This window comes from Pseudomonas taeanensis MS-3 (genome assembly GCF_000498575.2).
Lineage (GTDB): Bacteria > Pseudomonadota > Gammaproteobacteria > Pseudomonadales > Pseudomonadaceae > Aquipseudomonas > Aquipseudomonas taeanensis.
Genome location: NZ_AWSQ01000002.1, coordinates 113911 through 575283, shown reverse-complemented (window position 1 = coordinate 575283; position 461373 = coordinate 113911). Strand labels below are relative to the sequence as shown.

423 protein-coding genes, 1 tRNA gene and 1 pseudogene (2 of these 425 cut by a window edge) are annotated in these 461373 nt (G+C 61.2%); 171 read left to right on the top strand and 254 right to left on the bottom strand.

The features are described 5' to 3' along the window. From TMS3_RS10720 to tsaA, 9 genes are all read left to right on the top strand, one after another. Positions 1-406: the 3' portion of a high-affinity branched-chain amino acid ABC transporter permease LivM gene (locus TMS3_RS10720; protein ID WP_025165278.1), read on the top strand. The gene continues 851 nt to the left of window position 1, outside the view; 406 of the gene's 1257 nt are visible here — the last part of the coding sequence; its start codon lies off the left edge, out of view; its stop codon occupies positions 404-406. Further along, positions 403-1170 carry a high-affinity branched-chain amino acid ABC transporter ATP-binding protein LivG gene (gene livG / locus TMS3_RS10715; RefSeq protein WP_025165277.1) on the top strand — a complete coding sequence of 256 codons (768 nt, stop codon included), beginning with the start codon at positions 403-405 and terminating at the stop codon, positions 1168-1170. Before TMS3_RS10720 ends, livG begins: the two co-directional genes overlap by 4 nt. Next, positions 1170-1871, top strand: coding sequence for an ABC transporter ATP-binding protein (locus TMS3_RS10710; RefSeq protein WP_025165276.1), 702 nt, complete (start codon positions 1170-1172; stop codon positions 1869-1871). Before livG ends, TMS3_RS10710 begins: the two co-directional genes overlap by 1 nt. 139 nt (positions 1872-2010) lie before the next feature. Then, positions 2011-2724 (top strand): rRNA pseudouridine synthase, encoded by a 714-nt coding sequence (locus TMS3_RS10705; protein WP_025165275.1) that lies wholly within the window; start codon positions 2011-2013, stop codon positions 2722-2724. Positions 2725-2795: 71 nt separating this feature from the next. Further along, a complete protein-coding gene (locus TMS3_RS10700) occupies positions 2796-3257 on the top strand; it encodes a YehS family protein (protein ID WP_025165274.1) in 462 nt (153 codons plus the stop codon). A gap of 117 nt (positions 3258-3374) precedes the next feature. Continuing rightward, positions 3375-4145: an SDR family oxidoreductase gene (locus TMS3_RS10695; RefSeq protein ID WP_025165273.1), complete on the top strand. Its 771-nt coding sequence runs from the start codon at positions 3375-3377 to the stop codon at positions 4143-4145. Positions 4146-4303: 158 nt separating this feature from the next. Continuing rightward, positions 4304-4939 carry a DUF1326 domain-containing protein gene (locus TMS3_RS10690; protein ID WP_025165272.1) on the top strand — a complete coding sequence of 212 codons (636 nt, stop codon included), beginning with the start codon at positions 4304-4306 and terminating at the stop codon, positions 4937-4939. Positions 4940-5010: 71 nt separating this feature from the next. Then, positions 5011-5742 carry a DUF2182 domain-containing protein gene (locus TMS3_RS10685; RefSeq protein ID WP_025165271.1) on the top strand — a complete coding sequence of 244 codons (732 nt, stop codon included), beginning with the start codon at positions 5011-5013 and terminating at the stop codon, positions 5740-5742. A 56-nt stretch (positions 5743-5798) separates the two neighbouring features. Further along, positions 5799-6494 (top strand): tRNA (N6-threonylcarbamoyladenosine(37)-N6)-methyltransferase TrmO, encoded by a 696-nt coding sequence (gene tsaA / locus TMS3_RS10680; protein ID WP_025165270.1) that lies wholly within the window; start codon positions 5799-5801, stop codon positions 6492-6494. 52 nt (positions 6495-6546) lie between these two features. Here tsaA and TMS3_RS10675 read toward each other — a convergent pair whose 3' ends face one another. Further along, positions 6547-6852 (bottom strand): putative quinol monooxygenase, encoded by a 306-nt coding sequence (locus TMS3_RS10675; RefSeq protein WP_025165269.1) that lies wholly within the window; start codon positions 6850-6852, stop codon positions 6547-6549. Between the two features lie 60 nt (positions 6853-6912). On the opposite strand from TMS3_RS10675, the gene TMS3_RS10670 reads away from it, so the two are divergent. Beyond that, entirely contained in the window at positions 6913-7332 is a 420-nt protein-coding gene (locus TMS3_RS10670; RefSeq protein ID WP_025165268.1) for a VOC family protein, read from the top strand. A gap of 54 nt (positions 7333-7386) precedes the next feature. Here the strand turns inward: TMS3_RS10670 and fpr are convergent, their stop codons facing one another. Further along, a complete protein-coding gene (fpr, locus tag TMS3_RS10665) occupies positions 7387-8166 on the bottom strand; it encodes a ferredoxin-NADP reductase (protein WP_025165267.1) in 780 nt (259 codons plus the stop codon). A gap of 115 nt (positions 8167-8281) precedes the next feature. Between fpr and TMS3_RS10660 the strand changes: the two genes are divergently transcribed. After that, a complete protein-coding gene (locus TMS3_RS10660; protein WP_025165266.1) occupies positions 8282-9208 on the top strand; it encodes a LysR family transcriptional regulator in 927 nt (308 codons plus the stop codon). A gap of 68 nt (positions 9209-9276) precedes the next feature. Here TMS3_RS10660 and TMS3_RS10655 read toward each other — a convergent pair whose 3' ends face one another. Together TMS3_RS10655 and erdR are read right to left on the bottom strand one after the other, a co-directional pair. Then, positions 9277-9642: a diacylglycerol kinase gene (locus TMS3_RS10655; RefSeq protein WP_025165265.1), complete on the bottom strand. Its 366-nt coding sequence runs from the start codon at positions 9640-9642 to the stop codon at positions 9277-9279. 72 nt (positions 9643-9714) lie between these two features. Beyond that, entirely contained in the window at positions 9715-10365 is a 651-nt protein-coding gene (gene erdR, locus TMS3_RS10650; RefSeq protein WP_025165264.1) for a response regulator transcription factor ErdR, read from the bottom strand. A 215-nt stretch (positions 10366-10580) separates the two neighbouring features. Between erdR and TMS3_RS10645 the strand changes: the two genes are divergently transcribed. Next, positions 10581-11504 (top strand): DMT family transporter, encoded by a 924-nt coding sequence (locus TMS3_RS10645; protein ID WP_025165263.1) that lies wholly within the window; start codon positions 10581-10583, stop codon positions 11502-11504. Here TMS3_RS10645 and TMS3_RS10640 read toward each other — a convergent pair. Further along, positions 11499-12209 carry a tRNA-uridine aminocarboxypropyltransferase gene (locus tag TMS3_RS10640; RefSeq protein WP_025165262.1) on the bottom strand — a complete coding sequence of 237 codons (711 nt, stop codon included), beginning with the start codon at positions 12207-12209 and terminating at the stop codon, positions 11499-11501. The genes TMS3_RS10645 and TMS3_RS10640 overlap by 6 nt on opposite strands. 201 nt (positions 12210-12410) lie before the next feature. Here TMS3_RS10640 and TMS3_RS10635 point away from each other — a divergent pair, with 201 nt between their 5' ends. Beyond that, entirely contained in the window at positions 12411-12812 is a 402-nt protein-coding gene (locus tag TMS3_RS10635) for a quorum-sensing-regulated virulence factor family protein (protein ID WP_025165261.1), read from the top strand. Positions 12813-12835: 23 nt separating this feature from the next. Here the strand turns inward: TMS3_RS10635 and TMS3_RS10630 are convergent, their stop codons facing one another. Together TMS3_RS10630 and TMS3_RS10625 are read right to left on the bottom strand one after the other, a co-directional pair. Further along, positions 12836-13030: a hypothetical protein gene (locus tag TMS3_RS10630; RefSeq protein WP_025165260.1), complete on the bottom strand. Its 195-nt coding sequence runs from the start codon at positions 13028-13030 to the stop codon at positions 12836-12838. 68 nt (positions 13031-13098) lie between these two features. Beyond that, positions 13099-15507, bottom strand: coding sequence for a phosphoketolase family protein (locus TMS3_RS10625; protein WP_025165259.1), 2409 nt, complete (start codon positions 15505-15507; stop codon positions 13099-13101). A 130-nt stretch (positions 15508-15637) separates the two neighbouring features. Between TMS3_RS10625 and TMS3_RS10620 the strand changes: the two genes are divergently transcribed. Both TMS3_RS10620 and TMS3_RS10615 read left to right on the top strand, forming a co-directional pair. Then, complete coding sequence (locus TMS3_RS10620) at positions 15638-17041, top strand: MBL fold metallo-hydrolase RNA specificity domain-containing protein (RefSeq protein ID WP_025165258.1); 1404 nt, start codon at positions 15638-15640, stop codon at positions 17039-17041. Positions 17042-17208: 167 nt separating this feature from the next. Next, complete coding sequence (locus TMS3_RS10615; protein ID WP_025165257.1) at positions 17209-18282, top strand: LOG family protein; 1074 nt, start codon at positions 17209-17211, stop codon at positions 18280-18282. A 78-nt stretch (positions 18283-18360) separates the two neighbouring features. On the opposite strand, the gene recX is transcribed toward TMS3_RS10615, so the two are convergent. From recX to TMS3_RS10530, 17 genes and pseudogenes are all read right to left on the bottom strand, one after another. Continuing rightward, positions 18361-18825 carry a recombination regulator RecX gene (gene recX, locus TMS3_RS10610; RefSeq protein WP_025165256.1) on the bottom strand — a complete coding sequence of 155 codons (465 nt, stop codon included), beginning with the start codon at positions 18823-18825 and terminating at the stop codon, positions 18361-18363. 11 nt (positions 18826-18836) lie between these two features. Then, a complete protein-coding gene (gene recA, locus TMS3_RS10605) occupies positions 18837-19880 on the bottom strand; it encodes a recombinase RecA (protein ID WP_025165255.1) in 1044 nt (347 codons plus the stop codon). Between the two features lie 86 nt (positions 19881-19966). Continuing rightward, complete coding sequence (locus TMS3_RS10600) at positions 19967-20479, bottom strand: CinA family protein (RefSeq protein WP_025165254.1); 513 nt, start codon at positions 20477-20479, stop codon at positions 19967-19969. A 234-nt stretch (positions 20480-20713) separates the two neighbouring features. Then, the gene (locus TMS3_RS10595; protein WP_025165253.1) at positions 20714-20965 is read right to left on the bottom strand and encodes a hypothetical protein; all 252 of its coding nucleotides are present in this window, start codon (positions 20963-20965) and stop codon (positions 20714-20716) included. Positions 20966-21134: 169 nt separating this feature from the next. After that, on the bottom strand, positions 21135-21611 hold the full coding sequence (locus TMS3_RS10590; RefSeq protein WP_025165252.1) for a DUF411 domain-containing protein: 477 nt from the start codon (positions 21609-21611) through the stop codon (positions 21135-21137). Next, positions 21601-22431 (bottom strand): c-type cytochrome, encoded by an 831-nt coding sequence (locus TMS3_RS10585; protein WP_025165251.1) that lies wholly within the window; start codon positions 22429-22431, stop codon positions 21601-21603. Before TMS3_RS10585 ends, TMS3_RS10590 begins: the two co-directional genes overlap by 11 nt. Before the next feature lie 9 nt (positions 22432-22440). After that, entirely contained in the window at positions 22441-23469 is a 1029-nt protein-coding gene (locus TMS3_RS10580; RefSeq protein WP_025165250.1) for a copper resistance protein B, read from the bottom strand. Beyond that, positions 23459-23773 carry a hypothetical protein gene (locus tag TMS3_RS10575; protein ID WP_025165249.1) on the bottom strand — a complete coding sequence of 105 codons (315 nt, stop codon included), beginning with the start codon at positions 23771-23773 and terminating at the stop codon, positions 23459-23461. Before TMS3_RS10575 ends, TMS3_RS10580 begins: the two co-directional genes overlap by 11 nt. A 15-nt stretch (positions 23774-23788) precedes the next feature. Continuing rightward, positions 23789-25532 (bottom strand): annotated as a pseudogene (locus TMS3_RS10570) (copper resistance system multicopper oxidase). A gap of 210 nt (positions 25533-25742) precedes the next feature. Further along, positions 25743-25949, bottom strand: a complete 207-nt coding sequence (locus TMS3_RS10565; RefSeq protein WP_025165248.1) for a co-regulatory protein PtrA N-terminal domain-containing protein — start codon at positions 25947-25949, stop codon at positions 25743-25745. A gap of 403 nt (positions 25950-26352) precedes the next feature. Then, a complete protein-coding gene (locus TMS3_RS10560; RefSeq protein WP_025165247.1) occupies positions 26353-26553 on the bottom strand; it encodes a heavy-metal-associated domain-containing protein in 201 nt (66 codons plus the stop codon). 274 nt (positions 26554-26827) lie between these two features. Further along, positions 26828-27643 carry a TlpA family protein disulfide reductase gene (locus tag TMS3_RS10555; RefSeq protein ID WP_025165246.1) on the bottom strand — a complete coding sequence of 272 codons (816 nt, stop codon included), beginning with the start codon at positions 27641-27643 and terminating at the stop codon, positions 26828-26830. Between the two features lie 402 nt (positions 27644-28045). Then, positions 28046-28261, bottom strand: coding sequence for a hypothetical protein (locus tag TMS3_RS10550; protein ID WP_025165245.1), 216 nt, complete (start codon positions 28259-28261; stop codon positions 28046-28048). Between the two features lie 49 nt (positions 28262-28310). Beyond that, positions 28311-30677, bottom strand: coding sequence for a heavy metal translocating P-type ATPase (locus TMS3_RS10545; protein WP_025165244.1), 2367 nt, complete (start codon positions 30675-30677; stop codon positions 28311-28313). Between the two features lie 3 nt (positions 30678-30680). Beyond that, positions 30681-30941 (bottom strand): DUF2933 domain-containing protein, encoded by a 261-nt coding sequence (locus tag TMS3_RS10540; RefSeq protein WP_025165243.1) that lies wholly within the window; start codon positions 30939-30941, stop codon positions 30681-30683. 101 nt (positions 30942-31042) lie between these two features. Next, entirely contained in the window at positions 31043-31579 is a 537-nt protein-coding gene (locus tag TMS3_RS10535) for a cupredoxin domain-containing protein (RefSeq protein WP_025165242.1), read from the bottom strand. Positions 31580-31858: 279 nt separating this feature from the next. Further along, positions 31859-32215 carry a co-regulatory protein PtrA N-terminal domain-containing protein gene (locus TMS3_RS10530; RefSeq protein ID WP_025165241.1) on the bottom strand — a complete coding sequence of 119 codons (357 nt, stop codon included), beginning with the start codon at positions 32213-32215 and terminating at the stop codon, positions 31859-31861. A gap of 213 nt (positions 32216-32428) precedes the next feature. On the opposite strand from TMS3_RS10530, the gene TMS3_RS10525 reads away from it, so the two are divergent. From TMS3_RS10525 to fdxA, 6 genes are all read left to right on the top strand, one after another. Then, a complete protein-coding gene (locus TMS3_RS10525; protein WP_025165240.1) occupies positions 32429-33112 on the top strand; it encodes a heavy metal response regulator transcription factor in 684 nt (227 codons plus the stop codon). Then, positions 33109-34503, top strand: coding sequence for a heavy metal sensor histidine kinase (locus tag TMS3_RS10520; RefSeq protein WP_025165239.1), 1395 nt, complete (start codon positions 33109-33111; stop codon positions 34501-34503). Before TMS3_RS10525 ends, TMS3_RS10520 begins: the two co-directional genes overlap by 4 nt. 201 nt (positions 34504-34704) lie before the next feature. Then, entirely contained in the window at positions 34705-35337 is a 633-nt protein-coding gene (locus TMS3_RS10515; RefSeq protein ID WP_235576631.1) for an AraC family transcriptional regulator, read from the top strand. 72 nt (positions 35338-35409) lie between these two features. Beyond that, a complete protein-coding gene (locus TMS3_RS10510) occupies positions 35410-36297 on the top strand; it encodes a sterol desaturase family protein (RefSeq protein ID WP_025165237.1) in 888 nt (295 codons plus the stop codon). A 402-nt stretch (positions 36298-36699) separates the two neighbouring features. Next, the gene (gene mutS, locus TMS3_RS10505) at positions 36700-39279 is read left to right on the top strand and encodes a DNA mismatch repair protein MutS (protein WP_025165236.1); all 2580 of its coding nucleotides are present in this window, start codon (positions 36700-36702) and stop codon (positions 39277-39279) included. Between the two features lie 138 nt (positions 39280-39417). Then, positions 39418-39741, top strand: coding sequence for a ferredoxin FdxA (gene fdxA / locus TMS3_RS10500; protein WP_025165235.1), 324 nt, complete (start codon positions 39418-39420; stop codon positions 39739-39741). 441 nt (positions 39742-40182) lie between these two features. Here the strand turns inward: fdxA and rpoS are convergent, their stop codons facing one another. The 9 genes from rpoS to TMS3_RS10455 all read right to left on the bottom strand — a co-directional run bounded on the left by rpoS (position 40183) and on the right by TMS3_RS10455 (position 48291). Next, entirely contained in the window at positions 40183-41190 is a 1008-nt protein-coding gene (rpoS, locus tag TMS3_RS10495; RefSeq protein ID WP_025165234.1) for an RNA polymerase sigma factor RpoS, read from the bottom strand. Between the two features lie 105 nt (positions 41191-41295). Next, positions 41296-42147, bottom strand: coding sequence for a peptidoglycan DD-metalloendopeptidase family protein (locus TMS3_RS10490; RefSeq protein WP_051394218.1), 852 nt, complete (start codon positions 42145-42147; stop codon positions 41296-41298). A 64-nt stretch (positions 42148-42211) separates the two neighbouring features. Next, on the bottom strand, positions 42212-43150 hold the full coding sequence (locus TMS3_RS10485) for a DUF368 domain-containing protein (protein ID WP_025165232.1): 939 nt from the start codon (positions 43148-43150) through the stop codon (positions 42212-42214). Between the two features lie 20 nt (positions 43151-43170). Further along, positions 43171-43806 carry a protein-L-isoaspartate(D-aspartate) O-methyltransferase gene (locus tag TMS3_RS10480; protein WP_200929645.1) on the bottom strand — a complete coding sequence of 212 codons (636 nt, stop codon included), beginning with the start codon at positions 43804-43806 and terminating at the stop codon, positions 43171-43173. 41 nt (positions 43807-43847) lie between these two features. Beyond that, entirely contained in the window at positions 43848-44597 is a 750-nt protein-coding gene (surE, locus tag TMS3_RS10475) for a 5'/3'-nucleotidase SurE (protein WP_025165230.1), read from the bottom strand. Then, complete coding sequence (gene truD, locus TMS3_RS10470; protein WP_025165229.1) at positions 44585-45643, bottom strand: tRNA pseudouridine(13) synthase TruD; 1059 nt, start codon at positions 45641-45643, stop codon at positions 44585-44587. The genes surE and truD overlap by 13 nt, the downstream gene beginning before the upstream one ends. Beyond that, positions 45640-46113, bottom strand: a complete 474-nt coding sequence (gene ispF / locus TMS3_RS10465; protein ID WP_025165228.1) for a 2-C-methyl-D-erythritol 2,4-cyclodiphosphate synthase — start codon at positions 46111-46113, stop codon at positions 45640-45642. The genes truD and ispF overlap by 4 nt, the downstream gene beginning before the upstream one ends. Before the next feature lie 135 nt (positions 46114-46248). After that, the gene (gene fghA, locus TMS3_RS10460) at positions 46249-47091 is read right to left on the bottom strand and encodes an S-formylglutathione hydrolase (RefSeq protein ID WP_025165227.1); all 843 of its coding nucleotides are present in this window, start codon (positions 47089-47091) and stop codon (positions 46249-46251) included. 87 nt (positions 47092-47178) lie between these two features. After that, positions 47179-48291, bottom strand: coding sequence for an S-(hydroxymethyl)glutathione dehydrogenase/class III alcohol dehydrogenase (locus tag TMS3_RS10455; RefSeq protein ID WP_025165226.1), 1113 nt, complete (start codon positions 48289-48291; stop codon positions 47179-47181). A gap of 101 nt (positions 48292-48392) precedes the next feature. On the opposite strand from TMS3_RS10455, the gene TMS3_RS10450 reads away from it, so the two are divergent. Together TMS3_RS10450 and TMS3_RS10445 are read left to right on the top strand one after the other, a co-directional pair. Then, positions 48393-49286, top strand: a complete 894-nt coding sequence (locus TMS3_RS10450; RefSeq protein ID WP_029866282.1) for a LysR family transcriptional regulator — start codon at positions 48393-48395, stop codon at positions 49284-49286. Positions 49287-49528: 242 nt separating this feature from the next. Beyond that, positions 49529-49903: an HPF/RaiA family ribosome-associated protein gene (locus tag TMS3_RS10445; protein WP_025165225.1), complete on the top strand. Its 375-nt coding sequence runs from the start codon at positions 49529-49531 to the stop codon at positions 49901-49903. A gap of 148 nt (positions 49904-50051) precedes the next feature. Here TMS3_RS10445 and ispD read toward each other — a convergent pair whose 3' ends face one another. The 24 genes from ispD to rpsB all read right to left on the bottom strand — a co-directional run bounded on the left by ispD (position 50052) and on the right by rpsB (position 77562). Beyond that, a complete protein-coding gene (ispD, locus tag TMS3_RS10440; RefSeq protein WP_043301852.1) occupies positions 50052-50768 on the bottom strand; it encodes a 2-C-methyl-D-erythritol 4-phosphate cytidylyltransferase in 717 nt (238 codons plus the stop codon). Further along, positions 50765-51043 (bottom strand): cell division protein FtsB, encoded by a 279-nt coding sequence (gene ftsB, locus TMS3_RS10435; RefSeq protein ID WP_025165223.1) that lies wholly within the window; start codon positions 51041-51043, stop codon positions 50765-50767. Before ftsB ends, ispD begins: the two co-directional genes overlap by 4 nt. A 65-nt stretch (positions 51044-51108) precedes the next feature. Then, positions 51109-52398: a phosphopyruvate hydratase gene (gene eno / locus TMS3_RS10430; RefSeq protein ID WP_025165222.1), complete on the bottom strand. Its 1290-nt coding sequence runs from the start codon at positions 52396-52398 to the stop codon at positions 51109-51111. A gap of 145 nt (positions 52399-52543) precedes the next feature. Beyond that, on the bottom strand, positions 52544-53389 hold the full coding sequence (gene kdsA / locus TMS3_RS10425) for a 3-deoxy-8-phosphooctulonate synthase (RefSeq protein WP_025165221.1): 846 nt from the start codon (positions 53387-53389) through the stop codon (positions 52544-52546). Positions 53390-53392: 3 nt separating this feature from the next. Further along, positions 53393-55024 carry a CTP synthase gene (locus tag TMS3_RS10420; RefSeq protein ID WP_025165220.1) on the bottom strand — a complete coding sequence of 544 codons (1632 nt, stop codon included), beginning with the start codon at positions 55022-55024 and terminating at the stop codon, positions 53393-53395. Between the two features lie 195 nt (positions 55025-55219). Next, positions 55220-56533 carry a tRNA lysidine(34) synthetase TilS gene (gene tilS, locus TMS3_RS10415; protein ID WP_025165219.1) on the bottom strand — a complete coding sequence of 438 codons (1314 nt, stop codon included), beginning with the start codon at positions 56531-56533 and terminating at the stop codon, positions 55220-55222. Beyond that, positions 56534-57484, bottom strand: a complete 951-nt coding sequence (accA, locus tag TMS3_RS10410; RefSeq protein ID WP_025165218.1) for an acetyl-CoA carboxylase carboxyl transferase subunit alpha — start codon at positions 57482-57484, stop codon at positions 56534-56536. It abuts the gene before it with no gap. A 183-nt stretch (positions 57485-57667) separates the two neighbouring features. Beyond that, positions 57668-61186, bottom strand: a complete 3519-nt coding sequence (gene dnaE, locus TMS3_RS10405; protein ID WP_025165217.1) for a DNA polymerase III subunit alpha — start codon at positions 61184-61186, stop codon at positions 57668-57670. An 83-nt stretch (positions 61187-61269) separates the two neighbouring features. Next, complete coding sequence (locus TMS3_RS10400) at positions 61270-62685, bottom strand: alanine/glycine:cation symporter family protein (protein ID WP_025165216.1); 1416 nt, start codon at positions 62683-62685, stop codon at positions 61270-61272. 402 nt (positions 62686-63087) lie between these two features. Continuing rightward, a complete protein-coding gene (gene rnhB, locus TMS3_RS10395; protein WP_025165215.1) occupies positions 63088-63684 on the bottom strand; it encodes a ribonuclease HII in 597 nt (198 codons plus the stop codon). Beyond that, positions 63684-64817 (bottom strand): lipid-A-disaccharide synthase, encoded by a 1134-nt coding sequence (lpxB, locus tag TMS3_RS10390; RefSeq protein ID WP_025165214.1) that lies wholly within the window; start codon positions 64815-64817, stop codon positions 63684-63686. Before lpxB ends, rnhB begins: the two co-directional genes overlap by 1 nt. A gap of 3 nt (positions 64818-64820) precedes the next feature. Then, complete coding sequence (lpxA, locus tag TMS3_RS10385; RefSeq protein ID WP_025165213.1) at positions 64821-65597, bottom strand: acyl-ACP--UDP-N-acetylglucosamine O-acyltransferase; 777 nt, start codon at positions 65595-65597, stop codon at positions 64821-64823. Continuing rightward, positions 65594-66034 (bottom strand): 3-hydroxyacyl-ACP dehydratase FabZ, encoded by a 441-nt coding sequence (fabZ, locus tag TMS3_RS10380; RefSeq protein WP_025165212.1) that lies wholly within the window; start codon positions 66032-66034, stop codon positions 65594-65596. Before fabZ ends, lpxA begins: the two co-directional genes overlap by 4 nt. A gap of 48 nt (positions 66035-66082) precedes the next feature. Next, positions 66083-67141, bottom strand: coding sequence for a UDP-3-O-(3-hydroxymyristoyl)glucosamine N-acyltransferase (gene lpxD / locus TMS3_RS10375; protein ID WP_043301851.1), 1059 nt, complete (start codon positions 67139-67141; stop codon positions 66083-66085). 2 nt (positions 67142-67143) lie between these two features. Next, a complete protein-coding gene (locus tag TMS3_RS10370; protein ID WP_025165210.1) occupies positions 67144-67647 on the bottom strand; it encodes an OmpH family outer membrane protein in 504 nt (167 codons plus the stop codon). Between the two features lie 46 nt (positions 67648-67693). Then, positions 67694-70045, bottom strand: coding sequence for an outer membrane protein assembly factor BamA (gene bamA, locus TMS3_RS10365; RefSeq protein WP_025165209.1), 2352 nt, complete (start codon positions 70043-70045; stop codon positions 67694-67696). A 90-nt stretch (positions 70046-70135) separates the two neighbouring features. After that, complete coding sequence (gene rseP / locus TMS3_RS10360) at positions 70136-71488, bottom strand: sigma E protease regulator RseP (protein ID WP_025165208.1); 1353 nt, start codon at positions 71486-71488, stop codon at positions 70136-70138. Between the two features lie 17 nt (positions 71489-71505). Further along, positions 71506-72693 carry a 1-deoxy-D-xylulose-5-phosphate reductoisomerase gene (gene ispC, locus TMS3_RS10355; RefSeq protein ID WP_025165207.1) on the bottom strand — a complete coding sequence of 396 codons (1188 nt, stop codon included), beginning with the start codon at positions 72691-72693 and terminating at the stop codon, positions 71506-71508. Next, a complete protein-coding gene (locus TMS3_RS10350; RefSeq protein ID WP_025165206.1) occupies positions 72690-73505 on the bottom strand; it encodes a phosphatidate cytidylyltransferase in 816 nt (271 codons plus the stop codon). The genes ispC and TMS3_RS10350 overlap by 4 nt, the downstream gene beginning before the upstream one ends. Further along, on the bottom strand, positions 73505-74248 hold the full coding sequence (uppS, locus tag TMS3_RS10345; RefSeq protein WP_407691612.1) for a polyprenyl diphosphate synthase: 744 nt from the start codon (positions 74246-74248) through the stop codon (positions 73505-73507). Before uppS ends, TMS3_RS10350 begins: the two co-directional genes overlap by 1 nt. 32 nt (positions 74249-74280) lie before the next feature. Continuing rightward, positions 74281-74838 (bottom strand): ribosome recycling factor, encoded by a 558-nt coding sequence (gene frr / locus TMS3_RS10340; protein WP_025165204.1) that lies wholly within the window; start codon positions 74836-74838, stop codon positions 74281-74283. Further along, positions 74835-75578 (bottom strand): UMP kinase, encoded by a 744-nt coding sequence (pyrH, locus tag TMS3_RS10335; RefSeq protein WP_025165203.1) that lies wholly within the window; start codon positions 75576-75578, stop codon positions 74835-74837. Before pyrH ends, frr begins: the two co-directional genes overlap by 4 nt. Before the next feature lie 188 nt (positions 75579-75766). Then, positions 75767-76636: a translation elongation factor Ts gene (gene tsf, locus TMS3_RS10330; protein ID WP_025165202.1), complete on the bottom strand. Its 870-nt coding sequence runs from the start codon at positions 76634-76636 to the stop codon at positions 75767-75769. 182 nt (positions 76637-76818) lie between these two features. After that, positions 76819-77562 carry a 30S ribosomal protein S2 gene (gene rpsB, locus TMS3_RS10325; RefSeq protein ID WP_029866280.1) on the bottom strand — a complete coding sequence of 248 codons (744 nt, stop codon included), beginning with the start codon at positions 77560-77562 and terminating at the stop codon, positions 76819-76821. Between the two features lie 292 nt (positions 77563-77854). On the opposite strand from rpsB, the gene map reads away from it, so the two are divergent. The 7 genes from map (at position 77855) to TMS3_RS10290 (ending at position 85932) form a co-directional block, all read left to right on the top strand. Next, the gene (gene map, locus TMS3_RS10320) at positions 77855-78637 is read left to right on the top strand and encodes a type I methionyl aminopeptidase (protein WP_025165200.1); all 783 of its coding nucleotides are present in this window, start codon (positions 77855-77857) and stop codon (positions 78635-78637) included. Between the two features lie 52 nt (positions 78638-78689). Further along, positions 78690-81392 (top strand): [protein-PII] uridylyltransferase, encoded by a 2703-nt coding sequence (locus TMS3_RS10315; RefSeq protein WP_025165199.1) that lies wholly within the window; start codon positions 78690-78692, stop codon positions 81390-81392. Between the two features lie 92 nt (positions 81393-81484). Then, on the top strand, positions 81485-82720 hold the full coding sequence (gene dapC / locus TMS3_RS10310; RefSeq protein WP_025165198.1) for a succinyldiaminopimelate transaminase: 1236 nt from the start codon (positions 81485-81487) through the stop codon (positions 82718-82720). A gap of 2 nt (positions 82721-82722) precedes the next feature. Further along, complete coding sequence (locus TMS3_RS10305; RefSeq protein WP_025165197.1) at positions 82723-83070, top strand: ArsC family reductase; 348 nt, start codon at positions 82723-82725, stop codon at positions 83068-83070. 41 nt (positions 83071-83111) lie between these two features. After that, positions 83112-84146: a 2,3,4,5-tetrahydropyridine-2,6-dicarboxylate N-succinyltransferase gene (dapD, locus tag TMS3_RS10300; protein ID WP_025165196.1), complete on the top strand. Its 1035-nt coding sequence runs from the start codon at positions 83112-83114 to the stop codon at positions 84144-84146. A 167-nt stretch (positions 84147-84313) separates the two neighbouring features. After that, positions 84314-85519, top strand: a complete 1206-nt coding sequence (locus TMS3_RS10295; RefSeq protein WP_025165195.1) for an aminotransferase class V-fold PLP-dependent enzyme — start codon at positions 84314-84316, stop codon at positions 85517-85519. Continuing rightward, a complete protein-coding gene (locus tag TMS3_RS10290) occupies positions 85516-85932 on the top strand; it encodes a SufE family protein (protein ID WP_025165194.1) in 417 nt (138 codons plus the stop codon). Before TMS3_RS10295 ends, TMS3_RS10290 begins: the two co-directional genes overlap by 4 nt. Here TMS3_RS10290 and TMS3_RS10285 read toward each other — a convergent pair. Then, the gene (locus TMS3_RS10285; protein ID WP_152985490.1) at positions 85916-86347 is read right to left on the bottom strand and encodes a UPF0158 family protein; all 432 of its coding nucleotides are present in this window, start codon (positions 86345-86347) and stop codon (positions 85916-85918) included. The genes TMS3_RS10290 and TMS3_RS10285 overlap by 17 nt on opposite strands. Before the next feature lie 120 nt (positions 86348-86467). Then, positions 86468-87271: a tRNA cyclic N6-threonylcarbamoyladenosine(37) synthase TcdA gene (gene tcdA, locus TMS3_RS10280; protein WP_025165192.1), complete on the bottom strand. Its 804-nt coding sequence runs from the start codon at positions 87269-87271 to the stop codon at positions 86468-86470. Between the two features lie 173 nt (positions 87272-87444). Here tcdA and TMS3_RS10275 point away from each other — a divergent pair, with 173 nt between their 5' ends. The 5 genes from TMS3_RS10275 to TMS3_RS10255 all read left to right on the top strand — a co-directional run bounded on the left by TMS3_RS10275 (position 87445) and on the right by TMS3_RS10255 (position 93989). Continuing rightward, complete coding sequence (locus TMS3_RS10275) at positions 87445-88596, top strand: iron-containing alcohol dehydrogenase (RefSeq protein ID WP_025165191.1); 1152 nt, start codon at positions 87445-87447, stop codon at positions 88594-88596. A 352-nt stretch (positions 88597-88948) separates the two neighbouring features. Next, on the top strand, positions 88949-91543 hold the full coding sequence (locus tag TMS3_RS10270) for a glycosyltransferase (RefSeq protein WP_025165190.1): 2595 nt from the start codon (positions 88949-88951) through the stop codon (positions 91541-91543). Positions 91544-91638: 95 nt separating this feature from the next. Further along, positions 91639-92793: a succinyl-diaminopimelate desuccinylase gene (dapE, locus tag TMS3_RS10265; protein ID WP_025165189.1), complete on the top strand. Its 1155-nt coding sequence runs from the start codon at positions 91639-91641 to the stop codon at positions 92791-92793. After that, positions 92793-93596 carry a putative RNA methyltransferase gene (locus TMS3_RS10260; RefSeq protein ID WP_025165188.1) on the top strand — a complete coding sequence of 268 codons (804 nt, stop codon included), beginning with the start codon at positions 92793-92795 and terminating at the stop codon, positions 93594-93596. The genes dapE and TMS3_RS10260 overlap by 1 nt, the downstream gene beginning before the upstream one ends. A 21-nt stretch (positions 93597-93617) precedes the next feature. Continuing rightward, on the top strand, positions 93618-93989 hold the full coding sequence (locus tag TMS3_RS10255) for a hypothetical protein (RefSeq protein ID WP_025165187.1): 372 nt from the start codon (positions 93618-93620) through the stop codon (positions 93987-93989). Between the two features lie 79 nt (positions 93990-94068). Here TMS3_RS10255 and TMS3_RS10250 read toward each other — a convergent pair whose 3' ends face one another. From TMS3_RS10250 to TMS3_RS10235, 4 genes are all read right to left on the bottom strand, one after another. Further along, positions 94069-94278 (bottom strand): cold-shock protein, encoded by a 210-nt coding sequence (locus TMS3_RS10250; RefSeq protein WP_025165186.1) that lies wholly within the window; start codon positions 94276-94278, stop codon positions 94069-94071. A 244-nt stretch (positions 94279-94522) separates the two neighbouring features. Continuing rightward, a complete protein-coding gene (locus TMS3_RS10245) occupies positions 94523-96418 on the bottom strand; it encodes a GldG family protein (protein WP_025165185.1) in 1896 nt (631 codons plus the stop codon). Positions 96419-96426: 8 nt separating this feature from the next. After that, positions 96427-97161, bottom strand: coding sequence for an ABC transporter permease subunit (locus TMS3_RS10240; protein ID WP_025165184.1), 735 nt, complete (start codon positions 97159-97161; stop codon positions 96427-96429). Continuing rightward, a complete protein-coding gene (locus TMS3_RS10235) occupies positions 97158-98081 on the bottom strand; it encodes an ABC transporter ATP-binding protein (RefSeq protein WP_025165183.1) in 924 nt (307 codons plus the stop codon). Before TMS3_RS10235 ends, TMS3_RS10240 begins: the two co-directional genes overlap by 4 nt. Positions 98082-98497: 416 nt before the next feature. On the opposite strand from TMS3_RS10235, the gene plsB reads away from it, so the two are divergent. From plsB to TMS3_RS10215, 4 genes are all read left to right on the top strand, one after another. Continuing rightward, the gene (gene plsB, locus TMS3_RS10230) at positions 98498-100981 is read left to right on the top strand and encodes a glycerol-3-phosphate 1-O-acyltransferase PlsB (RefSeq protein WP_025165182.1); all 2484 of its coding nucleotides are present in this window, start codon (positions 98498-98500) and stop codon (positions 100979-100981) included. Between the two features lie 492 nt (positions 100982-101473). Further along, on the top strand, positions 101474-101782 hold the full coding sequence (locus tag TMS3_RS10225; RefSeq protein WP_025165181.1) for an ArsR/SmtB family transcription factor: 309 nt from the start codon (positions 101474-101476) through the stop codon (positions 101780-101782). A gap of 82 nt (positions 101783-101864) precedes the next feature. Further along, a complete protein-coding gene (locus TMS3_RS10220; protein ID WP_025165180.1) occupies positions 101865-103103 on the top strand; it encodes an NADH:flavin oxidoreductase/NADH oxidase family protein in 1239 nt (412 codons plus the stop codon). 365 nt (positions 103104-103468) lie between these two features. Further along, the gene (locus TMS3_RS10215; protein ID WP_025165179.1) at positions 103469-104023 is read left to right on the top strand and encodes a UPF0149 family protein; all 555 of its coding nucleotides are present in this window, start codon (positions 103469-103471) and stop codon (positions 104021-104023) included. Positions 104024-104338: 315 nt separating this feature from the next. Here TMS3_RS10215 and TMS3_RS10210 read toward each other — a convergent pair whose 3' ends face one another. Further along, the gene (locus TMS3_RS10210) at positions 104339-104704 is read right to left on the bottom strand and encodes a SpoIIAA family protein (protein WP_025165178.1); all 366 of its coding nucleotides are present in this window, start codon (positions 104702-104704) and stop codon (positions 104339-104341) included. 278 nt (positions 104705-104982) lie between these two features. Here TMS3_RS10210 and TMS3_RS10205 point away from each other — a divergent pair, with 278 nt between their 5' ends. From TMS3_RS10205 to TMS3_RS10185, 5 genes are all read left to right on the top strand, one after another. After that, positions 104983-105336 (top strand): RidA family protein, encoded by a 354-nt coding sequence (locus tag TMS3_RS10205; protein WP_025165177.1) that lies wholly within the window; start codon positions 104983-104985, stop codon positions 105334-105336. A gap of 267 nt (positions 105337-105603) precedes the next feature. Further along, the gene (dsdA, locus tag TMS3_RS10200; protein WP_025165176.1) at positions 105604-106962 is read left to right on the top strand and encodes a D-serine ammonia-lyase; all 1359 of its coding nucleotides are present in this window, start codon (positions 105604-105606) and stop codon (positions 106960-106962) included. Between the two features lie 62 nt (positions 106963-107024). Beyond that, a complete protein-coding gene (gene dsdC, locus TMS3_RS10195) occupies positions 107025-107972 on the top strand; it encodes a DNA-binding transcriptional regulator DsdC (protein ID WP_025165175.1) in 948 nt (315 codons plus the stop codon). A 75-nt stretch (positions 107973-108047) separates the two neighbouring features. Next, the gene (locus TMS3_RS10190) at positions 108048-108725 is read left to right on the top strand and encodes a DUF4197 domain-containing protein (protein WP_025165174.1); all 678 of its coding nucleotides are present in this window, start codon (positions 108048-108050) and stop codon (positions 108723-108725) included. A 344-nt stretch (positions 108726-109069) separates the two neighbouring features. Beyond that, a complete protein-coding gene (locus TMS3_RS10185; protein WP_025165173.1) occupies positions 109070-109588 on the top strand; it encodes an REP-associated tyrosine transposase in 519 nt (172 codons plus the stop codon). Between the two features lie 173 nt (positions 109589-109761). On the opposite strand, the gene TMS3_RS10180 is transcribed toward TMS3_RS10185, so the two are convergent. Further along, on the bottom strand, positions 109762-112830 hold the full coding sequence (locus TMS3_RS10180; protein WP_025165172.1) for an efflux RND transporter permease subunit: 3069 nt from the start codon (positions 112828-112830) through the stop codon (positions 109762-109764). 5 nt (positions 112831-112835) lie between these two features. Beyond that, on the bottom strand, positions 112836-113939 hold the full coding sequence (locus TMS3_RS10175) for an efflux RND transporter periplasmic adaptor subunit (RefSeq protein WP_025165171.1): 1104 nt from the start codon (positions 113937-113939) through the stop codon (positions 112836-112838). A gap of 91 nt (positions 113940-114030) precedes the next feature. On the opposite strand from TMS3_RS10175, the gene TMS3_RS10170 reads away from it, so the two are divergent. Further along, positions 114031-114681: a TetR/AcrR family transcriptional regulator gene (locus tag TMS3_RS10170; RefSeq protein WP_025165170.1), complete on the top strand. Its 651-nt coding sequence runs from the start codon at positions 114031-114033 to the stop codon at positions 114679-114681. 180 nt (positions 114682-114861) lie between these two features. Here the strand turns inward: TMS3_RS10170 and TMS3_RS10165 are convergent, their stop codons facing one another. The 4 genes from TMS3_RS10165 to TMS3_RS25340 all read right to left on the bottom strand — a co-directional run bounded on the left by TMS3_RS10165 (position 114862) and on the right by TMS3_RS25340 (position 117636). Then, positions 114862-115608 (bottom strand): class I SAM-dependent methyltransferase, encoded by a 747-nt coding sequence (locus TMS3_RS10165; RefSeq protein ID WP_407691614.1) that lies wholly within the window; start codon positions 115606-115608, stop codon positions 114862-114864. Between the two features lie 184 nt (positions 115609-115792). Then, a complete protein-coding gene (locus TMS3_RS10160) occupies positions 115793-116482 on the bottom strand; it encodes an extensin-like domain-containing protein (protein WP_025165168.1) in 690 nt (229 codons plus the stop codon). Positions 116483-116575: 93 nt separating this feature from the next. Next, positions 116576-117406 carry an isocitrate lyase/PEP mutase family protein gene (locus TMS3_RS10155; RefSeq protein ID WP_025165167.1) on the bottom strand — a complete coding sequence of 277 codons (831 nt, stop codon included), beginning with the start codon at positions 117404-117406 and terminating at the stop codon, positions 116576-116578. 68 nt (positions 117407-117474) lie between these two features. After that, a complete protein-coding gene (locus TMS3_RS25340) occupies positions 117475-117636 on the bottom strand; it encodes a hypothetical protein (protein WP_160321031.1) in 162 nt (53 codons plus the stop codon). 129 nt (positions 117637-117765) lie between these two features. On the opposite strand from TMS3_RS25340, the gene TMS3_RS10150 reads away from it, so the two are divergent. Then, on the top strand, positions 117766-118152 hold the full coding sequence (locus TMS3_RS10150) for a hypothetical protein (RefSeq protein WP_025165166.1): 387 nt from the start codon (positions 117766-117768) through the stop codon (positions 118150-118152). Between the two features lie 33 nt (positions 118153-118185). Here TMS3_RS10150 and TMS3_RS10145 read toward each other — a convergent pair whose 3' ends face one another. Continuing rightward, positions 118186-119223: a GlxA family transcriptional regulator gene (locus TMS3_RS10145; protein WP_025165165.1), complete on the bottom strand. Its 1038-nt coding sequence runs from the start codon at positions 119221-119223 to the stop codon at positions 118186-118188. A gap of 329 nt (positions 119224-119552) precedes the next feature. On the opposite strand from TMS3_RS10145, the gene nhaC (TMS3_RS10140) reads away from it, so the two are divergent. Further along, a complete protein-coding gene (gene nhaC / locus TMS3_RS10140) occupies positions 119553-121055 on the top strand; it encodes a Na+/H+ antiporter NhaC (RefSeq protein WP_025165164.1) in 1503 nt (500 codons plus the stop codon). A 326-nt stretch (positions 121056-121381) separates the two neighbouring features. On the opposite strand, the gene TMS3_RS10135 is transcribed toward nhaC (TMS3_RS10140), so the two are convergent. The 11 genes from TMS3_RS10135 to TMS3_RS10085 all read right to left on the bottom strand — a co-directional run bounded on the left by TMS3_RS10135 (position 121382) and on the right by TMS3_RS10085 (position 133790). After that, complete coding sequence (locus tag TMS3_RS10135; RefSeq protein WP_025165163.1) at positions 121382-123703, bottom strand: ATP-binding protein; 2322 nt, start codon at positions 123701-123703, stop codon at positions 121382-121384. Then, a complete protein-coding gene (locus tag TMS3_RS10130) occupies positions 123687-124475 on the bottom strand; it encodes a substrate-binding periplasmic protein (protein ID WP_025165162.1) in 789 nt (262 codons plus the stop codon). Before TMS3_RS10130 ends, TMS3_RS10135 begins: the two co-directional genes overlap by 17 nt. Beyond that, on the bottom strand, positions 124472-125197 hold the full coding sequence (locus TMS3_RS10125) for a response regulator (protein WP_152985489.1): 726 nt from the start codon (positions 125195-125197) through the stop codon (positions 124472-124474). Before TMS3_RS10125 ends, TMS3_RS10130 begins: the two co-directional genes overlap by 4 nt. Before the next feature lie 170 nt (positions 125198-125367). Then, complete coding sequence (locus TMS3_RS10120; protein WP_029866274.1) at positions 125368-126126, bottom strand: SDR family NAD(P)-dependent oxidoreductase; 759 nt, start codon at positions 126124-126126, stop codon at positions 125368-125370. 10 nt (positions 126127-126136) lie between these two features. Then, a complete protein-coding gene (locus TMS3_RS10115; RefSeq protein WP_025165159.1) occupies positions 126137-126904 on the bottom strand; it encodes an SDR family NAD(P)-dependent oxidoreductase in 768 nt (255 codons plus the stop codon). Beyond that, positions 126901-128286, bottom strand: a complete 1386-nt coding sequence (locus TMS3_RS10110; RefSeq protein ID WP_025165158.1) for an MmgE/PrpD family protein — start codon at positions 128284-128286, stop codon at positions 126901-126903. The genes TMS3_RS10115 and TMS3_RS10110 overlap by 4 nt, the downstream gene beginning before the upstream one ends. Positions 128287-128374: 88 nt before the next feature. Next, positions 128375-129400, bottom strand: coding sequence for a glycine betaine/L-proline ABC transporter substrate-binding protein ProX (gene proX / locus TMS3_RS10105; protein WP_025165157.1), 1026 nt, complete (start codon positions 129398-129400; stop codon positions 128375-128377). A 71-nt stretch (positions 129401-129471) separates the two neighbouring features. Further along, positions 129472-130422, bottom strand: a complete 951-nt coding sequence (proW, locus tag TMS3_RS10100) for a glycine betaine/L-proline ABC transporter permease ProW (protein WP_025165156.1) — start codon at positions 130420-130422, stop codon at positions 129472-129474. Between the two features lie 54 nt (positions 130423-130476). After that, on the bottom strand, positions 130477-131649 hold the full coding sequence (proV, locus tag TMS3_RS10095; RefSeq protein WP_025165155.1) for a glycine betaine/L-proline ABC transporter ATP-binding protein ProV: 1173 nt from the start codon (positions 131647-131649) through the stop codon (positions 130477-130479). Positions 131650-132284: 635 nt separating this feature from the next. Next, positions 132285-133103, bottom strand: a complete 819-nt coding sequence (locus tag TMS3_RS10090; protein ID WP_025165154.1) for a pyrroline-5-carboxylate reductase family protein — start codon at positions 133101-133103, stop codon at positions 132285-132287. Positions 133104-133115: 12 nt separating this feature from the next. Then, entirely contained in the window at positions 133116-133790 is a 675-nt protein-coding gene (locus tag TMS3_RS10085) for a TetR/AcrR family transcriptional regulator (RefSeq protein WP_025165153.1), read from the bottom strand. A 271-nt stretch (positions 133791-134061) separates the two neighbouring features. Between TMS3_RS10085 and TMS3_RS10080 the strand changes: the two genes are divergently transcribed. The 13 genes from TMS3_RS10080 (at position 134062) to TMS3_RS10045 (ending at position 144153) form a co-directional block, all read left to right on the top strand. Continuing rightward, positions 134062-136098: an NADH:flavin oxidoreductase gene (locus TMS3_RS10080; RefSeq protein WP_025165152.1), complete on the top strand. Its 2037-nt coding sequence runs from the start codon at positions 134062-134064 to the stop codon at positions 136096-136098. 725 nt (positions 136099-136823) lie between these two features. Next, entirely contained in the window at positions 136824-137687 is an 864-nt protein-coding gene (locus TMS3_RS10075; protein ID WP_025165151.1) for a hypothetical protein, read from the top strand. A gap of 108 nt (positions 137688-137795) precedes the next feature. Further along, positions 137796-138149 (top strand): hypothetical protein, encoded by a 354-nt coding sequence (locus tag TMS3_RS25040; RefSeq protein WP_152985488.1) that lies wholly within the window; start codon positions 137796-137798, stop codon positions 138147-138149. 113 nt (positions 138150-138262) lie between these two features. Further along, on the top strand, positions 138263-138559 hold the full coding sequence (locus TMS3_RS25035) for a hypothetical protein (protein WP_067288475.1): 297 nt from the start codon (positions 138263-138265) through the stop codon (positions 138557-138559). A 103-nt stretch (positions 138560-138662) separates the two neighbouring features. Beyond that, on the top strand, positions 138663-138950 hold the full coding sequence (locus TMS3_RS10070; protein ID WP_025165150.1) for a hypothetical protein: 288 nt from the start codon (positions 138663-138665) through the stop codon (positions 138948-138950). A gap of 128 nt (positions 138951-139078) precedes the next feature. Further along, complete coding sequence (locus TMS3_RS10065) at positions 139079-139639, top strand: hypothetical protein (protein WP_025165149.1); 561 nt, start codon at positions 139079-139081, stop codon at positions 139637-139639. Between the two features lie 79 nt (positions 139640-139718). Then, complete coding sequence (locus TMS3_RS25030; RefSeq protein WP_200929623.1) at positions 139719-140258, top strand: hypothetical protein; 540 nt, start codon at positions 139719-139721, stop codon at positions 140256-140258. Between the two features lie 86 nt (positions 140259-140344). Next, complete coding sequence (locus TMS3_RS25025) at positions 140345-140863, top strand: hypothetical protein (protein WP_152985487.1); 519 nt, start codon at positions 140345-140347, stop codon at positions 140861-140863. A gap of 94 nt (positions 140864-140957) precedes the next feature. Further along, positions 140958-141305, top strand: coding sequence for a hypothetical protein (locus tag TMS3_RS10055; protein ID WP_025165147.1), 348 nt, complete (start codon positions 140958-140960; stop codon positions 141303-141305). A gap of 105 nt (positions 141306-141410) precedes the next feature. Further along, positions 141411-141758 (top strand): hypothetical protein, encoded by a 348-nt coding sequence (locus TMS3_RS25020; protein ID WP_152985486.1) that lies wholly within the window; start codon positions 141411-141413, stop codon positions 141756-141758. Between the two features lie 109 nt (positions 141759-141867). Continuing rightward, entirely contained in the window at positions 141868-142914 is a 1047-nt protein-coding gene (locus TMS3_RS10050; RefSeq protein ID WP_043301850.1) for an IS110 family RNA-guided transposase, read from the top strand. 399 nt (positions 142915-143313) lie between these two features. Then, entirely contained in the window at positions 143314-143475 is a 162-nt protein-coding gene (locus tag TMS3_RS24615) for a DUF2986 domain-containing protein (protein WP_083491739.1), read from the top strand. A gap of 72 nt (positions 143476-143547) precedes the next feature. Further along, positions 143548-144153: a hypothetical protein gene (locus TMS3_RS10045; RefSeq protein WP_025165145.1), complete on the top strand. Its 606-nt coding sequence runs from the start codon at positions 143548-143550 to the stop codon at positions 144151-144153. A 272-nt stretch (positions 144154-144425) separates the two neighbouring features. Here TMS3_RS10045 and TMS3_RS10040 read toward each other — a convergent pair whose 3' ends face one another. After that, entirely contained in the window at positions 144426-145355 is a 930-nt protein-coding gene (locus tag TMS3_RS10040; protein WP_025165144.1) for a DMT family transporter, read from the bottom strand. 93 nt (positions 145356-145448) lie between these two features. Continuing rightward, a complete protein-coding gene (locus TMS3_RS10035; RefSeq protein WP_025165143.1) occupies positions 145449-146660 on the bottom strand; it encodes an aromatic ring-hydroxylating oxygenase subunit alpha in 1212 nt (403 codons plus the stop codon). A gap of 242 nt (positions 146661-146902) precedes the next feature. On the opposite strand from TMS3_RS10035, the gene TMS3_RS10030 reads away from it, so the two are divergent. The 5 genes from TMS3_RS10030 (at position 146903) to TMS3_RS10010 (ending at position 153347) form a co-directional block, all read left to right on the top strand. Continuing rightward, the gene (locus TMS3_RS10030; RefSeq protein WP_025165142.1) at positions 146903-147853 is read left to right on the top strand and encodes a LysR family transcriptional regulator; all 951 of its coding nucleotides are present in this window, start codon (positions 146903-146905) and stop codon (positions 147851-147853) included. Between the two features lie 312 nt (positions 147854-148165). Continuing rightward, complete coding sequence (locus TMS3_RS10025; protein ID WP_025165141.1) at positions 148166-149056, top strand: dihydrodipicolinate synthase family protein; 891 nt, start codon at positions 148166-148168, stop codon at positions 149054-149056. Between the two features lie 28 nt (positions 149057-149084). Next, positions 149085-150413 carry an NAD(P)/FAD-dependent oxidoreductase gene (locus TMS3_RS10020; RefSeq protein WP_025165140.1) on the top strand — a complete coding sequence of 443 codons (1329 nt, stop codon included), beginning with the start codon at positions 149085-149087 and terminating at the stop codon, positions 150411-150413. 199 nt (positions 150414-150612) lie between these two features. Further along, positions 150613-152115 (top strand): aldehyde dehydrogenase, encoded by a 1503-nt coding sequence (locus TMS3_RS10015; protein WP_025165139.1) that lies wholly within the window; start codon positions 150613-150615, stop codon positions 152113-152115. 122 nt (positions 152116-152237) lie between these two features. Continuing rightward, positions 152238-153347: a hybrid-cluster NAD(P)-dependent oxidoreductase gene (locus tag TMS3_RS10010; RefSeq protein WP_025165138.1), complete on the top strand. Its 1110-nt coding sequence runs from the start codon at positions 152238-152240 to the stop codon at positions 153345-153347. A gap of 43 nt (positions 153348-153390) precedes the next feature. Here the strand turns inward: TMS3_RS10010 and TMS3_RS10005 are convergent, their stop codons facing one another. Then, complete coding sequence (locus TMS3_RS10005) at positions 153391-154077, bottom strand: type 1 glutamine amidotransferase domain-containing protein (RefSeq protein ID WP_025165137.1); 687 nt, start codon at positions 154075-154077, stop codon at positions 153391-153393. 234 nt (positions 154078-154311) lie between these two features. On the opposite strand from TMS3_RS10005, the gene TMS3_RS10000 reads away from it, so the two are divergent. Next, entirely contained in the window at positions 154312-155442 is a 1131-nt protein-coding gene (locus tag TMS3_RS10000; protein WP_025165136.1) for a M14 family metallopeptidase, read from the top strand. A gap of 15 nt (positions 155443-155457) precedes the next feature. On the opposite strand, the gene TMS3_RS09995 is transcribed toward TMS3_RS10000, so the two are convergent. The 6 genes from TMS3_RS09995 to ppc all read right to left on the bottom strand — a co-directional run bounded on the left by TMS3_RS09995 (position 155458) and on the right by ppc (position 162377). Beyond that, on the bottom strand, positions 155458-156318 hold the full coding sequence (locus TMS3_RS09995; protein WP_025165135.1) for a DUF72 domain-containing protein: 861 nt from the start codon (positions 156316-156318) through the stop codon (positions 155458-155460). A gap of 14 nt (positions 156319-156332) precedes the next feature. After that, positions 156333-156674, bottom strand: coding sequence for a hypothetical protein (locus TMS3_RS09990; protein WP_025165134.1), 342 nt, complete (start codon positions 156672-156674; stop codon positions 156333-156335). Between the two features lie 117 nt (positions 156675-156791). Then, complete coding sequence (gene tsaB / locus TMS3_RS09985) at positions 156792-157472, bottom strand: tRNA (adenosine(37)-N6)-threonylcarbamoyltransferase complex dimerization subunit type 1 TsaB (RefSeq protein ID WP_025165133.1); 681 nt, start codon at positions 157470-157472, stop codon at positions 156792-156794. 125 nt (positions 157473-157597) lie between these two features. Next, positions 157598-158656 (bottom strand): HAD family hydrolase, encoded by a 1059-nt coding sequence (locus TMS3_RS09980; RefSeq protein ID WP_025165132.1) that lies wholly within the window; start codon positions 158654-158656, stop codon positions 157598-157600. 186 nt (positions 158657-158842) lie between these two features. Beyond that, positions 158843-159490: an adenylate kinase gene (gene adk, locus TMS3_RS09975; RefSeq protein ID WP_025165131.1), complete on the bottom strand. Its 648-nt coding sequence runs from the start codon at positions 159488-159490 to the stop codon at positions 158843-158845. A gap of 250 nt (positions 159491-159740) precedes the next feature. Further along, a complete protein-coding gene (gene ppc, locus TMS3_RS09970) occupies positions 159741-162377 on the bottom strand; it encodes a phosphoenolpyruvate carboxylase (protein WP_025165130.1) in 2637 nt (878 codons plus the stop codon). 195 nt (positions 162378-162572) lie between these two features. Between ppc and TMS3_RS09965 the strand changes: the two genes are divergently transcribed. Beyond that, a complete protein-coding gene (locus TMS3_RS09965) occupies positions 162573-162917 on the top strand; it encodes a hypothetical protein (RefSeq protein ID WP_025165129.1) in 345 nt (114 codons plus the stop codon). Positions 162918-163083: 166 nt separating this feature from the next. Here the strand turns inward: TMS3_RS09965 and TMS3_RS09960 are convergent, their stop codons facing one another. The 7 genes from TMS3_RS09960 to prfB all read right to left on the bottom strand — a co-directional run bounded on the left by TMS3_RS09960 (position 163084) and on the right by prfB (position 170115). After that, positions 163084-163407 (bottom strand): hypothetical protein, encoded by a 324-nt coding sequence (locus TMS3_RS09960; RefSeq protein ID WP_025165128.1) that lies wholly within the window; start codon positions 163405-163407, stop codon positions 163084-163086. A 268-nt stretch (positions 163408-163675) separates the two neighbouring features. Continuing rightward, positions 163676-164422: a TIGR00266 family protein gene (locus TMS3_RS09955; RefSeq protein ID WP_025165127.1), complete on the bottom strand. Its 747-nt coding sequence runs from the start codon at positions 164420-164422 to the stop codon at positions 163676-163678. A gap of 203 nt (positions 164423-164625) precedes the next feature. Next, on the bottom strand, positions 164626-165921 hold the full coding sequence (locus tag TMS3_RS09950; RefSeq protein WP_200929621.1) for a flavohemoglobin expression-modulating QEGLA motif protein: 1296 nt from the start codon (positions 165919-165921) through the stop codon (positions 164626-164628). 30 nt (positions 165922-165951) lie between these two features. Then, complete coding sequence (locus tag TMS3_RS09945) at positions 165952-166503, bottom strand: hypothetical protein (protein ID WP_025165125.1); 552 nt, start codon at positions 166501-166503, stop codon at positions 165952-165954. Between the two features lie 92 nt (positions 166504-166595). Beyond that, the gene (locus TMS3_RS09940) at positions 166596-167309 is read right to left on the bottom strand and encodes a TetR/AcrR family transcriptional regulator (RefSeq protein ID WP_025165124.1); all 714 of its coding nucleotides are present in this window, start codon (positions 167307-167309) and stop codon (positions 166596-166598) included. A 126-nt stretch (positions 167310-167435) separates the two neighbouring features. Continuing rightward, positions 167436-168938: a lysine--tRNA ligase gene (gene lysS / locus TMS3_RS09935; RefSeq protein ID WP_025165123.1), complete on the bottom strand. Its 1503-nt coding sequence runs from the start codon at positions 168936-168938 to the stop codon at positions 167436-167438. Positions 168939-169019: 81 nt separating this feature from the next. Then, positions 169020-170115 (bottom strand): peptide chain release factor 2 gene (gene prfB, locus TMS3_RS25015; protein ID WP_152985485.1). Its coding sequence is split into 2 segments (ribosomal slippage): positions 169020-170042 and positions 170044-170115, totalling 1095 coding nucleotides; the frame shifts between segments, so codons are not numbered across the junction. Positions 170116-170602: 487 nt separating this feature from the next. Between prfB and ydcS the strand changes: the two genes are divergently transcribed. The 7 genes from ydcS (at position 170603) to TMS3_RS09895 (ending at position 178996) form a co-directional block, all read left to right on the top strand. After that, the gene (gene ydcS, locus TMS3_RS09925) at positions 170603-171754 is read left to right on the top strand and encodes a putative ABC transporter substrate-binding protein YdcS (protein WP_025165121.1); all 1152 of its coding nucleotides are present in this window, start codon (positions 170603-170605) and stop codon (positions 171752-171754) included. Positions 171755-172038: 284 nt separating this feature from the next. Then, positions 172039-173082, top strand: a complete 1044-nt coding sequence (locus tag TMS3_RS09920; RefSeq protein ID WP_025165120.1) for an ABC transporter ATP-binding protein — start codon at positions 172039-172041, stop codon at positions 173080-173082. A gap of 1 nt (position 173083) precedes the next feature. Beyond that, positions 173084-174034, top strand: coding sequence for an ABC transporter permease (locus TMS3_RS09915; protein ID WP_025165119.1), 951 nt, complete (start codon positions 173084-173086; stop codon positions 174032-174034). Then, positions 174024-174848 carry an ABC transporter permease gene (locus TMS3_RS09910; protein ID WP_025165118.1) on the top strand — a complete coding sequence of 275 codons (825 nt, stop codon included), beginning with the start codon at positions 174024-174026 and terminating at the stop codon, positions 174846-174848. Before TMS3_RS09915 ends, TMS3_RS09910 begins: the two co-directional genes overlap by 11 nt. 161 nt (positions 174849-175009) lie before the next feature. Beyond that, entirely contained in the window at positions 175010-176434 is a 1425-nt protein-coding gene (locus TMS3_RS09905; protein ID WP_025165117.1) for a gamma-aminobutyraldehyde dehydrogenase, read from the top strand. A 182-nt stretch (positions 176435-176616) separates the two neighbouring features. Continuing rightward, positions 176617-177093, top strand: a complete 477-nt coding sequence (locus tag TMS3_RS09900; RefSeq protein WP_025165116.1) for an ester cyclase — start codon at positions 176617-176619, stop codon at positions 177091-177093. Between the two features lie 250 nt (positions 177094-177343). Beyond that, positions 177344-178996, top strand: a complete 1653-nt coding sequence (locus TMS3_RS09895) for a GGDEF domain-containing protein (protein ID WP_025165115.1) — start codon at positions 177344-177346, stop codon at positions 178994-178996. Between the two features lie 24 nt (positions 178997-179020). Here the strand turns inward: TMS3_RS09895 and recJ are convergent, their stop codons facing one another. Continuing rightward, entirely contained in the window at positions 179021-180736 is a 1716-nt protein-coding gene (gene recJ / locus TMS3_RS09890; RefSeq protein ID WP_025165114.1) for a single-stranded-DNA-specific exonuclease RecJ, read from the bottom strand. Positions 180737-180824: 88 nt separating this feature from the next. After that, positions 180825-181364, bottom strand: coding sequence for a YaeQ family protein (locus TMS3_RS09885; RefSeq protein ID WP_025165113.1), 540 nt, complete (start codon positions 181362-181364; stop codon positions 180825-180827). 96 nt (positions 181365-181460) lie between these two features. Between TMS3_RS09885 and TMS3_RS09880 the strand changes: the two genes are divergently transcribed. Together TMS3_RS09880 and TMS3_RS09875 are read left to right on the top strand one after the other, a co-directional pair. Next, entirely contained in the window at positions 181461-182660 is a 1200-nt protein-coding gene (locus tag TMS3_RS09880; RefSeq protein ID WP_025165112.1) for a CaiB/BaiF CoA transferase family protein, read from the top strand. 90 nt (positions 182661-182750) lie between these two features. After that, a complete protein-coding gene (locus TMS3_RS09875) occupies positions 182751-183464 on the top strand; it encodes an endonuclease (protein WP_025165111.1) in 714 nt (237 codons plus the stop codon). Positions 183465-183533: 69 nt separating this feature from the next. On the opposite strand, the gene gtfA is transcribed toward TMS3_RS09875, so the two are convergent. The 5 genes from gtfA to xerD form a co-directional block, all read right to left on the bottom strand. Continuing rightward, positions 183534-184976 (bottom strand): sucrose phosphorylase, encoded by a 1443-nt coding sequence (gene gtfA / locus TMS3_RS09870; RefSeq protein WP_025165110.1) that lies wholly within the window; start codon positions 184974-184976, stop codon positions 183534-183536. A gap of 152 nt (positions 184977-185128) precedes the next feature. Continuing rightward, positions 185129-186538 carry a threonine synthase gene (gene thrC, locus TMS3_RS09865; protein WP_025165109.1) on the bottom strand — a complete coding sequence of 470 codons (1410 nt, stop codon included), beginning with the start codon at positions 186536-186538 and terminating at the stop codon, positions 185129-185131. A gap of 93 nt (positions 186539-186631) precedes the next feature. Further along, a complete protein-coding gene (locus TMS3_RS09860) occupies positions 186632-187936 on the bottom strand; it encodes a homoserine dehydrogenase (RefSeq protein WP_025165108.1) in 1305 nt (434 codons plus the stop codon). Positions 187937-188049: 113 nt separating this feature from the next. Next, a complete protein-coding gene (locus TMS3_RS09855) occupies positions 188050-188775 on the bottom strand; it encodes a DsbC family protein (protein WP_025165107.1) in 726 nt (241 codons plus the stop codon). 93 nt (positions 188776-188868) lie between these two features. Further along, positions 188869-189765, bottom strand: a complete 897-nt coding sequence (xerD, locus tag TMS3_RS09850) for a site-specific tyrosine recombinase XerD (RefSeq protein ID WP_025165106.1) — start codon at positions 189763-189765, stop codon at positions 188869-188871. A 97-nt stretch (positions 189766-189862) separates the two neighbouring features. On the opposite strand from xerD, the gene TMS3_RS09845 reads away from it, so the two are divergent. After that, a complete protein-coding gene (locus TMS3_RS09845) occupies positions 189863-191731 on the top strand; it encodes a cation:proton antiporter (protein WP_025165105.1) in 1869 nt (622 codons plus the stop codon). A 176-nt stretch (positions 191732-191907) separates the two neighbouring features. On the opposite strand, the gene TMS3_RS09840 is transcribed toward TMS3_RS09845, so the two are convergent. The 6 genes from TMS3_RS09840 to ffh all read right to left on the bottom strand — a co-directional run bounded on the left by TMS3_RS09840 (position 191908) and on the right by ffh (position 196013). Then, complete coding sequence (locus TMS3_RS09840) at positions 191908-192333, bottom strand: acyl-CoA thioesterase (RefSeq protein ID WP_025165104.1); 426 nt, start codon at positions 192331-192333, stop codon at positions 191908-191910. A gap of 169 nt (positions 192334-192502) precedes the next feature. After that, complete coding sequence (gene rplS, locus TMS3_RS09835; protein ID WP_025165103.1) at positions 192503-192853, bottom strand: 50S ribosomal protein L19; 351 nt, start codon at positions 192851-192853, stop codon at positions 192503-192505. A 42-nt stretch (positions 192854-192895) separates the two neighbouring features. Next, positions 192896-193648 carry a tRNA (guanosine(37)-N1)-methyltransferase TrmD gene (gene trmD / locus TMS3_RS09830; RefSeq protein WP_025165102.1) on the bottom strand — a complete coding sequence of 251 codons (753 nt, stop codon included), beginning with the start codon at positions 193646-193648 and terminating at the stop codon, positions 192896-192898. Between the two features lie 5 nt (positions 193649-193653). Beyond that, complete coding sequence (gene rimM, locus TMS3_RS09825; protein ID WP_025165101.1) at positions 193654-194190, bottom strand: ribosome maturation factor RimM; 537 nt, start codon at positions 194188-194190, stop codon at positions 193654-193656. Positions 194191-194197: 7 nt separating this feature from the next. Continuing rightward, positions 194198-194449, bottom strand: coding sequence for a 30S ribosomal protein S16 (gene rpsP / locus TMS3_RS09820; protein WP_025165100.1), 252 nt, complete (start codon positions 194447-194449; stop codon positions 194198-194200). A gap of 187 nt (positions 194450-194636) precedes the next feature. Then, a complete protein-coding gene (gene ffh / locus TMS3_RS09815; protein ID WP_025165099.1) occupies positions 194637-196013 on the bottom strand; it encodes a signal recognition particle protein in 1377 nt (458 codons plus the stop codon). A gap of 158 nt (positions 196014-196171) precedes the next feature. Between ffh and TMS3_RS09810 the strand changes: the two genes are divergently transcribed. Both TMS3_RS09810 and TMS3_RS09805 read left to right on the top strand, forming a co-directional pair. Next, complete coding sequence (locus tag TMS3_RS09810) at positions 196172-196972, top strand: cytochrome C assembly family protein (RefSeq protein ID WP_025165098.1); 801 nt, start codon at positions 196172-196174, stop codon at positions 196970-196972. Positions 196973-196982: 10 nt separating this feature from the next. After that, positions 196983-198281, top strand: a complete 1299-nt coding sequence (locus TMS3_RS09805) for an HlyC/CorC family transporter (RefSeq protein ID WP_025165097.1) — start codon at positions 196983-196985, stop codon at positions 198279-198281. Here the strand turns inward: TMS3_RS09805 and TMS3_RS09800 are convergent. From TMS3_RS09800 to TMS3_RS09780, 5 genes are read right to left on the bottom strand one after another with little or no spacing between them, the layout of a single operon-like run. Further along, positions 198238-198993, bottom strand: coding sequence for an SGNH/GDSL hydrolase family protein (locus TMS3_RS09800; RefSeq protein ID WP_025165096.1), 756 nt, complete (start codon positions 198991-198993; stop codon positions 198238-198240). The two genes, TMS3_RS09805 and TMS3_RS09800, sit on opposite strands and share 44 nt — an antisense overlap. After that, positions 198990-200171, bottom strand: coding sequence for a formate-dependent phosphoribosylglycinamide formyltransferase (gene purT, locus TMS3_RS09795; RefSeq protein ID WP_025165095.1), 1182 nt, complete (start codon positions 200169-200171; stop codon positions 198990-198992). The genes TMS3_RS09800 and purT overlap by 4 nt, the downstream gene beginning before the upstream one ends. A 50-nt stretch (positions 200172-200221) precedes the next feature. Next, entirely contained in the window at positions 200222-200410 is a 189-nt protein-coding gene (locus TMS3_RS09790) for a DUF1289 domain-containing protein (protein ID WP_407691611.1), read from the bottom strand. Beyond that, entirely contained in the window at positions 200410-200931 is a 522-nt protein-coding gene (locus tag TMS3_RS09785) for a gamma carbonic anhydrase family protein (protein ID WP_025165093.1), read from the bottom strand. The genes TMS3_RS09790 and TMS3_RS09785 overlap by 1 nt, the downstream gene beginning before the upstream one ends. A 22-nt stretch (positions 200932-200953) precedes the next feature. Next, entirely contained in the window at positions 200954-201556 is a 603-nt protein-coding gene (locus tag TMS3_RS09780) for a CoA pyrophosphatase (protein WP_025165092.1), read from the bottom strand. Positions 201557-201725: 169 nt separating this feature from the next. On the opposite strand from TMS3_RS09780, the gene TMS3_RS09775 reads away from it, so the two are divergent. Together TMS3_RS09775 and TMS3_RS09770 are read left to right on the top strand one after the other, a co-directional pair. After that, positions 201726-202283, top strand: a complete 558-nt coding sequence (locus TMS3_RS09775) for an NUDIX hydrolase (RefSeq protein ID WP_025165091.1) — start codon at positions 201726-201728, stop codon at positions 202281-202283. A 19-nt stretch (positions 202284-202302) separates the two neighbouring features. Next, complete coding sequence (locus TMS3_RS09770; RefSeq protein WP_025165090.1) at positions 202303-202806, top strand: L,D-transpeptidase family protein; 504 nt, start codon at positions 202303-202305, stop codon at positions 202804-202806. A gap of 77 nt (positions 202807-202883) precedes the next feature. On the opposite strand, the gene TMS3_RS09765 is transcribed toward TMS3_RS09770, so the two are convergent. The 3 genes from TMS3_RS09765 to purL all read right to left on the bottom strand — a co-directional run bounded on the left by TMS3_RS09765 (position 202884) and on the right by purL (position 207552). Next, positions 202884-203201: a Nif3-like dinuclear metal center hexameric protein gene (locus tag TMS3_RS09765; protein ID WP_025165089.1), complete on the bottom strand. Its 318-nt coding sequence runs from the start codon at positions 203199-203201 to the stop codon at positions 202884-202886. Between the two features lie 166 nt (positions 203202-203367). Next, a complete protein-coding gene (locus TMS3_RS24610) occupies positions 203368-203637 on the bottom strand; it encodes a CDGSH iron-sulfur domain-containing protein (RefSeq protein WP_083491738.1) in 270 nt (89 codons plus the stop codon). 18 nt (positions 203638-203655) lie between these two features. Beyond that, a complete protein-coding gene (purL, locus tag TMS3_RS09760; RefSeq protein ID WP_025165088.1) occupies positions 203656-207552 on the bottom strand; it encodes a phosphoribosylformylglycinamidine synthase in 3897 nt (1298 codons plus the stop codon). 165 nt (positions 207553-207717) lie between these two features. Here purL and mltF point away from each other — a divergent pair, with 165 nt between their 5' ends. Beyond that, entirely contained in the window at positions 207718-209178 is a 1461-nt protein-coding gene (mltF, locus tag TMS3_RS09755) for a membrane-bound lytic murein transglycosylase MltF (protein ID WP_025165087.1), read from the top strand. A gap of 20 nt (positions 209179-209198) precedes the next feature. On the opposite strand, the gene tadA is transcribed toward mltF, so the two are convergent. The 5 genes from tadA to TMS3_RS09730 all read right to left on the bottom strand — a co-directional run bounded on the left by tadA (position 209199) and on the right by TMS3_RS09730 (position 215319). Continuing rightward, the gene (gene tadA, locus TMS3_RS09750; protein WP_025165086.1) at positions 209199-209678 is read right to left on the bottom strand and encodes a tRNA adenosine(34) deaminase TadA; all 480 of its coding nucleotides are present in this window, start codon (positions 209676-209678) and stop codon (positions 209199-209201) included. Positions 209679-209814: 136 nt separating this feature from the next. Continuing rightward, entirely contained in the window at positions 209815-211185 is a 1371-nt protein-coding gene (locus tag TMS3_RS09745; RefSeq protein WP_025165085.1) for a multicopper oxidase family protein, read from the bottom strand. Between the two features lie 179 nt (positions 211186-211364). Next, complete coding sequence (gene guaA, locus TMS3_RS09740) at positions 211365-212942, bottom strand: glutamine-hydrolyzing GMP synthase (RefSeq protein ID WP_025165084.1); 1578 nt, start codon at positions 212940-212942, stop codon at positions 211365-211367. A gap of 226 nt (positions 212943-213168) precedes the next feature. Continuing rightward, positions 213169-214638: an IMP dehydrogenase gene (gene guaB / locus TMS3_RS09735; RefSeq protein ID WP_025165083.1), complete on the bottom strand. Its 1470-nt coding sequence runs from the start codon at positions 214636-214638 to the stop codon at positions 213169-213171. Positions 214639-214767: 129 nt separating this feature from the next. After that, complete coding sequence (locus tag TMS3_RS09730) at positions 214768-215319, bottom strand: hypothetical protein (protein WP_025165082.1); 552 nt, start codon at positions 215317-215319, stop codon at positions 214768-214770. Between the two features lie 107 nt (positions 215320-215426). Here TMS3_RS09730 and xseA point away from each other — a divergent pair, with 107 nt between their 5' ends. The 4 genes from xseA to leuA all read left to right on the top strand — a co-directional run bounded on the left by xseA (position 215427) and on the right by leuA (position 221076). Continuing rightward, entirely contained in the window at positions 215427-216806 is a 1380-nt protein-coding gene (gene xseA / locus TMS3_RS09725; protein ID WP_025165081.1) for an exodeoxyribonuclease VII large subunit, read from the top strand. A 49-nt stretch (positions 216807-216855) separates the two neighbouring features. Further along, a complete protein-coding gene (locus tag TMS3_RS09720; protein ID WP_025165080.1) occupies positions 216856-217692 on the top strand; it encodes a peptidoglycan DD-metalloendopeptidase family protein in 837 nt (278 codons plus the stop codon). A 120-nt stretch (positions 217693-217812) separates the two neighbouring features. Next, positions 217813-219069 (top strand): mechanosensitive ion channel family protein, encoded by a 1257-nt coding sequence (locus TMS3_RS09715; RefSeq protein WP_025165079.1) that lies wholly within the window; start codon positions 217813-217815, stop codon positions 219067-219069. Between the two features lie 336 nt (positions 219070-219405). After that, on the top strand, positions 219406-221076 hold the full coding sequence (leuA, locus tag TMS3_RS09710; RefSeq protein ID WP_025165078.1) for a 2-isopropylmalate synthase: 1671 nt from the start codon (positions 219406-219408) through the stop codon (positions 221074-221076). 77 nt (positions 221077-221153) lie between these two features. Here leuA and TMS3_RS09705 read toward each other — a convergent pair whose 3' ends face one another. The 21 genes from TMS3_RS09705 to trmJ all read right to left on the bottom strand — a co-directional run bounded on the left by TMS3_RS09705 (position 221154) and on the right by trmJ (position 239908). Next, a complete protein-coding gene (locus TMS3_RS09705) occupies positions 221154-221948 on the bottom strand; it encodes an amidohydrolase (RefSeq protein WP_025165077.1) in 795 nt (264 codons plus the stop codon). Continuing rightward, positions 221936-223084, bottom strand: coding sequence for a pyridoxal phosphate-dependent aminotransferase (locus tag TMS3_RS09700; RefSeq protein WP_025165076.1), 1149 nt, complete (start codon positions 223082-223084; stop codon positions 221936-221938). Before TMS3_RS09700 ends, TMS3_RS09705 begins: the two co-directional genes overlap by 13 nt. Before the next feature lie 274 nt (positions 223085-223358). Then, positions 223359-224828: a ribosome biogenesis GTPase Der gene (der, locus tag TMS3_RS09695; RefSeq protein WP_025165075.1), complete on the bottom strand. Its 1470-nt coding sequence runs from the start codon at positions 224826-224828 to the stop codon at positions 223359-223361. A 125-nt stretch (positions 224829-224953) separates the two neighbouring features. After that, positions 224954-226096 (bottom strand): outer membrane protein assembly factor BamB, encoded by a 1143-nt coding sequence (gene bamB, locus TMS3_RS09690; RefSeq protein ID WP_200929643.1) that lies wholly within the window; start codon positions 226094-226096, stop codon positions 224954-224956. Between the two features lies 1 nt (position 226097). Further along, positions 226098-226742 (bottom strand): tetratricopeptide repeat protein, encoded by a 645-nt coding sequence (locus TMS3_RS09685; RefSeq protein WP_025165073.1) that lies wholly within the window; start codon positions 226740-226742, stop codon positions 226098-226100. A 34-nt stretch (positions 226743-226776) separates the two neighbouring features. Beyond that, entirely contained in the window at positions 226777-228066 is a 1290-nt protein-coding gene (hisS, locus tag TMS3_RS09680) for a histidine--tRNA ligase (protein ID WP_025165072.1), read from the bottom strand. Between the two features lie 34 nt (positions 228067-228100). Next, positions 228101-229213, bottom strand: a complete 1113-nt coding sequence (gene ispG, locus TMS3_RS09675) for a flavodoxin-dependent (E)-4-hydroxy-3-methylbut-2-enyl-diphosphate synthase (protein WP_025165071.1) — start codon at positions 229211-229213, stop codon at positions 228101-228103. A 3-nt stretch (positions 229214-229216) separates the two neighbouring features. After that, positions 229217-230212 carry a RodZ domain-containing protein gene (locus TMS3_RS09670; RefSeq protein ID WP_025165070.1) on the bottom strand — a complete coding sequence of 332 codons (996 nt, stop codon included), beginning with the start codon at positions 230210-230212 and terminating at the stop codon, positions 229217-229219. Next, on the bottom strand, positions 230209-230970 hold the full coding sequence (pilW, locus tag TMS3_RS09665; RefSeq protein ID WP_025165069.1) for a type IV pilus biogenesis/stability protein PilW: 762 nt from the start codon (positions 230968-230970) through the stop codon (positions 230209-230211). Before pilW ends, TMS3_RS09670 begins: the two co-directional genes overlap by 4 nt. A gap of 10 nt (positions 230971-230980) precedes the next feature. Further along, complete coding sequence (rlmN, locus tag TMS3_RS09660; RefSeq protein WP_025165068.1) at positions 230981-232129, bottom strand: 23S rRNA (adenine(2503)-C(2))-methyltransferase RlmN; 1149 nt, start codon at positions 232127-232129, stop codon at positions 230981-230983. 24 nt (positions 232130-232153) lie between these two features. Beyond that, complete coding sequence (ndk, locus tag TMS3_RS09655; RefSeq protein ID WP_025165067.1) at positions 232154-232585, bottom strand: nucleoside-diphosphate kinase; 432 nt, start codon at positions 232583-232585, stop codon at positions 232154-232156. 100 nt (positions 232586-232685) lie between these two features. Further along, positions 232686-232886 (bottom strand): Fe-S cluster assembly protein IscX, encoded by a 201-nt coding sequence (gene iscX / locus TMS3_RS09650; protein WP_025165066.1) that lies wholly within the window; start codon positions 232884-232886, stop codon positions 232686-232688. A 23-nt stretch (positions 232887-232909) separates the two neighbouring features. After that, positions 232910-233248 carry an ISC system 2Fe-2S type ferredoxin gene (gene fdx / locus TMS3_RS09645; RefSeq protein WP_025165065.1) on the bottom strand — a complete coding sequence of 113 codons (339 nt, stop codon included), beginning with the start codon at positions 233246-233248 and terminating at the stop codon, positions 232910-232912. A gap of 2 nt (positions 233249-233250) precedes the next feature. Continuing rightward, the gene (gene hscA / locus TMS3_RS09640; RefSeq protein WP_025165064.1) at positions 233251-235116 is read right to left on the bottom strand and encodes a Fe-S protein assembly chaperone HscA; all 1866 of its coding nucleotides are present in this window, start codon (positions 235114-235116) and stop codon (positions 233251-233253) included. 53 nt (positions 235117-235169) lie between these two features. Next, complete coding sequence (gene hscB / locus TMS3_RS09635) at positions 235170-235691, bottom strand: co-chaperone HscB (protein ID WP_025165063.1); 522 nt, start codon at positions 235689-235691, stop codon at positions 235170-235172. Positions 235692-235699: 8 nt separating this feature from the next. Beyond that, the gene (gene iscA / locus TMS3_RS09630; protein WP_025165062.1) at positions 235700-236023 is read right to left on the bottom strand and encodes an iron-sulfur cluster assembly protein IscA; all 324 of its coding nucleotides are present in this window, start codon (positions 236021-236023) and stop codon (positions 235700-235702) included. An 11-nt stretch (positions 236024-236034) separates the two neighbouring features. Next, positions 236035-236421: a Fe-S cluster assembly scaffold IscU gene (gene iscU, locus TMS3_RS09625; RefSeq protein WP_025165061.1), complete on the bottom strand. Its 387-nt coding sequence runs from the start codon at positions 236419-236421 to the stop codon at positions 236035-236037. Between the two features lie 41 nt (positions 236422-236462). After that, on the bottom strand, positions 236463-237677 hold the full coding sequence (locus TMS3_RS09620; protein ID WP_025165060.1) for an IscS subfamily cysteine desulfurase: 1215 nt from the start codon (positions 237675-237677) through the stop codon (positions 236463-236465). Positions 237678-237725: 48 nt separating this feature from the next. Beyond that, positions 237726-238217: a Fe-S cluster assembly transcriptional regulator IscR gene (gene iscR / locus TMS3_RS09615; protein WP_025165059.1), complete on the bottom strand. Its 492-nt coding sequence runs from the start codon at positions 238215-238217 to the stop codon at positions 237726-237728. Between the two features lie 139 nt (positions 238218-238356). Continuing rightward, entirely contained in the window at positions 238357-239136 is a 780-nt protein-coding gene (gene cysE / locus TMS3_RS09610; RefSeq protein WP_025165058.1) for a serine O-acetyltransferase, read from the bottom strand. After that, on the bottom strand, positions 239129-239908 hold the full coding sequence (gene trmJ / locus TMS3_RS09605; protein ID WP_025165057.1) for a tRNA (cytosine(32)/uridine(32)-2'-O)-methyltransferase TrmJ: 780 nt from the start codon (positions 239906-239908) through the stop codon (positions 239129-239131). Before trmJ ends, cysE begins: the two co-directional genes overlap by 8 nt. A 146-nt stretch (positions 239909-240054) precedes the next feature. Here trmJ and suhB point away from each other — a divergent pair, with 146 nt between their 5' ends. Beyond that, positions 240055-240870: a type III secretion system regulator SuhB gene (suhB, locus tag TMS3_RS09600; RefSeq protein WP_025165056.1), complete on the top strand. Its 816-nt coding sequence runs from the start codon at positions 240055-240057 to the stop codon at positions 240868-240870. Between the two features lie 87 nt (positions 240871-240957). On the opposite strand, the gene TMS3_RS09595 is transcribed toward suhB, so the two are convergent. The 6 genes from TMS3_RS09595 to queA all read right to left on the bottom strand — a co-directional run bounded on the left by TMS3_RS09595 (position 240958) and on the right by queA (position 247018). After that, positions 240958-241494 carry a glycine zipper 2TM domain-containing protein gene (locus TMS3_RS09595; RefSeq protein ID WP_025165055.1) on the bottom strand — a complete coding sequence of 179 codons (537 nt, stop codon included), beginning with the start codon at positions 241492-241494 and terminating at the stop codon, positions 240958-240960. A 125-nt stretch (positions 241495-241619) separates the two neighbouring features. Further along, a complete protein-coding gene (secF, locus tag TMS3_RS09590) occupies positions 241620-242525 on the bottom strand; it encodes a protein translocase subunit SecF (RefSeq protein ID WP_025165054.1) in 906 nt (301 codons plus the stop codon). A 9-nt stretch (positions 242526-242534) separates the two neighbouring features. Further along, positions 242535-244403 carry a protein translocase subunit SecD gene (gene secD / locus TMS3_RS09585; protein WP_025165053.1) on the bottom strand — a complete coding sequence of 623 codons (1869 nt, stop codon included), beginning with the start codon at positions 244401-244403 and terminating at the stop codon, positions 242535-242537. 62 nt (positions 244404-244465) lie between these two features. Then, the gene (gene yajC / locus TMS3_RS09580; RefSeq protein ID WP_025165052.1) at positions 244466-244798 is read right to left on the bottom strand and encodes a preprotein translocase subunit YajC; all 333 of its coding nucleotides are present in this window, start codon (positions 244796-244798) and stop codon (positions 244466-244468) included. Positions 244799-244838: 40 nt separating this feature from the next. Beyond that, positions 244839-245954: a tRNA guanosine(34) transglycosylase Tgt gene (gene tgt, locus TMS3_RS09575; protein ID WP_025165051.1), complete on the bottom strand. Its 1116-nt coding sequence runs from the start codon at positions 245952-245954 to the stop codon at positions 244839-244841. A gap of 14 nt (positions 245955-245968) precedes the next feature. Further along, positions 245969-247018 (bottom strand): tRNA preQ1(34) S-adenosylmethionine ribosyltransferase-isomerase QueA, encoded by a 1050-nt coding sequence (gene queA, locus TMS3_RS09570; RefSeq protein ID WP_025165050.1) that lies wholly within the window; start codon positions 247016-247018, stop codon positions 245969-245971. 114 nt (positions 247019-247132) lie between these two features. On the opposite strand from queA, the gene TMS3_RS09565 reads away from it, so the two are divergent. From TMS3_RS09565 to TMS3_RS09555, 3 genes are all read left to right on the top strand, one after another. Beyond that, positions 247133-247217: transfer RNA gene (locus TMS3_RS09565), tRNA-Leu, on the top strand. A 335-nt stretch (positions 247218-247552) separates the two neighbouring features. Continuing rightward, on the top strand, positions 247553-247765 hold the full coding sequence (locus TMS3_RS09560) for a cold-shock protein (RefSeq protein ID WP_010486675.1): 213 nt from the start codon (positions 247553-247555) through the stop codon (positions 247763-247765). 110 nt (positions 247766-247875) lie between these two features. Then, complete coding sequence (locus TMS3_RS09555; protein WP_025165049.1) at positions 247876-248370, top strand: RDD family protein; 495 nt, start codon at positions 247876-247878, stop codon at positions 248368-248370. Positions 248371-248422: 52 nt separating this feature from the next. On the opposite strand, the gene lptG is transcribed toward TMS3_RS09555, so the two are convergent. Both lptG and lptF read right to left on the bottom strand, forming a co-directional pair. Then, positions 248423-249484, bottom strand: a complete 1062-nt coding sequence (gene lptG / locus TMS3_RS09550) for an LPS export ABC transporter permease LptG (RefSeq protein ID WP_025165048.1) — start codon at positions 249482-249484, stop codon at positions 248423-248425. Then, the gene (gene lptF / locus TMS3_RS09545; protein ID WP_025165047.1) at positions 249477-250598 is read right to left on the bottom strand and encodes an LPS export ABC transporter permease LptF; all 1122 of its coding nucleotides are present in this window, start codon (positions 250596-250598) and stop codon (positions 249477-249479) included. The genes lptG and lptF overlap by 8 nt, the downstream gene beginning before the upstream one ends. Positions 250599-250741: 143 nt before the next feature. Between lptF and TMS3_RS09540 the strand changes: the two genes are divergently transcribed. The 9 genes from TMS3_RS09540 (at position 250742) to rlmF (ending at position 261411) form a co-directional block, all read left to right on the top strand. Beyond that, positions 250742-252232 (top strand): leucyl aminopeptidase, encoded by a 1491-nt coding sequence (locus TMS3_RS09540; protein WP_025165046.1) that lies wholly within the window; start codon positions 250742-250744, stop codon positions 252230-252232. Between the two features lie 82 nt (positions 252233-252314). Beyond that, on the top strand, positions 252315-252734 hold the full coding sequence (locus tag TMS3_RS09535; protein ID WP_025165045.1) for a DNA polymerase III subunit chi: 420 nt from the start codon (positions 252315-252317) through the stop codon (positions 252732-252734). Between the two features lie 13 nt (positions 252735-252747). Then, positions 252748-253182, top strand: coding sequence for a hypothetical protein (locus tag TMS3_RS09530; RefSeq protein ID WP_025165044.1), 435 nt, complete (start codon positions 252748-252750; stop codon positions 253180-253182). A 147-nt stretch (positions 253183-253329) separates the two neighbouring features. After that, on the top strand, positions 253330-256182 hold the full coding sequence (locus TMS3_RS09525) for a valine--tRNA ligase (RefSeq protein WP_025165043.1): 2853 nt from the start codon (positions 253330-253332) through the stop codon (positions 256180-256182). 72 nt (positions 256183-256254) lie between these two features. Next, positions 256255-257721, top strand: coding sequence for a Na+/H+ antiporter NhaC (gene nhaC, locus TMS3_RS09520; RefSeq protein WP_025165042.1), 1467 nt, complete (start codon positions 256255-256257; stop codon positions 257719-257721). Between the two features lie 217 nt (positions 257722-257938). Further along, on the top strand, positions 257939-259315 hold the full coding sequence (gene nhaD, locus TMS3_RS09515) for a sodium:proton antiporter NhaD (RefSeq protein WP_025165041.1): 1377 nt from the start codon (positions 257939-257941) through the stop codon (positions 259313-259315). 65 nt (positions 259316-259380) lie between these two features. Further along, positions 259381-259677 (top strand): winged helix-turn-helix domain-containing protein, encoded by a 297-nt coding sequence (locus TMS3_RS09510; RefSeq protein WP_025165040.1) that lies wholly within the window; start codon positions 259381-259383, stop codon positions 259675-259677. A 15-nt stretch (positions 259678-259692) separates the two neighbouring features. After that, entirely contained in the window at positions 259693-260253 is a 561-nt protein-coding gene (locus TMS3_RS09505; protein ID WP_025165039.1) for a VTT domain-containing protein, read from the top strand. Between the two features lie 144 nt (positions 260254-260397). Next, the gene (rlmF, locus tag TMS3_RS09500) at positions 260398-261411 is read left to right on the top strand and encodes a 23S rRNA (adenine(1618)-N(6))-methyltransferase RlmF (RefSeq protein ID WP_025165038.1); all 1014 of its coding nucleotides are present in this window, start codon (positions 260398-260400) and stop codon (positions 261409-261411) included. A 54-nt stretch (positions 261412-261465) separates the two neighbouring features. Here the strand turns inward: rlmF and TMS3_RS25335 are convergent, their stop codons facing one another. The 6 genes from TMS3_RS25335 to TMS3_RS09475 all read right to left on the bottom strand — a co-directional run bounded on the left by TMS3_RS25335 (position 261466) and on the right by TMS3_RS09475 (position 269083). Beyond that, positions 261466-261615, bottom strand: coding sequence for a hypothetical protein (locus TMS3_RS25335; RefSeq protein WP_160321030.1), 150 nt, complete (start codon positions 261613-261615; stop codon positions 261466-261468). A 130-nt stretch (positions 261616-261745) separates the two neighbouring features. Then, positions 261746-262642 carry a F510_1955 family glycosylhydrolase gene (locus TMS3_RS09495; RefSeq protein ID WP_025165037.1) on the bottom strand — a complete coding sequence of 299 codons (897 nt, stop codon included), beginning with the start codon at positions 262640-262642 and terminating at the stop codon, positions 261746-261748. Positions 262643-262724: 82 nt separating this feature from the next. Next, positions 262725-265898: an efflux RND transporter permease subunit gene (locus TMS3_RS09490; RefSeq protein ID WP_025165036.1), complete on the bottom strand. Its 3174-nt coding sequence runs from the start codon at positions 265896-265898 to the stop codon at positions 262725-262727. Continuing rightward, positions 265895-267379 (bottom strand): efflux RND transporter periplasmic adaptor subunit, encoded by a 1485-nt coding sequence (locus tag TMS3_RS09485; protein WP_025165035.1) that lies wholly within the window; start codon positions 267377-267379, stop codon positions 265895-265897. Before TMS3_RS09485 ends, TMS3_RS09490 begins: the two co-directional genes overlap by 4 nt. Beyond that, a complete protein-coding gene (locus TMS3_RS09480) occupies positions 267376-268632 on the bottom strand; it encodes a TolC family protein (RefSeq protein WP_025165034.1) in 1257 nt (418 codons plus the stop codon). Before TMS3_RS09480 ends, TMS3_RS09485 begins: the two co-directional genes overlap by 4 nt. A 106-nt stretch (positions 268633-268738) precedes the next feature. Beyond that, complete coding sequence (locus TMS3_RS09475) at positions 268739-269083, bottom strand: hypothetical protein (protein WP_025165033.1); 345 nt, start codon at positions 269081-269083, stop codon at positions 268739-268741. 435 nt (positions 269084-269518) lie between these two features. Between TMS3_RS09475 and TMS3_RS09470 the strand changes: the two genes are divergently transcribed. Continuing rightward, positions 269519-272116, top strand: a complete 2598-nt coding sequence (locus tag TMS3_RS09470; protein WP_025165032.1) for a putative bifunctional diguanylate cyclase/phosphodiesterase — start codon at positions 269519-269521, stop codon at positions 272114-272116. Between the two features lie 108 nt (positions 272117-272224). Here the strand turns inward: TMS3_RS09470 and TMS3_RS09465 are convergent, their stop codons facing one another. From TMS3_RS09465 to TMS3_RS09455, 3 genes are read right to left on the bottom strand one after another with little or no spacing between them, the layout of a single operon-like run. Further along, a complete protein-coding gene (locus tag TMS3_RS09465) occupies positions 272225-275650 on the bottom strand; it encodes an AAA family ATPase (protein WP_025165031.1) in 3426 nt (1141 codons plus the stop codon). Then, positions 275647-276867, bottom strand: a complete 1221-nt coding sequence (sbcD, locus tag TMS3_RS09460) for an exonuclease subunit SbcD (RefSeq protein WP_025165030.1) — start codon at positions 276865-276867, stop codon at positions 275647-275649. Before sbcD ends, TMS3_RS09465 begins: the two co-directional genes overlap by 4 nt. Positions 276868-276875: 8 nt before the next feature. Continuing rightward, on the bottom strand, positions 276876-277295 hold the full coding sequence (locus tag TMS3_RS09455; protein WP_025165029.1) for an Lrp/AsnC family transcriptional regulator: 420 nt from the start codon (positions 277293-277295) through the stop codon (positions 276876-276878). A 139-nt stretch (positions 277296-277434) separates the two neighbouring features. On the opposite strand from TMS3_RS09455, the gene yjeH reads away from it, so the two are divergent. The 4 genes from yjeH (at position 277435) to TMS3_RS09435 (ending at position 282266) form a co-directional block, all read left to right on the top strand. Continuing rightward, complete coding sequence (yjeH, locus tag TMS3_RS09450; protein ID WP_025165028.1) at positions 277435-278712, top strand: L-methionine/branched-chain amino acid transporter; 1278 nt, start codon at positions 277435-277437, stop codon at positions 278710-278712. Positions 278713-278885: 173 nt separating this feature from the next. Continuing rightward, positions 278886-280229, top strand: coding sequence for a TAXI family TRAP transporter solute-binding subunit (locus TMS3_RS09445; RefSeq protein ID WP_025165027.1), 1344 nt, complete (start codon positions 278886-278888; stop codon positions 280227-280229). A 44-nt stretch (positions 280230-280273) separates the two neighbouring features. Further along, on the top strand, positions 280274-281281 hold the full coding sequence (gene yejK, locus TMS3_RS09440) for a nucleoid-associated protein YejK (RefSeq protein WP_025165026.1): 1008 nt from the start codon (positions 280274-280276) through the stop codon (positions 281279-281281). 103 nt (positions 281282-281384) lie between these two features. Next, positions 281385-282266 (top strand): DUF4344 domain-containing metallopeptidase, encoded by an 882-nt coding sequence (locus TMS3_RS09435; RefSeq protein ID WP_043301848.1) that lies wholly within the window; start codon positions 281385-281387, stop codon positions 282264-282266. A gap of 198 nt (positions 282267-282464) precedes the next feature. Here TMS3_RS09435 and TMS3_RS09430 read toward each other — a convergent pair whose 3' ends face one another. From TMS3_RS09430 to TMS3_RS09420, 3 genes are all read right to left on the bottom strand, one after another. Further along, positions 282465-283400, bottom strand: coding sequence for a glutathione S-transferase family protein (locus TMS3_RS09430; RefSeq protein WP_025165024.1), 936 nt, complete (start codon positions 283398-283400; stop codon positions 282465-282467). Positions 283401-283466: 66 nt separating this feature from the next. Beyond that, entirely contained in the window at positions 283467-283811 is a 345-nt protein-coding gene (locus TMS3_RS09425; protein WP_025165023.1) for a GIY-YIG nuclease family protein, read from the bottom strand. 82 nt (positions 283812-283893) lie between these two features. After that, the gene (locus TMS3_RS09420) at positions 283894-284364 is read right to left on the bottom strand and encodes a nuclear transport factor 2 family protein (RefSeq protein ID WP_025165022.1); all 471 of its coding nucleotides are present in this window, start codon (positions 284362-284364) and stop codon (positions 283894-283896) included. Between the two features lie 121 nt (positions 284365-284485). Between TMS3_RS09420 and TMS3_RS09415 the strand changes: the two genes are divergently transcribed. Then, positions 284486-285454, top strand: coding sequence for a GlxA family transcriptional regulator (locus TMS3_RS09415; protein WP_025165021.1), 969 nt, complete (start codon positions 284486-284488; stop codon positions 285452-285454). 131 nt (positions 285455-285585) lie between these two features. On the opposite strand, the gene TMS3_RS09410 is transcribed toward TMS3_RS09415, so the two are convergent. The 4 genes from TMS3_RS09410 to TMS3_RS09395 form a co-directional block, all read right to left on the bottom strand. After that, complete coding sequence (locus TMS3_RS09410) at positions 285586-286353, bottom strand: amino acid ABC transporter ATP-binding protein (RefSeq protein WP_025165020.1); 768 nt, start codon at positions 286351-286353, stop codon at positions 285586-285588. Between the two features lie 10 nt (positions 286354-286363). Then, on the bottom strand, positions 286364-287461 hold the full coding sequence (locus tag TMS3_RS09405; RefSeq protein WP_025165019.1) for an amino acid ABC transporter permease: 1098 nt from the start codon (positions 287459-287461) through the stop codon (positions 286364-286366). A gap of 10 nt (positions 287462-287471) precedes the next feature. Next, positions 287472-288656: an amino acid ABC transporter permease gene (locus TMS3_RS09400; protein WP_025165018.1), complete on the bottom strand. Its 1185-nt coding sequence runs from the start codon at positions 288654-288656 to the stop codon at positions 287472-287474. A gap of 99 nt (positions 288657-288755) precedes the next feature. After that, the gene (locus tag TMS3_RS09395; protein WP_025165017.1) at positions 288756-289784 is read right to left on the bottom strand and encodes an amino acid ABC transporter substrate-binding protein; all 1029 of its coding nucleotides are present in this window, start codon (positions 289782-289784) and stop codon (positions 288756-288758) included. Positions 289785-290258: 474 nt separating this feature from the next. On the opposite strand from TMS3_RS09395, the gene TMS3_RS09390 reads away from it, so the two are divergent. The 7 genes from TMS3_RS09390 to TMS3_RS09360 all read left to right on the top strand — a co-directional run bounded on the left by TMS3_RS09390 (position 290259) and on the right by TMS3_RS09360 (position 298017). Next, on the top strand, positions 290259-290918 hold the full coding sequence (locus TMS3_RS09390; RefSeq protein ID WP_025165016.1) for an alpha/beta hydrolase: 660 nt from the start codon (positions 290259-290261) through the stop codon (positions 290916-290918). 313 nt (positions 290919-291231) lie between these two features. Next, positions 291232-292170, top strand: a complete 939-nt coding sequence (locus TMS3_RS09385) for a GGDEF domain-containing protein (RefSeq protein WP_025165015.1) — start codon at positions 291232-291234, stop codon at positions 292168-292170. A gap of 246 nt (positions 292171-292416) precedes the next feature. After that, positions 292417-293886 carry an ATP-dependent RNA helicase RhlB gene (rhlB, locus tag TMS3_RS09380; protein ID WP_029866261.1) on the top strand — a complete coding sequence of 490 codons (1470 nt, stop codon included), beginning with the start codon at positions 292417-292419 and terminating at the stop codon, positions 293884-293886. A 122-nt stretch (positions 293887-294008) separates the two neighbouring features. After that, on the top strand, positions 294009-295049 hold the full coding sequence (locus TMS3_RS09375) for a DUF2157 domain-containing protein (RefSeq protein ID WP_025165014.1): 1041 nt from the start codon (positions 294009-294011) through the stop codon (positions 295047-295049). Between the two features lie 135 nt (positions 295050-295184). Further along, positions 295185-296153 (top strand): ornithine cyclodeaminase family protein, encoded by a 969-nt coding sequence (locus tag TMS3_RS09370; RefSeq protein WP_025165013.1) that lies wholly within the window; start codon positions 295185-295187, stop codon positions 296151-296153. Then, positions 296153-297277, top strand: coding sequence for an NAD(P)/FAD-dependent oxidoreductase (locus tag TMS3_RS09365; protein ID WP_025165012.1), 1125 nt, complete (start codon positions 296153-296155; stop codon positions 297275-297277). Before TMS3_RS09370 ends, TMS3_RS09365 begins: the two co-directional genes overlap by 1 nt. 101 nt (positions 297278-297378) lie before the next feature. Then, a complete protein-coding gene (locus TMS3_RS09360; protein ID WP_025165011.1) occupies positions 297379-298017 on the top strand; it encodes a helix-turn-helix transcriptional regulator in 639 nt (212 codons plus the stop codon). 568 nt (positions 298018-298585) lie between these two features. On the opposite strand, the gene TMS3_RS09355 is transcribed toward TMS3_RS09360, so the two are convergent. Beyond that, a complete protein-coding gene (locus TMS3_RS09355) occupies positions 298586-299857 on the bottom strand; it encodes a D-arabinono-1,4-lactone oxidase (RefSeq protein ID WP_025165010.1) in 1272 nt (423 codons plus the stop codon). Between the two features lie 96 nt (positions 299858-299953). Continuing rightward, complete coding sequence (locus TMS3_RS24605; RefSeq protein WP_083491736.1) at positions 299954-300457, bottom strand: SDR family NAD(P)-dependent oxidoreductase; 504 nt, start codon at positions 300455-300457, stop codon at positions 299954-299956. A gap of 440 nt (positions 300458-300897) precedes the next feature. Between TMS3_RS24605 and TMS3_RS09345 the strand changes: the two genes are divergently transcribed. From TMS3_RS09345 to TMS3_RS09330, 4 genes are all read left to right on the top strand, one after another. Continuing rightward, on the top strand, positions 300898-301662 hold the full coding sequence (locus TMS3_RS09345) for an SDR family NAD(P)-dependent oxidoreductase (protein ID WP_043301847.1): 765 nt from the start codon (positions 300898-300900) through the stop codon (positions 301660-301662). A 95-nt stretch (positions 301663-301757) separates the two neighbouring features. Beyond that, positions 301758-302990 (top strand): ethanolamine utilization protein EutH, encoded by a 1233-nt coding sequence (eutH, locus tag TMS3_RS09340; protein WP_025165007.1) that lies wholly within the window; start codon positions 301758-301760, stop codon positions 302988-302990. A gap of 70 nt (positions 302991-303060) precedes the next feature. Next, positions 303061-303867 (top strand): LuxR family transcriptional regulator, encoded by an 807-nt coding sequence (locus TMS3_RS09335; protein ID WP_025165006.1) that lies wholly within the window; start codon positions 303061-303063, stop codon positions 303865-303867. A 418-nt stretch (positions 303868-304285) separates the two neighbouring features. Continuing rightward, a complete protein-coding gene (locus tag TMS3_RS09330) occupies positions 304286-304783 on the top strand; it encodes a hypothetical protein (protein WP_025165005.1) in 498 nt (165 codons plus the stop codon). Positions 304784-305001: 218 nt separating this feature from the next. Here the strand turns inward: TMS3_RS09330 and TMS3_RS09325 are convergent, their stop codons facing one another. Continuing rightward, on the bottom strand, positions 305002-305916 hold the full coding sequence (locus TMS3_RS09325) for a LysR family transcriptional regulator (RefSeq protein WP_025165004.1): 915 nt from the start codon (positions 305914-305916) through the stop codon (positions 305002-305004). Positions 305917-306105: 189 nt separating this feature from the next. Between TMS3_RS09325 and TMS3_RS09320 the strand changes: the two genes are divergently transcribed. Together TMS3_RS09320 and TMS3_RS09315 are read left to right on the top strand one after the other, a co-directional pair. Next, complete coding sequence (locus TMS3_RS09320; protein WP_200929619.1) at positions 306106-307275, top strand: MFS transporter; 1170 nt, start codon at positions 306106-306108, stop codon at positions 307273-307275. Between the two features lie 98 nt (positions 307276-307373). Further along, entirely contained in the window at positions 307374-308555 is a 1182-nt protein-coding gene (locus tag TMS3_RS09315) for an MFS transporter (protein ID WP_025165002.1), read from the top strand. 380 nt (positions 308556-308935) lie between these two features. Here TMS3_RS09315 and TMS3_RS09310 read toward each other — a convergent pair whose 3' ends face one another. Beyond that, positions 308936-309166, bottom strand: coding sequence for a hypothetical protein (locus tag TMS3_RS09310; protein WP_025165001.1), 231 nt, complete (start codon positions 309164-309166; stop codon positions 308936-308938). Between the two features lie 177 nt (positions 309167-309343). Between TMS3_RS09310 and TMS3_RS09305 the strand changes: the two genes are divergently transcribed. Continuing rightward, a complete protein-coding gene (locus TMS3_RS09305; protein ID WP_025165000.1) occupies positions 309344-310978 on the top strand; it encodes a SulP family inorganic anion transporter in 1635 nt (544 codons plus the stop codon). An 81-nt stretch (positions 310979-311059) separates the two neighbouring features. Here TMS3_RS09305 and TMS3_RS09300 read toward each other — a convergent pair whose 3' ends face one another. The 7 genes from TMS3_RS09300 to dmeF form a co-directional block, all read right to left on the bottom strand. Continuing rightward, positions 311060-311245 (bottom strand): ribbon-helix-helix protein, CopG family, encoded by a 186-nt coding sequence (locus TMS3_RS09300; RefSeq protein WP_025164999.1) that lies wholly within the window; start codon positions 311243-311245, stop codon positions 311060-311062. Positions 311246-311558: 313 nt separating this feature from the next. Further along, a complete protein-coding gene (locus TMS3_RS09295) occupies positions 311559-312335 on the bottom strand; it encodes an ABC transporter substrate-binding protein (RefSeq protein WP_025164998.1) in 777 nt (258 codons plus the stop codon). 465 nt (positions 312336-312800) lie between these two features. Beyond that, positions 312801-313256 (bottom strand): molybdopterin synthase catalytic subunit MoaE, encoded by a 456-nt coding sequence (moaE, locus tag TMS3_RS09290; RefSeq protein ID WP_025164997.1) that lies wholly within the window; start codon positions 313254-313256, stop codon positions 312801-312803. Positions 313257-313258: 2 nt separating this feature from the next. Then, a complete protein-coding gene (gene moaD, locus TMS3_RS09285; protein ID WP_025164996.1) occupies positions 313259-313507 on the bottom strand; it encodes a molybdopterin converting factor subunit 1 in 249 nt (82 codons plus the stop codon). Continuing rightward, entirely contained in the window at positions 313504-313980 is a 477-nt protein-coding gene (moaC, locus tag TMS3_RS09280) for a cyclic pyranopterin monophosphate synthase MoaC (protein ID WP_025164995.1), read from the bottom strand. Before moaC ends, moaD begins: the two co-directional genes overlap by 4 nt. A 208-nt stretch (positions 313981-314188) precedes the next feature. Continuing rightward, complete coding sequence (locus TMS3_RS09275; RefSeq protein WP_025164994.1) at positions 314189-315580, bottom strand: PhoH family protein; 1392 nt, start codon at positions 315578-315580, stop codon at positions 314189-314191. A 311-nt stretch (positions 315581-315891) separates the two neighbouring features. Beyond that, a complete protein-coding gene (gene dmeF, locus TMS3_RS09270) occupies positions 315892-316890 on the bottom strand; it encodes a CDF family Co(II)/Ni(II) efflux transporter DmeF (RefSeq protein WP_025164993.1) in 999 nt (332 codons plus the stop codon). Between the two features lie 138 nt (positions 316891-317028). On the opposite strand from dmeF, the gene yaaA reads away from it, so the two are divergent. From yaaA to TMS3_RS09185, 17 genes are all read left to right on the top strand, one after another. Beyond that, entirely contained in the window at positions 317029-317808 is a 780-nt protein-coding gene (gene yaaA / locus TMS3_RS09265) for a peroxide stress protein YaaA (RefSeq protein ID WP_025164992.1), read from the top strand. A gap of 591 nt (positions 317809-318399) precedes the next feature. Continuing rightward, the gene (gene algD / locus TMS3_RS09260) at positions 318400-319710 is read left to right on the top strand and encodes a GDP-mannose 6-dehydrogenase (RefSeq protein WP_025164991.1); all 1311 of its coding nucleotides are present in this window, start codon (positions 318400-318402) and stop codon (positions 319708-319710) included. Positions 319711-319875: 165 nt separating this feature from the next. Then, a complete protein-coding gene (alg8, locus tag TMS3_RS09255) occupies positions 319876-321357 on the top strand; it encodes a mannuronan synthase (RefSeq protein ID WP_025164990.1) in 1482 nt (493 codons plus the stop codon). 44 nt (positions 321358-321401) lie between these two features. Further along, positions 321402-322565: an alginate biosynthesis protein Alg44 gene (locus tag TMS3_RS09250; protein WP_025164989.1), complete on the top strand. Its 1164-nt coding sequence runs from the start codon at positions 321402-321404 to the stop codon at positions 322563-322565. 13 nt (positions 322566-322578) lie between these two features. Next, positions 322579-323970 (top strand): alginate biosynthesis TPR repeat lipoprotein AlgK, encoded by a 1392-nt coding sequence (gene algK, locus TMS3_RS09245; protein ID WP_051394215.1) that lies wholly within the window; start codon positions 322579-322581, stop codon positions 323968-323970. After that, positions 323967-325418 (top strand): alginate export family protein, encoded by a 1452-nt coding sequence (locus TMS3_RS09240; RefSeq protein WP_025164987.1) that lies wholly within the window; start codon positions 323967-323969, stop codon positions 325416-325418. The genes algK and TMS3_RS09240 overlap by 4 nt, the downstream gene beginning before the upstream one ends. 23 nt (positions 325419-325441) lie before the next feature. Beyond that, positions 325442-327022 carry a mannuronan 5-epimerase AlgG gene (algG, locus tag TMS3_RS09235; protein WP_051394214.1) on the top strand — a complete coding sequence of 527 codons (1581 nt, stop codon included), beginning with the start codon at positions 325442-325444 and terminating at the stop codon, positions 327020-327022. A gap of 11 nt (positions 327023-327033) precedes the next feature. After that, positions 327034-328512 (top strand): alginate O-acetyltransferase, encoded by a 1479-nt coding sequence (locus tag TMS3_RS09230; protein ID WP_025164985.1) that lies wholly within the window; start codon positions 327034-327036, stop codon positions 328510-328512. Between the two features lie 4 nt (positions 328513-328516). Then, complete coding sequence (locus tag TMS3_RS09225) at positions 328517-329623, top strand: mannuronate-specific alginate lyase (protein ID WP_025164984.1); 1107 nt, start codon at positions 328517-328519, stop codon at positions 329621-329623. A 234-nt stretch (positions 329624-329857) separates the two neighbouring features. Further along, positions 329858-331342, top strand: coding sequence for an MBOAT family O-acyltransferase (locus TMS3_RS09220; protein WP_025164983.1), 1485 nt, complete (start codon positions 329858-329860; stop codon positions 331340-331342). 12 nt (positions 331343-331354) lie between these two features. Further along, positions 331355-332584, top strand: coding sequence for an alginate O-acetyltransferase (locus TMS3_RS09215; protein ID WP_025164982.1), 1230 nt, complete (start codon positions 331355-331357; stop codon positions 332582-332584). Further along, a complete protein-coding gene (locus TMS3_RS09210; protein WP_025164981.1) occupies positions 332581-333228 on the top strand; it encodes an alginate O-acetyltransferase AlgF in 648 nt (215 codons plus the stop codon). Before TMS3_RS09215 ends, TMS3_RS09210 begins: the two co-directional genes overlap by 4 nt. 94 nt (positions 333229-333322) lie before the next feature. Continuing rightward, positions 333323-334783 (top strand): mannose-1-phosphate guanylyltransferase/mannose-6-phosphate isomerase, encoded by a 1461-nt coding sequence (locus tag TMS3_RS09205; protein ID WP_025164980.1) that lies wholly within the window; start codon positions 333323-333325, stop codon positions 334781-334783. A gap of 201 nt (positions 334784-334984) precedes the next feature. Next, on the top strand, positions 334985-335449 hold the full coding sequence (locus TMS3_RS09200; RefSeq protein ID WP_025164979.1) for a hypothetical protein: 465 nt from the start codon (positions 334985-334987) through the stop codon (positions 335447-335449). 60 nt (positions 335450-335509) lie between these two features. Next, positions 335510-336340, top strand: a complete 831-nt coding sequence (locus TMS3_RS09195; RefSeq protein ID WP_025164978.1) for an SDR family oxidoreductase — start codon at positions 335510-335512, stop codon at positions 336338-336340. Positions 336341-336379: 39 nt separating this feature from the next. Beyond that, positions 336380-336769, top strand: a complete 390-nt coding sequence (locus TMS3_RS09190; protein WP_025164977.1) for a hypothetical protein — start codon at positions 336380-336382, stop codon at positions 336767-336769. A gap of 293 nt (positions 336770-337062) precedes the next feature. Then, entirely contained in the window at positions 337063-339483 is a 2421-nt protein-coding gene (locus TMS3_RS09185) for a bifunctional diguanylate cyclase/phosphodiesterase (protein ID WP_025164976.1), read from the top strand. A gap of 38 nt (positions 339484-339521) precedes the next feature. Here TMS3_RS09185 and TMS3_RS09180 read toward each other — a convergent pair whose 3' ends face one another. Beyond that, on the bottom strand, positions 339522-340421 hold the full coding sequence (locus tag TMS3_RS09180; RefSeq protein ID WP_025164975.1) for a DMT family transporter: 900 nt from the start codon (positions 340419-340421) through the stop codon (positions 339522-339524). A gap of 265 nt (positions 340422-340686) precedes the next feature. Between TMS3_RS09180 and TMS3_RS09175 the strand changes: the two genes are divergently transcribed. After that, a complete protein-coding gene (locus tag TMS3_RS09175; protein WP_025164974.1) occupies positions 340687-341154 on the top strand; it encodes a hemerythrin domain-containing protein in 468 nt (155 codons plus the stop codon). Between the two features lie 69 nt (positions 341155-341223). On the opposite strand, the gene TMS3_RS09170 is transcribed toward TMS3_RS09175, so the two are convergent. Beyond that, positions 341224-342141: a DMT family transporter gene (locus TMS3_RS09170; RefSeq protein ID WP_025164973.1), complete on the bottom strand. Its 918-nt coding sequence runs from the start codon at positions 342139-342141 to the stop codon at positions 341224-341226. Positions 342142-342240: 99 nt separating this feature from the next. Here TMS3_RS09170 and TMS3_RS09165 point away from each other — a divergent pair, with 99 nt between their 5' ends. Then, positions 342241-343125 carry a LysR substrate-binding domain-containing protein gene (locus TMS3_RS09165; protein WP_025164972.1) on the top strand — a complete coding sequence of 295 codons (885 nt, stop codon included), beginning with the start codon at positions 342241-342243 and terminating at the stop codon, positions 343123-343125. Positions 343126-343332: 207 nt separating this feature from the next. Continuing rightward, a complete protein-coding gene (locus TMS3_RS09160; protein ID WP_025164971.1) occupies positions 343333-344247 on the top strand; it encodes a pirin family protein in 915 nt (304 codons plus the stop codon). Positions 344248-344265: 18 nt separating this feature from the next. On the opposite strand, the gene TMS3_RS09155 is transcribed toward TMS3_RS09160, so the two are convergent. The 4 genes from TMS3_RS09155 to TMS3_RS09140 all read right to left on the bottom strand — a co-directional run bounded on the left by TMS3_RS09155 (position 344266) and on the right by TMS3_RS09140 (position 346755). After that, positions 344266-344457 carry a hypothetical protein gene (locus tag TMS3_RS09155; protein ID WP_025164970.1) on the bottom strand — a complete coding sequence of 64 codons (192 nt, stop codon included), beginning with the start codon at positions 344455-344457 and terminating at the stop codon, positions 344266-344268. A gap of 152 nt (positions 344458-344609) precedes the next feature. Further along, the gene (locus TMS3_RS09150) at positions 344610-345026 is read right to left on the bottom strand and encodes a PaaI family thioesterase (RefSeq protein ID WP_025164969.1); all 417 of its coding nucleotides are present in this window, start codon (positions 345024-345026) and stop codon (positions 344610-344612) included. Then, a complete protein-coding gene (locus TMS3_RS09145; RefSeq protein ID WP_025164968.1) occupies positions 345023-345925 on the bottom strand; it encodes an alpha/beta hydrolase family protein in 903 nt (300 codons plus the stop codon). The genes TMS3_RS09150 and TMS3_RS09145 overlap by 4 nt, the downstream gene beginning before the upstream one ends. Beyond that, entirely contained in the window at positions 345922-346755 is an 834-nt protein-coding gene (locus TMS3_RS09140; protein WP_025164967.1) for an RNA polymerase sigma factor, read from the bottom strand. Before TMS3_RS09140 ends, TMS3_RS09145 begins: the two co-directional genes overlap by 4 nt. Before the next feature lie 498 nt (positions 346756-347253). On the opposite strand from TMS3_RS09140, the gene gfa reads away from it, so the two are divergent. The 3 genes from gfa to TMS3_RS09125 all read left to right on the top strand — a co-directional run bounded on the left by gfa (position 347254) and on the right by TMS3_RS09125 (position 349632). Continuing rightward, complete coding sequence (gene gfa, locus TMS3_RS09135) at positions 347254-347832, top strand: S-(hydroxymethyl)glutathione synthase (RefSeq protein ID WP_025164966.1); 579 nt, start codon at positions 347254-347256, stop codon at positions 347830-347832. A gap of 271 nt (positions 347833-348103) precedes the next feature. Continuing rightward, the gene (locus TMS3_RS09130) at positions 348104-348589 is read left to right on the top strand and encodes a peroxiredoxin family protein (RefSeq protein ID WP_025164965.1); all 486 of its coding nucleotides are present in this window, start codon (positions 348104-348106) and stop codon (positions 348587-348589) included. A 356-nt stretch (positions 348590-348945) separates the two neighbouring features. Continuing rightward, entirely contained in the window at positions 348946-349632 is a 687-nt protein-coding gene (locus TMS3_RS09125; protein WP_025164964.1) for a TIGR04211 family SH3 domain-containing protein, read from the top strand. Positions 349633-350146: 514 nt separating this feature from the next. Here TMS3_RS09125 and TMS3_RS09120 read toward each other — a convergent pair. Next, positions 350147-351055: a LysR family transcriptional regulator gene (locus tag TMS3_RS09120; RefSeq protein WP_025164963.1), complete on the bottom strand. Its 909-nt coding sequence runs from the start codon at positions 351053-351055 to the stop codon at positions 350147-350149. Between the two features lie 255 nt (positions 351056-351310). On the opposite strand from TMS3_RS09120, the gene TMS3_RS09115 reads away from it, so the two are divergent. The 3 genes from TMS3_RS09115 to TMS3_RS09105 all read left to right on the top strand — a co-directional run bounded on the left by TMS3_RS09115 (position 351311) and on the right by TMS3_RS09105 (position 354145). Then, positions 351311-352297 carry a zinc-dependent alcohol dehydrogenase family protein gene (locus TMS3_RS09115; protein ID WP_025164962.1) on the top strand — a complete coding sequence of 329 codons (987 nt, stop codon included), beginning with the start codon at positions 351311-351313 and terminating at the stop codon, positions 352295-352297. Positions 352298-352370: 73 nt separating this feature from the next. Further along, entirely contained in the window at positions 352371-353333 is a 963-nt protein-coding gene (locus TMS3_RS09110) for an LLM class oxidoreductase (protein WP_025164961.1), read from the top strand. A gap of 11 nt (positions 353334-353344) precedes the next feature. Continuing rightward, positions 353345-354145, top strand: coding sequence for an SDR family NAD(P)-dependent oxidoreductase (locus tag TMS3_RS09105; protein WP_025164960.1), 801 nt, complete (start codon positions 353345-353347; stop codon positions 354143-354145). Positions 354146-354211: 66 nt separating this feature from the next. Here TMS3_RS09105 and acuI read toward each other — a convergent pair whose 3' ends face one another. From acuI to TMS3_RS09090, 3 genes are all read right to left on the bottom strand, one after another. Next, positions 354212-355195: an acrylyl-CoA reductase (NADPH) gene (acuI, locus tag TMS3_RS09100; RefSeq protein WP_025164959.1), complete on the bottom strand. Its 984-nt coding sequence runs from the start codon at positions 355193-355195 to the stop codon at positions 354212-354214. A 47-nt stretch (positions 355196-355242) separates the two neighbouring features. Then, positions 355243-355875: an acrylate utilization transcriptional regulator AcuR gene (gene acuR, locus TMS3_RS09095; RefSeq protein WP_025164958.1), complete on the bottom strand. Its 633-nt coding sequence runs from the start codon at positions 355873-355875 to the stop codon at positions 355243-355245. A 202-nt stretch (positions 355876-356077) separates the two neighbouring features. Beyond that, complete coding sequence (locus TMS3_RS09090; RefSeq protein ID WP_200929615.1) at positions 356078-356917, bottom strand: DUF4437 domain-containing protein; 840 nt, start codon at positions 356915-356917, stop codon at positions 356078-356080. Between the two features lie 353 nt (positions 356918-357270). Here TMS3_RS09090 and TMS3_RS09085 point away from each other — a divergent pair, with 353 nt between their 5' ends. Further along, entirely contained in the window at positions 357271-358146 is an 876-nt protein-coding gene (locus TMS3_RS09085; RefSeq protein WP_025164956.1) for an AraC family transcriptional regulator, read from the top strand. Positions 358147-358292: 146 nt separating this feature from the next. Beyond that, positions 358293-360938: a DEAD/DEAH box helicase gene (locus TMS3_RS09080; protein WP_025164955.1), complete on the top strand. Its 2646-nt coding sequence runs from the start codon at positions 358293-358295 to the stop codon at positions 360936-360938. Positions 360939-361009: 71 nt separating this feature from the next. Here the strand turns inward: TMS3_RS09080 and TMS3_RS09075 are convergent, their stop codons facing one another. From TMS3_RS09075 to TMS3_RS09060, 4 genes are all read right to left on the bottom strand, one after another. Then, complete coding sequence (locus tag TMS3_RS09075; RefSeq protein ID WP_025164954.1) at positions 361010-361513, bottom strand: phosphate-starvation-inducible protein PsiE; 504 nt, start codon at positions 361511-361513, stop codon at positions 361010-361012. 212 nt (positions 361514-361725) lie between these two features. Then, the gene (locus tag TMS3_RS09070) at positions 361726-362199 is read right to left on the bottom strand and encodes an aminoacyl-tRNA deacylase (RefSeq protein WP_025164953.1); all 474 of its coding nucleotides are present in this window, start codon (positions 362197-362199) and stop codon (positions 361726-361728) included. Positions 362200-362484: 285 nt separating this feature from the next. After that, positions 362485-364065, bottom strand: a complete 1581-nt coding sequence (locus TMS3_RS09065) for a DUF3369 domain-containing protein (protein ID WP_025164952.1) — start codon at positions 364063-364065, stop codon at positions 362485-362487. After that, entirely contained in the window at positions 364062-365570 is a 1509-nt protein-coding gene (locus TMS3_RS09060; RefSeq protein ID WP_025164951.1) for a sensor histidine kinase, read from the bottom strand. The genes TMS3_RS09065 and TMS3_RS09060 overlap by 4 nt, the downstream gene beginning before the upstream one ends. Positions 365571-365782: 212 nt before the next feature. Between TMS3_RS09060 and TMS3_RS09055 the strand changes: the two genes are divergently transcribed. Continuing rightward, positions 365783-366601 carry a substrate-binding periplasmic protein gene (locus TMS3_RS09055; RefSeq protein WP_051394213.1) on the top strand — a complete coding sequence of 273 codons (819 nt, stop codon included), beginning with the start codon at positions 365783-365785 and terminating at the stop codon, positions 366599-366601. A gap of 155 nt (positions 366602-366756) precedes the next feature. Further along, positions 366757-367020 carry a YebG family protein gene (locus tag TMS3_RS09050; RefSeq protein WP_025164949.1) on the top strand — a complete coding sequence of 88 codons (264 nt, stop codon included), beginning with the start codon at positions 366757-366759 and terminating at the stop codon, positions 367018-367020. Positions 367021-367042: 22 nt separating this feature from the next. On the opposite strand, the gene TMS3_RS09045 is transcribed toward TMS3_RS09050, so the two are convergent. The 7 genes from TMS3_RS09045 to TMS3_RS09015 form a co-directional block, all read right to left on the bottom strand. After that, positions 367043-368443, bottom strand: coding sequence for a YncE family protein (locus TMS3_RS09045; protein ID WP_025164948.1), 1401 nt, complete (start codon positions 368441-368443; stop codon positions 367043-367045). Continuing rightward, positions 368440-368925: a CopM family metallochaperone gene (copM, locus tag TMS3_RS24590; RefSeq protein WP_025164947.1), complete on the bottom strand. Its 486-nt coding sequence runs from the start codon at positions 368923-368925 to the stop codon at positions 368440-368442. The genes TMS3_RS09045 and copM overlap by 4 nt, the downstream gene beginning before the upstream one ends. Positions 368926-368934: 9 nt before the next feature. Beyond that, positions 368935-369747: an anti-sigma factor family protein gene (locus TMS3_RS09035; protein WP_025164946.1), complete on the bottom strand. Its 813-nt coding sequence runs from the start codon at positions 369745-369747 to the stop codon at positions 368935-368937. After that, the gene (locus TMS3_RS09030) at positions 369744-370250 is read right to left on the bottom strand and encodes an RNA polymerase sigma factor (protein WP_025164945.1); all 507 of its coding nucleotides are present in this window, start codon (positions 370248-370250) and stop codon (positions 369744-369746) included. Before TMS3_RS09030 ends, TMS3_RS09035 begins: the two co-directional genes overlap by 4 nt. 60 nt (positions 370251-370310) lie before the next feature. After that, complete coding sequence (locus tag TMS3_RS09025) at positions 370311-370748, bottom strand: nuclear transport factor 2 family protein (RefSeq protein WP_025164944.1); 438 nt, start codon at positions 370746-370748, stop codon at positions 370311-370313. Positions 370749-370889: 141 nt separating this feature from the next. After that, entirely contained in the window at positions 370890-371663 is a 774-nt protein-coding gene (locus tag TMS3_RS09020) for a sulfite exporter TauE/SafE family protein (protein ID WP_025164943.1), read from the bottom strand. Between the two features lie 230 nt (positions 371664-371893). Beyond that, a complete protein-coding gene (locus TMS3_RS09015; protein ID WP_025164942.1) occupies positions 371894-372934 on the bottom strand; it encodes a YeiH family protein in 1041 nt (346 codons plus the stop codon). 315 nt (positions 372935-373249) lie between these two features. On the opposite strand from TMS3_RS09015, the gene TMS3_RS09010 reads away from it, so the two are divergent. After that, positions 373250-373933 carry a hypothetical protein gene (locus TMS3_RS09010; protein ID WP_025164941.1) on the top strand — a complete coding sequence of 228 codons (684 nt, stop codon included), beginning with the start codon at positions 373250-373252 and terminating at the stop codon, positions 373931-373933. A 208-nt stretch (positions 373934-374141) separates the two neighbouring features. Here the strand turns inward: TMS3_RS09010 and TMS3_RS09005 are convergent, their stop codons facing one another. The 6 genes from TMS3_RS09005 to TMS3_RS08980 form a co-directional block, all read right to left on the bottom strand. Continuing rightward, positions 374142-374441, bottom strand: coding sequence for a DUF6506 family protein (locus TMS3_RS09005; RefSeq protein WP_025164940.1), 300 nt, complete (start codon positions 374439-374441; stop codon positions 374142-374144). A gap of 19 nt (positions 374442-374460) precedes the next feature. After that, positions 374461-375411 (bottom strand): bifunctional enoyl-CoA hydratase/phosphate acetyltransferase, encoded by a 951-nt coding sequence (locus TMS3_RS09000; protein ID WP_025164939.1) that lies wholly within the window; start codon positions 375409-375411, stop codon positions 374461-374463. 147 nt (positions 375412-375558) lie between these two features. Further along, entirely contained in the window at positions 375559-377319 is a 1761-nt protein-coding gene (xsc, locus tag TMS3_RS08995; RefSeq protein WP_029866250.1) for a sulfoacetaldehyde acetyltransferase, read from the bottom strand. Between the two features lie 57 nt (positions 377320-377376). Then, a complete protein-coding gene (ald, locus tag TMS3_RS08990; RefSeq protein ID WP_025164938.1) occupies positions 377377-378489 on the bottom strand; it encodes an alanine dehydrogenase in 1113 nt (370 codons plus the stop codon). 577 nt (positions 378490-379066) lie between these two features. Further along, positions 379067-380533: a MocR-like pyridoxine biosynthesis transcription factor PdxR gene (gene pdxR / locus TMS3_RS08985; protein ID WP_025164937.1), complete on the bottom strand. Its 1467-nt coding sequence runs from the start codon at positions 380531-380533 to the stop codon at positions 379067-379069. Between the two features lie 219 nt (positions 380534-380752). Further along, the gene (locus TMS3_RS08980; protein ID WP_025164936.1) at positions 380753-382141 is read right to left on the bottom strand and encodes an aminotransferase family protein; all 1389 of its coding nucleotides are present in this window, start codon (positions 382139-382141) and stop codon (positions 380753-380755) included. A gap of 297 nt (positions 382142-382438) precedes the next feature. Between TMS3_RS08980 and thiS the strand changes: the two genes are divergently transcribed. Next, positions 382439-382639, top strand: a complete 201-nt coding sequence (gene thiS, locus TMS3_RS25450) for a sulfur carrier protein ThiS (protein WP_025164935.1) — start codon at positions 382439-382441, stop codon at positions 382637-382639. A 39-nt stretch (positions 382640-382678) separates the two neighbouring features. Beyond that, positions 382679-383476: a thiazole synthase gene (locus tag TMS3_RS08970; RefSeq protein ID WP_025164934.1), complete on the top strand. Its 798-nt coding sequence runs from the start codon at positions 382679-382681 to the stop codon at positions 383474-383476. Between the two features lie 66 nt (positions 383477-383542). On the opposite strand, the gene TMS3_RS08965 is transcribed toward TMS3_RS08970, so the two are convergent. Continuing rightward, positions 383543-384361, bottom strand: a complete 819-nt coding sequence (locus tag TMS3_RS08965; RefSeq protein ID WP_025164933.1) for an IclR family transcriptional regulator — start codon at positions 384359-384361, stop codon at positions 383543-383545. Between the two features lie 191 nt (positions 384362-384552). Here TMS3_RS08965 and TMS3_RS08960 point away from each other — a divergent pair, with 191 nt between their 5' ends. The 3 genes from TMS3_RS08960 (at position 384553) to TMS3_RS08950 (ending at position 389029) form a co-directional block, all read left to right on the top strand. After that, on the top strand, positions 384553-386217 hold the full coding sequence (locus tag TMS3_RS08960) for a GMC family oxidoreductase (RefSeq protein ID WP_025164932.1): 1665 nt from the start codon (positions 384553-384555) through the stop codon (positions 386215-386217). Between the two features lie 68 nt (positions 386218-386285). Then, the gene (locus tag TMS3_RS08955; RefSeq protein WP_025164931.1) at positions 386286-387608 is read left to right on the top strand and encodes an MFS transporter; all 1323 of its coding nucleotides are present in this window, start codon (positions 386286-386288) and stop codon (positions 387606-387608) included. 287 nt (positions 387609-387895) lie between these two features. Further along, positions 387896-389029 carry an aminotransferase class V-fold PLP-dependent enzyme gene (locus TMS3_RS08950; RefSeq protein WP_025164930.1) on the top strand — a complete coding sequence of 378 codons (1134 nt, stop codon included), beginning with the start codon at positions 387896-387898 and terminating at the stop codon, positions 389027-389029. 76 nt (positions 389030-389105) lie between these two features. On the opposite strand, the gene folD (TMS3_RS08945) is transcribed toward TMS3_RS08950, so the two are convergent. Beyond that, positions 389106-390017, bottom strand: coding sequence for a bifunctional methylenetetrahydrofolate dehydrogenase/methenyltetrahydrofolate cyclohydrolase FolD (gene folD / locus TMS3_RS08945; RefSeq protein WP_051394212.1), 912 nt, complete (start codon positions 390015-390017; stop codon positions 389106-389108). Between the two features lie 358 nt (positions 390018-390375). Between folD (TMS3_RS08945) and TMS3_RS25595 the strand changes: the two genes are divergently transcribed. Beyond that, positions 390376-390660, top strand: coding sequence for a hypothetical protein (locus tag TMS3_RS25595; RefSeq protein ID WP_025164928.1), 285 nt, complete (start codon positions 390376-390378; stop codon positions 390658-390660). Positions 390661-391256: 596 nt separating this feature from the next. Here the strand turns inward: TMS3_RS25595 and TMS3_RS08935 are convergent. The 5 genes from TMS3_RS08935 to TMS3_RS08915 all read right to left on the bottom strand — a co-directional run bounded on the left by TMS3_RS08935 (position 391257) and on the right by TMS3_RS08915 (position 397677). Beyond that, a complete protein-coding gene (locus TMS3_RS08935) occupies positions 391257-393695 on the bottom strand; it encodes a GcvT family protein (protein ID WP_025164927.1) in 2439 nt (812 codons plus the stop codon). 50 nt (positions 393696-393745) lie between these two features. Next, a complete protein-coding gene (locus tag TMS3_RS08930) occupies positions 393746-394624 on the bottom strand; it encodes an ABC transporter permease subunit (RefSeq protein ID WP_025164926.1) in 879 nt (292 codons plus the stop codon). Between the two features lie 3 nt (positions 394625-394627). Then, on the bottom strand, positions 394628-395395 hold the full coding sequence (locus TMS3_RS08925; protein ID WP_043301846.1) for a taurine ABC transporter ATP-binding protein: 768 nt from the start codon (positions 395393-395395) through the stop codon (positions 394628-394630). Between the two features lie 130 nt (positions 395396-395525). After that, positions 395526-396539 (bottom strand): taurine ABC transporter substrate-binding protein, encoded by a 1014-nt coding sequence (locus TMS3_RS08920; protein WP_051394211.1) that lies wholly within the window; start codon positions 396537-396539, stop codon positions 395526-395528. Positions 396540-397074: 535 nt separating this feature from the next. Continuing rightward, entirely contained in the window at positions 397075-397677 is a 603-nt protein-coding gene (locus TMS3_RS08915) for a helix-turn-helix domain-containing protein (RefSeq protein ID WP_025164923.1), read from the bottom strand. Between the two features lie 371 nt (positions 397678-398048). Here TMS3_RS08915 and TMS3_RS08910 point away from each other — a divergent pair, with 371 nt between their 5' ends. From TMS3_RS08910 to TMS3_RS08895, 4 genes are all read left to right on the top strand, one after another. Continuing rightward, positions 398049-399182, top strand: a complete 1134-nt coding sequence (locus TMS3_RS08910) for an aminotransferase class V-fold PLP-dependent enzyme (RefSeq protein WP_025164922.1) — start codon at positions 398049-398051, stop codon at positions 399180-399182. Between the two features lie 37 nt (positions 399183-399219). Next, on the top strand, positions 399220-399648 hold the full coding sequence (locus TMS3_RS08905) for a GlcG/HbpS family heme-binding protein (RefSeq protein WP_025164921.1): 429 nt from the start codon (positions 399220-399222) through the stop codon (positions 399646-399648). Positions 399649-399761: 113 nt separating this feature from the next. Next, positions 399762-400604, top strand: a complete 843-nt coding sequence (locus tag TMS3_RS08900) for a PLP-dependent aminotransferase family protein (protein ID WP_025164920.1) — start codon at positions 399762-399764, stop codon at positions 400602-400604. 90 nt (positions 400605-400694) lie between these two features. Continuing rightward, positions 400695-402077 (top strand): L-serine ammonia-lyase, encoded by a 1383-nt coding sequence (locus TMS3_RS08895; RefSeq protein ID WP_025164919.1) that lies wholly within the window; start codon positions 400695-400697, stop codon positions 402075-402077. Between the two features lie 455 nt (positions 402078-402532). Here TMS3_RS08895 and TMS3_RS08890 read toward each other — a convergent pair whose 3' ends face one another. The 6 genes from TMS3_RS08890 to TMS3_RS08865 form a co-directional block, all read right to left on the bottom strand. Next, positions 402533-404167 (bottom strand): electron transfer flavoprotein-ubiquinone oxidoreductase, encoded by a 1635-nt coding sequence (locus TMS3_RS08890; RefSeq protein ID WP_029866245.1) that lies wholly within the window; start codon positions 404165-404167, stop codon positions 402533-402535. Between the two features lie 188 nt (positions 404168-404355). Then, positions 404356-405261, bottom strand: coding sequence for a bifunctional methylenetetrahydrofolate dehydrogenase/methenyltetrahydrofolate cyclohydrolase FolD (gene folD, locus TMS3_RS08885; RefSeq protein ID WP_051394210.1), 906 nt, complete (start codon positions 405259-405261; stop codon positions 404356-404358). Positions 405262-405278: 17 nt separating this feature from the next. Further along, the gene (gene purU / locus TMS3_RS08880; RefSeq protein ID WP_025164917.1) at positions 405279-406139 is read right to left on the bottom strand and encodes a formyltetrahydrofolate deformylase; all 861 of its coding nucleotides are present in this window, start codon (positions 406137-406139) and stop codon (positions 405279-405281) included. A 32-nt stretch (positions 406140-406171) separates the two neighbouring features. Further along, positions 406172-407101 carry an electron transfer flavoprotein subunit alpha/FixB family protein gene (locus TMS3_RS08875; protein WP_025164916.1) on the bottom strand — a complete coding sequence of 310 codons (930 nt, stop codon included), beginning with the start codon at positions 407099-407101 and terminating at the stop codon, positions 406172-406174. A gap of 11 nt (positions 407102-407112) precedes the next feature. Further along, the gene (locus tag TMS3_RS08870) at positions 407113-407865 is read right to left on the bottom strand and encodes an electron transfer flavoprotein subunit beta/FixA family protein (protein WP_025164915.1); all 753 of its coding nucleotides are present in this window, start codon (positions 407863-407865) and stop codon (positions 407113-407115) included. Between the two features lie 31 nt (positions 407866-407896). Then, the gene (locus TMS3_RS08865; protein ID WP_025164914.1) at positions 407897-410347 is read right to left on the bottom strand and encodes a GcvT family protein; all 2451 of its coding nucleotides are present in this window, start codon (positions 410345-410347) and stop codon (positions 407897-407899) included. 44 nt (positions 410348-410391) lie between these two features. Here TMS3_RS08865 and TMS3_RS25330 point away from each other — a divergent pair, with 44 nt between their 5' ends. After that, positions 410392-410580 carry a hypothetical protein gene (locus TMS3_RS25330; RefSeq protein ID WP_160321029.1) on the top strand — a complete coding sequence of 63 codons (189 nt, stop codon included), beginning with the start codon at positions 410392-410394 and terminating at the stop codon, positions 410578-410580. A gap of 362 nt (positions 410581-410942) precedes the next feature. On the opposite strand, the gene thiC is transcribed toward TMS3_RS25330, so the two are convergent. Then, the gene (gene thiC, locus TMS3_RS08860; protein WP_029866242.1) at positions 410943-412856 is read right to left on the bottom strand and encodes a phosphomethylpyrimidine synthase ThiC; all 1914 of its coding nucleotides are present in this window, start codon (positions 412854-412856) and stop codon (positions 410943-410945) included. Between the two features lie 400 nt (positions 412857-413256). Between thiC and TMS3_RS08855 the strand changes: the two genes are divergently transcribed. Further along, on the top strand, positions 413257-413646 hold the full coding sequence (locus TMS3_RS08855; RefSeq protein WP_025164912.1) for a DUF3461 family protein: 390 nt from the start codon (positions 413257-413259) through the stop codon (positions 413644-413646). Positions 413647-413653: 7 nt separating this feature from the next. On the opposite strand, the gene TMS3_RS08850 is transcribed toward TMS3_RS08855, so the two are convergent. Further along, positions 413654-413911: a hypothetical protein gene (locus TMS3_RS08850; protein WP_025164911.1), complete on the bottom strand. Its 258-nt coding sequence runs from the start codon at positions 413909-413911 to the stop codon at positions 413654-413656. Positions 413912-414126: 215 nt separating this feature from the next. Between TMS3_RS08850 and TMS3_RS08845 the strand changes: the two genes are divergently transcribed. The 5 genes from TMS3_RS08845 to TMS3_RS08825 all read left to right on the top strand — a co-directional run bounded on the left by TMS3_RS08845 (position 414127) and on the right by TMS3_RS08825 (position 420674). After that, on the top strand, positions 414127-415107 hold the full coding sequence (locus tag TMS3_RS08845; RefSeq protein ID WP_025164910.1) for an AAA family ATPase: 981 nt from the start codon (positions 414127-414129) through the stop codon (positions 415105-415107). A 20-nt stretch (positions 415108-415127) separates the two neighbouring features. Continuing rightward, positions 415128-416855 (top strand): cobaltochelatase CobT-related protein, encoded by a 1728-nt coding sequence (locus tag TMS3_RS08840; protein WP_025164909.1) that lies wholly within the window; start codon positions 415128-415130, stop codon positions 416853-416855. Positions 416856-417439: 584 nt separating this feature from the next. Further along, entirely contained in the window at positions 417440-418453 is a 1014-nt protein-coding gene (locus TMS3_RS08835) for a TRAP transporter substrate-binding protein (protein WP_025164908.1), read from the top strand. Between the two features lie 312 nt (positions 418454-418765). Further along, a complete protein-coding gene (locus TMS3_RS08830) occupies positions 418766-419338 on the top strand; it encodes a TRAP transporter small permease (protein ID WP_025164907.1) in 573 nt (190 codons plus the stop codon). Continuing rightward, complete coding sequence (locus TMS3_RS08825; RefSeq protein ID WP_025164906.1) at positions 419331-420674, top strand: TRAP transporter large permease; 1344 nt, start codon at positions 419331-419333, stop codon at positions 420672-420674. The genes TMS3_RS08830 and TMS3_RS08825 overlap by 8 nt, the downstream gene beginning before the upstream one ends. A gap of 93 nt (positions 420675-420767) precedes the next feature. Here TMS3_RS08825 and TMS3_RS08820 read toward each other — a convergent pair whose 3' ends face one another. The 3 genes from TMS3_RS08820 to TMS3_RS08815 form a co-directional block, all read right to left on the bottom strand. After that, positions 420768-421388 (bottom strand): DUF1326 domain-containing protein, encoded by a 621-nt coding sequence (locus tag TMS3_RS08820; RefSeq protein WP_025164905.1) that lies wholly within the window; start codon positions 421386-421388, stop codon positions 420768-420770. 241 nt (positions 421389-421629) lie between these two features. Then, complete coding sequence (locus TMS3_RS24585) at positions 421630-421872, bottom strand: 2-oxo acid dehydrogenase subunit E2 (protein WP_083491732.1); 243 nt, start codon at positions 421870-421872, stop codon at positions 421630-421632. Positions 421873-421920: 48 nt separating this feature from the next. After that, entirely contained in the window at positions 421921-423000 is a 1080-nt protein-coding gene (locus tag TMS3_RS08815; protein ID WP_083491731.1) for an SMP-30/gluconolactonase/LRE family protein, read from the bottom strand. A 200-nt stretch (positions 423001-423200) separates the two neighbouring features. On the opposite strand from TMS3_RS08815, the gene TMS3_RS08810 reads away from it, so the two are divergent. Beyond that, the gene (locus tag TMS3_RS08810) at positions 423201-424145 is read left to right on the top strand and encodes a p-hydroxyphenylacetate 3-hydroxylase reductase component (RefSeq protein WP_025164903.1); all 945 of its coding nucleotides are present in this window, start codon (positions 423201-423203) and stop codon (positions 424143-424145) included. Between the two features lie 9 nt (positions 424146-424154). Here TMS3_RS08810 and TMS3_RS25010 read toward each other — a convergent pair whose 3' ends face one another. From TMS3_RS25010 to TMS3_RS08745, 14 genes are all read right to left on the bottom strand, one after another. After that, positions 424155-424619 carry an MFS transporter gene (locus tag TMS3_RS25010; RefSeq protein ID WP_407691610.1) on the bottom strand — a complete coding sequence of 155 codons (465 nt, stop codon included), beginning with the start codon at positions 424617-424619 and terminating at the stop codon, positions 424155-424157. A 131-nt stretch (positions 424620-424750) separates the two neighbouring features. Beyond that, positions 424751-425596 carry an alpha/beta fold hydrolase gene (locus TMS3_RS08805; RefSeq protein WP_025164902.1) on the bottom strand — a complete coding sequence of 282 codons (846 nt, stop codon included), beginning with the start codon at positions 425594-425596 and terminating at the stop codon, positions 424751-424753. Between the two features lie 40 nt (positions 425597-425636). Next, positions 425637-426662 carry a 4-hydroxy-2-oxovalerate aldolase gene (gene dmpG / locus TMS3_RS08800; protein ID WP_025164901.1) on the bottom strand — a complete coding sequence of 342 codons (1026 nt, stop codon included), beginning with the start codon at positions 426660-426662 and terminating at the stop codon, positions 425637-425639. A gap of 10 nt (positions 426663-426672) precedes the next feature. Then, a complete protein-coding gene (locus TMS3_RS08795; RefSeq protein WP_025164900.1) occupies positions 426673-427611 on the bottom strand; it encodes an acetaldehyde dehydrogenase (acetylating) in 939 nt (312 codons plus the stop codon). Positions 427612-427633: 22 nt separating this feature from the next. Next, positions 427634-428422 (bottom strand): 2-oxopent-4-enoate hydratase, encoded by a 789-nt coding sequence (dmpE, locus tag TMS3_RS08790; RefSeq protein ID WP_025164899.1) that lies wholly within the window; start codon positions 428420-428422, stop codon positions 427634-427636. Next, positions 428419-428901 (bottom strand): GlcG/HbpS family heme-binding protein, encoded by a 483-nt coding sequence (locus TMS3_RS08785; protein WP_025164898.1) that lies wholly within the window; start codon positions 428899-428901, stop codon positions 428419-428421. The genes dmpE and TMS3_RS08785 overlap by 4 nt, the downstream gene beginning before the upstream one ends. Next, positions 428898-431375: an efflux RND transporter permease subunit gene (locus TMS3_RS08780; protein ID WP_025164897.1), complete on the bottom strand. Its 2478-nt coding sequence runs from the start codon at positions 431373-431375 to the stop codon at positions 428898-428900. The genes TMS3_RS08785 and TMS3_RS08780 overlap by 4 nt, the downstream gene beginning before the upstream one ends. Positions 431376-431404: 29 nt before the next feature. Further along, complete coding sequence (locus TMS3_RS08775; RefSeq protein ID WP_152985483.1) at positions 431405-432463, bottom strand: WD40/YVTN/BNR-like repeat-containing protein; 1059 nt, start codon at positions 432461-432463, stop codon at positions 431405-431407. Between the two features lie 71 nt (positions 432464-432534). Further along, positions 432535-433908: a DUF1329 domain-containing protein gene (locus TMS3_RS08770; protein WP_025164895.1), complete on the bottom strand. Its 1374-nt coding sequence runs from the start codon at positions 433906-433908 to the stop codon at positions 432535-432537. Positions 433909-433918: 10 nt separating this feature from the next. After that, positions 433919-435616, bottom strand: coding sequence for a DUF1302 domain-containing protein (locus TMS3_RS08765; protein WP_025164894.1), 1698 nt, complete (start codon positions 435614-435616; stop codon positions 433919-433921). Between the two features lie 103 nt (positions 435617-435719). Then, positions 435720-436937, bottom strand: coding sequence for an acyl-CoA dehydrogenase family protein (locus TMS3_RS08760; RefSeq protein WP_025164893.1), 1218 nt, complete (start codon positions 436935-436937; stop codon positions 435720-435722). Positions 436938-436979: 42 nt separating this feature from the next. Continuing rightward, positions 436980-437513, bottom strand: coding sequence for a flavin reductase family protein (locus TMS3_RS08755; protein WP_025164892.1), 534 nt, complete (start codon positions 437511-437513; stop codon positions 436980-436982). Next, on the bottom strand, positions 437513-438394 hold the full coding sequence (locus tag TMS3_RS08750; protein ID WP_025164891.1) for an alpha/beta fold hydrolase: 882 nt from the start codon (positions 438392-438394) through the stop codon (positions 437513-437515). Before TMS3_RS08750 ends, TMS3_RS08755 begins: the two co-directional genes overlap by 1 nt. Positions 438395-438429: 35 nt before the next feature. Next, positions 438430-439332 carry a VOC family protein gene (locus TMS3_RS08745; protein ID WP_025164890.1) on the bottom strand — a complete coding sequence of 301 codons (903 nt, stop codon included), beginning with the start codon at positions 439330-439332 and terminating at the stop codon, positions 438430-438432. Positions 439333-439764: 432 nt separating this feature from the next. Here TMS3_RS08745 and TMS3_RS08740 point away from each other — a divergent pair, with 432 nt between their 5' ends. Beyond that, the gene (locus tag TMS3_RS08740) at positions 439765-441606 is read left to right on the top strand and encodes a sigma-54-dependent Fis family transcriptional regulator (protein ID WP_025164889.1); all 1842 of its coding nucleotides are present in this window, start codon (positions 439765-439767) and stop codon (positions 441604-441606) included. 8 nt (positions 441607-441614) lie between these two features. On the opposite strand, the gene TMS3_RS08735 is transcribed toward TMS3_RS08740, so the two are convergent. From TMS3_RS08735 to TMS3_RS08720, 4 genes are all read right to left on the bottom strand, one after another. Beyond that, entirely contained in the window at positions 441615-442970 is a 1356-nt protein-coding gene (locus TMS3_RS08735; RefSeq protein WP_025164888.1) for an MFS transporter, read from the bottom strand. A gap of 106 nt (positions 442971-443076) precedes the next feature. Continuing rightward, the gene (locus TMS3_RS08730; protein WP_025164887.1) at positions 443077-443652 is read right to left on the bottom strand and encodes a cysteine hydrolase family protein; all 576 of its coding nucleotides are present in this window, start codon (positions 443650-443652) and stop codon (positions 443077-443079) included. A gap of 22 nt (positions 443653-443674) precedes the next feature. After that, the gene (locus TMS3_RS08725) at positions 443675-444406 is read right to left on the bottom strand and encodes an SDR family NAD(P)-dependent oxidoreductase (protein ID WP_025164886.1); all 732 of its coding nucleotides are present in this window, start codon (positions 444404-444406) and stop codon (positions 443675-443677) included. 1 nt (position 444407) lies between these two features. Further along, complete coding sequence (locus TMS3_RS08720; protein WP_025164885.1) at positions 444408-445859, bottom strand: FAD-dependent oxidoreductase; 1452 nt, start codon at positions 445857-445859, stop codon at positions 444408-444410. 89 nt (positions 445860-445948) lie between these two features. Between TMS3_RS08720 and TMS3_RS08715 the strand changes: the two genes are divergently transcribed. Continuing rightward, positions 445949-446902, top strand: coding sequence for a LysR family transcriptional regulator (locus TMS3_RS08715; RefSeq protein WP_235576630.1), 954 nt, complete (start codon positions 445949-445951; stop codon positions 446900-446902). Between the two features lie 67 nt (positions 446903-446969). Here TMS3_RS08715 and TMS3_RS08710 read toward each other — a convergent pair whose 3' ends face one another. The 9 genes from TMS3_RS08710 to TMS3_RS08670 all read right to left on the bottom strand — a co-directional run bounded on the left by TMS3_RS08710 (position 446970) and on the right by TMS3_RS08670 (position 457436). Then, on the bottom strand, positions 446970-447950 hold the full coding sequence (locus tag TMS3_RS08710) for an electron transfer flavoprotein subunit alpha/FixB family protein (protein ID WP_025164883.1): 981 nt from the start codon (positions 447948-447950) through the stop codon (positions 446970-446972). After that, entirely contained in the window at positions 447947-448744 is a 798-nt protein-coding gene (locus TMS3_RS08705; protein ID WP_025164882.1) for an electron transfer flavoprotein subunit beta/FixA family protein, read from the bottom strand. The genes TMS3_RS08710 and TMS3_RS08705 overlap by 4 nt, the downstream gene beginning before the upstream one ends. 16 nt (positions 448745-448760) lie before the next feature. Next, positions 448761-450134, bottom strand: a complete 1374-nt coding sequence (locus TMS3_RS08700) for an FAD-dependent oxidoreductase (RefSeq protein ID WP_025164881.1) — start codon at positions 450132-450134, stop codon at positions 448761-448763. Between the two features lie 12 nt (positions 450135-450146). Further along, positions 450147-450965, bottom strand: a complete 819-nt coding sequence (locus TMS3_RS08695) for an aspartate/glutamate racemase family protein (protein WP_029866235.1) — start codon at positions 450963-450965, stop codon at positions 450147-450149. 28 nt (positions 450966-450993) lie between these two features. Then, complete coding sequence (tcuA, locus tag TMS3_RS08690) at positions 450994-452499, bottom strand: FAD-dependent tricarballylate dehydrogenase TcuA (RefSeq protein WP_025164879.1); 1506 nt, start codon at positions 452497-452499, stop codon at positions 450994-450996. A gap of 379 nt (positions 452500-452878) precedes the next feature. Further along, entirely contained in the window at positions 452879-453988 is a 1110-nt protein-coding gene (locus TMS3_RS08685) for a dihydrolipoamide acetyltransferase family protein (RefSeq protein WP_025164878.1), read from the bottom strand. A 223-nt stretch (positions 453989-454211) separates the two neighbouring features. Next, positions 454212-455198, bottom strand: coding sequence for an alpha-ketoacid dehydrogenase subunit beta (locus TMS3_RS08680; RefSeq protein ID WP_025164877.1), 987 nt, complete (start codon positions 455196-455198; stop codon positions 454212-454214). Continuing rightward, positions 455188-456285: a pyruvate dehydrogenase (acetyl-transferring) E1 component subunit alpha gene (pdhA, locus tag TMS3_RS08675; RefSeq protein ID WP_025164876.1), complete on the bottom strand. Its 1098-nt coding sequence runs from the start codon at positions 456283-456285 to the stop codon at positions 455188-455190. Before pdhA ends, TMS3_RS08680 begins: the two co-directional genes overlap by 11 nt. Before the next feature lie 128 nt (positions 456286-456413). After that, positions 456414-457436, bottom strand: a complete 1023-nt coding sequence (locus tag TMS3_RS08670) for a Leu/Phe/Val dehydrogenase (RefSeq protein ID WP_025164875.1) — start codon at positions 457434-457436, stop codon at positions 456414-456416. A 193-nt stretch (positions 457437-457629) separates the two neighbouring features. Between TMS3_RS08670 and TMS3_RS08665 the strand changes: the two genes are divergently transcribed. Beyond that, positions 457630-458433, top strand: a complete 804-nt coding sequence (locus TMS3_RS08665) for a SirB1 family protein (RefSeq protein WP_025164874.1) — start codon at positions 457630-457632, stop codon at positions 458431-458433. Positions 458434-458644: 211 nt separating this feature from the next. On the opposite strand, the gene TMS3_RS08660 is transcribed toward TMS3_RS08665, so the two are convergent. After that, positions 458645-461191: a LuxR C-terminal-related transcriptional regulator gene (locus tag TMS3_RS08660; protein ID WP_083491730.1), complete on the bottom strand. Its 2547-nt coding sequence runs from the start codon at positions 461189-461191 to the stop codon at positions 458645-458647. Between the two features lie 156 nt (positions 461192-461347). Further along, positions 461348-461373, bottom strand: the 3' end of a protein-coding gene (locus TMS3_RS08655; RefSeq protein WP_025164872.1) for a DUF1329 domain-containing protein. 1348 nt of this gene lie beyond the right edge of the window; the window shows 26 of its 1374 coding nt (coding positions 1349-1374); the start codon falls outside the window, past its right edge — the gene reads right to left on this strand; it ends in the stop codon at positions 461348-461350.

Sequence of the window (461373 nt, the reverse complement as noted above, 5' to 3'; positions counted from 1 at the left end):
GCGCATGCCGCTTGGTCGCGCCTGGGAAGCCCTGCGCGAGGACGAGATCGCCTGCCGCGCGCTGGGCATGAACCCCACCGTGATCAAGCTGTCGGCCTTTACCCTGGGTGCCACCTTCGCCGGTTTCGCCGGTAGTTTCTTCGCCGCCCGCCAGGGTCTGGTGACGCCGGAGTCCTTCACCTTCATCGAGTCGGCAACCATCCTCGCCATCGTGGTACTGGGTGGCCTCGGCTCGCAGCTCGGGGTCATCCTCGCGGCCGTGGTGATGATCCTGCTGCCAGAGTTGATGCGTGAGTTCAGTGAGTACCGCATGTTGATGTTCGGCGCCTTGATGGTGCTGATGATGATCTGGCGTCCCCAGGGCCTGATGCCCATGCAGCGCCCACACCTGGAGCTGAAGCCATGAGCCGCCCGATTCTAGAAGTAAGCGGCCTGTCCATGCGCTTCGGCGGCCTGCTGGCGGTCAACGGGGTCAGCCTGGTCGCCAATGAAAAACAAGTGGTGTCGATGATCGGCCCGAACGGTGCCGGCAAGACCACGGTGTTCAACTGCCTGACCGGCTTCTACCAACCGACCAGCGGCAACATCCGTCTCGACGGCGAGCAGATCGAAGGCCTGCCAGGTCACAAGATTGCGCGCAAAGGGGTGGTGCGGACCTTCCAGAACGTCCGCCTGTTCAAGGACATGACGGCGGTGGAAAACCTGCTGGTAGCCCAGCACCGTCACCTCAACACCAACTTCCTCGCCGGCCTGCTGAAAACCCCGGCGTTTCGCAAGAGCGAGCGCGAGGCGATGGAGTACGCAGGGCACTGGCTGGAGCAGGTCAACCTGACCGAGTTCGCCAACCGCCCGGCCGGCACCCTGGCCTACGGTCAGCAGCGCCGTCTGGAAATCGCCCGTTGCATGATGACGCGCCCGCGCATCCTCATGCTCGACGAGCCCGCAGCCGGTCTCAACCCGCGCGAAACCGATGACCTGAAAGCCTTGATCCGTCTGCTGCGCGATCAGCACAACGTCACCGTATTACTGATCGAGCACGACATGAAGCTGGTGATGAGCATTTCCGACCACATCTTCGTGATTAACCAAGGCTGTCCACTGGCCAACGGTACGCCGGAGCAGATCCGCGACAATCCGGACGTGATCAAAGCCTATCTGGGGGAAGCTTGATGCTGTATTTCGACAATGTTTCCACCTTCTACGGCAAGATCCAGGCGCTGCATGACGTCAGCGTCGAGGTCCGCCAAGGCGAAATCGTCACCCTGATCGGCGCCAATGGCGCCGGCAAGTCGACCCTGCTGATGACTCTCTGCGGCACGCCGTGCGCGTCCAGCGGCAGCATCCGCTACCAGGGCGAGGAACTGGTTGGTCAGGACACCCCGCTCATCATGCGCAAGAGCATCGCCGTGGTACCGGAGGGCCGCCGCGTGTTTGCCCGCCTGACCGTGGAAGAGAATCTGGTAATGGGGGGCTTCTACACCGCCAAAGACGACTTCCAGGACCAGCTGGATAAGGTGCTGCATCTGTTCCCGCGCCTGCAAGAGCGCTTCGAGCAGCGCGCCGGCACCATGTCCGGTGGCGAACAGCAGATGCTCGCCATCGGCCGCGCCTTGATGAGCAAGCCCAAGCTGTTGCTACTCGACGAGCCATCACTGGGCCTGGCACCGATCATCATTCAGCAGATCTTCGACATCATCGAACAGCTGCGCAAGGATGGCGTCACGGTGTTCCTGGTCGAGCAGAACGCCAACCAGGCGCTGAAGCTGGCTGATCGCGGATACGTGCTGGAGAACGGTCGAATCGTCATGCAGGGCAGCGGCCAGGAGTTGCTGAACGACCCCAAAGTGCGCGACGCCTACCTGGGCGGTTAAAAACTACGCATTCGGCACATTTTTAGCCAACGCCACTATAGTCGTCTGACTAAACCGCTCTTCGGAGCGGTTTTTTTATCCGCGTTAACGCACCCCGGCCAGTTACAATGGCGGCCAACATTTTACCGATGACGTTGCCATGACCGACCCTATCCGCCTGTCCAAACGCCTGATCGAACTGACCGGCTGCTCACGTCGTGAGGCTGAGCTGTATATCGAAGGCGGCTGGGTAATGGTGGACGGGGTTGTGGTGGACGAGCCCCAGTTCAAGGTGCAGGAGCAGCGCGTCGAGTTGCATGCCGATGCCGTGGCCGCCCCGGTCGAGCCCGTCACCTTGCTGTTGCACATCCCGGCAGGGCACAACAGCGCCGAGCGTATTGCCGAAAGCATCAATCAGGACACGCACTGGGCGGAAGACAGCTCGGGCATGCGCACGCTCAAGAGCCACTTCGTCAACCTCAAACCGTGCATCCCGTTGCAGGCCGGCGCCGAAGGCTTGCACGTACTGACCCAGGACTGGCGCATCGAGCGCAAACTGCGTGACGACCAGAACAAACTGGAACAGGAATATGTGGTTGAAGTCAGCGGCCAGCTGAGCGCTAAAGACCTCAAGCGCCTGAGCCATGGCCTGGTCTTCAATGGCTTCGCGCTGCCCCCGTGCAAAGTCAGCTGGCAGAACGAAACCCGCCTGCGCTTCGCCCTGAAGAACCCACAGCCGGGACAAATCGTCTTCATGTGCAATGAAGTCGGGCTGAAAGTATTGAGCTTCAAGCGCATCCGCGTCGGCGGTGTACCGCTGTCAAAAGTACAGCCTGGCCAATGGCGTTATCTGGCCGCTAAAGAGCGTTTCTAAGCGCGCTTTCCCGCATCTACCTGGCAGCCAGGCCGAGTCCGGGCTGCCCACTACGTTTTCAGGACAATCTTATGATCAATAACGATGTACTGCGCAGCCTGCGCTACCTGCTCGATATCAGCGACGCACAAGTGGCCGAAATCGTCGAACTGGCTGGCCGTCCGACCAGCGAAGCCGAAGTCAGCGTGCTGCTGAAAAAGGACGACGAAGAGGGCTATCAGGATTGTCCGGATGAGTTGATGGCGCACTTTCTCGATGGCCTGGTAGTGTTCAAGCGTGGCAAGGATGACAGCCGCCCCGCCCTGCCGCTGGAGCTGCCGGTCACCAACAACATGGTGCTGAAGAAACTGCGGGTGGCCTTCGAACTCAAGGAAGACGACATGCATGCGATCATGCAGAGCGTCGATTTCCCAGTGTCCAAACCTGAAATGAGCGCGCTGTTTCGCAAGTTCGGCCACAGCAACTACCGCACGTGCGGCGACCAATTCCTGCGTAACTTCCTCAAAGGCCTGACCCTGCGCGTACGCGCCTGAGCCGCAACAAACCGACAGCGCAGCGCTGCATGGCGCTGCATTCCCAAGCGCAATAGTGGCTCCCGTAGCGCGGCCGCGCGCATAGGGTAGTGGCATCCCCTCCCACAAGGACTCGCCATGCACCCCTACTTCTCCCTGCAGGGCCGCACCGCCCTGGTTACCGGTGGCACCCGCGGCATTGGCAAAATGATCGCCAAAGCCTTTGTCGAAGCCGGTGCCCACGTGTATGTCTGTGCTCGCGATGGCGAGGCCTGCGCGCAAACTGCCGAGGAACTGTCGGCCTTCGGCAGCTGCCACGGCATCGCCGCCAACCTGGCCCACGAAGAAGGCGTGCAGGCGCTGGCCAGCAAGCTTGCCGCTGAAATCGGTCAACTGGACATTCTGGTCAACAATGCCGGTACCACCTGGGGCGCGCCGCTGGAAAGCTACCCGGTCAAAGGCTGGGAAAAGGTCATGCAGCTCAACGTCACCTCGGTGTTCAGCTGCATCCAGCAGTTGCTGCCGCTGTTGCGCAAGGCCGGTTCGGCCGCCAACCCGGCGCGGGTGATCAATATCGGTTCGGTCGCCGGCATCACTTCGCACGGTGAAGATGCCTACGCCTATGGGCCGAGCAAGGCCGCGCTGCATCAACTGTCGCGCATGCTCGCCCGCGAACTGGTCGGCCAACACATCAACGTCAACGTAATCGCCCCTGGGCGCTTCCCCAGCAAGATGACCCGGCACATCGCCGAAGATGCTCAAGCCATGGCCGAAGACTGCGCATTGATCCCGATGAAGCGCTGGGGCCGCGAAGAGGAAATGGCCGCCCTGGCGATCAGCCTGGCGAGCACCGCAGGCGCCTATATGACCGGGAATATCATCCCGATCGACGGCGGTTTCAGCCTCTGAGAGCAGCCAGTCGGCTCAGACTGAAGACTGCCTGCAAGCCCAGGACTGTCGGCTGCCTGGCCACTGGTCAGGCATACCGGCCGACGACTGCGGCCTTGCTAAGCTTAATGATTGGGGCAATCGCACCTCACGCCGCACCGACGGCAAGGAGGTAGGCCATGAGCATGGCTGACTGGCGCATGCAGGGCGTCGAATTTGCTACCTGCAACTGCAACTGGGGCTGCCCGTGTCAATTCAGCGCCCTGCCCAGCCACGGCAGCTGCGAAGCCGTGGTGTCCATGAGAATCGAACAAGGCCATTACAACGACACCAACCTGGACGAGCTGTGCTGGGTCGGCGTATTTGCCTGGCCGCGCGCCATCCACGAAGGCAACGGACGCTGCCAGCTGTTCATCGAGGACAAGGCCACGCCGGAGCAGCGTGAGGCGTTGCTGCGCATCCTCGCCGGCGAAGACACCGAGCCCGGTACGACCGTGTTCTCGGTATTCGCCAGCACTATCACGGAAATGCACGAGCCGCAGTTCGTGCCCATCGAGTTCTCGGTGGACGTCGATCAACGCGTGGCGCACACGCGAATTCACGGCGAACTCGAGGTGACTGGCGAGCCAATCCGTAACCCGATCACTGGCGAACAACAGGAAGCCAGGCTGACCCTACCCAAAGGCTTCGAATTCACCGAGGCGCAAATGGCCAGTGGCAGCTTCCAGACCCAGGGCGCGATCAAGATCGGCTCGCAAGGCAGTCATGGCCACTTCGCCCGGCTGCACTTCACCGGTCAAGGGGTGGTGCGCTGAGCCTGCCTGGTAGCTCCGAACGGCTCGCCCAGCGCCTGCCGCACTGGCCACTGCACAGGGAGCAGTGGCCAGTGCTGCTCTGTCTGTTGGCCCTGACTGGGCTGGCATGGCTGGTACTGCAACGGATGGCCGAGCAGATGGCAGCGTCGGGCGGCATGAGCGATCTGGCGATGGCCGGCATGCCGATGCCCTGGAGCCTCGCCGATGCGTTGCTGATGCTATCAATGTGGGTGGTGATGATGATCGGCATGATGCTACCCAGCGCCCTGCCGATGATCCTGCTCTACCAGCAGATGCTGCGCCGCTACCTTGCAACGCCGCAGCGCCATTTGGCCCTGCTGCTGTTCTGCCTGGCCTATCTAGTGGTCTGGGGCAGCTTCAGTCTGATCGCTACCGCACTGCAGTGGGGGCTGGATCAGCTCGCCCTGCTCAGTCCGGCGATGCGCAGCCAAAGCCGCTGGCTCGCTGCCGGCCTGCTGCTCGCTGCAGGCGTTTACCAATGGCTGCCGGGTAAGGCCGCATGCCTGGCGCACTGCCGTGGGCCGGCGCTGTTTCTCATGAGCCACTGGCGCCCAGGCGTCGCTGGCGGCTGGCGCATGGGCCTGAGCCATGGCCTCTACTGCCTGGGCTGCTGCTGGGCCCTGATGGGCCTGCTGTTCGTCGGCGGGGTGATGAACCTGCTGTGGGTGGCACTGATCGGCGCCTATGTGTTGCTGGAGAAGGTCCTGCCACACGGGCGCTGGCTCAGCCGACTCGCCGGCCTGCTGTTGATCGTCTGGGGATTCGCCTTGTTGCTGACTTAAGGCCACCTCGCGTTACGGGTAAGATGGCACTCTTCGCCACTGCTGACCGCGCCTCCATGTCCTACTCCGTCTCGCCCATCGGCTTCATCCGCTCCTGTTTCAAGGAGAAGTTTGCCATTCCTCGCCAACCGCAGTTGGCACCGGCCGCGCGCGGGGTATTGGAGCTGCTGGCTCCCTTCGACCAAGGCGAAGCGGTGCAGGGCCTGGAGCAGGTCAGTCATGTCTGGCTGTTGTTTCTCTTTCACCAGACCCTGGAAGACAAGCCGCGGCTGAAAGTGCGCCCACCGCGCCTGGGCGGTAATCAATCGGTGGGCGTGTTTGCCAGCCGCGCCACACATAGGCCGAACGGTATTGGTCAGTCGGTGGTCAAGCTCGACAGGGTCGAAGCGGGCAAGCTCTGGCTATCCGGCATCGACCTGCTCGATGAGACCCCCGTGCTCGACATCAAACCCTATGTGCCCTATGCCGACAGCGTGACCGATGCCTACAACCGCATTGCCGACAGCGCCCCCAGCCTGATTGACGTCGAATGGCAGGAGGCCGCGCGGGAACAGGCACATCTGCACGGTCTACGCCTGGAGCAACCGCTGATCGAGTTGATCGAACAGTGCCTGGCACAGGACCCGCGCCCGGCTTACCAGCAGCCACTGCCCGAGCGCAGTTACGGTACACGCCTGTGGGATGTCGATGTGCGCTGGCACTACCCGCTGCCAGGCCAGATTCGGGTGCTGGAGGTGGTCGCGGCCAGCTAGCAGGTTCATCTGCAGAGACTGGGCTGAGCGCGACCAAAACGCCACCTCGGCTTCAGCTACGCCGCGGATTCAGCGCCAGCACATCCGCCTCTATCACCTGCTGGCTGAGAATCAGCGGATTGACCAGCGGCCTGCTGGCGAGGAAATGCGCCGTCTGGGTATGCGCCTCGAACGCGGCTTCGTCGTGGTAGAGCTCATACAACCAGACGAGATCGGGATCACTGCGATCACGCAACACATCGAAGGTCACACAGCCCGCTTCGTCGCGCACCGACGCCGCCGCATTGATGGCCATAGCCTCGATGAAAGCATCGAAGCTGTTGGGTTTGAGTTGGGTTTTGAGTAGCAAGCAGTACACAGGGCGCTCCTTTTTGTCTTATATTCATCGTGAATTGTATACAAATTGGAGTACAGATAAATGCTCGAACGCCCCAGCCGCCTCAACGGCCTGCGCCACCTGGCCCTGCTGGTACCGAACCTGGAGGCCTGCGAACGTTTCTACGTCGATGTTCTCGGCATGCAGGTGCTGCACCGCGCCAACGACGACCTGGTCTATCTGACCTGCGGCAACGACAATCTCTCCCTTGGCCGCGCCTATGCCGAGAGCAGCGGCGTGCAGGCGATGGATCACTACGGCTTTATCGTCGACAGCGTGGAAGAACTGGAGGCTTGGTACCAGTACCTCAAGGCTCAAGGTGTGACCCTGCTGGATCGGCCCTTCGATCATGGCGACGGTGCTCGCAGCTTCCACCTGCTCGATCCCGCCGGTAACAAGGTGCAACCCATCTACCACCCAGCCGTCTCCGGGCAGCGCTTCAGCCCACCAGAAAAGGCCTGAAACGCGCTCACGAAAAAGCCCGCCGAAGGGCGGGCTCGTTCATCACGCGCCAGCTTACTTCTCGACGAAGGCGCGCTCGATCAGGTAGTCGCCCGGCTCGCCCATCCGCGCCGAGATTTTCAGACCAAAGCCATCCAGCACCTGGCTGGTCTCATCGAGCATACTCGGGCTGCCGCAGATCATCGCGCGATCGTCCTGCGGGTTGATCGGCGGCAAGCCGATGTCGCGGAACAATTTGCCGCTGCGCATCAGGTCGGTCAGTCGGCCCTGGTTCTCGAACTCTTCGCGGGTCACGGTCGGGTAGTAGATCAACTTGCTCTTCAACGACTCGCCAAAATATTCGTTCTGCGGCAAGTGCTCGGTGATGAACTCACGGTAGGCCACTTCGTTGGCATAACGCACGCCGTGAACCAGCACCACTTTCTCGTAGCGCTCATAGGTCTCCGGGTCCTGGATCACGCTCATGAACGGCGCCAGGCCGGTACCGGTGCTAAGCAGATAAAGATGCTTGCCCGGCAGCAAATCGTCCAGCACCAAGGTGCCGGTCGGCTTGCGGCTGACCATCAGCTCGTCGCCAGGCTTGAGGTGTTGCAACTGCGAGGTCAGCGGGCCGTCCTGCACCTTGATGCTGAAGAACTCCAGGTGCTCTTCATAGTTCGGGCTGGCGATCGAGTAGGCGCGCATCAGCGGGCGACCGTTGTCCTGCTGCAGACCAATCATCACGAACTGGCCGTTGTCGAAACGCAGGCCAGCATTGCGGGTGGTCTTGAAACTGAACAGGGTGTCGTTCCAGTGGTGGACGCTGAGCACACGCTCGACGTTTAAATTGCTCATGCAGGCTTCCTCAGAAAGTCGCGGAACCGAACTCGGGTGATTGCGCGGCATTCTAAGCGGAGGCAGAATATCTGTTAAGTGGATTATCAAGATATAGAATATCGGTTATATAGATATGCGATTTACGCTTAGACAACTCCAGGTATTCGTCATCGCCGCCCAGCAGCAGAGCGTTTCCCGAGCTGCCGAAGCGCTGGCCCTGTCGCAGTCAGCCACCAGTACCTCATTGAGCGAACTGGAGCGCCAATCCGGCTGTCAGCTGTTTGATCGTGCGGGCAAACGCCTGCGCCTCAACTCGCTCGGCCGTCAGTTGCTGCCAGAAGCGGTGGCTTTGCTCGATCAAGCCAAGGAAATCGAACGCCTGCTGATCGGCAAAAGCGGCTTCGGCTCACTGAATGTCGGCGCCACCCTGACGGTGGGTAACTACCTGGCCACCTTACTGATTGGCAGCTTCATGCAACGCCACCCGGAGTGCCGGGTGAAACTGCAGGTGCACAACACTGCCCACGTCGTGCAGCAGATCGCCCACTATGAGCTGGACCTGGGGATGATCGAAGGCGACTGTCAGCATCCGGATATCGAAGTGCAACCCTGGGTCGAGGACGAGCTGGTGGTGTTCTGCGCACCGCAGCACGCCCTGGCCAAGCGCGGCGAGGCCAGCCTGGCGGAGCTGACCCGCGAGGCCTGGATTCTTCGTGAGCAAGGCTCGGGCACCCGCCTGACCTTCGACCAAGCCATGCGTCACCACCCGGCAGCGCTGAATATCTGCCTGGAGCTGGAGCATACCGAAGCCATCAAGCGTGCAGTGGAGTCGGGACTGGGCATCGGCTGCATCTCGCGCCTGGCGCTGCGCGACGCCTTTCGGCGCGGCAGCCTGGTGGCCGTGGAAACCCCAAGCTTGGATCTGCGCAGGCAGTTCTACTTCATTTGGCACAAGCAGAAGTACCAGACGGCCGCCATGCGTGAATTTCTCGACCTGTGTCGCGAGTTGACCGCTGGGGTCAGGCGCAGCGATGAAATCGTCCTGCCGAACATTGCCTGATGACCTATGCCGCACTTCCGCTCCGCCCGCGACACAGGCAATCCGCTGCACCTGTCCGCCAACCGGACTCAGCCCAGCAGGATCACCGCCCAGACACTGGAAATAAGCGCCAGGGCAACGAATTGCGCGGCACTGCCCATGTCCTTGGCTCTTTTCGACAAGGGGTGCAGCTCCAGTGAAATACGGTCAATCGCCGCTTCCACCGCCGAGTTGAGCAACTCGACAATGAGGGCCAGGAGGCAGACCCCGACCATCAGCGCACGCTCGCCCCGGCTCACCTCGAAGTAGAACGCCAGCGGAATCAACAGCAGGTTGAGCAGCAACAACTGACGAAACGCGGCCTCACCGACAAAGGCCGCGCTCAGCCCGTCCAGCGAATAGCCCGCAGCATTGAGGATACGTCTGAGGCCGGTCTGACCCTTGAATGGCGACATTGGCTAGCGGCCCACACTAATAAAAGCCCGGCAGACTACGCCAACGCCGGGCAAGAGTCCGGGTCAATTCAGCTAATTGGCCGGGATCGATTCCAAATGCTGCAACAGCAATGCGGCCTGGGTGCGAGTACGCACGCCGAGCTTGCGGAATATGGCCGTAACGTGCGCCTTCACCGTCGCCTCGGAAACACTAAGCTCGTAAGCGATCTGCTTATTCAGCAACCCTTCGCAGACCATGGTCAATACGCGAAACTGCTGCGGAGTCAAGCTGGCCAATCCCGCGCTTGCAGCTTTGGCCTCGACGGAAACACTGATCGCCTCTGCGGATTGCTGCGGCCACCAGGCATCACCGTCGAGCACCTGGCGCACCGCTTGCTGGATGGTTTCCAGCGGGCTCGACTTGGGAATAAACCCGCTCGCGCCAAATTCGCGGGAGCGCGCCACCACTGCGGCGTCTTCCTGTGCCGAGATCATCACCACGGGAATTTGTGGGAATTGCCCACGCAATAACACCAACCCCGAAAAGCCATGGGCACCGGGCATGTTGAGGTCGAGCAACACCAGATCCCAATCGGCTTTCTGCGCCAGGCAACTTTCCAGCTCGGCGATGCTAGCCGCCTCTACTAGTCGTACGTCTTGGCCCAACCCCAGGGTCAGCGCCTGCTGTAAGGCACTGCGAAACAGCGGATGATCGTCGGCAATCAGGATTTCATAAACGGCCATGGCAGATCCTGTTCTTGTTATATGAGTACCGGCTGGCGGTACATCCCGCGAAAGGGCCAAATGGAAATCGGCACCGTCATCAGTTGCGCGGCAATAATGACAAGGCGCAAGCAGAAATGCGCCTGAGACGGCGCCCAGCATGCCGAGCGATGACAGGGTGGTCAAGCGCGATGCTTTGCGGCACAGTCAGCACTTTTGCCCAGCGAGAACCTTTGATGCGAAACCAAGCCTTGCGCGCCGACCTGTTGATGCTGCTGACCGCGATGATCTGGGGCTCGGCTTTTGTCGCGCAACGTCTGGGCATGGACTCGATCGGCCCCTTTCTCTACAGCGGTATACGCTTCGCTCTGGCTGCCTTGATTCTCCTGCCCCTGCTGCCAGTGCTGCAATATCGCTCGCGCGGCACGCCCCAGCCGCCGCTGAACCGTCAGTTGCTGGTGGGCGGCAGTCTGATGGGTCTGGCGCTGGCGCTGGGGATCAACCTGCAACAAGCAGGCCTGTTGTTCACCAGCGTGACCAACTCTGGCTTCATCACCGGCTTGTACGTGATCATCGTGCCGCTGCTCGGCCTGTTCATCGGCCAGAAGACCGGTCTGGGCATCTGGTTGGGCGCCTCGCTGGCCGTGGTCGGGATGTTCCTGCTGAGTGTCGGCGAAGGCTTTCAGGTCGCCTCCGGTGACTGGCTGCAATTGGCCGGGGCCTTCGTCTGGGGCGTGCATGTCTTATTGGTGGGTTTCTTCGCCGGGCGACATGATCCGCTGCGCCTGGCCGTGGTGCAGTTCGCCGTGTGTGGGCTGATCAGCCTGCTCCTAGCGGTAATCTTCGAAGAGATTCATCTCGACGCGATCATCGCCGCCGGTCCGGCGATTCTCTATGGCGGCGTGTTCGGGGTGGCGATCGGCTTCACCTTGCAGGTGGTGGCGCAGAAACACGCGATTGCCTCCCACGCGGCGATCATCCTCTCGCTGGAAGCGGTGTTTGCCGCGGTCGCCGGCGCCTTGCTACTGGGCGAGTCGCTGGAGCTGCGCGGCTATTTCGGCTGCGCACTGATGCTCGGCGGCATGCTGCTGGCGCAATTGTGGCCGAAGCCATTACCGAAGCAGGCGCAATCCCCACTGCAACCGCAGCAAAGCTTATAGAAACACCCGCAGGCGCTCGTGCAGCGGATCGCTCAGGTCGACCGCACGCGGCGCCTTGGCGGCCAGATAATGCTGGCTGAACACATCCAGATAAGCATTCAACGCCTCGCTGGCGCACAGATCGCCCGCCAGTTCCAGACACAGCGCGGCCACCTCAGCGGTACACAGGTGATCGTCGCGCTTGGAACGGCGCAGCCGATAACGCGACAGCTGTTCCGGTTGCAGGCTCAGCACCGGCAGACTGTCGAGATAGGGGCTTTTGCGAAACATCTTGCGCGCCTCGGTCCAGGTCGCATCGAGCAAGATAAACAACGGTCGCTTGCCAGTCTCCAGTTCTACCGTGCTGACCACCCGCTCAGGGGCCGTATATTCGCCAGGAAATACCAGATAGGGCTGCCATTGCGGATCACCCAACAACGCCGGCAAGGCGGGGTCGACCACCGTGCGCAGCCAGCCGAATGCCGAGGTATCGGCGACCACATCGGCAATCAGCCAGCCGGTATTGCTGGGTTTGAGTGCCTCGATATCGTGCATCAACAGGCACACACCCGACTGCGCCACTACCTGCGGACGCCAGGCACACAGGCAATGACTCAGGGCTAGCCGGCAGGCTTGGCAACGCAGCGCCTTGGAGCCACGGGCGAGGAAGGGTTTTTCACTGCGCGCCAGACGCGCGGCACGTAAGCGGGCGACGGCGTGGCTCATAGTGACAGCGCCGCGAGGCAGATAGAGGACGGCATACTTGATCCAGGATCGATAATCGCGGCAGTCTAACAAAGCTGTCACAGACAGTAGCGCTGCATATGCCTGACAGTACAACAAGCTCGACGACCCAGTAAGATGGCCGTCAGCTGAACCTCTATGGGCACCCGCCTGTCGAAGGATCGAACCGACTTGGAGAACCCCATGCTGCGCCTCACCGCCCTATTCCTCGCCTTAAGCCTGCCCTGCTTCGCCCACGCCGAGTCGCTGAAAGACTTCGAGTTGAACAAGCTGCTCGAACAGGTCGCCCGAGAAAGCAGCCAAGGTACCCCACGCGCGATCAATGCAGACATCCTCGATCAGGGCTATACCGTCGAGGGCAATGAACTGGTTAACCACCTTAGCGTGCGTGCCGGTCATGCCGCCCAGATGCGTGGCAACCCGGATACGGTGCGCGCGCAACTTGCCAACAGCGTTTGCCGCAATTCTGGTTTTCGCCAGCTGCTGGCCCAAGGCGCGGTTCTGCGCTACGAATTCAGCGAATACAAGAGCAACCGCCCGGTGAGTACAGAGCGCTTCAGCAAGAACGATTGCGGCCAACAGTGAGCTGACCTCGTAGGCAGCAACACTCAGCCCTGCCTGGCCCGTTGCTGTACATCGTCCGCTTGGAGCTCGGCGAGCAACGCCTCCAGATAACGAGAGCGACGCCCCCCTCCATCCAAACGCCGCAAGCACTCATCCTGCAAGCTGAGACCGTTACTGCGGGCTGCCTGCAGTAACAGTCGGTAAAGATCGACATCAATCTCGACATTCAACATAGGCATATCCGTCCCTCCATGACCCGCCAGTTTCAAGCTGGCGCCCTACCGTCCTTTACCTCCCGCACACCCGATCAATACAGGCACGCCGGATCATCCTTACCCACCAGCGCGGCCCGCTCATGCTCGGTCAGCAGATCGCCCAAGGGCACATTCAGCAACTGAGCCGATGCTTCCAGTACGCAGGCCCAGTTGGCTCGATTGGCAAACAGCAGCCCAGCTTCGTGCAGGGTGCCTCCCTGATTACGATAGCCCAGTACGCGATTGTTGCGTGCCTCCCCCAGAATCGGCCAAAGATACCCACGCGCCACTTCCGCCCGCATATGGGTGAGCAATACCCGGCGCGTGTACTGCGGCGGGAACAGCGCATCGCGCACCGCCTCATCGGCCACCACGGCCTCCTCGAAGCGGTCCCGCGGCGCTCGAAAGCGGCCCGGCTCCTGTAAATAAATCAGCCGCCACGCGCACCCCGCACCGCTCAGTCGAACAGCTGCACGGCGCATTTCCGCCAACTGATAACTGCCGGTGGCCACCAGTAACAACGGCTCCTCTGCTGCCATCTGCTCATCTAGCACTATGGCCCCGTCACGGGCCAGCTGCTCGGCCTGACTGCGGTCAAACTGCACTGGCCGCTCGCGCTTGGGTACGACCAGGCAAGCCAACCGGCCGCGGGATTGGTAGATCGAAGGTAACAACGCCAGCAGGGAATTATGGTCAGCGGGAAATAACAGCCGCAGCATGTCGCCCATCTCACCGAGCAAGGCCTCGCAAAACGTGGTGTCCTGATGCGACTGCTGGTTCTTGCCGTTTTCCCAGGTATGCGAGGTGGCCACCAATGGCCAGCCAAGCCAACCTGCAGGGCGACCGGCCTCTTTCTGCTGGCGAGCGAAGATCAACGTCTGCCGCACCGCACCGAGCATCTTCACGCAGAACGCCTCGTAACTCGCCACCAGGTTCAGCCCACCCTGGTTGGCCAGGCAGGCCGAGACCACCGCCTCCTCGTTGAGCGCGGTGATTATTGCGCCATCCAGCGCCTCCATCTCGCTTTCTGGCTCACAGACCCGGTGTTTGAGCGCTTTGAGCACCCCACCCAGACGATTACTGGCCAGCTCGTCGGGGTTACCGACCCGTGGCCGTAACTGCGGATTGGCCTGTACCAGTTCGACGAAAAAGCGATCCAGAGCCTCCATCGGCGAGCACGGCTCGGCGCGATAGTGCAAGGTTGGCAGGTGCGGCAGGGGTGGATGGCGTACTGTCAGGGTATGATCGCGCTCAAGCGGGCGCTCGCTCCTGCCGCTGGCAAACAACGCACGCGCTCGTTCAAGCTCGACAGGTTCAACCCAGAGTGCCGCGGCATGTTGATTGAATAACCCTCGCGCCTGCGCATCCACATGAGGGTTACCTGGCAGTGGCAAGTTGTGTGCAGCATTGCTGCCGGCACCATAGAAGCCGAAGCCCTTTTCGGTTTCGGCAATGCCATAGGGTATCGGTAACGGGTAGTGCAGGATGCCGCTTTGCAACTCCTGCACGCGGTGCGCCATACGCAGCTCCATCTCCCACAGGGCGCAGACGAATGCCGCCGGGTCGCGACCATCGAAACTGATCGGGTCGAATCCGCAGAGCCGCAAGTGCTGGCGAAACCCTTCCAACCCTTCACGCGTACCCAGCTCGGTGCGTTGTTCGATACGTCGGCCATTGGCGATCATCAGCGGCAGGGCGATGCCACAATCCTCGGCTCGCCACCAGCGCGGCATCCAGTCACTGCCACGCTGTTCTTCGGCCGCACCATCGGAAAGAAACGCCACCAAGGTTTCCCCGGGCAAGGGCATATGAGCGTACTGCAGCTCGGCAAAGCCCAGGTAGCCACCTTCGGAGATACCACCGGCCGTGTGTGCATTGACGTGGCTACCCAGTGGCACGCCGACACTGCCGTCTGCCGCCTGCGTGTAGCTGTAGAAATCCGCCACCAAGCGGCTCATGCCCTGCTCATCGCAACTGTAGCGCTCGGCCTGCTCCGGGTGCTGGTTGGCCGTCAGCAAGTTGAGGGCCTCGATGGCCGCCACACAGTGCCCCTGGCCCATCAACCAGCTACGGGTGGTGCCCGTCAGCCCATTCAGTGCCAGATAAGCGGCATAGCCCGGCACCATATTCAGTGCGCCGCCAGTATGGCCCTCCGGTGCGACCTTGAAGTCATCGTGCTGCAGGGGCTGGCCATCCACTCGCACGCGTTGCGCATAGGTCATATGCACCACCAACCAAAGACCCGCTGCGCTCAGGCGATCCAGGGCCTGAAAATGTCGATAGATACTCGCCAGATCGGGCTGCAGCCCTGCCTGAACCAACTGATGGGCCAGGCGGTAGACTGCCGCGCAGGTCTGCGGACTATGCTCAAAAGGACCGTAACCCTGCTGCCAGTCGGCAAAGCTGGGTTCGACTCGAGCATGCTCCGCCAGTTCGCTGCTACTCGGTAATAACTGGGACATGGGGAACCTCCGGCAATTATCCCTAGCCTAGGCGCTGTGACAGGTACTGAAGCTGACTCAGGTCAACACCTGGTACAGGTATTCGCAGCAAGCTGATGTCATTGCCCTGTAATTAAATGAGGATCCAGACATGGCCTTGCTGACTTTTCTCGGCGCCATCCAACAGGTGACCGGCTCCTGCTACCTCATCGAAAGCCGCGATGGCGCGCGGGTACTGCTAGAGTGCGGCATGCGCCAGGGCCGCCGCGAGGAGGACGAAGGTAACCGCGGCCCCTTTGCCTTCGACCCACTGAGCCTCGATGCCGTGGTGATTTCCCATGCGCACCTGGATCACACCGGCCTGCTGCCACGCCTGGCTGCCGCCGGCTACCGTGGACCGATATTCGCCACCGACGCCTGCTGCGAGCTGATGGAATTGATGTTGCTGGACTCGGCGCACATTCAAGAAAAGGATGCCGAATGGGAGAACAAATGGCGCGCCCGTAAAGGCAAGCCGGCAATCAAACCGCTGTACACCATAGAAGATGCCGAGCAGACCCTGAAACTGCGTCGTCCGCTCGCCTATGGCGAATGCCAGGAGGTCGCCAAGGGTGTGCAGGTGACCTTTCACGATGCCGGGCATATCCTCGGCTCGGCGATCGTTGAACTGCAAATCCAAGACCATCACCTGACCCGCCGCCTGGTATTTTCTGGCGACCTGGGCAACACCTGCTCACCCCTGATGCATGAACCTGCCGCCCTCGATCGCGCCGATCTGGTGCTACTCGAGTCGACCTACGGTGACCGTGATCACCGCCCCAACGGCGAGACCCTCGACGAGCTCGCACAGATTCTGCAACAGGCCCACAAGGATGGCGGCAACGTGCTGATCCCCTCGTTCGCCGTGGGCCGTACCCAGGATCTGATCTATTACCTGGGTCGTTTTTATCAGGAAGGTCGCCTTCCGCAGCAGGCGGTGTTTCTCGACAGCCCCATGGCCATCCGCGCTAACGCCATCTACTCGCGCTACCACGAACAGTTCGACATAACCGACCCGACAGTTCCTAAAGGTAAAGGGCGTAAACGCATCGAGGACTGGCTGCCGATCTTGCGTTGCACGCCTAACCCGGAGGACTCCATGGCGATCAACCGGATCAAGAGTGGCGCCATCATCATCGCCGGCAGCGGCATGTGTACCGGCGGACGTATCGTGCACCACTTTAAACACAACCTCTGGCGCAATGAGTGCCACCTGGTGTTCCCAGGCTTTCAGGCCAGGGGAACGCTAGGGCGAGCCATCGTCGATGGAGCCAACACGGTGAAGGTGCTGCAGCAGCACATCACGGTGAAAGCCAAGGTGCACACTCTAGGCGGCTTCTCTGCCCATGCCGGGCAATCGCAATTGATCGACTGGGTCAAACACTTCGACCATCACCCCGAGCTGTATCTGGTGCATGGCGAGCTGGAAAAAACTCAAGCACTGCAACAGGCACTGCGCGAACGCCTCAACTGGATTGCTACTATCCCCGATCAAGGCGAACAAGTCGCTATCTGAACCGGGCGCTTCTGTGCACCAGACTCGCTGACAAAAGCCTGCCGCCTTCCCTGCAGGCTGCTCGGCGCTTTTCCAACAAATTTTCACGGCCCAGCCATACTTTAAAAAGCGCTGGGCTTTTCAGGGAATTGAAAAGATCCGGCCGGCATCCAGAAAGGAGAAGTTGAATGCCTTATGAACCGGACGATTACCTATCCCGTCACTTTCAAACCACTGGTATCGATCTGACGAATAAAGTCGACGAGCTGATCAACCTGGTCGCCCCCAGCAGCAGCCAGAACCTGCAACTCTATCGGGACATGCTGACTACCGTGATACGCATGGCACAGGCCGACCGCAACCGCTGGGACGCCAAGATCATGCTGCAAACCCTGCGCGAGATGGAACACGCCTTCAGCACATTGGAACAATTCAAACGACGGCGCAAAGTCACCGTATTCGGCTCGGCTCGCACACCTGTAGATCACCCCATCTATGCCCTGGCCCGCAATCTCGGCGCCACCTTGGCGCGCCACGGCCTAATGGTCGTCACTGGCGCCGGTGGCGGCATCATGGCGGCTGCCCATGAAGGTGCCGGCCTGGAATACAGCCTGGGCTTCAACATCGCCTTGCCCTTCGAGCAAGGCGCAAATGCCACAGTCGAAGGTAGCGGGAACTTGTTGTCTTTCCACTTCTTCTTCCTTCGCAAACTGTTTTTCGTTAAAGAAGCCGATGCGCTCGTGCTCTGTCCTGGCGGCTTTGGCACATTGGATGAGGCCTTGGAGGTGCTGACGCTAATGCAAACGGGTAAAAGCCCATTGGTGCCCGTGGTGCTACTCGATCAACCCGGTGGTAGCTTTTGGAAAGAGGCCATCGCATTTATCGAGAAGCAGTTGCAAGGCAACGGTTACATCCTGGCGAACGACATGAACCTGATGCGAGTGGTGTACAGCGTCGAAGAGGCAGCTGAGGAAATTGCCCAGTTTTATCGTAACTATCACTCCAGCCGCCTGCTCAAGGATCGCTTCGTAATCCGCCTTAATCACGCCCTTAGCGATGCGGCTATCCAGCAGTTGAATCATGAGTTCAGCGGTCTGTGCCTGAACGGCGAGTTCCGGCAGCAGCCAGCTGCTGAGGCGGAACAGGACGAGCCCGAGCTACACCACCTGACTCGTTTAGCCTTCGCCTTCAACGGTCGCGACCACGGGCGCTTGCGTGAACTGCTCAACCTGATCAACCAACCCCAGCACTGGGCCTGCTGATCCTATCGTTGCGATAGGACAGCCCAGGGCATGCCTTAAGCCATGCGCCGCATGCTTGGCTTAAGGACAACAGCCCCGCTAATCATCCAATGTCCCGCGCAGCAGGCGTCCAATAAGCTCCAAGGGATAACCGCGATAACTGAGAAAGCGCCCTTGCTGGGCACGCTCGCGGGTGTCGCCAGGCAACTGACCGGCAAACTTGCGGCGCCAGGTCTGCTCCAGTTGCTCACGCCAATCGATCCCGCAGTCGCGCAACGCCTGTTCGATATCCTCGCGCGCCAACCCCCGCTGCACCAACTCCTCACGAATCCTCAACGGCCCGTAACCGGCGCGCGCGCGGTAGCTGACAAAGCTCTCCAGATAACGCGCCTCAGACAACAAGCCCTCTTCCGCCAGGCGGTCGAGGGCTGTGTCGATAAGCTCGGCGGAGGCGCCACGTTTGCGCAGTTTGCGCGTCAGCTCAACGCGCCCATGCTCGCGTCGCGCCAGCAGATCCATGGCCGCCCGTCGCACGGCGACGGGGTTATCGAGAACGACGGACATACCCGGCTAGATCAGGCGTCTGCTTCTGCGGCAACCAGATCAGCGGCAGTGGTTTTCGACGGCGTGGCGGGAACCAGCAACTTCTCGCGAATCAGACCTTCGATGGTGCGGGCTATTTCTGGGTTGTCTTCCAGGTACTTGGCTGAGTTGGCTTTACCCTGACCGATCTTGCTGCCCTGGTAGCTGTACCAGGCACCGGATTTCTCCAGCAGGCCCTGTTGCACGCCCAGATCGATGATCTCGCCGTTGCGATAGATGCCCTTGCCGTAAAGGATCTGGAATTCGGCCTGACGGAACGGTGGCGCGACCTTGTTTTTAACCACCTTGACCCGGGTTTCGCTACCGACTACTTCATCGCCCTCTTTCACAGCACCAGTGCGGCGGATATCCAGACGCACCGAGGCGTAGAACTTCAGGGCGTTACCGCCAGTCGTGGTTTCCGGACTGCCGAACATCACCCCGATCTTCATACGGATCTGGTTAATGAAGATCACCAGGCAATTGGCGTTCTTGATGTTACCGGTAATCTTGCGCAGCGCCTGGGACATCAGGCGGGCTTGCAGGCCCACGTGCATGTCGCCCATTTCGCCTTCGATTTCCGCCTTCGGCACCAGCGCCGCCACCGAGTCGATGACGATCACGTCGATGGCATTGGAACGCACCAGCATGTCGGTGATTTCCAGAGCCTGCTCGCCGGTATCCGGCTGCGACACCAGCAGGTCGTCGACATTGACGCCCAGTTTTCCGGCGTATTCGGGGTCGAGCGCATGCTCGGCATCGACGAACGCGCAGGTCGCGCCAAGCTTCTGCGCTTCGGCGATCACCGACAGGGTCAGGGTGGTTTTACCGGAGGATTCAGGGCCGTAGATTTCGACAATCCGACCTTTCGGCAGACCGCCAATGCCCAGCGCGATATCCAGCCCCAGCGAACCGGTGGAAATGGCCGGAATCGCCTGACGATCATGATCGCCCATGCGCATCACCGCACCTTTGCCAAACTGCTTTTCAATCTGGCCCAGGGCTGCCGCCAAGGCGCGCTTCTTATTCTCGTCCATTGAAGTCCTCACGTGATCAAGAGGGCCTGACGGCCACCAACAACTGTATAAGTAGACAGTATTATTCCATAGGGCAAGTCGCCCGCCTACCCCAGTATTGGATTTTCTTCTGTGGTAAGACGCAGCAGCCCCTCTAGCGCGGCCTCAACCGTTTGTCGGCGAACCTCGGCGCGATCACCGGCAAACTGGCGGCGCACGCTAAACACCCTTTCAGCATCGCCCCAGGCCAGCCATACGGTGCCCACCGGTTTGTCCGGCGAGCCGCCATCCGGGCCCGCGACGCCACTAACCGCCACCGCGTAGCGCGCGCCACTGCTGGTCTGGGCGCCACGCACCATGGCTTCGACCACCTCACGGCTGACCGCTCCCACGGAGGCAAACAACTGCTCAGGCACCGCCAGCTGTTTATTCTTCTGCACATTGGAATAGGTGACGTAACCGGCCTCGAACCAGGTGGAGCTACCAGGAACCCGAGTAATGGCCTCGGCAATCCCACCGCCGGTACAGGATTCGGCGGTAGTCACTTGAGCCTTGATGGCAACTAGGCGCATACCCAACTCAGTCGCCAGTTGAGTCACACGTTGATCGTTTTCAGTCATCTGAATTCCGGGAGTGAACGCGGGCTAGAGAAAAACCCTAGACCAAGCATTTGGGTGCCGCAGGCTAATTGTTGCTCAGCGAGCCAGTGCAACCTCGCCATGGTGCAGACCCGGCTATCCAGAGGTGGCGCTGAATGGGCGGGACGCTGAGGCCCTCGAGTCATACCAGACTACAGCGCAGGTGGTACACGATGGCAATCTTTGCTGCACATGCTGGTGGCTAATCGCCTCGCATCAACGGTTAGCTATCAACCGTCTGACCTCTCGCTGAACCATGCTTGCGTATTCAGGTGGCGACATGTCCCCAAGCTGGCTTCGCAGCCACTCCTCCCACTTGCCTTTGCGCTTGGCCTTCTCGCCAACCAGTCGCGCCGCATCGACCTTGGCACGATGCAGGTTCTGCTGCCACAGCTGAAAAAGACGCGACTTCTCGTCCTCACCGGCATTGCGCACTTCAGCGGATTGGTTAGCCAAATTAAAGCTCATCGAGCGCTCCTGTTCGTGAAAAAGGGCGCGCATTCTACGCATTTTATCCGGACCCGCTAGGGCAACGATGCAGCCAGCAATCGCTTAGTCGACGTCAAAGGCAGATTTGTAGAGACTCAAGAAGTAGGCTCGATCACCCTATCCGGATGACCGAGCAGCAACTGACCGACTAAAGGTTAGTTGCCGGATACTCCGCAACCACTTGATCGACACCGGTCTTGCTCAAGCCGATGACCTGATAGGCCTGCTGTTTCCCGCCGACCTCCATGCCAGGAGAACCGGCCGGCATGCCCGGTACAGCGATCCCAAGCAGGTCGGAGCGCTTGCTCAGCGCCACGATCTGCGCCGCTGGGACGTGCCCTTCGACGAATTTCCCATCGATCACAGCTGTGTGACAGGCGGCCAAGCGCGGAACAACGCCGAGGCGCTGCTTGACTGCAGTCATGTTCGATTCGACGTGGTCGATGACCTTGAAGCCATTGGCCTCGAGGTGTGCGACCCATTTCTTGCAGCAGCCACAGTTGGCGTCGCGATGCACATCGATGCTCAGGGGATCAGCCGCTTGCGCCGCAGAGCCGCTGAACAATGCAGCCAATGCGGCGACACGCAGTAATCGCCCCTTGTGAAGGCGTCCCTTAGTCGGCATGGAGATGCTCCTTGCCATCGGCATGGGTGTGGGAATTGGCAGCCAGTTTGGACTTGGGTGCAGGCTTGTCAGCTGCTGGCTCGGCGTCATGATGACTCATGCCTGCCTTTTCGCCGGCATGGTGATCTTCGACTGCCGCGTCATGGTGACTGGCACCAGCCGCCTCGCCGGCGTGATGATCTTCAACTGCCGCGTCATGCTGACTCGTGCCAGCCATCTCACCGGCATGGTGGTCTTCGCCTGCCGCTTCTGCGCCGCCGTGCTGGCCTTCATGGTTGTGCATGATAGTCTCACCGCCGCCATGCTGGTGACCGCTGCTGGAGGCAACCAGCGCTTGATACTGCTGCGCATCAAGCGTCGGCAATTGCTGCAGGAAGGCGACCATTCCCCAAATATACGGATCACCCATGCTCTTGCCCCAAGCAGGCATGCCAGTGGCCTTGATGCCATGCTTGATGGTCCAGAAGGCCGCCGCCGGGTTGCCATCGACACCCATCTTGGTCAAGTTCGGCGGTGCGGGGTAGAGACTCTGGCTCAACTCGGTTTCGGCTGTACCAGGCGCCAGGTGACAACCGATGCACATCGAGTTGTAGTTACCGGCCCCGGCACGGATCAGCGCCTCATCATCCAGATCAGGCACCTGGATATCCCGCGAGCGCACCTCGATAGAGCGATCACGGGCCATGCTCAAAAAAGCATGCACGGCCGGGAAGTGGGGATCATCGGCACCGACGTTGACCAGGCCAAAGTAGGCACCGGCGGTGGCCGCAGCGCCGGCGACGACACTGGCTGCAAGCAAGGTTTTAATTGTTCTTTTCATGTCAGGTTCTCAAAACCACATCCGAATACCGGCGACAAAGCGCGCCTCGCTCACATCACCGCCTTCTTCGCGCAGCAAATCGGCAGTATTGCCGTAGGCGCGATTCCAGGTCACCCCGATATAGGGAGCGAACTCGCGGCGGATTTCATAACGCAAGCGCAGGCCCACCTCGGTATTTGCCAGCCCGGAACCAATACCGCGCGCAGGGTCGTTCTTGCCATAGAAGTTCACTTCAGCAGTGGGCTGCAGAATCAGGCGGTTGGTCAGCAGGATGTCGTAATCGCCTTCCAGACGCGCGGCAGTCTGGCCGTTCTCGCCGATAAAGGCCGTGGCCTCAGCTTCGAAGGCATAGAGCGCCATGCCCTGGAGACCGAAGGCCGCCCAGGTCTGTGGCGAGCTGGGTTTGAAGTCCTGGCGGACCCCGCCGACCACATCCCACCAGGGGCCGATGGAGTGCCCCCAGAGTGCCTGGATTTCTGCATCTTCGGTCACGCCATTGGTTCGCTCACCTTCGGAGCGCAACCACAAACGGTCGATATCCCCGCCGATCCAGCCTGAAGCGTCCCAACTGAGTACGCTGCCTTCATCGGCGGCCTGATACTCCAGCTGATCGAGCAGGAAGAACGAATTAATCGCGTCGTCATGCACGGCATGACCGGCCAACGGCGGAAACGCGGCTTCACGGTCGGCATCGGTCAGCACTGGAATCGGCGTGCGACTGGTTGTGCGCGGAGCGTCCTGTGCACCACCTTGGTCCATCTTGCTGTGATCCATGGCGCCCATTTGGCCGGACTGCGTGGATTGCATAGCGCCATGCCCCATTGCCGCATGGTCCATCGGGGCGCCTTCGCCGCCGTACTGTTTGGCCGAGGAGGGTTTAGTCGTCGATGCGGGCTGTGCCTCGTCCGCCGCCGGCGCGGCCGCAGATGAGTGCATCGAATGATCCATTGGCTCGGCAGCGCTGGCCATGCCGGCCGTCACGGTGCCTAGCGAGACCGCCAGGGCAATCAGGGTCGGTCGAAAAAGCCTACTGGTCATGATGGTTATCCGCCGCAGCCTGGTTGGCGTTGTGCTCATGCTTCTTGGTGTCATGCGCCATCTTGCTGTGATCCATCGTGGCATCCGCCATGGAGCCATTGGCCATGGCGGCGTGATCCATTTTCTGAGCGTCAGCGGCATGGCCCATATGCTGGGAGGCGGCCTTGTCGGCGGCAGGCGCCGCGCCGTGCGCATGCTCTGCATGACCGCCGGATGCAAGCGCGCCTGGCACCTGTACAACACTCAGTAAACCGAGCACTAAGGCGCTAGCGACCAGCGCTTTACGATTGAGAAATTTGCTCATCATTGGTCTCCCTTATTATTCATCCACACGGACTTCACGGAACATGCCCATTTCCATGTGCAACAGCAGGTGACAGTGGTAGGCCCAACGACCTAGCGCGTCTGCAGTCACCCGGTAGCTGCGCTTCGAGCCTGGCGGCATGTCGATGGTATGCTTGCGCACCATGAAATTGCCGTTCTCATCTTCCAGGTCGCTCCACATGCCATGCAGGTGAATGGGGTGAGTCATCATGGTGTCGTTGACCAGGGTGATGCGCAGACGCTCGCCGTACTTGAGCCGCACAGGCTCCGAACTGGAGAACTCGATGCCGTCGAACGACCAGGAGAACTTCTCCATGTGACCGGTCAGGTGCAGCTCGATGGTACGGCCAGGCTCGCGTCCGTCCGGATCGGCGAAGGTGCTCCTGAGGTCGGCATAGGTCAGCACACGACGACCGTTGTCGCGCAAGCCCATGCCCGGATCATTCAATTTATGGGTTGGCATCATGGTCTGCATGTCGACCAGCGGGTTGTTGGTCTCGGACGCCGGGTGCGATTGCATCTGGCCGCTCATGCCAGCCATGCCACCCATGCCAGCCATCTTGCTGTGGTCCATGCCGGCCATGTCGCCCNNTGCCAGCCATGCCACCCATGCTGCCGTGGTCCATGCCCATGTCGCCCATGCCGATCAACGGGCGCGGATCGAGTTCAGGCACTGGAGCGCTCACCCCTTCACGCACGGCCAGGGTGCCGCGGGCATAACCGGTGCGGTCCATGGACTGGGCGAAAATGGTGTAAGCCTCGGCGCTGGACGTTTCAACGACCACGTCATAGGTTTCCGCCACGGCGATACGGAACTCATCGACGCTGACCGGGTTGACGTGCTGGCCATCGGCGGCCACCACGGTCATCTTCAAGCCTGGGATGCGCACATCGAAATAGCTCATGGCCGAGCCGTTGATGAAGCGTAAACGGATCTTCTCACCCGGCTTGAAGATACCGGTCCAGTTGCCGTTGGGCGCCTGGCCGTTCATCAGGTAGGTGTAGGTGTACGCGCTGACGTCGGCGAGGTCGGTGGGACTCATCTTCATCTCGGCCCACATCTTGCGATCGGCCACGGCCGCGGACCAACCTTGCTCGCTGACGTCGTCGATGAAGTCGCCGACGGTGCGTTTATGGAAGTTGTAGTAGTCCGACTGTTTCTTCAGCTTGGCCATGACACGCGAGGGGTCTTCGTCGGTCCAGTCGCTCAGCATCACCACATAATCGCGGTCGTACTGGAACGGCTCCGGCTCTTTGGCATCGATCACGATCGGCCCATAGACCCCCACCTGTTCCTGGAGGCCCGAGTGGCTGTGGTACCAGTAGGTGCCGTTCTGATGAACCTTGAACGTGTATTCGTACATGCCATCGGGCGCGATGCCATGGAAGCTCAGGCCGGGCACACCGTCCATGTTGGCTGGCAGGATGATGCCGTGCCAGTGGATCGAGGTGTCTTCGCTCAGGCGATTGCGCACCCGCAGGGTGACAGTATCGCCCTCGCGCCAGCGCAGCAGTGGCCCGGGCAGGCTGCCGTTGATGGTCATGGCGGTACGTGACGAACCGGTGATGTTCACCGGAGTTTCGCCGATGAACAGTTCAAAATCGGTGCCACTGAGCACGTTCGGCTGGCCTGGGCTGACTACTGCCCAGGCTGGGGCTCGCCACAGGCCTAGACCTGCCAGTATGCCGCCGGCGGTCAGGCCTTTGACGAACGTTCGCCTCGAGGTTTTGGATTGCATGCCGTTTATGTCCAATCGATCAAAGGAAATCAGTGCTGAATAGCCAGCGCGCAGACTTGCAGGTTTAGGGGCTCGCTCGGGAAGGCTGCTCCCCCACTTCGCCCCAGCAATGACTTAGATAAATGCGCGCGGCCAGCGAGCCTAGAAACTGCCACAGTTAGACCGTCCGGGTGATTACATTTCTGTCAGCTTGGGCACGCCCTGCAAAGATCAGCAGCTGGCGTGGTCAGTCATCTTGGCTTTGCTTTTGGCCACGGGCGCTTGGTTCTTCTGCGCCTGGGCAACTTGCTCGACTTGCGACGACGCTTGCTGAACCTGCTCGACTCGCGCAAGGGTTCGCTCGGCACCACCTTCGGCCATGGCCAAGGAGGAAAGGCTCAGAGCGGCGACTACGAAGAGAGTTTTCATAACTTTCATTTGGGTATCCTCAAGTACGATTCGGTTAGCCCATCGACGCCACATCTCGACGTGGCACTTAGGGCTGAGCTTCAAACTCGAAGTAACCTTAACGCGCAGGCCCTGTCAGAACGCTGAGGTGGGCATTACAGTTCTGTCAGATTGCGCCTCGCGTGCGTTACGCTCTGACGCGCTTGTTTGAGCACCATGGCCATGATGCGAAACAGACAGCGTCCCTCCAAAGTGTGTGATTTGCCGTGTAACCGACCTATTGACAGGAAACTGCGCGGTCGAGCACGAGCTCGAGCAATTGTGCGGGGGCTCGACAGCAACGAATCACTGTGCCCCCACGTCTCTGACGCCTGCTTAGAACGGGCGCTGAATGCAGTTACCTGAATCGATAGGAACAACGCTGCTCACATCCTCAGGCACTGACCTTGCTGGGATAACCCAACTCTTCAATCAATGAGCGGATGTGCTGCGGGCTCTCATCGCTCTCAACCATCACCCTGCCAGCCGCACGGTCCACTTCGACCCTGGCGTCATGATCCATAGCCTGGATCGCCTTGGTGATTTTGCTGACGCAACTGCCACAACCCATTCCAGAGACTTCCAAAACGAACATAACGTGCCCCTCTTGCTAGGTGGCGCCATTGCCACACCTGCAGCATCAACCTTGACCTCATGGCAAGGTCAAGCCCGTCTAGTCGTATTTAATCCGGTGTAGCGAACGGCATAACCTTGCAGACCACTCGGCGCATCGAAGCGGCCAATGATTATCGCGCCGTGGGCTTCGACCGTATTGATTGGTTCCGGCAGTTCCTCCGCCAGAGAGGCGGCAGCCGGCAAGCCCAGCAGACTCATGGCCACCAGCACTATAGGGACGGACTTGAACTGCCTTATGGCTGGGCACCCTGCTCCAGTTGTTCCAGGGCGCGAGCGAGGCTCGCGCGGGACAACTCACCGAGGTGGCTGCCTACTTGGCGGCCATCGGCGTCGTAGAACAACGTAGTGGGCAGGGCCATGGAACCGACCTGCTGGCCGAGCCGTCCGTCGCTGTCGAGCAGGACATTTTGCAGGTTCAGCCCGGCGGCATCGAGGAAGCGGCGGATTTCGTCTTCGCCCTCGCCCTGATTGACGAACAGAAAGGTCAGTGCCTGCTTCCTGGCCTGAGCCTCGGCCAACACTGGCATTTCCCGCCGACAGGGTGGGCACCAGGTCGCCCAGAGGTTGATCACCAACGGCTTGCCCCGATAATCCTGCAGCGCTACTGGAGCACCGCTGCTATCGCGCAGTGCCAGTTCGGGCAGGCGCGTGCCTTGCTCGAAGGCATGCCAAGCGAGGCTGCCGAAGCCCCAGCTCAGCACGCCGACCGCCAGCGCCACGCCGAGCGGCTTGCGCAATCCACGGTCACGCCAGGCCTGCCAACTGCCCAGCAGCAGCGCCGCGATTATGCCGGGCCAGGCGATGAAGCCGCCGTCGCGAATGTCTATCACTCGCCAGAGTTCGCCCTGGTAGTGTTCGAAATACCCCACCACGAAGGCCAGACGCGCCACCAACAAGGCGACCAGCAGCAGCCGGAATACCTGCTGTTCGGGGTTGCGCGCGCTGGCCCGACCGACCCACCAGCCGGTCAGCATGGCCAGCAGCAGACTGCCGATCAGCAGTAGATGAGGGACGCCCATGGTCAGCGGCCCCAGGTTGACGGTCAGCATCAACGATACTCCCAGGCACTAGTGGCCTGTGTGGCGAGTTCAAATTAGTTAATTTCGGCGCGGAGGACCCGATACTGCGTTGTCGCTCCTCGCCATAGCCCGCCATGACTCGTCGCAGCGCCTTGTCTCGGAACCTCGACCACTTGCACCTGCGTTAACCGACTAAGCGTACAGGTCGCAGGCCAAATAATTAACAGGCTCGGGTCTGCCTGCGCGTGCCGGCGCACTCGGCATCAGCGAAGCTCATCAGCTTCATCGGAAAACTCAGCGGGTGGAGTCCGGGTATTTTGCCAAAATAAGGCCGTCTCTTTCAGAGCGTCCCTAAGGACTCAGTTCAGCGGCATGGTTGCGCGTTTATTGCAAAAACACCCTCTGCCCCCTACCCATAGAGGACGCATCCGCTCAATCGCGCGAACTCCCGCGCACTCTGTTTGTTGGCCACTCTGAGAACGCCAGAAAATACAGAAGAATGAAGTTGATGACCGGCACGATCATCAGCAACCCCAACCACTGCGAGTACCCCGCCTTCCGAAAGATGAAACAGAAAGGCAGGATAATCAGCCCTGCAACGACCAGCATCATCAATGGCCCAAATGGCCACATCGTAGAGTCATGCATTGTTCGTCTCCGAGCGATTGTTTAGAGATCAGTTGAGCTTTTCCCACTTTCAGCCGATTACCACACGCCGTAGACGCAGTGCATTGAACACCACCGAAGCAGAACTCACGCTCATAGCCAGCGCGGCAATCATGGGCGACAGCAAGAGGCCGGTGAGTGGATACAACAGCCCGGCTGCAAGTGGAATGCCCATCGCGTTGTACAGAAAGGCAAACCCCAGGTTCTGGCGCATGTTCCTCACCGTGGCGACTGACAAGGTTCGCGCACGCAGAATCCCCATCAAGTCACCCTTGACCAGGGTCACCTGAGCACTGTTCATCGCCACATCGGTGCCGGTGCCCATGGCAATGCCCACGTCGGACCGGGCCAGCGCTGGGGCATCGTTGATGCCATCCCCCGCCATTGCCACACGCCGGCCATAGGCCTGCAGGTCGGCTACCAAACGCTCCTTGTCTTGAGGTTTGACTTCGCCATGCACCTCGTCGATGCCCAGCTGCTTTGCTACAGCCCGTGCGGTAGTGAGGCCATCGCCGGTCGCCATGATGACTTTCACCTCCTCGGTTTGCAGCCTGCTTACTGCCTCTTGAGAGGTCGGCTTGACCGGATCCGACACCGCCAGCAGCCCCGCCAACACGCCATCGGCTGCCAGGTAGATGATGCTGATACCCTCGAGGCGTAGCTGCTCGGCGCGATTTCTCAGCGGCGCGATGTCCACCCCCGCATCCGCCATCAGGGCGCTATTGCCCAGCTGTAGGTTTGCACCGTCTACCTGGCCGCTCACACCAATACCGGAGGCGGACTCGAATGAGTCCGGCTTGCTCAACTCGAGCCTTTGGGCACGAGCATGGTCGACGATGGCATGCGCCAGAGGATGTTCGCTGCCCTGATCGAGACTGGCAGCCAGGCGCAACACCTCTACTGAATCGAACTGGGCAGTCGCCTCCGCGCTATGAAAAACCGGCCGCCCCTCAGTCAGGGTGCCGGTCTTGTCGACGATCAGTGTGTCGATCTTGCAGAGGTTCTCGATGGCGCTGGCATCCCTGAACAGCACACCGCTGCTGGCGGCCTTGCCAGTAGCCACCATGATCGACATGGGTGTGGCCAGGCCAAGGGCACAGGGACAGGCGATGATCAATACGGCCACTGCGTTAATCAGGCCGAACACCCAACCGGGCTCTGGACCGAACAGCCCCCAAGCGAAGAAGGTCAGTATCGCGATAGCGATGACCCCGAGCACGAAATAGCCGGCGACGGTGTCCGCCATACGTTGCATGGGCGCTTTCGAACGCTGCGCACGAGCGACCATCTGCACAATCTGCGACAGCGTGGTCTCGCTGCCGACCTTCTCGGCACTCATGACCAGGCTGCCGTGAGTATTGAGCGTGGCGCCAATGAGCGTATCGCCTGCCCTCTTCATCACCGGCACGGGCTCACCCGTCAGCATGGATTCATCGACGGCGCTCTCCCCCTCCAGAACACTGCCATCGACCGGTACTTTCTCACCCGGCCTGACTCGCAGATGGTCGCCCTGATGGACGTGGGCAAGGGGGATGTCCTCCTCCTGGCCATCCGCATTGATCCGCCGGGCCGTTTTTGGCGCCAGTCCCAGCAGCGACTTGATCGCCGCTGAAGTTTGCGAGCGCGCTTTGAGTTCGAGCATTTGTCCCAGCAGGGTCAGGGAAATGATGACCGCGGCCGCCTCGAAGTAGACCCCAATACGCCCGTCCTGCATGAAGGTTTGCGGGAATAGCTGCGGGAACAAGGTTGCCGCCACGCTGTACAGATAGGCCGCCGATGTACCGAGGCCGATCAGGGTCCACATGTTCGGGCTGCGATGGCGCACGGATGCCACGCCGCGAACAAAGAAAGGCCAGCCCGCCCATAGGGTCACGGGTGTGGCGATGATCAGCTCGACCCAGTTTTGCGTCGCACCATGAAAAATCTGCAACGTATGACCGGCCATCGCCAGTACCGTCACGATCACCGTCAGCGGCAGCGTCCACCAGAAACGGCGGGAAAAATCCCTGAGCTCAGGATTTTCCTCTTCATCCAGTTCGGGCATGACCGGTTCCAACGCCATGCCACATTTGGGGCAGGTACCAGGGCCGGGCTGGCGGATTTCAGGATGCATGGGGCAGGTGTACTCAGCCGCCTGCGCTATCGGCTCAGGCGTCTCATGGGGCGCATGCCCTGCATGCTCAGCCGCGGCCTGAGGGCCGACGTAGGACTGCGGCTGAGCACGAAACTTGTCCTGACACTTCTGGCTGCAGAAACGATAGGTCTGTCCTTCGAACTGTTCAGCGAACTGGCTATCGCCGCTGACAGTCATGCCGCACACCGGATCCGTCAGCCCTTGCTGTTGTGGTTCACCCGGCTTGGAGTGAGCGGGATGGTGGTGGCTCGCAGAACTGTGCATGCGCTACTTCCTGGTATCGTCGGTGGAGTCATCTGTTGTGTCACGGTGCGGCGCATGCCCTCCGTGCTTATGCCCAAACAGGTGCATCAAGGGGCACAGCAGCAGAATCAGGTAAGGCAGGTAGGGCAACACCTGCGAGGCATGGTTGTAGTGCTCGCGCAGCAGATAGAACACGCCGATGACCAGCAACATCATCAGCGCTACAGCAGCTTTGCTGCGCCAGAAGGATGGGGAGGGATCGGCCGGCTTAGGCAAATGGGTCATCACTCACTCTCCTTGGTTCATCCAGTCGGGCTTTGTTCAGCTCTATATCAGTGATGCTAGACAACGCCCGCTGCGATGTATTGACACTCATCAAGGTGTCATTACTTGACTTTAATCTGACCGACCATCCCGGACTGATAGTGACCCGGAACGTTGCAGGCGAATTCAAGACGAGTGTTCTTGGCGAACGTCCAGACCAGCTCTGCGGTTGCGCCAGGCTCGATCAAGACGCTGTTGGGATCGTTATGCTCCATCCCGACCATTTTCATCCCGCCCATGGCGTGACTCATGTCACCCATGCCTGACCCCTTACCAGTGAAGCTGAGCGTTCCGTTCTGAAACATGCTCATCATCTCTTTCTGATGAGCGGCATGTGCTACGGCTGTGCCAATATTGAACTCATGCAGAAGTGAGCCTTCGTTTAAAAGAACGAATCGAACAGTTTCTCCAGGTTTGATAGCGATATTTGTGGGTGCAAAGAAAATGTCCCCCATTCTTATTTCGATCGTGCGGTCCGCTGCTGACACCGGGCCAGGCCTACCGATATCTTCTTGCACATGCCCTGCTCCGGCCATCGCTGCAGATGCGGCTGACCAGGTGAATACGGCTAAGAGAAAGGAACAGCGTCGAGCGTTCATGGTTAAACCTCAAGTCGTATTGGGTAATACACCAATGATGCTATAGACAGCCAGCTGCCAGTTTAATGACCTGAAAACTACATTATTGTCAGTATCCGCACTGAAAGCAGAGACAATATCTATATATTAAGTACGACTAGCGGAACAACGCTCACTTATACAAACAGCCAGCAGCCTGGCCCGCACTTTAATTTTAATAACCGCACAAAAAAGCACGGCGCCATATAGGCGCCGCCAGGCCAAAGGAGCAATCACGAAAGGCCTAGAAGATGGGAAAACTTACTTGTGCATGTACTCGTTCATCATTAACTTGTGCTCACGCACCATCTGGTTGAGCACATCGTCCACCAACTTGTCGTGCTGCTCCATCCAGGCCAGATGCTGTTCCGTGCTCATCGATGGGTCGGGATGGTTCTCATGCAACTGCTTCATTATATCGCCCAGCATTTCCATATGTTCAGCCATGTGTACATGGCGCTGGCCCGGTGCCGCTTGTTCCGCCTGAATCAGTACAGCCTCTGCACGATCCCTTAGCTCTTCTATCCGCTCAAAAGTTCGATCACCGCCACCTTCTGCCCAGACGGAAGTTGCCATCAAGATTGAAACAATCAGCAGCAGAGATTTCATAAGTTTCATGGGACGCCCCTCATTTTAAGTTTCCCGTACACCAACAGTCTTCTGCATAGTGAGTGCAAGATGCCGGAGAAGCACATATCCAGTGCTCATGAACTCACCCTAGACAACTCTCCCTGACAGCGGCCTGAAGCGCGGATTACATTTCTGTCAGGCTCTGGTTGGCTAGAGCGTTTCACTGCACACTCGGGCCGACATTCGTTTGAGTAAAACCGCATGAGACTATTGGTAGCTGAGGATGAGCCGAAAACCGGCACCTACTTACAGCAGGGGCTCAGAGAAGCAGGGTTCAACGTCGATCGGGTTACCACCGGCACGGATGCGCTGCAGCATGCACTGAGTGAGGAGTACGACTTATTGATCCTCGATGTCATGATGCCGGGCCTGGATGGCTGGGAAGTGCTGCGCATGGCGCGCGCGGCGGGCAAGGATGTTCCGGTGCTGTTCCTCACCGCCCGCGACCGGGTGGAAGACCGGGTAAAAGGGCTCGAACTGGGCGCTGACGACTACTTGATCAAACCTTTCGCCTTTTCTGAGCTGCTCGCACGGGTTAGAACCCTCTTGCGCCGCGGCAACAACAGCCCCACCCAGACCCACTTGAAGGTTGCCGATCTGGATGTGGATTTACTCAAACGCAGAGCCACCCGTGCAGGAAAACGCATTGATCTGACCGCCAAGGAATTTGCCTTGTTGGAGTTGCTGCTACGTCGGCGCGGCGAAGTGCTGCCAAAGTCGCTGATTGCCTCACAAGTCTGGGACATGAACTTCGATAGCGACACCAACGTCATCGAGGTGGCCATCCGGCGCTTGCGGGCGAAAATCGATGACGACTTCGAACCCAAACTCATCCACACCGCTCGCGGCATGGGTTACATGCTGGACGCCCCGGAGAGCAAATGAGGCGCCTATCCCTGACCACACGCTTGAGCCTGATGTTCATGCTCGCAGTGACTGGCGTACTGATCGTGGCCGGGCTCAGTTTTAACCACCTCAGCCGTCATCATTTCAAATCCCTGGATCGGCAAGAGCTGCTGGAAAAGGCCCACGCGGTCCAAGGCATACTCGGAGAGCTGACCAGCCTCGACAACTTTGCGGCGCTGAAACCTCAACTGAGTGCCTTGCTGGGCGCCCACAGAGACTTGACGGCCATTATCAAAGACCACAACGGCCGGGTGCTGTTCGCCGATCCAGGACCGGTCAATCTTCCAGAGCGCTTCAGCGTCATCGCCGGCAACGCCATCTGGGAGTGGCATGATCAGCAACAAGTGTTTCGTGGTCTGACCCGACAGGTAAAGGGCCCTGGGCAGGAGTCGCCCCTGACCCTGATGCTGGTGCTCGACGTGACCCAGCACATGTACTTCTTCGATGCACTGGAGCGCTGGTTCGCGATTGGCCTGATCATCAGCGCCCTGGTCAGCGCCGCACTGGGCTGGCTGTTGGCCCGCAGTGGCTTAGGCCCTTTGCGTCATGTGACGGCGGTAGCGGCCGCCATGTCGGCCAAGTCGCTTAAGGAACGTATTCCCTTGGCACCGGTGCCTCTAGAACTGCAACAACTGGTTTCCTCCTTCAACGCCATGCTGGCACGCCTGGATGAAGCCTTTGTACGACTTTCCAATTTCTCCGCCGATATCGCACACGAGCTGCGCACACCCGTCAGCAACCTGATGACCCATACCGAGGTGGTGCTGTCCAGGAAGCGCAACATAGAGGACTACGAGGAGAACCTGTATTCGAATCTGGATGACTTGAAACGCATGTCGCGGATGATCGATGACATGCTTTTTCTGGCCAAGGCAGACAACGGTTTGATCATTCCAGAGCATCAGAAGATTGCCCTCGAAGAGGTAATTGGCACGCTGTGTGAGTATTACCGCCTGCTGGCTGACGAACATAATATCGAGCTCAAGGTGACCGGCTCCGGAGAAGTGCAGGGTGATGTGCTGATGCTCCACCGCGCCATTTCCAACCTGCTGTCCAATGCGCTTCGTTACACACCAGAAGGCCATACCATCACGGTAAGTATCAATCAGACCACGCAGTGCACCCAGCTGACCGTGAAGAACCCGGGTGAGATCATTCCACCCGAGCACCTTGAACGCCTGTTCGACCGTTTCTACCGTGCGGACCCTGCCCGCCGCGAAGGCAGCCCCAGCAATGCCGGGCTCGGCCTGGCCATCACTCGCTCCATCATCGAGGCGCACCAGGGCAAGATCTGGTGCACCTCAGCCGATGGACAGACCGTGTTCCATATGCAGTTTCCTCGGCCTGAAGGCTCGACAGAGTCTCAATGAGCACAGAGCAAAGCGAGCTGAACTCCGGCGCCCTGGTAGAAGACCGGTTAATAACGGCGTCAGTCGAATGCTGAAGCCTGACAGTCGAGGAGTATCGCCGTGCATTCTCCCCATAGCGTCTGCTGGCACGGAAAAGCCTGGATATCACCCGGACTGGGTATCTTTCTGGGGCGAGTCGGTAGCCATGCTTGGCACAGCCATATGGCTCATCAGATCACCATCAATCTGGGCGCCAGACTGACGGTTAACAGCCAGACCGCCTCAGTCAGCGCCAATGCCGTCTGCATCACCGCAGGCGTCGTTCACCAGATCGAAGCAGATGAGATTTTATCGATTTATCTGGATGCCCTGTCTGCTGAGGCCCGAGCGCTGTCGATTGAGCCTGGGACGGGCCTCGCCTCGATCCAGGTAAACGACAGTACAGCCCTGCAAACGCTTCTGCACGAGCCCCGCACCTCGGCTCAGCACATTCGGGACGAGGTGCGCAACGTCCTTCGCCTGGAGTGCATGCCTGTCCCAGATACACGACTGCTCGCGGTATTTTCGGCATTAAACGAGTCGCTGAATGATCGGCAGGAACTGGCTCAACTGGTACACCTATCGCCCACCCGCTTTTCCCATTGGTTCGTCAAACAGACGGGTTTGCCGCTGCGCAGCTATCGCAGGTGGGTGCGCCTGATCGTGGCCCTCCAGCACATCGCCAGTGGCGACAACCTCACCCAAGCCGCACATAGCGCTGGGTTTGCCGATGCGGCGCACTTTTCCCATACTTTCCACAGCCTTTTCGGTATCGATCCATCTTCTGCGCTTGGGCATGTCAGCCTACGCGGCTGAACACAGCTTTTTCGTTCAAGCGCAGACCAGGCAACCAGAGCAGAGTGATAGCCATCGAACGGAGGACGCACGATGAGCAACTCACTCAGATTCATCATTCGCTGGTTCAGTTACCCCTTGATCTTCGCTGGCGCGGCAGCCGCGATGATCGGCATGCTCTATGCGGACATTCCCTACTGGCCAACCACTCCGCTCATCGCGGCGGGCGGCATCCTTCTGATCGCTCTGCTGGAGCGACTGCAGCCCTTTAGGGAGGACTGGCTGGAGGATCATCAGGACACCCGGACTGACCTCATACACCTGATCGTCAATCTGTCGGTGATCCAGTTCACCGCGACCATCCTGGCCCAGCTTGGCGATTGGTTTCCTGATGCGCTGAGCACCTTCCCCACTACTCTTCCGCTGTGGGGTCAGCTGATTATCGTGGCGATCATCCTCGACCTCAGCTTGTACGGCATGCATCGCCTGAGCCATCACCTACCCTGGCTGTGGCACCTGCATGCCCCCCACCATAGCGCTGAGCGCTTGTACTGGATGAATAGCGAGCGTCGGCACCCCCTGCACGCGGCCATCATGGCGGGGCCGGGCCTACTGCTCTTGTTCATGATGGGCGCTCCAGCTGCCGTGGTAGCCACTTGGTTCGGCATCCTCACGGTGCACCTGGCCTTTCAGCACGCCAACCTCGACTACAGCTTAGGCTGGCTGCGAAAAGTGATTGGCGTGGCAGAAACCCATCGCTGGCATCACAAACGCGACTTTGAGGATGCTCAAGTCAATTTCGGTGAGTTTCTGCTGATCTGGGACCACCTGCTGGGCAGCTTCTATGACAGCGCAGGCAAGCTGGCTAGCGCCGAGGTCGGGCTGCGTGATGAGCAGTACCCGACCGACTACCTAGGACAGTTGGTCGAGCCTTTCATTACGAGTGGCAAACAGGGGTTGGCAAGCAGGAAAGCTGGTTAGAATTGTGGGGATACCAGCATTGATAGTCGTCGCCGACGGCTCATGCTGCCTGTAATCCCTGAGTAGCTGTTCGACACGTGCCTCTACCCCCCTCAGAGTCGTAAACCCCAGCGCAGGCAACCCTAGAACAGCGGGCGGGGCCCCTTCCTGCGGCGATTAACGATCAGCGCTACCCAACGCCGCCCACCAGCACCTGCTTGTGATCGGCAGCCCGTGATACCCTTGCGCCCATTTCTAAACAGTTGGGGCGCGAGGCATCTACATGCGGGTCTGGCTCTATTCAAATTGGATAGCCAACCCGTCGCTCAACGGGTCGCAACCACCTGCTACGGCATGCACAACGCCTGGCGAACAACCCCAAAATCCGCCCCACGAATTTTAAAGACTTGCGCTAACTATCTGATGAATATGGCTACTCAGGATTTATCCGCTCATACCCCGATGATGCAGCAATACTGGCGACTGAAGAATCAGCACCCGGATCAGCTGATGTTTTACCGCATGGGCGACTTCTACGAGATCTTCTACGAGGACGCCAAGAAGGCGGCCAAGTTGCTCGACATCACCCTGACCGCGCGTGGCCAATCCGCTGGCCAGGCCATCCCCATGTGCGGGATTCCCTACCATGCCGCCGAAGGCTATCTGGCCAAGCTGGTCAAGCTCGGCGAGTCGGTGGTGATCTGCGAGCAGGTCGGTGATCCGGCGACCAGCAAAGGCCCGGTGGAGCGTCAGGTGGTGCGCATCATCACCCCCGGCACGGTCAGCGATGAAGCCTTGCTCGATGAACGCCGCGACAATCTGCTGGCCGCGGTATTGGGCGACGAGCGCCTGTTCGGCCTGGCCGTGCTGGATATCACCAGCGGCCGCTTCAGCGTGCTGGAGATCAATGGCTGGGAAAACCTGCTGGCCGAACTCGAGCGCCTCAATCCAGTCGAGCTGTTGATTCCGGATGACTGGCCACAGGGCCTGCCAGCGGAAAAACGCCGCGGCGCCAAGCGCCGTGCGCCCTGGGACTTCGAGCGTGATTCGGCGCTCAAAAGCCTCTGCCAGCAGTTTGCTACTCAGGACCTGAAGGGCTTCGGCTGCGAGAACCTGACCCTGGCTATCGGCGCCGCCGGCTGCCTGCTCGGCTATGCCAAGGAAACCCAGCGCACCGCCCTGCCGCACCTGCGCAGCCTGCGCCATGAGCGCCTCGACGACACGGTGATCCTCGACGGCGCCAGCCGGCGCAACCTGGAGCTGGACGTGAATCTCGCCGGCGGTCGCGACAACACCCTGCAATCGGTGGTCGACCGTTGCCAGACCGCCATGGGCAGCCGCCTGCTCAGTCGCTGGCTGAATCGACCACTGCGCGATCGCGTGGTGCTGGAGGCGCGCCAAGGCTCAATCGCCTGTCTGCTTGAGCGCTATCGCTTCGAGACCCTGCAGCCACAACTCAAGGAAATCGGCGACCTGGAGCGCATCCTTGCCCGTATCGGCCTGCGCAATGCCCGACCACGGGATCTGGCGCGTCTGCGTGACGCCTTGGCGGCCCTGCCAGAGCTGCAAACGGCCATGGCGGAACTGGACTCGCCACACCTGAGTGAGCTGTCCGACACGGTACGTACCTACCCCGAGTTAGCCGAGCTGTTGGCGCGCGCGGTGATCGACAATCCTCCCGCGGTAATCCGGGACGGCGGCGTTCTGAAGACCGGCTACGACGCCGAGCTGGACGAACTGCAGTCGCTCAGCGAAAACGCCGGGCAGTACCTGATGGACCTGGAGACCCGGGAAAAAGCTCGCACCGGGCTGGCCAATCTCAAGGTCGGCTATAACCGCGTGCACGGCTACTTCATCGAGCTGCCGAGCAAACAGGCCGAACAGGCACCCGCCGACTATATCCGTCGGCAGACCCTCAAAGGCGCCGAACGCTTTATCACCCCGGAGCTCAAGGAATTCGAGGACAAGGCGCTGTCGGCCAAGAGCCGCGCCCTGGCCCGCGAGAAGCTGCTGTATGACGAGTTGTTGGAACACTTGATCAGCCATCTTGCTCCTTTGCAAGACAGCGCCGCCGCCCTGGCCGAGTTGGATGTGCTGAGCAACCTGGCCGAACGGGCCTTGAATCTCGATTTGAATCGCCCGCGTTTCGTCGACGAGCCCTGCATGCGCATCGAGCAAGGCCGCCACCCGGTGGTCGAGCAAGTGTTGTCCACGCCGTTCGTCGCCAATGACCTGAGCCTGGATGATGCGACACGCATGCTGATCATCACCGGGCCGAACATGGGCGGTAAATCCACTTATATGCGCCAGACCGCCTTGATCGTCTTGCTCGCGCATATCGGCAGCTTCGTCCCGGCGGCCAGCTGCGAACTGTCCCTGGTTGACCGCATCTTCACCCGCATCGGCTCCAGCGACGACCTGGCCGGTGGCCGCTCGACCTTTATGGTGGAGATGAGCGAGACCGCGAACATCCTGCACAACGCGACCGAACGCAGCCTGGTGCTGATGGACGAAGTCGGGCGTGGCACCAGCACCTTCGATGGCCTGTCGCTGGCCTGGGCCGCCGCCGAGCAACTGGCCCACCTGCGGGCCTATACGCTGTTCGCCACCCACTATTTCGAACTCACCGTGCTACCGGAAAGCCAACCGATCGTAGCCAACGTGCACCTCAACGCCACCGAACATAACGAACGCATCGTGTTCTTGCATCACGTTCTGCCCGGCCCCGCCAGCCAGAGCTATGGTTTAGCCGTAGCGCAGTTGGCCGGTGTACCCAACCCCGTGATCCTGCGTGCCCGTGAACACCTGGCCAGGCTGGAAACCACCAGCCTGCCCCACGACTTGCCACACCAAGAGCCTGGCCAGGCAAGCACACCGCAACAGAGCGATCTGTTCGCCAGCCTGCCACACCCCGTGCTGGAAGAATTATCGAAAATCAACCCCGATGATCTAACGCCACGTCGAGCACTTGAGCTGTTATATACATGGAAGACACGCATCTAACGCATAAACACACAAGCTGTTAGAATCGCGCGCATTTTTACGATTGCCCGGTTACAGCCTGAGCCGTGGCTACTACTGAACGTCTGCAAGCCCTGCACATAAAGGGAGCAGAACGCTGCCCTAGGAGATAATCAGACCATGACCTTCGTCGTTACCGACAACTGCATCAAGTGCAAATACACCGACTGCGTGGAAGTCTGCCCGGTTGACTGCTTCTACGAAGGCCCGAACTTCCTGGTGATCCACCCGGACGAGTGCATCGACTGCGCACTCTGCGAACCGGAGTGCCCAGCCCAGGCGATCTTCTCCGAAGACGAAGTGCCCGAGGACATGCAGGAATATATCGAGCTGAATGCCGATCTGGCCGAGGTCTGGCCAAACATCACCGAAAAGAAAGAAGCGCTTGAAGACGCCGAAGAGTGGGATGGCGTGAAAGACAAACTGCAACACCTGGAGCGCTGAACCACATTCGGCGCTGACTAAAAGACCCGCCTCGTGCGGGTCTTTTGCTTTTCTTCAGGCAAAAAAAGGGGCGGTTTTACCCGCCCACTCTTTTGTCCCTATTCCCTCTATTTCCTAGCTCATCATCCTGATGAAGTTGCATCCCGCTACTGTCCTGGTCACCATCCTTAGCAACCCGTGTCTGTCCGTTGACACAGGTGTAATACTAGCGCTTTTCTGATTCCTCACAAGCCATGATAAGCGCGTCCCGGACAACCACCCCCTCTCTACAAAAATAATTATTCCATAAAAATCAGTTAGTTATATTTTACACAACCAATTAGTAGCGCTTTGCCAGCCCCTACTCACCGCAATCACTTACAGGCCGTGTAAGTCATCACTTACACGGCCACACACAAAAAACCCGGCAGAAGCCGGGTTTAGTGTGGTGAGTGCGTGATATCACTGAAATAAAGCGTCACTCGATAAACCATTCTTTTCCAGTATCTCCCTCAACCGCTTGAGTGCCTCCACCTGAATCTGGCGCACTCGCTCGCGGGTCAGACCAATTTCCTGGCCGACTTCTTCCAGGGTACAGCTTTCATGGCCGCGCAGACCAAAGCGGCGCACCACCACTTCACGTTGTTTGTCGGTCAGTTCTGATAGCCACTGATCAATGCTTTGCGAGAGATCATCGTCCTGCAATAGCTCGCATGGGTCAGTGGGACGATCATCGGTCAGGGTATCGAGTAGAGTTTTGTCCGAGTCCTGTCCCAGCGAGACATCCACCGAAGACACTCGCTCATTCAGGCCAAGCATGCGCTTGACGTCACTCACAGGTTTATCCAGCAGATTGGCTATCTCTTCGGCTGAAGGCTCGTGATCGAGCTTCTGGGTCAGCTCACGAGCGGCTCGCAGGTAGACATTGAGCTCTTTGACCACATGAATCGGCAAACGGATAGTTCGCGTCTGATTCATGATTGCCCGCTCGATGGTCTGACGGATCCACCAGGTCGCATAGGTCGAGAAACGGAAACCGCGCTCGGGATCGAACTTCTCGACTGCCCGGATCAGGCCGAGGTTGCCCTCTTCGATCAAGTCCAGCAGCGACAGGCCGCGATTGACATAACGGCGAGCAATTTTCACCACCAGACGCAGATTGCTCTCGATCATGCGCTTACGCCCAGCCGGATCACCCTTCTGCGCTAGGCGCGCGAAGAACACTTCCTCTTCGGGGGTGAGCAGGGGGGAAAAGCCAATTTCGTTGAGATACAGCTGAGTCGCGTCGAGCGCGCGAGTGTAGTCGATGTACTTGTGCTGCTTGCTGCTGGTGGAGTTTTTAGCCTTAGTGCGAGTGGGTTGCTTTTCAGCCTCCTCATTCGACACATCGTCCAAGACAATGCCCGGCTCCATCAGGAGTACCGCATCGTCGACGTCAAACTCCGGCGCTTCTTTTTTTTTGAGTGCCATTATTGTTGTCCCTTGCTGAGTTCGACAGCAAGCTCAGGCGGCGCCACTCTCCTTGGCATCACCAAAGCCCGTCCATCCCACGTGGAAGAACAGGCAGAACGCAGATCAACGGCGTGGCAAGTACTGCAGCGGATCGACAGGTTTTCCCTGGCGGCGAATTTCAAAATGAAGCTTCACCCGGTCGGCTCCTGTGGAACCCATTTCGGCAATTGTCTGCCCGGCTTTGACCCTTTGCCCCTCCTGCACCAACAGCCTGCGGTTGTGTCCGTAGGCACTTACGTAGGTATCGCTGTGTTTGATGATCACCAACTCGCCGTAGCCCCGCAAACCACTCCCGGCGTACACAACTGACCCATCAGACGCAGCTAAAACAGGCTCGCCCAATTCCCCGGCGATATCAATGCCTTTATTCAAACTCCCGTTTGAGGAGAACCGCCCGATGACCGTGCCCTTCGACGGCCAGGCCCAGCCAGCTGCAGAGCGCGGCACCGAGTGCACCGGAGTGGTCGCAGGCGTGACCTTGATTGGCGCTGGTGTTGTAGCCCCAGTACGCGCCGGAGGAGCTTGAATCGGGGCCACAGGTCGACTGACGGGCGCCTTGGTCACCAGCACAGGCGCGGGTGCCGCCACAACTTGACGAGTCGGCTGCCGGCCATCGAAACGGATCACCTGCCCGACTCGAATCAGATAGGGCGGCGCAATCTTGTTGCGCGCCGCTAAAGCCTTCCAATCCCAACCAAAGCGAAACGCAATCGAATAGAGCGTATCGCCCCGTCGCACTACATAGTGGCCCTTAGTAACAGGCTGGCGCTGCCGGGTTGACGCGCCACCTGCATGGTTGCGATCAACAACCTGCACGCCTCCTGGTGGAGGGCTGGCACATCCGGCCAATAAGGCGCCAAGAGTCAGGGCAGCCAACAGGCATCCAGCGCTAGCGTAGCGAATTCGCGGTTGCATGGCAGTTGAACTCACCCGGCTCTCCCGTTTTGGCGTCTAAGTATTGGCGCGTATTGTGCCGGAATTATTCGACGCAGCCAGCGCTTTGCTGACTGCGTCCTGCCAACCATTCCAACCCAAGCACCAGTGACACACCGCCCAGGGCCAACAGAATGGCCAGCATCAATTGTGGGTCCTGGCCAGTGATCTCGGCAAAGCGCCCTGGCAAGAGGTTGACTTGTGATAGCGGCACTTGTAGACCGTGACTGTCGGTTCGCCATGTCAGGGTCTCTTTCCATGGCCAGACCTTATTCAACGAACCCAGCATCAAGCCCGTCAGAAAAGCCAAGGCCAGGTCACGCCAACGCACAAGCAACCAACGTAGCACGCCAGCAAAGCTGACAATACCGACCAAACAACCGCTGGCGAATAGCACCAGCACACCCAGATCCAGGTTTTTGATCGCACCGAGAATGACCGGGTACAGCCCCAGCAACAGCAGAATGAAACTGCCGGAAATACCGGGCAAAATCATCGCGCAGATGGCAATGGCACCGGCCATGAACAGGCTCAACGGATCACTGCCCCACTGCATCGGTGATGCCACGGTGATCCAGTAAGCGAAGGCTATGCCGAAAACGAAACTGACTGCACGACTCCAGTTTCTGCGCTGAATCTCCCGCGCCACCATGTGCGAGGAAATCAGGACCAGGCCAAAAAAGAACGACCAGACCAAAATAGGCTGCTGAACCAATAAGTAGGTGATCAAGCGCGCCAGACTGACGACACTGGTCAGAATCCCCGCCAGCAAAATCAGCAGAAACGTGGCATTGGCAGCCTGCCACGCAGCGGCAACCCGGCCGCGCAGCAAAAGACCAAGCGCGGCAGGCACGCTGGCGATCGAGCGCAGCAACTCATCGTAAATGCCACTGATAAAGGCCACGGTGCCTCCGGAAACGCCGGGAACAACGTCGGCCGCGCCCATGGCGACGCCCTTGGCATATAGCAAAAAATAATTTTTCATAGGTCCATCTAGGCAAGAAATCAGGCCAAAGGCCCATTGAGCAACGGCACGAAACGCACCGAATCCAGTACGTGCCTGGAAAATCCATGCTCTTCGCGCGTGATTAATAACAGTTGTTGCACATCGCCGGCACCCACTGGAATCACCAGACGCCCCTCGGGTGCCAACTGGTCGAGCAAGGCCTGCGGCACCTCGGCGGCGGCTGCGGTCACGATGATGCCGTTGTAAGGCGCCAGTGCCGGCCAGCCTTCCCAACCATCGCCCCAGCGAAACACCACATTGCGCAGGCTGAGCTCCGCCAGACGCTCTTTTGCGCGATCCTGTAAGCCCTGAATACGCTCGACGGTAAACACCCGCTCGACCAGTTGCGCCAGGACCGCGGTCTGGTAGCCCGAGCCGGTGCCAATCTCCAACACCTTATCCAGCGGCCCAGCCGCCAATAGCAGCTCACTCATCCGCGCCACCATATAGGGCTGCGAGATGGTCTGGTTATTGCCGATTGGCAGCGCGGTGTCTTCATAGGCACGGTGAGCCAGGGCTTCATCGACAAACAGGTGGCGCGGGGTCCGGCGAATCACTTCCAGCACCTGGGCGTTAGACAGCCCCTCTTCATACAGGCGCTGAATCAACCGCTCGCGGGTACGCTGCGAGGTCATGCCGATGCCATGTCGATGCAGTTCATCCTGCTCGCGATTCATTAGAGCAAACCCTCAAGCCAAGGCTGCAAACTGCTGAAGCCATCCTGAAAGGTACGATCCAGCTGCAACGGCGTTATAGAGACGTAGCCTTGCATGACCGCATGAAAATCCGTTCCTTCGCCGCCGTCCTCGGCATCGCCGGCGGCCGAAATCCAGTATCCCTCTTTACCCCGCGGGTTAACCACCTTGACTGGCGCTGCGGCACGCGCACGATGCCCCAGGCGGGTCAGCTGGATACCGCGAATATGTTCCAGGGGCAGGTTGGGAATATTGACGTTGAGTACGGTGCGCGGCGGTAAATCGAGACGCTCATGGGCCTCCACTAACTTGCGCGCGAAATACGCAGCAGTCGGCAAATTCTCTGGAGAGCGAGACAGCAAGGAGAAAGCGAACGCCGGGCGCGCCAGGAAACGGCCCTCCAAGGCAGCAGCCACGGTGCCTGAATACAACACGTCATCGCCAAGGTTTGCCCCCAGGTTGATGCCCGATACCACCAGATCCGTCGGATACGGCAACAGACCGTTCAAGCCCAGGTGCACACAATCGGTGGGCGTGCCGTTCAGACTGATAAAGCCATTGGCCAACGTCTGTGGGTGTAGCGGACGGTCGAGGGTCAGCGAGCTGCTGGCGCCGCTCCTGTCCTGATCGGGAGCAATCACCGTGCAGTCGGCATAGTCGACCAGTGCAGCATGCAACGCGGCGAGGCCCGGTGCAGCCACTCCGTCATCGTTAGAAATCAGAATACGCATGGGTTATCCGTCTGCCCTGCAGGCAACAGATCGACGAGTTCGCGCACCAATACAGTGGCAAAGCATCCAGCCGGCAGGACGAATTCCAGTTGCAGAATGTCAGGCTCGGGATAATGCCACGTCAGGCTGCCAATGGGGAGGCGCAGTATGCGCCGTTCGTGCGCCATGCCCGCTTCAACCAACCATTCGACCAGTGGCGTATCATGCTGCGCGATGGCCTGTTCCTGCAGCTGCACCGCCTCACCCGCAGGTGACACGCCGGCGCCCCACAGCGGGCCGGTCGGATGCAGGTCGAGAATGGCCAGGCGCGGATCACTGCATTCCGCCTCGCCGGCCATGAAGAAGCTCCGACTGTCGGTAAAGGCCAGCAGGTCACCGACCCGGGCCAGATTCCAGCTTCCGTCGGCGACTCGCTCGGCCAGCAATCGATTGAACAGATAGCTGCGCGCCGCCGACAGCAGGCGCGAGCGCAGGTTGCGCCGCTCAGGCAAGACCTTGCGTTCGGCATAGACGCGAGCCTCATGGACATTGCCACCCTCGTAGCCGAAACGCTGCAGGCCAAAATAGTTAGGGATGCCCTGCTCGACGATACTCTGCAGACGCAGCTGCAAGGCATCGCGATCGGCATTCAGCTGAGTTAGGCGCAGAGTGAAGCCGTTGGCCGAATGTGCACCGCGCTGGAGCTTGCGCAGGTGGCGAGCGACCTTAAGCACTTTCAGGTCCGCCCCTTCTGCAGCTGCCAGCTCGGGGTCGGCCTTGCCCGGCAAATGCAGGCTGAACCATTGCCGGGTCAGTGCCTGGCGATCCTTTAGCCCGGCATAGCTGATCATCCGCAGTGGCACACCCGCGGCACGGGCGATGCGCCGCGCCGCCTCTTCGGTATTCAGGCCGCGCTTCTCCACCCACAACCAGAGGTGCTCACCCTCACCGGCCAGGGGGATATCCAGCACTTCATCGACCTGAAAGTCTTCCGCACTGGCCTTGAGTACCGCGCGACCACAGGCATCGCCATAAGCACGCGGGCCAAGCAGTTCGAGCTCAGTCATAGGCTGACCAACAACGCGACGGCATGCACCGCGATGCCTTCCTCACGCCCGGTGAAGCCCAATTTTTCGGTGGTGGTGGCCTTGACGTTGACCTGGTCCAGGGCGACTTGCAGGTCCTCGGCAATCAGCTTGCGCATGGCCTGGACATGCGGGGCCATCTTCGGCGCCTGGGCGACGATAGTGGCGTCGACATTAGCGACCGTCCAGCCCTTGGCCTGAATCAGGCCGAGTACATGCCTCAGCAGCACGCGACTGTCGGCGCCCTTGAAGCGCGGATCCGTATCGGGAAAGTGCTGGCCAATATCACCCAGCGCTGCGGCGCCGAGCAGCGAGTCACTCAACGCATGCAGTAGCACATCGCCATCGGAATGAGCGATCAATCCAAATCGATGAGAAATCCGCACGCCGCCGAGGGTGATGTACTCGCCCTCGCCGAAACGGTGCACGTCGTAGCCGTGGCCAATACGCATGGAAGCGGTCATTTCAAAATCGTGCCCTGAAAAAGTCAGGGCACGATTCTACAGGACTCGCAGCATCTAGGCGTTCAGTAGCCCGGATGAAAACCGGGAGCCACAGCGTATAACCTCGCCTGGAGTGCATCCGGGCTACTTCAGGGCCAGGGCATGATGACGAAGATGGTCGTCAATAAAGCTGGCGATGAAGTAGTAGCTGTGGTCATAGCCTGGCTGCAAACGCAGGGTCAGCGGGTGCTCTGCAGCCAGCGCGGCGGCCTGCAAGGCTTCGGGCTTGAGCTGGCTGGTGAGAAAGTCATCACGGTCACCCTGATCAACCAGCATCGGCAACTTCTCCGAGGCCTCGCTGAGCAGCGCGCACGTATCCCATTCGCGCCAGCGTGAGCGGTCTTCACCCAGATAACGGGAAAAGGCTTTTTCACCCCAAGGACAGTTCAGTGGATTAGTGATCGGCGCAAAGGCCGACAACGACTGGTAGCGCCCAGGGTTGCGCAAAGCACAGACCAAGGCGCCATGACCGCCCATGGAATGACCACTGATGCCGCGCTTGTCGCTAACCGGGAAATTCGCCTCGATCAGTGCCGGCAACTCCTGCACCACATAGTCATGCATACGGTAATGCTTGGCCCAGGGCTCCTGGGTAGCATTCAGGTAGAAGCCGGCGCCCAGGCCAAAGTCCCAGGCACCGTCGGGATCGCCCGGCACTTCGGTCCCACGCGGACTGGTATCGGGCGCGACGATGATCAAGCCCAGCTCGGCGGCAAGCTTGTGTGCACCGGCCTTCTGCATGAAGTTCTCATCGGTGCAGGTCAACCCCGACAGCCAATACAGTACCGGCAGCCTGGCGCCCTGCTCGGCCTGCGGCGGCAGGTAAACGGCGAAGGTCATATCACAACTGAGTACGTCCGAACGATGACGGTAACGCTTATGCCAGCCACCGAAGCTTTTCTGGCAGGAGAGGTTTTCAAGAGTCATATTTTCAGCTCACAGCAAACAGGGGTTAGCAGCGACAGAGAACTCCATCCCTGCAAAACGCCCCGCATCAAGCGGGGCGTAAGCGACTTAGAAGTGAATGACCGTGCGGATGCTCTTGCCTTCGTGCATCAGGTCGAAGGCCTCATTGATCTGTTCCAGCGGCATATTGTGGGTGATGAAGGTATCCAGAGGGATCTCGCCCTTCTGCGCCTTCTCCACATAGTTCGGCAGCTCGGTACGGCCTTTCACGCCGCCGAAGGCCGAGCCACGCCAGACGCGCCCGGTAACCAGCTGGAATGGACGGGTGGAAATCTCCTGGCCGGCACCGGCCACGCCGATGATCACCGACTCGCCCCAACCCTTGTGGCAGCACTCCAGCGCCGCACGCATCAGCTGCACATTGCCGATGCACTCGAAGCTGTAGTCGACGCCGCCATCGGTCATCTCGACGATGACTTCCTGAATTGGCTTGCTGTGCTCCTTGGGGTTGACGAAGTCGGTGGCGCCAAGTTGTTTGGCGATGTCGAACTTGCTCGGGTTGATGTCGATGGCGATGATCCGCGAGGCCTTGGCCATCTTCGCACCGATGACGGCCGCCAGACCGATGCCGCCCAAGCCGAAGATCGCCACGGTGGCGCCCTCTTCCACCTTGGCCGTGTTGAGTACCGCACCGATGCCGGTGGTGACGCCGCAGCCGAGCAGGCAGACCTTGTCCAGCGGCGCTTCCTTGGGAATCTTGGCCAGGGAAATTTCCGGCAGCACGGTGTATTCGGAGAAGGTCGAGCAACCCATGTAGTGGTAGATCGGCTGGCCCTGATAGGAGAAGCGCGAGGTGCCGTCCGGCATCAGGCCCTTGCCCTGGGTAGCCCGTACGGCCTGGCACAGGTTGGTCTTGCCCGAGGTGCAGAACTTGCAGGTCCGGCATTCGGCGGTATACAGCGGGATCACGTGATCGCCGACGGCCAGCGAGGTCACACCTTCACCCACTGCTTCGACTATGCCGCCACCCTCATGGCCGAGGATGCAGGGGAATACGCCTTCCGAGTCTTCGCCGGACAGGGTGTAGGCATCGGTGTGGCAGACGCCGGTGGCGACGATGCGCACCAGCACTTCACCGGCCTTCGGCGGCTCGACATCCACTTCGACGATTTGCAGCGGCTGATTGGCGGCAAAGGCAACGGCGGCACGTGACTTGATCATGACAGGACCCTCAGGAGCGTGGGAAAAAGCCAGTATAATTCACGACCAATAAGGGATAATCGTTCATTTGATAAAACATTATTGCTACTGAGGGATAATAATTGAGCGGACAGGGCTGGGAAGGATTGGATGAGTTCGTCGCGGTAGCCGAATGCGGCAGCTTCTTGCGCGCCGCCGAACGTCTGCGCGTGTCGTCGTCCCATGTCAGCCGCCAGGTGGCACGCCTGGAGGAACGCCTGCAGGCACGCCTGTTCTATCGCACCACCCGACGCGTCTCCCTTACCGAAGCCGGACAGACATTTTTCAGCCGCTGCCAGCGACTGATCGAGGAGCGCGACGAAGCCTTTCTCGCCGTCAGCGACCTGCACGGGACGCCAAAAGGTCTGCTGCGCATGACCGCGGCCGTAGCCTACGGCGAGCGCTTTATCGTGCCGTTGGTGAACGAGTTCATGGCACAACACCCACAACTGCGGGTCGAAATCGAACTGTCCAACCGCCCCCTTGACCTGGTGCAGGAAGGTTACGACCTGGCCATCCGCCTCGGCCGCCTCAGCGAGTCGAGCATGGTCGCCACCCGCATCGCACCTCGCGCGCTCTACCTCTGTGCATCGCCAAGTTATCTGCAGCGCTATGGCCGACCACATACCCTCTCGGAACTGTCCCGACACAATTGCCTGATCGGTACTAGCGACACCTGGATGCTGCAAGTCGAGGGGCGCGAGCAACCGTTCAAGCCCAGCGGTAACTGGCGCTGCAACAGTGGTCAGGCGGTACTGGATGCGGCACTCAACGGCCTGGGACTATGCCAACTACCGGACTATTACGTGCTCGAACTGCTGCGTCGCGGCCTGCTGGTTTCCCTGCTGGAGGACAACCGTCCGCCTGACAGTGCGGTCTGGGCGGTCTATCCACAACGGCGCTATCCATTGCCCAAGGTGCGCTTGCTGATCGACAGCCTCAAGCAGGGTTTGGCTCTACGCCAAGAGTACAGCTGAACAAAGAACACAGAATGTAACAGAGCACAGACGCCCATTCGCCAAGGGCGCAACCCCGCCAGCCGGGCAGCGGACGCCTAGAACGGGACCACTCAGAGCACTCAGCGCCGGGCTGCCGGAGAGCGGACTGAGGCCTTACCCAAGAATCCTGCTTGACCTGAACCGCCACAAAGCAGGATTCTTAGCCCAAGGCTCTCGTCAGGCGAGCCTGAGTCACGACGCCATACACAAGGAAAAGCACCATGCAAATTCTAGTGAACAGCGACAACCATATTGATGGCTCCGAAGCACTGGCCGTAAAAGTACGGACCCATATCGAACACAAACTCCAGCGTTTCGAGGAGCACCTGACCCGAATCGAAGTCCACCTCAACGATGAAAATGCGCACAAACATGGCGCCCTGGACAAACGCTGCCAAGCCGAAGCCCGGATCAAGGGGCGAGCTCCGATCTCCGTGACGCACAATGCCGAATCACTGCATCTGGCTTTTGAGGGGGCGACAGAAAAACTCAGCCATGCGGTCGAACGCGTCATAGGCAAGGCCCGCGAAGCACGCGTCAAGCAAGTCTTCACCGAAGTGCATATCCCGGAGGAGGAGCTTTCGGACATCGCCTAACTGCGCCAGCCCTGTTCAGTGCAATGGTTCTTTTGCACTGAACCCTTTGAAACCGTCGCGACCCGGTCGCGACGGTTTCAAATCCAAGCCTTTGCCGCCTTGCTACAACTCATCCCCCACAGACCCTGATACCCAGACGGAGCACAGCTTAATCAGGCGCCTTGTCACGCCAAAGCTGGCTCAGCCACTGCAAGTCCTCAGGATGGGTGATCTTCAGGTTGTCCGCCCTCCCCTCGACCAGACGCGGCGCCAACCCCACCCACTCGATAGCCGACGCCTCATCTGTGAGTATGACGCCCGCCGCCAAAGCCGCTTGCATGGCCTTGCGTAGCGGCCCCAAACGAAACATCTGCGGTGTGTAGGCTTGCCAAATTGCCCGCCGGTCGACGGTTTGCAGCACCCGTCCAGCGTCGTCTACCTGCTTCAGCGTATCGCGCACCGGGACACCCAACAGCCCCCCAACCGAGTCCTGCGCCAGGGTGCCAAGCAATTTGTCCAAGTCCTCACGGGCCAGATTGGGGCGCGCGGCGTCATGCACAAGCACCCAGTCCGAATCGCTCGCCCCTAACTCCACCATGCGCAGCAGGCCACTGAACACAGAGTCAGCCCGCTCGCCGCCTCCTGCGACGCGCTCGACACGAGAGTCGCGGGCACAGGGCAGCTCCGGCCAGAACGGATCATCCGCAGCCAGACTGACCAGCAAGCCCTTGAGTTGTGGATGCTCGAGAAAGCAGCTCAGGGTATGCTCGAGGATCGAGCGCCCCGCTACCTGCAGGTACTGCTTGGGCCGATCGGCGCGCATCCGCGCACCAATGCCTGCCGCTGGAATCACCACCCAGAAACCGGGCAGAACGAACTTCGTCACTCGGCCAACTGATAGAGGGTCTCGCCCTCTTTGACCATGCCCAGTTCGTGGCGGGCGCGCTCCTCAACGGTTTCCATGCCCTTTTTCAGCTCCCTGACTTCCGCCTCGAGGATGCGATTACGCTCCAGCAGGCGCTCGTTCTCGCCCTGTTGATTGTCGATCTGCTGACTCAGTTCGGTCACCTGAGCCAGGCTTCCGTCGCCCACCCACAGGCGATACTGCAGGCCAGCCAGCAGCAGAATGAGTACAACGAATAACCAGTAAGGATTACGCATAACGGCAAAAGTATCCGAACGAAAGAAGGGCGACTCGCGCCGCCCTTCTTTTATCACGCCTGCAATCAACCACGAAACTCAGCGCGACCGCGATACGCCGCCTTGCCTGCCAACTGCTCTTCGATGCGCAGCAACTGGTTGTACTTGGACACTCGGTCGGAACGGCACAGGGAACCGGTCTTGATCTGACCCGCGGCGGTGCCCACAGCCAGGTCGGCGATGGTGCTGTCTTCGGTTTCACCCGAGCGATGCGAAATCACTGCAGTGTAGCCTGCGGCCTTGGCCATCTGGATGGCTTCCAGGGTCTCGGTCAAGGTACCGATCTGATTGAATTTGATCAGGATCGAGTTGCCGATCGACTCATCGATGCCGCGCTTGAGAATCTTTGTATTGGTTACAAACAAGTCATCGCCGACCAGCTGTACCTTCTTACCAATCTTGTCGGTCAGAACCTTCCAGCCAGCCCAGTCGGACTCGTCCATGCCATCTTCGATGGAGATGATCGGGTAACGCTCGGCCAGGCCGGCCAGGTAATCGGCAAATCCAGCAGCGTCGAAGACTTTGCCTTCGCCGGCCAGGTCGTACTTGCCGTCGCTGAAGAACTCGCTCGAGGCGCAATCCAGGGCCAGGGTCACGTCGTCGCCCAAGGTGTAGCCGGCATTGGCCACTGCCTCGGCGATAGCCGCCAGAGCGTCTTCGTTGGAAGCCAGGTTCGGCGCGAAACCACCTTCATCACCGACAGAAGTGCTCAGGCCGCGAGCTTTCAGTACAGCCTTGAGGTGGTGAAAAATCTCGGTACCCATGCGCAGCGCATCGGCGAAGGTCTTGGCACCGACCGGCTGGACCATGAATTCCTGGATGTCGACGTTGTTATCGGCATGCTCACCGCCGTTGATGATGTTCATCATCGGTACCGGCATGGAGTACACGCCCGGGGTGCCATTGAGGTCGGCAATGTGCGCGTACAGCGGCACGCCTTTGGCCTGAGCAGCGGCCTTGGCGGCAGCCAGGGATACCGCGAGAATGGCATTGGCGCCCAGGGCGGCTTTGTTTTCGGTGCCGTCGAGGGCAATCATTGCCTGATCCAGGGCTTTCTGGTCAGTGGCATCTTTACCCAAGAGCAGGTCGCGGATCGGACCATTGATATTGGCCACGGCCTTCAACACGCCCTTGCCCATGTAACGGCTCTTGTCGCCATCACGCAGTTCCAGTGCTTCGCGCGAACCGGTAGAAGCACCGGACGGCGCGCAAGCGCTGCCGATGATGCCGCCATCGAGAATCACATCGGCTTCCACAGTCGGGTTACCACGGGAATCGAGAACCTCACGGCCTTTGATGTCGACGATCTTTGCCATTGCGTGTAGCACTCCAAAAAGTTGACGAAAAGGGTAGTACCGAGTTGCACACTCAGTGCGCGCCGGAAGCTACTCCAGCGCGCAACATGTACCGACTAATTAGCCAGATTGTATACAAGGCGCACTTTACCGGAGAACTGCCGTTTCAGGCAGTCTCAATCGGCGCAAAACTCTTGATCAGATCATCCAACTGCTTGAGCTGGGTGAGGAATGGCTCCAGCTTGTCCAAACGCAGGGCACAAGGGCCGTCACACTTGGCGTTGTTCGGGTCTGGATGCGCTTCCAGGAACAGCCCAGCCAAGCCCTGGCTCATGCCTGCCTTGGCCAAGTCAGTGACCTGGGCACGACGCCCGGCGGCGGAGTCAGCACGCCCGCCCGGCATCTGCAGGGCATGGGTGACGTCGAAGAATACTGGGTACTCGAACTGCTTCATGATGCCGAAGCCGAGCATGTCCACCACCAGGTTGTTGTAACCGAAGGAGGTGCCGCGCTCGCAGAGGATCAATTGATCATTACCCGCTTCCACGCACTTGGCCAGGATGTGTTTCATTTCCTGGGGTGCAAGGAACTGGGCTTTCTTGATGTTGACCACCGCACCGGTCTTGGCCATGGCCACGACCAGGTCGGTCTGCCGCGAGAGGAAGGCCGGCAACTGGATGATGTCGCACACATCCGCCACCGGCTGCGCCTGATGCGGCTCATGCACATCGGTGATCAGCGGTACGCCGAAGGTCTTCTTCAGTTCTTCGAAAATCTTCAGGCCCTCATCCAAGCCAGGACCACGGAACGAGCTGACCGAGGAGCGATTGGCCTTGTCGAAGCTGGCCTTGAACACGTAGGGAATGCCGAGTTTCTCGGTGACTCGCACGTACTCTTCGCAGGCGCGCATCGCCAGATCACGCGACTCGAGGACATTGATGCCGCCGAACAGCACGAACGGCTTGTCGTTGGCGATCTCGATGCCACCAACGCGGATGATTTTCTGCGCCATGCCTTAGGCCTTCTTCGCTTGCTGAGCCAGAGCGGCGTTGACGAAACCACTGAACAGTGGGTGACCATCACGCGGCGTCGAGGTGAACTCGGGGTGGAACTGACAAGCGACGAACCAGGGATGATCCGGCGCTTCCACCACCTCAACCAGGGCACCGTCGCCGGAGCGACCGGTGACCTTGAGGCCAGCCTCGGTCAGCTGCGACAGCAGGTTGTTGTTCACTTCGTAGCGGTGCCGATGACGTTCGACAATCACATCCTTGGCATAGCATTGGTACACCTGCGAACCGGCCTGCAACTGGCAATCCTGAGCGCCGAGACGCATGGTACCGCCCAGATCGGAAGCATTGGTGCGCTGTTCGGTCACGCCCGTGGCATCCTGCCATTCGGTGATCAAACCCACGACCGGATGCTCGCTGGTGGTATCGAACTCGGTGGAGTTGGCATCCGTCCAGCCCAGCACGTTGCGGGCAAACTCAATCACGGCAACCTGCATACCGAGACAGATGCCCAGGTAAGGAATCTTGTTTTCGCGGGCGTATTGCACGGTCTGAATCTTGCCTTCCACGCCCCGCAGGCCAAAGCCGCCAGGGACCAGAATGGCATCGACGCCCTCGAGCAGGCTGACGCCCTTGTTCTCGATGTCTTCGGAGTCGATATAACGCAGGTTGACCTTGGTACGATTCTGGATGCCGGCATGGCTCATCGCTTCGATCAGCGACTTGTAGGCGTCCAGCAACTCCATGTATTTGCCAACCATGGCGATGGTGACTTCCTTTTCCGGATTGAGCTTGGCATCGACCACGCGATCCCATTCGGACAGGTCGGCCCCACCGCACTCCAGGCCGAAACGCTCAACGACGAAATCATCCAGACCCTGGGCATGCAGCACGCCCGGAATCTTGTAGATGGTGTCGACGTCTTCCAGGGAAATCACCGCACGCTCTTCAACGTTGGTGAACAGGGCGATCTTGCGCCGCGAAGACACATCCACCGGATGGTCGGAGCGGCAGATCAGCACGTCCGGCTGCAGGCCAATGGAACGCAGTTCCTTGACCGAATGCTGGGTTGGCTTGGTCTTGGTCTCGCCCGCCGTGGCGATGTACGGCACCAGTGTCAGGTGCATCAGCATGGCGCGCTTGGCACCCACTTCGACGCGCAACTGGCGAATCGCCTCGAGGAACGGTTGTGACTCAATGTCACCCACCGTGCCGCCGATCTCGACCATCGCCACGTCAGCATCGCCGGCGCCCTTGATTATGCGGCGCTTGATCTCATCGGTGATATGCGGAATGACCTGAATGGTCGCGCCCAGGTAATCACCCCGGCGCTCGCGGCGCAGCACGTCTTCATAGACGCGACCGGTGGTGAAGTTGTTGTTCTGGGTCATGGTCGTGCGGATGAACCGCTCGTAATGACCCAGGTCGAGGTCGGTCTCAGCGCCGTCGTGGGTGACGAACACCTCACCGTGCTGGAACGGGCTCATGGTGCCTGGATCGACGTTGATATAGGGATCCAGCTTGAGCATCGTGACCTTCAGGCCCCGCGCCTCCAGGATAGCCGCCAATGAAGCCGAAGCGATGCCTTTCCCCAATGAAGAAACAACACCACCCGTGACGAAGATGTAGCGCGTCATGAAAAACCCTAGAAGTCTGCGTTTAAGCGGTTTGCGCCGCCGGGGAAAGCGAAGGAAGGCCGAAGCCCCAATTACGATCAGCGCCGTAACTGGCAAGCAGTTGCCGACTCCAATTCTCAAGACGAATTCTCAAGACAAAAAGGAATCTACAAAAGCTCTAATAAGACGGGAGGGTAGTCTACCGGAAAGGCCTTTTCAGCTCAAACCTTGATCACAGGTCGGCGGCCGCCAACTGAGCTGCCATTGGCCATCAGCTGGCCTGTCCAAGCTAGGCAGATTGGCCACGGCCCGAACCTCGCCATTACACAACAGCAAAGGCAGGCGCCCCCGAACGAAAACGGGAACCTGCCGCTCATTGAGTAAACGCTTCAGATCACGATGACCACGCCCCGGCAGATTCAACACCTCGCCACCCTGGCGATAGGCCAGACGCCACTCACCAGCGGGCAGCCGACCATCGATGTAAGCACTGCCGTTGTTCGGCAAGTTCAGCGTTTGCTGCGCCCGCACCTGAATCTCCGGCGCAGCGGGCGCCTGCAGCCAGTCACCTGCCAACCACCACAACCGCTGGTCGGCTCGGTGCAACTCGCCTGTCGCCAGGCGCCAGATCGGCGACGAGTCGGCGGCAGCATCGCGCAGCCCGCGCCAGCCAGCCCAGTGCTCGGTATCCGGCATCGGCGTCAATATGCGTAGCCAGTAGCGCAAGGCATTGCGCTGACGTGCATCGCTCAAGGCGCGCATTGGAACCATGGCAAGACTCGGCAGATTCAACCAGCCAACGGAGCATGGCGTACGCACCAACTGCAGATCCTGCTGCGCCAGCTCGTCGAGCAACTCTGCGGCCTCACTCAGGTGCCCTGCGGTTCGCGCCATGCTGGCCGCAGCCTGCGGCCAACGTCCGGACAGTATCGGCATCACTTGATGACGCAGGTAATTGCGCGAGAAATGCTTATCGAGATTGGACGGATCTTCCACCCAGCATAACTGATGCTCGACGGCATAAGCCTGCAACTCCGCCCGGGAACAGTTGAGCAAAGGCCGCAGCAAGTGCCCCACGCCGAGCGGCCGACTCGGCGGCATAGCCGCCAGACCGGCCACGCCAGCACCGCGCAGCAGACGAAACAACAGGGTTTCCGCCTGATCATCGCGATGTTGCGCAGCGAGCAGCACCTCACCCGCACCCAGCACAGCCTTGAACGCCGCATAACGCGCATCCCGCGCGGCGCGCTCAAGACTCGCGCCCGACGACACCTGAACAGACTGAATGAGCAACGGCACGCCAAGCGCATCACACACACGCTGACAGTGCGCAGGCCAGGCATCAGCTGAGGCTTGCAAGCCATGATGAATATGCATAGCGGAGAGTGGCGGCAACGCCTCGGTTTGCCCGAGGCTGGCCAACAAATGCAACAACACGGTGGAGTCGAGACCGCCGGACAAGGCGATGCGCCAGGCCGGCGCATCGCGCCAGGGGGCCAGATTTTCCAGCACCCTGACCTGCAGACTCATTTAGGCGACGCCGTAGCTCATCAACCGCTCGTAACGACGCGCCAACAGCTCGGCAGTGTCCAGCGTTTTCAGGGTTTTCAACTGCGCGGCCAGTTCCTGACGGATCGATTCGGCGGCTGCAGCCGGGTCGCGATGGGCGCCACCCAATGGCTCGGCGATCACCTTGTCGACAATACCCAGGCCTTTCAGGCGCTCGGCGGTAATACCCATGGCCTCGGCGGCATCCGGCGCCTTGTCCGCGGTCTTCCACAGAATCGATGCACAACCTTCCGGGGAAATCACCGCATAGGTGGAGTACTGCAACATGTTCAGGCGATCGCACACACCAATGGCCAAGGCGCCACCGGAGCCCCCCTCGCCAATCACCGTGGCGATAACCGGGGTCTTCAGGCGGGCCATGACCCGCAGGTTCCAGGCAATGGCCTCGCTCTGACCACGCTCCTCGGCGTCGATCCCCGGGTAGGCGCCCGGCGTATCGATAAAGGTCAGAATCGGCATCTTGAAGCGCTCGGCCATTTCCATCAAGCGACAGGCTTTACGATAGCCCTCTGGACGTGGCATGCCGAAATTACGACGGACCTTCTCACGCACCTCACGGCCCTTCTGATGGCCGATCACCATCACCGGCTCACCGTCCAGACGCGCCACACCACCAACGATTGCCGCGTCGTCGGAGAAATGCCGATCGCCGTGCAACTCATCGAACTCGGTAAAGATGTGCTGCAGGTAGTCCAGCGTGTACGGGCGCCGTGGGTGACGGGCCAGTTTGGCGATCTGCCAGCTGTTCAGGTTGCCGAAAATACTTTCGGTCAAGGTGCTGCTCTTGTCCTGCAGGCGAGCGATCTCGTCGCTGATGTTCAGCGAATTGTCATTGCCGACCAGGCGAAGCTCTTCGATCTTGGCTTGCAGGTCGGCGATCGGCTGTTCGAAATCGAGAAAATTCGGGTTCATAGGCATCCGTCTTGCGTCGACGGCCAAGTGGCCGGGGAGCTGTATCCGTTTGGCGCCCTACCTTATAGGATCAGGCGCATTCAGGTCGACACCAGGGTTTGTACGAAACGCATCCAAACACAGGTTTTTCGTACAAAGCCTAACAAGTGTCGCAACCAAGGTGCGAGGCCTGGGCCCCACAAATCAGCGGTAGTGCAGGAAGACGTTGTCTCGCCCGAACTGGTCACGCAATGCCTGAATCAAGCTGTCGGCCGGCTCGATTTTCCACCCGTCGCCGAACTGCAACAAGGCACGCGCATCGTCGCCCGTGTAATCCAGGGTGACCGGACAGGCGCCGCGATGGCGACCGCACAACTCAGCCAGCCAACGCAGGCGGTCGCCCTTCAGCGCAGCACTGACGACCTTCAGTCGCAGGCTGTCGGCCAGTCCGGTGCGAGCTTCCTCCAGGCTCATCACGCGCTTGGCGCGCAGGCGCAAGCCACCAGAGAAATCGTCGTTGCTCACCTCGCCCTCGACCACCACCAGGGCATCGGTTTGCAGCAAGGCCTGGGCACTATTGAAGGCATCGGCGAACAACGAGGCTTCGATTCGCCCCGAACGGTCGTCCAGGGTAATGAAGCCCATCTTGTCGCCCTTCTTGTTCTTCATCACCCGCAGATTGATGATCAGGCCGGCCACTGTCTGGCTATCGCGCGCCGGTTTCAGGTCGATAATCCGCTGGCGCGCAAAACGTCGCACCTCGCCCTCGTATTCGTCGATCGGATGACCGGTCAGGTACAGCCCCAGAGTGTCCTTCTCGCCTTTCAGGCGCTCTTTCAGCGACAGTTCGCGCGCGTTGCGGTGGCTGGCATAGACATCCGTCTCGGCATCGGCAAACACCCCGCCGAACAGGTCCATATGGCCACTATCATGGCTACGCGCCGTCTGCTCAGCGGCTTGCACCGCTTCCTCCATCGAGGCGAGCAGCACCGCCCGATTACGGTCGATATTGGCGTGGTAGGCCTTGATCTCGTCATGAAAGTAAGGCCCCAACCGATCCAGCGCGCCGCCGCGCACCAGCGCTTCTAGGGTGCGCTTGTTGATGCGCTTGAGGTCGATCCGCGAACAGAAATCGAATAGATCCTTGAACGGGCCATCGCGACGTGACTCGACAATGGCTTCGACCGGGCCTTCGCCCACGCCCTTGATCGCGCCCAGACCATAGACGATTCGACCGTCGTCATTGACCGTAAACTTGAACTCCGAAGTGTTCACGTCCGGCGCATCGAGGCGCAGCTTCATGCTGCGGCACTCCTCGATCAGGGTTACCACCTTGTCGGTGTTGTGCATATCCGCCGACAGCACCGCAGCCATGAAGGCGGCAGAGTGGTGGGCCTTGAGCCAGGCGGTCTGATAAGACAGCAGGCCATAAGCGGCCGAGTGCGATTTGTTGAAACCGTAGCCGGCGAACTTCTCCACCAGGTCGAAGATGTTGCCGGCCAGGTCTGCATCGATGTTGTTATTGGCACAGCCTTCGATAAAGCCGCCGCGCTGCTTGGCCATCTCCTCGGGCTTTTTCTTACCCATGGCGCGACGCAGCATGTCCGCACCGCCCAGGGTGTAACCTGCCATGACCTGGGCAATCTGCATCACCTGTTCCTGATACAGGATGATGCCGTAGGTGGGCTTGAGCACCGGCTCCAGGCCCGGGTACTGATAGTCCTGGTGCGGGTAGGAAATCGGTTCGCGACCATGCTTGCGGTTGATGAAGTCATCCACCATGCCGGACTGCAGCGGGCCCGGACGGAATAACGCCACCAGTGCGATCATGTCTTCCAGGCAGTCGGGCTTGAGCTTCTTGATCAGCTCCTTCATACCGCGTGACTCGAGCTGGAACACCGCCGTGGTCTCGGCCTTCTGCAGCATCGCAAAGGTCGGCTTGTCATCCAGCGGGATGAAATCGATGTTCAGGTCGGGCAGACCTTGCTTGGCCTGCTCGCGATTGATGGTCTCCATCGCCCATTTGATGATGGTCAGGGTGCGCAGGCCGAGGAAGTCGAACTTGACCAGACCCGCCGACTCCACATCATCCTTGTCGAACTGAGTGACCAGGCTGCCACCCTCGTCATCGCAGGCGATCGGCGAGAAGTCGGTCAGCTTGGTCGGCGCGATCACCACGCCACCGGCGTGCTTGCCGGTACCCCGGGTGATGCCCTCCAGCTTCAGCGACATCTCCCAGATTTCCGCCGCCTCCTCGTCGACCTTGAGGAAGTCGCGCAGCGGCTCCTCCATCTCGTAGGCCTTCTCCAAGGTCATCCCCACCTCGAAGGGAATCATCTTCGACAGACGATCAGCCAGGCCATAGGACTTGCCCTGCGCCCGCGCCACGTCGCGCACCACCGCCTTGGCCGCCATAGTGCCGAAGGTGATGATCTGGCTGACCGCATTACGCCCGTATTTCTCGGCCACGTAATCGATCACCCGGTCGCGGCCATCCATGCAGAAGTCGACGTCGAAGTCGGGCATCGATACCCGCTCGGGGTTTAGGAAGCGCTCGAACAGCAGGTCATAGGCCAGCGGGTCGAGGTCGGTGATCTTCTGCACATAGGCCACCAGCGAGCCGGCACCCGACCCTCGGCCAGGGCCAACCGGCACGCCATTGCTCTTGGCCCACTGGATAAAGTCCATAACGATGAGGAAGTAGCCGGGAAAACCCATCTGGATGATGATATCCAGCTCGAAATTCAAGCGGTCGATATAGACCTGCTTCTTCGCCTCATAGTCTGGTGTGTTCTTGGGCAGCAACACCTCAAGCCGTTCATCCAGGCCATCGAAGGAGACCTTGCGGAAGTACTCGTCCATGGTCATGCCGGCCGGCACCGGGAAGTCGGGCAGGAAGTATTTGCCCAGCTGCACCTCGATATTGCAGCGCTTGGCAATCTCGACGGTGTTTTCCAGCGCTTCCGGCAAGTCGCTGAACAACTCCCACATTTCTTCCGGGGTCTTCAGGTACTGCTGATCCGAGTAACCGCGCACGCGCCGCGGGTCATCCAGCGAGCGCCCCTCACCGATGCACACCCGGGTTTCGTGAGCCTCATAATCGCCCTGCTTGATAAAGCGCACATCGTTGGTTGCCACCAACGGGGCGCCGACACGCTCGGCCAACGCCACAGCCGCGTGGAGATGCTCTTCATCATTGATCCGACTGGTGCGCTGCAACTCCAGATAGAAACGATCCGGGAATACCGCCAACCATTCATGCAGCAGCGCCTCGGCATCGGCCAGGTCACCATTGAGCAAGGCATGACCGATCTCGCCCTCCTTGGACCCGGACAGGGCGATCAGCCCTTCGGCAGCGCCCTTGACCCAGTCACGCTGGATAATCACCAGGTCGTTGCTCTGCCCCTCGGTCCAGCCGCGCGAGACCAGTTCGGTGAGGTTGCGATAGCCCAGGGTATTCATCGCCAACAAGGTCATGCGACTCAACGGACCATCTTCAGCGTCACTGGCCATCCAGATATCGGCGCCACAGATCGGCTTGATCCCGCCGCCCATCGCCGACTTATAGAACTTCACCAGCGAGCACATGTTGCTCTGGTCGGTGACCGCCACTGCAGGCATGCCCGCCCCTGCAACGGCCTTGATCAAGGGCTTGACCCTTACCAGACCATCGACCAGGGAATACTCGGTATGCAGACGCAGGTGGACGAACGAGGCAGTCATGGCAGTCCTATACAAAACACAAAAACGGCAAGGCCCGGATTGTACCGGGCCTTGGGGGAAACATCAGCTCAAGGCTTAACCACTTAGCGATTGTCCCAGATGCCCGGCTCCAACTTGGCTTGCACTTCTGGGTAGTGGCTGGCGTCGAATGTCGGCAGCTTGCCGGCCTGACGCTGCATGTTGTAATCGCGCGCCAGCTTGAGTGCCAAGTTCGACAGCAACAGGATGGCAACCAGATTGGTGATAGCCATCAGCCCCATGGACACGTCAGCCAAGCTCCAAACAAACGGCAAGGATGCCAACGCACCGAACATCACCATACCGAGCACCGCCAAACGGAATACCAGCAGCCCCGCCGGATGATTGTGCTCGAGAAACACCAGGCAGTTCTCTGCGTAAAAGTAGTTGGCGACTATGGAGGTGAAGGCGAAGAACAAAATCATCACGGCCAGGAAGTACTTACCCCAACCACCAACCTCGCTCGTCAGTGCCTGCTGCACCAACATGATCCCCTGAGCATCACCTGCCGGTACCTTGGCGAGCAGAATGATCGCAGCAGACGCCGTGCAGATCAGCATGGTGTCGATAAACACCCCGGCCATCTGCACATAGCCCTGAGATACCGGGTGGGGCGGATAAGGCGTGGCCGATGCGGCAGCGTTCGGTGCCGACCCCATGCCAGCCTCGTTGGAGAACAGGCCACGCTTGAAGCCATTCATGATCGCCGCACCAAGCGCACCGGCAGCCGCCTCATGCAGGCCGAAGGCGCTCTTGACGATCAATGCCAGCACAGAAGGAATTTCGCCAAGATTCATCAGGATGACGGTGATCGCTACGATCAGGTAAGCACCAGCCATGAAAGGCACAGCCAACTCGGAAAAACGTGCAATGGCCCGCAGACCGCCAAATATGATCAACGCAGTCATCAGCACAATACCCAGACCACTGGCCCACACAGGCACATTAAAGGCCCCCTGCATGGCACCACTGATGGTGTTGGCCTGTACCGAGTTGAAGACGAAGCCGAAGGCAATGATCAAGAAGACCGAGAACAGCACGCCCATCCAGCGCGCATTCAGGCCCTTTTCCATGTAGTAGGCGGGGCCACCGCGAAACAAACCTTGGTCGTCACGCACCTTGAACAACTGCGCCAGCGTTGCCTCGACAAAGCCCGTAGCCATACCGACCAGGGCGATCACCCACATCCAGAAAATTGCACCTGGGCCGCCCAGGGTAATGGCCACCGCCACACCGGCAATATTGCCGGTTCCAACCCGCGCCGCCAGCGACGTGCACAGCGCCTGAAACGAGGAGATACCCGCACCGTCACTCTGCCGACTGCCTTTGAGCACACTGAAGATATGGCCGAAATGGCGCAACTGAATCAATCCGAGCCGCGCACTGAAATACAGTCCGCAGCCGACCAGCAGCCAGATCAGCACCTTGCCCCAGATCAGGCCATTGAGTACATCGACGACCTGCGTGGCCATTTCTTGCATGAAAGACTCCCCCTGCCGCTTATGGCGACCTGTTCGTGGGTCTTGGGATAAAGACCGAAGATAAAACGCGCACCATCGCCGCCTAGAATGTGACGACTATCAGAGTAGACCGCGCAAAGGGGCGGCACTGTCCGCGATTAGCGGGCTGCTGGCCTACGAAAAAACGACCAAAGCGTTCAGTCAGGCGACATTACCTAGGGTCTGTTGCCATTTCATTCGCGGCCGCGCCGTAGTCTGTTTTTGCGCGAGGCAAGGCANNCTTCGGGTTGCGCGGGAAATGGCCCCCGCTGTTGTTGCAGGACTTGGCAAGGGAATGACCATTACCTGCGTCCTGCGCCTAATCGGGGGGGCATTTCTCACGGCAACGCGGCTCGCAATGAAACGGCAACAGCCCCTAGCGCGCTAGCACTCAAGCAACTTGCGTACGGGTGCGAACGAACGCCGATGAATCGGCGTTGGACCCAAACGTTGCAGGGCCTCCAGATGCACTGCGGTGGGATAGCCTTTGTGTCCGGCGATGCCATAGCCGGGGTATTGAGCATCCAGCACGCGCATTTCACGGTCGCGACTGACCTTGGCCAGGATCGACGCCGCGGCGATCGCCGGCACCTGGCTGTCGCCTTTGACTACAGCGGCGCTCGGCACCTGCAGATGGGGACAGCGATTGCCGTCGATCAACGCCAGCCTGGGCGTGATGCTCAAACCCTCGACCGCGCGCTGCATCGCCAGCATGGTGGCGTGGAGAATATTCAGACGATCGATCTCTTCCACCTCGGCCCGGGCAATGCACCAGGCCAGGGCTTTCTCACGAATCTCATCGAAGAGCGCGTCGCGCCGCGCTTCGCTTAGTTTTTTCGAGTCATTGAGGCCGAGAATCGGCCGCAGCGGATCGAGAATCACCGCGGCGGTCACCACGGCGCCACAGAGCGGCCCCCGGCCAACTTCATCGACCCCTGCCACCAGTTCCTGCACCAGGTTGAAATCGAGTCCCAACTGCATCAGCCCTGCTCCGCCAACCTGAGCACCGCCTCTGCAGCCTGGACAGACGCATCGCGACGCAGAGCACGGTGAATCACATCAAACCCTTCGGTTTGCACCTCGCCACCCGCAAGCAGCGGCGCCAACACCTGGGCCAAGGCCTCTGGTGTTGCGGCATCCTGAATCAATTCGGGCACCAGCAAGCGCTCGGCCAGCAGGTTGGGCAAAGAGATATAAGGCGTCGTGACCAAGCGCTTGAGAATTCGATAGGTGAGCGGCGCGACCTTATAGGCCACCACCATCGGCCGCTTGTACAGCAAGGCCTCCAGCGTCGCCGTGCCAGACGCAATGAGTACCGCATCACAGGCGGCCAGCGCATCGTGAGAGCGGCCATCGAGCAAGGTCAAGGACAAGTCACGCCCGACCAACAACTGTTCCAACTGCTCACGCCGCTCCCTGCTGGCACACGGCAAGACGAAACGAATGCCAGGACGCAGAGTCCGCAAACGCACGGCGGCATCCAGGAACAGGCTACCCAGACGCGCCACTTCACCACCCCGACTACCGGGCATCAAGGCGACTACAGGACTGTCCAGCGGCAAATCCAGTGCCGCTCGCGCTGCCATACGATCCGCCTGCACGGGAATCGCGTCGGCCAGTGGATGGCCGACAAAGCGAACCGGCACATTGTGCGCGTCGTAAAACTGCGCCTCGAAGGGGAACAGCGTCAGCATCAGGTCGCAGGCTTGGCGAATCTTCAGTACCCGCTTCTTACGCCAAGCCCAGACCGAAGGGCTCACGTAGTGCACCGTCTTGATTCCAGCACGGCGCAACTTGAGTTCGACATTCAGATTGAAGTCAGGTGCATCGATACCGATAAACACATCGGGTTTAGCGGCGATCAGGCTTTTGATCAGACGCTTGCGCCGAGCCAGCAACTCCGGCAAGCGGCCGAGCACTTCCACCAGGCCCATTACAGCCAGACGCTCCATTGGAAAATAGGAGCTCAGCCCTTCGGCCTGCATCAGCGGGCCGCCTACACCGATGAATTCGACATGCGCATGGCGGGCTTTCAGCGCCTGCATCAGACCTGCGCCGAGAATATCGCCGGAAGCCTCGCCAGCCACCAGCGCGACGCGCAATACATCCCCCATAAATTAGCGGGTGATGCCGCGTTTTGAGGCCTCGATCGAGTCACGGAACACCGCAACTTCGGGGAACTGCACGGAAGGCTCCGCCAGCTCCAGCAGCGCCTGCTCAATGGTCAGCCCCTGACGGTATACCGTCTTGTAGGCACGACGCAGGGCCTGGATGGCTTCGGCACTGAAACCACGCCGGCGCAGACCCTCGAAGTTCATGCTGCGCGCTTCGGCCGGGTTGCCCGAGACCGTCACATAAGCCGGCACATCCTTGCCAATTGCAGTCCCCATACCGGCAAAACTGTGTGCACCGATATGACAGAACTGATGCACCAGGGTGTAGCCGGACAAAATCGCCCAGTCCCCTATGTGCACGTGACCTGCCAACGCCGTGTTGTTGACCAGGATGCAATGATTACCGATCACGCTGTCATGACCAATATGGGCATAGGCCATAATCAGGTTGTGATCACCCACCGTGGTCTCATCACGATCCTGAATCGTGCCGCGATGCATGGTGACGCCTTCACGGATGATGTTGTGATCACCGATCACCAGGCGCGTTGGCTCACCTTTGTACTTGCGATCAGGGGTGTCTTCGCCGAGCGAAGAGAATTGGTAGACCCGGTTGTGCTTACCAATTTTGGTTGGCCCTTTGATGATCACATTAGGCCCAAGCACCGTACCCTCGCCAATTTCCACATCGGCCCCGACAATCGACCAAGGGCCGACGACGACGTCGTCGGCCAGCTTGGCGCTGGGATCGATAATGGCGCGAGGGTCAATCAAACTCATAGTTTGCGTTCCGCACAGATAATTTCAGCCGAACAGACTTCCTTACCTTCCACGCTGGCCTTGCAGGCAAACTTCCATATGCTGCGCTTGTTGCTCAGGTACGTGGCCTCGAGGATCAATTGATCGCCTGGCACCACTGGCTGACGAAAGCGTAGTTTGTCCGAACCCACGAAGTAATACAGGGTTCCATCAGCCGGCTTCACGCCCATCATCTTGAAGCCGAGAATACCAGCGGCCTGAGCCATGGCTTCGATAATCAACACACCCGGCATAATCGGATGCTCAGGAAAATGACCATTGAAGAATGGCTCATTGATGCTGACATTCTTATAGGCACGCACACACTTGCCCTCAACATCCAAGTCCACCACCCGATCCACCAGCAGGAACGGGTAACGGTGCGGCAAGTATTCGCGAATTTCGTTGATGTCCATCATTTCCGGAGAAGCCTGTAGTAAAAAAATAAGAGCACGGCAGTTACCGGCTCAGGCATCAGATGAGACGTTGCCGCTCGAGGTCACGGCAGCCAGCTGTTTTTCCAGCTGTTTGAGACGCCGCGCCATATCATCCAACTGACGAATCCGCGCAGCACTCTTCTTCCACTCACCCGCAGGCTGCATCGCGGTACCGGAGGAATAAGCCCCTGGCTCGGTGATCGAACGGGTAACCATGGTCATACCGGTGACGAATACGCCATCGCACACTTCGATATGCCCGACCATGCCGACACCGCCGGCGATCATGCAATTCTTGCCAATCTTGGTACTGCCAGAGATACCGACGCACCCCGCCATCGCGGTGTTGTCGCCGATCTGCACGTTGTGCGCGATCATGATCTGGTTATCCAGCTTGACCCCGTTACCGATTACCGTATCGGACAGCGCGCCACGATCAATGGTGGTATTGGCGCCAATTTCGACATCATCACCGATTTGCACCCCACCAATTTGCGCGATCTTCAGCCAGACACCCTTCTCACTGGCAAAACCGAACCCTTCACCACCAATTACTGCACCCGACTGAATCACTACCCGTCGACCTATGCGCACATCGTGATACAGGGTAACTCGCGGTGCGAGCCAACCATTTTCACCGATCACCGAGCGCGCGCCGATCACGCAATGCGCGCCGACCGTGACGCCGGCAGCGATCTGCGCACCGCTCTCGACCACAGCATAAGCGCCGATACTGGCACTGCTATCGATCTGTGCATCGGCGGCAATCAGCGCAGTCGCATGCACACCAGCCACGGCTTGCGGCTTGCGATCAAACAGATGAGACAGTGTTGCGTAAGCCAGATAAGGATTGGCTACGATCAGCGCGTCGCCGCTGTAGCTGTCGGCGTCGGCCGCAGTCAACAAAACCACTCCAGCACGACAGTCGCCCAGGTATTTGCGGTATTGCGGGTTGGCCAGGAAGCTCAGCTGATCGGGGCCGGCCTCCTGCAAAGTAGCCACACCACTGATCGTTTTATTGGCATCGCCACGCAGCTTCGCGCCCAAACGTTCAGCCAGCTGGCCGAGGTTAAAAACTGCAGCCGTCATGATCAGCGCAGCTGATTCATGCGCTCGATAACTTGGCGAGTGATGTCATATTGAGGCTTGACATCGATCACTGCACCGCGCTCGAGCACCAGGTCGAAGTTGCCTTTCTTGATCACTTCTTCAACCGCTTTATCCAGGTTGGGCTTGAGCTTCTTCAGCATCTCGCGATCGGCGATGGCCTTGGCTTCGTTCAACTCCTTGGACTGGAACTGGAAGTCACGGGCTTTTTGCTTGAACTCCAACTCCAGACGCTCGCGCTCGGCGGTCTGCATCTTCTCGCCATCTTTAACCATGCGATCCTGGATGCGCTTGGCATCACCTTCCAGTGTCTTCAGCTTGCTCAGCTGCGGGCCAAACTTCTTCTCGGCATCCACGGCATAACGCTTGGCCGCATCGGATTCGAGCAGGGCCATTTGATAGTTGAGTACCGCCACCTTCATTTCAGCGAATGCTGGGGTTGCCAGCAGGGCAGCACTTAATAGAACCAGTTGAGTCAACTTACGCACGATGCACTCCTGCAGAAACTGTTGTCGTTGCTCGGTAAACAGGCGCTTAGAACGTCTGGCCGAGAGAGAATTGGAATACTTGAGTATCGGCATCGTCCGGCTTCACCACCGGCATCGCCAGGCTGAAGCTCAGCGGCCCGAGGGCGGTGATCCAGGTCAGACCCACACCAACCGAACTGGCCAAATCACCGGGATTGATGCTGCCGCAGTCGGTCTGGGTTGGACCGCATGTGGTATCGAAGACATTACCCACATCCCAGAACAGTGCGGTGCGCAGCGAACGCTGATCCTTGACGAACGGCAGCGGGAACAGCAACTCCACCCCCCCCTGGACCAGTACGTTACCACCGAACGGGAGCGGGTCTTGATCCGGATCCGCCAAAGTACCTGGATTAGTACCGGTGCTCGGCGTACTACGCGGGCCTAGACTGCTGTCCTCGAAGCCACGCACCGAGTTGAAACCGCCGGCATAGTAGTTCTCGTAGAACGGAAGCTCCTCGGTGGAACCGTAGCTGTCGCCATAGCCCAGCTCGGTATGGAAGCGCAGGGTGTAGTTATCAGTTAGCGGCTTGAATACCTGGCCACGGTAATCGATCTTGAAGAACGACAGGTCGCTACCCGGGACCGTAGACTCCAGCACCAGGCTCTGGGAGTGCCCACGGTTGGCCATCACGCCGCGATTCAGGGTCGACTCGGACCAGCCCACCGAGGCTTTGAGGTTCAGGTAGCTGTCACCTTCGCGCTCGATGAAGTTGAAGATTTCATCTACGGTGTAAACGCCGGTATTAATAGTGTCCTGCTGGACCGTCAGACCATAGGTCAAGCGCGAGGTCTCGCTGATCGGGTAACCGATGCTCACCCCTGCACCCAGGCTGTCCACCGCAAAGCTGGAAACCTGAGTATCCAATTCGTCGTAGTCGGTGGTGCGATAAAAGGCGTTATAGCCCAGGCTCACGCCATCCGGCGTCCAGTAGGGGTCGACGAAGCCGAAGTTGTAGCGGCTCTGGTATTGGCTACGGGTCAAACCGACGCTGACCTTGTTACCGGTACCGAGGAAGTTGTTCTGGGTAATCGAACCACCAAGGATCAGACCCGCGTTCTGCGCGAAACCGACGCTGGCAGTAATCGAACCGGAGGCCTGCTCTTCAACGCTGTAGTTGACGTCGATCTGATCATCGGTGCCCGGCACCTGCGGTGTTTCGACGTTGACCTCCTTGAAGAAGCCCAGACGTTCGAGACGGGTTTTCGACTGATCAATCAAGTAGGTCGAGGCCCAACCACCCTCCATCTGACGCATCTCACGGCGCAGCACTTCGTCTTCGGATTTGGTATTGCCACGGAAATTGATGCGATTGACGTAGGCGCGCTTGCCCGGATCGACGAAGAAGGTGATCGATACCGTGTTGTCCTCATCATGAGCCTCTGGCACGCCATTGACGTTGGCAAAGGTATAGCCTTCATTACCCAGACGGCGAGTGATTAGCTCGGACGTGGTAGTCATCACCTTGCGCGAGAACACCTGCCCTTCCTTGGCCAGCAATAATGCCCTGACATCTTCTTCCGGCACCTTCAGGTCACCGCTGAGGCGCACTTCGCGAACTGTGTACTTCTGCCCTTCATCAACGTTGACGGTGATGTAGACGTGTTTCTTGTCCGGGGTAATGGAGACCTGAGTGGAGGAGATGTCCATGTTGATGTAGCCGCGATCCAGGTAATAGGAGCGCAGACGCTCCAAGTCACCGGACAGTTTCTCACGGGCGTACTTGTCATCGTTCTTGAAGAAGGACAGCCAGTTGCTGGTCTTCAACTCGAACAGGTCAATCAGGTCTTCGTCGGCGAAAACGCTATTGCCCACTACGTTGATGTGCTGAATGGCCGCAACCGAACCTTCACTGATATTGATCTTCAGCGCCACACGGTTGCGCGGCTGCGGAATCACTTCGGTTTCGATCTCCGCGGAGTAGCGGCCTTGGGCGACATATTGGCGCTGCAGTTCGTTACGCACCCCTTCGAGGGTCGCACGCTGGAAGATTTCGCCTTCTGCCAAACCAGATTGATTGAGGCCTTTGAGCAGGTCCTCACTGGTGATGGCTTTGTTGCCATCGATCTCGATGCTGGAAATCGACGGACGCTCGACGACGGTAATGACGAGTACATCGCCATCACGGCCGAGTTGAATGTCCTGGAAGAAACCGGATTTGAACAGTTCGCGCGTAGCTTCGACCAATGAGCGGTCGTCGGCTTGCTCGCCGCCATTCAGCGGCAAAGCACCAAACACGCTGCCCGCAGACACCCGCTGGAGGCCATTGACGCGAATATCGGAGATGGTGAAGGACTCGGCGTGAACTTCGGCGATCATCAATGCGGCAAGCACCGCAGGTAGCAGCAGACGTTTCATGAAGTCCTTTCTTATTTCCAACTGACGATAAAAAGTCTGCCACTTAAGGCGACATTTCTTGTAAATGCTGAGAGCGTAATTCAGTAGCGATTACAGTCGACTCAGATCGTTGACCAGGGCCAGTAACATCACCCCAATCACCAAACTGATGCCAATTTGCATTCCCCAACCTTGCACCCGTTCTGACAGTGGCCGACCACGCGCCCACTCGATCAGGTAAAAAAGCAAATGCCCCCCATCTAACACAGGGATCGGCAATAGATTGAGAACCCCCAAACTTATGCTCAAGTAGGCCAGGAAATTCAAGAAATCCCCCAAACCCGACTCAGCCGAAGCGCCCGCCACTTTAGCAATGGTTATCGGCCCGCTCAAGTTTTTTACCGAGAGCTCACCGAAGAGCATTTTCTTTAGCGAATCCAGGGTCAATAGACTCATAGTCCAAGTGCGCTTTACGCCTTCGCCAACTGCTTCAAGCGGCCCGAAGCTGACCTCGCGGAGCATTTCAGCCGGCCACTCGACACCTTGTACACCAGCCCCCAGATAGCCACTGCGCGCCTCGCCTTCGCCACGCGCAGCCAGTTTCACCGGCATCTCCAGCGTTTGCCCTGCACGCTCGATCATTAAGTCAACTGGCTTCCCCGGCAACGCCCGCACCCGATCGACCAACTGCTGCCAGTCGTCGAGCGCCTGTCCATTCAGGGACACCAAGCGGTCGCCGACCTGCAAACCCGCCGCTTTAGCTGGGCCTTGCGGATCCAGCTCGGCCAAGATCGGCGCCAACGCGGGACGCCAAGGGCGAATACCCAGCGAGGCAATAGGATCCGGCTCTTCTACACCTTTCAACCAATCGCTCAGCACGATTTGTCGCGCAGAGTCGGCGGTAGAACCCTGCTCGCGCACCTTGACCAGCAAGGTGCCGCTTTCCCCCAAACGACGCACCAACTGCAAATTGACCGCAGCCCAACCCGTGGTTGGCTCACCATTTACCTCAGTGATTTCCTGCCCCGCCTGCAGCCCCGCTGCGGCAGCCAGGCTGGCACTCTCAACCGCGCCGATAATTGGGCGAACCTGCTGACTGCCGAGCATCGCCACCAGCCAGAAAAAAGCCAGCGCGAGCAGGAAGTTGGCCGCCGGCCCTGCGATGACGATGGCAATACGCTGCCCTACGGTTTTGCGATTGAAGGCTTGCTCCAGTTGTTCAACCGGCACATCGCCTTCACGCTCGTCGAGCATCTTGACGTAGCCGCCCAGCGGGATCGCAGCGATCACAAACTCAGTGCCATGACGGTCATACCAGCGCAGCAGCGGCGTGCCGAAACCAACCGAAAACCGCAGCACCTTGACCCCACAACGCCGCGCCACCCAGAAATGACCGAACTCGTGAAACGTGACCAGTACACCCAGGGCGACCAGGGTGCCGACAACCATATACAACGCACTCATCAATCTTCTCCTCGTCGCTATTCGCGACGACTCAGCCACTGCTCGGCAAGGGCACGCGCCCGATGGTCAGCCGCCAGTACCGTATCCAGGCATTCGACCGCGACGGCAGCCTCAGCGTTCAGCACAGCATCGATGATACTCGCGATCTCGGGAAAGCGGATGCGCCGCTCAAGAAAGGCCGCCACCGCCACTTCATTAGCCGCATTGAGCATGGCCGGGGCAGTCCCACTCACCTCCGCAGCCTGACGCGCCAGGCGCAGGCAGGGAAAACGCTGCTCGTCCGGCGCCTCAAAGTCCAAGCGCGCTACGACGAACAAATCCAACGGTGCAACGCCCGAATCGATGCGCTGCGGCCAGGCCAAAGCATGACTGATCGGCGTACGCATATCGGGGTTACCCAACTGCGCCAATACCGAACCGTCGACATAATCGACCAGAGAATGGATCACGCTTTGCGGGTGGATCACCACCTCGACCTGCTCAGGCTGAGCATCGAATAACCAACAGGCCTCGATCAACTCGAGCCCCTTGTTCATCATGCTCGCCGAATCTACCGAGATCTTGCGCCCCATCGACCAGTTTGGATGAGCGCAGGCCTGCTCGGGAGTAACCTCGGCCAACTGCTCCAGCGGGGTCTGGCGAAACGGGCCACCTGAAGCGGTCAACATGATCCGCCGCACCCCCACGGACGCCAACCCACGCGCATAGTCACCAGGCAGGCACTGGAAGATTGCATTGTGTTCGCTGTCGATTGGCAGCAACACGGCACCACTACTGCGCACAGCCTGAATAAACAGTGCGCCGGACATCACCAGCGCCTCTTTATTCGCCAGCAAGACCTTCTTGCCCGCTTCGACGGCAGCCAGGGTCGGCTTGAGCCCTGCCGCACCGACGATAGCCGCCATCACCGTATCCACCTCGGGATGCGCGGCCACCTCACAAAGACCCTGCTCACCGAACAAAACCTGGGTCGTCAGGCCCGCCGCATGCAGGCCGCCCTGCAGCTGGCGCGCCGCCTGAGCGTTCTGCGCCACCGCAAAACGCGGACGGTAAATCATGCACAGCGCCTCCAGCTCAGCCAGACGACTGAAGCCGGACAGGGCGAAAACACGATAGCGCTGAGGGTGGCGGGCAATCACATCCAGAGTGCTCAGGCCAATTGATCCAGTCGCCCCCAGCACCGTGATCTGCTGTACCTGACTCACAGCGCGCCCCAGCCGGCCAGCCATAGCAGGGCCGCGAACACCGGAATAGCGGCAGTCAAGCTGTCGATGCGATCCAGCACACCGCCGTGACCCGGGAGCAAGTTGCTGCTGTCCTTGATCCCGCTCTGGCGCTTGAACATGCTCTCGGTCAGATCACCGACCACCGAGATCAGCACGACCACGGCCGCACCCAGCAAACCCAGCGTCATTTCACCGCCAGACCAACCCCGATAGACACCGACCGCGGCAGTAATCAGCACGCTGGTGAGCAGACCACCGATCAAGCCTTCCCAGCTCTTGCCCGGACTGACCCGTGGTGCCAGCTTGCGCTTACCGAATGCCTTGCCGGAGAAATAAGCACCAATATCCGCTGCCCAGACCAAGACCATCACCGCCAGGATCAAGCCATTGGCCAGCGGCCATTGCTTGAACAGGACCAAACCCTGCCAGGCGGGCAGTAATATCAGCAGCCCGATCAGCAACTTGCCCGGCGCGCCGCCCCAATACCGGCTACTGGCGGGATAGCCCAGTACCAGCAACGTGGCCAATACCCACCAGACAACACCGACCAACAGCACCCACGTGGCTAGTGCAGGCAGTTGATAGAGCCCGAACAGCAAGACGGCAACCACGCAGGCATAAGCCACACGCTGCAGTTGCGCAGTGAAACCCGCCAGTCGCGCCCACTCCCAGCCACCCAGACTGACGACCGCGCCGATAAACAAGGCAAACGCCTGACCATCGAGCAGGAAAAACCCGCCCAACGCGACAGGCAGCAGCACCAGCGCAGTAATCACTCGTTGTTTAAGCATTAAGCACGCGCCTCGGCCTCGACCTGTTCACTGGTTTTGCCAAAGCGCCGCTGGCGCTTGGCGAAGTCCGCCAGCGCCTTGCGCATGGCGTCGTGCTTGAAATCCGGCCAGAGCAGGTCGGAGAAATACAACTCGCTGTAAGCCAGCTGCCACAACAGGAAATTACTGATGCGATGCTCGCCACCGGTGCGAATGCATAAATCCGGTAACGGCAGATCACCAGTCGCCAAGCAGCCCTGCAGCAACTCGGGGGTTATCTCCTCAGGTCGCAAATGCCCACCCTGCACCTCGCGCGCAAGGCGCTGCGCGGCTTGGGCAATATCCCACTGACCACCGTAGTTGGCCGCGATCTGCAGGACGAAGCGCTTGTCGCCAGCAGTCTGCGCCTCGGCCTCGCGCATGGCCGCTTGCAATTCCGGATGAAAACGCGAGCGATCACCAATGATTCGCAGACTGATGCCGTTGTCATTCAGCCGCTTGGCTTCGCGACGTAGCGCGCCAAGGAAGAGTTCCATCAGCGCACCGACCTCTTCCGCCGGACGCCGCCAGTTTTCACTGGAGAAGGCGAATAGCGTCAGCACCTCGACCCCTGCCTCGGCGCACACCTCAATCACCGCGCGCACCGCATCGACACCCGCTTTATGCCCAGCAACTCCAGGCAACAGGCGTTTTCTCGCCCAGCGGTTGTTACCGTCCATGATGACCGCCACATGCCGCGGAACGGCCGGCTCGGCCTTCTTCACTGATTTTTCCATGCCTGAAAGACTGGCGACCGTCAGACGGCCATCAGATCCGCTTCTTTCTGTTTCACCGCCACTTCGATCTCGCCAACGAACTTGTCTGTCAGCTTTTGCACGTCATCTGCGGCGCGGCGCTCTTCGTCTTCGCTGATTTCTTTCTCTTTGACCAGATCTTTCAACTGACTCAACGCATCGCGACGGATATTGCGCACAGCCACTCGAGCATCTTCCGCCGCATCACGCGCCTGCTTGGTGAAGCCCTTGCGGGTTTCCTCAGTCAACGCCGGCATGGAAATCAGCAGCAGTTCGCCCAGGTTGGTCGGATTGAAGCCCAGACCGGAGCTCTGGATGGCCTTATCAACGGCAGCCAACATATTGCGCTCGAACGCCACAACCTGCAGGGTGCGGGAGTCCTTGACGGTCACGTTGGCAACCTGATTCAGGGGAGTATCGGCACCATAGTAAGGCACCATCACCCCACCCAGAATACTCGGGTGAGCCTGGCCGGTACGAATACGACTGAACGCATGAGCTAGCGATTCCAGACTTTTCTGCATACGCGCTTGGGCGTCTTTCTTGATCTCGTTGATCATTCTTCACCTTCCTCGATCAGAGTACCTTCGGCGCCACCCACTACAACATTCAGCAGGGCGCCAGGTTTATTCATATTGAACACACGCAGCGGCATCTTATGGTCGCGGCACAGACAGATGGCCGTCAGATCCATAACACCCAGCTTGCGATCAAGCACTTCATCGTAGGTCAGACGGTCGAACTTCTCCGCATGCGGATCCTTGAACGGATCGGCGGTGTACACACCATCAACCTTGGTCGCCTTCAACACCACATCGGCATCGATTTCGATGGCCCGCAGGCAGGCCGCGGAGTCGGTAGTAAAGAAGGGATTACCAGTGCCAGCGGCGAAAATCACCACCTCACCGGTTTTCAGATGACGCAAGGCCTTGCGGCGATCGTAATGGTCGGTCACGCCTACCATGGAGATGGCCGACATGACGATGGCTGGGATATTCGAACGCTCCAGCGCGTCGCGCATGGCCAAGGCATTCATCACCGTCGCCAGCATACCCATGTGATCGCCGGTAACCCGATCCATGCCCGCCGCACTCAATGCCGCACCACGGAACAAGTTGCCGCCACCAATCACCAAGCCCACCTGAACACCGATGCCAACCAACTGGCCAACTTCCAGCGCCATGCGATCAAGCACTTTGGGATCGATACCAAAGTCTTCCGAGCCCATCAAGGCCTCGCCGCTAAGCTTGAGTAGAATGCGCTTGTAACGCGGTTGACGACCACTCACCTGCTGAGCCATTACCAGTCTCTCCTGCAGCGGTTGAATTCTGCGCGGGCTGATCGCCCGCAATTATCGAGTGTTTCGACAACGCTCTTGGCCATGGGTGCCACCCGACACTCACTACCAACAAACTGCCACCCTAGTTCGACAAAGAGGCCGCACGCATAAGCGGGCAGCCTCTTCGGGGCGACAGAATTGAATCCGTCTTACTGCTTGCTGGCAGCCAATTGCGCAGCCACTTCTTCAGCGAAGTTGTCGACTGGCTTCTCGATGCCTTCGCCTACCTGGAAGCGGGTGAAGGAAACGATTTCTGCGCCAGCTTTCTTGGCCAGTGCACCGACCTTGATTTCTGGATCCTTGACGAAGGCCTGCTCAACCAGACTGGCTTCAGCGAGGAACTTCTGGATGCGGCCACCAACCATCTTCTCGACGATTTCAGCCGGCTTGCCTTTGATCTTGTCTTCGTTGAGGCTCATGAACACGGCTTTCTCGCGCTCGACAGCTTCAGCAGAAACTTCCGAAGGCAGCAGGAATTCCGGGTTGCTGGCAGCCACGTGCATGGCGATATCTTTGGCCAGATCAGCGTCACCGCCTTTCAGGACCACAACCACACCGATCTTGTTACCGTGCAGGTAAGCGTTGACCACGTCGCCTTCAAGACGAGCCAGGCGGCGAATATTGACGTTCTCGCCAACTTTGGCCACCAGCGCTTCACGCGCGGATTCCTGAGCGGCGATCAGCGGAGCTGCGTCGGTCAGTTTGTCGGCGAAGGCTTTTTCAATGCTGGCGCTGACGAAGTTCTTGAAGTCGTCTTGCAGAGCCAGGAAGTCAGTTTGCGAGTTGACTTCCAGGATCACGGCCGACTTGCCATCTTCGGCAACTTTCACACCGATAGCGCCTTCAGCGGCAACGTTGCCCGCTTTTTTAGCAGCCTTGATCGCGCCGGAGGCACGCATGTCATCAATGGCTTGCTCGATGTCGCCGCCGGCCTTGGTCAAGGCCTTTTTGCAATCCATCATGCCTTCGCCGGTACGCTCGCGCAGTTCTTTGACCAACGCTGCAGTAATCTCTGCCATTTCAAATTCCTCTTGGATAGGTTGTTAACCATTCCACCCGCAAAACGGGCGCTCAATTCTTAACGCATTGCCGGCAACTAACAGGATCACTTGAAGCTGCGGTACGACAATGGTTTTCAAGGTGGCAAAAAGGGGGCCAAGCCCCCTTTTTGCGAACTAAGCAAACGCTAGAAGCGTTTCACTCAGCCTTCAGCAGCTTCTGCAGCCGGGGCTTGCTCGACGAACTCGTCGGTGCCGCCACCAGTGTTGCTGCGACCACGCACAATGGCGTCAGCCATGGCACCCATGTACAGCTGGATAGCGCGGATGGCGTCGTCGTTACCTGGGATGATGTAGTCGATGCCTTCCGGGCTGCTGTTGGTATCAACTACACCAATAACAGGGATACCCAGCTTGTTGGCTTCGGTGATAGCAATGCGCTCGTGGTCAACGTCGATTACGAACATGGCGTCTGGCAGACCACCCATGTCCTTGATACCACCCAGGCTACGATCCAGCTTTTCCAGATCGCGGGTACGCATCAGGGCTTCTTTCTTGGTCAGCTTGGTGAAAGTACCGTCCTGGGACTGAACTTCCAGATCACGCAGACGCTTGATCGAGGCGCGGATGGTTTTGTAGTTGGTCAGCATGCCGCCCAACCAGCGATGATCGACAAACGGCGAGCCGCAACGAGCAGCTTCTTCGCGAACGATCTTGCCAGCGGAACGCTTGGTACCAACGAACAGAATCTTGTTTTTACCGGCAGCCAGCTTCTCAACGAAAGACAGTGCTTCGTTGAACATCGGCAGGGTTTTTTCAAGGTTGATGATGTGAATCTTGTTACGCGCGCCGAAAATGTACTTACCCATTTTCGGGTTCCAGTAACGGGTCTGGTGACCGAAGTGCACACCGGCCTTCAGCATATCGCGCATATTGACTTGGGACATGATAGTTCCTTAATAAGTCGGGTTAGGCCTCCACGCGCCCCAGTCTCCAACCCTTGCGGGCACCCAGGAAACTGTGTCGACACGTGTGCGGATTTAAGCCTCAGGGCAGACAGCCCGTAAAGCGGCGCGTTTTATACCACAAAGACCCACCCCAAGCTACAGGAAATCCACAACTCACTGTCGCCAGGGCCTGAGCTGAACGCCTTTGGCGTGCCGCTGCCGCTCGCCTTCTCTGTTAGAATCCGGTCTTTGTCAATTTCACCTTGCGCCAATGGGCGCCGAGAGAGCCCGCATGACCGTCACTATCAAGACGCCTGAGGAAATCGAAAAAATGCGCGTAGCCGGTCGCCTGGCTGCCGATGTGCTGGAAATGATCGGCGAACACGTCAAGCCTGGCGTCACTACTGAAGAGCTGGATCGCATTTGTCACGACTATATAGTCAACGAACAGAAAGCCATCCCCGCGCCGCTCAACTACAAAGGCTTCCCCAAGTCGATCTGCACCTCGGTCAACCACGTGGTCTGCCATGGCATCCCCAACGAGAAGCCACTGAAAGATGGCGACGTGCTGAATATCGATATAACCGTGATCAAGGACGGCTATCACGGCGACACCAGCAAGATGTTCATGGTCGGCAAGGTTCCCGAGTGGGCCGAGCGCCTGGCCAAGATCACCCAGGAATGTATGTATAAAGGTATTCAGCTCGTGCGCCCCGGTACGCGCTTGGGCGACATCGGCGAAGTGATCCAGAAGCACGCCGAGAAGAACGGCTTCTCCGTGGTGCGTGAATACTGTGGTCACGGCATCGGTGCAGTCTTCCACGAAGAGCCGCAGGTGCTGCACTACGGCCGCGCCGGCACCGGCATGGAACTAAAAGAAGGCATGACCTTCACCATCGAACCGATGATCAACCAGGGCCGTGCGGAAACCCGTCTGCTCGGTGATGGCTGGACCGCGATCACCAAGGATCGCAAGCTCTCCGCCCAATGGGAACACACCATCCTGGTAACGGCCGACGGTTACGAAATTTTCACCCTGCGCAGTGACGACAGCATCCCCCGCACCTCGGCCTGACCCGCTCAGGTAGCCGTTACCGTGTTATCGCTCTATTAAGGAAGGCCGCTGCATGTCGCAGGTAGACCCCGAACTGTTCGACCGTGGCCAGTTCCAGGCCGAACTGGCCTTGAAGTCCAGCCCCATCGGCGCCTTCAAGAAAGCCATTCGCCGCGCCCATGAGGTGCTCGACGCACGCTTCAAGGCTGGTCGCGAGGTACGCCGACTGGTCGAGGATCGCGCCTGGTTCGCCGATCAGATCCTGCGTGAAGCCTGGGATCGCCTGGCCTGGAGCGAGGACGCAGCTATCGCCCTGCTGGCGGTCGGCGGCTATGGTCGCGGTGAACTGCACCCTTATTCGGACATCGACCTGCTGATCCTGCTCGACAGCGCCGACCATGAAACCTTCCGCGAACCGATTGAGCGTTTCCTTACCCTGCTGTGGGACATCGGCCTGGAAGTCGGCCAGAGCGTACGCTCGGTCGATGAATGCGCCGAGGAAGCCCGCGTCGACCTGACGGTGATCACCAACCTGATGGAAAGCCGCACCATCGCCGGCCCCGAACGCCTGCGTCAGCGCATGCTGGGCGTCACCAGCAGCGAACAGATGTGGCCGAGCAAGGAGTTCTTTCTGGCCAAGCGCAAAGAGCAGCGCGCGCGTCACGCCAAGTACAACGACACCGAATACAACCTCGAACCCAACGTCAAAGGCTCGCCCGGTGGGCTGCGCGATATCCAGACCATCCTCTGGGTCGCCCGACGCCACTTCGGCACCCTGAATCTGCATGCCATGGTCGGCCAGGGTTATTTGCTGGAAAGTGAGTATGAGCTGCTCGCATCAAGCCAGGACTTCCTCTGGAAAGTGCGCTACGCCCTGCACATGCTGGCTGGCCGCGCCGAAGATCGCCTGCTGTTCGACCACCAGGGCCAGGTCGCCGCGCTGCTCGGCTTCGAGGGAGTCGACCGCAAGCGCACCATCGAGCACTTCATGCAGAAGTACTACCGCGTGGTGATGGCCATCGCCGAGCTGAGTGACCTGATCAATCAGCACTTCGAGGAGGAAATTCTCCGCGCCGGCGAAGTCAGTCCGGCCCAGCCGCTGAACAGCCGCTTCCAGCTGCGTAACGGCTACATCGAAGCCATTCACCCGAAAGTCTTCAAGCGCACGCCGTTCGCCATTCTGGAAATTTTCGTGGTCATGGCCCAGCACCCGGAGATCGAAGGAGTGTGCGCCGACACCATCCGCCTGTTGCGTGACCACCGCCACCTAATCGACGACGACTTTCGTGCCGACATCCGCAACACCAGCCTGTTCATCGAACTGTTCAAGTGCAAGGAAGGCATCCACCGCAACCTGCGCCGGATGAACCGCTACGGCATTCTCGGCCGCTACCTGCCTGAGTTCGGACACATCGTCGGGCAGATGCAGCACGACCTGTTTCACATCTACACCGTCGATGCCCACACCCTGAATGTCATCAAGCACCTGCGTAAACTGGGCAAACCAGGCGTGGCGGAGAAATTCCCGCTGGCCAGCGAACTGGTCGAGAAGCTGCCCAAGCCCGAGCTGATCTACCTCGCCGGCATCTATCACGACATCGGCAAAGGTCGCGGCGGCGACCACTCCGAGCTGGGTGCGGTGGATGCCGCAGCCTTCTGCGTGCGCCACCAGCTACCCAGCTGGGATAGCAAACTGATCGTCTGGCTGGTGCAGAGCCATCTGGTGATGTCGACCACCGCGCAGCGCAAGGACTTGTCCGACCCGCAGGTGATATTCGATTTCGCTCGTCAGGTCGGCGATCAAACGCGCCTGGATTACCTCTATGTGCTCACCGTGGCCGATATCAACGCCACCAACCCGAGCCTGTGGAACTCCTGGCGCGCCAGCCTGATGCGCCAGCTCTACACCGAGACCAAGCGGGCATTGAGCCGCGGCCTGGAGAATCCGCTGGATCGCGAAGAGCAGATTCGCCTGAACCAAAGCGCCGCCCTGGAGATTCTGGTACGCGGTGGCACCGACCCGGATCATGCGGAACAGCTCTGGGCGCAGCTGGGCGATGACTACTTCCTGCGCCACACGGCCGACGATGTCGCCTGGCACACCCTGGCCATCATCCAGCATCCGAACGACGGTAACCCGCTGGTGCTGATCAAGGAGACGACCCAGCGCGAGTTCGAAGGCGGTACGCAGATATTCATCTACGCCGAGGATCAGCACGACTTCTTCGCCGTGACCGTGGCCGCCATGGCGCAGCTCAACCTGAACATTCACGACGCGCGCATTCTCACCTCGACCAGCCAGTTCACCCTCGACACCTATATCGTCCTGGAAGCCGACGGTAGCTCGATTGGCGACAACCCGGCACGCATCAACAAGATCCGCCAGGGGCTGATCGATGCGCTGAAAAACCCGGACGAATACCCGAACATCATTCAACGTCGCGTGCCGCGCCAGCTCAAGCACTTCGCCTTTGCGCCGCAGGTGACCATCCACAACGATGCCCACCGCCCGGTGACCATACTCGAACTGAGCGCACCGGATCGACCGGGCCTGCTGGCGCGGGTCGGGCGGATCTTCCTCGAGTTCGACCTGTCGATCCAGAATGCCAAGATCGCCACCCTTGGTGAACGCGTAGAAGACGTGTTCTTCGTCACCGATGCCCACAACCAGCCACTGTCTGATCCACAGTTGTGTATCCGCCTGCAAGAGACCATCGTCGCACGCCTGTCGGATGCCCAAGGACAGCAGACCGAAACCAACCAGATCAGCTTTTAACCCGTAGGGTGCAGTAAGGCCTGAGGCCGCATTGCACCGTTCCATCCACGACCGGCAGCGCCCTGCGCTGCGCTTATTGACGCCCTACAGCCATGAACCAAGCTTTAAACGATTTGCAGCCCTACCCCTTTGAGAAGCTCCGCGCCCTGTTGGCCGAGGCGCAGCCGCCCAGCGACAAGAAAGCCATCGCCTTGTCGATTGGCGAGCCCAAGCATCGCTCGCCCGCCTTCGTCGCCGAAGCGCTCGCGGCCAACCTGGACCAGCTGGCGGTGTACCCGACCACCCTGGGCAGCGCCGCGTTGCGCGTCGCGATTGCCAACTGGTGTAGCCGGCGTTTCAACCTGCCAGCAGGCGCGCTCGATCCGGCACGTCACGTGCTGCCGGTCAACGGTACCCGCGAGGCGTTGTTCGCCTTTACCCAGACGGTGGTTCAGCGCAGTACTGCCGATCAGGCACCTGGCCTGGTGGTCAGCCCCAATCCGTTCTACCAGATCTACGAAGGCGCAGCGCTGCTCGCCGGCGCCCAACCGCATTACCTGCCGTGCCTGGAAGAGTTCGGTTTCAATCCGGATTTCGACGCCGTCAGTGCGGACGTCTGGCATCGCTGCCAGATTCTCTTCCTCTGCTCGCCGGGCAACCCAACCGGTGCACTGATCCCCGTGCAGACCCTGAAAAAGCTGATACAGCTGGCCGATGAATTCGATTTCGTCATCGCCGCCGACGAGTGCTACAGCGAGCTGTACTTCGACGAGGCCAACCCGCCCGCCGGCCTGCTGACCGCCTGCGCCGAGCTGGGCCGGGATGACTTCAAGCGCTGCGTGGTGTTCCACAGCCTGTCCAAGCGCTCCAACCTGCCGGGACTACGCTCGGGCTTCGTGGCCGGTGACGCCGACATATTGAAATCTTTTCTGCTGTACCGTACCTACCACGGCTGCGCCATGCCGGTACAAACCCAACTGGCCAGCGTCGCTGCCTGGAACGATGAAGTGCATGTACGGGCCAACCGCGCCCTGTACCGCGAGAAGTTCGACGCAGTGCTGGCGATTCTCGACGGCGTACTGGAGGTGCAGCGGCCAGATGGCGGTTTCTACCTGTGGGCGAAAACCCCGACAGACGACGAGACCTTCACCCGCGAGTTGTATGCGCGTGAACACGTCACAGTGGTCCCCGGCTCCTACCTGTCGCGCAACGTCGACGGTGTCAATCCGGGCGCCAACCGCGTGCGCATGGCCTTGGTCGCCCCCCTGGCCGAATGCGTCGAGGCCGCCGAACGGATCCGCGCCTTCGTCACGAACAGCAATACTGTGAAAAATTTAAAGAGTCTGTAAGCATGAGCAGAACCCTCTACGGCATCAAAGCCTGCGACACCATGAAGAAAGCTCGCACCTGGCTCGACCAGCACGCGGTAAGCTACGTCTTTCATGATTACAAAGCCGCCGGCATCGACCGCGGCAACCTGCAGAAGTGGTGCAACGAACATGGCTGGGAAACCATTCTCAACCGTGCCGGCACCACCTTCCGCAAGCTGGACGACGCACAGAAAGCCGACCTGGACCAGAACAAGGCCATCGAACTGATGCTCGCCCAGCCATCGATGATCAAGCGCCCTGTGCTCGATCTCGGTGACAAGACCCTGATTGGCTTCAAGGCCGAGCGCTATGCCACTGACGTGGTCTGAGCGACGACCAACTCATTTGAATTTGTTGTAAGGAAAACACCATGACCACCTCTCTGTTCAGCCTGGCCTTCGGCGTTGGCACACAAAACCGTCAAAACACCTGGCTTGAAGTGTTCTACGCTCAGCCGCTGCTCAACCCAGCTAGCGAGTTGAGCGACAAAATTGCCGAAAAACTCGGCTACAACGGCGGCAATCAGGCCATCGCCTTCACCACCCAGCAGGCCGGCGAACTGGCAGAAAGCATCAAGGGCCTTGATGCCGGCCAGGCCAAGCTGCTGACCCGCCTGGCAGAAAGCCATAGGCCGCTGGTTGCCACCTTCCTCGCCGAAGATGCTGCGCCGATCAGCACCCCCGAGGCCTACCTCAAGCTGCACCTGCTCTCCCATCGTCTGGTCAAGCCACATGGCCTCAACCTCACCGGGATCTTCCCGCTGCTGCCCAACGTCGCCTGGACCAGCCAGGGCGCCATTGACCTGGCCGAACTGGCCGAGCGTCAACTGGAAGCGCGCCTGAAAGGCGAGTTGCTGGAAGTGTTCTCGGTGGACAAGTTCCCGAAAATGACCGACTACGTGGTTCCGGCCGGCGTACGCATCGCCGACACGGCGCGGGTCCGTCTGGGCGCCTATGTCGGTGAAGGCACCACCGTGATGCACGAGGGTTTCGTCAACTTCAACGCCGGTACCGCCGGCCCGGGCATGATCGAAGGCCGCGTTTCCGCGGGCGTGTTCGTCGGCAAGGGCTCGGACCTGGGTGGCGGCTGCTCGACCATGGGCACCCTATCCGGCGGTGGCAACATCGTGATTTCCGTCGGCGAAGGCTGCCTGATCGGCGCCAACGCCGGCATCGGCATCCCCCTGGGCGACCGCAACACCGTGGAATCCGGCCTGTACATCACCGCCGGCACCAAGGTGGCGCTGCTCGATGGTGACAACAAACTGGTCAAGGTGCTCAAGGCCCGCGATCTGGCCGGTCAACCGGACCTGCTGTTCCGGCGCAACTCGCAGAGCGGCGCGGTGGAGTGCAAGACCCATAAGTCGGCCATCGAGCTGAATGAAGCGCTGCACGCCCACAACTAAAAGTTGCTTTAACACGGCTACGCTCGCCCATACGGCGTTGCAATAAGGCTCGGACGCGTCATTTACTTCAGTAAACTCCGCTTCCTCGCCTTATTGCGCCTTGTCTGGCCTGCGCTCGCGACGCGTTAAACTCAACTTTTAGCCGCCAGATAAGTTCTGGAAAAACAATGTCTCTTATCTCCCCCTGGCGCGCCGACTTCCCTGGCATCCTGGCCCTTGAGGCCGAGGGTCAGACCTACCTGGACAGCGCCGCCACCGCACAAAAACCGCAGGCCGTACTGGATGCGCTGCTCGGCTACTACGCCGGCGGTGCGGCCAATGTGCATCGTGCCCAGCACCTGCCCGGCGAGCGTGCCACCCGTGCCTTCGAGGGCGCGCGCAGCCACATCGCCCACTGGCTGAATGCCGCTGACCTGACCCAGATCGTGTTGACCCGCGGCGCTACCGAAGCCTTCAATCTGTTGGCGTACGGACTCGAGGCGGAGTTTCAGCCCGGTGACGAGATCGTCATCAGCGCCCTGGAACACCACGCCAATCTATTGCCCTGGCAACAGTTGGCGCTGCGCCGCCAGCTCAAGCTGATCGTGCTGCCCCTGGATCGCAGCGGCCTGATCGACCTGGAACAGGCAGCCCGACTGATCGGTCCGCGCACGCGACTGCTGGCCGTCAGCCAACTGTCCAACGTGCTGGGCTGCTGGCAACCGCTGCGCGAGTTGATCCAACTGGCCCAGGCCCAAGGAGCCCTCTGCGTGGTCGATGGCGCCCAAGGCGTGGTGCATGGCCGCCATGACATGCAGGCGCTGGGTTGCGATTTCTATGTATTCTCCAGCCATAAACTCTACGGGCCAGACGGCGTCGGCGTGCTCTACGGTCGCCCCGACGCCTTGCAACGGCTGCAGCACTGGCAGTTCGGCGGAGAGATGGTGCGAGTGGCGGATTATCAGGCCGCCGAATTCCACAGCGCGCCCCTGGGCTTCGAAGCCGGGACGCCGCCGATCGCCGGGGTGATCGCCCTCGGCGCCAGTCTGGATTACCTGGCTGGCCTGGATGCCGCCGCCGTCAGCGGCCACGAAGCCGCGCTGCACGCCAAACTGCTTGCCGGCCTGGCCGTACGCGAAGGCATTCGGCTGCTCGGTGCGCCACAGGTGGCGCTGGCCAGCTTTGTGGTCGACGGCGTGCACAATGCCGACCTCGCACATTTACTTACCGAGCAAGGTATCGCCGTGCGCGCAGGTCACCACTGCGCCATGCCGTTGCTGAAAAGCCTCGGGCTGGCCGGTGCCATTCGCGTGTCGCTGGGGTTGTATAACGATGGCGAGGATCTGCAGCGCTTCTTCGCTGCCCTCGACCAGGCCCTGGAGCTGTTGCGATGAGCCTGCCCAGTGCGGCGCAGGAAGCGCTGGCTGCCTTCCAGCAGGCCGGTAGCTGGGAGCAACGCGCGCGCCTGCTGATGCAATGGGGCGAACGCCTGGCCCCGCTGCTCGACGCGGAGCGCAGTGAAAGCCAGCGGGTGCATGGCTGCGAAAGCCAGGTCTGGCTGGTCGCTGAGGTGCAGGATGACCACTGGCAGTTCCGTGCGACCAGCGATGCGCGGCTGATCCGTGGCTTGCTCGCCGTGCTGCTGACGCGGGTTAACGGGTTGAACAGCAGTGAGTTGCAGACGGTTGACCTGGCCGACTGGTTCGCCCAGCTAGGCTTGGCGCGCCAGCTCTCACCGTCGCGCAGCAATGGCCTTAGTGCGGTGCTGCAGCGCATGCGTGAGCTGGCCCTCAGTCGATCAGGGTAAGCCCGTTCTCGGCGCACCACTGCGCCAGTTCCGCGCGCGTACGCTGCGCTTCGTAGGCATACCAGTCGTCCAGCTCGCCGATATCCAGTAGCCAGGCTTTGTAATGGGAATACGCGCCTTTGCGGCGAAACATATCCTCCACGTGCTCATAGTCCAATTGCTTGGCCAGCACGAAGTCGAAGACCAGTTGTTTGCCTAAGTCAAAATCGTACTTTCCCGGAATCGCCAGACAGGCATCGGCATCGAAGTCCTCCGGCAATTCATCCGAGCAGTCGCCGTAAGGATCGACGCAATAAATCGCGCCGTTTAGCGGATCGATAAAACACTGCACATCGCCTTGCCCGGCGCTCACCATTCCGTAGGCCAGTTCGAGTTCGGCGTAACTGACCTTGATCGGACTATTTGTCATCCTCATCAAATCGCCCCTCTTGATTGCAGCCATCGAAGCATATTGCCCCTACTACCCGCGGCCAAGCGCTTGAGCGAAACCGAATCGATACACTGACGCGACCATCCACGAGCATCACACAACGCCTTATTGGCCTCGCTCCGCCGGCCGCCGCGTACCGGCTACCAGCTTGTCGACGATCCTCGCCGCGGCGACCATGCCGAAGCTGGCGGTGACCATCATCGCCGCGCCGAAGCCGCCAGCGCAGTCGAGCTTGACCCCTTCACCGACGAAGCCCTTGTACTGACACACCGTGCCGTCCGGCTTGGGGTAGCGCAGCTGCTCGGTGGAAAACACACAGGGAACGCTGTAGTTACGCCCCGGGGTGCGCGAGAAGTTGTAGTCGCGACGCAGGGTCGAACGCACCTTGGATGCCAGCGGGTCATTGAAGGTCTTGTTCAGGTCGCCGACCTGAATCTGCGTCGGATCGATCTGTCCGCCGGCGCCGCCGGTGGTGATGACCTGGATCTTGCGCCGCTTGCACCAGGAGATCAGCGCCGCCTTGGCGTTGACGCTGTCAATGCAGTCGATCACCGCATCCATCTGCTCGGTGATGTACTCGGCCATGGTCTCGCGGGTGACGAAGTCGGCCACCGCATGTACCACGCAGGCCGGATTGATCGCGCGGAGACGCGCCGCCATAACCTCAACCTTGGCCTGGCCAACGGCGCCGTCCAGTGCATGAATCTGCCGGTTGGTGTTGGTGATGCACACATCGTCCAGGTCGAACAGCGAGATCTCGCCCACGCCCGACCGGGCCAAGGCCTCGGCCGCCCAGGAACCGACACCACCGATGCCAACCACGGCGACATGTGCGGCCAGCAGACGCTCGGCACCCTCGCGGCCATACAGACGGGCTATTCCGGAAAAGCGTTGATCATCGAGCGGCATTTCATCACCTCGACACCCAGGACGCGGGCAGGCGCGCATTATAGGAAGCTCGCGGCCGTGGCCCAAGCCTCACATGCACCCTGGCACTGCAAACGCATGCCCAGGGGCTTAAAGCTATAACCGGCTGCGGGTTAGTCCTCCGCTCACAACAAAACCAGCTGCCGGAGCCTGCCATGCGTAACTTTAGCTTTCACAACCCGACCCAGATCCACTTTGGCGAAGGCCAGATTGCCAAGCTTGGCCAGGAAATCCCCGCCGACAGTCGCGTGCTGGTCACCCATGGCGGCGGCAGCATTTTCCAGAACGGTGTCTGGGCTCTGGTCGAAGCCGCACTGGCCGGCTTCGCCGTCAGCCGTTTCGCCGGCATCGAGGCAAACCCGCAGTTCGACACCCTGCTGCGCGCGATGGAGCAGGCCAGGCGCGATCGCTGCGACTTTGTCCTGGCGATCGGCGGCGGTTCGGTGATCGACGCCAGCAAGTTCATCGCCGCAGCGCTGTGCCACGCTGGCGATCCGCTCGAGCTGCTCACCGGCACTCCGATCCAGGCGGCCCTGCCGCTGGGCTGCGTGCTGACCCTGGCGGCCACGGGCTCGGAGAGCAACCCGCATGGCGTGATCACCCATGTCGAGCGCCAAGCCAAGCTGCCGTTTTCCAGCCCGTTGCTCTACCCGCGCTTCGCCATCCTCGACCCCTGCACTACCTTCAGCCTGCCTGCGCGACAGACCGGCAACGGCGTGGTCGACGCCTTCGTACACACCATCGAGCAATACCTCACCTACCCGGCCGATGCCCCCTTGCAGGACCGTTATGCCGAGGGCCTGCTGCAGACGCTGATAGAGGAAGGACCCAAGGCCCTGGCCAACCCGCAGGACTACAACGCCCGCGCCAACCTGATGTGGTGCGCCACCCAGGCCCTCAATGGCCTGCTAGGTTGCGGTGTGCCGCAGGATTGGGCGACCCACATGATTGGCCATGAACTGACCGCGCTTTATCACATCGATCATGCGCAGACGCTCGCAGTGGTACTCCCGGCGCTGCTGGCCGAACGTCGCGAGGCCAAGTGGAGCAAGCTGTTGCAGTACGCCGAACGGGTGTGGCACTTGCGCGAGGGCAGCGAAGCCGCACGCATCGATGCTGCCATCGCTGCCACGCAGACGTTTTTCACGGCTATGGGGGTGCCGACGCGCCTGTCCGAACATGGCCTGGATGCCGATGTGATCCCTCAGGTGCTGGCGCAGCTGGAACGGCATCGAATGACCGCTTTGGGCGAAGGCTGCGACATCGACCTGGCCACCAGCGAACGTATTCTGCTGCGCGCGCTGTAGGCTGGCGTAGAGCGTAGCGAAACCCAGCCCGCAGGTGTTGGACGCAGCGACAGAACGGCAGGAAGTCGTTCTGCACAGCTTTAGCTGCCCGCAGGGCGAGGTGCATGGATGCACCTCATGAAACCCAGCCAGCAGGTGTACGCAACGGCACCGCACAGGCGCACCTTGGCCGCCGATCCGCCACATTCTGCGAACTTCCAGTGGCCCCGCTTGATCAAACCGTCAACAGCCCGCAAAACCCCGCGTACCGGGCTATTGCGGCGCTATACAGCCCATGGACGGCGGAGTAGCATGCGCGCCATCTGGCGTTCGCCAGCTCCCCCTGTTCCACTCTTCGGAACCTGACACCGCTATGCCTTCGCGAAAATTTGGTTTCAACCTGGTCATGGTCTTGGCGGTCGCCGCCCTGTTTACCGGTATCTGGGCACTGTACAACCGCCCGGTGAGCGCGCCGGACTGGCCCGAACAAATCTCCGGCTACTCCTTCTCGCCCTTCCGCCAGGGACAGGACCCACAGAACAACAGCTACCCGAGCGACGACGAGATCCGTGCGGACCTCGAACTGTTGACCCAGCAGACGGACAATATCCGCACCTATTCGGTGGACGGCAGCCTGGCCGACATCCCGCGCCTGGCCGAAGAATTTGGCCTGCGCGTAACCCTGGGCATCTGGATCAGCCCGGACTCGGCGCGCAACGAACGCGAGATAGCCAAAGCCATCGAGCTGGCCAACAGTTCACGTAGCGTGGTGCGCGTGGTGGTCGGTAACGAGGCGCTGTTCCGCCGCGAGGTCACCGCGCAACAACTCAGCGACTACCTCGACCGGGTCCGCGCTGCGGTCAAGGTACCGGTGACCACCTCCGAGCAGTGGCACATCTGGGAGCAGAACCCGGAGCTGGTCAAGCACGTCGACCTGATCGCCGCGCATATCCTGCCCTACTGGGAATTCATGCCCATGGAGCAGTCGACCGAGTTTGTCCTCGAGCGCGCCAAGGAGCTGAAACGGTTGTTCCCGAAAAAGCCCTTGCTGCTCTCCGAAGTCGGCTGGCCGAGCAATGGCCGCATGCGTGGCGGAGCCGAGGCAACCCCCGCCGATCAGGCCCTCTACCTACGCACGCTGCTCAACACCTTGAATGCCAAGGGCTACTCCTACTTCGTCATCGAAGCCTTCGATCAACCCTGGAAAGCCACCGATGAAGGTTCGGTCGGCGCCTACTGGGGCGTCTACAACCTCGACCGTCAGGCAAAGTTCGCCTTCGAGGGTCCGGTGGTCGCCATCCCGCAATGGCGTCTGCTGGCCATCGCCTCGGTGGTCATGGCCCTGCTTGCCCTGGCCCTGCTGCTGATCGACGGCAGCGCCTTGCGCCAGCGCGGCCGCACCTTCCTGACCTTCGTCGCCTTTGCCGGCGGCTCGGTACTGGTGTGGATCGGCTATGACTACAGCCAGCAGTACAGCACCTGGTTCAGCGCCACGGTCGGCCTGTTGCTCGGCATCGGCGCGCTGGGCGTGTTTATCGTACTGCTCACCGAGGCCCATGAACTGGCTGAAACCGTATGGACGAGTTCCCGCCGCCGGCCGTTCCAGCCGGTGTTGGCGGACAGCGCCTACCGCCCCAAAGTATCGATCCACGTGCCCTGCTACAACGAGCCGGCGGAGATGGTCAAACAGACCCTCGACGCCCTGGCCAACCTCGATTATCCGGACTTCGAAGTCCTGATAATCGACAACAACACCAAGGACCCGGCAGTGTGGCAGCCGGTACAGGCCTATTGCGAGATCCTCGGCCCGCGCTTCAGGTTCTTCCATGTCGCCCCGCTGGCCGGCTTCAAGGGCGGCGCGCTGAACTACATCCTGCCGCACACAGCAAAGGATGCCGAAGTGATCGCGGTGATCGACTCCGACTACTGCGTCGACCGTAACTGGCTCAAACACATGGTGCCGCACTTTGCCGACCCGAAAATCGCCGTGGTGCAATCGCCGCAGGATTATCGCGACGACCAGGAAAGCACCTTCAAGAAGCTCTGCTACGCCGAATACAAGGGTTTTTTCCACATCGGCATGGTCACCCGCAACGACCGTAACGCGATCATCCAGCACGGCACCATGACCATGATCCGGCGCAGCGTGATGGACGAGTTGCAATGGGCCGACTGGACCATTTGCGAAGATGCCGAGCTCGGCCTGCGCGTGTTCAAGAAAGGCTATGCCGCCGCCTACGCCCACGACAGCTTTGGCAAGGGGCTGATGCCGGACACCTTCATCGACTTCAAGAAACAGCGCTTCCGCTGGGCCTACGGCGCCATTCAGATCATGAAGGGGCATGCCCGCAGCCTGTTCCTCGGGCAAGGTTCCGAACTCAATCGTGGCCAGCGCTACCACTTCATCGCTGGCTGGCTGCCCTGGGTCGCCGATGGCCTGAACATCTTCTTCACCGTCGGCGCACTGCTCTGGTCGGCGGCAATGATCATCGTGCCGCAGCGGGTCGACCCGCCACTGCTGATCTTCGCCATTCCGCCGCTGGCGCTGTTCGTGTTCAAGGTGGCGAAGATCGTCTTCCTCTACCAGCGCGCCGTGGGCGTCAACCTGAAAAAGGCCTTCTGCGCCGCCCTGGCCGGACTGTCGCTGTCGCACACCATCGCCAAGGCGGTGCTGTACGGTTTCTTCACCACCAGCATCCCATTCTTCCGCACGCCGAAGATGGCCAGCAATCACGGTATCCGGGTGGCCCTGATGGAAGCCCGCGAAGAAGTATTCATCATGCTCCTGTTGTGGGGCGCGGCAGCCGGCATCACCGTGGTACAGGGCATGCCCAGCACTGACGTGATGTTCTGGGTGGCCATGCTGCTGGTGCAGTCGCTGCCTTACCTGGCCGCGCTGATCATGGCGCTGCTCTCGTCATTGCCAAAACCGCAGGTGAAAACCACGGACGAGCCTATCGCCGTCTAGCGTCGAACCGCCAGGAAACAGCCTCACGGCGGCCAATGGCCGCCGTTTTGCTTTAAGATGTCGGCCTTTCCGCTTGATGCCGCTCTGGAGCCGCAATGACTGCCCCCTCCCCGACTCTCTCCCCGACCCTGGAACTCGCCTGCGACCTGATTCGCCGCCCGTCCGTCACCCCGTTTGACGAGGGCTGCCAGGAGTTGATGATGCGCCGCCTGGGTGCGCTCGGCTTCAAGGTCGAGCACATGCGCATCGAAGACGTGGAGAACTTCTGGGCGACCCACGGCGAGCAGGACGGTCCGGTGCTGTGCTTCGCCGGCCACACCGACGTAGTGCCCACTGGCCCGCTGCAAGCCTGGCAGCACGCCCCCTTCGCCGCGCTGATCGATGAGCAGGGCATGCTCTGCGGACGTGGCGCCGCCGATATGAAAGGCAGCCTGGCGTCGATGATCATCGCCGTCGAGCGCTTCGTCGCCGACCATCCGCAGCACAAGGGCAGCATCGCCTTCCTGATCACCAGTGACGAGGAAGGCCCGGCCAAGCATGGCACCAAGGCGGTGATCGAACGTCTGGCCGCGCGCGGCGAGCGTCTGGACTGGTGCATCGTCGGCGAACCCTCGAGCACCTCGCTGGTCGGCGACGTGGTCAAGAACGGGCGCCGTGGCTCGCTCGGCGCCACCCTCACCGTGCGCGGCGTGCAGGGTCACGTGGCTTACCCACACCTGGCGAAGAACCCGATCCACCTGGTTGCCCCGGCGTTGGCCGAACTGGCCGCCGAACACTGGGACGATGGCAACGCGTTCTTTCCGCCGACCAGCTTCCAGGTCTCCAACCTCAACTCGGGCACCGGCGCGACCAACGTCATTCCCGGTGAGCTGCAGGCGATCTTCAACTTCCGCTTCTCCACCGAATCCACGGTCGAAGGCCTGCAACAGCGAGTCAACCAGATACTCGACAAGCATGGCCTGGACTATCACGTGGAGTGGGCCCTGTCCGGCCTGCCGTTCCTCACCGAACCGGGCGCCCTGCTCGATGCGGTAGCCCACAGCATCAAAAGCGTGACAGGCCGCGAAACCACCCCGAGCACCAGCGGCGGCACTTCCGATGGCCGCTTCATCGCCACCCTGGGCACCCAGGTGGTCGAGCTTGGCCCGGTCAACGCGACCATCCACCAGATCAACGAGCGCGTGCTGGCCAGCGATCTGGAAGTACTGACCGAGATCTATTATCAAACTCTCGTGAAACTGCTCGCCTAATGCTGACCTGCCCCATCTGCCTGCAGGCGCTGAGCGCCGTCGACAATGGCGTGGCCTGCCCGGCCAATCACCGTTTCGACCGTGCGCGCCAGGGCTACCTGAACCTGCTACCGGTGCAGCACAAGAACAGCCGCGACCCCGGTGACAACGCCGCCATGGTCGAGGCCCGGCGGCGCTTTCTCGACGGCGGCCACTATGCGCCGCTGGCCAAGCGCCTGGCCGAACTGGCCGCCGGTTATGCGCCCGCGCGCTGGCTGGATATCGGCTGCGGCGAGGGTTACTACACCACACAGATCGCCGATGCCCTGCCCCGGGCCGAGGGCTACGCCCTGGATATCTCCCGCGAAGCGATCAAGCGCGGCTGCAAGCGTGCACCCCAGCTCGAGTGGCTGGTGGCAAGTATGGCCCGCGTACCGCTGAGTGACGCCAGCTGCCAGTTGCTCGCCAGCGTGTTCAGCCCGCTCGACTGGCAGGAAGCCCGGCGCCTGCTCGCCCCCGGTGGCGGTCTGCTACGCATGGGACCGACCCGCGACCATCTGCTGGAACTGCGCGGCAAGCTGTATGACCAGGTGCGCGACTACGACGACCAGAAGCACCTCGAGCTGATCCCGCCCGGCATGCAATTGGCCCACAGTGAAACCCTGACCTTCAACCTGCAGCTGACCAGCAACGAGGCCCGTGCCGACCTGCTGGCGATGACCCCCCACGGCTGGCGCGCCAGTGCCGAACGTCGCGCGGCGGTGATCGCCGAGCCGCTCGAGGTGACGGTTGCCATACGCTACGATTGGATCGAAAAACTTTAGGCTCCCCAGGAACAGATGACCATGCGCCAACCGGATATCGAGATTTACCTGAAAGATGCCGACCACACCGCCATCGCCGCCTGGTTGAGCGAGGCGCTGGGCCCCTGCACGGCCTGGCAACAGAAAGGCCAGACCTTCAAGTGCAGCGCCGCGGGCGTGCCCGTGACTTGGCTGCCGAAGGCCGTGGGCAAGTGGCACAGCCTGCACCTGAATAGCGACACCACCCCCTGGGACGACGACCTGGCCTGCGCGCAAGCCGCGTTTGCCGCGCTCAACGTCGAGGTGCGTTGCGCGCCAGGCAGTTGGCAGGAAGAGGAAAGCGTCGAGCAGGCCGACCGCTGGATGCGCATCAGCGCCGATGGCGTCGAGGAAATCACCTGGCGCACCGGCTGAGTGAACCCCACTACTGGCAATGGACCAGTAGCAGACACGAAAAAGCCCGTCGATGACGGGCTTTTTTTGAGGTCAGGATTTACAGCGCGGCAACATCTTCCGCCTGCAAGCCTTTCTGCCCTTGGGTCACCGCGAACTCGACCTTCTGGCCTTCGGCCAGGGAACGGTGGCCGTCACCGCGAATGGCGCGGAAGTGGACGAACACATCGGCTCCGCTCTCACGCTGAATAAAGCCATAACCCTTGGAATCATTGAACCACTTGACGGTTCCAGTCTCACGATCAGCCATTGCCACAATCTCCAACTCACAATTTTTATTGTCTCGAAAAGACGCTTCGACGGGTCGTTGCTACAGCGCTTCCTGGTATCACCGCCCCCAGCCGAGATCAGTAGGGATCAGGCCTTACCGAGAGACGCCAACAACCACCGCCCAGCAGTATAGAGCAGGTTTTGTGACTGAAAAGCCGTTTATCGAAACAGCCAGAGGCCATACAGGGCAAGCCTTACAGCACTGTTACCACGTGCATTCAGGCTCACCAGCCCCTGTCGATCGGCAAGCGCCGAGCACGGCAGGCATGGCGTAGCCCGGATGCAATCCGGGGGAGACATCTGCACTGAGCGACTCTCCNNAGCACGCCGAGGGTCAACAGCAACGGCACCAGGGCGATGTTGGCAAACTTCAGGCTACGCCCCAACGCCTCGATATCGGCGTTCAACTGATAGCGCACCTCGCGCAACTCCTTGCGGATTTTCACCTTCTCCTGAAGAAACTGGCGCACCGTGGCCTGCTGTTCCGGGGTCAACTCCAGCGCCTTGCTCGGGTCATCGCTACGCTGCAGGGCGGCGAGCTTCTGCTCGGTGTCTGCCAGACGCGCTTGCAGGGCCTGCTCCTTCTCGCGGAAACGCACTTCGGCGTCACGCTGAATCGCCTCGACCACCTCGAAGGGGCGAGTGAAACGCCCACGCGAACGCACGCTGATCAGCGCATCGGAACCGCTCAGGTTGTCCAGGGCGTTGATTGCGAAAGCGGCATTGTCGGCCCAGGGCTGCGGAATGCGCTGACCGAAGAAGTCCTGCACCTGCACCCACATACGATCGGTGAGCAGGTCGGTGTCGGCCACCGCGATCACATTGATGCTATCCGCCTGTTTAAGCCCGTCCTTGCGTCCCTCGATGCCGTCCGGGTAGGCCGATTGTGCCGGACCGCTGATGCGCGCGGCGATGGCATAACGCTCACCGGTCGGCTGCAACTCACGGATCAACTCTTCCGGGTTTTGCAGCAGGCCGAAGCGTTTGGCATCGAACGGCATGGCGTACTGCGAACTCTGCAGCAGCGGGATAAAGCGGGTTTTCGCACCCTCCAGCGGTTCGAGAATACCGGCAGTGGCCACCGTCAGGTTTTCCAGGGCGGCGGTGCTGATGTCGTCCTGGTCCAGGGCGTTCTTCGGCAGGCTCAGCCAGGCCGCATGGCGTACCGCACGCTGACCCTGCCCCATGCTCACGGACATGGCGTAGGAGCCATCGCCGAGTACCTTGTCCGGCACCATGCGCAGGCCCCAGGCCTTGAACAGCGGCGTCAGGCTGGAAGACTTGTCGATGGCCATCTCACCCGGCATACCCGCCTGGGTATCGGCTTCACTGAAGGGGTCGACGAAGGCCAGCAACTTGCCGCCGCGCAGGACAAACTGGTCGATGGCGTAGAGGGTCTGCTCGGGCAGCTGCTTGGGATGGATCAGCAGCAGCACCGAGACCTGCTCGGGGATCAGGTCGATGTCGGCCTTCAGGCTCTCGATCTTGAACAGCTGGCGGATTTCCTCCATGACCATCCAGGGGGGCGTTGGCTGACGCGCCTGCATGTCGAAGCCGCCATTGATCGGCAGGCCGGACAGCACGCCGACCACCGGCCGTTCAGGCTTCGCCAGGCTCTGCACCAGGCGGCTGAGCTCGTATTCGAGGAACTCCTCCTGGTCCAGGGCAAAGAACGGGATCACCTGGGTGTCGCCCTGAGCATTCTTGCCCGCCAGGCCGAGGTAGAGCTGATCACCGCCCTGCTGCAGCGGGATGCCCTGCAAACCGAACTCGGCGGCCTTGTCCTCGTCCTCGGAGAACGGCGCCGGATCGATGATGCGCAGCTGGATCTTGCCATCGGCCGCACGCTGATAGGCCTTGAGCATTTCCTCGACACGCTTGGCATAGTTGCGCAGCGCCGGCAGGTCCTTGGCCGTGGTGTCGGAGAAGAAAAAGTCCAACTCGATCGGCTGCTCCAGCTCGGCGAGGATCTGCTCGGTGCCGGCGGATATGGTGTAGAGCTTCTGTTCGGTCAGGTCCAGGCGGGCGCCACTCAGGCTCAGGCTGGAAAACAGATTGAAGGCGAGAAACGCCAGGGCAATGAGTAGCAACCCGGCGCTGGAGTACATCAGCTTTTTCATGGGCGTCCTCAGTCAGCTTTCTTCAGATCGATGACCACCGCGGTCGCCGCCAGCCAGGCGGTGATCAGGGTGAGGAAGTACAGCAGGTCACGCAGGTCGATCACGCCCTTGCTGATGGCCTCGAAACGGGTCAGAAAGCTCAGCGAGGCCACGGCATCCACCAGCCACTGCGGCGCCCAGCCACTGAAACCGTCGAGCACCATGGGGAAACCGCTGACCATGAACAGGAAGCTCACGCTGACCGCGAGGATGAAGGCGATCACCTGGTTCTTCGCCAGCGCCGACATGCACGAGCCGATCGCCAGATAGGCGCCCGCCAGCAGCCAACTGCCGATATAGCCGGTGACGATGGCGCCGTTGTCCGGCTCACCCAGGTAATTGACCGTGATGATCATCGGGAAGGTCAGCAGCAGCGCCAGACCGGCGAACACCCAGGCGGCGAAGAACTTGCCGGTGACCGCCTCGAAGCGGGTGATCGGCAGGGTCATCAGCAGTTCGATGGAGCCGGACTTGCGCTCCTCGGCCCACAGGCGCATGGCGATGGCTGGCACCAGGAACAGGTACAGCCAGGGGTGGAAATTGAAGAACGGTGCGAGGTTGGCCTGGCCACTCTCGAAGAAGCCGCCCAGGTAGAAAGTGAACACCCCGGACAACACCAGGAAGATCACGATAAATACATAGGCCAGCGGCGTGGCGAAGTAGCTCGCCAGCTCGCGTTTGAAGATTATCGGCAACTGCGTCATACCACCTCCCCACGGGTCAGACTACGGAACACTTCATCCAGGCGCCCGCGCTCGACATTCAGCTCACTGACCTTCCAGCCGCGCTCGGCGATCAGCCCGTTGACCTGCGGCAAGATCACCTCACCGGGTTTGGCCAGCACACTGAGGCTGTGCTCGCGGGCGTTCTCCTCCACCCCGGCTACCCCCGGCAGTGCCGCCAGCGCTTGCCGATCCAGGGCCTGGTCGGCCACCAGGGTGACCGCCTGGTGGTAGCGCGAGCGGCTCTCCAGCTCCAGCGGCGTGCCATCGGCCAGCAGCCGGCCCTGGCCGATCACCACCGCACGGGTGCACACCGCACTGACCTCTTCGAGGATATGGGTGGAGATGATCACGATCTTGTCGTGCGCCAGGCTCTGGATCAGCTTGCGCACCTGGTGCTTCTGGTTCGGATCGAGGCCATCGGTGGGCTCATCGAGAATCAGCACCTTGGGATCATGCAGGATCGCCTGGGCCAGGCCGACCCGACGTTTGAAGCCCTTGGACAGGGTCTCGATGGACTGGCCGAGGACGGGCTCGAGCTCGAGTTGAGCCACCGCCCTGGCCACCCGCTCGCGCTTTTCGGCGCCCTGGTAGCCACGCACCGCGGCGATGAATTCGAGGAAACCGCGCACCGTCATGTCTTCATAACAGGGCGCACCTTCCGGCAGGTAGCCGATCTGTCGCTGGGCCTTGAGGGTGTCTTGCTGGATGTCGAAACCGAGGATGCTCGCCGTGCCCGAAGTCGGCGCGAGGAAACCGGTCAACATCTTCATGGTGGTGGACTTGCCGGCACCGTTCGGGCCGAGAAAGCCCAGCACCTCCCCCTGCTGGACGCGGAACGACAGGTTGTCGACTGCAGTGTGTTGTGCAAAACGCTTGGTCAGGTTTCTTATTTCAATCATGGCCTTTCACCATTGCGGTAACAGGCCCCGCTCGCTACCCGTGCAGGAGCAAGCCGGGCGTTTAAGTGCCGGCGGACTATAAGGAGTCGGCCATGGCCAGTGCAAGCCGGCAACCAAGGGAGCAAGAGCCTTGCACTGGGTAGCCCGGATGCAATCCGGGGAAAATCCTCCATCAGCCCACCCGCTCCCGGATTGCATCCGGGCTACCTTCAACGTCGCCATCATGGCGCCGGGTCTTCTGAGGCCATGATGGATTATGCGTCGTCTTGAACTTGGGTTTTGCTCAGGCATGTACCCCCGCCGCCCAGGCTATGCTCGGCGAATCAAGCAGTTACAAGATTTTGCCGGCACGCGTGCGATCCGTCACACTAGGCGCCCCGAGCAATCGCTCGTTTTACCTAGCCAGCAGACTTCGTATGACCCGCTCCCCGTTTCGCCGTCTCGTGTTCGGCAGCCTGCGTCGCCTTCTGTACCTGTGGGTACGCTCGGAAACCATCAACCAGTCGGCCTTCAGCCTCAAGCTCGACCGCAGCAAGCCGGTGTTCTATGTGCTGCAACAGCCGTCGCTGAGCGACCTGGCGGTGATCGATACGGAGTGCCAGAAAGCCGGCCTGCCGCGCCCGGTGCTGCCGGTCGAGGTCGGCGGAGTGCTCGAGCCGGCGGCCTTCTTCTACCTGACCCCGGAGCCGGACTGGCTCGGCCGGCAGGACAAGCGCGGCAGCTCGCCGACCCTGGCGCGGGTGGTCGGGGCGTTGAATCAACACGCCGTGGACGACGCGCAGATCATCCCGGTCAGCGTGTTCTGGGGTCAGTCGCCTGACCGCGAAACCAGCGCCTGGAAGCTGCTGTTCGCCGATAGCTGGGCGGTCACCGGGCGCTTGCGCCGGCTGGTCAGCATCCTGATCCTCGGGCGCAAGACCCGCGTGCAGTTCTCCACGCCGATCCACCTGCGCGAACTGGTCGAACAGGACAAAGGCCACGAGCGCACCCTGCGCATGGTCCAGCGCATGCTGCGGGGGCACTTCCGCAACCAGAAAGCCGCAGTGATCGGCCCCGACGTGTCGCACCGGCGCAACCTGGTCAAGGGCCTGGTGCACGGCCCGCAGGTGCGCCAGGCGATTCTCGAGGAAAGCCAGCGCGAGAACATCCCGCTCGACAAGGCCGAAGCCCTGGCGCTGCGCTATGGCAACGAGGTCGCCTCGGACTACACCTACACGGCGATCCGCTTCCTCGAACTGCTGCTCAGCTGGTTCTGGAACAAGATCTACGACGGCATCAAGGTCAACCACATCGAGGGCGTGCAGGAAGTGGCCCAGGGTCACGAGGTGATCTACGTGCCCTGCCACCGCAGCCATATCGACTACCTGCTGCTGTCCTACCTGCTGTTCAAGAATGGCCTGACCCCGCCGCATATCGCCGCCGGCATCAACCTCAACATGCCAGTAATCGGCGGTTTGCTGCGCCGCGGCGGCGCCTTCTTCATGCGCCGCACCTTCAAGGGCAACCCGCTGTACACCGCTGTGTTCAACGAGTACCTGCACACCCTGTTCAGCAAGGGCTTCCCGGTCGAGTATTTCGTCGAAGGCGGACGCTCACGCACCGGGCGCATGCTCAGGCCGAAAACCGGCATGCTGGCCATCACCCTGCGCAGCTTCTTGCGCAGCAATCGCCTGCCGGTGGTGTTCGTGCCTGTGTACATCGGCTACGAGCGGGTACTGGAGGTCCGCACCTACCTCGGCGAATTACGCGGCGCGAGCAAGAAGAAGGAGTCGATCTTCGACATCTTCAAGGTCATCGGCGCACTCAAGCAGCGCTTCGGCCAGGTCTCGGTCAACTTCGGCGAGCCAATCAAACTGGCCGAGTTCCTCGACCAGCAGCAACCGGACTGGCGCAGCCAGGCACTCGGCCCGCAATTTCGCCCGAGCTGGCTCAACGAGGTCACCAACCGCCTCGGCGAACGAGTGGCCCAGCACCTCAACGAAGCCGCCGCGATCAACCCGGTCAACCTGGTTGCGCTGGCGCTGCTGTCGACCAGCAAGCTGGCCCTGGACGACCTCGCCCTGGTCCGGGTACTCGACCTCTACCTGGCGCTGCTGCGCCGCGTGCCCTACTCGCCGCACACCACCCTGCCGGACGGCGACGGCCAGGTGCTGATCGACTACGTCAAGGGCATGCACCTGCTCGCCGAACAGAGCGATGCCCTCGGCAAGATCCTCTATCTGGACGAGCACAACGCGGTGCTGATGACCTACTACCGCAACAACGTGCTGCACATCTTCGCCCTGCCCGCACTGCTGGCCAGCTTCTTCCAGAGCAGCGCGCGGATCAGCCGCGAGCAGATCCTGCGCTTCACCCGCGCGCTCTACCCCTACCTGCAGTCCGAGCTGTTTATCCGCTATACGCTGGAGCAGCTGGATGGCGTGGTCGACCAGTGGCTAGGGGCGTTCGTCGAGCAAGGCCTGCTCAAGGTCGAAGGCGACGTGTATATCCGCCCGGCGCCCAGCTCGCGGCAGTTCGTCCTGCTGACCCTGCTCTCGCGCGCCATCGCCCAGACCCTGCAGCGCTTCTACATGGCCACCGCCTTGCTGCTCAACGCCGGACAGAACGCGATCAGCGCCGAAGACCTGGAAGATCTCTGTACCGTCATGGCCCAGCGCCTGTCGATCCTGCATGGCCTCAACGCCCCGGAATTCTTCGACAAGAGCCTGTTCCGCCACTTCATCCAGAGCCTGCTGGACGAAGGCGTGCTGCGCCAGGACGAAGCCGGCAAGCTCAGCCACCACCCCCTGCTCAACGAACTGGTCGAAGGCGCTGCCAAACGCGTCCTGCCGGCCGAACTGCGCCTGTCGATCCGCCAGGTGGCGATGGATCGCAGCGAGGATGCGCTGGAAGTGGTTTGAGGTCTTAGCCGGCAATGCACAAGGGCCGCTTTAGCGGCCCTTGTTTTATCTACATAGAGAAAGGTGGCGGGCTGTTGTCGGCCACGTGCGGATGATTCGCGCGTGGCAACAAATCCGCCCCCTTTTTCTACACGACCGATAACGACGGGCCAACTCGGCACGACTTTTCGCCGACGATTGCCGGCTATGGCGAAATGTCTGATGAGTCGCAGACTCAAGATGTTGCTTAGCGATTGCCTCGCTCTGCACTTACTACCAGGACGTGCCAAGCACATTACCTGAGATGTAGCACTGAAGATTGCACCCCCTCTTACCCTGCGGTAGACAGCCAGCCGGAGCCCAATGTGCCTGAAACTGGATCGCATCAATTCTGCGAAAAGTGTCAAAAGCTGACTCCGCTTATGGTTGTGAGACCATCCAGCCAAAATCCGAGAGCAGGCCGTAGTAAATGCTGCGGTTGACTAATTCCCAAATATCGAGATACCTTGATTTATGAATATAGAAAACGTGATTTCAGCCCTCAACAACCCTGTGCGACGCCGAATTCTTGAATGGCTGAAAGACAGGTCGAACTTTCCGCCCTCGCTGCCAGAGCATGCCGACTTGGACGGTGTGTGTGTTGCGTACATTCAAGAGAAGGCAGGGTTGTCGCAATCGACGATTTCAAACTACATGGGTGTGTTGAAGCAGGCTGGGTTGGTGGTTGCAGAACGTCATGGACAGTGGACGTTTTACCGGCGCAATGAAGGCAACATCCAAGCGTTTCTCAATGAAGTTGAGAAAGAACTGTTGAAGCCGTGACAGTTGATACGCCACCTGGTCACGACCGGCATGTCGCTGGCAGAGAAAACGAAATATCTAAATATTACGATTAGGTGGCCCGATGACGCAGTCAACGACCAAGCATGATTTCTCAAAGCCGGAAAATGTGCTGGGCCGCCCACTAGAGCTTCCCTGTGGTGTGGTTCTGAAAAACCGACTGACAAAGTCGGCAATGTCGGATTCCCTTGGTGACGGGAAAGGCGATGCTACCGAAGCGCAAGCACGGCTCTATGAGCGCTGGGCGGAAGGTGGCGCAGCTTTGTCGCTGATTGGCGAAGTGCAGGGTGATCCGCGCTACCCCGAAAAACCCGGAAATCTGGTGTTGGGACCGGATACAGATCAAAAAGCGCTGCGATCCTTGGCCCGTCGGGGATCGACTGAGGGTGCGCATCTCTGGCCGCAACTCGGACATGCCGGAGCGCTTTCCCATTTGCCTATCAGTCGAGCAAAGGGCCCATCCTCGCTGGACATTGAAGGGCTGCAATGCGCGGGCATGACCCTCGACGACATTGGGCAGCTGCCGGGTATCTACGCAAGGGCTGCGACAATCGCCAAAGACGCAGGATTTGGCGGGGTGCAAATTCATGCCGGACACGGTTTTCTTTTAAGCCAATTCCTGTCTCCGTTGTTCAATCGCCGGACAGACGGATATGGCGGATCAATCGAGGCGAGATTCCGCATCGTTAGCGAGGTGATAGAGGCGGTTCGGCAGGCTGTTGGCGCTTCGTTTGCGATTGCTATCAAGATCAACTCGACCGATAAACTGGAAGGTGGACTGACCGAAGACGAGGCTATGGAGGTGATCCGCATGCTCGATCAGACAACCATTGATCTGATCGATATCAGCGGCGGAACCTATTTTCCGGGCGCCGCGGCAAGTTCGGATAGCACCTCTGGTAGCGGGCCTTACTTCCTGGATTTTGCACGCCGGGCGAAAACGGCGACCTCCATTCCAGTCATGGCAACCGGCGGCTTCAAGACGCGTCAACAGGCAGTTGACGCCGTCGAGAGCGGCGCTGTCGACATGGTCAGCGTGGGCCGTGCCATGGCGCTCAATCCGAATCTTGCGCGCGTGTGGTTGAGCGCCGGTGGTGGCGACCCGGAGTTTCCAAAATTCGATACAACCCCTCCGGGTGGTGTGACGGCTTGGTATACGATGCGGCTGACTGCGCTCGCAGAAGACAACGAGGATGAATTCAGTTTGGACCTCGAGTCCGCCATGAGCCTCTATGACGTGCGCGACGCGGGACGCTGCGACGCCTGGCTTAAAGCCTTCGCTCGCCTGAGAGACCACGTTTAGAGCAGGGTATGTCAGCGAGCTAGCCTGGATAACAATTGCTGAAAAACACTCCGCGGTTTTCCACGGGGTGGCCTTCCACCCTACGCGGACTTCGGAGCTGCGTAGGGTGGACAACGCTCACTTGTCCGCCAGATTCTGCGATTGGCCACTACGCTTCGAAACTGCCGGTCACGAACTACCAGAACCGACCCTGAACAACCGGTGGCGATTGACCTCAACCTCATGACTTTGCTCAATGCGCTTGCCGAATCATCTCCAGCAGTGCGCAATAGGACGCCTCCGAGAACCATGCGCTTGTTTTTCCAGGCGGATGGGGCCCTTTTCCACAACGCGTTGCGGCGCCCGATAAGCGAAGGAACATTTTTATGCAAGACCAACCCCTCGATGCCAGCGACTTCGAGCTCATCGAAGACACCCTGCTGAAGTACGGCGACGATCACTCCGTGCTCAACGCCTCCGAGCTCGATGGTTACTTCACCGCCTTGGTCTCCAGCCCGGTACAGGTGGATATCGCCGAGTGGTTCCCGGCCATCTGGGGCGGGCAGAATCCGGATTGGCAGAGCCCTGATGAGGGCAAGCAGTTCATCGAACTGAGCGTGCGTCACATCAACGCACTGGCCACCCAGCTGGCTATGCATGCGCAGGCGTTCAAGCCACGCTTCGAACAGACCGAACACCATGCCCAGCCACTGACCCTGGCTGAAGAGTGGTGCTTCGGTTACCTGCGTGGCGTCGCCGTGGGCAACTGGCCCGAACTGCCAACGCCCCTGGCCGCGCAGTTGCAGGCGATTGCCTTCTGCGCCGAGCAGGACAACTTCGAACCCCCGGCGGATCTGGATGTGGCGCAACATCGTCAGCAGATAGAGGCCATCGAAGCGGCTGCCCATGCCTTGCATGACCACTGGGTGGCTCAGCGCTAAGGGCGGCAGCAGCGAAGATCCACACCGCAACAACGCCAGCTCGCGAGTGCCAGAAACAGGGTATTTCGCCCACCCATCCAGCGGCCTAACACAGTTAGATCCGCTGGATGGGTGGGTAGCAGGCCTCTGCTCAATAACCAAGCACAGCGCAAGGCTTAGTGGCCTGTGTGGCTAGTTCTATTAGTCAATTTCGACGTCTGAGGCCCCGATACTGCGTTGCCGCTCCTCGCCATAGCCCGCTATGACTCGTCGCAGCGCCTTGTCTCGGTACCTCAACCATCCGAACTTGAGTTAACCCACTAACCGTACAGGCCACTAGCGCGCCAACCAAGCCTCCGCTGCACCCACATCACCGCGTTCGAATGCTTTGATTTCCAGACCGGGAATCAGCGCGCCTTCCATTTCACTGGCTTTGCGCAGCCAGGCTTTATCTGCCAGCACCGCTGCACGGTCAAACTTCCTGATCAGCTTGAACAGTTTGGGAAGGCGTGAAAGTTCCACGCCGATAGCCCCGAGCGTTGGCAGGTCGAAGTCATCGATTCGATAGAGCATTCGCCCATGCTCGATGCCCTCCGTCTTGCTGATGAGTTCATCCAGCGCAGTTCTCATCTGCTCACTGTTGAGCTTGCCGCTCAACTCTATATCGACACGATTGGGACCGTTTGCTATGACCTTGAACATAGGGACTCCTTAGCGATAAGTGAGTAACGAAACTGCCTGACCTCGGCAGGAGCAGGCAGCGCCCATGTGCGCAACCACCTCCAATAAGAATAGTCCTATGCGCAACCCTCAGCGGCGCAGTGCTTGCCTGCCGAACGGAACCTGAGCATCGCTGCAGCGCAGCACTCCAGCATTTGCACGCCGGCCTCGGCTGTTTCGCTGAGTGAGTGGGCCGCGCTGGTGAGCGCGGCTGAAAAACAGTAGCGTGTGCCCCCCACTGAATTCACTGAGGAACCGTCATGAGCATTACCCGTTACGAAACAGCCGCACGCATGAGCCGCGTCGTGGTGCATAACCAGACCGCCTACTTATGCGGGCAAGTCGCCGAGGACCGCAGCGCTGGCATTGAGGAACAAACACGGACCATGCTGGCCAAGGTCGATACCCTGCTGGCGTCGGTCGGTAGCAATCGCGAACAGTTGCTGTCCGCCACCATCTACCTGAAGGATATGAGCCTGTTCGCCGCGATGAACAGCGTGTGGGACACCTGGGTACCGGCAGGTTTCGCCCCGGCACGTGCTTGCGTGGAAGCCTCGATGGCCAGCCCCGAGCTGCTGGTAGAAATCTCTGTGATCGCAGCCATTCCGGCATAACAACCGGCGACTTGTTGCACGGACTCGCGCCCTGGCCATGATGTGCTATCCCCAGGGCGCGACTGCAGTCGGGATGGAAGCTGGATCACCTCAATGTTTCACCACCCCTCCCCCACAGGCATGAGTGATCCTGCGTCACCTATGCCTTGAGCATCCATCCTTTGTCAGCCGCGCTGCCGCGCCGTCTAATAGACGGCCACAACGCCAGTTCGACAATTCCTGGCGCCGCGCACTGCCCTGTAGGGCCTTCGACCGAGGAACCTCCCCATGCTGCTTGGCAAATCGCTGGCCACCTGGTGCCAGGAATACCCGCTACTCAATCAGTTGATCGCGCTGCAGGAGACCAGCTGGTTCAATCCGCGAATCGCCCGCGCGGCCGAGGCGTTGCAGGATGTCGGGCTGACCCAGGCCGACGTCGATGACGCTAGCGCACGCCTGGTGCGTTTCGCGCCCTATATAGCCAGTGCATTCCCGGAGACCGCGGCCAGTGGCGGGATCATCGAGTCGCCCATCCTTGCGGCGCCGCACCTGCAGGCCCTGTTGGCCGAACGCTATGGGCTGAACGGCAGCGGTGCGCTGTGGCTCAAGCAGGACAGCCACCTGCCCATCTCCGGTTCGATCAAGGCGCGCGGCGGCATCTATGAGGTGCTCAAGCATGCCGAGGAGCTGGCGCTGGCCGCAGGCCTGCTCAAGCTAACCGACGACTACGCGCTGCTCGACAGCGACGCTGCCCGGGCCTTCTTCGGCCGCTACAAGATCGCCGTCGGCTCGACTGGCAATCTCGGCCTGTCGATCGGCATCATCAGCGCCCGCCTGGGCTTCCAGGCCACGGTGCATATGTCCGCCGATGCGCGGCAGTGGAAGAAGGACAAGCTGCGCGCCCACGGCGTGATTGTGGTCGAGTACGACTCCGATTACAGCGTCGCGGTGGCCGAGGGTCGCCAGCAGGCCAGCGCCGATCCTTACTGCCACTTCGTCGATGACGAGAACTCGACCAGTCTGTTCCTCGGCTATGCCGTCGCCGCCGAGCGTTTGCAACAACAATTCAAGGACGCGGCGATCTGCGTCGATGCCGAGCACCCGCTGTTCGTCTACCTGCCCTGTGGCGTCGGAGGTGGCCCGGGCGGAGTGGCCTTCGGCCTCAAGTTGGCGTTTGGTGATGCGGTGCATTGCCTGTTTGCCGAACCCACTCACTCGCCCTGCATGCTGATCGGGGTGCATACCGGCCGCCACGATGAGGTCTCGGTGCAGGACTTCGGCATCGACAACCTCACCGCCGCCGACGGCCTGGCGGTCGGTCGTCCGTCCGGCTTCGTCGGCCGCGCCCTGCAGCGCTCGATCGACGGTTATTACACGGTCAGCGATGAAGAGCTGTATCGCCTGCTGGCGCTGGTGGAAAGCTGCGAAGGCCAGCGCTTCGAACCTTCGGCACTGGCCGGCGTACCGGGCATGGCCCGCGTGCTGAGCGAGGAGCAAGGCTATCGCGCGCGCATGCACCTGACCCCGGCGCGGATGGCCCAGGCCACCCACCTGGTCTGGGCCACGGGGGGCAGCATGGTGCCCGAGACGGAAATGGCCGGGTACCTGGCCAAGGGCCGACACCTGTTGCAGGCTGAACAAGCCTAGCTGACCCAAGGCCTGAAAGCAGCGGCCGCTGATCCGCCACCGCTCACTGCGAGAATGACGCCATGCTCAATCTTCCCCCGCGCGCCGGCTGCGAGCTCAACAGCAGCCAGTTCGCCAACTTCTATACCTTCCAGGTCGCGGCGCGGCACCTGAGTTTCGCCCGCGCGGCGCAAGAACTCTGCCTGACGCCTAGCGCCGTCAGCCACCGTATCGGTCGCCTGGAGCGTGGGCTGGGATTGAAGTTGTTTCAGCGCCTGACCCGACAGATTTGCCTGACCGCAGATGGCGAGCGGATTTTCAATATCCTTCAGGGCGCGGTGGGCGAGTTGCTCGAGGCCTTGCAGCAGGCGCCTGGCAGCGAAATCGCCGGGCCGCTGGCGGTGTATCTGCGCCCCTCGCTCGCCGAGTGCTGGCTGGTGCCGAGGCTGGCCGAGTTTACCGCCCGTTACCCCGCGATTGCTCTGGACATCCGGGTGGGCAACGAGACAGTCGATTTCCGCACCCAGAACATCGACCTGGCACTGTATTTCACCTGCGGAGCGTTTCCCGGATTGGTCACCAGCACGCTGATGGACGAGCGGATCGCCCCAGTGTGCAGTCCCGAGTACGCCCAGCGCCATGGCTTGCTGGAGCATCCAGACAACCTGCAACAGTGCACCCTGCTGCATGACTCCCTGGCCTGGGACAACGCCGCCTACGATGCCGAATGGCAGCTGTGGGCCAGGCATCGGGGGATCGAGGCCAAGCTGCCGCAGCGCAGCCTGACCTTCGACCGCTCCGATCTGTGCACCCTGGCAGCGACCCATCACGCGGGGATCGCCATCGGTCGCCAGCGCTTGGTGCAGCAGCGCCTCGAACGCGGCGAACTGATCCTGCCATTCGGTGACTTCGCGCTGAGCAGCCCCTGCGAATACCAGCTGGCGCACCCGCCTCGTGAACCTATGCCGAACCGGCTGCAGGCCTTCATCGACTGGCTCCATGAGTGCGCCGCCGACACCGAGCACGCATGAACAGCACGCCCGGGTGGGCGCGACAGCCCCACTTCGCTATGCTCGCTGCATACACACCGTCAGAAGGATCTTGTCATGCTCCGTGTCACTACCCTGTTCGCCGGCTTGGCGCTGTCCGCCAGCGCCTTCGCCCTCTCCCTCGCCGACCTCACGCAACAGGACGCCACTGGCGGCTTGAAGGATGCCCTGACCCAGGGCGCGCAGATCGCCGTCAAGCAATTGGGCACCCCCGGCGGCTTCAGCAATAACGAGGCTGTGCGCATCGAGCTGCCGGGTAATCTCGGCAAAGTGGCGCGCACCATGAAGATGATGGGCATGGGCGCCGAGATCGAGCAGCTCGAGACCAGCATGAACCTCGCGGCAGAAGCCGCCGTACCGCAAGCCCAGGCCCTGCTGGTCAGCGCGGTGAAGAAGATGACCGTACAGGACGCCAAGAGCATCCTCAGCGGCCCGCAGGACTCCGCCACCCAGTACCTGAACAAGAGCAGCCGCGAACAGATCCGCGCTAAGTTCCTGCCCATCGTCAAACGCGCCACCGACCAGGTCGGCCTGGCCCAGCAATACAACAGCTTTGCCGGCCAGGCCGCGAGCTTCGGCGCGCTCGACGCGAAAAGCGCGAATATCGAGAGCTACGTCACCGAGCAGGCACTCGATGGCCTGTTCGAGATCATCGCCCAGCAGGAAGCCAACATCCGCCAGAACCCGGCTGGCGCCGCCACCAGTTTGGCGAAGAAGGTGTTTGGCGCGTTGTGATATTTGCCTGAAAAGCTGGGTTTCGCTTAGGCTCTACCCAGCCTACGTTTCGCCGAAGCTCCACCGTATGGCCTTGGCCTTGTAGGCTGGCGTAGAGCGCAGCGAAACCCAGCTCACAAACGCTTCACCAAACAGCCGCCGCATAACCCGTAGGCTGGCGTAGAGCGCAGCGAAACCCAGCTCACAAGCGCTTCACCAAACAGCCGCCGCATAGCCCGTAGGCTGGCGTAGAGCGAAGCGAAACCCAGCTCAAAAGCGCTTCACCAAACAGCTGCCGCATAGCCCGTAGGCTGGCGTAGAGCACAGCGAAACCCAGCTCACCACTATTTCCCAAGGATGGGAACATGCAGCCATTCCGCCGCAGCTATCGCCGGCTCTATATACCGGGCGGCAGCTACTTTTTCACCCTGGTTCTCGAAGACCGGCGGCAGGATACGCTGACGCGACATTTCACGGCCTTGCGTCAGGCCCTGCTATACGAAAAGCAGCGGCATCCTTTCACTCTGCTGGCCTGGGTTGTCTTGCCCGACCACCTGCACATGCTCTGGCGCTTGCCAGCGGGCGATGACGATTACTCCAATCGCATCCGCCGCTTCAAGGCTAACTTCTCGCGGCAACTGACCAGCAACGAAACCATCAGTCGCAGCCGGCAGAACAAAGCCGAACGCAGCATCTGGCAAAGGCGCTTCTGGGAACATCTGCTCCGCGATGATCAGGACCTGCGTCGCCACATCGATTACGTGCACTACAACCCAATCAAGCACGGCCATGCCGAGCGCGCAGGCGATTGGCAGCATTCGTCGTTTCGGTATTTTGTCGAGCACGGGGTTTATCCGGCGGATTGGGCAGGGCCGGCGCAATGAGCACGATGGTATAGGTGGGGGCGCTGGGTTTCATGAGGTGCATTCATGCACCTCACCCTGCGGGTAGCTATAGCTGTGCAGAACGACGTCCTGCCGTTCTGTCGCTACGCTCTACACCAGCCTACGTAGGGTGCAGCAGGACGAGGTGCAAGGATGCACCTCGTCCTGCTCGATCAATGCTCTGGCTTGACCCGAAACCAGGCCGCGTAGAGGGCCGGAAGGAACAGTAGGGTCAGCGCCGTGGCGATGATCAGACCTCCCATGATCGCCACCGCCATCGGCCCGAAGAACACACTGCGCGACAGCGGAATCATCGCCAGCACCGCCGCCAAAGCGGTCAGCACGATGGGCCGGAAGCGGCGCACCGTGGCCTCGATGATCGCATGCCAGCGATCCAGGCCGGAGGCGATGTCCTGCTCGATCTGGTCGACCAGAATCACCGAGTTACGCATGATCATCCCGGATAGGGCGATGGTCCCGAGCATGGCGACAAAGCCGAACGGCTGACGGAAGATCAGCAGGAACAGGGTCACGCCAATCAACCCCAACGGCGCGGTGAGGAACACCATGGCCGAGCGCGAGAAGCTCTTCAGCTGCAGCATCAGCAGGGTCAGCACCACCACGATAAACAGCGGCACCCCGGCGTTCACCGACTGCTGCCCGCGCGCCGAATCCTCGACCGTGCCGCCGACGTCCAGCAGGTAGCCGTCCGGCAACTCGGCGCGGATCGACTCCAGGGTCGGCAGTATCTGCTTGACCAGGGTGACGGCTTGCTCCTTGCCGTAGATATCGGCGCGTACGGTGACCGTCGGCAAGCGGTTGCGGTGCCAGATGATGCCTTCCTCGAAGCCGTACTCCAAAGTGGCGACCTGCGACAGCGGCACGCTCTGGCCATTGTCGGTCGGCACCGCCAGGCTCGGCAGTTGGCCAAGCTCCTGGCGTTCGCTGAGGGTGCCGCGTAGAAGGATTTCGATCAGCTCGTTGCCTTCGCGGTACTGGCTCACCGACGAGCCGGTCAACGAGCTGCGCAGGAAGCGCGACAGGTCGGCGGTACTGACGCCCAACGCGCGGGCGCGCTCCTGGTCGACATTGAGGCGCACCACCTTGCTCGGCTCTTGCCAATCCAGGTGGACGTTGGCCACGTGCGGATTGTCTCGCACCTTGTCCGCCACCTGACGGGCCAACGCGCGCACCTCGTCGATATGCTCGCCGGACACGCGGAACTGCACCGGATAGCCCACCGGCGGGCCATTTTCCAGACGTGAAATACGCGTGCGCAGGGTCGGGAACTCATCGTTGACCGTATCGATCAGCCAACTGCGAATGGCTTCACGGTCCTCGATGCTTTTAGCCAGGATCACGAACTGGGCGAAGCTGGCAGCCGGCAGTTGCTGATCCAGCGGCAGGTAGAAGCGTGGCGAGCCGGTGCCGACATAGGCCACATAGTTATCGATGCCCTCATGCTTGTTGATCAGCCGTTCCAGGCGTTTGACCTCGGCCTCGGTGGCGCTCAACGAGGCGCCCTCGCTCAGTTTGAGGTCGACCATCAGTTCCAGACGTCCGGAGGCCGGAAAGAACTGCTGGGGCACGAAACGGAACAGCAGGATCGAGCCGACAAATAGCGCCAGGGTCAACACGATTACCGTCTTGCGCCGCCGCACACACCACTCCACCGCAGCGCGCACCCGCTGGTAGAACGGCGTTGCATAGGGGTCATAACCCTTATCGCTGCCGCCATGCTTGGCCGCGTGCAGCTTGGCCAGGTCCGGCAGCAACTTGGCGCCCAGGTAAGGCACGAAGATTACCGCGGCGATCCACGACACCAGCAGGGCGATGGTCACCACCTGGAATATCGAACGGGTGTACTCGCCGGTGCCCGACTGCGCGGTGGCAATCGGCAGGAAGCCCGCGGCCGTGATCAGGGTGCCGGTGAGCATGGGAAAGGCCGTGCTGGTCCAGGCGTAACTGGCCGCCTTGAAGCGGTCGAAACCCTGCTCCATTTTGATCGCCATCATCTCCACGGCGATGATCGCATCGTCCACCAGCAAGCCGAGGGACAACACCAGGGCGCCGAGGGAGATCTTGTGCAGACCGATGCCCAGGTAGTACATGGCGGCGAAGGTCATCGCCAGCACCAGCGGAATCGACAGCGCCACCACCAGGCCGGTGCGCAGGCCGAGGGAGAAGAAACTCACCAGCAGGACGATGATCAGCGCCTCGGTGAGCACCTGGACGAACTCGCCGACCCCGGTTTTCACCGCCGCCGGTTGATCCGACACCTTGCTCAGCTGCATGCCGGCCGGCAGGGTTTCCTGCAGGCGGGCGAACTCGCCTTCCAGCGCCTCACCCAGCACCAGGATGTCGCCACCACTTTTCATCGACACCGCCAGGCCAATGGCGTCCTCACCCATGAAGCGCATGCGCGGTGCGGGTGGGTCGTTGAAGCCGCGCGTAACCTCGGCCACATCGCCGATGCGAAAGGTGCGATCGGCTACCCGAATCGGAAAATTGCGAATCTGCTCGACCGACTCGAAACGCCCGGTGACCCGCAGCTGCACGCGATCCGAACCGGTCTCGAAGAAGCCGGCCGCCGCCACCGCGTTCTGCTCATTCAGCGCCTGCTGCACCACGCCCAGCGGTAGACCGAGCGTCGCCAGCTTGGTGTTGGATAGCTCGATCCAGATTTTCTCGTCCTGCAGACCGAGCAGGTCGACCTTGCCGACATCCTTGACCCGCTGCAGCTGCAGCTGAATGCGGTCGGCGTAGTCCTTGAGCACCGCGTAGTCGAAGCCCTCGCCGGTCAGCGCATAGATATTGCCGAAGGTGGTGCCGAACTCATCGTTGAAGAACGGCCCCTGGATGTCCTGGGGCAAGGTGTGGCGAATGTCGCCGATCTTCTTGCGCACCTGATAGAACAGCTCGGGAATATCCACCGAGTGCATGGAGTCGCGAGCGACGAAGGTCACCTGCGATTCACCCGGGCGCGAGAAGGAGATGATCTTGTCGTAGTCGCCGGTTTCCATCACCTTCTTTTCGATGCGTTCGGTGACCTGGCGCGAGACTTCCTCGGCACTCGCGCCCGGCCAGTTGGTGCGCACCACCATGGCCTTGAAGGTGAAAGGCGGGTCTTCGCTCTGACCCAGCTTGGTATAGGAGATGGCCCCGACGATACCCAGCAGCAGCATGATATAGAGGACAATCTGGCGGTTGTTCAGCGCCCAGGCGGAAAGGTTGAAGCCCATCGAGACTACTCCTTAGCCGCTAGTTTGACCGCGCGGTTGTCGCGATCCACCGGACGCACCTGCTGGCCTTCGCGCAGCACCTGCACGCCGGCGGCGACCACCCAATCGCCCGCCTGCAGGCCTTCCAGCACTGGCACCAGCTTCTCGCCATAGGCGCCGATACGCACCGGCGTGCGCTTCAGGGTCGAGGTTTGCGGATCGACCACCCAGACATAGGGTCGACCCTGCTCCGCGGTCAGCGCCGATAATGGCACCGCCAGCGGCGCCTCACCGTTATGGGCGATAAATACCCGCGCACTCTGGCCCAGCTCGGCGGGTACCTCACCTTGGGTAAAGGCCACGCGCGCGGCGAAGGTGCGCGACTGCGGGTCGGCCGCCGGTGACATCTCGCGAATCCGCCCGGGGAAACGCTGATCCGGCTGCGACCACAACTCAACCGTCACGGCCTGACCGACCTTGAAACGTTCGAAGGCTTGTTCCGGCAGGCTGATCGACACTTCGCGCTCGCCATCGGCCGCCAGGGTGAACACGCTCTGCCCCGCCGCCACGACCTGGCCGACCTCGACCATGCGCCGGGCGATCACGCCATCCTGCGACGCGCGCAGCACCGCATAACCGGCCTGGTTGTTGGCTACATCGAATTCCGCCTTGATCTGCTTCAGCCGTGCTGCGCCGGAACGGTAGAGGTTTTCGGCGTTGTCGTACTGCGAGCGGCTGACCAGCTGGCGGTCGAGCAGCTTCTTGTAGCGATCACGCTCGGCGCGCACCAGGTGCAGATTGGCCTCGGCCGCCGCCACTTGCGCACGGGTCGCCTCCAGCTGCAGGCGCACATCCTGCGGGTCCAGCTCGGCCAGACGCTGATCCTTCTTCACCTGCTGGCCCACCTCGACCAGCCGCTTGGTCACCTTGCCGCCGATGCGAAAGGCCAGCTCCGGCTCCAGGCGCGCACGGACCTCGCCCGGATAGGTGTCCATCATCTCGGCGGCCGGCTGCGGCTGCACCACCATGGCGGGGCGAATGCTGGGCGCGACCGGCTCGCCATTGCCACAGGCAGCGAGCACGGTAATCAGACTTAAGGGCAGAACGAGGGACAAGGCAGGGCGAAACATGGTGGATGACCTTTCACGAAGGTTTGGAATATTTATACTGACGGGTATAGTAAAAATAGCAAACTCATCAGTCCAGTATTAAAAACAACCAATGCCTAACAAGTTATTACCGCCCAGCGGCCCAGGTCGCCCCAAAGACCTCGTCAAACGTCAGGCCATCCTCGACGCGGCGAAGAACCTATTCATCAGTAATGGCTACGATGGCAGCAGCATGGACGCCATCGCCGCCGAAGCCGGCGTATCCAAGCTGACGGTATACAGCCACTTCACCGATAAGGAGACGCTGTTCTGCGCGGCGGTGAAATCCAAGTGCGAGGAGCAACTGCCCGAGCTGTTCTTCGAGCTGGCGGCGGACGCGCCTATCGAAAATGTACTGCTGACCATCGGCCGCAGCTTTAACGCCCTGATCAACAGCCGTGAATCGGTCGAGCTGCACCGGCTGATGGTGACCCAGGCCACGCAGAACCCGAAGCTCTCGCAACTGTTCTACGAGGCGGGGCCGCAGCGCCTGTTGAATGAAATGGCACGCCTGCTGAGCCGCGCCGAGCTGACCGGCAAACTGCGCATCGACGACCCGCACTGCGCGGCCGACCAGTTCTTCAGCCTGGTCAAAGGCGGCGCCAACTTCTGCCTGCTGATCGGCTGTGGCGAGCCATTGCAAGGCGCGGCCGCCGAACAGCATGTGCAGAATGCGGTGACCATGTTCCTGCGAGCCTATCGACCGAACCAAGCGGCACGCTGACGAAGGCTGGGTAGAGCGCAGCGACAGAACGGCAGGACGTAGTTCTGCACAGCTTTAGCTGCCCGCAGGGTGAGGTGCATGGATGCACCTCATGAAACCCAGCACGTAGCCTGGATGCAATCCAGGAACCGCCATCTCCCGGATTGCATCCGGGCTACCGACGCCGCCGCGTTTACGACTTCAAGCCTGCAGCTTTTTCTTGGGATAGATGTCGTAGCGGCTGGATTTGCCCTCCAGCGCATAGCCCGGCGTGGCGCCGGCGATGATCGGTGCTTTGCGCGGGCGTTTGACCACCACCCGGTGGCTGGCCAGGGCCAGGGCGGCGGCGAGCAAGGCCGGTGCGTCCAGGTCATCGCCGACAAAGGGGCGGAACAGGCGCATTTCCTTCTTCACCAGGGCGCTCTTGTCGCGATGGGGAAACATCGGATCGAGGTAGATCACCTGCGGCGGCTCGCCCTCCCAGGCGTCCATCAGTTCGATGGCGTTGCCGGTCAACAGCTGCATCTGTGCCACTATCGGCCCCACTTCGCGATCGCCCCTGGCCCGCGCCAGGCCATCTTCCAGCAAGGCAGCAATCAGCGGTTGCCGTTCGATCAGGGTCACCGCACAACCCAGACTGGCCAGAACGAAGCCATCGCGCCCTAACCCGGCTGTGGCATCCAGCACCCGCGGGCGCACGCCCGGCTGCACGCCGACGGCCTTGGCGATCATCTGTCCACTACCGCCGCCGAACACACGCCGATGCGCCACCGCGCCCTCGACGAAGTCCACCCGTACCGGCCCCGGTGCCTGCGGCCCCAGTTCGGCCAGCTGCAGGCCCGCCTCACCCAGCTGCAAGGCGAAGTCCGCCTCGCCGCTCTGCGGCAAATTCAAACGTGCAGCCCAGCCGGCGGCGGCCTCGGCCAGATGCGGGACCAAGGCTTCCATGCGGATTGTGGTGCTAGGCCGTGCGTCATTCATCGGAAAATCTGCTCACAGAACGTTCAATGCAGGCCCTTGCAGCCTGTCGATAACGGTTAACGCGGCATTCTGCCAGAACCGAGGTGTTCCGGCCGCACCGAGTTCGTTCTGTTTGAGGTGATTTTCGCTGGCGCGGCCTCGTAACAGCGCACTAGCGGCACATGCGGAACAGGCCCATATCAACATGAAAATGATCACGATGGGCGGCGTTGTACTGCGGTCCGAGGGTGACATTGAAGCTGTCGCAAGCGCCGTTGTGCACCAGGCGCAAGAACCGCGCTGCATCGCCTTCTCCCGGCCAGTCGTGCAGCACACTGATGCGCCGACCGTCGCGCAGACGAAAACCAGTGATATCCAGGGCATTGGCCGAGGCATGCTGGCTACGGCGCTGGCTACCCGCAATAGTGCGACAGGCGAAGCTGCCGACATGCTCGAGCTGCATCACCGGCTGGCCGAACACCTCCTGTGCCGCTGGCTGCAACGCATGTTGCTCGAACAGGGCAAACGCCGCCGCTAGCGGACAGGTAGTGATAAAGCTGCTGCTGAACCTCACCTCGGACGCCTGCACCCGCAGGGTATTCTCCAGCGGGCAGTCCGCCGCCGGGCGGCTATCGGCCAGCACGGTGTAACGCAGCGGCGACGTAGCCAGGGCCTGCTGACAGAGCAGAGGATCATCCGCCAGGCGCCAGAGCTTGAAGGGCGTCAGCAGGTTCGGCGTGGCCCTGATATCCAGTGGCGCCCAGGGATTCCAGCGCGGGGGCACATCGAGCCACTGCTGATAGACAGCCAGCGGCACGCCAAGCAAACCCAACAACACAAGCAGCACCAAAACACGACGCAAACCCTACCTCGCTCAGAGCTTGTGAAAATATCGAGCGCCGTCACGAGAGCGTCTGCAGGCGGTCGCAGCAGGCGGGAGTTTTTTCACAACCTCTCATATCTTGAACAGATTGTTGATGCGCTCGAACGGCATGGCCTGGCCGGTCGCCACCAGGCTGCCGCGAGCGGCCAATTCCTGCGCCGCCTGGAAGAAAGCGCCATAGGCGACTCGCGCCAGACCGGAGCCGAGACTGACGCGTTTCACCCCCAGTTCGGCCAGCTCATCCAGCGACAGCTGCAGGCTGGGCGAGCCCACCAATACGTTGACCGGGCGCGGCGCCACGGCCGTGACCAACGTCAGGATTTCCTCGCGAGTGGTCAGGCCCGGTGCATAGAGCACATCGGCGCCCGCCTCCGCGTAGGCCACCAGGCGTTTGATAGTGTCGTCCAGGTCCGGCCGGCCGTGCAGGTAGTTTTCCGCACGCGCCGCCAGGGTGAAGGCGAATGGCAGGCTGCGAGCCATCGCCACCGCGGCGCGAATGCGCTCGACCGCCAGCTCGAGAGGGTAGATGGGCGACCGCGCATCACCCGTAGCATCCTCAATGGAACCGCCAACCAAACCGATCTGCGCCGCCAGGGCGATAGTTTCGGCGCAGTGCTGCGGTTCATCGCCATAACCGTTCTCCAGATCGGCGGCCACCGGCAGCGGCGTCGCCTCAACGATAGCGCGGGCGTTAGCCAGGGCCTCCTCGCGACTGACCGCGCCTTCTGCATCGCAGCGCCCCAGGGAAAAGGCCAGGCCGGCACTGGTCGTTGCCAGCGCCTCGAACCCCAGGGTCGCGAGCATCTTCGCCGACCCGGCATCCCAAGGATTGGGCAGCACGAACAACCCATCGCGCTGGTGCAAGGTGCGGAAGGCCTCGCCACGCTCCACCTGAGTAGACATATTGATCAGTCCTCTTTCAATTTCGACCTGTGCGCACCTTAGTCCAGATTCTCTGCACCGCAACCAGCTCAGAGCAGGCCAAGCTGCTCAGTCGCATTCTCGACAAAACCCACTCGCACCAGCCCCGGTGCATGCGTCCCTAGTTTGGCCAACGGCAGGCCCGCCTCGGTCAAATGCAGCGCCACGATGCGGACGCTGGCGATGGACTGTTGCTCACTCATGGCATTCACGCTCGACACTCTTCAATTCAGCCCTGTTCAATTCAGGCATCCCACTCAACTCGGACACCCGGCGGCCGATAAGCAAAAAGAGCCGGCACTTTTGCAGACCCGGCGCCTTCCAGCCACATAGAGTTGCTCATGCTTAATGGCGTTTCCGCTTCCAGCACCGCACTGACGGCCTACAGCAGCAACCCGAACCTCAGTGGCCCGGCCGATCTGCGTGCCTACCTGGATTTCCAGATTCTCTTGAGCCGGGTGCTGATCCAGGAGCAACCGCCAGCGGCGACCCGCAACGCAGCCGAGCCACAGGCCAGCGAGAGCGCAACGCCGGGTAACCCGCAAGCAGACCACGACTTTCAGCAATTCATCGCGCAACGCCAGTTCGAGCTGAGCGTCAGCCTCAATCAGCGGCCTGAGAAGGTCGATCGCCTGACCCTGGTACTGCTCGCCGATGCAATCAGCGCCGGCAGCCGGGCACACTCGATAGAACCAGAGCTGACCCGCTACCCGCTCAGCCTGCTGTGAAGCGAGGCACCAGCACCGCGGGGCAACGTGCGCTCAACGCCGAGCTTGCGAAGTCGTCCGAAAGCGCCCCGGGGCAATGTCGAAAAATTCGCGAAAACAACGACGGAAGTGCGAGATGCTGACAAAGCCGCTGGCCACGGCGATGTCGGCCAGAGACTTGTTGGTCTGCTGCAACAGCTGACGCGCTCGGGTCAGGCGCAGTTCCAGGTAGTAGCGCGAGGGCGTGGCATTGACGTGACGACAGAACAGGCGCTCGAGCTGACGCCTGGAGATGCCGACACAGCTGGCGATTTCATCCACCACCAGTGGCTCATCGATATTGTTGTGCATCAGTTCCAATGCCACCTTCAGGGCTTGCGGCAGGGTCGGGTCATAGTCGACGGCCACCACCGACACATCCATGACCTCCTGCATCTTGTCGCAGCTCAATACCTCTTCTACCGCGCTGACCAACTGTTCCCCGCCACCACGCCTAACCACCTCCAGCATCATGCCCAACGAGCTATTGGCCCCGGCACAGCTGATGCGTTCGCGATCCAGTACATAGGCATGGCTGGTCAGCTTCACCTTGGGGAACAGCTCGCTCATCATCGCCCGACCATCCGGATGAAAGGCGCAATCGTAACCATCCAGCAGGCCTGCTTCGGCGATAAAGTAAGCGCCGTTCCACAGCCCGCCGAGCATGGCCCCGGCGGCCTCGGCCGAGCGCAGCTTAGCTCGCAGTAACGGCTCGCCCTGCAGGCGCACGCGAAAGCCGCCGCACACCACCAGGATATCCAGGGACTTTTCCTCCAGCTCGGCGAGCTGGCAGCCGGCGGAGATGGCGATACCCAGGTCGCTGACCACCAGTTCGCTGGCGCCACCGACCACCAGCACCTCGAACAAGGGCGCCGAGCTCATCAGGTTAGCGGTGACCAGAGCATCCACCGCACCGGTGAAGGCCATCAACGAGAAATTTTCCTGCAGCACGAAGGCGACCCGGCGGGGCGGCAGCGATGGTCCCGCGCTCACCATCTTGTCGAGGTGGGCCAGATTCTTGTTCTTCAAAACGCTCTCGAAAGACGATCTCATCTCACAACCCGGTCAGACTCAAAACCATGTGATTATTCTAGTTGTTCGGGGCCCGCGCCTTGGTTCGGTTGGCGCTTCGAAACTGCGACAGCCACACCTGCAGCATCGTCACCTCCACCGCCATGGCCCCTGGCGCGAAGAGCACCAGCATACCCTGTCACCTGCACCGAGCCGCGAAAAAATACAGATGTAAACGGCATGTAATGCCCTGATTACAACCTGATACAGCAACCCGCAAAGCAGTTCACATCGGCTTGCTAGGTTGAGTCCTCCAAGAACTACAAAAAGATCGCTGGCTCAGCCGGACGATCACTCCCTGGAGGAAACTCGTGCCCACCAATAACAACGCTCGCCCCTCGCTTGCCCTCGCCCTGATCCCAATCGTCCTCACACTCGGGATACTGGGGATCCAACTGTTCTACTACGGCGACTTCACCCCCCACGTCCCCCTGGCCATCGGCCTGGCGATTACCGCGCTGATCGGCTGGTTTCAGGGTTATCGCTGGAAGGACATCGAGCAAGGCTCGCTGCACGTCGTGTCCATCGGCCTGCAATCGATCGGCATCCTCATCGTGGTTGGCATGATCATCGGTACCTGGATCGCCAGCGGCACCGTACCGCTGATGATCTACGGCGGCCTCAAGCTACTGTCGCCCGAGGTGTTTCTCGCCGTGGCCATGCTGATGTGCGCCGTGGTGTCGGTGTCGCTCGGCACCTCCTGGGGTACGGTCGGCACCATCGGCCTGGCGCTCATGGGTATAGGTGCGGGATTCGACATCCCGATGTACTGGACCGCTGGTGCTGTGGTTTCCGGGGCGTTCTTCGGCGACAAGATCTCACCACTGTCAGACACCACCAACCTGGCCCCGGCCGTCACCGGGGTCAATCTGTTCGACCACATCCGCAACATGCTGCCGACCACCATCCCCGCCATGCTGATTGCCCTGGTCATCTACCTGTTGGTGGGCTTCAACCTCATCGGCGGCACTGACCTCGACTCCAGCAAGATCGACCTGATCACCAACGGCATCGCGCAGAACTTCGAGTTGTCCTGGCTGCTGTTGCTGCCCCCGCTGCTGGTCATTGGCCTGGCGCTGATGAAAATGCCGGCCCTGCCCTCGCTGTTTGCCGGCGCCATCGCCGGCGGCATCCTGGCCATGGCTTACCAGGGCGCCAACCTGCATGACGTGTTCACTTACATGCAGAGCGGTTATAGCCTCAACAGCGGAATCAAGGACATCGACAGCCTGCTTAACCGCGGCGGCATCCAGTCCATGGCCTGGGTCATCACCCTGGTGATGATCGCCCTGGCCTTGGGCGGTGCCCTCGAGCGCACCCGTTGTCTCGAGGTGATTGTCGAGGCGATCCTGAAAAGGACGCGCAGTTTCGGCAGCATGCAAACCGCCGCCATCGGCACCTCGATTGCTACCAACCTGGTCGCCGGCGACCCCTACCTGTCCATCGCCCTGCCCGGCCGCATGTTTGCTCCGGCCTACCGCGGCAAGGGTTACTCGACCCTCAACCTGTCGCGTGCAGTCGAGGAAGGCGGCACCCTGATCTCCCCACTGGTGCCGTGGAACGCCGGCGGCGCCATCGTCATCGCCTCCCTGGGTCTGACCGTGGGCGATGGCAACTTCGAGAACCTGCTGTACATCCCGCTGGCTTTCGCCTGCTGGTTGTCACCGGTGATCGGCATCGCCTATGCCTACCTCGGCTGGTTCTCGCCCAAGGCCACCGAGCAGGAGCGCGCGAACTGGAAGGCGCAGGGCGAGGCGATCCAGACCTTCAGTCAGCCCGAGGCGGGCTACCGCGCAGTACCTGTCGCCGACTGAGGTCGACGCACTACTGACACAACCTTGAGTACCTGTTGCAAGGTACCCGCTTAAACCCAGGGCCGGCCGTCACTCGACGACCGGCCCTTTGCTTTGGTTATGTCAGGCGCAGTAGCCGGTCAACAGGGCGCGGTGATTCAGTAGCTATTGTCCGCCTCGAATGCACCCAGGCGTGGGTACGATCACCGATGGTTGTCCTCCCGTAGCCCGGATGTAATCCGGGAAGCGCCAGTAGCTGTACAACCGCTCCCCGGATTGCATCCGGGCTACAAGGCTGATCGTCGCGCCACGGATGGAGCCCCGCACCGACGCAGCAACCTGCCCACTCACGCCTCGCAGGCCTGCCGGGCTCTGCGCAGATTACTCGGCAACGCCGCCTTGAGCGCCGTGAATAACGCCAGGCAGCGGGCATCATCGGCCTCTCGACTGCAGGTCTCCAACGCCGTGGCCAGTCGCGCGGCCTCCAGCAGGCCGAGGGTGCTGCAGCTGCCCGCCAGCTTGTGCGCCAACTCGCCAACCTCATACAGATCGTCCAACTGCAGGGCATCGTCGAGCTGCACCAGCAGCCCGTCGGCCTGTTCCCCGAACTGCTCGAACAAGCTGCGCAAGCGCGCCTGACCGAAGACCTGACGGTGGATGGCCAGCAGGTGCAGGTCGACGCCGTCCTGCTCCTGAGGTTGAATCGAGGCGAGGCGATCGTCCCCAGACTGGCACAGGTCCGCCAGCACCTGCTGCAACGCCGCTGGCTGCAGCGGCTTGGCCTGTACCGCAGCGATGCCCGCTGCCAGGTAACCCTTGATGTCCTCCACGCCGACACTGGCGGTCAAGGCAATCACCGGCGTGTCGGCGTTGAGGCTGTCGGCGGCTGCGCGAATAGCCTGGGTCACCTCGACGCCGCTCATGCCCGGCAGGTGCATGTCCATGAGAATCGCATCGAAGGCCTGCTGCCGGCACACCGCCAGGGCTTGCCGACCATCCTCCGCCAACTGCACCAGGTGCCCTGCGTGTTCGAGCAATGCGCAGATGACCTGCTGGTTGATCGGTGTGTCCTCCACCAGCAGCAGACTCAGGCTGAGCGCGGGCGCGCATGTGGCTGGGGCCTCGAGCTGTGTCGCGGGCGGCTGGGCCACCTGCAGTTCCACCTCGAACCAGAAGGTGCTGCCTGCACCTTCACGGCTGTCTACGCCGATCCGTCCACCCATGGCCACGACCATTTTCTGGCAGATGGCCAGGCCCAGGCCGGTGCCGCCGAAGCGCCGGGTGATGCTTTCATCCGCCTGGGTGAAGCGCTCGAAAATCCGCTGCTGCTGCTCGGCGCTGATGCCGATACCCGTGTCGTGCACCGCGAAGCGCAACCGGCTGCCGGCCTTGTCCACGCCCTCGACCCTTAACTCGATGGCGCCACGCTCGGTGAACTTCACCGCGTTGCTCAGTAGGTTGGCCAGTACCTGGCGCAGGCAACCGGCTGCGCCCCGGTAGTAGCGCGAAAGTTGCGGCTCGATCTGGCAACTGACCCGCAGCGCCTTGCCCTGGGCCTGCGCCTCGGCCAGCAGGCTCTGCTCCTCGACCAGCTGCTGCAGGCAGAACAGCTGCTGCTCCGGCACATAACCGCCCTCCTCCAGCTTGGCGTAATCGAGCACCCCGTCGAGGATCGCCAGCAGGCTCTCGCCGGACTGGCGCAGGGCATCCAGGTAGCCGCGCGCCTGCTCGGACTGCGGCGTGTGATAGAGCAACTGGGTCATGCCAAGAATGCCGCTCATCGGGGTGCGGATCTCGTGGCTGATCCCGGCGAGGAACTGCGAGCGGGCCTGGCTGGCGGCCTCTGCCACCTCCTTGGCCTGGCGCAGGCTGCGCGTGCGCTTGTCGACCATGCGCCGCAGCTGTTCGCGACTGAACAGCAATTGCTCGTGGGCGCGCTCACGGCGCTCGATGTCCTGATTGATCCCCAGGCGCAGGTCGTTGAGCGATTCGACCAGCGCATCCAGCTCGTCGCTGCGCGCGCTGGGCTGGCGTTCCAACTGCAACGGCGTATCACGCGAACCGATACCCAGGCTGCGTGCGTAACGGGCCATGCTTTCCAGGTGTCGGGTGACCATGCGCTGAAAAATCAGCATGACCAGCAGCACCATCAGAAAGATGGTCAGCGCCTGACCGAGAAACAGGGTCAGGGCACTCCAGCCGAGGCGGGCATACACCGCCCCCAGGTCGGTGTGCACCACCAGCTGACCGAGGTTGCGCAGCCCCAGAGGCGTCTCATGGCGCAAGGCGAATCGATGCTCTGCGGTCCGCGCCGCCGAGCCTTCCCCAGCAGACAGCAGCAGCCGCTCGCCCGTGTCGGCATCTTCCAGGGTCAAGGAGCTGATGTCGGGGAAATCCAGAATGCCGCGCATCTGCAGGCGCAGCTGCTCGCGGTCGACATCCCAGATGCTCTTGGCCAGGCTGGCCAGGTAGACATTGCGGATCAACTCGATGCGCTGCTCGATCACGCGCATCTCGCGGCGATACTCGATGGCGGCCTGGATGCTGGTGGACAACACCACGAAAACCAGGCTGCAGACCAGCACGTAGGCCATCATGCGATAGCCGAGGGGATGCTCCTGGCGATAGGCGAGCAACTTGCGCCAGGTTTTTTCAGGGTGCTGAATCATAGAGATTGGGCATACGGTGAGGTTCGGCGAGATAGCGAGCGCTGTAGTGCTCGTCCAGGCGTTTCAGGGTGCCGTCTTCGGCCAGCTCGCGCAGGCGCCGGTCGAGTCGCGGCAGCAGAGCGAGCAACGCCGGATCGCGGCGCACGCCTATCCGGTAGTGTTCGGTGACCAGCTCGCCAGGTTGCTGCACGATGACCTGGTCGTAGCCGAAACGGCGGTTCTGCAGGGTCCAGCTATAGAGGCCAACCGGCATGAAGTCGATACGCCCCTGGGCCAGCTTGATGAAGTTCTGCTCGCCGCTGGACACCCATTCGATGTTCAAGTGCTGCGCGGCGAAACGGTCGAAGCGATCGCCGAAACTGTCGCCCAACAGCAGGCCGACGGTGCGTCCGCGCAGATCGTCCCAGCTGGAAAAATGCAGCGGTCTGTCGCGCCGGGTGAACAACACGATCGGGTCGGCCACCAGGGCCTCCTCGGTAAAACCCAGCCAGGTTTCACGCTCACGGGTGCGATAAGCGGCGACGACGATGTCCACCCGCCCCTGCTGGGCCTCCAGCAAGCAGCGCTTCCAATTGCCCAGCGTCAGCAGGTGCACCTCGTAGCCCTGCTCGGCGAACAGCTGGCGCACCACCTGCGGCGCCAGCCCCACCAGCTCACCCCCGGAGTGCCAGGACACCGGCGGATAGAACGGATGACCGCAGGCCAGCAGTTCGCGCGCCAGGGCCACTGGCGCCAGCAGGCCCAGCAGTAGCGCCAGCGCCGCGCGTTTCACCTGGCCTGCAGCGCCTTGGCCGCGAGCAGGTAACCAACCCCGTGAATGGTCAGGATGATCCGCGGGTTGGCCGGGTCGTCTCTGAGCTTGCGGCGCAGACGGCCGATCAGCACATCGATGGTGCGATCGTTCGGCGCCCACTCGCGGTTGCGCATCTGGTCGAGCAACTGGTCACGGCTCATGGTCTTGCCGAGGTTGCCCAGCAGCACGCTGAGCAACTGAAACTCGCCGCCGGTGAGCTGGCTGACCCGGTTGTCGCAATCGGTGACCTGGCGCAGGCTCAGGTCCACCGTGCATTCGTCGAAGCGCAGCAGGTCCTGCCCGCTGCTGACCGGCGCCTGGGCGCGGATCAGGCGTACGCGGCGGCACAGATTCTTGGCCCGGGCGAGGATCTCGCGCGGGCTGAAGGGTTTGGTCACGTAATCGTCGGCGCCGCACTCCAGGCCGATCAGCTGGTCGACCGCATCCTGGCGCGCGCTGATCAGAATGATGCCGACCTCCGAATGCACCCGCAGCTCGCGGGTCAGGGTCAGGCCATCCTTGCCGGGCATGCGGATGTCCAGCAGGACCAGGTCCACGGTTTCGCGCGCCAGGATCTGCTCGGCCTCCTCCGCCGTGGCGGCGGCCAGCACGCGGAAGCGCTCCTCGGCGAAATAGGTACACAGGCACTCGCGGGTGATGAGTTCGTCATCCACCACCAGCACCGTCAGGTCATCGGACATGCCAGGCCTTCCAGGGCTGAAATATGTTGGGCTGGAGTCGGGGGCGGCGCCGGTCGGCGGGCAGCCGCTGGACATCCAGTCGATGCGCTGCACTTTATTACAAGCGAACGCGCCCCAGGTGCCTAATTCCGACACCTGGGGCGCGCTACGGGCGTGCTGCGCTCAGCGACTCAGAACGGCAGGGGCAACTTGGCTGTGCGTCCACCGTCGACCACCAGCACCTGGCCGGTGACGAAGGCCGCCTCATCCGAGGCGAGAAACACCACCGCACCACCGACATCCTGCGGGGTTCCGGTGCGCCCAACCGGGTGCATGGCCAGCAAGCCCTGGCGCGCGCCCACTGGATCGGCCTGGGCATTGATGTAGGCATTGCTCAGGTCCGAATCGATCCAGCCCGGAGCGATGGCATTGCAGCGCACCCCATCGCGGCCCAGGTCTACCGCCAGCGCCCGGGTCAGGCCATGCACGCCGGCCTTGGAGGCGCAGTAGGCGGCGTGCTGGGGATTGGCACCGAGGCCTTCGATCGAGCCGATATTGATGATGCTGCCGCCGCCGCGCTGACGCATCTGCGCCAGCAGTTCACGGACCAGGAACACCGGCGCGCGCAGGTTGACCACCATCATCCGGTCCCAGTCCTGCTCGCTCATGGCCTCGATCGGCTGCTCGAACATGAAGCCGGCGTTGTTCACCAGCACGTCGATGCCGCCGAGCAGCTCGGCGGCGGCCTGGGCGATCAAGCGCGGGGCGCCGGACTCGGCCAGATCGGCCTCGACGAAAAACACATCGGGATTGGCTGCCAGTTCGACCTCCAGCGCCTGACGCTGGGCCACCAGCACCCGCGCACCAGCGGCCAGCAGTTTTTCGGTAATGCCGCGACCGATGCCGCGACCGCCGCCGGTCACCACAGCATTTTTTCCCTTGAGCAACATATTCATCTCCTTAGCCTGAGACCGGCTTGGCACCGGTCACTTCTAGCGCCTCACCGGCGATGTAACGCGCCTCGTCGGAGGCCAGAAAGGCGATCACGTCGGCGATGTCCTCCGGCTCGGCGATGCGCCCCAGGGGCACGCTCTTGTTCAGCTCCTCGACGGCCTTGTCCGGGTCCAGGCCGCGGCGCTCGAAACCGCTGCGGATCATCGGCGTGTTGATCTCGTGCGGGCACACGGCATTGACCCGAATGCCCAGCGGCGCGCAGTCACGGCCGAGGTTCTTGCTCAGCGCCGCCACCGCGCCCTTGCTGGTGCAGTAGGCGACGTGGCCCGGCCCCGGATAGACGCCCCACACCGAGGAGGTGTTGACGATGGCCGCGCCCTGGCGCCCCTTCATGTGCGGGATGGCGGCGCGGCAGATGTAGAACACCGCATTGAGGTTGACGCCCATGGCGTCGAACCACATCTCGTCGGTGGTCTCCTCGATGGTCCCGCGCGGGATGATGCCGGCATTGTTCAGTACGATGTCGAGGCCGCCGAAGCTTTCCACGGCAGCACTGACCACTGCCTCGCAATAGCTCTTCTCACGCAGGTCGCCGGCCAGGTAGCTGACCTCGGCGCCGAGGGCGCGGGCCTTCTCGGCGATCTTTGCGCAACCAGCCTCGTCGCGGTCGGAGAGCATCAGCCGCGCGCCCTCGCGGGCAAACAGCAGAGCCAGGGCCTGGCCGACACCTCCCGCGGCGCCGGTGATCAGGGTGACTTTCTCGGCGAACTTCATAGGGCAACCTCCTTGAGCGGGGTTGAACCAGGCAGCGCCTGGGCGGCTTCGGTGTGGAACAGCAGCTTGAATAGAGCTGAGCAGTCGGCGCTGGCGGGCAGCTCGGCGACGGCTTGCTCGACGGCCTGGCGTCGCTCGGCATCCAGGCTGACGCCGGCCAGCAGGTGGAACTTGGCGCTGAATTCGGCCGGACTCATGGCCGTGGCCGGGTCGCCCTTGGCTGCGGTGATCGGGCTGACGAAGCGCTGACCGTCCTTGAGCACAACCGAGACCCGCGAGAGTATCTCGTTGGGGAAGCGCGCCGACAGGTCGTCGGCCTCGACGATCTCGATGCGCCGGCTGACCGCAAGAATGTCGGGCGCATGCACCGAGTCTCCAGTCACCTCCAGCGGGCCGACCTGGCCGCGCACCACCAGCGCCGCCAGCGGGAAGGCCAGGGCGTATTGGGCCTCGTCGGCATTGGCCGGAGTGTGGCCCTGCAGACGCATGGACTCGTGGAAGGTCTCGACCTGGATCTGCTCGATGGCCTCGCCGCGAATCTGCGGGTGCTCGGCCAGCAGCGCGGTCATCGCGGTCAACGCTGGCTGCGCCCAGCGGCACACCGGCCAGGGCTTGAAGTACTGCGCGTCGATTTCCCAGCGCTGACCGAGGTCATGCCACTGGGCGGCTACGGCTGTGGTTTCCACCGTCTCGGCCGGCGCACCGGTGACCCCGGACTGGGCCAGCAACAAGGCATTCAACCCGGCATAGGCGCCGGCGCCATGGGCGTCGCGGAGCATCGAGGGGTGATCGACCAGGCGCATCATCGGGCAGCGCGGGCCGAAGTACTCGGCAATACCCAGGGCATGACGGAAGGTCTGCTCATCCAGACCGAGCAGGCGCGCTCCGCCACAGACCACGCCGAGCCCGGAGAAGGCGCCGGAGGCATGGTATTCAGGCGCAGTGGCCATCAACGCGACACCGGCACGCAGCGCCGTTTCATAGCCGATACACAGCGCGCTGAGCAGCTCCTCGCCGCTGATGCTGCGGCCCTGCTCGCGGCAGGCATCGACCAGCGCCAGCAACGCCGGCACCACGGTGGCGCCGGCATGGCCCTTGGAGGTGAAGTGGCCTTCGTGGGCATCCAGACTATCGACACTGAAGCCGCCGGCCCAGGCCGCGCCCAGCGGGTGCACCGGACGACCGTCGAACAACAGGCGGCTACTCAGAACACCAGCCGGGTAATGGTTGACCGCATAGCGCTTTAGCGCCTGACTGGTCTGATTGTCGCGGGCGCCGGCGGCGACCCCGAGGATATCCAGCAGGCAGGTTTGCAGCAGATCACGGGTGTGTTGCGGCGCCTGGCTGAAAGTGAAATCACGGACGAACGAATAGAGCGACATGCGCTTACTCCACAGACGAGACTCGGATCGACCTAAAAAAAGGCGCCCATAGGGGCGCCGAAAAGGTTTGTCGCGTGAGCCGCCGGACTCAGTTGGCCGCGGCGCGGGAAGCAGCCAGCCAGGTATCGAACTGCTCGCGGTGCGCGGCCACCCACTCGGCGGCATGCCGGCTGATGTCCTTGGCGCTGTTCTCGCCGTTCTGCATCTTCAGGTTCTGCGCGCTCTCGTCGTCGGTGGTGATCTGTACCTGGGAGAGAAACTTCAAGGCCGCCGGATTCTCCTCGGCAAACTCCTTGTTCAATACGGCCTTGACCTCATCCACGGCGAAACCGAGGTTCTTGCCGTGGAAACTGGTGTTGACGTCATTCTTGCCGTCCGGCAGATCGGTGTTAGGCACTTCCAGCCAGACCACATCCTTGCCCTCGACCAGCACGCCGGCGATCCACTGCGGCACCCAGGTGAAATACAGAATCGACTCGCCTTGCTTGTAGCGGGCGATGGTGTCGGCCATCAGGGCGAAGTAGGAGCCACGGTTATGGCTGACGCTCTTCTCCAGGTCATAGGCCTTGAGATGGTGATCGATCACCAGCTCGCAGCCCCAGCCCGGGTTGCAACCGGTGAGGTCGGCCTTGCCGTCGCCATTGGTGTCGAACAGCTTGGCGATTTCCGGTTTCTTCAGGTCGGTCAGGTACTTGATGTTGTGCGCTTCGGCGGTCTTCTTGTCGATCAGGTAACCCTGCAGCACGCCGGGGATCACGTCGCCGGCCTTGACCAGCGTGTCGTCGCCGCCGACCTTCTGGTAGAAGGTGTCGTGCAGCTTGTCCCACAGGTGCACGGTGAAGTCCGCATCGCCATAGGACAGCGCGACCATCATCGCCGCGTACTCGGTTTCCTTCGGCTCCTGCACCTCGTAGCCCAGCTCACGCAGGCCGACCATGGCCACTTCGCCGCGAAAGCGCTCTTCGGCGATCGACGGGAAGATCGGCGCCACTTCCACGCCCTCTCCTGGCTTCTCGGCGGTCGCGGCCTGGCCATAGAGCGGCAACAGGCTCAGGGATGCCACGGCGGCGCAGTGCAGGAACTTCTGGGTGAAGCCACGGGTTTTGAAATTCATCGTCAGCTACCTCTTGGGTTTTGTTGTTCGTCGGGTATTTCGATTGAGTTCAGGGGCCGGCTTTCTTGATCTCAGGCCTCGGCCTTGACGCTTGCCGGGCGACTGCCCAGTAGGCGCAGCACTAGACCAACCGGGCCGCTGTGGTACCAGCGCAGACTGGGGTCGCCGCTAGTGCGCTCGCCCATGGCCTGGGTCAGGCGGTCGAGGAAGATCGCCAACAGCACCAGACCGACCCCGCCGACCGTGGCCAGGCCCATGTCCAGGCGGCCGATACCGCGCAACACCATCTGCCCCAGACCACCGACCGAGATCATCGAGGCGATTACCACCATCGACAGCGAGAGCATCAGGGTCTGGTTGACACCGGCCATGATGGTCGGCGCGGCCAGGGGCAGTTGCACGCGCTTGAGCATTTGCCAAGGCGTGCAGCCAAAGGCACGCGCCGCTTCGATCTTGTCGTCCGGCACCTGACGGATGCCCAGGTTGGTCAGGCGCACCAGTGGCGGCACGGCGAAGACGATGGTCACCAGTACGCCGGGCACGTTGCCGATGCCGAACAGCATCACCACCGGCACCAGATAAACGAAGGCTGGCAGGGTCTGCATGGCATCCAGCAGTGGCCGCACGACCTTTTCCAAGCGGTCGCTGCGCGCCGAGAGAATCCCCAGGGGCACGCCGATCAACGCGCAGAAGAACACCGAGGTCAGCACCAGCGCCAGGGTGGTCATGGATTCTGACCAGACTCCAATCAACCCAAGCAGAGTCAGGGTAATGGCGCATAACCAACCCATGCGCGGCCCGGCCACCTGCCAACCGAGTAACGAGGACAGGAGAATGCCGATGGAAGGCGGGATGCTCTGCAGGATGAACTCAAAGCCGTTGAGCACCTGGTCGATCGGCCAACGAATGGCGCGGAAGAACTCGCGAAAATTGTGCACCAGGTAATTCAGGGTGTTTTCCACCCAGTCACCCAGGGGAATGGTCATGGTCTGGAACGGGTCGAGGATGCTGAACTCTGACATCTTGGCTACCTACTCTGCGATTCTGGGTTTACGGCGCGGTCGACGCTGGGCCTGTTAGTGACGGCTCATGGTCTGCAGCAGCAAACTCTTGGAAATGGTGCCCTTGAAGGCGCCGCCATGGTCGAGCACCGGCACCGGGTAGGGCAGCGCGGCGACGATATCCAGCACATCGTGCAGCGGCGTATCGATATAGACGGGCGGGTGCTGATCCAGCTTGAGCTGCTCGATCTGCTGTGGCTCGGCGCCACCGCGCAAGTCGCCGGCGTCGACCACCGCGAGCAGGTGATCCAGCTCGTTGACCAGGTAGCCGTAGGGCACACCGGCCTTGAAGCTCGGCGCATGGCCGTTGACCCGGCAGACGGTTTCCGGGTCGAGCTGGGCGACATCACCGGCCTTGAGCACCCTGGAACTGTCGAAGCCCTTGAAGAAGGCCTCGACATAGTCATTGGCCGGGTTGCACAGCAGTTCCTGGGGCGTGCCGATCTGCACCACCCGGCCGCCTTCCATGATGGCGATACGATGACCGATGCGAATGGCCTCTTCGATGTCGTGGGAGATGAAGATGATGGTGCGCTGCTGCTCGGCCTGCAGGCGGATCAGCTCGCCCTGCATCTCGCTGCGGATCAGCGGGTCCAGGGCGGAGAAGGCCTCGTCCATCAGCAGGATGGTCGGATCGTTGGCCAGTGCACGGGCCAGGCCGACGCGCTGTTGCATGCCGCCGGATAGCTGATGCGGGTAGCTGTTCTCGTGGCCGGCCAGACCGACCTGGCTCAAGGCCTCCAGGGCCCGGGTGCGGCGTTCCTGCTCGCTGACCCCGGAAATCTCCAGGCCGAAGGCGGCGTTGTCCAGCACGCTCATGTGCGGCATCAGGGCGAAGGACTGGAACACCATGCCCATTTCCTTGCGCCGCACGTTGGTCAGCTCCTTGTCCGACAGCCCGGTGATTTCCCGGCCATTGAGGTGGATGCTGCCGGAGGTCGGTTCGATCAGCCGATTGAACAGTCGCACCATGGTCGACTTGCCCGAGCCGGACAGGCCCATGATGACGAAGATTTCACCGCGCTTGACCGAGAAGCTGGCGTCGAACACACCGACTACCTGCCCGGTCTTCTGGAATATTTCGTTCTTGTCGGCGCCGTTGCGCAACATATCCATGGCAACTTCCGGCTGCGGCCCGAATACCTTGAATATATTTTTGACCGAAAGTATCTCGTCAACTTGGGTCATTGCGCCCTCTTCTTATAGGTCTGTAAACAATCAACTTGGCGGCGCCGTTTGGCGCTTTATCCGGGCCGAACAAATCCCGCCAGCGCTTAACTTGCAACAAGTTGCCGCCGGCCATTAATTGCCTGGATCACCGCGAATATGCCCGTTGGCGACTGCCTGCACAGCGTTCGCCGGGTGGGTTCAAGTTAGAGTTTGGGGGGCTGAGCGTCCAACTACATTTGTTCGGCTCAATCAATAACCTGATGTTATTGATTGGCTGCGGGGGCACTGGCGACATCGACGCCGCCAGGATGTGCGAGGCTCGCCATAGGCGATGGAGGTTTAGCGTGCGCCCTCTAAAAAGGGGCTTCGCGGATGGGTGTGACATAAGGTCGAAGCTGACAGGCAAGCCCGGCAGCTTTGTAGGCTAGGTTAGCGGCGCATGCCGTCAGAGCGCAGACAACCCAGGTTGCCGAGCGCCGCGTAACCCAGCACGGCGTCGACACTCGCACCAACCATGCTGGGTACGACGCGTCAAATTCGGCTACTTGAGCGCAGCAGCGCGCACGCGCCTCACCCAGCCGAATCTGATGGATATTTCTGCCACTTCACTAGCAGGGAACAGCAATTGTCCAGAGTGGGCCAGGATGACGCGGTTAGTCAGCACCCCGCCCATAGCGGGCTTGCATGCGCTGGGCGGCCAACTCCGCCGCATCCAGCCCGGCATTCACAGCGTCCTTGAACCCCGCATCGATCATTGCCTGCAAACCCGCCGCCGTGGTGCCTCGATAGTCGAGCATGGCCTGCACCATCTCGGCCGGCGACATGCCATCGCCGCCGAGCAACTGACTCGCCCCGACCACCACGCCACGTACCGCGCGCTCGGCGACCTGGCGCGGCAGCCCCTTGGCCAGGGCATGGGCTAGCATCGCCTCGGCCAGCAGCGCCGGATAGGCCGCTCCGGAGCCAACCAACCCGGTCAGGTAATCGAGGTCCGCTTCGCTCGTCACCTCATCGGTGCTGCCACAGGCCTCGAACATCGCCTGGGTGAACTGTTTGTCAGCGGCCGTCACCGGCTCCGTGGCAAACCAGGGCGTATAACACTGGCCGATCTGCGCCGCCGCGTTGGGCATGGCGCGAATGATCCGCTGGCTACCGGTACGGGCGATCAGGGTCTCGACCGAGACGCCGGCCATGAACGAGATCACCAGCTTGCCAGCGGCCTCGATGGCGACATCGGCGAACTGCTCGGGGCGCACCGACAGCACTATGACTTCGGCCCGTTGCGCCAGTTGGCGATTGTCCCGGGTCAGCTGCACTGCAGGCCAGGCGTCGAACCCCTCCACGCGCCCGGAGCGACTGGAGAGCATCAACGCAGCCGGCTGCAGCACGCCGCGTTCCAGCATGGCGGCGCCGATGGCACGGCCCAGCCAGCCGCCACCGCCGATGATGCCGACCGTCAGTTCACTTGGCATACAAGCACCCTTCTAGGTTGAGTGATTCGCCGCCTGCACGACCAGCGTCGGCTCTTGCGCCGCGTAGTCGTGGCGGGCATAGAAACGCTGGAGTTCACGGGGCTCTGGCGCCTGGCCGGTAAAGATCGTCACGTACTCGGGGATGCGCTGCATGCGCGTCGGCAGATCCTCGCGGGTATTCATGCTGATGTAGCCGATCTGGGTCAGGTACATCGACCGAGCCCGCACATCGGCCGCCATGCCCGCGTAGCCGAAGCGGCTGAACATAGCCGCCAGTGCCGCCAACCGCGCCGTGTCGGCGAGCTCGATTTGCGCCGCCACTCGGGGTTCTTGCAGCGCCCAACTGCGCAAGGCGAACTCGAACTGCGAGTCGAACAGCGGCGGACTCAGCCAGCAGTCGAACACGTTGAGAATGGCCTCGGCGATGCTTTCCGCGTAGGCCTCGCTCTGGCGGATCAGATTGCCGCTGTTCTTGTCGCGCCAGCGCTCGATCAGCGCCGCCAGCAGCTCTTCGCGATCGGTGAAGAACCAGTAGAAGCTGGTTCTCGACAGGTTCAGCTTCTTCGCCAGCGGCAGGATACGCACGGACTCGACGCCCGACTCGATCAGGCTGTCATAAGCCGCCTGCAGCCAGACCTCGGCCGATCCACGCCAGCCGCTATCACTCGATTTCTTGGGCTCGTTCATGGGCCGATGGTAGCCAGCGAGCTGGCCTCGCACAATCCGAATGTCCGCAAGCGTCGATAAAAATGACAGGGCTGTACATTTCCTCTAATCCACACCACTCCCGGCAACCGAGCAGCGTCTGTGCGCTTGAGGGATAGCTGCTGGCGACAGAAACCGACCAATAGCGACAAGCGCAGCGGGCGACAATGTACAACGAGGTATACCCACTAGACACCAGTGTACATTTTCGGTAAATACAGACTCACGTCCCCGTCCACGTGGAGCCCTGACCATGTCGAATGACCCGTTGCTGCAGCCCTACCAGCTCAAGCACCTGACCCTGCGCAACCGCATCATCACTACCTCGCACGAGCCGGCCTACCCCGAGGACGGCATGCCCAAGGCGCTGTACCGCGCTTATCACGTCGAGCGCGCCAAGGCCGGCGTGGCCCTGACCATGACCGCCGGCTCGGCCGCGGTGTCGCGGGACAGTCCGCCGGTGTTCAACAACATCCTCGCCTACAAGGACGAAGTGGTCGGCTGGATGAAGGACCTTACCGACGAGTGCCACGAGCACGGCGCGGCGGTGATGATCCAGTTGACCCACCTGGGCCGGCGCACCCGCTGGGACAAGGGCGACTGGCTGCCGGTGGTGTCGCCTTCGCTCAACCGCGAGGCGGCCCATCGCGCCTTCCCCAAGCAGCTGGAAGACTGGGACATCGAGCGCATCATCAAGGACTACGCCGATGCGGCCGAACGCATGCAGGCCGCCGGCCTCGACGGCATTGAGCTGCAGGCCTACGGCCACCTGATGGACCAGTTCTGGTCGCCGCTGACCAACGAACTGGATGCACCTTATGGCGGCTCGCTGGACAACCGCCTGCGCTTCACCTTTGACGTGCTCAGCGCCATTCGCCAGCGCGTCGGCAACCAGTTCATCGTCGGCGTGCGCTACACCGCGGACGAAATGCTCAACGGCGGCCTGAACGCCGATGAAGGTATGGACATCTCGCGCCGGCTCAAGGCCAGCGGCATGGTCGACTTCCTCAACGTGATTCGCGGCCATATCGACACCGACGCCGGCCTGACCGACGTGATTCCGATTCAGGGCATGGCCAGTTCGCCACACCTCGACTTTGCCGGGCAGATCCGCGCCGCCACCGACTTCCCGACCTTCCACGCCGCGAAAATTTCCGATGTCGCCACGGCGCGGCACGCCATCGCCTCGGGCAAGGTAGACATGATCGGCATGACCCGCGCGCACATGACCGACCCGCACCTGGTGCGCAAGCTGATCGAGGGCCGCGAACAGGACATCCGCCCCTGCGTCGGCGCCAACTACTGCCTCGACCGCATCTACCAGGGCGGTGCGGCCTACTGCATCCACAACGCCGCCACCGGCCGCGAAACCAGCATGCCCCATGAAATCCCCAAGGCCGCCAAGCGGCGCAAGGTGGTGATCATTGGCGCCGGCCCGGCGGGCCTGGAAGCGGCCCGGGTGGCCGGCGAACGCGGTCACCAGGTGCTGGTGTTCGAGGCGGCCAACCATGCCGGCGGCCAGGTGCGCCTGACCGCACGCAGCCCACGTCGGCGCGAGATGCTCGGCATCATCGACTGGCGCATGGAGCAATGCACGGCGCTGGGCGTCGAGTTCCGCTTCAATACCTGGGCCGACGCCGAGACCATCCGCGCCGAGCAGGCCGACGTGGTCATAGTCGCCACTGGCGGCTTCCCCCACACCGAGATCCTCAGCGCCGGCAACGAGCTGGTGGTGTCGGCCTGGGACATCATCTCCGGCGACGTCAAACCCGGCGCGAACGTGCTGCTGTTCGACGATGCCGGCGACCACACGGCGCTGCAGGCCGCCGAGTTCATCGCCCAGAGCGGCGCCAAGCTGGAAATCATGACCCCGGACCGCTCCTTCGCCCCGGAAGTCATGGCCATGAACCTGGTGCCCTACATGCGCTCGCTGCAGAAACTCGACACCACCTTCACCGTGACCTATCGCCTGGCCGCAGTGGCGCGTGACGGCGCCGAGCTGCTGGCGAGCATCGACAGCGACTACGGCGACGTGCGCAAGGAGCGCCGAGTGGATCAGGTGGTGATCAACCACGGCACCCGGCCGATGGACGAGCTGTACCTGGAACTCAAGCCTTTCTCGCGCAACCTCGGCGCGGTGGAATACGCCGAGCTGATCGTCGGCCAGCCGCAGTCCAGGGACGACAATCCACAGGGCGAGTTCCAGCTGTTCCGCATCGGCGATGCGGTGGCCGCACGCAATACCCATGCGGCCATCTACGACGCGCTGAGACTGGTCAAGGATCTTTGAGCGCCTGGCGCGCCAAGGACAGTCACTGGGGCATATAAGGAGCGAACCCTTATATGCCCTGCTCCCTGGCCACCCCAATTCGACTCGCTTCCCCACGCCTGCCCTCAACCTGAGGCTGATCCCCACTCGCCACGCAGCATGCGGATCGATTATTGGTTATCTGGAAAGAAGTACGGAATAAGTGTCCCAGTCGAGTGATGTCGAGCCTTTGTAGGGTGGGTTAGCCGAAGGCGTAACCCACCACCCGGCCGCGAGGCCGGCAATGCAGCTTTCCGACTGACGCCATGGCTGCGCGGCCGTTCGCATAAGCCGGTGGACAAGTAAACCTTGTCCACCCTACCCATCGCCCGCGTTTGCGTAGGTCGGAAAACCGCGCAGCGTTTTCCACCAGAGGAACGCGAACGCCCCCACTGGCGATCCTCAGTAGCGCGCAAGAGCCATTGGCGAGCGCAGCCAACATGCCAAAGGCTCGGCCGACATCAGCCCCTGTTGTTTCCCGCCCCCGGCACGCGCTAATCTCGACACCTCTTCGGCCCCTCGCAAATGGAATTGTCCCGATGGTGCATAACGCCCCCGCGCCCAAGCGGCTGTTGCCCAAGGCGCACGCCAGAGCCCTCCAAACTCGCCCCTCCCAGAATGTTATCCACCAAATGGTGCGTTTAAATGCACCGTTTGGTGTCTAATTTTAGTTATGCAAAGTCTGCTCTTCCCTAAAAGATAAGAATATGACCGAATCAAGAAGAATTACGAACTTAAAATCAGGAATGATCAAGGAACTACCGTTCTTCCCGAATGACAAGCAGACCTTGCTGGAGCTTGAAAGTCAAAACTTAAACAATACGCTCATTCACTACCTACATTGGAAAACCCGAATAGTCCCTCCTAGACCACGCAAAATACAGATCGCACCAGAGGTAACTTCTGACAAAAGGTGGAAAAAATTAAAATCTGGGATAAATGGGCTTCTCGATAAAATTCGTAACGGAGAAGACATTTACCCATATCATTCCAAGCGCGCACACAAAAATGGATACACACCGGTACAAAGGGTGAAAGATGGAGAGGTGGACTCTTGGGAGGATAAAGATCAACTCCTAAATACAAAAGGTTTCCACCACTTCCACTTAAACATGAATATTCAGAGTTCAGGCTTATCCGAGAGAACGGATGAGGTCTTATTTTCTCATGTTTCACGCGATACGTTTCGCGCTGTCGGAATATTTGACCATAGCGTTTTTGAAACCTCCGACAGGGTGGGCTCCATGCCCCCAGAGAGAGCGCGAATGTGGGAATTGCATGAGAAATACGCAACATTCGGCATGGAGCCAGGATCCGTATATATTACCAGCCCTATTGCGACCTCTGGCCATCCTATATACATAGTTAGAATGTGCGATTTTTACGCACAGATTATTAGAGAAAACGACCACAAACTGGATGACAGGACTTTTATAAATAGCCTGTACGACCAAGGCCGATTAGCGCATCCCAATAAATTCAACTTCGAGTGGCGCATGGACGGCCTTGACCTGGGCGTGTTTGACAAGAAAACAGACGTGTACTTTAGCTTTCACCAAGGGCACATGTAGTAACTGTGTGCATCGCATAACAATTGGTTCAAACCGTTTGCTTCGCTCACTGGGACGGGCTAAAGCCCGCCCCTTAACCAAACGTCATGCATCAAGAGGTAGACCTGCATGGAATGGCTAGTTACCGCAATAATTGGATTAGTCTCAGGTGCATGCGGCTCGCTAATTGCACCGTGGATTCACTGGAGCATTGAGAAGCGCAAGTCAAAATTAGAATATAAGAAATCCTTAATTTCCAGCTGGCGTAAGTTTGTTGAGGACTTTGACTGGGTAAATAAAGAGTTTGGCAACACATCTGTTTACGGCGCAATGCGCTCATATATGAGCGAGGAGACTATTCATAAATTTGAAGCGCAGAGAACATTACACATTCCACCAGATGGTGGTCGAGGCCGGAATTTGAAAAAACAATGGGCCTCTGATGAAGTCTCTCGCATAGAACGCGAATGGGATCTTCTGTAATGATGCATAACAATGCGCTCAATTCGTTCGCTTCGCTCACTGGGACGGGCTAAAGCCCGCCCCTTAGCTTAATCGTTAGCTATTTAGTCAACCAACCGCAAAAGGAACCGCACATGAAATTCACTCTAGTTCGCAACATTCATTTCCATTCGCCAAGCACTGGACTCGTATCCAAATTTGTCTCTAAGGAAGTTGAGTCAGAAATCCCACCGCAAGTAGGATTCGAATTTGAAGACTCTGCTTGGCACAGAAATGATTCTATCAGGGCAGAGTCAATTAGCATTGATTCTGAGACAGGGAAATGCACCGTACACCTCAACACCAAGGAGGTTGAAACAGCATCCGACGTCGAAAAATTCTACGGCGTTGCTGTTCAATACCATGGGTGGAAGAATTGGTTAGAAAACTAATTGATTGGCGGCCATAGCTAACAAGTCGCTCAAATCGCTCACTTCGTTCGCTGGGACGGGCTAAAGCCCGCCCCTTAGCTTATCGTTAGAAGGCTACAGATACATGGAGGTTGTCTTGAGAGAGTATTTTTCAGAAATCTTGTACGTCATAGCAATTTCCAAGAAAACCCAGTGGGCAATCATTCTTGGCATAGTGTTCTTCATCGGAATTAGCCTTCTCGGCAGTCATCTTACGAGCAACTTTCATTTTACCGGCCCACTCAAAGGGCTTGAGGATGCAGTTGCAGGCAAACTTCTTAAGCGCTATGACAAAGTAGCTCTGTTCGCTTTAGTGTCGTTCTGGTTACTGGCATTCAAGTGCTACCACCGCGATAAAAAGCGTTTGTGGTAGCCGTCTAACAAATGGTATATGGACTCCCCCTACNNACAGCATTCAAACCGTTCGCTTCGCTCACTGGGTCGGGCTAAAACCCGCCCCCTTAAGCAAACGTTATGTACTCATCTGGCATGGAGTAGCCTTTGAAAATCTATTACGTCGACGCTGAAAACATTGGCCTCAGCATGCTGGCTGAACTGACGATTTCCATCCTCGATAGAGTTTTCGTCTTCACAAACTCAGAAAGCCTCAAATCAGCATGCAGCAATGCCCTGTTAACCTGTGTAAGCGGATATCCGTCGGGGCAAAACCAAGCAGACTTCTACATAATCGCTCATCTATCTAACGTCCTGTCTCACCTCTCAAAATCTGAGAGAAAGGCAATAGAGTTCCATCTTTGTTCCAAAGACCAAAATCTTTGGAAGGCTTTTGAGTTTCAATGTTCACTTGCAGGCGTAAAATCTAGTGCGCCGCATATCGCCATAGAAACCGAAATCAATAATATCATTGTAGCAATTGACACTTCTCTTGAGGCAAAGATTCTCAAGCTAATGTCTCAACCAATCACATCAATCGAAATACAGCAGAAACTCAACATTCCACAGTCTAATTTCACTACTTCATTCAACCAGCTTATAAAGTCCGGAAAAATTAAGCGCCAAGAAAACTCAAAAAAGCATTGGCTACGAGTTAAGAGTACATAACAATTTATTCAAGCCGTTCGCTTCGCTCACTGGGACGGGCTAAAGCCCGTCCCTTAACCAAACGTTATAAACCATAGGTATGACCGTGCCGACCACAGCAATCGAAGTCATAGACACCGCAATAAAAATCGGCCTTGGCGGCATAATTGGTTTTGCTAGCACCTATGTAGTTACAAAATTAAATCATAAGCACGACTCAAGAAAAGATATAACAAAGCGGCATTACGATGCTTTAGAACAAGTAGCTGCCCACGTAGAAGTATTTTCACACGTAGCGCTAAAATACTGGGCATTAGTAGCCGAATGTGTGCGAGTAGAAAACGATGGCCGGGAGTGGCCGAAAGAAAGATCCGAACAACTAGACCTTGTCAAATCAGAATACTTTAGCGAAGCAAAAAACATTACCGTAGCTGAGTCCAAATTATTATTGCTTGGCCTAGAATCGTCATCCGTTAAACTTAGAAAATACACAGATTTCTTAAAAACACTCCGTCGCCAGTACTACATCGGCAAAGCAGGTTTAACTGAAAAAGAAATGGATGACGCACGCGAGGAGCTTCTACAGCTAAGGCAAGAGTTCTTTGCTGAACTTTCATTAGCCTACAAAAATGGCTTATAACAATGCGCTCAAATCGTTCGCTTCGCTCACTGGGACGGGCTAAAGCCCGCCCCTTAGCTTAATCGTTATGTATTTAAGGAAGAATCGTGCCGACCATTGCAACAGATGTAGCAATTTCAAGAACTCCTGATATCACAGCAAATATACTAACTCCAATTGATTGGGTTCAAATTGCGGGACTTGGAGTTACGGCTATCATTGTCATTGGAGGCATAATAACGACAATATATGCTATAAAAAACACAACTAAAACAGAGGTTTTATCAAGCAATCGACAAGCCTGGATAAACACTCTCAGGGATGAACTTTCAAGTTTTATTTCTGCAATCATGGGGATTTGGTCGATTCAACAAATGCAGAAAGAGCAATGGGATACAGAAAGGTTTTATCTTGCAGTTAAAGATGCTCGCAGGCTAAAGGCAAAAATTGCACTATTGTTCAATCCGGCCGAATGCCAGTCAAAGCTTTTAATGGAGCAGATCAATCAGTCTTTCGACAAGGCCATGAACAACGAGTCATCCGTCATGCAGCTTTGCGATCAAATAGTTGCCACGTCTCAAGCAATCCTGAAAACCGAGTGGGAACGTGTTAAGAAGGTCGAATAAATACATAACAATGCGCTGAAATCGCTCATTTCATTCGCTGGGACGGCGTTCCGCCGCCCTTTAGCTTAATCGTTAGGCAATTAGGAGAATATCTGTGGGATTTAACGAAGAAGAACTAACCTACATAAAGATTGCCACCAGCGGTTTTTTAAAATTTGGGGCCAGAAAGAAAATTGCAGGGTGGCTTAAACCTTTAGCCAAGAAGCTAGAAGAACTGAAAACTCTTAGCGCCACAGAAAGAGATAAAGAACTTAAAGAAATATTAAATCTCTACACAGCAGCTCGCCAAGAAGAAGTTCGGAAAGGCGCTCGTAATCACGGCCACGCCGGCTGGGCAGCTGCGGCAGCCTGCGAATCGTGGGTACAAGAAATACTGGGCGGTAATGAGCAAAGTATTAAGCGTGTCGAAATAATTATATTTGAACTAATTCGACGCGGCTAACACATTGACGTGCCAATCGCCTAACAAGGCGCTAAAATAGCTCACTCCGTTCGCTGGGACGGGCTAAAGCCCGCCCCTTAGCTTAATCGTTAGGCCCTATCGAACATGGAATTTTTGTCCGACAACTACCTTTTTCCATTTGCGCAACTGGCTCTTATTGCCTTAGCTATTTATGCCCTTTTTCATAGCACCCGTGAAAAATACTCAAACAAAACGAAGCCAGTCATAGAAAGATCAAATCAATCAATGGCAAAGTTCTATGCTGCTTACGGCGTACTTACTGCTTTGTATTTATCAATAGCGCTCAACTCAGAAGAAGCAAGATATCATAGGGTGCTTTTTTCTTTCGCTGACACAGCCATCATTGCTTATTTATGCCTTATAAACTCATGGTTCAGAAACAAGTTAATTTCTTGGTCAAAATCAGTATCCAACCGAGAGACAGATAGCTAGCTGTATCGACCACCGTGCTAGGTCAGTTAAGCCTAACAACTGTAATGGACTCTCCTTGCACCACACTTGCCGATACCGAGTCGTTCGGGTGATCGCTGGGAGAGTTGCTATGCACAAGCGTATTGCAGTTGATTTGGCCAAGTCCGTTTACCAGGTTGCCGAGAGTGTCCGTGTCGGTCAGGTGAGCCAGCGCAGGCGGCTGAATCGTGAGGCGTTCCGGCGATATATACAGGAGCAGGGCGAGCCGGTCGAGTGGGTCATGGAGGCTTGCGGCACGGCGCATTACTGGGGCCGAGTGGCGCAGGCGCTGGGCCATCGGGTGATTTTGCTGCATCCGCGCTATGTGCGGCCCTACCGGCGGCGCAACAAGACTGACCGCAACGACTGCGACGCCATCCTCGAAGCGGCCCGTTGCCAGGGCATTCATCCGGTACCGGTGAAGAGCCACGAGCAGCAACAGGTGCAGCAGTTACACGGTCTGCGCGAAACCTGGAAGAAGAGCCGCACCCAGCGGATCAACCTGTTGCGCAGTATTTTGCGCGAGGTGGGTATCCAAGCGCCGGAGCGCACCGAGGCCTTTATCAGGGCGGCACACGAACTGGTGGATTATCCCGAAGTGGCTGCCTTGAGCCATCAGCTGCATATCGTTCTGGCCGAGATCAACCTCTACCAGCAGTGCATGAACGAGTGCGAGCAGCAGCTTAAACGCTGGCATGCCGACGATGAGGTCGTGCGCAAACTGGATGAGGTCAGTGGCATTGGTCTGCTGACTGCCAGCGCCTTGAAGAACGCCGTGGGCCAGCCGGAACGCTTTGCCAATGGCCGCCAATTGAGTGCCTGGCTGGGCATGACCCCGCGCGAATACAGCAGCGGCAACCGCCGCAAATTGGGGCACATCAGCCGGCAGGGCAACACCTACGTGCGCACCTTGCTGATCCACGGCGCGCGCTCTGCTTTGCAGGCCGCTCAGCGCTGTCAGGCCAACACGCCCGAGCGGATGACCGAGTTGCAGCGCTGGGCGACACAGGCGGCCGAGCGCATCGGGAAGAACAAGGCCGCGGTGGCCTTGGCGAACAAGATGGTGAGGATCTGCTGGGCGGTCTGGTGTCACCAACGACGGTTCAGTGGTAACTGGCAAAGCCAGCAGCCCGTCTGACGGCGGGAGGGTAATCAGTACGAGGTTTTCTAGTGGTTGTGGTGAGCAGTAGCACTGTCGGAACAGGCGAGTCCTGCGACGGAATAAGGCCGATAACAATCATGATCCTGATGATCGATTGAACGCTTGGCCCCCGTTGCGCGAACTACAGAGTGGCCAGGGCGGTAGCGCCCAGCGCAGGCCGGATATACGAATGCAACCGCGCTGACGACAGAGCAGAAAAGCGTTACTCACTACTTGTAGGGGGAGTCCATATATGCTTTCAAATCGCTCGCTGCGCTCACTGGGACGGGCTAAAGCCCCCCCTTAACCAAACGTTATGCGCTAAGAGCGCGCAACAGGATGTGGCTCAATATTTTAAGCTGGTATTATTCATGAATTTACAAGTTGAGTTGAAACATGAACCGTCGTAAAAAAATAAAACAGTTATTACAGGCTCACGCCAAAAAGGCCAGTGCCAAACTGGCACCTAAAAGCAAGTCCACATATATTAGTAAAGCTGACCGATTGAAACTAGCTGCTGAGGCCACTCAAGACTCAATCATTTCTTCTGAGAGCTGAGCCTTGCATCTTAAGCGTCAAGGAAGCTCTATATAATGGCTGTCAAGGTATTCTGTGGGGGCGCGCAAAAGCATGGATACGCACTTTCATTCAATTTTCCGCCAGATCGACGCACCGGGAGCCAGAGGCAAGTACTTGTCTCGCGTCTTCGGTATCTTTTCCGAGGAGATCGTACGCCAGTGGGCAAGCGACCCTCGATCACCATACGAAGACCTTGGGCGACCAACCCTCCGGAAACGTGGCGAGAGATCAGGCTCCACTCTCGACTTCACGCTGCGCCACAAAAATACCGGCAAGTCGTATGTGGCTGAGCTCAAGTGCGAGATCGAGTATCAGAACTACAAGTATCTGGTTCTTTCTGATGCAAAGCAGCTTGATCATCACAACAAGGCAGCGTTCTTTGCCCTGCTGGACGCGGCAGCTAAGAACCCTGAGCAACAGGCTTTCGTCAATAAAAAAGAGTTGAAAATAGACGGCGCCATTCTCATCTGGGGAGCTGCCACACCCGAGGGTCGGCGCGCCGTGGTCGACGCTAAAGGCTTCTTTGATGTTCTCACCATGGCCGAGATCATCGGTGACTTAAGGTCTTGGGGGTGCGAGCCTTACCGGAAACTCGTGGAGCAGAAGCGCTCATGGACAAATGAAATGTTCGATGCACTTCTTCAAGCACCGAAGTGAAGTACGTGCCTGACATGCGTATACGTACTCTCCCCGCAAGCAGTGAGTAACGCCCTTCCAGCCCTGTCGTCGGTGCGGTGCATGCGTATATCCGGCCTGTGCTGGGCGTTACCGCCCTGGCCACTCTGTAGCTCGCGCAACGGGGACCAAGCGTTCAATCGATCACCAGGATCCGCATTGTTATCGGCCTTGTTCCGTCGCAGGACTCGCCTGTTGCGCAGTGCTTGCGTCTACCTTGCACGACCACTCCAGGCAGGCCAACACCCTGGCGACTAGAGGCCCTCCCCCGGCTCGAGCGGCACCAGGCTCGGCTCCGGCAAGGTACCGCCCTGGCGCGACAGAATGATCGCCGCGGTCACCACCAACAGGCCGCCAGCGAGCATGCCGGCGCTGATCTGTTCGCCGATCAGCAGCACGGCGATGGTCACCGCTACTACCGGCTCCAGGGTCGACAAGGTGGACGCCGAGGACGAACCGATCAGCGGCGAGCCGGCAAGGAAGGCGGCGACCGGCAGGATGGTGGCGAATAGCGCCAGGCCCAGGGTCGACCACCAGGCCGGCGCTCCGGACGGCAGGGTCGCGCCCGAGTACAGCGCGGCTACGCAGAAGGTCAAGGCGCAACCCACAAGCACCATGGCCGCCGAGGCCAGCGGCTGCTCGTGGCGAATGCTGTGGGTACCGTAAATGATCGCCGCGCCGTAGCTCAGGGCGGAGAACAGCGCCCAGAGCACTCCGCTCATCTCGCCGTGCAGACTCAGGCCAGTGGCCAGCAGCACACCGCCCAGCGCCAGCACCAGGCTGATCAGTTTGAGCACACTGGTGCGCTCGCCCAGGTAGGCGATCGACAGGGCGGTGACGAAGGCCGGGAAGGAGAACATCAGGATCACCGCCAGGCTCACCGAGGTGCTGCGGCTGGCTGTGTAGTAGCCCAGCGCCGCCAGGCCGTAGCCGACGCCCACCAGCAGGTTCTGTCTGGCCAGGCGCCCGCGCGGCAGGCGCACCCCGCGCAGACGCAGAAACAACAGCAGGATCGCCGCGGCGATGGCGAAGCGCACCAGCAGCAAGCCCACCGGGTCGGCGCCACCGGCATAGGCGTACTGGGCGAACAGCGGTTGCAGGCCGTAGCAAAAGGCCGACAGCAGCACGAGGACGAAGCCCCGGGCGTAACCGTCGCTCAGGACCAACGGGGGCGCACTGTGCATGATCTGAATACCTGCTGATCGATAATCGGGAAAGAATAAGCCCCGCATAACCTTGGGGGTTATGCGGGGCCGCCGGCTACGTGCTAAGCCGCGTCAGTCGGCCAGCTTGCGCGCCATGGTCGCGCAGTACCAATCATCGAACTGGCACACGCCGTTCTCGGCGATCGAGGAATAGGGGCCCGGCTGATAGGCCGGCGAGTTGACCCCGGCTTGGGTGCCTTCGACCAGGCGACGGTCCTGGTCGTTGGTGGCCAGCCAGACCCGGGTCAGGGTCTCCATGTCATAGTCGATGCCTTCCTGGGCATCCTTGGGCACCAGCCACTTGGTGGTTACAAGGGTCTCGTTTGGCCCCTGCGGCAGCACGCGGAAGCTCAGGGCGTGGTCGCCGAGGAAGTGGTTCCAGGTCGAGGGATAGTTGAAGTACAGCAGCGCACCGATGTTCTCCACCCCGCTCTGATCCAGGCGCCGCGCCACCGCCGGCTTGCCGTTCATGGTGTAGCTGACGGCACCGGACGACAGCGGAATGCGGGTCATGCGGAACTGACCACCTTCATCCATCACCAGGCGGCTGGGCAGTCCGCCTGCCTCGCAGCGCTCCCAGTGCTCGACCAGCTCGGGGTCCTCGGTACCGCCGACTCCTGCCACCGAGAGGTTCTCGACGAAGGAGTTCATCAGCTCGGGGTGGGTACCGTCGCAATGGAAGCACTCGCGGTTGTTCTCGAACACCAGCTTCCAGTTGCCCTTCTCCACCAGGTTGGATTCGAAGGCCACCTTGCAGTCATCGAGGTTATGCGGGGCGATAAAGGGTGACACGGCGGCGCGGAACTTCTCGAAGTCCGGCGCCTGCTCGGCCACGCACACGTAGATATAGCTGTTGACCACCTCGCAGTGGGCCGCATTGAGGCCGTACTCGGCGGTATTGAAGTCCGGCCCCATGTTGCCGGCGAACAGCAGCTTGCCATCCAGGTCGAAGGTCCACTTGTGGTACGGGCAAACCAGCTTGGCGACCTTGCCGCTGGCCTCGCTGCAGACCTTGGAGCCGCGATGGCGGCAAGCGTTGTGCAGCGCGCGGATCTGCCCGTCGCCACCGCGCACCACGACTACCGGGTAGTCGCCGATCTGCAGGGTCAGGTACTGGCCCGGCTTCTCCAGTTCGAAGGTGTGCCCGGCGAAGATCCATTCCTTGTGCCAGATCTGCTCCAGGTCCTGACGATAGACCTCGAGATCGCTGTACAAAGCCGTCGGCAGCGCATGACGCGGCTTACGCAGCTGGATGAGTTCTGCAACCTTGGCTTTATTGTTCACTGTGTAGGCACTCCACGGTTAATCCAGGCGATCGACCAGGCTCTTTCCCGACTTCTAATGTCGGCGTCCTGTGCGTTAATAAATTTGGCTGCGGCAATCCAGGCTATTGCCTAGCGATGCTTTCGGATAATCTCCAGAACCAGCACCAGCTTGATCACCGTTATCACCACTGTCGAAAGTTTAGAGTGCGGGCTTATTTGGCAGAACCGACTTTTTATTCAGGATATTGAATACCTGTTGTTATGGTTAAACACACCGAACCCGATCAGTCGCTGATCAAGATGCCGTCGCTACGCGCAGTCAAATCCTTCGTGGCGGCCGCCAAGTACCAGAACTTCACCCGTGCTGCCGAAGCCCTGTGCGTGACCCAGGCGGCGATCAGCCGGCAGATTCGCGAGCTGGAAACCTACCTCGGTGCCGAGCTGTTCACCCGCGCCGGCCGCGCCGTGGAGCTGACCGCCGCCGGTTCGATCTTCTACGATGCCGCGCAACTGTCATTCGTCAACATCGCCCAGGCGGCCGAGCGCATCCGTAGCAACAACGCCGGCAAACGGGTGCTGACCCTGTGCTGCTCACCGGCGTTTTCCGCCATGTGGCTGGCCCATCGCCTGCCGAGCTTCTTCAGCGCCAACCCGGATGTTGACCTCAACCTGATCACCACGCAGAACTTCCTGTCCATGGAACCCGGCGTGCGCCCGGACATCTTCATCACCAAGATGGCCAAGATCCGCGCGGGCTACCGCAGCCTGCCGATGTTCCATGACGTCATCTACCCGGTGTGCACCCCGCGCTACCTGGACCAGCATCCCGAGCTCAGTAATCTGGAAGGGCTGCGCGACAGCGTGCTGCTCAACCTCAGTCCCTATGGCCGCTCGCAGGTGGCCGAGCATGTCGACTGGGGCGTGTGGCTGGCCTTTCACGACATCGACATCGAGACGCGCGCCCACGACAGCCCGCACTTCTTCAACGCCAACGACTACAACATGCTGGTGCAGATGGTGCTCAACCATCAGGGCGTGGCGCTGGGCTGGAACCACCTGGTCGGCCATCTGGTCGCCCAGGGCCTGCTGGTGCGGCCGGTCGAGCAGGAAGTGGTGCACAAGGAAAGCCTGCACTACCTGACCTTCAGTGAAGACAAGGAAGATGACGAGGCCTGCTGCCGACTGCGCGACTGGCTGATGCAACAGTTTTAACAGACCGTTGGAAACTACCTACGTTGCCGATACGGCGTTAAAAACGGCCTGTTAATTACCTGTAGTTATTGATAACCCCAACATCAGGTTATTGATATTACCCCCTCTCTTTTAGGGTCGTTAATCACACAACCACCCCTCATTTAAAAACCTGCCCCGCGCAGGTTTTTTTATGCCTGGGATTTGTCGCCGACCCATAACCTTTGATTATGAATTACCGCCCCTAAATGTTGCTTATTGCAGCGGCTAAAACGGCCGTAATCTTTTTCTCGAAATCACAACACATTCAATCTCTTCCAGTCAGGTGACCGCATGAACTTCGATGGTGTTTGGACTCCGGTAGTAACGCCCTTCAACCAAGACGGCGCGATAGATTTCTCAGCCTTGAGCGCGGTGATCGACAGCCTGATCGGTCACGGTGTACACGGCCTGATCATCGGCGGCACCACCGGCGAGTATTACGCCCTGAGCAATGCCGAACGTAAGCAGCTGTTCGACGTGGTCAGTGAACAGGCCAAGGGCCGCATCACCCTGATGGCCGGGATCAACGCCACCAGCACCGAAGAAAGCCTCGACCTGGGGCACTACGCCAAGGCCGCCGGTTTCGACGCCATCCTTCTGGCCGCCCCCTACTACTGCCAGCCGACCCAGGAAGAACTGCTGGCCCACGCCCTGTGCGTGGATGACGCCCTGGACATGCCGACCATGCTCTACAACTTCCCGGCACGCACCGGCACGCCGATGAGCTTCGAGTTCATCGATGGCCTCAAGGGTCGGCCGAATTTCCAGGCGATCAAGGAGAGCACCGGCTCGGTCGAGCGCATGCACACCCTGACCCAGGACTACGCCGGCCAGCTGCAGGTCAGCTGCGGCATGGACGATCAGATTCTCGAGTTTTTCACCTGGGGCGCACGTAGCTGGGTCGGCGGCGCCTCCAACTTCCTCGCCCCCGAGCACGTGGCCCTGTACCAGGCCTGCGTGGTCGAGCAGGACATGATCAAGGGCCGTGAGCTGGCCCAGCGCCTGCTGCCGATGCTCAACCTGCTGGAGCAAGGCGGCAAGTTCTGCCAGTACATCAAGCAGGGCTGCGAATTTGCTGGCCTGCCCGTCGGCCAGACTCGCCGCCCATTACTGCCGCTGAATGAGGCCGAAAAAGCCGCCTTCAAGCAGACCTATGAGCAGCTGATTGCCCACCGCAGTTAACCCTTCAGGCGTCTAGGAGGCATTCTCTATGCAGCTGCACTGTAATTTCCTGCCCCAGGACGATGGGCACTGCGGTTGGTACGAGACCCTGCCGCCAGCGCCGCCAAGCACGCCGCTGCGCGGCACGGTGCAGGCCGACTGGGTGGTGCTCGGCGCCGGCTACGCCGGCCTGGCCGCCGCCCGCCGTCTGGCCGAGCTGCAACCGGACGCAAGCATTGCCCTGATCGATGCCAAGCGCGTCGGTTTTGGCGCGGCCGGACGCAATTCGGGCTTCATGGTCGACCTGCCCCATGACCTGACCTCCCACAGCTACACCAGCAGCCAGGAGGCCGATCACAAGATCATTCGCCTCAGCCGTGGCGCCATCGACTACACCCGCGAGATCGTCCAGCGCCATGGCATCCAGTGCGACTGGCGCGAACAAGGCAAGCTGCACGGCGCGGCCAACGAACGCGGCAGCCAGGCACTGGCCGAGTTCGCCAAGGGTCTCAACGCCCTGGGCGAACCCTACCGCCTGCTCGATGCCGGGCAGATGAAGGCCGTCACCGGTAGCGACTTCTACCAGGCCGGCCTGCATGCCCCTGGCGCAGTGCTGGTGCAACCGGCGGCGCTGTCGCGCGGCCTGGGTCAGAGCCTGCCGGCCAACGTGCGCCTGTTCGAAGAAAGCCCGGTGCTGGATATCAAAGTGGGCAAGCCCCACGTGCTGACCACCGCCCACGGCAGCATCAAGGCGCCACGCATGGTGCTGGCCAACAACGCCTATGCCTCGAACTTCGGCCAACTCGGGCTCAAGGGTCGCCTGTTGCCGGTCTACACCTACGGCAGCATGACCCGCCAACTGACCCCCGAGGAGCTCGCGCGTCTCGGTGGCGAGGAAAGCTGGGGACTGATTCCGGCCGACCCGCTCGGCTCCACCGTGCGCCGGCTGGCCAATGGACGCATCTGCGTGCGCAACTCCTTCACCTACAACCCCGAGGTGCAGGCCTCGGCCAGCACCCTGCAACGGGTGCGCCGGGCCCATCGCAAGTCGTTCGAGAGCCGCTTCCCGATGCTCGCGGAGGTCGACTTCGAATACACCTGGGGCGGTGCCCTGTGCATCTCGCGCAACAACGGCTCGGTGTTCGGCGAGATTGCCCCCGAGGTGTTCAGCGCGGTGTGCTGCAACGGCCTGGGCCTGACCCGCAGCACCATCTCCGGCAAGTTGATCGCCGATTACGCCCTGGGCGTGGACAGCGACCTGTTGAACATCATGCTGGAACAGCCCAAACCCTCGCGCAATCCGCCCGAACCACTGCTGGGCCTGGGCGTGCGCTCGTCCATTGCCTGGAAAGAGTGGACCGCCGGCGTAGAACTCTAAGAGCCTGTTCACGATTTCGCGAGCTAGAGCCATGCAATACCGATGGCGGCCCCGCAAAAACAAGCGAGGAACGGTCGGAGTCGCGGGCGACTTTACGAGCTGTAAATGAGCATTCCGAGCTTGTTTTTAACGCAGCAGGGCCGACGCACAGCAGATCGTGAACAGGCTCTGAAACTTCTCAACCTTCAGGAGAAACACAATGACTGACACCCTCACCCGCAGCGCGATTGATCAGCAGGTCGAGCGCCTGGAGTACCGCAACCAGGCCTTTATCAACGGCCGCTTCGTCGCCGCCCGCTCGGGCGCCACCTTCAGTACCCTGAATCCGGCCACCGGCCAGGTATTGAGCGAAATCGCCGCCTGCGACGCCGAGGATGTCGACGACGCCGTAAAAGCGGCCCGTGCCGCGTTCGACGCGGGCGTCTGGTCCCGACTCGCGCCGGCCGAGCGCAAGGCGACGATGATCCGCTTCGCCGAGCTGATCGATGCCAATCGCCTGGAACTCTCGGTTCTGGAGTCCCTGGAAGCCGGCAAGCCGGTCGGCGAGTGCTACGCCATCGACATCCCCGACACCGCCAACACCATCCGCTGGCACGCCGAGGCCGGCGACAAGCTGTATGACGCCCTGTCGCCCTCCGCCCCCGGCAACATCGGCATGATCAAGCGCGAACCCATTGGCGTGGTCGGCGCCGTGCTGCCGTGGAACTTCCCCTGCATGATGGCCGGCTGGAAGCTGGGCCCGGCGCTGATCACCGGCAACAGCGTGATCCTCAAGCCGGCCGAGCTGACCTCCCTGGCCACCCTGCGCCTGGCCGAACTGGCCTTCGAGGCCGGCATCCCGGCTGGCGTACTCAACGTAGTACCGGGCCTCGGCCACACTGCCGGCAAGGCCATCGGCCTGCACCCGGACATCGACATGACCGCCTTCACCGGCTCCACCGAGGTCGGTCGGCTGTTTCTCGAATACTCGGCCAAGAGCAACCTCAAGCGCGTGGTGCTCGAATGTGGCGGCAAGAACCCACAGGTGGTGATGGGCGATGCCGGCGATCTCCAGGCGGTGGCCAGCAACGTGCTCAGCGCGGCATTCTGGAACATGGGCGAGAACTGCTCGGCGGGCTCGCGCCTGATCGTCCATCGTTCGATCAAGGACGCGCTGCTCGAGGAAATGCTCAGCCAGCTTGAGGACTGGGCCACCGGCGATCCGCTGGACCCGAGCGTGCGCCTCGGCGCCCTGATCGAAGAAGCGCACATGGACAAGGTTCTCGGGCATATCGAGCAGGCCAAGGCCGAAGGCTGCAAGCTGGTCACCGGCGGCGTGCGCCTGCATGCCGAGAGCGGCGGCTATTTCGTCGCACCGACCATCTTCGACGCCACCAGCAACCGCTCTTCGGTTGCGCAAGATGAGATTTTCGGCCCGGTGCTGGCGGTGATCGCCTTCGACACCGAGGAAGAAGCCATCGCCATCGCCAACGACACCTGCTACGGCCTGGCCGCCTCGCTGTGGACCGCCAACATCAACACGGCGCACCGCATGGCCGCGGCGATCCGCGCCGGCACCGTGTCGGTCAACTGCTTCTCCGAGGGCGACATCAGCACCCCGTTCGGCGGCTACAAGCAGTCCGGCTTCGGCGGCCGCGACAAGTCGATCTACGCCCACGACCAGTACTGCGAGCTGAAGACCACCTGGATTCAGCTGTCCTAGCAGGTCGCTAAACAGGGCAAGCGTAGCCCGGCCGCTGAACCGGCCGGAGCGCTGCATGATCAACCGAACCCCCTCCCCGTACTGATCGGTGAGGGGTTCGGCCCTATTGCCGAGAAACGCTCATGAACAGTCTCACCAGCAGTGAATACCTCAACCCGGTCAGCACCCAGACCTGGGCCAATGGCCGCCATCTGGTGCGCTGCCTCAAGGTCATCAAGGAAACGTCGGACGTCATCACCTACTGCTTCAGCATGCAGGAGCCGGTGCTGTTCTTTTTCAAGCCGGGGCAGTTCGTCACCCTGGAACTGGAGATCGACGGCGAGCAGGTGATGCGTTCCTACACCATCTCCAGCGCTCCCTCGATCCCCTACAGCTTCTCCATCACGGTCAAGCGCGTACCCGGCGGCCGGGTGTCGAACTGGCTGCACGAGCACCTCAAGGAAGGCGAGGTGATCGCCGTGCACGGCCCGGTCGGCCAGTTCAACTGCATCGACTACCCGGCCGACAAGGTGCTGCTGCTCTCCGGCGGCGTCGGCATCACTCCGGTGATGTCCATGGCGCGCTGGTTCTTCAACACCAACACAGAGGTCGACATGGTGTTCGCCCACAGCGCGCGCACCCCGGCCGACATCATCTACCGCGCCGAGCTGGACTACATGTCCACGCGGATCGACAACTTCAAGCTGCACCTGATCTGCGAGCGCAACGAAACCGGGCAGATCTGGGGCGGCTACCGCGGTTTTCTCAGTCGCGAGATGCTGCAGCTGATCGCCCCGGACTTCCTCGAGCGCGAGGTGTTCTGCTGCGGTCCGGCGCCTTATATGAAAGCCGTGCGCCGCCTCCTCAGCGAGGCCGGCTACGACATGGCGCACTATCACGAGGAATCCTTCGGCGCGACGCCAGACAAGGACATCGCCAGTGCCGAAGAACAGGCCGCCGTGGCCCTGGCTCAGGCCGAGCAGCCGCAAGTCAGCCATTGGGTGACCTTCAGCGACTCCGGCAAGTCGGTGCAGGCCGAACTGGGCACGACCCTCTACGAGGCAGCCGCCAGCGCCGGCCTGACTATCCCCAAAGCCTGCGGCATGGGCATCTGCGGCACCTGCAAGGTGCGCGTGGTGACCGGCGAGACGGCCATGGAGCACAACGGCGGCATCTCCGAAGAGGAAGTCGCCGAGGGCTATGTGCTGAGCTGCTGCACCCGGGTCACCGGCAATGTCGAGGTGGTGTACTAGTGGCCTGCGCCAGCGGCTAAGCGCTGACGCGAGGCACCACGGGTCACTCCAGATCGCGCAACAGCTCGAGCAGCGCCTTGGCCGTGTATTCGGACGAGGCCGGGTTCTGCCCGGTGATCAGCAAGCCATCGGTAACCACGTAGGTATGCCAGTCGTCTGCCTTGGCATACTGGCCGCCGTTGGCCTGGAGCATGTCCTCGACCAGGAACGGCACTACATCGGTCAGTTGCACCGCGGCTTCCTCGCTATTGCTGAAGCCGGTGACGCGCTTGCCGTTGACCAGTGGCTGACCATCGGCGCCCTTGGTATGACGGAATATCGCCGGTGCGTGGCACACCGCGCTGACCGGTTTGCCCGCGCCATAAAAGGCTTCGACCAGGGCAATGGAGTGAGCATCTTCGGCCAGATCCCAGAGTGGACCGTGGCCGCCCGGGTAAAACACCGCGTCATAGTCATCGGCGCTAATGCCCGCCAATTGTTGGGTATTGGCCAGCGCGTCCTGCGCTTCAGGGTCGCCGCGAAAGCGCTCGGTAGCCGGCGTTTGTGCGTCCGCTTCATCACTCACCGGGTCCAGCGGCGGTTGCCCGCCCTTGGGTGAGGCCAGGGTCAGTTCGGCGCCGGCATCCTTGAACACATAATAGGGCGCGGCGAATTCCTCCAGCCAGAAGCCGGTTTTCTTGCCGGTGTTGCCCAGCTGATCGTGCGACGTCAAAACCATCAGAATCTTCATGCTGTCCTCTCCTTTCAATGGATTAGTCATCGGCGCCGACGCGGATCACCAGCTTGCCGAAGTTCTTGCCTTCCAGTACGCCGATAAAGGCTTGGAGTATGGATAGCATTATGTACATGACTCGACGGGGCCACTGCTGGGAATCCATCTGAGTTTGTCGCCTTATCCGTTTTCATTCGCCAGCAGACCTGCAATCCTTGCCGCTCTCGATCAGGTATCAGCCTTGAGGTAACCATGAACATCAGCTCGGACTTCGACAGCGGCAACATCGAGGTAATTGATGCCAGCAACCCACAGCAGGTGCTGCTGGCGATGCGCCCCGATCTGAACAGCCATCACTTTCAGTGGTTCCATTTCAAGGTCGACGGCCTGAGCCCTGGCCAGCACTACGGATTCAGCCTGAACAATGCCGGCGAATCCGCCTACAACCGGGCCTGGAGCGGTTACCACGCGGCCGCCTCTTATGACCAGGTCAACTGGTTTCGCGTGCCGAGTCGCTTCGACCAGGGCGCCCTGCATTTCGCCATCGAACCGCGCGAAGCCCAGGTCTGGTTCGCCTACTTCGAGCCTTACAGCCGCGAACGCCACGCCTGGTTGATCGAGCAGGCGCTGAGCAAGGCTGGCGCCGAATTGTTCGCCAGCGGCACGAGCATCGAGGGCCGCGCCATCGAGTTGCTGCGCGTCAGCCGTAACCCGGCTGCTCAGCGCAGGGTGTGGATTATCGCCCAGCAGCACCCCGGCGAGCACATGGCCGAATGGTTCATGGAGGGCGTGATCGAGCGCCTGCAGAACCGCGAAGACGCCGAGCTGAACGCCTTGTTGGAAAAGGCCGACCTCTATCTGGTGCCGAACATGAACCCGGATGGTGCCTTCCGCGGCCATCTGCGCACCAACGCCGCCGGTCAGGACCTCAATCGCGCCTGGCAGTCGGCCAGCGAGGCACGCAGTCCCGAGGTGTTCTTCGTCCAGCAGCAGATGCGCCGGGTCGGTGTCGACCTGTTCCTCGACATCCATGGCGATGAGGAAATTCCCCACGTGTTCACCGCAGGCTGCGAAGGCAACCCCGGTTACAGCCCACGCCTGGAACGACTGGAAAGCGACTTCCGTCGCCGTCTGCTGGCGACAGGTGCGGAATTCCAGACCGAGCATGGCTACCCGCATGACGAACCAGGCCAGGCCAACATGACCCTGGCCTGCAACGCGGTGGGCGAAGAGTTCGACTGCCTGTCCTTCACCATCGAGATGCCGTTCAAGGACCACGACGACAGGCCCAACCCCGTGACCGCCTGGGACGGTAAACGCTCCAAACAACTGGGCAAGGATGTGCTCAGCGTCGTCGCCAGCATGGTCGACCAGCTGCGCTAAGCGCAGGGCTGCTGCTCAGAGCAGGTCGAGCTGTTCGAGTTCGGCCTCGACCATGGGCTCGGGCAAGGCTGGCAAACCGGGTAACCGTTGCATCAGCTGACCGTGAAAGCGCCGCGCCAGTTGCGGCGCCAGATGATTGTCCGAGGTGTGCAGGAAGACGTAGGGGCTTCGCCCTTCCTCGATCCAGGTGGCGACCTTATCCAGCCAGGGCGCCATGAAGCGGTCATTGGCCTCGAGTTGCGGGTGGCCGATGAAACGCAGCTGCGGCGCCTGGCTGAACGCCGTCGGGCGCAACGGCAAGCGCGGCTTCTTCGCCTGGGCATGCAGCACCGCAGGCTCGCGGGATGGGCAGCTGAACAAGGCCCGCGCATCCAGGCAGATGCGTTCGATGCCATGCCCCAGCAACAGGCGGTTGAGCGCCCGCTCCTCCTCGCCCTTGGCGAAGAACGCCGGATGACGCACTTCCACGGCCAATGCCGTGTCGCCCCAGTGCTGGATAAACGCCGCCAGCTCCGCCAGCCGTCCAGGGCCGAAACTGGCCGGTAACTGCAACCAGTAGGGGGCAACGCGCGGGCCCAGCGGCGCCAGCAATGTGCGGAAGTCATCGGTGGCAGCCAGCTGCCCCCGCAAGTCCCCCGAGTGACTGATATCGCGCGGCAGTTTGGCGCAAAAGCGAAAGTTGGCTGGCATACGCTCAACCCAACGCGCCAGGGTCTGTGCGGAAGGCCGCGCATAGAAGGTGGTATTGCCTTCGACGGCATTGAACGATTGGCTGTAGAGCGGCAGAAAATCCGCGCTGCGAGCATCTGCCGGATACAACGAGGAACGCCAGGCCGGTTCACTCCAGGACGGGCAACCGAGGTAATAAGGCAGCATCAGGCTATGTTGACCTAGGCGTAGAGATCGAGACCCAGCACCTGCTGCGCGTCGGGCTCAGCGACCAAGGAAGCGGTACTGCTGTAACTGGCGATCGCCTGGGCGGCGCGACTGCTCAACCCGGGCTGATAGACCGAGTCATTCAGGCGGGCGGGCAAACTGTCGGTGCTGCCACTGGAAGCCTGCACCCGGCGCAATTGCGCGGCCTGCTCCAAACCCTGGCTGGTCGCAGGTGTTGCCGGTTGCTCACGACGTTGTTCTATCTCACGCTGGGCTTCGCGAAAAGGCGTCACCGCCGTCCCCGGGCGGGGGCCGCGATCCAGCGAGTAAGAAGGAATGGAGCCGTCGATACGCATCAATTACTGCCCGGCTGGTTGGCCTAGTGCGTGAGGTTAGTCAGACCATTTAACCCTCGTCTGCCGCACTTGGCAATCGAGGTCCCGATACTTGCGCCAATCAACGACTGACGGCCCTTATGGCGCGGCTTTAGGCGTTGCGACTTTATCACGCAGATAGACCGGCTGGGCCTCGTCGGCCACCACCGCCTCACCCCGTGCCCAAGCGAAGCGCGCCAGGCTGAGCAGGTCTTCGGCATGCGGCAACATGGCGCCATCCTGGGCACTGACCTGCGGCGCAAGCCGCTCGGCATAAGCGCCCCAACCGGTTCCGGCGCCGAACCAGTCGCCAGCCGCGTCACGCGGCAAGCTCGCCTGCTCCGGCGGCAGCACGGACTCGACCCCGAGCAGACGCATCTCCCCCTGATCGGCGCGGTAGCAGCCCCAATAAACCTCATCCATGCGCGCATCAATGGCGGCTGCGACCTGGCTCGCACCATGCTCGCGCAGTGCGCGCTGGGCCAGTACCGCGAGGTTGGACACCGGCAGCACTGGACGCTCCAGGGCAAAGGCCAGACCTTGCACCACGCCGATGGCGATGCGCACGCCGGTAAAGGCGCCAGGCCCCCGGCCGAAGGCGATGGCGTCAAGCGCCGACAGCGGCACGTCGGCTTCGTCGAGCAGAGCCTTGATCATCGGCAACAGGCGCTGGGCATGCAGGCGCGGAATGACTTCGTAATGGCTGAGCACCTTGCCGTCATGCAACAGGGCAACGGAGCAGGCTTCAGTGGCGGTATCGAGGGCCAGCAGAGTAGTCATGGCAACGGACAGACAAACGAGTGGGCGGGCATTAAACCGGTTTAGCAGCTTTTTTGCCAGCCACCCGACCCGCCATTGCGACGCGCCGGACGACGGACTCACCGAGAGGGGTGAACGACAGGATCTCAGTGCAGCTGATCAGGGGTGACTACGATCCAGTTCTTGTCGGCGTTCACCGGCAGGCCCAGCTCGCCCTGGCGCTTGGCCGCAGTGGCCTGCCAATCCTTGACCTGCTGGGTGTACTTGGCCTTGCGGTCGACCCAGATGCGCAGACCGCCCTTGCTGGTGTCAGTCGCATTGAACAGCATATAACCGTCGGACAGCGGCGTGTCGCCCGCTACCAGCACCGGCATTTTCCACTGGTCAATCCAGCCGAAGATGGTGCCGAGCTTGCCTTCATACCAGGTCATCGGGTTCATCAAGAAAGGCGTCACTTCCAGGTCGAGGTTTTTCGCCGGATCGTAATTGCCCTTCTGCACCTGCAGGCGCGAGGTGGTCAGGGCCCCGCTCTTGCGGTCCTTGAGCAGCATGTTGACGCCGATGACGTTGGCCGGCTTGACGTTATATCCGTACTGCGGATCGCTTGCGATCATCCGCACCAGCTCTTCGCTGGCCGCACTGATCACATAAACCTCGATGCCGTTCTCCTGCAGACGATTGTAGAGTTCCTGCATGCCGGCGAAGGGTTTCGGCGGGTTAACACTGCCCTCGACCACCTTGTCGCCGTCGTAGTACTTCAGCGGAATCGGCTTGCCGTAGGCCATGACCTCATCGACGTAGCCCTTAAGCTCGCGCAGGGTAAAGCCGGAGAAGATCTGCGCTACCCAGGGGTAGCAGACCAGGTTGTCCACTTCGCACAGGCGGTAGTAGTAGCTGTTGAGGCTCTCCTTGAATTCGGCCGTGTCCTTGAATGGGATCAACTTGAGCGAGGGGTCCATCTTCTCGCGGGTGAGAATGCCCTTCATCTCCAGGTAAGGCAGCAAGGACTCTTCGATGTCGAACTGATAGGTGGTGTTGTCCATATCGAAGACCGCATAGGCGCCTTTGTTGGCATTCGCCGCGATCATCTTGTCGATCTTCGCGGCCGCCTCGGCCGGCCAGTGTTGCAGTTCGGTAGCGGCCGAGACGCCCAGGGACGCAACGCTCATGGCCAAACCGATCATCCACGCCTGCATAGCTCTCATGTGTTCTCCTACTTCCGTTTAGTGAAGAATTAAGCCTATCTGGTATAGACCAGGCACTCGAGGCTAGTTTGCCTGAACAAGACGACTGTTCTGAGAACGACCCCAACTTAACCGCCCGCACCACACCCGCACCAGAAACGACAACGGCCCGCAAGCGGGCCGTTGTTGACAAGGGGGGTAACCGACTCAGCTGAGCGCGGCCAGGACCTTGGCGGTGATCTCGTCCACCGAACCGACGCCGGCGATGGCGCTGTACTTCGGCGTACCTTCAGCGGCGGCCTGCTTCTGGTAGAAGTCGACCAACGGTTTGGTCTGCGAGTGATAGACCGACAGGCGGTGACGCACGGTCTCCTCCTTGTCGTCCTCACGCTGAATCAGCGCTTCGCCCGTTTCGTCGTCTTTACCGGCGACTTTCGGCGGATTGTGTTCGGTGTGGTAGACCCGCCCTGAACCCGGATGCACACGACGACCGGCGATACGTCCGACGATTTCCTCATCGTCGACGGCAATTTCCACCACATAATCGATGTTCACGCCGGCTTCCTTCAGGGCCTCGGCCTGAGGAATGGTGCGCGGAAAGCCATCGAAGAGGAAACCCTTGGCGCAATCGGCCTCGGTGATGCGCTCCTTGACCAGATTGATGATCAGATCATCGGAGACCAGCCCGCCTGCGTCCATGACGCTCTTGGCTTTCAGGCCCAGTTCGCTACCGGCCTTGACCGCAGCACGTAACATGTCGCCGGTGGAGATTTGCGGAATACCAAACTTCTTGGTGATGAAACCAGCCTGGGTACCTTTACCGGCACCGGGCGCTCCCAGCAGAATCACGCGCATCGATGTGCTCCTCAAGATTTAAGTGAAAATCGTCGGACTCGCCTCATGGGGCCAATCTCTGAATAGTTCGGGCGGCAATGGCCTAAGCTGCCAGGCTGCCAAAAGGCTGACCAAGATACACAGCGCACCCCCACCACACAAGCCACCTAAAGTCGGATACGCCAGGGCCTTTCGGACGCCTTCCGACAGCCCGGCGCATGTCGCTTTGGGCGCTCTGAAAGCTCTATCTCAGGCGCCTCGTCCGGGTGTGTTAGCCGGTGTTGCGCAAGCCGGCGGCAATCCCTGCAACACTGACCAGCAACGCCTGTTCCAGAGGGCTGTCGGCCTGATTTTCACGCTGCCGGGAGCGCGCCAGCAGTTCGGTCTGGAGCAGGTGCAGGGGGTCCAGGTAGGTGTTGCGCACGCTGATCGCTTCCAGGGTTTCGGGACTGTGTGCCAACAGCTGCGACTGCCCGGTCAGCCCCAGCACCGCGGCACTGGCCTGCGACAATAGGTCACGCAAGCGTTCACCCAAAGGTCGTAAAGAGGACTCGACCAGTCGTTCGTCGTACAGCTCGGCGATCGCCCCGTCGGCCTTGGCCAGGACCATCTCCAGCATATCGATGCGAGTGCGAAAGAACGGCCAGTGTTCGCGCATCTGCCCCAGCAACTGACTTTCGCCACGCTGCAGTGCGTTGGCCAAGGCGTGCTCCCAACCCAACCAGGCCGGCAGCATCAGGCGGGTCTGGGTCCAGGCGAAGATCCACGGAATCGCCCGTAAACTCTCGACACCACCGGCTCGGCGCTTGGCCGGCCGACTGCCCAGTGGCAGCCGCCCAAGTTCCTGCTCAGGCGTGGCCTGGCGAAAGTACTCGACGAACTGCGGATGCTCGCGCACGACACCGCGGTAGGCGCTGACGCCATCGGCGGCCAGCCGATCCATCAGCTCACGCCAGGCTGGCTCCGGCGTTGGCGGCGGCTGCAAGGTGGCTTCCAGCACGGCCGCCAGATAGAGGTTGAGGTTCTGTTCGGCGATGTCCGGCAAGCCGAACTTGAACCGGATCATTTCGCCCTGTTCGGTGGTACGAAAGCGCCCGGCCACGGAACCCGGCGGTTGCGAGAGGATCGCCGCATGGGCTGGACCGCCGCCACGGCCAACGGTGCCGCCACGCCCGTGGAACAACAGCAACTCGACCTGCTGCTCGCTGCACACCTTTACCAGGGTTTCCTGTGCCCGATACTGCGCCCAGGCCGCCGCCGTGGTGCCGGCGTCCTTGGCCGAGTCGGAATAACCGATCATCACCTCCTGCGGCCCGTGCAAGCGCGCCCGATATCCCGGCAGATTGAGCAGGCGCTCGATCACCGGCCCGGCCTGGTCCAGGTCGGCGAGGGTCTCGAACAGCGGCACCACGCGCATCGGCCGCTGCAAGCCGGCTTCCTTCAACAGCAACTGCACGGCCAGTACATCGGAAGGTGCCCCGGCCATGGAGATCACGTAGGAGCCCAGGGAGGCGGCGGGAGCAGCCGCCACTTCTCGGCAGGTGGCGAGCACCTCGGCGGTTTCTGCACTGGGCTTGAAGTGAGCCGGCAACAGTGGCCGACGGCTATCCAACTCAGCCTGGAGAAACTGCAGGCGCGCCTCTTCATCCCACTCGGCGTAGTGACCGAGGCCCAGATAATCGGTGATTTCATCCAGTGCCGCGGCGTGACGACTGGCATCCTGGCGCACATCCAAACGCACGAGAAACAGACCGAAGGTCACCGCCCGGCGCAGGCAGTCGAGCAGCGGACCATCGGCGATCACCCCCATGCCGCAGTCGTGCAGGGACTGATAGCAACACTGCAAGGGCTCGAGTAATTCGCGGTTGTCCTGCAATACCGCTGGCGATACGGCTGGCTGACCATGCAGTGCCTCCTGCGCCCAGCTCCGGGTCGCCCGCAGGCGCTCCCGCAGTTGTTTGAGCAGGCTGCGGTAGGGCTCGATGCTGTCGCCGACCTGCGCCCGCAATTCTGGGTTGGCTTGCTGCATGGACAGTTCGGCGGCCAGTTGTTCGATATCACGCAGGTACAGATCGGCGGCCATCCAGCGCGCCAGCAACAACACTTCACGGGTCACCGCGGCCGTCACATTGGGGTTGCCGTCACGGTCGCCGCCCATCCAGGAGGCGAAGCGAATCGGTGCCGCCGTCAGCGGCAGGCGCAGTCCGGTCGTCGCCTGCAAGGCCTGATCGGCCTTGCGCAGAAAGCTCGGCACCGCCTGCCACAGCGAATGTTCGATCACCGCGAAGCCCCACTTGGCTTCATCCACCGGGCTCGGCCGGCTGCGGCGGATTTCTTCGGTATGCCAGGCCTCGGCGATCAGCCGCTGCAAGCGCGCGGTGACCTGCTCGCGCTCGGCACTGGACAAGTCGCTGTGGTCTTGCGCCGCCAGTTGTGCGGCGATGGCGTCGTACTTCTGGATCAGGGTGCGCCGCGCCACTTCAGTCGGGTGGGCAGTCAGCACCAGTTCGATGTCCAGACGGCCGAGCTGACGCGCCAAGGCATCGGCGCTGTGCCCCTTGGCCAGCAGGCGCTGCAACAGTTCGGGCAGCACACGCGACTCGAAGGGCTCGGGCTCGTTGGCGCCGCGCCGTCGAATTCGATGGTACTGCTCGGCGATGTTGGCCAGGTTGAGGAACTGGTTGAAGGCGCGCGCCACCGGCAGCAATTCATCGTCGTTCAATTGATCGAGGGCGGCGCTGAGCTGTTCGGCACCGGCAGCCGAGCCGCGCCGAGCGGTTTTTGCGCCTTTACGGATGCGTTCGATCTTGCCGAGAAAGGCCGCGCCATACTGCGCGTTGATGGTATTGCCCAACAGCTCGCCGAGCTGATGCACGTCCTCGCGCAAACGCGCGTCGATTTCCGCCATGACCGATCCTCCGCTGATACGTGAAAGCCAAGAGTGCCCAGCGCGGCAAGTTCTTACAAGGGCACGACGTAGAGCCTCTACGCGCCGCAAAGCAGTCTAGGCTTAAAGCAGGGTCCGGCTTCAAGCAAAAAGGCCGGCCCGAGCAAACGGAATAGCACAAGCGCCTACTATGCATAGGCGAAGGACGAGGTAGTTATGAAGATTCGCGAGCTTGTCCACCATTGGGAACAGAACTCCAAGGGTCGCCTGACCCGTAGCACCTACCAGATCCACCTCGATCTGGAAGCTGCGGCGCGCTTGGCGGCCCTGACGGAGATGTACCCCAAGCACCACACCGAAGAATTGCTCGGCGAGCTGATCGGTGCAGCGCTGGAAGAAATGGAAGCCAGCCTGCCCTACGTCAAAGGCAGCCAGGTGGTGGCGACCGATGAACAGGGCGATCCCCTGTATGAAGACATTGGTCCAACCCCACGCTTCCTCGCCTTGTCACGCAAGTACCTACGTGAATTGAGCCTGCAACAGGACAGTGCCGAGCACTGAGAGGCCGTGAAAAACTCTCGCCTACTGCGACCGCTTCCAAACGCCCGCTACGGTGTTGCTCTATGTGAAAAACAGGGGGGCCTGCCGCGAAGACCTGAAGGTGGCCTCGCGACGGCGCTCGATATTTTCACAACCTATGAGGGTTGCCGGTAAACACCGACAACCCTCACTGCGCTGCGCTGGGGCTTTGTTCACCCATACAGCGTACGGCCTGCTTTTTATTATCCACCAGTACACCGGTCAGTCCCTTCTGCTCAAGATCGAACAGCACCAGCACGCCATCGACGCACTGCGCCACTTGGTTAGCCGGCTTCAACGAGACCTTGTAGTCCTCGCCGGGCACGGTCTTGAGCATGGTGAAATCAGCTAGCAGCAAGGCATCCTGCGGCTCGGCGAAGTGCACATAACCGTAGTAAGTGAGCACCGCCACGGTCGCGCAGATGCTGCCGATACCGGTGAGGATCAAGGGGATTGCGTCACGCTCGCTCATTGTGAACTCTCAAAATTAGAAACTTTATCCTAGCCGCACGGGCCGACGAAACACGCGGACGGCTGATGAACTACAGCTGATAACACCCGGCCACGCAGCCGCACCCAGGCCACAGGGACACCCGCGGCGGCGCAGCTTGATACAAGTCGAGTGCATTGAAAAGGGCCTGCGGGCTGTGGTTACTGAGCTGGATCAACAACGCAACATCTTCGTGGCCGGCATCTCTCGGCTTGCACCCTCGCCGGCACCCTCAACAGCCAGCAACGGGTCATTTACCGCCCGCGCGGACTTCCTCACGGGCCTTGAAGGTGGCCTCATAGACACGTTCAGCCAGACGCGAAAACGGCAGGCTCTGGATCCATACGGTACCGCTGCCCTTGAGTGTTGCCAGGAAGATGCCTTCACCGCCAAATAACATGCTTCTCAAACCGCCTGCCAACTGGATGTCATAGTCCAGCCCCTCGCTGAACGCCACCAGGCAGCCCGTGTCCAGACGTAGCGTCTCGTTGTTCAACTCCTTGCGGATCACCGTACCGCCGGCATGGACGAAAGCCAGCCCGTCGCCTTCGAGCTTTTGCAGGATAAAGCCTTCACCGCCGAAGAAACCGGCCCCCAGACGTTTGTTGAAGCTGATGCCGATCGCCGTACCGTGGGCGGCGCAGAGGAAGGCGTCTTTCTGGCAGATCAGTTTGCCACCCAGCTCGGCAAGCTGGATCGGCACCACGGTGCCCGGATAAGGCGCTGCAAAAGCGACCCGCGCCGGCGCTTTACCGGCATTGGAAAAGTGCGTCATGAACAGCGATTCACCGGTAAGCATGCGCTTGCCCATGCCCCATAACTTGCCCAGCATACTGGTTGCCGAACCATCGCCCATGCGCGTATCGAAGCGCACCCCTTCGGTCATGTAGTTCATCACCCCGGCTTCGGCGATCACAGTCTCACCGGGATCGAGAATGATCTCCACGCTTTGCGCCGAAGTGCCGAGAATTTCGTAGTCGAGTTCGTGGCTGGGCATTGCAGTCAGTCTCCTGGCAAGTCGGGAAGCGTCCCGGATTTCATCCGGGCTACAGCTCCCGCTGAAGGGTTAGGCACTGCGCCTGAAAGCGTCGCGAGCGAAGATCAGGCTAGGCGAAGATGTGGCCGGAAAGCGGAGTTTACTGGTGTAAATGAGCATTTCCGGCCTCATCTTCAACACCGCATGGTCGAGCGCAGCAGCTTTCAGAGGATGTTGGCGTAGTCGGCTTCGATCCGGTCGAGACTCAGGTGATTGAGGAAGTTGGAGAAGCACATCCACGCCGATAGCGAGTTGAGGTCGCGGAACTGCTCGGGGAGGTATTTCGGCGGTACGACCAGGCCTTCGTCGACCAATTGGCGCAGGGTGCGCATGTCTTCCAGGGTGGTTTTGCCACAGAACAACAAGGGAATCTGCTCCAGCTTGCCCTTGCGCACGGCGAGCTGAATGTAGTTGTAGACCATGATGAAGCCCTTCAGGTAGGACAGGTCCTTGGTGAAGGGCAGCCCGGTCGGAGTCGAGCCACGGAACACTCGACTGGCATTGCTGTAGCCCTCTTCCAGGCTGAAACCCTGTTCGCGATAGAACTCGAACACCTGGAGAAAGTCCGCGCCCTCCTCGGCCATGTGAATGCCGCGCGTGCGATTGGTCAGTTTGCGCAGGCGCGTCGGGTAAGAGGCAAAAGCGATCACCTCCATCAGAATCGCCAGCCCTTCCTGGGTCACCGTGGAGGACGGTGGCCCCTTGGCCAGGAAGGTGCACACCGGCTGATTCAGGCCATTGAGGGTGGTCGCCACATGCACCAGCCCTTCGTGGACTTCCAGGGCCTTGACGTCACGCTGGTTGAACATCGCGTCGGCGCGAATCTTGATGTAATCGGCACCGGCGGCGGCATCGGCGAGGATGCCATCGGACTCGAACACCCTAATGGTTTCTTCCGCCTCACCAAACACCTTGTTGAGGCGGTGTTGCAGCAGGTCGACGGCCTGCTTGGCGGTGAGGTCTTTTGCCTCGTCTTCGAGGTCGCCACGCTTGTCGATGTTATTCAGGTAGTCGGAAAACATCAGCCCCAGGTCGGACAGAGTCGGGTCGCCGGCATGGAAGGCATCCGACGCCGCGCCATACAGCTCCTGCGAGATCAAGCCAAAGTCTTCGGTGCCACGCGCCTCGAGCATGCGGATAACCATGCGGTACTCACGACACATGCGGCGCATGATCTGCCCGACCGGGTTGAACTGGCCCAGCTGGCGGGTGACGTCCCGCTCGATATTCTGAAACTCCAGCTTCTTCGCCGCCGCATCGAAGGCCAGCGGCCGACTGTCGTAATAGGCACGATCAACAACCGGCAATTTTTTGCCTTTGTGCTTGATAAAGCCCTCGCGAATGCTGTCGTCCCACTTAACCGCATCCAGCACGCGAATCGGCGTTTGCGCGTCGACGATCCGCTCGGATAATGCGCGAACGATCAGTTGGTACTCGTCCAGCTCTATTTGGCTGTTCATCGGTCTCTCTTTACACCGCAATGCGGCAAGTTATTGGCCATTGCGCTGATAGCGCGCAACCTCGATAAACACGTCTGAGTTGGCTTGATCGTCCAGGTAGGCAAACACCTTAGACAACGAACTGCTGATCAACACGCCGTCGCCTTGCGCTGTCTCGACCACTTCGCCCTCAAGCACGCCCTGCTCAAGCTCTTGCAGGATACGATCGACGTCCAGGTTGTAGATCACCAGCTCGTTAGTGGTGGTCAACTCGAAGCCGGCGATGGCGAAATTAGCCCCCAGGCGCTTCGGCACACCGGCCGACAGGTACCAGCGGCGTCCGTGATGAGCCACGGTAAAGTCGTACTCTTCCAGGCTGTCGAGGTTGTCCAGGCTGTCGACATAGGTTCTGGCCCGGTAGACGTTGGAGCCGGCACGGCTGATCAGCAGGTAGAGTTGCTCGCCCCATTCATTCTTGCGCGTCCACTCACCCAGCAGTGGAATCGGCGCCGACTCATTGGCCGGAATCGGGTCCTTGAACGTCACCAGGCAACCACTCAACAGCAGGAAGGACATGCCGACCACTAAGCGCCAGGCATTCATTTCGCTCTCCTTGTGCAAACCATTCGGCATAGCGCCGGCTTAAGTATGCCGGCTATTCCTTTATTGGACCGCGTGAACCACCCTGAAACGGTTCACAATCCCAACACCAGATGCATATAGCGTTTAAGAATGGTCAACATACCCTGGTTGTCCAGATGATCTATGCCATCGAGCAGTCCTTGATACTCCATTTGCACGATAATGCCGGTCAATAGCGGGGCATCCTGCTCCGGCTGCTGCGAACCGAGCACCTCGAAGAACCGGGTAACTCCCTGCAGAAGAATGCTGCGATAGGCACGCACCAGTTCATGCAGGCGCGGATTGATCAAGGCTTCCTGCTGGAACGCCTGCTCTGCCAACAGATGATCGCGGCGGGTGAGCAGCTGATGGCGGACATACTCCACCGCGAGCCGTGCAATCTCGTCTGCCAGCCCCCGGCGCGCCTCGACGCTACCGTCGAGCTTGCCGACCTGCTCCTGCAACAGCCCCTCGGTATTGGTCCAGAAAGCTGCCATGTAGGCGGCACTGCGCTCGACAAACTGGGCAAAGGTGTCGGTGATCAAGTCGTCGATATGCTTGAAATAGTAGGTGGTGGCCGACAGCGGCACCTCGGCCTCGGCCGCCACCGAACGATGGCGCACAGCGCGTACGCCGTCGCGCACGATGATGCGCATGGCGGCATCGAGAATCGCCTGGCGCCGCTGCTCACTGCCCTGACGACTGGCCTTGCGGCCCTGATACTGAACACTTTCGGCAACGGTATTGGCCACTCGAGTGGCACTGTCATGAGCAGGCGAAGGAATCACGGTAGGGAAGTCCTCTCATACAATCGAAGAAATGACACAGGGTCTGACAGTGTGCGCCTTGCAGTCAGCAGGATACTCGATCCCCAGACAACAAAAAGCCGCCCGAAGGCGGCTTGAGCAAGACCCTCAGGCCTCCGGACGCATGTGCGGGAAGAGGATCACATCGCGAATAGACGGCGCATCGGTGAGCAACATCACTAAACGGTCGATACCAATGCCCTCGCCCGCGGTCGGCGGCATGCCGTACTCCAGGGCACGGACGAAGTCGGCATCGTAGTGCATGGCTTCATCGTCCCCGGCGTCCTTGTCGGCCACCTGGGCCATGAAGCGTTCGGCCTGGTCTTCGGCGTCATTCAACTCGGAGTAGGCGTTGGCGATCTCGCGGCCACCGATAAACAGCTCGAAACGGTCGGTCACGCTCGGATCGTCATCGTTGCGCCGGGCCAAGGGCGACACTTCGAACGGGTACTTGGTGATAAAGGTCGGTTGCTCCAGCTTGTGCTCGACCAGCTCCTCGAAAATCATGGTCTGCAACTTGCCGAGGCCTTCGAAGCCTTTCACGTCGGCGCCGACGGTCTCGGCGATTTCCCGTGCCTTGTCGATATTGCGCAAGTCGTCGGCACTGATCTGCGGGTTGTACTTGAGGATCGAGTCAAACACCGACAGGCGGGCGAACGGCTCGCCGAAGTGGAACACCTTGCCCTGGTAAGTCACGTCGGTCTTGCCGAGTACCAGCTGCGCAAGCTCGCGGAACAGCTCTTCGGTGAGGTCCATCATGTCTTCGTAGTCGGCGTAGGCCTGGTAGAACTCGAGCATGGTGAACTCGGGGTTGTGCCGGGTCGATACACCCTCGTTACGGAAGTTGCGGTTGATCTCGAAGACCCGCTCGAATCCGCCCACAACCAGCCGCTTGAGGTACAGCTCCGGAGCGATGCGCAGGAACATCTGCAGATCCAGGGCGTTGTGATGGGTCTCGAAGGGTTTGGCCGCGGCGCCGCCTGGAATGGTCTGCAACATCGGCGTTTCCACTTCGAGGTAGTCGCGCTGCATGAGGAAGCTGCGGATGTGGGCGATCACCTGGGAGCGCACGCGAAAGCTCTGGCGCACCTCTTCGTTGACGATCAGGTCGACGTAGCGCTGACGGTAGCGCTGTTCGGTGTCGGTCAGGCCGTGGTGCTTGTCCGGCAGCGGACGCAGCGACTTGGTCAGCAGGCGCACGCTGGTCATCTCGACGTACAGGTCACCCTTGCCGGAACGGGCCAGGGTACCTTCGGCGGCGATGATGTCGCCCAGGTCCCAGTGCTTGATCGCTTCCAGAGTCTCGGCCGGCAGGGTCTTACGGTTGACGTAGACCTGAATGCGCCCGCTCATGTCCTGAATCACCATGAAGGAGCCGCGGTTGAGCATGATGCGACCAGCGACCTTGACCGGGATAGCGGCTTCGGCCAGTTCTTCCTTGGTCTTATCGACGTACTGTTTCTGCAAGTCCGCGCAGTAGCTGTCGCGACGGAAATCGTTGGGGAAGGCGTTGCCCTGCTCACGCGCGGCGGCAAGCTTTTCCTTGCGCAGGGCAATCAGCTTGTTTTCTTCCTGTTGCAGTTCGTGCTGGTCGAGTTGCTGGTCGCTCATGTCTTTAAAATTTCCATCACAGGTTCGTTGCACTCGCCAAGGCGAGGGGCTTGCTTCGGCAGCCGCGTTGTCAGGCTAGGCTTACAGCCCTTGCTTGAGGCTGGCCACAAGGTAATCGTCGATATCGCCGTCGAGCACGTTGCCGCAATCGCTGCGCTCGACGCTGGTACGCAGGTCTTTGATACGCGACTGGTCGAGTACGTAGGAACGGATCTGATGCCCCCAGCCGATATCGGACTTGGTGTCTTCCAGCGCCTGCGAGGCAGCATTGCGTTTCTGTACTTCCTGCTCGTACAAGCGCGCCCGCAACATCTTCATCGCGGTGTCCTTGTTGGCGTGCTGGGAGCGTTCGTTCTGACAGCTGACCACGGTATTGCTCGGCACGTGGGTAATCCGCACCGCCGAGTCGGTGGTGTTGACGTGCTGACCACCGGCACCGGAGGAACGGTAGGTATCGATGCGCAGATCCGCAGGATTGATGTCGATTTCGATGTTGTCATCGATTTCCGGCGAAACGAACACCGCGGTGAACGAGGTGTGCCGACGGTTGCCGGAGTCGAACGGGCTCTTGCGCACCAGGCGGTGTACGCCGATCTCGGTACGCAGCCAGCCGAAGGCGTATTCGCCTTTGATATGCAGGGTCGCGCCCTTGATCCCGGCAACTTCGCCAGCGGACAGTTCCATGATGGTGGCTTCAAAGCCGCGCTTGTCGGCCCAGCGCAGGTACATGCGCAACAACATGTTGGCCCAGTCCTGAGCCTCGGTGCCGCCAGAACCGGCCTGGATATCCAGGTAGGCGTTATTGGGGTCCATTTCATTGCTGAACATGCGGCGGAATTCGAGCTTTTCCAGCGCTTCGCGCAGGCGCTCGACTTCGGCGGCGACATCATCAACGGCAGCCTGGTCTTCTTCCTCGGCCGCCATTTCCAGCAGGTCGCGCGCATCGGCCAGACCGCTGGACATCTGTTCCAGGGTCTCGACGATCTGCGCCAGGGCGGCGCGTTCACGCCCTAGTTCCTGGGCGTAATCCGGGTTATTCCAGACGTTAGGGTCTTCGAGCTCGCGGTTAACTTCGATCAGACGATCACTTTTGTGATCGTAGTCAAAGATACCCCCGAATAGTCAGGGAGCGTTCGGAGAGGTCCTTGATGCTGTTAAGGATCGGGTTGATTTCCATGGCTGGCGACACTCGCAGGTAAAACTTTCGGAAAAGCCGGCGAGTATACCCCACTCGATTCACCTCTTGCAGCCCGCAATCGGCGCGATGCGGCTACCTGCAGCGCACGGAACGCACAGCCGGCAAGCGCCGATGGCGGCACTAACCCTCGGTCGACGCCCTAGCCCCCAGTGCAACGTACCGAGGCGCAGAGCCGAGGCTCAATGCAGCTGACTCCGCCGCCTGGTTCCTAGACTGACTTGCTGATCTGGATTGCACTGGCGCCCGCTCCATCTATGCTCAAACAATACTCATGGCCATTTAGTTGCAGGGTCGCTGATGCCGTGAACTGCCTGTTTTTGCTTGCCGGCGCAATCCCGGCAGAGTGCCCGCTGTGCGCGACGCTGCCGGTCAAGGTCATCAGCTGGCTAGTTTCAACGAACGCGCACTCGAGCAGCCGCTCGACAGCCCGCGGCGCTGATAACGAGGTCAACCAGAGGGAATCACCATGTCCGTGCACAGAACCACAGTGCTCAGCGCACTGACCACCGCCTTGCTGACCACCAGCGCCGTACAGGCCGCCGAACCGCTGCAAGCCCTTGGCAAGGCCGAAGGCCAGCTCGACATCATCGCCTGGCCCGGCTACGTCGAACGCGGCGACACCGACAAGGCTTACGACTGGGTATCAGGCTTCGAGCAGCAGACCGGCTGCAAGGTCAACGTCAAGACCGCCGCCACCTCCGATGAAATGGTCAGCCTGATGGCCAAGGGCGGCTACGATCTGGTCACCGCCTCCGGCGATGCCTCATTGCGTCTGATCGCCGGCAAGCGTGTACAGCCGGTCAACATCGACCTGATTCCTAACTGGAAGAACGTCGATGAGCGCTTGAAAAATGGCCCCTGGCATACCGTCGACGGCAAGCACTATGGCACGCCCTATCAGTGGGGACCGAATGTGCTGATGTACAACGCCAAGCTATTCAAACAAGCCCCAACCAGTTGGAAAGTGTTGTTCGAGGAGCAGACCCTGCCTGACGGCAAGAGCAACAAGGGCCGGGTCCAGGCCTATGACGGCCCGATCTATATCGCCGATGCCGCCCTCTACCTGAAAAGCGCAAAGCCCGAACTGGGCATCCAGGACCCCTATTTACTCAACGAGAAACAGTACGCCGCCACCCTCGACCTGCTGCGCCAGCAGCATGGGCTGATTCACCGTTATTGGCACGACGCCACGGTGCAGATGAGCGACTTCAAGAACGAAGGGGTGATGCTTTCCGGCTCGTGGCCGTACCAGGTCAACGCCCTGCAACTGGAGAGCCAGCCAATCGCCTCCACGGTACCCGCAGAAGGGGCCACCGGCTGGGCCGACACCACCATGCTGCACGCCAAGGCCAAGCACCCGGTGTGTGCCTACCAGTGGATGAACTGGTCGCTGGAGCCCAAGGTACAGGGTGACCTGGCTGCCTGGTTCGGCTCAGTGCCGGCCGTGCCGGCCGCCTGCCAAGGTAACGAACTGCTCGGCGCCGAAGGCTGCAAGGTCAACGGGTTCGACAACTTCGACAAAATCGCCTTCTGGAAGACGCCTGAATCCGAAGGAGGCAAGTACGTGCCCTACAGTCGCTGGACCCAGGACTACATCGCCATCATGGGCGGCCGCTGATTGTGTAATCGCGCTGGCCACGCAGCCCCTGGACGGTGCTGCGTCCTCGCCCGAAGCTCGCCTAGTCGACGGTAAGTCGCGCTTCGTGCTGCGCGATGCCTGGTCCGGGAACGCTCGCTCAGCGCTGGACCGCGCAAGGCAAGATTCTGGTCGGCCGTTTCCCGGATAGTGAGCCGTGCGGTCTGTTTCACCGCTACACATCTCACCTGCCCCTGGCTATCTCGTGTCGGCAAACCCCGGCCGCCGGGGCGGGTGGAATGGCTGTCTTCCTGGAGCTTTTTGAAATGACCCTTGCAGTGCAGTTTTCTGGCGTATCGCGGCTGTTCGGCAGCATCACAGCCGTCGACCGGGTATCGATCGATATCGAGGACGGCGAGTTTTTTTCCATGCTCGGCCCATCGGGTTCGGGAAAAACCACCTGCCTGCGCCTGATCGCCGGCTTCGAGCAACCCAGTACAGGCTCCATCCGCATTCACGGCGCCGAAACCATTGGCCTGGCGCCCTACCAACGGGACGTCAACACGGTATTCCAGGACTACGCGCTGTTCCCGCACATGAACGTGCTCGACAACGTAGCCTACGGTCTGAAAGTCAAAGGTATCGGCAAGCGCGAACGCCACAGCCGCGCCGAAGAAGCGCTGGAGATGGTCGCCCTCGGAGGCTATGGCGAACGCAAGCCGGCGCAACTCTCCGGTGGTCAGCGCCAGCGCGTGGCCCTGGCCCGCGCGCTGGTCAATCGGCCGCGGGTGTTGCTACTGGATGAACCGCTCGGTGCACTGGACCTGAAGCTGCGCGAGCAGATGCAGGGTGAATTGAAGAAGCTGCAACGCCAGCTCGGCATCACCTTTATCTTCGTCACCCACGACCAGACCGAAGCCTTGTCGATGTCCGACCGCGTGGCGGTGTTCAACAAGGGCGCCATCGAACAGGTCGATACCCCGCGCAACCTCTATATGAAGCCAGCGACGGCGTTCGTCGCCGAGTTTGTCGGCACCTCCAACGTACTGCGCGGCGAACTGGCCAAACGCCTGACCGGGAGTGAACAGCCCTTCTCCATTCGCCCGGAACACATCCGCTTTGCCGACGACCAGGCTGCCGCAAGCGGCGAAGTGGAAATCAGTGGGCTGCTGCACGACATCCAATACCAAGGCGCGGCAACCCGCTACGAGATACAGCTGGAAAACGGCCAAAGCCTGAGCATCAGCCAGGCCAACGATCAGTGGCAGGAAGCCACACCCGCGCACCGGCCGGGCCAGCGCGTCACCGCACGCTGGGCGCGGCACGCCATGATCGCGCTGCGCGAAGACCTGCCGCACAAGGGCCGCTGAGATGGATCACTCGCCGAATGCCCGGGCGCCACTCCACAACACCGGCCCACTGCATCGCCTGTCCAGCCTGCTATACCGCAAACCGAACCTGTACCTGGCGCTGCTGCTGATACCGCCACTGCTGTGGTTTGGCGGGGTGTATTTCGGCTCGCTGCTGACCCTGCTCTGGCAGGGCCTGTACACCTTCAACGACTTCAGCATGACGGTGACGCCGACGCTGACCCTGGCCAACCTGGCGGCCCTGTTCCAACCGGCCAACTACGACATCATCCTGCGCACCCTGGCCATGGCGCTTGCGGTGTCACTGGCCAGCGCCCTGCTGGCCTTCCCCATCGCCTACTACATGGCGCGCCACACTCAAGGCAAGACCAAGGCCTTTTTCTACATTGCGGTGATGATGCCGATGTGGGCCAGCTACATCGTCAAGGCCTACGCCTGGACCCTGCTGTTGGCCAAGGGTGGCGTGGCGCAATGGTTCGTCGATCAGTTCGGCCTGACCGCGGTACTGCAGTTGATTCTCGGCATACCGGGCGTCGGCGGCAGCACCCTGTCGACCTCGCACCTGGGGCGCTTCCTGGTGTTCGTCTACATCTGGTTGCCGTTCATGATCCTGCCGATCCAGGCCGCGCTGGAACGCTTGCCGCCGTCCCTGTTGCAGGCCTCCGCCGACCTCGGGGCGCGGCCCTGGCAGACGTTTGTGCAGGTGACGCTGCCGCTGTCGATTCCGGGCATCGCCGCCGGCTCGATCTTTACCTTCTCACTGACCTTGGGCGACTTCATCGTGCCGCAACTGGTCGGCCCGCCCGGCTTCTTCATCGGCAGCATGGTGTACGTGCAGCAGGGCGCGATCGGCAACATGCCCATGGCCGCCGCCTTCACCCTGGTGCCTATCGTGCTGGTCGCCTGCTACCTGGCCATCGTCAAACGCCTGGGAGCCTTCGATGCACTCTAATCCTGCAGCGTCTGGACAGGCCTCCTGGGGCCTCAAGCTGGCGGCTTGGGCCGGACTGCTGTTCCTGCATTTCCCGATCCTGATCATCTTCGCCTACGCCTTCAATACCGAAGACGCGGCGTTCAGCTTCCCGCCACAGGGCTTCACCCTGAAATGGTTCAGCGTCACCTTCGCCCGCGCGGACGTGCTCGAGGCAATCAAGTTGTCGCTGCAGATTGCCTGCGTCGCCACCTTGATCGCGATGTTTCTCGGTACCCTGGCCGCCGCGGCGCTGTACCGCCGCGACTTCTTCGGCAAGGAAGGCATCTCGCTGATGTTGATCCTGCCGATCGCCCTGCCCGGCATCGTCACCGGCATCGCCCTGCTTTCGGCATTCAAGACCCTGGGCATCGAGCCGGGGATGTTCACCATCATCGTCGGCCATGCCACCTTCTGCGTGGTGATCGTCTACAACAACGTGATCGCGCGCTTCCGCCGCACCTCCTACAGCCTGATCGAGGCGAGCATGGACCTGGGCGCCGACGGCTGGCAGACCTTCCGCTACATCATCCTGCCCAACCTCGGCTCGGCCTTGCTGGCTGGCGGCATGCTGGCGTTCGCCCTGTCGTTCGACGAGATCATCGTCACCACCTTCACCGCCGGCCACGAGCGCACCCTGCCGCTGTGGCTGCTCAATCAGCTGTCCCGCCCACGCGATGTGCCGGTGACCAACGTGGTCGCCATGCTGGTGATGCTGGTAACCATGCTGCCGATTCTCGCCGCCTACTACCTGACCAGGGGCGGTGAAAGCGTCGCCGGCAGCGGCGGCAAGTGAGGACAGAGGAAAATGTAGGCTGGGTAGAGGCGTTCTTTGCCGAAACCCAGCAAGGGCTTAGCTGGGTTTCGCTGCGCTCTTCCCAGCCTACGGCTCAGGCCCCACAGCGCCAGCCACGCGTTCATCCGCGTTCGTAGCAACCCTAACCGGAGGATTTCGTCATGCAAAGCAAACTGTTGATCAATGGCCAACTGCTGGCCGGCGCGGGGGCCTGCCAGCCGGTGCTCAACCCGGCGCTAGGTGCACCGCTGCTGCAGGTAAACGAAGCCAGTGCCGAACAGGTCGACGCGGCGGTCTGCGCGGCCGAGGCGGCTTTCGACAGCTGGTCGCAGACCGCGCCGAAAGACCGCTCGCTGCTGTTGCTGCGCCTGGCCGACAAGATCGAGGCGCATGCCGAGGAGCTGGCCAAACTCGAATCGGACAACTGCGGCAAGCCCTACGCCGCGGCGCTGAACGACGAAATCCCGGCCATCGCCGATGTGTTCCGCTTCTTCGCCGGCGCCAGCCGCTGCCTCATCGGCAGCGCCGCCGGCGAGTACCTGCCCGGTCACACCTCGATGATCCGCCGCGATCCCATTGGCGTCGTGGCCTCGATCGCGCCGTGGAACTACCCGCTGATGATGGCCGCCTGGAAGCTCGCCCCGGCCCTGGCCGCGGGCAACTGCGTGGTGCTCAAGCCGTCCGAGCAAACGCCGCTGACCGCGCTGAAACTGGCCGAGTTCATTGCCGAGCTGTTCCCCGCTGGGGTGGTCAATATCATCTTCGGCCGTGGCGCCAGCGTCGGCAGCCCACTGGTGACCCACCCGAAGGTGCGCATGGTGTCGCTGACCGGCTCGGTGGCCACCGGCTCGAACATCATCGCCAGCAGCGCCGCTACGGTGAAACGCCTGCACATGGAGCTCGGCGGCAAGGCGCCGGTGCTGATTTTCAATGACGCCGATATCGCCGCAGCAGTCGACGGCATCCGCACCTTCGGCTTCTATAACGCCGGGCAGGACTGCACAGCGGCCTGCCGCATCTATGCCCAGAAAGGCATCTACGAGAAGTTTGTCGCCGAATTGGGCGCCGCCGTCGGCACTATCAAGTACGGGCCACAACAGGACCCAGACACCGAGTTGGGGCCACTGATCACCGCCGAACACCGCGCGCGCGCCAGCGGCTTCGTCGAGCGCGCCAGCGCGCAGGCGCATATCGAGGTGGTCACCGGCGGCAAGAGCGTCGTCGGCCCCGGTTTCTTCTTCGAGCCCACGGTGCTGGCCGGTGCGCGCCAGGACGACGAAATCGTCCGCCGCGAAGTGTTCGGCCCAGTGGTTTCGGTCACCCCGTTCGAGGATGAAGCGCAGGCCCTGGCCTGGGCCAACGACTCCGACTACGGCCTGGCCTCATCGGTGTGGACCCAGGATGTCGGCCGCGCCCATCGCCTCGCCGCGCGCTTGCAGTACGGCTGCACCTGGGTCAACACGCACTTCATGCTGGTCAACGAAATGCCCCATGGCGGGCAGAAACTCTCCGGTTACGGCAAGGATCTGTCGATGTATGGGTTGGAGGATTACACGACGGTTAGACACGTGATGTTCAAACACTGACCTGAGCTACTGCGCTCAGCCATGCGCTGTTGAACCTCGGCTCAAAATGCTCATGTACGGCAGTACATTGCCCTTTCTCGCCGCTGTTCGCCTTGCCTGGCCTGCGCGCGTGACGCTCAGCTATTCGCCTCACTCCCGAGAGGCCTATACCGGGCCGCTCCTTCAGCGCTGGAGCAATAACGATGAAAAGCACCCTACGTAGTTTCAGCTTCATTGTGCTGTGCACCCTGGCCGGCCTGGTCCAGGCCGCGGATGATGCCAAGGCCATAGTCGACGGCTACATGGCCGCGTGGAACGCCCACGATGCCGATAAAGCCGCCAGCTTCCTCGCCGACGATGCGGTGTACTTCGACGCCACCGTCGGCACTCCACAAAATGGCAAGGCGGCCGCGCGCGACAACGTGATCACGGTGTTCATCAATGCCGTGCCGGACCTGAGCTGGAAGATGACCAGCGAGCCCATCGTCAGTGCCGACGGCATCGCCTTTCAGTGGCAATTTAATGGCACCAACAGCGGGGCCTGGGCCGCCGACACGCCGGCCACCGACAAAGCCCTGAGTTTCGAAGGTGTGAGCTTCGTGCGCATCAAGAATGGCAAGATCGTCTACCAGGGCGATTACTACGACGCGCTCGGCTTTAACAAGCAGCTCGGCTGGTAAGCACCAGCAAACCACCCGGCGTCCCGCCCAGAGACGCCGGGCTGGCGGCACACCCAGGGCGCGCGACCCTCAGCCAACAGCCTAAACGGCCTAATTATTGCTTAGACACACATGCCATATTACAACGCCCAAAAACAGGCATTAACGGCATGCGTGTGCAAATAGTCTGAAGAGTCACGCTCCCCACCACCAGAGCAGGCTTTACAGCAATTGCAATCCAGCACTGCATGCCCATTAACGGATTACGACCATGCATCGCTCCTGCATTCGCCTCGTAACGCAGATCCAGAAATATCGACAGCGCTATCTAACACTGCATATCTGTGGCTTGCTGCTGGCATTGCTGCCCCCTTGGAGCCAGGCTGCACCGCCAAGCACCGATCAGCCCCTGCAGGTCATCGACTTCCAGTTACGCTGGAAGCACCAGTTCCAGTTTGCCGGTTACTACGCGGCCATTGCCCAGGGCTACTATCAGGAAGAAGGATTTAAAGTTCGCCTGCACGAAGGCGGCCCAGGTAAAACCCCGGTTGAAGAGGTGCTCGCGGGGCGCGCCCAGTATGCCGAGTCCAACAGTGAACTGCTGTTTGAGCGCCTCGAGGGCAAGCCCCTGGTCGCCTTGGCAGTGATCTTCCAGCACTCCCCTTCGGTACTGCTGGCACGCGCCGATAGCGGTATCGAAACGGTACATGACCTGATCGGCAAGCGCGTGATGTTGATGAACGCGCATACCGATGCAGACTTCCATGCCATGTTCCGCAGCGAAGGGATAGACCCCGCGAGCATTCAACTGCAGCCCAGCAGCTACGCCATAGAAGACCTGACCTCAGGCAAAGTCGACGCCTTCAACTCCTACCTGACCAACGAGCCTTTCTATTTGCACCAGCAAGGGGTCGACTACGTGGTGATCTCACCCAACACCTACGGCATTGATTTCTACAGCGATATTCTGTTTACCAGCGAAACTGAGCTGCAGGAAAACCCGCAACGGGTCGAAGCCTTCCGCCGTGCCAGCTTGCGTGGCTGGCGCTATGCCATGGACCACCCCGAAGAAATCATCGATCTGCTGATCAATCAGTATCAAGTCGACAAGTCCCGCGCCCACCTGCAATTTGAGGCTTCGGTTATGCGAGAGCTGATCCTCCCCGATCTGGTCGAGATCGGCCATATGGACCCAGGCCGCTGGCAGCGAATGGCCGAGGCTTTCAACCAACTCGGCATGAGCACCGATATCACGGCACTGGATGGCTTTATCTACAATCCCAACCCTCCCCAGCAAGTCGAAAAATTGCAGAAGATCATTGCCCTGATCAGCCTCGGCAGTGCTCTCGTATTAGTCGCCGCCGTAGTCTTGCTAGCCGCTCAGCGTCGCCTCAAACTGGAGATTCAACGACGCAAAGTGGCCGAAGAAGAAGTCCGCGCACTGGCTTTCCGCGACAGCCTGACCGGCCTGCCCAATCGCAACAGTTTCATCCCTTACATCAATCAGAAGCTGCTCAGTGCCAAACGTAGCGGCGAGAGCCTGGCGCTCTGCTATATCGATCTGAACAAGTTCAAAGAGATCAACGACTCGTTCGGCCATCAGGCCGGCGATGCCGTGCTGATCCACGCGGCCCGCGCTATCAGCGCCAGCATCCGCGAATCGGACATGGCCGCACGAATGGGCGGGGATGAATTCGTCGTGTTGCTCGATGGCGTACACAACAGCGTCGATATCGAGCGCCTGACCACACAGATTTGCCAGGCCATCGCCCGCCCGCTGCAGTGGCAGGGTCACTGCTTGCATGTAAGCGCCAGTCTGGGAGTGGCCCGGTGCCCGCAGGACGGCGAGCACCTGGATGAACTGATGTCGAAGGCCGACGTCGAGATGTTCAGCAAGAAAGCCGTCATGCTGGTGCTGCGCTAATCGCAGGCACCCGCATGACTGCGCTTAACGGGCCGCCAGGTGGGCAACCATCAGCTGCACGCTTTCCTTGCCGCGGTATTCGTTGACGTCGAGCTTGTACGCCACCTCGACCCAGCGCACCGTCGGGTTGGGCCACTGCTCACGGTCGATATTGAAGGCGATGGCGTCCAGGCTCTGGCCGCCACACTCGGTCTTCAGCACCAGCTTCAGGTGCTTGTCGCCGACCAGGCGTTGCTGGACGATCTGAAACACACCGTGAAACAGCGGTTCGGGAAAGTGCTGCCCCCAAGGACCGGCATGCCGCAGCGCACGCGCCAGCTCCAGATGAAACTCCTCGACCGCCAGACTGCCATCGGAGAGCAGGCGCCCGGTGAGGTCGTCTTCTGCCAACTGACGGCGCACCTCGGCATCGAACGCCGCGGCGAAGGCGCCGAAATGCGCCTGCGGCAGGGACAACCCGGCCGCCATGGCATGTCCGCCAAACTTGCTGATCAAGCCCGGATGCTTGGCCGCCACCGCGTCCAGTGCATCGCGAATATGAAAACCCGGCACCGAGCGCGCCGAGCCTTTCAATACGCCCTCACCGGCATCGGCGAAGGCGATGGTCGGCCGGTGGTAACGCTCCTTCATCCTTGAGGCGAGGATGCCGATCACCCCCTGATGCCAGTCCGCCTCGAACAGGCACAGGCCGAACGGCAGGTCCTCCAGCGGCAGGTCCTTGAGCTGGGCCAGCGCCTCGCGCTGCATGCCCTGCTCGATGGCCTTGCGGTCCTGATTGAGCTGATCCAGTTCCACCGCCATGTCACGGGCCAGGGCCTCGTCCTCACACAGCAGGCACTCGATGCCGAGAGACATGTCGTCCAGCCGCCCCGCCGCGTTCAGGCGCGGGCCGATGATGAAGCCCAGGTCGGTCGAGGTGATGCGCTCCGGCGCACGCCCGGCTACCTCGAGAATCGCACGCAAGCCCGGGCGCGCCCGACCGGCGCGAATCCGCGCCAGGCCCTGATGCACCAGGATGCGGTTATTGGCATCCAGCGGCACTACGTCGGCGACGCTGCCCAGGGCCACCAGGTCGAGCAGTTCGGCCAGGTTCGGTTCGGCGCGCTGGGTCTGCTTGAACCAGTCCAGCTCGCGCAGCCGCGCGCGCAGCGCCAGCAAGACATAGAAGATCACCCCGACCCCGGCCAGCGCCTTGCTCGGAAAGTCACAGCCATGCTGGTTGGGATTGACTATGGCATCCGCCGCCGGCAGCTCACTGCCGGGCAAGTGGTGATCGGTCACCAGCACACGCAGACCGGCGGCTTTGGCCGCCGCCACCCCTTCGACACTGGAAATGCCGTTGTCCACGGTGACCAACAGCTGCGGCGCCTTTTCCAGGGCTACTGCGACGATCTCCGGGGTCAGGCCATAGCCGTACTCGAAACGATTGGGTACCAGGTAATCGACATGCGCCGCGCCGAGCTGACGCAAGCCGAGCACACCGACCGTACTGGCGGTGGCGCCGTCGGCATCGAAGTCTCCGACGATGAGGATGCGCTGGTGCTGCTGCAAGGCCTGCACCAGCAACTCGACAGCCGCCTCGATGCCTTGCAACTGCGTATAGGGCAGCAATCGGGCCAACGCCTTGTCCAGCTCAGCCTCCGACTGCACGCCACGGGCGGCATACAGGCGGGTCAGTAACGGTGGCAGGTTACCGAGGTTCGGCATGGTAGCGGGCAGCGGGCGGGGTTCGATGCGCATCAGGATTCCAGTTGTCCTTCTAGATTAGCCGGCAGTAACGCCTGGCAGAGACCGGGAGATGCGCGGCGGCACCCACCCTTCTCAGTCGTCAGCGTTCGCCGGCCAGCCACTCCAGCGGAATTTCGTGCTGACCGCGCTCATCGGTGACGAACAACTCGCCGTCGCTGATCATCACGCTCCAGCTCAGCGCCCGCGGCATATCCAGGGCAAGACTGGCCAGGGCCTCCTGGTCCAGCGCGACCACGTTGAGGTTTTTCAGGCTGCGCACCGGGTCGAGCGCCTTGGCCTGCCACACGCGCAGGTTGCCGTAGGCGACCAGACTGAAACGCTCGGTGCGCCGCGAGCACCAGGTCATGCGATCGCTGTCCGGCTGGCCGACTTCGATCCAGTGCAGTACGCGGTCGTCGAGGCTCTTTTCCCACAACGCCGGTTCGTCCACATCCGACAGGCCGCGGCCGAAGGCCAGCTGCTCGTCATAGAACAGCGCATAGGCAATCAGCCGTGCAGCCAGGCGTTCTTCGGTTTCCGAAGGGTGCCTGGCCACGGTAAAGCGCAGGCTCTGGTAGACGCTGCGATCGATATCGGTGAGGTTCAGGTCGATTTTGTAGGTCGTGGCTTGCAGGGCCATGGGGCGGCTTCTTGACTGGGCGAATTAGCCGGCAAGTCTACCCGATGCCGCCCACTCACGTTAGAGTCGCGGCCAATGCCTGATGGATGGAAGCCCATGAACCTGCCCAGCAAACCCCTCGCCGGCCTGAAAGTCATCGAACTCGGCACCCTGATCGCCGGTCCCTTCGCCTCGCGCATCTGCGCCGAGTTCGGCGCCGAAGTGATCAAGGTCGAGTCGCCCGACGGCGGCGACCCGCTGCGCAAGTGGCGCAAGCTGTACGAGGGCACTTCGCTGTGGTGGTTCGTGCAGGCGCGCAACAAGAAGTCGCTGACCCTTAACCTCAAGCATGAGCAGGGACGCGCCGTGCTGCTGAAGCTGCTCGGCGAGGCCGACATCCTGATCGAGAACTTCCGTCCCGGTGTGCTGGAAAAGCTCGGCCTGGGCTGGGACGTACTGCATGCACTGAACCCCAAGCTGGTGATGGTGCGCCTGTCCGGCTTCGGCCAGACCGGGCCGATGAAGGATCAGCCAGGCTTCGGTGCGGTGGGTGAGTCCATGGGCGGACTGCGCTACATCACCGGTTTCGAGGATAGGCCACCGGTGCGCACCGGGATTTCCATTGGCGACTCGATCGCCGCGCTATGGGGGGTGATCGGCGCCCTGATGGCCCTGCGTCACCGCGAGGTGAACGGCGGCCAGGGCCAGGTGGTCGACGTGGCGTTGTATGAGGCGATCTTCGCCATGATGGAGAGCATGGTGCCGGAGTTCGATGTGTTCGGCTTCATCCGCGAGCGCAGCGGCAATATTATGCCCGGTATCACGCCCTCCTCGATCCACACCAGCAACGACGGCAAGCATGTGCAGATCGGCGCCAATGGCGATGCCATCTTCAAGCGCTTCATGCAGGCCATCGGCCGCCAGGATTTAGCCGAAGATCCGGAGCTGACCACCAATGACGGCCGCGATGCACGGCGCGACGAGCTGTACGGGGTGATCGACCGCTGGGTCGGTTCATTGCCGCTGGAACAAGTGCTGGCGCTGCTGAACCAGGCCGAAGTGCCGGCCAGCCGCATCTTCTCGGCGGAAGACATGTTCGCCGACCCACAGTTTCTTGCGCGTGAGATGTTCCTCAGCGCCAAGCTGCCGGACGGCAAGGCCTGCAAGATGCCCGGCATCGTACCCAAGCTGTCGGAGACGCCTGGCTCGGCCGACTGGGTCGGGCCGGAGCTGGGCGAGCATAACCACGAGGTGCTCGACGCCCTGGGTTATAGCGCCGAGCAAATCGCCGCACTGCAGGCCTGCGGAGCGCTGTGACGCAATAGCGCACGCGCCCTGGCCACTAGTTGGCTAGCCTTGGCAAATGGCTCTAGGCCGGTATGATGCGGCGCTTTTGGAACACGCCGCATGCTTCTGCGCGTCACCCTCGCTTTCCTCTGCCTGACTCTCTTTACCCCCGCCCTCGCCGAGCCACCGCGCAGTTTCAGCGCAGCCAAGAAAATCGGCTGGAGGCTGTATGCCCGGCAATCGGTGGAGTTCTACTGCGGCTGCAAATTCAGCGGCAAGCGCGTCGACCTGAACAGTTGTGGTTATGTGCCCCGCAAGAACGCCAAACGCGCCGCCCGCATCGAGTGGGAGCACATAGTCCCGGCCTGGCAGATCGGTCATCAGCGCCAATGCTGGCAGCAGGGCGGACGCAAGAATTGCACGAAGCACGACACGACCTATCGACGCGCCGAATCCGACCTGCACAACCTGGTGCCCGCCATAGGCGAGATCAATGGTGATCGCAGCAACTTCGCCTATGGCTGGTTACCTCAGCAGCCCAGCCAATACGGCGCCTGCCCGATGGTGGTCGATTTCAAGGCGCGCATCGCCATGCCGCGCAAGGCAGTGCGCGGCATGATCGCGCGCACCTACCTGTATATGAGTGATCGTTACCGCCTGCGCCTGTCCAAGCAAAAACGCCAACTGTATGCCACCTGGCACAAGCAGTACCCGGTGAAGACCTGGGAACGCCAGCGCAATCAGCTGCTCGGCTGCGTGATGGGCTGGGGCAATCCCTACGTCGGCAGCCTCGACAAAAGCGCCTGCCACACCCAACTGGCCGGAACTCGCTGAGCCGCACCGCAAGGTTTAGATCGGCGGACGGCTAGAACCTGACTGGGGAGGCACGCCCCCTGTACTCGGTCAGCACAGCAACTGCCGTTCGCAGCCAGCCTCCACGTCGCGGTAGTCGATCTGCGCCTGTTTGAGCTGCAGGTCGACGCTCAAGCGGCAGTAGTGATCGCCGTGACGCCAGGCCATGACCACGCAGGAATCGCTCGAGGAGTTGAGTTCGAAGCGCCCTTCAAACGCCGGGTAGTGACTGCGAAAGCGCATCAAGGCCAACAGCCGACGCACCACCGGCTTGCTCATGGCACTGTCCACCTCGGCCAGGCTGAATGAGTGGCGATTGATATCGCGCGCCTCGCCCGTGCTGTCCATCAACTCGTAATCGTTGCCGCCGGCCAACAAGCCGACGTAATACACCTGAGGAATACCTGGGCAGAAGAACTGGATGGCGCGAGCGACTATGTAGGCATCGTCATCACACAGCAGCGCCTCGTAGAAGGTGCAGGTCAGCTGATAGATCGCACCTACGCTGTGCACATTGGCCGCAGAGCGACGCAATATCGGGTCGGCACTGCGCTGCGAAACGTCCTCGACCAAGGCCTTGATCCGATCATCCGGCAGCACACCTTCGACATCCGGAATGCAGATGCCGTCATGGGTATCGAGCACCGTGATCTGGTTACGCGGGCACATCCGCAGCCAGTGCTTGAGGTAACGACTGCTGACCTCCAGCAGGCTGTGCAACAGCAGCGGCGGCAGGGCGAAGGCATAAGGGCGCATGCTACGCCGCGAGATTGCGTACTGGTAGCTGTTGTGATCGTGCACTTCCGGCAGGGTTTCGGCGCCGTATTTCTGTGCGGTATCCCTGAACCACTCGAGGATGCGATACACCTCGGGCTCGACCAGAAAGCAACTGGTGCCGATCCGCTTGGTGGTGTAACCGAAGGCATCCAGGCGAAACAACTTGACCCCGCGTGCCGCGAGAAAGGCGATGTAACGCTCCATCAGCTGGTAGGTATGCGCCGAGTTGTAGTCCAGATCGATCTGTTTCTCGGTGAAGGTGCACCAGACCCGGCCTTGCTCGCCATTGGCAAAGGTCACCTGGCGAAACGGCTCTTTTTCTTTGCGGATATGAATAAGCGCCAGATCCTCGGGGCTTATGTCCCCCAGCGGGTCTACTTGCACGAACAGATCCGCATAGACAGACGCCGCGCCATGGCGCAGAAAATCCTGGAACTCCACCGACTCGTCGGAAATATGATTGATGGTCAGGTCGAGGCAGAGGTCGTAACGGGCGGAAATCCGCTCGACATCGGCCCAGCTGCCGAATGCGGGATCGACCTCGGTATGGGTCAGCGGGGAAAAGCCGCTATCGGCGTTGGAAGGATAGAGCGGCAGGATATGCACGCCGCCGATGGCATCCCCCACATGCTGGTCCAACACCTGGTAAAGGTCACTCAGGTCATTGCCCATACGGTTGGGGTAACAGATCAACTGGACAGCATTACGCAGCGACATGGCAGCCCCTCTGGCTTGGTTGTCTTTCAGGCAACCCTAGCAAGAATCGACAACCCTGCCGGAAAAAACCCTGTTCAGGGTATGTCACCGCGCCAACAAAAAGGCCGGCACCTTTCGGTTACCGGCCTGTTCTGCTGGACCTTGAGCTGCGCTTACAGCGGCTTGCCGCGGTTACCATGCTGACTGACGAAACCCTGAACGGTTTTCAGATCATTGGCCAGCACCGTGCAGCGCTCCTCGCGCTCGAACAAGTCAGCCAGGTGCGCCGGCAGCGCAGGAGCCTGGCCGACACCGGCCTTCTCCACCGCTTCCGGAAATTTCACCGGGTGCGCAGTGCCGAGAATCACCATGGGCACCGTCAGGCTGCGACGGCAGTCACGCGCCGCCTTGACGCCGATGGCGGTGTGCGGGTCGAGTAACTCGCCACACTCCTGGTAGACCTCGGCAATGGTCTCGCAGGTCTCGGCATCAGTCACCGCCAGCGAGTCGAACAGCTTGCGCGCCTCGACCCAACGGTCCTCTTCGACGCTGAACCCCCCGCCCTGCTTGAAGGTGCTCATCAGTTCGGCAATCGCCGCGCCATTGCGCCCATGCAAGTCGAACAACAGACGTTCGAAGTTCGACGAGACCATGATGTCCATGGACGGCGACAGGGTCGGATGCAGATCGCCCTTCACATACTGATTGCCGCTCATGAAGCGATGCAGGATGTCGTTGCGGTTGGTGGCGACGATCAGCTGGCTGATCGGCAGGCCCATGTTGCGCGCCAGGTAGCCGGCGAAGATGTCGCCGAAGTTGCCGGTCGGTACCGAGAAGGCCACCGAACGCGCCGGCCCGCCGAGCTGCAGCGAGGCATGGAAGTAGTAGACGATCTGCGCCATGATCCGCGCCCAGTTGATCGAATTGACCGCTACCAGGCGGGTGCCCTTGAGGAAACCCTGATCGGCGAAGCTGTCCTTGACCATTTCCTGGCAGTCATCGAAGTTGCCTTCCACGGCGATGTTATGAATGTTCTCGCCGAGGATGGTGGTCATCTGTCGACGCTGCACCTCGGATACGCGGTTGTGCGGGTGCAGGATGAAAATATCGACGTTGTCACAGGCCTTGCAGCCTTCGATGGCCGCCGAGCCGGTATCACCACTGGTGGCACCCATGATCACCACGCGCTCGTTGCGCTTGGCCAGCACATAATCGAGCAGACGACCGAGCAACTGCAGGGCGAAGTCCTTGAACGCCAGGGTCGGACCATGGAACAGTTCGAGCACCCACTCGTTACCATTCAACTGACGCAACGGCGCCACGGCGTTATGGGCGAATACCCCGTAGGTTTCCTCGAGAATCTTCTTGAACTCGGCATCCGGGATGCTGCCGGTGACGAACGGACGCATCACCCGGAAGGCCAGCTCGTGATAAGGCAGGCCGGCCCAGGAGGCGATCTCCTCCTGGGTGAAGCGCGGCAGGTTTTCCGGCACATACAGACCGCCGTCGCTGGCCAGGCCAGCCAGCAGTACATCTTCGAAATTCAGGGCCGGTGCCTGGCCGCGGGTACTGATATAACGCATGGTTGCAAACCTTCGGTATGAGCTGTGGGCGACACACTTGCCCGATCTGCGCCCAATGGCGCGTATCGCGGGCAAGGCGCCGCTGGCTACGGCTTAATTCAACTGTTCGACGCGAATCCGCACGACATTGCCGACGACATCGCCCAACGCTTCCAGGGCAACGATCGCATCATTCATGTGCTGCTCGGTCACCCGGTGGGTGACCAGAATCATCGGCACCAGACCGTCATGCTCTTCGACTTCCTTTTGCATGATCGATTCGATATTGATGCCACGCTCCGACAGGATGCTCGCCACCTGGGCCAGCACGCCGGGTTGATCCTTGGCCTGGATACGCAGGTAGTAAGCGCTCTCGCAGGCTCCGATCGGCAGAATCGGGTGATCGGACAGCGAATCAGGCTGGAAGGCCAGGTGTGGTACACGGTTGGTCGGGTCGGTGGTCAGCGCTCGTACCACATCGACCAGATCGGCGATGACCGAAGACGCAGTCGGTTCCATGCCGGCTCCGGCACCGTAATACAGCGTACTGCCTGCGGCGTCGCCATTGACCATCACCGCATTCATCACTCCGTTGACGTTGGCGATCAACCGATCGGCCGGGATCAGCGTCGGGTGCACGCGCAGCTCGATGCCAGCATCGGTCCGTCGGGCCACGCCCAGATGCTTGATGCGGTAGCCCAGGGCCTCGGCATAGTTGACGTCGGCCGTGGTCAGCTTGGTGATGCCTTCGGTATAGGCCTTGTCGAACTGCAACGGAATGCCGAACGCAATGGAGGCGAGGATGGTCAGCTTGTGCGCAGCATCGATGCCTTCGACGTCGAAGGTCGGATCGGCTTCGGCATAACCCAGGGCCTGGGCTTCCTTCAGCACATCGTCGAAGGCTCGGCCTTTCTCACGCATTTCGCTGAGGATGAAGTTGCCGGTGCCATTGATGATGCCTGCCAGCCAATTGATCTGGTTGGCTGCCAAGCCCTCACGGATCGCCTTGATCACCGGAATACCGCCGGCCACCGCGGCTTCGAAGGCAACGATCACGCCCTTCTCACGGGCCTTGGCGAAAATCTCGTTGCCATGCATGGCGATCAACGCCTTGTTCGCGGTGACCACATGCTTGCCATTGTCGATGGCTTTGAGCACCAGTTCGCGGGCAATACTGCTACCGCCGATCAATTCGATGACGATGTCGATCTCGGGATTACCGACCAGCTCGAACACGTCGTGGGTAATCGCGGTGCCGGTAATGTCGCAGTGCGGGTTCGGCGAACGCAGCGCAATCTGCGCCACTTCGATGTCACGCCCAGCACGTCGCGCGATTTCTTCGGCGTTGCGCTTGAGCACATTGAATGTACCGCCACCGACGGTACCCAGCCCACAGATGCCTACTTTGACCGGTTTCACACTGAACTCCCCATCTGCACTGCAAAAAACGGCCGGGGCAAGCCCCGGCCGCAGAAAAAGAGCCGCACATTACGAAGCGGCTGTTTATTAGTCAATCAGCTCGACACCACCAGTTACTTGGCTTCGAGGGCCAGCTTGGCCAACTGCGGCGCCGGCTGGTAGCCCGGAATCATCTTGCCATTGGCCAGGACGATGGCCGGGGTGCCATTGACACCAATCATTTGCCCCAACTCATATTGCTTGGCAACCGGATTGTCGCACTTGGCCTCGGGCACATCCTGCCGTGACTTCGCCGCGTTCATGGCCGCCTGTTGATCCTTGGCGCACCAGACACTCACCAGTTCGCTATAGGCCGGGCTAGCCAGCCCCTGACGCGGGAAGGCGACATAGCGCACCTCAACGCCCTGGCGGTTGAGCTCCGGCACCTCACTGTGCAGCTTTTGGCAGTAGCCACAGTCGGTGTCGGTAAATACGGTGATATGGGTCTTGGGCTCCTTCGCGGCGAACACCACCATTTCCTTGGTTGGAATGCCGTTGATTTCCTTGGCGATGGCGCGGCTTTCTTCCTGCTCGGTCAGGTTGACCGCCTGCCCCTCCTTGAACTGGTAGAGGTAGCCCTGCAGCACGAACTGACCATCGGCACTGGCATACAACTGCCGCCCACCCTTGAGCTGGACCTGGTACAGGCCAGGCATCGGGCTTTCCGCGATGGCTTCGATCGGCATGTCAGGCTGAATCGACTGCAGGTTCTTGCGAATGGCCTGATCGGCATCGGCAGCCAGAGTCAAGCTGCTGGCCACACTCAAAGCTACAGCGGCGAAAATTCGGGTTACGCGCATGGGTACTCCTGTTGAGCATTGGACGCTTTCACGATGGACGAAGCCTACCATAGAAGCCCCGAAAGGCGGACTGTGACTGGCCGGACGGACTTCTCAGCCGCGCGGGTGGTGCTCGGCATGCAAGGCCTGCAGGCGGGCCTGAGCGATATGGGTATAAATCTGCGTGGTCGACAGATCGCTGTGCCCCAACAACATCTGCACCACGCGCAAATCGGCACCATGGTTGAGCAGATGTGTGGCAAAAGCATGTCGCAGGGTGTGCGGCGACAGGACCTTGACGATGCCCGCGACCTTGGCCTGGTGCTTGATCCGGTGCCAGAAGGTCTGCCGAGTCATTTGCACGCCACGCAAGCTGGGGAACAGAACGTCGCTCGGCTTGCCGTCGAGCAGAAAAGGACGCGCGTCCTTGCTGTAGCGCTCGATCCACAGGATCGCCTCCTCGCCCAATGGCACAAGACGCTCCTTGCTGCCCTTACCGAGCACCCGCAACACACCCTGGCGCAGGTTGACCTGCTCCAGGGTCAGGCCAATCAACTCACTGACCCGCAGGCCGCAGGCGTACAACACCTCGAACATGGCGCGATCACGCAAACCAACAGGATCATCCAGCTCGGGCGCTGCCAGCAACGCCTCGACATCGGCCTCCGACAGGGATTTCGGCAGCGGTCGACCGAGCTGTGGCAGCTCCACACGCAGCGTAGGATCGACCTGAATAACCCCTTCGCGCAGAAGGAAACGGTAGAAGCCGCGCAACGCAGAGATCAGGCGCGCCGTAGAACGCGCCTGACAGCCGGTGCTCAGGCGCCAGCCAAGATGATCGAGCAGCACTTCGCGGCCAACCTGCTGCAACTCCACCTCTCGCTCGACCAGCCAGGCATTGAAGTGAGCCAGATCGCTGCGGTAGGCCATACGTGTATTCTCCGACAAGCCCTTTTCCAGCCAGAGCGCTTCGAGAAAACGGTCAATCAGCGGATGGTCGATAGCAGTCATGCGGGGCTCATGCGGGGACTATGGCGGCGATTGAAAGCGGGTTAGTCTTTCACACCCTGGTTATGTACGACCAGCGGCAAGCCCACAAGGACACGTAATGAACGAGCAGCAAATTCTCCTCGCCTTCGCCGCCATTGGCACGGCCGCACTCGCCTGTCAGTGGCTGGCTTGGCGCCTGCGTTTACCGGCGATCCTGTTTTTGCTGATTGGCGGCATCCTGGCAGGGCCGGTCTTCGGCTGGCTGGACCCTCAAGCGCTGTTCGGCCCCCTGCTGTTCCCCATGGTGTCGATGTCCGTGGCCCTGATCCTGTTCGAAGGCAGCCTGACCCTGCACCTGTCCGAGTGGCGCGAAATCGGCAGTGTGGTCAGACGCATGGTGACAGTCGGCGCACTGGCTACCTGGGCGATTATCGCCATCACCACCCACTACCTGCTCGATTTCGCCTGGGACATGGCCCTGCTGTTCGGCACCTTGACCCTGGTAACCGGGCCCACGGTGATAGTGCCCATGCTGCGCGTGGTGCGACCGAAGGCCTCGATCGCCAATATCCTGCGCTGGGAAGGCATCGTCATCGACCCGATCGGCGCCCTGCTCGCCGTTGTGGTCTACAGCTTCATCATCGCCAGCGGCGAGGGCGGCGGCTGGAACCACAGCCTGGGCACCTTCGCCGGGGTCATCCTCTGCGGCAGCCTGTTCGGCATTGTCGGCGGCTGGGCGCTCGGTCAAGTGCTGCGGCGCCAGTGGCTGCCCGACTACCTGCATAACCTCGCGGTACTGGCGACGGTACTCGGCATCTTCATCGCGTCCAACGAGGTCATGCACGAGTCCGGCCTGCTCGCGGTCACGCTCATGGGCATGTGGCTGGCCAACATGAAAGGCGTGGATGTGCGGCACATCCTGCACTTCAAGGAAAACCTCAGCGTTCTGCTGATCTCCGGGCTGTTTATCCTGCTCGCCGCCCGCCTCGACCTAGCCGCCCTGCTCGCCCTAGGCCCGGCAGTTCTGGTACTGCTCGCCGTGATCCAGTTCATCGCCCGTCCGGTCAATGTGGCGCTATCGACCTTTGGCTCCAGCCTCAACTGGCGCGAGCGCGCCCTGCTGGCCTGGATAGCCCCGCGTGGCATTGTTGCCGCCGCAGTCTCGGCGATCTTCGCCATCCGCTTGAGCGAAACCGGCCACGATGGCGCCCAACTCCTGGTGCCGCTGACATTTGCCGTGATCATCGGCACCGTCGTACTGCAGAGCGCCACCGCCCGCCCACTGGCCAGCCTGCTCAAGGTGGCCGAACCGGCGCCCAGTGGTTTTCTCATCGTTGGCGCCAACCCGGTCGCCAGAGTTATAGGCAAGGCCCTGCAGCAACTGGGTTGCCGCGTCCTGCTGACCGATTCGAGCTGGGAAAATATTCGCGCCGCGCGCATGGAGAACCTGCCAACCTACTTTGGCAACCCGGCGTCCCAGCATGCCGAGGCGCATCTCGACCTGGTCGGCCTCGGCCACTTATTGGCACTGTCCCCGGCGGGCGAGCTGAATACCCTGGCAAGCATGCGTTTTCGTCATGAATTCGGCGCGACACGCCTGTTCAGCCTGGCCAGCGGCCAGGAGAGCCGCCGCACCGACAAACACCGAGCCAGCGACGAACATCGTGGCCGACCGCTGGGTAGCCAACCCATGACGTATCCACACGCGGCCAGTCGTCTATCCCATGGTGCCGAGCTGTACAGCACAACATTGACCGACACTTTCGACTGGAGCGACTACCAGGCACTGCATGGCGCACGGGCTACCTTGCTATTCGCTCGCGATCAAGAGGGCTGGGTACACGTGGCGACGCCAGACAACAACTTGCAGCCGAAAACTGGCTGGACCCTGGTATCCCTGATCGAAGCGCAGAAGGAAAATGCGGCTAACGCAGAACAGGAAAAACTGGCTGAGAATAAGCCTGAAAGCGCAAAGCACTCGGCCTAGAAAGGCGCCTGGTGACCCGTACGGTTAGTTGGTTAACTCGAGCTTGGATATATTGAGGTACCGAGACAAGGCGCTGCGATGAGTCATAGCGGGCTATGGTGAGTTGCGGCAACACAGTAGCGGGGCCTCAGACAGCCTCCCAAGCTACCAGGTCAACGCCCTTACGGGCGCCTGCCTCAGACCTCTGATGCCAACGGGAAGGCCGGGAGCACGGGCACCGGCTTTTTCTCAGCATCGATGGCGACAAAGCTGAAGACGCCATTGATGGCCCGCTCGCGACCATCGCTGTACATGCTCTCGACGAACACCTCGACCTCGACCTTGAGGCTGGTATTGCCGACCCTGATCACCCGTGCGATCAACTCGACGATCGAACCCGCCGCAATGGCATGGTTGAAGTCGATCCGATCAGAGGACACCGTCACCAACGGCAAACGACAGAAACGAGTGGCCGCGATGAATGACACTTCGTCCATCCAAGCCAGTGCAGTGCCGCCGAACAGGGTGTTGTGATGGTTCGTCGTAGACGGAAATACCGTTTTGGTCACGCGGGTTTCCGACAGTTCGGTGCGCCGCTGGATTTCTTGCTCTCTCGGGCTCATGCCACTACTACCTGTATCTATCAATCTGACTGCCTCTACCCGCAGGGGCTTATGCTTGCGGCCAGACGGGCAGCACGTTTCGACGCCGAACCACCTATACCCATCGCTCAGCCAGCCCCATAAACGAAAAAAGCAGCCCGAAGGCTGCTTTTTTGCTGGAAAGCGTGGCTTAAACCAGCTTTTCCTTGATACGTGCTGCCTTACCGGACAGAGCACGCAGGTAGTACAGCTTGGCTTTGCGTACATCGCCGCGACGCTTGACGGCCAGGCTGTCAACCAGCGGGCTGTAGGTCTGGAAAGTACGCTCAACGCCAACACCGTTGGAGATCTTGCGAACAGTGAAAGCACTGTTCAGACCGCGGTTGCGCTTGGCGATTACAACACCTTCGAAAGCCTGCAGACGCTGACGCTCGCCTTCCTTCACTTTTACCTGAACGACAATGGTGTCGCCCGGCGCAAAAGGAGGAATCTCTTTGCCCATCTGCTCAGCTTCGATCTGCTGAATAATTTTGTTGGTCATGCTGCGCTCCTAAGACAAACCGTCTGGCCTGTCATCGATACATTAACTATCGTCCCGCTGGCGGATGTATTCCTCCAGCAATTTCTTCTCTTCTCCAGAAAGCGAGCGGCTTTCCAGAAGATCAACGCGGCGTTGCCAGGTCCGACCAAGGGACTGCTGTAAACGCCAGCGCCGGATGTGTTCGTGATTGCCACTGAGCAACACTTGTGGAACACATTTATCCGCATACACCTCCGGGCGGGTGTAGTGCGGGCAGTCGAGCAGGCCATCCGTAAAGGAGTCCTCCTCGGCCGAGCCTGCATGACCCAATGCACCAGGCAAAAGGCGCGTTACCGCATCGATCAGCACCATGGCCGGCAGCTCACCGCCAGACAGGACATAATCCCCGATCGACCATTCTTCATCGACATGCGCCTCAATGAAGCGCTCATCAATACCTTCATAGCGTCCAGCGATGAGGATTAAAGCCTCCTCATTCACCAGTTCACGCACTGCTGACTGAGTCAGCTGGCGACCTTGCGGCGACAGGTAAATCACCTTCGCTTTTACACCTGCGGCCTGCTTGGCATCGAGCAAAGCATCCTCAAGCGGCTTGATCTTCATCACCATGCCAGGGCCACCACCAAAGGGACGGTCATCCACGGTGTGATGACGATCTGTGGTGTAGCTCCTTGGGTTCCAGCAGGTCAGCTGTAACAGCCCCTGCTTTACCGCGCGGCTAGTGATGCCGTAATCACTGATAGCGGCAAACATCTCCGGGAATAGCGTAATGACTTCAACGCGCAAGCTAGGCATGTCGCTTAGAAGTCCGCATCCCAGTCGACCTGCATTTCGCCAGCGGCCAGATCGATCGACAACACGCATTGCTCGGTATAGGGCAATAGGCGTTCACGCTGATCCAAACTGTCGGCGCAGGGTTTGACCACCATCACATCGTTGGCACCGGTCTCGAATAACTGGTCGATCGTGCCGAGCAACTGCCCAACCTGATCAATCACCTTCAGACCTACCAACTGCGACCAGTAGAACTCACCAGGCGCAAGCTCGGGCAGCTCGCTGCGGGGCACCAGAATCTCAAAACCGGCGAAGCTACGAGCCACTTCGCGATCATCCAGTCCCTTCAGCTTTGCTACTACGACCTTGCCTTGCAAGCGGCCACTGACCAACTCAACTTGCTTTACCTCGTTGTCACGCTTGAGCGTCCAACGCGGGTAATCGAGCACATTGTCGATCGGGTCGGTAAAGGAATACACCTTCACGTCGCCTTTCACGCCATGCACCGAAACGATCTTGCCGAGTACCACTAGGTCCTCGGCTGGAGCTGGCGTTGTGCTCATAAATGACTTAGGCAGCAGCCTTAGCCGATTCCTTGAGCAGCTGAGCAACACGCTCAGACGGCTGTGCACCCTGGCTCAGCCAGTAGGTGACGCGCTCTTGGTTAACAGACAGCTTGATTTCAGCGCCCGAAGCAACCGGGTTGAAGAAACCAACACGCTCAACGAAACGACCGTCGCGCGCATTGCGGCTGTTGGTCACGGTGAGGTGGTAAAAAGGGCGCTTTTTGGAGCCGCCACGGGCAAGACGGATGGTTACCATTGAACTTCGTTCCTGTAGTCGGTGCTGCAAAACAAAAATGCGAGCATAGGGCACTAGGCCCGAAAGGCCGCATATTCTAAGGATTATCCAGCTTTTTGCAAATCTCTTTTTCGCCTGCCACGCGACTGACGAATAGAGCACACATCGCCAGCGGCAAGACTGCTGCGCCACTGGCAAGGCATTAGGTTTAAAACTTCGGCATGCCGCCGCCTGGGAGCATTCCACCCATGCCGCGCATCATCTTGGCCATCCCGCCCTTGGCGGTAAATTTCTTCATCATCTTTTGCATTTGCTTGTGCTGCTTGATCAGCCGACCAATGTCCTGCACCTGAGTGCCGGAACCCATGGCGATACGCCGCTTGCGCGAGCCACTGATGATTTCTGGATCGCGACGCTCACCCGGGGTCATCGAGTTGATGATCGCTTCCATCTGCTTGAACTGCTTTTCGGCCGCGCCCTGGGCATTGCCCATCTGCGCCAGATTGACGCCACCCATCTGCGGCAGCTTGTCCATCAAGCCACCCAGGCCGCCCATGTTTTTCATCTGCTGCAATTGATCGCGAAAGTCCTCCAGGTCGAAGCCCTTGCCTTTCTTCAGCTTCTTCGTCAGCTTCTCGGCCTTGTCACGATCGAGAGTCTGCTCAGCCTGCTCGATGAGACTGAGCACATCACCCATACCGAGGATGCGCGAAGCGATACGCTCGGGATGGAAAGGCTCCAAGGCATCACTCTTCTCGCCCATACCGATAAACTTGATGGGCTTACCAGTAATGGCGCGTACCGAGAGCGCCGCACCACCACGGGCATCGCCGTCGACCTTGGTCAGCACCACGCCGGTCAACGGCAAGGCATCGGCAAAGGCTTTGGCCGTATTAGCCGCATCCTGACCCGTCATCGCATCGACCACGAACAGGGTCTCAGCCGGTTTGACCGCAGCGTGCAGCGCCTGTATCTCCGCCATCATCTCGGCATCGATCGCCAGGCGACCCGCCGTATCGAGAATTACCACATCGATGAACTTGAGCTTGGCTTCCCTGATCGCCGCCTCAGCAATAGCCACCGGTTTTTGGCTGATATCGGAAGGGAAGAAGGTCACGCCAACTTCGCTGGCCAGGGTTTCCAGCTGTTTGATCGCCGCAGGGCGATAGACGTCAGCCGAGACCACCAGCACGCTTTTCTTCTTACGTTCTTTGAGGAAGCGCGCCAACTTGCCCACGGTGGTGGTTTTACCCGCACCCTGCAGGCCCGCCATAAGCACCACCGCCGGTGGCGTGACGTTCAGCACCAAGTCTTCGTTGGCCGCGCCCATCAACTCTTCCAGCTCGGCCCGCACAATCTTCACGAAGGCCTGGCCCGGCGTGAGGCTTTTCGAGACCTCGGTGCCAACCGCGCGCTCCTTGACCCTGCTCACGAAGTCCTTGACCACCGGCAAGGCAACATCGGCCTCGAGCAACGCCATGCGCACTTCACGCAAGGTGTCTTTGATGTTGTCCTCGGTCAATTTGGCTTTGCCGGTGACGTTACGCAGGGTCTGCGAGAGGCGATCAGTTAGATTTTCGAACATGCGCGTTCCTTTCAGGCTCTATGGAGCCGAGGGGTGGGCTTGTAGCAGACCGCGGATTATAACCAAGAGTCGACAGCACCGACACCGCCGGTGGTCTTTCGTGAAATGTCGTTTGTATGCCACACTCAGCGCCTTTCGGGTTTGCCTAATCAGGATTTATGCACCCTTTGCTCACCAGCCTCGCAGCAGCCGGCCTGTACGCTAGCGCGACTGCATACCAGAGCTTTCAACTTAGCCGGCGCGTCACTCCGGATAAACGTCTGCTGATTGCGCTCGGCCTGCTCGCCCTGCTCGGCCATGCTCTCAGCCTGTTCCATCAGCTGCTCAGTCCGAGCGGGCTGAGCATAGATTTTTTCAGTGCCGCCAGCCTGATCTCTGCCGCCGTTATCTTGCTGACACTGCTGGCCTGCCTGCGCATACCCGTGGAAAACCTGTTGTTACTGTTTTTTCCGCTGGGCTGCGTGACAGTCCTGCTGGCGCAATTCATGCCGGCCGGCGCCATCCGCCCCATTGACGAAGAACCGGGCATTCTTGCCCACATCCTGCTGTCGATTACGGCCTACGGCATGCTCACCATTGCCGCGTTCCAGTCGCTGCTGCTGCTGCTGCAAGACCACCAACTAAAACACAAGCACCCGTCTGGGCTAATCAAGAACTTCCCCCCCCTGCAGACTATGGAAAGCCTGTTGTTCGGTTTCCTCTGGGCCGGCTGGGCCCTGCTCTCGCTCTCCTTGCTATCTGGCGCGCTTTTTCTCGAAGACCTGTTTGCCCAGCACCTAGTGCACAAAACCATCCTCTCCTGCTTCGCCTGGGTGGTTTTTGCAGTACTGCTATGGGGCCGCTATCAACTTGGCTGGCGCGGCCACAAGGCCATCCGCTGGACCCTGGCAGGCTTTTGCCTGCTGATGCTGGCCTACTTCGGCAGCAAGCTGGTCCGCGAATTCATCCTGCATCTCTAGGCAAATCCCCGTGGACAACGTGCCCCCTGGCTACCTGTTTGGCCTGCTGTTATTTCTGCTCGCCTGCTCGGCGTTTTTCTCCAGCTCGGAGACCAGCCTGCTCAGCCTCAACCGCTACCGCCTGCGCCATCTTGCCAAGAACGGGCATCGTGGCGCCAAGCGCGTCAGCACCCTGCTAAGTCGCCCGGACCGCCTGCTTGGCACCATTCTGATTGGCAATAATTTCGTCAACATCCTCGCGTCATCCATCGCCACGGTCCTGGCCATCCAGCTCTGGGGGGAAGCCGGAATTGCCATTGCCACCATTGGCCTGACCCTGGCACTGTTGATTTTCGGTGAAATCACCCCGAAAACCCTGGCGGCCCTGCGCCCAGAAACAGTCGCCTACCCGTTCAGCCTACCGCTGATGCTGCTGCTCAAACTGTTCTACCCCCTGGTTATCGTGCTGAACTGGATCAGCAATGGACTACTCAAACTGCTGGGCGTAGACCCTGCCAGTAAAACCAGCGACAGCCTGACCACCGAAGAGTTACGCAGTGTGGTGGGAGAACCTGGCCATGAGCTACCGAAGAATCGCCAAGACATGCTGCTTGGCATTCTCGACCTGGAAAAAGTCACGGTAGACGACATCATGATTCCGCGTAACGAAGTCACAGGTATCAATCTGGTAGATGACATCGAAACCATTATCAGCCAGCTACGCACCACTCCCCATACCCGACTGCCGGTGTTTCGCAATGACATCAACCAGGTCGAGGGTGTTGTGCACATGCGCCAGATCGCCCGCCTGCTGACCCACAACCAACTGACCAAAGACAGCCTGCTTGAGGCCTGCAGCGAGCCCTACTTCATCCCGGAAAACACCCCGCTATCGACCCAGCTGATCAACTTCCAGAAGCACAAACACCGCATCGGTATCGTCGTCGACGAATATGGCGATGTGATCGGCATCGTCAGCCTGGAGGACATTCTCGAAGAGATTGTCGGCGACTTCAGCAACCAGAGCGCCCTGCGCAGCCCGGACATTCACCCCCAGGAAGACGGGACCCTGGTGATAGATGGCGCCGCCTACATTCGTGAAGTGAACAAGAGCCTCGACTGGCACCTACCCTGCGATGGACCCAAGACCCTCAACGGCCTGATCACCGAGGCCCTGGAAACCATTCCGGACAGCGCCGTGTGCCTGAAGATAGGGCCTTACCGCCTGGAAATCCTGCAGTCCTCGGAAAACCGCGTGAAAAGCGTACGAGTCTGGCAGTCCGCGCCTAAAGAGCAGCCAGAGCCGGAACAGGAGTCGGCGGCAGACTAAGCTCCGCCGTCAAGCTCTGCGCCCAGACGCGATAGCCGAGGCTCGAGGGGTGAAAACCATCGAGCGCCAGGTACGCTGCGGAAAACCGCAGACGCAACGGGTAATAGTCCACACCCGAGCGCTCGGCGACCTGACGCAAGCACGCATCCAGCAGCCCCGCTCGCGCACCCAGCAGACGCCGCAGCAGCCAGGGCAACGCACTGAAATACTGCAACGGCGGCACGCCGCAAAACGCCACCTGGACGCCACGCGCAGTCAACTCATCAGCCATTAGCACCAGCGAAGACTGCCAACGCCGCGTCGAGGTGAGAGCAGCGGTGTCGTTGACCCCGAACGCCAATAGCGCAAGATCTATCCGCTCATCCAGCACCTGCGGCAACAGGCGCTCGCCAGCTTGCGTGACGGTAATGCCGGTCTCGCCGCAGGCACGCCATTCCACAGGCCGCCCATGACGCGCGGCCAAGGCCTGCGCCAAGCGTCCGACCAAAGCATGCTGCAGACAGCTGGCGCCAACCCCGACGACAGTCGACTCGCCTATTAGCAGTAAGCGCAGGGGCTCACCGGGCAAGTCGGCACCCGCCACACCTCGCCGAGGACCAGCTGCCGGTGCCAACCGTAGCGCACTGCGCCGCGTGAGAATCGCCAAGGGCAGTGCCAGCGGCAATGACGGCAGTGCCGTCAGCCACCAGAGCAACCCACACCAGCGACTCACAACTCGATGCTGACCGTCTGCGCCACGCGGGCGGCCTTGGCACGGGCAGCCTGCAGCGACTCATCGCGGGCCAACGCCACGCCCATGCGTCGCTGGCCGCTGACCTCCGGCTTACCAAACAGGCGCAGCGCGGTATCCGGCTCAATCAGAGCCGCGCCCAGGTTAGCGAAGCTGACCTGGCGCGATTCCCCCTCCGCCAGCAGCACTGCCGAGGCCGACGGGCCTAGCTGGCGAATCGCCGGAATCGGCAGTCCGAGGATGGCCCGCGCATGCAAGGCGAACTCGGACATATCCTGGGAAATCAGGGTGACCAGGCCCGTGTCATGTGGGCGCGGGGAGATTTCGCAGAACCACACCTGGTCGCCCTTGACGAACAACTCGACACCGAACAACCCGCGACCACCTAACGAGTCGGTCACCGCCAAGGCAATACGTTCGGCCTCGGCCTGGGCTTTTGTGCTCATCGGTTGCGGCTGCCAGGACTCCTGATAATCGCCCTTGACCTGACGATGCCCGACCGGCGCGCAGAACGTGGTGCCACCAGCGTGGCGTACGGTCAGCAGCGCGATCTCGTAGTCGAAATCAATGAAACCTTCGACGATGACCCGCCCCTTGCCAGCACGTCCGCCAGCCTGCGCGTAATCCCAGGCCGCCTGAAGATCATCCAGGCTCTTCAGCAGCGACTGGCCCTTGCCCGAAGAACTCATGATCGGCTTGATCAGACAGGGAAAGCCCAACACCTCCACCGCCGCGCGACAGGCTTCGAATGAGTCGGCAAACTGGTAAGGTGAGGTCGGCAAGCCCAACTCTTCGGCCGCCAGACGGCGAATCCCCTCGCGATTCATGGTCAGCTGCACAGCGCGCGCACTGGGAATGACGGTAAAGCCTTCACTCTCCAGCGCCATCAGGGTCGCAGTGGCGATCGCCTCGATCTCCGGAACGATGTAATGCGGCTGTTCCAGCTCGATCACGGCGCGCAGCGCGGCATCGTCGAGCATATCGATCACATGACTGCGATGCGCCACCTGCATGGCCGGCGCATTGGCGTAGCGATCCACTGCAATCACCTCGACACCGAGGCGCTGCAGCTCGATCACCACTTCTTTGCCAAGCTCACCAGAACCACAGAGCAAGATTCGAATAGCGCTCGGCGACAGCGGGGTTCCGATACGGGGCATAACAGGTCCTTAGAGCAACGAGGAAGGGGAAAATAGAGGCAAGGTCTGGTCTACAGCAACGCACCACTGGCCCTGGCACGCTCGTGGCACAACACCAGCACCTGACGGCGCTCGGCGTTGTCCATGAGGCTCCAGCGAGTAATCTCAGCGACACTGCGCTGACAGCCGATACAGATGTCATTCTCGTCCAGCGCACAGACCTGCACGCAAGGTGAGGCGAGCGGGCGCTCGGCGCTCATCAGTCCTGCTCGGCCAGGTCGCGCGCGTAGCGCTGGGCGTTATGCACGTAATGCGCGGCGCTGGCTTCGAGCATCTGCTTCTGCGCGTCAGTCAGTTCACGCACCACCTTGCCCGGTGAGCCCACCACCAGCGAGCCATCGGGAATTTCCTTGCCTTCGGCAATCAGGGTATTGGCGCCAATGATGCAATATTTGCCGATTTTGGCGCCGTTGAGCACCACGGCATTGATCCCGATCAGGCTGTAATCGCCCACCGAACAGCCGTGCAGCATGGCGTTATGACCAATGGTCACGCCCTTGCCAACGGACAGTGGAAAGCCCATATCGGTGTGCATCACCGTACCGTCCTGTACGTTACTCTGCTCGCCGATGTGAATCAGCTCGTTATCCCCACGCAGCACGGCGTTGAACCAGACACTGGCACCCGGCTCCAGCTTGACCTTGCCAACCAGCGTGGCATTCGGCGCCACCCAGCTCTGCGGGTGGACCTCAACGTGCGATTGCCCCAGGCGATATTTCATGGCTTCGTCCCCATCCTAAGCGTCAATTCAGACTGATGAAATGTTCTGGCGGCTGATGCAGAGCGATGCCAGCGTCGTACACCAGGTTGACCAACTCGACCAGCATGATGGCCGTCAGACCCCAGATCTTGTATTCGCCATAGCGGTAGCTCGGCACGTACCAGCTACGCCCGAGGTAGTCGATGCGATGGGTCATTTCCCGGGGATCGCTACGGAAAAACGCCAGCGGCACCGAAAACACCGCCGCGATCTCGTCATCGTTGGCCTGGTACTCGACGTAATCAGGCACCAGTCCGACATAAGGTGTGACCTGAATACCGTGGCGCGACACCAACGAACTGAGCGGCCCGACCACCTCGACCAAGCCCGGCGGCAAACCGATTTCCTCTTCCGCCTCACGCAGCGCGGTGCGAATCAGATCCGCATCTTCCGGGTCACGACGCCCACCCGGAAACGCCACTTCACCGCCATGGGTGGACAGGCCGCTGGCGCGCAAGGTCAGCACCACTTCCGGCTCATCGCTGCGGGTGATCGGAACCAGCACCGCCGCCTCAGGGAAGCTGCGGTCGGTCTCCAGTAGACGCGGGTTGTAAGCGCGCACGCGTTGGAGTAGCTCGTCGAGCATGGACATTCTCGGTGTTTTTTACGTTCTGGATGATGGCACGAAAGCGACATAGGCCCCAACCCCCGTACCGATAGCGGGCAACATTCAGACGGTCTATCCGAGCCACCAATGCTCTTGCCGCTAAGCCCCACCGCGCGCCAAGATAAGCCTTGAACCAAGAGGATTCGGCATGAAGTTCTGCAGCCACTGTGGCAGTCCAGTCACCCAACGTATTCCCGAGGGCGATAACCGGCTGCGCTTCGTGTGCGGGCACTGTCACGCCATTCATTATCAGAACCCACGCATCGTCGCCGGCTGCCTGCCGGTATGGGATGAACAAGTTCTGTTATGTCGGCGCGCTATCGAACCGCGCAGAGGCTACTGGACCCTGCCGGCTGGCTTTATGGAAAACGGCGAAACACTGGAACAGGCTGCAGCCCGCGAAACCCAGGAGGAGGCTTGTGCACGTGTTCGCCACCTGACCCTGTACACCCTGTTTGACCTGCCACACATCAATCAGGTGTACATGTTCTTCCGCGCCGAGCTGGTCGACCTGGATTTCGCCGTAGGCGAGGAGAGCCTGGAGGTGCAGCTGTTTCATGAACGCGACATCCCTTGGTCAGAGCTGGCTTTCCCGACCATTGGGCGTACTCTAGAATGCTACTTCAACGACCGTAAACAGCAGGTCTACCCAGTACGTAATGAGCCGCTCGATGCATTGCGCGCGCATTACAGAAAAACAGTTTGATCCTTGGGATATCGCTCCGATGCGCTGGTTACTCGCCCTACTCTGCTTGCCCATGACGCTCGTAGTCCATGCCAATACCACAGCCACAACGGAGGCACTAAACGTCGACAAGGTGCTGGTGGTCAAATCCGAGCGCAAACTGCACCTGATCAGCCGTGGCCAACCCTTCAAGTCATACCGCATTTCCCTCGGCAAACAGCCGACGGGTGCCAAGCAACGCGAAGGCGACCGCCGCACCCCCGAAGGCCTCTACTGGATCGACTGGCGCAAAACCAGCGAAAATTATCAGCTGTCCCTGCACATCTCCTACCCGAACGCCCGCGATCAAGCCAAGGCGCGCGACAGCGGCCTATCTCCGGGCGGCATGATCATGATTCACGGCACACCAGTGGATGAGGAGTACCCGGAATGGTTCTTCCATACCCTGGACTGGACCGAGGGCTGTATCGCCATGCAAAACAGCGATATGCGTGAAGTGTGGAAGCTGGTCAAGGACGGCACCCTGATCGAGATTCGCCCGTAGACTGAGTGCAACCTAGCAAGCACCCCCCATCGCCCAGCAAAAAGACGCCCCTCGGCGCCTTTCCACATGCGCGACAGCTAGAACTGAATGTCCGACAATCGCCATACATCAAAGGCCGGCGTTTCATAGGGATGAGTGCTCTTCAGCGTCTTGACCGCCTCATGAATCAGCTCATCGGCAACCACCAGCTCAACCTTCCACTCCGCCACCCGCTCGATCGCGCCAACCTGCCCGAGAAACGGTTGGCTGCCTTGCAGTGGCCGAAACTGGCCCTCACCCAAGACTTGCCAGCAGCAACTGTCATAACTCCCGACCCGGCCAGCACCGACGGCAAACACAGCCGCTTTAACCACTTCCAGGTGACTTTCCGGAACATAGAAACACAGCTTGTACATCTAGATCTCCACAAGCAGGGCAGTTTGAAACAGCAAAATAATGACGCCAACAAATAATGGCACTTTGCCTTACTTTCAGACAGCGACATTCATCACAGGTCCAAACTTCGACTTATCAGTCGTCTGAGCGTTCAATCGGCGCATCACTCAAGCACACAAACAGCTGCTACCGACCTTGCCAGAAGCGTCGCCACTTGGCGCCAAATGAGCAGGCTGCAGCGACATGACTGCCATCGCAATAGGGCAGTCGCGTCGAGCCCGCGCAGCGACAGAGCAGGAGCCATTGCTCACGCACAGGCTGCAGGCTCAGTCCAGAGAGGCATTCGGCAGGGCAATCGGGAAGCGTGGACGAGCGCCCACAGCGGCACAACGATAAGCAGTCGCCGGGCCTGACCCGGCGAACCTCGGGGAGAGTCGGCGCGCCCTCATCCGACATGAGTGCGCGCCACCAGGGTCAGTCCACCCACACGCGAGCGTTACGGAACATGCGCAGCCAGCCGGCATCTTCCTGCCACTCCTCGGGACGCCAGGAGTTCTGCACGGCGCGGAACACCCGCTCCGGGTGCGGCATCATGATGGTCACCCGACCATCGCGACTGGTCAGGCCGGTAATCCCGCGCGGCGAACCGTTAGGGTTGGCCGGATAGGTCTCGGTGACCTTGCCGTGGTTATCGATGAAGCGCATGGCCACGCAGCTGGACAGATCGGCCTCGAGCAAGGCCTCCTCGCTCTCGAACTCGGCATGCCCTTCGCCGTGAGCGATGGCGATCGGCATACGCGATCCAGCCATGCCTTGCAGGAAGATCGATGCCGACTCCTGCACCTGCACCATGGCCACGCGCGCCTCGAACTGCTCCGAGCGGTTACGCACGAAATGCGGCCAGAACTCGCTGCCGGGAATCAGTTCGTGCAGGTTGGAGAGCATCTGGCAACCGTTGCATACGCCCAGACTGAAACTGTCATTACGCTCGAAGAAGGCACTGAAGGCATCCCGCGCACGGTTGTTGAACAGGATCGACTTGGCCCAACCCTCACCGGCCCCGAGCACGTCGCCATAGGAGAAGCCACCGCAAGCGACCAACCCCTTGAACGCGTCCAGATCGACGCGACCGGCGAGAATATCGCTCATGTGTACGTCGATCGCATTGAAACCGGCGCGATCGAAGGCCGCAGCCATTTCCACCTGACCATTGACGCCCTGCTCGCGCAGTACGGCGATTTGCGGGCGCAGGCCTTTCTTGATGTAGGGCGCTGCGATGTCCTCGTTGACATCGAAGCCGAGTTTGATACTCAAGCCTGGATTGTCCTCTTCCAGCAGAGCATCGAACTCCTGATCGGCACACTGGACGTTATCGCGCAGACGCTGAATCTGGTAGCTGGTTTCTGCCCACTGGCGTTGCAACAATCGACGCTGACCGGCAAATACCGGCTGACCGTTGAAGCTGATTGCGACCTCATCGTTGTTGACCGGCTGACCGATCACCGCCACGCAGTCGCCCAAGCCGGCGGCGCTGAACTGCGCCAACACCTCGGGGGTGGCATCCTGGTGTACCTGAATGACCGCGCCCAGCTCTTCGTTGAACAACACGGCGGCCAGCTCTTGGCTATTATCGGCCAGCGAGTCGAGGTACAGATTCAGGCCACAGTGTCCGGCGAAGGCCATTTCCAGCGCGCTGACCAGCATGCCGCCGTCAGAGCGGTCATGGTAAGCCAGCAGGTAACCGTCGGCATTCAAGCCCTGGATCACCGCAAAAAACGCCTTGAGGTCTTCGGCGTCATCGACATCCGGCGCCTGCCGACCGAGCTGCCCATGCACCTGAGCGAGAATCGAGGCGCCCATTCGGTTCTGCCCACGGCCCAGGTCGATCAGGATCAGGTCGGTTACACCCTTGTCCATGCGCAGTTGCGGGGTCAAGGTCTTGCGAATATCGCTGACTGGGGCAAAGCCGGTGACGACCAACGACAGCGGAGAGGTGACGCTCTTCTCCGCGCCTTCGTCCTGCCAGCGGGTCTGCATCGACATCGAGTCCTTGCCCACCGGAATGGTGATGCCGAGCTCAGGGCACAGCTGCATGCCGACAGCCTTGACCGTGTCGTACAGACGCGCATCCTCACCCGGATGACCGGCCGCGGCCATCCAGTTGGCGGACAGTTTGATGTCGGAGATAGCGTCGATGCGCGAGGCCGCAATATTGGTCAGGGTCTCGCCGATCGCCATGCGTCCAGATGCCGGGGCATCGAGCAGGGCCAGCGGGGTACGCTCGCCCATGGCCATGGCTTCACCGGTATAGACATCGAAGCTGGTGGCGGTAACCGCACAATCGGCCACCGGCACCTGCCACGGACCGACCATCTGATCGCGAGCCACCAGGCCGGTGATACTGCGATCGCCGATGGTGATCAGGAAGCTCTTGCTGGCCACGGCCGGGTGACGTAGCACACGGATAACCGCCTCGTCGATGTCCAGAGCACTGGCATCGAAATCATCGCCCAGCTCGGCTTCACGGTCGGCACTGCGGTGCATGCGCGGCGCTTTGCCGAGCAGCACGTTGAGCGGCATGTCCACCGCGTTGTTGCCGAAATGGCTGTCGGTAACGGTCAAATGCTGTTCCTCGGTCGCCTCACCGACTACCGCGAACGGACAGCGCTCACGCTCGCAGATCGCCTTGAAGCGCTCGAAGTCAGCCGCACCGACCGCCATGACGTAGCGCTCCTGCGACTCGTTGCTCCAGATCTCATGGGGCGCCATGCCTGGCTCGTCATTCGGCACGTTGCGCAACTCGAAACGTCCACCACGGCCACCATCGTTGACCAGCTCGGGGAAGGCATTGGACAGGCCACCGGCACCGACGTCATGAATGAAGCTGATCGGGTTGTGCTCGCCAAGCTGCCAGCAGCGGTCGATCACTTCCTGGCAACGACGCTCCATTTCCGGGTTCTCGCGCTGTACCGAGGCGAAATCCAGGTCGGCCGAACTGGTGCCGGTGGCCATCGACGAAGCGGCACCGCCGCCCAGACCAATCAGCATGGCCGGGCCACCGAGCACGATCAGCTTGGAGCCGACGGTGATCTCAGCCTTCTGCACATGCTCGGCGCGAATGTTGCCCATGCCGCCGGCCAGCATGATCGGCTTGTGGTAGCCACGCACTTCTTCACCGCGCGGCGTCTGGATCGCCTGCTCGAAGGTGCGGAAATAGCCAGTCAGCGCCGGGCGACCGAACTCGTTGTTGAACGCGGCGCCACCCAGCGGCCCCTCGATCATGATGTCCAGGGCGGTGACGATGCGCTCGGGCTTGCCGTACGGGACCTCCCAAGGCTGTTCGAAACCGGGAATCTGCAGATTGGAGACGGTGAACCCGGTCAGGCCGGCCTTGGGCTTGGCACCGCGCCCGGTAGCGCCTTCGTCGCGAATCTCGCCGCCGGAACCAGTAGAGGCGCCAGGGAACGGCGCAATGGCGGTCGGATGATTGTGGGTTTCCACCTTCATCAGGATGTGCACCGGCTCCTCGGTCGCACCGTACTGACGGGTCTCGGCGTTCGGATAGAAACGTCCGGCGGTATGCCCAACGATCACTGCGGCGTTGTCCTTGTAAGCGGACAACACGCCATCGCTGTGCATCTGATAGGTGTTCTTGATCATGCCGAACAGAGACTTTTCCTGGCTCTCGCCATCAATGTCCCAGCTGGCATTGAAGATCTTGTGCCGACAATGCTCGGAGTTGGCCTGCGCAAACATCATCAATTCGATGTCATGGGGGTTGCGCCCCATGGTGGTGAAACTGCTGACCAGATAGTCGATTTCATCTTCGGCCAGGGCCAGGCCCAGCTCGACGTTGGCCTGCTCCAGGGCGGCGCGGCCACCGACCAGTACATCTACCACCGTCAACGGCTTGGGTTCGGCGTGACTGAACAGCGATGCTGCATCTTCCAGTGCACCCAATACCAACTGCGTCATGCGGTCATGCAACACGTCGGCAACCTGTTGCGCCCCGGCCTCGTCAAGCTCGCCGGAAACGTAGTAGGCGATGCCGCGCTCGATGCGCTGGATCTTGGCCAGGCCGCAGTTGCGGGCGATATCGCTGGCCTTGCTCGACCACGGTGAGATAGTGCCGAAGCGCGGCACGGTGAGGAACAGGCGCCCTAGAGGCTCCTGCACGGCCACACTCGGGCCGTACTTCAGCAGACGAGCCAACACCTGCTCTTCGTCGGCGGCGAGCACACCGGTCACTTCGGCAAAATGCGCGAACTCGGCGTACAGCCCAGTCACAGCGGGTACTTTGCTGGTCAGTTGCTCAAGCAATTTACCGTGGCGGAAAGCAGAAAGGGCGGGAGCGCCGCGCAGGATCAACATCGGGGACAGCCTCTGGGAAGGGGTGTACTTTGAGGCCGTGCATTCTAGCCTAAAGCGCTCGCCACGGCACCCGTGACTGAGCATCCACGCTCGCAAAAACGATTAGCAGAGAAGCCTGCTGCTGTCGAGATATGGCGCGCCGAGAGCTTTGCGTATACTGCGCCAATGTTTGCCCAATCTGCGTTCCGTGCACGCTGCATGCGCTGGCTGTCAGCGATCGGAATCCTCCTGCTGTTCGGTGGCTGTGCTGAAGAACCCAGCACACTCGAACGCATTCAGGCGGAGGGTGTGCTGCGCGTGATCACCCGCAACAGCCCGGCCACCTATTTTCAGGATCGTAACGGCGAAACCGGCTTCGAATACGAGCTGGTCAAACGCTTCGCCAACGACCTGGGCCTTGAGCTGAAAATCGAAACCGCCGACAACCTCGATGAACTCTTTGCCAGTCTGAGCAAGGCCAACGGACCCGCGCTGGCCGCCGCCGGCCTGGTAGAAAGTACTGGGAGACGAACGCAGGCGCGCTTCTCCCTTCCTTATTTAGAAGTCACCCCGCAAGTCATCTACCGCAACGGCGAGCGCCGCCCCACTCGCCCGCAAGACCTGATCGGCAAACGCATCCTGGTACTCAAGGGCAGCAGCCACGCCGAGCAACTGGCAGACCTGAAAGTCGAGCTGCCCGAACTCAATTACGAAGAGTCCGCCGCCGTGGAAGTTGTCGACCTGCTGCGCATGGTCGACGAAGGACAGATCGACCTGACCCTGGTCGACTCCAACGAGTTGGCGATGAACCAGGTGTATTTCCCCAACGTGCGCACTGCCTTCGACCTGGGCGATTCGCTTGGCCTGGGCTGGGCCGTGGCCCCCGGCGAGGACAACAGCCTGCTCGACGAGATCAACGCCTTTCTGCTCCGCGCCGAACAGAACGGCAGCCTGAAACGCTTGAAGCAGCGCTATTACGGCCACGTCGATGTACTGGGCTACGTTGGCGCCTACACCTTCGCCAAACACCTGCAACAACGCCTACCGCGCTACGAAAAACACTTCCGCCAGGCGGCGCAGAGCAACAGCCTGGACTGGCGCCTCCTGGCCGCCATGGGCTATCAGGAATCGCTCTGGCAACCGACCGCCACCTCGAAAACCGGAGTGCGCGGCTTGATGATGCTGACCCTGCGCACCGCCCAGGCCATGGGTGTATCCAACCGTCTCGACCCCAAGCAGAGCATCGACGGAGGCGCCAAATACATAGTGCGGGTGAAGGAACGACTGCCTGACAGCATCGAGGAGCCCGATCGCACCTGGTTTGCACTGGCCGCCTACAACGTCGGCGGTGGCCACCTGGAAGATGCGCGCAAACTCACCGAGGCCGAGGGCCTGAACCCGAATAAATGGCTGGACGTGCAGAAGATCCTGCCACGCCTGGCGGAGAAGCAGTGGTACAGCAAGACGCGCTATGGTTACGCCCGCGGTGGCGAACCGGTGCACTTCGTGCGCAACATCCGCCGCTATTACGACATCCTCACCTGGGTCACTCAGCCGCAACTGGAGGGCAGCCAAGTGGCTGCAAGCGGCACCCATCTGCCCGGGATCAATAAAACCCAGCTACTGGAAGACACACCCCCGCTGTAACACCCCGCCCTACTGCGACCCTAACGACCGCGTCGAGCCTTGAAGAACTCGCTCAACACCGCTCCGCACTCCTGGGCCAGCACGCCTCCCTCGATCAACACCCGATGATTGAGAAAGGCCTGACTGAAAAACTCGCCGCGGCTCAGCACTACACCCGCCTTGGGCTCGGTGGCGCCATACACCACCCGCTGAATCCGTGCGTGCACGATCAAACCCGCACACATGCTGCATGGCTCCAGCGTCACGTACAGGGTGCTGCCGGGCAGACGGTAATTGGCCAGGCTTTGCGCAGCTGCGCGAACCGCCACCATTTCGGCGTGAGCACTGGGATCATGGCTGGAGATCGGACAATTGAAGCCGCGCCCGATGATCTCGCCATCGTGCACCAGCACTGCGCCAACCGGCACCTCACCCAATACAGCGCCCTCGGCAGCCAAGGCCAGCGCCTCACGCATAAAGTGCTGGTCCTGGCTTCTGTCGATAATCTTCGGCTGACGCATTACTCGAACCCCAGAAGCAAGCGTCGCGAGCGAGCCGAGAGCAAGGCGGACGGAACGCAGCGACGAGACATATCAGGTAGATAGGCGAGGAGCGAGTACCGCCCAACACAGCAGTCAGCTTGCGCAGTAGCTTTCCTCATGGGCTGACCTGAATCGCGGCCATCAGACCGGTCTCCATATGATCGATGACATGACAGTGAAACATCCATACCCCCGGATTGTCGGCCACCAGGGCGATACGTGCAGTCTCGTTCTTACCCAGCAGATAGGTGTCGGTGTAATACGGGGTGATCTTGCGCCGATCCGAATCCAGTACCTTGAAGGTCATGCCGTGCAGATGGATGGGGTGCAGGTACTGGGCCATGTTACGTAGCACGAAGATATAGTGCCCGCCCTGTTTGAGGGTCGCAATCGGCCGATCCGCGCAGGTCTTGTCGTTGATATTCCAGGCCTGGCCGTTGATCTGCCAGTAACGGTAACCCGCATTTTCGACGTTCTCGGAGAGTGCCGCGGTCCACTCGAAGTTGAAGCGCAGAGTCTCGGCCTTAGCCAGATCCGGCTCGGCAATAGGGTTGGCTGGCAGCGCGGCAGGCCAGTCCCCAAGCGGTTCATTACTGACCTCGCTGACCAGAGTCGCCAGGCGCAGCGGGCCATTACGCAGGGATAACTCGGTTCCCGCAGCCGGTACCTTGAGCGCCAGATCCAGGCGCATGCCCGGCCCCAACCAGTACTCCTTGCCCAACGGCCTCGGCGCAACCGGATTGCCATCCAGGGCATAGATGCGCGCCTCGGCACCCGGCAGATTAAGCCGGTAAGTGACGGTGCTGTCGACATTGATCAGACGCAGTCGTACCACCTGACCGGCCGGCAGCGACAAGCTCGGCGCATGCTCGCCATTGATGGTGGCAAGCCTACCGCGCGTACCCTCACGCGCAGCCTCTCGCGGTACGCTGAACGCGGTGAACGCGCCCTGCTCATCCACATGCCAACTCTTCAGGCTCAGCGTACGCTCATGGCTAAAGCCGCTCGGCTCACGCTCTTCGATCACCAGCGGGCCGACCAGGCCACGGCCTAGTTGCTCGGAGCTGGTGGTGTGCGGGTGATACCAGAAGCTGCCCGCATCGGGCGTGACGAACTGATAGTCGAAGTACTCGCCCGGCAGCACCGGCAACTGCGAGACATAGGGCACCCCGTCCATTTCCAGTGGCAGACGGATACCGTGCCAGTGAATGGTGGTCTGCTGCTCGAGCTTGTTGATGAAGCGCACGCGCAACACATCGCCCTGTCGGCCACGAATCTCCGCACCTGGCGCCAGCCCACCGTAGCCCCACGCCGGGGTTGTATGACCGGGCACCAGTTCGAGGTCGAGCGGCGCGGCGATCAACTCATAGTCATGGGTTTTCCGGTCGAACGGGCGGCCCAGCCAGTAACGCGCGCCACCGGCACCAAGGCCGACCACGCCGAGTCCGGCCAGGCCGGCAAGCATCTGTCTGCGGGTAAAAGACATATTCATTTCCATAACCCGGATGAAACCCGGGAGAACATCACCCCGGACGTCATCCGGGCCACCAATTGCAACATCTTCTCATTTAAGCGCTGCCACTGGCGACCCCAGGGACGGGACAGATTGCCGCAGCGATTGCCAGAAACGACAAGGGCAGCCTGAGCTGCCCTTGTCGTCTTAGATCACTCCCACTCGATGGTAGCGGGCGGCTTGCTCGACACGTCATAGGTGACGCGCGAGATGCCTTCGATCTCGTTGATGATGCGGTTGCTGACTTTTTCCAGCAACTCGTAAGGCAGGTGCGCCCAACGCGCGGTCATGAAGTCGATGGTTTCCACCGCGCGCAGGGCCACGACCCAGGCGTAACGACGACCATCCCCCACCACGCCAACCGACTTGACCGGCTGGAACACCACGAAGGCCTGGCTGGTCTTGTGATACCAGTCGAAGTTGCGCAGCTCTTCGATGAAGATGTGGTCGGCGCGGCGCAGGATGTCCGCGTACTCCTTCTTCACTTCGCCGAGGATGCGCACCCCCAAGCCCGGACCCGGGAACGGGTGACGGTAGACCATGTCGTAAGGCAGGCCCAACTCCAGACCGATCCTGCGCACTTCGTCCTTGAACAACTCACGCAGGGGCTCGACCAGCTTGAGGTTCATTTCTTCTGGCAGGCCGCCGACGTTGTGGTGGCTCTTGATCACGTGAGCCTTGCCAGTCTTGGCGCCAGCCGACTCGATCACGTCCGGGTAGATGGTGCCCTGGGCGAGGAACCTGATGTCGTGCAGCTTGGACGCTTCGGCATCGAACACATCGATAAAGGTGCGACCGATGATCTTGCGCTTCTTCTCCGGGTCAGCCTCGCCGGCCAGGTTGCCAAGAAACTGCTCTGCGGCATTGGCACGGATCACCTTGACCCCCATGTTCTCGGCGAACATGGCCATCACCTGCTCGCCTTCATGCAGGCGCAGCAAGCCGTTGTCGACGAACACACAGGTCAGCTGATCACCGATGGCTTTGTGCAGCAGCGCCGCAACCACCGAGGAATCGACGCCACCCGACAGGCCGAGCAACACGTTGGCACTGCCGACCTGGGCGCGCACCTGGGCGATGGCATCTTCGACGATATGCGATGGGGTCCACAGGGCCTCACAGCCGCTGATCTCCAGAACGAAACGCGAGAGAATGCGCCCGCCCTGCTTGGTGTGGGTCACTTCCGGATGGAACTGCACACCGTAGTAGCCACGCTGGTCGTCCGACATCGCGGCGACCGGGCAGCTCGGGGTGCTGGCGAGGATATGGAAACCCTCCGGCAGCGCGGTGACCTTGTCGCCGTGGCTCATCCACACGTCCAGGCCGAATACGCCGTCGTCATCGACATGGTCTTCGATGCCTTGCAGCAGGCGGCCCTTGCCGACCACATCGACACGGGCATAACCGAACTCGCGCACATCCGAGCCCTGCACCTTACCGCCAAGCTGTTCGGCCATGGTCTGCATGCCATAGCAGATGCCCAGCACCGGCACCCCGAGATCGAACACCGCATGCGGCGCACGCGGGCTGTCGGCTTCATGCACCGACTCCGGGCCGCCAGCAAGGATGATGCCGCGCGGGGCGAAAGCGCGGATGTCCTCGTCGCTCATGTCGAACGGGTGCAGCTCGCAGTACACGCCGATCTCGCGCACGCGGCGGGCGATCAACTGGGTGTACTGGGATCCGAAATCAAGGATCAGGATGCGATGGGCGTGAATATCAGGGGCCATGGCCGTTTCTCTCAGCGGAATTCACAAATGACAAGGGGCTGCCCCGTTTTTCTCAACAGCAACAGCCCCATGTTTTCTCAACTCTTTAAAAATGGATTTGCCGTGTCGCGAGCGCAGGACCGGCCAGGCGGAGAGAGGCGAGAAAGCGGAGTTTGCTGTAGCAAATGAGCATTTCGAGCTTCTCTCCAACACCGCCGGTGCAAGCGCAGCAACGGCACATCCATTTTTAGCCGACGCGGTAGTTCGGCGCCTCTTTGGTGATCTGCACATCATGCACGTGTGATTCAGCCATGCCGGCACCCGTGATACGGACAAACTCCGGCTTGGTGCGCATCTCTTCGATGGTGGCACTGCCGGTGTAGCCCATGGAGGCACGCAGGCCGCCGGTCAGCTGATGAACGATGCCGGACATCGTGCCTTTATAGGGCACGCGCCCTTCGATGCCTTCCGGCACCAGCTTCTCGGCACCGGCGGAAGAGTCCTGGAAGTAACGATCCGAGGAACCTTGGGCCTGGGACATGGCACCCAGCGAGCCCATGCCGCGGTAGGCCTTGTAGGAGCGTCCCTGGAACAACTCGACTTCACCCGGTGCCTCTTCGGTACCGGCCAGCATCGAGCCGATCATCACGCAGGACGCACCGGCGACAATGGCCTTGGACAGGTCGCCGGAGAAACGGATACCACCGTCGGCAATCAGCGGCACACCAGTGCCTTCCAATGCCGCCGCAACGTTGGCCACCGCAGAAATCTGTGGCACACCGACACCTGCGACGATCCGCGTGGTGCAGATCGAGCCCGGACCGATGCCGACCTTGACCCCGTCGGCACCCGCCTCGACCAACGCCTTGGCCGCATCGCCGGTGGCGATGTTGCCACCGATGACCTGGACCTCGGGGAAGGTTTGCTTGACCCAGCGCACGCGATCGATCACGCCCTTGGAATGGCCATGAGCGGTATCGACGATGATCACATCGACACCGGCAGCCACCAGCGCGGCGACCCGGTCAGCGGTATCAGCACCGGTACCGACGGCGGCACCCACGCGCAAACGACCCTGATCGTCCTTGCTGGCCAGCGGATAAGCCTTGGCTTTCTCGATGTCCTTGACGGTCATCATGCCCTTGAGGGTGAAGGCGTCATCGACGATCAATACCTTTTCGATGCGGTGCTTGTGCAACAACTCGCGCACGATCTCCTTATCGACCCCTTCCTTGACCGTGACCAGACGCTCTTTCGGCGTCATCACTTCACGCACAGTGGCGTCCAGGCGATTCTCGAAACGCACGTCGCGCGAGGTGACAATGCCGACCAGGTCGCCATCGGACAGCACCGGTACGCCGGAAATATTGTTCTGCCGGGTCAGCTCGAACAGATCACCGACAGTGGCGTCGGCGTCGATGGTGATCGGGTCCTTGACCACGCCAGACTCGTAGCGCTTGACCTTGCGCACTTCGGCAGCCTGCTGCTCGGAGGTCATGTTCTTGTGAACGATGCCAATGCCACCTTCCTGTGCCATGGCAATGGCCAGACGGGCTTCGGTGACGGTGTCCATGGCGGCGGACAGCAGCGGGATATTCAGTTCGATACCACGGGTCAGGCGAGTCTTGAGGCTGACATCCTTCGGCAGAACTTCGGAATAACCTGGAATAAGTAGAACGTCGTCGAAGGTAAGAGCTTCTTGACTGATACGCAGCATGGCGGGGGCTCCCGGACGGGAAAATTGGAAGCGCGCCATTATACTCAGGCGTCCCCTCCCACTCAATGCAAAGAATCGGTTATGCCATCCGCTCGTCACGAACAGGACAAACGCCATAGCCGCCGAGCCTCAGCATTCGACCTGTACCAGAGAGACCGGATAGCCCAAGCGCTCGGCGAATTCGTCTAAAAAACTGGGTTTGAACGCCGCCGCGGCCCAGTTATTGAAGATAAACCCCAGATTGGAAAAGCCGCAGGGCTGCAGGAATAGAAAGCCATTGATGTCGTCTTCGTGCCCGCATTCCGGACAAATAAAGTTATCCGTATGGCCGGGCATCCATTCCTCCAGGCTGTCGAACAAGGCCTCGCCGATCTCCTGACGACACTGCGGACAACCCGCTTCCTCCAGAAACCCCTGCTGCGGGGTGAAGATGCAACGCTTGTAGACGATTTCCAGCCCCCGCACGGACTGATCGAACGGCAGTAAATGCGGATGACTCACCACCCGACGGGCACCCGGGGCAATGCCATAGGCCATTTTGTTGAAGCTGCGTCCACAGGTGGTCAGCTGCTGCTCGATGATATTTTGCTGCACCAGCCAACGCACGATGGCCCGCGACCTGGCTTCATGCCCGGGGAAACTGGAGATTTGCGGGACGATGATGGCTTGTTGCTCGCTCATGAAACGCTCGAGGTCGATATTAAAAGGCGCGCAGCTTAATCCGCTGACGCCTTGGGTCAAGGTCAACGGCCTATGGCAGGCTTGGCAAAGCCTTTATCATGCCGACCATGATCAAAGATCCCTTTCAACGCCTGAACCTCGACCGTGAGGTGCTCAGCGTCAGCCAGCTCAACAACCGCGCACGTCTGCTGCTGGAGGATGTGTTTTCCGGCATCTGGGTCGAGGGGGAAATCTCCAACCTGGCCAAGCCGGCCTCCGGGCACATTTATTTCACCCTCAAGGATAGTCAGGCGCAGGTGCGCTGCGCGCTGTTCCGACAGAACGCGGCCCGAGTCCGTCAGGCCCTGCGCGACGGCTTGGCGGTCAAGGTGCGCGGCAAGGTTTCGCTGTTCGAAGGGCGTGGCGATTACCAACTGATTCTCGACACGGTCGAACCGGCCGGCGACGGCGCCCTGCGCCTGGCCTTCGAGGCCCTGAAGGAGAAGCTCAGTGGCGAAGGATTGTTCGCCGCCGAAAACAAGCTCGCCCTGCCCAAGCATCCCAAGCGCATCGGCATTGTCAGCTCACCGACCGGCGCGGTTATTCGCGACATCATCAGCGTGTTCCGCCGTCGCGCACCGCAGGTCGAACTGACCCTGATTCCCACCGCAGTCCAGGGCCGCGAAGCCACCGGACAGATTGTCCGCGCCCTGCACTTGGCCGACCGCAAGGGTTTCGATGCACTGATACTGGCCCGCGGCGGCGGCTCCCTGGAAGACCTCTGGTGCTTCAACGAAGAGGCCGTGGCGCGCGCGATTGCCGCCTGTAGCACGCCTATCGTCAGCGCCGTGGGCCACGAAACCGACGTCTCGATCAGCGATTTCGTCGCCGACGTCCGCGCACCGACGCCGTCTGCCGCCGCCGAGCTGCTGGCACCGGACAGCAGCGAACTGGTACAGCGCCTGCACAACCTGCAACGCCGTCTGCATCTGCGCATGCAAAACCGCCTGGAGCGCGAGCGCATGCGCCTGGACGGCCTGAGCCGGCGCCTGCGTCACCCCGGCGAACGCCTGCGCCAGCAGGCGCAACAACTGGATGATCTGGAGATGCGCATGCAGCGTGCCTTCGAGCGTCAGCTGAACAACCGCCGCGAGCGCCTCGCTCGCCTGGAAACACGCCTCGCCGGCCAGCATCCCGGGCGCACGCTGAAACTGCTGCGCCAACGCCTCGACAGCCTCGCCGAGCGCCTGCCGCGCGCCATCCGTGAAGGCCTGAAACAGCGCCGACTGCAACTACAAAGCCAGGTGCAAACGCTGAACGCGGTCAGCCCCCTGGCAACCCTCGGCCGCGGCTACAGCATTCTCCTCGACGAGCGGCATCGCGCGATCCGCAGCGCCGCCGACACCCATCCAGGCCAACGCCTCAAGGCCCGCCTGGCCGATGGCGAACTGGATGTACGGGTCGAGGACAATCACCTGGAACCCGTGACACTTTCGCTGCTGGATTAACCAACTGTGGATGGGGGAGACCTAGTTCCTCCACCCGACTCAGGGAAACATGATGCGCCTGCTGCTCTTGATACTCGTTTTCTGCCTCGCCTTGCCGACCCACGCCGAAGGTTTTATCAGCCGCCTGCTGAACCAGCCGGTACCCGGCGGCGTCGCGGTGATCGACCTCGGCCCTGCTGTCAGCGCGCCGCGCGCCCACTATCAAGACAAGCCCGTACTGGTGATCCACGAAGACGCCAAGCGCTGGATTGCCATCGTCGGCCTGCCGCTCAGCACAAAGCCCGGCACCCAGCAGATAACGCTACAGAACCACAATGGCAGGCAGACGCTGGGCTTCGAGGTGGGCAGCAAACACTACCAAGAGCAACGCATCAGCATTAAGAACAAGCAACAGGTCAACCCGAACCAAGCCAACCTCAAGCGTATCAACCGCGAGTTGGCCGAACAGACCCGGGCCTACCGGCAATTCAGCCCGCGCCAGCCGAGCAACCTGCTGTTCGACAAGCCGGTCAATGGTCCACTGTCCAGCCCCTTCGGTCTGCGCCGCTTCTTCAACGGTGAAGAACGCAACCCGCACTCCGGCCTGGATTTCGCGGCGAGCCGCGGCACACCGATCAAGGCGCCGGCCGCCGGCAAGGTGATTCTGCTCGGCGATTACTTCTTCAACGGCAAGACGGTATTCGTCGACCACGGCCAGGGTTTGATCAGCATGTTCTGTCACCTCTCGGAAATCGGCGTGAAGCTCGGCGACGAACTGCCGCGTGGCGGCGTACTCGGCAAGGTTGGCGCCACCGGCCGCGCCACCGGGCCGCACCTGCACTGGAATGTCAGCCTCAACGACGCACGCATCGACCCGGCGATCTTTATCGGCGCGTTCAAGCCCTGAGTCATGCACGCTTACAGTCTCGGTTTGGGCAGGCGCATTCAGTTTGCTAAGGTGCGCTCGCCTTAACAGACCGGATACCACACTTCCTCCACTGACTCAAAATCCGACACGGAGCTGTATATGCCTCAAGCGCTTGCCACCTGGCTTGACTGGCTGCAACAACATCCCGAACTGCTCACCCTGTCTGCGACTGCCCTGTTGGTGCTGGTCGCCATACTGTGCAACTGGATCGTCAAACGCATCCTCGTGCGCGGTCTCTACCGCGTGCTAAACGCCACCCAGTTCGGCCAGGAAGCACAGATTCAGCACAACGGCATCATCAAGCGACTGGCTAACATAGTCCCGGCCCTGGTGCTGTCGAGCGGTGTGACACTGATCCCGGACTTGCCGGACAGCGCGGTCAGCGTGGTACGCAACGTCTGCGGCGCCTTTATTGTGCTGACCATCGCCCTGGCCCTGAGCGCCCTGCTCGACATAATCAACACCCTCTACCAGCGCAGACCCGAGGCTCACCTTCGGCCTATCAAGGGCTATATGCAGGTGCTGAAGATTCTGACCTTTGTCATCGCGACAATTTTGATGGTCGCCACCCTGATCGACCGTTCGCCGCTGATCCTGCTGTCCGGCCTGGGCGCCATGGCCGCCGTGCTGATGCTGATCTTCCAGGACACTCTGCTGTCCCTGGTGGCCAGCGTGCAGATTTCCTCCAGCGATATCATTCGCGTCGGCGACTGGGTCGAGATGCCGCAACTGAATGCCGACGGCGACGTGATCGACATCGCCCTGCACACCGTGAAGGTGCAGAACTGGGACAAGACCATCACGACCATTCCAACCCGCCGCTTTATCACCGACCCCTTCAAGAACTGGCGCGGCATGCAGGAGTGTGGTGGCCGAAGGATCAAGCGCTGCCTGTACCTGGATCAGACCAGCATCGGCTTTCTCGACCAGGAGGCTATCGCCCGCCTGCAAGGGTTCAAGCTGCTCAAGCAGTACCTGAAGAGCAAGCACAGTGAGCTACTCAGCTGGAACAGCGAACTGGCCGACGACAGCCAGGAGCCCGCCAACACCCGGCGCATCACCAATATCGGCACCTTCCGCGCCTACGTGGAGCACTACCTGCGCCAGCACCCCGCCATTCACCAGGAGATGACCCAGTTGGTACGCCAGCTCAGCCCCACCGCAGATGGCTTGCCGCTGGAGCTGTACTGCTTCACCAACACCACGTCCTGGGGACGTTACGAGAGCATTCAGTCGGACATATTCGACCACATGCTGGCGATCCTCCCCGAGTTCAACTTGCGGGTGTTCCAGCATCCCAGCGGGGCGGACATGCGCGAACTGGGACGTAGTCAGGCGCTGCCAACCCTACCCTGACGGCGCCCGCCAGCCCTGCCCGCCCGACTCGGGCGAGCAGGAAAATGAGCTGCACAATCGCTACGCAGTGCGCCCGCCATCCACGCAATAAAATTGCGCAAAACTCACCCTAGCGATCGTTATCACCAATTTTTTATGAGGGCTTGCCAGATTTGAGCGCCATAGATAGGGTTGACGCCATGAACGCTAATCACACCCTTATTCTGTTGTGCCAACACGCCAACCTCTGCCTGGTCAGCCAGCAACTGCGTAGCTAACCCCTCACGCCAGTGCCTCGCCCTCTTTCTAGATTCTGCACGGCCCGCCGACTGCGACCGTCGCTAAAAGGACATTCAGATGAGCATGCTCAAAGATCCATCCAGCAAATACCGCGCATTCCCGGCTATTGACTTGCCGGATCGCACCTGGCCCTCGAAGACCATCACCGAGGTGCCGATCTGGTGCAGCTCTGACCTGCGCGACGGCAATCAATCGCTGATCGAACCAATGGATGCCGAGAAGAAGATGCGCTTCTTCAAGACCCTGGTGCAGGTCGGCATCAAGCAGATCGAAGTGGGCTTCCCCTCCGCCTCGCAGACCGATTTCGATTTCGTGCGCCGCCTGATCGAAGAAGGCCACATCCCTGAAGACACCACCATTCAGGTGCTGACCCAGGCCCGTGAAGACCTGATCACCCGCACCTTCGAGTCACTCAAGGGCGCCAAGCGAGCCATCGTCCACGTCTATAACGCTACGGCACCGTCGTTCCGGCGCATCGTCTTCAACCAGGACAAAGCCGGGGTAATCGGCATCGCCGTGAATGCCGCGCGCATCATCAAAGACCTGGCTGCGCAGCAACCCAGCACCGAATGGACCTTTCAATACTCGCCGGAGATCTTCACCTCCACCGAACTGGAGTTTGCCGTTGAGGTCTGCGATGCGGTGCTCGACGTATGGCAACCGACGCCGGCCAACAAGGCCATCCTCAACCTGCCGGCAACCGTGGAAGTGGCCACGCCAAATGTCTATGCCGACCAGATCGAGTGGTTCGGCCGCCATATCAGCCGCCGCGACAGCGTATTGATCAGCCTGCACACCCACAACGACCGCGGCACGGGCGTAGCCGCCAGCGAACTGGGCCTGATGGCCGGCGCCGATCGTGTCGAGGGCTGCCTGTTCGGCAATGGCGAGCGAACCGGCAACGTCGACCTGGTCAACCTGGCTCTCAACCTCTACACCCAGGGCATTCACCCGGGCCTGGATTTCTCCGATATCGACAACGTGCGCAAGGTGGTCGAGGAGTGCAACCAGATCCCGGTGCATCCGCGTCACCCCTATGTCGGCGACCTGGTGCACACCGCGTTCTCCGGCTCGCACCAGGACGCGATTCGCAAGGGCTTCAGCCAGCAGGACGCCAACGGTATCTGGGAAGTCCCCTACCTGCCGATCGACCCGGCCGATATCGGCCGCAGCTACGAGGCAGTGATTCGCGTCAACAGCCAGTCAGGCAAGGGCGGCATCACCTACCTGCTCGAACAGGAGTACGGCATCTGCCTGCCACGACGCATGCAGATCGAGTTCAGTCAGGTAGTACAGAAGGAAACCGATCGCCTGGGTCTGGAAATGAGCGCCGAGCAGATCCACAGCTTGCTCGACAGCGAATACCTGCAAGCCACTGCGCCTTATGCGCTGAAGGGCCATCGCCTGCAGGAAGAGAACAGCACCAGCGCGGTAGACGTGGAAGTCATCAGCAAAGGTGACACTCAACACTGGCGCGGTATCGGCAAGGGGCCACTGGAAGCCCTGGTCGCCGGCTTGCCGGTAGACGTGGAAATCATGGACTACGCCGAACACGCCATCGGCGCCGGCACCAATGCCAAGGCGGCGGCGTACATCGAACTGCGCGTCGACGGCGGCCGCTCGCTGTATGGAGTCGGCATCGACGAAAACCTCACCACCGCGAGTTTTCGTGCCCTGTTCAGCGCCCTCAACCGTTCGCTGAAACAAGCCGAGGCGCAAGCCGCCTGAGCGGTATAGCCACAGACAACAACGCCGGGCACTGCCCGGCGTTTGTTTGTCCGTAGGGTGAGATGAGCGCAGCCGGGTTAGATGTTCAGCCGAAAGCCGTCCGCATCCAGATAAGCCGGAAAACGCTCGCGGTAAGCAGCCAACGCGGCGCCAGACAGCCTGACCCGGAACACCCCGGCCGCCGCTTCGGCATTCAGCAATGAGTCGCCCTGAAAGTCCAGCACCTGAGAGTCGCCGCTATAGGGGTGGCCCTTACCGTCTGCGCCAACACAGTTCACCGCCGCAACGTAACAGAGGTTTTCGATGGCCCGTGCCGGCAACAGCCGGTTCCAGTGCTGACGCCGTGCGGCAGGCCAGTTGGCCGTATACAGCAGCAAATCGGTGTCATGCGAATCACGGCTCCACACGGGGAAGCGCAGGTCATAGCAGATCAGTGGACGCACCTGCCAGCCCTTGAGCTCCTGTAGCACCTGCTCCTCACCAGCGCTGAAATGCTTGTGCTCGCCGGCCATGCGAAACAGATGGCGCTTGTCGTAGTACGCCAAAGAACCGTCGGGACGTGCCCACAGCAGACGATTGCGGTAGCTGCCGTCGGCGGTCTGGATGATCAGGCTGCCGGTGATCACCGCCTGCAACTGCACTGCCTGCGCCAGCAGCCACTGACTGGTTGGACCACCCTCCGGCTCAGCAAGACCCGCAGAGTCCATGGAGAAGCCGGTAGTGAACATCTCCGGCAGCACCACCAGGTCGACGCCACGCGCCTGCTCGAACAAGGCCTGAAAGTGCGCGCGATTGGCCACAGGATCATGCCAGGCCAGCTCGCTCTGAATCAGCGCCAGTTCGAGATCAGGCAAACCGGTTAAATCGCGCATAGCTTCTCCGCCGCCTGACGCAAAGTCTCTTCACGCTTGGCAAAACAGAAGCGCACCAGACGCAGGTCCTTGGGCGCCTGTTGGTAGAACACCGAGACCGGGATGGTCGCCACGCCATGCTCGCGGGTCAGCCACTCAGACATGGCAACGTCGTCCAGGTCATCGCGAATCGCCGAATAATCGGCCAACTGAAAAAAGGTGCCGGCGGCGCGGGTGAAGCTGAAGCGCGAGTCGGCCAGCAGGTCGCAGAACAGGTCACGCTTGGCCTGGTAGAAGGCCGGCAACTGTTCGACATGTTCGGGGTGCTCGACCATGAAATCGGCCAGCGCCCATTGCAAGGGCGTAACGCCGCAGAAGCTGACGTACTGATGCACCTTACGCAGCTCGGCACTGAGGGCCGCAGGCGCGACCACATAGCCGGTCTTCCAGCCGGTGACGTGATAGGTCTTGCCGAATGAGCTGACGACGAAGGCGCGCTGATACAACTCCTCATGAGACACAACACTGACATGCTGCGCGCCGTCGAACACCAGATGTTCGTAGACCTCATCGCTGACCAGGTAGATGTCCCGATCACGAATCAGCGTAGCCAGGTGGTCCAGTTCGGTACGCGAGATCAGCGCACCGCTGGGGTTATGCGGGCTGTTGAGGATAATCAGGCGGGTTTTCGGGCTCAGGGCATCGCTCAAACGCTGCCAGTCGATGGAAAAATCCGGCTGCCCCAGCGGGACATGCACACAGCGCCCACCGGCCAGCTCTACTGCGGGCTCATAACTGTCGTAACAGGGATCGAAAACGATGACCTCATCGCCGGGTCGAATCAGCGTCTGAATCGCGCAGAAGATCGCCTGCGTCGCGCCCGGGGTGATGGTGATCTCGCTGTCCGCACTGACCGCACGGCCGTAGCAGCGTTGGATCTTCGCCGCCACCTGCTCGCGCAGGGCCGGCAGTCCGGTCATCGGCGAATACTGATTATGTCCGGCTGCGATATGCCGGCCCACCGCGTCGCACAGCGCTTGCGGCCCATCGAAATCCGGAAAGCCCTGAGACAGGTTGAGCGCCCCGGTTTCCATCGCCAACTGCGACATACGGGTGAAAATCGTGGTGCCTACATTGGGTAGTTTGCTGTTGATCATGGGCGCTTCCAGGTTCCGTGACAGTACGGGCTTGCTCGCAGCCAGCCCCGCCTACAACCGCCATAAGTCTGCACCAGGATTGCATCCGGGCAAGGACTGTCGTCGATGCGGCAGGATAGCCGATCGGCCAGATGCGCAAAAGGCACCCGAAGGTGCCTCTGTAGACCGAGCAAGCCCGACTCAGTAATGCCACTGCCGGCGGGCAGACAGTCGGGCGAATCTGCCACTCATCTCTGCCCGCTCGACTCTTCTAGCGGGCAAAAGCGCAGCGGGATCACTTCTTGTCTTTGCGCTTCTTCTCGGCCTTCTTATGGTGGCTCATCAAACGGCGCTTCTTGTTCACCTGGCGGTCAGTGAGGGTGTTCTTGTTGCCCTCGTAGGGATTCTCCCCACCCTTGAACTCGATTCGAATCGGCGTACCGACCAGCTTGAGTACGCGCCGGTAGGTATTTTCCAGGTAGCGAACATAGGCCTTGGGCACCTTGTCCACCTGGTTACCGTGGATCACGATCAACGGCGGGTTGGCGCCACCGAGGTGGGCATAACGCAGTTTGATCCGGCGATTGTTGACCATCGGCGGCGCGTGATCGCCGACCGCATCTTCGAGGATCTGCGTCAGGCGGTTGGTTGGCCAGCGGGTGATCGCCGACTTGAACGAGGCCTGCACCGACTTGTACAGGTGACCGACCCCTGTGCCATGCAGGGCCGAGATGAAGTGGATGTCGGCGAACTCGACGAAGAACAACCGACGCTGCAGTTCGGTCTTCACGTAATCGCGCTCGCCGGGCTCCATGCCATCCCACTTGTTCAAGGCGATGACCAGGGCGCGACCGCTTTCCAGCACGAAGCCGAGCAAGTTGAGGTCGTGATCGACCACCCCTTCACGGGCATCCATGACGAACACCACGACGTTGGAGTCCTGGATCGCCTGCAGGGTTTTCACTACCGAGAACTTTTCCACCGCCTCGAAAATCTTGCCGCGGCGGCGTACCCCAGCAGTGTCGATCAGGGTGTATTTCTCATCGTCGCGTTCGAACGGGATGTAGATGCTGTCACGGGTGGTGCCGGGCTGGTCATAGACGATCACCCGATCTTCACCGAGCATGCGGTTGACCAGAGTCGACTTGCCGACGTTAGGCCGGCCGATGATCGCCAGCTTGATCCCATCCTTTTCACTCGGACCCGGAATCCGCTTGGCCTCCTCGCCCTCGGCGACCTCCTCATCCTCGAGCGACTCCTCCTCACCGGCATCCTTGGGGAAACCACCCAGTACCGCTTCGAGCATCTGGGTAATGCCGCGGCCATGGGCGCCGGCGATGGCCAGTGCCTCCCCCATGCCCAGCGGGCTGAACTCGGCGCGCGCCAGATCGGGGTCGAGGTTATCGACCTTGTTCACCAGTAGAAAGGTGTGCTTGTTGCGCTTGCGCAGGTGCTCGCCAATCATCTGGTCGGCCGCCGACAACCCGGCCCGCGCATCCACCATGAACAGCACTGCATCGGCCTCTTCGATCGCCTGCAGCGACTGTTCGGCCATCTTCTCGTCGATGCCCTCCTCATCCCCGGAGATACCACCGGTATCGATAAGGATGTAGGTCCGTCCTTGCCACTTCGCCTCACCGTATTGACGATCACGGGTTAAGCCCGACAGGTCGCCGACAATCGCGTCGCGGCTCCGGGTCAAGCGGTTAAAGAGGGTGGACTTGCCAACGTTAGGGCGGCCCACCAGGGCAATTACGGGAACCATGAGGCTCTCCACTTCGTTATTTCAAAAAATACAAAAGCCGCTGCACAGGCAGCGGCCGGAAATTATCGCGGCATCACGATGGCTGCAATGCGCTCATTGAGTGCATTGCAGCCTAGTCAAACCTGTTAGCGAATGGTCAGGGCAACCAGCTTGCCGCCATTGCCGAAGGCATACAACCAACCACCCACTACCAAGGGACGCGCACGCAGACCATCACTGTCAACGCGAACACGCCCGACAAAACGGCCATCCACCTGGCTGATCAGGTGCAGGTAACCTTCCAGATCACCGAAGGCCACATAGCTGGAGAACACTTCAGGTGCCGACAACTGCCGGCGGGCCAAGGCGTCATTATTCCAGAGAGCCGATGCGGAACGCTCATCAATGCCTTCGACCGCGCCGCTGGCCAGACTGACATAGACGTTACCGAAGCCCTGTGCCACCCCCACCGAACTGGAGGCTTCGCGCTGCCACAGCACACGACCGCTTTCCAGCTCCAGAGCGGCCACCCGCCCTTGATAGCTGACGACATACAGGGTGCCACCGGAAAGCAGCAGGCCACCGTCGATATCGACAACCCGATCCAACTCGGAACGCCCTTGCGGGATCGCCACGCGCTGTTCCCACACCGGCAAGCCACGCTGTGCGTCAAGGGCGATGACCTTGCCGCTGGACAGACCGGCAATCGCCAGACGGTTGGTCAGCACCGGACTGCCGGTGCCACGCAGAGTCAGTACTGCTGGGGTGCTTTCGTAAATCCAGCGCTGGCTACCAGTATCGGCATCGAGTGCAATCAGGCGGTCGTCCTGGGTCTGCACCAACACCACGTCACCGTTAATCGCCGGCGCAGCCAACACTTCACTGGTGACTCGTGCTCGCCACTTCTCCTCGCCATTGCTGGTATCCAGGGCAATCACTTCGCCCTTGAGGGTACCGAGCAACACCAGACCATAACCGGCACCCACGGCCCCGGACACTGGCACCTCAAGGTCCTGCTTCCAGATTACCTTACCGGTCATACGATCGAGCGCCATGACCAGCCCCTCGACGTCAGCGGCATAGATACTCTCGCCATCGACAGCCGGTACCAGCATGTTGAAGGTTTCGCCCTGGCCTTCGCCTACCGAACGACTCCACTCTTTCTGCAGCTGCACTTCTTCTGTGAAGTCAGGCAGGTCAGCTGGCGGTAATTCCTTTTTACTGTTGCTGCTGCAACCCACAACCAAAACGGCCAGAGCCAGCAGTGCGGCATTTTTCCAGCGCATCACGTCACGCATCCCCTTTCGCCAGGTCGTCTAGCTTCATTTGCAAACTGCCCACAGCGGCGTCGTCAGACAGTGCTGCCTTGGCTTTTACATAGGCGGCATGTGCCTCATCGCTGCGCCCCAGCTTTACCAACAAGTCGCCCTTGAGCTCTTCGCGGCCAGCCAGATACGCCTGATCGACATCACCATTGAGTAGCTTGAGCGCCGCTTCGGCTTTGTCTTGCGCGGCCAGTACACGGGCCAATCGCTGGCGAGCCAGCTCAGCCAAGGTATCATCCGCCGGCTCATCGACAATCGCTTGCAGCTCAGCGGCGGCATCGTCCAACTGGTCAGCCTCGACCGCCACTTTGGCGGCAAACAGGCCGGCGTACTGGGCGTAATGCGTGCCCGCGAAATCGCTCTTGAGCTTGCCCGTCAACTCGGCAACCTTAGCCACATCGGGCTGACCACTCGGGTTCAGTGCGGTTTCCAGCAACTGCTGGTAGAGCATCGAAGCACTCTGCGCCTGGTTGGCCTGGTATTTTTGCCAGCCCTGCCAGCCAAACACTATCACCAGCGCCAACACACTACCGGTGAGCAGCGGCTTGCCATTGCGCGACCACCACTCCTTGACTACCGCCAGCTCTTCATCATCGGTACGCGAAACCACCCCAATACTCCTATTCGCTAAATCGGCGTTTGCCTTAAGGCTGTTCTAAACAGGTTGCCAGATGCTCGGCTAAAGCATCCCAAGCGATACTCTGTTGTTCGCCCTGGTCCCGCAGCGGCTTGCAACCTACCACTTGCTGGGCCAGTTCGTCTTCACCCAAGATCAGGGCATACAGCGCGCCACTCTTGTCGGCCTTCTTAAATTGGCTCTTGAAACTCCCCGCACCGGCATTCACCTGCAGACGCACACCAGGCAACTGGTCACGCAGACGCTCGGCCAGACTCAATGCGGCCAACTCCGCCGGTTCACCAAACGCACACACATACAGATCGATCTGGCGGGCGATTTCCGCCGGCACTTTACCCAGGGTTTCGACCATCAGCACCAAACGCTCGATACCCATGGCAAAACCCACACCCGGTGTCGGTTTGCCGCCCATCTGCTCGACCAGGCCATCGTAACGGCCACCGGCGCATACAGTGCCCTGTGCACCGAGCTGGTCGGTGACCCACTCGAACACGGTCTTGCTGTAATAATCCAGACCGCGGACCAGCTTCGGGTTGATCACATAAGGAATACCCGCCACATCCAATCGCGCCTTCAGCCCTTCGAAGTGCACGCGTGATTCGTCATCCAGGTAATCCGCCAGTTTCGGCGCATCGATCAGCAGAGCCTGAGTCTCAGGCGACTTGCTATCAAGAATCCGCAGCGGGTTGCTACTCAGACGACGGCGGCTGTCCTCATCGAGCTGATCGGCACGTGCAGCAAGATACTCGACCAGCGCCTCACGATATGTCGCGCGCGCCTCACTGGTGCCCAGGCTGTTGAGCTCCAGAGTCACCGCATCACGAATCCCGAGCAAACCCCAGAGACGCCAGGTCAGCACGATAAGCTCGGCGTCGATGTCCGGGCCATCGAGATTGAACACCTCGACACCAATCTGATGGAACTGACGGTAGCGACCTTTCTGCGGTCGCTCATGGCGGAACATAGGACCTATGTACCACAGCTTCTGGGTTTGCCCAGCACCCGCCAGGCCATGCTCGAGCACCGCGCGTACGCAGGCAGCAGTGCCCTCTGGACGCAGGGTCAGCGAATCGCCATTACGGTCGGCAAAGGTGTACATCTCTTTTTCGACGATGTCGGTGACTTCACCGATAGAGCGCTTGAACAACTCGGTGAATTCGACGATCGGCATGCGGATCTGTCGATAGCCATAGCCATCCAGCAGACTCGCGACGCTGCCTTCAAGGTAACGCCAAAGCGGGGTTTGTTCAGGCAGGATGTCATTCATGCCACGAATGGCTTGCAGGGACTTGCTCAATTCAATTCCTTAGACGCTCTTGGTTCCGAGAGGCTTAGCCACGTGCGATCACTGCAGCATCGGCGGCAACCTTCTCGGCCGCTTTCTGCCGAATGAGCCTTTCCAGCTCATCCACCAGGTTATCGTTATTCAGTTTTTGCGCTGGTTTACCGTCGATGTAGATCAGATTGCTCGGCGAACCGCCAGTCAGGCCGACATGCGCCTCCTTGGCTTCGCCTGGGCCATTGACCACACAGCCGATGACTGCGACATCAAGCGGCACCAACAGATCTTCCAGCCGCCCTTCTAGGTCGTTCATGGTTTTCACCACGTCGAAATTCTGCCGCGAACAGCTCGGGCAGGCGATGAAATTAATGCCCCGAGAGCGCAGACGCAGTGACTTAAGGATGTCGTACCCGACCTTGATCTCTTCTACTGGATCGGCCGCCAACGAAATACGAATGGTATCGCCAATCCCCTCGGCCAGCAGCATGCCCAGGCCGACCGCCGACTTCACCGTACCGGAACGCAGACCACCGGCTTCGGTGATGCCCAGATGCAGAGGTTGTTCGATTTGTTTGGCCAACAGACGATAAGCCGCGACCGCCATGAATACGTCCGAAGCTTTGACGCTGACCTTGAAGTCGGGAAAGTTCAGGCGATCCAGGTGCTCAACATGACGCAAGGCAGACTCGACCAAGGCCTCCGGGGTCGGCTCGCCGTATTTCTTCTGCAGGTCTTTTTCCAAAGAACCGGCATTGACGCCGATGCGAATCGGAATCCCCTTGCCACGCGCAGCCTCAACCACAGCCCGAACCCGATCTTCGCGACCAATATTGCCAGGATTGATGCGCAGGCAATCAACGCCCAGTTCGGCCACACGCAGCGCAATCTGATAATCGAAATGAATGTCGGCGACCAGCGGCAAGTTGACCAGTTTCTTGATTTTGCCGAACGCCTCGGCGGCGTCCATGTCCGGCACCGAGACCCGCACGATATCGGCACCAGCCTCTTCCAGACGGCGGATCTGCGCCACGGTCGCGACCACGTCGTTGGTGTCAGTGTTGGTCATGCTCTGCACCGAAATAGGCGCATCGCCACCTACAGGTACCTGGCCAACCCAGATTTTGCGCGATTGGCGACGCTTGATCGGTGATTCGCAATGCATGACTTACAACCCCAGTTTCAGGCGTGCAGTTTCGCCCGTAATGAAGGGCGAAACATCGACGGTTTGGCCGTTGTAGCTGACTTGAGCACCCCGAGCGAAGCCCAGTCGCAGCTCCAGGGGAGCCTGGCCTACCATGCTCAAACTTTCGCCGCCACGCTTCAGTGCACTGAACAGAATTTTACCCTTGGCATCGGTCAGCTGGACCCAGCAGTCTGCACTGAAAGTTAAATTGACCTGCCCTTCACCGGCGCCCAGCACTGGCTCGTCAACACTCTCGGGCACAGGACTGGTCACAGGCGCGCTCTCGACAGCAGTGGCCACTTCACCGGGCCCCGTCGGACTCAGTGCAGGACCGGCTTGCGGCTCCGCCGGGACCTCGGTTTGCACCTGCTCCTGCGCAGCCGTCGTCTCAGGCAGTGCACCCAGTTCGTCGACAACACTCGGCGGGCTCAATTCGATGCCGCCCTGAGCGGCCAAGACAGCCTGATCTTCGGGTTCATCCAGCGAATGAATTTGGGTGGTGCCATCCGCACCTTCCACTTCGACATGTTCAATGCTGGTCGCAGTCGACTCATCAGCCTGTCGTTCAGCCTGCTCCTGCCACCAATACAGGCCAGCGCCGATCACCCCCATCAGCAAGATAAAGCTGAAGAAACGCAAGATACGTTGCGAGTAACTCACCGGCTGCTCGATGCGCCCCAGGCTGTGCACGCTACTGCCTGCAGCATCGGTGCCGGTAAACTGATCGAATTCCAGAACCAGACGACTTTGATCCAGCTCAAGCAACTTGGCGTAAGCGCGGATATAACCGCGGGCAAAGGTGCTACCTGGCAATTTATCGAAATCGCCGTCCTCAATCTGACTCAGACGCTGAGGCGTCAGATTCAACCGCTCAGCCGCTTCAGCGACCGTCCAGCCCTTGCTCTCGCGGACCGTGCGCAGGGACTCACCGGGATTGACACGCTGAGCTGCTACAACTTCAGGATGAGCCGCTTTCATCTTTGCTCCGACAAGTACTGCTGATACTCCGGCGTACCGGGATAAAGGCGCTTCAACTGCAGACCCAGGCTGGCGGCTTTATCGCGATCCTCAAAAATTGTTGCCAGACGCGTGCCCAACAGCAGGCTGCGTGCGTCCTGCTCAACCAACGCACTATAGCTTTCGTAATAACCGCGAGCCGGTACGTAGGCCTTGTCCTCATAGGACATCATCGCCATTTCCATAAGGGCCTTGGGCTGACGACTGTTGAGCCGCAACGAACGTTGAAAGTACGCTTTTGCCTGCTCACGCCGCTTTAGCTCCAGGGCAGTCAAGCCAAGGTTCTCGAACACCCGCGAACGCTCGGGATAAAGCGTGTCCTGAGCTGCTTGCTGATAGCGCTCTAGGGCTTCCTCGTAGCGTTTTTGCTCGTATAAGAAACTGCCGTAATTATTCAGCAAGCGGGCATCGCCACTGCGCTGCGACAACGCTCTGCGGTAGTGCTCATCGGCCAACTTGGGCTCCATTTCGACCTGGAACACCAAGGCCAGTGCCGCATGTGCATCGGCACTGGACGGGTCGAGGTCTAGGGCTTTCTTCAGCGGAACCTTGGCTCGACCGCTGGCACCTTGCTGCAAATAGCCAATTCCCAACTGGATATAGGCATCACGGGCCTCATCGCGCCCCTTGTCGGTTCTCATTGGATCGACATCGCCGGTCGAAACACAACCGACCAGCAGGCTGGCGACTAACAAGAACAGCGCAGGGCGCAATAACATAAATTTTCCCTTAGGTTTTCTGATCAGCGGAACGCTGTGTGTTGGCCTCGTCGCTCAACTGACGCACGGCAATATAGCGTTCGCTACGGCGGGTACGGTCCATGACCTGGCCGACCAACTGCCCACAGGCAGCATCAATGTCCTCGCCACGCGTCGTGCGCACGGTGACACTGTGTCCGGCTTTGTGCAGCAGGTCCTGAAAGCGGCGAATAGCATTGTTGCTCGGCCGCTCGTACCCCGAGTGAGGGAAAGGATTAAACGGAATCAGGTTGATCTTGCAAGGCACTTCTTTGAGAAGTGCGATCATTTCCTCAGCATGCTCAGGCTTATCGTTGACATCCTTGAGCAGGGTGTACTCAATGGTCAGCACGCGCTTCTCGCCAAGACCCGAGATATAGCGTTTGCAAGCGGCCAGCAGCATTTCAAGGGGGTACTTCTTGTTGATCGGCACCAACTGGTTGCGCAGCGCATCGTTGGGCGCATGTAGCGACAGAGCCAGAGAGACGTCGATGACTTCACCCAGCTTGTCGATCATTGGCACTACGCCGGAGGTAGACAACGTCACCTTGCGCTTGGAGATGCCATAGCCGAGGTCGTCCATCATGATTTTCATGGCGGCGACCACATTGTCAAAATTCAGTAGCGGCTCACCCATGCCCATCATCACCACGTTGGTGATAGCGCGATCGATTTTCGCTGGCACGGAGCCGAAAGACTTATTGGCAATCCACACCTGACCGATCACTTCGGCGGCGCTCAGATCGCTATTGAAACCTTGTTTACCGGTGGAGCAGAAGCTGCAATCCAGCGCACAGCCGGCCTGTGACGACACACACAAAGTGCCACGCGAGCCTTGCGGGATATACACCGTCTCGACGCAGCTGCCGGAGGCCACACGCACCACCCACTTGCGGGTGCCGTCAGTGGAGATGTCTTCACTGACCACTTCCGGAGCGCGAATCTCAGCACAGGTCTTGAGCTTTTCGCGCAAGACCTTGCTGACATTACTCATGGCATCAAAGTCATCGATACCAAAGTGGTGAATCCACTTCATTATCTGCCCGGCACGGAAACGTTTTTCTCCGATGCTATCGAAGAACTGTTCCATTTCTGCCTGGGTCAGACCCAGCAGGTTAATTTTACCGGTAGCTTCAGTCATGGCTTCACCCTCGCACCACTCGCCTTAGCGAATGCGCGCGCAGACCTCGGTGGCCGCGAAGAAGTAGGCGATTTCACGAGCCGCGGAAGCTTCGGAATCGGAACCGTGGACGGCATTTTCGTCGATGGAAACCGCGAAATCAGCACGAATGGTGCCAGCGGCGGCTTCTTTTGGGTTGGTAGCGCCCATCAGCTCACGATTCTTAGCGATGGCACCTTCACCTTCCAGTACCTGGACGATTACCGGACCGGAAACCATGAAAGCAACCAGATCCTTGAAGAAACCACGCTCGCTGTGCTCGGCGTAGAAACCGCCAGCTTCGCGCTCGGACAGCTGAACCATCTTGGAGGCAACTACGCGCAGACCCGCTTTTTCAAAACGAGTGACGATTTCGCCAACCACGTTCTTGGCAACAGCATCCGGTTTGATGATGGAAAAAGTACGTTCAACAGCCATGAAAAACTCCAGAAAAAAGGATTAAAGCGGAAAATTAAACCCGCGGATTATACGCGGGTTACGGTTAAATGCGTAGGGCGGCGCCAGCACGGCGCTCGACTCAGCTGGCCTCTTCGATCCAGGCGGCCTGAATCGCCTCCAGAACCTTCTCACCGCCTCGCTGCGCATCATCGGAAAACTCCGGCAACTCCATCACCCAGCGGTGAAGGTCGACGAAATTAACGAAACGCGGGTCGACATCGGGCTTGCTCTCTGCCAACTGGATGGCGATTTCCAGCACATCAGTCCACTTCAGACTCATGACCTGCTCCTATGACGAAATGATCAGTGACCTTCGGACACCTGGTTGATGGTGTATTTAGGAATTTCCACCACCAGATCCTTATCGGCCACTACGGCCTGGCAGGACAGTCGCGAATTGGGCTCCAGCCCCCAGGCCTTGTCGAGCATGTCGTCTTCCAGTTCGTCGGAAGCCTCCATGGAGTTGAACCCTTCACGAATCACCACGTGACAGGTGGTGCAGGCACAGGACTTTTCGCAGGCATGCTCGATATCGATACCATTGCGCAGTGCGGCGTTGAGCACAGTTTCACCTGCCTGCACTTCGAATACCGCCCCTTCAGGACAATGCTCGGCGTGGGGCAGAAAGATGACCTGCGGCATGCTTATTCCTCAATCTCATTAAGACTACGGCCCGCCAGTGCGGACTTTACCGTTGCATCCAGGCGGCGCGCGGCAAAGGCGTCGGTCACCTGGGTCAGACGCTTGGTCTGCTGCTCGATGGCCAGGCCATCGTTACTTGCCATCAACTCACGCAACTGCTGGATCTGCGCCTCGATTGCCAGGCGCTCATCGGCTTCCAACAAGCGCTCGCCATCAACTTCCAGAGCAGCTTCAACCGCCTCAAGCAGACGTTGCGCATCCACCTGCTGCTCACGCAACACACGCGCCACTTTGTCATCGCTGGCATGCTGGAAGGAGTCCTGCAGCATCCTGGCAATTTCACCATCGGTCAGACCATAGGATGGTTTGACCTGGACGCTCGCCTCCACGCCCGAGGCCAGTTCACGCGCCGCGACACTGAGCAAGCCATCTGCATCGACCTGAAACGTCACGCGAATCTTCGCCGAACCGGCGACCATAGGCGGTATACCGCGCAACTCGAAGCGTGCCAGGGAACGACAATCGCTGATCAATTCGCGCTCGCCTTGCAGCACATGAATCATCATGGCCGTCTGACCATCTTTGTAGGTGGTGAACTCCTGAGCGCGCGCCACCGGGATGGTGGTGTTGCGCGGAATCACCTTCTCCATCAAACCGCCCATGGTTTCCAGACCAAGGGACAATGGAATCACATCCAACAGCAACAATTCCTCGCCATCACCGCGCTTATTACCGGCCAGCGTATCGGCCTGGATCGCCGCACCAATGGCGACCACTTGATCCGGATCAATATCACTCAGCGGTTCGCGCGCGAACAACTCGGCGACCGCCTGACGTACGCGCGGCACCCGCGTGGACCCGCCGACCAGCACCACAGCCTCAACCTCTTCGATCTCAATGCCGGCATCACGCACCGCACGCCGGCAAGCCTTGAGACTGCGCGCAACCATCGGCTCGATCAGCTCAGCAAAGGCCTCACGGGTCAGCAGCCCAGACCAGGCACCATGACTCACCTCAACCGAAGTATCAGTGGTCAGCGCCTCTTTCGCCGCACAGGCCTCGCTCAACAGCGTGCGCTGCGCGCCCGGATCAAGATCGGCAGACAAGCCAGCTTGCTCAACTATCCAGCCTGCGATGGCATGATCGAAATCATCGCCACCCAGCGCACTGTCGCCGCCGGTAGCCAGCACTTCAAACACGCCAGCAGTCAGACGCAGAATCGAAATATCGAAGGTACCGCCACCCAGGTCATAGATCGCCACCAGACCCTCGGCCTGCTGATCCAAGCCATAAGCCACGGCGGCAGCGGTCGGCTCATTGAGCAGACGCAGTACACTCAGACCGGCCAAACGCGCGGCATCCTTGGTCGCCTGGCGCTGCGCATCATCGAAATAGGCTGGCACGGTAATCACTGCACCGACCAACTCGCCACCCAACACGGCTTCCGCCCGATGACGCAGCTCCTTGAGGATATCGGCAGACACCTCTACCGGGCTTTTCGGCCCTTGCACGGTCTCGATGAACGGCATATGCGACTCGCCATCGACAAAGCGATAAGGCAGCTGCTCGCCCAACTGTTTAACGTCAGCGAGGCCGCGCCCCATCAGGCGTTTGACTGACAACACAGTGTTCAGCGGGTCGCCGGGAGCAGCCAATTTGGCAGCTTCGCCCACTTCGACACGATCAGCGTGGTAGCGCACCGCCGACGGCAGGATCAGCGCTCCTGCGGTATCGGCCAGCGGCTCGGACAGTCCACTGCGCACGGCAGCGACCAGCGAATTGGTAGTACCCAGATCGATCCCCACGGCCAGCCGACGCTGGTGTGGCTGGGGGCTCTGTCCGGGCTCAGCGATCTGCAGTAGGGCCATGATTAATAAATGCTTATCTGAATATCAGGCGCGCCAGACTGGCCGCGCGAGTGTTAATCGTCGAGGCGCTCTTCCAATTGGCGCACCTCGTGGGAAAGCTTGTCGAGAAACTGCATGCGACGCATCAGGCGCTCGGCCTCTTCGCGACGCAGTGGATCATCCCAACAAACGGCAAAGCTCTCGTTCAGCTCATCCTGAGCAACTTTCAGGCGTCGCTTGAACGTCGCCACGCCACTCACGTTGGCGCTGCCTTGCAGGTCTTCGAGCTCTTCGCGCCAATGCATCTGCTGCATCAGGAAGCCAGGGTCTTGCACCGTGACTTCAAGCGGCAACTCCGGCCCACTCAACGCAAGCAGATAGCGCGCACGCTGCGGCGCGTTTTTCAAGACCCGGTAAGCCTCATTGAGGCTCGCAGACTGCTCCAGCGCCAAGCGCTGATCACGCTCGGAGGCATCGGCAAAACGATCCGGATGCACCTGACGCGCCAGCTCGCGATAACGCACAGCCAGCTGCTCAAGGTCCAGACGAAAGCTGGGTTGCAGCTCAAACAAGGCGAAATGACAAGGACTACCCACAACGCGCCTCAGATATTGAAGCTCTCGCCGCAGCCACATTCGCCGCGCACGTTAGGGTTATTGAACTTGAAACCTTCGTTCAAGCCCTCCTTGACGAAATCCAGCTCGGTGCCATCGAGGTACACCAAGCTCTTGGGATCGATGATCACCTTGACTCCGTGACTCTCGAACACCTGATCCTCACTGGCGGTTTCGTCGACGAACTCCAGCACATAGGCCAGGCCAGAACAGCCGGTCGTACGAACGGCCAGGCGAATACCCTCACCTTTGCCCCGCCCATCGAGAGAGCGGCGCACATGCTGAGCGGCAGCTTCGGTCATGCTGATAGCCATCGACAGCCTCCTTAGAGCAAGCCTTTCTTCTGCTTGTAATCGCGCACGGCCGCCTTGATGGCGTCCTCGGCGAGCACCGAGCAGTGAATCTTTACCGGCGGCAGCGCCAATTCTTCGGCGAGCTGGGTGTTCTTGATGGTTTCCGCCTCATCCAGCGTCTTGCCCTTCATCCACTCGGTAGCGAGGGAGCTGGAGGCAATCGCAGAACCGCAGCCGTAAGTCTTGAACTTGGCGTCTTCGATCACGCCCGACTCGTTAACTTTGATCTGCAGGCGCATCACGTCGCCGCAGGCCGGCGCGCCGACCATGCCAGTGCCAACACTGGGGTCTTCCGCGTCCATCTTGCCGACGTTGCGCGGGTTCTCGTAGTGGTCAATGACCTTTTCACTGTAAGCCATGCTGTTATTCCTCTCTCATCAGGCGCCGCTCATCGGCAGCTTTAGTGTGCCGCCCATTCGACCTTGGACAGATCGACACCTTCTTTGAACATATCCCACAGCGGCGACAACTCGCGCAGCTTGGTGACCGCCTCGCGAACTTTCTGCGCGGCATAATCAATATCGGCTTCAGTGGTAAAACGACCGAAGCTGAAACGAATTGAACTGTGCGCCAACTCGTCGTTACGACCCAAGGCACGCAGAACGTAAGACGGCTCCAGCGACGCAGAAGTACAGGCCGAACCCGAAGACACGGCGAGGTCTTTCAGCGCCATGATCAGCGACTCACCCTCGACATAGTTGAAACTCAGGTTGAGGTTATGCGGTACGCGGGCAGCCATGCTGCCATTGACGTAGACCTCTTCCATCCCCTCAAACTGCTGATAAAAACGATCACGCAAAGCCAAAATACGCTGATTTTCCTGCGCCATTTCATCCTTGGCAATACGGAAGGCCTCACCCATGCCGACGCACTGGTGCGTGGCCAGGGTGCCAGAACGCATGCCGCGCTCGTGGCCACCGCCATGGGTCTGAGCCTCAAGGCGAACGCGCGGCTTACGCCGTACATACAAGGCACCAACCCCCTTGGGGCCGTAGGTCTTGTGTGCCGAAAACGACATCAAATCGACATTGAGTTTTTCCAGGTCGATCTCAACCTTGCCGGTGGACTGCGCCGCATCTACATGGAAGAACACCCCACGCGAACGGGTCAGTTCGCCAATCGCAGCGATATCGTTGATCGTGCCGATTTCATTGTTCACGTGCATGATTGACACCAGAATGGTGTCCTCACGCAACACTGCCTCAACCATCGCCGGGGTGATCAAGCCATCTTCGCCCGGCTCGATATAAGTCACTTCAAAGCCTTCACGCTCCAGTTGGCGCGTGGTATCCAGCACTGCTTTGTGCTCGATCTTTGAGGTGATGATGTGTTTGCCTTTGCTGCTATAGAAGTGAGCAATACCCTTGATCGCCAGGTTGTCGGACTCGGTGGCACCGGAAGTCCAGACGATCTCGCGCGGATCGGCGTTGACCAGCTCGGCGACCTGGCGGCGAGCGTTCTCTACCGCCTCTTCGGCCTTCCAGCCAAACACGTGGGAGCGCGACGCCGGGTTACCGAAGTTGCCATCCACCAACAGGCACTCACTCATCTTCTGCGCGACACGCGGATCGACCGGTGTCGTCGCGGAATAATCGAGGTAAATCGGCAATTTCATTGACTCTCTCCTATCAGTCGTCAGACCTTGCAGGCCGACGCCCTATATTCATTCGACGGTGGACGCTTCAATTTTATCCAGCTGCGGCATCCCGCCATTACAGTGGCGCTGATCCTGACGCTGGGCGACTTCTTGCACTTCACGGCGAGTGACTAAATCAGCCAAGCTGATGCCGCTGAGAAATTCGTGAATTTGATGACTGAGGTCGCACCAGAGATGGTGGGTCAGACAGGTGTCGCCGGCATGGCAATCACCCTGGCCTTGGCAGCGAGTTGCATCGACCGATTCATTAACCGCATCGATCACCTCCGCTACCTGAATCCCCTGCATATCGCGCGATAGCTGATAGCCACCACCCGGACCGCGCACACTGGAAACCAGATTGCCGCGACGCAGCTTGGCGAACAGCTGCTCCAAGTAGGACAAGGAGATGCCCTGCCGCTCAGAAATATCGGCGAGGGACACCGGCCCATGCTGTGCATGCAGCGCCAAGTCGAGCATGGCGGTGACGGCATAACGGCCTTTGGTGGTCAATCGCATGAAGGGTTACCACGGGAATTTCAGTGTGCCGCGAGTATGCAATTCCCGAGTGTTTAAGTCAACTATAAGACCTAGCGTTTTACTCGGGATTAACTGCAGCGAGGGGTGGGCAGCATAGCAAAACGCCCACCCCACCGCATCACCCCGCAGACTTGTCGTCTGGCTCCTTGACGACACACGCAAAGTCCTCATCGCGCAACACGGGCAGATCCTTGGCGCAATAGTCGCTACCCAGCTCCTTAAGCGCACCGCACACACCCTCCAGCCGGCCATCCACCGCATGCAGATGATCAAGCAACTGACCGATAGCCCGCGCAACCGGATCAGGCATGTCCTGACTGACGCCATAAGCATCGAAGCCCAATTTCTCGGCGATTGCCTGCCGCTTGGCCTTCTGCTCATCATCAACCTTGACGATAACCCGCCCCGGTATACCGATCGCTGTTGCCCCAGCTGGCACCGCCTTGGTCACTACGGCATTCGAGCCAATCTTGGCGCCCGCACCCACTGTAAACGGCCCCAGCACCTTGGCCCCGGCACCGACCACCACGCCATCCTCGAGAGTCGGGTGGCGCTTGCCTTTATTCCAGCTGGTGCCCCCCAGCGTCACCCCCTGATACAGGGTGACATCATTGCCAATCTCGGCAGTCTCACCGATGACGATCCCCATGCCGTGGTCGATGAAGAAACGCCGACCTATCTTGGCACCCGGGTGAATCTCGATCCCGGTCAGCCAACGCCCGAAATTCGACACTACCCGAGCTAGCCACTTCCAGCCGGACACCCACAGCGCATGAGCCATACGATGCAGCCACACCGCATGCAAACCCGGGTAGCAGGTAACCACCTCCAGCGTATTGCGCGCGGCCGGATCGCGATGAAACACGCTCTGAATATCTTCTTGCATACGCTCAAACATCAGTCTTCCCCCGCCCTTGGTGCTCACCACGCGCAGCCTTGACGGTTTCCGTCAGAATGCCACGCAAGATATTCATTTCCAGCTTGCTGATAGCGCTGCGCCCATACAAGCGCCGCAAACGGCTCATCAAATGTCGCGGCTTGGCCGGGTCGAGAAAATCGATCTCGATCAAGGCCTGCTCAAGGTGCGCATAAAAGGACTCCAACTCATCCGCCGTCACCGGCTGCGAACTCTGTATCGCCGTGGCTTCCAGCTTGGCTATCTTGGTCGGCTTATTCTGCGCCACCAACCAGGCCATGCGCACCTCGTAAGCCAGCACTTGTACAGCCGCCGCCAGGTTCAACGAGCTGAAATCTGGGTCTGTCGGGATGTGTACATGGAACTGACAGCGCTGCAGCTCTTCATTAGTCAAGCCAGCGTATTCCCGACCGAACACCAAAGCCACTTCACTGCCTTGAAGCACCTGCTCACACACAGCTGCGGCACACTCTCGCGGGTCGAGTAACGGCCAAGGAATCCGCCGTTCACGCGCACTGGTTCCGAACACCAGACTACAACCAACCAGCGCCTCCTCAAGCGTGCCGACCACCTGCGCCGCATCGAGAATATCGGTAGCCCCCGAGGCGCGCGCCACCGCATCGCCACTGGGAAAATCCATCGGATCAACCAGCACCAGTTGCGACAACCCCATATTTTTCATGGCGCGGGCAGCCCCACCGATGTTGCCGGGATGACTGGTATTGACTAGAACCACTCGTATATTTTGCAGCAACGCCAACACCCACACGGACAGCAAAAGGGGAACAAATCTTACAGAACCCCCTCCACTAATACCACGCAAGACACAGGTGACTCTTCATCCATCAGGCTTTTCTGCTAGAATGGCCGGCTTTCTTTAACGACCCAGGTGAAACATCCATGCAGCCCATGCTGAATATCGCGCTGCGCGCAGCCCGTAGCGCCGGTGAAATGATCTTCCGCTCTACCGAACGCTTGGACGTCATCTCGGTCGACGAGAAAGATGCCAAAGACTACGTGACCGAGATCGACCGCTCCGCCGAGAACCTGATCATTCAGGCCCTGCGCAAGGCTTACCCGACCCACGGCTTTCTCGGCGAAGAAAGCGGCCTGACCGAAGGCACTGGTGATGGCGCAGATTACCTGTGGATCATCGACCCACTGGACGGCACCACCAACTTCGTCCGAGGCATCCCACACTACGCCGTCAGCGTGGCCTGCAAATACCGCGGCCGCCTTGAGCATGCCGTGATCATCGATCCGGTGCGCCAGGAAGAATTTACCGCCAGCCGCGGTCGTGGCGCAGCCCTCAACGGCCGCCGCCTGCGCGTCAGCACCCGCAAGAGCCTTGAAGGCGCACTGCTCGGCACCGGCTTCCCGTTCCGCGACAGCCAACTCGACAACCTGGAAAACTACCTGGGCATGTTCCGCAGCCTGGTCGGCCAGACCGCCGGGGTACGCCGCGCCGGCGCCGCAAGCCTGGACCTGGCCTACGTCGCCGCTGGGCGCTTCGATGCATTCTGGGAATTCGGCCTGTCCGAATGGGACATGGCCGCCGGCGCCCTACTGATCCAAGAGGCAGGTGGCCTGGTCAGCGACTTTAGCGGCAGCCACGCATTCCTTGAGAAGGGTCAAATCGTCGCCGGCAACACCAAGTGTTTCAAGGCTGTACTAACGGCGATTCAGCCGCACTTGTCCGCTTCACTGAAACGCTAAAAGCGCTGCACAGAAAAACCGGCCGGGTGCCGGTTTTTTTATACCCATAAAAAAGCGCCCCGCAGGGCGCTTTTCCGTTAATTGGCTTTACTGAGCCGCTTCGACCAGCACCAACTGACCATCCTTGACAGGAATCCGAGCGCCCGGGTCACGCTGCATACGCACCTGAGCGACCTTGCCGTCCAATTGATACTTCACGTCGTAACCAACCAGCTTGTCACTGGTGTCGGTGACAGTATTGCAGCGGGTTTCCGTAGTGGTGTAGGTATCATTGGCCTGCATACTGCCCTGCACCTTGTTGCCGGCATAACCACCACCGACCGCGCCAGCCACTGTGGCGATCTTTTTACCTGTGCCACCACCCACTTGATTGCCAAGCAGCCCTCCGACCACCGCACCAATCGCCGTACCGGCAATTTTATGCTGATCCTGGACCGGTTTCTGCCGAGTCACAGCAACGTCCTTACACACTTCTCGCGGAGTCTTGACAGTCTCCTTAACCGGCTCTACTGCAAGAACTTCCGCATACTCAGGGCCACTTACCAGATTGTAAGTCGCAACAGCACCCCCGGCAGTGACAGCCACCGCACCGAGCACCGTACCAACGAGCATTGATTTGTTCATGGCAATCTCCTGACCTTCACGCTAAGCGGCGAAATACGCCTTTTATTCCAAGCCTTCGACCCCCACGACTCACGGCAAGTTCCACTCACCATGAGCCAGCAATAGCCGCGAGACAGGCTGAAGCCTCAAGGACGCTCATCAACCTCTTCGGTCGCCACGGGCGGAATCAGATCTTCGACAGTCAGATCGAGCCATATCAGAGCCGCGTTGGAGATATAAATCGACGAATAAGTGCCTACCAGCACACCCATGAACAACGCAATGGCAAAGCCGAACAGATTATCGCCGCCAAAGACCAACAAGGCACCAATCGCCAACAAGGTGGAAATCGAAGTAGCCAGGGTGCGCAACAGGGTTTGCGTGGTGGATATATTGATGTTTTCGATCAAGCTGGCCTTGCGCAACACCCGAAAGTTCTCACGCACCCGATCGAATACCACGATGGTGTCATTCAACGAATAACCGATGATCGCCAGCAACGCCGCCAGCACGGTCAGGTCGAAGGTGATCTGGAAGAACGACAGAATGCCCAGGGTGACGATGACGTCATGCACCAGCGAGATGAACGCGCCCATAGAGAACTTCCACTGAAAGCGGAAGGCCAGGTAGAGCATGACGCCACCCAGCGCCAGAAGCATGCCCAGGCCGCCCTGATCACGCAGTTCCTCACCGACCTGCGGGCCGACGAACTCGACTTTCTTCACCTGTAATTTGTCACCAGACTGCTGCAGAACCGTAGCGACCTTATTACCCAGATCCGCATCATCGCCCTGCATCCGCACGACCACCTCGGTCGTCGCACCAAAACTTTGCACCACAGCATCGCCATAACCGGCGCCCGCCAGATTCCGGCGAATACTGCTGAGGTCCGCAGGCTGCTCATAAGCCAGCTCGATCTGCGTACCGCCGGTAAAATCCAGGCCGAAATTCAGACCTTTAACTACCAGACTACCCAATGCAATAAAGGTCACGATCAGGGTAAGGGCGAGCGCAATCTTGCGCACACCCATGAAGTTGATTACACGATTCATCCCAGCCCCTTAAATCCACAACTTCTTCAGGTCACGCCCGCCGAAGCTCAGGTTGACCATGGCTCGCGTCACCAGAATAGCGGTGAACATCGAGGTGAGAATGCCCAGCGACAGCGTCACCGCAAAGCCTTTGACCGGGCCAGTACCCATGGCGAAAAGAATTCCACCCACCAATAACGTGGTCAGATTGCCGTCGATAATCGCCGAGTACGCACGGTCGAAACCCTCATGAATGGCCCGCTGCACTGACATGCCATTGCTGATTTCCTCGCGAATCCGCGAGAAGATCAGCACGTTGGCATCCACCGCCATCCCCATGGTCAGCACGATACCGGCGATACCTGGCAACGTCAGGGTGGCACTCAGCAGCGACATCAGCGCCAGCAGCAGCACCATGTTGAAGCCCAGGGCTATGGTCGCCAACACACCAAAGAACCTGTAAATGACAATAATGAACAGTGACACGAACAACATGCCCCAGAGCGCGGCATCAACACCCTTGACGATGTTGTCAGCACCCAGGCTCGGGCCAATGGTGCGCTCTTCGGCGAAGTACATTGGAGCCGCCAGGCCACCGGCACGCAGCAGCAACGCCAGCTCGGTCGATTCGCCCGGACCATCGAGACCAGTAATACGGAACTGACTACCCAGCGGCGACTGAATGGTCGCCAGACTGATAATGCGCTTCTCTTCGACGAAACTCTGGACCGCGACTTCCTTTTCGACACCATCGACAACCTGGCGCAGGTAACGCACGGTCGGCTTCTGCTCGATAAAGATCACCGCCATGCTGCGCCCGACATTGTTGCGGGTCGCACGGTTCATCAGGTCGCCGCCATGACCATCCAGACGAATGTTTACCTGCGGACTGCCATTCTCATCGAAGCTGGCCTGGGCGTCGGTTACCTGATCACCCGTGATGATCAGCTCACGCTCCAACTGAGCCGATGGACGCCCTTCCTCACGGAACTCGAAGACCTCTGTTGTGGCTCTCGATGCATCGGCATCGGCAGCCAGACGAAACTCGAGGTTGGCCGTCTTGCCCAGAATGCGCTTAGCCTCGGCGGTATCTTGCACACCGGGTAGTTCAACCACGATCCGGTTGGCGCCCTGACGCTGAACCAGCGGTTCGGCAACACCCAACTCATTGACCCGGTTACGCACGGTAGTCAGGTTTTGCTTGATCGAGTATTCGCGAATTTCCGCCAGCTTGGCCTGAGTCAGGCTCAAGCGCAGCACCTGCAAATCGCTACGCTCGGCCGAACTCAACTCGAAATCCGAGAACTCCTTGCGAATCAGGCTCTGGGCCTTCTCCAGAGTAGCCTCATCGACAAAACCCAACTGAATCGCGCCGTTGAGTTCGGGCAGGCTGCGGTAGCGCACGCGCTCCTTGCGCAGCATGCTCTTGACCTCCCCCTCGTAAACCTTGCGCCGCGCATCCAGGGCCTTGTCCATATCCACTTCCAGAAGGAAGTGCACACCACCGGACAAATCCAGACCCAGCTTCATCGGACCCGCACCCAAGTTGCGTAGCCAGTCAGGGGTAGTCTGCGCGAGGTTCAAGGCAACCACGAACTCTTCACCCAAAGCCTTGCGCACCACATCCTTGGCCGGCAGCTGATCGGCCTGCTTGGTCAGACGGAGCAGGCCGGCACGGCCTTGCGCAGCCAGACTCGAAGCCTTGACCTCAATCCCTGCTGCCTGCAAGGCACGCGTGGCGCGTTCAAGATCAGCTTGCTCGACCTGCATGGCCGTGCTGTTACCGCTGATCTGGATCGCTGGATCATCTGGATACAGGTTGGGCGCGGAATAAAGAAAGCCGATCGCCAGCACAGCCAGGATCAGCAGGTACTTCCAAAGGGGAAATTTGTTGAGCATGACGCCGCCCGTTATGACGCGGGGCGCATAAAGCGCCCCGTCGAGTGGTAAAGGTGTAAAACTTAGATGGCTTTCAGCGTGCCCTTAGGCAGGGTCGCGGCAATGGCCACCTTCTGAATTTTCAACTCAACGGTGTCAGACACCTCAATGACCACGAAGTCATCGGAAACCTTGATCACCTTGCCGGCGATACCACCAGTGGTCACTACTTCTTCACCCTTCTGCAGATTGCCGATCAGGCTCTTGTGCTCTTTGGCGCGCTTGGCCTGTGGACGCCAGATCATCAGATAGAAGATGACCAGAAAACCGACCAGAAATACCCACTCGAAGCCGCTGCCGGCAGGGCCCGCGGCGGCAGTGGTTTCAGCGTAAGCGGCGGGAATCAAAAAGCTCATTTAACACTCCAGTTAGACAGGTCTTTATAAAGTTGGTTTATTAGTCAAGCGGCGGCGTTGGCAGACCGCGACGAGCATAGAAGGCATCGACAAAGGCGGCCAATGTACTCTGTTGGATAGCCTCGCGCAAACCAGCCATCAGCCGCTGATAATGACGCAAATTGTGGATAGTATTGAGCATACTACCCAGCATTTCCCCGCATTTATCCAAGTGATGCAGATAGGCGCGGGAGAAATGTTTACAGGTGTAGCAATCACACTCTGGGTCGAGCGTCGAGTTGTCATGCTTGTGCACCGAGTTACGGATTTTCAGCACGCCAGTCTCGACAAACAGGTGGCCGTTTCGCGCATTACGCGTCGGCATCACGCAGTCGAACATGTCCACCCCACGGCGCACACCTTCAACCAGGTCTTCCGGCTTGCCCACCCCCATCAAATACCGTGGCTTGTCTGCCGGCATCAGCTCCGGCAGATAGCCCAGCACACGCAGCATTTCCTCTTTCGGCTCGCCGACGGACAAACCGCCAATCGCTAAGCCGTCAAAACCGATCTCATTCAACCCCTCCAGCGAGCGCATGCGCAACTCTTCATGCATACCGCCCTGGACGATGCCGAACAACGCAGCGGTGTTTTCGCCATGCGCATCTTTAGAGCGCTTGGCCCAGCGCAGCGACAACTCCATCGAGCGCTTGGCCACATCGAACTCGGCCGGATAGGGCGTGCACTCGTCGAATATCATCACGATATCGGAGCCCAAATCGCGCTGCACCTGCATCGACTCTTCTGGACCCATGAAGACTTTAGAGCCATCCACCGGCGAGGCGAAGGTCACCCCCTCCTCCTTGATCTTGCGCATCGCGCCCAGGCTGAACACCTGAAAACCACCGGAGTCAGTGAGGATAGGCCCCTGCCATTGCATGAAGTCATGCAGGTCACCGTGTCGCTTGATCACTTCGGTACCCGGACGAAGCCACAGGTGGAAGGTATTGCCAAGAATCATCTGCGCACCGATCGCTTCGATATCCCGCGGCAACATCCCCTTGACCGTGCCATAGGTACCCACCGGCATAAACGCCGGCGTCTCGACCACTCCACGTGGAAAAGTCAGGCGACCACGACGCGCCTTGCCGTCCGTCGCCAACAGTTCGAAAGACATGCGACAGGTGCGCGTCATACTTGATCCTCAGGCCCGCGAGGCGCGGGGTTTCGGGTAATAAACATGGCATCGCCGTAACTGAAGAAGCGATACCTCTCGGCTATTGCGCTTTGATACGCCGCCATGGTTTCCGGGTAACCGGCGAACGCCGACACCAGCATCAGCAAGGTCGACTCCGGCAGGTGAAAGTTGGTGACCAAGGCATCGACCACATGCAGCGGCCGGCCCGGGTAGATAAAGATGTCGGTATCGCCGCTGAATGACTTGAGAACACCATCACGCGCCGCACTTTCCAGCGAACGCACGCTGGTGGTACCGACCGCAATGACCCGACCACCGCGAGCACGGCAGGCCGACACGGCATCGACTACCGCCTGATCAACCTCCAGCCACTCGCTATGCATGAGGTGATCCTCGATACGCTCCACCCGCACTGGCTGGAATGTACCCGCACCAACATGCAGCGTGACGAAAGCCGTCTCCACACCTTTCGCCGCGATTGCTGCCAGCAAGTCCTTGTCGAAATGCAGCCCGGCGGTTGGCGCCGCTACCGCACCAGCACGCTCGGCATACACGGTTTGATAACGCTCACGATCGGCAGCATCGTCAGCCCGGTCAATATAAGGAGGCAACGGCATATGCCCCACGCGCTCAAGCAGCGGCAGTACTTCCTCGCTAAAGCCCAACTCGAACAGTGCATCATGCCGCGCCAGCATCCGAGCCTCGCCGCCACCGTCAATCAGGATCGTCGAACCTGGTTTTGGTGATTTGCTCGCGCGCACATGCGCCAGCACCCGGTGGCTGTCCAGTACGCGCTCGACCAGTACTTCCAGCTTGCCGCCAGAAGCCTTCTGCCCAAAAAGCCGCGCCGGGATCACCCGGGTATTGTTAAACACCATCAAGTCGCCGGGACGCAGATACTCCAGCAGATCGGGGAACTGACGATGAGCGAGGGCGCCCGATGGCCCATCCAGTACCAACAACCGACTGGCATGGCGTTCGGCCAGTGGATGTCGGGCGATCAGAGAGTCGGGCAGCTCGAAATGAAAGTCGGCAACGCGCATGAGATGAAGGAGGTCATATAAGCAGGGCGGAAAAGCTTACCGGAAATAGCTGATTTTGACCACGAAAGTGGATTGACCAAGTGCAAAGGCCTCCCTATACTTCGCCGCCATTGTGCCCCGGTGGCGGAACCGGTAGACGCGGCGGATTCAAAATCCGTTTTCGAAAGAAGTGGGAGTTCGAGTCTCCCCCGGGGCACCATAATTCTTTCAGCTATTTGGCTCATTCCAAGTACTGCGCAACACCCGCTTAAGCTGCAGGTCCTGCACGACCAAGCACAGACTCAATACCTGCACCACCCCACTAAACAGCCGGTATCAAGCGCTTCAGTAGCGCGGTACAGGGGTTGGCATTTGCCTTGGAGTTAGCGTAGAGTAATTGAACTGTGTTTGCATGGGTCGCCTTGAATCGTGACCTGGTGCAGTAGATCCTTCAGATCCGCTACATCCCGCTCGACTTCTATTACTCTTTGCAACCAGTCTCAGTCCTCTACTTTTTAGAGGCTGTCATTAACTATAGTTTCAAGGAAATAAGACATGTCGAATCGTCAGAACGGTACCGTCAAGTGGTTTAACGACGAGAAAGGTTTTGGTTTTATCACTCCCGAAAGCGGTCCGGATCTGTTCGTACACTTCCGCGCAATCGAAGGCAACGGCTTCAAGAGCCTGAAAGAAGGCCAGAAAGTCAGCTTCGTAGCTGTGCAAGGTCAAAAAGGCATGCAGGCTGACCAGGTTCAAGTCCAGGAATAAGCCGCGTCCCTGAAAAACCCCTGATGGCGACATCAGGGGTTTTTTTATGCCCATGATTGCCGCTACTCGCAGCCACAAGCCTTATAAGTCTTACCGCTAACGAGCTCGCCATGCCGAAACACCTTCTGCGCCCACAAGGCGACTTTCCAGCAGCAGGCTTGCCTCGCCGCCTTGCCGCCATGTTCTACGATTTACTGCTCTGCCTGGCCCTGTTGATTGTCGTGACCTTCATCTACAAGCTGATCCTCATGGGTTTTTACGGCGAAGTGCAGCTCAAGCAACTGTCAGACTCCGGCGCACTGGATGGCGACCCCCTCCTATCCAGCCTGCTGCTGCTCAGCCTGTTCGGTTTCTTCAGCAAGTTCTGGACCCACAACGGCCAAACGCTGGGTATGCAGGTCTGGGGCGTACGCATTCAGAATAGCGATGGCACTGCCATCAGCCTATGGCAAGCGCTCTTGCGCTTCGTAGTCGCCATGGCTTCCTGGCTGCCGCTCGGCCTGGGCTTTCTCTGGGTACTTTGGGATAAGGAAAACCGTAGCTGGCACGACATTTATTCCGACAGTCGCACCGTACAAATACCCAAACACAGCCACAAAAAATAATCCGCAAACGAAAGAGCCGGCATTCAGCCGGCTCATTCAATACCTATACCGCCTACCCCGCGCGACGCAACAAGCCTATTCCTGCCAAGGCACAAATAGCCGCTGGAATCAGCACGGCGAGCAGCGGAGAGAAGCCGAATACCAGACTGGAAGGCCCAAGCAGATCCTGAGCGATACTGAACACGAAGCCTACCAACACCCCGGTAAACACTCGCTGCCCAAGCGTCACCGAACGCAGTGGTCCGAAGATAAAGGAAATCGCCATCAGCACCAGGGCCGCGGTCACCACAGGCTGTAGCACCTTGGTCCAGAAGGCCAGCCAATACTGACCATTATTCAGACCCTGCTCCGCCAGATAGTGGATATAGCGCCACAACCCGGTAACCGACAAAGCATCCGGCTCCAGCACCACGGTACCGAGCAGTTGCGGGTTAAGCTCAACATCCCAACGCTCACTTGCCGCCTCAACCACCTCGGTGCTGCGCCCAAGGAAATTGGTGGTTGCAACATCCTCCAGCTGCCAATGATCCCCCTGGTACAAGGCGCGCCGCGCGAAGCTGGATGATTGCAGATGACGCTGATCATCGAAGCGATAACGCGTCACACCGTACAGCACACCGTTAGGCTGCACCGCGTTGATATGCACGAACTCCTCTCCCTGCCGATGCCACAAGCCGCGTTTGGCACTTTGCGCCTCACCACCGCCTTGCGCCATGGCACGATCCGACTGAGCCAGGTTCTCGCTCCAGGGCGCCAGGTATTCGCCAATCAGAATACCTGCGAGCACCAACGCCAGCATTGGCTTCATCACCGCCCAAACGATCCGCCCGATCGACACACCGGCCGCCCGCATGACCGTCAGCTCACTGCTGCTGGCCAAGCCGCCCAAACCGATCAGACAACCGATCAGGGCTGCCATCGGCAACATTTCATAAACCCGCCGCGGCAAGGTCAAAAACACGTACCAGGAAGCCTCCAGCAAACCGTAGTTACCCTCGACATCCCCCAGCTCATCAATAAAAGCAAACAGCAGGGCCAAGCCAACAATGACCCCCAACACGCCTAATATCGCAACAATTACCTGACTTCCGATGTAACGATCCAACCTACCCACGAGCCACCTCCTGCGCTGCACGACGTCCTGCCCACTTCAGCCGTAACGGCTCCCAATAGAGCAAGCCAAGACCGATCAACGCGAACAGCCCATGCACCCACCACAAGCCAAGCTGCGGGGGAATTTTTCCTTTATCCAGCGCACCACGAGCGGCAATCAGCAGCGACAAGTAGGCCATGTACAAGAGAATGGCCGGCAACAGCTTGAGAAAACGTCCTTGCCGCGGATTGACCCGCGACAAGGGCACCGCCAACAGGGTGACGACAAAGACCAACAATGGCAGCGACAAACGCCACTGCAGTTCAGACTGGAAACGCAGGTTGTCGCTGCCGATCAACTCCCGGGTCGGCACGGCCTCACGCTCACTGATCTCATCACTGACTGTTGGTTTGGGCAGCAACACCCCATAAGTGTCGTATTGAATCGCCCGGTAATCCGCTTGCCCCGGGTTGCCGTCGTAGCGGTAGCCATTCTGAAGTATCAGGTAACGACTGCCATCGGCCTGGATCTCCTGTCGCCCGCTCTCCGCTACCAGCACGGTAATCCCGCGTTCCTTACCACCTTGGCGGGAAAAACGCTTCTCGGAGATAAAGACCCCTGCCAGCTCGTCACGCTCTTTCGACAGCTGCTGGGTGTAGGTCACCCGCGAACCATCCTTCATGGACTGGAATCGCCCTGGCACCAGGGTATCGAATTCAGTCAGCGCATCCTGTTCGTTGAGAATACGCATCTGCTGGGCCACCCCCTGCGGCGCCAGGCTCAGACTCAACCAGGCCACCAATAGGGCCACAAGAGCAGCTGGCGCCAAGGTATAGACCAGCATGCGCTGCGGACTCACGCCTGTGGCCGACAACACGGTCATCTCACTGTCGAGATAGAGCCGCCCGTAAGCCAGGAGAATACCGAGGAATAGCCCCAAGGGCAGAATCAACTGCAGGAAGCCCGGCAGACGAACGCCCATGATCATGAACAATACGCCAGGGTCCAGCACCCCTTGCGCCGCCTGCGCCAGATACTTGATGAACCGGCCACTCATAATGATCACCAAGAGCACGGCACTTACCGCGCTCAAGGTCACCAACACTTCACGAGACATATAACGGAAGACGATCAAACCAGACACTCCAGGGTTGTCAGGCTCAGGCGGCTACGATCAAACTAGCCACACTGCTTGCCGGTTCGCGCAACAACGAACCAATGAACAAATAACCGGCATTATCCTGCAATACCGACTCGTTGTCTTGGGGACTCCACGCTATGGAATTTATTGTCAAAAGCGCTCGCCCAGAAACACTGAAAACCGCCACCCTGGTCATTGCCGTCGGCGAAGGCTGCACGCTCGGTGAAACGGCGAAAGCAATTGATAGCGCCAGCGCAGGTGCGATCAGCGCGCTGCTCAAGCGCGGCGACCTGAGTGGCAAACTCGGCCAGACCCTGCTGGCCCACAGCCTGCCCAACCTCAAGGCCGAGCGCGTACTCCTGGTCGGGGCGGGCAAGGACGCGGAATTGTCTGACCGCCAGCTACGCAAAATGCTCGGCGCAGTGCACGCGGTACTGAAGGGGCTCGGTGGCAACGATGCCGTACTGGCGCTCGGTGATCTAGCCGTGAAGAACCGCAACAGCTACGGCAAGACACGTCTGATGGTAGAGACCCTGGCCGACAGCGGCTATCAGTTCGACCGCTTCAAGAGCCAGAAGACCGACGCCATTGCCCTGAAGAAGCTGACGCTGCTCAGCACAAAAGCCACTCAGGCCGAAGTCGAACGCGGCGCCAAGCATGCCCAGGCCATTGCCGCAGGCATGGCCTTCACCAAGGACCTCGGCAACCTGCCGCCGAACCTCTGCCACCCGAGCTACCTTGCCGAAGAAGCCAAGACCCTGGCCAAGGAGCACAAGAATCTCAAGGTCGAGATTCTCGACGAGAAAAAACTCAAGGATCTTGGCGCCGGCGCCTTCCTCGCCGTATCCCAGGGCAGTGAGCAACCGCCACGGATGATCGTCCTCAACTATCAGGGTGGCAAGAAAACCGAGAAGCCCTTCGCCCTGGTCGGCAAAGGCGTGACCTTCGATACTGGCGGCATCAGCATCAAGCCAGCCGCCGGCATGGATGAGATGAAGTACGACATGTGCGGCGCCGCCAGCGTGTTTGGCACCCTGCGCGCCGTACTGGAACTGCAACTGCCGATCAACCTGGTGTGCCTGTTGGCCTGCGCCGAGAACATGCCCAGCGGCCGCGCCACTCGCCCCGGCGACATCGTCACCAGCATGAGCGGACAGACCGTGGAGATCCTCAACACCGACGCCGAAGGCCGTCTGGTGCTGTGCGACACCCTGACCTACGCCGAACGTTTCAAGCCGCAAGCGGTGATCGACATTGCCACCCTCACCGGTGCCTGCATCGTCGCCCTGGGCGCCAACACCTCGGGCCTGATGGGCAATGACGATAACCTGGTGCAACAGCTGCTCGCCGCCGGACAGAGTGCCGACGACCGCGCCTGGCAATTGCCGCTGTTCGATGAGTACCAGGAGCAGCTGGACAGCCCATTCGCCGATATCGCCAACATTGGCGGGCCAAAAGCCGGCACCATCACCGCCGGGTGCTTCCTCTCGCGCTTCACCAAGAACTACCACTGGGCGCACCTGGATATCGCCGGCACGGCCTGGGTCAGCGGTGGCAAGGACAAAGGCGCCACCGGCCGTCCGGTGCCACTGCTGACCCAGTACCTGCTGGATCGCAGCGAGGCCTGAGCCCGATCGCCGCGGGGATGGAGCCTGGTCGCGACTCGCGTACCAGGCCATTCCCGCATAGAGAACCCCCGATGAAGCCGTCATGCCCAGAATAGAGTTTTATGTTTTATCATCCGCTACGCCGACCGACCGCCTGCGCGCGGCCTGCCAGCTGGCGATGAAAGCCTGGCGCCGTGGCCTACCGGTATTTCTGCGCGGCAGTGATACCGAACAGTGCCGCGCACTCGACGAGCTGCTATGGCGCTTCAAGACCGAGAGTTTCATACCGCACAACCTGCACCAGGATGACCCTCAGGCCCCCGTGGTAATAGGCCTGGATGATGAGCCGAGCACTCAGCAAGGGGTGCTGATCAACCTCAATACGACGATCTCGCCCTTCGTCGAACGCTTCAGCCGCGTGATCGAGATCGTCAACCAACAACCCGAGCTGCTGACCGCCTGCCGGGAGAATTTCCGTAGCTATCGCCAGCGCGGCTATGATCCGCAACGAGTCGAACTCTAGTGAGTTAGCCACCATGGACAGCTCAATACCGCCGAAGAAACCTGCTCACCTGTTGGATGACCTCGAGTCGATCCGCGAACTGCTGGGCGATGAAAACCTGGAACCGCCGCTGCTGACCGACTCGCTCGATCCGGATACGATTCCCCTGCTATCCGATATCGTCAGCCCCGCGCCGGACTTCGCGCCCCAGATTCAAAGCGTAACCACATCCACTGCACCGCAACCCATGCCCCAGCCCGCGCCTAACGAGGCACTGCGCAGCACCTTGGCGCAAGCAGTGAGCCGTAACAGCAGTGCCGAACTGAATCGCCTGGACAATGAGTTGCGCTCTGCCGCCGCGCTTATCCTGCAGGATGTGATCGACGACTTCGTGCCGCAGATCGAAGCCGAACTCAAGCGCCGCCTCGAGGCACGCCTGCTACGCCTGTTACCGCCGCGCCGTTCCTGAGGCGCGGACGCAGCCTTTGCCGCTCTTGTGCTGCGCGGCCGTATCGCGGTCATGGCCACAGCCCGATAAACCACCTTACGCCCTGCGCACCTTCGCCGTTATACTTGTCGGCTTTTCTAATTAGCCGTCAAAAGGGTCCCGCCGCGCATGGACAAGACCTACCAGCCGCACGCCATTGAAACCGCCCTGTACGAGAGCTGGGAGGCGAACAACTATTTCGCTCCCCAGGGCTCGGGCCAGCCCTACACCATCATGATCCCGCCGCCGAACGTCACCGGCAGCCTGCATATGGGTCACGGTTTCAACAACTCGATCATGGACGCGCTGATCCGCTTCCGCCGCATGCAGGGCCGCAACACCCTGTGGCAGCCGGGTACCGACCATGCGGGCATCGCCACACAGATGGTGGTCGAACGCCAGCTGGCCGCCGACGGCATCAGCCGGCACGATCTGGGCCGCGAGAAATTCCTCGAGAAAGTCTGGGAGTGGAAGGAGCAGTCGGGCGGCACCATCACCCGACAGATTCGCCGCCTGGGCAGCTCGGTGGACTGGTCGCGCGAGCGCTTCACCATGGACGACGGCCTCTCCGAAGCGGTTAAAGAAGCCTTTGTGCGCCTGCATGCCGATGGTCTGATCTACCGCGGCAAGCGCCTGGTCAACTGGGACACCAAGCTGCACACGGCGATCTCCGACCTCGAAGTGGAAAACCACGATGAGAAAGGCAGCCTGTGGAACCTGCGCTACCCACTGGCCGACGGCCACACCACCACAGACGGCAAGAACTACCTGATCGTCGCCACCACTCGCCCGGAAACCATGCTGGGTGACAGTGCCGTGGCCGTGCACCCGGATGACGAACGCTACCAGGCGCTGATCGGCACCTTCGTCGAACTGCCGCTGGTTGGTCGACGCATCCCCATCGTCGCCGATGATTACTGCGACCCCGAGTTCGGCACCGGCTGCGTGAAGATCACCCCGGCCCACGACTTCAACGACTATGAAGTCGGCAAGCGCCACAACCTGCCGCTGATCAACATCTTCGACAAGAACGCTGCGGTCCTGGCGACCGCCCAGGTGTTCAATGTCGATGGTAGCCTCAACGACGCGGTCGACGGCAGCCTGCCGGCCGACTACGCCGGCCTCGACCGCTTCGAGGCGCGCAAGCGCATCGTCGCCGCCTTCGACGCCGCCGGCCTGCTGGAGAAGATCGACGACCACGCGCTGAAGGTGCCGAAAGGCGACCGCTCCGGCACCATCATCGAGCCCTGGCTTACCGATCAGTGGTACGTTTCGACCAAACCGCTGGCCGATCCAGCGATCAAGGCTGTGGAAGACGGCGCAATCCAGTTCGTGCCCAAGCAGTACGAGAACATGTACTTCAGCTGGATGCGTGACATCCAGGACTGGTGCATCAGCCGTCAGCTGTGGTGGGGCCACCGCATCCCGGCCTGGTACGACGAGTCCGGTCAGGTCTACGTCGGCCGTGACGAGGCCGAAGTGCGCGCCAAACACAACCTCGGTGCCGATGTTGCCCTGCGTCAGGACGAAGACGTCCTCGACACCTGGTTCAGCTCAGGCCTGTGGACCTTCTCCACCCTCGGCTGGCCGCAGCAGACCGAAGCGCTGAAGACGTTCCACCCGACCGACGTGCTGGTCACCGGCTTCGACATCATCTTCTTCTGGGTCGCGCGGATGATCATGCTCACCCTGCACCTGGTGAAGAACGAGGACGGCACCCCGCAAGTCCCGTTCAAGACCGTCTACGTGCATGGTCTGGTGCGTGATGGCCAGGGCCAGAAGATGTCCAAGTCGAAGGGCAACGTGCTCGACCCGCTGGACATCATCGACGGCATCGACCTCGACAGCCTGCTGGCCAAACGCACCAGCGGCATGATGCAGCCCAAACTGGCCGAAAAGATCGCCAAGCAGACCCGCGCCGAGTTCCCCGAAGGCATCGCCTCCTACGGCACCGACGCCCTGCGCTTCACCAACTGCTCGCTGGCCTCCACCGGCCGCGACATCAAGTTCGACATGGGCCGGGTCGAGGGCTACCGCAACTTCTGCAACAAGCTGTGGAACGCCGCCAACTTCGTCATCGAAAACACCGATAGCCAGGACACCGGGATCAACGGTGAAGCCGTCGAGCTGTCGTCGGTCGACCGCTGGATCATCTCCCAGCTGCAACGCACCGAAATCGAAGTGACTCGCCAACTCGATAACTTCCGCTTCGACCTGGCCGCCCAGGCCCTCTACGAGTTCATCTGGGACGAGTACTGCGCCTGGTACCTGGAGCTGGTCAAGCCGGTGTTGTGGGACGAGAACGCGCCAATCGAGCGTCAGCGCGGCACCCGCCGCACGCTGATTCGCGTGCTGGAAACCACCCTGCGCCTGGCGCATCCGTTCATGCCCTTTATCACCGAAGAGATCTGGCAGCGCATCAAGGCGCAGGCCGGCGCCAGCGGTGAGACCCTGATGCTGCAAGCCTGGCCGGTAGCCAACCAGGAGCGCATCGACAGCGCCGCCGAAGGCGATATCGAGTGGGTCAAGGCACTGATGCTGGGCCTGCGGCAGATCCGTGGCGAGATGAACATCTCCATGGCCAAGCGCATCGACATCATCCTGCAGAACGCCAGCGAACTGGATCAACGTCGTCTGGCCGACAACCTGCCGCTGCTGAACAAGCTGGCCAAGCTGGAGTCGGTACAGGTACTGGCAGCTGGCGAAGAAGCGCCGATGTCCGCCACCGCGCTGGTCGGCGACATGCAAGTGCTGGTGCCTATGGCCGGGCTGATCGACAAGGCAGCCGAACTGGCGCGCCTGGACAAGGAAATCCAGCGCCTGGACGGCGAGGTCAAGCGAGTCGGCGGCAAGCTCGGCAACCAGGGCTTCGTCGCCAAGGCGCCGCCCGAGGTGATCGACAAGGAACGCGCCAAGCTGGCCGAGGCCGAACAGGCCCTGGGCAAACTGGCCGAGCAGCGAGCGCGCATCGCCAGCCTTTAACCTTCAAGTAGCTCTACACGGGGCCCGCGACTTGTTCAGTCGCGGGCCCCGTTGTTTTTATCGGTAGATCACATGACCGCAACACGCTCTCCCTCCCTGCTCGATGCCTTGCTGCCGATTGGCGTGCTGGTACTGCTGCTGAGTCTCTCCGTTTACCTGTATGGCGACAGTTCCTCCAGCGGACCGAACCAGATCGCGCTGATGAGCGCCGCCTTCGTCGCAGGCCTGGTGGGCCTGAAAAACGGCCTACGCTGGGTGCAGATAGAGGAAGGCATACTCGCCGGCATTCATATGGCGATGAAGGCCAACCTGATCCTGCTCGCGGTCGGCGCCCTGATCGGCACCTGGATTCTCGCCGGCACCGTGCCGACCATGATCTGGTTCGGCCTCAAGCTGATCTCCGCCGAATACTTCTATGTCACCAGCTGCCTGATCTGCGCCCTCACTGCGCTGTCGATCGGCAGTTCCTGGACGGTGGCCGGCACCCTCGGCATCGGCCTGATGGGTGTGGCCTCCGGGCTGGGTCTGGACCCGGCGATAACCGCCGGGGCGATCATTTCCGGCGCCTACTTCGGCGACAAGCTCTCACCGCTGTCAGACACCACCAACCTGGCGCCGGTCGCGGCGGGGGCCGATCTGTTCGAGCACATTCGCCTGATGCTGCGCACCACGGTGCCGGCGCTGTTGATCGCCCTGCTGCTGTTCTTCGTGCTCGGCCAGCAAGCCAGCGGCAGTCACGACACCGGCCGCATCGCCGTGGTGCTGCAAGCACTGGAAAGCCAGTTCCGGTTGGGCTGGCACCTGCTGTTGCCGGTAGCCTTCCTGCTGTTCCTGGCCATGCGTCAGTGGGCGGCATTCCCAGCGGTATTTCTCGGTGCCCTGCTGGGCGCGCTATTCGCGGTGATATTCCAACCGGAGGTGATGAGCCGCCTGGCCGACCCCAGCGCGGGCCTGCTGGCACCGCTGAAGACCGTATGGAGCGCGCTGTTCGCCGGCTACCAGTCCGACAGCGGTAACCCGGCCCTGGACGGCCTGCTGTCCAAGGGCGGCATGAGCAGCATGCTGACCACCGTCTGGCTGATCATCTGCGCCATGTGTTTTGGTGGCGTACTGGAGAAACTCGGTCTGCTACAACGCCTGCTGCAGAGCGCCTTGCATCTGGTCAAAAGCACCAGCAGCCTGATCGCCAGCACCATTGCGACGACCATCGGCACCAATATCATCACAGCCGACCAGTACATCGCCCTGGTGCTGCCGGGCCGCATGTATCGCGCCGAGTATGAAAAACGCGGTCTGGCGCCGGTCAATCTGTCACGTGCCCTGGAAGATGGCGGCACCCTGACCTCGGTGCTGATCCCCTGGAACACCTGCGGCGCCTATATGGCGGCAACCCTGGGAGTGGCGACCTGGAGCTACCTGCCCTACTGTTTCTTCAACCTGATCATGCCGCTGCTGGCGATCAGCCTGGCCTTCATCCGCCCCCCACAGGCCACGCTCGCAGAGAACACCGGGCACCACTCACTGCAGCAGCCGAGCTGACTGTAATGGGCCTCAAACGCCGCATCCAGTGCGCTTGAGGCCCGACCTAATAGCCAAACCCCGCTGATTTCACCCCATTGAAATCACATCCGCGCATAAAGCCCCTCCCAATTTCTGCCCAAATCAGGCATCTTCTCCGGCGCATCAAGAGCCTCCGGCACTTTTTTACCCATAAAAAGTACATCCATAAAAAAAGCCCTGAACTGGAATTCTGATCATGTATGCGTTGATGGCGTTGATATTCGTCCTTGGTTACCTGTGTATTGCCTTCGAGCACCCGCTGAAGATCGACAAGGCCGCCTCGGCCATTCTGACTGCGGTATTGTGCTGGACGCTGCTGGTGCTGGGGGCAGACACCATCCTCCCATTGATCGGCACGGGCACCGCCGGGGGCGCGAATAACGCCCATCATGTCACCGTGGAGCTGCGCCACCACCTCGGCGAGATTTCCGAGATTCTGTTCTTCCTGATGGGCGCCATGACCATCGTCGAACTGATCGATGCCCACGAGGGCTTCAAGGTCATCACCGACCGCATCCGCACCAACAAACGCGTCACCCTGCTGTGGATGGTGGCGTTGATCACCTTCTTTCTCTCCGCAGCGCTGGATAACCTGACCACTACCATCGTCATGGTCTCGCTGCTGCGTAAACTGGTCGCCGACCAGAAGGAACGCTGGTTCTACGCCGGCATCGTGGTGATTGCCGCCAACGCTGGCGGCGCCTGGTCGCCGATCGGCGACGTCACCACCACCATGCTGTGGATTGGCAACCAGATCACCGCCAGCGGCATCGTAGTCAACCTGATAATCCCCAGCCTGGTCTGCCTGCTGGTGCCGCTGCTGATCCTCAGCTTCACCATGAAAGGCGAGATCCATCGCCCACAGCTGACAGTACTGGATGAAGAGCGCCGCGACCCGACCACCCCGTTCGAGCGCAACCTGGTGTTCATCCTCGGCATCGGTGCCCTGGTCTTCGTGCCCATCTTCAAGACCGTCACTCACCTGCCGCCCTACATGGGCATCCTCCTCGGTCTCGGCGTCCTCTGGGTGGTCACCGAGGTGATCCATCGCGGCAAGAACGACGAAGACAAGCACCCGCTCTCGGTAGTCGGCGTGTTGCGCCGGATCGACACCACCAGCGTGCTGTTCTTCCTCGGCATCCTGCTGGCGGTCTCCAGCCTGGCCACTGCCGGCCACCTGATCCAGGTCGCCACCCTGCTGCGCGAGGGGCTCGGCGACATCTACGCAATCAACATCGCCATCGGCCTGTTGTCCTCGGTAGTCGACAACGTGCCACTGGTGGCCGGTGCCATGAAGATGTACCCGCTGGTCACCCCTGCAGCCCTGGAAGTCGGCGGCGTCAGCGAAGCGACCTGGTTGAGCAACTTCATGGTCGACGGCACCTTCTGGGAGATGCTCGCCTATTGCGCCGGTACCGGCGGCAGCTGCCTGATCATCGGCTCGGCGGCCGGCGTGGCGGCCATGGGCATGGAGAAGATCAACTTCATCTGGTATCTGAAGAAAATCAGTCTGCTGGCTTTCGTCGGCTATATGGCGGGTGCCGCGACTTATATCGGTATCGCAGCCCTTTAGCACCGGCCCTGGCAGGGTGCGCTTACCCAGCGGCGCACCGCCCCCGACCTGAGGAGCACAGCCCTATGGACGTCAGCAAAACCAAAACCAGCTTCTACCGCCGCCTGTATGTGGCCTGGCTGATTGACAGCGGCGCTGCCTGCAGCGTGCCCGCACTGATGGAAGCCACCGGCATGCCGCGACGCACGGCCCAGGACACCCTCAGCGCACTGGCCGAGCTGGACATCGACTGTGTGTTCGAGCAACAAGCGGGCGAACGCAATAACGCCGGGCACTACAGCATCCGCGACTGGGGCGCGATCAACCCACAGTGGATCGCCGCGCACCTGCCACAGATCAAGGCCATACTCGACTACCCCTGAACAGCGAGGCCCGTCATGCGCAGCTCCCGCCGCCTGTTACTGGTCATCCTGTTTCTGCTGGCCTTGTTCGTCCTGTTCGAAGCCCTGGGGGTCCGCGCCCAGTTCAGCCTGGCATCCCTGCAAGAGCTGATACTGATGCACAAGGTCGCGGGGCTGCTGCTATTCATCCTGCTGTTCGCCCTGGGCAATCTGATCCAGATCCCCGGCTGGATCTTCCTCGCCGCCGCCGTGCTGGCGCTGGGCAAAGTCTACGGCGGCATCGCCACCTACCTGGCCGCCAGTGTCTCGTGCATCTTCACCTTCTTCACCATCCGCATGCTCGGTGGCAATGCCCTGCGCGAACTGGACAACCGCCTGGCCAAACGCTTGCTGGCAGGCCTGGATCGGCGTCCGCTGACCAGCATCATCGTCCTGCGCATGCTGTTCCAGACCGTGCCGGCGCTGAATTATGCCCTCGCCCTGTCCGGCGTGCGTTTTCACCACTACCTGCTCGGCACCCTGCTCGGCCTGCCATTGCCGATTACCCTGTACTGCCTGTTCTTCGATTATCTGGCGATGTGGCTGAATATCGCCTGACGGACAGCGGCTGCAGCCACCGCTGTACATCATGCACCCTGTACAGCGCGCCTGAGCCCGTCCTGGCCTCTGCCTTCGACTTTCCCTGCAAGCCACGCCAAGCTGTGGGAAAATCCAGCGCCCCGAGCCTGCGATCCACCCATCATGTCCCAGCCGCCGAAACGCCCCCGTCGTCAACCCGCTGCGCCCCGTCCGGCTCAGCCCAAGCCCGCCGTCAACAAGGGTCAGTTGCACCCGCGCAACCGCCACCAGGGCCGTTACGACTTCCCGGCGCTGATCGCCAGCAGCCCGGAGCTGGCGGCCTTTGTGATCATCAATCCCTATGGCAAACAGAGCATCGACTTCGCCAACCCGGCCGCGGTCAAGGTGTTCAATCGCGCCCTGCTCAAGCAGCACTACGGCATCGCGCATTGGGACATTCCGGCGGACTACCTGTGCCCGCCGATTCCCGGGCGTGCCGACTACCTGCATTACCTGGCGGATCTGCTGGCCTCCTGCAACGGCGGCGAAATACCCCGCGGTGCCCGAGTGCGCGCGCTGGATATCGGCGTCGGCGCCAATTGCATCTATCCGCTGCTGGGTCATCGGGAGTACGCCTGGCAGTTCCTCGGCACCGACATCGCTGCCAGCGCCATTGCCTCGGCCAAGGCCATCGTGCAGTCCAACCCCGGTCTCGGCGCGGCCATCGAGTTGCGTCAGCAGGTGGACGCCACGCACATATTGCAAGGCTTGCTCCACACCGATGAACGCTTCGACCTGAGCCTGTGCAACCCGCCTTTCCACGCCTCGGCCGAAGAAGCCAGCAGTGGCAGCAAGCGCAAATGGCGCAACCTCGGCAAGCTCGACCCCAAGCGCAAACTTCCCGTGCTGAATTTCGGCGGTCAGGCCGCAGAGTTGTGGTGTCAGGGCGGCGAGGCGGCATTCGTCAGCCGCTTGATCCAAGAGAGCGCACAGGTGCCGGAGCAGGTGCTGTGGTTCAGCACCCTGATCTCCAAGGCCAGCAACCTGCCCGGTGTATATAGCGCGCTGAAACAGGCCGGCGCCCGCGAGGTGCGTACCGTCGAGATGGCCCAGGGACAGAAGCAGAGCCGCTTCGTCGCCTGGACTTACCTTACTCCCGAGCAGCAGCAGAGCTGGCGGCAGACACGCTGGCAGTAGCACCTGCCTCTGACATGCCTTGCAGCCCCCTTGCGCGCGACAAGGCATAGGGTGTTAGTCGAGCAGTTCGAGCAGCACCACGTTACCGTCGTTCTCCCAGCCACTGACCAGAAAATGCCGCCCGGCCTGCTCGACATGTACCAGGCCTTCCGGCGCCAGCTCGCCCTGCCCCGCGCCTTGATCCGCGGCGGTCCCCTGCAGCACCTTGGGCGTCTGCGGCTGATCCAGAATGATGCATGGATGGCTGAAAGGACAGCCCTGAGCCAGCGCGGCCGCAGCACGCCCCAGGACACTGGCCCTTAGCCCTTAGCCCTTAGCCCTTAGCCCTTAGCCCTTAGTCCAGAGTCTTGCCCGCCTGGGCGAGCGCTTTCCAGGTTTTTCCCGCGTCCTGCGACAGATATACGTCGCGCTTGAAGGTGGCGATGGCCCACTGCTGGGGCTTGGCCGGATTCTGCGCGAGGTAAGCGACCGCATCCTCGGTCAAGTCCGGCAGACCTAGCGCGCTGACCTGAAGCGTCTGCAAGTCCAGCGTCGAGAGCCTGGCCGTGTCGGCATAGCTGCCGAACCACAGGCTTTTGCCGTCGAGACTGAAGGCCGCGCTCAACACCTGCTCGCCCTGAACCACGGCCTGGAACTGTTTGCCGGCATCCGTCGACAGATACAGGCCGCTATTGCCCGCCAAGGCAACCTGCTGCTTATCCACCGGGTGCACGGCCATTGCGGCCGGCACCTCGCTGACGCCCTGGGCGGCGGCGCGGCGCCAGCGTGCGCCATCGTTCAAGCTGTAATACAGGCCCGCTGAGCGCATCTGCGAATTCGGGTGGCCGTTGTAGACATACAACGCACCGCTGTCGAAACCGCTGGCCAGCAGGTGAAAGTCCGACTCGCCCTGCAAGGCCAGGGGCTGCCAGGTAGCCCCGCCATCGCCGCTCTTGATCAGCCCGAACGGATTGGGCAGACCGCTGCCCTTCGCCGGATGACCACTGCTGTAGATCGCCTGGCGGGTGACGGCGAAGCCCATATAGTCATGCTCCGGGCCGTCGGCCTTGCGCCACTGGCCATCGCTGTAGACAGCCAAGCCGTGGTGACTGGGGACGGATAACTGCTGACCATCCGGGCTGAACGCCAACCCGTGCACGTGGGTCAGGGTCACCGTCGAAGCGTTACAGGCGGTGAGCGTCAGCAACACCCCAGCGAAAAGTGTGCGGTATAGCGACTGGGTCAGATTCATCGTCATTCTCCAATGATCGTTCGACACGCCGACCTGCCGGGAGCTTGCCCCAGCAGGTCGGCAACGGTTATAGACCAGTGACTCACTCGACTGGCATCAGGGCAGCCGAGTCCACCCGTCCGGCAGCGGCCCTGGGCAGTCGCCGGCGCCGCATCAAGCGGTAGGCCGCCGGCAACACGAACAGCGACAACAGCGGCGCGCTGAGCATGCCGCCGACCATCGGCGCGGCGATGCGGCTCATCACCTCGCTGCCGGTGCCGCTGCCCAGCAGGATCGGCAGCAGACCGGCGATGATCACCGCCACGGTCATGGCCTTGGGCCGCACCCGTTGCACCGCGCCTTCACTGATCGCCTCGACCAGCGCCGCTTCGTCACAGCGCCCGGCGTCCTCGCGTTCGGCCCAGGCGTTCTTCAGGTACAGCAACATGATCACGCCGAACTCCGCGGCCACCCCGGCCAGGGCGATGAAGCCGACTCCAGTGGCCACCGACAGGTGATAGCCGAGCAGGTAGAGGAACCACACCCCACCGGTGAGGGCGAAGGGCAGCGTGGCCATAATCAGCAAGGCCTCGCTGAAGCGGGCGAAGCACAGGTAGAGCAGCACGAAGATGATCAACAGGGTGGCCGGCACCACCAGCTTGAGCCGCGCGTTGGCCCGTTCGAGGAACTCGAACTGGCCGGAATAGCTCAGGCTGACGCCCGGCTGCAACTGCACCTGTTCATCGATGGCCTGGCGCAGATCCGCCACCACCGAGGCCAAGTCGCGGCCACGCACATCGACATAGACCCAGCCCGAAAGCCGCGCATTCTCACTTTTGAGCATCGGCGGGCCGTCGCTGATCTTGATCCGCGCCACCGTGCCCAGGGTGATCTGACTGCCCTGTGGGGTGTAGATCGGCAGCTGCTCAAGCCTGCTCAACGAGTCGCGCCATTCCCGCGGGTAGCGCACGCTGATCGGGAAACGTGCCAGACCTTCGATGGTCTCGCCGACGTTTTCACCGCCGATGGCGCTGGAGACGATCGACTGCACGTCGGCGATGTTCAGGCCGTAGCGCGCCGCCGTCTGCCGGTCGATGTCGACATCGATATAACGCCCGCCGGTCAGGCGTTCGGCCAGAGCCGAAGTCACCCCCGGCACATTTTTGGCGACCTTCTCGATGGCCTGGGTGGCCTCGTCGATCAGTGCCAGGTTGGCGCCAGCCACCTTGACCCCGATCGGGCTCTTGATGCCGGTGGCGAGCATGTCAATGCGATTACGGATCGGCGGAATCCAGATGTTGGTCAATCCCGGCACCCGCACCACCCGATCCAGTTCTTCCACCAGTTTCTCCGGGGTCATGCCGGCACGCCACTGATCCTGCGGCTTGAACTGGATGGTGGTCTCGAACATCTCCAGCGGCGCCGGATCGGTAGCGGTCTCGGCACGCCCGGCCTTGCCGAACACATGGGCGACTTCCGGCACCGTCTTGATCAGCCGGTCGGTCTGTTGCAACAGTTGCCCGGCCTTCTGCGCCGACAGCCCGGGCAACGCCGAGGGCATGTACAGCAGATCGCCCTCATCCAGCGGCGGCAAAAACTCACCGCCCAGTTGCGACAGCGGCCACAGCGCGCTGAGAAACACCAACAAGGCGGCCAACAAGGTGACCTTGGGCCAACGCAATACCGCATCCAATGCCGGCTGGTAGATACGGATCAACCAGCGGTTCAGCGGGTTCTGCGCCTCGTTGGGAATCCGTCCGCGAATCCAGTAACCCATCAGCACCGGCACCAGGGTCACCGAGAGTCCGGCGGCCGCCGCCATGGCATAGGTTTTGGTGAAGGCCAAGGGTCCGAACAGGCGACCCTCCTGAGCCTGCAGGGTGAACACCGGAATAAACGACAGGGTGATGATCAGCAGGCAGAAGAACAGCGCCGGGCCGACTTCCACCGCCGCCGCGGTCATCACCTGCCAGTGCTGTTCGCCCTTGAGTTCCTCACCTGGATGTTCCTCGCGCCAGGCCTCGACCTTCTTGTGCGCGTTCTCGATCATCACCACCGCGGCATCGACCATGGCGCCTATGGCGATGGCGATGCCACCGAGCGACATGATGTTGGCGTTGATGCCCTGCTGCTGCATGACGGCGAAGGCGATCAACACCCCGACTGGCAGCGAGACGATGGCCACCAGGGAAGAACGCAGGTGCCAGAGGAACACCGCGCACACCAGTGCGACCACGATGAATTCCTCGATCAGCTTATGGCTGAGATTCTCCACCGCACGGTCGATCAGCTTGCTGCGGTCGTAGGTGGTGACGATCTCCACCCCCTCCGGCAGGCTGCTCTTGAGCTTCTCCAACTTGGCCTTGACCGCGGCAATGGTGCTGCGCGCGTTCTTGCCACTGCGCAGGATCACCACACCGCCGACCACTTCGCCTTCGCCGTCGAGCTCGGCGATGCCACGGCGCATCTCCGGGCCGAGCTGGATGTGCGCCACCTCGCCGAGGGTTACCGGCACACCGCCACGGCCCAGGCGCAGGGGGATCGCGCGAAAATCCTCAAGGTTTTCCAGATAGCCCGAGGCGCGCACCATGAACTCGGTTTCCGCCACCTCCAGTACCGCACCGCCGGTTTCCTGATTGGCCCGGCCGATGGCCGCCGTCACCTCGCCCTGGGTGATGCCCAGGCTGGCCAGCTTGATCGGATCGAGTTGCACCTGGTACTGCTTGACCATGCCGCCGATGGTCGCCACTTCGGCGACGTTGGCCAGGGTCTTCAACTCGAACTTGAGGAACCAGTCCTGCAGCGCGCGCAGCTGTGCTAGGTCATGCCGGCCACTGCGATCCACCAGGGCGTACTGGTAGATCCAGCCGACCCCGGTGGCGTCCGGGCCTAGGGCCGGTTTGGCACTGGCGGGTAGACGACTCTGCACCTGGCTGAGGTACTCAAGCACTCGCGAACGCGCCCAGTACAGGTCGGTGCCGTCCTCGAACAGCACGTAGACGAAGCTGTCACCGAAGAACGAGTAGCCACGCACGGTCTTCGCCCCGGGCACCGAGAGCATGGTGGTGGCCAAGGGGTAGGTCACCTGGTTCTCGACGATCTGCGGCGCCTGGCCGGCATAGGGCGTACGGATGATCACCTGCACGTCGGACAAGTCCGGCAAGGCATCGATCGGCGTGTTCTGCACCGACCACACGCCCCAGGCAGTGGCGAACAGCGTGGCCAGCAGCACCAGAAAGCGGTTGGCCACCGACCAGCGAATCAGGCCGGCGATCATGGTTGCACCTCCAGCTTGTCGAGGCGTTCGACCAGCAGGCCGCTGTCCGTCTCGCGCACGCCGATGCGGATCTGCTCACCGGCCTGGATACCTTGTCCCAACGCTGGCGCGGCCAGCGGGAAGCGCATGGTCATGCCGGGCATGCCCAGGGTCTTGAACGGGCCGTGCGCCAGGGTCACCGAGGCGTTGTCGATCTCGATGACCTTGCCTTCGGCCTCATGCAAGGCGGATTGCACAGCAGGCGCCGAGGTCGTCTCGACACCTTGGGCGAGGATGCCGCGCAGGCTGGCCTCGGAATCGAGCAGGAACTGCCCGGAAGCGACCACCTGCTGGCCTTCCTCCAACCCTTGCACGACTTGGATTTTGCCCTCGGCCTCACGGCCCAGGCGGACCTCCAGCGGCCGATAACGGCCATCACCCTCGGCGAGCATCACCAGGGCACGGCGGCCGGTGCGAATCACCGCTTCGGTCGGCACGAACAGGGCATTCTGCTCGGCCGCACGGGTCAGCCGCACTTGCGCGGTCAGGCCGGGGCGCAGACGACCCTCGGGGTTAGCCAGTTCGACCCGTACCCGTAGCGTGCGGCTGTCCAGATTGGCTTCGGGCAGGATAGCGCTGATAGTGCCGTCCAGTACCTCGCCGGGGAAAGCCGGCAAGCGCGCCTCTACCACCTGGCCACTGTGCAGGCCCATGGCCTCGGCCTCGGGCACCGCCACGTCCAGCCACACGCTGCGCAAGCCGTTGATGGTGGCCAGGGTTTGCCCGGCGCTCAGGGTCATGCCCTCGCGCACGTCGAGCTCCTGGAGTACGCCGGCGATGGGGCTGGTCACCGTCCATAGGGTTTGCACCTTGCCGCTGCGTTCGAGGCGGGCAATCAGCTGCGCCGGCATGCCAGCCAGGCGCAGGCGTTGACGCGCTGCTGCCAGCAGCTCGGGAGCGCCGGCACCACGCAGGGCCAGATAGTCTTCCTGGACGCTCACCCACTCGGGCACCAGCAGGTCGGCCAGCGGCGCGCCAACGTCGAGCAAATCCTCCGGGGCACGGGCATACACACGCTCGACGAAGCCACCGCTGCGCGCCTGGACCACGGCGATGTCGCGGGTATTGAAGGTCAGGTTGCCAACCACCTCCAGACTGTTGGCCAGCGTGCCGCGAGTCACTGGCGCCAGGCGCATGCCGAGATTCTGGGTGATGCTCGAGTCGATGTTCACCGCCGCACTGTCGCCGCCTTCGTCGGCATAGCGCGGCACCAGTTGCATGTCCATGAAGGGTGACTTGCCCGGCTGGTCAAACTTCTGCTGCGGGTACATAGGGTCGTACCAGTACAGCACCTCGCCCTTGTCCTGACTCGACGCTTGCTCGGCGTGGGCCAGACTGGAGCCGCTACTCAGCGGCTGTTGCGCCAGCCAGTAACCGCCTGCTGCGCCGATGCCAAGCACCAGGCCGGTCAGAAAAACGCGTTTCCACACTCGAGCAGTCATTGCCCAGCTCCTTCGTAAGCGAAATACAAACGGGCGCTGGTCAGCGCGCGCTGCTGTTCAAAGTCGATCTGCTTGAGCCGCGCCTCGATCAGTTCTCGGCGGGCGCTGATCACGCTGGCCAAATCATTCGCACCGGCGCGATAGCCGGCCAGGCTCAGCTTGACCTTCTCTTCGGCCAACGGCACCAGGGTCTGTCGGCTGCGCTCCAAGGCGCGATGCAGGCGGCGGTACTCGGCCAGGTCATCTTCCAGCTGCTGCGCATGCTCACGCTCACTGGCCTCACGCTCAGCCTCGAGCTGACTCAGCTGGGCCTGCTTGGCGGCGATCCTGGGGTTCTGCCGCGAGCCCGGAAACAGCGGTAGATCGAAGCTGAACTGCACACTCATCATGTCGCCGAATGCGGCGCCACGCTTCTGGTAGGCCAGTTCCCAGCTCCAGTCGGATTTCTTCTCCGCCATGGCCTGACGCACCTCGGCTTGCGCCTCATCGGTCATGGGCTCGAATACCGCCAACTCGGGGTGGTGTTGCAGGTTGCGCTGATAGTGCTGCGCGTCGACCGGCCAATTCGGCAGCCGTCCAGACAGCGGCTCACTGGCTCGCGAGCCGATCCAGCGGCGCAAAGCCGCGCGTTGCTGGGTCCGACTCTGCAGCAACTCATCTTCCTGTTCGGCCAGCAGCGCGGCTTCCTGCTTGGGGCCGACACTGTCCGACGCCAGGCCGCCGCCGCCGGCGATGCGCGCGCGCACCGCTTTACTCAGCAACTCATTCTCGGCGTAGAGGGTTTGGAACAGGCCCAGTTTCTGTTCGACGGCGAGCGCCGAGATCCAGGCCAGCGCGGTTTCCCGGCGGACCTTGAGGCGCTCGATACGCTGTTCCAACGAGGCGCGCTCGACACCGGCCTGAGCCACCTCGACCCGGGCCCGGCGCTTGTCGCGGTTGGGCACTTCCTGCATGACCCCGACCATCTGCATGGTCATGAAATCAGCATTGAGTTTGCCGCGATTGTCCCCCCCAACCGGGAAATTCTGTACCCCCAGTAGCAACTTGGGATCGGGTAGTGCACCTGCGGGGATGGCGTTGCTGCGCGCCGCATCGACTTGCGCGGCTTGCGCCGCCAGCGAGGGCGCCTCGTGCTCGGCTTGGCGCAGGGCTTCGGCGAGGGTCAAGGCGCTGGCCAGGCCGGGCCAACCCAGCACGCAGACGGACAGCAGCGCAAACAGCGGCCGGCCGTTGCAATAGCGTCGGAAATTCATCGTGAAGATTCCAGTCATGTTGATGATCCGACACGCGCTCGTACAGGCACGCGTCGGTCATCCCACACAGAGTTCGGTGCGGGATGAGTTCAGGACAAAACGGGAATTACACGCGAGGGGGGCGCCACACACCGCTAGGTGCTGGGGAGGGGATGAACGCGTTGAAGCTGACCACTACCGGTTGATGACCGACGAGCAAGGGGGCCTTGACGCTGACGACCTGCAGCAGGCTGCTGGTTTTGCATTCCTCGCCGCTTTTGCACACCTTGGTGCCGGCATGCGCGCTTTTCTGCTCGTCACAGCAGTCGCGGGTCATCTCACCGACCTGCGACACACCTTCGATCTGCATGGGGCAAGGCGCTTTCTGCAGCTCGACAGCACTCACCACCCCACTGAGGGGCAGTGCAAAGCTAAGAAACAGGGCGAAATAAAGCCACAGGCGTCGGTTCATGCGGGTCAGTCTAGCCGCAGATGCCACGCCCAACAATGACATTGATCAATCACTCAGCCTTCGCGCAAGGCCGAGACTGACTGCCTGGCACGCCCTGCACAATCCGCAGCCACCGGTAAACAACGGAGATAACCACGCCAGCGACAAGGGCACCGGCTCTGCTATGGTTTCGTTATAACCAACAGAAGTACCAGCAAGCGGATATGCAGTCGTTTTCTCCCGCGCACGGCCCTCGCTAAATTCTGGCTCACGACTAGGCTAAGCAAACACAGGCTCAAACTGCCGTGCGCCGGAGACGCTCGACAGAACAGGGCGAAACACACATCCAGTGTCGGTCACTCGCTAAGTACAACATGCAGGTAGTTGCAGGGAATCGCCAGGCCTATGACGAGTAAGCCGAATAGAGCAATGCTGGGGACATCCGCGAAATGGCGCATGAGTGAATGGCGTAAATACGCCATTCCTGCTGGTTTCATGCTGCTGTGGGTAATAGGTGCGCTGGCCATCTACCGTGACGCCCAGCAGATAGCGGCCAATACCCAGCAAAAAATCAGCAACGAGATGCGTCTTGAAGCGCAAACCATGGCCGAAAAGCTGGCCGGGGTGCTGGAACGAACCTACGTCACCATCAAGACCATCTCCCTGCTGCCGGCTGTTCGCAGTACGGCCCCGCGCAATCGCAGCAGCATCGAGGACGATGTGGTCGAGTTAGGCCACTTCGGCGAGGGTGACGCCGAGACTATCCAGCAGCTGTATAACCACATTTCCAGTGATGTCGCGGTCTCTGAAATCTATCTGGTATATGGCGGTTTCGCTCCCGAACGGGGTGAGGTGCCCTTCCTGATGTTTGATCAGGTGCTGCTCGAACGAATTGCCGACGCGAAAGAGGCAGACCGTACTCACGAACAGGACGAACCCGAAGAGCACGAAGCGGCCGAGTATGCGGAATATGTACGGCAGCTGGGCTATTTGCAGCAATACCATCCCAAATTGCCTAGTGAGGCCCCCGAAGGCATCGCGGCGATGACTTCCCCCCTGCTGCGCACCTGCGATAACTCCCAGTACACTTCGATCGCCAACGGCGACGAGCGCAATACTCACGGCATTTTACTGTCCGTGCCTATCTATGATCGGGTCAACAAACAGTTCAAGGGACTGGTGACCGCAGTGCTACGAGCCAACGCACTGGAGGCGGTCCTGAACGGCTGGCCCAGGTTACCCATCACCGCTGCGGACAAAAAATTCCTGGCCGAGCAGCAGATTGACCTCGACTCTCCACCCAGCGAATACCTGCTGGAAAACCGCCAGACCGGCGTGCGCATCATGGACAGGCGCAACCTCGACCTGCCGAATTTCCTCACGGATAAGCAGCAAGCGGCCATTCATCTCGAGCAAACCGTCCAGCTGCCCTTCTCTCAAGCGTGGCAGCTGCATCGCTATAAATCGGCGGCCGACCTCAACGTGGCACTCGATCCTATCCATAAGGACATGTGGCAACGGCTGGCGTTGCTAAGCCTGCTGATAGCCGGGTTCGCTGTAACCGTAGAGCGCATATTCGCCTTGCAACGCAGGTCCACGCTGAAGTTGACCCAGATGGCCAACTACGACGCCCTGACCGGCTTACCCAACCGGCGCCTGGTGGCCGAACACCTGACCAACTCGTTGAACCGGCAAGTGAACCAGACCAGTCAGTACGCCGTACTGATGATTGACCTCGATGACTTCAAGGAAATTAACGACACGCTCGGCCACCAGATTGGCGATAGCCTGCTGATCGAGGTCTCACGGCGCTTCGTACACAGCCTGCGCGCCTCGGACCAACTGTTGCAGTTGCACGATCACAACCTTATGGACAATTCGCGCTGCGGCCTCCTGGAGGAAAATCAGTCGATGGTTGGCCGCCTGGGTGGCGACGAATTCCTGGTGCTACTGCCCAGTATTCCCGACCTCGGCCAGGCCCTGGCAGTCGCCAACCGTCTGCACGCGAGCCTGAGTGAGCCCGTTGCCCTGGGTCCAGACAAGATCTACATCCATGCCAGCATCGGTATAGCCGTCTATCCAGACCATGGCAGCAGTGGCACCTTGTTGCTCCGCAGCGCCGATACGGCAATGTACCTGGCCAAACGACAGGGGCGTGGGCAAACCGTGGTGTACCAGCGAAATTTCGACGAGCAGTCTCGCCAGCGCCTGCAGCTACTGACAGATTTGCACTCTGCTCTGCTGGAACAACAATTCGTCCTCCACTACCAGCCGGAGCTGAACATGGCCTCCGGCGCCATCGACTCCGTAGAGGCATTGGTACGCTGGCAACATCCCACTCTGGGCCTGATTCACCCAGCAGACTTTATCCCCTTGCTGGAACAGTCTGGCCTGATAATGGACGCCGGGCAGTGGGTGCTGGAAACAGCTTGCCGGCAACTGAAAGCCTGGCAGGACCAGGGTTCTGCGATTAAGCACATGTGCGTCAACGTCTCGATCAAGCAACTGGCACAACCGGCATTTGCCGACTCGCTGCTAAACACCTTGAACCAGGTGGGCATAGCGCCTGGCGCACTCTGTCTGGAGCTGACCGAATCGATGCTGATGCAGCAGCCGGAAGCCAACATTCAACTTCTGCGCGAAATACGCATGACCGGGGTGGAGATTGCCCTGGATGACTTTGGCACTGGCTACTCGTCACTCAGTTACCTGCGTCAACTGCCCTTGGACGTGCTGAAAATCGACCGCAGTTTCGTCATCGATATGCAAAACGACGAAGGTCTTGCCATCTGCGAAACGCTGATCGCCCTGGCCAAACGCCTGGGGCTCAAAGTCATTGCCGAAGGCATAGAGACGGCCGAGCAGTTCTGCATTATGAATAGAGTCGGCAGTGACTGGATGCAGGGCTACTTGATTGCGCGACCGATGCCGGCGGAGCAAACCAATCAGTTCGCGAAGTCTTTCGACTGGAAAAAGTTCAAGATCGAGAATGGCTTGCAAGAACATTCGCCCGGATGGACGCCACTCAGGGGCTGTGCAACCGAGACGCCTTAACAGCATCGATGCACCGAAGCGCATCTCCCGCCTAAACCTCGCTGGCGACTCGAATCCTAGGGTCTGTTGCGGTTTCATTCGCGGCTCGCAATGAAACGGCTACAGACCCTAGCCGGTAACCGCAAAGCGCTTATCCAGCCCGCTATAGCCCATACCCACGCTTTTGTGCACCTTGAGCTGCACCGGAATGCGCTCCTTCAACGCTTCCACATGGCTGATCACACCGATCATCTTGCCGCTGGCATTGAGGCTGTCGAGGGCGTCGAGGGCGACTTCCAGAGTTTCGCCGTCGAGGGTGCCGAAGCCTTCGTCGAGGAACAGCGAATCGATGCTGGTCTTGTGGCTGACCAGATCGGACAGGGCCAACGCCAGTGCCAGACTGACCAGGAAGCTCTCGCCGCCGGAAAGGGTCTTGGTGTCACGGGCGACATCGGCTTGCCAGGTGTCGATCACTTCCAGTTCCAGCTCACCACTGCTGCGCCGGCCCAGCTGGTAACGCCCGTGCAGGCGCTCCAGCTGTTGGTTGGCCAGATACACCAGGTGATCGAGGGTCAGCCCCTGGGCGAACTTGCGGTATTTCGCCCCGTCCGCCGAGCCGATCAGACTGTTGAGCTGCTGCCACAGGTCGTACTCGCCCTGTTTGGCGGCGATCTCGGTGAACAGGCTTTGCTGGCCCAGTCGGCGTGCCTCGTCGCCGCGCAGTTGCGCGCGAATTTCGCCTTGGCGCTGGCTCAGGACTTTCAACTGAGCGTTCAGCACCAACAGATTGTCCTCCAGCTGTTCGCGACTGAGTTCGCTGGCCGGGGCGGCTTGTAAGGCGATCAGTTGCTGGTCGGCGGAGGCTTTCAGGGCCTGAGCTTCGGTCAGCGCTCTATCCAGTTTTTCCTTGAGATGAACCAGGGCGCTGTGCTGCTGCTCGTCGAGCAGTGCGGCGAGAAAGCCGGCCTCATCCACAAAGGGGCTGGCAGCCAGAGCATCAGCCCACTGCCGCGTTTTCGCCTGCAGGTTGTGCCGATCCTCGATCAGCCGCTCCGCTTGCGTCTGCTGGGTCCCGTGCAACTGTTCCTGGCGACTTTGTGCGCTACTCAGTTGCGCTTCGCATTGCTGCAAGGCCAGCAGCGGGTCGGCGACCGCAGCCAAGAGCTCCAGCTCGGCCGCCTGTAGCGCCGACCAACGCTGTTGCCAGTGCCCATGCAGGTCGCGAGAGAGGGTCAACCCATGCTCCGCGTCGCGCTGCTGAGCGTCCAGTTGCTGAGCCTGTTGTTGCGCCTGCTGCCAGTTCTGCCACTCGGCTGTGCGCTCGCTTAGCCACTGTTCACCATCGCTGGGCAAGCTGTAGCCGAAGCGGGCCAACTCCTCGCGCAACGCCTGTTCGCGCTCACCTTGTTGACGCTGCAGCTTCGCCACCTGCTCGTAAAGCTCGCTGAGCTGGCTGTTATTGGCCTGCAATTGCTGGCCGAGCAGCGCCTGCTGCTGTTCTGTCGCGGCACGGGCTTGGCCGAGCTGTTGGCTGGCTGTGCGCGCACCTTCGAGGGCTGTTTTCACAGCGTCGAGTCGTTCGAGACTGTGCTGCAGGTTGTCCAGCTCGCTCACCAGCTGCTGCTCATGGGTTATCAGCGCGGCAGCATCCGCCACAGGACTACCGAGCTGTTCACTCAACTGCAGCCAACGGTCGGCCTGCCGGACCTGCTCCTGTTGGGTGTGCAGCAACTGCTGTTGCTGTTGTTCGAGGGTCGCGGCCAAGGCCGCCAACTGACTGGCAAGACCCTGGCCGCTATTGGCCAGGGTTTCCAGCTCGAGCTTCTTGGTCTGCAAGGCCTGCTGGGTGGCCGAGACGTCCAGCGCCTGGTAGGCAGCAATCGCCGGGTGTTGATCGGAGCCACACAGCGGGCAGGCCTGGCCTTCCTGCAGTTGCGCGCGATAGGTCTCCAGCGCCTGGATACGCTGTTCCTGTTCCAGCAGTTTTTCCTGGTCGCGCACCTGCTGCTGCAGGTCCTTGTAACGCGCGCGCAGGGCGCCGACTTCGCGCTCCTTGGCGGCGTGCTGAAGAGCCAGCTCGCTGACCTTGCCGTGCAGTTGCGCCTGCTGCTCGCTCAGCTGCTGGCGGGTCGCGGCCAACTGCTGGAGCTGGGCCAACAGCCCGCTGTGCCGATGCAACAGTTGCCAGCGTTCGCGCAGGGCCGCCTCGCTGCGCCCGGCCAGCAGGACATCGAGTTGCTGTCGATGCTCGCCCTCCAGCCGCTGCGCCTCGGCCAAACGAGCCTGCTCGTCGCCGAGTTGCGCGCTGCGCTGCACCAGTTGCGCCTTCAGCCTCTCGGCCACCTGCTCGGTCTGCTGCTGACGGCTGCCGAGCTGGGCCAGGTCCGCGGCCAACTGCTGGCGTGCCTCGAGCTGGCTGCGCCATACGCCCAGCTGCTCGCCAAGCCGCCCGTGCCGGGTTTGCTCGGCCAGGCGCAGGTCCAGCTGCTGACGCTGTTCGGCAAGTCGATCGTGCGCCTGCTGACGCTCATCAAACAGTTGCAGGCTGAAGTGCCGGGCCTGCCACAGGCACTCGCGGATGCGCTGTGCGGCTTGTTGTTGTTCGGTCTGGGTCTGCTGCACCGCCAGCTCGGCTTGGCGCAGCACCTGCTGCGCCTGTTGCCAGTCGCGGTACAGCGGTTGCAAACGGCCCGCCGGCTCGCTGGCCGCCAATCGCCCCAACTGCGGCTGAGCCGACTGCAGCTCGTCCTGGGCACGCTGTTCGGCCAGTGTGGCTGCTTGCTGCTGGCCCTGCGCCTTGAGCAAATCATCACGCCATTGCCGCTGGCGTTGCAGATCGACCTGTTCAGCAGTCAGCCTGGTTTCCTCGGTGCCCAGTTGTTCGGCTTCGGCGTGCAGCACGCTGCATTGCTCGGCGCTTAACAGTTCCACACCTTCGGCGCGGGCCCGCAGCTGATCGAGAACTGTCTTCACCTCGCGGGTCTGCTCGAACACCCGCTGGGAGATCTGTCCGTAGACTTCGCTGCCGGTCAGCTCTTCCAGCAACTCGGCACGCTGGTTGGCATTGGCTTCGAGGAAGGCGGCGAAGCCGCCTTGAGCCAGCAGCATGGACTTGGTGAAACGCTCGAAATCCAGGCCGGTAAGGCGTTCGGTCTCGCGCAGTTTCTCGTTGATCTTGTCGGTGACAATCGGTCCGTCCACCGCTGCCAGCTCGACCTTGGGTGGCTGCAATTGGCCGTCGGCCTTGTCGCGGGCGCGGCGCTGGCTCCAGAAGGCGCGGTAAGCGCTACCCTTGACCTCGAACTCGACCTCGGCCAGACAGTCGGCCGTGTGCCGGGTCATCAACTCGTTGCTGCTGGCGGACAGCGTACTCATCCGCGGTGTGCGGTGGTACAGCGCCAGGCAGATGGCATCGAGCAAGGTGGTCTTGCCGGCACCGGTGGGCCCGGTAATGGCGAACAGGCCATTGTCCTTGAACGGCTCGGCGGTGAAGTCGATCTTCCACTCACCCTTCAGCGAGTTGAGATTCTTCAGGCGCAGGCTGAGGATCTTCATGGGTTGCCCTCAGTCAGCTGGCTGACCACCTGTTGATACAAGCCACGCAAACGGCCCTGATCCGCCTCGTCCAGGGTTTCGCTGAGCAGACGCTGGTCGAACACCTGATCGACGCTCAGCTCATCCAGAGTTTCCTTGGCCTGGCCGCGCAGGCCGGCACCGGCAGCGCCGCGCTCACGACGGATGCGCAGCACCTCGACCGGCAGGCCCTCGCACAGGGCGGCGATGCGCACCTGCAAATCGCTCAGGTAGTCGTCGGTGCTGACCAGCACTTCCAGCCATACCGGTCGTTCTTCGCTGCCCTGCTCGGCGGCCTCGGCAATGGCCAGCGCCAACTCCTTGAGCGAGCCGCGCACGCCGAGCAACGGCTGAAAACGCGGCACCGGCAGCGCGCTGATGCCGCGCAAACCAGTCGCGTCCAGTTCGACCAGCAGCACCTCCTTCTGCTGCTTGGCTTCATCGAAACTCAAGGGAATCGGCGAACCGCAATAGCGGATATGCTCCAGCCCGCCGACCTTCTGCGGCCGGTGGATATGTCCCAGGGCGATATAGGCGGCCGGCGGAAAAGCGTTGGTCGGGAAGGCTTCCAACGCGCCGACGTAGATCTCGCGCACCGACTCGCTGGCGCTGGCGCCGACCGTGGTCAGGTGGCCGCTGGCGATGATCGGCAACTGACCGCCGAGCGCCTCGCGCTTGGCTTCGGCCAGGGCATACAGGTCGCAGTAGTGCTGCTGGATCGCCTGCTGCAAAGACTGCTGTTTGTCCTGGGCACTCTGCCCGGCCTGGCTCAGCAGCACATCGCGCGGGCGAATAAAGGGGATGCCGCAGAGGATCGCGCCGGGTTGGCCGTCACGCCGATTCAGCAGCAGCAGTTGCTCGTGCAGGTCATCGCACACCGCCGGGATCACCCGGGTATCGAGCTGCGCCAGCAGGGTCTTGCTCTCGCCGAGCATGGCCACCGAGTCGTGATTGCCGCCGAGCACCACCAGCTCACAGCCGCTGCCGCGCAGCTCGACGATAAAGCGGTTGTACTGCTCACGGGCATAGCTGGGCGGCGCACCGGTGTCGAAGATGTCGCCGGCGATCAACAACGCATCGACCTCGTGCGCACGCACCTGCTCGATCAGCCAGGCGCAGAATGCCTGGTGCTCGGCCTGACGGGTCTTGCCCATGAAGTGCTGGCCAAGGTGCCAGTCGGAGGTATGCAGGATGCGCATGGAGCGACTCACATTGCCCACTCCTGCACCACCATATGGGTCTTGACCTTCTGCATGCCGGGGAAATTTTCGATCAGCCCTCGGATCTCGCTGAGCCTGGCCATCGACCCGGCCTCGACATACACCAGCATGTCGGTTTCGCCGCTGATGCCGCAGCAGCGGCGAATTTCGGTGAAGCTGCGCATGCGCTCCACGTAGTTCTCGCAACGCCCATCTTTGTAGAACAGCTCGAGGAACGCCTTCACCGCACCGTCCGCTGGCTCGGCAATCCGCGCGTGATAGCCCTGGATGGTGCCGGCCTGCTCCAGCTGACGGATGCGTTCACTTACCGCAGAACGCGACAGGTTTATTTCACGGGCGATCTGGCTCACCGCCAGACGCGCGTCGGCGCGCAACAGGGCGATGATCTGGCGATCAAATTTGTCCACTTGGGTGTTCTCACGCAACAGGCAGATTGACGGGTAGTTCCGCTATTTCGCCGGTCAAGGGCGACGCTTAGCAAGCATCGCAAGGCCGGCGGGCGGCTTAAGATGGCGGGACCATCATCGAATCGCACGAGCATACAGCATGAGCCGACTGAACAAGGAACTGGGGCTGCTGCAGGGCATTGGCCTGTTAAGCACCTCGCTGCTCGGCACCGGTATCTTCGTGGTACCGGCCCTCGCCGCCACGGTCGCCGGTCAGGCTTCGCTGTGGGCCTGGCTGATTCTGATCCTGCTGGTGCTGCCGGTGGCCTTCACTTTTGCCCAACTAGGGCGGCATTTCCCCCATGCCGGCGGTGCGCCGCACCTGATCGGGCGCGCCTTCGGGCCGCGTATGGAGCGCCTCAGCGCCTGGCTGTTCCTCGCTGTGCTACCGGTTGGCCTGCCGGCCGCGCTGCAGATCGCTACTGGCTTCTGGCAGGCGCTGTTCCACCTGGGTTCAGGCCAGAATCTGGCCATCCAACTGGCCACCCTGGGCGCTATCTTGTTACTCGGGCAGCGCCCGGCCAAGGCCTCAGGACTGCTGCAAGGCGCCATCGCCCTGGCCATCGTGCTGACCATCGGGGTGATCTGGTGGGCCGGCGACCTGCCCCATGCCAGCCAACCTCTGCTGCCCGCCATGAGCGGTTCCTGGCACTTGCTGCCGGCGGCTTTGGGGGTGATGTTCTGGTGCTTCGTCGGCATCGAGGCGTTTACCCATCTGGGTGAAGAGTTCAAACGCCCCGAACGCGACTTTCCCCTGGCGCTGCTGCTGGGCGTGCTCCTGGCCGGCCTGGTGTACTGGGCCTGCTCGGTCGCAGTGCTGAGCTTTCAGACCTATGGCGATCCGCGCAGTGACGCCAGTTCGCTGCCGCAGCTGCTCGACCTGCTGCTGGGCGAGCGAGCACGCTGGCTGGCGGCCATCGTCGGCTACCTGGCCTGCTTCGCCTCGATGAATGTGTACATCCAAGGCTTCGCTCGCCTGCTCTGGAGCCTGGCCGACGAAGGCAAACTGCCGGTCAGGCTGGCCCGGCGCAACCGTCATGGCGTACCCGGCCCTGCGTTGTTGCTAGTGGTGCTGAGCTGCGCGCTGTGCGCCACTCTGGCCTGGAGCCAGGCGCTCTCGGTGGATCAACTGATCCGCTACGCCAATGGCAACTTCGTGCTGATCTATCTACTGAGCATGGCGGCCGGCTGGATCCTGCTCAAAGGCCTGTGGCGCTGGTTGGCCGGACTCAGTGCACTGCTCTGCGGCTTGGTATTGCTGATGCTGGGCATCGATGCCTGGTACGCTCTGGGTCTGCTCGCGGCCTTGGCGCTGTTCGATCAATGGCAATCGCTCCGGACGCGTAAGTCGTTGGGCGCGACACCGCCCATGCGCTAGGTGCACGGGTACGGCAGAGGTCGAGTCTGACCGCAAACAAACTTGCTGATCCAGATCTATCAAGTGCTGGCCATTGCCGCAGGGCTTAATCACACCGCCCAATAACCCGATCGGGGTGACCTGAAGTGGCGCATGGCTCTATCCTTGGGGCGAATCCGCCGAAAGGACGCCCCATGCGCCATGTGCTCAAAGACCTGAAAATCCTGCTCCTGGCCAACCTGTGGATAGTCCCGGTAGTGGCAGCCCTGGTCGCGGCGGTGTTCTACTTCGTCGCCCCACCGCCGCCGATGACCGCCAGCATGGCCACCGGCCCGGAAGGTGGTGGTTATCGGGTCTTCGCCGAGCGACTGAAGGAGCAACTGGCCAAGGAAGGTTTCGAACTGACTTTGCTGCCCAGCGCCGGTTCGCGGGAAAATCTCGAACGCCTGCTGGTGGATGACCCCGAGGTGCAGATCGCCCTGGTGCAAAGTGGCCTGGAACAACAGCTCAAACGGCTCGACAGGACCCGCCTGCAAAGCCTCGGCGCGGTCTATCAGGAACCACTCTGGCTGTTCCACCGTGCGGGCATCAGCATCGAACACCTGTCCGATCTGCTGCCCCTGCGTCTGGGTTTGGGCAACCCCGGCAGCGGTACCCAGGCGGCGACCGAGGCGATCCTCGGCGCCAACGCCATCACCGCACAACAATACCCGGCCAGCTGGATCAGCATGGGCGGCAGCAAAGCCGCAGCTGCCTTGACCAGCGGCACGCTGGATGCGGCCTTCTTCGTCGGCCCGGCAGAGAATGCGCGAATCCAGCAACTGGCCGTACACCCTGAGCTGAGCCTGGCCACTCTGCGCCGCGCCGCCGCCTACGAGGCACGCCTACCCTTCCTCAAGCGGGTCACGGTGAGCGAAGGCCTGCTCGATCTGACCCACAATGCGCCGCCGCAGGACATCATCACCCTGTCGCCGGTGGCCACCCTGGTGATCAACCAGAATTTCCACCCCGGTCTGGCGCCACTGATCCTCGAAGCTGCCCGCGAGGTGACCAAGAACGGCACCCTACTCGACCCAGCGGGCGCCTACCCGAGCGACCAGCCACGGACCTTCCAGCTGTCCAGCGAAGCCGAGCATTACTACAAGAACGGTTTACCACTGCTGCAGCGCTACCTGCCGTTTCGCATTGCCGCCCTGGCCGATCGCTACATCATCCTGCTGATCCCCTTGCTGATGGTCTTGATTCCATTGTTCAAGGCGGTCGGCCCGTTGTATCGCTGGCGCATTCGCGCACGCATCTACCACTGGTACAAATACCTGCGCGAGATCGACCGACAGCTGGACGCCGGTACCCTGCCGGAACGCCTGGACGCCGAAGTCGAGCGCCTCGAGCGTCTGCAGGACAAGCTGGCCAAGGTCGAGGTGCCGCTGTCCTACTCCAACGAGCTCTACGACCTGCACATGCACCTGCGCTATGTGATCGAACGATTACAAACCTTGCAGCGGCGACGGGCGACCCAGGACCAGCGGGTCGGGTAAACTGCGCGCCATCCCCTGCTTAACCGATTTTACAGAGAGCGCCCATGCCGATCCGCCATTGCATCGTCCATCTGATCGACAAGAAACCCGACGGCACACCTGCCGTGCTGCATGCCCGCGACACCGAACTGGGCGCCTCGCAGGCCATCGAAAACATGCTCGCCGACCTCAATGAGAGCTACAACGCCAAGCAGGGCAAGGCCTGGGGTTTCTTTCACGATGAATCCACGGTCTATCCGTTCAGTGGCTGGTTGCAAAACTACCTCGACGCCGGTCAGGACTTCACCGCTTTCAGTCGCCAGGCCGTCGAGCAGCTGCAAAAGCTGATGGAGGAATCCAATCTCTCCACCGGCGGCCATGTGTTGTTCGCCCACTACCAACAAGGCATGACCGACTATCTGGCCATCGCCCTGCTGCACCACAGCGAGGGTGTGGCGGTGAACGACGCACTGGACGTGACCCCGGCCAAGCACCTGGACCTGGGTCAGTTGCACCTGGCCGCGCGGATCAACATTTCCGAGTGGCGCAACAACGCCAAGTCCAAGCAGTACATCTCCTTTATCAAGGGCAAGAACGGCAAGAAGGTCTCGGAGTACTTCCGCGACTTCATCGGCTGCCAGGAAGGCGTAGACGGGCCGGGCGAGACCCGCACCCTGCTCAAGGCATTCAGCGATTTCGTGGAAAGCGAGGATCTGCCGGAAGAGTCTGCCCGGGAGAAGACCAAGACCCTGGTCGACTACGCCAGCAGCCAGGCCAAGCAGGGCGAGCCGATGGGACTGCAGGAGCTGTCCGGGCTGATCGACGAAGAGCGTCCACAAGCGTTCTACGATCACATCCGCAACAAGGATTACGGCCTGTCGCCTGAAATTCCCGCCGATAAACGCACGCTCAGCCAGTTCCGCCGCTTCACCGGCCGCGCCGAAGGCCTGTCGATCAGCTTCGAGTCGCACCTGCTCGGTTCGAAGATCGAGTATGACGAAGCCCAGGACACGCTGATCATCCGCAACCTGCCGACCCAACTGACCGACCAGCTCAAACGCCGCAAGGACTGAAACTGCAGCGCAGGTAACAACTCGATCTCTCTGCACGAGACGCCCCGGCGGATCGCTGAGCTAGAGTTAGTGGATCAACCGCCACGCTCCACAAGGAGCCGGCATGAGCCTGACCTGCCCTCCCCTGGCCGTGGCCCGTACCACGGCCATCCACTGCTTAGTGATCTTGAGTGTCCTGTGTTTGACGCTGCAGGCTGGGGCCACTGAGGAGCCTCCGCTGGAGGCGCTGCGCAACGACAGCGCCCGCTTCGTCGCCGCCAATGCCGAATTCACCTTGCTGCATGAAACCGGGCATCTGCTGATCGCCGAGCTCGACCTGCCCGTGCTCGGTCGCGAGGAAGATGCCGCCGACCAGCTCGGCTTCATCAGTTTATTTCTCACCTACGCGCGGCAGAACGACGGTGACATCTACGCCAAGCTGCTGGATGTGGCCGACTACTGGCGCCTGGAATGGCGGCGGCCAAAACCGGATAACGAAGAGGTGCATGCCTGGGACAGTCATGGCCTGGATGCCCAGCGCTTCTATAACCTCGCGTGTCTGATCTATGGCAGCGACCCGGATGCGCTGGAATGGGTGCCACAGATCACCGGCCTGCCGGTGGAGCGAGCGCTGTACTGCGATCAGGAGTACGCACAGGTGCGCAAGGCCTTGGCCTGGGTCGAACAACAGCACGGGCGGGTAGCAGGTTCGTCGCACCGTCATCACTTACAGGTGATCTACGATCCACCCAGCACGCGCCTGAGCGAAGGCCCGCGCCTGCTCGAGCAGATCCGCAGCTCCGGCGTGGTAGAAGCCATCGCCGCGCGGGTCAGCGAAACCTACCGACTGCCGCGCGACTTGATCCTGCGCCTGAGCAACTGCGGCGCACCCGACGCCTGGTACAGCCGCTTGGCTGGCGAGGTGGTGCTGTGCTACGAAAGCCTGGCGCACTTTCAGGCGCTGGCCCGACAACTGCCAAGGTTGCGCCTGGCGACCCCGGACTAACAGACTGTTGAAAAACTACTGCGCTCAGCTATGCCACGTTGAAATCAGCCTCAAAATGCTCATGTACAGCTCGTACACTGCGCTTTTGACTCGCTACGCTCGCCCTGCGGGCCAGCCTTTGGCTGTTACTCCGCTTCGCTGCGTTGCGGCTGACTTCGCCTTGCCTAGCCATCGCTCGCTACATTTTTCAATGGCCTGTTAACGCGCCTCGATACGGAAACCCATACGCGGGAAATGCACATGCACGGTGCCGGCGCGCGAATCTTCGCGGCGAAGGATCAGCTCCTCGCGGCCACTGAACACCAGTTCACCCTCAACCGGGTCCACGCCATAATCGATGGCCGAGATCGCCACCGTTTGACCGGCCTGCAAACCGCTGGGGTCGACAAACTGCTCATCCGGCAGCGCCGCGGGCGTGGCGTCCCGCGCCAGCGCGACGGCCTCTTCGCCGCTCATCTCAGTATGCGAGCCGTGACCGAAACCGAGCACCCGGTCCAGCCAGGCGGCGACGGCCGGGTAGTCATCAACCAGTGGCGCCGTTACCGGGGTTCCGCGCAGGAACCACAATGAATGAGCCATGGCGAAGTCGGCCAGCGAAGGTTCGCCAAACAGAAAGTCGCCCGCCTCACGGCCCAGTTGCTGCTGCAGACGCGTCATTAACGCCGGCCACTGATGTTTGGCCTGCTCGGCCGGCAAGCGCGTGGCCAGACCGCCGTTAAACAAGGTCGAGCGATCGGCAATAAAGGCTTTCAGGAACTCGGGCGGCAGCTTGCCGAAGCGCGCGGCAACCGACTCCGGCTGGAACACCAGGCTCACCGCGTGCAGAAAAACCACCGAATCGGCCCACTGGGCGAAACTGGCGACATTGAACTCCTGCCCCTCGGGGAACAGCGCAGGGATGGCTTTTTCCGCCTCCAGGCGCCGGGCAATCAGGGCGGTGTCACAGTAGATGTCGGCGCCGACTTGCAGAACCGGGGTCTTGCGATAACCGCCAGTCAGTGCTGTCAGGTCCGGCTTGGGCATGATCGGCGGGATCAGTACCGAACGCCAGGACAGTTGCTTGAACCCCAGCAGCAGTCGGGTCTTCTCCGCAAACGGCGAGGTTGGGTAGTGGTGCAGGATCAACTCGTGCATGACTGGCTCCGCAGCGATAGGGCTAAACCGCCAGCTTACTCGCGAGGGGCACAGCGGCCTACCCGATCAGCGTGATAGCTCACTATCAACCGCGCCGATAAGACTGCTGCCAGAGACCAGCGTCTCCTTGGCCGGTTTGCCCAGACGTTTGATGGCCCGCTCACGGCGTAGCGCCTCGCCCTTGCCTGTGCAGACCTCGGTATACACCAAGGCCACCGCGGGACTGGAAAAAAAGAACCGAGCGCCTTTGCCACTGCGATGCTGCTTGAAGCGCCGCTGCGGGTCGTCGCTGATGCCGCAGTACAACGCCCCGTTAGCCGCCCGCACGAGATAGACGAACCAGACTTTGTCCGGCTTTGCGGCAGGGCTGCTGACATCGTCTGGAGCGGGGTCAATCACGGGATCGGGCATTGCGGGCGCTAATCAATCGGCGGCTATCGGGTCGCCGAGCTTAGCAGAGATAGGTGCCCCAGCGCCCCAGGCCGCGCGGCGGTCAGCGGCCAGCCTGAAATGCGGCCAAGCCCTTGGCCGCCTGCTGACGTATGGCTCGCTGCACCGGAGGCGCCCAACCCAGCACCAGGCCCTTCATCCCTAGTGCCTGGCGAGCCCAGCGCCACAAGTCGAAATGATCGTGATGCTCGACGATCTTGCCATCGCGAAAGACGAAGCGCGCCTCGATCCGATTGACCACCGTGTTGCCGGTTTGACTGAACAGGTAGGTCGCCACCCAGCGCGCACTGCCGCGCTGTTCATTCGCCTCGACCGCGTCGAAGGTCAGGGAAAAATCCTGGGCGCGCGCCGCCAGCATGCGCCACATATCCGCCGCATCGCCGCCGCGCAAATCCTCGAACACCGGATCGCTGAAACGCACGTCATCGCTATAGCAGGCCGCCATGCTCTCGGCGTCCAGTTGCTGGAAGGCCTGGTAGAAGCGTCGGATCAGGTCGGCATTGGGATGACTCATAGGGGCAGCACTCCGCAGGAAAGACTGCACTGAGTATTGCCGCATCCGGGACAAAGCGCGATTGGCGTACTAGCCAATTTTGTGTCATTAATCGCCAAAGTATCCATCTATTCGAGTCGCCATGCTCAGCATCGTTTTTTACGTCTGCCCACAAACGGTTTGCTCCAGCCTGAGCGTGGCCTGCGATGCGTTTGCGCTGGCCAATCAGCTGGCCGAGCAACCACTGTTCAATCTGCAGCGCTGCAGCCTGGATGCACGGCCGGTCGACCTGGGCTTTGCCCGTATTCAGGTGGATGGCGGTCTGGAACTCGCCTCAAGCGCCGATCTGCTGATAATCCCTGCCACCGGTAGCGCCATAGACACCAGTCTGTGCGCCAATGCCGCGCTGATCACCTGGCTGGCACAGCGCCCCGCCAGCCAACAGATCGCCAGCCTCTGCAGCAGTGCCTTCCTGATCGCCGCCGCGGGCTTGCTCGACGGTCACCGAGCGACCACGCACTGGGCACTGGCCCGGCAATTTCGCCAGCGTTTCCCCCAGGTCAACCTGGAAATTGCCGAGCTGCTCTGCCACGACGGCAACCTGCTCAGTTCAGGCGGCGCCCAGGCCGGGCTGGACCTGTGTCTGTACCTGATCACCTGGCATGCCGGTACCGGGCTCGCGCAACAAGTCGCCAATGCCCTGGTATTCGATACTCAGCGCGGCCAGCAGTCGCGTTTCGCGCCACTGCTGCCGTCCATCGACCCTGGTGATAGTCAGCTCCGACCGCTTTTGCAGTGGATGCAGCAGCATCATGCCGAGCCGATCGACCTCAACCGTCTGGCCGCACAGGCCAAATGCTCGTCACGCACCCTGCTCCGGCGCTTCAAGTCCAGCACCGGACTGACGCCCAATGACTATCTGCAACGCCTGCGCATCAGTGCCGCACAAACGGCACTACGCAACCCAGCGCGCTCGCTGGAACAAGTCGCCGAGCAAATCGGCTATGCCGACCGCGCGACCTTTGCCAAGCGGTTCAAACAGCTCTGCGGGGAAGCCCCAGGCGCTTTTCGTCGACGTATGCGTGCCCCTACTGAAACACTCCCTGACTAGGACCAGCTGGCCCCTGACAGGCTTTTCACTGCACGAGATACGCGCACGAGTCCCGTCTATAGAAATCGACAGCCCATGAAAAAGGGAGCCCGCAGGCTCCCTTTTTCATTTGACGCTGGTTGTAGCGGGCCTCAGTGCAGAATCTGACTCAAGAACAACTGGGTACGCTCGTTCTTCGGGTTAGTGAAGAAGGTATCAGGATCGGCCTCTTCGACGATCTCGCCCTTGTCGAGGAAGATCACCCGGTTTGCCACGGTACGGGCAAAGCCCATCTCGTGGGTCACACAGAGCATGGTCATGCCGTCTTCGGCCAGGCTGACCATGGTATCCAGCACCTCTTTGACCATTTCCGGATCGAGTGCCGAGGTCGGCTCATCGAACAGCATGATCTTCGGCTTCATGCACAGTGCCCGGGCAATCGCCACGCGCTGCTGCTGCCCGCCGGAGAGCTGCCCCGGGTACTTGAGCGCCTGCTCGGGAATTCGCACACGCTCGAGATAGTGCATGGCAACCTCTTCCGCCTCACGCTTGGGCATCTTGCGCACCCACATCGGTGCCAGGGTGCAGTTCTGCAGCACAGTGAGGTGCGGGAACAGGTTGAAGTGCTGAAACACCATGCCCACCTCGCGACGCACCGCTTCGATGTGCTTGAGGTCGTGGGTCAGTTCGGTGCCGTCGATGACAATGCGCCCCTGCTGGTGTTCTTCCAGGCGGTTGAGGCAACGAATGGCCGTGGACTTGCCGGAACCGGACGGGCCGCAGAGGACGATACGCTCGCCTTGCTGCACGTTCAGGTTGAGGTCTTTGAGCACGTGGAACTCGCCGTACCACTTGTGCACGCCATCCATCTGGATAATTCCCGGCTCGGCGCTGATCGATTGCTTGATAGCTTCACTCATGACAAAACTCCTAACGCTTGTGGCCAGTGTTCAGCTTGCGCTCCAAATGCATGGAGTAGCGGGACATGCCAAAACAGAAAATCCAGAAAATCAGGGCGGCGAACACATAGCCTTCGGTGGCCATGCCTATCCAGGCCGGGTCGGTGGTGGCCTGCTTGATGCTGTTGAGCAGGTCGAACAAGCCGATGATGATCACCAGACTGGTGTCCTTGAACAGCGCGATAAAGGTATTGACGATACCCGGAATCACCAGTTTCAACGCTTGCGGCAGAATCACCAGGCCCATCATCCGCCAGTAACCCAGACCCATGGCCGCGGCCGCTTCATACTGCCCCTTGGGAATGGCTTGCAGGCCACCGCGCACCACTTCGGCAATGTAGGCCGACTGGAACAGGATCACCCCGATCAACGCGCGCATCAGCTTGTCGAAGCTCAGCCCTTCCGGCAGAAACAGCGGCAACATCACCGAGGACATGAACAGCACGGTAATCAAGGGTACGCCGCGCCAGAACTCGATGAAGGTCACGCACAGCACGCGGATCGCCGGCATGTCCGAACGCCGACCGAGCGCGAGTACGATCCCCAGAGGCAGGGCCCCAGCGATGCCTACAGAGGCGATCACCAGGGTCAACATCAGCCCCCCCCAGCGACTTGTCGGTACTGTGGACAAGCCGAAGAAGCCGCCGTGCAACAGCCAGTAGGCCAGCAATGGATACACCACCAGGAAGCAGAGCCCGTAAAGTGCCTTGCGTGGCATTTGCGGAATGAACAACGGTGCAGCACCGATGACGGCCATCCAGACTGTCAGGTCTACCCGCCAGCGCAACTCGGTGGGGTAAAAGCCGTACATGAACTGGCCGAAGCGCTGCTGTATGAACACCCAGCAAGCGCCATCACTGGTGCAGTCGGCACGTGTGGTACCGACCCAATCGGCCTCGATAAACGCCCACTGAATCAGCGGCGGCACGATCAGCCAGACCAGATAGACGGCGAACAGGGTCAGCAGAGTATTGAACCAGCTGGAGAACAGATTGGTACGCAGCCAGCCGAGCACACCGACGCTCAGCACTGGAGGCGGCATATCGGGTTTAAAGGTATGGGTTTGCATGGGCTGCTCCTTATCGCTCGATCAGCGCAATACGCTTGTTGTACCAGTTCATCAGCATGGAAATGCTGATACTGATGGCCAGGTACACGCTCATGGTGATGGCGATCACTTCGATAGCCTGCCCGGTCTGGTTGAGCACCGTGCCAGCAAACAGCGAAACCATGTCCGGGTAGCCGATACCAGCCGCCAACGAGGAGTTTTTCGCCAGATTGAGGTACTGGCTGGTCAGCGGCGGAATAATCACCCGCAGCGCCTGGGGAATGATCACCAGACGCAAGGTGATTGCGCCGCTCAAGCCCAATGAACGTGCAGCCTCGGTCTGACCGTGACTGACCGCCATGATGCCGGAGCGCACGTTCTCGGCGATAAAGGCTGCGGTATAGATGGTCAGCGCCAGGGTCAGCGCGATCAACTCGGGGATCATGACCCAACCGCCGCGGAAGTTGAATCCGCTCAGGGCCGGTGTTTCCCACTGCAGGGGATTTCCCGCAAACAGCAGCGCCATACCAGGCAGTACGATGATCACCACCGCCGCAGCGATCGATACGTGGAAGACCTTACCGGTTGCCTCCCGGCGCGCTTTCGCCCAGCGCCCCAGCAACACGATAGCGATGATTGCGATCAGCAAGGCGCCGATAAAGGTGCCGAAACTGTCGGTAGGACTCGGCGCCGGCATGTACAGGCCGCGACTGTTGAGGAAGAACGTCTCGCCAACCCCCAGACTTTGCCGCGGCCCCGGCAACGACAACATCACCGCGAAGTACCAGAAGAATATCTGCAGCAACGGCGGGATGTTGCGGAAAGTCTCGATGTAGACGGTAGCCATCTTGCTGATTAGCCAGTTTGGCGACAGCCGGGCGACACCGAGGATGAAACCGAGAATGGTCGCCAACACGATGCCGATCACCGAGACCAGCAAGGTGTTGAGCAAGCCGATGACAAAGACCCGTCCGTAGGAGTCACTCTCGCTGTAATCAATCAGGTGTTGGGCGATGCCGAAGCCGGCACTGTTGCTGAGAAAGGAGAAGCCGGACGTGATCCCGCGCTTTTCCAGGTTGCTCTGGGTGTTGTCGAACAAGTACCAACCCATCGCCACGACGGCGATGACGGCAATAATCTGGAACAGCCATGCACGAGCCTTGGGGTCGGTCCAGACCGAACCCTTTGGGTGCGAATTATTGGCAGTATTTTGCATAGGAGCCCTCTTGGAACACCCTTGCCCGCACGCGCGGGCAAGGGGCTCACATCATCAGAACGTTGCTGACGCCTCAGGACGGGGCGCCAGCAAAGACAGTCAGCGCACCGGCGGTGCGTATTGCAGACCACCTTTGTTCCACAGGGCGTTGAGGCCACGTTCGATCTTCAGTGCACTGCCGGCACCGACGTTGCGATCAAAGCTTTCTCCGTAGTTACCCACTTGCTTGACGATCTTCACCGCCCAATCTTTCGGCAGTTTCAGATCTTTACCGAACTCACCTTCCGCACCCAGCAGACGGGCGATGTCAGGGTTCTTGGTGGTCTTGGCCATTTCCTCGACGTTTTTCGAGTTAATGCCCATTTCTTCGGCGTTGACCATGGCGTACAGCGACCAACGCACGATGTCGAACCACTCTTCATCACCCTGACGAACCACCGGGCCCAGCGGCTCCTTGGAGATCACTTCCGGCAGCACCACGTACTCATCCGGCGCAGCCAGCTTGATGCGCTGTGCGTAGAGTTGCGACTGGTCGGAAGTCAGCACGTCGCAGCGGCCTGCTTCAACCGATTTGGCGCTCTCATCGGAGGTGTCGTAAGTGATCGGGGTGTACTTCATGCCGCTTGCGCGGAAGTAGTCGGAGAGGTTCAGTTCGGTGGTGGTACCGGCCTGGATGCAGACAGTCGCGCCATCGAGTTCCTTGGCACTGGAGACGCCAAGTTTCTTGTTCACCAGGAAGCCTTGACCGTCGTAGTAGTTGACGCCGGCAAAGTTCAAGCCCAGGCCCGCGTCACGTGAGCTGGTCCAGGTGGTGTTACGGGAGAGGATGTCGACTTCGCCAGACTGCAGCGCAGTGAAGCGCTCCTTGGCGGTTAGCGGGCTGTATTTGACCTTGGTGGCATCGCCGAATACGGCAGCTGCCACAGCACGGCACACGTCAACGTCGAGCCCCAGATAGTTACCCTTCGCATCCGCATAGGAGAAGCCTGGTAGACCATCGCTGATACCGCACTGTACGAAACCTTTCTTCTGTACCGCGTCCAAGGTAGCGCCCGCTTGTGCGAAGCCACTAACACCGAGAACAGCTGCTGTGGTCAGCACAGCCAGGGTGGATTTCACCATCTTCATTAAAACCTCCAGTTGCTTTTGTTGTGTTGGAGTCTCGACCTTAGCACCGTACCCTTGTGGGGCACGTTGACCGTGTTGGCAGCAACTCGGTCAACCGGGATCAGGCCTATTCGAGAGTCTAGTAGCAGATTGCTTCCTCAGCTATTCATTCACGTCCGCCCATTGATCGAATGGGATCAGGGACGGAGCGCGATTCGCCCAACGCTTCAGCAGCGTGTGGCGAACCTTTTGGAACCCCCATTACATGGCTTCCTGCCTGTTCCGCACCCATTCGGTTAGCAGTGTTACCGCTACCGGGCTACGTCACCAGTCCTATTTGGTAAAGCAAAGCCCGTACCAGAGCCTCGCCTGACTCACCATACGGGCAGGTCAAGAGCAGAACTTGTAACCTTGCGACATCTTCTTCACAAATTGACCACCCATTGGAAAATTCGGCGCACACAATAAGCGCGCCCGCACTACATCGGAGCCCCCATGAGCGACCCTTTGATTCTTCAGCCCCCATTGAGCGCCGACGCCTGTGTCGTCTGGTTGCACGGTTTGGGTGCCGACCGTTATGACTTCATGCCAGTGGCCGAGGCGCTGCAAGAACGTCTGCGTAGCACCCGCTTCGTCCTCCCCCAGGCCCCCACCCAGGCTGTGACTGTTAATGGCGGCTGGGCCATGCCCAGCTGGTATGACATCCTGGCCATGAGCCCGGCACGTGCTATCAACCGCGAGCAGCTGGAGACTTCGGCGCAGCAAGTGATCAGGCTGATCGAAGCGCAGCGTGACAGCGGCATCGACCCGGCGCGGATATTTCTCGCGGGGTTCTCCCAGGGCGGTGCGGTGGTCCTGCACACCGCCTTCCTGCGCTGGCAAGGCCCGCTAGGTGGGGTGCTGGCGCTATCCACCTACGCACCGACCTTCAGCGACGACCTGCAACTAGACGCGAGCAAACGACTGCTGCCGGTTTATTGCCTACATGGCGACCAGGACGACGTGGTGCTACCTAGCATGGGTCGCGCTGCTCATGACTGGCTGATCAAGCGCGAGATCAACGTCACCTGGCAGGACTACCCAATGGCCCACGAAGTCTTGCCGGAAGAGATTCGCGACATCGGCACCTGGCTAGACGCACGTCTAAACGGCTAGTTGCCCAAGGCCAGCAGCGCCAGCCAGCGATCAACCCTGACGTTCCGACACCCAGGGATTTGTCGAGCACTCCACGTGACTGGCAGCAGTCGCGTGGACAGTGACCAACTCGCCTCCTAGGTCGGAACGCAATTAACCCAGAGTGGTTTTGTGACGGGGTAGTCACTTCCATCCCACCACCGGTCAGTGGCCTTTTGTCGAGGATTGCCAGTCCTATCCCGCAGGAATAATGTCGAACCAAGAGTTCGCTGAAACGACAAGGAGTGTTCGTGATGCCGTCCATTTTGCGCAGACCGCGCCACCTGCGATTGCGATGAAAATCGCCCATTGGCAGGCTGACCTGCAACAGATCAGGCAACTGCGACTGTTCAACAACGTCGCCAGCAACAGCATCGATCAACTGTTGAAAGAGTTTCGTGCCTGCGACTTGGAAGCTGGCGAAATCCTCCTCTCTCCGTTCAACCGCAACCAGTACCTTTATCTGCTGCTCAAAGGTCAGTGCCAGGTGTATCTCGGATCACTGGAGAATCAGCCGGTCAGCACCCTCTCAATCGGCGATTGTGTTGGAGAGATCAGCTTCATCGACAACCAGCACCCCTCGGCCTATGTGGTGGCTAGCGAGCCCAGCAGCGCACTGCGCTTACACCGTGAGTCCTTGATCAACCTGTTCCAACAATCGCCACAACTGATGCACAACCTGTTGGAGCTGCTGTGCGAACGAGTGCGTCAAGGCAATCGAGTCCTTCTAGACAGCGAACAGAACGCCAACATCGATACCCTTACCGGCACCTTCAACCGCCGCTGGCTAACGCATGTATTCGAGCGCGAAAGCACTCGCTGCACGTTCAGTAAGCGGCCACTGTGCATGCTGATGCTGGATGTTGACCACTTCAAAGCCTACAACGATCAACATGGCCATATCGCCGGCGACTACGCTCTGTGGCAGGTTGCACAAACCTTGCGCGCCCAGTTGCGCCCCACAGACAGCCTGGCCCGTTACGGCGGGGAGGAGTTTGTCATCCTGCTGCCGGAAATGGGCGAAGACGACGGCCGAAGTATTGGTGAGCGGCTGCGCCAGGGCCTGCAGCAGGTCACTTCTTTCTATTCTCCACTCGGCACTTTACCGGGCGTAACCGTCTCTATCGGTCTGGCCCTGATGCAGCCGAAAGACAGCCTGCAGAGCCTGATCGCCCGGGCCGACAGCGCGCTGTATAAAGCCAAACGCCAGGGACGCAATTGCCTCAGCAGCTGAATCCTATGCCGGTAGCGCCCCTTCGCTGAATACATTTGCGACGCAATCATGCCCTGGCGATATCCAGCACCTGCCGCCCAGCCGCGGGCCAGAGCAGCAATCGGCTCTTTCCGGCGACGGCCATAAGCCGTCTGAACCGGGCCATGCGCCATGCTGGTAGCGCCCGCAGGCCGCGGTACTTCGCCGCGCCGGCTTCTTGCTTTACACTGGCAACCGTTCATTCCTTAACCACTTAATGAGATGACCGTGCTCAAAGCACTCAAGAAGATGTTCGGCAAAGCCGAGGGCCAGCAGCTCAATCCAGCCAGCCAACCCGCTACCGCACCAGCAGCCGATGCCAGCGCCTCCAGCCGCGAAAAGCGCAGCCACACCGCCAAGCCCGCGCGTGCCGCTCGTGAGCCGTCCGCTGATATTGCAACCAGCAATCCGGACCAACCGCCCCGTAGCGGCCAGGACAAAGTCGACAAACCACGCCGCGAACGTGCGCGCAAGCCCGTGGACAACTGGAAGCTGGAAGACTTCGCCGTCGAACCTGCAGAAGGCAAGACGCGTTTCCATGACTTCAAACTTTCCCCCGAGCTGATGCATGCCATCCACGATCTCGGCTTCCCCTATTGCACGCCGATTCAGGCTCAGGTGCTTGGTTTCACCCTGAAAGGCCAGGACGCCATCGGCCGTGCCCAGACCGGCACCGGCAAGACTGCGGCCTTCCTGATCTCGATCATCACCCAGCTGCAACAGACTCCGCCGCCGAAAGAGCGCTACATGGGCGAGCCGCGCGCATTGATTATCGCGCCGACCCGCGAACTGGTGGTGCAGATCGCCAAGGACGCCGCAGATCTGACCAAATATACCGGGCTCAACGTGATGAGCTTCGTCGGCGGCATGGACTTCGACAAGCAGCTCAAACTGCTCGAATCGCGTTTCTGCGACATTCTGGTGGCTACTCCGGGTCGCTTGCTGGACTTCAACCAGCGCGGTGAAGTGCACCTGGACATGGTCGAAGTGATGGTCCTCGATGAAGCCGACCGCATGCTCGACATGGGTTTCATCCCACAAGTGCGGCAGATCATCCGCCAGACCCCGATGAAGGGCGAACGCCAGACGCTGCTGTTCTCCGCAACCTTCACCGACGACGTGATGAACCTGTCCAAGCAGTGGACCATCGATCCGGCCATCGTCGAGATCGAACCGGAAAACGTCGCCAGCGACACCGTCGAGCAGCACGTCTATATGGTCGCATCCAGCGACAAGTACAAGCTGCTGTACAACCTGATTGCGCAGAACGACTGGATCCGCGTGATGGTCTTTGCCAACCGCAAGGATGAGGTACGGCGTATCGAAGAACGCCTGACCCGCGACGGCATCAGCGCGGTGCAAATGTCCGGTGACGTGCCGCAGCACAAGCGCATCCGTGCCCTGGAAGGCTTCCGCGAAGGCAAGATCCGCGTCATGGTCGCCACCGACGTCGCCGGTCGCGGTATCCACGTCGACGCCATCAGTCACGTGATCAACTTCACCCTGCCGGAAGATCCGGACGATTACGTACACCGTATCGGCCGTACCGGCCGCGCCGGCACCAGCGGCACCTCGATCAGCTTCGCCAGCGAAGACGACGCTTATGCCCTGCCGGGGATCGAAGAGCTGCTGGGGCGCAAGATCAACTGCGAGATGCCACCGGACGAGCTGCTCAAAACGGTTCCGCGCAAGCACTAAGACGTGGCAATGAAATAAGGCGAAGCCCGCGGCTTCGCCTTTTTTGTGTCCGCTGACTCGGTGCGACAGCTGTGACTTATGCAGACGGAGCGGCTGTCCATTAGGGAAACGGAGCCCGCCCTATGACCTTCAAACTCGATGCCGCCGACCTTACCCGCGCCGTCCAGGTGGGAGTATTGCAACCCGGTCAGGACCAGGCATTGCTGGCCTTCCTGCGCCAACAACCGCAAACCCACGCCAGCTTGCAGCTGGCACACGTCGCCTATTACTTCGGCGCACTGCTGATCATTGGCGCCATGGGCTGGCTACTCAGCGAAGCCTGGATGCGTGTCGGCGACCTGGCTCTGTTGCTCATCAGTGCTAGCTACTTATTGCTGTTCACCCTCTGCGGTCACATCCTATGGCAACGCGGCCAAGTGATTCCCGGGGGGTTACTGGGGGCGGTGGCGGTCAGTCTGACCCCGCTGCTGGTGTTCGCCGTGCAACGCATGCTGGGCCTATGGCCGCTGGATGACGGGCAAGACGCTTACCACGACTATTACGTCTACGTGCAGGGCGGCTGGCTGGTCATGGAGTTGGCCACGGTGATCGTCGGCGCACTGATGCTACGCCTGCTGCCCTTCCCCTTTATCGTCATGCCGATTGCCCTGGCGCTGTGGTTCATGTCGATGGACCTGACTGAGCTGGCCTACGGCGAGGGTTTCGCTTGGGCTGAGCGGCGCTGGGTCTCGCTGTGGTTTGGCCTGCTGCTATTACTCGCCAGCCTGTGGATCGATGGCCGCTGCAAACAGGATTTCGCCTTCTGGGGCTATCTGGCCGGCCTTCTGGCGTTCTGGGGTGGGCTGAGCCTGATGGACAGCGTCAGTGAACTGGGCAAGGCGCTCTATTGCCTGATCAACCTGAGCTTGATTGGCTTCGCCGTATTACTGCGCCGCACAGTTTTCATGATCTTCGGCGCTCTCGGCGTGGCCGGATATCTGGGTTATCTGGCCCATCGGGTGTTCGAGGACTCACTGCTGTTCCCAGTCGTCCTCAGCCTGCTGGGTCTAGCCGTTATTGGTCTCGGGCTGGTCTACCAGAAACGTCGAGTTGGCCTGACCCGTTTTTTGCGTAGTCGCCTACCGACCAGTTGGTTGAGTTTTCTCCCGGCCCTGCGCCGTTGAGCGGAACTGCCAGCAGCCGACCCGAAGCTGACGCACGTCGCACGCACGCATGAAGTTGGCGTATCGCCCGGTTGCTCGTTTGTACATAAAAGTCCAATATAGACTTTTAGGTACAAACCCAAGCAGAGCGACCTTATGCCTAACCTCACCCCCTACGTGCTTCACCACGCCGAAACCAAGCAACTGCTCACACAAATCGACGTGCACCAGGCAATGGTTGCGATGTTCCTCGACCTGGTCAGCGGAAATGCAGTGCAACCACCGCAACAACTGGTCGAGTTCCCCAACGGCACGGGCGACTTCATCAACTATCTCGGGGTGTGGGCCGCGCAAGGCGTATACGGGGTCAAGACTTCGCCCTATATCGTGCGCCAGCAAGGCCCGCTGATCACTGCCTGGACCCTGCTGATGTCGATGCACAGCGGCCAGCCCCTTCTGCTCTGCGATGCCGGCCTGCTCACCACCGCCCGCACCGCGGCCACCACTGCGGTGGCCGTCGACGCCTTGGCACCGAAACAGGCCACGCGCCTGGCGGTGATCGGCAGCGGCGCGGTGGCCCGCGCCCATGTGCACTACGCCAAAGGTCTGCGCGACTGGCAGAGCATCCGCATGTATTCACCGGGCCTGCTCGAACAAGGCGTCGCGCATGGCCTCGAGTTGCAGCAACTGGACCCGCGCCTGCAGCTGTGTAGCAGCCTGCAGGAGGCGACCGACGAGGCCGAGGTGATCATGCTCTGCACCTCATCCGCCGGCCCGGTGCTCGACCCGGCCAGCCTGAGCCGACCGGCGCTGATCACCTCGATCAGTACCAATGCGCCGGGTGCCCACGAAGTACCGCCGCAGTCGTTGCCGGACATGGACGTGTACTGCGACTACCGCGCCACCACGCCAGCCAGTGCCGGCGAAATGCGCCTGGCCAGCGAACAGTACGACTGGGATAGTGCACAGATTCGCGGCGACCTGGCGGAACTGCTCGCCAACCAGGCAGCACAGCCCGACTATCAGCGCCACGCCTTCTTCCGCTCGATCGGACTGGGCCTGGAGGACATCGCTCTGGCCAACGCGCTCTATCAGCTCAAATGCCGCCAGGAGATCGCCCAGTGATGCAGCGGGTCGACTACCTGATCATCGGCGCCGGGATCGCCGGCGCGTCCGCCGGCTACTTCCTCGCACCCCACGGCAAGGCCCTGCTGCTCGAGCGCGAAAGCCAGCCCGGCTACCACTCCACCGGCCGCTCCGCCGCGCTCTATACCCTGGCTTACGGTACGCCCCAGGTCAGGGCCCTGACCGCCGCCAGCCGGGCCTTCTTCGACAGCCCTCCCGCCGGATTCAGCGATCACCCGCTGCTCAGCCCGCGCACCGAGATGGTCGTCGACTTCAGCGGCGATCCCGCAGAATTACAGCGCCAGTTCGCCAGCGCCCAGGCCAGCGTGGCGGGCATGCGCCTGCTGGATGCGGATGAAGCCTGCGCCCTGGTTCCGGTGCTGCGCCGCGACAAGGTGCAGGCCGCCATGCTCGACCCGAGCGCCGCCGACATCGACAGCGATGCCCTGCACCAGGGCTACCTGCGCGGCATCCGTCAGCACGATGGGGAAATCCACACTCAACGCGAAGTGCAGCGCATCAGCCGTGACGGCGACGACTGGCTGGTCGACTGCGGCAGCACGCAGTACCGTGCCCGGGTGCTGATCAATGCTGCCGGCGGCTGGTGCGACCAGATCGCCCAGTTGGCCGGCGTAGCGCCGATCGGACTCATCCCCAAGCGCCGCGCCGCCTTCACCTTCCACGGCCCGGAAGGCCTCGACAGCCATGCCTGGCCCTGCGTGGTCAGCCTCGACGAGTCGTTCTACTTCAAGCCCGACGCCGGCCTACTACTCGGTTCTCCGGCCAATGCGGACCCGGTCGAACCCCACGACGTGCAACCGGAAGAGCTGGACATCGCCCTAGGCATCTACCAGATCGAGGAGCACACCAGCCTGAGCATTCGGCGCCCGGCACACACCTGGGCCGGGCTGCGCTCGTTCGTCGCCGACGGTGACCTGGTCGGCGGCTATGCGCCGCAGACACAGAGCTTCTTCTGGTGCGCCGCGCAAGGCGGCTATGGCATCCAGACCTCCCCGGCCATGGGCCAGGCCTGCGCCGCCCTGGTACGCGGCGAACCCTTGCCGGAACACCTCAAGCAATTCGGTCTAAGCGCCGAAATGCTCTCCCCCGCGCGACTGAGCTGACCAGACAGCCGAGACGGCACACAGGTGACGCCTCGGCTGCTTTGCGGCACACTCACCGCGCCACAGGACTGCCCGTGAATCACACTCAAAGAGTTGCCCGCATGACGCCGCCCCGCCACGCCCCCGTCTCCGACCTGGACAACTACCGGGCTATCGCCGACGCCATCGCCACCCTGTTCTTCCCCCATGCCGAAGTGGTGCTGCATGACCTGCGCACGCAGAAGGTCGACTACATCGCCAACAACATCTCCAAGCGCGAGATCGGTGACGATGCCGCACTGGAAGACATGCTCAGCGAGGAAGTGGACGAGCGCAATATCGGCCCTTACGAGAAACTCAACTGGGACGGCCAGAAGATCCGCTCGGTCAGCAGCGTGCTGCGCGACCCCCAGGGCGCCCCAATCGCCGTGCTGTGCATCAACCTGAATATCTCACTGTTCGAGAACGCCAAGCAGGCACTGGACCTGTTCCTCTCACCGAGCAAGCTGATTGCGCAGCCGGATTCGCTGTTCCGCGACGACTGGCAGGAGCGTATCAACACTTTCCTCAACGCCTGGCTGCGCCAGCGCCAGCTCGGCCTCAATGTGCTGACCCGCGAGCACAAACGCGAACTGGTCGAAGCGCTGCACGCCGAAGGCGCGTTCAAAGGCAAGAGCGCCGCCAACTACGTGGCCAACGTGCTGAACATGGGCCGGGCGACGGTGTACAAGCACCTGAAAGAGATCAAGGGCGAAGGTTGAGCGCTGTACGCAAATGCCGGGAAACGCCCTGAGCGGACTTATACGACAGGCAACAACCGGCCGATTCGGTAGAAAAACTCCGCTCTTGGCTCTAGCGCTGGAAAGTACGTGCCTGGCATTGCAACCTGAGACGGTGCAGCTATCGCACTTCTCTGAATTTCACGTAGAAGCGCCAAAAACAGGCATCACGAGACCTCCTCTCTAGCCCTTCTGGTCAGCATTGACTTTTTCAACAGAACCGGCCAAAAGCAGCCATCCCCGACAGTGCGCGGCCCCCGACTCCCTGACATGTTCTCCAGATGAACAACCTGCCGAGAGATTGCACTGAGCCAAAAGCGCCGCTCACCTGATCAGGTTGTTCGTTCAGTCGGATCTGTGGGTGGCTCGTGACATTTCTGGCCCCATTCAGGAGAGGTACGCCTGTAAAACGCAACAACCCGGTAAACCCGGGTTGTTGGATGAATCCGCCTACTGCGACTTGGTTGGATTGGTGCTGACTTGTTAGGTATATCCCTAGGAAGGCCAGTATGGCCTCCCAGGGCCACGGAATATGGCGAACCGGGGCTCTCTACTTGAAAAGAGCACTGAGGTGATCGTTCAGATAGAACCCCTGAGGATCGAGTTTCCGACGCAAGTTGCGGAAGTCATTCGCGCGGGGATAAATGGAGGTGACGTCATCTCCGGTCAGAAAATGCATCTTGCCCCAGTGCGGTCTTGCGCCATAAGAACGCAGTATCCTGTCAACGCTGCGTAGGTAATCCCAGTAGTCGGTTCCTGGTTCTCCGGACACCGAGATGGTCACGCTGTCTTGCTCGAAGAAGGGGCTCATCCACGCGCCATCGCCCGCAGTGAAGCGATACTCGATGGGGTATATCGCTTCAGGGAAGTCCTCAAGCATAAGTTTGCGCACGGCTCTGAGCGCGTCCTTTGCATGAGCTATAGGCACCGCATATTCAAGCTCGTGGAAGTTCGGAACGTACTCAATCGGATAGGCGTCCGAGCTGTAGGCTACCTTTTCGAACTCACTCTCAAAAATCGGACGGTCTGTTATGTCCATAACCTTCACCTCGCAGACATCGGTTGTACGTCCGGTCTTGGAGGTGGCTGAAGTGTCGGGCAGGCAGTAGCAATGTCGGCTCTGCTCGTACGGACACCAGAAGAAGCTGAAGTGGCGGTGTTTTTTCGCCATTTCGTCATGCTTTTCCATGACACTTTCGAAGTCTTCGCGCCAGATGCGTTCGTGAAGATTGAAGCTATTCGTCACCTGAAGGGTGATTTCGGAAATCGCCCCAAGAACGCCGAGCGAAACCCGCCCAGCCTGGAGCAGGTCCGGCGTGCTTTCGTCGACAACGATGATCTCGCCATTTGGCTGAACGAGCCTCATGCCCACGATTGACGACGCCATATTGCCGAGCGTGAGGCCCGTGCCATGCGTTCCCGTCGTCAAAGCGCCTGCGAGAGCCTGGCTGTCGATGTCGCCCTGGTTGATCATCGACAGGCCTTCGGCCTTGAGGACTCGAACGAGTTGATTGATCGTAGTCCCCGCGGCTGCCGTGACGCGAAGGTTGGCGTGATCGATGTGGCGTACGCCCTGCATATTGGATAGTGTCAGATGCAGGCCGCTGGTAAGTGCAACAGGCGTGAACGAGTGACCGGAACCCGCTACCCGGACGTTCAGTCCTTTGCCGGTTGCATCGCTGATCATGCTGCAAAGCTCATCCTCACTTGCCGGCGCACCACGAGCTGCGCGAACACAGGACTGGTTGCCGACCCAGTTGCGCCAATGTGCGTCCTCAAGGCCGAATTCGTTGATGTGCATGTTGTGCGATGAAGTGTTCATTATTGTTCTCCCACTTTTTTCTTAGATTGCGATGTATCCATTGTCGGAAAATGAATGTGTTTTGCTCACCAAACTCGCGTCGTCACTGACAAAAGACTAAGCCGCGCAGGCAAACATATAGCCCGCGCCCTTACTGTTGCTGTGCAGGAACTCCGTCGCGGTTTCAGCGACGGTTGATATGGCGCAGGTGCTGGCAATGCTTGCGCCACCACCGCCAATCAGTACGGGTAGGACGGCCTTGGTGACCAACAACAGGTTGTTCACGTTCACGGCTCGCGCCCATTCCACTCCCGTTGCCTCAAGCTGTGGAACGGCGGAAAAGCTGCCAGCAGGGTTCATCGGTACCGTGAGCGAAGCCAATGCGGCCTTTACGCCCTGCCCTGGAATTGGTGCTTTGCTCGCATCAGACACGTCAGTAGGCGCAGAGACCATTTCATGGCCTGCTGCACACCAATGCACGGCGACATTGGCGCCGTCACTGCTGCGTAGTTCAGCGCTACCGACGTGGACTGCTTCCACTGCAAAAGATTCGGCGGCTAGCCCATAGCTTCCTGTGCCGCGGGGGATAAGTGCCACCTTACCGTTGAAGCGTTCACCCATGTGCTGACTCCAAGTCACGAGCGTTGCTCGTGCGACATTTGCTAGATCAGGACGATCGTTCTGCGTCTATCGGATTCATTGGGGACAGAATGAAGGCACCCTAAAACAACCACCATATGTCGATGGGTATATAGAGCTTGGACGTTGAGACAATAAGGGCCCTCCTGATGTGGCGGGTCTGCAGAGTCGCCCGATCACCGTCGCAGGGCCTCTTACGCGCACATGCTCTTAACGGCCAAAAGGAGCGTTTGTTGCGGTCAGCGAACTCAGTTGCGCGCCATCATCGAGCCCAGCACAGGTCATTCAACATTCCGTCCTTGTAATTAACTTCATTTAAAACAGTTAGTTATCGGCTCCTATATCCAGCGACATATAGACAGTCCATCAGCCCGTCCCTAGCGTGAAAACGGTCAAACCGACTAACAGCAATGGAGACAATCATGGGACGACTGAATAACAAGGTGGCTCTGATCACTGGTGGCGCTGGCGGCTGCGGGCTAGCCGTTTCTGAACTCTTTGCACGCGAAGGCGCTAAGGTCGCCATCCTCGACCTGCCCCACAGCGAAGGTGCGGCGGTAGCCGAGCGGATTAACGCAGCGGGTGGTAGCGCCTTCTTCGTACCTGCGGACGTCTCGGTAGCCGAGCAGGTCAACAGCGCGGTGGCCCAGGCTGAAGCGCGCTTCGGTCCCATCACGGTGCTGATGAACCACGCCGGAACCATTCACGCAGCGCCCTTCCTCGACACCAGCGAAAATGACTGGGAGCGGTTGATGAATATCAACGTTAAGAGCATGTTCCTGGTGACCAAGGCCGTACTGCCGAAGATGATTGAGGCCGGCGGCGGCAGCATCATCTGCACTTCGTCCATCTCCGGCGTGGTCGGCACACCCATGGAGGTTCTGTATTGCACCACCAAGGGTGCCTGCCACATGTTTGCCCGCGCCATCTCCGTCGAGTTCCGCGACCGCAACATCCGCAGCAATGCCATCTGCCCGGGCTTTATCGGCACCGCCCACGGCCGGCGTGAGCTTGACCTGCTGCGCGAGTTTGGCGCAGAAGTTACCGACGAGGCACTACGTGCTATGCAGGGCCGCCTCTGCGACCCAAGCGAAGTGGCCGCAGCCGCGCTGTTCCTGGCCAGTGACGACGCCAGCTTCGTCAACGGCACGCATCTGTTCGTCGACAATGCCTACACCGCAGCCTGACCTCCGGGCCTAGAGGACTGAACACCAAAATAATAGGTATTCAACCTACCTACGTTCTGCCCCCTAACAAAAAACTTACAAGAGACGAGGCAGCTATGGAAAACATCGGTACGTACGTCATCTACCTCATCATGACCTGCGCCGTAATTGGCGCTATCGCCTCCGTGGTCAACGCGGAGTCAGAGTTGGGCAAGGAGTTCACCGCGGGCCTGCATAGCATCGGCCCCATATTCATTCCAGTGGCCGGCACGATGGCAGCCATTCCCTTCATATCCAGTTTCATCGGCCACTGGGTCGCCCCACTGTTTTCCGCGCTGGGCGCCGACCCCGGCATCGCCGGCCCCATCTTCATTGCCTCGGATATGGGGGGATATCAGCTCGCCCATTCCTTGGCCGAAGACCCTGAGGGTTGGGTTCTTGGGCTGATCACCGGTTTCCAGTCCGGCGCGACCCTTATCTTTGTCATTCCGGTGGGCTTGGCCATGCTCAACAAAGCCGACCATAAGTACATGGCGCTGGGCATCATGGCCGGGCTGCTAAGTATCCCGATCAGCATCATTACCGTCGCCATGGCCATGCAGTGGCTGGGCCTGGGCGTACGCCCTGATATTGCCACCAGTGGCCCAGCCACTCAGGCGCTGAACTTCACGCTGCCGTTGCTGCTGCGCAATCTGCTACCGCTGATCCTCTTTTGTGTCTTCCTGGCAGCCGCCCTGCGATACCTCCCTGGCCTGATGGTGCGGCTGTTCCTGGCGCTGGGACGCATCATTTACGCGGCCGTCACGCTGATCCTGGTAGCGTCCATCGTTGAGTACTTCACCGGTGTATTCAGCAGTACCTTCGGCAACTGGGGCTTCGCCCCCATCATCGCCGACGAGGAAGATCAGTTCCGCGCACTGGAAATCGCCGGCTACATTGGCATCATGCTCTGCGGCGCCTTCCCAATGGTCTGCCTGATCAAACGCTACCTCTCCCGCCCCCTCGAACTGGTGGCCGTCAAACTAGGCATGTCGCCGGTTGGTGCGGCTGGTATTCTCGCCGCCTCGGCGAACATCCTGGCGATGTTCCGCCTGGTCGCGGATATGCCACCCAAGGACAAGGTCCTGGTGATCGCTTTCTCGGTCTGCGCCGCCTTTACTTTTGGCGACCACATGGCCTTCTCGGCTAACTTCCAACCCACCTTGATCCTTCCGCTGATTATTGGAAAACTCAGTGGCGGTTTCATCGGCATGGCCATTGCCTATTGGCTGGCAGTGCCGAAGGCGCTACAGCTCGGCAACGAAGAACTCCCCCGCGATTCATTGCAAGTCTCGGCCGGTCTGTCCTGAACTGTGCAGCGCCATCCTATAAAGGGACGGCGCTGTACTCCCCGGGTCAAGGCAAACAGTACGGTTTCGTATGAACAACCAGGAAGCAAGCAAGGTAGCAGGCGTGATCGCCGCCGTGGGTACCGAAAATCTGGGCCAGAGCCTCTGCGCCTTGCTGGAGGGCGACGTGCGTTTCGACATGAGCTGCGCTTATGTCTTTCGCTTCGATCGCACCGCCGTGCTCCTGCACGACGGCTACAACGGCATGGTGCCAACAAAGACTTTGAGCGCCTACGCTCGTGGCGGCTATTTGCTAGACCCTTTCTACGTCGCTTGCATGCATGAGCACCCAGCAGGTCTTTGGCGGATGAGCGACTTGGCGCCGGACAGCTTCCTCTCCTCGGGTTTCGCTATCTCGCCTGATATCCATCCCTGCATTTCATCCACTCACGGTAGTCTGGTCGAGGAGCTGGGCTACATCATCCCGCTTCAGGCACACACGGCCGTCGTCTTCTCGCTGATGAAAGAGCAAAGCCACGGACCTTTCACGGAATTAGAAGTCCGGCGACTGCAAACGCTGGCACCGATCGTTACCCAGGCATTTGAGGCACATTGGCGTTTGCGTCCGGAAGAGCCAGGCGTAGCCCCCGGTAATCCGGAAAGCCACCTAGAAAGCGCCTTTGTGGACATTCTTCAGGGACAACTGACTGACGCTCAGCGCTACATCGCCAAACTCCTCCTTCAAGGCCACAGCAACGCATCCATTGCCCACCTGCTCGGAATCTCCGAAGGCACGGTAAAGGTTCATAAGCACAATATTTACCAGCGCCTACAGATCTCCAGTAATGCCGATCTATTCCGACTATTCATCAACTACATTTCCCGTGCACCCAGATAGATAGCCAGCGCAACTCGCAAATATGAATCAGCCCTATTGCGGCAACATCTTCAAACCTCTTTTTTGCCAGTTTCAAGATATCCGCGAACGGACGCAAAGGATCGATTTTGTTGAAAAACTCCGCTCTTGGTTCTAGCGCAGAAAGTGCGTGCCTGGCTTTGAGGTCTGAGATGGCGCAGCTATCGAATTGCTCTGAATTTCACGTAGAAGCGCAAAAAACAGGCGTCACGAGGCCTCCTCTCGAGCCCTTCTGCTCAGCATCGACTTTTTCAACAGAATCGGTCGACAGCGGACGCTTACAGCAGGATAAATAAATCTCTCCCCTTTTGACCGACGAACCCAGCCAAGACTGAATACAATGTGCGCCCGATTATCCTGGGCCATGAATATGGCTGCACCGGACAAGGAACTCGCCTCCATGGCCTCCCCAACTAAACAGCAAAAACGCGCCCAGCGGGCCAAAATCAAGGCCAAACAGAACCGTTCAGGCAAGCCCAAAGCCAATGCGGTACATCCGGTGCTGGCCAATCCGCTGATCAACGAGCCGTTCGATGATGTCGAAATCGACCTGAGCACCTTCGACTTCAAAGACATCGAAGAGAACGGTTTCGACCCAGCGCACTTCGACGATCTGTTCCAGGCGATGAAAGTCGGCGAAAACATCAGCCTATTAGCGATGTGCCTGGTGTTCCTGCAATACCCGGTGTTGGAACTGGTGGTCGCCGAAGAAGCGGAAGACGCAGCCACCGACTTCATGATGGGCCTGCTCATCACCTATCGGGGGATCTTTCACGATGAAGACGAAGATACGGCAGTGGATTGGATCGGCGGCGACGCCTTCCAGAATGCCTACAACGAAGCGTCGATGATCCTACGGAAGAAGAACGCTCGCGGTACCCCAGGCACCCGCGCCTAAGAGCGGTAAGGGGTCGGTAGCGACCCAGGCTGTGTGAAACGCCTGCGCTTGTCTAACCTTCTGATCGTCGAGATCATGTCGGGGACGATCATGAAGCGATTCATTGAAGGTGAGGCTCGGTCGCAAGTCACGTAGCTGCCGGAGTGCTTGGACGATTACGTCACCGAAGAAAATCCACTGCGAGTGGTCGAGATTCTCGTCGATGAACTCGACCTGGGTTATTCAGGTTCCATCTGCGTTTTAATTTGCTCTCGCATCTGGCTGACTTCCTCTAAGAAGGCTTCAACGGTCGGCCGTAGTGGACTCCCTAGATAGTGCAGTTCTAGCGCAATGGGCGGCGGAGCTGGGTGCAGTTTGATAAAGACGCAGCCGTCACTTTGCAGATAACGAATGCAGGCCGGCGCAATCGCCAAGCCCGTGCCGCTGGCTACCTGACTGAGCAGTGTCTGCATCTGCGCTGGCTGACGTACCACTCGCGGGGAAAAGCCCGCCTCCCCGCAAGCGCTGATGATTCGGTCGAACAGGCCACTGGCTTGCCCGCGCTCGAAAAGCACGAAATCTTCTCGGGCTAATGCCTTGAGTGACAGCTGCTTACCCTTGGCCAACGGATGCGCTTGCGGTAGGACTGCCATCAAACGGTCCTGATAGAGCAACAGGCTTTCCAGACCCAGAGGCGCAGGCTTGGGCAACGGCCGCGATAAACCCAGATCAATCTCGTGACGGGCGAAGGCTTCGAGCTGCTGTTGAGCAGTCATCTCGAAAAGCTCGACGTGCACCTCCGGATTACGCTGACTGAAGTGCTGCAACAGAGTAGGCAAGAAGCGTGCGGTGGCTGAGCTCATGTAGCCGATTCGCAGCTGACCACTTTGACCGCGGGCCGCGCGCGTCACCCGCTCGCGCGCCTCAATCTCAAGCGCGAGTAAACGACGGGCATCCTCCAGCAACACCTCACCGGCGGCAGTAACCCTCACCTCCCGCGTGCTGCGCCATAGCAGCGGCGTACCCAGCTCCTCTTCCAATTCGGCAATCTGCCGGCTGACGGCTGGTTGAACCGTATGCAGCAGACGTGCAGCGGCCGAGAAGTTGCGTAACTCCGCCACCGCGACAAAGGTTCTGAGGGTTTTGAGCTCCATCACGCCGCCTTGATTGATACTAATATGGTATAGGTTAGATACCATATCATCATTTCTGTTATTAGATGGGCATCACTAGAATCTGCGCATTGCTCGCTACACGGGCACATTCGCAGAGACTCAAATATGTCATCTACCCACGCAAACCAGGCATCAGTATCCCCTACCGGGATAGAGGCGCCCTCCTACGTGTTGCTAGTACTCATGGCCATGGCCGTCGCCTTCACGGCGGCCAACCTTTACTACTATCAACCTTTATTACCCGCGCTGCGTGATGACCTATCGTTGAGCGACACGCAGTTAGGTCTAGTGCCTTTCGCCACCCAGATCGGCTACGCCGCCGCCATTCTCTTGATCTCGCCGCTGGGCGATGTCATGCCACACCGCAAACTGATTGGGTTGTTGTCCTGCCTGCTGGTGGGCGCGCTGGTGCTGCAGGCCACGACGGTGAGCGGTCTGATCCTGGTGCTTGGCACTTTTCTGATGGGCCTCGGCGCCAATATCACCCAGCAGCTGATTCCACTCGCCGCCTCTATGTCATCACCACAACAGCGCGGTCGAGTACTGGGCACGCTGATGAGTGGGCTGACCGCAGGCATTTTGCTGTCTCGTGTGCTCAGCGGCAGTATCGCCGAGCACATGGGCTGGCGAGCCGTGTACTGGATGGCTGCTGCCACAGCGCTGATCTGGGGGCTGTTGCTCTGGCGCCTGCTACCAAACGAAAGCTCGCGGGTTGCCGGCATGCGTTACCCAGCGCTGATCGGCTCAATGTTCACCCTCCTGCGCAGGCATGCACTGCTGAGGGTCTCGGCACTGACCGGCGCGCTGTGGTTTGCCGCCTTCAACGCGGTCTGGGCGAGCCTCTCGCTGCACCTCACCAATGCACCACTCAACCTGAACCTGCAACAGGCGGGCATGTTCGGTATCGCCGGCATGGCCGGCATTGTCGGCGCCAAAGTGTCCGGTCGCTGGGTCGGGTCACTGGGCACCTGGCGGACTATCTGTTCGGCTCTTTTGGTATTGCTGGTAGGCACCTTGGTGATGTGGGGCTATTCGTACTCACTCATCGGCCTGGTCATCGGCATCGTACTGATAGACCTCGGTGTGTTCGCCGCTCAGGTGCCCAATCAAGTGCGCGTATTTGCTATCGAGCCATCTGCGCAAAGCCGGCTGAACGCCGTGTACATGCTGTTCTATTACCTCGGCGCCGCCATTGGCTCCGCCTCCGGGGTCCAATTGATGACGGCATACGGCTGGCCGGGTGTGATGGGGCTCAGCGTAGCCCTGTCAGCAAGCGCACTGCTTCTGCACGTTGCCATGCGCTGGACAGACAAGAGCTTTGAATCGGCTGCCGCCTGATCGTAGGCAACATTTTTATCCCCAAGAGCCGGTTGTATAGCGCCGGATAACAGTGCGCGGGGAACCCGTCGCGCCATCATCAAACAAGGCTCCTGTTCATGAATGGAAAACCCAACACCATCCCAGCCTCTCTCTCGTCACGCGGACGCTTTACCCTGCTGGCCGTGGCCTGTCTGGTCATCATGGTGGGCTCGGTAGTAGCGCCCGGCTTGGCCATCATTTCTTCTGCTCTGGGTGTGAGTAGCCACGCCAGTTGGCTGGTCACCCTTCCAGCATTAGGTGTGATTCTTTTTGCGCCACTGGCCGGGCGATTGATTGATCGTGTTGGTGCCTATACAGCGCTGCAAATGGGCCTGGCCAGCTACGGTCTGCTGGGCGTAGCTGGCGCCATGCTGTCAGGCCCGGCACTGGTGTTTGCCGACCGCGTATTATTGGGAGGCGCTACAGCCGTGGTGATGGTCTCTGGGACCAGCCTGATCTCGCATTGGTATCAGGGACATGAGCGTCTGAAGGTGCTCGCCCAGCAAGGCATGGCTATCGAACTAGGTGGCGTGTTGTTCCTCACTGCCGCCGGCATTCTTGCCGGGATCGGCTGGCACTGGCCCTTTGCGGTCTACCTGCTGGCTTGGGTCATGCTGTTGATGTTGCGCGCATGGGTACCCAGTCGCACACCCTCAGATGAACACGCTGACATAGCGACAGATACATCCTCTGATTCTGTTACTGGCATGGGATGGGTCTACCTGGCAGCCACAGCAGCGATGATGTTGTTCTTCACGCCCTTTGTATTGCTACCACTGGAGTTATCCGGCATGGGCTTGGGCGAGACGCAGATCGGCTTCTTTCTGGCTGCCATCTCATTGGTAGCGGTTGCGGCAGCCATGCTATTGCCTTGGGTTGCCAGGCAAATCGGCGAGATCATTACCCTGACGCTGGCCTTTGCAAGCTTCACGACCAGTCTGATCCTGTTCGGCCTCGCCGAGGACATGCAGTTAATGAGTCTCGGCGCCCTCTTTTCCGGTATCGGCTTCGGCTTCTCGATTCCGCTGGTCAACCACATGACAGTGGCGCGCACACCCGCCGCAAGGCGTGGCCGCAATTTGGCTTACCTGTCGATGGCCATCTTCTCGGGCCAGTTTCTGACCTCACTGCTGGAATTCATCCCTAGGCAAGCGGCTCTGATCTTCACAGTAATGGCGGTTGCAGGGAGCGTCATCACGCTGATCTACCTGCTGATTTGGTGGTATGAACGTCGCTTACTGAATGCCCAGCAAGCTTGAATGTGCTCGTACGGAAGCGTCCACTATGAGTCGCCCCGGATTTCTTAGGCTCTATCGAGTGGCCGCTACTGGCCGGCGCCAGTCAGATGCGACTGGCGACTACCGGCCAAGAGCAGCCGGTCAATTCCATTGGCATGCAAGTGAGGTTCAACCTCGCCAGCGCTTATCGGCTACGGGTGTTCGCCGACAGATTAAGCCGAGGGTAGACATGGAGATCCTCGATCCGCGCCTTGAGTTGGGCGGCATAATTCTGGGCACTTTTTCCATTTCGAAACTGCACACGCCTGGTGCCGAAACGGACACACCAAAGCTCTTCGCTTGACTGGACAGATGCTCAATCTTCACTGACATGATCATGCTTCCAGGGAGTAGGCAAAGGGTTAAAAATGGATTTCAGCGGTCTTGATGCCCAAGTCCCGGAGCTCGGCGATCAAGTCATCCAGATGCCCAAATGACTCGACCTCCTCGCTGTCATCAACCAAGAAAAAACTTCTCCCGGCATCCTTCTTGAAGAACACGATCCATTCCTTGGGGTTGGTCGGGTTTGCGATCACATAGGTGTCAAAGGCAATGCCTTCGGCATGTTTGGTTTTCACGGCATCACGATTCATGTCAATCACCAGGCTATATGCGCTCTCGAACACGTCTACTCACAAGTGCACGCTTTTTCAACGCTCTCCAGCTTTGACCACCATAGCCATCTCGAGCGGCACGATACCGCTGATCAAGGCTTTGTCATTATCATTGGATGTTAATATTATGCACATGCAGCCATTGAGGAGCTAGTCATGATTGCAGTACGTGAGGCGTGGAGGGCGGGCTTGCTGGGGCGCGAGCACTGGCTCCGCAATCTAGTGTCTGGCGTGATAGTTGGGGTCGTGGCGCTGCCTCTTGCGATGGCTTTTGCCATTGCGTCTGGCGTCAAGCCTGAGCAAGGGATCTATACCGCGATCATTGGCGGCCTGCTGGTATCTCTCTTTGGTGGCAGCCGTTTGCAGATTGCCGGCCCGACAGGTGCGTTCATCGTGATACTGGCGGGCGTCACCGCCACGCATGGCGTTGATGGCCTGCAAATCGCCACGATGATGGCCGGCGGCATATTGCTATTGCTGGGCATCACCCGGCTCGGTGCAATCATCAAGTTCATCCCCGATCCGGTGATCGTCGGCTTCACCGCAGGTATCGGTGTGATCATCTGGGTCGGACAATGGAAAGACTTTTTTGGCTTACCGCAACTCAGCGGAGAATATTTCCACGAGAAACTCTGGCATTTGCTGCAGGCACTGCCGAGTCTGCATGTGGCCACCACGCTGCTGGCCGCGCTCAGCCTTTTCCTGGTCGTCACCGCTTCCAGAGTTCCCGGACTCAAACGGGTACCCGGCCCGCTCATAGCAATGGCGATCGTTACAGGGATCCAATCATTTTTTCATTTCGATGGGGTCGCCACGATTGGCAGCGCATTTGGCGGTATACCTCAAGGTTTGCCGGAGTTGGGCCTGCCTGAAATAACGCTATCGCGTGTCATCGATCTGATCGGCCCGGCTTTCGCTATCGCTATGCTTGGGGCAATCGAGTCGCTTCTCTCTGCTGTAGTGGCCGATGGCATGGCCGGCACCAGGCACGACTCCAACCAGGAACTGATCGGCCAGGGGATCGCCAACCTTGCCACTCCATTGTTTGGCGGCTTCGCAGCCACTGGAGCGATTGCCCGCACTGCAACCAATATCCGTAACGGCGGCACGAGCCCGCTGGCCGGCATCACACACGCCGTAACCTTGGTGCTGATTATTCTATTCCTGGCGCCTTTGGCTTCGAACATCCCTCTGTGCGCCCTGGCCGCTATTCTATTTGTGGTCGCCTACAACATGAGCGAGTTGAAGCACTTCAAACGCATGGTTCAGCGAGCGCCACGCGCTGATGTGGTTATTTTGCTCATTACCTTCAGCCTCACGGTGTTCACTGATTTGGTAGTCGCCGTGAATATAGGCGTCATTCTCGCGCTGCTGCATTTCATGCGCCGCATGGCCTCATCTGTCGAGGTGCAACAGGTCGTCGAGCATGAGCTTGAAGCAGAGCTTCGGATCCATGGCGACTTCCACTTGCCGCCGGGAGTGTTGATTTATACGATTGAAGGGCCACTGTTCTTTGGTGCGGCTGAGACCTTCGAGCGCGTGCTGGCACAGACCCATTCCGACCCCAGCCTGCTGATCATCCGCCTGAAGCGCGTACCATTTATGGATATCACCGGCCTGCAAACCCTGGAAGAAGTCATTCAGCAGCTGCACAAGCGTAATATCGTGGTGAAACTCTGCGAGGCCAACACGACGGTGTTCAACAAGCTCGGCAAGGCGGGCATTCTGCAAGAAATTGGCCCTGAGAATTACTACGCCAACCTCAACACCGCGCTAGGGGTCTATGAGTAGCGCACGCCACGGGCTACGCCTGTAGTGGTCAAATCCTTAGATGACGTAGCGCCCTCTAGAGACAACGAAGAGTGCGGGTCGTTACTTGGTACCTGCGACATGCTTGCTCTTGGTCGCATAGCTGGCACCGTGGCTTTCCAGGTAGTCACGGATCAGTTGGCGGACGACCTGCGAAGGCGTCACGTCTTGTGCTGCACAGAGCTCCTCGAATGCTTTTTTCTTGACGGGATCAATGAGTACCGTGAGGCGCGCAGTCTTACTTTCCATGAGTTATCCGATCACTTAAGTCATTAAATGTTAATCAAATTATAATTACCTCTTCCTGCGCTGTCATTGCACGGCGGTTTGCGTCTCGGCACCTGACTTGCTAGCGAGACAGGATTGAGCCCTCCCTGTTGGTGATGAGTTCAATTCACTCCGACCTAACATAGGCTGCCGCGCACCTGCCAAGAAGGGATTTATTTACTCTCAGCAGGGCCACCCACACGGGTCGACTACAGCCACTCAGCGCTAGCTGAAGCGCCTCCACTCCAGACGAATAAAGCCGCGCAATGCGCAGCTTTATTCATGCCCGGCACTGTCAGTCGCCGTAGATATCGAAGTCGAAGTATTTGGCCTGAATCTTCTGGTACTCGCCGTTGTCACGGACCGCCTTGATCGCCGCATTCAACTTAGCGAGTAACTCGCTGTCGCCCTTGCGCACGGCGATGCCGGCGCCTTCACCAAAGTACTTGGGGTCGGTGAAGGACGGGCCGACGAAAGCGAAGCCCTTGCCGTTGTCGGTTTTCAGGAAGCCCTCATTAACCGGGATGGCATCGGCTAGCGTACCGTCCAGGCGGCCAGAGATCAGGTCCAGATAGATTTCATTCTGCGAGCTGTAGCGCACCACTTCAACGCCTTGTGCAGCCAGCACTTCGCTGGCGAAACGGTCGGTGGTGGTCGAGCGCTGTACACCGATGCGCTTGCCCTTGAGGTTGCTGAAGTCGGCATCGACCTCGCTACCAGCCTTCATCACCAGGCGGGCCGGGCTGTAGTAATACTTGTTAGTGAAGTCCACCGAATTGCGGCGCTCGGCGGTGATGGTCATGGACGACAGGATAGCGTCGACCTTCTTCACTTTCAGTGAGGGGATCAGACCATCGAATTCCTGCTCGACCCACTGGCATTCGACCTTCATCTCGGCGCACAGGGCGCTGCCGATCTCATGGTCGAAGCCATCGATCTGGCCGTCGGCTGTCTTGAAGGCGAACGGCGGATAGGCCGCCTCGATGCCCAGACGCAGTGGCCTTTCGGCGGCAAACAGGTTGACGGCAATCAAGCTCAGGGCAAGGCCGCCCACTAAGGCGAGTTTCTTCATCGTGATGATTCCTGCTGGGTGAGTGACATACCCTACGACCACGGCAAGGCGCCGCAGACGAAGAAGGTACTGGGGGTTACTACAAGACAGAAGAAAGGCGCATCAGGTCTGCGTCTGAGCGAAGGGCTGTCGCCGGGTAACGCGTTGGGACAGGTCATCTGCCAGCCTCTTATTTATACTTTAAAGTCCACTCTGGACTTATTTGTATAAATCGTCAACCAGATACACGCAACCACAGGTCGAGCGTCGCGCGACTGGATTAGGGCAGATCAATAAGGATTGCAAGCGGGCACTAGTACGCAAGGACGCCGATAGATTCGGCTCGCAACCAGTCGTTACCCGGATGCAATTCGGGTGACCATGCCCCGGATTGCATCCGGGCTACCAAACCAAGCGGGTGCTGAGGAGCTTGCCGGCCTTGATCGGCCGTCACGAGGGAAAGCCCGACTTGAGTCCGGCAGTTTCCTAGGCCTTGTGCCAGCGCTCGGCGGCGCTCTGGTCGCTGCTGCGCCCTTCGACCCAGCGCGGGCCCTCGCTGGTGTCTTCTTTTTTCCAGAACGGTGCGCGGGTTTTCAGGTAGTCCATGACGAAGGCGCAGGCATCGAAAGCGGCCTGACGATGGGCACTGGCGGTGGCGACGAACACTATGGGCTCGCCCGGCTCCAGACGACCTATGCGGTGGATGATCTGGATATTCAGCAGCGGCCAGCGCTGCTCGGCCTCGACCGCAATTTTGGTCAGGGCCTTCTCGGTCATGCCGGGGAAGTGCTCGAGGAACATGCCACCGACTTCGCGCCCGTCGTTAAAGTCGCGCACATAGCCGACGAAGCTGACCACCGCGCCGACCCCTACGTTCGCCGCATGCAGGGCGTTGGTTTCGACCCCGGGATCGAACGCGTCGAGCTGCACCCGAATCGCCATGCTCAGCCTCCGGTCACGGTAGGGAAGAAGGCGACTTCGTCGCCTTCGCTCAACGGCTCGTCGAGGCTGCACAGTTCCTGATTACGTGCGCACATCAGGTTCTGCTCGGCCAACACCTGCCACACCCCGCCACGGGCCAGCAGGTGCTGGCGCAGGTCGTCGAGCGTGGCGAAGCCCTGACTATCACTCAGCTGCTCGCCGTCCAGGCCCAGGGCCTCGCGGTAACGGGCGAAATACTGCACGCGAATCATTGCTCGTCCTCGGCCTTGTAGTGACCACTCTTGCCGCCGACTTTTTCCAGCAGGCGCACGCTTTCGATGACCATGCCGCGATCCACCGCCTTGCACATGTCGTAGATGGTCAGGGCGGCGACGCTGGCGGCGGTCAGTGCCTCCATTTCCACCCCGGTCTGCCCACTCAGCTTACAGCGCGCTTGAATGCGCACCCCATCGTCGCCGCAGGCCTCCAGCTCGACCTTGATACTGGTCAGCATCAGCGGATGACAGAGCGGAATCAGATCGGCGGTCTTCTTCGCCGCCTGGATACCGGCGATGCGCGCCACGGCGAATACATCGCCTTTGGGGTGATCGCCCTCGACGATCATCTGCAATGTTTGCGGGCGCATACGCACCCGGGCTTCGGCCACGGCCTCACGGACGGTCAGGGCTTTATCACTGACGTCGACCATATTGGCGCGACCTTGGGAATCGAGATGGGTTAACACGGGCTAGCTCCAGGCGGGTATCGACCGATTGTAAACCTGCGAGTCAGTTTCCGGCACCCGTGAATGCCAGCTCAGCGACCCGTTGTCGCATGCTGAAGAGCGGCATGAGCCATGGAGAGAGCTGCCGAGCCTGCAGAACGCCCGACAGAAGGAGGACCGCCACGCCCTACAGGCTGAAACCTGTAGGACGGAGGTCGATAGGGATGCTTTACATATGGCTTTCGGCAAATTCCGCCAGGATCGAGCGCGGCACACCTTGCAGGGTGATATGCACGCCGTGGGAGAAATCCTTGAAGCGCTCCGTCAAATAGGTCAGGCCCGAGCTGGGCGCCGACAGGTAGGGTGTATCGATCTGCGCCAGGTTGCCCAGACAGACCACCTTGGAGCCGCTGCCGGCACGGGTGATGATGGTCTTCATCTGGTGCGGAGTAAGGTTCTGGCACTCATCGATGAGGATCAGGCTCTGCTGGAAACTGCGCCCGCGGATGTAGTTCAGCGACTTGAACTGCAATGGCACCTTTTGCAGGATGTAGTCGACGCTGCCGTGGGTGTTCTCGTCATCCATGTGCAGCGCTTCGAGGTTGTCGGTAATGGCGCCGAGCCAGGGTTCCATCTTCTCCGCCTCGGTACCGGGCAGGAAACCGATCTCCTGGTCCAGGCCCTGCACGCTACGGGTGGCAATGATGCGCCGGTAGCGCTTGCTGACCATGGTCTGCTCGATGGCCGCGGCCAGGGCCAGAATGGTCTTGCCCGAACCGGCGGCGCCGGACAGGTTGACCAGGTGGATATCCGGGTCGAGCAACGCATACAGCGCCAGTGCCTGGTAGATATCCCGTGGCCGCAGGCCCCAAGCCTCCTGATGCATCAAGGGTTCCTGGTGCAGGTCGAGGATCAGCAGCTCACCCTCCTCGATGCCCTTGATCCAGCCGACGAAGCCCTGCTCGTCGATGATGAACTCGTTGACATGCACCGCCGGCAGATTGTCGGTGAGCTGCACGCGGTGCCAGGTGCGAGCATGCTCCTGACGGGTCTCGACGGTGCTCACCCGGTCCCAGAACGAGCCAGCCATGTTGTGATAGCCCTGCGACAGCAGGGACACGTCATCGACCAGCTGGTCGGTGTGGTAGTCCTCCGAGTCGATGCCACAGGCGCGCGCCTTGAGGCGCATGTTGATGTCCTTGGTCACCAGTACCACGGACATGCCCGGCCGACGCGATTTCAGCTCGACCAGTTGGTTGATGATCTTGTTGTCGTTAAGGTCTTCCGGCAGCCAGGTAATCGGTGAAGCACTTTTGCTCATGAGGATCGACAGAAAACCACAAGGCCCGCTCTTCTCTCGCTGGATCGGTACGCCAATCTCCACTTCTTCCGGGTTGGCGCCGCCCAGGATCTTGTCGATCAAGCGAATGGCCTGACGACATTCGGCGGCCACTCCTTGCTTACCGGTTTTCAGCTTGTCCAGTTCCTCCAGCACGGTCATGGGGATGGCAACGTGGTGTTCCTGAAAATTCAGCAACGCGTTTGGATCGTGGATCAGGACGTTGGTATCGAGGGCGTAGAGGGTTGGCGCGGTGGGCTTTGAGCGTCCGTGGTCATCCATACTCGGTCACCTTTTGTAGGAGCCAAGCGACGGAATGCCAGAGCAGCGCTCCGCCGCGGGGAACCGCCGACCTCTCAAACAGAACTGAAAGGGTGCAAACCAGGTGATAGCAAATTGACGCCACCTGTCTGCAGGATTCGGCGGTCTGTCTTTTAGATACTCCAAAACCGATGACAGGCAAACGAGTTTTTCAGATTTTTTACCTTTATTTTTCACTTGGACGAATAGCCCTTGGCACCTCGCCCATGCCCCGCTAAAGTCAGAAGTTCTATTGGCGCAGTTGTCGGTAATTTCTCGCGCCTTTCCCGCCGCTATCCCGCCTCCCCAGGCTCGCTCCGACCACAGCGATTGACCTCCACGGTCACATGCACCAGCTCGCGAATCCCCGTCAAACGGGCCTTGTAGCGATCAGCCGAACAGCCACCATGGGTCACCACACTGGCGATGCAGGCAAATTGCGCCCGGCCGACGCGCCATAGGTGCAGGTCCGCCAGCTCGGTGTCCGGCTCCTGCACCAGGGCCGAACGCACGCGCGCCACCACCGGGCTGTCCATCTCGCGATCGAGTAGCACCTTGGCGGTCTCGATCAGCAAGCCCTTGGCCCACAGCGCGATGATCAGCGCACCGACCACGCCCATCAGTGGGTCCAGCCAGCTCCAGCCGTACAGCAAGCCACCGAGCAACGCGATGATCGCCGCCACCGAGGTCAGTGCATCGGCCAGTACATGCAGGAAGGCGGCATGCCGGTTGAGGTCACGTCCTGTCGCTGGCGCAGCGTGCGCATGCGCATGCGCATGCGCATGGCCGTGATCGTGATCGTGATCGTGATCGTGATCGTGCCCATGACTGTGTTCGTGCTGATCGCGCAGCAGCCAGGCCGACGCCAGGTTGACCAGCAGGCCAATCACCGCCACCGCCAAAGCCAGGTCGAAGGCGATCACCTGCGGTTGCCACAGGCGCCAGAGCGATTCGACCGCCAACAGGGCGATCACCAGCAACAGCAGGATGGCGCTGGCGAAACCGGCGAGCACCTCGATCTTCCAGGTGCCGAAAGCGAAACGCGGGTCATTGGCATAACGCCGCGCCAGCAGGTACGCCAGGGCCGTCAGACCAATGGCGAGCATGTGCGAGGCCATGTGCCAGCCATCGGCGAGCAGAGCCATGGAGTTGAAGGCATAGCCGGCGGTGATCTCCACCAGCATGGTCACTCCGGTCAGGGCCGCCACCCGCCAGGCTTGGCGTTCGGCGGTGCTCTCCAGCGGTCGGTAGTCGTGCGAGTGCTCCCAACGGGAGTGATTGCAGGCGCTCATGACGGCTCCTTGAAGGATTCGACCCGGGTAGACTACAACCCCACGGCCACCTCCAGGTCAACCCATCGCCTTAATAGGTAGAGCCACGACGGCTACTCGGCCTAGAATCGCGACCAAGACTTTTAGGAGCAACGCTGTATGTTGATGGTGATTTCCCCGGCCAAGACCCTCGATTACCAGACCGCGCCGGTGACCCAGCGCTTCACCCTGCCCGAACACCTCGACCACGCCCAGGACCTGATCGCCCAGTTGCGCGATTTCAGCCCGGCGCAAATTGCCGAACTGATGCACCTCTCGGACAAACTCGCCGGCCTCAATGCAGCGCGTTTCGGCAGCTGGACGCCGACCTTCACTCTGGACAACGCCAAGCAGGCGCTGCTGGCCTTCAAGGGCGACGTGTACACCGGACTGAACGCCGAAGATTTCAGCGAAGCCGACTTCGACTTCGCCCAGCAGCACCTGCGCATGCTCTCCGGGCTGTACGGCGTGCTGCGCCCGCTGGATCTGATGCAACCCTACCGCCTGGAGATGGGCACCAAACTGGCCAACCCACGCGGCAAGGACCTGTACGCCTTCTGGGGCGAGCGCATCAGCGGCTGGCTCAACCAGGCACTGGCTGCGCAAGGCGACGAGGTGCTGCTCAACCTCGCCTCCACCGAATACTTCGGTGCGGTGAAACGCAAAGTGCTGAACGCGCGGGTGATCGACACCGAATTCAGGGATCTGAAAAACGGCCAATACAAGATCATCAGTTTCTACGCCAAGAAGGCCCGCGGCCTGATGAGCCGTTATGTGATCAAGGAACGCCTGACCAACCCCGAAGGCCTCAAGGATTTCGCCTACCAGGGCTACCGCTATTCGGCCGAGCAGTCGCAGGCCGACAAGATGGTGTTCCTGCGCGATCAACCGCAAGACTGATTACCCTCCCCTCGCGAGCGGGCCGCTCTGGCCCGTTCCTGTTCGCCGCATACCCCCCACACCCCCGCGATTAATTAAAATTAAATATATTGAACTTTAATACCTCATTGCATTTTGCAATATCACAGCCAAATCGCCATCAAAATGCAATCACTTAAAATCCTGATATAACTCACGCCTCTAAAAAACAGGATAGGCGGTAGGAACTATCGAAGCAGCCCTACACTCTTACCCTCGTGACATAACTATTCACGCAACTTTAGATCGGATTTAAAGCTGTGGCCTTGAACATCGGCAATGCCTACACCCAGGGACCAGCTGTAATTCGAGTAAAGTTGCGCTGGGATACAAGGAGGCACCTCATCACTCTCACGACCAGTCAAGACTAACGAGCCAGAGCCTCAACGGCACTGTGCTCACGCCTACACAGGGCGTGCCAAATACAAAGCCTCGTTCGGGCTCCTTCAATCGGAGCCAGGTGCGTCTATGTGCCTGAATAAATAAGAACGAGTCATTACCAGCAAGTTAAACCCATGGACATGGCCAACTTGGCCACTGTTAATTTCGCAATAAACGGACGAGGTAAGTGCGATGCGCATCAGCATTTTTGGTTTGGGTTACGTGGGTGCAGTCTGTGCGGGCTGCCTATCTTCCCGGGGTCATGAAGTTATCGGCGTGGACATCTCCGCCGCTAAAATCGACTTAATTAACAAGGGTAAATCGCCCATTGTTGAACCCGGTTTAGAGGTACTCCTGGAAAAAGGAATTCACTCCGGCCTGCTGCGTGGCACCACCGATTTTGCCGCCGCGGTGCGCGACAGTGAAATGTCGTTCATTTGCGTGGGTACGCCGAGCAAGAAGAATGGCGATCTGGAACTCAACTACATCGAATCGGTCTGCCGCGAAATCGGCCTGGTCCTGCGTGACAAGACCGAGCGCCATACCGTCGTGGTGCGCAGCACGGTGCTGCCTGGCACGGTAAAAGACGTAGTCATTCCGATCCTAGAAGACTGCTCCGGCAAAAAAGCTGGCGTCGACTTTGGCGTGGCGGTCAACCCGGAGTTCCTCCGCGAAAGCACCGCGATTAAGGACTACGACCAACCGCCGATGACGGTGATCGGTCAGCTCGACACTCAGTCCGGCGATATTCTGGAGGAGCTGTACCGCGAACTCGACGCGCCGATCATCCGCAAGGACATCGCAGTCGCCGAAATGATCAAGTACACCTGCAACGTCTGGCATGCGGCCAAGGTCACCTTTGCCAACGAGATCGGCAACATCGCCAAGGCGGTCGGGGTCGATGGTCGCGAGGTGATGGACGTGGTCTGTCAGGACAAGACCCTGAACCTGTCGCAGTACTACATGCGCCCCGGCTTCGCCTTCGGTGGTTCCTGTTTGCCCAAGGATGTGCGCGCCCTCACCTACCGCGCCAGCCAGCTGGATGTGGAACACCCGATGCTCGGCTCGATCATGCGCAGCAACGTGGCGCAGGTGCAGAACGCCTTCAACATCATCGCCAGCCACGACAAGCGCAAAGTCGCCTTGCTTGGCCTGAGCTTCAAGGCCGGCACCGACGACCTGCGCGAAAGCCCCCTGGTCGAACTGGCCGAGATGCTCATCGGCAAGGGCTTCGACCTGAGTATCTACGACAGCAACGTCGAATATGCACGGGTCTATGGGGCCAACAAGGACTACATCGAGTCGAAGATTCCGCATGTCTCATCGCTGCTCAATAGCGACCTGGCGCAGGTCATCGCCAACTCCGACATCATCGTCCTGGGCAACCGCGACGAGCAGTTCAGAGTCCTCGCCCAGCAGGCTCCCGAGGGTAAGCGAGTCGTAGATCTGGTGGGCTTCATGGCCCACGCCAGCAGTGGCGCCAGTGAAGGCATCTGCTGGTAACGACTCGCGCTGCTGACGATTAGGTCCATGCCGCCATGTGCCAATCATTACCAGTAGCACCTCACCTCACAGCCTCAACCTACGGCGACCGGCGTGTTGCGGGTGGATGCGGACAACCGCGCCCACCCGCCGCAGGCATGCCCGCAACACAGGATGGAGATACAGATGGATAGGCTCAAGCAGGGTTTCGCTGAAGCCGCCGGCTGGCTGTTCTACCTCAGCTTACTGATGGGGATTGCCCTGGCCTTGCCCAGGACAGTCTTCGACCCGGAGTCGAAGGACTTCCTGTTCCTGATCGGTGCCGTGGGTATCTGGCGCTATTCGATGGGCGCCATGCATTTTCTGCGTGGCCTGCTGTTTCTCTACGTGGTGTTTCCCCGCCACCGGCGTAAAGCCAAACAACTGGGTCAGGCTGCCGATCCGTCGCATGTGTTCCTGATGGTCACCAGCTTCCGCATCGATGCCTTGACCACCGCTCAGGTGTATCAATCGGTAATCCTCGAAGCCATCGAGTGCGGCTACCCGACCACCGTAGTGTGCTCGATCGTCGAGCTGTCCGATGAGTTCCTGGTCAAGAGCCTGTGGGAGAAATACAACCCACCGGCGCATGTCACCCTGGACTTCGTGCGGATTGCCGGCACCGGCAAGCGTGATGGTCTGGCCCATGGCTTCCGCGCGATTTCCCGGCACCTGCCGGACCAGGATGCGGTGGTCGCGGTGATCGACGGTGACAGCGTATTGCAGCCCGGTATCGTCCGGGCCACTGCGCCCTACTTCAAGCTGTTCCCCAACGTCGGCGGGCTGACCACCAACGAGTTCTGCGAGGTCCGCGGCAGCTACGTCATGAGTGAGTGGCACAAGCTGCGCTTCGCTCAGCGCCACCTCAACATGTGCTCGATGGGCCTGTCCAAGCGTGTGCTGACCCTGACCGGGCGGATGTCGGTGTTTCGTGCCCAGGTGATTACCGACCCGGAGTTCATCGCCGACGTCGAAAGCGACTCGCTGGATCACTGGCGCCTCGGCCGTTTCAAGTTCCTCACCGGCGACGACAAGTCCAGCTGGTACAGCTTGATGCGCCTGGGCTACGACACCTTTTACGTGCCGGATGCGGCGATTCACACGGTCGAGCATCCGCCGGAAAAGAGCTTTATCAAGGCCAGTCGCAAACTGATGTTCCGCTGGTATGGCAACAACCTGCGGCAGAACTCGCGGGCCATGAAGCTGGGCATAAAGCGCCTGGGCCTGTTCACCAATCTGGTGCTGCTCGACCAGCGCGTGTCGATGTGGACCTGCCTGCTCGGCCTCGCCGTGGCGATCATCGCCAGCATCAAGTACAGCATCGCCTTCATGCTGATCTACCTGCTGTGGATCGGCACCACGCGACTGATCCTGACCCTGTTGCTGTCGCTCAGCGGGCACCGCATCGGTCCGGCTTACCCGTTGATTCTGTATTACAACCAGATCGTCGGGGCTCTGGTGAAGATCTATGTGTTCTTCCGCCTCGACCAGCAATCCTGGACCCGTCAGCCCACCAAGCTGAACCGTGATTTGGCCAGCTTTCAGCGCTGGTTCAACACCTGGTCGTCTCGAACCATGACCTTCTCCGCCGCCAGCGTATTCATTGCCGCGCTGCTCCTGGTGGTGTGAACGGACATGAATGGAATTAGTGACTTTTGAGTAGGAATAACGCCATGAATACAGCCGTCAACCTCAATGTGGTGCATGAATCGGAAGCCCAGCGCCAGCATGCGCGGGTCAAACTTCCAGCCAAGGTCCGCTTCATCGGCAAAAGCCGTGAAGTGGCCGAACAGAATTTGCTGGATCTCTCTGCCGGCGGCTTCAGTTATGACGCCAGCAAGATCCCGGTACAGGTCGGTGACTACCATAAAGGCAAACTGCTGTTTGCCATCGACAACATCAGCCTGGGCATCGATGTAGAGTTCCAGGTGCGCTCGATCGACAACGGCCGGGTCGGTTGCCAGTTTCACAATATGAGACCCCGCGAGATCAACACCCTGCGCCACCTGATCACCGCCCACCTGAGTGGTGAGCTGGTCAGCGTCGGCGAGCTGCTGACCACCTTGCAACGGGAGAACTTCACCAAAGCGCGCAAGGGCAACGCCGTCGCCACCGGCATGGGCGTCCTGCGCCGTCTGCGCGCAGTGGTTTTCAGCCTGGCGCTGTTTCTCGTGGGCCTGGCCGCCTTCGGCTTCATCTTCAAGTCGGTGTACGGCCTGTACTTCGTCACCCATGCCCAGTCCGGCATGGTCAGTGTGCCCTCCATGCAAGTCACCATGCCCCGTGAAGGCACGGTGCAAAGCCTGGTCGGAGCCGACGGACAGATAGACAAGGGCGCGCCCATCGCCACCTTCAGTGCCTCCATGCTGGAAATGCTCAAGGGCCATCTGGACCAGGAGCAGATCAACCCGGACAAGGTCGAAAGTCTGTTCGGCAAGCAAATGAAAGGCACCCTGACCAGCCCCTGCGATTGCACCGTGGCCAGCCAGCTGGTGGCCGACGGCCAGTTCGCCAGCAAGGGCCAGGTGATCTTCCAACTGGTGCCACGTGGCAGCCAGGCGACCATCGAGGCGCGCTTTCCCTACAACAAATTCAACGAAATCAAACCCGGTCTGCGGGTCAGCTTCCAGGTCGCTGGCGAGACTGAGTTGCGCCACGGCAAGATCATCAGCAGCCGCTTGAGTGACAGCGACAACCTGTCCTCTGACATCCGCGTCCAGATTCAACCGGACCAGCCGCTGGACGGTTCCCTCGCCGGCCGCCCGGTTGAAGTCAGCAGCGATCGCGGCCCCTCGTTCGATTGGCTGATCGACAAGGTCATGGCCGTGAGGCTCTGAGGAGGACATACGCGTGACTTACTCTCAACCACAACGCCTGCTGCTGGTCGCTGCGCTGAGCCTGGCTGGCTGTGCCGGTTTGCCCGATCAGCGCCTGGCCAATCAAGCCCTGCAGAGCGGCGATACCGCGACTGCCGAGCAGAATTATCGGCAACTCGCCGAGCTGGGCTACTCCGATGCGCAAGTCGGCCTGGCGGACATCCAGCAGGCCAGTGGTGATCCCGAGTTGCTGCGCCAGGCCGAAGCCACCTACCGACAGGCGGCGGATAGCTCGCCGCGTGCCGCCGCGCGCCTGGGCAAGCTGCTGGCAAGGAAGCCTGACGTCAGCGAAAGTGAGCGCCAGGAGGCCGAGCAGTTACTCGAACAGGCCTTCGCCAATGGTCAAGAGAGTGCCTTGCTGCCACTGACCCTGCTCTACCTGCAGTACCCGCAGAGTTTCCCCTCGGTCAGCGTGCAACAGCGCATCAACCAATGGCGTGCTGCCGGTTACCCACAGGCCGAGCTGGCCCAGCTGATGGTCTATCGCACCCAAGGCAACTACGACCAGCACCTGGATGATGTGCAGCGCATCTGCAAACAGGCGCTGAGCACGGCAGATGTGTGCTACGTGGAACTGGCCACCGTGTATCAGAAACGCGGTCAGCGCGAACAACAGGCGGCATTGTTAAACCAGCTGCAAACCGCCTATCGCAGCGGCTCAGTGCCAGCACGGCGAGTAGACGACGTGGCCCAGGTACTGGCCGACCCGGAGCTGGGCACGCCGGACGAAAAAACCGCACAACAGCTACTCGAGCAGCTCGCCCCGAGTTATCCCGCCGCGTGGGTCAGCCTGGCCCGCCTGCTCTATGACTACCCCGCACTGGGTGATATCGAGCAACTGCTCGAGTACCTCGAACAGGGTCGCAATGCGGCACTGCCGCGTGCGGAACTGTTGCTGGGCAAGCTGTATTACGAGGGCAAGCTGCTGCCGAGGAACCCGCAAAAAGCCGAGCATCACCTGCTCAAGGCGGCCCCCAGCGAAAACAGCGCCCACTATTACCTCGGCCAGCTCTACCGCCGTGGTTACCTCGGCCATGTCGCCCCTGCACAAGCCTTGCAGCACCTGCTCACCGCCGCTCGCGGTGGTCAGAACAGTGCCGACTACGCCCTCGCACAGATGTTCAGCCAGGGTCGTGGGATCAAACCCAACCTGGTCAACGCCTACGTATTCAGCCAGCTGGCCGTGCAGCAGGACAAGCCCGAAGCGCTGCCCTTGGCCGCGGAAATCGAGCGGCAATTACCCGCTTCAGCGCGCGCCGAAGCGCAACGCCTGTTGCACGAAGAACAGCGACTACGCGGCACCGTCCAGCAGAGCGCACTCACCCGCCAAGCCGGGCTCAGCCAAACCGCAGAGGAACTGCAATGAAACTCAAGCACTGGATGAACGCCAGCCTCGGCCTGGGTGCGACGTTGCTCTCCAGCCACTCGATCTGGGCCGCGCCGAGTAACGACAAGTACTTCGGTCTCGACGTGAAAATCACTGCGCAATCCGAGGACGACCGTGACCTCGGCACTCGTGATGGCGGTGACGTCCAGGGCCTCGGCCTCGACGTGCGTCCCTGGGTCTATGGCCAACGCGGCAACTGGAGCGCCTATGCCATGGGCCAGGCCGTCAGCGCCAGCGACATCATTGAAACCGACACCCTGCAACCCAATGCCCTCGACGGCGACTCCGCCAGCCGCAACGACAGCCGGCAACCGGACAAGAGCTACCTGGCGCTGCGTGAATTCTGGGTCGGCTACTCCGGCCTCACCGCCTACCCCGGCGAGGAGTTGCGCTTCGGCCGCCAGCGCCTGCGCAACGACGACAGCCAGTGGCGCGACACGAACATCGAGGCGCTGAACTGGACCTTCGACACCACCCTGCTGCGGGCCAACCTCGGTGTCGCCGAGCGCTTCAGCGAGTACCGCAGCGATATCGACGAGCTGGCCCCCGAGGACGAGGATCGTCTGCATCTGTTCGCCGATGCGGCCACCCAGTGGACCCCCGGCCATTGGCTGGGCGTGAACGCCCACCACAGCCGTGACGATGGCCAGTTGCGCAGCACCGGTGAAGCGGTCGACGATTTGGACAAAAGAACCACCGGCGACCTCACCTGGCTGGGCCTGTCCGCCAATAGCGATGCCTACAATTTCCGCAACCAGAACCCAGTCAATTACTGGGCCAGCGTTGCCTGGCTGAGCGGTGAGCGCGAGCGCCTGGACACCACCGGCAGCGGCGACCAGCGCATCGCCAGCGGCAAACAAAGCGGCGATGTCAACGCCTGGGGCACCGACCTGGGTCTGCGCCTGCGCCTGGACCCCAGCTGGCAAGTCGGTGCGGCCTACGCCCGCGGTAGCGGCGGTGGTAGCGACGATGGCTCGGGCAACTATCAGCAGACCGGGCTGCAGAGTAACCGCTCCAACTTCACCGGCACCCGCTCGCGCGTGCACCGCTTCGGTGAGGCCTTCCGCGGCGAGCTGAGCAACCTGCAGGCCGCCACCCTGTTCGGCTCCTGGCAGGTGCGCGAGGACTATGACGCCAGCCTGGTGTACCACCGCTTATGGCGGGTCGATGGCGAGCAACCGATCGGCGACAGCGGCATCAATGCCAGCCTGGTCAATGGCGACAAGGACCTCGGTCAGGAAGTCGATCTGGTGGTCACCAAGTACTTCAAGCAGGGCCTGCTGCCGGCCTCGATGAGCCAGGCAATCGACGAACCCTCGGCGCTGATGCGCTTTCGCGGTGGCGTTTTCAAGCCCGGCGACGCCTACGGCAGTGAGGCCGACTCACTGATGCATCGCGCCTTCGTCGACGTCATCTGGCGCTACTGATGCAACCCGGGAGTGCACAATCTATGAAACTCAATAAACCCAGATCCCGCGTACCCATTCTCACGCTGCCTGTGCTGGTCGGCGTTCTGCTCCTGGCCGGTGGCTGGAGCCTGGCAGATGCCAAGGCCCCAGAGACCACACAGGAGCTGCAAAAGGCCAAGACCTACACCGTGACCAGCCCGCCGGTCGCACCCTTGAACATCGAGATGCCGCAATTGCCGGACCTCAGTGGCTACACCGCAGCGGCGGTGCAGGCGAAGATCGTGCGCAAACCGGGCGGTCGCGTGACGGTGCGGCGCATGCTGCAGCAAAACGCATTGAAAGACTTTATCGGCGGCGACAACCGCATGGCCGAGTGGGTCAAGCGCCAGCGCGGCATTCCCCAGGCGATCTTCATCGAGGGCGGTTACGTCAACCTGAGCCAGCTGGTCAGCCAGCTGCCGAAACAGTTTTTCCGCAGCAGCGCACCGGGGGTCTACCTGGCACGCCTGCCGATCGTGGTGGCGGCAGGCGCGACCCTGCACATCGATAAACAGACCGAGGAACTGCGCCTGTCGCAAGAGCGCGGCGCCTTCCTGGTCAACGATGGCCAACTGTTCGTCACGGACAGCAAGATCACCGCCTGGCGCGAGGCCGACAACGGCCCGGCGACGTTCCGCAAAGCCAGCGAATTCCGCCCCTTCCTGCTGGCTTGGGGCGGTACCGAGACCTACATCGTCAACAGCACCCTGACCAGCTTCGGCTACCAGACCAGCAAGTCCTATGGGGTGAGTATTTCCCAGTACACGCCGAACATGCACAAACGCATGCAGCGCGCCAAACCCAGCGGCTGGCTGATCGACTCCGATTTCGTCGATATGTACTACGGCTTCTACTGCTACGAAGCCCGTGACGTGGTGATCAAGGGCAACACCTATCGCGACAACGTGGTCTACGGCATCGACCCGCATGACCGCTCACACGGCCTGATCATCGCCGACAACAGCGTCTATGGCACCCAGAAGAAGCACGGCATCATCATCTCCCGCGAGGTCAATGACAGCTGGATCTTCAATAACCGGGTGTACGACAACAAGCTCTCCGGCCTGGTGATCGACCGTAACAGCGTGAATAACCTGATCGCCTTCAACGAGATCTACCGAAACTACTCCGACGGCATCACGGTGTACGAGAGCCCGGATAATCTGCTGTGGGGCAACCGCATCATCGGCAACCGGCGCCATGGCATACGGGTGCGCAACAGCGTGAACATCCGCATGTACGAAAACCTCTCCATCAGCAACGGTCTGACCGGCATCTACGGGCACATCAAAGACCTCAGCGACACCGACCGCAACATCGCCCTCGACCCCTTCGACACCGAAGTGTCGATGCAGGTGGTAGGCGGACGCCTGGCCGGCAACGGCTCAGGCCCACTGTCGATCGACTCGCCGCTGAGCGTCGAACTCTATCGAGTCGACCTGCTGGCCCCGACCAAATCGACCGGCATCAGCTTCTCCGGAGTACTCGGCGAGCGCCAGGAAGAAATCCTCGACCTGCTGGTACGTCAACAGAAAGCCGTGCTGATCGACCCCGTCGAACGCCAAGCCGAACTCCAGGACTGAGGAGTCCCCATATGCAAGCTCGAACCCTGAAACGGATAGCACTGAATAACCGCATAGTACTCGGCTCCATCGGCGTCGCTATCAGCGCCCTCGCCAGCGGCCTGCAGGCGGCGCCAGCGAGCCCGGCCGGGATTGCGGCTGGGGGCCCGGTGTTCAGTGCAGAAGCCATTGGCCCTCTGTGTCCGGCGGCCCACGACGTCAGTCGCTACACCACCAACTATCAGCAGAATTTCATCACCCTGGTGCAAGCCCAGGACGACTGGCTGTTCCGTACCCGCGAAGATCTGCGCACCGATTTTGGCACCACGGCCGCCGGCTATCGCATGTTGAAAAGACTGCGCGATGCCCTCAAGAGCAAGGGGGTCGAGCTGGTGGTGGTCTATCAACCGACCCGCGGCCTGGTCAATCGCAGCAAACTGAACCCACAGGAGTACGCGCGCTTCAACTACGCAAAGGCCCTGCAGAGCTATCGCGCCACCTTGCAAAAATTCCAGCAGCTGGGCCTGTGGGTACCCGACCTGGCGCAACTGACCGACGAACAGCACGAGCAGCCGTTCTACTTCCGTGGCGACCAGCACTGGAGCCCTTATGGCGCGCAACGCACCGCGCGCCTGGTGGCCGCAGAGGTCAAACGTATCCCGGCCTTTGCCGAGGTGCCGCGGCGTGAGTTCGTCACCCGCAAGGAAGGCATCATGGGCAAGAGCGGTACCTTGCATAACGTCGCCGGACAACTGTGCGGCACCAGCTACGCCACCCAGTACACCGACCACTTCATCACCGAACCCAAGGACGAGAGCAGTGGCGACGCCCTGTTCGGTGAGGCCAGCACCCCGCAGATCACCCTGGTCGGCACCAGCCACAGCGGCAAGAACTATAACTTCGAGGGCTTCCTGCAGCAGTACATCGGCGCCGAAGTGATGAACGTCGCGGCACCCGGCGGTGGCCTGGAAGGCGCCATGATCGAGTACCTGGGCAGCGACGAATTTCAGCAGAATCCGCCGAAAGTGCTGATCTGGGAGTTTTCCCCGCTGTACAGCCTGGATCAGGACAAAGTCTATCGGCAGATGATGGCCCTGCTGGATAACGGCTGTGAGGGCAAGCCGGCCGTGCTGGCCAACAAGACCAGACTGCGCCCCGGCCGCAACGAAATACTGGTCAATGGCGAGCAGCAGTTCCTGGCCCTGCGCAGCGACGGCTACCAACTGGACATCCGCTTAAGCGACCCCTCGGTAAAAGTCCTCGAGGCCACCCTGTGGTACATGAACGGCCGCCGGGAAAAGCTCAAGCTGGAAAAAACCGACACGATGGAAACCAATGGCCGCTTCGCCTTCGAGCTACGCGACGAGCAAGACTGGGCCGAACAGAACCTGCTGGCGCTGGATATCCAGGGGCCTGCCACAAGTGGTCAGGCGCTCACGGTGGACGCCAAGCTGTGCAAGCGCAACAGCTTCCCCAGCAGCGGCAAGCTGACAGCAACGAGCGGGGGTTGAGCCTATGACCATCGCCCGCTTCATCGCCCCCTGCCTGCTCAGCCTGAGTTTGTGCGCCGTTGCCGTCGAGGCGGCGAGTCCGCTGATCCCACCGTCGGGCTACTACGCGCCGGTGCCGCAGCAGCAGAAACAGGGCCAGGCCGACGCCTGCCCGGCAACGCCTGCGCCCTACACCGGCAAGCTGGTGTTCCGCAGCAAGTACGAAGGCTCGGACAAGGCCCGCACCACTCTCAACCGCAAGGCCGAACGGGCCTTCCGCGAGCAGACCGCGAACATCACCGAACTGGAGCGCGGGGTGAGCCAGCAGGTCATGCGCTATATGCGCGATGGCCGCCCGCAACACCTGAGCTGCGTCCTGGGCTGGCTGAACAGTTGGGCCGAGGCCGACGCGCTGCTCTCCACGGAGTTCAACCATACCGGCAAGTCGATGCGCAAATGGGCCCTGGGCAGCATGGCCGGCGCCTACCTGCGCCTGAAATTCTCCACCTCGCAACCACTGGCGCGTTACCCCGAGCAGACTCAGCGGATCGAAGCCTGGTTTGTCCGCCTGGCCGAACAGACCGTGGACGACTGGAGCGGACTGCCGCTGAAGAAGATCAACAACCACAGCTACTGGGCCGCCTGGTCGGTCATGGCCGCTGCTGTGATAAGCGACCGGCGCGACCTGTTCGACTGGTCCGTCGCGCAGTTCCGGGTCGCCGCCGGCCAGGTCGATGAGCAGGGTTACCTGCCCAACGAACTGAAGCGTCGGCAACGCGCCCTGGCCTACCACAACTACAGCCTACCGCCGCTGACGATGATCGCCGCCTTCGCCCAAGCCAATGCACTCGACCTGCGCGACGAGAACCAAGGCGCATTGCAGCGCCTGGCTGAGCGGGTCATGGCCGGGGTCGAGGAGCAGGACATCTTCGATGACAAGACCGACCACGAGCAGGATATGGAGGACCTGGGCAAACCCGCCAAGTTCGCCTGGCTGGCGCCCTACTGCACGCTCTACGCCTGCTCGCCAGCAGCACAGAAACGACAGAAGGAAATGGGCCCATTTCGCACCTTCCGCCTCGGCGGTGACGTGAGCCAGGTGTTCACCCCACGGGCCAAAGACGATAGCTGACCGACAAACCGTAAGCAGGAGCAGTCGCTCTTGAGTAGGCGCCAGCTGGCTGGCGATCCAGGCGACGCAACAGCATCGCCAAACAGCTGGCCCCTACAGGTACACCGCGAGGAACGCGGCGCACCCTAGCCAGCTGGCAAACCCGTCCATGGACGGAGCAGTACCCCCCACAGTACGGGGGGAAAGGGGGGGCTGTGAGCCCCAGACGAGTTGCCATTCAACGGAGAAAGACGGATGGTTTTTTCATCCAACGTGTTCCTGTTCTTGTTCCTGCCGATTTTTCTCGGCCTGTACTACTTGAGCAGCAACCGCTATCGCAACTTGCTGATTCTGATTGGCAGTTATGTGTTCTACGCCTGGTGGCGGGTGGATTTTCTCCTGCTGTTCGTCGCAGTAACCCTGTGGAACTACGGCTTCGGCCTGCGTATTCATCGCGCCGGAGTAGGCAGCCAGGCCGCCCGGCGTTGGGTGACATGGGGCGTGGTGGGCAACCTGGCGACCCTCGGTTACTTCAAGTACGCCAACTTCGGCATGGCCAACCTCAATACGCTGCTGGAAACGGCCGGCTTGGATCCCTTTCTGCTGACCCAGGTGATCCTGCCGATCGGAATTTCCTTCTATATCTTCCAGTCGCTGAGCTACCTGATCGACGTCTACCGGGGCGATACCGAGCCGACCCATAACCTGATCAACTTCGCCGCCTTCATCGCCCTGTTCCCGCAGCTGATCGCCGGTCCGGTGCTGCGCTACAAGGACCTCGCGGATCAGTTCACCGATCGCACGCATAGCCTCGACAAGTTCTCCGAAGGCGCCACGCGCTTCATGCAGGGTTTCATCAAGAAAGTGTTCATCGCCGACAGCCTGGCGCCGCTGGTCGACCACCTGTTCGGCCTGGCCAACCCCAGCACCGGCGATGCCTGGCTGGGCATGATCGCCTACACCGCGCAGTTGTATTTCGACTTCTCCGGTTACAGCGACATGGCCATCGGACTCGGCCTGATGATGGGCTTCCGCTTTATGGAGAACTTCAACCAGCCCTACATCAGCCAGTCGATCACCGAGTTTTGGCGACGCTGGCACATCAGCCTGTCGACCTGGCTGCGCGATTACCTCTATGTGCCGCTGGGTGGCAATCGTCACGGCACCGGCAACACCTACCGCAACCTGTTCCTGACCATGCTGCTCGGCGGCTTCTGGCACGGCGCCAACTGGACCTTCCTGATCTGGGGCGCCTGGCACGGCACCTGGCTGGCCATCGAACGCGCCCTGGGGCTGAACACCGCGGCGAGAACCTTCAACCCGCTGAAGTGGGCCGCGACCTTTCTCCTGGTGATGCTCGGCTGGGTGATCTTCCGCGCGGAGAACCTCGGCGTGGCCTGGCGCCTGTATGAGGCGATGTTCCGCTTCGACAGCTGGCAGCTCTCGGAGCTGGGCCGCGCCAGCGTCAGCGACCTGCAAGTCGTGACCCTGGTCATCGCCTACCTGACCCTGGCGTTCTGCGGCCTGCGTGAGTTCTACCGCAACAGGCCACCGATTGAGCGACAGAGCGGCGGCCCAAGCGTCAGCGTCACCCCTGCTGGCGTGCTGGTGCAGCAGCCCGGCTGGAGCATCGCACTGCCGCGTTACCTGCTGCGCAGCCTGATCCTGCTGCTGTTCTGCCTGTCGATCCTGAAGCTGTCGGCGCAGAGCTACTCACCCTTCCTGTATTTCCAGTTTTAAGTGAGAACCGGCATGTCCCTTACCTTGAGACGCCTGTATATCGGCCTGTTTATCGGCCTGCTGATTGGCCTCGGCGCCTGGTCGCTGCGCAGTGTCGGCGAGTTCGACGCGCCGGCAGATGCCAAGCTGTTGCGCGGCCAATGGAGCAAGGCCTTCGAAGGCTTTTACGACGAACACTTCCCCATCAAGCGCCTGGGCACCAACCTCTGGGCCGCACTGGATTACAGCCTGTTCAACGAGGGCCGTCCCGGTGTAGTGCTGGGTCGCGAAGACTGGCTGTACAGCGATGAAGAGTTCAAACCAGTAGCCAACGCCCAGGGCAATATCCAGGACAACTGGGAATTGATCCAGGGCGTGAGCCACTACCTGGCCGAACGCAACGTGCAGCTGATCCTGGCCATCGTGCCGGCCAAAGCCCGCCTGTATCCCGAATACATTGGCGAAACCAAGCCGGCCAGCCTGCACAGCGACCTGTACCAACGCTTCCAGGCCCGCGCGCGCCAGGCCAAGCTGCTCGCCCCGGACCTGTTGCAACCGCTGCAACAGGCCAAACAACAGGGTGCGGTATTTCTCAGCGGCGACACCCACTGGACGCCACGCGGCGCCGAGGCGGTGGCGCAGCAGCTGAGCCGCAGCATTGACCACGCAGCGCCGCTGCAAGGCGAACCCCAGGCCTTCGTCACCGAAACCGTGGCCAGCAAGGATTACACCGGCGATCTCACTCGTTTCCTGCCACTGGATCCGCTGTTCGCCGAGCTATTGCCTGAGCCCGACCGCTTGCAGCCGCGCAAGACTCGCCCGGCCGAACCCTCCGCCGCTGACGGCGACGACGCCCTGTTCGGCGACAGCCAGGTGCCAGTGGCCCTGGTCGGCACCAGTTACAGCGCCAATCCCAACTGGAACTTCGCCGGCGCCCTGCGCCAGGCACTCGGCAGCGACCTGCTGAACTACGCCGAGGACGGTCGCGGGCCGATCCTGCCAATGCTCAAGTACCTGCAAACCGAGGAGCTCAAGACAGCCCCGCCGCAATGGGTGATCTGGGAGTTCCCCGAGCGCTACCTGCCGATGGCCAACGATCTCAGCAGTTTCGATCCGGCTTGGATCGTCCAGCTCAAACAGTCCGCGCAAAGCGGCGAGCGCGTGGCCAGCCTGCGCAGCCACGCCGACAACGCTACCCCTTCACGCCCTACCGGGCTCATCACCAGAGAGCGTCAGCCCCGTCAATGGAGACTTACCCGATGAATCGCCCAACCCTGTCACGCCGCCTCGTCCACACCGGCGCCCTGCTCGCCGGTCTGCTGGCATTCAATACCAGCCAGGCCGGCGACGCCGCCCTCTACGCACCAATCGCGCCGAAAGGCTCGGCCTTCGTGCGGCTCTACAACGCCGCTAACCAGGAGGTCAGCGCCTCGCTCGGCAGCGCCAAGTTCGATGATGTCGCGCCGCTCGGCAGCAGTGCGTTCAGCTACTTGGCCAAGGGCGACTACAGCGCCCAGGTCGGTACGCAGAGCCTGCCGGTCAGGCTCGCCGGCGACCAGTACTACACCCTGGTCAACCTGCCCAGCGGTGCCCCCAAGCTGGTCGAGGAACCGATCTTCAAAAACAAGCAGAAGGCGCTGATCCGCGTGCACAACCTCAGCGATAAGGCGCTGGTCCTGAAAACCGCCGACGGCAAGACCGAGGTGGTTAAACGCGTGGCACCGCAAGGCCGTGGCGACCGTGAGATCAACCCGGTCAAGGTCAGCCTGGCGCTGTACGACGGCCAGCGCAAAGTCAGCGACCTGAAGCCGGTCAGCCTGCCCCGCGGGGAAATCGTCAGCCTGTTCATCACCGGCAGTGGCAGTCAGTTGTCACCCGTCTGGGTCAAGCGTCCTGACGTGGAATAACCCCACACAACATAACCAGAGCCCGCGCCACGTAGCGCGGGACGCGCAGCACACACAAAGTGGCACACCTTCCGAACGTTCAAGGAGAGACAGTATGATTCCGGTAATTTTGTCAGGTGGTAGCGGTTCACGACTATGGCCGCTGTCGCGCAAGCAATTTCCCAAGCAGTTCCTGGCCCTCACCGGCCAGCACAGCCTGTTTCAACAAACCCTGCAGCGCCTCGCCGTCGAAGGCATGCAGAAACCCCTGATCGTATGCAACGAAAGCCATCGCTTTATCGTTCAGGAGCAGCTCGCCGTCTCCCAACTGGAGGTCGACGGCCTGATCATGGAGCCCTTCGGCCGCAACACCGCCCCGGCGGTCGCCATCTCCGCCATGAAGCTGCTGGCCGAAGGCCGTGATGAACTGATGCTGGTGCTGCCGGCAGATCATGTGATCAAGGACCAACGCGCCTTCCAGCGCGTCCTGGCCATGGCCACCGTCGCCGCGGAGAGTGGCGAGATGGTGCTGTTCGGTGTGCCGGCCACCGCGCCGGAAACCGGCTACGGCTATATCCGCTGCGACCTGCAGGACCGCAGCAGCCTGCCCGAAGGGATCAACCGGGTGCTGCAATTCGTTGAGAAGCCCGACCTGCAGCGCGCGCGCAGTTTTGTCGAATCCGGCGACTACTTCTGGAACAGCGGGATGTTCCTGTTCCGCGCCAGTCGCTTCCTCGAAGAGCTGAAGAAGCATGACCCGGATATCTACGACACCTGCCTGCTGGCCCTGGAACGCAGCCAGGTCGACGGCGACAACCTGCTGATCGACGCCGACACCTTCGCCTGCTGCCCGGACAACTCGATCGACTACGCGGTGATGGAAAAAACCGCGCAGGCCTGTGTGGTGCCGTTCGCCGCCGGTTGGAGCGACGTCGGCTGCTGGGCCTCGCTGTGGGAGGTCAACGACAAGGACGAAAACCACAATGTACTCAAGGGCGACGTGGTGATGCACGACAGCCACAACTGCATGGTCCACGCCAACAATGACAAGCTGGTCACCGTGCTGGGCATGGACAATATCGTCGTGGTGGAAACCAAGGACGCCCTGATGATCGCCCCCAAGGACCGCGTGCAGGAAGTCAAAACCCTGGTCAACACCCTGAACGAACAGGGTCGCCAGGAAACCCAGAGCCACTGCGAAGTGTTCCGGCCCTGGGGCTCCTACGATTCGGTGGACATGGGCGGGCGTTTTCAGGTCAAGCACATCACGGTCAAGCCGGGTGCCCAACTGTCCTTGCAGATGCACCACCACCGCGCCGAACACTGGATCGTGGTGTCCGGTACCGCCGAGGTGACCTGCAACGACAAGACCTTCCTGCTCACGGAAAACCAGTCCACCTACATCCCCATCACTGCGGTGCACCGTCTGGCCAATCCGGGCAAGATCCCGCTGGAGATCATCGAGGTGCAATCGGGCAGCTACCTCGGCGAGGATGACATCGAGCGCCTGGAAGACGTCTACGGCAGGACCAAAGAACAGGAACAGCAGCCGGACAAACTGCGCCTGGCCGGCTAACCTCGCGCCAACCAGGCTGTAGCCGACGCCCGCCCTCCCCCGAGGGCGGGCGTTTTTGCTGGGCAAACCGTAGGCAAGGCTCGGCAAGACACCTCGCTCATAGCTCGCCGCCCAAGCCCGGCATGATCCTGTAGGATAATTCATCCGTTCTGAACGATGACCTATCATGCCCTGCAGCCGCATTCCGACAGGAGTTCACCCATGCTGATCGGCGCACTGCTGGTCCTCACCTGGCTGGTCCTGCTTGTCCGCTACCCAGGCAAAGCCCTGCCGCTGTCCGCCGCCGCTTTTTTCGGACTGCTGCTGGTCACCAGCTGGGTGATCTGGCAGCAAAGCCGGGAAACCCAGCAACTGGCCCGCATACAGCTACGCCTCGATTACGCGCCGGAGCGCTGCCCGGCCAACCGCCCTCTGGGGCTGGTGGTACAGAACGCCAGCGATGCCAGCCTGCTGACTTTGCGTTGGCAGATTGCCGCTTACCGCCCCGGCGACAGCGTCAACCTGGCCGAATACACCTATGAATCACCGCGTTACCGCGGCCCCGGCAAATTGTTGCCCGGCGCGACCTGGCAGGACTGCCTGCCGCTGCCGACCCTGCGTAGCGGCTACCGCGCCAGCACCCTGGAATTTCGCGTCGAACGCTTGCAAGGTACTTTCGCCGACTAGTGCACAGGCTCAGCCGACGGCTCCCAGGCCTGCTCCGATAATCATTGAAAGGAAGCCCACATGACCCAGCCCACCGCCCTGATCACCGGATGCTCCAGCGGTATCGGCCGCGCCCTCGCCGAGGTGTTCCAGGCCGCCGGCTACCAGGTCTGGGCCTGCGCCCGCAAAGCCGATGACCTGGCCACGCTGAGCGCCGCCGGTTTCATCGCCGTGCGGCTGGACGTCAACGACGGCGTCGCCGCCGAACAGCTGGCGGCGCGCCTGAGTGATGAAGTCGGTGGCCTCGATGTGCTGATCAACAACGCCGGCTACGGTGCCATGGGCCCGCTGCTCGATGGTGGCGTCGAGGCCATGCGCCGACAGTTCGAAACCAACGTGTTCGCCATCGTCGGCATCACCCGTGCGCTGTTTCCCTTACTGCGGCGCAGCAAAGGCCTGGTGGTCAACATCGGCAGCGTCTCCGGGGTGATGGTGACCCCCTTCGCCGGCGCCTACTGCGCCTCAAAAGCCGCGGTACACGCCCTGTCCGACGCCCTGCGTCTGGAACTGGCGCCTTTTGCCATCGAAGTGATGGAGGTACAACCCGGCGCCATTGCCTCCAGCTTCGGTGCTAACGCCAGTCGCGAGGCCGAACAGCTGATCGACGAAGGCTCACCCTGGTGGCCGATCCGCGAGGGCATCCGCGCCCGTGCCAACGCCTCGCAAGATCACCCGACCCCGACCAGTCACTTCGCCCGCAGCCTGCTGCATGCCGTGCAGAGCGCCAAACGTCCGCGCCTGCTGCGCCTGGGCAACGGCAGCCGCGCCATGCCGCTGATCGCCACGCTGGTGCCTAAAGCCCTGCTGGAGTGGTTGTTGAAGAAACGCTTTGGCCTGCATCGCGCCCTGTGAAACCCTGACCCAGCCTCTGCCGACAATACGGATGAGACAGTGAACCACGCCACCACTCCTGTGACCCGCTATGCCCTGGGCGGCGTACTCGCCGTGATATTGCTCAACCTGTTGCTACGCAGCTTCGTGCGCATCGGCGGCGTGCTGTCCACCCTGCTGATTGCCGCGACAGTCGCTGGCGCCATGGCCCTGTGGTTTGCCTGGAGCACGCGGCGCGCGCCGCTACCGGCTGAGCGCTGGCGTTTGCTGGGGCTGTATGGCGGGGTGTTGGCACTGCTGTATATCGGCCTGCTGGCCATGATGGCGGGGCAAGATCAGCCCAGCCCGATGGGCATATTCCTCCTCGCAGTGCACTACCTGTGCTACCCGCTGTTCGCCTACCTGGTTTTTTCCGAGCGGGTATTCGAGTACTTCAGGCGCGCGCCTTGAGCGACCGAGCCTCACTCAACCGTGACCAGGGCTTGATTAGCCCTACACGGCCTGGCGCCCACAACGGGCTGGCAGGCCACGCTCAAGACAGCCATTTTTCTACATAAAAGCCTATTGCCCCGCCCCCTGTTCCAGGCAACTGGTCGAATGATTCAGCAGGTCGGCTTTTCTGAACTCATGACAGGCTAATCAGTTCGGCTGTGCTGCGCCTTCACAGCCAGCGATCAAGGGCGCATTGGCAGTCGCCACAGGACCTATACTGAGCAATGGTCAACATCTGCCGGAGGCCAACCATGCCCGCGCAATCGGCCGTCGCTCAAGAAGTGGAGTGCCTTCACCGGGCACTGCGTACCCTCAGTGGCTGCAACCGCGCACTACTGCGTGCCGAGAACGAAGCCACCCTGTTCCAGGACATCTGCCGGGTGATCGTCGAGGAAGGCGGTTACAGCCTGGCCTGGGTCGGCCGCGCCGAGAACGACGCCGCCAAAACCGTCACGCCGGTGGCGCATGCCGGGGTCGATCGAGCCTACGTCGACTCGCTCGGCATCAGTTGGGCGGACAACGAACGCGGCCACGGCCCCAGCGGCACCGCCATTCGTACCGGCCAGCAGAGCCTGTCGCACAACCTACTGACCGACCCGAATACCGCGCCCTGGCGCGAGGGCGCCATCGCCCACGACATTGCCTCGGTACTGTCGTTGCCGCTGCGGGTCGAAGGGCAGATATTCGGCGCCCTCGGCATCGGTGCCCCGGAACCCGATGCCTTCGGCCCCCAAGAGCTGGACCTGCTGACCGAGGCCGCCGAGGACCTGGCCTTCGGCATCCAGGCACTGCGCACCAAAGCCCGCCGCGCGCAGGCGGAACAGGAAATCCAGCGCCTCAACCGCGCCCTGTCGACCCGGGTGGCGGTCAACCATGCGCTGATCCATGCCACGCACGAAACCGCCCTGCTTGAGGAGATCTGCCGGGTGCTGGTGAAGGATTGCGGCTATCGCCTGGCCTGGGTCGGTTATCGCCAGGATGATCTGCCCCAGCTCTACCAGCCGATGGCCCATGAAGGCTTCGACGAAGGCTTTCTGGCGCTCGGTGTGACCTGGGGAGCGAGTGCCGAAGGCACGGCCTTTATCCACAAGCTCGAAGATCCACTCACGAACGGCCAACCGATGGTGATGCGCGACATCCTCAATGACCCCGAGGCCCCGCTGCGCGAAGAAGCCCGCGAGCGTGGTTACGCTTCGGCCATAGTGCTGCCATTGCGCGTCGAGGACGCGCTGATCGGCATGCTGAGCATCATGTCGGCTGAAGCCGAGGCCTTCGATGACAAGGAGGTCGAGCTGTTGCTGGCCACCGCCAACGACCTCGGCTTCGGCATCGCCACCCTGCGCACCCGCGCCAGGGCCGTCGAAGCGGAAGCCACCATCCGGCGCATGGCCTTTACCGACACCCTCACCGGCCTGTCCAACCGGGTACGCCTGCGCGAACAACTGGAACAGGCGATCGCCACCGCCAAGCAGGAACGCCGGGCGCTGGGCCTGCTGCAGCTGGAGGTCGGGCGCAATCAGGAGATCAACGAAACCCTCGGCTACCGCGAGAGCGACCGCCTGCAACAGGCCATTGCCACTCGCCTGGTGCAAACCGTGGGAGCGAACCATACGGTCGCGCGCATGGGCGAATACGAATTCGCCGTATTGATGCCCAGCGGTGGCGCGGAACAGGCCATGCAGTTGGCGCAAAAGATTCTGGTGGCACTGTATGAGCCGATCGAGCTGTCCGGGCTGCGCCTGGATGCGCGGGCGAGCATCGGCATCGCCCTCTACCCTGGTCACGACACCGACCCGGATGGCCTGATCCGCCGCGCCAGCAGCGCTCGCGATCAGGCCAAGGCCAGCAGCAGCGGTTATGCCCTGTTCCAGAGCAGCCTGGATCAGGAGTGCGCCCAACACCTGATGCTGATGGGGGACTTGCGCCGGGCAATCGATCACAACGAACTGCTGCTGCACTACCAGCCGAAACTGCAGATTGCCACCAACAAGGTCTGTGGCACCGAGGCCCTGGTGCGCTGGCAGCACCCGCAGCACGGCCTGCTGCCGCCCGACGACTTCATCAAGCTGGCCGAGAACACCGGACTGATCACCCCACTCACCTACTGGGTACTGGATGCGGCGCTGGGCCAACGCTACGCCTGGCATGAAGAAGGCGACGACCGGCCGATCTCGGTCAACCTGTCGGCCCGCGATCTGCGCGACCCCAAGTTGCTCGAGCGCATCCGTGGCGCCTTCGCCACCTGGGGTGCGCAGCCGGACTGGATCGAATTCGAGCTAACCGAAAGCGCATTGATGGAAGACCCGGCAGCAGCGCTGGAGACCCTGATGCAGCTGAAGAACCTCGATACCCACCTGAGCATCGACGACTTCGGCACCGGCTACTCTTCGCTGGCCTACCTGCAGAAACTGCCGGTGGACTCCTTGAAGATCGACCAGTCCTTCGTCACCCGCATGCTGACTGACGACGATGACTCGGCAAAAATCGTGCGCTCCATCGTCGAACTGGCGCACAACCTGGACCTCACGGTAGTCGCCGAGGGCGTCGAGAATCGCGAGACCCTGAACCGTCTGGGCAACTTCGGCTGCGACATCGCCCAGGGCTACTCCATCAGCCGGCCCATTCCCGGCGACCAGTTCCGCTCCTGGGAGGCGCTGTCGACCTGGCATTGAGCAGATACACACACCTCCTCAGATAATCCACGGCAGCGCTAGGCTGGCGCATCACCCAGGCGCGGCGCCGGTTTCGCTTTGCGGAACACCAGTACGTTGCCGAGCATCACCAGAAGCAGGCCGAACAGCGCCGGCGGCGTCCACTGGTAACCTTCGAGAAATACCGAAATATTCAGCGCCACCACCGGAAACAATACGGTGCAATAGGCTGCGCGCTCTGGCCCCATGCGCCCGACCAGGGTCAGGTAGGCGGTGAAGCCAATCACCGAACCGGGAATCGCCAGGTAGAGCAGCGAACCGATATAGCGGCCGCTCCACTCGAAGCCGAATGGCGTGCCACTCACCAGGCAGATCGCCACCAGCATCAGGGCGCCATACAGCATGCCCCAGGCATTGCTGGTCAGCGGTTTGAGGCCGGCCTTCTGCTGCAGGCTGGAGAGCATGTTACCGGCGGAGAAAAACAGCGTGCCGAGCAGCGCCAGACCGATACCCAGCAGGGTTTCCCGACTGGCCGCATGCCCGGCCAGTTCCGGCCAGAACAGCAGGGCTAGTCCCAGCAGCCCCAAGGCGCCGCCGGCCAGCACGTTGGCCGCAACCCGTTGCTTGAAGAACAGCCGCGCGCTCAAGGCATTCCACAGCGTCGCGGTGGAAAAAATCACCGCCACCAGGCCACTGGGTATCCACTGGCTGGCAGTGTAGAAACACAGAAAGTTCAGGCAGAACAGGCACAGGCCCTGGGCCAGGCAGATCAATTGGCCACGGCGGTCGAGCGTTTGCAGTCGGCCGCTGAGCAGCAGCACGGCGAACAGCACCGCCGCAGCCAGGGCAAAGCGGTAGGCAATCGAGGCGGCAATCGCCACCTCGCCCATCTGCAGTTTGATGGCGATCCAGGTGGTGCCCCAGATCAGGACGGTGAGCAGGTACAGCGACAGGTTCATCAGGTGACTCCCAAGTGGATGCCCTGAAGTCTGCGCCGCGCCTGCCGTCGGCACTTGCATAAAATTGCGGGTTTTGAGCTGCAGAGGCTCGGTAAGGTCGGCCTTCAATCCTGACCGGTAAGCTCTTTTCCAGCGCAGATGACCAGTTTCATCGGCACGACCATGGAGTGGAATGGGCGTACTTCATCAGATTGCGCAGGTCTTTTAACCGGCTGTCCTAAGCTTTACGCAAAGGCATCGAGGCTTTGACTCATGAGGATTGAACATGCACCCCTTACTAGAGGAACTGCGCACTTATCACCATAATATTTGCGCCCCCATCGAGCAGATCAAAAGCCTGCTCGACATCTTTAAAGGCGAAACCTGCAACGCGGCCGACCGCAACAAACTCTTCAGGCTACTGGAGTCTCTGCATGGTGAAGCGGAAGCCCTGCATCACCAGAATGAAGAGCTGATTCGCCGCCTACTACTAACCACCCGCGCCCCTGTACATCCACGCGTACTCGACATAGAGCGCGACCATCAAGGCTTTGAGCGCATTGCCAACCAACTCAAGGCCCTCGAGCACTCAAGCCACACACCAAAAGAAATAGCCTCGTTCATCGAGGACTACATCCACAAGTACCATGACCATTTGGACAGCGAGGAAAATATCTTCTTCCCCCTGGCGAACGAATGGCTGAGCGATAACCAATGGCAGGAAATCAAGCGGCAGTGGCAGAAAGAGCGATAGAGCTCGGAGATAAAGGGATCGGAATTATTAACAGCCAGCCACTCCACCCTCGCTGATCGCCCCGCTTGCTTAATCCACGCCCACGACGGGCACGCTGTTGGCTGGCGCCTGACGCTTGCCCGTCTGCAGGATGTACACCCCGCCGATGATCGCTACCACCGCCACTAGATCCACCGCGCTGACCGGTTCGTGCACGAGGAAATAACCGATCAACAAGGCGACCACCGGCGGGATGTAGGTCACGGCTGAAGCAGCCAGAGCACCGAGTCGCTGCACGATAAAGTAGTAAAGAATGTAAGCCAGGCCGGTGCCCAGCAACCCCAGTCCCAGGGATACGCCGGCGAAGGCACGCGCATCCTCGGCAATCCGCTCGATGCCCTGCAGGTCGGTCACCGCGGCAATGACGACCAAGGCAAAGCCGATCTGATAGGTGCACAGTGCCAAGGGCGACATCGTCAACCCGGTCAGGAAGCGCTTGGCATAGACGAACGAACAGCCCACGCTAAGCGAACCCATGACCATGTACAGCACGCCTTCCAGATTAATACCCGAGGCTGCGGCCTCCCACGGCCGAGCGATCAACAGCACACCGAGAAAGCCAAAGACCACACCCAGACTGGTTCGGCCGTTGAGCGGTTCCTGGCGCAGGAACAGCAATGAACAAACAAAAGTGAACAGCGGAATCGCGCCGCTCAACATCCCAGCCACGCTGGACAACAGCAGTGATGTGCCCTTGGCAAACGCGTAGTAATAGATCGCCGTCGCGAGCAGGGCCATCACCAGAAAGTGGTGGGCATAACGCAGGTGACTCCAGCGCAGCGAGCGGCTCAACACGGCAAACAACAGAATCGGCAGAAAGCCGAAGAGCACCCGCAAGAACACGATCTGTCCCGGCGTGATCAAGTCCGCCGCCCACTTCATGAAGATGAAATTGGTGCCCCAGATCAGGCCGAGCAGGCCAAAAGCGAAATAAGCAGTATGTTTCATGACCGGGCCCAAGGTGATTCAAGTGTCGAACGATTGTGTCTGCCCTCAGGAAGCGCTACAAACCATTATGTTTGTCTCTTGAGATAGAAAAACTACTCCATGAAACCGTTACCTCCGATGAAGGCTCTGACGTACTTCGACTCAGCCATGCGACTGCGTAGTTTTTCTCTCGCCGCCGAAGAACTGAACGTCACCCCCGGGGCCGTCAGCCAACAGATCCGCAAGCTCGAAGACTGGCTGGGTGTCAGCCTGTTCATCCGCCAGGTGCGGCAGATCGAGCCGACCCCCGAAGGAACCTCGTACTGGGGACGCATCCAGCCGGCCCTGGCGCAAATCATCAACGCCAGCCAGGCATTACGCGACAGCCGTAGCGCGGGTATCTGGGTGACCATGCCGCCGAGCCTGGCAGCCAAGTGGTTCGCGCGAAGAATGTCGTCCTTCGTCTCGAGCCACCCCACTGTCGCCCTCCACCTGAGCACCTCGACCGTAATGGTGGACTTCGCCGGAGAACCAGTTGACCTGGCGATTCGCTACTTCGACGGCATCGACCCGCAGCTTGATGCGCACCTGCTCTTCACCGATGAAGCCCGGGTTTACTGCACGGCCGCCTATGCCCAGCAACTGGATTTACAGCAGCCGAGCGACCTGGCCAGAGCCACCCTGCTGCACAACACGCTTCATCCCCATTGGGACCTGTGGCTGGCACGCTTCAGCGGCTTGCCAGCAGCACAAATTGCGACGCTGCCCGCCCTGCATTTCGACCAGTCGCTGATGACCATCGATGCCGCCAAGCGCGGACAAGGCGTGGTATTGACCAGCTCACTGCTCACCGAAGAAGAGATGGCCGAAGGCACCTTGATCGAACCCTTCAACCAACGCCTGCCGCTGAGCAAAGGGTTTTATCTGGTTCATCAGCGCCAGGCCAAACTGCGTCCAGCGGTGCAAGCCTTCAAGGACTGGCTTATCCAGCAAGCCGCGAGTTAGTGGCTAGTTGGTAAACGCAGAAACGCAATTCGCCAGACATTAGCGAACCTCCAAAGCACTAAGCCCGGCCTCCTGACGACTGGCGGTCGTACGTCAGAGCGGTTTTTTACCTAATCTGGTTAATCTCCACTGCGGATTTGTGGATCACGCGGGTGCGTTGTCCGTGCAGGCCGAGAACACCACTGCCCAAAGCAAGAGGAACTGAGCATGAGCAACCTGACGAGAAATCCAGAACAGGAATGCGACATCGCCCAGGGCTGTGACGCCGTGGAGCTGATCATTCGGCCACGAGACAAGGACCTCGGCGGCTTTTCAGTACGCCGCACGCTGCCAACCAGCCAACGCAAGATGGTCGGCCCCTGGGCCTTCTTCGACCACATGGGTCCGGCGGAATTTGCCGCCGGCCAGGGCATCAATGTACGCCCGCACCCGCACGTGAATATCGCCACCGTGACCTACCTGTTCGAAGGTGAAATTCTGCACCGCGATTCGCTGGGCAGCCTGCAGGCGATTCGCCCGGGCGACCTCAACCTGATGGTCGCCGGCAGCGGCATCGTCCACTCGGAACGCGAGCGCCCGGAAGTGCGGGACGTGCCGCACCGGCTGCACGGCCTGCAACTGTGGCTGACACTGCCGGAAACCGATGAGGAAATGCAGGCGGCGTTTTATCACTACCCGGCCGCCGACCTGCCCGCCATCACGGTCGCCGGGGTTCCGCTGCGGGTGCTGATAGGCGCGGCCTATGGCGTTACTTCACCGGTCAAGGAGTTTGCCGAAACGCTGTACGTGGAAGCGCATATGCAGGCGGGGCAGACGCTGATCCTGCCGGATGAAGAAGAACGCGCGGTGTATGTCGCCCAAGGCTCGCTAAAGGCGCGCGACATGCTGATTCCCGAGCATTCGATGGCGGTCTTCGCCCAGGAGCCGGGGATTATTCTGGAAGCAGTGGAAGAGTCGCGGATTGCGATTATCGGCGGCGAGAAAATGGGCCGCCGCTATATCGAGTGGAACTTCGTCTCCAGCCGCCAGGAACGCATCGAGCAGGCCAAGCAGGACTGGAAGGCCGGCCGTTTCCCCAAGGTGCCAGGCGACGAGGACGAGTTCATCCCCCTGCCGGAATAGCGCAGGGCCAGCGGGCATTTATCGTTTGAGCAGCGACGAGTCCAACTCGCCGAAACAGTGGACGATCCGCTCGCGAGAAACATCCGGAAAAGCCTTCTGCGTCAGATCCACCAGCACGACCGGCTTGACCCGCCCGGACCTCAGCTGACGCTGCATATAGGCGAACACCTCAGCATCGCTAGCCGGTTCCGTCTGGTTCTGTTCGCTCATTGCGCCTTCCTCCCTTTTGCGGTTGTTAAGCAAAGAAGCCGAAGTGATGAATTCATCATTCCGGCCTCCTGGATTTTAACCAGCCTTGGCCAGCAGCGGAGCATCAGCAGCGCAAAACCCATCGCCGCCGCCCAGGTGCCACGCCAAGCTATTTAAGGTTCCAGCGGTACGGCAAATACCGCACTGGCACGCGCCACCATTCGCTCGCCCACCCGCAGGCTGGCCGTGGCAAAGGCCATCTGCCGACCGCGCTTGGAGTGCTCCAGATGGACCACGACCCACTCGCCGACCTGCACCGTACCGAGATAGTCCAGGGTCATGCTGGCCGTCACCAGTGGCAGCGGCGGCTCACTGGAAAAGGCCATGGCATAGCCCATGCCGACATCCGCCAGGGTCGCCAGCACGCCACCGTGCAAGGTGCCACGACCATTGGCGTGACGCGGTTCGGCACGCAGGCCGATCTCCAGCTGCAAGCCGCTGCCCCGGCAATACACCGGGCCGAGCAGGTCAAGTAGCGGGCTACTGCGGGGCAGCGGGATAAAGCCTTCGGGGATAGTGACATCGGTCATGCGGGCAACCTCCTGCTGCTCATGTTGTCCAGGATGGCCAGGGCGTGCGGCCACAGGCTGTCGGCGAACTGGCGACGAAAGAAACCGCTGTGGCCGACACGGCCGAGTCCATGCTGCGCCGGATCGAGCCGTTCCAGATGGCTCGGCGCATTGCTATAGGCCGCCAGCAGCTTGCGTGTACAGGCCTCGGTCATCGCCTCGTCGTCCTGCAGGCTGATGGCATGAATCGGGAAACGCGCCCGCCGATAACCTGCGCCAATCGCCTGTGGCTCGAGGCCCCAGGCAAAAGTCGGATGCCGGCACCAGCGAATCCATTGCCGCATCACCCCCTGCGGCAAGTCACCCACCAGCCCCAGGCGTCGGCCCGGAAAATAACCCAGCAGGTGATTGAGCAACGGCCCCAGGCTGTGGAATAGCAGCGGCGCGACCCACTTCGAGCGCCAGGCCCAATCACGCCAGTAACCGGCCCCACTGCCGACCGCCAGCAGGCCATCGATCAAGCGCTGAGCGTCCTGGCTGGCCATGCCGGGTTGCTGAGCGCCGAGGCTGTGACCGATCACCCGTAGCGGCAGGTCGGGATGCTGGGCCTTCAGCCAGTGCACCGCCGCGGAGAAATCCTGCTCGGCCCAGATGCCGAAATCCGTGGCGAAGCCGCGCAGCGAACCTGCGTACGCGACCGGCCGCGAGGCGCCCATGCCGCGCGGATCGAAGGTCAGCACCACGCAGCCCTGGCTGGCCAGCCACTCGGCGAAACCGGCATAAAAACGCTGTGGAACGGCCAGAGCCCCCGCCAGCACCACGCTGTGCCGCGGCCGCACATCGAGCGGCGGCGAGAACAACCGCGCGGTCAGGCTGAAGCGGTCGGCGGTGGTCAGGGCGATCACTCGGCCGCCACTCATTGCCAACCTCCAGTGTGCAATTTGAGCACCGCGCGCACGGTCTCGATGACCCGCTGCGGCACCTGGTAGTCGGGGTGAGCGCGAAACACCGCGGCGGCGTCACCCAGTTCGGTGAGGGCGATCAGTTCGGCCTCCGGTGCACGGGTCGTGGGCTTGGCCATTCCCAGCCGCTGCGCCTGCTCGACGGCCAGCAGTTGCTTGTCACAGGTGCAGTTGGCGCAGGCGTTGACCAACCCGCACTGGCGCCGCATGAACTCATCCAGGCGCTGGCGAGCACGCGATAGCCGCTTGCGATAGGCCTCGGGGCTGATCTCCAGCACTTCGGCCGCCGTTGCCGAGTCGAGCCCGAACGTCAGGTCCAGTACATAGGCGGCCCGGTGCTCGCGATCCAGGCACATCAGCATGCCCTGGGTGCAGGCCAATGCCATGCGTTGCGCGCTCAACTTATCCTCGGGGTCAAGCTGACGCGGTTGACCCTCCGCCAGCGCCCGTTCGGCCAGTTGCACACCGAAGCCGAGCTTCTGCGCCAACCCCTCCAGTGACAGCGCCGGCGACTCCTTGGCCCGCGAGCGCGCGGTGAGCAGGTAATTGCTGGCGATGCGGAACATCCAGGTGGCGAAGCGGCTGTCGCCACGAAAGCTGGCGAGATGGGTGGTGATGCGCAGGAGGATTTCCTGGGTCGCGTCCTGGGCATCCTCGCGCTGGTTGAGCATGCGCATGGCCAGGTTGTAGACCGCCGGCTGAATCACCAGCAGCAGGCGATCCAGCGCGGCCAGCTCACCCTGCTGAGCGCGTTGCACCCAGGCGTGATCGATCTCGGGCAATCTCATAGGCGGCGAACTCCTCGGCTGTTGTCCCAGCGCATCAGGCTCTGCAGCTCCTCCAAGGTATACCCCGTGCCTGGCGAGGCGGGAAGCCTGCGATTAGCGGCGCACTGATAGTGGACGATGCGCCGCCGCACAGCGCGCCGTACGCCCCACGGCCAGGTCTGCGCACCTGCACCGCGAGGGTCTAGGAAAACGGGCATAGCAAGATCCTCGTCTGAACCGCACGGTCTGGCGGCTGTTAACTCTTTAGACTCCATGGCGGCAATATTTGTGACTGAGGCCGAGCAAGCGCATGCCGCTGCGCTTGAGCAGATCGGCACAAAAGCCAAGGTTGCCTCCCCGCTCACCCCAGCTTACCTCGCACCGGCCAGCGCCCGAACGTCCCAAACCGCACGGCGCCAGCAACGCGAGCGCTGAACTTTAGCCGGCAGGAAAAGATCAAATGAAGGTTGAGATTTAACGCAGGTGCAATCGTCACTTTGACTACTCAGGAGCTAGGCAATGACTGGCACATTTTCGCTTCACCCATCGATCGACGGCGGCATCCAGGCGGGCTCAAGCAGCTTCACGGGCGGCACCCTTGCCTGTCGCTGCGCCAAGGACCCAGTGCGAGTAAGGGTTGACTCACAATCGGCGCACAACCATGCCTGCGGCTGCACCAAGTGCTGGAAGCCCAAGGGCGCGCTGTTCTCCCTGGTGGCGGTGGTGCCGCGTGACAAGCTGAAGGTCACCGAGCATGCGGAGAAGCTGGCAGTGGTTGACCCCAAGGCCACCATCCAGCGGCACGCCTGCAGCCAGTGCGGCGTACATATGTACGGCCGCATCGAAAATAGCGGACACCCCCTCTACGGACTCGACTTCATTCACACCGAACTGTCGACAGAGCCGGGCTGGTCCGAGCCGAAATTCGCCGCGTTTGTCTCCTCGATCATCGAGTCGGGCACCGATCCGCAGATGATGGGCGCCGTGCGCGCCCGGCTGAAGGAACTCGGCCTGGAGCCCTATGATTGCCTGTCGCCCGACCTGATGGACGCCATCGCCACGCACACTGCCAAGGCCTCAGGGGTACTGAAGCGCTGAGCTGGGGCGCTTATGCCGGGTCTCGGCCATGCTCCGGCTCAAGCGTTGGCTGCGCGGCCTCGTACGGAAGATCTGCACAGCGAACCGCTGAGGACAGTGGATAAACGGTAACCGTTACCGCGCCGCCCCCCGGCGCTGGAATGAAGTTGCGATTATGCTGAGCAGAACCACCTGCGCGGCTGGTTACCGGTTATGCCCCTGCTGGCAGTTGCAGCAGGTTGGCCAGTAGCCCAAGCGCAAGGCGCAATAGAGGGCTGCACAGGAGCCCGATATGACACGCTCACACACGCCGGCACCCGAATGGCAGGTAGAACGCTGGTTCAACACTCAGCAACCGCTGAGCCTTGCCAGCCTGCGCGGCAAGGTGGTGGTACTGGAAGCCTTTCAGATGCTCTGTCCCGGCTGCGTGAGCGAAGGCTTACCCCAGGCGCAACGGGTGCATGCCACCTTCTCACCCGATCAGGTGGCGGTTGTCGGCCTGCACACGGTCTTCGAACACCACCAGGCGATGACGCCGGTCTCCCTGGAAGCCTTCCTGCACGAGTACCGCATCACCTTCCCAGTCGCCGTCGACTTGTCCGACCCGCAGAGCTCCATTCCACACACCATGCGGAACTACTCGATGCGCGGTACGCCAACGCTGATTCTGCTCGATGCCGAGGGCTGCATCCGTCAACACTACTTCGGCAAAGTCAGCGACCTGGCTCTGGGCGCGGAAATCGCCCTGTTGCTTGCCGAGGCCGCAGAGCGAGCCTGATTGGCCAAGGCCTTGCGCCAGGCAAAGAGGACAGCTGCAGCGGTAGGAAGGGCTAAAAGTAAATCACCCGCCCATTCGAATGTGGCCCTTCGGGTTTTGCTTGCCCAGTGCCTGAAGCCTCGTGAGTGAACCCTGCGCGACTTCAAGTGTCTGTCACTTGGCGGACTGTCGGGATGGCATACGAGCCACGCCCCTCCAGGGAGACTTATAGAATTTCCCACCGCCGCAGCAGCCACCTCTGTTGCCGTCGTAACAACAAGTCCGTCACTACCCTGGCGGAGCCTATTGGCTACTGCCCCATCGTGTTCTCGCTGGCCATCGGAGCCTTTATCTTTCCTTTTCCATGTGAAGTCCTCATGCCCCTATTTCGTTATCTTTCTGTACTGCTCTCTCGTCTTTCCAGCCTCCGGATCAGCTCGCGGCGCCTTACTCTCAGCAGCGCCCTACTCGGTGCCCTGCTCACTGTCTACGGCCCAGCCCAAGCCCAGGAGGACGCCGGCAATACGCGCTGGGTCAGCGACAGTCTCAACACCTATGTTCGCAGCGGCCCGACTGACGGCTACCGCATAGTCGGCACGCTCCAATCCGGGCAGAAGGTCGAGCTGCTCAGCACCCAAGGCAACTACAGCCAGATCCGCGGCGAGGACGGCGACACCGTCTGGATTCCCAGCCGCGACCTGCAGGACATACCTGGCCAGGCCGAGCGCTTACCGCAGCTGGAGCAACAAGTCACCGAGCTCAGCGACCAGCTCAAGACCATCGACGACAACTGGAAAACCCGGGTACAGGGCTTGCAGGAGACACTGGACTCGCGCAAAGCATTGATCGAAGAACTGCAAGCACGCCGCACAGCCCTCGATGCCGAGCTCAGCGAAACCCAATCGGAGCTGCGCACCGTGCAGGCGCAACTGGGCGATGAGAACAATCAGCTGTTGATGCGCTACCTGGTCTACGGCGCCAGCATCGCCGGCGCTGGCCTGCTCCTCGGCCTACTCCTGCCGGCTCTGACCCGAGGACGCAAGCGCAACGACCGCTGGTTCTGAACACCCACCTGGCGCTGCTGCACTCCGCACGTGGCGTCTTAAGGACGTCCCAGTCGCCGCAGATTTCCAGGCACGGCGTGGCAGTGGAGGCGAGGTCGCCTGAATATATTCCCTGAGAAAAGTGCTCTGCGGCTTTCCAGCCTACGCAGGCTTGGGAGCAAGGCGCTTTTTGTCCGACAGTTGTTGGGCTGGATACAAAGGACGACTGCAGCTAGTCGCGAAAGGCGGCAGTCGACCCAAGCTGGGTGAAACGTTTAAAGCGAGTCTGACAGTCAGAACCGCAATCAAAATCGCGTTCCTACGCAAAGTACAGGTCTGCTGACCAACCAAACGCTGGCAAATTATTAAGTAGCAACGCCGACTTCAAAACGTCGCATGCGTTTTCACACAACCTGGGCCCGAAGCTGTCGCAGGGAACAGGCAGAAGCCAACCAAAAGCGAACTAATCCCTACCAAACTGAACGGGTCTAACCTTGAGGCGTAGAGGTATCTAGGAACGCGGGCCTATTCAATATTACGCCCCCGGCAGTGCCTTATCCCAGTAAGGCTCCTCACCAAAGTATTCGGCGTAGAAGTCGATAAAGGCCCGCACCTTGGGGGCTAGCTGACGTGCGCTGGAGTACATCGCCCAGATCGCGGTGTGCGCAATCAGAGGGTTGTTCGGTAGCACCTGAACCAGTTCGCCGCGCGCCATGTGCTGATAGACACTCCAGGTCGAACTGATGGCGATGCCTAGCCCGCTGACACAGGCGTCGCGCATGGCTTCACCATTGTCGGTACGCAGTTGACCATGGGTCTTGATACTGGCCGGGCCACTCGCTGTAGCGAATACCCAGGTTTCCAGTCCCAGCAGATTGATGCATTGATGATTGAGCAGATCCTGAGGCGAGCGCGGTTCTCCGTAATGCTTCAGATATTCCGGCGAAGCGCAGATGATGCGCTGGTCGGGTGCCAGCTTACGGGCAATCAGGCTTGAGTCCTTGAGCTCGGCATTACGAATCGCAATATCGAAGCCGCCCTCGACCAGGTCGACAATCGAGTCGGACAGCCGCAGGTCCAGTGACAAATGCGGATAGTGGGCGAGAAACGCCTTCAGCGAAGGCACCAGATGCATGCGCCCGAACGAAGCAGGTGCCGTGACCCGTAATGTCCCCCTGGGCGCCATACTGCCCGCGCCCACCGAGGCGCGCGCCATTTCCACACTGGCCAGCACTTCTTCAGCATAGGGTAGAAACGCTTCGCCCTCCTGAGTGAGCGACACCTTGCGCGTGGTGCGATGCAGCAGCCGTACCCCAAGCCCTTCCTCCAGCTTGCTGATATGTGCACTGGCCACCGCAGGAGACAGGCCCAGCTCTTGACCGGCCTGACTGATGTTGTGGGTGACCGCCAGCCTGACGAATAGCTTGAGATGCTCGATGTTCATGGCCGATATTCAACCAAATCTAAAAAGTGATTGCTTTTTATAGGTGATTATCAGCAAGAGGTCTATCAAATATGCTGATTCCATAAAGCACACAGCACTTACGGCAAACCGTTAGTTAAGCATGTTCGAAACATGGGCTGGATGAACCAGCCTTAACCGCCATTGCAACCAACGCCCACCGGCCTGCACCCGGCCGTGTGGCACCAGGGCCACTCAGTGTTTTGACGGCCACTCGACATACTCAGGAGATATTCCATGAAAGCGATGATCCTCAACCAGTACGGCGAAAACGCCGCCTTCCAAGCCGCCGAACTGCCGAAGCCGGTGGTCAAGGCTGGCCATGTGCTCGTGCGCATCGCCGCCACCAGCGTGAATACCGTCGACACCATGATCCGGCAGATGGGCCAGGACCTGCCGCTGTCGCCTGCCCTGCCCGCCGTTCTGGGAATGGACTTCGCCGGCACCATCGAGGCCATCGGTGAAGGCGTCAGCGGCTTCGCGCCGGGCGACGAGGTGTACGGCTGTGCCGGTGGCCTGGCCGACCTGCAAGGCACGCTGGCCGAGTACATGCTGGCCGACACCCGCTTGATTGCCCACAAGCCCAAGTCGCTGTCGATGCGTGAGGCGGCCGCCTTGCCACTGGTGGGCATCACCGCCTACGAAGGGCTGCAGCGCGCCGGCACCCACGCCGGACAGCGCGTGCTGGTACACGGTGGTGCGGGCGGTGTTGGCCACGTGGCCGTGCAATTGGCCAAGCACCTGGGCGCGGAGGTGTACGCCACCTGCTCGGGTGAGCAGCAAGCCCGCGTGATCGAGGGCTATGGCGCCACGCCGATCAACTACAAGAACGAGTCGGTCGCCGACTATGTGGCGAAGCACACCGACGGGAAGGGTTTCGAGATCGTCTTCGACAGCGTTGGCGGCGCCAACATGGCCAACTCCTTCGAGGCCGCGGCGCTGAATGGCCAGGTGGTGACCACCGTCTCCATGCTGGAGCTGGACCTGACCCCCGCACACTTCAAGGGCCTGTCGGTGCATGTGGTGTTCATGCTGATCCCCATGCTGCACAACCACAAACGCGAAGAGCATGGCGCCATTCTCACGAAACTCGCCGAGATCGCCGATGCCGGGGCGCTCAAGCCGCTGCTGGACGACACACAGTTTGCCCTCGAAGACATCGGCCAGGCCCATGCACGCCTGGGTAGTGGGCAGGCGATGGGCAAGGTGGTCGTCGAGCTCTAAGCCCATCGACGACGCGCACTGCAGGCGGGCCCTAGGCGTAGAACCCGTCGCATTCATGACAAGAGGTGTATCGATGATGTCCGAACATCAGGGCTTCGCCCCCATCAATCAGGGGTACGAGGCGGTCTTTCGCCTGAACAGGCTGAGCCTCGGCCTCGTGGTGCCCATCGAGCGCTATGCGGACAGTCCTGTCCCCTCGATGCGCGCTCATCTCAAGCGGGTCAGACTGGCCGAACAGCTAGGGTTCGCCGCGGTCTGGCTGCGCGACGTGCCGTTCAACGTGCCATCGTTCGGAGATGCCGGCCAGCTCTACGACCCTTTTGTCTACCTGGGCCTGCTGGCCGGCCAGACCGAACGCATCGCGCTGGGCGTCGCCAGTGTCGTACTGCCCTTGCGTCACCCAGCCCATGTGGCCAAGGCCGCCGCCAGCGCCGACGCCCTGTCGGGCGGCCGCCTGCTTCTAGGCGTTGCCTCGGGTGACCGGCCGGACGAATATCCCGCCCTCAACCTGAACTACGAAGATCGTGGCACGCGCTTTCGCGACAGCTTCGACTACATCCAGCGGATTTGGCAGAACTCTCCTTCGTTCGACAATCGCTACGGCAGCCCAGGCAAGGGCATGGACATGCTGCCCAAGCCCGCCGCAGAAAAAGTGCCATTGCTGATCACCGGCGCCAGCCAGCAGAGCCCGGAATGGCTGGCACGCAATGGCGACGGCTGGCTCACCTATCCACGTCCCGTGGCGGTTCAGCAGCAGATCATCGGCGACTGGCGAGCACGGACTACTGCTTCCGGCCACGGGCTCAAACCGGCCATGCAGTCGCTCTACATCGACCTGCTCGAAAAAGATGATGCACCGCCCCAGGCGATCCATCTCGGATTCCGCGCAGGCATGCACTACCTGCGGGCCTACCTGAAATCGCTCGAGGCCATCGGCATCAATCATGTGGCGCTGAATCTGCGCTTCAACCAGGCCAACATTGAAACCACGCTGCAGCGCATCGCCGACGAGCTGTTGCCGGACTTTACTACCTGAGGAGGTGACCCATGCAAAAGACCATTCTGATTACCGGCGCCACGGACGGCATCGGCCTGGAAACGGCCAAGCTCCTGTGCTCCCAGGGGCATCGGGTGCTGCTACATGGGCGCAATCCGGCAAAGCTGGAGGCGGCCCGGCAGGCGCTGTCAGACAGTGGCCGCACGGAGACTTACCTGGGCGACCTGTCCGACCTGAGCGAAGTCGTGGCGCTCGCCCAGACCATCGCCACGCATCATGGCAGGCTCGATGTGCTGATCAACAATGCGGGCATCTTCCGCACCGCTGAAAGCTGCACGGCGGATGGCTTGGACCTGCGCTTTGCGGTCAACACCCTCGCCCCCTACCAGTTGACCCGGCAACTGCTGCCCGTGCTGGCGCCCGGCGCCCGGGTGGTCAACCTGTCTTCTGCCGCACAGTCGCCCGTTGACCTGAATGCGCTGGCTGGGCGAACCAGGATCGCTGACCAGTTCGAAAGCTATGCGCAGAGCAAGCTGGCCCTGACCATGTGGACCCATGGCATGGCGCACGCGCTAAAGGACAGCGGGCCGTTGCTGGTAGCAGTGAATCCCGGCTCCCTGCTGGCCACCAAAATGGTCAAGGAAGGCTTCGGCATGGCCGGCAAGGACCTGCGCACGGGCGCGGACATTCTGGTCAGGGCAGCACTCTCGGATGAGTTTGCGGCAGCCTCTGGCCGTTACTTCGACAATGACACCGGGCGCTTCGCCTCGCCGCACCCTGATGCGCTGGATCTGCAGAAGTGCCAAGAGGTCGTTCAGGTTATCGAGGCGATGCTGGCGAAATATAGCTAGCGCCCCCCTGTTTACACCTGGCCTGCAGTTGCCGCCATGGCATCAACCCTGGCGGCAGCCTAGTGTTCAGCGATTGACATCCACCACAACCCGCCCTCGAACCTTGCCGTCGAGCAGGTCATGGGCCACGTCTATTGCCTCACTGAGCGCAATTTCCCGAGTGATCTCATCCAGCTGCGCCAAATTCAGGTCCGAGCACAGGCGCTGCCAAGCCGCTACCCGCTCCTCATAGGGGCGGGTGACGCTGTTGATGCCCAACAGGCTGATGCCGCGCAGGATGAAGGGGGCCACAGTGGCCGGAAAATCCATGCCTTGGGCCAGGCCGCAGGCCGCAACCGCGCCGTCTGAACGTGTGCTGGCGCAGACATTGGCCAGAGTATGACTACCTACCGAGTCGATTGCGGCCGCCCAGCGCTCAGATGCCAAGGGGCGCCCGGGGCTGCTCAGTTCTGCCCGGTCGATAATAGTGGTTGCTCCGAGGCGCTTCAGGTAGTCACTCTCCGCCGGGCGACCAGTTGAGGCGGTTACCGAGTATCCCAGGCCAGCCAGTAATGCGATGGCGAAGCTGCCGACCCCGCCATTGGCTCCAGTCACTAGCACCTCACCACTGTCTGGTGACAGGCCGTGACGCTCCAGCGCCATCAGACAGAGCATGGCGGTGTAGCCGGCAGTGCCGATTGCCATGGCCTGACGTGCGCTCAGTTGATCGGGCAGCGGGATCAGCCAGTCGCCCTTGAGCCTGGCTTTCTGGGCCAGCCCGCCCCAATGCGTTTCACCGACACCCCAGCCATTGAGCAACACCCGGTCGCCAATCTTGTAGCGCGCATGATTGCTGACTTCGACGGTTCCAGCCAGGTCAATACCGGGGACCATGGGAAATCGGCGCACGACCGGACCGCGGCCACTGATGGCGAGGCCATCCTTGTAGTTGAGGGTACTGAACTCGACGCGCACCGTGACGTCGCCCTCCGGAAGCCGCACGTCCTCCAACTCAGTCATCCGCGCCTGATAACCGTCTTCACTCTTATCAACAAGTATTGCCTTGAGCATGGCCTCCCCCTATTTAGACTGATCGTCTATAAATAATCAAAAATCAACTATCTCGCCGCCCCGGCCAGAAAGCCGGCGACGAAGGTGTCTAGCGGTTGTGTGTTCTGGACCAGCTTTGTGCGTAACACAGCGCCTTCCCAGCCTATCCAGAAATAGGCGGCAAGAGCATCGCAATTACTGTCTGTTCGCAGTTGCCCGAGGCTGGCCGCCTGTGCCAGGCAAATAGCCAGCCGCTTTTGCCAGTCGAGCAGGATGCTCTCCAGCTCTTGGCGAAAACTGGCAGGTAATACCGTGATCTCCTGGCCAAGGTTGCCGACCAGGCACCCCCGGCGAAACTGGTGCTTCGCCATGCCTGCTTTGGCGTCTTCGACGAAGTTACTCAGACGCTGCAGGGGTAGTACGTTGTCCTCCAGCAGCCAGCGGTCCAGCTTGCGCGCGAAGTAGGTGGCGTAGCACTGCAGCACCTCCCGACCGAAAGCTTCCTTGCTGTCGAAGTAGTGATAGAACGACCCCTTGGGGACGCGAACACGCTTCAGGACTGTATCTATCCCCGTGGCCGCAAACCCCTGTTCGGTCAGCACCTCCATGCCGCAATGCAGTAGCACCTCGCGAGTGTCTTCAAAACTCCTCGCGATCTTGGGGGGGCGGCCACGACGGGCCTGAGGCTTGGCAGTAGTCATGGCGGAATATTAGACCGACCGTCTAGAATATCAATCGTCTGGTGGTAGTTCTGGCATCGTCAGGCGCTTGAAAAGGCTGCGTTATCTGAGGGCAACTCATCAGGCCGGGGCTCTATGATGAGCTGTCAACCGAGCACGCGTTGAGTAGTGGATGGCCTGCACCTACGGAGAGAAGCGGCTAGGCAATAGGCTGGGAAGTACTTTATTGCCTGGTTGTTAATTCGTAGTTGCCGTCTGTACGGATGTAGATGAGCGCCCCGCCATCTGTCGTTGAAACTTCATGATTGAAGGTGCCAGCAGAGGCGAAATAACTGCCTGCTTTCAGGGTCTTTGTTTCCTTGAGATCCGTTGATCGGTAAGCAACATCTCCCTGAATTACCACCCCTCGGAACTCACTCGCGTCTGTGCCGATGCTGCCTCGATAGCCCGGCGCAAGTCTGACCATCGTTCCACTCAACGCCCCCGGTTGGTGACTGCCCCACAACTGGGTAATCCCTGCGGGCTGCCCATGGGTCGGCTTCAGGTCACCGTGGTCCAGCCAGACAAGATTGCTTTCGTGCAGATTGACTGGTCTTTCGCCGTTGTCGAAATGTTGGTCGGAGGGCTGGACCAGATAAGGGCCGCTATCGATCTCTAAATAAATGAGATTGTCCTCTCCACTTGCCGCCGTAATGTGGTCCTCTCCTGCTGGCTGAGCCCAGAACGAGCCGGCCGGCATCCACATTTTTTCTGCGCCGGGATCATCGTTGTGCATCATGCCCTCAATGACAATTCCTCGGTACGAGATGTTGTGGATGTGCGGTGGGGAGGCAAACCCCTTTTTGAACCTGACCAGCATGCCTGTAGCGGTATCTATGTTGCGATCCCCCCAAAGGTCAGCAGCACCGGGGCTATTTTCTCCACGGAGAGGGTTCAGATACCCCCATTTGACCTCATCGGCAGTGACAACCTGCGAACGGAATTCATCACTCAGGGTGATGGCTGGTGATAACGCTAGGGCGATAGATAGCGCTAAGGCCTGCGAGGTTTTATTCACAATCACGCTTCATTTCCTATGTTTGCACTCACCAATCAGGCAAGCATAGGAGTCTTGGCCCTGTAGAAAAACTGCCAGAATAAGAAAGTAAATCAACACATTATTGATAATGGCGTTGGCGGGATGCCCTTGCGGCACCTACAGATGAGTGCAGTCACCGGACGCATACGCAGCAATACCTGTTCATGACTGCCCGCTTTTGGCCGCGCTCTGCCCCCATCTCAAACCAAACCTTGCCCAATTCAACACACATCCACTTGGCCGCCGCCGCCCCACTTGCCCAATCTTGCGCTTTTCTGTCCTGCGGGGCTGGCAGCTGGGCTTGCTCGGCGTAGCATATCGGGGCCAAGGGGATGCTTATGTCGCAACTCGAACAGCTACAGGTCTTTCAGAGTATGAACAGCTCGCCGCACGCGCGCCTGCAGCGCAGCGCCGAGCTGGGCGATGGGTTGGTCGCGGCGCTGTGGAGCAACCGTGACGACCGCCGCGCCTACCAGGCACCGACCCACCACACTCTGTCCTGCTACCTGGCGGGCGGCACCGGCACCTTTCGCCGCGAGCGCCCGAGCAGCAAGGGTGCACCGGACAAACTGTGCGTGCTGCCGGCCGGCCACCAATCGGCCTGGGTGATCGACGGCGAGATCCATCTGGCGCACCTGTACATCGGCGAGGAACAGTTTGCCCAAGGCGCGGTCCGCCTGCTCGACCGCGAACCGCGGGAGCTGCAACTGCGCGAAAGTACCTTCCTCGACGACCCGCAGCAGGCCCTGCGCTTTCGCCAACTGTGTCGGCTCAACTGGCAGGAACCCGGCGAACGCCTGCTGACCAGCAGCCTGGCCCATGATCTGCTCGACCATGCCCTGTTGTCCCAGGTCGGCCGCCGCGATGGCCTGCGGCTGAGCGGTGGCCTGGCGCCGACGCAACGTCGCCGTCTGCGCGAATTTATCGAGGAGCACCTCAGCGAGCCGCTCAGCCTGGGCCATCTGGCCGGTCTCTGCGCGCTGTCCGAGTACCATTTCGCGCGGATGTTTCACCTGAGTTTCGGCATGCCGCCGCACCGCTACCTGCTCAGCCGCCGTCTGGCGCGGGCGCAAGCGCTGCTGCGCCAGACCGCCCAGCCGTTGGGCGAGATTGCCCTGGCCTGCGGCTTCTCCAGCGCCAGTCACTTCAGCAACCGCTTTCGTCAGGCTTACGCCGCCACGCCGGGGCAGTACCGCCTGGCGTTCGCCGGCTGAGCCACGGTTCCAGGCCTCATTCGCCGCCGGCAGCATGCTCGGCAACGCCCTGCTAATCCACGCTCAGCTGTGCCAAAATTGTCGGCTTCCCACGGCTTCGGCGGCGCCATGTCCGGACTCCATCGCTCGCACCCGGGGCTCACCCGATGAGCCTGGATATCCTGCACCTGCACCAGGCCGACTGGCGTGCCGAGTTCGGCAGCGGTGATTTCACCCGCGGCGTCGGCTATGCCGAGCAAAAGCGCAGCACCCTGCTCAGTCTCAAGGACCATACCCTGACGGCCAGCTGCCAGGGCTCGGCGGCGCAGACATACCAGCAGCGCATCACCCTGCAGCCTTATGGCCAGGGCTGGGGCGTGAGCGGTCGCTGCAACTGCCCGGTGGGTTTCAACTGCAAGCATGTGGTCGCGGCCCTGTTGACCCTGGAGGCCCAGCAACACTCGGGGGCCGACCTCAGCGCGCTGATAGTGCCGAGCAAGGATACCGTCGAGCAGCGCGTGGAGGGCCTGCAGCCGCAACCGCTGCTGACCCTCGGCAGCCATGTGCGGGTGCATTTCGATGCGCGCAAGGGGCGCATGCATGAACAGACCCAGCACCGCGCCGCCCTGGCCTTCGACTACCAGGGCCAGCGCACCTTCGGCAAGCCGTCCAAGGATCTGCTGGTGCGCCAGAGTCCGGCGCTGAGCCTGCGCATCATCCGTGATGGCGCCGGCGAAGCCGCCCTGCGTAAACGCCTGGAAGACACCGGCCTGCAGGTCGCCCTGCGGCAGAGCGAAGCGTTGCCCGAGCACGCCGGCGAGCCCTTCGAGCTGAGCCACGACAGTGCCTGGCTGAAGTTCGTCCAGGAGCAGCTGCCGCGTCTGCGCGATGAGGGCTGGCAGATTCACATGCAACCGGATTTCCAGTTCAATCTGGCGCAGGTAGACGACTGGTATGCCGAGGTCGAGGAGGCGCCGGAACTCGACTGGTTCGAGCTGGAGCTGGGTATCGAGGTCGAAGGCCAGCGCATCAGCCTGCTGCCGATCCTGTTGCAGGCGATTCGCCGCACGCCCTGGCTGCTCAACGGCGAGGCCCTGAACAAGCGGGCGGATGACGAGGTGATGCTGGTCAATCTGCCGCAGAGCACACGGCGCATCGCCCTGCCCTTCGCTCGCTTGAAGCCGCTGCTGGCAACCCTCGGCGAGTTGTTTCTGCGTGAGCCGGGCGAGTCCAGTCAGCGCCTGCGCCTACCGCGCGCCGACGCCGCGCGCCTGAGCGAACTGGAGCAGGGGCCGGCGCTGAGCTGGCAGGGCGGTGCGCCCCTGCGCGAGTTCGCCCAGCGCCTGCATACATTGCCGGCGCAAAGCATCCAGGCGCCCGAAGGCTTGCAAGCCGAGCTGCGGCCTTATCAGCTGCACGGCGTGGCCTGGATGCAGGCACTCGGCGAGTTGCAGGTCGGCGGCGTGCTGGCCGACGACATGGGCCTGGGCAAGACCCTGCAGACTCTGGCGCACATCCTCGGTGAGAAGCACGCCGGGCGCCTGCAGCATCCCGCGCTGATCGTCATGCCCACCAGCCTGATTCCCAACTGGCAGGACGAAGCCGCCCGCTTCGCCCCGCAGCTCAAGGTACTGGCCCTGTATGGGCCGAAACGCCGCAGCCAGTTCAAGCTGATCGGCGAGCACGACATCATCCTCAGCACCTATGCCCTGCTGCCGCGCGACCTCAAGGCGCTGACTGCACAGCCCTTCCAGCTACTGATTCTCGATGAGGCGCAGAACATCAAGAATCCGCGCAGCAAGGCGGCACTGGCCGCCGGGCAGATTCAGGCGCGACAGCGCCTGTGCCTGACCGGTACGCCCCTGGAGAACCACCTGGGCGAGCTGTGGGCGCTGTTCAACTTCCTCATGCCCGGCTGGCTCGGCGACAGCAAGAGTTTCACCCGCGACTACCGCACGCCCATCGAGAAGCAAGGCAACGAACAGCGCCTGGCGCACCTGCGCGGACGGATCAAACCCTTCATCCTGCGCCGCAACAAGGAACAAGTGGCGCCCGAACTGCCGCCGAAAACCGAGATCACCCACTGGGTCGAGCTGAGCGCCGCCCAGCGCGACCGTTACGAGACTCTGCGCCTGGCCATGGACCAGAAAGTCCGTGCGGAAATCGCCCGCCAAGGCCTGGCGCGCAGCCAGATCGTCATCCTCGAGGCCCTGCTGCGCCTGCGCCAGGCCTGCTGCGACCTGCGCCTGCTCGACGATGACAACGACAATAGCCACGCGGCGCTGAGCAGCCACGACTCGGGCAAGCTCAGCGCCCTGCTGGAGATGCTCGAAGAGCTGTTCGCCGAGGGTCGCCGGGTGCTGCTGTTCTCCCAGTTCACCTCGATGCTGGCGTTGATCGAGGTCGAGCTGCAGAAACGCAAGATCGACTATGCCAAGCTCACCGGCAGCACCCAAGATCGACGCACGCCGGTGGCGCAGTTCCAGAGCGGCGAACTACCGATCTTCCTGATCAGTCTGAAAGCCGGCGGCGCCGGCTTGAACCTCACCGCCGCCGATACCGTGATCCACTTCGACCCCTGGTGGAACCCGGCCGCCGAGGCCCAGGCCAGCGACCGCGCCTACCGCATCGGCCAGGACAAGCCGGTGTTCGTCTACAAGCTGATCGCCCGTGGCAGCGTGGAAGAGAAAATCCAGCAGTTGCAGCAGGCCAAGGCCAACCTGGCCCGTGGCGTGCTGGAAGGCGCTAGCCAGGGACAATGGCAACTCAGCGAGAATGACCTGCAGGATCTGTTCGCGCCCCTGCCCCACTGACAGCTTAAGTAGCCCGGATGCAATCCGGGGCTCGGCAAGCAGGCTTCCCGGATTGCATCCGGGCTACACACTTACACCTCGCCCACACGGTCGTCCTTCTCCGCCGCCTCATCGGCTGGGTTGCGCCGCCGACGCGGGCCGTCGGCTTGTACCGAGGGATACTTGGCCGAGGCGAAGCGCACCACCCAAATCGACAGTGCCAGCAACAGGATGGCCCCGGAAATCATCACCACGCCCCAATCCGGGCGATTATGGTGCGAGACATCGGCGATCAGCAGGCGGGTCAGCGCGGTGATCGCCACGTAAATCAGGAAGCGGATCGGCATGTGATTGGTCTTGAAATAAATCCCGACCATCGCCCCCAGTTCCAGGTAGATGAACAGCAAGAGGATGTCATCGACCGTGATATGACCCTTGTCGATCATCCCGAGAAACGCCACCACCGCCGCCCAGGCTGTCACCGCACCGATGGCGAACAGCGCCAGGTAGTGAAAGGCTTCGACCAGAAGAATGCCCAGCGAATCGGACAACCCATGCATCTGTTCACGCAGGCGTTCGGCCCAATTGATGCTCACTCGTTGCGCTCCTTAAAGACTGCAAAATACCTACGCGGCGATGATCCCTCGCCAGCGTGACGATTAGGCTATGCAGGAACAGGACCACCCCGAACGGGTAGCCCTCGTACAAGTGCGCAGGCCCGCCAGCGCGCGCAAAGAAATACGCGACCGCCATGGTAGGCCCATCAATTGGGAAAAGGGGGCGCCGTAGCAACGGCGCCGCCCAGAGGTCAGGCTGATTCGCTGAAGAAACCGTGTTGGGCGGTTGGCATGAGCTGGAGAAATTGCTCCGAACTCATATGCACCAAGCCTTCATGATCGCCAGACTCGAAATATACATCCTTGACCCCGGTGAGCGACTGATCGATCAGGGTGTCCATCTCGAAGGCTGTGCCGACCGGAGGAATCGCGCCCAGGGCGCAGTCGTTGAAGCGGCTGCTGAACTCGCTCTCATGCACCAGGCGCCAGTGACGCTTGGTGAGTTTGTTGACCTTGTTGAGGTTGACCTGACGAGTAGCCGGAACCACCGCCATCAGCCAATGCCCCTGAAAGTCATCGAGGATCACCGGTTTGGCCATCAGGTGTGGTGGCACGCCGGCACGCCGCGCCGCCTCACGGGTGGTCATCGAGAGGTCGTGCTGGAGCATGTCGTAGCTCGTATGGTTGTCTGCTAAATAGCTCTGTAAACGGTTGGCCATGGTCATGATGCACCTCCTGCCGCTGGCCTGGAGATTGCCGCTGGCCCCTCGTCCCGATGAAGCCCGCGCGAGTCGCTGCGGATAACACAGCCGACTCATCTCGCAACGGGTCTGTTGCGCGCTGTCAGGGGAACTCCCTGCCCCCATCCCGAGCAGTGGATGAGGCCCATGCCCGTGCTTCCAGTTTAGTACAGCGGCTTGCTGGCGCGGCCTGGCAGGACCAACGGACGCGAATTGCTGCACCCACCCGCGTCCTCCTGCTCGATCATCTGGCCGCTCTGCCACTCCCGTTCAGGCACTGTCCTGAGACTCGGAGTACTCCTCGTCGACTTCATCAAGGAAGGCCGCTACCACCTTGGGATCAAACTGCTTGCCACTGCGCTCGCGGATATAGGCCAGGGAGTCGGCCAGTGACCAGGGCTCCTTGTAAGGACGGCGGTGCATCAGTGCATCGAACACGTCGACCACCGCCACGATGCGCGCCGAGAGGGGAATCTGCTCGCCCTTCAGGGCCTGCGGATAACCCTGGCCATCGAAGTGTTCGTGATGCCCGCCGGCGATCTCGGCACCGATCGACAGGTAGCTCTGACCCTCCACCATGCGTGCCGAACGCTGCAGGATGGCGGCGCCGATGCTGGCATGCCGACGCATCACCTCGCGCTGCTCCTGGTCATGCACGCCGGGCTTGAACAGCACCAGATCCGGGGTGGCGACCTTGCCGACGTCGTGCAGAATGCTGGCCATGCCGATCAGTTCGAGGAAACGCGGGGTCAATTCATCCGGGTAGTCGCCGCGCTCGGCCATGCGTCGGGCGGTGCGCGCAGTCCAGTGTTCGACGCGCAGCACGTGATCGCCGGTGTCGCTGTCGCGGTACTCGGCGAGGTCGGCCAGAGCCACCACCGTCGCCTCTTGCGCTCGCGCCATTTGCAGGTGGTGGTGGAGGTTGTCGAAAGCCGAGGCGATACGGCTGCAGAACACTTCAAGCAGATCCTTGTCCACCTCGGTCAGTGGCCAGGGCGGGGTGAAGTACAGGAGGAACTCGTGGCGAGTCTGGGTCGGGATGTAGAGCACCTCGTTGGGGTAGGCGTATAGGCTCTGCCGGCTCGCGATCGCCTGCAACATCAGCGGATAGACCGGATGGCCTTCGTCCAATTCGTCATGATGCGCCATCTCGGCGAAGCTGCCGGTGGCGCCGAGGACCTGCAGCGCCACCGAGTCACTGCCCACACCGCGGCGTACACAGAGGATGCCGTGAGTGCCGACATCGAGGATGGCGCCGATCTGCGCCAGCACGCCGGAGGCAAACTCGCGCAGCGAGTGCATCTGATAGAGATTCGCCGAGCCTTCGAGGATCTTGCTCAGGCCCTGGCGACTGCGCTCGATGGCGACCAGGCTCTCATAGGCACGCAAGGAGGCGATGACCGTGGTGTAGAGCTTCTGCAGGGTCAGTTCGGTCTTGGCCTTGTAGTCGTTGATGTCGTAACTGAGGATCACCTCCTGTTCCGGCGCCTGGCCCGGCTGGCCGGTGCGCAGAACGATGCGCACCAACAGATTGTCCAGCTCCTCGCGCACCCGTTGCACCAGGCGCAGCCCTGCGTCGTCGGTTTCCATCACCACGTCGAGCAGGGTCAGGGCGATGCCCGGCTGATCGCGTAGCAGCTCGAAACCCTCCTGCCCCGAATAGGCACTCAATAGTTCCAGGCTGCGGCCCTTGTACTCGATGCCGCGCAAGGCCAGCCGCGTGACCCGGTGCACATCCGGTTCATCGTCGACGATCAACAGCCGCCATGGCGGCTCGGGCCTGGCAACGGACGGCTCGACGCTGTCGTCAATCAGCCAGTCGTCTTCTGCATGGGAGTGCTCGTTGCTCATGTTGCCTCCTCTACCAACTGCGGGGCGATCAGCGGCATCCGCAGGGTGAAGCGCGTACCCTGCCCCGGCGTGCTTTCCACCTGGATCTGCCCGCCCAGACGCTGATTCACAATGTTATAGACCACGTGCAGGCCCAAACCGCTGCCGCCGACGCCGCGCTTGGTGGTGAAAAATGGCTCGAAGATATGCGCCAGGTGTTCGGCGGCGATGCCCGTGCCGTCATCGGCGAACTGCAGGATCACCTCATCACCCTCGGCCTGCGCGCTGAGATCGATATGACCCGCCGCCCCGCCGGGGAAAGCATGGGTCAGTGCGTTGACCAACAGGTTGGTCACCACTTGCGCCAACGCGCCCGGGTAACCGTCCAGTTGAATATTCGCTGCACAGCTGTTGCGCACCTTGATCGGCAAGCGCTTGTAGGTCGGCCGCAGGCTCTCGACCACCTCGTCCAGATAACGGGCCAGATTGAATTCGCGGCGCGCCTCGCTGGTCTGGTCGACGGCCACTTCCTTGAAACTGTGCACCAGGTGCGCCGCCCGGTTGGCGTTGCTTTGAATCAGCTCGACGCTCTCCGCGGCGACCTGCAGATAACTCTCGACGTCCGACTTTTTCAGCTGCCCGGCCTGCAGTTGCGCGGCGAAGCGCCGGGTCTCGTCGCTCAGTACGCTGGCACCGGTCAGGGTGATGCCCAAGGGTGTGTTGATCTCATGCGCCACGCCTGCCACCAGACCACCGAGAGCCGCCAGCTTTTCCGCCTGGATCAGGGTGGCCTGGGTGCGCTGCAGCTCTTCGTAAGCCCGGCGAATCTCACTCTCGGCCTGGCGCCTGTCCTCCAGGTCGACGGCCAGCCGCCGGGCAATGCGGTTGAAGCCGCCCACTACATCGCCGAACTCGTCATGCCGAGTGCTCGGAAGCATCAGCGTCTCCGGCGGGCCACGGTGCTCCGCCGCCTGGTTCAACGCATCGCGTAGCCCGGTCAGCGGTTTCAGCACCAGCAAGCGCAGGCTCAGCGACAGCGCGGCGACCAGCAGCACGTCCAGCGCGAGGATCTCGAGGGTACGCCGCCAGACCTGTTCGTCGAGGGTGCTCTCCATCTCCTGCCGCGACAGCAGCACCTGCACCCGGCCCAGTAGCTGACCCTCATCGCGACCGCGATTAAGCAGCGGGAACTCCAGGCGGTCATACAGCGCGCTGCGCCTGCTGGGAGGCTCCAGCACGCCGGCGGAGGCCATCCGCTCGTCGAGGTCGGAATAGACGACTATCCCCAGCACCGGCGGTTTTACCTCGGCGGTCAGGTTGTCCTGTAGGGTCGATAGGTCGAAGTTCCACAAGGGGTTGACCAGGTTGGTCTGCAGGCGCTGCTGCACGCTGTCGCGGGTCCGTTGGTATTGTTCGAGCAACTGGCTGCGCATGCTCCAGTAAGCCAGCGCCCCGGAGCAGCCGAGCAGCACGGTGACCAGCAGCACGAACAGGGCATTGAAGCGGAAGCCGATGCTGTTTCTCATCAGGTACCCCCGCCGATCGCAGGCGAGTTCGACTTGCACCTGAGGTCGGTAGCGCAAGTGGACGAGGGTGAAACGTTCATCTATCACCATAGCCCACCTGGACCAGGTAACACTTCGCCTGATCGTACCGCGTGGTCTATAGATGAAGAGTAGGCATTGCCTGACCCTGCCGCCTGCATGCCCAGCCGTGGCGGGGCAACCGAGAGAAACCAATGATCAGATGCGTAGCACGCCGGCTGGCCAGCACCTTGCCCCTGCTGGCGCTGCTGTTCCTGGCGCCCATGGCTGCCTGCGCCGACACCTTGGTGACCCTGCTGCTCGACGAAGCCTACCCCCCCTACTCCTACCGCACGGGCGATGAAGCCGCCGGTATCTACGCCGACATCCTGCGCGCGGCCGAACCGCAGCTACGTGGCTACCGCCTCAAGCTGGAGCCACAACCCTGGCGCCGCGCCTTGGCCGAGGTCGAGGCCGGGCGCGCGCTGGCCATAGTGCCGCCCTACCACCGCCCGCGGGAGCGACCCTGGATAGCGCCCTATTCGGTGCCGATCCTCGAGGAGCGGGTGGTAGTGTTCTGCCACCACCAGGTGTTTGCCAAAGGCCCAAGAAAGCGTTGGCCGGGCGACTACCAGGGGCTGCGCTTCGGCAATAATCCGGGCTACCTGTCGGCGGACCAACCCTTCTGGCACGCGGTACGCCGTGGGCTGATCCTGATCGAGGAGGCACCGGGCAATCGCGCCAACCTGCAAAAGCTGCTGCGCCAGCGCATCGACTGCTACTTCAACGAACGTCTGGCGATTCTCGCCGAACTGGCGCTAATGCGCCGCGATGGCCTGTATGACCCCAATGACGCCACACCGCTCGTCGAGGGGCCGACCATTAGCGTGGAACACGGGCATGTCGGCTACAGCAACACCGATAACGCGCGCTTTCCATTCAAGGCTGATTTCGTCCGCCAACTGAACGCGGCCATTGAGCGCTTGCGTAAGTCGGGGGAAATCGAGCGGATCGTCCACCGCTACACCCACTGATGTGCACGCCGTGCTGATCGGAGCTCACACCTGGCCGCCCCCCTGAACACTCGGATGGACTATCCAGGCCCGGCCGACTGCATTACACTGCGCAACCACTGTATGAATAAACAGTTTCTTGCAACCCTATCAGCGTGAAGGCGTAGAGGTGATGAATGGCCGTCGAAGTGGTGTACCGCAGCAGTCGCGATCTGGAGCGTTTATTTATGGATAAGGCCGAAGCCGATCGTCACGACAAGATGCTCGAACTGGCCGAGCTGCTCACCGATGTGTTGCAGAAGGCCGTGCCCTCGCTGAGCGAGCAACAAGGCGAGGAGCTGGGCATCTTCATGGCGAAGAACCGCGATATCTTCGCCAAGGCCTTCAAGAACCAGCCGGATGCTCTCAGCGAGCTGGGCAAGGACGAGGCGGCGGAGTAACCGCCACCTCGATTGCGCGAGCTCAGGGCACGCTGCTGAGCACCGCCTTGCTGCTGTCCAGGGCGCCGTCGCCCTGCATGACCAGCAAGGTAGCCGGCGTGACCTCACGCTTCGACAACGAGTTGACCACCTCGCGCAGCGGGCCGATGGCGCTGCCATTGGCCGCCCCTGCGGCGTTGGTCTTGAAACTCGCCACCGGCTGCTTCTGTCCGCTGAGGTAGAGGCTATACAGCGTCTCGGGCTTGAGCTTGAACAGCGCAACGTCCAGCGAGTCGACCAACCCCAGATTACGCGCCACCACGAAGCCGCCGCCCTCCCCCTGCTTGGCCTTGAGTGCTACGTTGTGCGGCTCGCCATTGCCGCGCGGCTGCAGGTTGGCGCGACCATCGCCTGCCGGCACCGCATTCGACAGATAGACCAGGGCCTGGGGCGACTGGCCGACCGGTACGCGGGCGATGATGCGGTCGTTGGCGGTGTCGATGACCTCGACCGCATCGCCATTCTCCAGCCCTACATAGACCCGCGAGCCATCGTCGGACGCCCAGATACCGTGCGGCAGCGCACCCACTCCCAGGCTGGCGAGCAATTGCGGTGGGCTCTCGGTGGTGTAGACCTTGACCCGGTTCTCGCCGCCGACGGTGACGTAGGCCAGGGTGCCGCGCGCGGTCTCGGCGAAAGCCAGGTGGTTACTGATAAAGCCGGTGTCGAACACCTCCTTGACCGTCAGGCTGTCGAGGTCGATGCGGGTGACCTTGCCGACATCCTTGTGGGTCATCCACAGTTCCTTGGCGTCGGGGCTCAGCTGGAGGAACGGCGAGAAGGGACTGGTCACGGCGATGCGCTTGACCACTTTATGGCTGGCGACATCGATCACCGCCACTTCCGGGCTGAAGCTGTGCACCACGAAGGCGCGCTTGCCGTCCGGGTGGAACAGCAGCATGCCGGGGCCGGGCGCCGTGTGGATGCGACGGGTTTCCTCATAGGTCTTGGCATCAATCACCGAAATGTAATCGGCGCCGCGCACCGTCACCCAGACTTCCTTGCCGTCGGCACTGAAGAAACCCTCATGGGGCGAGCGACCGATATAGCTGATGGCCTTGACCTTGTTGCTCGCGGTGTCGATGAAGGCCACCGAGTTGGAGCCGTTGGAGATCGCGATCAGGGTCTGGTGGTCGGGCGAGAAGCCCAGCCCATGCACGTTGATCTCACCCTTGTAGAGTGGCGAGAGAATGTCCGGGCGCGGATTTCCCAGGCGAATCTGCCCCAACAGGCGGTTGCTGGAGGGGTCGATCACCGAGACCGTATTGCTGTTCTGGTCGGCACTGTAGACCCGGTCCTGCGGGCTGGGTGCGGCCATGGCCGAGGCGCTGGCAAGCGCCATGGCCAGGCCGAGGGACAATAGGCTGGTGTGAGTCTGTTTCATCGGGTCGCTCCTTCGGGTTGCACAGGCGCAGCCGCGCTGCCTTGAGGGGGTGTCGTTGGCTCGGCCTGGCGTTGCTGCCAGGCCCGCATCAGGCGGATTTCATTCTGCTGTTCGGTGATGATCGACAGCGCCAGGTTACGCATTTCCGGGTCCGTGCCGTTCAGCAGCAGGGCCTTGGCCATGTCCACGGCGCCCTGATGGTGGGGAATCATCATGCTGACGAAGTCCTGGTCCGGGTCGCCATGCATGGGCGCGGCGCGCATGCCCTGATCCATCGCCCCCATGGCCTGGTCCATCAGCTCGGCGAACGAATGGGCGCTGCTGGCAACGAAGGGCGCCGACGGCTCCGCGTCGAGACTGCTGCCATGTGCGCTATGTCCCTGCTCGGCGAAAACCGTGGTACCGGGCAGCAGCAACACGGCGCCGAGCAGAACCTGGCGCAGGCGAATACCTCGGCGCAAACGGCCGGTTGAAAGGTGCATAGGCTGGACTCACTTGTGCTGGAGTTGTGCGTAAACCGCGCTGGCGACTCGCACCAGCTCACCCTTGTCGATGCCCGCGGACAGCGCATAGCCGAACGGGCCATCGATCCAATAGAAGACGTTGACCGGACCTTCCTCGGCGAAGTGGAAGCCGGTGTTCTGGTTACTGTTGTTCTCGGTGGAGACGTACAGGGTCAGGCGCTGACCGCTGCCATCGTGGTACATGAACTGCGCCACCGGGCCGCTGTTACCCGGCAGCAAACGCCCGCCGATCAACTCGTAACCGAGGCTGCCCAGGCTCGGGGCCTGGATCTTGGCGTTCAGGCGTTTCGACAGCCAGGCCACCAGCTGATCCTCCTGATCGGCGCCGATCTCCACCGGGCGACGCACATCGGGGCTGTACACCACATGGGCAATCGCCGCCTGGCGGGCAAAACTGGCGGGCTGCGATGCGCGCTGCCACTGCTCGCCATCCAGTTGCACCAGCCGCGGCGGCTGCAACTCGCCGCGCAGCAGCCAGCCCGCGCCGCCACTGAAACAGGCGATCAGCAGCCCGGCCACCAGGCGCGGCCACAGCCGCTGTGAAGCGCGCGCGGTGGCTGGCACCAAAGCGGCCGCCCGCAGCTGCTCGGGCACCGGCTCATCCAGCACCGGATCGAACAGCGCGCGAATCTCGCGATTCTGCTGCTGGTAGCGTTGCAGCCGTTGCGCCTCACGCGGATGGCTGGCGAGATAGGCCTCGACCTCGCCCCGCCGAGACTCTGGCAGGAGCCCGTCGACATAGGCCTGCAGCTCGTGCTCGTGGATCTCTATTCGGCTCATTTCACCACCTTCAACGCGACACTCGCGGCACGCCCATCCATCAACAGGCGCAGCCGCTCCCGGCCCCGCGACAACCGCGACATCACGGTGCCGACGGGGATACCCAGGGTGCTGGCCACCTGCTCGTAGCTCATTTCCTGCAGCGCCACCAGCAACAGCACCTCGCGCTGCTCGTCCGGCAGCTGGCTCAGGGCCGACTGCAGGTCGCGCAACGCCAGGGCGTCTGGCGGGCTGGCGGGGCTGGCCAGTTCGCTGGCTTCCTCGTCCAGCTCTTGGGTGTCGAGCCTCGGCTTGCGCCGTTGATCGACGTGCAGGTTGTGCATGATGCCGAACAGCCAGGCACGCATATCGCTGCCGCGCCGCCACAGGGAAAACTTGCCCCAGGCGCGCTCCAGGGTGTCCTGCACCAGATCGTCTGCCGCCGTCCGGTCGCCCACCAGCGCACGGGCATAGCGGCGCAGACGGGGGATGCAGGTCAGCAGCGTCTCGCTGTCAGCGCTCATCGGAATGTTCCACAGCGTCGATCTCGAGAAGGCACACCGGGCAACAGGACCCGGCCATCATCAATAAGCGCTGGTCGCCAGCGCCGGCACCACTTGCCAGGTCTCGTTGGCGATCTTGCCGGCGCGATAGGTCAGCACATAACGCACGTTGATCGGCTGCTTGCCGCTGAAACGCACGTCGGCGGTGACCGTGGCGCCCTTGGGGTTGGCCGCCTCCTGCAGTCCAGCCTGGCTGACCTGCAGCGGGCCCTGGGCCTTGGCGAAGCGTTGCCACAGTTGGCCAATGCTGTCCGCCCCCTGGTAGCGGCCGTCCAGCGGACCGCCGACCCAGTTCAACTGCGCATCAGCGGCATAAGCGGCCATCAGCTGGTTCAGATCACCGCTGCCAATTGCCTGGAAGTGCGCGCTGGCGGCATCGCTGGCCGGACCTGCATGAGCAATCTGGGCGAAGCCGAGGGCGGACGAGAGGGACAGAACGGCTATCAGTTTCTGCTGCATGGCGGTTTTCTCCGAAGGTTAAGGCCTGCTAAAGGCGTCGTACTCATCAGGTATACGAACCGCGAGCGGGTTTTATTCCCATGCAGCGAAAGTTTATTTGTGGCCTTGGCAGGGGGGCTGAATCACCAGTACGGTCCGCACTCAGACCGCACGGGCCGCCAACACCCCCGGCAACGAATCCCAGATCAGGCTGACACCGGCCAACGCCATCAGCACGAAGACCAGCCAACGCACGGTGCGCAGCGACAACTTCGGCGGATAACGGCGCACCAGCCAACTGAGCAGCAGCACCAGCGGCAAGGCTTCGGCACTCAGCCACAGGGTTGAGAGAGTCAGTTGCCCTTGCGCCATGACCAGGCCCAGGCGCGCCGCCGCGTTGGCGGCAAACACCGTGATCAGGGTATTGCGGATCACCTCGTAGCCCAGGGGCTGGCGATACAGGTGATAGACGATCGGTGGCCCGCCGCTGGAGAACATGCCATTGAGCAGCCCGCACAGGCCTCCGGCCAGCCAGAACGAGGGTTGCCCAGACAGTTGCGCTTGCGGTTTGCTTTGCACCACCAGCATCAGGCTGGCAACGACGATCAGCCCACCCAGCAACAGGCGTAGCCAGACAATTTGCCCACCCTCCAGAGCGCCGAGCCCCCAGATGCCCAGGCTGACCCCGAGCAGGCTGCTGATCAGCACGGGCATCAACACTGCTCGGTCTAGTTGCGGTTTAGGCCCGCCCAGGGTGCCCAGGGCGTTGCCCAAGGTAAGGATGCTGATCACCACCGCCACCTCGGTCAGCGGCAGCACTTGCAGGGTGGCGACCAGGCCGAGCAGGATCAGGCCGAAGGCGAAGCCGGTGAGGCTCTGAGCGACAGTGGCCAGGGCCACACACAGCAGAAAAAAAACATGTACCTGCAGACTCATGCCACCTCCATTGCCGGGCACGCCAGGCGGCGTACCCTTGCAGTTACCGCGCGGGCGGCAGTCTGCTGATCAGGCGGGGCCTGTGCAAGTCATCTCTGGCGCTTGCCTCAGAGGTCGTGAAAATACCGAACGCCGTCGCGAGGCCATCTCCAGGTGTTCGCGGCGTAGCGCAACGTCAGCAGCGGGCGACTGGAGGCGGTCGCAACAGGCGGGAGTTTTTTCACAAGCTCTCAGCCCAGCCACTTCACCGCGAACAGAATCAGCGTGGCGAGAAACAGGGTTTCACTGACCAACAGCGTAGCCGGACGCCAGCCGACTTCCAGCAGCGACTTCAGCGAAGTCTTCATCCCCAGCGCGGCAATCGCGGTGATCAGGCACCAGCGCGACACATCGCCGGCAAATTCCTGTACCTGGGTCGAGGCTACTCCACTGCTGTTAATGGCGACGAACAACACGAAAAAGATGATGAACAGAGGCAACGGCAACGCCGGGCGCGGGCCATCTGCCGCGCCACGCTTGCGCATCAGCAACGACAGGCTGAAGACGATCGGCACCAGCATCGCCACGCGCAGCAGCTTGACCACGGTTGCGGTATCGCCGGTTTCATCCGACATGCTGTAGCCGGCGCCGACCACCTGGGCCACATCGTGAATGGTCGCACCGAGGAATACCCCGGCTTGCTGGGCATCCAGGCCAAACCATTGGGCAATGGGCGGGTAAGCGATCATCGCAATGGTGCTCAGCGCGGTCACGCTGATCACGGTGAAGATGGTGTTGCGCTCGCTGTCCTTGTTCTGCGGCAGTACCGCGGAAATCGCCAGCGCCGCCGAGGCGCCACAGATGCCCACGCTGCCGCCGCTGAGAACGCCGAAGTCGCGTGACTGGCCGAGCAGCCGAGAGAGGAGGATGCCGAAACTGATGGTCAGGAACACCGCCCCTATCACCACCGCCATCAGCGTGCCACCCAGCGAGAGGATCTGCTCCAGGGTGATGCGCATGCCCAGCAGGGCCACGCCGATACGCAGGATGGTGCTGGAGGTGAAACGGATACCGGCAACCGCTCGCCCTTCCTCGGAGAGAAAACCCAGCGCCATGCCCAGCAACAGGGCCATCAGCATTACCGGTGCACCGTAATGCTCGGAGAGGAAGGAAGCGCTGGCGGCGACTATCAGCGAGGCGATGATCCCCGGCAGCAACAGGTTGAGCTTCTGCTGGCGACGCACCAGCCAGGACGTCGACTGCTGCGCCTCATCCACAGACTGGCTGTGCATGGGCGGGATCGTGTGGTGCTGTTTTATTGTCATGTGCTCACCTACACCCTGTGGTTATGAAAACACTGGGTCTCGATGCTAGAGAAACCTCCGCCGCCCCATTAGGACCACGACGATGCCGTCATAGGGGCCAGCCGACACCTGCGCGCTTGGCCCAGACCGCGGGCGTCAGCTGGCGCTAATCGGCCGCAACGGTTGCCCATATAGTGATGCGCGTACGCCTTCGCAACCCGCCAGGCCGCGGCCCTGCCTGAGCGTAGGACGGTGCCTGCGAATGACTCATTGAGCGCGTGCATGGCCACGCGGAGAAAGCATATGACCCTGGATAACCTGCGCCTCGTCCAGATCGGCGAGCACCTGTGTCGGGCCTGGCAACAGCCGCATCCGGCGTTTGCCTCGGGTAACGACGCGCGCAGCAGCGAGAACGCCCTGTTGCTGCAGCTGTATGGCAGCCTGGTCAAGGCCGCCGGCTGCGGCTGGCAGAACGCCGGTCGCACCCTGGTCGACAAGACCTACCTGCGCATCCTCAAGGACTGCTCTGGGCTGGATTTTCAGGGCTTGAGCGTGGATGAGCTGGCCGTGCGCCTGGATGGCTTCATTCGCCAGGAGCTGGCGCCACGCTGGGGGCAAATCGCCGAGAGCCGTGGCGCCGAGGGCCTGCCGTTGGCCACAGAGCTGCTCGATGGGTGCAGCCTGGCGTTGTTCGCCAGCGCGCAGGTGCACAGGGCAACCCGCCAGCTGCTGTTCTACCTGTGCCCGCAGCTGCCGTTACTGCCCTGCCCCAGCGACTCGCAGCAGAGCAGCGACGAGCAGCTGCAGGCCTACCAAACCCTGCTCCCGCAGCTACCGGTATTGCCACGCCCGCAGCAGTTCGCCGGGGACGCGCAACAGCAGGCGCTGATCCGCCAGCTGATCGAAGGCAGCGACTGGTGGCGGCGGCGGGTATTGGCCGCGTGGCAGGCCGAAATTGCTCAGACGCACTGCGCCACGGCGCTCTGAAGCCAAAATGAGTAGCCCGGATGTAATCCGGGACTGGGTCAGCAGGGCTCCCGGATTACATCCGGGCTACGCCGCTATTGAGACTCACGCGTAGGAGCCAGCTTGCTGGCGATCCATCGCCAGTCGTCAAGCATAGTCGCCAAACATCGTCGGTGTGCCGAACCGCAGCAAGCTGGCGCCTACAAGGCAGTATCCGAGTTTGCTTACCTTAGTCGGACAACTGCTGCAGACGCTGGCGCGTTTCGGCGCTGTATTGCACGGCGGCCACTGGAATCCGGTCGTCGATGGCGGCGCGGACCTGCTCGACTTCAGCCTCAGTGAAGGCGCCGCACAGTTCGATCAGTTGCACATGCCGGGTCAACAGCTCCTGCGCCACCAGCACCGCTTCCTCGACGCCGGCCACACCGCACAGGGTCGCGGCGAAAGTGTCGGACTCGAGGCGCCCGTTGTGGGTGAGAAACTGCATGCCAGGTGCCTTGAAGATAAAGCCATAACGTTGCACAGCCATCGGGGTTCTCCTTGGTTGCTTAGCCAGCCAGCGAGTGGCGGCGCGTCTGCCGACAATAATCGATAAAAATGGATGACAGGGCACATGACGCCAGACGCGCCTCCAGCGGGTCTGCGCGCGAGGTGAGGATGATCGGCACCCGTGCGCCCAGCACCAGACCAGCGGCCGTGGCACTCATGAAATACACCATCTGCTTGAACAGAAAGTTGCCCGCTTCCAGATTCGGCACCAGCAGAATGTCGGCGTTACCCGCCACCTGACCGCCGATCCCCTTGATCTGCGCCGCCTCCAGCGACACCGCGTTATCGAAGGCCAACGGTCCCTCGACGCAAGCCCCGTTGATGGCGCCAATCGCTGCCAGTTTGACCAGCTCGGCGGCATCCTGGCTGGACGGCATGCTGCGCGTCACTTCCTCGGTACCGGAGAGCACCGCCATGCGCGGCAGCTCATAACCCAAGGCGTGCATCAGTTCGATGGCGTTGCGGGCGATATGCACCTTGTCGATCACCGAGGGCTGCACGTTGATCACCGCATCGGTGATCGACAGTGCCTTGTCGCTGCCCGGCAGGGTCATGTGGAACACATGGCTGAGACGGCTGGCGGTACGCAGTCCGGCTTCGCGCTTGAGTACCCCACGCAGCAGGGTGTCGGTGTGCAGATGGCCCTTCATCAGTGCCGCCGCGTCACCGGCGCCGGCCAGGCTGCAGGCGATCTCGGCGCTCTGCCCATCGTCGCTGGCGGGCAGCAGGCGCAGGTCGTGCAGGTCCCAGTCGAGCTCTTCGGCCAGGGCGCGGATCTGCGCTTCATCACCGACCAGCACCGGTTCGATCAGCCCTTCATCGCTAGCCCGCTTGGCACTGCTCAGGCTCAGCAGATTGACCGGATTTACCACCGCCGTGACCACGCGCGGCAGGGCCTTGGCCCGCTCGAGCAGGAACGCCGGGCATTCCCGTGGAATAGTGCTCAACATGCTTGGATTCCTGTTTGTTCGCGGTCGAAGCTGCAACGGCGCCCGAAGGCGCCGTTGCAGTGTTCCTGGTGGCCTGTACGGCTAGTTGCACCAGCCACACAGGCCACTAGCTGCAGGTGTCCGGCGCAAGCCGGTCACCTCGGCGACTTAGACGTAGTCCTTGTACTTCTCGAGGAAGCGCACTGGCTTGGACAGCGCATCGCGGCGGAACGGATCGCCCAGTTCGCGAGTACACATGATCTCGATCACCGTGGTCTTGCCGGCCTTTTGTGCCTCGCAAGCCGCCTTGAGGGCCGGGCCGACGTCTTCCAGACGGTCGACGGTGACGCCTTCGGCGCCCATGGAGCGGGCAATGCCGGCGAAGCTCTGGTTTTCCAGCTCGCCTGCGACGAAACGACGGTTGTAGAAGTCCACCTGGTTCTTCTTCTCCGCGCCCCACTGACGGTTGTGGAACACGATCGAGGTAACCGGGATGTTCTCGCGCACGCAGGTCATGATTTCCATCATCGACATGCCCCAGGCGCCGTCACCGGCGTAGGAGATCGCGGTGCGGTGCGGTGCAGCGACCTTGGCGCCGATGATGGTCGGCAGCGCGTAACCGCAGTTGCCGAAGCTCATGGCGGCGAAGAACGAGCGCGGCTTCTCGAAGCGCAGATAGCTGTTGGACACCGAGTTGATGTTGCCGATGTCGGTGGAGACCATGGCGTCGGCCGGCATGGCCTTTTCCAGCTCGCGCAGGACCTGACGTGGGTGCAGGTAGTTGCCCTCTTCGCCGCTCTGCTCCTTGATCATGTCCAGCGAATATTCGTCCTTCTCGTGGATCCAGCCGGTCAACTCGGCTTCCCAATCGGCTTTTTCCTTGGCGATTTCCTCGGCACGCGCGCCCTTGTTTTCCAGACACAGGACGTCGAGGTTCTCCAGGCGACCGAGCAGGTTGACTGCCGCGGCCTTGGCGTCGCCGCAGATACCGACGGTGATCTTCTTCACCAGGCCGAGCATCTTCGAGTCGCAGTCGATCTGGATCACCTTGGCCTGCTTCGGCCAATAATCCATGCCGTGCTGCGGCAGGGTGCCGAATGGGCCCAGGCGAGTACCCAGGGCCAATACCACATCGGCGCGCGACAGCAGTTTCATCGCAGCCTTGGAGCCCTGATAGCCGAGCGGGCCGCACCACAGCTGATGGCTGGCCGGGAAGGAGTCATTGTGCAGGTAGCTGTTGACCACCGGCGCGCCGAGGTATTCGGCCAGTGCCTGGCAGGCCTCGACGGCGTCGCCCATGACCACGCCACCACCGGAGATGATCACCGGATTCTTCGCCGAGGCCAGCAGCTGGGCGGCTTCGGCCAGGCTCTGCTCGCCGCCGGCGCTGCGCTCGATACGGATCGGCGTGGGGATCTCGACGTTGATATCGCCGTAGAAGAAGTCACGCGGAATGTTCAGCTGGGTCGGACCATTTTCCTGCATGGCGCGGTCGAAGCAACGCCCGGTCAGCTCGGCCATGCGCGCAGGATTAGGCACATGGGCCTGATACTTGGTGATGGTCTCGAAGAACGGCAGCTGCTGGGCTTCCTGGAAGCCACCGAGGCCCTGGCTCATCGAGCCGGTTTCCGGGGTGATCACTACTACCGGGCTGTGCGCCCAGTAGGCGGCGGCAATGGCGGTGACGAAGTTGGTAATGCCGGGACCGTTCTGCGCGATGCACACGCCGTGACGACCACTGACCCGCGAGAAGCCGTCGGCCATGTGACCGGCGCCCTGCTCGTGGACCACCGGGATAAAACGGATGCCGGCCGGAGCGAAGATGTCCATCGCATCCATAAAGGCCGAGCCCATGATGCCAAAGACGTCGGTGACGCCGTTGGCGACCAGGGTTTCTACCATTGCTTCGCTGGGGGTCATGCGTGGCATATCGATATTCCTCTCGTTACTTAAGGTTCAGCGGCTGCGCCGCCGGTTACTCGGGGCTCAGCCGTTGAGCGGCATGGGCGCACAGGGATAGCCGAGAGCCTCGGCCACTTCCGGGCAGGTGACCTGTCCGGCATGAATGTTCAGACCGTTGGCCAGGTGCGGGTCTCGGCGCAGTGCCTCCTGCCAGCCCAGGTCGGCCAAGGCGACTATGTGCGGCAAGGTGGCGTTGTTGAGTGCCAGGGTCGAAGTACGGGCGACCGCGCCGGGCATGTTGGCCACGCAGTAATGCACCACGTCGTCGACTATGTAGGTGGGGTCCTGGTGGGTGGTGGCATGCGAGGTCTCGAAGCAGCCACCCTGGTCGATGGCCACGTCGACTATCGCCGAGCCCGGCTTCATGGCACGGACCATTTCGGCGGTGACCAGCTTGGGCGCGGCGGCGCCGGGGATCAGTACGCCACCGATCACCAGGTCGGCCGAGAGCACGTGTTCTTCGAGCTCCGCGCGGGTCGACAGCACTGTCTGCAACTGGGTGCCGAACTCGCTGACCAGACGCCGCAGCACTTCGACGCTGCGATCCAGTACTACCACTTGCGCGCCCATGCCCAGAGCCATGCGCGCGGCATTCGAGCCGACCACACCGCCGCCGATGATCACCACCTTGGCCGATTCCACGCCCGGCACGCCACCGAGCAACACGCCACGCCCGCCACGGGATTTCTCCAGGCAGCTGGCGCCGGCCTGGATCGACATGCGCCCGGCCACTTCCGACATCGGCGCCAGCAGCGGCAGGCCGCCACGGCTGGAGGTCACGGTCTCGTAGGCGATGCAGGTGGCACCGCTTTCCATCAGGTCGACGGTCTGCTCACGATCCGGAGCCAGGTGCAGGTAGGTGAACAGCAGTTGGTCGCGGCGCAGCTGCTTGCGCTCGGCGGCCTGCGGCTCCTTGACCTTGACGATCATCTCGGCGTTGGCGAACACCTCGGCGGCGCTGGCGGCAATAGTCGCGCCAGCCGCACGGTAATCCTCGTCGCTGAAGCCGATGCTGGCGCCGGCCTGGGTTTGCACCAGCACCGCATGCCCGCGGCTAGTCAGCTCCTGCACACTGGCAGGTACCATGCCGACGCGGTACTCGTGGTTCTTGATCTCTTTAGGAACTCCAATAAGCATGCCGATCTCTCCCGTTGTTGTTGTGATGGAGTCTTGGGGCAAGTCGAGCGAGCCGTCTCTTGTGCGCCTTGAAGCGAGGACTGGCTGGCTTGGAGCTAGAGTAGGAGCGAGGGGGAAGAGGCAGATAGAACCAGTTGCGGACCAGCTGTTGCGCCAGGAAATACCCTGCCAGGCAGCACATACCAGCGTGCTGCCTGAACCTTGCCGATGCTGACGAGACGGTTCGGATGCCACTGCGTAGGCTGGGCTAGCGGCACATTCCACTGATACTCAGGCGGCACATTCGCCGTCCATGCCCGGTTACGTCACGTCAGATCCGGCAGTTGGTGGGGATCAGCGCACGAACGACTCACCCGACAGCATGGGTATCGCTACGCTCAACCCATCCTACGCGCCAATCTGAATCCGCCGGCTGGGTTAGCGGCGCATGTCGACGAGGCACAGGCGATGCATTTTCCGGGCGGCGCGTAACCCAGCGAAACCGCTGGTTATGGCAGAGACAACCCACTTACAGGCACGGCAGGTAGAGCGGAATCGGCACCCCCTGTTGCTGCAGGTGCCGATCGGCGCAGCGGACTCAGCTGAGCTGCTGAATCAGCTCGGCGAGCAGCTTGATCCCCGGACGGATGCGCTCGGCGGGAATCGACGAGTAGCCCAGGCGGAAGTAGTTGAGCGGCGGCTGTTCGCCGTAGAAGTGGATATCGCCGGGCTCGATGAGGATGCCATGGGCGGCGGCCTCCTTCTGCAGGCGTCGCGCATCCAGGCTGTCGGGACCCTTGACCCAGTAGCAGGAGCCGCCAAAGCTTGGCTCCTGGGAGGACTCCGGCAGGTACTCATGCAGGGCGTCGCCCATCTGCTGATGACGCTCCTCGTAGGCGCGCATCAGGCTCATGATCAGCGCATCGTGGTAGCCGCGTTCGAGAAACAGCGCCACCGAGCGCTGATTGTTCGCCGCCGGATGGCGCACCATCAACCGGCGCAGGGCGCGCGCCTCGCGGATCAAGGCTTCGGGCCCGACCAGATAGCCCACTCGCAGCCCCGGCGCCAGGGTCTTCGACAGGCTGCCGACGTAGAGCACCCGATCGTTCTTATCCAGGCTCTTGAGCGCCGGGATCGGGTTGGCCTTGAAGTTGGTCTCGCTCTCGTAGTCGTCCTCGATGATCAGAAAGTCGTGCTCGTTGGCCCGCTGCAACAGTTCGTAGCGGCGCTCCAGGGGCATGGTCACGGTGCTCGGGCACTGGTGGCTGGGGGTGGTGTAGATCAGGTCGCAGCCATTCAGCTCGTCGCTCAGCACCAGGCCATGGTTGTCCACCGCCAGCGGCTGAACCCGCGACGGGTTGAGCATGGCGATGTTGCGGATATCCATGTAGCCCGGGTCTTCGATGCCCATCAGGCTGTCGGGGCGCAACAGCAGTCGTGCCAGCATGTACAGGGCGTGCTGCGCGCCCACGGTAACCAGAATCTGCTCGGGCGAGGCCCAGACCCCGCGACGCGGCAACAGGCGCGTCCTGATCTGCTCCATCAGTAATGGATCGTCGTTATCGAAGCGATCAGAAGCCCAGTCGCGGATTGCCGGGATGCTCACCGCGTCGCGGCAGCATTCACGCCAGTTGGCGGTGGGAAACAGGGCCGGGTCGAACTGCCCGTAGATAAAGGGGTATTTGAAATTCTGCCAGTCGCGTGGCTTGCTCATGTTGCGTTGCTGCGAGGGCTGCACCACCAGCCGCCGCGCCCAGTCCGGCGAGCTGCCAGCGGACTCGTCCTTAGCTGCACGCGGCGACTCGACCTTGCGCGCCAGGATGTCCGGATTGACGTAATAACCGCTGCGCTCGCGGGCCAGCAGGTAGCCATCGTCGAGCAGGTGTTCGTACGCCAGGACCACGGTGTTGCGCGCGATGTTCAGCTGCTTTGCCAGCTTGCGACTGGACGGCAGCGGGCTGTCGAGCGGGATATTGCCGTTGAGTATGACCTGGGCGATCTGCTCGCGCAGTTGCTGCTGCAAGCTGGTGGATTTTTCGGCAGACAAATGGAACAGCTGGAACATGGCGGCCTCGACTGAACGAACGACAAGCGCTGGCGCCGCATACCGCTCGGCCAGCCACTTCAGAATGCTCTTGCCAGCGCGTGCCTGGCGAGTGCCCAGCAGACTAGCAACAACACTTCGACAAGACCATCTAGCACGCGGTATTCAACGCTGCAGACACGCAAAAAACCGGGTCACCCAGCTAAGCTGGATGCCCGGTCTGCTACGGTTTGGCGAGCCTTACGGATTGGCGGCCAGACGGCCGAAGGCGCTGTCCAGGGCCTCGATGATCCGATCCAGATCATCCTTGGTGGCGATCAACGCCGGGCTGAAGCACAGGGTGTTGTTGAACTGCTCGAAGCTGCGGTTGGTCCGCCCGATCATCACGCCCTGGCGCAAGCAGTCGCCGACTATGGCAATCGGCAGGCTCTCGGGCACCGGCTCCTTGGTCTTGCGGTCCTTGACCAGCTCCAGGCCACAGAACAGGCCCTTGCCGCGCACATCGCCGATCACCTGATACTTGTCCTGCAGCTCACGCAGGCGACCCATGAAGTATTCGCCCATCTGGGTGACGTTCTCCAGCAGGCCTTCTTCCTCGATGATCCGCATGTTCTCCAGCGCCGCCGCCGGGCCTGCAGTGCAGCCGCCGAAGGTGCTGATGTCACGGAAGTAGCCCATGCGGTCATCGGCCTCGCCCTTGAACGCTTCGAACACTTCCTCGGTGGTCACCGTGCAGGAGATCGCCGCATAGCCGCTGGCCACGCCCTTGGCCATGGTCACTATGTCCGGCTTGATGCCGTAGTGCTGATAGCCGAACCAGGTGCCGGTACGGCCCAGGCCACAGACCACTTCGTCGATGTGCAGGAGGATGTCGTACTTCTTGCAGATCGCCTGAATGGTTTCCCAGTAACCGGCCGGCGGAGTGATCACCCCACCGCCTGCGGTGATCGGCTCGAGCACCACGGCGCCGACGGTGTCCGGCCCTTCGGCGAGGATCACCCGCTCCATTTCCAGGGCCGCGCGCACGCCGTAGTCGGCGACGTCACCGAACTGCGAACGGTATTCGCAGCAATGCGGGAACTCGACGAAGCCCGGGGTGAAGGGGCCGTACTGGTTCTTGCGCTCGAACTGGCCGGTGGAGCTCAGCGCGGTGATGGTGGTGCCGTGGTAGTCACGCTCACGGAACAGAATCTTGTGCTTCTTGCCGCCGTACTTCTTGTGCGCGATCTGGCGCACGATCTTGTAGGCCTTCTCGTTGGCCTCGGAACCGGAGTTGGAGTAGTACACCCGGCTCAGGCCCGGCATCTTCTCGATCAGCTTCTTGGCGAACAGCGCGCCGGGAATGTTGCCGGCGGAGTTGGCGAAGTAGTTCATCTTCACCAGCTGATCGCGCACCGCATTGGCGATGCTCTCGCGGCCGTAGCCGACGTTGACGGTCCACACGCCGCCGGAGACCGCATCCAGGTATTCGTTACCCTTGATATCCCAGACGCGCATGCCCTTGCCTTCGACGATCATCATCGGATCGTTCTGCTCCAGCGGCTTGTGCTGCGACAGGTGATGCCAGACGTGGGCGCGGTCACTGGCCAAGGCCTCGGCTGCATCGTATTCGTGAGCTGTAGTGTTCATGCTTACCTCCTGACTGGAGCATTTTTATTGTTGGTCGCCGGGCAGGAGGCAAGCTCCAGACACCGAGAGATTGACGGTAGAGCGCGATGCGACACTGCCCGGCCCACCCTTGATGACGAAACTAAGAGCAAGCCGCTGGCGCAGTTAGAACCAGTTATTGCCCAAGCGTGATGCCAGCCGCCAGATACCTCACTGGACCAGTGCCGCAGCCGCGACTGGCCCTTCAAGACCGCCACGAATGCTCCAACCATGCAGGCACGACAGCCACCCCCGCCCAGCGGCAGGAGAGCGCGCATGATTGAAGTGCAGATCAACGGCATGACTCAGCAACTGCCGGCTGGCCTCAGCCTGGCGCAGCTGCTCATCCACTTGCAGCTGCAAGAGCGGCGCCTGGCCATCGAGTACAACCTCGACGTGGTACCACGCAGCGAGTACGCCACGGTGTGCCTGCAACAGGGCGACCGCCTGGAGATCGTGCACGCCATCGGCGGCGGCTGATCGCCGCCGGCATCCCCCTCTTCCCGACCCGGAGCCTCTATGACTATCGCGACCGCAATCCCCGACCCGCTGTTGATCGCCGGCCAGGCCTTCGCCTCACGTCTGCTGGTTGGCACCGGCCACTACGCCGACCTGAGCGAGACCGGCGCGGCGATCGAGGCCAGCGCGGCGCAGATCGTCACCTTCGCGGTGCGCCGCAGCAATCTCGGCCAGGACGCCCAGCAACCCAACCTGCTCGAGACCATAGCGCCCGAGCGCTTCACCCTGCTGCCCAACACCGCCGGCTGCTACACGGCCAAGGATGCGGTGCGCACCTGCCTGCTGGCGCGCGAACTGCTGGACGGCCACAACCTGGTCAAACTGGAAGTGCTCGGCGACAGCCAGACCCTCTACCCGGACATCGGCGAAACCCTGATCGCCGCCCGCCAGCTGGTCGAGCTGGGTTTCAAGGTGATGGTCTACACCAGCGATGACCCGCTGGTGGCGCGGCGCCTGGAGGAGCTCGGCTGCGTCGCGGTGATGCCCCTAGGCGCGCCGATCGGCTCCGGATTGGGCATTCGCAATCCCTACAACATCCGCCTGATCGTCGAGAACGCCAAGGTGCCGGTGATCGTCGACGCCGGCGTCGGCACCGCTTCGGACGCCGCCATCGCCATGGAGCTGGGCTGCGACGGGGTGCTGATGAACACCGCCATCGCCCGGGCGCGCGAGCCGATTCGCATGGCCTCGGCGATGCGCAAGGCGGTCGAAGCCGGCCGCGAAGCCTACCTGGCCGGCCGCATGCCGCGCCGACTCAGCGGCGACGCCTCCTCGCCGTTGAGCGGCCTGTTTCTCTAACCCGCCTGATGCACAGCAGCGCCCTGGCGCTGCTCGCCTCACCGGCCAGCATCACCTGCAGAATTCTCAAGCGCTGGCAGGTCCCGGCGCAAAGGAAGCCGCCAACTCGGCGGCCGCGGCCTGCAACTGCGGTATGTACTCGATCAAATCATTGAGACTCTTTCGCGCCGTGGGCGCATGGCAGGCCAGCGCCGCCACGCAGTGGCCCTCGGCATTTCTGATCGGCACCGCGACCGCCACCATGCCCCTGACGAACTCCTCACTGTCGATCCCCACACCGCGTGTGCGGAGACGCTCCAGTTCGGTTTCCAACAGGTCGACATCGGTGATGCTGCGATCGGTCTGCGCCGTCAGCTCAAGATGCTCGAGCAGCGCACTGCGCCGCTGCGCCGGCATCTCGGCGAGAAACAGCTTGCCACTGGCCGTGCAATGCAACGGCACATGAGCGCCGGGTTGCACATGCAGACGCAGCGGCTCAGTAGTTTCCACCCGGTCGATGTAGATCACCCGATCGCCATCCACAGCCGTCAGGTTGCAGGTTTCACCTAGCTGGCGAACCAGCGTCTGCAGAATCAGACGGTGTCGCTGCAGCACCACCTCGTTGCGCAGCAACAGCAGGCCCAGACGACTGGCGCGGGGGCCGAGCAGGTAGGTTTTCTCATCCACCTCGCGCAGCAGATAACCAAGCCGTTCCAGCGCCACCAGCATGCGCAGCAGCGTGGCCTTGGGCGCCTCAAGCCGATCACACAACTGCGCGAGCGACAGTGGCTCATCCGCGCTGGCGACGACTTCCAGCAGCAGTAATGCACGCAGGCTGCGATCCGGGTTACTTCCGGCATCGGCCTCCAGCGAGGCATCACTATTTTTTGGTTCGCTTTGTTCCATTATCAAATAACCCGACTAAAGGTAAATCTCTAACTAAGTCATTAATTATTAATAGATTAGCTGAGATACAAGGCAGCACAAGCCATGTGGCCTCACGAAAAACAGACCTCTGGCTCCATATAAATGGTCCGTATTGTTCTACTTTGAATCTGCAGTTCGGCTTCACGACTATAAAAAAAAGAGGATTTCGAATGTCACGCGCCTATGACTTCGTCGTTGTCGGTGCCGGTTCCGCCGGTTGTGTGCTGGCAAATCGACTCAGCGAAAACGGACGATACAGCGTTTGCTTACTCGAGGCTGGGCCTGCGGATCGATATCCGTGGATCCACATCCCGATAGGTTACGCCAAGACCATGTTTCACCCCGTCTACAACTGGGGCTTCTACACCGATCCAGACCCCGGCATGAACGACCGGCGCATCTACTGGCCGCGCGGCAAGGTGTTCGGTGGCTGCAGCTCGATCAACGGTCTTATCTTCATTCGTGGCCAGCGCGCCGATTACGATGCCTGGGCCAGCGCCGGAAACCAAGGCTGGGGCTGGGACGATGTATTGCCCTACTTTCGCCGCGCCGAGTGCAACGACCTTGGCGCTGGCCCTACCCGAGGTACCGAAGGCCCCTTATCGGCTTCCAGCATCAAGGCGCGGCACCCGCTCACCGAAGGTTTCATCGACGCCGCCAAGGAACTCGGCGTACCGCACATCCAGGACTTCAACACCGGTGACCAGGAAGGCGTCGGCTACTACCAGCTGACCACGCGCAAGGGTTTGCGCTGCAGCACCGCGGTGGCCTACCTGAAACCGGCCAAGCGGCGTGCGAACCTGACCATTGAGGCGCTCGCCCAGGCCGAAAAAGTGCTGTTCGACGGCACTCGCGCAGTCGGAGTTCAGTACCGCAAGAACGGTCAGTCGCTGACCGTACGCGCTAACCGCGAAGTGATTCTCAGCGCCGGTGCGTTGCAATCACCGCAGTTACTGCAATTGTCTGGCGTCGGCCCTGCCGAGCTGCTGAAACAATTCAATATTCGACCGGTGCGGGTGCTGCCCGGCGTCGGCGAGAACCTGCAGGACCATCTGCAGATTCGCCTGATCTATGAATGCAGCCAACCGATCACCACCAACGACGACCTGCGTTCGCCGCTACGCAAATTGCGCATGGGCCTGCAATGGCTGCTGACCCGCAGCGGGCCGCTGGCCATCGGTATCAATCAGGGCGGACTGTTCACCCGAGTGCTGGAGCAAAGCAGCACGCCGGATATTCAGTACCACTTCGGCACCCTCAGCGCCGACTCGGCCGGCGGCAGCGTGCATCCCTTCTCGGGATTCACCATGTCGGTGTGCCAATTGCGGCCCGAGAGCCGTGGCTATGTGCGCATCACCTCCACCGATCCCTTGCAGCCGCCGTCGATGCAGCCGAATTACCTGTCGACCGAACTGGACCGCAAAACGGTGATTGCAGCGGTGCGCTACACCCGCAAGCTGGCCGAGACCGGGCCGCTCAAGCGCCTGATTCGCCGCGAGTACCGCCCGGGTAGCGAGCAGCAGAGCGACGAGCAGATTCTCGAGTTTTGCCGCCAGTACGGGGCGACCATCTTTCACCCGTCCGGCACCTGCAAGATGGGCAACGATCCGCTCGCGGTGGTCGACTCGCGCCTGCGCGTGCATGGCGTGCAGGGACTGCGGGTGGTCGACTGCTCGATCATGCCGACCCTGGTCTCGGGCAACACCAACGTCCCCGTGGTGATGATCGCCGAGAAGGCCTCGACGATGATTCTCGAGGACTGCCTGCAACCCAGCGCCCACACACAGCAGCCCATAGAGGCGCCGGCGTTGGCACTGAGCACGCTCGCCTCCTGATGGAACCCTAAAGAGAGCGCGCCACACACGCTCCCCCTCCATACAAAGACAACAATAGGAATACTGACATGTCCACGCCCAACCCCGTGCGCAAGGTCGTTATCGCAAGCGTCATAGGCGCCACCATCGAGTGGTATGACTTCTTCCTCTACGGCGTCGTCGCCGGCATCGTGTTCAACCAGCTGTACTTCCCCAGCGATGATCCACTGGTATCGACCATGCTGGCGTATGGCACCTTCGCCGTAGGCTTTCTCAGCCGCCCCATCGGCGGGGTGATTTTCGGTCACTTCGGCGACAAGATTGGTCGCAAGAGCATGCTGGTCATGACCATGATGATCATGGGCGTGGCCACCTTCCTCATCGGCCTGGTACCCAGTTACGACAGCATCGGTATCTGGGCGCCGATCCTTCTCCTGCTGCTGCGTATATTCCAGGGCATCGGTCTGGGTGGCGAATGGGGCGGCGCGGTGCTGATGGCCTTCGAGTACGCGCCGAAACACCAGCGCGGCTTCTACGCCAGCCTGCCGCAGATCGGCCTGGCCATCGGTTTGTGTCTGGCCTCCGGTGTGGTGGCGATTCTGTCCTACAGCCTGACCGACACCCAGTTCCTCGAGTGGGGCTGGCGCATCGCCTTCCTGCTCAGCGCAGGCCTGGTCTTCGTCGGCACCTGGATTCGCCTGAACGTGATGGAGAGCCCCGAGTTCGCCAAGGTCAAGGAAGCCAACGCCGAGGCCGCCATTCCCTTCGTCGACATGATGAAGCGCTACCCGAAAAACGTACTCGCCGGCATGGGTGCACGCTACATCGACGGGGTGTTCTTCAATGTGTTCGGCGTGTTCTCGCTCAGCTACCTGACACAGACACTGAACTTGCCGCGCTCCGAGGCATTGATCGGGGTAATGGCGGCGGCAGTGGTGATGTGTTTCACCATCCCGATGTTCGGCGCCCTGTCCGATCGTATCGGCCGTAGCCGCGTGTACTTCTGGGGCTCGCTGATCACCGCCCTTTCTGCCTTCCCTGCCTTCTGGCTGATGATGACCAGCAACGGCGACATGTTCATGATCTGGATGGCGATCGTGATTCCGTTCGGCATTTTCTACGCCGCGGTCTATGGCCCGGAGGCGGCGCTGTTCTGCGAGCTGTTCGACGCCAAGGTGCGCTACACCGGGATATCCTTCGTTTATCAATTCTCCGGTATCTTCGCCAGCGGCCTGACCCCGATAATCGCCACCGCGTTGATGCGCAGCAGTGATGGGCAACCCTGGAGCACCTGTTTCTACGTATTGTTCGCCGGCGCCGTCAGTGCTTACTGCGCCTGGTGGATCGGCAAGCGCAAAGGTGAACAGATGACCAACGAGGTCAACGTTGGCGCTAACGCCGCGACCTCCTAAGCCCCAGCCTGCAACACTCAGCCCTGCGCACGGCCTCCCCCGGACGCAGGGCTTTTTTGTTGCGCGCTGGCCCATCCAGCCTCAACCCGCCTCAACCCGCCCCAACCCGCCCCAACCCAGCGAGCCATAGACGCTGACCGGCAAGGCCCTTAGCTACGTCTGCGCCCTAGCCCGGTCAAGGCCAACAACCTGCCACGCCCTAAGCACTCAGCCTGCGGCAGTCTTGTCATTTGCCAAGGCTTAGGGCAGGGTCGAAACGATGGATATCTCTGCCACAGGAGTCACTCATGTCGAAGCTATTTCCCAGTATCGATCCCGAGGGTCTGGTCGAATACTCGGTGGTCTACACCGACCGCTCGCTCAACCATATGTCGCAGTCGTTCCAAGGGGTGATGAACGACATCTCCAGCACCCTGAAGCAGGTCTACAACGCCCAGGCCGTGGCGGTGGTCCCCGGTAGTGGCACCTTTGGTATGGAGGCGGTGGCGCGGCAGTTCGCCAGCGCCCAGCACTGCCTGGTGATCCGCAACGGCTGGTTCAGTTATCGCTGGAGCCAGATCCTCGAGATGGGCAACATCCCGGCCGCCACCACAGTGCTCAAAGCCCGGCCAATAGAGGCCGGCCGCCAAGCCGCCTTCGCCCCGCCACCGCTCGCCGAAGTACTGGCGAGCATTCGGGCGGAGAAGCCGCAGATCGTCTTCGCCCCGCATGTTGAAACCTCATCGGGGATGATCCTGCCCGATGATTACCTGCGCGCCGTGGCCGACGCCGTGCATGCAGTCGGTGGCCTGTTCGTACTGGACTGCATCGCCTCGGGCACGCTGTGGGTCGACATGCAGGCATGCGGCATCGATCTGCTGATCAGTGCGCCACAGAAAGGCTGGAGTGCATCGCCTTGCTGCGCCCTGGTGATGTTCAGCGCCTTGGCGCTGGAGCGCATCGAGCAGACCCAAAGCAGCAGCTTCGCCTGCGACCTGAAGAAATGGCTGCAGATCATGCAGGCCTACGAACAGGGCGGACATGCCTACCACGCGACCATGCCCAGCGATGCTCTGGCGCGGTTTCGCGATGTAATGAAAGAGACCGAAGCCTACGGCTTCGACAAGGTCCGCGGCGAACAGCAGGAACTCGGCGACCGGGTGCGTGCGTTGTTGACCGGCAAGGGCATCAAGAGCGTGGCCGCGGCCGGCTTTCAGGCCCCCGGCGTGGTGGTCAGCTACACCGACGATGCAGAGATCAAGAGCGGCAAGAAATTCGCCGCGCAGGGCCTGCAGATCGCCGCCGGAGTGCCGCTGCAATGTGACGAGCCAGCCGACTTCCAGACCTTTCGCATCGGTCTGTTCGGCCTCGACAAGCTGCACAATATCGAGCGCACGGTGAGCACACTGGAACAGGCGCTGGAGCAGATAGCGCGCGACTGAGCCGCCAACCGCCAACCCTGCCGCTCCGGATCTGCCATAGCGCAAATGCAGACCGGCAGGCCGCCCTACTCCGCGGTTATCGACCGAGCGCCTGACGCTGCTGCGCGGCGGTGAGGGTATTGCGCAGCAAACAGGCGACCGTCATCGGACCGATGCCACCGGGTACCGGAGTCAGCGCGCCGGCGACGGTGGACGCCGCGGCAAAGTCGACATCGCCGACCAGGCGCGCCTGCCCCTGCGCATCCTCGATGCGGTTGATGCCGACATCCAATACCGTCGCTCCGGGCTTGATGTGCTCGGCGCCGATCATCCCGGGCCGACCCACCGCCACCACCAGAATATCGGCCTGGCGGCACTCCTCGACCAGGTTACGGCTACGCGAATGCACCGTGGTCACCGTGCAGTGGGCATTCAACAGCAACTGGGCCATCGGCTTGCCGACGATATTGGAACGCCCGACCACCACCGCCTTGAGCCCCACGAGGTCGCCGAGGCGGTCCTGCAACAGCAGCAGACAGCCCAACGGCGTACAGGGCACCAGTCCCGGCTGACCGCCACTCAGGCGACCGACGTTGTAAGGGTGAAAACCGTCGACATCCTTGGCCGGGTCAATCGCTTCGATCACCGCTGTCTCGTTGATTGGCGCCGGCAGCGGCAGCTGCACCAGAATGGCGTCGACACTGTCATCGCGATTCAGCGAGTCAATCAGGGCGAGCAGTTCGGCCTCGCTGGTATTCGCCTCAAGCAGGTGGGGAAAGGACGTGATGCCCACCTCGGCCGCCTGGCGCATCTTGGTCCGCACATACACCTGGCTGGCCGAATCGTTACCGACCAGCACCACTGCCAGTCCTGGCTGACGGCCGCGCGCCTGGCTAAACACGCTGGCATCGGACGCCACCTCGGCCCGCAGTTTCTCGGCGAAAACCTTGCCATCGATCCGCTCGGCCTGGGGCAAATCGTGCTGGGTGTCTTCTACCAGTTTGCTCATCAATACTCGTCCTCGATGTTGGAAAACCATGGTAGGCCACTCACCTTGAACGACCGGGTGAAGCCTGGGCAGCAACCGCCGGCGCCAGGATTTTGCACTGGACCCGCTGTGCCAGCGCCTTAGCCGTGCAGGTCGACAGTTAAAAAATGGTCGTACAGATTACCGCACTGACGGCGACGAGCTACGCCGGATTGAACCGCGACGCGACCCGCGGTATCCCGTTGTTGCCGATACCCTGGCAGATGCCTGCTGACGGCACCTTGAAAATCCGGCCAAAGAACCAGGCCAGTACTCGGAGGTCTAACCGAGGGATGCGCCCCCTGCACCAACCCCATGACAAGGACAAGGAGATTGACCGATGGTTACTCATTACAAGGTCGCGGGACAGCTTGCCTGCGGCACTCACGGCAGCAACCTCGCCTCCAGCACCAAACTGACGCGGGTAAAATGCCGTAACTGCCGCAACACAGATGTTTATAAGGAGGCAAAAAAAGCAGAGCGAAACGCCGCACGCAGAGCCGCGCGTCGAGCCAAGGCTGCTCATGTCTCGAATGACTGGCGCGCAGCCTGGCAGGAGAGACTCACCGGCCTGCCCGGGCTACAGCGACTCCCCAGAGGCTTCGGCGGCCAGCCCTACGTCTAGCAGGCCGTTGAAAAACTACTGTGCTCGGCTATGCGGCGTTGAAAGCGGCCTCAAAATGCTCATTTACACCACGTAAACTGCGCTTTTTCGGCCGATTTCGCCTTGCCTAGCCTTCGCTCGCTACATTTTTCAACGGCCTGCTAGCCATAATAAAAGAGCACTGCTCGCTCCGCCTGCATTCGCGGGGCGTTGAACAATGCAACGAGTGAAAGCAAAGCGAAATCGGCCGCCACTCGGCGAAGTGGAGTCACCGCCACTGGGCGAGCGTAGCGAGGCAAAGCGCACGACTGCATTGGATGCAAGAGGTAGGCGAAGCAGGATGCCCGAGCCGAGTCCACGGTGTGTAAAAGAGCGTTTTGTTCGTTTCGCTTTTGGATGGCCGAGTTCAACAGCGCATCGCCGAGTGCAGTGGCTTTTCAACGGTTTGTTAGTGCTAAACCCCACGACAGGCAAAAATGGCTCTCTCACCAGCCAATCCTGGGCCGTCATGATAACGGCCGAGATTAATTCTGGTCAGAGAGCCATCTGCGTTGAGCTGAGCGGATCTCGGCAGCCGCGCCATCCAGTGGCACCGGCTGCTTACTTAGTTTTGCTGATCACGCGTCGTAGTGCCCTCTCGGCCGCTGGTTCTGCGGATCGAAGGCCGGCGCCTTGATCACCCGGGCCGCGCGGCGTTGACCGAGGATCAGCACGCTGAGTTCGGCCCCCACCGCGGCCTGATCGGCTTGCACATAGGCAAACGCCAGACTCTTCTGCACGCAGTGTCCGTAGCCACCGGAGCTGACCACGCCGACCACCTTGTCACCGGCCAACACCGGTTCGAAGTTGAAGGCATCCGCCCCCTCGGCGTCGACTTCCAGATACGCCAGCTGAACTTTCACCCCTTGTTCACGCTGTTGCTGCAGCGCCTCGCGCCCGACAAAGTTGCGTTCATCAGTCTTGACGAAGAAACCCAGCTTGGCCTCCAGCGGGGTGTTTTCACAGGTCAGCTCATGGCCCCACATCGGGTAGGCCTTCTCCAGACGCAGCGAGTCCATCGCCCGCGTGCCGAAGTTACGCATGCCGAACTCGGCGCCCGCCTCGACCAGCGCATCGTACAAGCCGAGCTGGAACTCGATCGGGTGGTGCAGTTCCCAGCCCAGCTCACCCACGTAGTTGACCCGCAGTGCCCGTACCGGGGCGCCAGCCACCGATATTTCCTGAGCGCTGAGCCATGGGAAGGCCTCGTTGCCCAGGTTGGTAGCAGTCAGCTTGCGCAACACCTCGCGGGCCTTGGGCCCTGCCACGACCAGGGTACCGAAGCGTGCAGTCAGATCGTCCAGGCGAACCGAACCATCGGCCGGCAAGCGGCGACGCAGCTCATCCCAGTCATGCACCTGGGCGGCGGCGGCGCTGATCAGGTAGAAACGATCGGCAGCCAGACGGGTGATGGTGAACTCGCCGAGGATTCGCCCCGTGGCGGAAACCATGTACGTCAGGGCAATACCGCCCACTTCGGCAGGCAGACGATTGGTCGACAGCTGATCCAGATAGGCAACGGCCCCTGTACCCGACACTTCAAACTTGGCGAAGGCCGACAGGTCCAGCAGGCCGACCTTCTCGCGCACCGCGCGGCATTCCTCACCGACCGTTTCGAACCAGTTGCTGCGGCTGTAGCTCAGCTCGTCGCGCGGTTCCATGCCCACCGGGGCGAACCAGTTGGCACGTTCCCAGCCGAATCGGGCGCCGAACACCGCACCGTTTTCTTTCAGGCGGCTGTAGATCGGCGTGGTTTTGGCGGGACGCGCCGCCGGGCGGTTCTCGTACTCATAGGGCAGGCCGTTGGCGTACTCGTGGGCATACACCTCGGTGGCCTTGGCCACGGTATAGCGCGCGTTGGCATAGTCGCCGAAACGGCGCGGGTCCAACTCATTGAGATCAATTTCCGGATGCCCGTCGAGAATCCATTGCGCCATGAAGTAGCCGGCGCCGCCGCCCTGGACAATGCCGAAGTTGAAACCGGAGCAGACGAAGTAGTTATCGAAACCGGCCACCGGGCCGATCAGCGGATGACCGTCCGGGGTATAGGTGATCGGCCCGTTGATGACGGTCTGCACGCCGGCTTTCGCCAGCAGCGGGATCTGCTCCATGGCGATGGCGATGATGTCTTCGAGACGGTCGAGCGACGGCTCGAACAGCTCCTGGCCGAAATTCGGCGGCACGCCATCGGTCCAGCACGGCAGGCCGCCCGGCTCGTATGGGCCGAGGATGAAGCCGTTGCGCTCCTGGCGCAGGTAATAGGACACATCCGGGTCGCGCACCATGGGCAGCTCGAGGCCACAGTCGGCGACTTCCTGCAGACCTTCGGTCACCAGGTACTGATGCTCCATCGAGGCGATCGGCAGCTGGTGACCGATCATTGCGGCGACTTCATTTGCGCGGAAACCCGCAGCATTGACGATGGTTTCTGCGGTGATGGTGCCGCTAGCCGTTTCTACTTGCCAGAATCCGTCGGCCGTACGCGTGATCGCGCTGACCGGACTGTTGCGGTAGATCTGCGCGCCCAGATCACGCGCGCCCTTGGCCATCGCGTTGGTCACGCTGGTGGGATCGATATGCCCGTCGTCCGGATCCCACAAGCCGCCCACGATGTCGTGACTCTCGAGGAACGGGTGGTACTGCTGCAGCTCTTCCGGCTTCAACAGCTTGAAATCGAGCCCGCAGGAGTCGGCCATGCCGGCAACCCGCTGGAACTCCTCGAAACGCTCCTGGGTATGTGCCAGGCGCAAAGCGCCGGTCTTGTGGTGCCCGACCGCTTGACCGGTTTCGGCCTCCAGGCGCTGATACAGGGCGATGCTGTACTGCTGCAGGCGCATCACGTTGAGGCTGGTACTGAAGTGCGGCAGGTTACCTGCGGCGTGCCAGGTGGAACCGGCCGTCAACTCGCTACGCTCCACCAGGGCGATATTCTCGCAGCCCCTTTTGGCCAGATGATAGAGCGTGCTCACCCCGGCAATGCCACCGCCGATCACCAATACCTTTGCATGAGTCATCATGTATTTATTCTCCGGAAACAGGTCTCACGAAATCAGTTGAATTCGGTTTTTTAGCTGCGGCCCTTGCTCTTCCAAGGAATCAGCTTTTTCTCCAGGCTACGCATGCACATATCGATCGTGAAACCGACCACGCCCATCAGAATCACCCCCATCAGGACGATGTCGGTGTTCAGATAACGGCTGGCGTTGAGCACCATCCAGCCCACGCCCGAGGTGGCGGCAACCATTTCGGCAGCGACCAGGGTTCCCCAGCAAACGCCCATGGCGACGCGCATGCCGGTGAAGATTTCCGGCAAGGCATTGATCAGGATGACGTGGCGCAGAATCTGCCAGCGGCTGGCGCCCAGCGAGTAGGCCGCATGAATTTTCTCGATGGCCACGCTGGCGACGCCGGCGCGGGCGCTGATCACGATGATCGAAAAGGTTGCCAGGAACAGCAGCAGCACCTTGCCGCTATCGCCAATCCCCATCCAGATGATCACCAGCGGCACATACGCCAGCGGCGGCACCGGACGATAGAACTCGATCAGCGGGTCCATCCAGCCCTTGATGACCTTGTTCAGGCCCATGCCGAGACCGACCGGAATGCCGAACAGGCAACCCAGGCCGAAGCCCGCCAGCACGCGATACAGGCTGATGCCCAAGTGCTCAGCCAGGGTAAAACCCTTGTAGCCCTCGGTCGCAATCACGACAAACTTGGTCCACACCGCTTCCGGGCTCGGCCAGAACAACGGCGAGACGATCTCGGCCATGGACACAAACTGCCAGATCAGGGCCGTCACCAACACGGACACCACCCCCCAGATGGCGCCACCCTGGACGGCAGCCGGGTCGCCGAAGGTGACCGTCTTGCGCTGGGCCAGGCCGTCGGTGTTCCACAGCCGGTACAGGAAAAACATGCGTTTCTTGCTTACATTGGCTTCAGACATGATTCATACCCCTGCTGGCGAGAGCTGCTCTTCCATCGACCAGATCATCTCGAGCACCTCCTCGCGGACCGCGATGAACTCGCGACTGGACTTGATCTCACGCGGATTGGCATCCCGCCCCGCGGCGGCGAACGGCAATTGAAATTCCTTGACGATATGCCCCGGTCGCGGGGCCATCACCACCAGGCGCGAGCCGAGGAAGATCGCCTCCTCCACGCTGTGGGTGATCACGAACACCATCTTGCGGGTTTCCTGCCAGAGCTTGAGCACCAGGGTCTGCATCTTTTCCCGGGTCAGCGCATCCAGTGCGCCGAGCGGCTCGTCCATCAGGATCACGTCAGGGTTATTGGCCAGGCAGCGGGCCAGTGCCACGCGCTGTTGCATGCCCCCGGACAGGTTGTAGATTGGCGTATCGCGAAAACCGTTCAGGCCAACCAATCCGAGCAGTTCTTCGACCTTTTCAGCGCATTTCTGCGCTTCGACACCCGCCATGCGGGGGCCGAAACTGATGTTCTCGCCAACGGTCAGCCACTCGAACAGTGCGCCGTGCTGGAACACCATGCCGCGATCCTGGCCAGGCCCGGTAATTTCGCGACCGTCGATCAATACGTGGCCCGCCGTCGGGCTGAGAAAGCCGGCGATAATATTCAGCAGCGTGCTCTTGCCGCAGCCGGATGGACCCAGGACGGTGACGATGTCCTCCTGGCTCATGGAAAAATTGATATTTTCGAGCGCTCTAACCGGCTGGCCATCGCTGCCGTCGTAGGTCATCGACACGCCCTTTACACGCAATTCACTCACAGCCTTTCCCCTTACAGACGAATGTCATGGAACCCCTAGGTAGGGCAGGTCGCCGGGTTTGACCCCGCTGTCACGCGGCCAAGCCCAGTCGCCAGGTGCACTAAGGTGCGGTGGTGTTGCGGTAGTAATCGGCTTTGACGTAAGGGCTGTAGTCGTCCAACGCCTTGTCCATCTCGCCGTTGGCAACCATCACATCGGCCACGCCCTTGAGGAAGGCCGGGACATCCTTGCCCATCCAGGCATCGCTGAGTTGCTCGTCGCGCTTGGGAAAGCCGAACTTGGCCATGATCGAGCGCGTCTGTTCTTCGGAAATCCCCGCCCGCTTGCTGATGATGCCAATCGACTGATCTTTATTGGCCTGATAGAAGTCGGTGGACTGGTCCACCGTGGCGAGGAACGCGGACACTTTTTCAGGGTTCTTGTTGGCAAACTCGCGGTTCACCACAATCACATCGAATACCTTGAGACCCCAGGACTCCTGCTCCTTGGCAGAGATCAGCAACCGACCATTTTCCAGCATTCTCGACAAGGCGGGCTCCCAGCCACAGCCCATGTCCACATCGCCACGGCTCATGGCGGCGGCGATATCTGGCGGCGCCATGTCGACGACCTTCATGGTGCCGACATCGACACCGATGTTCTCGAAGGTCTTCAGCATCTTGTAATGCGATACGGTGCCGAACGGCACGCCGACGGTCTTGCCCTTGAGGTCGAGCGGCGAATCGATGCCACTCTCATCGCGCACCACACAGTTGTCATTTTCCGAATAGGTCACCGCGACACCGACCAGGTCCAGCGGAGCACCCTTCGTGACTGCTATCACAAACGGAATAACGCCCATCGAATAGGCGACCTTGACGTCGCCCGAGAGCATCGCCGCAGCCATTGCGGAGCCGGTGTCGAACTCACGGAACTGCACATCCATGCCTACTGCTTTATTGAACCAGCCCTTTTCCTCGCCGACCTGGTGGGTGGTTGGCCAGCCAGGGAAGTAGGCGACCGTTAGGTCATCGGCCTGAGCGTACGTGCCCATCATCAACGCCATCGCAGAGCCCATCAGGGCCTTGCGCAGCCCCCGACCGAGAGCGCTGCTCGAATTACGGTGGTAGGTCATCACATGTTCCTCACTGCTTATATTGTTCTATCAGAGAGTTCAGAGCGGCAATGGAACTGCACAGCCATACCGCCTGAAAGGAGATTACCAGAACAAAAATAACTTTTAAGTGAAAATTATCAATTTTATTTCACTTAAAAGATTATTTCTTAGAATGTTTTATTTATGCGCATAAAAATCAAACACTTACCCCCCCATGGAACAGCCTTGCAATGGCTGAGCATCCAGGAACGTACCTGTGCGTTTGTCGTGGAGTGCTCGGACAGGAGTGCACCCAGCTCCTAGGCACGGATACGGGGAGCAGGCAATGCATGAGGGAATGGGGTGACACGCAGGTTGCATCTGCGGCTACAGGCGCAACCTGCGGAAAGGAGAAAATTGACAGTCAGGCCTGGCGGGGTCAGTCCGCGCAGCGAGGAGATAGGCTCAAAAGGCGCTGCCTGGTGCAGGCGCCACTCGCCGAGCAGGCCCTCGGCAGGGAGTCACTCTCGCGTATTCAGCCGCGAAGGAGAGTGGGCAAGAGGACGAGAGGTGCTCAGTATTCGACGCCGGTCATCACCCAGACCACGCGGGTCTCGGTATCACCCGGGTTAGAGATCAGGTGGGGTTCATCTCCGGTAATCGCAAAGCTGTCGCCGGGGCCGAGCAGGAAGGTTTGCTGGCCGATCTTCAGCTCCAGGGTCCCCGCCTCGACATAGCCGGCCTCCTCGCCCTTGCGCTGGCGAGGCTCCTTGCCGCCGCTCGCCCCGGGGGCGAGGCGCGTCATGATCAACAGCAACTGACCACTCAAGCGCGGCGACAACAGTTCTTCGCGTACCCCGATACCGGAAAAGGTCATCGAGCGCCGATGATCGGCACGCACGAGGTACTCGCGCTCTTCCAGAGGGGCTTCTTCATCACTCTGGAAAAACCAGCTGACCCTGACCCCCAAGATCCCACTGATGGCTTGCAGAACACCGATGGGTAGTGATGAAACACCACGCTCGACCTGACTCAGATAGCCGACGGACCTGTCTAGCTGTTCAGCCAGGGTGGCGAGGGTAATGCGCTTGGCTTTGCGCAGATCACGGATCTGTCGGCCAATCCGCAAACTCTCCGGATCGGTTCCATTGTCCTTTTTGGCTTGAGGATCTGACATGAGGAGTGCATTGCTCTTTGCGCCTTGAGAGGAGAAAAGCATAACAGAACCCTGGTTGACTTGAAAAAATCAGATTTTTTTCACTGATACCTGCTATTTGAGTTCCCGGTGAATTTTTCACTCAGTCGCAGACAGAGCACAGACCGAACGGGAAAAATGCCCTCCGCTCGGATGTGAGGGTGCATGAGCGGCATCCGTCAGGTTTGCCATCAGCCATGCACACCACCAATAGCGCGAACCGAACCCAGGGTTCAGGCAGATTCTGCCTGGCACAGTTGTGATTAAAAATCTACCTCAGCGCTCTTGTCATCCAGAATTTCCTGGTGCAGCATAGTGAAAAACATGTTTATTTTTTCACGGGAGTGTAATTTTTGAAAAATCCTATCTCTTCTGTTGATCCCGATGGCCTGCTTGAGTACTCGGTGGTCTACACAGATCGCTCGCTCAACCATATGTCCAAGTCGTTTCAGCGGGTGATGAACGACATTTCCAGCACCTTGAAAGAGGTCTATAACGCCCAGGCCGTAGCGATTGTGCCCGGTAGTGGCACCTTCGGCATGGAGGCAGTCGCACGTCAGCTGGCAAGCGAGCAACAGTGCCTGGTGATCCGCAATGGCTGGTTCAGTTATCGCTGGACGCAAATTCTCGAAATGGGCGCCATACCCGCGGCGACCACTGTGCTGAAAGCCCGCCCGGTGGCCGACCACCGTCAGGCCGCATTCACCCCGCCGCCGCTCGAAGAAGTGCTGGCCGCCATCGAGACGCAACGCCCCCAGGTGGTCTTCGCCCCTCATGTGGAAACTTCATCGGGGATGATCCTGCCCGATGATTACCTGCGCGCCGTGGCCGATGCCGTGCATGCCGTCGGCGGCCTGTTCGTGCTGGACTGCATCGCCTCCGGCACGCTGTGGGTCGACATGCAGGCCTGTGGCATCGATGTACTGATCAGCGCCCCGCAGAAAGGTTGGAGCGGCTCGCCCTGTTGCGCACTGGTCATGCTCAGCCAGGCAGCGCTCGAGCGGATTAACAGCACGCAGAGCAGCAGCTTTGCCTGCGACCTGAAGAAATGGCTGCAGATCATGCAAGCCTACGAACAGGGTGGTCATGCCTATCACGCCACCATGCCCTGTGATGCGCTGGCACGCTTTCGTGACGTGATGAAGGAAACCGAGGCCTACGGCTTCGAGGCCGTGCGTGCCGAACAGCTGGAACTGGGCCGTCTGGTGCGCTCACTGCTGGCCAGCAAAGATTTCAAGAGTGTCGCTGCGCCGGGCTTCGAGGCGCCCGGCGTGGTGGTTTGTTACACCGACGATGGCGATATCAAGAGCGGCAAGAAATTCGCCGCGCAGGGCTTACAGATCGCGGCCGGCGTCCCGCTGCAATGCGACGAGCCGAGCGACTTCCAGACTTTCCGTATCGGGCTGTTCGGGCTGGACAAGCTGAACAACATCGAACGCACCGTGAAAACCCTGGAGCAGGCCCTGGACATGGTGCTCTACGACTAAGCAGTAGTTTTCCACATCGAGACTGAGGTCAATAACAATGAAAATGGTACCCAGACTTACCCTGGCCGACGCCCAGGTCATCATGCAGGCCTGTGTGCGCAAGGCCAAAGAAATCAACGTTGATATGGATATCTCGATTACCGACGACGCCGGCCACATGATCATGTTCCAGCGCATGGACGGTGCGCGCATCACCAGCATCGACATCGCCATGGGCAAGTCCTTTACCGCCTCCGCCGCGCGCAAGTCGACCCGCTCCTATGGCGAAGTCAGTGTGCCCGGCAAGCCGGCCTTCGGCATCAACACCAGTAACCAGGGCCGTTTTTCCATCGTGGCCGGAGGCCTGCCGCTGTTTCTCCACGAGCACATCATCGGCGGCATCGGCTGCAGTTCGGGCACCCCCGACCAGGACGAGGTCGTCGCTCAGGCCGGTGTCGACGCCTTTCAGGCGTATGTCATCAACTGACCGTCCCCCCTTACCCCTTTAGCACGCCCGTCTTGAGCGCAGACCCCGGTCTCACTCAAGGCGCCGGACCTTTGCGCCTGAGCTAACCAGCCAGGCGCAGGAGAGACTCAAGCATGTTCAGCAAACACGACCAGATCCAGGGCTATGACGACGAACTGTTGGCGGCGATGAACGCCGAAGAGGCGCGTCAGGAGCATCACATCGAGCTGATCGCCTCGGAGAACTACACCAGTCAGCGGGTAATGGAAGCTCAGGGCAGCGGCCTGACCAACAAGTACGCCGAAGGCTATCCGGGCAAGCGTTATTACGGTGGTTGCGAGCACGTCGACGTGGTCGAGCAGCTGGCCATCGATCGCGCCAAGCAACTGTTCGGCGCCGATTTCGCCAACGTCCAGCCGCACTCCGGTTCCTCGGCCAACAGCGCCGTGTACCTGGCGCTGATCAACGCCGGTGACACTATCCTGGGCATGAGCCTGGCCCACGGCGGCCACCTGACCCACGGTTCCAAGGTCAGCTCGTCCNNGTGCTTCAAGGAAGCGCTGGAGCCAGGCTTCAAGGAGTACCAGGCGCAGGTGATCAAGAACGCCCAGGCCATGGCCAAGGTGTTCATCGATCGCGGCTTCGACGTTGTCTCCGGCGGTACCGATAACCACCTGTTCCTGGTCAGCCTGATCCGTCAGGGCCTGACCGGCAAAGACGCCGACGCCGCCCTCGGCCGCGCCGGTATCACGGTGAACAAGAACTCCGTACCGAATGACCCGCAGTCGCCGTTCGTCACCTCGGGCCTGCGTATCGGTACCCCGGCGATCACCACCCGCGGCTTCAAGCAAGGCCAATGCATCGAGTTGGCCGGCTGGATCTGCGACATCCTCGACCGTCTGGGCGATGAGGAAGTGGAGGCACGAGTCGCCACCCTGGCCGCCGACCTGTGCGCGGATTACCCGGTCTACGCCTGAGTATCCACTGAGCAAAGATGCCTGAAGAGCGTTGCGGCAGGCCTAGAACGCCTGTCGCACGCTCGCAAACTCAACACGTGAGAGCGGTATATGGCTATCAGTCTGTTCGATCTGTTCAAGGTGGGTATAGGGCCCTCCAGTTCCCACACCGTGGGACCGATGCGCGCGGCACAGATGTTTGCCCAACGGCTGAAGAACGACACACTCCTCGAGCGGGTCGCGCGCGTACGCACCGTGCTCTACGGTTCTCTCGGCGCCACCGGTAAAGGCCACGGCAGCGGTGCGGCGGTCCTGCTCGGGCTGGAGGGGCACGCCCCCGATCTGGTCGACCCGCAGATCATGGTGCCGCGCGCCGAGGCGATTCATGCCAGCGGACGCCTGTTACTGCTGGGTACCCAGGAGATCGCCTTCCAGGCCGAGCACGACCTGGTCTTTCATCGCAGCGAATCCCTGCCCTTTCATCCCAATGGCATGATTTGCACGGCTTTCGATGCGCATGGCGAGCCACTGTGCGAGAAGACCTACTACTCGGTCGGCGGTGGTTTTATCGTCGGCGAAGACACCGTCGGTGCCGGCGTCATACAGGCCGAGACAGTGCCACTGGTTCACGACTACAAGTCGGCGGATCAATTGCTGAAGATCTGCCAGGACACCGGCCTGTCGATCGCCGAGATCACCCTGGAGAACGAGAAGCTGTGGCGCAGCGAAGCACAGATCCGCAGCGAGATACTGGCGCTCTGGCAGGTCATGCAGGACTGCGTCGGGCAGGGCATCAAGAACGAGGGCATCCTCCCCGGCGGCTTGAAGGTCAAGCGTCGGGCCGCCGCCTGGCACCGGGACCTGAAGGACCGCAAACGCATGGACCTGATCACCCCGTCCCTCGGTGCCATGGACTGGGTCAATCTCTATGCCCTGGCGGTGAATGAAGAGAACGCGGCCGGCGGGCGTATCGTCACCGCACCGACCAACGGCGCCGCCGGGATCATTCCCGCCGTGTTGCACTACTACGTTAACTTCTGCCCGAACGCCGACGAGGATGGGGTCATCCGCTTCTTTCTCGCGGCGTCCGCAATCGGTTTTCTGTTCAAGGCCAAGGCCTCGATCTCCGGCGCCGAAGTGGGCTGCCAGGGCGAAGTCGGCTCTGCCTGCGCCATGGCGGCAGCGGGGTTGGCCGAGGCCGTCGGCGCCACCCCGCAGCAGGTGGAGAACGCCGCCGAGATCGGCATGGAGCACAACCTCGGCCTGACCTGCGACCCGGTCGGCGGCCTGGTACAGGTGCCGTGCATCGAGCGCAATGCCATGGCGGCGATGAAAGCCATCAATGCCGCCTCGATGGCATTGCGTGGCGACGGTCACCACTTCGTCTCCCTGGACAAGGTGATCAAAACCATGCGCGATACCGGCAAGGACATGCTCGACAAATACAAGGAGACCTCCCGTGGCGGTCTCGCGGTCAATGTCATCGAGTGCTGATCGGCGCACCGCCTGAACCCAAAGAGCACGGTCACCGATGGTCGTCCTACCGTAGCCCGGATGCAATCCGGGAAGCATCGGCAGTCGCACACCCCTTCCCCGGATTGCATCCGGGCTACAAGGCTGAGGGCCCCGAGCAGGGCTCTACACTCGGCCGACGCCACACAGGCTGGCTACCCGCACCTGGACGCCCCACCCCTGCGCCTCGCAATGCTGGCTGAGCAGTTGCCCCGGCGCAACGCGCCAAGCAGGCAAAAAAAAGCACGAACATAGAGACATGTTCGTGCCCGCAGAAAGAAGCCTGCCAGTTTGCAATCTCCCCAGCGCGCCCTGCAGCGCATGAGATTGCAGCACGGAGACGGGTTACGCAGCGCGTGCGCGCAATCTGTAACCGATACGACGCCGGACTTGCAGCAAACCGCCCATCAGCGGTTCGCCTGTAAGCCCGTGCATATCTACATGTTCGGGTAACTGGGACCACCACCGCCTTCCGGGGCTATCCAGCGAATGTTCTGGGCCGGGTCCTTGATGTCGCAGGTCTTGCAGTGCAGGCAGTTCTGCGCATTGATCTGCAAGCGCTTGCCGGCCTCCTCCTGGATCACTTCATACACCCCCGCCGGGCAGTATCGCTGGGCCGGTTCGTGGAAGCGCGGCAGGTTGTGCTGCATCGGCACGTCCGGGTCCAGCAGTTGCAGGTGGCAGGGCTGGTCTTCGACATGGTTGGTGTTGGAGAGGAACACCGAGGACAGTTTGTCGAAACTCAGCACGCCATCCGGTTTCGGATAGACGATTCGCGGACACAGCGCCGCCTGCTTCATCTGGGCATGGTCAGGCACATTGTCGCGCAGACGAATCGGCAGTTTGCCGCCGAACAGGTTCTGGTCGATGAAGTTGAAGGCGCCGCCGAGTACCTGGCCGAACTTGTGCAGCGCGGGACCGAAATTGCGACTGCTGTGCAGCTCCTCATACAACCAACTGGCCTTGAAGCGTTCGCTGTAGGCCAGCAACTCATTGCCGCCGCTGTCGCCTTGGCGCAGAGCCTCGAACACTGCCTCGGCCGCCAGCAGGCCCGACTTCATCGCCGTATGGGTGCCCTTGATCTTGGCGAAGTTCAGGGTCCCGGCATTACAGCCGATCAGCAGCCCGCCCGGGAAGGTCATTTTCGGCAGGGCATTGAAACCGCCCTTGGCGATGGCCCGCGCGCCGTAGGCAACGCGCTTGCCACCTTCCAGGTACTGGGCCAGCGCCGGATGGTGCTTGAGCCGCTGGAACTCATCGAACGGGCTGAGGTGCGGGTTTGAATAATTCAGGTCGACGATCAGACCGGCGACGACCTGATTGTTGTCACCGTGATAAAGGAAGAAGCCGCCCGAGGTGCCATCGCTGAGCGGCCAGCCTGTGCCATGCAACACCAGACCAGGGCTGTGCTTGCTCGGCTCGATGTCCCACAGTTCCTTGATACCCAGGCCGTAATGCTGGCAGTCGGCGTCCCGATCCAGCGCAAAGCGCTGATAGAGTTCCTTGCCCAGGTGACCGCGGCAACCCTCGGCGAACAGGGTGTACTTGGTATGCAACTCCATGCCCGGCATGTAGCTGTCGTTGGCCTCGCCGTTGCGGCCGACACCCATGTCGCCGGTGGCGATGCCCTTGACTGAACCATCCTCGCGGTAGAGCACTTCACTCGCCGCGAAACCCGGAAATATCTCGACGCCCAAGGCCTCGGCCTGTTCGGCCAGCCAGCGGCACAGGTTGCCCAGGCTGATGATGTAGTTACCCTCGTTGTGCAGGGTCTTGGGCACCATCCAGTTGGGCAGCTTCAGGGCACGCTGTTGATTGTGCAGCAGCAGGATCTGGTCTTGCGTCACCGGGGTGTTCAGCGGCGCGCCGCGCTCGGCCCAATCGGGAAACAGCTCATCCAGCGCACGGGTTTCCAGGATCGCACCCGAGAGGATATGGGCACCGACCTCGGAGCCCTTCTCGACCACACACACACTCAATTCCTGTCCTGCCGCCTCGGCCTGCTGCATCAGCTTGCAGGCAGCGCTCAGCCCCGCTGGGCCTGCGCCGACAATGACAACATCGAACTCCATTGATTCACGCGCAGTCTGGCTCACGGGGGATTCCTTATTGTTGTAGATACGAGAGGTCTGTACGGCTAATTGATTGACTCAGGCTCGGCTGAGCGAGGCGCAGGGGCAGGCCGCCGCTGCGTGTCATGGCGAGCCATGACACGCAGCGGAAACACTATCGTGGAGCCGCGGTCAGCGAAGTTGAGGAACTACTTGTTGCTGCGCTGCTTGGCTGCGGTCAGGGTATTGCGCAGCAGGCAGGCCACCGTCATCGGGCCGATACCGCCGGGCACCGGGGTCACCCCGCCGGCGAGATCCAGCGCGGCGGCGTAGTCGACATCGCCGACCAGGCGCGACTGCCCCTGCGCATCCTCGACCCGGTTGATCCCGACATCCAGCACAGTGGCGCCCGGCTTGATGTGCTCGGCACCGATCAGCCCCGGACGACCGACAGCCACTACCAGGATGTCGGCCTGACGGCATTCCTCGGCCATGTTGCGGCTGCGCGAGTGCACCGTGGTCACCGTACAACTGGCATTCAGGAGCAACTGCGCCATCGGCTTGCCGACGATGTTGGAGCGCCCGACCACGACGGCCTTCAGACCAGACAGATCACCGAGGCGGTCCTGCAACAGCAGCAGGCAACCCAGCGGGGTGCAGGGCACCATCACCGGCTTACCACCACTCAAGCGCCCGACGTTATAGGGGTGGAAGCCATCGACATCCTTGCCCGGGTCGATCGCCTCGAGCACTGCCGCCTCGCTGATACCCGCCGGCAACGGCAACTGCACCAGGATCCCATCGACGTTGTCATCGCGGTTGAGCGAGTCGATCAGGGCCAACAACTCGGCCTCGCCGGTGCCGACGTCCAGCAGGTGCGGGAAGGAGGCGATGCCCACCTCCGCGGCCTGACGCATCTTGGTCCGGACATACACCTGACTGGCCGGATCGCTGCCGACCAGCACCACCGCCAGGCCCGGTTGACGTCCCGTTTCAGCAGTAAAGCCAGCCGCTCCGACTGCCACTTCTTCACGCAGTTGCTCGGCGAAGGCCTTACCGTCGATACGCACGGCAGGAATGGCCTCGTGGTGGATTTTGGTTGCCAGATCGCTCATCGGTGCAAGTCCCCTATTTAGAAAACGACGGTGCGCAGCCCGTTCAGGAACACGCGGTGAGACACATGGTATTTCACGGCTCGGGCCAGAGCCTGGGCTTCCATGTCACGGCCGATCTGGGTCAGTCGCAACGCATCATGGGAGTGGTTCACCCGATCCACCATCTGCTCGATGATCGGACCTTCGTCGAGGTCGCCGGTGACGTAGTGCGCCGTCGCCCCGATCAGCTTCACGCCGCGGTCGTAGGCCTGGTAATAGGGTTTGGCACCCTTGAAGCCCGGCAGGAAGGAGTGGTGAATGTTGATGCAGCGACCGGCCAGTTGCTTGCTCAGCGAGTCGGACAACACCTGCATGTAGCGCGCCAGCACCACCAGCTCGGTGCCGGTGCTTTCGACGATTTCCAGCAAGCGGGCTTCCTGCTCCGGCTTGGTTTCCTTGGTCACCGGCAGGTGGATGTAGTCGATCCCCTCATGCTCGGCCATGCCACGCAGGTCTTCGTGGTTGGAGACGATGGCGGTGATGTCGATATGCAGCTCACCGGTGGCACGACGGTAGAGCAGGTCGCGCAGGCAATGGTCGTACTTCGACACCATGATCAGCACCTTGGCCCGCTCGGTGGTGTCGTGAATTTCCCAATCCATCTCGAAGCGCAGCGCGGTGACCTCGAAAGCCGCCTTCAACTGCTCGACGCTGAACGTGCGCTCGCCTTCGAAGACGAACTCGATGGTAGAGAAAAAGCGACCGGAATCCAGGTCGTCGAACTGGTGCAGTTCCTTGATGAAACAGCCGCGGTCGGCCATGAAGTTACCGATGGCGGCGACGATACCAACACGCCCAGGGCAGGAGACTTTGAGGATATACGAGGGTTTGTTCTTCATATCGATTCTCTTCTGACTCTCACTGTGTTGATTTAGAGGGCTGCTTCGAGCTGCGGCAGGATCTCGAACAGATCGCCGACGATGCCATAATCGGCCACTTGGAAGATCGGCGCATCGGCGTCCTTGTTGATCGCCACGATCAACTTGGAGTCTTTCATTCCGGCCAGGTGCTGAATCGCACCGGAAATACCCACGGCGATATACAGCTCCGGCGCCACCACCTTGCCGGTCTGACCGACCTGCAGGTCGTTCGCGGCAAAACCGGCATCCACCGCGGCGCGTGAAGCGCCGACCGCGGCGCCAATTTTACCAGCTACCGCCTCCAGCAGCGCAAAACTCGCCCCACTACCCATGCCGCGCCCACCCGAGATCACGATGCGCGCCGTGGCCAGCTCCGGTCCCTCAGCCTTCGCCTCGGTCCGGCTGACCGCACGCGCCTTGTGCTGCGGTGCGAGCGCCGGAATGCTCAACTGTTCGGCGGCGCCACCCGTCGTGGCAACTGCCTCGAACTTGGTGCTGCGTACGGTGATCACCTTGATCGGCTCACGGCAACGATAGGTCGCCAGTACGTTACCGGCATAGATCGGCCGCTCGAACGTCTCGGCATCGATCACCGCACTGATCTCGGAGAGCTGCGCCACATCCAGCAACGCGGCCACCCGTGGCATCAGGTTCTTGCCAAAGCTGTTAGCCGGTGCCAGCAGGTGGCTGTAGCCCTCGGCACAATCGCGCACCAGCGGCGCCATGTCTTCGGCCAGCGGTTGCTGGAACTGTTCGGCGTCGACCGTGATGACCCGGCGAACCCCGGCAATGGCCGCGGCAGCCTGGCTGACCGGGGCACACCCGTGCCCCATCACCAGCACGTCTATCTCACCGCCGATCTGCTGTGCAGCTCCGAGGGTGTTGAATGTGGCAGCTGCAATGGCAGCGTTGTCGTGTTCGACAATAACCAGGATGGACATTTTTCGACTCCTTAGAGCACTGCCGCTTCGGTTTTCAGTTTCGCCACCAGCTCGGCGGCAGTCGCAACCAACACCCCGCCCGCCTGACGCACGGGCGGCTCGACCGCCGACAGCAGTTCCAGGCGCGGGCTCAGGTCGACGCCCAGTTCCTCGGCAGTCACCTGCTCCAGGGGTTTCTTCTTGGCTTTCATGATCGACGGCAGCGAGGCAAAGCGCGGCTCGTTCAGACGCAGGTCGACACTGACCACCGCCGGTAGAGCCAAGGCGATGGTTTCCAAGCCACCATCGATCTCGCGCACCACTTCAACTTGCCCGTCTGCCACCTTCAGTTCAGAGGCGAAAGTGCCCTGGGGCCAGTCCAGCAGCGCGGCGAGCATCTGCCCGGTCTGATTGCAATCGTCATCGATCGCCTGCTTGCCGAGCATGACCAGTTGCGCGGCTTCCTTGGCCACCAGCGCCTTTAACGTCTTGGCCACCGCCAGCGGTTCGCTGAGCCCGGCATACGGCACCAGGATCGCCCGATCGGCACCCATGGCCAGCGCCTGGCGCAAGGTATCCTGGGCTTTTTCAGGGCCAATCGAGACCACCACCACCTCGCTGGCGATGCCGGCTTCCTTGAGCCGCACTGCCGCCTCGACGGCGATCTCGTCGAACGGGTTGATCGCCATCTTGAGGTTGTCCAGGTCCACCGCCGAGCCATCCGCCTTGACCCGGACCTTGACGTTGTGGTCGACCACCCGCTTCACGCCCACCAGAATTTTCATACGCTGTTCTCCTGCTCGAATGCTTGATCAGTTAACGCTTGATGCGTTCGTTAGTCGGGTCATAGAAAGGCCGAAGCGACGGCTTGACCTTGTAACGCACGCATTCCACTTCAATCTCGAACTCAGTGGCGTCCAGCCATTCCTTGCTCACCCCGGCCGTATGCTCGACATAACCCATGGCGATGGTGGTGCCCAGGGTGTGGCCGAACATCCCGGCCGTGGTGCGGCCGACAATCTTGCCGTCCGCGTAGATCGGCTCCTCGTGGTAGCACAGCGGCTCGGGGCTCTCGAACAGGAAAGCGATGAAACGCTTGCTCAGGGTGCCTTTGGCTTTCTGCGCCAACAGGGCTTCTTTACCGATAAAACCGCCTGCCTTGTTGAAGTCGACCGCAAAGCCCAGACCGGCTTCCAGTGGGGTGTCTTCGTCGGTGATGTCGTGGCCCCAGTGGCGGTAACCCTTCTCCATGCGCAGCGAGTTCATGGTGTGGTAGCCGTAGGGACGAATGCCGAATTCCTCGCCCGCGGCCAACACCGCCTCATAGACGCTCGGGGCGTATTCGGTGGGGATGTACAGCTCCCAGCCCAGTTCGCCGACATAGGTGATGCGCGAGGCGCGAACCACGGCGTAGTGCAGATCGATCTCCCGCGAACTGGCGAATGGGAAGCCCTCATGCGACAGGTCGGCCTCGGTAAGTTTGCTCAGTGTCTCGCGTGAGCTCGGGCCCATCACGGTGACCACTGCATAGGCCGAGGTCATATCGGTGATCACCACCTGCGCGCCCTCGGGCTTGTTGCGCTTGAGCCAATCGAGGTCGCGGTTCTGGCAAGCCACACCCGACACCACCAGGAACTTGTCCGCGGCCAGGCGAGTGACGGTGACATCGGCTTCGATGCCGCCCCGCGCGTTCAGCCACTGGGTGTAGACCATCCGCCCGACTGCCACCGATACATTGTTGGCGCAGATCTGGTTGAGGAAGGTCTCGGCATCGGCGCCTTCCACCGAGTACTTGGAGAAGGAGCTCTGATCGATCACGCCGACCGCGTTGCGCACGCAGGCATGCTCCTGGGCATTGTTGGCAAACCAGTTCTGCCGGCCGAAGGAATATTCGTATTCGGGCTTCTGCCCCTCGGTCGCGAACCAGTTCGCCCGCTCCCAGCCATTCTCGACGCCGAAGCAGGCGCCCTGGGCTTTCAGCTGATCGTGCAGTACCGAGCGGCGCACGCCGCGCGCAGTCTTGAACTGCTTGAACGGGTAGTGGGTTTCGTAGAGCAGGCCCAACGACTCGGTGGTGCGCTCATACAGGTACTGCTGCGTGCCCTGGAACGGCATGTTGCGGCGAATATCCACGCCCCACAGGTCGCGTGGCGCATGGCCTTTGTGAATCCACTCGGCCAGCATCTTGCCGGCCCCACCGGCGGACTGGATGCCCACCGAGTTGAAGCCCGCCGCGACGAAATAGTTCTTCAGCTCCGGCGCTTCGCCGATGTGGTAGCGATCGTCCGGGGTGAAGGATTCCGGACCATTGAAGAACACCTGCAGACCGGTGCGCTCGAGCACCGGCAGACGATGCATGGCCGACTCCAGATAAGGCTCCAGGTGTTCGAAATCGGTGGGCAGCTCATCGAAGCAGAAACTCTCCGGAATGCCTTCCATGCCCCAGGGCTTGGCGTTGGGTTCGAAGGTGCCGATCAGCAGCTTGCCGGCATCCGGCTTGTAGTAGTTGAAGCCGTCCATGTCGCGCAGCGTGGTCAGCCCAGCTTGCAGTTCGGGAATGCTTTCGGTCACCACGTAATAGTGTTCCGCCGCATGCAGCGGCACGTTGACCCCGGCCTTGCGACCGAACTCGCGCGCCCACATGCCGGCGCAGTTGACCACGTACTCGGCGTCGATATCACCGTATTCGGTGACCACCCCGACAGCCCGGCCATCGCGGGTCTTGATATCCAGGACACGGGTGTTCTCGAAGATTTTCGCGCCGCCCAGGCGGGCGCCCTTGGCCAACGCCTGGGTGGTATCGACCGGGCTGGTCATGCCATCCATCGGCAGGTGGATAGCGCCGATCACGTCCTCGATATTCAGCAGCGGCCAGAGTTCCAGGGCCTGCTGCGGGCCTATCAGGTCACAGGGGAAACCCGCCACCTTGGCCATCGACGCGCCGCGCTTGATCTCGGCCAGACGTTCCTTGTTGGTGGCGATGGTCAGCGAGCCGTTACGCACGAAGCCGGTGGCTTGACCGGTCTCGGCTTCCAGCTGCTCATAGAGGCTGGCGCTGTAATTGGCCAACATCGACATGGTGTAGTTGGCGCGCAAGGTGGGCACCAGGCCGGCCGCGTGCCAGGTGGTGCCGCTGGTCAGGGTCTTGCGTTCGAGCAACACGACATCGCGCATCCCCAACTTGGTCAGGTGGTAGGCCAAACTGCAGCCAATCACACCACCGCCAACAATCACCACCTGCGCCTGACTCGGTACTGAAGTGCTCATAAACCCTCTCTTTATTCTTGATGGCCCGTCCGCTATGAGGACTCTTGAAAATCGCTGAACCCTGGAGTTCCCAGGCTGTACGCCGAGCCACCGCCCCGCGCGAGCAACCTGCCAATCCACTCAACCGCCAACCCAACCAGATCGCCCGCCAGACACGGCAAACTAAAAATGACGCGATGAAATCCGTGAAATTGATGCTATCCACAACACACAAACATATCAATGAAATTTAATACTTTTTTTTCACTTAACTGAAAGTTATCTTTCTTTGCTCGCTTATAACTGCAAATGAATTCTTAAATTATTGATTTGCCGGCAGGACTTAACAGCCGCGATTGATGCCAGCCGATTCAGCTGCCGGCACTTGCCTGCAGCCCTCGCGCGCCCCCCGCACAACGCCAGAGCAGTAGAAACTGACAACACACCTGTACTGCGGGTAGCAGTTCACGCAAACAGCGCTCGGCCACGCTGCGCCTACAGCGCCCAAACGCCTGCCTACGGCGCCGCAGAACCGCGATCAGGCAAACTGCAGGCATAAAAAAACGGGCCTTTCGGCCCGTCTTGTTAACCCTCAATCACCCTCGCGTCAGCGTCCTCACACCCTGTGATAGAGCTGCGCGCCCTGCGCCTTGAACTCTTCGGCCTTGGCCTGCATGCCCTGCTCCACTTCCTGATCCAGCTCCAGCGCGGCGATGCGTTGCTCTTCAGCATAGACCCGCACTTCCTGGGTGATCTTCATCGAGCAGAACTTCGGCCCGCACATGGAGCAGAAATGCGCCACCTTGGCCGAGTCCTTCGGCAGCGTCTCGTCGTGGTAGGCCCGTGCGGTATCCGGGTCCAGGCCTAGGTTGAACTGGTCTTCCCAGCGGAACTCGAAACGCGCCTTGCTCAATGCATTATCGCGAATCTGCGCTCCCGGATGACCTTTGGCAAGGTCTGCCGCATGAGCGGCAATCTTGTAGGTGATGATCCCGGTTTTCACGTCATCCTTGTTCGGCAGACCCAGATGCTCCTTGGGAGTAACGTAGCAGAGCATGGCGCAACCGAACCAACCGATCATCGCCGCACCGATGCCGCTGGTGATGTGGTCGTAGCCCGGCGCGATGTCAGTGGTCAGCGGGCCGAGGGTGTAGAACGGCGCCTCGTCGCAGCATTCCAGCTGCTTGTCCATGTTCTCCTTGATCAGCTGCATCGGCACGTGGCCGGGGCCTTCGATCATCACCTGAACGTCGTGTTTCCAGGCGATCTTGGTCAGCTCGCCGAGGGTTTCCAGCTCGCCGAACTGCGCTTCGTCGTTGGCGTCGGCGATCGAGCCGGGACGCAGGCCGTCGCCCAGCGAGAAGCTGACGTCGTAGGCCTTCATGATCTGGCAGATTTCCTCGAAGTGGGTGTAGAGGAAGTTCTCCTGGTGATGCGCCAGGCACCACTTGGCCATGATCGAACCGCCACGGCTGACGATGCCGGTGACGCGCTTGGCGGTCATCGGCACGTAACGCAACAGCACGCCGGCGTGGATGGTGAAGTAGTCCACGCCCTGCTCGGCCTGCTCGATCAGGGTGTCGCGGAACAGCTCCCAGGTCAGGTCTTCGGCGGCGCCGTTGACCTTTTCCAGGGCCTGGTAGATCGGCACGGTGCCGATCGGTACCGGCGAGTTACGGATGATCCACTCGCGGGTCTCGTGGATGTGCTTGCCGGTGGACAGGTCCATCACGGTATCGGAGCCCCAGCGGATGCCCCAGGTCAGCTTGGCCACTTCTTCTTCGATGGAAGAGCCCAGCGCCGAGTTGCCGATGTTGCCGTTGATCTTCACCAGGAAGTTACGGCCGATGATCATCGGCTCCAACTCGGTGTGATTGATGTTGGCCGGAATGATGGCGCGACCGCGGGCGATTTCCTCGCGGACGAACTCCGGGGTGATCTCCTTGGGAATGCTCGCGCCGAAGCTGTGGCCGGCGTGCTGCTGATCGAGCAGGCCAGCGGCGCGAGCTTCCTGCAGCTTCATGTTCTCGCGGATGGCGACGTATTCCATCTCCGGGGTGATGATGCCCTGGCGTGCGTAGTGCATCTGGCTGACGTTCTTGCCGGCCTTGGCCTTGCGCGGATTGCGCACGTGGGCGAAACGCATGGCGGTCAGCTCGGGGTTGCTCAGGCGCTCCAGACCGAAGTTGGAGCTCAGGCCGTCGAGCAGCTCGGTGTCATCACGGTCGGCGATCCAGGCCGAGCGCACGTCGGCCAGGCCCTTGCGCACATCGATGGTCACGTTCGGATCGGTGTAGGGGCCGGAGGTGTCGTAGACCACTACCGGCGCGTTGATCTCACCACCAAAGTCAGTGGGGGTGACGTCCAGGCTGATCTCACGCATCGGCACGCGAATGTCCGGGCGCGAACCCTGCACATAGACCTTCTGCGAACGGGTAAAGGGCTGCACGGATTGCTGGTCGACCTGGGCGGACTCACTCAGGTTCGGACTGGGCTTCTTATTATTAGCCGACACGGAATTCTGACTCATGGTGGACTCCTGAATGGAATGCTGAAGGACGCTGCATAAATGAAAGAAAAACCTTAACCGGAAGCGCTGCCGCCCCCCAGAGCCAGTGGTGCCAGGGCCACTGATCCAGCACCGGCGGCGGCCGGCGCCTGGCCCCACTGGCCGGTCAGGGTTGGTCCTTGGCGGACGACCAACCCTGGTTAAACTGCGCGCACCTCTCGCTTGACGAGAGTGGCCTCCTCACCTCGGTCCCGCCTGCCGCCTCGCGACAAGGCACAACGACCGAGGCCTGAACAACAATAACAATCTCGCCAGACAGCCCCGCGACCTGCTGCTACAGCCGGCCTGCCGCTGTCTGTTGCACATGCGCCACAGGAGCCGAATACCCCCGACAGACTTAACCACAGACGAGATACCTGCCATGACCGACTATTCGACCCTGAAGGAAATGGGCATCAGCTCCTTCGAACTCATCTCGCGCTTCAGCCTGCGCCGCGAGCACGACCGCGATGTGCTCAAGGTCTATTACCTGCGCCCCATCACCTCGTTGCGCCCGCACAGCCAGAAGTTCACCTTCGCCCGACCGCGCAACTCCATCCCGGGCCAGAGCCGTCACAGCCAGGCCTGGCAGCAACTGAGCGATTGCAGCCCGGTGCTGCAGCAGGCCCTCGACGAGCTCAAGCAGCTGACCGGCACCAGCGAACAGCCGCTCTCGCCCAAGCAAGAGTTGCTACAGGATTTGCAGCACCTGGAGAACGTGGTCGAGGCCAAGCTGGCGGAAATCCGCGAGAAAATCGAGCAACTGAACTGAACCTTCCTCAGGCACTGACCTGATCGGACTGTTCGGCCTGGGGCTGCATCAGGCTGGCCATCTTGCGGCCGAACAGCTGAGCCAGCGCCTCCGGGTCGCCAGCGGCTTCGTCCAGCGCCTCGACCACGGCCTGCAGGGTCGGCCGGGTCTTGGCCAGCAGTTCGTCGATATAAAACTCTGGCGCGATGCTCGTGTGCGCCTGGTAACGGCGAAACAGCGCGAGGTGCTGCGGGTCCAGTTTGATCGTCAGCGTATCGGCGGACATCTGATTGACCTCTCAAGATAGTTCGGCGGCAACGGCCGAGTGATTAACAACTGGCACCATCCTTAGCCGCCACCGCAGCAGACCATAGAGCCAGTTTTCGCCCGAACGTGGCGCCAGCCGTCACTGGCCGCATCGGGCGTCGGTAACTGGTCCCTCTCCTGTCTCGACCACGCCCCTAGAATCATTGGCCATCCCCCGGCCCAGAGGCGACATTTATGACCGACCTGAATATCGAACCCGCCAGCCGTCTGGTCCCTGCCCGGGAGTTGTTCGGTATCGATTCCAGCATGCGCGTGCCGGTATTCCTCACCCCGAGCGAGCAGGTGCCGGAGATCGACCCGGCCTATCGCTTCAACCCGGAAGTGACCCTGGCGATCCTCGCCGGCTTCACCCGCAATCGCCGGGTGATGCTGCAAGGCCTGCACGGCAGCGGAAAGTCGACCCATATCGAGCAAATTGCGGCACGGCTGAACTGGCCCTGTACACGGGTCAACCTGGACGGCCACATCAGCCGCCTGGACCTGATCGGCAAGGACGGCATCGTCCTGCGCGACGGCAAGCAGGTCACCGAATTCCAGGAAGGCATCCTGCCCTGGGCGCTGCGCCGGCCCATGGCACTGATCTTCGACGAATATGACGCCGGCCGCCCGGATGTGATGTTCGTGATCCAGCGCATCCTCGAGCAGGGCGGCAAGCTCAATCTGCTCGACCAGAACCAGCTGATCCATCCGCACCCCTCGTTCCGCCTGTTCGCCACTGCCAACACCGTCGGCCTGGGCAACCTCAACGGCCTGTACAACGGCACCCAGGTGCTCAACCAGGCGCAACTGGATCGCTGGAACATAGTCGCCACCCTGAACTACCTGCCCCAGGCCGAGGAAGTTGCGATAGTCGCCGCGCGGGTGCCGCACCTGCTCGCCCGACATGGCGAGGGCTTGCTGGCGTCGATGGTGGCGGTGGCCGACCTGACCCGCCAGGGCTTCGCTGCCGGCGACCTGTCGACCCTGATGTCGCCGCGCTGCGTTATCTCCTGGGCGGAAAACATGGAGATTTTCAGCGACCCGGCGCTGGCCTTCCGCTTGTCGTTCCTCAACAAGTGCGACGAAGCCGAACGACCGATAGTCGCCGAGTACTACCAGCGCTGCTTCGACCAGGAACTGGGCGAGTCGGCGCTGCCCCTGCTCGCCCTGGCCTGACCCCGCACAGGACAACAACCATGAACCAGCCGCCACGCCGCGAGAAACGCCAGCAACAGCTCGAAGAACTCTGCGCGGCGTCGCTGCGGGCGCTATCCGGTGAGCGGCGCTTGCGTTACCGCGGCGGCCGCCTGGAAGTGCAGGAGCGGCACTTCCCGGTGCGCGCACCGCACCTGCATCCGGACGCCGAGCGCGATGAATTCACAGCCTGGCGCGGGGTGGCCGACAGCCTGGCGCTGCGCCTGAAACACAGCGATCAGGCGCTAGTCCGCCAGGTCCTGCCGGCGCAGCCCATCGCCCGTCTGGTGTTCGAACTGCTCGAACAACTGCGCGTCGAGTCGCTGGTGGCCGACAGTCACCCCGGCGTGCGGCGCAATCTGTTGCAGCGCTTCGAGCAGTGGAGCCAGCAGTTCCTCGACTCCGGGCAGACCGAGGGACACGTCGGCCTGCTGCTCTTCACCCTGGCGCAGATGAGCTGGATTCTGCTGTGTGGTGGGCGCGCCGGCGAACAGACCGAGATGCTCATCGAGGCGCCCCGCCTGAGCCTGCTCGGCCATTTCGGCGCGGCCTTCGGTCTGCTGCGTCGCTGCCGCCACAACCAGGCGGAGTTTGCCGAGCATGCCCTACTGATCGCCGCCAAGGCGCAAGAGCTGATCGAGCAACTGGATGCCGAATTGCTCGGCAACGACGAACGCAAGGTCTCGGAAGTCGCCGAGAAGACCCACCTGGCCTTCGCCCTGCTACTGGACGTCGAGCAGGACGGCGAAGGCGACGGCAGTAGTAGCGGCGCCAGCCAAGGCAATACGCGCGGCGGCGAAGATGCATTCAGCTACCAGGTGTTCAGCCGCGACTATGACAGCGAGCGCAGCGCCGCCAGCCTGGTGCGCCCCGAGCTGTTGAAAGAGCTGCGCCAACGCCTGGACCGCCGCATGGCCAGCCAGGGCCTCAATCTACCGCGCCTGAGCAAACGCCTGGGCGCCCTGCTGGCCACGCCGCGCCGCGATGGCTGGGCCTTCGCCCAGACCGACGGGCAGATCGATGCAGGCCGCCTCAGCCGTCTGATCATCAGCCCCGAGCAACGCGAGATCTTCCGCCACGAGCACGAGCGTCCGCACAGCGATTGTGTGGTCAGCCTGCTGATCGACAACTCCGGCTCGATGCGCAACCACATCGAGCACATCGCCCTGCTGGCCGACGCCTTCAGCCGTGCCCTGGAACTGGCCGGTGCACGCAGTGAAATCCTCGGTTTCACCACCGGCCAGTGGAACGGCGGCCGCCCTCTGAAGCGCTGGCGTGGCATGGGTCAACCAGCCAACCCCGGGCGCCTCAACGAGCTCAGCCATGTGGTTTACAAGGACGCGGAAACCTCCTGGCGCCGCGCCCGGCCAAACATCGCCGCGCTGCTCAAGTCCGACCTGTTCCGCGAGGGCATCGACGGTGAGGCGCTGCTCTGGGCGCGCCAGCGGCTGCTGCAACGCGACGCGCGGCGGCGCATCCTGATCATCGTCTCCGATGGCTGCCCGATGGACAGCGCCACCCATCAGGCCAACCAGCAGGACATCCTCGACCTGCACCTCAAGCAGGTGGCGCGACAGATAGAGCAGGAAGGGCGCATCGAACTGTACGCCCTCGGCGTCGGCCTGGACCTGAGCACCTATTACCGCCACAGCCTGGAGCTGGACCTGTCGCACAGTATGGACAATGCGGTGTTCGACGAAGTGCTGCAGCTGCTGGCGCGACGCCGCTAAACGGGAATGGGCAACGCACTGCGCCGGTGGGGTCATCTCGTAATGAAAGCGCTGCGCAGATCAGTGTGCAGCGAGTCAGTCGTGAGTCGGCACACAGCGCGGTCTTGCAGGCCGGGTTAGCGGTGCAAGCCACCAAGGTGCTGGCAACACCGTCTGCAAGGGCCGCGTAATCCTGCCGACGGAACTGGCCCGGCAGCGCTGAGCCAGCGCCGCCAGGCAATACTCCCGCCATCCTGGAAAACCATGCTTCCAGCCTGCACACTGGCCCGCCGGCGCCCAGCGCTAATGGCCGTGCCAGAGCGCTTTACGCATATTTTTTAACCACCACCGCGCTGGCCCCAGAAACGCTACTAATGTGGCCCTAAACAGCGCCGAACCCTGGGGGGACTATTGAACCCGGTCGAAGGGAAGCGACGGAGATGTTTTCAGCGAGGCTGACGTCGCGCAGAGCACAGCCTCACTTTTGTAGCCCTGAGACACTCGCCCCAAGCGTCCCGCCGAGTTCCTGCAGACCCGGCGGCTCGTGGCAACAGATCCACCCTGCACTTTCGTAGCCAAAAACAACTACAACGGAGTACGCAGTTATGACACCCAGCAAGAACTTCACCCGCCCCCTGGCCCTGGCCCTGTGCCTGGTTGCCGCCGCCATCAGCAGCGGTCTTCAGGCCAAGACCTTCCGCGTCGCCGTGGGCGATGGTGCCGGAGGTACCCAGCATGAGCTGGGTCTCAAGTTCGCCGAAGAATTCAAAAGCAGAACCGGCGGTAAACATGACGCCAAGCTGTTCCTCAACGGCCAACTGGGCAGCGAAGAGGACACCGTCAGCAACGCCGCCATGGGCACCCTGGATTTCTCCATCCTGGCCATTAACAACGTCACCCCCTTCTCCCCCTCCGTCGGCGTACTCACTCTGCCCTACATGATCCAGAGCTTGGATGATGCGGTGGCCCTGACCCAGAGCGACATCGGTCAGACCATGGTCGACAACACCGTGCGCGACGCCGGTGTGCGCATCATCGGCTGGGCCTACTCGGGCTTCCGCGTGCTGACCAACTCCAAGCGTCCGGTGACCACGATCGAAGACCTCAAGGGCCTGCAGATCCGTGTACCGAAGAACGAGATCATGATCGACACCTACCGCGCCTGGGGCATCAACCCGACGCCAATGGCCTGGTCGGAAACCTTCACCGGCCTGCAGCTGAAAGTGGTCGATGGCCAGGACAACCCCTACATCACCGTATCGGCGATGAAGTTCGATGAGGTGCAGAAGTACGTCACCAACCTGCGCTACCTGTTCTCCATCGAGCCGCTGATCGTCAGCGAGTCGATGTTCCAGGAGCAGTCACCTGAGATGCAGCAAGCCATCCTCGAAGCGGGCAAGGCCGCTACCCAGCACAGCGCCTCGTGGTTGGTGGAGCAAGAAGGCAAGATCAAGCAGGAGCTGACCGCCAAGGGCATGGTCATCGCCGATCCGGCCGATGGCGAAAAAGAGTGGATTGATCGTGCGGTGTCCCAAGTGTGGCCGAAATACTACGAGCAACTGGGCGGCAAGGATAAGTTGAACAACGTTCTCAAGGTGCTCGGTCGCGACGCGATCTAATCCTCTGCGCGAGGGCCTAACAGGCCGTTGAAAAATGTAGCGAGCGAAGGCTAGGCAAGGCGAAATCGGCCGAAAAAGCGCAGTTTACGTGATGTAAATGAGCATTTTGAGGCCGGTTTCAACGCCGCATAGCCGAGCGCAGTAGTTTTTCAACGGCCTGCTAAAGCCCAACAGTGCAAGCGCCGGCCGGCTAAGCCGCCCGACGCCCTCGACTCAGAACCGCCAGCCCGCCAACCGGCCCAGCCTGGCTATTCGTTCCACGCGGTGAAGCGTTGCGCCCTGGCCCGGGTGCAGCGCTTCGGGAGGCGCACCATGAAACCGGCCAGTACCCTGTTCAAGATCATCGACAACCTGGAAAACTACATCTGCCGCACGTTGCTGGCATTGTTTGTAGTCATCCTGTTTGCCCAGATCCTCAGCCGTAACCTGTTCAACCATTCGATCTCCTGGACCGAAGAACTGGTCACTTACATGTTCGTCTGGTTCGCCTTTTTCGGCGCCAGCTACGCCGCCAAGCTGGCAGCCCACAACCGCGTCACCTTCCAGTTCAAGTTCATGCCACGCAAAGTGGCGGTGGGCCTGGAAGCGCTCTCCGACCTGATCTGGGTTGGTTTCAACAGCTACTTTGTCTACCTCAGCGTGATCTTCTTCATGAAGGCCAATGTGTTCTGGAAATCCCAGACCCTGGGCATTCCGATGAAATACCTGTACCTGATCCTGCCCATCGCCTTCACCCTGATGACCCTGCGCGTGCTCCAGGTCAACTACTACAAACTGGTCAAGGGTATCGACATCCGTGACCCGGAAACCGAGGAGCTCGACAAGATCATTCACGACTCCGCACAGCACGACGACAGCCAACTGCGGGAGCGGGTCCATGGTTGATACCAATATTGTCTATATCCTCTTCGGCTCCTTCCTCCTGCTGCTGCTGATCGGCACCCCGATCAGCATCTCGCTGGCGGTCTCGGCCCTGGCCTCATTCGTCTACCTCGGCGAGAACCCGATCAAGTTCGTGCAGATCGCCTTCACCTCGGTAGGCTCCTTCCCACTGATGGCGCTGCCGGCCTTCATTCTCGCCGGTGCGCTGATGGAGGCGGCAGGCATCTCGAAACGCCTGGTGACCCTGGCGGAAAGTTTCGCCGGACCGATCACCGGCGGCATGTCCGCCGCCGCCGTGATGGCCTGCCTGTTCTTCGGCGCCATCTCCGGTTCCGGCCCGGCCACCACCGCGGCGGTCGGCATGCTGATGATCCCGGCCATGGTCAAGCGTGGTTACGGCAAGGGTTACGCCTCGGCGGTCACCGCCTCCTCCGGCGGCCTGGGCATCATCATTCCGCCGTCCATTCCGATGGTGATCTTCGGCATCTCGGCCATGGGCATGCTGCCGTCCTCCGATGCGGTAGAGAAGTACGGTGAATTCGGTTCGGTGTCGATTCCCAAGCTGTTCATCGCCGGGGTCGTGCCGGGCCTGATGCTGGCCGGCGGACTGTTGGTGATGAACTACTTCCGCTGCAAGAACCTGGGCTACACCGGCAGTGGCGAAGGCTGGTCCACGGCGAAGATCCGCAAGGCCTTGCGCGATGGCATCTGGTCGATCCTCGCCCCCTTCGTGATTCTCGGCGGCATCTACACCGGCCTTTTCACTCCGACCGAATCGGCCATCGTGGCGATTTTCTACACCCTGTTCGTCGGCCTGTTCATCCACCGCGAGCTGCACATCAAGGAGCTGTTCAAGTCGCTGGAGACCACCACCTGGATCACCGGGCGGGTGCTGGTGATTCTATTCACCGCCACGGTGTTCGGCCGCCTGCTGGTGGAGAACCAGATTCCGGCCATCGTCGCCGACTCGATGCTCAGCCTGACCGACAACCTCTACCTGATCTGGATATTGATCATCGGTTTCCTGCTGTTCGTCGGCATGTTCATGGAAACCCTGGCGGCGATCATGATCCTCACCCCGGTGATTCTGCCGATCGCCTACAGCCTGGGCATCGACCCGGTGCACTTCGGCATCGTGCTGATCTGCTGCCTGAGCATCGGCTTCATGACACCCCCGATGGGCGAGAACCTGTTCATCGCCTCCGGTATCTCCGGCACGGCAATCGAGGACATCTCGCACAAGGCCCTGCCCTTCGTGGCGATCCTGACCATCGCCACCCTGATCATCGCCTACGTGCCGGCGATCAGCCTGACCCTGCCCGCTCTATTGGGTTATTGACGACCCTCAGCTAGAACCAGATCGGGGTCGCCAGCGCATATTGCGCCGACGACCCCGATTTGCGTTGCACGCCGCCATACGCTGACACAAGCCTCAGCCAACGCAGCCCTGCTCGCTGAACTTGACCCGGGCCACGGCGCCGTATTTGTTTGCGTAGTTCGCCAGCAGCTCATCATCGCGCCACCACCAGCGCCTGGCGCTGGTCATCAGGCCGCGCTTGTATTCGATGCCATGGGGCAGCTCGACCCAGGGCTGGATCACACTGCCGTCCGGGTAGCTCAACAGCTCGCTCTCGGCCTCGGCGACGCCCTCGATACGCACACGACCGACACCCTCCGCGAACTCGAACTCGATGGGCACCACCTTGGTCGGCAACCACTGGCTGACCAGTTGCGCGCCGAACAGGTCGAAGATCCCGCCGCCAGCCTGGCCCGTGCCTATCGCCTCGAGCGCCTGGCGCTGCTCGGCACTGGCGCGGCTGTCGACATAGGCGCAAGCATGGCCCTGGCCCTCCTCGACCAAACCGGGAAAGCTGTAATAGAGGGCGAAACGCAGGCCATCGAGTGGCACTCCATCGAATTGACCGCTGAGAATGCTCCAGGCGCCCCAACCCATGCAACGGCCCTCGGTCGGCCGCGCATTGAAGTTGCAAGGGCAGCCCCAATCGCAATTGCAGGCGGTGAAGTAGTCCGCCTCGAAGTTCCACCGAGCCATCTTGCCTCCTCGGCCCCGCCACGTTGCGGGGCGCTGCATGCGAACGCCTGCCGTCCCGGCTGCGGCGCTGGCCAGGCCCGCTTTTGCACTGCTTCCCTGCTCGTTCGATGCAAGCCCGACGTTAACCCCACCTTGCAGTATAGGCCCGTGAAACAGGGCCAAATGCAGATGCCCAGGGGCTAGTCAGGCCGCAGACACAGGCCAGCGGGAGTGCCACTGAGCACGCGAGCAGCCCAGTGGGTCAGGCCTCGGCCGCCTCCAACGCCTGCACCAGAGCCTTGAGAAAACGCGCCGCCTCGCCCCCGGTTACCGCGCGGTGGTCGAAGGTCAGCGACAGCGGCAGGATTGGATGCACCACGACCTTGCCATCGACCGCCACCGGCTCGTCGCGAATACCACCGGCACCCAGGATCGCCACCTGCGTCCTGCGCCTAATCGGGGACCATTTCTCGCGGCAACGCGGCTTGCAATGAAACGGCAACAGACCTTAGTGACTTAAGCTGGTGCATGAATACCGCTCTTTGTGATGTCGTTATCGTTTATCTAGCCGCCCGCCTACCAGTCGCAGAAGGCGATCGCCGGTATAAGCGCCGACATACACCTCATCGCCCACCTCAACAGCCACCGACGCGCCAGCCAGGACCTTCACACCACCCTCGAACAGCACTTGCTGCTCAAGGGTGTCGGTGTTCAGGACGGACACTTTGAAACCACTTGGGCAGTGTTCGAGGTGGTTGCTGAAACAGTGGCTGAACACTTTGGCGTCTATGATTCCCGCACCTAGCAAATGGCCTTCGGCGCTGCGACTCAGGTTGTCCACCAGATACCCCACAGGCACACGCGTCAACAGTCGCTGTTGATGCAAATCAAACTGACGTATTTCCATGGCGCTCCAGGCGGCAAACCAGGCGTACCGACCATCGTTCGAGACCTGCACGCCATTGGGGAACGGCGCCTCACTGCCGACGACTTTTCTCAGCGTTTGACCCGGCACCCAGCGCATCAGATAGCCGGTATCCCGACCATCGAGCAACTGATCCAGTGGCAAGGGCGGAGCCATACTCGTCGACTCGAACATCACAGTGGCGACGAAGCCGCCCTGCGGTATTGCCGCGACGTCATTGAAGCGCCCTGCCCCCGACTGCTGCACGCAGCCCCGCCAGATGCCAACCCAACTATCGCCAGCAGGCTTCAGCTCGATGAACTCGACCGCTTCGCGACCGACGTGGTTGACCACTAAGAGCTGCTGCCGACCACCGGCACGCGTGGAAAGATGGATACCATGTGCCCCAATCGCACCCTCAGGCGCCGCACAGTCAGCATCGCCCCAGCCACTCTGAGCCTCGATACTCAACGGTAGATCCTCAGCCATCTGGCTGGCCACGTTGAAGAGTCTCAAACGCGATTGGTGTTGCCCTGCCAACCCAGGCGAGACACTCATCAATAGATAGCGTCCATCCGGCGTCAGCTCCAAGTCTTCCGCGGGTTCCAGACCGCACACTGGGAGATAGCCCTGGCCCGCCACACAGGGAAGCGCATCATTGCCGGCAAGGGCCGACGTCCAATAAAGAATAAAAGCCAAGACGGTCAAAAGACGTGCAAGCGTGCACATACATTGCTCTCCAAGATTTTTGTGATTGTGTTCCAGCCTCCACGCTATCAAGGCCAGCCCGCGACACCAGACAAAACAAGCGAAAGGTGCTTTCGGTTTATCCGCAATGAACACTCTGGCCGAGTTGGTACGATGAAATGACAAGACCACAAATAGAAAGGATCCACCTCGGCGCTGCCGCAGGATCCCCGGAGATCTACATGACTAGTGCAGATAACGCCATTGACCCACGCATGTTCCGTCGAGCCCTAGGCAACTTTGCTTCGGGAGTGACTATCGTGACCGCCTGTGCTGCGGACGGCCGCAAAGTGGGTGTGACGGCCAACAGCTTCAACTCGGTGTCTCTCGACCCACCACTCATCTTGTGGAGCTTGGACAAGCGCTCCAGCGCTTGGGCAGTGTTTGAAGTTGCCAGCCATTTCACCGTCAATCTGCTGTCTTCGGATCAAATACAACTGTCCAATCACTTCGCCCGACCGCAGGAAGATAAATTCGCAGGGATCAACTACGCCAACGGCCTTGGTAACTCACCATTGCTCGAAGGCTGCTCTGGCAACTTCCAGTGCGCCAACTACCAACAGATCGATGGCGGCGACCACTGGATCATGATCGGCAAGGTCGAGAAGTTCGAAGACCACAGCCGTACACCACTGGTTTACCATCAGGGCGGCTATGCCATGGTGCTGCCGCATCCTCGCGGGCGAAAACCGGAGAATACGGACACACCTGAATCCAGCAGCCTGCTCAATACCAAGCTGGGCGACAACCTGTTCTACCTGATGATTCAGGCGGTCAACGCCAGCCATCCGCACTTCGTCCAGCAACACCTGCAACTGGGCATGCGTAACAGCGAGTCACGCCTGCTGATGGTCCTCGATAGCGCCCCAAATGCCTGCCTGGGCGACTTGCAGCAGGCCGTGGCAATGCCCGCCCGAGAAGTGGAGGAAGCCATGGCTAACCTGCAGCAAAAAGGTTATCTACACCTCGACGGCCAATTACGCCAAGTTACCCCGGCCGGTCATGCCAAATTGGAAGAGCTCTGGGAGACGGTTCTCAAAGCTCAGCAAGAACTATTCAAGGAACTCAGCGAAGGAGAGCTGGAGGTCTTCAAGAAGGGTCTGCGCCTGGCCATGGGCTCACGCTGATCACAGACTTCACGGGCGCGCTGGCGCCCGCTTCCCTTCAACTTGAATCCAGTTGTTTTCGAGCTGCCCCAGCCGGTGGGTAATTTGCCCTATATAAGCGATTACTTCGGCGTGCCCGCGGGTCTGCTGTCTCACGCCGCATGCCCCAGCGACCATATGCTTCACGATATGGCCGACTGTCTCGCTCGTTAAGCTGTCAGCCCTTGAGGGTCGCGGCGACGCCGATCGCCCTAACGCTCTGGTCGTGGTCCAACTGCAAACAGTCACGCGGCCAGCACAGCCCTGTAGCAATCGCCCATCAATAAGCGCGCCAACACGTTCGCTGCCTGCCAGCAGCAGCGAAGCCAGGCTGTACAAAGCCAGCCCGAAAAGCAACGGTAGCCGTCGGCCGTAGCGGCCGCTAACCGGCCCGTAGCAGAGCGTGCCGATGAAAGTACCGCTGCAGACTGCACGTGCGTTGCTGCCCAGCGGCACGCCGGTGAACGGATCGGTCTCCAGCGCCCCCCATGAAGACGACTCTGTCGACTATCAACAAACAACAAACGACAAACGACAAACGACAAAGGGGAGGTTCTCACCTCCCCTTTGCGGCCCTGGCTAACCTATCAGTGCTTGAGGAAGTCGATCACCAGGCGGTTGAAGGCGTCCGCATGCTCCCACTGCGCCCAATGACCGCATTTGCTGAACACGTGCAGGGTGGAGTTGGGGATCATGTTGAGCAGCTTCAGGCTCCAGTCGATCGGTACGAAACGGTCATCCCGGCCCCAGGTCACCAGGGTCTGGTGCGGCATGTTGGGAAGGTCGTTGGTGAAGTCGCCGAGGTTGAAATTGCTCAGCTCGACCGACTTGAGGAAGTTGGCCAGATGCTCCGGATGCGCCTGGATAGCCTGGTGACGAAGTTGGATCAACTCATCGGTCAATACGCTGGAGTCGTAGACGAACACGTTGAGCATGTTCTTCAGGTTTTCAAAGGTCGGCTCGCGGTAGACCTGGAACAGCAGCTTGATGCCTTCCATCGGCATCGGGGTGAAGATGCTGGTCTTGCCGACACCGCCGGCGCCCATCAGGATCATCTTGCCAAGCCGCTCGGGGTAATCGCGGGCAAACGCCAACGAGCTGCCGCCGCCCATGGAGTTGCCGACCAGGTGTGCCTTGTCGATCTTCAGTGCATCCATCAGCTGCCGGGTGGCGCGGGCGTTGACCACGAAACGCGGCTCGGCGGTGACCAGCGGATCGGACTCACCAAACCCCGGGCAATCGAGCAGGATGACCCGGTAGCCGGCATCGACGAAGGCGTCGACGTTGCGGTGAAAGTTGGCCCAGCCGGTCGCACCGGCACCGGAGCCGTGCAGCATGATCACGACTTCGCCTTCGCCGGCATCGTTGTAATGCAGTTTCCACTCTTCGGTTTCGACGAAGTGGCTGGTGTTTTCCTGGGTAAAACGACTCATAGGGGGTGTCCTGTTCTGGATAGAAAGCAATTAGTTGAATTCAGGCACGCTGCTTGAGCAGATCAAGGGCGACGTCGACGATCATGTCTTCCTGGCCGCCGACCATGCGCCGCTTGCCCAGCTCGACGAGGATGTCCACGGCCTTCAGGCCATACTTGGCCGCCGCCACTTCGGAGTGACGCAGGAAGCTGGAGTAAACACCGGCATAGCCGAGGGCCAGGGTTTCGCGGTCGACCCGCACCGGCCTGTCCTGCAGCGGCCGGACGATGTCGTCGGCGGCATCCATCAGGGTGTACAGGTCAGTACCGTGCTCCCAGCCCAGGCGTTCGGCAGCCGCGATGAACACTTCCAGCGGCGCGTTGCCGGCACCGGCCCCCATGCCGGCGAGGCTGGCGTCGATACGGTCACAGCCCTCCTCCACCGCGACGATGGAGTTGGCCACGCCCAGGCTGAGATTGTGGTGGGCATGCATGCCGGTCTGGGTTTCTGGCAGGAGGACGTCTTTGAGGGCACGGAAACGCTCGCGGATGTCCTGCATGCTCATGGCGCCGCCGGAGTCGACCACGTACAGGCAGGTCGCGCCGTAGCTCTCCATCAACTTGGCCTGTTCGGCCAGGCCCTGCGGGGTCTGCATGTGGCTCATCATCAGGAAGCCGACAGTGTCCATGCCCAACTTGCGCGCATGCTCGATGTGCTGCTTGGAGACGTCAGCCTCGGTGCAGTGAGTGGCCACCCTCACGATACGCGCGCCGGCCTGGTAGGCATTGTCCAGGTCATGGATGGTGCCGATGCCGGGCAGCAGCAGGGTGGCGATCTGCGCATGAGTCACCACCTCGGCCACCGCTTCGATCCACTCCAGGTCGGTGTGAGCACCGAAACCGTAGTTGAAGCTGGAACCCTGCAGGCCGTCACCGTGGGCCACTTCGATGGAGTCGACCTTGGCCTTGTCCAGGGCGCGGGCAATATCCTGCACGTTCTTGATCGAGTACTGGTGGCGGATGGCATGGCTGCCGTCACGCAGGGTGACGTCGGATATATAGAGTTTCTTGCCGGGATTGAAAGTCATGGTCGTATCCTCAGGCCTGGATCAGCGACTGCGCCATGCGTTCGGCGGTGGCCAACGCAGCGGAGGTCATGATGTCGAGATTGCCGGCGTAGGCCGGCAGGTAATGGGCGGCCCCCTCGACCTCGAGGAAGATCGAGGTTTTCAGGCCGCTCAGGTGGCCGAGGCCGGGAATGTTCAGCGGTGCCGAGGCGGGAATGACGTCGAACTGCACCTTCTGCTTGAGACGGTAGCCCGGCACGTAACTCTGCACCGCAGCGGCCATTTCCTCGATGGAGGCCTCGACCTTGGCCTGGTCGGCCAGTTCGGACAGCACGTAAACGGTGTCGCGCATGATCAGCGGCGGCTCGGCCGGGTTCATGACGATGATCGCCTTGCCTTTCTGCGCACCGCCGATCACCTCGATGGCCTTGGCGGTGGTCTCGGTGAACTCGTCGATGTTGGCGCGCGTCCCAGGACCGGCCGACTTGCTGCTGATCGAAGCGACAATTTCACCGTAATGGACCTTGGCCACCCGCGACACGGCCGCGACCATAGGGATGGTCGCCTGGCCACCGCAGGTGACCATGTTGACGTTGGTCTCGTGCAGATTCTGCTCCAGATTGACCACCGGCACGCAGTACGGGCCGATCGCTGCCGGGGTCAGGTCGATGATCCGCAAGCCTGGTTTGTGACCGCGCAGGAACACTTCGTTATGCATGTGCGCGCCGGCACTGGTCGCATCGAAGATGAAGTCGATATCGGCGAATTCGGGCATCCGTACCAGGCCGTCCACCCCTTCGTGGGTGATGGCCACGCCCATGCGCTGAGCACGGGCCAGGCCATCGGACTGGGCATCGATACCGACCATGGCGCCCATCTCGATGTGCTTGCCGTTGCGCAGGATCTTGATCATCAGGTCGGTGCCGATGTTGCCGGAGCCGATAACCGCGGCTTTCAGTTTTTTCGTCATTGCGATTTCCTCGAAAATTATTTCAGTCGAAGCGGACCGAGCAACTGCCGATGCCCGCCAGACTCATGCGCAATTGATCACCTGCCACCACCGGCACCATGGCCGACAGCGCCCCGGACAGAATGATTTCCCCAGCCTTGAGGCTCATGCCCAGGCGGCCCAGGGTGTTGGCCAGCCAGGCCACGGCGATCACCGGCGACCCCATGGTCGCGGCGCCAGCGCCGGTGCCGACGATGCGGCCGTTCTTTTCCAGCACCATGCCGGTGGTGTAGAGGTCCAGGTAGCGCGGGTCGACCAGGCGGTCGCCGAGCACGAACACGCCGCAGGAGGCGTTGTCCGCCACGGTGTCCTGGATCTTGATCTGCCAGTCGCGGATGCGTGAATCGACGATCTCGAAACAGGCCATCACCCCTTCGGTGGCGCGCAGCACATCAGCCACGGTGACGCCCGGACCGGCCAGGTCATGCTTGAGCACAAAGGCAATTTCACCCTCGGCCTTGGGCTGGATCAGCGAACTCATCGGCACGCAGCCCCCTTGGTTGACCACCATGCGATCGGTGAGCTGACCGAAGTCCGGCTGATTGACCTTGAGCATGTCCATGACGGCCTGACTGGTAACGCCAATCTTCTTGCCAATGATCCGTTCGCCCTGCTGCACGCGGCGGCTGAGCAGGCGTTGCTGGATGGCGTACGCGTGCTCGATGGTCAGCTGCGGAAAGCGCTCGGTCAGCGGTGCGACCATGCGCGCCTGGTTGAGGGCGTCCAACAGTTCGTCACCCAGTTGCTCGATATTGATTTCCGCCTGGCTCATTGTTCCTCTCCTGAAACGTGATTTTTTTCTTCGGTCAGCTCGCTGATGGCCAAGCAGCCGGCCATCGCGCAGCCCATGTCCTCTTCCTCGCTAGCACCGGATACACCGATGGCGCCGACCAGTCGGCCATCGATCAGCAGGGGAAAGGCACCGCCCATGGCGACTATGTCCGGGCGCAGCAGCAGGTTCATGCGCACCCGTTCGCTGGCGTTGTCAATCATGTCGCCCAGGGTGCTACTGGGCAGCGCGAAGGACACCGAGGTACGGGCCTTGTCGATGGCCAGGTTGATGCTGTGCCAGGGCGTGCCGCCAACCCTGGCGAAGGCCAGCAGGTGGCCACCGGCATCCAGCACGGCGACGCTGACCTGCAGCTCCTCACGGCTGGCATGGGCCACTGCTGCCTCTACGGCCGTCCAGGCAGAAGCCAGCGGCAGGTCGCCGCCCCGGATATGCGGAAGGCTGATGCCGCTGCGGCTCATGCGTGCACCTCCTGCTTGATGGCTACCCCAGCCGCACGGGCGACTGGCTGCTCCGCGTGCTCGCAGGGTTCCTCGGGTTCAGGTTTGCAGAAATGCCGTGGCTGCAGCAGGAAGCACGCCAGTGCGGGCACCAGCACCAGCGCGACCAGCATGTTGCAGAGGAACATGAAGGTCAGCAGCAAGCCCATATCGGCCTGGAACTTGATCGGCGAAAGGATCCAGGTCACCACGCCCAGCGACAGGGTGATGCCGGTGAACACCACCACCCGCCCGGTGAAGGACAGTGCATGGGAATAGGCTTGCGACAGGCTGGAACCACGCTTCAGCCAGAACAGCATCACGCTGATGATGTAGAGCGCATAGTCCACCCCAATGCCGACCCCGAGTGCCACTACCGGCAGGGTCGCCACTTTCAGGCCCATGCCCAGCTTGACCATCAGTGCTTCGGCCAGAAAGGTCGTGAGCATCAGCGGCAGGATCGCGCAGACCGTCGCCCGCCATGAGCGGAACGCCAACAGGCAGAGCAGACTGACCGCCAGGTACACGCCGATCACCATCTGCGTGTTGGCCGCCTTGACCACGATGTTGGTCGCGCTTTCGATGCCGGCATTGCCCGCCGCCATGATGAAGCGTGCCTGATCACTGCTGAACTCGTCACTGAAGGCCTGAACCACCTCGACCACCGCATTGAGGGTCTGCGCCTTGTGATCCTTGAGGTAGGCGTACACCGAGAGCAGTTCGCAGGTCTCGTTGAACAGCTCGCGCGGCGAACGGTTGGCGGCGGCGTTGATCATCGGCTGGTTGGGCGGCAGCTCGTTCCACTTCAGCAGCCCTTCGTTCATGCCGACGTTGACCCGGCGCGCCACCCCGGCAATGGAGTGAGTGCCATCGACGCCCGGTAGCTGGCGCAGACGCCACTCCAGCTCCTCGACCAGGCGCAGGGTTTGATAATTCACGCACTGCCCGGCTGGGGTTTCCACCATGACCACGAAAACGTCACTGCTGGCCTGGTAGTTGCCGATGATAAAGGCGTTGTCCTGGTTGTAACGCGAGTCGGCGCGCAGCTCAGGTGCCCCCGGATCGAGGTCGCCGACCTTCAGGTGACGCGCCTCGAGCACAGCCCAGACGCCAACCGTGAGCGCCACCACCAGCGCCAGGGAGGCATAACGTACCTGGGTGAAACGGTCGAGCAGACGGATCGTCGTGCCAGGGCGATAGCCCGGCTCATTGCGCGCCTGCTCGGCGGCCAGACGACGGCTGGCCGCACGCCGGGAAACCCCGGTGTAGGACAGAATGATCGGCAGCAGCGCCAGGTTGCTCCACACCAGCAGGGCCACGCCGATGCTGGAGATGATCGCCAGTTCCTTGATCACCGGAATATCGACGATGGTCAGCACGGCAAAACCCACCGCATCGGCCAGCAAGGCGGTGATGCCGGCGGCGAACAGACGGCGGAAGGTGTAGCGCGCGGCGATCAGCTTGTGCGTGCCACGCCCGATGTCCTGCATGATGCCGTTCATCTTCTGCGCGCCATGGCTCACGCCAATCGCGTAGACCAGAAAGGGCACCAGAATCGAATAGGGATTGAGCTCGTAACCGAGGATCGGCAGCATGCCCAGCAGCCAGATCACCCCGACCAGGGTGCAGCCCTGGACGACCAGGGTACTGCGCCAGCAGCGGGTGAAAGCCAGCAGGATCAGCGTGGTGATCAGCACCGCGGCAGCAAAGAAGGCCAACACGGCGTAAAGACCGGAAATCAGGTCACCCATCACCTTGGCAAAGCCGATGATGTGGATGTCTACGCCCTCGGCCTGATAGCGCGTGCGAATGCTCTCGAGCAGATCGGAGAGCTGCTTGTAGTCGAGGGCCTTGCCGGTGGCAGGATCGGTGTCGAGCAGCGGCACGTGGATGATGCTGGAGCGGAAATCCAGGGCGACCAGTTGGCCGATCTCGCCGGACAATTCAATGTTGCCACGCAGCACTTCCAAATCCCGCGGCGTGCCACTGAAGCCGTCCGGTACTACAGAGCCACCATCGAAGCCCGCCTCGGTGACACCCTGCCAACGGGTTGCCGGCGTCCACAACGATTTCATGAAGGCGCGGTCTACGCCGGGAGCCAGATAGACTTCGTCGCTGATCTTGCGCAGGGTTTCCATGTAGCCAGCGTCGAAGAGCGTGCCCTCGCCTTGCACCGCCACGGCGATCCGCAACGTGTTGGCGACGCCCTTGAGTTCGTCCTGATGGGCGAAGTAATTGAGGATGAACGGGTGGCTGGCCGGGATGGTCTTGAGGAAGCTTGCGTTCAAGCGCAACTGGGTGGCCGAGATGGAAAACATCACCGTCAGCAGCAGGCACAGCGCGATGAACAGCGCACGATAGTTGAACAGGATACGCTCAAGCACATTTCCCGACTGTCGATCGAAATCGGTCAGCGAGGCGATTGTCTTGAAGCCGTCGGATACTTTACTAACCATGATGGTGGCCCTTGGAGGCTGAAGACAGGTTATTCGAGGTCAGTGGCCTGGAAACGGGTGACTCCGCGCAGACCTACCGCCAGCACATCGCCGCCTTGCAAAGGCATCAGTGCGGTGAAGGAAAATCGGCTCTGCGCTTTCACCTGCCGAAAGCTGCGCCCGCCGTCCCGGCTGTACCAGCCTGCACCGGCGGCATCGGCGAGCAGAATGGCGCGGTTTGCCAGCAGGGCACCGGCGGTCAGGCTCTGGGTGGTATCCACAGCAACCTGTTCCCAGTCGGCGTCCGCGCCCTGCCAGCGAAACACGTGGCCCCGTAAGCCATAGGCAATCACGCTGCCGTCAGCCGCACTCAGCACCCCGAAGAAACTGCCTTCGTAGGGTTCGGCCATGACCTGCACGTTGGCCATCGCGCGGTCAGCCCGATACAGGCCGCCCTGCTCACCTGCCAGGTAGAAACCTTCGGGGGCCACAGTCAGGGCATTGATGTGACGCTGCTCAGTACCGCCCAACGCGGCCAGTGACGGCTGCCAGTGCTGGCCACCGTTCTCGGTACGGAAAGCCAGGCCATAGGCGCCAACGGCAACCGCCCGCTCCCCGCTGGCGCAATGCACTGCCAGGAACGGTTTGTCGGCGCCATCCTCGACGAGCATCTCGGCGCTTTCGAGCAACTCGCTGTGCTGCTTGCGCGCCTCATCGACCAGAGCCACGGCGGCACGGTTGCCGTCGAGCTGCAGTTGCCAGGTCTGACCGGCATCGCCAGTGGCCAGAATGACCCCACGATGGCCTACGGCCCAGCCGCGTTGCGCATCGGCAAAACACACTCCGGTAAGGGTCACGCTGACCGGCACTTGTGCCTGTTGCCAACGTTGACCCTCGTCATCGGAGTAAAGAATGTGTCCGCGTATCCCCACGGTGACCAGACGCTGTCCGGCACGGGCGATGTCGCTGAGCATCGAGTGCTCGGCAAGGCGGGAAGTAACGGCCGGCTGCGACAGGCTATCGGGAAGAGTCCCAGACTGCTCAGTGTCGGCTTGCACGCTAGTGACGGCTGACAGGGCCAGCAGCACCGATATTGTTAGGTTTTTCACCACGACCACTCCGTGTGCGCATTTAAGTTGCCCTCCAGCCACATCCGGCTGAAGGGCAACAGAACATCAACTCAACGGCCACTCATCCTGAGCAGGGATTGCGGAGAGAAGTAGGTGTCCGGACGGCGTTCGGCGATCGCATACTGCTTGTCGCCGGCATCGCCCAGGGCACAGTTGTACATCCAGGCCTTGGTGCGGTGATCGTGGAAGAACCCCGTGCAGAAGTTCACCGTAGCCGGGATATCCGGGGCGGCGAACGGCGTACTCAACGAAGTGCGCCACAGGGTGCCTTCGGCGTCCCAGCCATCGAGAATCGCGGTGCCCCAGGTGTCTTCGTCGTAGTAGTACTTGCGCTTCGGTACGGCATGCCGGCTGCCGGCCTTCAGGGTGGACTCGACCTCCCAGACACGGTGCAGCTCCCAACGCATGAACTCGGGCTTGACGTGACGCGTGCCCATAACCGCCTCGTCCTTGTTGGCCAGCAGGGCGTTGTTGTTGTAGGGAATGAACATTTCCTTCTTGCCGATCAGCTTCCAGTCGTAGCGCTCAGGTGAACCGGTGCCACCGAAGTTTTCATCGACGAAGTTGGTACCGGAGGCCACCGAGTTCGGTGTATCGAAGTTGATGCTCGGTGCCTGACGCACACGCCGCTGGCCGGCCAGGTACTGCCACAAAGTGCGACCCTTCACGTGATCCAGCACGTTGTGCACCATCAGCGCCTCACCTGCACGGAAGGCTGGCTCATAGGCCAGCTGGATGGCCAGCATGTAGCGGGCATCCGGCATGCTGGCTAACGACTCACCCTTGTAGTAGTAGGGATACTGGCCATAGTCGACCGCTGCGGTGGCGAGGATGCGTTTGCCATCTGCGGTGGTAGTCCAGACCTTGTACTTGGTGTCCGTCGACTCGCCGCGCCACAGATTCAAGTGGTTCCAGTGCACCTCCAGACCAGTCTTCGGAATCGGGAATGGCGCGCCAGCAAATGCATTCTTGACGGTCAAACCGTCATTTTCCAGGGTCGTACGGGTGGCATTCTCGAAGGTGTTGTCATACACGTACTGCGGAGCTGCAGCAGTGCGGCGGGTCGGGTAGACATCGATGCGGAAGGTATCCGGATTGTCTTTAAACAGCTGCTGTACGCCGTCTGCCAGTTTGTCCCTGTACTGCTCATAGTTGGCTGCAGTGATGGTATACAGCGGCTTGTCGGCAGCGAACGGATCAAGGTTGCGGTGGCCCTGCTGATAGCCCGCCGGCACTGTAGTGAAACCGCCGTCCCAGGCCGGAATGCTGCCGTCGGCATTGCCTGCACGCTCAGCGCCCATAGGGGTCAACTCACCCTTAAGCTTGGCAGCCTGTTCAGACGAAACAGCCGCATGGCTAGATGCAATACTCAGCGCCAGTAATGAAGCGCAGAGAGCGAGGTGGCGAATCTTGTGGTTATACATGGGCAGCTCCTCAGAACGTGTAAGACGCGTTGAGCGAAATGAAATCGCGGTCGGAGTTGGTCTGTTTGTAGGTCTTGATGCCGCCGATGCTGGTAGGCGCGGACGGACCATAGAAGCCGTTGTAGCTGAGACCCACGGTGACTTGTTTGATGTAGTCGAAGGACAGACCAATGTTGTAGTTACCGCCCTTGGTCTGGCTGAAACCGCCGACCGCTGAAGAGCGCCCATCGATGCCGTAGCCGAAGCCCATCGGCACGCCGAGATCGACGCCGTCGAACACCTGGAAATAGGTGGGAGTGAACGCCACGCGAATGGCGGTTGCGTCACGCGTGCTGTTCGGATCCAGCATTGCCTCGTTCTTGTCCACCGACAGGGTACGGTTCCAGGCCAGCTCACCGAGCAGCACAGCGCTGTCCCACAAGGCATTGCCCGGCATGACACGAATCATGTTGATCTGCGCGTGCGCGGTCTTGCCGATGGCGTACAGTGGATCATCGTTGTTGTCGGCCACAGGTACCGGAGCCACGGCGCTGAGGTCGGCAACAGTCAGGCTGACCAGCGGCGCATTGCGGCGAATGGAGGCCTCGAACGCCACGTTGGCATCGCCGATGCCGGTATTGGCGCTGAAACCGTAGGCCTCGATGTCTTCCGGGAACACCAGCATGTATTCGCCGATCTTGTCAGCCGGCATACCCGGACCGACACCGGCACCGGGGCGCACTTGCACCTGAAAGTTCTTGTCGTGGTAGCGAATGGCATACAGACCGAACTCGGTACCGATGTCTTCGGCACGGTAACGGACCTGCATGCCAAACTGACCGGAATCACGCGCTTCGATATCCTCGGCACGGTAGAAGGAAGCGACAGGACCAACATTCGGTACTGCAGCAACCACGATGCGCTCGCCACCACCGTCCAGCAGATCGGCCGGGCTGAAGTAACTGCCAGCGGCCGGAATACGGGTGCGTTCCCACTCGAACTGGTAGTAGCCGCCGATCGACAGCGCCGGCGTCAGTTGCAACTCGGTAGAGAATTGCTCGACCGGCAGGGCCAACTCCTTGAACTGCGAGTTGGGTACCGAGAGTGCATGGATGGCGTTGATCGGCAGCATGCCGCCAGCAATGCCGTTATTGCCGAAAAACAGACTCTCGCCGTAGAGCAAGGAATGCTGACCCAGACGCGCCACGCCCCAGCGGTCGCCGCCCAGGCTGAAATCGCTGTAGACGAAGGCATCACGGACTTCGACGTCGCGACCGTGCAGGTCGCGGGTCTCGTTGGTGAACTCGTCATGCTCAACCGACACCGAGTTCGCCGTGAATGGCGAGTCATTGTCGTTCTTGTTGTTGTAAACGTCGTCGTACCAGGCGGCAGCGCTGACACGCGCCCCGGTGCCGTTGTAGTCGACGTCGAACTCGGTAAATAGATCGACGCGGTTGCTGATCATCGAGCCCTTGTCGAAGTTGCGATCCCCATCATCGAGGGTTGGATCGGCAATCTGCTTGTCATGCTGATCCTTCACACGCCAGGCGCCGGTGTACTTGAGGTTGGTATCCAGTCGAATCTTCAGACCGTCAGTATTGGTGTCGAACTGAAAGGCTTGCACCGGCAATACCGAGCAAGCCAACAGGGCAACGCTGAGGCTGGAAAGGCGAAAGGTCTTTTCAAACGCACGAACCGGACGCAATGCCTGCGGGTTAAGTCTGGCCATCTAGCACCTCAAAGGGACGGTATCCCGTCTTTTGTTTTTATTTAAACCGCGGCCGGATACTGGAACCGGCCACGGGTGTTACAGCGACAATCGGGGTAGGACGTCAGTCCTTGATGTTCACCGGGTTGAGGCCGTAGATCATCGGCGGCAGGCTCTGCCCCAGCAGGTAGGCGCCGAGCATGCCGGCAGTGTCGTCGGCGTTCTGGGTGATGTGGTTGGAGGCGGCAATCACATCGCGCATGATTCGCTGCAGTGGATTGTTCAGGTAGATGCCGCGCGCCGAAGTCGCCTTGAACAACAGCATCACAGCCTCTTCGCAATCGCGGCCAGCACGCGCGATATCGAGCATGTGATGGACGCGATCGAACGTCGGCACCAGCTCGCGGCGCTCAACCAACTCTGTGGTGTCCGCCATCATCTGCAGCAGACGGGCACGTGCCGAGCGCACACGCACCACGGCATTGCCCAGGCGATCCTTGACGTAGGGACTGAGCGCCGCACCACCACCATCGGTGGTGTTGGTGCGCACCTGCATCTGCCGGGTGTACTCGTCGATGCCACCCTGGGCCATGCCACAGATCAAGGCGGAGACCGAGCCGAAGAAGATCTGGTTGAATGGAAACAGGTAGTTGCTGCCGCGATCATCCAGCTCGTATTTGATCAGGCTGTGAGTGTGGTGGTAGGGGACGAAAGTCTCCTTCACATTGAGACTCTTGCTGCCGGTACCGGCCAGGCCAAAGGTGTGCCAGTCGTCCTCGATTTCCCAGGCCGAGCTGGGCACCAGCATGGAAAGACGGTCGATGACATTGCCACTGGCATCACGGCGCAGGCCACCGAGAAAAGCCCACTTGCCATGATCACAGCCGCTGGAGGTCTTCCAGGTACCACTGATCATGTAGCCGCCTTCAACCTCTTCGACCTTGCCGAAGGGCGGGTATGACGAAGCGATGATTACCGCATTGTCCTGGCCCCACACGTCTTCACACGTTTGCTCGCTGAGCGAGCCGAATTCCCACTGGTGAACGCCGAGGATCATCATGTTCCAGGCGCTGCTGCAGCAGCCACGGCCCAGTTCCATGAGCACCTTGTAGAACACCGCCGGGTTCATTTCCCAACCGCCGAACGCGGCCGGTTGCAAAATCTTGAAGAAGCCGGCATCGACGAATGCCTGGATGGTTTCCTTGGAAACCATGCGATTCTGCTCAACCGAATCGGCCTTCTCGATCAGCATCGGGAGCAGGTCGCGTGCCCGCTGAATCAGCTCGGCTTCGCTGGGAACGTGGCTGGCCGTCAGGGTGCTTTTCTTGAGTACATTCGTCATTTTCATCTCTCTCTTTTATTGTTTTCAGCGGACAGCCAGCACTTAGCCGAGAGCCGCGAAATTTCCGTTGAAGTACATCAGGGGAGATTGCTGATTCATCCGCCCGGCCAAACCGATGACCTCGCAGAGAAACATGTCGTGGGTGCTGGCCGGAATGACCTCGACCACCTGGCACTCGAAGCTGACCAGTGCGTCCTGCAGCACCGGCACACCGCTCAAACCGTCCGCCCACAGCCCGTCGGCGAAACGTTCCTCGCCGACCACGCCCTCGACCATGCCGGCAAACCGTTTGGCGATGGGCTCCTGTTGCTGCCCGAGCACATTGACACTCAGGTTGCGGCTGTCACTGATAACCCCGTGGGCGTAGACATTGCGGTTGACGCACACCAGCAGCTGTGGCGGATCGGCGGTGATCGAACAGACCGCCGTAGCGGTCAGGCCCGCTCGCTTGCTGCCGTCGGCGCTGGCAATCACCACACAGGCACCAGCCAGGTTGCGCATCGCCTGGCAAAAGTCCGGCGTCGGCACCGGCCCGATAGATTTCGCCTGGCGCATGGCCATGACTTGAGCATTCATTACGCCACCCTCCCGCTGGACAGGAAGTTCAGCACGACCTGGTTGAACTCCTCGGGCGACTCGTACTGCGGCCAATGCCCCGCCAGTTTCTTCATCACGTAGAGCTGACCCTTGGCCAGGCGCGGCAGCGCGGCCTCGGCAGCGGCCACGTCGTGAATGGGGTTGTGGCTGGTCCACAACAGCAGCGACTCGCACTGCACTTTTTCCAGCTCGATCATGTCCGGCGTACCGCCTTCGTTGACCTTTTTCAGCCGTGCATAGACCCGCGCCGCACTGGCCTGGAAGTCTGGGCGGCTGTAGATGGCCAGGCGTGAATTGACCAGTTCGTCACTCAACAGATTCCAGTTGCCCTCGTACAGCAGCCACTGCATGCGCGCCATGACCGAGTCGAAATCAGGCTGTTTGCCAGAACTCTTGGCCGACAGCTCGGCGAGGTTTTTCAGGTCTTGATGACCCTGCGGGCTGACAATCGGGATGCCGCCGGTGGTATTGAACACGGCACGCATGACCCGCTGCGGGTAACGCACGGCGAAACCACCGGTGACCACACCACCCAGGGACTCGCCGGAGATGTGCGCCTTGTCGATGCCCATGACATCCATCAGCTCGCGCAGCTGCTCGACGTAGTCGCTGATCGAATACTCGATATCCAGCTTCTTCGCCGACAGGCCATGACCGACGTAGTCGAAGGCGATCACGTGGTAGTGCTCGCCGAGCGCCACCACGTTCTTCGCATAGGCTTCCAGATGACCGCCGATGCCGTGCATCAGGATCAATGCCTCAGGCTTGCCGTGACCGGCTTCGGCAATGCGCGTGCGGCCATAGGTGGGCAGATCGACGTAACGGATCTCGGCCCCGAGAAAATCCAACCAGATACTCATATACAGGTACTCCAAACGCTGGGAAATGGCCCGACTCAGTGCTGGGGAAGTGGATTACGCTGGTGACCCCAATCGCTCATCTGATGGAAGGTTTTCACTTCCCAGTTACCTTCCTCGATCACCAGCCCACCCCAGCCGAACTCGAAGTTGAAACCAGAAGGCGTCTGCGCGTAGAAGGAGAAGGTCCGATCGTTCGGGTGATGGCCCAGCTCCAGCACGATGTGCAGACCGGCAGCCTTGGCACGGTCATAGGCCAGCCCGACGTCGTCCATGTCTTCGACCTGCACCATGAAGTGATTGAGTACCTTGGGCGTCGGAGCCTGAGCCGTGGCGATGGAGTGGTGACGGCCCGTTTTGGTGTGAAAGAAAGTCGCCTCGACCATCATTCCCGGCTGGACTTCCTGTCGGATGTAGTCGCTGATGCGCAGCTTCAGTACATCCTTGTAAAAAGCCACGGTCTCCGGGCCGTTATTGCGGTTGGCGAACGGCAGGATGTGACCGACACCCAGGTCACCGGTGACGAAGCGGCTCTTGAGCACCTTGGAGCGGAACTGATCCTTGAGGTTGGCCACGCCATGGCCGAAGAAGAACTCATGGGTAAAACCATTCGGGTCCTGGCAGCTGTAGGCCTTCTCCACATGCCGGCGGCGTACCAGCTCGGCACTCAGCTGGGTCAGTTCAACACCCTTGGCCTTGAGCTCGGCGGCGTAGGTTTCCAGCTCCGCTTCGCTGGCAAATTCCCAGCCGGCCACAATCAGGTCGTCGCACGGATTCAGCTCAAGGAAGAAGCGCTGGCAATAGTCGTCCATGCGCAGAGACATGCTGGTTTCGTCACGCTGGGCGACCTGCATGCCCATGACGTCCGTTGCAAAGACTTGCCACTTATCCAGGTCGCTTACGCCAAAACCGACGTAACCCAGAGATGAAATCTCGGCCACTGCCTTACCTCCTATTTATTGTTGTTTTCCCAGCCGGGCGGCAGGCTCGGGCAGGGTTAAAACACTCACCCGAAGCGGGTGGCGTTTTGTCTAACTAGGAGATAGCAACGGCTATGCCAGCAATTGAAGACCGTCATGGAAAAATATTTTATATATGTCTATCAATGACTTAGGCAATAAACAAAGATACCAGTGACGGCCCCCCCTTGGTCAGTCACGGCCAAGGCGTTCATAAAAATCGGATCATTGCGAATTTGATGAACTGAAAATCGTAATACCCTCCTACGTGCAGGGTCGTTCTCGCCGACATGGCGCCGACTGAAGCGCCTGCCCTGCTACTATGGGTTGCGGCTTTCCAGGCACTCGGACGAGTGTCACAGGGAGCATGCGCCGCCTCAATGCCACCGATAACAGCAACAGTTGGGAACTCCGATGACCGCACCAGCAGGCAATGACTCCACCAAGACTCTCAACCAGAGCGTGCTCAAGGACATCATTACCGACCTGCGCTTTCCAGACATGCATGACCTGGCCGAACACCTGCATTTCCGCCCCGACGAAGGCTCCATCTGGCTCGGCGACAAGCGCATGCTGTTGCTGCATGCCGAGGCTTTCGGCGCACTGCGCGAAGAGTTGCTGGAGACCATGGGCAGCGACTTCACCCGTGGCCTGATGACGCGTATTGGCTACCTATCGGGCAGTCGCGATGCCGACCTGGCAATCAAGACCCGAATCAATGGCACGGAGCTGGAAATTCTCGCCGCCGGTGCGCAGCTGCATGCGTTGAGCGGCATGGTGCAGGTTGAACCGATCCGCCTCGAGGCCGACCAGAACAAAGGCTACCTGTACGGCGAGTTCACCTGGACCCACTCACTGGAATGCGACCAGCATCTGGCGCTCAGGAGCCCCAGCCAAGACCCCATCTGCTGGATGGAGGTGGGTTACAGCTCCGGCTTCCTCACGCGCCTGATGGGCAAGCGCATTCTGGTTCGGGAAACCCAGTGCCGCGGAGCCGGCGACGAGGTCTGCCGCGCCGTGGCACGGCCGATCGAAGGCTGGGATGACCCGGAAGACGACCTCAAGTACTTCCAGCCGCGCGCCAGCGACCGCCTCATGCGCCAACCGCCACAGGAACAAAAGGACGATGCCCAGGCCAAGCAGAGCAAGGCACCGTTCGGCCTGGCGTTCGTCACTGACCCGACCGCGCTGGACCGCCCGGTCGGCAGCTCGGCCGCTTATATCTCGGCGTTGCACAAGATCCAGCGGGTCGCCAGCACCCATGCCAGCGTGCTGTTGCTCGGTGAAAGCGGCGTCGGCAAGACCATGTTCGCCCATGAAGTGCACGCCAACAGCCGCCGCGCGCACAAGCCGTTTATCGAGATCAACTGCGCGGCCATTCCCGAGCAGTTGATCGAATCGGAACTCTTCGGCGTTCAGCGCGGCGCCTACTCGGGGGCCACCGAAGCGCGCCCGGGGCGCTTCGAAATTGCCGATGGCGGCACCATCTTCCTCGACGAGATCGGCACCCTGAGCATGACCGCGCAAGGCAAATTGCTGCGTGTCTTGCAAAGTGGCGAGCTGGAGCGTCTGGGTAGCAACAAGACCGTCAAGGTCGACGTGCGGGTGATTGCCGCGACCAACGAAAACCTCGCCGAAGCGGTGAAGCACGGGAGTTTTCGCAGCGACCTGTTCTATCGCCTGAATGTATTCCCGGTCACCATCGCACCGCTGCGTGAACGCAAGGACGACCTGCCGCTGCTGCTGGAAAGCTGCATCAACAAACTCTCGCGCCTGCACGAGCGGCGGATCCCCGGTATCACCCCACGCGCGCTACAACGCATCCTCGACTATCGCTGGCCGGGCAATATCCGTGAGTTCGAGAACGTCATCGAACGCGCGGTGATTCTCGCCGACGACGACGAGGCCATCGACATCCGCCACCTTTCCGGCATCGAAGAGGCCGAGGGTACGCACCAGGTAGGCACCGTCAGCTGGGATCAGGCACCGGGTATTGGCATCCGTCTATCCGGCGGCGAGCAAATCGGCGTGGGGGCGGGCCAGCAGGAAAGTTCCAGCCATGATCAGCTGCTGCAGCTTGCCAGACGCACCCTGCAGCGCGGCCCGGTCAAGTTGCCCGGCATCGAGGAGGTGTATATCGAGGAAGCCATGCGGATGAGCGAGGGCAACGTGTCCAAGGCCGCCGTACTGCTCGGCCTGAGCCGCGCCCAACTGGATTACCGCCTGAAGAAGATCGCCGGCGAACAAACGGACTGAAACCTGTCTCAAGCCAGGCGGCGCGAGACCCACAAAGCCCACAGAAATAGCAGGCCGAGCAGCGCGAAAATCACTGAATACGGCGCGCTAGCGGCTGGCCATACGCTCCCGCCTGGCAGACTGAGCGCACTCAGGCCGGACAGCAGCACCCCGATCAAGGTGATACCGAGTGCCCCCCCCGCCTGGCGCAACAAGGTGGTGACAACGGTGCCGCGGCGCAGCAACTCGTTCGGCACGGCACGCACCATTGCCGTGTACAAACTGGGAATAATCATGCCCAGGCCAATCCGGCCGAGCACAATGCCGAGGGCAATCAGCTCCATGCTGACCGGCAACGCCAGCAACAGACAGGACAGCGCGAAGCAGGCAAGCCCGATCATCACCACCAGCCGCGGCGAAAAGCGGTCGACCAACTGACCGGCCAACTGGATACTCAGCGCCAGCGCCAGGCCGCCCAGCAGCATCAGGTTACCGGTGACCACTGCCGACTCGCCGAGGCCATCCTGCAACAGCAACGGCACCAAGAACATTGAGCCATACATTCCGGCGCCATAAGCCACGGTGACCAGGATGCCACTGAGAAACTGCGGATAGCGAAACAGCGTTGGCGTAATCAGTGATTCCACGCTGCGCTCTTGCTGGCGCCAGAACAGCACCAACAGCAGCAACCAGGCTACCACCAGCACCGCGGCCAACCAGGCCGAATAGGCCAGCAGCAGTGGCCAGGCAAAGACCATGGTGACCAGGCCGGCGAGCAATATCAGCCCAGGAAAATCCAAGCGCCCCTGGCCAGCGCGCCGCGCCTGATCAACAGGCCGCGCCCAGGCTGCCAGGCCCAGTGCGATCAGCGCCGGCGGCACGCCGAGCCAGAAGGTGTAGCGCCAGCCCACCAGCTCAACCACAAAGCCGGCCAAGGTTGGGCCAAGGGCCGGGGCCATCACCACGCCCAAACCAAACATGGACATCGTGCGCCCCTGCTTGCCGGGCAGCGCCGACTCCAAAATCAAAAACAGTGACAGCGGCTGGATTATTCCGCCACACACACCCTGCAGGGCACGGGCAATCAGCATGCTGGCCAGGCTGTCAGAAAAGCCCGCCAGGACCGAAACCAGCACATACAGCAGGAGCAGGTAGCGAAACACCCGCCAGGCCCCGAAGCGATCGGCAACCCAGGCTGCCAGCGGTGCGCAGACCACCGTCATGCCCAGAAATACCGAGGAGAATTGCTGGGCGAGGTAATGGCTGATGGCGAAGTCGCGCATCATCGGGGTAATCGCCACGTTGATGGTGGTCGCGGACATGACCACCGCAAAGGCGCCAATGACCAGCGCTGCGGTGGTCATGCGGCTGTTGGCGCGACTCACCCTGCCTCCTCAAACGACATAATTGTCGTAATCGTCATAAAAAAAAACCCGACCGAGTGGAACCGGGTCGGGCTGCACATCATGCGGCCATCAGCAGGGCGCAGACTCAGGCAAAGGCCGACTCGACGTTGGCCACGGAGCAGAAGCGGCCGATGCTGGCCACGGAGTTTGCATGCTCCTGGGCGGACGGCGAAGCACAGCAGTCCTCCAGCAACACCACATCGAAATCACGGTCATGGGCATCGCGCACAGTGGCCTGAACCACCGCCTGGGTGCTCACGCCGCTGCAGTAGATACGCTGGATGCCTTCGCGCTTGAGCAGCAGTTCCAGGCGGGTCTGGTAGAACGGCGAAACACGGTGCTTGACGATGTCCCATTCGCCATCCTGCGGAGCCAGCGTTTCATGCACCTGGCCGCCCCAGGCATTCATCTTGAGGATGCCGTTCTTGGCGATCGGACCGAACACCTGGGAGTTCAGGTTGGCTTCACGGTGGTCGTCGGAGAAGGCGACACGCACAAAGGCCACCGGAATGCCGGCGGCACGGGCCTTGCTGATGGCCTGGGCAGTCCGGGCGATGATATCGCGCTCACGCACTTGCTCGCCCAGCGGTCCCTTGCCGCTGGCGCCGTCCGCATGCACCAGGTCGTTCTGCATGTCCAAAACCAGATAAATACTTTTCATCACTGTTTTCCTATGGGTTGAATCAGTCGCACCAGAGTGCGCCGTTGATGTCGAGAATCTCGCCGGAGATAAAGCCGGCCTGTTCGGAAAGAAGAAAATGCACCGCCGCGGCGACGTCCTCGGCACGCCCCATCCGGCCGAGCGGAATCAGCGCGCGCAAGTTGTCTGGAAAGCTGCTGGTCATGCTGGTGGCAATCGGCCCCGGTGCCACGGCATTGACCCGCACGCCCCGCGCAGCCAGCTCCTTGGCGAGGAACTGGGTCATGCTGTGCACCGCCGCCTTGGACATGCCGTAGGCAATATTGCCGGCGCTGTCCTGTTCCGCCGGGTCGAGCCAGGGTCGGGCGTTGCCGCCGTTCTTGCCGACCACCGAACCGAGGTTGACGATCGCTCCCTGGCGGCGTTCGGCCATCAACTGGCCGATCACCTGACAGGGCACCAGCGTGCCCTGTACGTTGACGCGCATGACCCGCTCGTACTCGGAGATGGTCAGCTCCAACGCGCTGCCGCGCGAGACGATCCCCGCTACGTTGACCAAGGCCGTGATGGGCCCCAAGTGCTCTTCAATGTCCTCAACCACACTGCGCACGGCAATCCGCGAGGCCACATCGCAGGAATAGAAACTCACGCCCTTGCGCAGCACCTCGGGTTCGGCCAGGTCAAGCCCGGCCACCCGGTAACCCGCCGCCAACAACTGCCTACAGACTGCACTGCCGATTGCCCCAGAGGCACCGGTAACCACTGCTACGTTCATCTCAGGCTCCCTGCAGGCCGGCGGCGGTGCGCCCGGCCAAGCGACCGAAGACCAGGCCGCGCAGCACCGAAGTGCCGCCACAGTAGTTGCCGAAATAGGTGCCTGCAGTTTCACCGGCGGCGTACAGATTGCGGATCGGCTGGCCGTCGATATTGATCACCCGGCCCTGTTCGTCGATCTTCAAGCCGCCAAAGGTGAAGACGTTGGCCGAGATAATCGGATACGCCAGATACGGCCCCTGATCCAGCGGTAGCGCCCAGTTGCTCTTCGGCGGTTGCAACCCCTCGGTGGCCAAGCCGTCGAGTTGCAGCGGGCGGTAGTCGCCAGGCCGACAAGCGGCGTTGTACTGCGCCACACTCTGCGCCACAGCCGCCACCGGCAGCTCCAGTTTGGCTGCCAGTTCGGCCAGGCTGGCGGCCTGAATCGCCGACTGGTCGGTACGGATACCCAGGGTGTAGTTGGGGATATTCTTGACCTTCTGATCGAGGATCACCCAGGCAATGCCGTCAGTTTGCGCGAGGATCTTGCGCGTCACCCGCTCGTACCAGGCATCCACGGTGCCGGGCGCTTCATCGGTGAAGCGCTGGCCTTCCTTGTTGACCAGCACGCCGTAAGGAAAGATGAAGATCGACGGTTCGGAAATCCCCGAACGCGGATCAACGGGCTCGGCGTGATAGTTGCCATACTCGCCAGCGGCCGCCGCGCCTATATTCAGCGCCATCTGGATGCCCTCGCCGCGATTGAAGTAGCCGCCCTTGCACACCGGGCGCATGAGGGAGGCGCGCGGGCCGATATACCGAGTGAGCATTTCCATGTTGCCCTGGAAGCCGCCGCAGGCCAGCATCACCGCGCCGCTGAAGCACAGTTCACCCTGCGCCGGTGAGTAGGCGCGCAGACCGCTGACCTGGTTGCAGTTGTCGAGGATCAGCGAACGTGCGCTGGTCTCGTAGAAGAACTTGGCCCCCAGCGCTTCGGCGCGACTGGCCAGGCACTCGACGATGGCCTCGCCACCGCCTACGGGAAGCAGGCGCGGCTGAGTACTGGTCAAAAACTGGGTCGGCAAAAAATCAAAGCGCACGCCCTGATCTTTCAACCAGGCAATGGTGCCCGGCACGGCATCGGTAAAGCTGCCGATCACGCTGGTATCGATAAACGGCAGGCTGCGCGCCTGAACCGACCAGGCGCTGCGCTCCATCAGGCTTTCAGCGACGAAGTCCGGATCTTGGTAGCAGCCCGAGTTTTCCGCCAGAAAGGTATCGAAGTCGTCGGTGACTTCTTCATGACTTTTCATCCGCAGGTAGGCTTCGGTCCAACGGGTTTGTCCGCCCCGCTCCTCCGCTCGTGAACGTTCCAATACCGCCACACGCAGGCCGTTTTCCGCGGCAGAAACTGCAGTAGACAACCCTGCGGCACCGCAGCCGACTACCACCAGGTCGAAGTTCAGCTCAGACATTTTTTGTTCCCTCCCTCAAGTAGTTGCTACGATAGAAAGTCGCTTGCGCGGGTTCGAGGCACGCTGGACTAATAGGGCATTAGAAAAAGATGAAGAGCCGGATCGATAAGTTATGGGCCATGCAGGTGTTCACCCGCGTCGTCGAGTGCCAAAGTTTCAACCGCGCAGCCGAATCACTCGACATCGCCAATGCCACCGTGACCGCCAGTGTGCGCAATCTGGAGTCTTATCTGGGCGTCAGTCTGCTGAGCCGCAACACCCGCACCCTTCGCCTCACCGATGCCGGTGCGCGCTACTTCCGTCACTGCACCGAGCTGCTGCGCCAAGTTGAACAAGCTGAAAGTGAAATCACCGAACAGACCGGCAGCATCCAGGGGCAACTGCGTATCGAGTCGCCAGCGGCCTTCGGCAAGGACGTGATCGCCCCGCTGCTCGCCGAGTTCTGCAGCCAGCACCCAGAGCTGCAGGTGGCCCTGCGCCTGACTGACCACCCGGAAGGGCTGATTGAAAGCGGCACCGACATGGCCATCTGCATTGACTCGGTCAGCGATGCCGACCTGGTCGCCCGCCCGCTCTACCAGGCGCACTACATCGCCTGCACCACCCCCGCCCTGCTCGAGCAACTCGGCCAGCCGCAACACCCGGCTGAGCTTGACCCGGCACGCTGCCTGGGACTGTTTCGCCAGAGCAGTTTCACCGCTACAGCCTGGCAGTTTCAGAAGGCCGGCGAGCAGCATGAGCTGCAACCGGCAGGCAAGCTGAACTTCAACAGCACCGACGCCCTGATTGACGCGGCCCTGGCCGACCAGGGCTTCATCTATGTGCTGGATGTGTTCGTCAACCGCCTGATCGCGCAGGGCAAACTGGTCGAGCTATTCCCCGACTGGGAAACGTTCGGGCGGACCTTTTTCACGGTGACACCGAAGTCGCGCTTCGTCGCACCGCGCACCCGCAGCTTTATCGAGTTTTTAATGGCCAGCCTGGATACACAGCGACGTCCGCCGGTGAATGTGCAAGTCGAACTGCAACACGGGCGTACCTGAAACAGCGACCGACCAAGCCTGCAGGAGCTGGGTGACTCCTGCTGCCAGGGCTAGCGTGACAGTGGCCTTACTGCTCAAGCGCCTTGAGCAGCGCCGGCAGCAGTTGTTCCCACTCGCCCACCACACCGACCTGAGCCACGTTGAAGATATCGGCCGAGGCATCCTTGTTGATGGCGAAGATGCGACTATCCGGGCTGATCCCGGCCAAGTGCTGGGGTGTGCCGGAAATCCCCACCGCCAAGTAAATATCCGGACTGACGAACTTGCCGGAAACGCCCACCTGCCGCACCACCGGCACCAGCCCGGCGTCCACCGCCGGCAGGCTGCCGCCGAGGCTGCCGTCGAGGCGTTCCGCCAGGTCTTCCAGCAGGGCAAAACCCTGCTCGTTGAGCCCGCGCCCGCCCGACACCACGATGCGCGCACTCTCCACCGGCGGCAGGCGTTGGCCACTGATGCTTTCCTCCAGCGCGAGGGCGGCCGGCAGTGGCAATTGCACCGGCAGCCGCCGCACCTCATGCGGGGTCGACGGCACTGTTAGCTGGGGTTTGCTGGTCCGCAGGCAGGCCACCGCCAGATCGCCCTGCATGCCCATCACCAAACGCAAGCGCCCACCCCAGGTGGCACGTTCCACGACCAGGCCCTCGGCACTCCAGCTCAAGGCACTGCAACGGCCCAGTGCACAGGCGTCCAGCTCAACGGCCAAGCGTGCCGCCAGCTCTTCGCCATCGGCGCCCGGCGGCAGCAGAATCAGGCGCTGCACGCCCGGCTCCGCAGCCAGTTGGCCCACGGCAGCCGCCGCCACCAGGGCCAGCGCCGGCAGGTCGTCCGCATCGCTCAGCCCGGCATGCTCGGCCAGGAACACCGCGCCGGCTTCGGCGGCGGCAGCACGCGCAACCGCAGGAGCGGACTCGCTCGCGCCCAGGAGCACAACCTGGTAATCCACACCGCAGCTGCGCGCCAAGGACTGTGCGGCGCCCAGCGCCATGTCGAGAGCATCCGCGCCCCAGGCAAGCGGAATCAGGCTGAGAATCTGGCATTTGTCGCTCATGGCACAATCTCCTGATTGAGCTGCCCGCGCAGCAAAGTGGCGAGCGCGCGGGCCTGTGCTGTCACATCACCGTCGAGCAGCCGACACGCGCCGCCACGCTGCACTTCACGCGCCGCAGCCAACTCGGCCAGGTGCAGGGCACTGCCCTGTGCAGAGGCCGCAACGGCCGTGTCAAACGTCATTTTCTTGGCCAGCATCACGTTCTTCATCAACGGGTGGCGCAGCTTGTTGCGCTTGTCGTTGGTCACCGTGACCAGTAACGGGCCGGCGACGCGGTGCCACTGCTGGCGAATCCCGCGCTCACGCAGCAGGCGCACTGTCTCGCCCTGCCACTCGGCGAATTGCGCCAGGGAGAACAGCGGCAGACCCAGGCGCGCAGCCAACAGCACCGGCAGACTGCCTTCATCGAGATCACCGAACTCACGGCCGATCAACAGCAAATCGACCGGCAACGCCTCCCCCTCGACCAGACCGGCAATCTGTGCCGCGCTCAGGCGTGCATCCCAGGGACAGCACGGCTGCAGATCGAGCAGGCGCACACGCTCAGGCTTGTACGCCGCCACACTGCGCAACAGGTTGTCATTGTTGCAGCCACCGAGCACCAGCACCTCGATGCGGCACTCCTCACGTGCATCGCGCAGCTTCAGCGCCAGCTCCAGCGCGCCCTCGTCGAAGGGGCTGAGCACCCGACGCGATTGTCCGGCCTCGGCGATCAGGCCATCGCCGCCGATGCGGATCTCATGCAGCGGGTAGCGGTTGTCGGCTACCCCGGCAAGCAATACCAGAATGTTCATTTGTACTCCCCCGACCTCAGCCGTTCACTGCGTTGGCAGCGGCCAGGCGCCCGAAGATCGCCGCCTTGCCCAATGCCGAGCCGGTCATGTAGGCCGCGCCGTGCAGGCCGCCGACCATTTCGCCGGCCGCCAGCAGGCCTTCGATGGGCGCACCGAAGACGTCATACACGCGCATCTGTGCATCAATTTTCACCCCGCAATAGGTGCCGAATACCGCCGCGGTAGACGGGTAGGCGTAGAACGGCGGGCTGCTGATGGTACGCAACTGGCCATGCAGGTGGACCAAGTGGCGACGGCCGAAGGCCGGGGTCTCGCCCTTACTGACCGCCTCGTTGTAGGCGGCGACTTCAGCGAGGAATTGCGCCTCCGGCAGTTCCAGCAGCTTGGCCAGTTGCTCCAGGCTGTCCGCCTGGACGAACAACCCCTCCTCCAGGCGCCGCTCGAAGTCGAGGATGCGCACGCGGTTATCGCCACTGTGCATGATGTCGCGGTCGAGGATCTGGTAAGTCACGCCGTAGGACTGCTGCATGCAGGCGTCGCCGAGCAGCTTGTAGGACAGCGACTCATCGACGTAGCGGCGGCCTTCCTGGTTGACCGCGATCGCCCCCTTGTACACAGCCAGGCAGGCGTGGTGATTGTTCTCATCCATCGGGTGTTTGCCGTAGGTGCCCTTGATATGCACCATGTCGCGCACATCGGCGCCAACTGCCCAGGCCATGCGCAGGCCGTCGCCCTCGTTGCCTGCGCCACCAATGAATACCGCCTGGTCATACTGCGGAGCGAAGCGATGGATCAGCTCGCGGTCATGCACGAAGCCGCCGCAGGCGAGGATGACGCCGCGCGCTGCGTGTACCTCAAGGGCCTGCCCGGCCTGCTCGGCACTGACCCCCACCACCCGCCCGGCCGCATCGCGCAGCAGGCGAAGGGCACGGCTGTTGTACAGCACCTCGACCTTACCGGTGTTGAGCGCGGCCTGTTGCAACTGACGCACCATGTCCGCCGGGTCGACGTTGTGCACACGCGGCACCGACTGCCCGGAGGCGGCCTCGATCACCGGCTGGAAGCTCACCCCATGGGCCTTGAGCCATTCGTAGGTGGCTAGCTGGTGGTCGCTGTAGGCGCGGACGATGGCTTCGTCGCACTCACCCTTGCCCACCTCGACCAGATCGCGAAACAGCAACTCGGCGGAATCCTCGATACCACGCTGGTGCTGCAGATCGGTGCCGGCAAACGCCAGGCAGCCGCCACTCATCGCCGAGGATCCGCCGGCTGCCGCGGTCTTCTCCAGCAGCAACACGTTCACCCCGGCCTCGGCGGCGCTCAGCGCCGCCGCGAAACCGGCCAGGCCACCACCGATTACCAACAGTTGGGTTTGCAGGGTATTGCTCATGTTCTGTACTCCTCAGCGCGGCTCGAGAAAACGCTCGGCCAACCCATAGAATTCAAAAATCTCGCGCACCCGCGCCGGGTCCGGGCGGGCCGAGAAATAACCGCTATTGCAGGTGTGGGTACCATTGGCGCGTTGCAGGTCGACCATCGCCTCGGCCTGCTTGATCCAGGCACCCAGGGAGTCGAGCACCGGTACGCCATCCACCTCGCTGATGCCATGGCTGGCCAGCAACACGTTAAGGGGGGCCTCGCCGGGGATGATCACTTCAGCACCATCGGCAATCAGTGCGCGGGCGGCGGTGCGAAAGCGCTCGATCAGCGCGGTCGGGTCGGAGAACGCGGCCAGCACGTCGGCGAAGCGGAAGCCGACGTGGCGAACCCCGGCCAGGCGCTGGCCGAGTCCGTGGCGCACGGCGTTGTCGCTGACCAGTTCGGCCAGCTCGTCGATAAACACCAGCACGCCGAACTTGCGCCCGAGCATGCAGGCGGTGAGCATCGCCGACTCGCCATAGCCGACCACCGGTATGCTCAGCAGACTGCGAATATCGCGCAGCGCCGGCTCCGGCAAGGTGCTGATGGCATAGGCGTCATAACCCTGGCTTTCGGCGTTGATGCCGTTGGCCATGAACTGCAGGCCATGCAGGTACTGGATGGCCGCGTGCTTGATATCATCGCCTGGATAATTGCTGCGGTAGGTGCCGGGCTGCATGCCATGCATGTCGATCACGGTGTCCGCGCGCGCGACTTTCTTGAAGTGCGCGCGCAGGGCCGCGTCGTAGGCGCCCAGGTCGCTGAGAACGGTGAAGCTTTGATGCCAGATGCGAATGCTCATGATCGATCCTTGTCAGGCGGGATGGCTGTCAGTAACGACTGCTCGGAGAAGTGGAAAGGGCCATATCGGGAACTGGCTGCGCCGCGGCCTGGGCACCGGCAATACGCCCGAGCACTGAACCGGAGGTCAGCCCGGCACCACCGGCGTACTTGACGTAGTAAAGGTTGCCGACGAGTTCGCCAGCGGCGTACAGGCCCTCGATAGCCAGGCCGTTCTCGTCGATCACCCGCGCCTGGCTGTCCACCTGTAGGCCGCCGAAGGTGAAGGTGATACCGCAGGTCACCGCATAGGCGACGAAGGGCGGCTTGCTCAGTGGGTTGGCCCAGTTCGACTTGGGGATGCTCAGGCCATGGGTCGAGCGCCCGTCACGCTCCGCCGGGTTGAACGGCACGTCCTCGCGCACGGCGCGGTTGAACTGCTCCAGTGTGTTCAGCAGGGCGTTGGCGTTGATGCCCTCGAGCTTTCCGGCCAATTCTTCCAGGCTGTTGGCGACGATCCGGGTGGCCTGGCGCACGCGGTATTCGTCGGGCAGCAGGTGCTCGCTGTGCTGGTCGAAGATCTGCCAGGCCACGCCGCCCGGCTGGCGCAGGACTTTCTCGCCCATGCCGGAATAGGTGTAATTGCGAAAATCCAGGCCTTCGTCGAAGAAGCGCTGTCCCTCGGCATTGACCACCACGCCGAGATGGAAGTAATTCTTCTGCATGTTGAGCAGGTTTAGATCGCCCATCGCCGGAGCATTCAGGTCGTAGAACACCGCATGACATCCGGACCAGTTGCCATGGGCAGCGGCCCCGGCATCCAGGGCCATCTCGATGCCGTCGCCGGTGTTGAAGCGCGAGCCGCGCACCTTGGCCAGATCCCAGCCGGGGCCGAGAAACTGCGTGCGCCAGCGCAGGTTGGCGTGGAAGCCGCCGGTGGCGATGATCACCGCTGGCGCGCTGAACGCCTCGCCGTTCGCCGCCTCCACCCGCCACAGCCCATCCAGGCCACGGCTCAACTGGCGGCCGCGGGTGGCATAGAAAATCTCCACGCCGTCCTTCAGCGCGCGGCGGGTAAGCGAGTCCACCAGGCCCAACCCACCGCCGGACACCTCGATGGTCAAGCCACCCCAGAACTTGAACTTGCCATCGACCTTGAACGCCTGACGTCCATAGATCGGCATGAATCGCACGCCCTTGCCCGTCATCCAGTGCAGGGTGTCGAGGCTCTCGCTCACCACGGTGTCGAGCACTTCCGGGTCGGCGCGGTACTGGCTTTGCGAAGCCAGCTCGGCGAAAAATTCCTCACCGCTGTAGCTGCCGAAATCACTGCTCTCGATCTCGCTGTCGAGCAGATCAGGCATCAGCCGGCGCAAGTCATCGGTGCCTTCATAGGCGACGCGGAACGCCCCGCCGGTATGCGCCGAATTGCCGCCTTTCAGTTCTTCCGGGGCGCGTTCCAAGAGAGCCACTCGCGCGCCGCGCTCTTGGGCAGACAGCGCTGCGCAGAGTCCGGCATTACCACCACCGAGCACGATGACATCAAAAGTTTGCATAACTCGCCCCTTATAATCCGTTATGCCTACTGCAGAGCAGGCATCTTGTGCAGGATTATCTACAAGGCAGAGGCGCAACTTACAGGCAGCCAGGCCGAAGAGGCTGTTCATTAAAATTGCAAGATGAGCCGCTACTGCGCGCGCCCTCGCTCGCTCAGGTACGCAACTGCTGCACTATTAGCGGCAACTGATGACCCAACCAGAGGGGTTACGGCGCAACGGCTCTTGCAGGGTCAGCGCTATCGGGCGCAGGCGCCCCCCCCCCACAGGGATCGCGGCACTTGGGTACGACCTCGATGAACAGACATTTAAACGTTGTCGTGCGACTCGCAGGCCATTGATCAAGGTGGCCTCGGTGATGAAGCGCACGACTTCGGCTTCAGGCCTCCGCCGCCTCCAACGCCTGCACCAGAGCCTTGAGAAAACGCGCCGCCTCGCCCCCGGTTACCGCGCGGTGGTCGAAGGTCAGCGACAGCGGCAGGATTGGATGCACCACGACCTTGCCATCGACCGCCACCGGCTCGTCGCGAATACCACCGGCACCCAGGATCGCCACCTGTGGCGGCACGATGATGGGGTTGGCGTAGCGGCCGAACAGGGTGCCGAAATTGGACAGGGTAATAGTCGCGCCCATCATCTCCTGTGGTGGGATCGAGCGCGCCTTGACGTCGGCGCGCAGGCGCGCAGCGCCCTCCTTCAGGTCCTCGGCGTTGCGTGCGCCGACATTACGCAACACCGGCACGAACAAACCCTCGGCACTGTCCACGGCGATGCCCAGATCCAGCTGCTCATGCTGCTTGATCGACAGCGATTTGCCGTCGAACCAGCTATTGAGTATCGGCTCGACCGCACAGGCCGCAGCGATGGCCTGGGCGATGCGTATCAGAGGGTCACGCGCCTGGGCCCAGCGGTGCAGGTCAGCATCGCCGACGATCATCACCGGCACCACCTCGGCATGCGAGCGCGCCATGTTGATCGCCATGCTGCGCCGCACGCCGCGCAGCTTCTCGCCGCCGAACTTGTCGCGCGCACTCTGGGTAGCAGCCTCGACATCGGCCCGGGTGATCAGGCCATCGCTGCCGCTGCCGCTGAGGCTACTCAGGTCGACACCCAGCTGCCGCGCCAGCTGCCGCACCGCCGGGGTCGCGCGTGGCGCCAGGTGCTCGCGGGTGGACGGCGCGGCGCCGACGAAGAAGCTGTCGTCCTGGGCTTCGCCGCCACCTTCCAGGCGCCCGACCACGGTGCCGGCATCGGCCTCACCCTCGTAGGCCAGCAACGGCTCGCCGACATGCAGGATGTCGCCCTCGGCGCCGAAGGTCTTCAGCACCACACCGTCATAGGGCGCGGGGATATCGACGATGGCCTTGGCGGTTTCCACCGAAACCAGCAACTGATCGGCCTTGACCTCGTCGCCGGCCTTGACGTGCCACTCGACGATCTCGGCTTCCTGCAAGCCTTCGCCCAGGTCGGGCAGCTTGAAATATTTCATGGTGTTCTCCCGATTTCACCGCTCTTTATTTGCCATCCCAGCAAGCAGTTTTGACTTCACCGACAATCGCGGCCAAGGCCCGCTCCTGTAGCCCGGATGAAATCCGGGGGCGGTCGCAAAACTTCCCCGAATTGCATCCGGGCTACGCGAACAGCATCCATCTCGTTCCGTAGGTTGGCACTGAGTCCGCGAAGCCCAACAAGGCGTACGCCGTCCCGTGACTTCATGCGTAATTCAGTACCGTCTCGCTGGCCGCGAGGATGTCCTCGACACTGGGGATATACAGTTGCTCCAGGCGGTACAGCGGCGGCGGAATATCCGCTGCGGTGACCCGCTGGATCGGCGCCTGCAGATCCAGCAGCGCACGCTCGTAGAGACTCGCGGCGATCTCCGCGCCGACCCCGCAGCTCTTCGGCGCCTCGTGCACGATCACGCAGCGCCCGGTCTTGCGTACCGAGGCCTCCAGGGTGTCGAGGTCCAGCGGCTTGACGCAGGCGACATCGATCACCTCGGCGGACACCCCCTGTTCGCTCAGCCGTGCGGCCGCCTGCAGGGTTTCATGCACGCTGGCGCCCCAGCTGATCAGGGTCAGGTCGCTGCCTTCACGCAGGGTGAAGCAGCTGTCCAGCGGCAGGCGTTTGCCATCGTCGGCCAGCGCCTGGGGATTCATCCGGTACAACCGGGTCGGCTCGAGGAAGATCACCGGATCGGGGTCGTCGATCGCCGCCAGCAACAGGCCATAGGCGCGCGCTGGCGAGGACGGGATGACCACGCGCAGGCCGGGAATATGGGCGAACAGCGCCTCGGTGCTCTCGCTGTGATGCTCCGGCGCTCGAATCCCGGCGCCCATCGGCGTACGCAGCACCAGCGGGCAACTCAAACGGCCACGGGTACGGTTGCGCATGCGGCTGGCATGCGACACCAACTGGTCCAGGGCCGGGTAGATAAAACCCATGAACTGGATTTCCATCACCGGCTTCAAGCCTTGCGCCGCCATACCCACCGCCAGGCCGGCGATCATGGTCTCGGCCAGCGGCGTGTCGATCACCCGTTTGAAGCCAAAGGCATCGCGCAGGCCGGCGGTGGCGCGGAACACCCCACCGTTGACGCCGATGTCCTCACCCAGCACCACGACGTTGTCGTCCTCGTGCATGGCCCGGTGCAGGGCCAGGTTGACCGCTTCCAGCAGGCTGATTTTCTCATTGGCCATCTTGATTCCCTCCCTGGCTGCGTGCGGCGCGCTCCAGGAATAACTCGCGCTGTTCGGCCAGCACCGCCGGCCACTGCGCATACACATAGTCGAAGACAGTCTCCGGCGCCTGATTGCCGGCCGCCTCGAAGGCTTCGACCGCTTGCTGCACCAGCGCTTGGCACTCGGCGATCAGCGCCTGTTCGCGGCGCTCGTCCCATACCCCCTGGGCGGCGAGATAGGCTTGCAGGCGCTTGATCGGCTCTTCCTGCCAGGCCTGTTTGACCTCCTCCGCGCTGCGGTAGCGGGTGGCGTCGTCGGCGGTGGTGTGATCGCCGAGGCGGTAGCTGAGGCACTCCAGCAGCACCGGCCCCTTGCCCTGGCGGGCGCGTTCCAGGGCCAGCTGCATGCGTTCGTAGACCGCCAGCACATCGTTGCCGTCGACCTGCTCGCCATGAAAGCCCGCGCCGATGGCCTTCTGCGCCAGGGTCGGCGCGCCGCACTGAATGCGCCGCGGCACCGAGATCGCCCATTGGTTGTTGTTGACCACGAAGACCACCGGCAGCTGCCAGGCGCCGGCGACGTTCAGCGCCTCGAGGAAATCGCCCTTGCTGGTGGCGCCATCGCCGCAGGTGGTGACGGTGACCCGGTGCTCGCCGCGGATTTTCATCGCCGTGGCCACGCCACAGGCATGCAGAGCCTGGGTGGCAATCGGCACGCAGAGTGGAAAATCCTGCGCCACCACCGGGTCGGCATAGGCGCTACCGCGTTCGTCGCCACCCCAGTAGAGGAGAATTTCCTCCATTTTCACCCCGCGCATCAACTGCACGGCGGTGTCGCGGTAGTACGGCACCAGCACGTCCTCGGGCTGCATCAAACTGCCGATGGCCACACCCATGGCTTCCTGGCCGAGGGTCGGCGCGTAAGTGCCGATGCGCCCGGTACGTTGCATGGCCACCGCTTTCTGATCGAACAGGCGGGTCAGCACCATCTGCCGGTACAGGCGGCCGAGCAGCTCGAAATCATCGGCCCAGGCGGGCAAGGTGCCGAGCAGGTGGCCATCCGGGTCGAGATAGCGGGTATAGGGCAGTTTCAGACTGTCGGGCATAGCTTGACTCCTCGACACCTTGTGAATGTCTGATCGGTTCCCGAGGCTTGTGGCCTCGAGGTGGTCGGGATCGCGTAGCGGGTCGGCAGCCAGCCCACGCATCGAGGCACGGCCATAAGCCGTCACTCTCACCCCGGGTACAGCAAACGCTCGGCCAAGGCATCGGCGACGCGCGCGGGTGAGCGCTTGTCGGCCTGGGCGTGGGCGTAGACCTCGGTCAGGCGCAGGCTGATCTTCGCCAGGTGCGCGGTAATCGCCGTCAGGCTTTCGCCGCGGTGCCTGAGTGCGACGTAGATCAGGCCGCCGGAATTAATCACGTAATCCGGCGCGTAGAGAATTCCACGGGCTTGTAGCGTGTCGGCGATATCGCCGCTGGCCAGCTGATTGTTGGCCGCCCCGGCCACCGCCGAACAGCGCAATTGACCCACGGTTTCGGCATTCAACACGCCCCCCAGACCGCAGGGCGCGAGGATGTCGCAGGGTGTGCCGAGCAAGGCCGCACTCGCCACCGGATGCGCGCCGAGTTGCTCGACCGCCAGCTGCACCCGCCCGGCATCCAGATCGCTGACCAGTAGCTCGGCACCCGCCGCGTGCAACTGCTCGGCCAAGGCAAAGCCGACATGGCCGAGGCCCTGGATGCCGACGCGTAAGCCTTCCAGGTCGTCGCTGCCCAAGCGCGCCAAAGCGGTCGCGCGAATCCCGGCAAACACGCCCATGGCGGTGTGCGGCGACGGGTCGCCCTCACTGGTGGTACTGGTGACATGATTGGTGTGCTGAGCGATGCAGTCCATGTCGGCGCTGGAGGTGCCGCTGTCCATCGCGGTGATATAACGACCGTTGAGAGTTTCGATGAAGCGGCCAAAGGCTTCGAACAGTGCGCCGCGATTGGACAGGTGCGCCGGACGGATGATCACCGCCTTGCCGCCACCTTGCTCGAGCCCGGCCAGGGCGGCTTTGTAACTCATGCCCTGGGCCAGCCGCGCGGCATCGCGAATCGCGCTCTGTTCGTCGGGATACGCCAGGTACCGGCAGCCACCCAGTGCCGGGCCGAGGCGGGTATTGTGAATCGCGATAATCGCCTTGAGGCCCGTGGTCGGGTCCTGCGCCAAGTGCAGCGCCTCAAGCCGTGCGGTTTCCATGATGGCGAACATGCTACGGCTCCCTTGCTGATGATTACAGCCAGTATAGGCAGCGTCCCTGAAGGTGCCCGGCCGACCACGCATAAGCCCGCTGACGAGCAACGCCGGTCTGCATAAGCGCCGGACCGACGGACAATAAACTGCTTACCCGCCCTAGACGCAGCGCAGGCAGCCGGTTACAACTGAGCTATCACAGGAGGTGTCCATGAGCCCGCGCCAGACTTGTCTAGCTTGCCTCGACCGCGAGCCGCCTGCACTGTTCGAGGCGGCGCTCTGGATAGCCGCCGAACATGACCCGGCACTGCAACCGTTACAGCTGCTCGGCGCTCTGGCCAGCCTGCAACACCAGGTCAGCGCCGGGCTGCCCCAGTTGCCGGCCAAGGAGCTGGCGCAACCGCTGCTGCGGCGCCTCAGCGAACTGGGCTTCCAGGAAGACAGCAGCAGCCCGCTACGCCCACAAGCGGCCTTGCTGCACCAGGTGTTGCAGCGTCGCCGAGGACAACCTCTGTCGTTGGCGTTGCTTGCCCTGGAACTGGCCCGGCGTCTGGAAATCCCCTTGCAGGGAGTAAATTTTCCCGGTCACTTCCTCTTGCGCGTGCCCGGCGCCGACCACCTGCTCGACCCGTGCGGCGGTCGCCGCCTGTATCCCCGTGACTGCCGAGAACTGCTGAGCCGACACCTCGGCAGCAAGGTCGAACTGTCTGCCAGCCACCTGCAAGGCTGTACAGCAACGGACATGCTGCAGCGGCTGTCGCGCAACCTGCGCCAGTTGCACTTGTTGGCCGAGGATTATCTGGCGGCCTTGAAAGATGCCGAACGCGTACTGCAACTGGGTACACCGACGGTCACCGATCACCTGGCCCGGGCCGAGCTGTACCAGCGCCTGGAATGCCCGCATGCCGAACGCTTCGATCTGGAGCACGCGCTGCTGCTGTGCGATGACCCGGCGCAGCGCATGCTGCTTGGCGAGCGCTTGCGTCAGCTGAGCGCCACTCCGGCGCTGCACTAGCAGGCCGTAAGCTGGGTCAACGGCGTGCGCTCTGATCGGGGAAGCCCAGCATTTGACGCCGCCGCGCACCCCAGCTCAGTGTCGGTACCCGCTCCGCTGTCGGCTTACGCCGCCTGGGATAGGTTGTTGGAGCTAAGCACCGCGTAGGCGACTAACCCGGGCTACGGGACTGATGGTGATGGCTGATGTCGCCTGCGGTGCCCAGCAGGCCTTACAACAACCCCAGCACCTTGGCCCGTGCCACCGCCTGGGTGCGCCGCGCCACGCCGAGCTTGCCGTTGATGCGGCGGGCGTGGGTTTTCACCGTGTGCAGGGAGATGAACAGTTGCTCGGCGACTTCCTGATTGGAGCAGCCCTGGGCAATCAACCCCAGCACCGTCAGCTCGCGGCAGCTCAACAGCGCCTCCGCCGCCACCGGCAAGCTTTCGTCCCGGGGCGGCTCCTGGGTTGCCTGCGCCTCGAACCAGCCACAGTGGTAATTCAGCTGCCGACGCAGGGCTTGCCCAGCCTGCCGCGCGTGTAGCGCTGCCGCACTGTCCGCACACGCCGCGCTGGCCTCGGCATAGCTCAGCCACAGCTCGCTGGCGAGCGCCTGGCGACCCTGCGTCAGCGCTTGATCGAGCAACTCACGCAGTGCTTGGCGGACATCTTCACCTTGTTCCAGGTCGAGGCGTAACAGCAGATGTTGCAAACGCGGCACCAGCTCGGGGAACAGCGGGGGTGGCAGCATGGCCTGAACCCGCTGCCGGTGCTCGAGGACCCGGCCCACTGCTTCGCGGGCGCGCTCATGATGCCCCTGCCACACCCACAAATGGCTGCTGGCCAGCAGCAGGACACCGCGGTAGAGGCTGTCCGCCACCCGTTGGCGCTGCATCATGCGCTCGGCTTCGGCCAACAGGGCAAAGGCCGCGGGAATATCCTGCTGGCAAGCCGCCAGCTCCGCCAGACCGAGATAGCCGTGAAAAGCGCCGGGGTCGCCATAGTGCAAGGCCTCGTCGAGACCCGCCTGCAGCCGCTTGGCGGCCTCCTCCAAGTGACCTTGGCGCAGCGCCAAGCGCCCCAGTCGCAGGGAAATCCGCCCCCAGACCGGGGTCTGTCGCAGCAGCTGCGCATCCAACTGATCGCGCACCCGTACCATCAGCTCCTGGGCGCGGAGGAATTCCCCCCGCGCCTCCAGCAACAAGGCATGATCCAGCTCCAGCAAGGCCTCGAACACCGCACTGCCCTGGCCTCGCGCCTGCTTGAGCGCCGCATAACCGAGATACTGCGCCTCCTCCAGTCGCCCCTCGCCGATGGCCATCTGGGTCAACACCGAGCGGCACAGCAAGGCCTGCGCCCAGGCGCCTGCGGGAAGCACCTCCAGGGCCTCGAGCAGGTGACTGCGAGCCTCGCCTGCACAACCCCGGCCGTAGGCGGCAATACCGCGCAAGGCTTGCCATTGGGCGAACAGCTCACGCATGCGCTCGGCATCGCCGCGCGGCTGGAAGCGTTCCAGCTGGTCGGCGCAGGCTTGCGCCTCGTCCAGGCGTCCCACTAACAACAGTGCCCAGGCATTCAACAGGATCAACCGCGGGGTGCTGGCCAGCAGGCTCTCGGGCAGTTCACCGCGCCAGTGCAGGATCAACGCCAGATCCTGGCCCTGTAGCAGCTGCTCTTCGGTAAACCGCTCGAGAAAGCTGGCCGCGACCTCCGGCTGTCCGGCCTTGAGCGCGTGTTCCAGTGCGGTGCGCACATCGCCCTGGGCGGCGAACCACTGACTGGCGTGTAAGTGCAGGCTGCTGCAGGGCCCCGCCGACTGTGCACGCTGCAACAGGACGGCCAGCGGCGGAAAAACCTCGAGCCAGTCCGCGGCGTCATTGACCTCCTCGATGAACAGACCGCGTGCGCGCAACGCTTGCAACCACTGAGCGCCTTCACCCACGCCGAGCAGGTGTTCACAGAGTTCGGCATTGAAGCGAGGAATCTGCGCCAGCTGGCAAAGCGCGTGCAGCAGGTCGGCCGGCAGATCATGCAGCACTTCATGCTCGATGTAGTCACGCAGCAGAGCTGCGTGTTCCTCACACAGCGGCGGCCCGCCATTCTCGCGCTCACCGTGCACCGCCAGCAGGCGCAGGCGCAGGGCCGCCGGCCAGCCCTGGGTCAGAGTGAACAAGGCATCGGCCCAGTCGGCCCGCGCGGCATCCACCTGTTGCAACCAGCAAGCCACCTCGCCGGCCGTGAACGCCAGTTCCTCACGCCCCAACTCGAACAGTTCGCCTTCCAGTAACAGTCGCGGCAAGTTGCAGGCAGGTCGTCGGCGACTGCCAAGCCACCAATACAGGCCTGGAGCGGAAGCCCCGATCAGCCGGTCAAGGCAGGCATCGAGGTTGCTATCCGGCTCACGCGGGTAGTCGTTGAGCATGATCCACAGTGCGCGCGGCTCCTGCTCCAGTGCAGCGAGCAGCTGCGCCTCGCTAGAGGCCTGCGGATAGCCGAGAACGACGGCCAGTTGGCGACAGAGCTCAGCCGCTGACCAGGCCTGGCCGGCACAATTGAGCCAGAGCGGACAGTAGTCGGCTGGGCACTCACGGGCGCAATCGGCCAGCAGCACCGATTTGCCGAAGCCGGCCGGGGCGATCAACAGACGCAGTCGGCAATCCTGGGCCAACAGTCGGCGCTGCAGTTGCTCGCGCGACATATGCCCAGGTGGCTGGCGCGGCAGTAGATGCTTGCCACAAACCGGCAAGGTGAGAGGCGAAGATGGGACGTAAGCGGTCATGACGGCTCGTAATTATTGTTGTGCTAGGACCGAGACGTCTCAGGCTAGTCCCCAAATGGGTGAGCCGACAGCTGTATCACGGCGCCTTATAGCCGCCGATAAAAAAGGCGGCCCGAAGGCCGCCCAAACATGGAGAAGCGATGTACCTGCGCGGTGTTAGCGCACCCCGGCATTACGCAGGG

What these genes read in the sequence shown, in the direction of transcription:
- TMS3_RS08835 (WP_025164908.1), top strand. Translation starts at nt 417,440, where the DNA reads ATGACACCCAGCAAGAACTTCACCCGCCCCCTGGCCCTGGCCCTGTGC.
- ispG (WP_025165071.1), bottom strand. Translation starts at nt 229,213, where the DNA reads ATGCATTGCGAATCACCGATCAAGCGTCGCCAATCGCGCAAAATCTGG.
- TMS3_RS09195 (WP_025164978.1), top strand. Translation starts at nt 335,510, where the DNA reads ATGACCCAGCCCACCGCCCTGATCACCGGATGCTCCAGCGGTATCGGC.
- yjeH (WP_025165028.1), top strand. Translation starts at nt 277,435, where the DNA reads ATGAGCCGACTGAACAAGGAACTGGGGCTGCTGCAGGGCATTGGCCTG.
- TMS3_RS09420 (WP_025165022.1), bottom strand. Translation starts at nt 284,364, where the DNA reads ATGAGTCATCCCAATGCCGACCTGATCCGACGCTTCTACCAGGCCTTC.
- TMS3_RS09035 (WP_025164946.1), bottom strand. Translation starts at nt 369,747, where the DNA reads ATGAGCCGAATAGAGATCCACGAGCACGAGCTGCAGGCCTATGTCGAC.
- purU (WP_025164917.1), bottom strand. Translation starts at nt 406,139, where the DNA reads ATGAAGAACAAACCCTCGTATATCCTCAAAGTCTCCTGCCCTGGGCGT.
- TMS3_RS09145 (WP_025164968.1), bottom strand. Translation starts at nt 345,925, where the DNA reads ATGAGTGGCGGCCGAGTGATCGCCCTGACCACCGCCGACCGCTTCAGC.
- TMS3_RS08710 (WP_025164883.1), bottom strand. Translation starts at nt 447,950, where the DNA reads ATGAGCGACAAATGCCAGATTCTCAGCCTGATTCCGCTTGCCTGGGGC.
- TMS3_RS09045 (WP_025164948.1), bottom strand. Translation starts at nt 368,443, where the DNA reads ATGAAACAGACTCACACCAGCCTATTGTCCCTCGGCCTGGCCATGGCG.
- TMS3_RS08950 (WP_025164930.1), top strand. Translation starts at nt 387,896, where the DNA reads ATGTCGAAGCTATTTCCCAGTATCGATCCCGAGGGTCTGGTCGAATAC.
- TMS3_RS10215 (WP_025165179.1), top strand. Translation starts at nt 103,469, where the DNA reads ATGCAAGACCAACCCCTCGATGCCAGCGACTTCGAGCTCATCGAAGAC.
- tadA (WP_025165086.1), bottom strand. Translation starts at nt 209,678, where the DNA reads ATGCGTCAGCCGAAGATTATCGACAGAAGCCAGGACCAGCACTTTATG.
- TMS3_RS09415 (WP_025165021.1), top strand. Translation starts at nt 284,486, where the DNA reads ATGCTCAGCATCGTTTTTTACGTCTGCCCACAAACGGTTTGCTCCAGC.
- alg8 (WP_025164990.1), top strand. Translation starts at nt 319,876, where the DNA reads ATGGATAGGCTCAAGCAGGGTTTCGCTGAAGCCGCCGGCTGGCTGTTC.
- pdxR (WP_025164937.1), bottom strand. Translation starts at nt 380,533, where the DNA reads ATGTTCCAGCTGTTCCATTTGTCTGCCGAAAAATCCACCAGCTTGCAG.
- TMS3_RS08920 (WP_051394211.1), bottom strand. Translation starts at nt 396,539, where the DNA reads ATGACCTACCACCGTAATTCGAGCAGCGCTCTCGGTCGGGGGCTGCGC.
- TMS3_RS09895 (WP_025165115.1), top strand. Translation starts at nt 177,344, where the DNA reads ATGCATCGCTCCTGCATTCGCCTCGTAACGCAGATCCAGAAATATCGA.
- TMS3_RS10120 (WP_029866274.1), bottom strand. Translation starts at nt 126,126, where the DNA reads ATGTTGCTCAAGGGAAAAAATGCTGTGGTGACCGGCGGCGGTCGCGGC.
- TMS3_RS09020 (WP_025164943.1), bottom strand. Translation starts at nt 371,663, where the DNA reads ATGAGTCTGCAGGTACATGTTTTTTTTCTGCTGTGTGTGGCCCTGGCC.
- TMS3_RS09765 (WP_025165089.1), bottom strand. Translation starts at nt 203,201, where the DNA reads ATGTACAAGCTGTGTTTCTATGTTCCGGAAAGTCACCTGGAAGTGGTT.
- TMS3_RS10025 (WP_025165141.1), top strand. Translation starts at nt 148,166, where the DNA reads ATGAACTTCGATGGTGTTTGGACTCCGGTAGTAACGCCCTTCAACCAA.
- TMS3_RS10580 (WP_025165250.1), bottom strand. Translation starts at nt 23,469, where the DNA reads ATGACCAGTAGGCTTTTTCGACCGACCCTGATTGCCCTGGCGGTCTCG.
- recA (WP_025165255.1), bottom strand. Translation starts at nt 19,880, where the DNA reads ATGGACGAGAATAAGAAGCGCGCCTTGGCGGCAGCCCTGGGCCAGATT.
- TMS3_RS09120 (WP_025164963.1), bottom strand. Translation starts at nt 351,055, where the DNA reads ATGAACATCGAGCATCTCAAGCTATTCGTCAGGCTGGCGGTCACCCAC.
- lpxB (WP_025165214.1), bottom strand. Translation starts at nt 64,817, where the DNA reads ATGGGGGATGTATTGCGCGTCGCGCTGGTGGCTGGCGAGGCTTCCGGC.
- TMS3_RS24605 (WP_083491736.1), bottom strand. Translation starts at nt 300,457, where the DNA reads ATGGGTGAACGCTTCAACGGTAAGGTGGCACTTATCCCCCGCGGCACA.
- rpoS (WP_025165234.1), bottom strand. Translation starts at nt 41,190, where the DNA reads ATGGCACTCAAAAAAAAAGAAGCGCCGGAGTTTGACGTCGACGATGCG.
- TMS3_RS09395 (WP_025165017.1), bottom strand. Translation starts at nt 289,784, where the DNA reads ATGAAGATGGTGAAATCCACCCTGGCTGTGCTGACCACAGCAGCTGTT.
- TMS3_RS10455 (WP_025165226.1), bottom strand. Translation starts at nt 48,291, where the DNA reads ATGATCAAGTCACGTGCCGCCGTTGCCTTTGCCGCCAATCAGCCGCTG.
- TMS3_RS09405 (WP_025165019.1), bottom strand. Translation starts at nt 287,461, where the DNA reads ATGCAAACCCATACCTTTAAACCCGATATGCCGCCTCCAGTGCTGAGC.
- TMS3_RS09080 (WP_025164955.1), top strand. Translation starts at nt 358,293, where the DNA reads ATGAGCCTGGATATCCTGCACCTGCACCAGGCCGACTGGCGTGCCGAG.
- fghA (WP_025165227.1), bottom strand. Translation starts at nt 47,091, where the DNA reads ATGACTCTTGAAAACCTCTCCTGCCAGAAAAGCTTCGGTGGCTGGCAT.
- TMS3_RS10275 (WP_025165191.1), top strand. Translation starts at nt 87,445, where the DNA reads ATGCGTAACTTTAGCTTTCACAACCCGACCCAGATCCACTTTGGCGAA.
- TMS3_RS10485 (WP_025165232.1), bottom strand. Translation starts at nt 43,150, where the DNA reads ATGAAAAATTATTTTTTGCTATATGCCAAGGGCGTCGCCATGGGCGCG.
- TMS3_RS09855 (WP_025165107.1), bottom strand. Translation starts at nt 188,775, where the DNA reads ATGCGCGTAACCCGAATTTTCGCCGCTGTAGCTTTGAGTGTGGCCAGC.
- guaB (WP_025165083.1), bottom strand. Translation starts at nt 214,638, where the DNA reads ATGCTGCGTATCAGTCAAGAAGCTCTTACCTTCGACGACGTTCTACTT.
- livG (WP_025165277.1), top strand. Translation starts at nt 403, where the DNA reads ATGAGCCGCCCGATTCTAGAAGTAAGCGGCCTGTCCATGCGCTTCGGC.
- gfa (WP_025164966.1), top strand. Translation starts at nt 347,254, where the DNA reads ATGACTGGCACATTTTCGCTTCACCCATCGATCGACGGCGGCATCCAG.
- TMS3_RS10010 (WP_025165138.1), top strand. Translation starts at nt 152,238, where the DNA reads ATGAACAGTCTCACCAGCAGTGAATACCTCAACCCGGTCAGCACCCAG.
- TMS3_RS10690 (WP_025165272.1), top strand. Translation starts at nt 4,304, where the DNA reads ATGAGCATGGCTGACTGGCGCATGCAGGGCGTCGAATTTGCTACCTGC.
- TMS3_RS09110 (WP_025164961.1), top strand. Translation starts at nt 352,371, where the DNA reads ATGATGTCCGAACATCAGGGCTTCGCCCCCATCAATCAGGGGTACGAG.
- TMS3_RS08970 (WP_025164934.1), top strand. Translation starts at nt 382,679, where the DNA reads ATGACTATCGCGACCGCAATCCCCGACCCGCTGTTGATCGCCGGCCAG.
- tcuA (WP_025164879.1), bottom strand. Translation starts at nt 452,499, where the DNA reads ATGCAAACTTTTGATGTCATCGTGCTCGGTGGTGGTAATGCCGGACTC.
- TMS3_RS10645 (WP_025165263.1), top strand. Translation starts at nt 10,581, where the DNA reads ATGCGAAACCAAGCCTTGCGCGCCGACCTGTTGATGCTGCTGACCGCG.
- truD (WP_025165229.1), bottom strand. Translation starts at nt 45,643, where the DNA reads ATGACTGAGCTCGAACTGCTTGGCCCGCGTGCTTATGGCGATGCCTGT.
- TMS3_RS09720 (WP_025165080.1), top strand. Translation starts at nt 216,856, where the DNA reads ATGATGCGCCTGCTGCTCTTGATACTCGTTTTCTGCCTCGCCTTGCCG.
- nhaD (WP_025165041.1), top strand. Translation starts at nt 257,939, where the DNA reads ATGTATGCGTTGATGGCGTTGATATTCGTCCTTGGTTACCTGTGTATT.
- TMS3_RS09555 (WP_025165049.1), top strand. Translation starts at nt 247,876, where the DNA reads ATGCCGAAACACCTTCTGCGCCCACAAGGCGACTTTCCAGCAGCAGGC.
- ydcS (WP_025165121.1), top strand. Translation starts at nt 170,603, where the DNA reads ATGTCCGTGCACAGAACCACAGTGCTCAGCGCACTGACCACCGCCTTG.
- TMS3_RS09010 (WP_025164941.1), top strand. Translation starts at nt 373,250, where the DNA reads ATGACCCTGGATAACCTGCGCCTCGTCCAGATCGGCGAGCACCTGTGT.
- trmD (WP_025165102.1), bottom strand. Translation starts at nt 193,648, where the DNA reads ATGCCTAGCTTGCGCGTTGAAGTCATTACGCTATTCCCGGAGATGTTT.
- TMS3_RS10145 (WP_025165165.1), bottom strand. Translation starts at nt 119,223, where the DNA reads ATGAGATCGTCTTTCGAGAGCGTTTTGAAGAACAAGAATCTGGCCCAC.
- acuR (WP_025164958.1), bottom strand. Translation starts at nt 355,875, where the DNA reads ATGACTACTGCCAAGCCTCAGGCCCGTCGTGGCCGCCCCCCCAAGATC.
- TMS3_RS09215 (WP_025164982.1), top strand. Translation starts at nt 331,355, where the DNA reads ATGTCCCTTACCTTGAGACGCCTGTATATCGGCCTGTTTATCGGCCTG.
- TMS3_RS09125 (WP_025164964.1), top strand. Translation starts at nt 348,946, where the DNA reads ATGCCCCTATTTCGTTATCTTTCTGTACTGCTCTCTCGTCTTTCCAGC.
- moaD (WP_025164996.1), bottom strand. Translation starts at nt 313,507, where the DNA reads ATGATTCGCGTGCAGTATTTCGCCCGTTACCGCGAGGCCCTGGGCCTG.
- TMS3_RS08780 (WP_025164897.1), bottom strand. Translation starts at nt 431,375, where the DNA reads ATGGTTAGTAAAGTATCCGACGGCTTCAAGACAATCGCCTCGCTGACC.
- TMS3_RS09210 (WP_025164981.1), top strand. Translation starts at nt 332,581, where the DNA reads ATGAATCGCCCAACCCTGTCACGCCGCCTCGTCCACACCGGCGCCCTG.
- dmpG (WP_025164901.1), bottom strand. Translation starts at nt 426,662, where the DNA reads ATGACTTTCAATCCCGGCAAGAAACTCTATATATCCGACGTCACCCTG.
- TMS3_RS09060 (WP_025164951.1), bottom strand. Translation starts at nt 365,570, where the DNA reads ATGAGAAACAGCATCGGCTTCCGCTTCAATGCCCTGTTCGTGCTGCTG.
- TMS3_RS10555 (WP_025165246.1), bottom strand. Translation starts at nt 27,643, where the DNA reads ATGCTGACCGTCAACCTGGGGCCGCTGACCATGGGCGTCCCTCATCTA.
- TMS3_RS10000 (WP_025165136.1), top strand. Translation starts at nt 154,312, where the DNA reads ATGAACATCAGCTCGGACTTCGACAGCGGCAACATCGAGGTAATTGAT.
- TMS3_RS10185 (WP_025165173.1), top strand. Translation starts at nt 109,070, where the DNA reads ATGCAGCCATTCCGCCGCAGCTATCGCCGGCTCTATATACCGGGCGGC.
- TMS3_RS10050 (WP_043301850.1), top strand. Translation starts at nt 141,868, where the DNA reads ATGCACAAGCGTATTGCAGTTGATTTGGCCAAGTCCGTTTACCAGGTT.
- TMS3_RS10615 (WP_025165257.1), top strand. Translation starts at nt 17,209, where the DNA reads ATGCCTTATGAACCGGACGATTACCTATCCCGTCACTTTCAAACCACT.
- TMS3_RS09900 (WP_025165116.1), top strand. Translation starts at nt 176,617, where the DNA reads ATGAAAAGCACCCTACGTAGTTTCAGCTTCATTGTGCTGTGCACCCTG.
- TMS3_RS10535 (WP_025165242.1), bottom strand. Translation starts at nt 31,579, where the DNA reads ATGAACGCTCGACGCTGTTCCTTTCTCTTAGCCGTATTCACCTGGTCA.
- map (WP_025165200.1), top strand. Translation starts at nt 77,855, where the DNA reads ATGACCGTCACTATCAAGACGCCTGAGGAAATCGAAAAAATGCGCGTA.
- fpr (WP_025165267.1), bottom strand. Translation starts at nt 8,166, where the DNA reads ATGAGCAATTTAAACGTCGAGCGTGTGCTCAGCGTCCACCACTGGAAC.
- TMS3_RS09715 (WP_025165079.1), top strand. Translation starts at nt 217,813, where the DNA reads ATGCCTCAAGCGCTTGCCACCTGGCTTGACTGGCTGCAACAACATCCC.
- TMS3_RS10260 (WP_025165188.1), top strand. Translation starts at nt 92,793, where the DNA reads ATGCTGACCTGCCCCATCTGCCTGCAGGCGCTGAGCGCCGTCGACAAT.
- dsdC (WP_025165175.1), top strand. Translation starts at nt 107,025, where the DNA reads ATGCTCAATCTTCCCCCGCGCGCCGGCTGCGAGCTCAACAGCAGCCAG.
- TMS3_RS08965 (WP_025164933.1), bottom strand. Translation starts at nt 384,361, where the DNA reads ATGGAACAAAGCGAACCAAAAAATAGTGATGCCTCGCTGGAGGCCGAT.
- frr (WP_025165204.1), bottom strand. Translation starts at nt 74,838, where the DNA reads ATGATCAACGAGATCAAGAAAGACGCCCAAGCGCGTATGCAGAAAAGT.
- TMS3_RS10225 (WP_025165181.1), top strand. Translation starts at nt 101,474, where the DNA reads ATGAATATAGAAAACGTGATTTCAGCCCTCAACAACCCTGTGCGACGC.
- pyrH (WP_025165203.1), bottom strand. Translation starts at nt 75,578, where the DNA reads ATGGCTCAGCAGGTGAGTGGTCGTCAACCGCGTTACAAGCGCATTCTA.
- TMS3_RS09030 (WP_025164945.1), bottom strand. Translation starts at nt 370,250, where the DNA reads ATGAGCGCTGACAGCGAGACGCTGCTGACCTGCATCCCCCGTCTGCGC.
- recJ (WP_025165114.1), bottom strand. Translation starts at nt 180,736, where the DNA reads ATGCGCATCGAACCCCGCCCGCTGCCCGCTACCATGCCGAACCTCGGT.
- TMS3_RS08680 (WP_025164877.1), bottom strand. Translation starts at nt 455,198, where the DNA reads ATGGCCAATGAGAAAATCAGCCTGCTGGAAGCGGTCAACCTGGCCCTG.
- TMS3_RS10150 (WP_025165166.1), top strand. Translation starts at nt 117,766, where the DNA reads ATGCTTAATGGCGTTTCCGCTTCCAGCACCGCACTGACGGCCTACAGC.
- xsc (WP_029866250.1), bottom strand. Translation starts at nt 377,319, where the DNA reads ATGCCACGCATGACCCCCAGCGAAGCAATGGTAGAAACCCTGGTCGCC.
- thrC (WP_025165109.1), bottom strand. Translation starts at nt 186,538, where the DNA reads ATGCGTTATATCAGTACCCGCGGCCAGGCACCGGCCCTGAATTTCGAA.
- TMS3_RS08815 (WP_083491731.1), bottom strand. Translation starts at nt 423,000, where the DNA reads ATGTGCACGCTTGCACGTCTTTTGACCGTCTTGGCTTTTATTCTTTAT.
- TMS3_RS09250 (WP_025164989.1), top strand. Translation starts at nt 321,402, where the DNA reads ATGAATACAGCCGTCAACCTCAATGTGGTGCATGAATCGGAAGCCCAG.
- TMS3_RS10660 (WP_025165266.1), top strand. Translation starts at nt 8,282, where the DNA reads ATGCGATTTACGCTTAGACAACTCCAGGTATTCGTCATCGCCGCCCAG.
- TMS3_RS10480 (WP_200929645.1), bottom strand. Translation starts at nt 43,806, where the DNA reads ATGACCTCGCAGCGTACCCGCGAGCGGTTGATTCAGCGCCTGTATGAA.
- TMS3_RS09140 (WP_025164967.1), bottom strand. Translation starts at nt 346,755, where the DNA reads ATGAGATTGCCCGAGATCGATCACGCCTGGGTGCAACGCGCTCAGCAG.
- TMS3_RS09410 (WP_025165020.1), bottom strand. Translation starts at nt 286,353, where the DNA reads ATGAGTGAAGCTATCAAGCAATCGATCAGCGCCGAGCCGGGAATTATC.
- TMS3_RS10510 (WP_025165237.1), top strand. Translation starts at nt 35,410, where the DNA reads ATGAGCAACTCACTCAGATTCATCATTCGCTGGTTCAGTTACCCCTTG.
- TMS3_RS10155 (WP_025165167.1), bottom strand. Translation starts at nt 117,406, where the DNA reads ATGTCTACTCAGGTGGAGCGTGGCGAGGCCTTCCGCACCTTGCACCAG.
- TMS3_RS08890 (WP_029866245.1), bottom strand. Translation starts at nt 404,167, where the DNA reads ATGGAGTTCGATGTTGTCATTGTCGGCGCAGGCCCAGCGGGGCTGAGC.
- TMS3_RS10020 (WP_025165140.1), top strand. Translation starts at nt 149,085, where the DNA reads ATGCAGCTGCACTGTAATTTCCTGCCCCAGGACGATGGGCACTGCGGT.
- TMS3_RS09130 (WP_025164965.1), top strand. Translation starts at nt 348,104, where the DNA reads ATGACACGCTCACACACGCCGGCACCCGAATGGCAGGTAGAACGCTGG.
- rseP (WP_025165208.1), bottom strand. Translation starts at nt 71,488, where the DNA reads ATGAGTGCGTTGTATATGGTTGTCGGCACCCTGGTCGCCCTGGGTGTA.
- TMS3_RS10220 (WP_025165180.1), top strand. Translation starts at nt 101,865, where the DNA reads ATGACGCAGTCAACGACCAAGCATGATTTCTCAAAGCCGGAAAATGTG.
- TMS3_RS09160 (WP_025164971.1), top strand. Translation starts at nt 343,333, where the DNA reads ATGAGCAACCTGACGAGAAATCCAGAACAGGAATGCGACATCGCCCAG.
- TMS3_RS10400 (WP_025165216.1), bottom strand. Translation starts at nt 62,685, where the DNA reads ATGCAAGAAATGGCCACGCAGGTCGTCGATGTACTCAATGGCCTGATC.
- dapC (WP_025165198.1), top strand. Translation starts at nt 81,485, where the DNA reads ATGAACCAAGCTTTAAACGATTTGCAGCCCTACCCCTTTGAGAAGCTC.
- ppc (WP_025165130.1), bottom strand. Translation starts at nt 162,377, where the DNA reads ATGGCGGAAATCGACGCGCGTTTGCGCGAGGACGTGCATCAGCTCGGC.
- eno (WP_025165222.1), bottom strand. Translation starts at nt 52,398, where the DNA reads ATGGCAAAGATCGTCGACATCAAAGGCCGTGAGGTTCTCGATTCCCGT.
- TMS3_RS10030 (WP_025165142.1), top strand. Translation starts at nt 146,903, where the DNA reads ATGGTTAAACACACCGAACCCGATCAGTCGCTGATCAAGATGCCGTCG.
- recX (WP_025165256.1), bottom strand. Translation starts at nt 18,825, where the DNA reads ATGTCCGTCGTTCTCGATAACCCCGTCGCCGTGCGACGGGCGGCCATG.
- TMS3_RS08960 (WP_025164932.1), top strand. Translation starts at nt 384,553, where the DNA reads ATGTCACGCGCCTATGACTTCGTCGTTGTCGGTGCCGGTTCCGCCGGT.
- TMS3_RS08660 (WP_083491730.1), bottom strand. Translation starts at nt 461,191, where the DNA reads ATGACCGCTTACGTCCCATCTTCGCCTCTCACCTTGCCGGTTTGTGGC.
- TMS3_RS09115 (WP_025164962.1), top strand. Translation starts at nt 351,311, where the DNA reads ATGAAAGCGATGATCCTCAACCAGTACGGCGAAAACGCCGCCTTCCAA.
- proV (WP_025165155.1), bottom strand. Translation starts at nt 131,649, where the DNA reads ATGACCCAAGTTGACGAGATACTTTCGGTCAAAAATATATTCAAGGTA.
- TMS3_RS25035 (WP_067288475.1), top strand. Translation starts at nt 138,263, where the DNA reads ATGAAATTCACTCTAGTTCGCAACATTCATTTCCATTCGCCAAGCACT.
- TMS3_RS24610 (WP_083491738.1), bottom strand. Translation starts at nt 203,637, where the DNA reads ATGTCGGATGAGGGCGCGCCGACTCTCCCCGAGGTTCGCCGGGTCAGG.
- guaA (WP_025165084.1), bottom strand. Translation starts at nt 212,942, where the DNA reads ATGGCCCCTGATATTCACGCCCATCGCATCCTGATCCTTGATTTCGGA.
- TMS3_RS09490 (WP_025165036.1), bottom strand. Translation starts at nt 265,898, where the DNA reads ATGATCGCCGGCCTGATTCGCTGGTCGGTGGCCAACCGCTTTCTGGTG.
- tsf (WP_025165202.1), bottom strand. Translation starts at nt 76,636, where the DNA reads ATGGCAGAGATTACTGCAGCGTTGGTCAAAGAACTGCGCGAGCGTACC.
- TMS3_RS09905 (WP_025165117.1), top strand. Translation starts at nt 175,010, where the DNA reads ATGCAAAGCAAACTGTTGATCAATGGCCAACTGCTGGCCGGCGCGGGG.
- TMS3_RS09785 (WP_025165093.1), bottom strand. Translation starts at nt 200,931, where the DNA reads ATGAAATATCGCCTGGGGCAATCGCACGTTGAGGTCCACCCGCAGAGC.
- kdsA (WP_025165221.1), bottom strand. Translation starts at nt 53,389, where the DNA reads ATGGCGCAGAAAATCATCCGCGTTGGTGGCATCGAGATCGCCAACGAC.
- TMS3_RS10125 (WP_152985489.1), bottom strand. Translation starts at nt 125,197, where the DNA reads ATGTCCGATGACCTGACGGTGCTGGTGGTGGATGACGAACTCATCACC.
- xseA (WP_025165081.1), top strand. Translation starts at nt 215,427, where the DNA reads ATGATCAAAGATCCCTTTCAACGCCTGAACCTCGACCGTGAGGTGCTC.
- rnhB (WP_025165215.1), bottom strand. Translation starts at nt 63,684, where the DNA reads ATGCAGTTGGGACTCGATTTCAACCTGGTGCAGGAACTGGTGGCAGGG.
- TMS3_RS08705 (WP_025164882.1), bottom strand. Translation starts at nt 448,744, where the DNA reads ATGAACATTCTGGTATTGCTTGCCGGGGTAGCCGACAACCGCTACCCG.
- TMS3_RS10080 (WP_025165152.1), top strand. Translation starts at nt 134,062, where the DNA reads ATGTCGAATGACCCGTTGCTGCAGCCCTACCAGCTCAAGCACCTGACC.
- suhB (WP_025165056.1), top strand. Translation starts at nt 240,055, where the DNA reads ATGCAGCCCATGCTGAATATCGCGCTGCGCGCAGCCCGTAGCGCCGGT.
- TMS3_RS10595 (WP_025165253.1), bottom strand. Translation starts at nt 20,965, where the DNA reads ATGAGCTTTAATTTGGCTAACCAATCCGCTGAAGTGCGCAATGCCGGT.
- TMS3_RS08845 (WP_025164910.1), top strand. Translation starts at nt 414,127, where the DNA reads ATGACCGACCTGAATATCGAACCCGCCAGCCGTCTGGTCCCTGCCCGG.
- ispF (WP_025165228.1), bottom strand. Translation starts at nt 46,113, where the DNA reads ATGCGTATTGGCCACGGCTACGACGTGCACCGTTTCGGCGAGGGCGAG.
- mltF (WP_025165087.1), top strand. Translation starts at nt 207,718, where the DNA reads ATGTTTGCCCAATCTGCGTTCCGTGCACGCTGCATGCGCTGGCTGTCA.
- TMS3_RS08685 (WP_025164878.1), bottom strand. Translation starts at nt 453,988, where the DNA reads ATGAAATATTTCAAGCTGCCCGACCTGGGCGAAGGCTTGCAGGAAGCC.
- surE (WP_025165230.1), bottom strand. Translation starts at nt 44,597, where the DNA reads ATGCGTATTCTGATTTCTAACGATGACGGAGTGGCTGCACCGGGCCTC.
- TMS3_RS09845 (WP_025165105.1), top strand. Translation starts at nt 189,863, where the DNA reads ATGAACGAGCAGCAAATTCTCCTCGCCTTCGCCGCCATTGGCACGGCC.
- folD (WP_051394210.1), bottom strand. Translation starts at nt 405,261, where the DNA reads ATGAGCGATCTGGCAACCAAAATCCACCACGAGGCCATTCCTGCCGTG.
- TMS3_RS10545 (WP_025165244.1), bottom strand. Translation starts at nt 30,677, where the DNA reads ATGCACAGTTCTGCGAGCCACCACCATCCCGCTCACTCCAAGCCGGGT.
- TMS3_RS08820 (WP_025164905.1), bottom strand. Translation starts at nt 421,388, where the DNA reads ATGGCTCGGTGGAACTTCGAGGCGGACTACTTCACCGCCTGCAATTGC.
- TMS3_RS09950 (WP_200929621.1), bottom strand. Translation starts at nt 165,921, where the DNA reads ATGAACAGCCAAATAGAGCTGGACGAGTACCAACTGATCGTTCGCGCA.
- TMS3_RS09205 (WP_025164980.1), top strand. Translation starts at nt 333,323, where the DNA reads ATGATTCCGGTAATTTTGTCAGGTGGTAGCGGTTCACGACTATGGCCG.
- plsB (WP_025165182.1), top strand. Translation starts at nt 98,498, where the DNA reads ATGACCCGCTCCCCGTTTCGCCGTCTCGTGTTCGGCAGCCTGCGTCGC.
- erdR (WP_025165264.1), bottom strand. Translation starts at nt 10,365, where the DNA reads ATGGCCGTTTATGAAATCCTGATTGCCGACGATCATCCGCTGTTTCGC.
- queA (WP_025165050.1), bottom strand. Translation starts at nt 247,018, where the DNA reads ATGCGCGTTGCCGACTTTCATTTCGAGCTGCCCGACTCTCTGATCGCC.
- iscU (WP_025165061.1), bottom strand. Translation starts at nt 236,421, where the DNA reads ATGGCTTACAGTGAAAAGGTCATTGACCACTACGAGAACCCGCGCAAC.
- dapD (WP_025165196.1), top strand. Translation starts at nt 83,112, where the DNA reads ATGACCACCTCTCTGTTCAGCCTGGCCTTCGGCGTTGGCACACAAAAC.
- tsaA (WP_025165270.1), top strand. Translation starts at nt 5,799, where the DNA reads ATGTCCTACTCCGTCTCGCCCATCGGCTTCATCCGCTCCTGTTTCAAG.
- adk (WP_025165131.1), bottom strand. Translation starts at nt 159,490, where the DNA reads ATGCGCGTGATTCTGCTGGGAGCGCCCGGTGCCGGTAAAGGTACCCAG.
- accA (WP_025165218.1), bottom strand. Translation starts at nt 57,484, where the DNA reads ATGAACCCGAATTTTCTCGATTTCGAACAGCCGATCGCCGACCTGCAA.
- TMS3_RS09810 (WP_025165098.1), top strand. Translation starts at nt 196,172, where the DNA reads ATGCACCCTTTGCTCACCAGCCTCGCAGCAGCCGGCCTGTACGCTAGC.
- TMS3_RS09780 (WP_025165092.1), bottom strand. Translation starts at nt 201,556, where the DNA reads ATGCTCGACGAGCTACTCCAACGCGTGCGCGCTTACAACCCGCGTCTA.
- TMS3_RS09305 (WP_025165000.1), top strand. Translation starts at nt 309,344, where the DNA reads ATGATTGCAGTACGTGAGGCGTGGAGGGCGGGCTTGCTGGGGCGCGAG.
- ndk (WP_025165067.1), bottom strand. Translation starts at nt 232,585, where the DNA reads ATGGCTGTTGAACGTACTTTTTCCATCATCAAACCGGATGCTGTTGCC.
- TMS3_RS10550 (WP_025165245.1), bottom strand. Translation starts at nt 28,261, where the DNA reads ATGCATGACTCTACGATGTGGCCATTTGGGCCATTGATGATGCTGGTC.
- TMS3_RS10575 (WP_025165249.1), bottom strand. Translation starts at nt 23,773, where the DNA reads ATGAGCAAATTTCTCAATCGTAAAGCGCTGGTCGCTAGCGCCTTAGTG.
- TMS3_RS09370 (WP_025165013.1), top strand. Translation starts at nt 295,185, where the DNA reads ATGCCTAACCTCACCCCCTACGTGCTTCACCACGCCGAAACCAAGCAA.
- TMS3_RS08935 (WP_025164927.1), bottom strand. Translation starts at nt 393,695, where the DNA reads ATGATGACTCATGCAAAGGTATTGGTGATCGGCGGTGGCATTGCCGGG.
- rlmN (WP_025165068.1), bottom strand. Translation starts at nt 232,129, where the DNA reads ATGACTGAAGCTACCGGTAAAATTAACCTGCTGGGTCTGACCCAGGCA.
- TMS3_RS09530 (WP_025165044.1), top strand. Translation starts at nt 252,748, where the DNA reads ATGGACAGCTCAATACCGCCGAAGAAACCTGCTCACCTGTTGGATGAC.
- TMS3_RS08665 (WP_025164874.1), top strand. Translation starts at nt 457,630, where the DNA reads ATGAGCCCGCGCCAGACTTGTCTAGCTTGCCTCGACCGCGAGCCGCCT.
- lpxA (WP_025165213.1), bottom strand. Translation starts at nt 65,597, where the DNA reads ATGAGTTTGATTGACCCTCGCGCCATTATCGATCCCAGCGCCAAGCTG.
- TMS3_RS10135 (WP_025165163.1), bottom strand. Translation starts at nt 123,703, where the DNA reads ATGATTCAGCACCCTGAAAAAACCTGGCGCAAGTTGCTCGCCTATCGC.
- TMS3_RS09430 (WP_025165024.1), bottom strand. Translation starts at nt 283,400, where the DNA reads ATGCACGAGTTGATCCTGCACCACTACCCAACCTCGCCGTTTGCGGAG.
- TMS3_RS09770 (WP_025165090.1), top strand. Translation starts at nt 202,303, where the DNA reads ATGCGCTGGTTACTCGCCCTACTCTGCTTGCCCATGACGCTCGTAGTC.
- TMS3_RS09445 (WP_025165027.1), top strand. Translation starts at nt 278,886, where the DNA reads ATGCGCCATGTGCTCAAAGACCTGAAAATCCTGCTCCTGGCCAACCTG.
- TMS3_RS10070 (WP_025165150.1), top strand. Translation starts at nt 138,663, where the DNA reads ATGGAGGTTGTCTTGAGAGAGTATTTTTCAGAAATCTTGTACGTCATA.
- TMS3_RS09540 (WP_025165046.1), top strand. Translation starts at nt 250,742, where the DNA reads ATGGAATTTATTGTCAAAAGCGCTCGCCCAGAAACACTGAAAACCGCC.
- TMS3_RS08915 (WP_025164923.1), bottom strand. Translation starts at nt 397,677, where the DNA reads ATGTCAGATCCTCAAGCCAAAAAGGACAATGGAACCGATCCGGAGAGT.
- TMS3_RS09325 (WP_025165004.1), bottom strand. Translation starts at nt 305,916, where the DNA reads ATGGAGCTCAAAACCCTCAGAACCTTTGTCGCGGTGGCGGAGTTACGC.
- dmpE (WP_025164899.1), bottom strand. Translation starts at nt 428,422, where the DNA reads ATGAGCCAGGCGGAAATCAATATCGAGCAACTGGGTGACGAACTGTTG.
- rimM (WP_025165101.1), bottom strand. Translation starts at nt 194,190, where the DNA reads ATGAGCACAACGCCAGCTCCAGCCGAGGACCTAGTGGTACTCGGCAAG.
- tilS (WP_025165219.1), bottom strand. Translation starts at nt 56,533, where the DNA reads ATGAGTCTGCAGGTCAGGGTGCTGGAAAATCTGGCCCCCTGGCGCGAT.
- TMS3_RS10540 (WP_025165243.1), bottom strand. Translation starts at nt 30,941, where the DNA reads ATGACCCATTTGCCTAAGCCGGCCGATCCCTCCCCATCCTTCTGGCGC.
- TMS3_RS10565 (WP_025165248.1), bottom strand. Translation starts at nt 25,949, where the DNA reads ATGAAAGTTATGAAAACTCTCTTCGTAGTCGCCGCTCTGAGCCTTTCC.
- TMS3_RS10635 (WP_025165261.1), top strand. Translation starts at nt 12,411, where the DNA reads ATGCTGCGCCTCACCGCCCTATTCCTCGCCTTAAGCCTGCCCTGCTTC.
- TMS3_RS10640 (WP_025165262.1), bottom strand. Translation starts at nt 12,209, where the DNA reads ATGAGCCACGCCGTCGCCCGCTTACGTGCCGCGCGTCTGGCGCGCAGT.
- moaE (WP_025164997.1), bottom strand. Translation starts at nt 313,256, where the DNA reads ATGGCGATTCGGGTGCAGCTCGACGCGTTCGATCCCGGGGTCGAAACC.
- xerD (WP_025165106.1), bottom strand. Translation starts at nt 189,765, where the DNA reads ATGACTGCTATCGACCATCCGCTGATTGACCGTTTTCTCGAAGCGCTC.
- TMS3_RS08740 (WP_025164889.1), top strand. Translation starts at nt 439,765, where the DNA reads ATGACCGCACCAGCAGGCAATGACTCCACCAAGACTCTCAACCAGAGC.
- TMS3_RS09960 (WP_025165128.1), bottom strand. Translation starts at nt 163,407, where the DNA reads ATGAGCGAGCGTGACGCAATCCCCTTGATCCTCACCGGTATCGGCAGC.
- fdxA (WP_025165235.1), top strand. Translation starts at nt 39,418, where the DNA reads ATGACCTTCGTCGTTACCGACAACTGCATCAAGTGCAAATACACCGAC.
- TMS3_RS08700 (WP_025164881.1), bottom strand. Translation starts at nt 450,134, where the DNA reads ATGAGCAATACCCTGCAAACCCAACTGTTGGTAATCGGTGGTGGCCTG.
- TMS3_RS08805 (WP_025164902.1), bottom strand. Translation starts at nt 425,596, where the DNA reads ATGAGTCGTTTTACCCAGGAAAACACCAGCCACTTCGTCGAAACCGAA.
- folD (WP_051394212.1), bottom strand. Translation starts at nt 390,017, where the DNA reads ATGAGCAAACTGGTAGAAGACACCCAGCACGATTTGCCCCAGGCCGAG.
- cysE (WP_025165058.1), bottom strand. Translation starts at nt 239,136, where the DNA reads ATGTTTGAGCGTATGCAAGAAGATATTCAGAGCGTGTTTCATCGCGAT.
- TMS3_RS09465 (WP_025165031.1), bottom strand. Translation starts at nt 275,650, where the DNA reads ATGAAGATCCTCAGCCTGCGCCTGAAGAATCTCAACTCGCTGAAGGGT.
- TMS3_RS09155 (WP_025164970.1), bottom strand. Translation starts at nt 344,457, where the DNA reads ATGAGCGAACAGAACCAGACGGAACCGGCTAGCGATGCTGAGGTGTTC.
- TMS3_RS10270 (WP_025165190.1), top strand. Translation starts at nt 88,949, where the DNA reads ATGCCTTCGCGAAAATTTGGTTTCAACCTGGTCATGGTCTTGGCGGTC.
- TMS3_RS09955 (WP_025165127.1), bottom strand. Translation starts at nt 164,422, where the DNA reads ATGCCCAGCCACGAACTCGACTACGAAATTCTCGGCACTTCGGCGCAA.
- TMS3_RS08750 (WP_025164891.1), bottom strand. Translation starts at nt 438,394, where the DNA reads ATGAGTATCTGGTTGGATTTTCTCGGGGCCGAGATCCGTTACGTCGAT.
- TMS3_RS10670 (WP_025165268.1), top strand. Translation starts at nt 6,913, where the DNA reads ATGCTCGAACGCCCCAGCCGCCTCAACGGCCTGCGCCACCTGGCCCTG.
- TMS3_RS09200 (WP_025164979.1), top strand. Translation starts at nt 334,985, where the DNA reads ATGCTGATCGGCGCACTGCTGGTCCTCACCTGGCTGGTCCTGCTTGTC.
- TMS3_RS09240 (WP_025164987.1), top strand. Translation starts at nt 323,967, where the DNA reads ATGAAACTCAAGCACTGGATGAACGCCAGCCTCGGCCTGGGTGCGACG.
- TMS3_RS09620 (WP_025165060.1), bottom strand. Translation starts at nt 237,677, where the DNA reads ATGAAATTGCCGATTTACCTCGATTATTCCGCGACGACACCGGTCGAT.
- TMS3_RS09025 (WP_025164944.1), bottom strand. Translation starts at nt 370,748, where the DNA reads ATGCAGCAGAAACTGATAGCCGTTCTGTCCCTCTCGTCCGCCCTCGGC.
- TMS3_RS09400 (WP_025165018.1), bottom strand. Translation starts at nt 288,656, where the DNA reads ATGCAAAATACTGCCAATAATTCGCACCCAAAGGGTTCGGTCTGGACC.
- TMS3_RS10290 (WP_025165194.1), top strand. Translation starts at nt 85,516, where the DNA reads ATGAGCCTGCCCAGTGCGGCGCAGGAAGCGCTGGCTGCCTTCCAGCAG.
- TMS3_RS10710 (WP_025165276.1), top strand. Translation starts at nt 1,170, where the DNA reads ATGCTGTATTTCGACAATGTTTCCACCTTCTACGGCAAGATCCAGGCG.
- TMS3_RS09230 (WP_025164985.1), top strand. Translation starts at nt 327,034, where the DNA reads ATGCAAGCTCGAACCCTGAAACGGATAGCACTGAATAACCGCATAGTA.
- TMS3_RS09105 (WP_025164960.1), top strand. Translation starts at nt 353,345, where the DNA reads ATGCAAAAGACCATTCTGATTACCGGCGCCACGGACGGCATCGGCCTG.
- TMS3_RS09385 (WP_025165015.1), top strand. Translation starts at nt 291,232, where the DNA reads ATGAAAATCGCCCATTGGCAGGCTGACCTGCAACAGATCAGGCAACTG.
- TMS3_RS09505 (WP_025165039.1), top strand. Translation starts at nt 259,693, where the DNA reads ATGCGCAGCTCCCGCCGCCTGTTACTGGTCATCCTGTTTCTGCTGGCC.
- copM (WP_025164947.1), bottom strand. Translation starts at nt 368,925, where the DNA reads ATGCACCTTTCAACCGGCCGTTTGCGCCGAGGTATTCGCCTGCGCCAG.
- TMS3_RS10040 (WP_025165144.1), bottom strand. Translation starts at nt 145,355, where the DNA reads ATGCACAGTGCGCCCCCGTTGGTCCTGAGCGACGGTTACGCCCGGGGC.
- TMS3_RS10205 (WP_025165177.1), top strand. Translation starts at nt 104,983, where the DNA reads ATGAGCATTACCCGTTACGAAACAGCCGCACGCATGAGCCGCGTCGTG.
- TMS3_RS09470 (WP_025165032.1), top strand. Translation starts at nt 269,519, where the DNA reads ATGAGTGAATGGCGTAAATACGCCATTCCTGCTGGTTTCATGCTGCTG.
- TMS3_RS08850 (WP_025164911.1), bottom strand. Translation starts at nt 413,911, where the DNA reads ATGTCCGCCGATACGCTGACGATCAAACTGGACCCGCAGCACCTCGCG.
- dnaE (WP_025165217.1), bottom strand. Translation starts at nt 61,186, where the DNA reads ATGACTGCCTCGTTCGTCCACCTGCGTCTGCATACCGAGTATTCCCTG.
- TMS3_RS10520 (WP_025165239.1), top strand. Translation starts at nt 33,109, where the DNA reads ATGAGGCGCCTATCCCTGACCACACGCTTGAGCCTGATGTTCATGCTC.
- TMS3_RS08895 (WP_025164919.1), top strand. Translation starts at nt 400,695, where the DNA reads ATGGCTATCAGTCTGTTCGATCTGTTCAAGGTGGGTATAGGGCCCTCC.
- TMS3_RS10560 (WP_025165247.1), bottom strand. Translation starts at nt 26,553, where the DNA reads ATGTTCGTTTTGGAAGTCTCTGGAATGGGTTGTGGCAGTTGCGTCAGC.
- TMS3_RS08730 (WP_025164887.1), bottom strand. Translation starts at nt 443,652, where the DNA reads ATGAAAAGTATTTATCTGGTTTTGGACATGCAGAACGACCTGGTGCAT.
- ald (WP_025164938.1), bottom strand. Translation starts at nt 378,489, where the DNA reads ATGCTTATTGGAGTTCCTAAAGAGATCAAGAACCACGAGTACCGCGTC.
- TMS3_RS09920 (WP_025165120.1), top strand. Translation starts at nt 172,039, where the DNA reads ATGACCCTTGCAGTGCAGTTTTCTGGCGTATCGCGGCTGTTCGGCAGC.
- leuA (WP_025165078.1), top strand. Translation starts at nt 219,406, where the DNA reads ATGAGCATGCTCAAAGATCCATCCAGCAAATACCGCGCATTCCCGGCT.
- rpsP (WP_025165100.1), bottom strand. Translation starts at nt 194,449, where the DNA reads ATGGTAACCATCCGTCTTGCCCGTGGCGGCTCCAAAAAGCGCCCTTTT.
- mutS (WP_025165236.1), top strand. Translation starts at nt 36,700, where the DNA reads ATGAATATGGCTACTCAGGATTTATCCGCTCATACCCCGATGATGCAG.
- TMS3_RS09965 (WP_025165129.1), top strand. Translation starts at nt 162,573, where the DNA reads ATGAAGATTCGCGAGCTTGTCCACCATTGGGAACAGAACTCCAAGGGT.
- TMS3_RS09875 (WP_025165111.1), top strand. Translation starts at nt 182,751, where the DNA reads ATGCTTCTGCGCGTCACCCTCGCTTTCCTCTGCCTGACTCTCTTTACC.
- TMS3_RS10630 (WP_025165260.1), bottom strand. Translation starts at nt 13,030, where the DNA reads ATGCCTATGTTGAATGTCGAGATTGATGTCGATCTTTACCGACTGTTA.
- purL (WP_025165088.1), bottom strand. Translation starts at nt 207,552, where the DNA reads ATGTTGATCCTGCGCGGCGCTCCCGCCCTTTCTGCTTTCCGCCACGGT.
- TMS3_RS09775 (WP_025165091.1), top strand. Translation starts at nt 201,726, where the DNA reads ATGAAGTTCTGCAGCCACTGTGGCAGTCCAGTCACCCAACGTATTCCC.
- TMS3_RS08825 (WP_025164906.1), top strand. Translation starts at nt 419,331, where the DNA reads ATGGTTGATACCAATATTGTCTATATCCTCTTCGGCTCCTTCCTCCTG.
- rpsB (WP_029866280.1), bottom strand. Translation starts at nt 77,562, where the DNA reads ATGTCCCAAGTCAATATGCGCGATATGCTGAAGGCCGGTGTGCACTTC.
- TMS3_RS09980 (WP_025165132.1), bottom strand. Translation starts at nt 158,656, where the DNA reads ATGAGAGCTATGCAGGCGTGGATGATCGGTTTGGCCATGAGCGTTGCG.
- TMS3_RS10695 (WP_025165273.1), top strand. Translation starts at nt 3,375, where the DNA reads ATGCACCCCTACTTCTCCCTGCAGGGCCGCACCGCCCTGGTTACCGGT.
- TMS3_RS09085 (WP_025164956.1), top strand. Translation starts at nt 357,271, where the DNA reads ATGTCGCAACTCGAACAGCTACAGGTCTTTCAGAGTATGAACAGCTCG.
- TMS3_RS10235 (WP_025165183.1), bottom strand. Translation starts at nt 98,081, where the DNA reads ATGATTGAAATAAGAAACCTGACCAAGCGTTTTGCACAACACACTGCA.
- TMS3_RS09225 (WP_025164984.1), top strand. Translation starts at nt 328,517, where the DNA reads ATGACCATCGCCCGCTTCATCGCCCCCTGCCTGCTCAGCCTGAGTTTG.
- yejK (WP_025165026.1), top strand. Translation starts at nt 280,274, where the DNA reads ATGCCGATCCGCCATTGCATCGTCCATCTGATCGACAAGAAACCCGAC.
- TMS3_RS09180 (WP_025164975.1), bottom strand. Translation starts at nt 340,421, where the DNA reads ATGAACCTGTCGCTGTACCTGCTCACCGTCCTGATCTGGGGCACCACC.
- TMS3_RS09375 (WP_025165014.1), top strand. Translation starts at nt 294,009, where the DNA reads ATGACCTTCAAACTCGATGCCGCCGACCTTACCCGCGCCGTCCAGGTG.
- TMS3_RS10705 (WP_025165275.1), top strand. Translation starts at nt 2,011, where the DNA reads ATGACCGACCCTATCCGCCTGTCCAAACGCCTGATCGAACTGACCGGC.
- TMS3_RS09915 (WP_025165119.1), top strand. Translation starts at nt 173,084, where the DNA reads ATGGATCACTCGCCGAATGCCCGGGCGCCACTCCACAACACCGGCCCA.
- TMS3_RS10700 (WP_025165274.1), top strand. Translation starts at nt 2,796, where the DNA reads ATGATCAATAACGATGTACTGCGCAGCCTGCGCTACCTGCTCGATATC.
- TMS3_RS08770 (WP_025164895.1), bottom strand. Translation starts at nt 433,908, where the DNA reads ATGTATAACCACAAGATTCGCCACCTCGCTCTCTGCGCTTCATTACTG.
- TMS3_RS09595 (WP_025165055.1), bottom strand. Translation starts at nt 241,494, where the DNA reads ATGAACAAATCAATGCTCGTTGGTACGGTGCTCGGTGCGGTGGCTGTC.
- TMS3_RS09790 (WP_407691611.1), bottom strand. Translation starts at nt 200,410, where the DNA reads ATGAGCGCCGAGCGCCCGCTCGCCTCACCTTGCGTGCAGGTCTGTGCG.
- TMS3_RS09705 (WP_025165077.1), bottom strand. Translation starts at nt 221,948, where the DNA reads ATGCGCGATTTAACCGGTTTGCCTGATCTCGAACTGGCGCTGATTCAG.
- TMS3_RS08695 (WP_029866235.1), bottom strand. Translation starts at nt 450,965, where the DNA reads ATGAGCATTCGCATCTGGCATCAAAGCTTCACCGTTCTCAGCGACCTG.
- TMS3_RS09885 (WP_025165113.1), bottom strand. Translation starts at nt 181,364, where the DNA reads ATGGCCCTGCAAGCCACGACCTACAAAATCGACCTGAACCTCACCGAT.
- lpxD (WP_043301851.1), bottom strand. Translation starts at nt 67,141, where the DNA reads ATGACGGCTGCAGTTTTTAACCTCGGCCAGCTGGCTGAACGTTTGGGC.
- TMS3_RS10045 (WP_025165145.1), top strand. Translation starts at nt 143,548, where the DNA reads ATGGATACGCACTTTCATTCAATTTTCCGCCAGATCGACGCACCGGGA.
- TMS3_RS08720 (WP_025164885.1), bottom strand. Translation starts at nt 445,859, where the DNA reads ATGTCTGAGCTGAACTTCGACCTGGTGGTAGTCGGCTGCGGTGCCGCA.
- TMS3_RS09070 (WP_025164953.1), bottom strand. Translation starts at nt 362,199, where the DNA reads ATGACCATGGCCAACCGTTTACAGAGCTATTTAGCAGACAACCATACG.
- TMS3_RS09495 (WP_025165037.1), bottom strand. Translation starts at nt 262,642, where the DNA reads ATGAATCTGACCCAGTCGCTATACCGCACACTTTTCGCTGGGGTGTTG.
- TMS3_RS09300 (WP_025164999.1), bottom strand. Translation starts at nt 311,245, where the DNA reads ATGGAAAGTAAGACTGCGCGCCTCACGGTACTCATTGATCCCGTCAAG.
- TMS3_RS10315 (WP_025165199.1), top strand. Translation starts at nt 78,690, where the DNA reads ATGTCGCAGGTAGACCCCGAACTGTTCGACCGTGGCCAGTTCCAGGCC.
- TMS3_RS09175 (WP_025164974.1), top strand. Translation starts at nt 340,687, where the DNA reads ATGCACCCCTTACTAGAGGAACTGCGCACTTATCACCATAATATTTGC.
- TMS3_RS08810 (WP_025164903.1), top strand. Translation starts at nt 423,201, where the DNA reads ATGACTAGTGCAGATAACGCCATTGACCCACGCATGTTCCGTCGAGCC.
- TMS3_RS10090 (WP_025165154.1), bottom strand. Translation starts at nt 133,103, where the DNA reads ATGCCAAGTGAACTGACGGTCGGCATCATCGGCGGTGGCGGCTGGCTG.
- TMS3_RS10210 (WP_025165178.1), bottom strand. Translation starts at nt 104,704, where the DNA reads ATGTTCAAGGTCATAGCAAACGGTCCCAATCGTGTCGATATAGAGTTG.
- TMS3_RS10350 (WP_025165206.1), bottom strand. Translation starts at nt 73,505, where the DNA reads ATGCTTAAACAACGAGTGATTACTGCGCTGGTGCTGCTGCCTGTCGCG.
- TMS3_RS09050 (WP_025164949.1), top strand. Translation starts at nt 366,757, where the DNA reads ATGGCCGTCGAAGTGGTGTACCGCAGCAGTCGCGATCTGGAGCGTTTA.
- der (WP_025165075.1), bottom strand. Translation starts at nt 224,828, where the DNA reads ATGGTTCCCGTAATTGCCCTGGTGGGCCGCCCTAACGTTGGCAAGTCC.
- TMS3_RS08930 (WP_025164926.1), bottom strand. Translation starts at nt 394,624, where the DNA reads ATGTCTGAAGCCAATGTAAGCAAGAAACGCATGTTTTTCCTGTACCGG.
- TMS3_RS25040 (WP_152985488.1), top strand. Translation starts at nt 137,796, where the DNA reads ATGGAATGGCTAGTTACCGCAATAATTGGATTAGTCTCAGGTGCATGC.
- ffh (WP_025165099.1), bottom strand. Translation starts at nt 196,013, where the DNA reads ATGTTCGAAAATCTAACTGATCGCCTCTCGCAGACCCTGCGTAACGTC.
- TMS3_RS09840 (WP_025165104.1), bottom strand. Translation starts at nt 192,333, where the DNA reads ATGAGCCCGAGAGAGCAAGAAATCCAGCGGCGCACCGAACTGTCGGAA.
- TMS3_RS08875 (WP_025164916.1), bottom strand. Translation starts at nt 407,101, where the DNA reads ATGTCCATCCTGGTTATTGTCGAACACGACAACGCTGCCATTGCAGCT.
- TMS3_RS10075 (WP_025165151.1), top strand. Translation starts at nt 136,824, where the DNA reads ATGACCGAATCAAGAAGAATTACGAACTTAAAATCAGGAATGATCAAG.
- TMS3_RS25020 (WP_152985486.1), top strand. Translation starts at nt 141,411, where the DNA reads ATGGAATTTTTGTCCGACAACTACCTTTTTCCATTTGCGCAACTGGCT.
- TMS3_RS10085 (WP_025165153.1), bottom strand. Translation starts at nt 133,790, where the DNA reads ATGAACGAGCCCAAGAAATCGAGTGATAGCGGCTGGCGTGGATCGGCC.
- nhaC (WP_025165042.1), top strand. Translation starts at nt 256,255, where the DNA reads ATGACCGCAACACGCTCTCCCTCCCTGCTCGATGCCTTGCTGCCGATT.
- TMS3_RS09315 (WP_025165002.1), top strand. Translation starts at nt 307,374, where the DNA reads ATGAATGGAAAACCCAACACCATCCCAGCCTCTCTCTCGTCACGCGGA.
- TMS3_RS10625 (WP_025165259.1), bottom strand. Translation starts at nt 15,507, where the DNA reads ATGTCCCAGTTATTACCGAGTAGCAGCGAACTGGCGGAGCATGCTCGA.
- hscA (WP_025165064.1), bottom strand. Translation starts at nt 235,116, where the DNA reads ATGGCCCTACTGCAGATCGCTGAGCCCGGACAGAGCCCCCAGCCACAC.
- bamA (WP_025165209.1), bottom strand. Translation starts at nt 70,045, where the DNA reads ATGAAACGTCTGCTGCTACCTGCGGTGCTTGCCGCATTGATGATCGCC.
- rplS (WP_025165103.1), bottom strand. Translation starts at nt 192,853, where the DNA reads ATGACCAACAAAATTATTCAGCAGATCGAAGCTGAGCAGATGGGCAAA.
- TMS3_RS25595 (WP_025164928.1), top strand. Translation starts at nt 390,376, where the DNA reads ATGGTTACTCATTACAAGGTCGCGGGACAGCTTGCCTGCGGCACTCAC.
- proX (WP_025165157.1), bottom strand. Translation starts at nt 129,400, where the DNA reads ATGAATTTCAAAACCCGTGGCTTCACCCAGAAGTTCCTGCACTGCGCC.
- tcdA (WP_025165192.1), bottom strand. Translation starts at nt 87,271, where the DNA reads ATGCCGCTCGATGATCAACGCTTTTCCGGAATAGCCCGTCTGTATGGC.
- ftsB (WP_025165223.1), bottom strand. Translation starts at nt 51,043, where the DNA reads ATGCGTAATCCTTACTGGTTATTCGTTGTACTCATTCTGCTGCTGGCT.
- TMS3_RS09055 (WP_051394213.1), top strand. Translation starts at nt 365,783, where the DNA reads ATGATCAGATGCGTAGCACGCCGGCTGGCCAGCACCTTGCCCCTGCTG.
- TMS3_RS10295 (WP_025165195.1), top strand. Translation starts at nt 84,314, where the DNA reads ATGTCTCTTATCTCCCCCTGGCGCGCCGACTTCCCTGGCATCCTGGCC.
- TMS3_RS09065 (WP_025164952.1), bottom strand. Translation starts at nt 364,065, where the DNA reads ATGAGCAACGAGCACTCCCATGCAGAAGACGACTGGCTGATTGACGAC.
- dapE (WP_025165189.1), top strand. Translation starts at nt 91,639, where the DNA reads ATGACTGCCCCCTCCCCGACTCTCTCCCCGACCCTGGAACTCGCCTGC.
- tgt (WP_025165051.1), bottom strand. Translation starts at nt 245,954, where the DNA reads ATGTCTTTCGAACTGTTGGCGACGGACGGCAAGGCGCGTCGTGGTCGC.
- TMS3_RS10445 (WP_025165225.1), top strand. Translation starts at nt 49,529, where the DNA reads ATGCAAATTCTAGTGAACAGCGACAACCATATTGATGGCTCCGAAGCA.
- eutH (WP_025165007.1), top strand. Translation starts at nt 301,758, where the DNA reads ATGGAAAACATCGGTACGTACGTCATCTACCTCATCATGACCTGCGCC.
- fabZ (WP_025165212.1), bottom strand. Translation starts at nt 66,034, where the DNA reads ATGATGGACATCAACGAAATTCGCGAATACTTGCCGCACCGTTACCCG.
- TMS3_RS08785 (WP_025164898.1), bottom strand. Translation starts at nt 428,901, where the DNA reads ATGAGCCGCAGCGGCATCAGCCTTCCGCATATCCGGGGCGGCGACCTG.
- TMS3_RS08865 (WP_025164914.1), bottom strand. Translation starts at nt 410,347, where the DNA reads ATGAGCACTTCAGTACCGAGTCAGGCGCAGGTGGTGATTGTTGGCGGT.
- TMS3_RS08830 (WP_025164907.1), top strand. Translation starts at nt 418,766, where the DNA reads ATGAAACCGGCCAGTACCCTGTTCAAGATCATCGACAACCTGGAAAAC.
- TMS3_RS10530 (WP_025165241.1), bottom strand. Translation starts at nt 32,215, where the DNA reads ATGAAACTTATGAAATCTCTGCTGCTGATTGTTTCAATCTTGATGGCA.
- TMS3_RS09560 (WP_010486675.1), top strand. Translation starts at nt 247,553, where the DNA reads ATGTCGAATCGTCAGAACGGTACCGTCAAGTGGTTTAACGACGAGAAA.
- TMS3_RS08725 (WP_025164886.1), bottom strand. Translation starts at nt 444,406, where the DNA reads ATGAACGTAGCAGTGGTTACCGGTGCCTCTGGGGCAATCGGCAGTGCA.
- TMS3_RS10620 (WP_025165258.1), top strand. Translation starts at nt 15,638, where the DNA reads ATGGCCTTGCTGACTTTTCTCGGCGCCATCCAACAGGTGACCGGCTCC.
- TMS3_RS09535 (WP_025165045.1), top strand. Translation starts at nt 252,315, where the DNA reads ATGCCCAGAATAGAGTTTTATGTTTTATCATCCGCTACGCCGACCGAC.
- TMS3_RS09730 (WP_025165082.1), bottom strand. Translation starts at nt 215,319, where the DNA reads ATGAGCGAGCAACAAGCCATCATCGTCCCGCAAATCTCCAGTTTCCCC.
- iscA (WP_025165062.1), bottom strand. Translation starts at nt 236,023, where the DNA reads ATGGCTATCAGCATGACCGAAGCTGCCGCTCAGCATGTGCGCCGCTCT.
- tsaB (WP_025165133.1), bottom strand. Translation starts at nt 157,472, where the DNA reads ATGACTACTCTGCTGGCCCTCGATACCGCCACTGAAGCCTGCTCCGTT.
- TMS3_RS09310 (WP_025165001.1), bottom strand. Translation starts at nt 309,166, where the DNA reads ATGAATCGTGATGCCGTGAAAACCAAACATGCCGAAGGCATTGCCTTT.
- TMS3_RS09335 (WP_025165006.1), top strand. Translation starts at nt 303,061, where the DNA reads ATGAACAACCAGGAAGCAAGCAAGGTAGCAGGCGTGATCGCCGCCGTG.
- TMS3_RS10585 (WP_025165251.1), bottom strand. Translation starts at nt 22,431, where the DNA reads ATGAAAAGAACAATTAAAACCTTGCTTGCAGCCAGTGTCGTCGCCGGC.
- TMS3_RS09000 (WP_025164939.1), bottom strand. Translation starts at nt 375,411, where the DNA reads ATGTTGAGCACTATTCCACGGGAATGCCCGGCGTTCCTGCTCGAGCGG.
- TMS3_RS09525 (WP_025165043.1), top strand. Translation starts at nt 253,330, where the DNA reads ATGGACAAGACCTACCAGCCGCACGCCATTGAAACCGCCCTGTACGAG.
- TMS3_RS09360 (WP_025165011.1), top strand. Translation starts at nt 297,379, where the DNA reads ATGACGCCGCCCCGCCACGCCCCCGTCTCCGACCTGGACAACTACCGG.
- TMS3_RS09880 (WP_025165112.1), top strand. Translation starts at nt 181,461, where the DNA reads ATGAACCTGCCCAGCAAACCCCTCGCCGGCCTGAAAGTCATCGAACTC.
- TMS3_RS09355 (WP_025165010.1), bottom strand. Translation starts at nt 299,857, where the DNA reads ATGAACACTTCATCGCACAACATGCACATCAACGAATTCGGCCTTGAG.
- TMS3_RS10655 (WP_025165265.1), bottom strand. Translation starts at nt 9,642, where the DNA reads ATGTCGCCATTCAAGGGTCAGACCGGCCTCAGACGTATCCTCAATGCT.
- TMS3_RS25030 (WP_200929623.1), top strand. Translation starts at nt 139,719, where the DNA reads ATGACCGTGCCGACCACAGCAATCGAAGTCATAGACACCGCAATAAAA.
- TMS3_RS09150 (WP_025164969.1), bottom strand. Translation starts at nt 345,026, where the DNA reads ATGACCGATGTCACTATCCCCGAAGGCTTTATCCCGCTGCCCCGCAGT.
- TMS3_RS10005 (WP_025165137.1), bottom strand. Translation starts at nt 154,077, where the DNA reads ATGAAGATTCTGATGGTTTTGACGTCGCACGATCAGCTGGGCAACACC.
- TMS3_RS08955 (WP_025164931.1), top strand. Translation starts at nt 386,286, where the DNA reads ATGTCCACGCCCAACCCCGTGCGCAAGGTCGTTATCGCAAGCGTCATA.
- TMS3_RS10255 (WP_025165187.1), top strand. Translation starts at nt 93,618, where the DNA reads ATGCGCCAACCGGATATCGAGATTTACCTGAAAGATGCCGACCACACC.
- TMS3_RS09390 (WP_025165016.1), top strand. Translation starts at nt 290,259, where the DNA reads ATGAGCGACCCTTTGATTCTTCAGCCCCCATTGAGCGCCGACGCCTGT.
- purT (WP_025165095.1), bottom strand. Translation starts at nt 200,171, where the DNA reads ATGCCCCGTATCGGAACCCCGCTGTCGCCGAGCGCTATTCGAATCTTG.
- TMS3_RS10115 (WP_025165159.1), bottom strand. Translation starts at nt 126,904, where the DNA reads ATGAAGTTCGCCGAGAAAGTCACCCTGATCACCGGCGCCGCGGGAGGT.
- acuI (WP_025164959.1), bottom strand. Translation starts at nt 355,195, where the DNA reads ATGCTCAAGGCAATACTTGTTGATAAGAGTGAAGACGGTTATCAGGCG.
- rlmF (WP_025165038.1), top strand. Translation starts at nt 260,398, where the DNA reads ATGTCCCAGCCGCCGAAACGCCCCCGTCGTCAACCCGCTGCGCCCCGT.
- TMS3_RS10110 (WP_025165158.1), bottom strand. Translation starts at nt 128,286, where the DNA reads ATGTCGCTCTATTCGTTCGTCCGTGATTTCACTTTCAGCCAGGCGCCG.
- TMS3_RS09510 (WP_025165040.1), top strand. Translation starts at nt 259,381, where the DNA reads ATGGACGTCAGCAAAACCAAAACCAGCTTCTACCGCCGCCTGTATGTG.
- secF (WP_025165054.1), bottom strand. Translation starts at nt 242,525, where the DNA reads ATGAATCGTGTAATCAACTTCATGGGTGTGCGCAAGATTGCGCTCGCC.
- iscX (WP_025165066.1), bottom strand. Translation starts at nt 232,886, where the DNA reads ATGAGTCTGAAGTGGACTGATGTGCTGGAAATCGCCATCCAGTTGGCA.
- TMS3_RS08980 (WP_025164936.1), bottom strand. Translation starts at nt 382,141, where the DNA reads ATGAACACTACAGCTCACGAATACGATGCAGCCGAGGCCTTGGCCAGT.
- TMS3_RS08855 (WP_025164912.1), top strand. Translation starts at nt 413,257, where the DNA reads ATGACCGACTATTCGACCCTGAAGGAAATGGGCATCAGCTCCTTCGAA.
- TMS3_RS09945 (WP_025165125.1), bottom strand. Translation starts at nt 166,503, where the DNA reads ATGAATGCCTGGCGCTTAGTGGTCGGCATGTCCTTCCTGCTGTTGAGT.
- gtfA (WP_025165110.1), bottom strand. Translation starts at nt 184,976, where the DNA reads ATGTCGCTGCGTAATGCTGTCCAGTTGATCTGTTACCCCAACCGTATG.
- TMS3_RS09425 (WP_025165023.1), bottom strand. Translation starts at nt 283,811, where the DNA reads ATGCCCGATCCCGTGATTGACCCCGCTCCAGACGATGTCAGCAGCCCT.
- fdx (WP_025165065.1), bottom strand. Translation starts at nt 233,248, where the DNA reads ATGCCGCAGGTCATCTTTCTGCCCCACGCCGAGCATTGTCCTGAAGGG.
- TMS3_RS08905 (WP_025164921.1), top strand. Translation starts at nt 399,220, where the DNA reads ATGAAAATGGTACCCAGACTTACCCTGGCCGACGCCCAGGTCATCATG.
- TMS3_RS09330 (WP_025165005.1), top strand. Translation starts at nt 304,286, where the DNA reads ATGGCCTCCCCAACTAAACAGCAAAAACGCGCCCAGCGGGCCAAAATC.
- TMS3_RS09995 (WP_025165135.1), bottom strand. Translation starts at nt 156,318, where the DNA reads ATGCTGCCTTATTACCTCGGTTGCCCGTCCTGGAGTGAACCGGCCTGG.
- TMS3_RS09345 (WP_043301847.1), top strand. Translation starts at nt 300,898, where the DNA reads ATGGGACGACTGAATAACAAGGTGGCTCTGATCACTGGTGGCGCTGGC.
- dsdA (WP_025165176.1), top strand. Translation starts at nt 105,604, where the DNA reads ATGCTGCTTGGCAAATCGCTGGCCACCTGGTGCCAGGAATACCCGCTA.
- TMS3_RS10285 (WP_152985490.1), bottom strand. Translation starts at nt 86,347, where the DNA reads ATGAGGATGACAAATAGTCCGATCAAGGTCAGTTACGCCGAACTCGAA.
- TMS3_RS08870 (WP_025164915.1), bottom strand. Translation starts at nt 407,865, where the DNA reads ATGAAAATTCTGGTGGGCGTGAAGCGGGTGGTCGACCACAACGTCAAG.
- pdhA (WP_025164876.1), bottom strand. Translation starts at nt 456,285, where the DNA reads ATGCCCGACAGTCTGAAACTGCCCTATACCCGCTATCTCGACCCGGAT.
- TMS3_RS10250 (WP_025165186.1), bottom strand. Translation starts at nt 94,278, where the DNA reads ATGGCTGATCGTGAGACTGGAACCGTCAAGTGGTTCAATGATTCCAAG.
- lysS (WP_025165123.1), bottom strand. Translation starts at nt 168,938, where the DNA reads ATGAGCGACCAGCAACTCGACCAGCACGAACTGCAACAGGAAGAAAAC.
- TMS3_RS10490 (WP_051394218.1), bottom strand. Translation starts at nt 42,147, where the DNA reads ATGCAACCGCGAATTCGCTACGCTAGCGCTGGATGCCTGTTGGCTGCC.
- TMS3_RS10600 (WP_025165254.1), bottom strand. Translation starts at nt 20,479, where the DNA reads ATGACTGAAAACGATCAACGTGTGACTCAACTGGCGACTGAGTTGGGT.
- yaaA (WP_025164992.1), top strand. Translation starts at nt 317,029, where the DNA reads ATGTTGATGGTGATTTCCCCGGCCAAGACCCTCGATTACCAGACCGCG.
- TMS3_RS09670 (WP_025165070.1), bottom strand. Translation starts at nt 230,212, where the DNA reads ATGAAAGCGGCTCATCCTGAAGTTGTAGCAGCTCAGCGTGTCAATCCC.
- TMS3_RS09170 (WP_025164973.1), bottom strand. Translation starts at nt 342,141, where the DNA reads ATGAAACATACTGCTTATTTCGCTTTTGGCCTGCTCGGCCTGATCTGG.
- TMS3_RS09435 (WP_043301848.1), top strand. Translation starts at nt 281,385, where the DNA reads ATGAGCCTGACCTGCCCTCCCCTGGCCGTGGCCCGTACCACGGCCATC.
- thiC (WP_029866242.1), bottom strand. Translation starts at nt 412,856, where the DNA reads ATGAGTCAGAATTCCGTGTCGGCTAATAATAAGAAGCCCAGTCCGAAC.
- TMS3_RS10170 (WP_025165170.1), top strand. Translation starts at nt 114,031, where the DNA reads ATGCCTAACAAGTTATTACCGCCCAGCGGCCCAGGTCGCCCCAAAGAC.
- TMS3_RS09015 (WP_025164942.1), bottom strand. Translation starts at nt 372,934, where the DNA reads ATGCACAGCCAGTCTGTGGATGAGGCGCAGCAGTCGACGTCCTGGCTG.
- TMS3_RS10180 (WP_025165172.1), bottom strand. Translation starts at nt 112,830, where the DNA reads ATGGGCTTCAACCTTTCCGCCTGGGCGCTGAACAACCGCCAGATTGTC.
- TMS3_RS09910 (WP_025165118.1), top strand. Translation starts at nt 174,024, where the DNA reads ATGCACTCTAATCCTGCAGCGTCTGGACAGGCCTCCTGGGGCCTCAAG.
- iscR (WP_025165059.1), bottom strand. Translation starts at nt 238,217, where the DNA reads ATGCGATTGACCACCAAAGGCCGTTATGCCGTCACCGCCATGCTCGAC.
- TMS3_RS08715 (WP_235576630.1), top strand. Translation starts at nt 445,949, where the DNA reads ATGAAGAGCCGGATCGATAAGTTATGGGCCATGCAGGTGTTCACCCGC.
- TMS3_RS09185 (WP_025164976.1), top strand. Translation starts at nt 337,063, where the DNA reads ATGCCCGCGCAATCGGCCGTCGCTCAAGAAGTGGAGTGCCTTCACCGG.
- TMS3_RS10420 (WP_025165220.1), bottom strand. Translation starts at nt 55,024, where the DNA reads ATGACGCGCTACATCTTCGTCACGGGTGGTGTTGTTTCTTCATTGGGG.
- algD (WP_025164991.1), top strand. Translation starts at nt 318,400, where the DNA reads ATGCGCATCAGCATTTTTGGTTTGGGTTACGTGGGTGCAGTCTGTGCG.
- secD (WP_025165053.1), bottom strand. Translation starts at nt 244,403, where the DNA reads ATGCTCAACAAATTTCCCCTTTGGAAGTACCTGCTGATCCTGGCTGTG.
- TMS3_RS09475 (WP_025165033.1), bottom strand. Translation starts at nt 269,083, where the DNA reads ATGAACCGACGCCTGTGGCTTTATTTCGCCCTGTTTCTTAGCTTTGCA.
- TMS3_RS09700 (WP_025165076.1), bottom strand. Translation starts at nt 223,084, where the DNA reads ATGATCAACAGCAAACTACCCAATGTAGGCACCACGATTTTCACCCGT.
- TMS3_RS09480 (WP_025165034.1), bottom strand. Translation starts at nt 268,632, where the DNA reads ATGAATTTCCGACGCTATTGCAACGGCCGGCCGCTGTTTGCGCTGCTG.
- TMS3_RS08840 (WP_025164909.1), top strand. Translation starts at nt 415,128, where the DNA reads ATGAACCAGCCGCCACGCCGCGAGAAACGCCAGCAACAGCTCGAAGAA.
- TMS3_RS08925 (WP_043301846.1), bottom strand. Translation starts at nt 395,395, where the DNA reads ATGACCTACGACGGCAGCGATGGCCAGCCGGTTAGAGCGCTCGAAAAT.
- dmeF (WP_025164993.1), bottom strand. Translation starts at nt 316,890, where the DNA reads ATGAGCGCCTGCAATCACTCCCGTTGGGAGCACTCGCACGACTACCGA.
- TMS3_RS10165 (WP_407691614.1), bottom strand. Translation starts at nt 115,608, where the DNA reads ATGGAAGCCTTGGTCCCGCATCTGGCCGAGGCCGCCGCCGGCTGGGCT.
- TMS3_RS10515 (WP_235576631.1), top strand. Translation starts at nt 34,705, where the DNA reads ATGGCTCATCAGATCACCATCAATCTGGGCGCCAGACTGACGGTTAAC.
- TMS3_RS10190 (WP_025165174.1), top strand. Translation starts at nt 108,048, where the DNA reads ATGCTCCGTGTCACTACCCTGTTCGCCGGCTTGGCGCTGTCCGCCAGC.
- TMS3_RS09165 (WP_025164972.1), top strand. Translation starts at nt 342,241, where the DNA reads ATGAAACCGTTACCTCCGATGAAGGCTCTGACGTACTTCGACTCAGCC.
- TMS3_RS10015 (WP_025165139.1), top strand. Translation starts at nt 150,613, where the DNA reads ATGACTGACACCCTCACCCGCAGCGCGATTGATCAGCAGGTCGAGCGC.
- TMS3_RS09275 (WP_025164994.1), bottom strand. Translation starts at nt 315,580, where the DNA reads ATGGATGACCACGGACGCTCAAAGCCCACCGCGCCAACCCTCTACGCC.
- TMS3_RS10305 (WP_025165197.1), top strand. Translation starts at nt 82,723, where the DNA reads ATGAGCAGAACCCTCTACGGCATCAAAGCCTGCGACACCATGAAGAAA.
- TMS3_RS09990 (WP_025165134.1), bottom strand. Translation starts at nt 156,674, where the DNA reads ATGCGTATCGACGGCTCCATTCCTTCTTACTCGCTGGATCGCGGCCCC.
- TMS3_RS24615 (WP_083491739.1), top strand. Translation starts at nt 143,314, where the DNA reads ATGAACCGTCGTAAAAAAATAAAACAGTTATTACAGGCTCACGCCAAA.
- yajC (WP_025165052.1), bottom strand. Translation starts at nt 244,798, where the DNA reads ATGAGCTTTTTGATTCCCGCCGCTTACGCTGAAACCACTGCCGCCGCG.
- TMS3_RS09295 (WP_025164998.1), bottom strand. Translation starts at nt 312,335, where the DNA reads ATGAAGAAACTCGCCTTAGTGGGCGGCCTTGCCCTGAGCTTGATTGCC.
- TMS3_RS09745 (WP_025165085.1), bottom strand. Translation starts at nt 211,185, where the DNA reads ATGTCTTTTACCCGCAGACAGATGCTTGCCGGCCTGGCCGGACTCGGC.
- TMS3_RS09220 (WP_025164983.1), top strand. Translation starts at nt 329,858, where the DNA reads ATGGTTTTTTCATCCAACGTGTTCCTGTTCTTGTTCCTGCCGATTTTT.
- TMS3_RS10240 (WP_025165184.1), bottom strand. Translation starts at nt 97,161, where the DNA reads ATGACGCAGTTGCCGATAATCTTCAAACGCGAGCTGGCGAGCTACTTC.
- pilW (WP_025165069.1), bottom strand. Translation starts at nt 230,970, where the DNA reads ATGTTATTGCGCCCTGCGCTGTTCTTGTTAGTCGCCAGCCTGCTGGTC.
- TMS3_RS10590 (WP_025165252.1), bottom strand. Translation starts at nt 21,611, where the DNA reads ATGCCGACTAAGGGACGCCTTCACAAGGGGCGATTACTGCGTGTCGCC.
- TMS3_RS08795 (WP_025164900.1), bottom strand. Translation starts at nt 427,611, where the DNA reads ATGACGAAAAAACTGAAAGCCGCGGTTATCGGCTCCGGCAACATCGGC.
- sbcD (WP_025165030.1), bottom strand. Translation starts at nt 276,867, where the DNA reads ATGCGCATCCTGCATACCTCCGACTGGCACCTTGGCCAGCACTTCATG.
- TMS3_RS09485 (WP_025165035.1), bottom strand. Translation starts at nt 267,379, where the DNA reads ATGACTGCTCGAGTGTGGAAACGCGTTTTTCTGACCGGCCTGGTGCTT.
- proW (WP_025165156.1), bottom strand. Translation starts at nt 130,422, where the DNA reads ATGTCAGAGTTCAGCATCCTCGACCCGTTCCAGACCATGACCATTCCC.
- TMS3_RS10525 (WP_025165240.1), top strand. Translation starts at nt 32,429, where the DNA reads ATGAGACTATTGGTAGCTGAGGATGAGCCGAAAACCGGCACCTACTTA.
- algG (WP_051394214.1), top strand. Translation starts at nt 325,442, where the DNA reads ATGAAACTCAATAAACCCAGATCCCGCGTACCCATTCTCACGCTGCCT.
- TMS3_RS09365 (WP_025165012.1), top strand. Translation starts at nt 296,153, where the DNA reads ATGCAGCGGGTCGACTACCTGATCATCGGCGCCGGGATCGCCGGCGCG.
- TMS3_RS08765 (WP_025164894.1), bottom strand. Translation starts at nt 435,616, where the DNA reads ATGGCCAGACTTAACCCGCAGGCATTGCGTCCGGTTCGTGCGTTTGAA.
- TMS3_RS09005 (WP_025164940.1), bottom strand. Translation starts at nt 374,441, where the DNA reads ATGGCTGTGCAACGTTATGGCTTTATCTTCAAGGCACCTGGCATGCAG.
- TMS3_RS10175 (WP_025165171.1), bottom strand. Translation starts at nt 113,939, where the DNA reads ATGTTTCGCCCTGCCTTGTCCCTCGTTCTGCCCTTAAGTCTGATTACC.
- TMS3_RS08760 (WP_025164893.1), bottom strand. Translation starts at nt 436,937, where the DNA reads ATGACGAATGTACTCAAGAAAAGCACCCTGACGGCCAGCCACGTTCCC.
- TMS3_RS08670 (WP_025164875.1), bottom strand. Translation starts at nt 457,436, where the DNA reads ATGTTCGCCATCATGGAAACCGCACGGCTTGAGGCGCTGCACTTGGCG.
- TMS3_RS08755 (WP_025164892.1), bottom strand. Translation starts at nt 437,513, where the DNA reads ATGAATGCTCAAGTCATGGCCATGCGCCAGGCGAAATCTATCGGGCCG.